Consider the following 461,373-nt stretch of genomic DNA (forward strand, 5'->3'; position numbering starts at 1 on the left):
CCGCGGCTGCTGGCACGTAGTTAGCCGTGGCTTTCTGGTTAGGTACCGTCAAGGTACCGCCCTATTCGAACGGTACTTGTTCTTCCCTAACAACAGAGCTTTACGACCCGAAGGCCTTCATCGCTCACGCGGCGTTGCTCCGTCAGACTTTCGTCCATTGCGGAAGATTCCCTACTGCTGCCTCCCGTAGGAGTCTGGGCCGTGTCTCAGTCCCAGTGTGGCCGATCACCCTCTCAGGTCGGCTACGCATCGTCGCCTTGGTGAGCCGTTACCTCACCAACTAGCTAATGCGCCGCGGGCCCATCTGTAAGTGATAGCCGTAGCCATCTTTTATTCAGTCACCAGGAGGTATCTGAAATTATCCGGTATTAGCTCCGGTTTCCCGAAGTTATCCCAGTCTTACAGGCAGGTTGCCCACGTGTTACTCACCCGTCCGCCGCTAATCTCCGAAGAGATTCGCTCGACTTGCATGTATTAGGCACGCCGCCAGCGTTCGTCCTGAGCCAGGATCAAACTCTCCAATAAAGTGTTTGATTGCTCATTTACACCGGCTAGGTTTTTTCGCGTTAGCGAAAATAACCTTCATTTAAATATTTGTCGTTGGTATTTAATAGAATACCAACGCGCTTGACGTTTTGTTTAGTTTTCAAAGAACTCATAGCTCTTCATGTTGAGCGGAGAATTAGTATATCACGTTTACTAGATTACATTCAATGTGAACTTTTTTCCAATTAACTGTAATCACTCATTTTCTTCAATCATGTTTTTTGAGCGGACAATCAATATATCATGTTTAATAGAATAGATTCAAGATGAACTTTTTTCCATTTAACTGATCACTGATTATCTTCAATCATATTTTTGGAGCGGACAACCAATATATCATGTTTCATAGAATTAATTCAAGATGAACTTTTTTCCATTTAACTGATCACTGATTATCTCAATCATATTTTTGGAGCGGACAACCAATATATCATGTTTCATAGAATTAATTCAAGTTGAACTTTTTTCCAATTGATTATCTATAAGAAGCATTTCGAGCAGAGAACCAATATATCATTTTTTATTAGGATGCTACTACGGTGAATTTTTTCCATTTTCAGCTTTCGTTCTAAAGCGGATTTAATGTAACTATATTACCACTTCCATTAGAATTCGGACGTTCCGGCACCATGTTTCTTCTACCTCTTTTTTATATCCTATCTAAAGTTAATAAACACATTTTAAAAAAAGATAGCCGCAACGGCTATCTTTCTGGTTATTTCTCACTATTTATATTCTCTACAATACGATCTAAATCTTGTTCAAACTTCTGTAGTTGGTCCCTTTGTGTCTCAGAGGTTACCTCAAGAGCATTTGAAATTTGTTCTTTTGCTTCATTTACTTCATTGATCAAACGCTTGAGTTGTTCTCCATAGTCTCCACCTGTAACTTCCATGTTTTCATATATGTCTTTTGCTTGATGAGTGCCTTGTTGCGCAGCCTGGAATGCTTGTTGCTTATTTTTATGATATGGCACGAATTTCACTCCTTTTTAAGATAATGCCCTATTAGTTTTCGACATTAACCGAAAAAAGATGTGAAGAATAAAAACAATAATTTATTTCATCCTAATGATTAAAGGAGGGATGTCATTATGGCCAAAAAGCCACATAGAAAAGATGAAAATACGAGTCAACCTGAACCTTTAAGTGGTTCTAAAAAAGTGAAGAATCATAACCATACTCGTCAGAAGAACAACCAAGGACATGATATGTAGTTAAATAAGCTGTTTAAACGCTTTAACCACTTCAGTGATTTCAGATTCATGTATTGTTCTAAAGTCTAATATAATATGATCGTTTTTGACTCTAGTTACAATAGATGTTTCATTTTGGCGGAGCTCCTTACTCAAGAGTTCCGCATTTTTAAAAGGATGTTTTAGAGTAACAGTAAATGTAGGTAATTCAACCTCTGGCATTGTTCCTCCCCCTACTTGAGAAACATTCTTTTCTATTTCTACTTTATATTGTGTTTCATGTAAAAAGGATATAAATTGTTCTGCTTTTTGTAAAATCTCTGTAGGTTTTATCAATAACTCCCTAATAACCGGAATTTCCATTATTTTGTCCATCCCTTTTAAATATGCAGAAAGGGTTGCTTCTAAGGCTGCAAATGTTAGCTTATCTACCCGTAACACTCTAGCCAACTGGTGTTTTTTAAGTTGTTGAATCAGTTCTTTTTTACCTGCAATAATTCCAGCCTGTGGACCACCTAAAAGCTTGTCCCCACTAAAAGAGACTAAATCAGCACCTTGTTGCAGAACTTCACTAACTACTGGTTCATCACCAATTCCATGTTTCCGAAAATCATAGAGAACACCACTACCTAAATCTTCGTAAAAAATGATATCTCTATGTTCCTTTGTTAGACCAACTAACTCTTGAGTAGACACACTCTTAGTAAAACCAATCGTTTTAAAATTACTAGTATGAACCTTCATGATCATTTTTGTTTCTTCATTAATTGCGTTCTCATAATCGTATAAATGTGTCTTATTAGTGGTTCCTACCTCCACTAAACGTGCACCACTTTCTTCCATAATGGAAGAGACTCGGAAAGACCCACCAATCTCAACAAGTTGTCCCCTAGACACAATAACCTCTTTATCTTGGGCAAGGGCACGGAGAATTAAATAAACAGCAGCGGCATTATTGTTAACCGCCATTGCAGCTTCTGCCCCTGTAACAGCACGGACTAATCCTTCAATAATATCGTGACGAGATCCCCGCTCTCCTTCTTCGATCTTATACTCTAAATTTGAATAATATTTAGCAACTTCGCCAATATGTTTTATAGCATCCTCACTTAAGCGCGCCCTACCTAAATTGGTATGTAATATTGTTCCTGTTGCATTAATTACCTTACGTAAATAGTACTTTCCATATTGTTTTGCACTGTTTTCAAGTCGATCAAATAAATAGCTCGTAAAGAGTTGCTTACTTGGGGTTTCATACTCCCAGTTTCCTTCTAATAGTTTTTTACGAAGAAGATTGATTTCTTCTTGAAGTAATGTTGTTAATTTCTCTGGATGTACGTTTGTACTCTCAACTAATAATTGTAGCTGTTCATTTTTCTGTAGCTCATGAACAGGTGGTAAAAATCGTAAATACTCTTTCATATTCGTCCCTCCGATTTCACAATAGTTTTATTATAAGACGGCTTTGGTTCTAGCACAAATTAAGAGGAACTCTAAAACACATCAATTATCCTATATAAAAGTCCACACTTTTTCAATTGTTAAGAATATTTTATTGGTAACAACAAGTTGGAGGGCTTGTCATGAATGAAGAATTAAATGATGAATTATTACTTGAGGTAGATGGAGTAGAGGAATGGATGGCTCAATTTGTGATCGACCCTTTTTCTGACGGAAATAATGACGGAATCCGAATGGATTTATTTGAAACAGAATCCACTTATATTATCGAAGCGATTATAAAAGAATTTAACAAAGAAGAGATTTCCCTTAGGGTCGTAAAGGATGGACTTCATCTAATTCTAAAGAAAAATAGTAAGAAGATTAGTCGTTTTGTTACGCTTCCCTTTTCCCTATGCAAAAGAAAGATCCAAGCTTCTTTGAACAATGAGTGTTTAGAGATTACGATCCAAAAAAAAGGGAAAAGAAGAAAGAAGCCACTTCGGACAATCAAAATTCAATGACCAGGAAGGAATCAAAACGCGATTCCTTCTAATTTTATTATTTTGATAGTAGTTCAATGATTTCAGAAGTTTTCGGGAAAACACCTACATCAAGCTTAGAATAGATTTTTTCATCATTTACAATAACCTCAAACGCCCCTCTACCGGTAGGAACTAATTCTAGACTTGAGATTTCATGGCGAAAATGACTGAATAATTCTTCTGCGAAACTCGCAGCTTTTGGCGCGTAGTTTCACTGCATACAAAATTCAACTTTTATTTTAAAGCTCATTTGTAATTTCCTCCTTTTGCATGGTTTGTTATTAATTTTAGTACAAGTTTCAGTTGGAAGCAAAATTTTGTATTCCGAGTCATCATCTTTGGAAAAATAATCGTAAACAAGATATACTATCTCTCAGGAGGTGCTTCACATGACAAACAAAGATAAAGTAAGATTAACTCAACTTTCCTCAAAAGCTGGCTGAGGATGCAAAATTGGTCCAAGTGACCTGGCGCAAGTGTTGCGTCAATTACCTGAAAGAGAACATGATCCAAACTTATTAGTTGGACTTGATACCTCTGATGATGCTGGTGTATATAAATTGACAGATGAAATAGCTTTAATACAAACAGTGGATTATTTTACACCTGTTGTAGATGATCCTTATATGTTTGGTCAAATAGCTGCCGCAAATGCACTTAGTGATGTATACGCAATGGGCGGTAAGCCAAAAACTGTACTTAATATTGTCGGGTTTCCTATTAAAGAGCTAGGACCAGATGTTTTAGCTGAAATCCTTAAAGGCGCTGCAGATAAAACAAAGGAATCAGGTGCATTGATTGTCGGTGGTCATTCCATTGATGATAAAGAACCTAAATTTGGTCTCTCTGTAACAGGTTTGATTCATCCAGATAAAATCCTCAAAAATGTGGGTGCAAAACCTGGTGACTCTCTTGTCCTAACAAAACCGATTGGTGTGGGCATTTTGACAACAGGAGTAAAGCGTGATGCTGTAACACCAGAACAGCTCCAAAAAGTAACTGAAACGATGGCTAGCTTAAATAAGGTGGCCGCAGAATGTCTAGAAGGTCTTAATCCTAATGCAGGTACTGATGTCACTGGTTTTGGTCTTTTGGGACATGCTAGTGAAATTGCAAGAGGCAGTGATGTGAGTTTGACAATTCATTTTGACCAAGTTCCATTACTCGATGGAACGATTGAACTTGCTAATCAAGGAATTATTCCTGGTGGAACAAAGTCAAACTACGAATGGTTAAGCGAAGCAGTAGTATATGACGATGCGTTAACAGAGCAAGAACGGTTCATCTTATGTGATGCTGTTACTTCTGGTGGATTATTAGTAAGCTTACCGAAAGAAGAAGCAGAAGTATATGTTCAAAAACTTCATGAAAACGGGATTGCTGAGGCTTCCATTGTCGGTGAGGTTACAGAAAAACGTGAATGCTGCTTATATGCTAAAAGATAATAATACAAAGAAACAGAGACATTTTTTAGGTCTCTGTTTTTTAATAGATATTTTCTAAATCTTCTTGTGTAAGTTCATCTGGTTTTCCATCAAAAACGACTTTCCCGTTGGAAATACCGATAATTCTTGTTGCAAATTCTTTAGCAAGCTTCACATCATGTAAATTGATTACCATTGTAATACGGTCTTGGTTATTTATTTCCTTCAGCAAAGACATCACTTGTACAGATGTATTAGGGTCAAGACTCGCTACAGGTTCGTCCCCTAAAATAATCTTCGGCCTTTGGACTAGTGACCGGGCAATCGCTACTCTTTGACGTTGCCCACCGCTTAACTTACTAACCCTTTGACTAGCAAAATCCTTTAATCCAACACGTTCTAATGCTTGTGAGGCTTGTCTCTTTTCCTCCTTCGTAAACCGAAAAAAAAGTCCTCGCCACAGTGGTATGGCACCAAGAAATCCAACCAACACATTGGTTAGGGTTGACATTCTCTCAATTAGATTAAATGATTGAAAAATCATCCCGATTGAACTCCTATATTTCCTGAGTTGTTCACCCTTAAAGGTAAGAATCGATTGATTGTTCCAAATTACATCACCTGAACTAGGTTCAACCAAACGATTAATACAACGAATTAACGTTGACTTTCCTGCACCACTTAATCCAAGTACCGCAACAAATTCACCTTGCTGTATGGAAAAACTCACATCATTTAATGCCGGGCTACTTGCTTTATTATATTTTTTTTGTAAGTTCTTAACCTCAAGCATTAAATCACCTTCTTACGGATAATAGCACCAATATAATCTACAATCATTACAAGTAACATGATAAACAGTACTTCGGTTGCAACCATTTGATAATTTAAAATTTTAAAATCAATAAATAGCATACTACCGATTCCTCCACCACCAATAAAGCCGAGAATTAATGATGCTCTAATCCCTACTTCCAATCTATAGAAGTAGTGAGAAATGATGTTTGGAATTATTTGTGGAAGGATCCCATAAGTAATAACAAGCAATCTCTTCCCCCCAACTGATCTTACTGCTTCTTGTTGTCCCTCTTCAGACGCTTCAATTAATTCGGAGATCAATTTACCCAAAACCCCGATATTATGAAGAGCAATTGCCAATACAGCTGGGAAAGGACCTAGACCAAAGGTTGGGACGAATAGCAAACCAAATACAATCTCTGGAACAGAACGAAAGAAATTTAATAGACCTCTCGTAGCATTATAAATCCATCTTGTTGGTGCTGTGTTCCAAGCAGCAAGAAAGCTTAGGGGTAAAGCAAAGATTAATCCTAAAAATGTCCCCATGATTGCAATCTGAAGAGTAATGACAGACGCCTCTAAAGCATATTTGGCATTGGAAAAATCAGGTGGCCACCACTGATCATGGAAGAAATCAATGGTTTTTCCGATTTGCAAGAATTCTCGAAAAGAAAATTCTACACCGTATCCACTCCATATAAGAATAGCCGCTGACAGTATTGCCAACGACCATTTATTCATGTGTTTCATTCTAACACCTTCTTTATCTGCACGAACCGTCAGTGAAGCTTCTTCACACTATGAAGCTTTGCTGCATCTGTATGCTAAAAGTTAAACTAATGGTCTCATTAGCTTGGTTATTTTTATTACTTTGCTTCTTTTTTTGCCTCACGAATTGCTTCATAATCAGCATCTGTAGCTTTTGTAAATCCTGAAGCAGCAAATGCATCTAAAATTTCTTGATCCTCAACAGCTAAAAAAGCATCTTGAATCTTAGTCACAAGATCATCACTAACTGCCTGGCTTACTGCCCATGGATATTGAAATAGCTTTTCTGATTCCCATATTACTTTAAAATTGTCACCGATTTTCCCATTTTCCTTCAACGTATTAAAAATCGCACTGTCAATAGCTCCAGCATCTACTTGGTTATTTTCAATAGCTAAAGCTGTTGCATCATGTCCGCCTGTATATAAAAGGTTTCCGAACTCGTGCTCGTTTTGGTTAGTGAATACACCTTGCTTCTTAAGCTCGATACTAGGAATTAATGATCCAGACGTTGAACTTGGATCTCCAAAAGCAAATGTTAAGTCTTTACTCTGTGCCACTAAGTCATCAATTGATGTAAGGGGTGAATCCTTATGTGTGATGATGTAAGAATAATAAAACGGCTCTCCATCAATCAATTGTGTCATGATTGCTCTTGCACCACTTTGTTCATTTGCATCAATGTATGTTGATGGACCAAAGTAAGCCATATTAACTTCATCATAAGTCATCGCCTGGACAACCGCCTGATAATCTGGATATACAGTGATTTCAACCGGCATGTCTAATTCAGTTTCAAAATGCTTGCTGAGTTTATCCATCGCAGTCTGCATATTACCTTGATTTAATGATGGTATAACTCCTACAACAAGCTTTTCAAGCTCAACAGAGCCTGTTTGTTCATCTGTGTTTTCAACCTGTTCTTCTGTTTCTTCATTTCCTCCACCACATGCAGTTAGAACTGCAAATAGTGCAATAATCATAATAAACCAAAGTTTTTTCAAATTACTTCCTCCTCAGTTATGTATCGACGCTCTTAATCATAAAAAAGTAAGTTCCGTTTGTCTATTAACTTGCTCAAGTAATTTGATTATATATTTTTGTGTATTCTTGAATCTCTTTTTCTAAAGAATGATGCTCTAGAACATAGTCTTTCCCGTTTTTGGAGAGAGTTTTCGCTAATTCCTTATTTGTAAGAAGTTCAATAGCTTGTTTAAGAAAGCTTTGAGGGGTATTGAAAACAAGTCCTGTTTTTTCATGTTGGACTAGACTTAAGTTCCCCTCATTCTCTCTTACTAAGACGGGACTATCATTAAACATGGCTTCAATGATAGAAGATGACTGTCCTTCAGTAACAGAAGTATTAATGGTAAGATCAGCTTGCTCATATAACTGCTTCATCTGATTAAACGGAACATCCTCAAAAAAATGGACCCAATCATATTCTTTACAAAGCTTAGCAATTTCATCATACAAATCTTCTTCAATAACGATTCCAGCAATAATAAATTGGAGGTCTTGAAAGGTCTCTTTTAGTTCCTTCAATTCGTTCCATACATATAAAGGATCCTTAATGGCTCTAATACCAGCAGGCAAAAATACAATTGGTCTTTTATTAGTAGGAAGTTCGATTTTCTCAACAGTATTATCCTCTTCAAACCAAACACTTTGTGGGATAATGCTAATGTTCTTTTCAGGAAAAAGTGAGTGTATCTTATTTCTTCCATCCTCTGTAAATACAGTAATGGCAGAAGCTTCTTGAATCATATGATCCATTTCTTTTACTTGAGAAGGATTGGCCAAATCATAATTTATATCGGTCCCACCGTTTGTAAGGATATAAGGTTTATCTAAAGGAAGTTCTCGGCACATATTCCACTTTGCAAAACGATAAATATGCAGAATATGATACAGTTCACATTCTTTTAGTTGTTCTTCCTTTTCATCTGACCATCTTTCTTCAAGATACGGAATAACAAAAACATCTATACCGGCCTCACGAAGACCATGAACGATTCTTTTCGTCGTCGTTGCATTTCCTCTATTGCTATGAAAATAAGGCGTAAAAAAAGCAATCTTCTTAATCAATGGTATTCCTCACCCACACTCGGATTTGTTCTTGTCTTTTTGTGATTCCTAGTGAATCAAGCAATTCAACGAATGGAATCAGATATTTTCTAGAAACATCTAAGCAATCCTTTGCTTGTTTTAAATCAAAAGACTCCCCTGTGTTCGAAAATAAGTTTTCTAGTGAACTCTCGAGGGTTGATTTAACTATTGCATGTTTTTCGTCTAAGAAATAGAGTCTACCTTTTTGACGTAAAAAATGCTTCAATTCTTCAAAAACCTCTTTAGGAAGGCCAGCACTTTGCCCATACTCTTCCCATGACTTAACATTCAATTTGTCATCTGCCAATTCTTGAAGCATTGATTCAATTCGTTTTGACCAGTTTGAAGGATAGGTAGCCTCGAAATCGACTAAAGAAATAAATTGGTCTTGTTTTTGAAGATCATTGCCTTGTACCGCTTGATCAATGACAAAGCCAACCCACTCCTTTGGTACCTGGTGACTTAATAGACCAACCAACTCTGCCTTATTCATACCGAATCGCATTGGATGTTTATCATGAAAACTTGTTAGAATATCGTTTGTTTTACTTAGAAGTGCTTTTATTTCAGAGAGCAAAGTAAATCCTTGGAGAACATTCACTATATCAGGTTCAGTTGCAGTTAGTTCCATTAATTGTTCTTCTTTTAGAGAGGTTTGCTGTAGTAGTTCCTTTTTATGTATATACTTCTTATCCTTTAGTAAATCTTTAATCCGCTCTGCAGGAGTTCCTTCTTTCTTCTTTTGAAGCATTTCAGTAGTTTCCTGTCCAAACTTATATTTGTGACCATTTGGATCAATAACCCAACCACCACCTATTGTCTCAACTGGCGTAGCTCTTCTAAGAATGAAACGGTCTCCTCGTTTTGTTACTACCTCTTCGTTTAGACGGAGTTGACATAGAACTTCTTCAACATGATCAGTAACTTCATTACGATCAAAAAAAACAATCTTCCCCATTACTTCTGATGTTCCAAGGTGTAACTTAATTGGAGTTCGCTGTTTAACAGAGAGCTTTAAATCTTTTACAAAGGATAAAGAAATATCAATGGTATCAGTTACAACAAAATGCTCCTTATCTACTAAGACATCGCCTCGCTCAATATCTTCTTTTGTTATATTTGAAAGATTAATCGCTACTCGTTGCCCTGCCACTGCTCTTTCTGCTGGTTTATGATGTACTTGAAGTTGTCTAGCCTTTGTGTCATTCCGTGAAGGTAAAATTAGCAGAGATTGTCCTTCAATAACTGTCCCTTCATAGACAGTACCACGAACAACGGTTCCTTGGCCTTTTACCGTAAACACCTGATCAACTGGTAAACGAAACGCCCCATTAGCATTTCTCTCTTCTGTTACCATAAGTTCTTCTTTAATTTGCTGCTTTAATTCATTAATACCTAGACCCTTAGGGCTATCTATCAAAACCATTGGTGAATCTGCAAAGACAGTTCCTTTTAGCTGTTCTTTCATTTCTTCTTGAACAAGCTCAACAAAGTCTGCGTCCACCTTATCTATTTTTGTAACCGCGACAATACCACGTTTAATGCCTAAAAAAGACAGGATATCAAGATGCTCTTTCGTTTGAGGCATCACTCCCTCATCTGCAGCAACCACTAATATGACTAAGTCAATTCCGGCAACTCCTGCAATCATTTGGCGAATAAATCGTTCATGTCCTGGAACGTCGATGACAGATGCCATAAAATCATCACCTAAATCTAAAGGAGCGAAACCTAGTTCAATCGAAATTTGACGCTCTTTTTCCTCTTTTAAACGGTCTGTATCCACATTAGTTAATGCTTTTGTTAACGTAGTTTTCCCGTGATCTATATGTCCAGCCATACCGACTGTATAGAAATGCTTGTCCATTTGTTCACTTCCTTTTATTACTGCTTCATTTACTTTACATGTATTATGTCTTTGTTTCAAGGGAATAGAATTATATTGTAAATAGTTATAGTAATTAAACTTTGAAAGTTTTCTCTTGATTTGTATGAGATCTGAAGGGTATAATATTAGAGCACATTAAATGGGTCTGAATGGGGTACTGGTGTCCCCCACGGTCTTCAAAACCGCTTGTGAGGCACGTGTTGTCTTAGGTGGGTTCGATTCCCACACAGTCCCGCCAATCCCTAAATAACAACTTTATCGATAACTAATAGTCCAGCCCATTAGTAGGCTGGACTATTTTTTTTAGTTAGTAAACACTACTCCCTAATTATTGAGCATCGTCACTAATTCCGCTCCTTCTGATCATGAATTTCTATATTTATCTCCTTGAGATCTGTAAGCTGACAAGTTTCACAGATGACTCCCTCAATAAACTGTAGGCAATTACTACAATAATGCTTCTTCATATGCTCATCCCTTTTTAATTATTATATGCAAAGCTTTATTCCTTGGTACAGCCAACCATTTATTTTGGAATAATTCTCCTTTAATATACTCAAACTACTACAAACGTATGATAAAGGAGAGTTACATAATGGGATTAATTAATGCCTTATCACAATGGAACCATACTAGACAAGTTAAACATCACTCTAAAATGAAAGAAAAAGGATATTGCCCTCAATGTAATGGAAGAGGCTTTCATTCCTACGCTGGACATGAATATGCATTTATGAGTTCTACCTTAGATTGCCCCGGATGTGAAGGGAGTGGAACATACGCAGATTGGAACAACCTTCAGTAGATTTTTTGATAAGACAACATAAATTTGGATACAATAATAACGATCTCTTCCGAATCACATTCGCTCGTTGCGGGACACTTAACCATTGTTCGGATCGGAAGAGATCCTCTGGCGCTAGTTTAACTAGCGCTATTTTCACACACAAAAAACAGCGAAAATAAATCCCGCTGTTTCATGTTTTTTCTATCTAATCTGTCCATTACCTGACATCAAGTATTTAATGGTAGTTAAAGCCGGTAGTCCCATTGGACCTCTGGCATGAAGCTTTTGAGTCGAGATACCGATCTCTGCACCAAATCCTAATGCACCACCATCTGTAAAACGAGTAGATGCATTATGGTAAATGGCAGCAGCATCGACTTGAGACATAAAGGTTTTCGCAGTTGTCGCATTCTCCGTAATAATTGCTTCTGAATGCTTTGTTCCATACTCATCAATATGATCAACCGCTTCTTCAACACTATCCACTACTTTAATCGCAATACTAAGGTTTAAATATTCCTCTGCCCAATCTTTTTCAGTAGCAGGCGTTGCACCAGAAAAATTTTTGACTACAGTTTCATCACCAAATACTTTAATGTTGTGGTCATGAAGTGTAGTTGCTAACTCCTCGTTATATCTCTCAAACCATGCTGAATGAATTAATAGCGTTTCAGCCGCATTACACACCGCTGGTCTATCCGTTTTAGCATTGACTAAAATAGATAACGCCTTTTGAACATCCGCTTCTACATCAACATATAAATGGCAATTACCTACTCCAGTTTCTAATACTGGAACCGTAGCATTATTAACAACTGCATTGATTAACGATGCTCCACCTCGAGGAATTAAAACATCAATATGTTCCTTCATAGTAAACAGCTGTTTTGTTGCTTCTCTATCTGTAGATGCAATAAATTGAACGGCTTCTTTTGGAATCTTGGTTTTTTCTAAAGCCTTATGCATGACTTCCACTATTTTTTGATTAGATGAAATTGCATTAGAACCACCCTTTAAGACTATAGCATTCCCTGATTTCAATGCGAGTCCTGTTGCATCAACCGTTACATTAGGTCTTGCTTCATAGATCATCCCAATAACACCTAATGGGACAGTTACTTGCTCCACTTTTAGTCCGTTCTCTAAAACCCAGCTAGTTTTGACAAGCCCAGTCGGATCCTCTAGTTCAGCAACTTCTCGTAATCCATTAGCAAATTCAAAAACTCGTTCCTTCGTCAGAGCTAATCGATCCATTAAAGCTGAATCAAAACCTTGCGTCTCTCCATTTTCCAAATCTACTTTATTAGCTTCTAAAATTACTGCATAGTTCTTTTCTAACTCGCTAGCCAGAACTGCCAATGCCTCATTTTTTTCTGCATTCGATAATGCACTAAGTTTGCGAGCAGCTTTTTTAGCCAGAATTGCTTGTTCTTCAACATTTGTTTTCATTACTATGCTCATCCAATTCCCCCTTATTCTTTTATACACCGACTGGTAACAGAACTTCTAATTGGCAAACAAAATCCTCGTAATCTATAACCGGAGTTTGTTGTGTGGTCATCTTAACTGGGTCTAGCTGGTTAAGGTCTTCAGATGAATAGCCTACAACCCCTAAGCCTATAGCCACATTCTTTTCGTCTTTTATCTTTATAACCGCACCACTGTTAAAGGTACCCTCTACCTTTACAACATCTGTAGGAAAAAGGCTATTTTTATCATTAACAATTACCTTTTTTGCATCTTCATTAATCGTGATTTCACCCTCAGGACCGGAGTGAAAAGCGATCCATTGTTTCTTTTGATTTAGATTGACAGCATGTTCTTTAGATTGCTCGAAATAAGTGCCAACAGCTGTTTTATTAACAGCATCTTTAATGATATTAGGTACGCCAGCTTTTCCTAAAAAGGTAGTGATACCAGATGCCATCGCAATCTTGACAGCATCTATTTTTGACTTCATACCACCTGTTCCGACTGAACTACCAGAACCACCAGCTGATTCCTCGATTTCAGGTGTAATTTTGTACACCTTATCAAGAAGTTTAGCATGTTCATTTTTTCTAGGATCTGCATCATATAACCCATCTATATCTGAAAGAATAATGAGATGATCAGATTCAATCAACCCCGCTACCTTTGCTGAAAGTGTATCATTATCACCGAATTTTAATCGGTCGACTGTTACGGTATCATTTTCGTTCACAATCGGAATAATTCCTCTGTCTAGCAAAACATTTAGTGTATTTCGGACATTTTGATATCGATTTTCATCAGAAAAATCACTTCTTGTTATCAATATTTGTGACGCTACGTACCCATGAGATAAAAATAATTCAGAATATGCTTCCATTAACAGTCCTTGGCCTATTGAGGCTGCTGCTTGCTTCTCAGGTAATAGAGTCGGTCGTTCAAGAAAACCTAACTTACGATAACCGGCAGCCACAGCACCGGAAGAAACTAACAGAACCTCATGTCCAGCATCCTTCAACTGGACAATTTCGTCTACTAATCTCTCAAGCTTTTTCCGACTGATTTCTCCATGCAGACTTGTTAAAGAACTGCTTCCTATTTTGATTACAACCCGATGCTTTATACCGTCTGGGCTCATTGTATCACTCCTGTTTTCATAACTAGTTGTCAGTATTTTACTGTGCTTTTGCTAAAAGCTTTCTTTGTAGTTCTGCACTTATTTCATTTGAACGACTTGATGCATGTTTAATCGCTTGAGTAATTGCCTTTCCGCCTCCAAATTCAGCAAGTGCTGCTAATCCTGCTGCTGTTGTTCCATTTGGTGAAGTAACATTTTCTCTTAGCTTAGTAGGAGTTTCATCCTGTTCTAAAATCATCTTGGCTGCACCTAAGATGGTTTGAGCCATTACTTCTCGAGTTGTTTCCATATCAAGCCCGCCTTCTTTACCCGCGCGTTCCATATGCTCCATTAAATAATAGAAATAGGCAGGACCACTACCAGCAATACCTGTAAAAATATCCATTTGGGCTTCATCAATTTCAAATACCTTGCCAATACATTCTAATAATGTAATTGCATCTTCGACTTGTTCTCGTTCGGTAAAAGTTCCTATGGAGATGGCAGTAGCAGATTCACCGATCATACTTGATGTATTCGGCATTACACGGATCACTTGCTGACCATGTTGTAAGTGGTGTTCCATAAAAGAGGTTGTAATACCTGCCAATACCGATACTACAAGTTGATGTGGTTTTAATTGATCTTTTATTGAAAGCAGAACAGCTTCTGCGTCCTTTGGTTTCATCGCCAGAAATATGATATCCATTTCCGATAATACTAGTTCCTCTCTTGTTACACCCTGTATTCCATACCCCGTAACAAGTTCTTTTAAACGGATTTTATTACTTTTATTTGATACAAAGATTTGTTTTTTAGGAATCTTATTTCCATTAACGATGCCAGAAATCATTGCCTCAGCCATAGATCCAGCACCTAAAAACGCTATCTTTTTATTTTTTAACATCAAATCTCTCCCAAATTGTTCGTATTTTTGTTCTCTTTTTTAGTAACGTCTTTAATCTTACCATCATCTGAGGAAGAATCAACCACTTATAAACATGTCATAAGGATATGGCTCATTTAGTTAGTGAAAGCGTTAACATTTTTATTTAATGTCTTATAATCCCTTCTGAAGGGAAATTTTCGGGGTTAATCAAGCAATATCAAAATTTAATATTTTATCTGAAAATTTAGAATTAGTCAGATGTCCTCTGTTTATGTCGAGACCTGTTTATTTATAGATTTTATAATAATTAATCAAGACTTGAACAATCAGTCATTTTTTATGATAATAAGAAGCATGTACGATTAGTTTAGAGGTGAATGATGTGCAGTTTCAGTTAGAAGGTTGGGCTTTATTGTTTACCGTATTTTGGATTATCTTCTTGCCTACCATTATGGGTATTGGTGGATTTTTCATGTTTCGAAAATTCTTGAAGAGATTACCTAAAGAGGATGGAATGAGTGAGCTCGATTGGCAAGAGCAATTTATCGAAAAAACAAAGCACCTTTGGCCAGCCGATCAGAAGCATTTTCTTGAGGACTTAGTAAAACCTGTTCCGGAGTTATTTCGTGATATCGCTCGCCAGAAAATTGCGGGGAAAATCGGTGAACTTGCTTTAGAGGAAAAGGCTAGTGCAATTACACAAGATCTCGTCATTAGAGGATATATTATGGCAACACCAAAACGTGATTATAAATTCCTAATTAAAACATTACGTGAGAAGAAGATTGATTTATCACCATATGAAAGCTTATTTTTATAAGTAAAGAAAACGCCTGAATTCAGGCGTTTTCTTTATTTCTCTAATATAAAAGGAATCGTGGTCAAGGTATTGATTCCGTTTGCCTCTCTTATTTTGACTCGCAGCTTTTCTTTAGCCCCTAACACTCTAATTGGATTAAACATGGTGACTTTAAGTTCTCCGTCTGAATTTGTGACAAAGCTTACATCATCAACAATCCGTCCTGTCCAAACCTTAACATTTTCTTCTGGACCAAAAAGGATGCCCCCTTGCTCCTCACTCGTTATCGCTATTTCATAGGTTCTTTCCGGATCTAATTTAAATAGGTGAACGGTTGTATCTGTTCCTTCACCGTAATAATCAATGAGTACTTCCCCGCTTCCAAATTCTACAGGTATCTCTCTGCTACTATTTTTATAAACATTAGCAACCGGAGATTCATTCATGATTTCATTATTCATATTATCCAGCTTATATAAAAGTTTTTCTTCTTGATCAAAGAAATCCACCGCAACATTTCCCATTTTGAACTGGTTTTCTTGATCTGTTACTTTGACAAAATGAAAATATCCATCTTCGTCTATCTGTATTCCTTTTTCATCTTCTAACCAATTACTTTTAATAAACTTTACCTTTGGATCATTTGTATAGCCATACACTTTGTAAAAACTCTTATCACCAATTGTTGTCATACCCCAATAGAACTTAGAAAGTATTTCATCTCTTCTTTCATTTCCATATGAACCACCATTAGGATTCCAAAATAATCTTAATGGTCTCTTATAATTAACCTGGTGGAAGGTACCAAACTTACGATCTTCAAAGAGGACCGAATATAAACCGTTTTCCTCTACGACCGAAATAACTTCAACTTCAGATGGCATTTCCATTGATTTAAGTGGTTCCTGAACAGATTTTTCTAAATCAAAAGGATGGGATGAAGTCCCATATAGCGTAAGGGCAGCGAAGATAATAATAAAAGACCATCGTATAAGTCGAAAAACTAACTTTTTACTCATCTTGATCACCAACTTTATATGTAAAGGAAAAAGACTCACCGTAGCGGTTTGAAGATAATGTCAAACTTATAATATCTTCTGGTAGTTTCTCAAAATCATAATGGCCTCTAGTAAAAAGGATACCTGAAGAAGAACCTCCACCGGTGGTTATGACCTCCGTTTCTCCTTTACTAGTTACAATCGTTAGCTTAGGCCAATTTGGTATTGAGTGATAAAATAAGTTTCGAGAGGTTAGTATAATACTAGCTTCATCTGTTTCTGAATTATAAATTAGGCCTTTCGATTCCAGTTTCCGATCGAAATATAGTTGCTCTTCTTCCTCTGCTTCAAAAAAAGATCCTTCATTTTTTGCTTCCCTTATTTCTTTCGGATAATCAAACAGTTGATCAAGTGGTAACAACGACGGTAAAAAAAGAAACGCAAAGTATGCCAGAAGTAAATATTCAAGGATTGTGAGTAATCTTGAAAGACCTTGTTTCATGTTTGTCATTCCTTTTCGATTGTATATATGATAAGTGTACCAATTCATCCTTTATTCATAAAGGGAAAGTTTTCCATAAACCTAATTAAAAATGTCCGTTCTTATTTCCGATCATTTAATAAAAAAAACACTAAACCCTTTTTTGGGGGTTTAGTGTTTTTAAATAGTTGGCTGATGGATCAGCTTGTCATTTAACTTTTTAAAAGAAAGAAACATTGCGATTCTCCATGGTATAATCATCCCTAATGCCAACAAATAGAACATACCACTCAATTCCCCTACATCAATAGAAGAACTTAATATCACTTTTAATAAAATGCGTAATATTAGCAAACCAAACAAAATAAATATAAAGGCCTTTGATCTTTTCAGATAAATTTCATTTTCTCGAACCTCAAATTGAGAGGTCTTGATTAATAAGATAGAAAATATTGCTCCTACACTTACCGCTTCTATAACTTGTAGTGGTGTCACTTGAAACATTGGAAATAGAAACATAAGCGAGCCAGTACTCATAAAGATTGGAGGCAATATAATTTTTCTTAATGAAGCAGGCTTTTTCGCTGCTTTAATCCTAATAAAAATAACGAGAGTTGCCATAATCACGGCAGCTATTGATGATATTACTAACAAAAGAGATCAATCCTTTTCATTCCTTTAAGTCTTCTAAAGACTCTTTCATTTATTATAACAATATTACTAGACAAAAAGCCATGCAAGTTTAAACCTTACATGGCTTTTATTTAGCTTAACACTCGATTAATAGCCTCAAGTACTCTATTTTCTTCAAACGGCTTAACAATAAAATCTTTCGCTCCCGCCTCAATAGCTTCAACTACCATTTTTTGTTGCCCCATTGCAGAACACATAATTATTTTAACAGTGGGATCGTTTTTCTTAATCTCTTTTAACGCTTCTAACCCACTCATTTCTGGCATGGTAATATCCATAGTAATTAAATCTGGCTGAAGTTGTTCATAAAGCTCAATGGCCTGCTTCCCATTTTCAGCTTCTCCAACTACTTGATGATTTCCCTTTTTTATAATATTTGCTAGTGTTAATCTCATGAATTTTGCATCATCGACTATCAGAATTTTTGACACGTAACTGGTCCCCCTTGAGAGCACTTTCCTAGGATCATTTCAGGCTTATGTAATTTTGTAGGTTAGAGAACCTTTATTGGTCTTCAGCAATAGATAAAATTATAGTCATAGTTACACCAATTACCGTTAAATATACGCCAATATCAAAAAGAACGGCTGTTGCCAGATGAGTTTTACCTAGAATTGGCAAATAAAAATATTCATCTGTATGACTCAAAAATGGTTGATCAAATATAAAAGAACCCACTCCTGTTGCAACAGCGATGGTTAAACCAATGGAAATTAAAACAGTAAAAGGTACCCGGATGACTTTTTTAATCGGACTAAATCCGTATGTTAAGTACATTAAAATAATCGCACCTGATGTCATTAGCCCACCAATAAATCCACCACCTGGCATATTATGACCAGCGAGAAATAACTTAAAAGAAAAAGCTAATATAATAAACACAATAATATTAGTAGTAGTTTTTAAAATTAAATCATTCGTTTTCATTCATCTCTCCCCCAGTTAGTTATAAGCTTTCCTTAAATTATAATACAAATTCAGGATTTGTGCAGAGAGACTTACTTAAAATCCGGTAAAGCCTCCAAACATATTAGTAAAATAAATAGTGATTTTCGTCATCCAGTCAAAAAATAAGAAAATCCCCATTACAATCATCGAATATCCACCAATTTTCATAATCGTTACATTATGCTTTTTAATCCAAGATAATTTCCCTACAAAGAAGGACATGATAAAAAATGGAATAGCAAAGCCTAATATATAAGCAATCATATAAAGCATCCCTGAGCCTGGATTCGAAGCTGCTAGTGCAATCACCGATACAAGAATCGGTCCGGTGCACGGTGTCCAACCTGCAGCAAAAGCTAATCCAATTAAAAATGAACCTATATATCCAGTAGGTCTGTTTTTAACAGATACACGGTGATCCTTCATCAGGAATTCTGGCTTCAGAAGACCTACTACAACAAACCCTAAAAATACAATTAATATCGCACCAAGCTGACGAATTAGATCCTGGTAATTGGCAAAAAACATTCCTATATAAGAGGTTCCAAAACCAATCGCAATAAAAATCACTGAAAAACCAAGTAAAAAAAACAAGGTGTGTAAAAAGCTTTTGAATTGTAGCTTAGTATTCTCGTTTTTCAACTCACTTACACTAACACCTGTAATATATGATATAAATGCAGGATAAAGCGGTAAACAGCAAGGAGAAATAAACGATAAAAAGCCTGCACCGAAAGCTAAAAATAGATTTACATCTGCCAAAACCCCAACAACTCCCATCGTTTCTATTTTCTTTATTTTAGCAAATTTTAACCACCTATACCTTAACAAAGCATGACAGGTTTGTGTCAATATACATGTACATCTTATGTGGTTCTCCCAAACAATCACAGAAAAAGCTGGCTATGATTGGTGATTGAATTAACTTTTATTTGTTAGTATAATTATACTATATTAAACAGAGAGGATAATGGCTCGTGGGAAAGCAAGAACTACTACAGTTAATTGAACAGAAACGTCAAGAATTATTTGAGGTTGTTGCTCAGAACGGACTAACCTCCACGACGACCATTGAATATAGCAAACAATTGGATGACCTTCTAAATACCTATAATCGGTTGCATCTTAAGGTAGTATCTAAAGTTTAAATATCTCAACCCACTTTGCTAGTGGGTTCTTTTATTTGTTTTGTAATAAAAAGGTTTAGTCTCTTGCCTTAGGAGTACTCTTGTACAATACCACTAATTATAAGAACGCACCAAATTTAATATTGGTGCGTTCTTTTTCTACAGAACAATATCCTCAATTTTATCTGTTACTTGGTTTTGAAGTACATACATCTTATAGTATAGGCCTTGTCTTTGGAGTAGTTCATGGTGAGTACCACGCTCTGTGACTTCTCCCTGATGCAGAACTAGAATTTGATCTGCATCCTGAATAGTCGATAGTCTGTGGGCAATGGCAATGGTAGTTCTACCTTTTCGCATCTTAGCAAGTGCTTCTTGAATATAGCCCTCTGTTTCAGTATCTATATTTGCAGTTGCTTCATCTAGCACTAATATTTTAGGATTCGTAGCAATTGTTCTAGCGAAAGCCACAAGCTGTCTCTGTCCACTTGAAAAAGTTGTTCCTCTTTCTGATAGCACATGATCATATTGATCAGGTAAGGTGTTAATGAATTTATCAGCTTGGACAAATTGAGCAGCAGCTTTTATTTCTTCATCAGAGATCTTGTCATTATATAATTGAATATTTTTTTTGATGGAGCCTGCAAATAAAAATGGATCTTGAAGAACCAACCCAATTTTCTTCCGCAGTTCTTCATCCTGATATTCCTTTAATGATTGACCATCAATTAATATTTCACCACGGTTAATCTCATAAAATCTCATAAATACATTGATAATGGAACTTTTCCCACTTCCAGTATGACCAACAAGCGCAACTGTTTCTCCTGGTTTTGCAACAAACGAAATATTTTTTAATACATCTCGCTTCCCATCGTAAGAGAAACTGACATTCTTAAATTCAATTTCTCCTTTTGAAATATCTGGTTGTTGATTACCAGTTGATTTAGGAGCTGTTTCCTCATTGTCTAATAGTTCAAATACACGAGTTGCTGAAACGATTGCTTGCTGATACATCGATAATCTCATCATCATTTGATTAACAGGTTCAAAAAAACGTTCTAAATAATTTATGAACGCATATAAAACCCCAATCTCAATTGGACTAGTTAAAGAAGTGACCCCAAAAAATCCGAGCACTAAGATTAATGAACAGACATAAATAAAATCAATCGCGGGACGAAGGAGCAATCCATTTAACTTTATGTTCTTAACTCCTGCTGTATAATGACCTTCATTAATGGTTGAAAACTCTTTTCTTAATCTCTTTTCTTGTCTAAATACCTGTATGATCGCCATCCCTTGAAGAGATTCGTTAAGTTTGGCATTTAACTGGCTTAGCTTTTCTCTTAAATCATGAAAGTAGATGGAGCTGTATTTACGATAAGCCTGCATAATTAAAAATATGATTGGTATAATTCCTAAACAGAAAAAGGCTAGTTTTACATTTAATAAAAACATGGCAATAAAAATTCCAACTAAGAAAAATAAATTTTGTACAAAAACAGATAAAACATCTGTAAAGAATTCCTTGATCGATTCGGTATCATTCGTTACCCGGGATACGATACTCCCTCCTGGTGTTTTATCAAAGAATTTCAATCCAAGTGTTTGAACCTTTCCAAAAACGTCAATTCTTAGTTGTTGAATAATCGATAACGCTATTTTATTAAAAGTAAATAACTGAAAATATTGTATGATGGTTTTGGCTACTAATACAACCACGTAAGTAATCGCTAATAGTAAAACCGGTTGGAATGGAAAGCTTCCCTTTACTAGATAATCATCAATAAATACTTTCACTAGGTAAGGTCCTAAAATTTCACCAAGGGTTCCAAAAATTAATAGAGTAAAAGCTATTAGTAAGGATTTTTTATGAGGAGTACTATAAGCAAGCAATCGTCTTAATACCTTTTGCTGTTTAGTTGTACGATTCTGATTGATTTGTTCATTTACTTCCACGTTGTTATCCTCCATGCTCTACTAGTGATTCAAGCTGCTGACGGTTATACATGTCTTTATACCAACCATCCTCATTCATTAATTTTTGATGTTTTCCAACCTGTTTGATTTGTCCTTGCTCTAGGACAATAATTAAATCAGAATGCTCAATAGCACTTAATCGATGAGAAGTAATCATCGTTGTTTTCCCTGAACGATTGTTTTTTAATGAAGATAAAATACTTTCCTCCGTTTTGGCATCTACGGCTGACAAGGAATCGTCCAAAATTAGTAACTCTGGATCTACTATTAAAGCTCTAGCAATCGAGATTCTTTGCTTCTGGCCACCGGATAAAGAAACCCCTCTTTCCCCTACAATCGTCTCATAACCATCTGTAAACTGTATAATGTCCTCGTGTATATTAGCAAGTTTTGCAGCCTCAATTATTTCTTGGATACTTGAATCCGGTCGTGCAAATGCAATATTATCCGCTACTGTAGCAGAAAAGAGAAAATGATCCTGTGGAACATAGCCAATCGATGATCGTAATGCATCTCGGTGGTAAGATTGAATCTGATGTTCACCAAATCGGATTTGTCCTACATAATCTTCAAACTCCCTAAGCAATAATTTCAATAACGTTGTTTTGCCTGAGCCGGTCTTTCCTACAATACCTAAGGTCTGTCCTTGCTCTAACGTAAATCGAATATTTTTTAATACTTGCTTATCACTCATTGGATATTGAAAATTTTCAATATGAAAAGAAATGGAACCAGTGGGTCTCAAGGTAACAGCACCTTCATGATCTTTAATATCTTCCTTTTCAGCTAACAATTGTTGAACCCGGTCATAGGACGCTCTTCCTCTTTCAACAATATTAAATAACCACCCAAAAGCTAGCATTGGCCATATTAGGAGTCCTAAATAGGTAGTAAACGAGATTAATTGACCAATCGACAGCTCTCCTGACATGACAAATCGTGAACCAAATACTATGGCAAGAATAAATGAAATCCCCACAATAAATGAAATAGTTGGATCAAACAGGGCATCAATTCTAGCAACCTTTACATTTTTATTTACAACATCCTTAGATTGTTGAACAAAAGATTCGGTATCTTCTTTTTCCTGTCCAAATGTCTTAATCACCTTAATTCCACTAATACTTTCCTGAACCTTATCGTTTAAGGAAGAGAATGCCTCCTGAGCTTTATGAAAACGATTATGCAACAGTGAACCATAATAGCTGGTTAGAATTGCCATGAATGGCATCGGTATTAAACAAATTAGAGTTAACTTCCAACTGATTGTAGTAGCCATCGCGATAATAACAAAGCTACCAGTAATTACAGAATCTACTAGAGTTAAAATTCCATCACCTGCTGTCTGTTGAACAGCCTGAAGATCATTAGTAGAGTGTGCCATTAAGTCTCCAGTTCGTCTTCGTTGATAAAAATGCTGAGACATTTTTGTAAAATGCTCATATAGTTGATTCCTTAATAACCGACCTAACCTTACAGAAGCACCATAAATCATAATTCTCCATAAATACCTTAGAATATAAACAGAAAGCCCCATACCAAGAAGAACTCCTGTCCATTGAAATAATAGCTCTTTTGTCAATGATTCATTATTAATATGATCTACGATAATCCCTATGACCATTGGTGGTATTAACTCTAAAATAGCTACAAAAGTAAGCAGTATTACCCCTACTCCATAGGATTTCTTTTCAGCTTTAAAAAACCACCATAAATCTTTAAAAATACTCATACCGACACCTTCCTAGTTACATTTCGAACATTAGTTTAGCATATATCTTCCAAAAAAAGTTGAAGAATATTACAAAAAGTCAAAAAAAAGAAGCTTTCGGCTCCTTTAAACAAAAACATACTTTTTGGATAATTCATCAATCTTCTTACTTACTTTTTGCACTCCATCTTCTAGCGAATTAATTTTCATTTTATGAACGGGTGTAGTATATTTTTTTGAAGTATACTTGTATTTAGGGTCATAATAATCCCGTAAAAGAATCTCTACTACAGCCTGAATATCTTGGTTGGCTAATAACTCTTTCATTTCAAGGAATACATCTTTTGAAAAATGTCTTTCTAAACGAAAGATTGCATCGTTAAATTCTTGTTTATTTTCTTCATATTGATAGGTTTCACATATTGTTTTAGCTCGATTTACTAAGTCCAGCTCTATATGAATTCGATCTCCTTTTTCCTTTCCTTCCAAAAGGAAATCTGGAATTATAACACTCCCTAACCGTTTACTCTCCGCTTCTATTATATAATAGGGCGCACTTTCTAATTCTATTAACCGATGGTACAGCAGGCTTTCAAATTCTTTTTGACTTCTAGAAGACATACCAATTTGTCCGAAAATAGAACCACGGTGACTTGCTAACATTTCAATATTTATAACCGGATAACCTTGCTTCTCTAACTCTATAAGGATGTCTGTTTTTTTAGTTCCAGTTAGACCTTCTAAGACGATATACTGCTTTACTTTAGATTGCGCAGAAGCTAGTTCTTCCATAATTAGTTGTCGATAGGACCGAATCCCACCATCTAATTGAAGAATTGGAATGTCAAGTGCCCCCATCATGGTCGCAATTGATTTACTTCTCATTCCACCACGCCAGCAGTATACAACTAAAGGTTTTGAATGATTTGATTTATTCAACTCTTTTATTTCTCGATATAGCTTGGGGAGTTTTTTAGAAAGGATATCCACTCCAATATCCTTTGCATGTTCATTTCCATTTTGTTTATAAATGGTCCCAACTTCTGCACGCTCTTCATCTGAGAAAATAGGTATACTGATCGCACTGGGTATATGGAACTCCTTGTATTCACTAGGAGAACGAACATCTATAAGCTGATAGGAATCTTCCAAAACTTGATTTATAGAAATTTTAGGTACGATAAGATTAGAATTCATCGATTTCATTCCTTTGTTTACTGAATACCGTATATTATATAAAACCCCGCACAAAAAGAAAAGCACTCACAATTGTGCGTGCTTGTCCACTACTATTTCATTTGATTATTCATTGCTTTTAACATTTGATTTATTTTCTTTTGTGAAGGTTTTTGTCCCATTTGCATCATCATTGCACGAAGCATTTGCTCGTTAATTGGCGGGTTCTTCTTTAAGTAACTCATCATGTATTGACGTGCTATGAAAAAACCTAGTGCAACCCCAGCTATAAGTGCTAGAACGCCAACTAGAATACCTACCCATAATTCCATTGCTCTTCCTCCTTCAAGTTGTCTATACTACAGTGTACTAAAACCGTATCCATTATACAATATGAAAGTTAGAATTACACAAATTTTCGTTGTTTCACAGGCGAAATCCAACCAAAACTAGCTTGCTGAATATTAACTGCTAAAAATCTTGAATCCCATTTCTTTAATAGATCAAAAAACACCATTTCAGATTCATATTTTCCCTTGGCAAGTAAATGTAGACTTCTCTCTGACACTGAAAGGCTAGCATAACTAAGTCCATTATGACCTTCTATATAGTGCCCATCAGTTGTTAATCGGTAGCTTGACCTATTTTTTAGTTCAGATTCAACATATTGGTTAAACGAGATGGCAGGAATAGGCTTTGTGATATAGTTAATTTGCTTACCTAAGATGGATTTTAATTCTCCTCTAGCATCGTTATATTCTGCAAATAGTTTGTAAAACATGCCTTCTCTTCCATAATAATGATGAGCAAATTCTTCCTCAATCAAATAGATTGTATATCCTCTCACTCTCGTCCCCTCCTAATTGCCTTATCGTATCGATCATTATAGCAATATTTTATTGAAATATATGTCTATTCCTGGAGGAGATTATAACTTTTATTGTCGAAAAAAAGGGCTGGGACAAAACCTAATACACCGGTCTCAAAGCCGAATAATCTCTAAATTTGTCTACCTATCAAATATAATACTGCTTTCGCTGAACTGTTACTAATTAACTAGTTAAGCTAGAAGAACAAGGTCGTTCCATTGCGCTGCAGACACTTGCTTTCCGCGGGGAGGAATTCGAGCCTCCTCGGCTGCGCCTGTGGGGTCTCGACCTTTCCTCTATCTCCCGCAGGAGTCAAGCGTCTTCCGCTCCATTCCACTAGGTTTTTAAGGATAAGATGCAATTCAACAAATCGATTAAAAGAACAAAATAAAAACCCGAACTAGTAGGTGAAAGATTCATCATAATATCACCTATTTGTTCGGGTTTATCACAGGCTGAAATACTTATTTCCCAGCCTCTTTTCGATTAACCTTGAAGTAATTCTTTTGTGCGTTTCACTACATTTTCCACAGAAAAACCATATTCCTTCATGACAAGTTCTCCTGGAGCAGATGCACCGAATGTATGGATCCCAATAACTTCTCCTTCATCACCAACATATCGTTCCCAGCCTAGAGGAGTAGCCATTTCAATACCCAAACGCTTTTTAACATTCTTAGGTATAACAGATTCTTTATATTCTTTTGACTGCTGCTCAAATCTATGCCATGATGGCATACTCACTACAGATACAGAAATTCCTTCTTCATTAAGCGCCTTTTGCGCCTCTACCGCAAGTCCAACCTCAGATCCAGTAGCTAGTAACAAGGCATCAGGTAGATCCTTAGTGGATTTAGATACCACATAAGCTCCTTTTTTTACACCCTCATACGCTAACTCCTTCGTTGAGTCCATTGTTGTTAAATCCTGTCTCGTTAAAACTAGGGCCGTCGGTGTATGCGTAGACTCAATGGCAAGCTTCCAAGCAGCTGCTGTCTCATTTCCATCAGCTGGTCGAATTACATCTAATCCAGGCATTGCACGTAATGAAGGGAGTTGCTCAATTGGTTCATGAGTTGGACCATCTTCTCCAACTGCAATACTATCATGAGTAAATACATACGTAACAGGTAGTTGCATCAGTGCAGCTAAACGAATTGCAGGGCGTAAATAATCTGAAAATACAAAGAAAGTACCCCCGTAAACTTTTACACCCCCGTGTAGAGCTAAACCATTTAATGCAGCACCCATTGCAAATTCCCGTACACCGAACCAAATATTTCTTCCACTGTAGTCTTCGTGCGTAAAATCTGCTGCACCTTTAATCTGTGTCTTGTTTGATCCAGCTAAGTCTGCAGAACCACCAAAAAAGTATGGAAGATTTTTAGCAATTGCATTCAATGCCTCTCCAGAAGAAGCACGGCTTGCTAAAGCCTTTCCAGGTTCATAAACTGGTAAATCTTGATCCCAGCCTCTAGGAAGCTCACCCTTTATAGCAGCTTTTAAATCAGATGCTAATTCTGGGAAAGCAGACTCATATTCTGCAAAAATTTGATTATATTCTACTTCAGCCTTTTGGCCTTTATCAACAACGGTTTGCTTGAAGTGTTCGTATACTTCCTCAGGTACATGGAAATCTTCCTCAAACGTCCATTTATAAGCTTCCTTCGTCAACTTAGTTTCCTCTTGACCTAGTGGAGAGCCATGAACACCTGAAGTTCCAGAACGGTTTGGTGAACCGTAACCAATAGTTGTTTTAATCTCAATTAATGTCGGACGATTTAAATCAGATTTTGCTTCGGTTAATGCATTACCGATTTCCTTAATATCATTACCATCTTCAACACGAATAACCTGCCAGCCATAAGACTTAAAGCGTCCTTCCACACTTTCAGAAAAAGCTTTGTCTAATTCTCCGTCTAGTGAAATATCATTAGAATCATAAAGAACGACAAGCTTTCCTAATCTTAAATGTGCTGCTAGTGAAGCTGATTCAGCAGAAACACCTTCCATCAAATCACCATCGCCACAAATCGTATATGTATAATGATCAACTAAATCGAAGCCTGGTTGATTGTATTTACCAGCTAGATGTCTTTCAGCCATCGCCATTCCAACTGCCATGGCAATACCTTGACCAAGTGGTCCGGTAGTCGCCTCAACACCTGGAGTGTGCCTGAATTCTGGGTGACCCGGAGTTTTACTTCCCCATTGACGGAAATTTTTTATGTCATCCATTGATAAATCATAACCTGAAATATGTAATAAGCTATAAAGTAACATTGACCCATGTCCAGCTGACAATACAAATCGATCACGATTGAACCACTCTGGGTTCTTCGGGTTGTGATTCATGAATTGTGTCCATAGCGTATAAGCCATTGGTGCAGCCCCCATCGGCATCCCTGGGTGACCGGAATTCGCTTTTTCAATCGCATCAATGGATAAAGTACGGATTGCATTAATAGACAACTTATCGATTGTCTCCATGATGATCATCCTTTCGAATTAAAAAATTTTTATTTCCATCATATCCTTTAAGAGAACGAAGGACAACCTATTAAATAAGATTTAATGGAGATTTTTTCTATTTTTCTTACTTTGTTTTAGCTTCTTTGGGGTAACATCATTCCCCGTCTCATCAACAACCTTGATTGAATGTAAATGGTCGACCATCTGGCCCCTGAAAGCTTTTATATACTCTTCACGTAATTGTTTTTGCTCTTCTGCTTCAGTACCAGTAAGTCCCACCTCTTTTGCCTTCTTAGATAGATGGTTAATTCTTGCCAGTTTTTCTTGTGATAACATCGTTATTATACTCCTTTACAGACGTCTTAAACATAAACGTATCATAGAACAAAAGCGCAAGCGCTTCGTATACTTACTGATAATACTAAAAGAACCTGCTTGTATCAAGCAGGTTACCTTTTTGCGTTTATATATTCCTTATATCTTCGGTGGACAGTTGCCTTTGAGATCTCATAGCCTAACCCATTTAAAGTTAATGCAATTTCTAAAAAAGTTAATTCATTGTGACGAAGTCTAATAATTTCTTCAATTGGTGCTTCAATTTTACTTCTCCCTGGACTATTGCCGATATTTTTGAAATTTCTTTCCGGAGAAAAACCATTATTGATGGCTCTCTGCATACCTCGTTTGATTTTTACGTTTTGAATTTTTCGTTGGAATTCTTCTACTATACCTACTATGTTTAATACCATTGAATCACCATCAGATAATTCCATTTCACCTTGGTTGATAGATGTGAAAATCTTTATTCCTTCTTTATGTAAAAGATGAATTAAGGCAAGTTTTGCATTGCCACGACCTATTCTTGTTTCGTCCTGTATAAGTAGAGCATCAACTTTTTTGAACTTTGTATAATCTAAAATCTCAATAAAACCATCTCGGTCTATTTCATATCCACTGGCTTTTTCCGTAATGGTTTTTAAAACCTCAAAGCCATAATCACAAGCTAATTGCGTGAGCTCTTCCACCTGTCTATTTAAAGAGGACTGCTGGGCTTCCTTATCTGTACTCACTCTAGCATAGATAATCGCATTCATTATCGGCTTTGGCTTCCATCAGCAACTAAAATAATGGAGTCTTTCTGGTTTTCTATTTCAATTGGAATGTAAATAGATGAGCCTGCATGAATAAAATTCGAGTTAATCTGGTTATTTTTTTCGACCCAACTTACAAATTCTGATGGCGTTAGTGAATGTCTCTCGGCATACCGCTCAGCTAATTCCCAGATCGTTTCATTTTCCAAAACTTCTATTTGTACAAATTGTTCCTCTACTCTCTGATCGCTTGTAAGATAGGCGCAGATAAAAAATAAAGTAATAGACATAATAAATGCTATGTAAAATGAAAGATTCATAGTTTTAATTTTCATGATAAATCGTAATCCCCCTAAAAACAGAATGTTTGTTCCCTTATATTCAAATATTAATACGAACAAATGTTTTAGTCAATACCTTTTCTCGAACTTATGTTTGTATTTTTTATGGGTACATGCTATAATTATTGTAATAATATGGAGACATAGAGGTGTACCGATGAAAAAACTATCAAAACGTCAACAGGATATTCTAGAGTTTATAAAGAAGGAAGTACACTTAAAAGGTTACCCACCTTCTGTTCGTGAAATTGGTGAAGCTGTAGGGTTAGCATCAAGCTCAACTGTTCATGGACATTTAGCTAGATTAGAAAGCAAAGGGCTCATCCGCCGAGATCCAACGAAACCAAGAGCAATTGAAATACTTGACCAAGATGTTGTTCAACCTGTCTATGCTGGTTCTGTCATAAATGTACCTATTTTAGGGAAAGTAACTGCTGGACAGCCAATTACAGCCATTGAAAACGTAGATGATTATTTTCCTATTCCAGACCGATTTGTAACTCCTGATGAAAATGTATTTATGCTAGAGATTATGGGAGATAGTATGATTGAAGCTGGTATATTTGATGGTGACCTTGTACTTGTGAGGCAGCAAACAACTGCTAATAATGGAGATATAGTAGTCGCTATGACAGAGGAAGATGAAGCTACTGTGAAAAGGTTCTTCAAGGAAAAGGACTATTTCCGATTACAGCCTGAAAATTCAATGCTCGAGCCTATTATTCTCAAAAACGTAACAATTCTTGGTAAGGTTATTGGTGTTTATCGAACTCTTCATTAATAAAGTAGTAAAAGCATTGATGACTGCATCAATGCTTTTTATCTTTAACGACTAATTTCATTACATTCCCGGATGGGTCTTCTGTAAAATAATGAGTGCTTTCTTTTTTTAAAGGTGCACTTAATTCCTGTAAACGCCCAACCGTAGCCTGAAGAAAAATTTCATCAGAGAATACGATGGAGAACCAATTTAGTCCAACCGACTTCTTATCTGGACACGGAGCTCCAACACCATTCCATGTATTCAACCCTATATGATGATGATATCCTCCAGACGAGATAAACAGAGCTTGATTACCATAAAGACTAACCACATCAAAACCTAGTCCCTTACAATAAAATTCGTTTGTATCTGTTAGTTCTGATACATGCAGATGGATATGTCCCATTAAAGTGTTTGCCGGCATTCCTTTCCAGGGACTTTCTGTCACCTCACTTAACAAGTCTCTTATGTTGAGAGCTTTCGTCGCCATAACAACCTCACCATTATTCCACTCCCACTCACTTGAAGATCGATCTGCATATATCTCAATGCCATTTCCATCGGGATCTGCTAAATAAAGTGCTTCACTTACTAAATGATCAGAAGCTCCCTGTAGCTTAAGGTTTTTATTTATAAAATGTTGTAAAACATTAGCTAAATCTGAGCGAGTAGGCACTAATAAGGCAAAATGATATAACCCTGTTGTCCGTGATTGTTTTGGTATTACATCAACAGGCTCCTCAAGGTATAATAATGGTTGTTTACCATCAGCCGTCAATACCGCTTGACCTTTATCTTGATGCAATATTTTCAACCCAATGAACTCCTTGTAAAATTCTACTGATCTTTCGATTGATTGAACCTTTAGGGCTACTTGTTCTATGTATGTATTAGGTATTTGATGAAATCCCATTTTTTTATCTCCTTTTATTATTTTTTAAAAAATCTATTCTTTAGAAAATTACCATACCTTGTTAAAATGTTGCTTAACGAAAAAAAAGATGGCCAAAGGCCACCTATTTTTAAAATATGGTCATATATTGTTCACGTTCCCAAGGGTGAACTTGAGTACGGAACATATCCCATTCTATTTCCTTCGCTTCTACAAAATGCTCAAGGATATGTCTACCTAATGCATTGATAATTACTTCATCTGTTTTTAGGTTTTCTAATGCATGATATAAAGTAGCAGGTAGATCTGCAATTCCGTTTTCTAAACGCTCTTCTTTATTCATTACATAGATGTTACGGTCAACTGCCTTTGGTGGCTGAAGTTTATTCTTAATTCCATCTAGACCAGCTGCTAATAAAACTGACATCGCTAAATATGGGTTAGCTGCAGGGTCTACACTTCTTACCTCAACACGAGTACTTAATCCACGTGAAGAAGGAATACGGATTAATGGACTTCTATTTCTTGCAGACCAAGCTACATAGCAAGGTGCTTCATAGCCAGGAACAAGTCGTTTATAAGAGTTTACAGTTGGGTTCGTTACAGCTGTGAAGTTTGTTGCATGCTTAAGTATTCCTGCAATAAACTGACGTGCAGTATCACTTAATTGTAAATCCCCATTAGTGTCAAAAAATGCATTTTCATTACCTTTGAACAAAGAAACGTTACAATGCATACCCGAACCATTTACTCCGAACAATGGCTTAGGCATGAATGTTGCATGAAGACCATGCTTACGTGCAATTGTCTTAACAACTAGTTTAAATGTTTGGATGTCATCACACGCTTTAAGTGCGCTTGCATACTTAAAGTCAATCTCGTGCTGACCAGGTGCTACTTCATGGTGAGAAGCTTCGATTTCAAAGCCCATTTCTTCAAGTTCTAGTACGATGTCACGACGACAGTTTTCACCTAAATCTGTTGGTGCTAAGTCGAAGTATCCACCTGCATCATTTAACTCAAGGGTTGGTTCACCCTTTTCATCAAGCTTAAATAAGAAGAATTCTGGCTCTGGTCCTAAGTTAAAATCAGTGAAACCTAATTCTTCCATTTCTTTCAGAACACGCTTTAGATTATTACGAGGATCACCTTCAAAAGGCGTTCCATCTGGATTATAAATATCACAAATCAAACGGGCAACTTTCCCTTTTTCAGCAGTCCAAGGGAATACAACCCATGTATCTAAGTCTGGGAATAAGTACATATCTGACTCTTCAATACGAACAAACCCTTCAATTGAAGAACCATCAAACATCATTTTATTGTCTAAAGCCTTTTCTAATTGACTAGATGGAATTTCTACGTTCTTAATAATTCCAAGTAAGTCAGTAAACTGTAAACGGATGTACTTCACGTTTTCTTCTTGCGCAATTCGGAAAATATCCTCTTTCGTAAATTTCGCCATACTACTATTCCTCCCCAGTTTTTATCATTCTTAATGAAAGAATCTTGACATATCTCCTTGTCGTAGAGATGTTCGGTTAAAACGACCTGCTTGAATAAGTTCGGATTTTAATAGTTTTCGAAGCTCTTCATCACTTAATTCCTTAGGAACGACAAGGTTAGTGCTATCTTCTTGCTGAGCTTCCTGCTGATTTGCTACTTGAAGGACTTTCTTTATTCCTGCCATGTTAACACCTTGGTCAATCATTTCCTTAATCTCTAATAAACGATCGACATCATTAAATGAGTAAAGGCGTCGATTCCCATCAGATCTAGCAGGTTGAACTAAGTCATGCTCTTCATAATAGCGGATTTGGCGCGCGGATAACTCAGTCAAATTCATAACAATTCCCATTGGGAATAAGGGCATATTTCGACGTATGTTATCGCTCATAACCAATCCTCCTTTTTTCTTTCTCTAGTTTATTTTATTCCATGTGAGGAAATGTGTCAATGATATGATAGGTTTTATTACATAAGATTTTAACAAAAAGGGTATATTAAAAGATCTTTTTCTAAAATCCCCTTTTCTTCTATAAATTAAACAGATTTTTATCTATTAATGAATCAATCGCTGAGCAAATTGCCATCTTTACATGACTATATGTCAATCCCCCCTGGACGTATGCAACGTACGGAGCTCTTAGTGGTCCGTCTGCAGAAAGTTCTATGCTTGCCCCTTGGATAAAGGTCCCTGCCGCCATGATCACATCATCCTCATAGCCTGGCATATAGCTAGGATAAGGTGTGACATGGCTATTAATGGGAGACGCATATTGAATAGCTTGACAAAAAGCCACCATTTTTTCACGATCGTCAAATTGAACAGATTGTATTAAATCCGTACGTTTACTATTCCATTTAGGGCTTGTATTGAATCCAAGTTTTTCTAAAAGAGCTGCAGTAAATATTGCCCCCTTCAATGCTTGACTTACAGTATGTGGTGCCATGAAAAATCCTTGATACATCTCCTGAAGACTGTATAAAGAAGCTCCTGCCTCTGCTCCTATTCCCGGAGAGGTCATTCGGTAACTACATGCTTCAACTAAGTCCTTTCTCCCTACTATGTATCCACCGGTTTTAGCCAATCCTCCACCTGGATTCTTTATTAATGACCCCGCCATTAAATCAACACCAATATGACAAGGCTCTTGCTCTTCTACAAACTCTCCGTAACAATTGTCTACAAAAACGACTAAATCTTGTTTAATTGTTTTTACGAAATCAACCATTTTACTTATTTCTTCTATAGTAAATGAAGGTCTTGTTGCATATCCTTTTGAGCGTTGGATCCCAATCATCTTAGTATTTGGTTTAATCGCTCTTTTTACTGCTTCATAGTCAATCTGACCTTCATCTGTTAAATTCACTGTTTGATAATCTATATTGAACTCTTTTAGTGAACCGACACCATTTCCTCGAAGGCCAACAATTTCTTCAAGCGTATCATATGGCTTCCCTGTTATGTATAATAATTCATCTCCTGGTCTTAAAACCCCAAATAACGCAATTGAAATTGCATGTGTCCCTGATATTATCTGTGGTCTAACTAAACCCGCTTCTGCACCTAGAACATCTGCATAAATCTTTTCAAGGGTATCTCTTCCCATATCATCGTAACCATATCCTGTTGAAGGAATAAAGTGAGAATCACTTACCCGATTAGTCCGGTATGATTGTAGTATTCGATATTGGTTATTCTCTGCAATCAAATCAATTTCATCATGAATTTTTTTAATTTGTGTTTCTGTTTCACTTACAATATCTAGTAGTTGATTTCCATGCTTTAAAAACTGTAACATTTCTATTTCCTCTCTTACTGCATATAATTCTTAAGCTGCTGTGTAATTGATAAAGTCGGTTGTATAAATCCTTTGCAAAGATAGCTGTCTCTTTCTTCCTCAAAAGACAACTCTGTTAAAACCGAGGTTGATTTTAACTGTGACAGAAGCTTCCCTTCTGAATTGGGGATATACACCTTATATTCTTCCATGCTTTCCATCATAAGTGATTGAATCATCTGTCTTAATGAATCTAAATCACCTTCGTTAAAGGCACTAATTAAAATGGATTCATGACCTTTAGAAGGAACAAAATCAGTGTGTTGTTCATCCCGTTTATTATATACCGTTAAAATTGGAATTTGGTCAGCCTCAAGTTCATCTAATAGTTTATATACTGTTTGTTCATGGTTATAGTAGTCAGGGTTTGAAGAATCTACTACATGTAAAATTAAGTCGGCTTCCTTTGCTTCTTCTAAAGTTGACCTAAAAGCAGCAATTAAGGATGTTGGAAGATCTTGAATGAATCCAACGGTATCTGTTAATAAAGCCGTAAAACCTGATGGTAGAATACATTTTCTTGTCATTGGATCAAGTGTGGCAAACAACTGATTTTCTTCAAGCGAGTCAGCTTCTGTTAATCGATTAAATAATGTAGATTTTCCAGCATTCGTATAACCTACTAAGGCTAATTGGAAAGATTGATTATGCTTTCTTCTTTCTCGGTACCTTTCTCTATGCTGAACGATACTAACTAACTGTCCTTTTATGTCATCAATTCTGCGATGAATATGTCGTCGATCTGTTTCTAACTTAGTCTCACCTGGTCCTCTTGTCCCAATTCCTCCACCGAGTCGAGATAAAGATAACCCTTTACCAATTAAGCGTGGTAACAAGTACTGAAGCTGGGCAAGTTCTACTTGTAGTTTTCCTTCCCTAGATCTTGCTCTTTGTGCAAATATATCTAGAATGAGCTGAGTCCGGTCAATCACTCTTGCCTCTAATACATTGGAGAGGTTTCGAATTTGACTTGGGGATAATTCATCATTGAAAATAATCACATCTGGCTCAGTTTCTTCCGAGAGAGCTATTAACTCCTCGACCTTCCCTTTTCCTATATACGTAGCCGGATGTCTAGTATTTCTTTTTTGAGATATAGTTGCGATGGCTTTCCCCTTAGCTGTTTTAGTTAAGGAAGCTAATTCGTCTAATGAATATTGAAAACGTTCGTCATCTTCATTAGGTAGTTGACAACCAACAAGAATCACCTTTTCAAACATGTGTTCGGTAGGTCCCATCTGTTCGGCCCCTCTTTCTAATAAGTAAGTATTATTAAGTAAGACCATCATACCAAAACAATCTATAATTAGAAACTCCTTCAGATTCTCCTAAGTTAGGGAGCATCTCACACAAAATGATTGATTTCACAAAAATTCCTGTTAAAATAAATCGAGTCATCAATGAGTTTACACAGAGAGGGATATAAAACAAATGATTACTTGGGATGTTATGACGATCATTGGAACGATTGCATTTGCCGTAAGTGGTGGGATTGTAGCAATGGAGGAAGAGTATGATATATTAGGTGTTTATATTTTAGGATTAGTCACCGCTTTTGGGGGAGGAGCAATTCGTAACCTATTAATCGGAGTTCCGGTGTCAGCCTTATGGGAACAAGGATATATGTTTCAACTTGCGTTATTATCTATCACAGTTATATTCCTTTTTCCAAATGGTTTGTTAAGACATTGGAAAAGATGGGGGAATTTCTTTGATGCTATTGGTCTCGCTGCTTTTGCTATCCAAGGTGCCTTATATGCAACAGGAATGGAACATCCGATTAGCGCAGTGGTCGTGGCGGCTGTCTTAACTGGTAGTGGTGGCGGCATTGTCCGCGACGTACTTGCGGGAAGAAAACCAGTTGTCTTTAGGTCAGAAATTTACGCAGTTTGGGCGGCATTAGCTGGGCTCGTGATTGGTTTTAATTTGGTAGAAGGTACATTAGGACTTTATATTCTATTCTTCTCCATCGTCGGCTTAAGGATGGCCTCCCTGATTTATAAATGGCGTCTACCTATTAAATCGATTGGACAACAAGGACAACACCATACCAATGTATAGCTTGGCAAAATTGCCAAGCTTTTATTATTGCCTATCAGAAAACCATAAATTTTATGTAGATAACTAACTTATCTCATAGTGATCGGAATCCAGCGATTTAATCCTTGCTGTTTTATGATTAGACATATAACTACTAGACAAATTAACCATTCTCGTATATTCCACTTAAAAACTAGTCCACCTTGTTTATTATCTGCATATAAAAGTAAAGAGACATTCATGCAAGCTATAGATAGGAGGATTATGATGAGTAAAGATGAACAAAAGAAAAAACCGACTATTTTCTCAAAAAGTATTGTGGATTTAATGGTTTCAGATATCTTCACTAGACATGGAATTACTAAAACGAATAAAAAAGAGATTTCTGAAGAACAAAAGGAAATGATTAAAAACCTAGTAACAGATTTATCAGAACAGGTGAATGAGTTTGTTAAGACTAATGAACAAAAAACAAATAAAGAATAACAAAGGAAAAAATTAGATGTCTACTAAACAAGTAGGCATCTTTTATTTTTTAGTAGGGATAAAGTTCCTGCAACGAAAAACAATTTATAAAAATGTATGGTTGTCCTAGTAGATTCGCACAGACCTTAATAGATTTTAACCATAGTATATTCTATCAAAGGAAAAAGGAGTGATTATAGAATGGGAAAGAAAAGAAGAAAAAGAAAGCATAACAACAATGAAGTTGACGCTTTTGTTAATCAAGATGCAGATCAATTATCTGTAAATGAACAGGATTCACACGAAGGGATTATTATTAAAGATTCGGTGGATGTGTATGTCCAATCAACAGACACTCAAGTTGCTGTATCATTACAAGTCGCAATCCAAGCAGCTATCGCTCTAGTAATTAGTGTAACTATTGGTGATTCTGATCGAAGTCAAGCCGTTTCTCAAGAAATTATGCAAAAGTTTGCGTCAGAACAAAAAAATCAGCAACTTACAGTTATTGAGAATTCTAAAGCAGTCAAAGTTACTACTACAGATACAGATGTAACAGTCAATATTCAAGCACTTCTTCAAGTATTGCTAACTCTAGTTGTTAGATTAGATGTCTTTTAATAGACATCTAACAAACAGCTAAAACTTTTGTAAAGGAGATGCACCTCAGTGAGTGAACAAAATGAAAGTTGGTCTGCTTTGAGTTCTGAAGAGTGGTCTAAGTCTGATAAAACAGAATCAACTGTTTTAGAAGATGCTGACCAGTTATCCTTTACAGAACAAGATTCAGACGAAACAATTATTGTAAGAGATTCTTATGAAGTCACCATACAAACCACAGATTCGCAGGCTGCTATTGGACTTCAGGTTGCTTTACAATTAGCAATCGCTCTCGTTTTAACCATCACGATTGGTGATAGTGATCGGTCTAGAGCTGTGGTACAGGATATGGTCCAGCACTTACAAGTCTATCAGTCTAACAAACAAAAAATTATTGTAGAAAATAGTAGAAAAGTATCCATTATGACAACCGATACTGATATAGCCGTTAATATACAAGCACTTCTGCAAGTCATGCTAGCTCTTGTAGCAAAGCTTGATATTTTATAAAAAAAATGAAAGGGTGGTGCCAAAATGGCAGATAAAAAGTGGAAAGCTTTAGATCATCACTGTTCAAAAAATGCTGCAGTCGATCAAATGGCAGAACAAAAGGTAGTAAGTAAGCAAAGATCAAAGGAATTGATTTTTATTAAGGATTCTGAAGAAGTTGATGTTCAAACTACTGACACTCAGGCAGCAGTTTCACTTCAGTTAGCACTTCAAGCAGCAATCGTAGCTGTAATTAGTGTAACAATCGGAGATACAGAGCGCTCAAGTCTTGTAGCACAAGAGTTCGAACAGTTGGTTAAAACCAAGCAATCAAATTTCCAGAAAACTGTTATTGAAAACTCAAAATGCGTGACAGTTGTGACTACCGATACAGATATAACTGTTAACATCCAAGCTTTACTCCAAATCCTAATTGCAATTGTTGTTAAGCTAGATGTTTTGTAAGAACTAATTAGAATAAGTAAGGAGGGAGAACTTTGGATAAAGAACAATTTTCGGCCCAATTAAAGTCCCTAAACGATAAAGCAATGGATGAGTTAATTGATATGGTCAATAAGCGTAATGCCAAAAGACGACTAGAGAAAAAAACAGAGGCTATAGAAGAGCCTATAACTAACCATGAATTAGAAGAGCCAGAAGTCTCTAGCCTAAATATATTAGATAGCCTTGAAAAGGAATTAGATCAGAAGCCAGAACCGAAGTCAAATGAGGTAATTAGACGTATTAAAGAGTTTTTCGGTTTTGGAAAATAGCCCTAAAACAATTAAGGAGCTACCCTTATTGGGTAGCTCCTTACACTTCCACTCCAAATTCTAAATCATACCTTTGAATGGTTAATAAATCTTGCCTCTCGTAAGCTTCATTCCTCAATAACCTCATTGCTTGGGAACGAATAGTCTTCTCAATTACATTTCGTACATATCTCCCATTACTAAATGAGCGGTGGTTCTGCAGTAAAATTTCCTTTAAGTGGTTTCTAAGTTCTAATTCCGCATCTTTTGTTAACTGATACTCTTTATCTGAGAGCATTCTCTTAGCAATTTCCATTAACTGTTCTACTGAATAATCCGGAAAGTCCAAAACCACAGGAAACCTAGATTTCAAACCAGGATTTAAAGAAAGAAAATTTTCCATTTCACGAGAATAACCTGCTAAAATTAAAATAAAATCATGCTGCTTATCCTCCATATGCTTCACCAATGTATCTATTGCTTCCTTCCCAAAATCCTTTTCTCCACCTCTAGCTAAGGAATACGCTTCATCTACGAATAAAATACCGCCCATTGCTTTTTTTATGAGATCACGGGTTTTCTGGGCAGTGTGACCAATATATTCCCCTACTAAATCTGCCCGTTCTGCCTCAATTAAATGACCTTTTGAAAGGACGTTCATTTGTAGAAACAGCTTTCCCAATAATCTTGCTACTGTTGTTTTACCAGTACCAGGATTGCCTTTAAAAAGCATATGGAGCACTTGCTTGCCTACTTTAAGCCCTTGTTCTTCTCTTTTTTTATTAATGTATAGCCATGCATAAATTTCTTTTACCATCTTTTTCATTTCAGTCAATCCAACCAGATCGGCCAATTCTTCTTCTATGTGCTTAAGTTCAGGGTGTTTAACTGGAGCCTCTACCATCGGATAAGGCTCACGCTCCAATTTAGTGGAATGAGAATGTTGTTTTTTTTGATCATGAAGAATAATATTTATTTGTCCATTGTTTTTTAACTTAATTGGTTGATCCAAGGACTTTCACCTCTCATTTCATTACATTATACGTTGGTACTTTGAAAAATGTGACAAAAGCCTAATTTTCTATAAAAAAGTTAAAAAATGACTAGAATTGTAACAAAAAGTTTTACAATTCTAGTCATTTTTCGGAGATGCATTCAATATTTTGTCTGTTTATGCGGTTTCCCAAGAAATACTGAGTAATTATACGTTGTACTTAACCAGTGTAACCATATTAATGCTATTCAATCATTCTATTCATAATATTAGATAGTTATGTTGACCATAAGGAATCTAGAAGGCCTAATAGCTTGGTTAAAGCTAGGTTATTAAGGTGCACTTACTACATATAAGGCTAGGTATTTTCTTTTACAACAAAAAAACCTCGAGTAAACGAGGTTATGATAATTGCTGATCAAGTTCTAGTTGTACGTTCTTTTGTGGGACAAAAGTTGAAATGGCATGTTTATAAATTAATTGCTGTTTTCCTTCAGATTCTAAAAGAACAGTAAAATTATCAAAGCCTTTTACGATTCCTCTTAATTGAAATCCATTTAATAAATACACCGTTACAAATGCGTTGTCTTTACGAAGCTGATTTAAAAACTGATCCTGGATATTAATTGACTGCTTCATGATAAGCCCTCCTCATTTCTCTATACTGTTCTATTTCGATTAAATCTCTAGCTTTCCTGCTATATAATGAATTATTTCAGTGAACTTTTTTTCATACTCTTCATTTGTCATATCAAACCAATGGACATCCATTTTATTACGGAACCAGGTTAACTGGCGTTTTGCATACCTTCTCGAGTTTCTTTTTAGAAGTTCCACTGCCTCAGCAAAGGTAATCAATCCATCAAGGTATTGATATAACTCTTTATAGCCAATTGCTTGGATCGATTGAACGTCCTTTATTCCTTGTTGGTATAAACGTTTAACCTCTTGCTCCAATCCTTGTTCAATCATCACATCTACTCGTTTGTTGATTCGGTCATATAAGAGTTCTCTATCAAGAGTTAAACCAATTAAAGCTACATCATAAAGAGTCTCTTCATCTTGATCATCGATATAATCACTCATTGTTTTACCAGTTGTTATGTAGATTTCAAGTGCCCTGATTATCCGTCGATGGTTGTTTGGGTGAATTTTCTCTGATGCTACCGGATCCACCATTTTAAGTCGGTCTACTAACACATCAATGCCATATTCCTGTGCTTCTTTCTCTAGCTGGTCTCTAACGGTTAAGTCTTTACCTTGGTCTGAAAAATGGTAATCTTGAATAACAGATTGAATATATAAACCTGTTCCTCCGACGATGATGGGAAGTTTATTACGCTCATTAATATCCTTAATTAATTTCCTAACATCCGTTTGAAACTCTGCAGCAGAATATGGTTCAGTAGGCTCTTTTATGTTAATTAAATGATGAGGAATTCCGTCCATCTCTTCGGCCGTTATTTTGGCTGTTCCTATATCCATGGAACGATAAATTTGCATGGAGTCCCCGCTTATAATTTCCCCATTGAACCTTTTAGCCAGTTCGATACTTAGCTTTGTCTTTCCAACAGCTGTTGGTCCTATAATAACTACTAGCTTCTCCTTATTCATGCCCTTATCTTCTACCTCGTTCCTACCGTTCTACTTTATGCTTTATTTTACCATAAGTATGATGCCTATATTTATAAGACATTGTAGCAACATCAAATTATTATGCCCAAATAAAAGCAAATCATTCGTAAAGAAATAAATTTTAATAGCTAAATGAAAGAAAAGCTGTTTCACACAGCTTTTCTACATTACACGCTTAAATAACTTTTCCATTTCATAGGTAGAGAAATGGATGATAATTGGTCTTCCATGAGGACAAGTAAATGGATCCTCTGAAAGTCGTAAAGACTCTAAAAGTGAAAAGATATCGGACTCACGTAGGTAATGATTCGCTTTAATCGATCCTTTACAGCTCATCATAATCGCAGCTTCTTCCCTCAGCTTCTTAATATCTACTTTTTTAGTAGTTAGTACCTGTTGGATAATCTCCTCGATTACCTCTGTCTCATATCCATCTGGAAACCACTGTGGGTGTGCCCTTATGATATAGCTTTGAGGCCCAAAGTCCTCAAGAAATATACCTACCTCATTTAATAATTCCTTATGTTCCTCGATGATAACATATTCATTATGTGAATATTCAAGTGTAAGTGGAACTAATAGGTCCTGTAGTTCTCTTCTTACCTCTCCTACCTTCTCCCTGAAAAATTCATATTTTACTCGTTCTTGAGCAGCATGCTGATCGATAATATATAACCCATTTTCGTTTTGAGCAAGGATATACGTTCCATGCATTTGTCCAATAGGATAAAGAGGAGGAATTCGTTCACCCTTCTCTTCAGCTAAGGGTAAAGTGCTAGTTTCTAGTTCCTCGTTCTGATTTTCATCGTCAATAGTGATTTCAATAATTGGTTCTACTTCATCCTCAACAGAAGACTTGTCCACACCTAGTTTTGACTGACTCTCATTAAAAAATGGAGTAAAATCATACTTTTGCTCTTCTTTTATTAATGTTTGTGGAGCATGAGTAAATTTAAATGCCTCTTGGACGGACTCCTTTGGCTTTACAGAGGTCTTTGGAGCTTGTACAGCTGGTATTAGCTGTTGTTTCTTAAAAAGTGATTTGATTCCCTCTTTAAGAAGATCATGTAACTCGGCCTCTTTACTCACTCGAACTTCAAGCTTAGCAGGATGGACGTTTACATCTACGAGCAGTGGGTCCATTTCGATTTCAACAAGAACAATAGGGAAACGACCAATCGGTAATAATGTATGGTATCCATCTTGAATAGCTTTACTTATTGGAAAGTTTTTTATATATCGTCCATTGATAATAACAGATAGATAATTCCTAGAAGCTCTTGTCACTTCTGGAAGGGAGATATACCCGCTTATTTTAAAATCTAGTGATTCTAGATTAATTGGAATAAGCTTTTTAGCAATGGACATTCCATAAATAGAAGCTAATACTTGTAGGACGTTACCACTACCATTGGTATACAAAATCCGATTTCCATTATGAGTCAGCTTAAACGATACACCTGGATAGGCCATCGCAATACGATTCACTGTGTCCGTAATGTTCCCTAACTCGGTATGAATCGTCTTCATGTATTTTAGTCTTGCTGGTGTGTTAAAAAATAGATTTTGAACGGTTATTTCAGTCCCTTTTCGACTACTCGTTTTTTCATGTTTTTCTATTCTTCCACCTTTTAAATAGACTAGCGTTCCTGGACCAGTACCGGTAGATGTTTTAATTTCTAACTCTGATACAGATGCGATACTTGGTAGGGCTTCTCCACGAAAACCTAGAGTACGTATCCGAAACAGATCTATTTCATCTTTAATTTTACTAGTCGCATGTCGTTCAAAGGCTACTAAACAATCATCCTCTTCGATTCCGTGTCCGTTATCAATAATCCTGATTTTAGAAAGACCAGCCTCTTCTAGTTCAATCTCGATGATTGTACTACCAGCATCTATTGAGTTTTCAACTAATTCCTTCACGACAGAGGCAGGACGCTCAACTACTTCACCAGCTGCTATTTTATTGGAGAGTGCATCATCTAGTTTCCTAATAATCCCCACTAGCTCTCCCCCTTTTTATTTCTTTAGTTTCTTCTGTATTTCATATAACTTATTCATCGCATCCATTGGTGTCATTTCCATTAACGGAATCGATTTAATTAACTTAAGAACTTCCTTTTCTTGATCTGTTAAGCTTACTTCTCTTACAGTAGCTGCTTGTTCAGCAAAGAAGGATAGTTGTCTTTCTCCTTCTACCTTAGGTTCAACAACCTTCTCTTGAGCTACTTGCTTTTCTCCTTCAAAGGTCAGCAGTAAGTCGCGAGCTCTTGAAATTAACTTCTTTGGTAACTCTGCCAATTCAGCTACATGGATTCCATAGCTTTTATCAGCAGCTCCTTCCTGGACCTTGTGTAAAAATACTACTCTACCATTTTGCTCAATTGCTCTAACATGAACATTTTTCAAATGCTCCAATTCCTTTTCTAGGGAAGTAAGCTCATGATAGTGAGTAGAGAATAGAGTCTTTGCTTTTATGTGTTCATGTATATATTCTATAATCGCCTGAGCTAAAGCCATCCCATCATAGGTAGATGTACCTCTTCCGATTTCATCAAAAAGAATTAGGCTATCCTGTGTAGCATTAGAAATAGCATTTTTTGCTTCTAGCATCTCTACCATGAAAGTACTCTGACCAGAGATTAAATCATCGGCTGCTCCAATTCGAGTAAATACTTGATCAAAAATAGGTAATATAGCCACCTCAGCAGAAACAAAGCAACCAATTTGAGCCATAATTGAGGTCAAAGCAATCTGTCTCATATATGTGCTCTTCCCGGACATATTTGGACCAGTAATAAGCAGAACCTGACGTTCATCATCCATGATACAATCGTTGGCAACATACTCCTGTGTATCCATCATTTTTTCAACGACCGGGTGACGCCCATTTAGGACTCTCAGCTGGTGGTCTTTTGACATTTCTGGCTTTACAAAATGCCGCTCCTCACTAACGACTGCAAACGATTGTAAGACATCCACTTCACTAACAAGTTTAGCCAATCGCTGCAATCTTGGGATGAATTCCTTTACTTGTTCACGTAGTGATAAAAACAAATCATATTCCAGTTGAACAATTTTTTCCTCTGCTTCTAGTATTAAAGATTCCTTTTCCTTTAATTCAGGGGTAATGTAACGCTCTGCATTAGCTAATGTTTGTTTTCTCTCATAGCGCCCTTCCTGCAGAAGATTAATATTCGATTTTGTCACTTCAATATAATATCCAAACACACGGTTATAGCCAATTTTAAGGGATTTAATTCCGGTTAGCTCTTTTTCTTTTTGCTCAAGCTCTGCAATCCAGGTTTTTCCGTTCCGGCTTGCATCTCGGTACTTGTCGAGTTGGTCATGATATCCATCTTTAATCATATCACCCTCTTTTACACTTAGAGGGGGCTGTTCCTTTAACGATTGTTCCAATAAGTCTAATAACTCTTCACAGCCGTCCATATTACTCGCTAATGTTTTGGCATAAGGGAGCTCTAATTCTTCAACAGTAGCCTGAATAGATGGAATCTGTTGAAGGGACCTTCTTAGCTGAACTAAATCTCGAGCATTTACATTACCAAATGCAACTCTTCCAGCTAGTCTCTCAATATCATAGACTTCCTTTAACTTCTCGCGCAGTTCACTCCGAGCGAAGAACTGAGTTAGAAGTACTTCCACCATATCATGTCTACCCTTTATTTTTTCCGTATCAATAAGTGGTCGATCAATCCATGCTTTTAAAAGCCTTCCTCCCATAGCTGTCATCGTTTCATCTAACAGCCACAACAAGGAACCTTTTTTCCCTTTAGACCTGATTGTTTCAGTCAATTCCAGATTTCGCTTTGAATACATATCAATTTTCATAAATTGATGAGCCGTATAATATATTGGTGCTTGAATATGATCTAATTTTCTTTTCTGTGTGCGAATTAAATAGTGAAGTAAACGGGATACAGTTAATTTTAGCTTGTCCCCTTGAAGTTCCGCTAGTATAGGTTCAATTTCCTCAAATTTAATCTCTAAATTCTCAAAGGAAACTGTTACAAAGCAACGATCCTGTAATTGTTTTTGTTTTTCTTCTCCAAGAGAAGAAGCGACAACAATTTCTCTAGCTCCTGTCGATAAGACTTCACCCAAAACCTCGTTCCAATCCTTTAGAAGGGTAAGCTGAAGTTCTCCAGTAGTTAGGTCATTATAGCAAAAACCAAAGTTCCCACCATCAAATTCGGAAAGTGAAGCGATATAATTGTTCTGCTTATCTTCTAAGCTCTTCCCTTCCATTACTGTTCCTGGTGTAATTAACTGAACAACCTCTCTCTTAACAACTCCTTTAGCCTGCTTCGGATCTTCCACCTGTTCACAGATTGCAACCTTATAGCCCTTCGAGACTAGTTGTTCAATATAGTTGGGAGCCGCATGATAAGGCACCCCACACATCGGGATGCGCTCGTCGCTCCCACCTTCTCTGCTTGTTAAGGTAATTTCGAGAACGTGAGCCGCTCGAACAGCATCCTCGAAAAACATTTCATAAAAATCCCCTAAGCGAAAAAATAAAAAGGCATCTTGGTATTCTGCCTTAATTTTTAAATATTGCTGTATCATAGGCGTATATGTGGCCATTAATTATCCCCCGTAACTTCCTTTAAAACTTTGTCTCTATTATAGCATAATTCTACAAATTTCTACTTTGGTAAAAATAGAAAAGCAGGCGTGAATGGATGTGTTATTAAGGGGAATGAAGCAATGTTTACATACATGTAAAAATAATTAGTTAATATTACGGTATACTGGAATGGAGATCACAAGATAAATACAAAAAAAACTAGGAAGTTTACCTCCCTAGTTCGTTGTTACTCTTCTTCATCGCCTAATAAGAAGTTTGGATCTAAATCTTCAAAATCCTCATCATCTACATCGAAATCAAAGTTATCGTCACAGCCATCTTCAGTGACAGCAACACAAACTTTAGTTTCTCCAATGACTTCAACTAAAAATTCTCTTTCTACCTGAACAACCACCTTGTTACCATTTGGTGAAATGGTAGCTTCTAAACAATTGGGTTGTTGGATGGCACGGGCAATAACCTCATGGTCATCACCAAAGAAATTCTCATCACGATATTTAAGCTTCACAGCGTCCTTGTATGATACAGTTTCTGTTACAACTTCTGTTTTTGTATTGTCGTTGTAAGAGTACCATACGTTAATATCATAGCGGCCATCAACTTCCACAACATCCCCACATTTTTTTGCATTATATACGTGGTTAATTACCCAGCATCCTAAGATACTTGTTGGTCTGTGTGAAGGTGAAATGGTATGTGTTGACTGCGTGAATTTCTTTCCTTTTCCAACAACAGCCTTTGTAATAATCTCTCTGTATTGGGACATAAGAACAAACCCTCCTCATTTCAATCTACATTTCATCCTATGCGTGACAAATGACTAGTGTGCTACTAATTTTTTTAAGAAAGAAAAAAATTTCATAATCAGCAAAATTAGGCGGTTTAGTTCATTGTATGCACGAATGCCCAGATATGTACTAAAAATTATTTAGTTAGAGGATTTATTTTGTTAAAAATCAAGAAAACACCATATAAAAAGGTGTAGAAGAGATCCTTCTACACCTTACATTATTAATGACAACCGCAGCCATCTCCACAACTACTAGCAGAGCCCTTACCATTTGCCTTTGATCCAGTTTCACCACGTAAAACGTCTCCACCAGTTGCTTCGATTATCTCATTAGTAACCGTATTAGAGATTGTATTTGCAACAAGCTGAAGAAGATCGTTTACATCAACTTGTGATGTTTTAAAATCTTGAACAACCGGAATCGCTTCTAGCTCTTCCTGTAATTGGTCAATTTGTGCTTCAACTTTCTTTAATGCCTCATGCTTACCGTAATGTTGATAATTAACAGCATTTTTTTGTAGATTTTTAATTTTACTTATCATTTCTTGCACTTTTGTATTGTAGTTAATTTGCGCTTCTGCACGCTTGAAGAAGTCTACTTCTTCTGTTTGTGAGATCATTTTTGCAAGATCTCTTGCTCTATTGATGATTTCGTCTCTTGTATAAGTTGCCATATTAATTCACCTCAGCCATTTCCTCAACGATTTCTCCATCTAATGTCCATGTCTTAGCTTTTAGGACTTTTACCTTCACTACTTTACCAATAACTGATTTAGGAGCTTTAAAGTTTACAAGCTTACTTTTTGAAGTATACCCCGCTAAAACTTCAGGGTTGTTTTTACTTTCACCTTCTACTAAAACCTCTACAACTTGCCCTTCGTACTCTTTAAGCTTTTTAGCAGATGTTTCATTTACAAGCGCATTTAAGCGCTGCAGGCGTTCCTTTTTAACTTCCATAGGAATATTATCTTCCATTTTAGCAGCAGGCGTTCCCTCACGCGGAGAATAAATAAACGTATATGCTGAATCGAATTCCACTTCACGATAAAGAGACAATGTCTCCTCAAATTGTTCGTCTGTTTCATTTGGGAACCCAACAATAATATCTGTTGTTAGTGAAGCGTTTGGAATCGCTTGTTTAATTTTTCTAACAAGCTCTAAATAATGCTCACGGGAATATTTACGAGCCATAAGCTTTAAGATTTCTGAGCTACCAGATTGAACAGGAAGATGAATATGATCTAGTAAGTTTCCACCTTTAGCCAGTACTTCAATTAACCGATCATCAAAATCTCTTGGATGACTTGTCGTAAATCGAATACGCGGGATATCTATTTTTCGTAGTTCATCCATCAAGTCGCCAAGACCATATTGTAGGTCCTCAAAGTCTTTACCATACGCATTTACGTTTTGACCTAAGAGAGTAATTTCCTTATACCCTTGGGCAGCAAGCTTGCGAACTTCTTGAATAATTTCTTCCGGTAGACGACTTCTTTCTTTACCACGGGTATACGGAACAATACAGTACGTACAGAACTTATCACAGCCGTACATAATGTTTACCCAACCCTTGATACTACCTTTACGTACCTTTGGAAGATTTTCAATGACATCGCCTTCTTTGGACCAAACCTCAATCACCATTTCCTTTGATAGGTAGGCTTCGTTCAGTATTTGCGGAAGTCGGTGAATATTATGAGTTCCAAAAATCATATCAATAAACGGATGCTTCTGAAGAATTTTATTAACGACTGACTCTTCCTGAGACATACATCCACATACACCGATTAATAAGTCAGGTCGATCCTTCTTTAGTGGCTTAAGATGTCCAATTTCACCAAATACTTTGTTTTCTGCATTTTCACGAATTGCACAGGTATTTAATAAGATAACATCTGCATCGTCAACTGTTTCAGTTGGTTCATAGCCAAGTTGAATAAAGATACCTGACATTACTTCAGTATCATGTTCGTTCATTTGACAGCCATACGTATTGATCAAGAATTTCTTGCCTTGTCCGATTCCTTGTAACTCTGGTGTTATTTCAAACTGATCAATATAATTAATAGATTCTTTCCCACGTCTCTTGCCTTCTGCAAGATTCGGTGCGTCATTAATCGTAATATTACGGCCACTTAGTCTATAGGTTGTCTTGCCATCCTCTTGTTTTACTACTTTAGCACCGCTGAAGTCAAAGTATTTGCTATAGTCCTTGTCGGATTTTTTGTCCGAAGAATCTACAGTCTTAATTTGTGCGGTTTGTTCTAAACGCTGCTTTTCATTCATTGAAAGGCTCCTTTCTAAATGGTGATAATTTCAAGAACAAAAAAATACATAAAATCTATACACATTACCATAGTATATAGGTTAACCACTTTTAAAACAATGGAAAAGTCTCATGTCACTAATTATACATTTTTACAAATAGTAAAGCCATTTCCCAAGGGGAAATGGCTATTATACGTTTACATAAACTCAGCAACCAGCTCGTCAAACTGCTTTTCTGAGATATTAAGATCTGACTCAGAAAGTGGAGATTCACTGTAACCAGCAACAAGTTCTTGATACGATTTTTGTTCCGTGTTTTGATAAATTAATCCAGTAACAAGACCTCTATTTTCCATTAATGTCTTCATAGCTGTCATTTTGTTATTTGGATCATAAGCTTCAATATCACTTAACTTTACAAGATTTTCTTTAAACCAGTCATAAGTGTTTACTTTATTATAAGTTACACAAGGACTAAATACGTTGATTAAAGAGAAACCTTTGTGGTTGATACCAGCTTCAATTAATGCAGTTAGCTCTTTTAGGTCTGTTGAGAAGCTTTGCGCAACGAAAGTAGCTCCGGCTGTTAGGGCCATTTCCATTACATTAAGAGCAGACTCAATAGATCCTTGTGGAGTACTCTTTGTTTTAAATCCAACATCACTACGTGGTGATGTTTGACCTTTTGTTAATCCATAAATTTGGTTATCCATTACGATATAAGTTACGTCAATATTACGACGAATTGCATGAATCGTATGTCCAAGGCCGATTGCAAATCCGTCTCCGTCACCACCTGAAGCGATAACTGTTAGATCCTTATTTGCCATCTTTACACCTTGAGCAATTGGTAATGAACGACCATGAATACCGTGGAAGCCATATGCATTGATATAACCTGAAATACGACCAGAACATCCAATACCAGAAACTACTGCTAATTGGTCAGGCTCTAATCCTACATTTGCAGCTGCACGCTGAATCGCTGCTTGTACGGAGAAATCTCCACATCCTGGGCACCAGTTAGGTTTTACAGAGTTACGAAAATCTTTAAATGTTGCCATTGATTATAACAACTCCTTGCTTCTGTTGTGAATTTCCTTAGGCAGGAATGGGTTTCCGTCATATTTTAATAATGAAGTGACCTTCTCACCGTAACCAGCATTCATTTTTAAAATATTCGCTAATTGGCCAGTAGCATTGTTTTCAACCACGACAACCTTTTTAGCTGACTTTACATAAGGAAGAATTTCCTCTGTTGGGAATGGGTGAATTAAGCGAACATGCGCATGATTTACTTTTGTTCCCTCTAGGTCAAAACGTTCCATTGCCTCTTCAATTGCACCACGAGTTGAGTTGAATCCAACAAATAGGATATCAGCTTCTTCGTGCTTTGCATTTACATGAACAGGAGTGTTGAATTTCAAGTTATTTAACTTACGTAAACGCTTATCCATTTGTGCATTACGGTTAGTTGGAGATTCTGACGGCTTACCAGTTTCATCATGTTCTACACCTGTAACATGGTGAATACCATTTTTCATACCTGGTATAACACGAGGAGATACGCCGTCTTCTGTTACTTCGAAACGCTTGAAGTATTCTTTATTTTCTTGTTCTGCTAGTTCACCAGCTTGTAACTTTCCACGGCGAACTTCAATTTTATCAAACTCTAATGGTTCAACCGTTTGCTTACCTAATGATAGTTGAAGGTCAGTTAAAAGGATAACAGGAACTTGATATTCTTCTGCAATATTTAAAGCATCAATAATATCATAGAAAGCTTCCTGTACAGTACTTGGAGCCATTACAACCTTAGGAATTTCTCCATGAGTACCATAAATCATAGCCATTAGATCTGATTGTTCTTGCTTAGTAGGTAATCCAGTCGATGGACCACCACGCTGTGTATCAATAATAACTAAAGGCTGTTCAGTAATACCTGAAAGACCAATTGCTTCCATCATTAGGGAAAGTCCAGGACCAGCAGATGCAGTTAATGCACGAACACCCGCATAGTTCGCACCAATTGCCATTGTACATGCAGCAATTTCGTCCTCAGTTTGAATAACAGTTCCACCAAACTTTGGTAGCTTTTTAATAAGGTATTCCATGATTTCTGAAGCTGGTGTAATTGGATATGCTGGCATAAAACGAGTTCCACCTGCAAGGGCACCCATAGCAATTGCATCGTTACCAATTAGGAACATACGCTTTTTCCCATCAGCCTTTTCAAGCTGCATCGTTTGAATGTTCTCACCCGCTTGGCTTGTAACAAATTCGAAGCCTTGTTTAATCGCTTCCATATTTTTATCAACAATTTGTTGACCTTTACGTCCAAATATTTCTTGTACAACTTCTTTAAACACTTCAATATCTAAGTCCATTACTGCACTGCTTGCACCAATTGCTACCATGTTTTTCATTAAAGAAGTACCTAGTTCTGTTGCTAATTCAGTAAATGGAACAGAATATAAAGTAACATTTGAGCTATCTGGAATAGTAGGCTCAAACTTAGCGTCAGCAATAACAATACCGCCATCACGTAACTCATGGAAGTTTACATCAATTGTCTCCTGGTCAAACGCTACTAAAATATCAAGATCATCTGAAATGGAACGAACTTGTGTTGTACTAACACGAATTTTGTTATTAGTATGTCCACCTTTAATACGAGAAGAGAAATGGCGATAACCATATAAATAATATCCTAAACGATTTAACGCAATAGAAAAAATCTCTCCTGTACTTTCAATACCTTCCCCTTGCTGTCCTCCAACTTTCCATGAAAGTTGATTGATCATGTGTTTACACCCCTTTGAATTACGTTCATTCTATTAAATTATAGTTTAATAATATATAGATGCCCAAAAAGTTAGCCAATTGTTATGTAATAGGAAGCATAATACACCTGTCACATCATAAGCAATTTAGAAATCGGAAACTTCCTGAACAAACTCGCGGTTAGTATTTTTTTCATCTAAATTAATAGAATAGATATATACTAAACGCTTACAATTCTAGACCTATCACAAGGAAATTGCAACCCTTTAGAACCAATTAATCGGGAAAATATGAATAATTTTTATGAATTTAAATAATATAATCTTTTAACCCTTTACTCCGGTAGATGATTAAAGAAATTCTTATAACAAAAGTTGGAAACTTGTTCCGATGTGTAGTGTTTATAAAGCTCTTCTACTAACTGCTTATATTGACCAAAATGCTCTAATCCGGAAACAGTTTGAGAGATTCCATCAAAATCTGATCCGAAGCCAATATTCTTCTCGCCACCTAGCGAGCAAAAATAATCAATGTGATACAATACGTCCTTAATAGTCGCAACTGGCTTGTCCGTCAGAAAATAAGGAACAAAGTTTATACCAATCATTCCATCTTTCTTAATGAGAGCTGTAATCTGGTCATCATATAAATTCCTTGGGTGGTTACATAATTTGATTGAGTTTGAATGAGAGGCAATTGGATATTCTGCTAGTTCCATTACATCCCAGAACCCTTTTAATGAAATATGTGATACGTCCGTCCAAACCTTAAAACGGTTATTCTCTTCTACTACTTTTTTTCCAAACAGAGATAGACCTGCTCCGCGTGGCTCTAATATTCCATCTGCTACAGCATTGCTATAATTCCATGTTAGCCCCACTGATTTTACCCCTAGATGAAATAAGGTTTTTAATCTACTTACACTTGTTCCAATCGCATCACAGCCCTCAAGCGTTAGAATAATCCCTATTTCATCGTCCCTTAAAGCTTGGATATCATGCTTTGTTCTAACAAGCTTAATACTTGGATAGATTGGTAGAATCTTCTCATACAGAATATTTATCATTTCTAGTGCTGCTTCAAACCTTTCTTGATAAGGAACCTCTTCAGGAATATAGATGGCCATACATTGAACTCCAGCACTCCCTGTTTCTAATCTGTCAAAATTAATATGCAAATCCTCACTATTTTGAAACTGTAGAGTTGGATTTAACCATAATTTATAAAGTACATCACAGTGTGCATCAAAAATTTTCATATATGTCTCTCCTTTTATTAGCATATCTCATTATTCTATATCCAAAAAGAAAAACCTGCTCACAATGGAAACAGGTTCTATCTATATGGTCAGGTATCTACTACAGATTTATCTTGGCTCAATAATTAGCTTAATAGCCGTACGTTCTTCACCGTCTATCATAATATCTGTAAAAGCAGGGATACAGATTAAATCTACCCCACTTGGAGCGACAAAACCTCTGGCGATTGCTACTGCCTTTACAGCTTGGTTTAATGCACCTGCTCCAATTGCTTGAATCTCTGCTGCACCTCTTTCTCTTAGCACTCCAGCTAGAGCTCCAGCTACAGAATTTGGATTAGATTTTGCCGAAACTTTTAAAATTTCCATTTTTTTAGTTCCTCCTTGTACATTTCAGTAAATGATGTGTGTTCGATAGAATAATTATAAAAAAATATCATTTCACTGATACTATATTCACGAGGAACTGCGTATATTCCTGCTTGTTTTATGTAATTTTTCTAAAAATTCTAAATCAACCAAATAAACAGGAAGATTATGAGAAATATGGATGGTCATCATTTATCAATATTCGTTTAATTGACGTAGCCATTCCATTCTTAGGGTCAAGGTCAATGATGACACCATTTAATTGATTTCGGCCATCCTTCACTACCTCAAACCTGGAAGGAAGCTCCGTTAAAAACTTCTTCAACACCGCATCTCGTTCTACACCTAGAATTCCGTCGTATGGTCCTGTCATCCCCACATCTGTTATATAAGCTGTCCCCTTTGCTAATAGACGTTCATCTGAGGTTTGAACATGGGTATGTGTCCCAACTACCGCGGATACACGCCCATCTAAATACCAGCCCATTGCTTGCTTTTCACTAGTTGCTTCTGCATGAAAGTCTACAAAGATATACGGAGTCCTCTTTCTTGCTTCGTTGACTAACTCATCAGCTTTTCTGAACGGACAATCAATAGATGGGAGAAATGTTCTTCCCTGCAAATTAATAACAGCAACCTCTGTCGCATTCACCTTAAGGTAAACAATCCCAACACCAGGATTACCTTCCGGGAAGTTACCAGGACGAACTAAATATTTTGCTTCATCGATAAACTCAAAAACATCCTTATGATGCCACGTATGATTTCCAAGAGTAATGGCCTGAGCCCCCCACTCTAAAAATTGCCGATATATTTTTTCAGTTATACCTTTACCACCTGCAGCATTCTCTCCATTGATAATAGTTACATTTGGTTTATATTTTTGCTTTAACTGTGGAAGATACTGCTGTACCATATCTCTACCAGGCGAACTTACAACATCACCAATAAATAAGATCCTCATAAACGGTTACTCCTTTGTTATTGCCATATGTATAACTTAGTTTGTCACATACGATTTAATTTTGCAAAAACTGTTGTAAAAATTTTATAAACGTCTTCTCTTAATCAAGTAGTCCTTCATTCCAATTCATACACATTTAATTAAAAGTTAAGTCCACCTTGTCCCTCTACCTTTGCATCAATCTTAGTCAACCGAGACTAAGACAACTACAAAAAATAAAGCGACGTTTTAAACGTCGCTTTACTTCGCATACTCAACAGCTCTAGTTTCACGTATTACCGTTACCTTTATATGCCCAGGATAGTCTAATTCTTCTTCAATTCGTTTACGGATATCTCTTGCTAAACGATGAGCTTGCAAATCATCTACTGTATCTGGTTTAACTAAGATTCTCACTTCACGACCAGCCTGAATAGCGAAAGATTTCTCAACGCCTTCATAGGATTCAGATATCTCTTCAAGCTTCTCTAAGCGGCGAATATAGTTTTCAAGCGTTTCACTTCTTGCACCAGGACGAGCCGCTGATAATGCATCAGCTGCTGCAACTAATACAGCAATGACTGATTTTGGTTCAGTGTCACCGTGGTGAGAAGCAATACTGTTGATCACGACTGGATGTTCCTTGTACTTCGTCGCAAGTTCTACACCAATTTCTACGTGACTACCTTCTACTTCATGGTCAATTGCTTTACCAATGTCATGGAGTAATCCTGCTCGACGTGCGAGGATTTCGTCCTCGCCAAGTTCAGCAGCCATTAATCCCGCTAAGTATGCCACTTCCATTGAATGTTTAAGTACATTTTGACCATAACTTGTACGATACTTTAATCTTCCAAGTATTTTGATTAGATCAGGATGTAGTCCATGAACCCCTACTTCAAAGGTTGTTTGTTCTCCAACTTCTCTAATGTACTCATCCACTTCACGTCTAGATTTTTCAACCATTTCCTCGATACGGGCTGGGTGAATCCGCCCATCTTGAACAAGCTTGTCTAAAGCCATACGAGCTGTTTCTCGTCGAATTGGATCAAAACCTGATAATATAACGGCCTCAGGTGTATCATCAATGATGAGATCAATCCCTGTTAGGGTTTCTAGAGTTCTGATATTACGTCCTTCTCGACCAATAATTCGACCCTTCATCTCATCATTTGGAAGGTTTACAACTGATACAGTTGTTTCTGCAACATGATCCGCCGCACAACGTTGGATAGCTAATGAAAGAATTTCCTTTGCTTTCTTATCAGCCTCTTCTTTTGCACGATGCTCGCTTTCTTTAATCATGACTGCAGTTTCATGGGATAGCTCATTCTCCATTTTCTCGAGAATGATATTCCTTGCTTCATCACGAGTTAAACTAGAGATGCGCTCAAGCTCTGTTTGCTGCTTTTTCACAATCTCATCCACTTTGCTTTCCATCTCTTCAATATGCTGTTGTTTTTGTGCTAGAGATCCTTCTTTCTTTTCTAACATCGCTTCACGATTATCTAGCTGGTCATCCTTGCGATCAAGGTTCTCTTCTTTTTGTAATAAACGATTTTCCTGTTTTAAAAGTTCGTTTCTACGATCACGAATTTCTTGTTCTGCCTCTGTACGGAGAGTATGAATTTCATCCTTGGCTTCAAGCAATGCTTCCTTTTTAATGGCATCTGCTTCCCGTTTTGCATCTTCTACTATTTGCTCGGCTGAAGATTTTGCGCCGGCAATTTTAGCTTCTGCAATAGATTTACGAACGAAATATCCAACAACTGCACTGATGATTGCGGTAAGCAAAATGGAGATGACTGTAATAATTGTACTACTACTCATCATTTCACCTCCCCTTGCTTAAGAGGATGTTCAAATAGTCTAAGAAAGCCATTACCTCTTGCTGGCTGCCTTACCGATCCTCATGTATCAGTAATGTTCGATTTACCTTCTACTTTAACTTGTAAACAATTCGTTCACATCGAAGTATTGCTACATTCTGAACAGTGTGGTAACTCATGCTGGAGCCGACTTGACATGACTACTGACTCACTTTGAACACACTCTAAGATTCTAATTGAATGAACAAATGTCAGCTGGTACTCTACTACTTCTGTTCAATATACAGCCAAAGGCCATATAGGTTCGTTCAAATAGCAGTTATTCACTCTATGTTGAACATTTGGTTTCAAATTACGTATTTTTCGCATCTTACAGTATAAATAAGATAGTAAATATACATATTAATTGTATAGGTGGAAAATTTTATTGTCAAGGGTTGTCCCAATTGTTAGATAACTTGTTTGAATAGTTTATAATTCTAAGCCATTTGTTCTGATTTAACTGCCAATATTTTAAGTAGTGAATAAAAAGAAAGAGGCTGGGACAAGAGACTGCTGAAAAAGTCTCATTAATACCCTTGTGTTGAAAGGAAGAGGAAACTCTTCCTTTTTTGTATACATTTGATTCAGTTGGTGAGGGGAAATGGTATCATAGTGAAAGAATACATTAGAAAATTGGTGAAACTATGCTACCTAAAAAAGAATTAGTGCTCAGTTCATATAGTGCACTTTATGATATATTAATCCCGAAAGATCATTTCTTGAGGAAATTTAATAACCTAGTTGATTTTGAATTTATCTATGACGAGTTAAAAGATATGTATAATGAGGCATTTGGTGCTACAGCTAAATGTCCTATTATGATGTTTAAATTATTACTCCTTAAAGTAATGTACCCCATGTCTGATCGAGATTTAATTGAGAGAGCGACATTTGATATGTCATTTAAATACTTTTTAGATGTAGCACCCGAAGATAAAATTGTGCATCCTACAAGCCTAACGAAATTTAGAAAACTGCGTCTACAAGACGATTCATTATTAGATTTACTAATTAAAAAGACGGTTGAGATTGCCTTACAGGAAGGTCTGATTAAATCTAACCAGATTATTGTGGATTCAACCCATACGGACAGTATGTTTAACTCTAAATCACCCATTGAAATATTGATTGAACAGTCCAAACAACTTAGAAAGAGCGTTTATAAACAAGACGAAACCTATAAAGATAAGATGCCAACTAAGCCTGGTACGAATGAACTACTAGATCATATCAATTATTGTAATCAATTAATTGAGATCATTAAAAAAGATGAGAGATTATATATCAAAGAAGACGTGAAATTAAAAGCGAACTTATTAGAAGAGATCGTAAATGATGATATCGAACACCTGAATTCAACGGTGGAAAAAGATGCAAAAGTAGGACATAAGAGTTCGGATTCTTCATTTTTTGGATACAAAACTCACATCGCAATGGTTCCAGAGCGTATTGTAACATCGGCAATTGTTACAACTGGGGAACAGCACGACGGAAAGCAAGCAAAAGAGCTAATTGAGAAAGCTGTTGAAAACGGAATTGAGGTAAAAGTATTTATTGGCGATGGGGCTTACTCTGAGAAGGATATGATTGAATATGCGAAAGAGAAAGAAATTAAGTTAGTATCGAAATTAAGCAAGACTGTTTCAGAGGGAAACAAAAGGGCATCAGGAGAATTTCAATACAATAAGGATGCCGGGCGATATGTATGTACAGCTGGGCATATGGCGATTAAGAAAGCCTTACATGGAAAGAAGAAACATGCGACTGAAGGAACAGTATTACGAGAAACACACTACTTTGATATTGAAAAGTGTAAGGTTTGTCCACTTAGAGAAGGCTGTTATACAGAAGGAGCTGCAAGTAAAACGTATACCGTAACTTTGAAGAAGGATAAAATTCATGAAGAACACCAACTTTTTCAGGAAACAGATGAGTTCAAGGAGCTAGCAAAAAGCAGGTATATGATTGAGGCTAAAAATGCAGAGTTAAAGAATCGCCATGGTTTTAAAAAAAGCCAATCCCATGGTCTTTTAGGTATGCACATACAAAGTGCAACCACTCTCTTCGTAGTGAATATGAAACGAATTATTACGTTAAAGGGTTAGAAATAACCCTTTATTTTGCCTTTCAAAACACAAAATACGAAAAAAGATTAGGGAATGTTTAAAATCATCCCCTAATCTTTTTAATTTCATTGCGGTAACTTTAGATTGCCGATAATTTCAGCAGTCTCCTGGGACAAACTTTTTTTCGTTTACTCTATTACTTATAAACCAGATAAACTGTAAGAACAAGGTTGTTCCATTCCGCTACAGTCACTCGCGGGGAGGAATCTGAGCCTCCTCGGCTACGCCTGCGGGGTCTCAGCCTTTCCTCTACCTCCCGCAGGAGTCGAGTGTCTTCGGCTCCATTTCACTAGTTTTTAAAATAGTATGCAAAGTAAAAAAAACCCGATCTAGTAGGTGAAAGATACTTTAAAATATCACCTAATAGTTCGGGTTATTATAACTGGCTGAAATACTTATGTCCCAGCGTCTTTTCCTCTTCTTATTCTTCTATTAGATCAAAGATTTCATCTTCGTTTTCAGGAAGTACTTTGACTCCATCAAGTCCGTAATGCTCACGAACTGCCTTTTGAATTTCAAGACGCATTGATACATTTTCCTTTAAAAACTGCTTGGCATTTTCACGACCTTGGCCAAGACGTTCTTCTTTGTATGAATACCAAGCACCGCTCTTTAGAACAATATCTAAGTCAGAAGCCATATCAAGCACTTCGCCTTCCTTAGAAATTCCTTCTCCATACATAATATCTACTTCTGCTGTACGGAAAGGAGGCGCAACTTTATTTTTTACAACCTTGATTTTTGTTTTATTACCAACCATGTCATTTCCTTGCTTTAACGTTTCAGCACGACGTACCTCTAAACGAACAGAGGAGTAGAATTTAAGTGCACGTCCACCAGGAGTTGTTTCAGGATTACCAAACATAACCCCAACCTTTTCACGGATCTGGTTAATAAAGATCGCAAGTGTTTTCGATTTATTAATAGCCCCAGACAGTTTTCTCAATGCTTGGGACATTAATCGAGCCTGAAGACCAACGTGGGTATCTCCCATCTCACCTTCAATTTCAGCCTTTGGCACAAGTGCTGCTACTGAGTCAATAACGATAATATCAACAGCACCACTTCGAACTAATGCCTCAGCGATTTCTAATGCTTGTTCTCCAGTATCAGGCTGTGAGAGTAAGAGTTCATCGATGTTTACCCCAAGCTTTTGTGCATATACAGGATCTAACGCATGCTCAGCATCAATAAATGCTGCTTGTCCACCATTTTGCTGAATTTCTGCAATAGCATGAAGGGCAACTGTTGTTTTACCTGAAGATTCAGGACCATATATTTCAACAATACGACCTCTTGGATATCCACCTACACCTAGTGCAACATCTAATGCTAGAGAACCACTTGGGGATGTAGATACCTTTCGATCTGTTTGCTCTCCTAACTTCATAATAGAACCTTTACCGAACTGCTTTTCTATTTGTTTTAAAGCCATATCTAAGGCGGCTTGACGATCGCTCACTTAATTTCCTCCTTTATTCTATGAAACTATTTATACTATAACCTGTTTTTCATCTTTTGCCAAGCAAAAAGTCGAACGTTTATTCGTAAAAATTAATTGGTAATCCATCAAGAAAACACCATTTTCTCTATAAGAAAATAGCATTTTAGGAAAGAAATATATTGAAAAATTTAATTTTAATAAAAAATAGATGTAATTTCCTAATTGACTTAGAGAGGCTAGCACTAGAGAACCATTAAAATTCAGTATATTTGTCATTACCTATAAAAATTAAAAAACCAACAGTAAAACCATTGGTTTTTTAAGCTATAAAAGTTCTTTCATTATAAAATAGAGACCATATCTAATTGAACGCTCTCGAATTGCTTCCCGTCCTCCTGCAAGCTTGATTGCAAATACTTCTGACTTATTGTTTGGCATCGCAAGGCCAATAAATACTGTACCAACTTGTTTACCTTCTGACAAATCAGGACCAGCAACACCAGTGAAGCTAATACCTATATCTGCGTTCATCAAGTCTTTAATATTTTCTGCAAGCTGTTTTGCACATTGTTCACTAATAGCCCCTTCTTTTTCAAGGATTGCAGGACTAACTTTAAGTACATCTCTCTTACTTTCATTTGTATAGCAAACAATACCGCCCTTCACCACATTAGAAGCACCAGAAATAGAGGTTAGTCGTTGTGTAAACAGTCCACCCGTTAAACTTTCAGCGGCTGAGATCGTTAACTTCTTCTGTTGAAGGAGCCTTAACACTTCGATATTAAGTGATGTCTCTCCATAGCCATAAAGGAACTCTCCCACACGGTCAGTAATTTGCTTTTCTACTTTGTCTAATAATTGAGTTGCTCCCTCTAAGGTTTGATGCTTGGCTGTTAGTCTCAATGTAACCTCGTAATCTCCAGCCAGCGGAGCAATCGTTGGATTAGTTTGTTCATCTATTAAGTCAGTAATCTCTGTTTCTAACTGCGACTCTCCAATACCAAAAAAGCGTAGGACTCTAGACTCTATTCTTTCTTGTATTTTCAATTCCTTCATAATGGCTGGTCGTCCAAAATTCAAAAACATCGGTTGCATTTCCTTTGGTGGACCGGGTAATAGCATATAAAATACTTTATCTACCGTAACAAACATACCAGGTGCCATTCCGTTGCGGTTAGGTAAAACGTCACAACCCTCTAGTATTAGTGCTTGTTTTTTATTATTTTCAGACATCACTCGATCTACTTTCTGAAAGTAACGTTCTATTGAATCAAGAGCTTCCTCATCCATTACAAGCTTTTTGCCTAAAACAGAAGCAATTGTTTCTTTTGTTAGATCATCCTTCGTCGGACCAAGTCCACCGGTAAAAATCAGGAGGTCTGCCCTTTGTTCTGCTAGCTTAATAGACTCTTTAAGCCTATTTAAATTATCACCAACTACTGTATGATAATAAACATTCACGCCAAGCTCTGCTAATTGCTTTGATAAAAACTGAGCATTCGTATTAGCTATTTGACCAAGGAGTAATTCAGAACCTACTGCAATAACTTCTGCATTCATATGTCTCACTCACTCCTAAACTATTTTGATTGAAGAAATAATTTTTTATTTTTATCAAAATAATCCCATCCTGAATAAATGGTAAAGAAAACAGCCACCCATAAAGAGATCATATCAAATGGTATGTTTAACCATACAAATGGGAAATTGTGTAGCAGTAATGCTGACACAGCAATGATTTGAGCCCATGTCTTTATCTTCCCCAGCATATTGGCAGCTACAACCTCTCCTTCACCCGCTAAAACAAGTCGGAGACCTGTCACAGCGAATTCACGACTAATAATCACAATTACCATCCAGGCAGGAGCTAATTGGAGTTCTACTAGTGTAATTAAAGCTGCTGACACCAATAGCTTGTCTGCTAATGGGTCTAGAAATTTCCCTAAGTTTGTTACCATATTAAGCTTTCTAGCATAGTAGCCATCAATCCAATCCGTACAGGATGCGATGATGAAAATAATTGCCCCTACTAAATGAGTAACAGGAATAGAGTATTCACCTACTACAATTTCACCCCATGAAAATGGCGCTAATGTGACAATTAGAAATAATGGTATAAGAAAAATCCTAGAAACAGTAATTTTATTTGGTAAATTCAATGGTTAAACCCCCTTATTCACTTTCAGCCATATAGATGAAAAGAAGCCCACATGTTGAGTGGGCAGCAGTTAGTATACACTATAAACAATGTCCGTGTATACTTTATTACAATTTTATGTGATTTTATTCGTTACTTTTTTCAAAGAGAACAGTTATTTCCTGTACACCTGTCGGTTCTGCAGGCAATTCAATGGTTTGACCATTAATGACAAGTACAGAATCGACCGCCTTCCCCAACTTTATATATGCCTCTGTCTCATTTGAATAATCATAAGTAGTTCGGTCAGGACTTTGATCGCCTTCAATCGTGTTCAGCATTCCACTAAAGAAATTTTTATTCTTTCCATTTTCCAAGATAAGCCATGTTTCACCCGTTGTTGAAACATCAACAATAAATTGATCTGTATTAGTTAGTTTGTAAGTGAAATTTCGTCCAGAGGATTCTATTAGCTCAAATTGCTGAACAGGTTCAACAACTTCTTCCTCTTCCTCAACAGCTTCTTCCTCGGTTTCTTCTAAGTCTTCTTCGGATTCTTCCGATTCTGAACTTGCAGTTTGAAGTGGATTTTCTGCATTTTCCTCTACCTCTGCACCTGTTTCTGTTTCAGGACTTTCCTCCACTTGGTCAGTAGGTAGTCTATTCTGAAACACAGTCCATACTGTAAAGGCAATCCCTATCAAAATAACTGTTACAAGAATCCTTGGAAAAAACTGAAGGAATTTCGAATCCTTTGTATTAACATCTGCTCTTGCCTTTTTAACACGAGAAAGTTGCTCAGGTATTGCTTCGTTCTTAGCACTTGGTAATTCATCCTTAAATTCCTCAAAAACTCTCTCCGAATCTAAGCCCACTGCCTCAGCATACTGTTTAACAAAGGCACGCGCATAAAAAAGGCCAGGCAATCCATCATAATTTCCCTCTTCGATATGTTGTAAATAACGCCTTTGAATTTTAGTTATACCCTGTAATTCCTCAAGTGATATGTTTTTTTCTTCCCTTGCTTGCTTTAAATGCTGTCCTAGCTCAGTCAATAAAAACACCTACCATTTTAAAAATCAAATGTTGAAAACGATGAATCACCTGACATAAATTGTTGTTGCTCTACGACATCGTACGTAATTTCCTCATCAGGTTCATTTCTTAATTCGATAATATAATCAAAATCATCTAACGTATATTCTGTGTGTTGTACAAAGATATCTGGGTGTTCTACTACTTTAGTTGCTGGAAGTCTCATAATTTCACGAACGAGCTGCCAATGTCTTTCATTGGCTCTTCTTGTAGAGACGATCCCATCTATAATGAAAAGATTTTCTTCATTGTATTCATCCTCAATTAATTGACTTCGAATCGTTTGTTTTAAAAGGGTTGATGAAACAAACAACCATTTCTTGTTAGCACATACACTTGAGGCAACTATTGATTCAGTTTTACCAACCCTTGGCATTCCCCTGATTCCTACAAGCTTATGACCTTCTTTTTTAAATAACTCTGCCATAAAGTCCACAAGGAGACCAAGCTCATCTCTTACAAATCGAAAAGTTTTTTTATCATCAGCATCTCTTTGAATATATCTTCCGTGCCTAACAGCTAATCGATCGCGAAGTTTTGGTTCGCGAAGCTTTGTCACGGTTATATTATCCATAGTTTGTAAAATTGATTCAAGCCTCAAAATCTGCTCGTGGTGATCTGATAATAAAAGCATCCCTCTTCTCATATCCTCAACACCATTTATTGTAATAATGTTAATTGATAGCATCCCTAATAAAGAAGAGATGTCACCCAGTAAGCCAGGGCGGTTTTTATGTATTTCATACTCAAGATACCATTCCTTTTTTGCCATTAAAGACACCCCTCCTTAACACCATTTACAAAGTAATGAAACAATATACCTTACTTCTATAATATAGTATTTATATTTATTATGAAAGGTAAAGGGTAGCAAATTATGACAAATAACGAAAGAAATAGCTTTTTCTACTTATCACAGTAGGTACCAGTAATAAAATTTATATTTTGAAGTTTTAGGAGATGTAGAGATGAGGATTTTTTCCAAGGTTATTGAAAAAACGCAGAGTTTTACTCTGCGTTTTAATTTGAAACTAAATCTTGATTTTAGCTAGTAGTAGTTCCAGTTCCGCCTTCGTTTTGAACCAATTTCACCATCATATTGGCAATTGCATGCTGCTCCTCAGCTGAAGCAACGCTCCATAAATCTGCAAGTACCTTCTCTTGATCATTTTGTGGATCAACCTGCTTCGCAAGGTACCCACCGATTTGATACGCAAGATCAGAGATTGTATTTTGTTCCATCCCTTCGTTCTGTGCGTGATGAAGACGATTTGCTAAGAAATCTTTCCATTGTTCCCAGTTATCTAAAACAGACATTGAAATTCCTCCTTAAAATTGATACATGGTTATTTTGTCTTCTTCCATATAAAAATATTCAATGAGAAAATTACAAACTTTTTTTACGTATGCCAAGCTCCGTTTACTGAAATGATTTGTCCATTAATATAACTTGCTTGGTCTGATAAAAGAAAATGAACCGTATCAGAGACCTCTTCAGGTTTACCTAACCTTCCCATTGGGATTTCGTCAATAAGTTCTTGGCGGTCACTCTCGTTTAAGAACTTTAGCATACTTGTATCAATAGCTCCAGGTGATACAGCATTTACCCTGATATTTGACGGCCCAACTTCCTTTGCTAAAGCTTTTACTAAAGTGTTTTGGCCTCCTTTTACCATTGAATATAAAACCTCACAAGAAGCCCCAATTTCTCCCCATATAGATGTAATAAAAACGATATTTCCTTTTTTCTTTGAAATCATAGACGGCAACATGGCTTGAGTTAACAAAAAAGGACTAGTCATATGTAGTTGAACCATTTCATTGACCTCTTTTTCGCTCATGTCCGTTACTAACCCTACATAGCTATTCCCGCTATTTAAGATTAAAGTATCAATCGGATGATGAATCTGCTTAAGAAGGTCATTGATTCCAGTTGACGTAGAGAGATCAGCGTTTACAATATAAATTTCACTGTCTTTATTTTCAGATCTAAGGCTTTCTACACCTTCAACATTCGTAAAACAATGAAGGTATACCGCATAGTTATCTTTTATTAGTCGTTTGGCAATGGCGCTTCCTATCCCACCACTAGCTCCAGTTAATAAGGCATATTTTTTGTCCATTGTATTCTTCCTTTTATGTAAACTCCCCTTCAGAATAAGGGTGGTATTCATTTTATAAAATTTACTTTACTTCAATAAACTTTGCTTCAAAATGGCTACTGACTTGGCAGGCCTTTAGAAGAGACAAATTGTATATGCTTCCTTCCATTCAGCCACTTAAAGGAACAAGCTTTACAAGTTCGAATAAAAAAAGAGACGACAACTATATTGTCCATCTCTCTTTTGTTCATTGTCAAGTTACTTTGGCACTACCTGACAAACAGTCATTCTGTTTTCATCAATTAGGGCTGCAGCACTTGCTTCTATATCTTCAATGGTTAAGGATTCTAATACCTTTACGACCTCAAACATATTCATTTCATTAAATGAATATCGTGTGAACTGATTCGCAATAAACTCTGGAGAATTTAATGCCCTTAGGAACGATCCAATTTTTTTCTTCTTTACTCTCTCTAGGTAATCGTCAGCTAATATTCCTTTATAAGCTTTCAACATATCCTTAAGAGTATCTGCTAACTCATCGGGTTTTGGAGTATCTCCACCGATTATTCCGAATCCAAACCCTAGTTCCTCGGTATAATCATAAGAGAAAGTTTCATCTATAAGCCCATCATTATACAACGAATCATAATTTTTAGAGCTTTTACCAAACAGCATATCCAGTAATACATTAGTTGATAGCTCTGACCTTAGTAATGCTTCACCTGATTTATCTGGATTTGCTACCTTTAATCCAACTAAACACTTAGATGATTGCACCGTCATTTTTAAAACTTGTAGCTTTTCGGCAACTTCGTTTGGTTCCTCATCAAAAAATCGTTGAATCGGTGCTTGTGCCTGGTAATCCTTTTTAGCTTGGTTATCTCTGATTTGATTCATAATACTTTCAGGGTCAATAGGACCAACAACAAATAAAAGCATATTGCTTGGATGATAAAAAGTCTCATAACAAGTATAAAGAAGCTTCTCAGTAACCTTTGAAATTGATTCAATAGTCCCTGCTATATCAATTTTAACGGGATGATTTTTATACATGTTTTGAATAACACCAAAGTATAAGCGCCAATCGGCATTATCATCGTACATTGTAATTTCTTGACCGATAATTCCTTTTTCCTTTTCAACTGTTTTCTCTGTAAAATATGGAGCTTGAACAAAATCAATTAATGTCTCTAAGTTTAACTCCACATTAGAAGTACTAGAAAACAGATAAGCCGTCCTGGTGAAGGACGTAAATGCATTTGCCGATGCTCCTTGTTTACTGAACTGTTGAAATACATCCTCATCCTCTTTTTCAAACAGCTTATGTTCTAGAAAATGAGCAATTCCATCTGGAACTTCAATAGGTTCCTTCTCATCTAAAGGCACGAAGCGATTATCAATCGAACCATACTTCGTAGTGAATGTTGCATAAGTTTTATTGAAGCCTTGCTTAGGTAAGATATACACCTGTAATCCGTTAGATAATGTTTCATGATAGAGTTCTTCCTTTAATTGATCAAAAATAACCCTCTCCATTAAACCTCCTCCTTTCCTTTTAAGAAGTAAATGGTATCAAGCTCTATTTTTCCTGCTGCCTCAACGATTTGTTGCTTCGTTACCTCTTCCACCTTGCGAAGCCACTCTTCTACAGGCTGTTTAACTTTTGCCAATACATCATTATATAAAACTTCAATAAGCCCTCTTGAAGTATCAATAGTTTCAAGGAGTTGGTTGGTTAACACAGCCTTTGTTTGCTCTAATTCTTTATCAGTAAAATCACCATTTTTCATTGCAGTCATTTGTTCTTTAATAATGGTCACTGCCTGGTCGTAGTTTTTAGCATCCACACCAGACATCACCATTAATAATCCTTTATGACTTTCAACTCGTGAAGCTGCATAATACGCAAGACTAGCCTTTTCTCTAACATTAATGAACAGTTTCGAATGAGAAAAGCCCCCAAATATCCCGTTAAACACTTGTAGAGCATAATATTCAGGATCTTGGTACGTAATATTCGTTCGATAACCGACATTGAGTTTACCTTGCTTAACATCTTGTTCTTCAATTACTTCATTTTCCTTTTCTAAGGAAATATTAGAGTTGCTTGTTTTTTTAGGAGTCCGCTCCTGTAGGTTAAATAATTGTTGTACAGATTTTTTTAATTCCTCAGCGTTTACATCCCCCACTATATATAAGTCGATTTCATCCTCTTTTAAAGAGGTTTGATAATATTCAAAGAGTGATTGTGGGGTAATTTCATCAATATCCTCCATTTGACCATTTGCATGAAGGGAATATGGTTCATTCTTACACATCTCCTCCACAAGACGAAGATTAGCATATCTCATTTTATCATCGAACACAGATTGGATTCTCTGCTTCAGTGCACGTTTTTCCTTTTCTACTATAGATGAAAGGAAAGCCCCATTTTCTTCAGCTGGATTTAACAGAACCTCCGATAAAAGAGTCAGTCCTTTTTCTAATAAGGGAGTTTGATCTGTTAGATAGACTTCATTAGCGATTTCAATTCGTATCGTTATGATATGATACTCTCCCTTTTTAGTTAAATCGACATTCAAAGAGGCTCCATATAATTCATCCAAGTAGCTTCTAAGCTCAGTAGTCTTACTATATTGCTTAGTTGCACTTTGAAGAACATAAGGTAATAAAGCGCGCTTAGTCAGAGCCTCTTTTGTTAATGGTGCTTTTAACTTTAGAACAAGTGTGTTTGTTTTATACTTTTTTGTCTCCACAACATGTAATGTTAATCCATTCATACTTTCTTCAATCTCTTGATCAAGCTTCACCATGTTTGCCTCCTTTTATGGGTATCTTTAAGCCTACAGATTAGTGTTTCTATTATTTAATAAAAATAAACTTATATCCAATATAAAGGGTAACAGGAAGATATTACAAATGAAAGTCTTTCCCCTTACAATCATCCTTGTGATTACATATGCTACTGGACAAAAAGTTGAATACAAAAAAAAAGAATGATTCGTTTTTAACGAATCATTCTTTTCATATCAGTCTGATTTTAGCGTTTACCAGGGTCATATGGTTCTCCAGCTGCTTTTGGAGCTTGTGATGACTTGGAAAAGATAACAAGAGCAATCAGTGTCACTACATAAGGGAAAAGCTTTAGTACTAATGGCGGTATCACCGTAAGTGCCGGAACTACCTGTGACACATTAGCAATTGTCATTGCAATTCCAAAGAAGAACGTTGCTCCTAAAATTCCGAGTGGTCTCCACTGACCAAAAATTAACGCAGCTAATGCTAAGAATCCTAATCCTGAAACAGTACCAGTAAATTCTCCAGCATAAGTTAAGATAATTAATGCTCCCCCTATTCCAGAGAAAGCTCCAGAAATCATCACGCCGCTATATCGAACACTTCTTACATTGATTCCTGCAGCTTCAGCGGCCTGAGGATATTCTCCACATGATCTAAGACGTAGTCCAAATGGAGTCTTATACAGAATAAAAGCACTTATAGCAAGAACAGCTAAGATAAACCAAGTAGTAGGATAGGTTTTTGTAAATAGTAATGGACCGATAACAGGGATATCAGATAGAAAAGGAATGTCAGTTGGTGAAAAACCACTAACAATTCTAATATTTCCCGACCCAGTGATATTTCTTGCTAAGAATACTGTTAGGGCACCTGCAATCATATTAATAGCAGTACCACTAATAATTTGGTTTGCACTTAGGTTAATGCTTGCAAATGCATGAAGAAGAGAGAAAACTAATCCACTAAATGCAGCAATCAATAGACCTAACCACAATACTAGATCCTTATTTGGTAGAATTGGATAAAGTAAGTTAATTGATAAGGCGCATGTAAAAGCTCCCATAATCATTAGACCTTCTAATCCAATATTAACAATCCCGCTTCTCTCACTAAATAATCCGCCTAATGCAGTAATGAGAAGGGGCATAACAAAGATAATTGCGTACGGGAAAATTTGTTGTATTAATGTCCACATCTTATGAGTCCCCCTTCTTAACGGCGGTATTCACATTTTCTTTTTCAGTACGCTTGTTGAAGTATTTACGTAGTAAGCGCTCAATTAATACACTTGTTGCAGCAAAGTAAATGATAATGGCAATAATTGTATTAGCAATTTCAGGCGGAATTTCGGTCATGGCATTCATAAAGCCTGTCCCTGAATAAAGAATTCCAAAGAAAAGAGCTGCAAACAATACTCCAACCGGTGTGTTGTTTCCAAGCAGTGCAACGGCAATTCCATCAAATCCTTGAGTCGGCATAATTCCGATTTGTAAGCTGTTTGCATTACCTGTGTATTGAATCACCCCGGCAAGACCTGCTAGACCACCAGAAATAGCCATTGATAGGATAATACTCCTATTAACAGACATCCCAGCATATTCAGCAGAGTGACGATTAAAACCAACAGCTTTTAACTCAAATCCTAAAGTAGTCCGATCAATAATAAAAGCAATTATAATAACTGCAACGATACCAAAGAAAATTCCCATATTTATATAAGAACCAGCAAATAACTCAGAGAGAAACGGTACTTTCAACGTGGCTGCATCAGGTAATTTAGCAGATTCAGTTTCTAAGAATTCTCCTTTAAAATAAGCAGGAATTGTATAATAAACTGTCCAATAGGCAATCCAGTTCATCATAATAGTTGATACAACTTCATGAACATTAAATTTTGCTTTAAGAAGTCCAGGAACATACGCCCAAAGAGCACCTCCCACAAATCCTCCTAAAACCATGAAACTTAGAAGTAAAGGTCTAGGTAAATCAAAACTAAGACCAATTGCTGTAGCGAAAAAACCACCTATTAACATTTGACCAGCTGCTCCAATGTTAAATAGACCTGTACGGAATGCAAACGCTACAGATAATCCAGTAAATACTAATGGTGCTGCAGTAGCTAAAGTATTACCGATTCTTTCCATATTCTTCAATCCACCCTGAAATAAGTACGTGTACCCTTCCACGGGATTACTTCCAATTAGAAACATTAAAATCGCTCCAGCTAGTAGTCCTAACACTACAGCTAGTAGAGAAATAATGGTATTTTTCATTCCTTACTTTCCTCCTTGCTGACACCTGCCATCATTAAGCCAACTTCATTCTCATTGGTTTCCAATGCATTTACAACTCCAACAAGTTCTCCATTATTAACAATGGCGATTCGGTCAGATAGCTGTAGAACTTCGTCTAACTCCAATGAAACTAAAAGTACCGCTTTTCCTTTATCACGATGCTCAATTAATCTTTTGTGAATATATTCAATTGATCCTACATCTAGGCCACGAGTAGGCTGTACCGCGATTAATAGTTCAGGGTTTAATTCTAGTTCTCTTCCGATAATAGCTTTCTGTTGATTTCCCCCTGATAAACCTCTTGCAAGTGAAGCCGCCCCTTCCCCAGCGCGAACATCAAAATTCTCAATAATATTTTTGGCGTATTCTCTAATTGCTGAAACATTTAATAAACCATTCTTTGAAAACGGAGGCTTATTATACACTTCAATCACCATGTTATCCTCAAGCTTATAATCTAGAACAAGGCCACGTTTTTGTCGGTCCTCGGGGATATGTGCAATCCCTTTCTCAATACGTTGGCGAATTGGTATATGGGTCACCTCTTCATCATTTAAATAGATGGAACCAGATTCAATCTTACGAAGACCGGTTATCCCTTCCACTAGTTCGCTCTGACCATTTCCCTCAACCCCAGCAATTCCTAAAATTTCTCCAGCCTTGACGTCTATTGAAAAGTTTTTAAGTCCCATTACTTTTCTGTTATTTTTAACTGAAATATTATCAATTTTTAAAACCACTTTACCTGGAGTACTCTCTTCCTTCTCAACTTTAAAGGATACATGTCGTCCGACCATCATTTCTGCGAGACTAGCCTCTGTAGCTTCCCGAACATTTACAGTTCCGATTGACTTCCCACGTCTAATAACGGTACAACGATCGGCTACAGCTTTTATTTCTTTAAGCTTATGCGTAATAATAATAATCGATTTTCCTTCATTGATTAGGTTTTTCATAATTTTCATTAATTCATCAATTTCTGCTGGGGTAAGTACAGCTGTTGGTTCATCTAAAATGAGTACCTCTGCATCTCTGTAAAGTGTCTTTAGAATCTCAACTCTTTGCTGCATTCCAACTGAAATATCCTCGATTTTTGCATGAGGATCAACATTTAGACCATAATGCTTTGATAACTCTTCAATTCGTTTTGCAGCCTTATCAATATCCATTACCATGCCTTTTAAAGGTTCACTTCCAAGGATAATGTTTTCAGTAACAGTGAAATTATCAACAAGCTTAAAATGTTGGTGCACCATTCCGATTCCAAGTTTATTAGCCACGTTAGGGTTAGAAATTTTCACATCTTCCCCATTAACTCTAACTTTCCCTCTATCTGGTTGATACATCCCAAATAGAACACCCATTAAGGTGGACTTTCCAGCACCATTCTCACCTAACAATGCATGAATTTCACCTTTCCTTAATGTAAGCGTTATATTGTCATTGGCAACAACACCAGGAAATTCTTTTCTGATATCTAGCATCTCTACAACATAATCCATGAACTTCCACCTGCTTTTTATTTTTTTAACTTCATATAAATAAGTAAAAATGGGAAGGTAGTATTTACCCTTTTAAAAGGCCCTGTTATATCTTGTTATTGTCTACAGGAAACTCACTTTCCATTAGCCAGTCATACCGAACTACCGATAACATGATCTTCTTCAACAAAGCCTTTTAAAAGAATGAACCTATAATATAGAAAAGAGACGGAAGCGACCCGTCTCTGTTGATTCCTTGATTCCTTGATTACTTCAGTAGATCTCCTTGTTCTGCGGAGACAGTAATTTCTTTAGATTTAATTTTTTCAACTACTTCATTAGTCTGAGTTACTGTTTCCTCACTTAGGTTTGGATTTTCGGTTGGAATTCCAACACCATTATTAGTAACATCAAAAGTTAAAGTTTCTCCACCTTTGAAGTTACCGTCAATCTCATCTTGAATCATGTCAAAAGCAACTTGTCCTAAATTTTTCATAGCTGATGTAAGAACTACAGATGTTTCTCCATCTTCAAGTAATCCGTCAGCATATTGGTCAACGTCTACCCCTACGATCCATACCTCTTCTCCAGCATCTACGCGAGTCTTAGCTTCATTAATAGCTCCAACCCCTACTCCACCTGCAGCTGTGAAGATAACATTAACTCCACTTTCATACATTTGAGCAGCAATTTGTTGCCCAGCTGCAACATTGTCAAAGCTTCCTTGATAAATAACATTTTCTGCTTTCATGCTAATATTTGTACCAAGGTTTTCATTTGCATATTTAATACCTTGTTGAAAGCCCCAGTTGAACTTTTGGACAGCTGGAATTTCCATTCCGCCGATGAATCCTGCTTCAGCCTCTTTTAATTCTAAAGCAGTTGCAACACCAGCAATAAAGCCTGATTCATGTTCTGCAAAGAAAATAGATACTGTATTGTCTTTAACCGTTATATTATAGTCACCAGCATGAGGTGCACCATCAATAATAACAAACTTTGCATCTGGATATTTCTCTTGAGCTTGGAAAATTGCTGTTTCAAACTTGAAACCTGGTGTAACGATAAACTTATAGTCAGCATCATACAGGTTTCCAATTTCTTTTAAATAGTCTGCTTCCGTAGTTCCAGCAGGCTTTAAATACTTCTCAGAAATCCCAAGTTCTTCTGAAGCTTGTAAAATTCCTTCCCAAGTACCTTGGTTAAATGATTTATCATCAATTGTTCCGGCATCAGTAACCATACCAACTTTCATGCCTTCACCAGCACCTGATCCTTCTCCTTCACCGCCCTCAGCGTTGTCTCCAGCAGTTCCACAAGCTGCCAAGAAGCTAATTAAAGAGAAAACTAGTAAATACAATAGACCTTTTTTCATCTTTGTTACCCCCATTTTTAATTTCTAATTTTTACACAAAAATTATTATAGCCTTTTGGTACTATATTGACAAAACAATTTTTTCCTATAAGCATAATCAACTACTAATAACTTGTACAGTAAACCAACATTTTATTAAATTCGTTTTCTAATAACATGAAAGCTAAATTGATCTGCTCGAAAAAAATTGAGTGAAAATAACACTGGTTGTTCATGTTGATCAAAATGCATTTGCTTAAGAAGCAGTAAAGCTGTCTCTGGCTCACAATTTAATATTGGAGAAATTTTCTCATGATAACCAAGTGGCTCGATATAAACGACTGCATGAGAAATATATTGTCCAGATCTCTCTAGAAGATTAAATAGTGATTCTTCAGAGTGTGAGTAGCCGTTAGGTAGAAATTCTGTTGGTATTTTATCAATACAATATACTACAGGTTCACCATCTGCTGTCCTGACTCTTTCAACTAAGAGTATTTCATCTTCAATTGAGCAATTAAATCGCCTGACGTCCTCTTCTGTAGGACCTTGTTCTTGTGAAGACATAAAAATTGTCCCAGGAACTTTTCCGGCTTGCTTAATCATATTAGTCACACTATTTAGTTGTTCAATCCCAGATGAAAATAGAGGTCGTGGGTTCACAAAGGTTCCTACACCATGCCTTCTGACTACGACATTTTCTTCTTCAAGGATACGCAAAGCCTCTCTTAGGGTTGCTCTACTTACTCCTAATTGCTTAGCTAAGTCGAACTCAGATGGGAGTTTTTCTCTTTCCTTATAAACACCCTTCTCAATATCACTTTTTAACCGATCAATAACCTGTAAATATAAATGTCGGTTATCGGATTTTATTGTCATAACCCGTCCCCCAGTAATCCTAGTTATCCAAAAAACCATGTATATGTAAGATTCTAGCAGCTATATTAATTTTCTTTCTAACCGTGATTACTATACCATTTTATTGAAAAGAAATAAATAGAAATTTAGGAAATTTGTCGAAAATTGGAGAAAGATTCTAAGTGGTCATAGAAAGATTAATTGCCAAAGTATGCTATAAATAAATACTGTCTCCAAGTTTATATGGTTTTAACCTTGTGGGGTGATGGTTAAATGCCACTACCCCACAATACAAATTAAGAAAACTTTTACAACAAAAGAACGGGTTATTTCTCGTTCCTACTCAGATTTAGGATGTGGCTTCTTCATTATTTTGTGTAATAAGTACTTCTCTTGGTTTACTTCCTTCATAAGGACCTACGATTCCGCGAGCTTCCATTGCATCAATTAACCTAGCTGCCCGGGTATAACCAACTCTAAATCTCCTTTGAAGCATGGAGACAGAAGCTGTTTGCATCTCTATTACTAGTTGAACGGCTTCATCATAGATGTCATCGTCTACCTCATTTGTAACAGTTGTTGTTTCTGTTGGGATCATATCCTCCTGATATTGTGCTTTTTGTTGAGTAATCACATAATCTACAATATCCTCCACCTCCTGATCAGAAAGGAATGCTCCTTGGACACGAACAGGCTTAGACATCCCAGCAGGGAGAAATAACATGTCACCTTTACCTAATAACTTTTCAGCACCACCCATATCTAATATCGTACGAGAGTCTGTTTGTGAAGAAACACTAAATGCAATTCTTGATGGAATATTCGCTTTAATGACACCCGTAATGACATCCACAGAAGGTCTTTGGGTTGCAATAATAAGGTGAATTCCAGCTGCTCTTGCCATTTGAGCTAATCTAGTTATTGCATCCTCGACATCTGAGGACGCTACCATCATTAGATCAGCAAGTTCATCTACGATCACAACAATAAAGGGAAGTAACGGTTGTTTTTCTGCTTCTTCTAGGTTCTGTCTTTTAATAAACTCATTATAACCTTCTATATTCCTAGTTCCTGTATGAGAAAACAATTCGTATCTTCTTTCCATTTCAGATACTACCTTCTTTAATGCTTGCGAAGCCTTCCTAGCATCTGTAACAACAGGTGCCAACAAATGAGGGATTCCATTATATACGTTTAACTCTACCATCTTAGGATCAATCATCATCATTTTTACTTCATGAGGTTTTGTTCTCATTAGAATACTAGTGATAATTCCATTAATACATACGCTTTTTCCACTTCCGGTTGCCCCTGCAACCAATAAATGCGGCATCTTGTTTAGTTCAGCGACAACAGCTTCTCCGGATATATCTCTCCCTAAACCAATTAGTAGCTTAGCATCTTTTTTCCCGTTATGTGGAGAGTCTAGTACCTCCCTTAACGTTACCATTGATACTTCTTCATTAGGAACTTCAATACCAATTGCCGACTTCCCTGGAATAGGTGCTTCAATTCTTATATCCTTTGCGGCAAGTGCGAGAGCTAAATCATCGCTCAGGTTTACAATTTTACTTACCTTAACACCCACGTCAGGATATACCTCATATTTAGTAACGGCAGGACCTAAGTGTACCTTTTTCACCCGTGCCTTTACTCCAAAGCTTTCAAAGGTCCGTTCAAGCTTTCGGATATTCCCACGAATCAATTCATTATCATGCCCACTCGTCTGGTTATTTGGCATTAATAAAAGGTCAAAAGGCGGAAGCTGATAATCAGGATTCTCCTCTTCAATGAAAGTAAGCTTTGGTGCTTCCACTTCTTCTTCTCTTTTAACGTTAGTCTTTTTAGCCATTGTTACAGTAGCATCATCATTTTCCGAGTTTTTTGTTTGATCCTGGAAGTTTGAAATAATTGGCTGTATGATTGGGTCCTCATCGTCCTCTTCATCCATAGTATCTACAGGTTGTGGCTTCATTTGAGGCTGATTATTCACGGATTCTTTACGTTTTTTCGTTTTTGCTTTACTAGAACCCTTTCTTATCTTTTGATAAGAAGATCTGATATCTTCCAAAAATTCTGTAAACTGTTTCTTGGCAAAAGAAGCAACTGGTAGAAAAACTTTACTAGAAACCTCTTTTAATGATAATCCAGTTAACAATATGACCCCTATTATGATAAATAATATTGCAATCAGTTCCGTACCTTTTGCTGCAAATAAAACATGGAACAAAGCAAATAATATAGCCCCCACCATTCCTCCACCGAGATCATGGGTTGCTGTTTGTTCACCAAACTCATTCATAAAAATTTCGAATGTGTTTCTAATGACAGATGGCTCACTAAACACTCCTTCTTTTATCATGTCTTCAAACAAGGTAACATGACTAAACAATAGAAGAGCCAACACGATAAAATAAAACCCTATTAAACGTCGATGGAATAAAAAGGGGTTGTCCCGTTTCCATATATAATAAATTGATAAACTTAGAAGTCCTACTAAAAGGATGATGTACCATTCACCTAAGAAGAATCGAGTGAATGATGTTAGAACTTGTCCAACCATTCCTAAACCTGAAATCCCTATACAGGTTAAAGCAAACAAAGTCAGTCCTATGAGTTCAAATTTAAGTGTGTCTTTCCATTCTTGCTTTTTTTTCTTCTGTCTTTGCTTTTGCTTTGCCATGATTACACCTCAGATTTATTCTATATATCTCTATTATAAAAACAATAATTCAATAAGTTCAATGTTTGTTTAGAATTTATGTAAGTACGATAGAAAATCTAAATGTGCGAGCATTCATTTTAACAAGTACGAAAGACTTAATTTTCATTTTTATTACATTAAAAAGAGCTTAAGGGAGTGTCCCCTAAGCTCTAACAGTTCCCTGGATTAATGGAGATCATCTTTCCTGGACAATTGCTTTCACTTAAATAGTGCTGTGGATCTGTACTTAACAAACGGACTATTCTATACTGGTCTTCATTTTTCTCAACCATCATAGAAACTCCATTCATTTCAATAACTTGTTGCTTACCATATTCATTTTCATCTGTTGGAAATATTAATTCCTCTGGCATTATGGTGTATAAACTCATTGAATCAGCTTCCCATCTTGATTTAAATTACTTCTTTCTTCAATTAGTGTATTTAACCTAGCAATGGCCTTTCCAATTCCGCCCACTTCGTTTATCAGTCCATATTTAACCGCATCTTCGCCTACAACATTAGTACCAATATCTCTAGTTAAATTCCCTTTTGAGAGCATCAGCTCTTTAAATCGATCCTCTGTTATATTTGAATTTTTAGTGACGAATCTGATCACCCGGTCCTGCATTTTATCTAAGTATTCGAAGGTTTGAGGAACTCCTATGACAAGCCCTGTTAAACGAACTGGATGAATAGTCATGGTAGCCGTTTCAGCAATGAAGGAATAATCAGTTGATACAGCAATCGGCACCCCAATTGAATGCCCACCTCCTAATACAACAGAAACAGTTGGTTTGGATAGTGAGGAAATCATCTCGGATATAGCAAGTCCAGCCTCTACATCTCCACCTACCGTATTTAAAATAATTAAAAGACCCTCTATTTTAGGGTTTTGTTCGATTGCCACAAGTTGTGGAATGAGATGCTCATATTTTGTTGTTTTATTTTGTGGTGGTAGCTGAACATGACCCTCTATTTGACCAATAATAGTTAAGCAATGTATTTTAGATTCATTACTCATTTGTGGAATATTCGTTTGACCAAGTTGTTGAATTTTATCTATAAGTCCTTCTTTCGGATCTTCCTTTTTATCTGTATCCTGTTCGGTTTGTTGACCTGAAAAACTTTCTTTCTCCATAACCATGGAAATCCCCTTTCAGTAAATAAGATATCCTTAGTATGAACTGTCAGTATGTTTTCATTCCAATAGTCAAGAGAAGATTTTATAAAGGGTTCTTGAAAGCTTTCATTGTTAAAAAGAGAGAAAATTTTTTTGAGCAAATCGCTTTATCATTAGAGTTCTTGACACTAGTTATCAACAAATGATTTGCTTTAAAATTTCCTATAAATAAAAAAGCTGTCCCACCGTTATATAAGTGGACAGCTTCCTATTTATGCCTCCATGATAATTGGTAAAATCATCGGACGACGCTTTGTTTTTTCATACAAGAATTGATTTAAAGAGTCTCTAATACTCACTTTTATAGATGACCAATCCATATTTTTTTCTTCAATACATTTGTTTACAATCTGTCTAACGATATCAGTTGCATCAACTAACAATTTTTCAGATTCTCGAACGTAAACAAATCCCCTCGAAATGATTTCCGGCCCCGCCTTAAGATGGTTACGGTCCTTGCTGAGTGTAACAACTACAACAAGAATACCGTCCTGTGATAATAATCTTCGATCTCTTAAAACGATATTCCCTACATCACCAATCCCTAATCCATCAATAAGTATATTACCTGTATTTATTTTCGTTCCATAAGAAGCGACCTCGTGAACAAATTCAATCACTTCACCTTTATCTACAATATAAATATGGTCATCTGTCATACCAAGGGATTTCGCTACATTAGCGTGTGCTTTTTGCATACGGAACTCCCCATGGATTGGTATTAAATACTTAGGGGTCATTAAATTGAGCATTAGCTTAATGTCCTCTTGACTTCCATGACCTGAAACATCAATTTTCTTATCATAAACAACATTGACTCCAGCACGATATAAAAGATCAATCGATCTAGCAATTGATACTTCAGTAGCAGGTGTTGGTGCTGCTGCTACCACAACTGTATCACCTTGTTTGATTTGTAGTTGTTTATGAGCACCCCTTGCTAACTTTGTTAAGGCATTTATTGGCTCTCCCTGATGGCCAGACATAACGATAACTGCTTCTTCATCAGAAAGCTTATGTCGTTCGTTCCATGGCACAACCATTTCCTCTGGGATCTTCAAATAATTTAGTTCTTTCGCAAGTTCAACGGCTTCGGTTAATTTTTTACCAATAAATAGTAACTTCTTTTTTGATTCAACAGCTGCTTGTACAATGTATTGTAGTCGCTGAATATTTGTTGCATAAGTAACGATAATAACTCGACCTTTTTGTTGATAAAATGTCTCACTAAGGAATAATCCCACCTGATTTTCAGAACCAGAATATCCCGGCTTCTCAGCATTAACACTATCAGATAAGAGACACAAAACACCTTCTCGACCTACTTTAGCCATTTTTTCTAAATCTGCACCATATAGCCCATTTGAAGTTTGGTCAAACTTATAGTCGCCTGAATAAACAACTGCACCCTGTGTTGTTTGGAAAATAACTCCAACAGAATCAGGGATATTATGAGTGGTTCTAAAGAAAGAAACCGTCACATCTTCAAACTTTAATAAAGTATTCTGATTCACTTCATTGAAGATAGTAGCTTGATCACCTTTTAGTTCATGCTTTACGAGTCCTAACGTAAATTTTGTACCATAAACAGGCACTGTCAGTTTCTTAAGAATATATGGTAATCCACCAATTTGCTCAGCATGACCATGTGTTAAAAAGATACCTTTAATTTTATCCTTATTTTCAATAAGATAAGATATATCAGGAATAACCGCATCAATACCTAACATTTCATCTGCAGGTATCATTAGTCCAGCCTCTATGATGAAGATTTGATGATTCGTCTCCAACACGTACATATTCTTGCCGATCTCGCCGACTCCCCCAAGTGCAAAAACTTTAATTTTGTCTATTTCTTTCGTAGCCAATGTATAATCCTCCTGTGTCGATAAAAAAATAAAGCCCGTTCAACGCCATATCCACATTATAACTGATGCAAGAAATGGAATACAAGATAATTATAGGAAGAATGATAAAGTACCTGAGCTACTTTTACTAAAAAAAAATCAGCCTATTAAGGCTGATTTATAAGTTACTCAATGTGTTTATTAAATTTGTTCTTTCTTGGTCAGTAAGAGGAACTAGTGGTAGTCTAACAGATCCAACATCTAAGCCTCTAATCTGTAATGCCGTTTTAACAGGTGTTGGACTTGGCGCTTGGAATAAAGACTTCATAACAGGAAGCAAACGCTGATGTTGCTTTGCAGCGGATTGATAATCACCTGATTGGAAGTCCTGAACCATCTTCTGCATTTCATTCCCCATAATATGGGAAGCAACCGAAACAATTCCTTTACCACCAATTGAAAGAACCGGTATAGTTAATCCATCATCACCACTATATAAATCGAAATCTTCTGGTGTGGATGCAATAATTGCTGTCATTGCATCTAAATCACCACTAGCTTCTTTTACAGCGACAATATTATCAATTTCTGATAGTCGAACAATTGTCTCAACTGTCATATTCACAACAGAACGACCTGGGATATTATAAAGCATTACTGGAAGTTTAGTTGCTTCAGCTATTGTTTTAAAATGCATGTATAGCCCTTCTTGGTTGGGTTTATTGTAGTAAGGAGCAACTAGCATGATTGCGTCAACACCCGCATCCTCAGCCTTTTTCGTTAGCTCAATTGATTGACGAGTATTATTGCTTCCTGTCCCAGCTATTACTGGTACTCTTCCTTTAACAACTCCTACTACATGCTTAAATAGTGCAACCTTTTCTTCAGTAGTTAAAGTTGGCGACTCTCCAGTTGTCCCTGAAATTACAAGTGAATCTGTTCCATTATTAATCAAGAAGTTCACTAATTGAGTAGTCTTTGCAAAGTCAATATTCCCTTTACTGTCAAATGGTGTTACCATTGCCGTTGATACTTTTCCAAAATTCATTGCAATCTTCCTCCCTAAACCTAACTTTCAACTTCACTTTCTGCAAGTTGAAAAGCACTGTGTAATGAATTAACGGCTAGTACTAGATCATCTTCCTTTACTAGCACCCAAATTGTTGTGTTACTATCTGCTGATTGCAGAATTTGTATCCCATTTTCTGAAAGTGCACTTACAATTTTAGAGGTAACCCCAGGGACTCCATTCATTCCAGCACCTACGGCTGAGACCTTTGCACATTTTCTAGTGACAATTGGTTCATAGCCGAGCCCTTCAAGTATTTGAATAGCTCTGTCGGTGTTTTCACCAGAGACCGTGTAAACCACTCCAGTTGGTGTAATATTAAAGAAATCCACACTTATTTCTGCACTTGCCATAGCTTTAAATACTTCTTTTTGGGTATTATAATGTCCTTCTTTAGAAAGGACTTTAAATTGAGAGACATTTGATACATGTGCAATACCTGTAATTAATCTCTCTTTAAAGTCAGTACCCTTTTTTGCGTTATTTAATGTTGTGACTAGCGTACCCGTTGTATCAGAATAAGTTGAACGTACTCTTAGAGGTATTTTGCCATGCATCGCTATTTCTACCGCTCTTGGATGGATTACTTTAGCACCTTGATAGGCCATATTACAAATCTCATTGTAAGTCACAATATCAAGAGGTCGTGCATTTTCTACAATTCTTGGGTCAGCCGTCATAACACCTTCTACATCAGTAAAGATATCGATCCATTCAGCATCTAGTGCGACACCAAGAGCAGATGCAGACGTATCACTTCCTCCTCTACCTAAGGTAGTGACAAATCCATCCTTAGACAAGCCCTGGAAACCAGCAACAACAATAACTTGATTGTCTTCTAGCATCTGAACTAGCTCATCACATTGCATATCGATAATCTTGGCATTTAAGTGTTCATTATTGGTACGAAACCCTGCTTTAGCACCAGTAATGGCAGTCGCTTTAATACCTCTGTCATTTAACATATTTGAAAACACGATCGAAGAAATCGTTTCACCACAAGATAAAAGTAAATCATATTCTTGCTTACTTATTTTTCCCTTTGTCCCACCAACTAGACTTAGTAAAGTATCCGTTGCGTAAGGATCACCACTTCTGCCCATAGCAGACACTACTGCTACTACTTTATAACCAGCCGTCAAAGCCTCTTCGACATGTCTGATTGCATGTTGTCTACTTTCTTCGTTTTTAACGGATGTTCCACCAAATTTTTGAACAATTATTTTCATCTTGCCACCCCATTTATCATGTTTGAGGCAAAAAGGGAGTAACCTTTAACACTCCTTTTTTTGACTAAAGGATTATTTAACAATCCCTAATTTAATCAAGCTCTCAGCAATTTGAACAGAGTTCCAGGCAGCTCCTTTTAATAAGTTGTCAGATACAACCCACATATGGAAGCCTTTATCATCTGCTAAGTCCTTTCGGATTCTTCCAACAAATACATCATTTTTACCAACACTATGAGCTGGCATTGGATATACCTGTTCGCTAGGATTATCTTGAAGTGTAACCCCAGGAGCATCCGCAAGTAATGCTTGAAGATCGGCAGCTGTTACTCCAGCCTTTTCCACTTCAATAAATACACTTTCAGAATGGCCTGTAGCTACTGGTAATCTTACACAAGTCGCTGCAACAGGAAGGTCGCTCATGCCCATAATCTTTTTTGTCTCATTAATCATTTTCATTTCTTCAAATGTAAATCCATTATCTTGAAACTTATCAATTTGTGGGATTGCGTTAAATGCTATTTGATATTTCTTTTCATCAGAACCAACCGGTAGGATTTCTGGAGTGAAATCTTCTCCATTTAAGATTGATTTTGTCTGGTTCATTAGTTCTTCAACAGCTGCAGCACCTGCACCTGATACTGCTTGATAGGTTGAGACAATCACTTTCTTAAGTCCATAGGCTTGACGGATTGGTTCTAACGCAACAACCATTTGAATGGTTGAGCAGTTTGGATTGGCAATTATTCCATTATGATCAAAAAGGGCCTTTTCATTGACCTCAGGCACAACTAGAGGTGTATTTTCATCCATACGGAATGCGCTTGTATTATCTACAACAATTGCACCTCGTTTAACCGCTTCTGGAGCAAGGGACTTCGATACTGAGCCACCTGCACTAAAAAGGGCAATTTGAACACCTTCAAAACTATCGGGAGTTGCTTCCTGTACAGTTACTTCCTCCCCTTTATAAACAACCTTAGTTCCTGCAGAACGTTTAGAGGATAATAAAGTAAGCTTTGAGATTGGGAAATCTCTATTTTCTAAAGTTTTAATCATTTGAACTCCAACTGCACCAGTTGCACCTACGACTGCAACATGAAATCCTTTAACCATTTTTATATATACCCCTTCCACTTTTAACCAAGATATTATGACAAGCAAAGGAAGGAGAAAATGTGTATTCTCTCCTTCAATTAATACCTTTTATTGTATCATATCTATATACAATAGAAGAGTATTTTTTCTACTCTTCATCAAGAAATCTCTCAATAATAACAGGCTGAATCTGCTTGCCTTCTATTGCTGCAACTACAGTATCTACCAATGATCCCATTCTAGCAACCATGGAATTTGGTTTTTTATCAGGAGCATCCTGGCCAAATGGGATAAAGTAGATATTCTTCGTGGACATTAGCTTCATTAAGTTCATACCATTTAAACCTAATGCATCATTGGTCGAAATTCCTAGCACTACAGGTTTTTGATTTCTTAAAGTTGCTTTAGCAGCCATTAATACAGGTGTATCAGTCATCGCATTGGCGAATTTACTCATTGAATTACCTGTTAGTGGAGAGACAACCATACAATCTAAAGGAATTTTTGGTCCAAGTGGCTCTGCTTTAACAATGGAATCGATTAATTCATTGCCTGTGATTTCCTCAAGCTTCTTAACCCATTCATCGCCATCGCCAAATCTTGTGTTAGTTAATCGTACTGTATTGGTTGCGACAGGGATCACCTCTGCCCCTGCTTCCATTAATTTTTCAATTTGTGGAACAACCGCATCATACGTACAATGAGATCCAGTTAAACCAAATCCAATTCTTTTTCCTTTTAAAGATGTCATTATGCATTCCCCTTTCTGTCTAAAACATCTTCCTTTAACAATTGTGTCAATACATTAGCGACAATTTGCCCTGCTGTCTTAGGTGCAACAATCCCTGGTAGACCTGGTGCAAGTAACGCCTTAATTCCTCGCTTTTCTGCATAGCGGAAATCTGTACCACCTGGCTTTGATGCCAAATCAATGATTAGCGTATGTGGTGGCATTTTAGAAATGACGCTTGCTGTTACAATTTGATGAGGAATCGTATTAATACAAACATCAATATCTTGAACTTCTTCTCCTAAATCAGATAATTGGAAAGGCTTCATACCCATTTCAAAGATCCTTGCAAGATGTTCACTTTTTCTTGCACCTACCCTGACATTTGCACCCAATGCCGAAAAGGATCTTGCTACACTAAGGCCCACTCTCCCCATTCCTAAGACCACGACATTAGAGTTATGAATTGTCATTTCTGTATGCTGAATCACCATCATAATCGTTCCTTCAACAGTTGGAATGGAGTTATAAATGGCTACATCATCTCTCTCAAACAGTCTTACTAATTTACGATTTGTGGAATCTGCTAAACCGTCAAGATAGCTATTACTAATACCAGAATAAATCGTGCAATGCTCTGGTGTCTTTGATAGCAAATCTCCTGTTAATACTACTTTTTCATTTGAAAAGATTGTATCTACTTCGCCCTCACTATTCGTTCCGGCAACTGGTAGGATGATCGCATCAATATCTGTGAAGTCAACTTCATCTATTTGTTCCTTTGAAGCACCAGTGAAGCCATGATCAAGCTGGTCAAAGCCAATTAATGAAAGCTTCGCATCCAAATCAGTCAGCTTACGAATGACTTCTAGCTGTCTTGCATCTCCACCAATAACTGCTATATGCAATCCAGTTAACATGGTTTTCATTCACCTTCTTTTTATAATCTGGCAAAATGGGTAAAACAAATGCCAAAACGTTTCTGTGTACTTTACTCCAACATCTTATGTAGGAAAGTATTATTAGGTGAATAATTAAAAGGGGATTGATACCGGAGCATTAAATTTACTAAATGAACTATCCTTTTTCCTTGCAGGAGTCTCGGTCCTTCCACTACAATCAACTCTGCTAAAAATCAACACTCTACTTTAACAGGCCAAAATACAAAAAAATGCCTTGAGCTACTAATGGCTCAAGGCATTTTTTACTTTCGATTCATATAAGGAGGTTCATCGTGGATGTCAATAATGATCATATCAGCACCAATTTTTTTAATATGATGCCAAGGGACTCGGATTTCTGCACCCTGCCTTTTAAATCCAAACCATTTTAAGGTTGGGATAATAAAAGCTTTAATATGTCCAGTAGTTTCATCAATTTCTAAATCCGTTTGTCCGAGGATCCCCAAACGTTCTGCCCTCTTCATATCAACGATTTCTTTTCCACTTAGTTCACTAAGTCTCATACTGACACATCCTTTTGTGGGACTATCCTTTTTACATGTTTATAGTGGAACCATAAAAAAAATGCCTGTAAGTTGACACTCACAGACATTTGATTTCAATTTATTCGATTCCACTAGGAAGCTTACCTTCTGGACTTACTAGTGATACGGATGGATTTGTACTAAATATATTGTTTGCTAGTTGATTGACAGATTCTTCTGATACCTCATTTACAAATTCTAAAATTTCATCTAAAGTACGGTGTCTCTTCAGTAAAAGTTCGTTTTTACCATTTCGACTCATACGACTATTGGTACTTTCTAGACTGAGCATCAGATTTCCTTTTATCTGCTCTTTACTATTGGAAAGCTCTTTAGCTGTAATCCCTTTATCAATTAAGGTTGCTAAAGTTTGTTGAATCGTATCATATAACAAATCTAATTGTTGGCTTCCTGTCCCTCCATAAATCGTAAGCATACCATTATCCTTAAATGAAGAATGATAGGAATAAACGGAATACGCTAAACCTCTTTGCTCCCTAACCTCTTGGAATAAACGACTACTCATACTTCCGCCTAACACATTATTTAACACAATTAAGCTATAAATCTTTTCATGGCCAACTTGTAAACCATTATAACCTAGACATAAATGAGCTTGTTCCGTATCTTTTTTTCTTGCTAGCTTCTCATGATGGAAAGTAGGCTCACTTGTATCAGATAGACTCTTTCCTGTTTGATAGCTTCCAAAGAAATTCTCCACTACTTTTATAAACTCTTCATCAATATTCCCTGCAATGGATACCACAACATTTTCAGGTGTATACGTCTCGTTCATATAATTTCGTAATGTGTCACCCGTAAATGTTGAGAGCGTTACTTCAGTTCCTAGAATGGGATACCCCAGTGGATGATCCTTATAAGCCGCTCTACTTAATAAATCATGTACGATATCGTCTGGAGTATCTTCGTACATTTTAATCTCTTCAAACACTACATTCTTTTCTTTCTTTAATTCTTCTTCATCGAAGGTTGAATTAAAGAACATGTCAGCTAATACCTCTAGAGCATAGTTAGCGTGCTCATCCATTACTTTTGCATAGTAACAGGTGTACTCTTTTGAGGTAAACGCATTAACTTGACCGCCAATACTATCAAATGACTCTGCAATTTCACGTGCAGAACGTGTTTTTGTTCCTTTGAAAAACATGTGTTCTAAGAAATGGGAGACACCATTATTTGTAGGTGTTTCGTTTCTAGAACCAGTTCCAATCCATACACCGATTGCTACTGATCTTACGTGTGGAATATTTTCAAGTACGATTCGAACTCCATTATTACAAGTAAATTTTTTAATCAAAATCTTTCCTCCTAATGAAAGGATCTCTCCTAAATGATGAGTCTTTTAATTTTTGTCTTGAGATATAGGTGAAAGATCTACTCTTTTTTCACTCAGCGTATTAGTAACATGACCGATTCTCAAATTCTTTTCTTTTATTCTTACTATGAGTGAATCTAAAGATTTTGCTGTAGAATCTGTAGGATGCATTAAGATTAATGCTCCAGGATGCACCTTATTCAGTACTCTTTCAACGAGTGTGGCAGGTGTTGGTTTTTGCCAGTCAATTGTGTCAACACTCCATAAAACTGTACCCATTTCTAATTCTGAAGCAATCTCGACGACCTCTTGACGGTAGCTCCCGCTTGGAGGTGCAAACCAGGTCGGTTTTTTACCAGTGGTTGCTTCAATTACATTATTCGTTGATACGAGCTGTTCTCTTACTAATGAAGCCGTCATGGTTTTTAAGTTGGGATGATTATAAGAATGATTACCCACTTCATGCCCAGCGTCCACAATCATCTTTGCTAACTCGGGATTTTCTTTTACCCAACGACCTTCAAGAAAAAAGGTCGCATACACCTTGTGCTTTTTTAAGGTTTCTAGCATGGAAGGAATATATTCATTTCCCCATGCAACATTTATTAAAAAAGAAACCATTTGTTTATCAGGGTGTCCCCGGTAAATAGGCTCGGGTGGTAAGTCTGATAAATGTACGGACGGTGGAACCTCTTTAAATACTAATTTCTTCGGATCAAAGTTACCCTCTTTTTTCATGTTTTCATACGATGCATCCACATCTATTTTCAAGCCATTATAGCCTGGTGTGGCCTTCCAGACCTTATCGACTTCAGCGTTTTGAGGGTTTTGTTCATATTTTTCGAGATTTGATTGTATCTCCTGATATAGAGAATCAATCTGTTTAGAAACAACGTTACTTGGCTGCTTTAGCTCTGATAAATAACCATTAGTATAAGGATTTTGTACAGAACCTAAGGTTATTAGTAATATCGTAGAAAATGTAAATAACTGCAATGTCATTCTTTTCATTTTTTAACATCCCCCTTGTAAATAAAAATATGTAAAAGGGGGACAAGGTAGAACAAAAAGGTAAGTGGTCAAGTTCAGGACCTTAATTCTTGAACAAAAAGAAGCCGGATCCCCAGCTTCTCTTTTGTCTTATGTTAAGATGTTGGGTTTGCATCCTTTTGCTCTTTTAACACAACTTTACGAGAAAGGTTAACTCGACCTTGCTTGTCTACTTCAGTTACCTTTACTAAGATCTCATCACCAATTGCCACAACATCTTCAACTTTAGCTATACGCTCTTCTGCTAATTCAGAGATATGAACAAGTCCGTCCTTACCACTGAATATCTCCACAAATGCACCAAACTTTTCAATTCTCTTAACTTTACCTAGATACATTTGTCCTACTTCAACTTCTCGTACGATATCTTCTATAATTTTCTTTGCTTTTTGGTTCATTTCTTCATTAACAGATGAGATGAAGACTGTTCCATCTTGCTCGATATCAATCTTTACACCTGTTTCTTCGATAATCTTATTAATCTGCTTACCACTTGGTCCAATAACGTCTCTGATTTTATCTGGATTTATAGACATCATCAGAATTTTTGGAGCATATTGTGAAAGCTGTGTCCGCGGCTCATTGATGGTGCTTAGCATATGTTCTAAGATATGCAATCTCCCTGTTCGAGCTTGTATTAATGCTTCCTCAAGAATTTCACGTGATAAACCTTCAATCTTTATGTCCATTTGAAGAGCTGTTACACCCTTAGAAGTACCGGCTACCTTGAAATCCATGTCACCTAAGTGATCTTCCATACCTTGGATATCAGAGAGAATCGTATAGTGCTCGCCTTTCTTAACTAATCCCATCGCAATACCTGCTACAGGTGCCTTAATTGGAACTCCAGCATCCATCATAGCTAATGTACTAGCGCAAATACTTGCCTGAGATGTAGACCCGTTTGATTCTAGTACCTCTGAAACTAATCGAATGGTATAAGGGAAATCCTTTTCAGAAGGGATAATTGGTTCAAGAGCACGCTCTCCTAATGCCCCGTGACCAATCTCACGACGCCCCGGTCCTCTCATTGGTCCTGTTTCCCCTACACTAAATTGAGGGAAATTATAATGGTGCATAAATCGTTTTTCCTCTTCAACACCAAGTCCATCTAAAATCTGAACATCACCTAATGCACCTAGTGTACATACACTTAATGCTTGAGTTTGTCCTCTTGTAAATAATCCTGAACCATGAGTTCTAGGTAATAATCCTATTTCAGAAGCTAGTGGCCTGATTTCGTCTTGTTTTCTACCATCTGGACGAATCTTTTCTTGCGTAATTAAACGACGTACCTCTTCTTTAACAAGCATATAAAGGACTTCAGAAACTTGTTTAAGAACGCGTCCTTCAACTTCCTTAGCTTCATAATGAGCGATTACTTCTTTTCTTACCTCATTGATTGCATCCTCACGAGCATGCTTTTCAAATACTTGAACGGCCTTGTTAATTTTCTCTTCAGCAAGACCTCGAACCTCTTGTTCAATCTCTGTATCCACTTTGTAAAGAACAACCTCACGCTTTTCTTTTCCAATAGCCGCAACTATGGTTTCTTGGAATTCGATTAAACGTTTAATTTCATCATGACCAAACATAATAGCTTCAAGCATAACTTCTTCTGCTACTTCATCAGCGCCAGCTTCCACCATGTTGATGGCATCCTTTGTTCCAGCTACAACTAAGTGAATATCAGATTTCTCCATCAATTCAACAGAAGGGTTAATAATAAATTCATCATTTACTCTACCCACAGTAACTCCAGCAATTGGACCTTCAAAAGGAATATCCGATACACTTAAAGCTAATGATGAACCAAACATTGCTGCCATTTCAGAAGAACAATCCTGATCCACGCTCATTACAATACTGATAACTTGTACTTCATTACGAAAGCCATCTGCAAACAGCGGACGGATTGGACGGTCAATTAATCTACTTGCTAAAATTGCTTTTTCACTTGGACGGCCTTCACGCTTAATAAAGCCACCTGGAATTTTTCCAACTGCGTATAAACGCTCTTCATAATTAACCGTTAAAGGAAAGAAACTTAAATCCTTTGGTTCCTTTGAAGCAGTTGCTGTTGATAGAACTGCTGTGTCTCCGTAACGAATCATCACTGCTCCACTTGCTTGTTTAGCTAGTTGTCCCACTTCAACCGTTAAAGGACGACCTGCCCAATTTGTGGAGAAGACTTGTTTTTCTTGTCCCATATACGTACCCCTCTCTTGCATTTCAAATTCCTATGTATTTTCAAATAAATAATAAGCCATTATCTAGTATTTCCTATATTATTTAAAACATATCAATTGTCTAAACATATGTAAATATTTTTCGCATAAATCTGATAAAATACACTATAAATGTAATATGTTGGAAAAAATATTTAAGATAATAAAAAAGCGGGATTTCTATCCCGCTTTTTTAGAAGGGAAACAAAGTCTCCCAAAAAACGTTGAATTATCGACGTAAGCCAAGCTTGTTGATTAGCTCGCGATAACGTGTAACGTCTTTGTTTCTTAAATAGTTAAGTAAGTTACGACGCTTACCTACCATCTTTAAAAGACCACGACGTGAATGGTGATCCTTCTTATGAGTACGTAAGTGATCATTTAATGTGTTGATTTGCTCTGTTAGGACAGCAATCTGAACTTCTGGTGATCCAGTGTCAGAATCGTGAGTTTTGTACTCACTAATGATTTCATTTTTACGTTCTTGTGTTAAAGCCATCCTTTTCACCTCCTAATTTTCATCCCCGATTACCGAGCAAGCGTCGGTGACTCGACTTGCCAAGCAATGGTTCATAACATACGCTTACTATCATACCTAATCTAGCTCAATAATGCAAGTATATTATAATTTAACGTTCCAATATTCCTTTGCTACCTTAACATCTTCATGAATCCTGCTGACAAGCTCGTCAATTCCATTAAACTTCTGCTCGTCCCTAATCCTTGTGTGGAAAAACAATTCTACTGACTCACCATATATGTATTGTTCAAAATCAAATAGATGGACTTCAATGGATTTTTCAGTTAGTCCTTCGTGAAAGGTTGGCTTATATCCAATATTACAAACTCCTTTATAGCCTTTCCCCTTAACGAATAACTCGACTGCATATACACCTGTTTTTGGAAGGTGATACGAGTCTGATAACTCTATATTGGCTGTCGGAAAGCCAATCGTCGAGCCTCTCTTCTCACCGTGAATAACAGTACCTTTAATCTTATAAAACCTACCAAGATATGAAGGTAGATTATTTACATTTCCTGTATTAAGGAGCTCTCTAATTGAAGACGAACTAATTTTTTCACTCTCCAACATAATCTTATCAATTACTGTGTGTGAGAATTCTCCTCTTGAATGAAAGGGGATCGTTTCCATCGTGCCTTTACCCATTTTTCCATATGTAAAATCAAACCCTGCAACCACATGCAAAACACGTAAACCTATGATGTATTCATCTACGAATTGTTGAGGCAGTAATTGAGAAAAATCCTCTGTAAACTTTACAATATACAGTTCATCAATTCCAAGCTGTTTGATTGCCTCGATTTTTTCATGAAGAGGGGTTAACATGTGATGGATCGCTTTTTCCTTACGTAAAACAACTGACGGGTGTGGGTGAAATGTCATTACTGCACTTTTTACATTTTGTTGTGTGGCTATTTCTTTCGCGGCCAAAATAACCTTTTGATGGCCTATATGAACCCCATCAAAATATCCAAAAGCCATAACCTTTTTAGATTGTTGCTCACTTGTTATTCGGGGTGGATGGCTTAAATAAATTGTTTCCACATCAATCACCTTATTTCTAGTAATACCTCTCCTTATATGGAGAGAACCTTCGTTGGTTTCATTAATCCTGGCTTAGAAGAGTGCTTTTCATAAATGGCCAGCGCTTGTCCTGTCATATCAGATAATAATACAAGGGGATGGTCCTCTAAGATAGGATCCGCTTCAAGTACAGCACCATTCTTGACTTTCATTGCTACTTTATCATCAATTTGCAAGTTAGGCAAATGGTTCAATGCACGCTCAATTGGTATTAAAAGAGACTCGATGGTCCCTTCTTCCATTGCTTGTTCAATAACCGGAAAACTGGAGCACTCTTCGAGGTGAAAGGAACCCGATGCGGTTCTAACTAAATGTGACATATGAGAAGGAAAGCCAAGTGCTTCGCCTATTGAAACTGCGAGGGTCCTTACGTATGTCCCTTTGCTACAGGTAACCTTAAACGAAAACTTAATTTCACTACCCTCAAATAATTCTCGGTCATCTAATAAAGTAAATTCATAAATCTTAATATCTCTTGAAGGTCTTTCTATCTCAATTCCTTTTCTTGCATACTCATAGAGTTTCTTACCATTGATCTTCACGGCTGAATACATGGGTGGAGTTTGTTTTATATCCCCCGTTAAACCTTGTAGAACTTCAAGAATCTCCGTCCGGGTTATAACACGATCAACTGGCGCTTCACTTACTTTCTCACCTGATGCATCCTCTGTAGTTGTAGAATATCCTAAGGTGACTTCACCAACATATGTTTTATCATCAGCTGTTATATATTCCACTACTTTGGTAGCTCTGCCAATACATATCGGAAGAACTCCTGTAACATCGGGGTCTAATGTACCAGTGTGACCGACCTTTTTGGTTTTCAATATCTTTCTAATTTTAAACACACAATCATGAGAGGTTAACCCTTTTGGTTTATGTAATAAAAGTATTCCTTCCATTTTTACCTCCATCTATCCATTGTTAAACAAAGATGTTTTCGCTTTTATCTTAGTATCAAGATTTTACTACTTAAAGAAAACTGGATAGACATTTGTCTATCCAGTACCTTTAAGCATCATCATGCTGTGAAGACCTATTCAATTCAGCTAACAGGTTTTCAATACGATTACCATAATCAACGGATTCGTCAAACTCAAAAGTGATTTCTGGTGTTTTACGTAAACGAATTCGTTGACCTATTTCACTTCGTATAAAACCTTTTGCTTTTGCAAGCCCTTTTAATGTGTTCTGCCTTTGTTCCTCATCTCCTAGTACGGAGATAAATACTTTTGCTTGTTGGAGGTCTCCTGTAACTTCCACATCCGTTACAGTCACAAACCCTACACGAGGGTCTTTAATTTTTCGACCGATAATCTCACCGAGCTCTTTTTTCATTTGCTCTCCAACTCGAGTTGCACGTAAACTCATACGATCACCTCGTTAATACCATTCATAGTTTGTAACGGCTCTTTCTATTTCCGGAAAGGAATCAATCATTTTTATACAATTTTGCAACTCTCTTTCAGTTGACTGTTTGGAGGAGGTAATGGCAACGATTCCTATGGTAGTCCGTTGCCAAACATCCTGATGATCAATTTCTGAAACCGATACATTATATTTTTGTTTGAGTCTTGACATAATTCTTTGAAGAACTGCCCGCTTCTCCTTTAACGACTGAGCATTATAAATGAAGCAATCACATTCCACAAAACCAATCATTATCTTTTAATTTCCTGCATCACATAAGCCTCGATAATATCGCCTTCTTTGATATCATTAAACTTTTCAATGGTAATTCCACACTCATAGTTTTGAGCAACTTCTTTTACATCATCTTTGAAACGTTTTAATGTATCTAAATGACCTTCGAAGATGACAATCCCATCACGGATAACACGAACCCCACTGTCACGAGTAATCTTTCCATCAGTAACATAACTACCTGCAATCGTACCTACTTTAGATACCTTAAAGGTAGTACGAACTTCTGCTTGCCCGATTACTTTTTCTTCAAACTCAGGATCAAGCATTCCCTTCATAGCTGATTCAATTTCATCAATTACATTATAGATAATTCTGTGAAGTCGTACATCAACATCTTCTTGTTCAGCCGTTTTCTTCGCATTTACGTCTGGACGAACATTAAAACCTATCACGATCGCATTAGAGGCAGAAGCTAAAATGACATCTGATTCTGTAATTGCACCAACACCAGTGTGAATGATCTTAACGCGCACACCTTCTACTTCAATTTTTTGAAGAGAAGCAGCTAGAGCTTCAGCAGAACCTTGAACATCAGCTTTTACGATAATATTGATATCTTTTATGTCACCTTGTTTGATTTGCTCAAATAAGTCATCAAGACTTAGCTTTGCCTTATCACCACGTTGCTCAATAAGTTGCTTTTGAGCACGTGCCTCACCAACAGATCTTGCCATTTTCTCATCAGCAAATACCATGAATTGGTCACCAGCTAATGGCACTTCATTTAATCCGGTAATTTCTACAGGAGTGGAAGGACCAGCCTCTTTTACGCGACGTCCAACATCATTAACCATTGCACGTACACGACCAAAGCTATTACCAACTACAATTGGATCACCGATACGTAATGTACCATTCTGAACAAGAAGGGTTGCTACAGAGCCGCGTCCCTTATCTAATTGAGCTTCTACAACAGTACCTGTTGCAAAACGCTTAGGATTAGCTTTCCATTCTTCAACTTCACTTACTAATAAAATCATTTCCAACAGGTCATCAATACCTTCACCATTTAGTGCAGATACGGGTACGAATATCGTATCTCCACCCCATGCTTCAGGCACTAAGCCATGCTCTGTAAGCTCTTGCATTACGCGATCTGGATTAGCGGATGGCTTATCAACTTTGTTGACAGCTACAATAATGGGAACCTCGGCAGCTTTTGCATGGTTAATTGCTTCAACCGTTTGAGGCATAACCCCATCATCAGCTGCTACCACTAAAATAGTTATGTCCGTGATTTTAGCTCCACGAGCACGCATTGTTGTAAAAGCTGCGTGGCCAGGTGTGTCTAAGAATGTAATTTTCTTATCATTTACCTCAACTTGGTATGCACCAATATGCTGTGTAATACCACCAGCTTCTCCTTCTGTTACCTTTGTGTGACGAATAGAGTCAAGAAGTGTAGTTTTTCCGTGGTCAACGTGACCCATGATTGTTACTACTGCTGGACGGATTTGAAGGTCTTCTTCTTTGTCTTCCATGTCATAGCCTTCAAACTCTGTTTCTTCATAGACGATTTCTTCTTCCACTTCAACCCCGTACTCACCAGCAATTAACTCAATTGTATCCTTGTCAAGAGTCTGGTTAATTGTAGCCATAATGCCTAGTAAGAAGAGCTTTTTAATAATTTCCGAAGGCTCTTTTCCTAGTCGAGCTGCTAATTCAGCAACTGTTAACGAACCTGAGAAAGTAATCTTTTCAGGAAGCTCTGTCACTTTACCGCCACCTGTCTGATTTAAATTTTTCTTATGACGATTTTTTTGGAAAGCAACTTGCTCTTGCTGACCTGTTTTTTTGTTGTCTTTTTCCTTACGTTTGTTTGCACCCTTCTTTTTACGAGGGCTATTATCTGTTTCGTCATCTTCTTCGTATGCTGCCGCTTTATTTTTTACAGTTGTGGTTGTAGATTCAGGCTTCTTAGTTTCTGTAGCCTTTGGCTTAGTTTCATCAACTTTTGTTTCTTCTTTACCGCTTGGTTGAAAGTGCTGATCCAACTTTTCCACAACATCATCCTCGATGGTTGTCATGTGATTTGATACTTCAACATTTAATTCTTTTAATATATTAATCACTTCTTTACTTGATATGTTTTGTTTCTTTGCATATTCATAAACACGTATTTTACTCATACGTTCACCCCCGAATTTATTCCTCGAGCAATGTCCTCAGCTTTTTGGCAAATCCCGCGTCCTGTATACCAATGACGACTCTAGCGTCTTTTCCAATTGCTTGACCTAGTTCATACCTATCATCAACACGACTTAGCGGTATACGATAGTATGAACATTTGTCAGTAATCTTCTTTTCAGTGTTTTTTGAGGCGTCCCTTGATAACAACACGAGGTTGACCTTATTTCGCTGTATCTCTTTCACAACCAATTCCTCTCCAGAGATGATCTTCCGTGCTCGAGCAGCTAGTCCTACAAGAGATTTCCATGGTTGTTGATTCACGACTAATGATTCTCCTTTTCCACTAGAGCTAATAATTCCTCATAGATGGATTGATCGACCTTAGTTTTTAATTGGCTCGCTAGGATATTCTTCTTTTGTGCCTGTAAGATGATGTCTTTGTTTTTACTTAAGTAAGCTCCTCTGCCTGCCATTTTCCCAGTTAGGTCGATGGATATGTCCCCTTCTTTTGAGCGGACAATTCGAATGAGCTCTTTTTTATCTTTCATTTCCTGACTCGCTACACATTTCCTTAAGGGAACCTTGCGATTTCTCACCTTACTTCACCTCTTACTCTAATTCCTCTACCGCTGACTTGTACTCCTCTAGAGTTGACCCTAACCCTAGTAAATCCAGCTTTTCAGCATCAGAATGGCTTTTTATATCGATTTTCCACCCTGTTAATTTAGCAGCAAGACGAGCATTTTGACCACGTTTACCAATTGCAAGAGACAGTTGGTTATCTGGAACAATAACAGTAGTAGCCTTCTCCTCTTCGTTTACAATCACTTCTTCAACTTGTGAAGGGCTAAGTGCATTAGCAACAAACTCAATTGGATCCTTTGACCATTTAACAATGTCAATTTTTTCACCTTTTAATTCATTAACAATTGCCTGTACACGGCCACCTTTTGGTCCTACACAAGAACCAACAGGATCTAGGTCAGAGTTATCAGTGTGTACAGAAATCTTAGAACGGTCACCAGCTTCACGTGCAACTGATTTAATTTCAACTGTACCATCAAAAATTTCTGGTACTTCAAGCTCGAATAATCGCTTTAATAAACCAGGATGAGTTCTTGAAACGAAAATCTGTGGGCCCTTTGTTGTTCTTTCAACCTTTGTAAGAAACACTTTAATTCGGTCATGTGGTTTATAGGTTTCATTCGGCATTTGCTCCGCAGCCGGAAGTAGCGCTTCAATCTTACCTAAATTCACATATATGAAGCGAGCATCTTGACGTTGTACAATTCCCGTCATGATATCTTCTTCGCGGTCAATAAATTCGGAATATATTACGCCTCTTTCAGCTTCACGAACACGTTGGGTTACTACTTGTTTGGCAGTTTGCGCAGCAATTCGGCCAAAATCCTTTGGAGTTACTTCAATCTCAATCACATCTCCGACCTGATAATTCGGATTGATTAATCGTGCTTGTTCTGCAGATATTTCAAGTCTAGTGTCAAATACATCATCTACTACATCTTTACGGGCAAATACTCGCATCGACCCACGTTCTGGATTGACATCCACTCTAACATTTTGGGCTTGATTAAAATTTCGTTTATAAGCAGAGATAAGTGCTGCTTCAATTGCATCAAGTAAGATATCTTTACTAATTCCCTTTTCTTTTTCTAGCATGATAAGGGCATCTAATAGCTCACTACTCATTTTTTGGATCCCCCTTTAAAGATCATCTATTATTTTAGTCATGAAAATGCACATAAGAGAAAGTATATGTAATTTATAGAAACAGTGTTACATTCTACTCATCACAAGAAGGGGAAGACATTGTTTGCTTCTCCACCCTCACTCAAATTTGTATGAGTGCCACTACATCAAGCGGTCCCCTGTTTCAAAAAAGAAGCCCTTATATCGGATGTTATCTCACAACATTAGATTCACAAGTCACTACTCTCTATGATGCTTACGTAGTTTCCTGGCATCAAGAAGTTTTATAAGAGTGCTTTTCTTTTCTGAAACAGGAGTAGGGGGAAGAAAGATCAGCAAGCTTTTCCCTTCACCTACTGTATTGACGATTGTTCTAGTCAAACCGAGTTTAACTAAACGTAACGGCAAGACGAGCACTTGCAACCTTCTCAAATGGAATGGTGGTAACCTTTTTTCTTGTTTTAATCATGTGGGCGACAGTTACTGAATCACCGTCATAATTAACGAGTTCACCTTCAAAATGCTTTTCACCCTCTATGGGCTCATACGTTTTAATAAATACCTGCTTACCAACAGCCTTTTCAAAATCTTTTGCTTTTTTAAGTGGTCGTTCAGCACCAGGTGATGAGACCTCTAAAAAATATAAATGAGGAATCGGATCTGTTTCATCAAGTCTTTCACTCAACTGTTCACTAACAGTTCCGCACTGCTCAATATCAATGCCACTTGGTGAGTCTATATATACTCGTAGAAACCAATCTTTTCCTTCTTTAACATATTCAATGTCCACTAGTTCTAATTGAAGTTCTTCTAGGATTGGTGTAACTAACCCTTCGACTACATCCGTTACTTTGTTACTCATTCATACCCTCCTTTACTTCGTACTTACTTATTAGGATTTGATTAAAATTCCCTGCTTATTAGCAGGGAATTTGTGTAATATGTAAAAAAATCGGTAGTAATACGAAAGAGTGGGTTTCCCCACTCTTCATCACGTTCCTATTCATAGCATTTCCTCTGTTACTATAACATAATCAATAGGTTTATGCAAATAATAACAAATCCGGAAAATCCTTTACATTTAGAATAAAGAAAGCTGATTTTGATCCGGAAGGCCTTCTAAGCACCCTTGACTATCTAAATATTCTAATATCGTTTTAGAAATTTTACTACGTTGCTGGAGATCCTCTTTTGATAAAAACTCTCCATCTTGTCTTGCTTTTACAATATTAATGGCTGCGTTTGTACCTAATCCAGGAATTGAATTAAACGGCGGAATTAAAGTATTTCCTTCCACAATAAATTCTGATGCACTGGAACGGTATAAATCTACTTTTTGGAAGGAATATCCTCGTTCACACATTTCTAAAGAAATCTCAAGTACCGTTAACAGGTTCTTTTCTTTTGTCGATGCTTCTAAACCTTTAGCATTAATTTCTTCCATCTTTGCCTTAATAGCATTTGAACCCCTAACCATTGCTTCTATGTCAAAGTCGTCTGCTCTAACCGTAAAGTATGCTGCATAATAAAGAATTGGATGGTGTACTTTAAAATAGGCAATTCGAACAGCCATTAATACATAAGCAGCAGCATGGGCCTTAGGGAACATGTATTTGATCTTCAAGCAAGAATCAATGTACCAATTTGGGACATTATTATTTTTCATGTCTTGAATCCATTCGTCAGGAAGACCTTTCCCCTTACGAACATTTTCCATGATTTTGAAAGCTAATGAAGGATCTAACCCCTTGTAAATAAGATAGACCATAATGTCATCACGACAACCAATTACTTCACTTAATGTACAGGTTCCATTCGCGATTAACTCTGAAGCATTCCCAAGCCATACATCAGTACCATGTGACAGACCTGAAATTTGAACTAGTTCAGAGAATGTGGTCGGTTTTGTTTCTTCAAGCATCTGTCTAACAAATCGAGTTCCAAATTCAGGAATACCATATGTTCCTGTTTTACACATGATTTGTTCCTCAGTAACACCGAGAGAAGAAGTACCACCAAAAATCTTCATTACTTCAGGATCATCAGTCGGAATAGTTTTAGGATCAATCCCACTTAGATCTTGCAACATTCTAATTACAGTGGGATCATCGTGTCCTAGTATATCTAACTTGAGTAAATTATCGTGAATCGAATGGAAGTCAAAATGTGTGGTTTTCCATTCAGATGTTTTATCATCAGCTGGGAATTGGATTGGTGTGAAATCAAACACTTCCATATAATCCGGAACTACAATGATTCCGCCGGGATGCTGTCCTGTCGTTCGCTTAACACCTGTACAACCAGACACTAGTCTATCTACTTCTGCACTTCGAATTGTTAAATTATGATCATTTGCGTATCCTTTTACATAACCATAGGCAGTTTTTTCCGCAACCGTCCCAATTGTTCCGGCACGGAAGACATTATCTTCACCAAATAACACTTTCGTATAGTTATGTGCCTTTGGTTGATATTCTCCCGAGAAGTTAAGATCGATATCAGGAACTTTATCCCCTTTAAATCCAAGGAATGTTTCGAATGGAATATCATGTCCATCTTTTTTATAGTGCGCACCACATTCCGGACAATCCTTATCTGGCAAATCAAAACCAGATCCCACTGAACCATCATCAAAAAATTGCGAATGCTTGCACTTTGGACATACATAATGAGGAGGTAAAGGATTTACCTCGGTTATCTCTGTCATTGTTGCAACAAAGGACGATCCAACTGAACCACGAGAACCAACTAGATATCCGTCATCTAAGGATTTTTTTACAAGCTTATGAGAGATCAAATAAATAACAGCAAACCCATGTCCAATAATAGATTTTAATTCTTTCTCTAAGCGAGCCTCAACAAGTTCTGGTAGCTCATCACCATATATGGATCGAGCCATTGAGTAACTCATTTCACGAATTTCATCTTCTGCGCCTTCAATCTTTGGTGTGTAAAGATCATCTTTGATTGGTTTAACGTTTTGGATAAGATCTGCCACATAATTTGTATTGGTTACGACAATTTCCTTTGCCTTTTCTTCACCAAGAAACGCAAATGCTTCAAGCATTTCATCTGTTGTTCTAAAATGAACTTTAGGCAAACGATGGCGATTTAAAGGATTTGCCCCACCCTGTGAACCAATTAGAATTTTACGATATATATGATCTTCATGTTCTAAATAATGGACATTTCCAGTAGCTACAACAGGCTTGTCTAATTTCGTCCCAAGTTTCACTAAGTTATTCATAATATCTAGTAAAGCTCTCTGGTCACGAACTAACTCTAATTCTATTAAATGAGAGTAGACCTCTGGAGGATGAATCTCTATATAGTCATAAAACTGCGCAATCTCCTCTACTTCTTCTGGTGATTTTTGCATCATCGCTTCAAACACCTCACCACGATCACAAGCTGAGCCAATGAGTAAGCCTTCTCTATGCTTTATTAGCTTAGAACGAGGAATTCGGGGTACACGATAAAAATATTCAAGATGAGATATAGAAATCAATTTAAAAAGATTTTTTAACCCTATTTCATCCTTAGCTAGAAGTGTTACATGAGAAGGGCGTGCTCGTTGGTATGCATTCCCTTGACCCATATTATCATTGAGCTGATCATGATACTCAATTCCAGCTTCAAGAGCATCTTTTAGCATTTTCATTAATAGATAGCCAGTTGCCTCTGCATCATAAATGGCACGATGGTGTTGAGTTAACTCAATATCAAACTTCTTACATAATGTATTCAAACGATGATTCTTCATATCAGGCAATAAGAATCTTGCTAATTCTAATGTATCAATAACCGGATTCTGCGCTTTCTCATATCCTAGTTTTTTATATCCAACATTTAGGAAACCCATATCAAAGCTAGCGTTGTGGGCAACTAATATATCATCATCAATCCATTTTCTAAACCTCTCTAACACCTCTCCAACTTCTGGTGCATCACGTACCATGTCGTCGGTAATTCCAGTTAAATCAATCGTTGTTGCGGATAATGGATGGTGCGGATTAGCAAAGGATTCAAACCGGTCAATAATTTGACCTTCTTTTATTTTCACAGCGGCAAGCTCAATAATAGTATCATAGACGGCTGAAAGACCAGTTGTCTCGACGTCAAAAACCACATACGTATCTGTTGCTAATAAACGGTGCTGCTCATTATATGCAATTGGAACCCCATCATTTACAAGATTAGCTTCTAAGCCGTAAATGACTTTAATCCCATGCTTTTTCCCAGCTGAATAAGCATCAGGGAAGGATTGAGCGACTGCATGGTCGGTTAAAGCAAAAGCTTTATGCCCCCATTTTTTTGCTTGTTCAATAAGCTTCCCTACCGGTGTAACAGCATCCATTTGGCTCATCGGAGAATGGGCATGCAATTCAACACGTTTTTCATCTTCTGGTGCCAGATCCATTCTCTTTACCGGATTGATTTCCTGGATATCATTTGCCATCATGACAAGGTCTCGAATAAAGGTATCGTTTTGTACCCCACCACGAACTTTAACCCACATGCCTTTTTTTACAGATTGTAGTAACGGAATATCCTCTTTATCTCTCGAAAACATCTTAACCAATATTGAACTAGTATAATCTGTCACTTTAAACGTTAATAAGTGTCTACCACTTCTCAACTCTTTTGTTTCTGCATCAAAGATATACCCTTGAATAATAACTCTTCTTTCTTCTTCTTGAATTGCGTGGATGGAAACTGGCTCTTCCTTAATACTGTATCCAATGGTTAAAGGCCCACTATGTTCTTGAGCAGGTTCTTTCTTTTGCATTTCTGTAATTGCTTCGATCACTTTGTTACGATCTTCTTGCTCTTTTTGCTCTACAAATCTTTCAAACTCTTCAGCGGAATATTCTACGATAGTATCAAGCTGAAGTGCAGGAAAACCAAATTTCTCTAGCTGAGATGTAATAGCCATTCCATACTTTTTCTTAACCGTAACTGCTTCTGCATCATTCCTTGTTTTTATTGTTATTTTTGCCCCTTGTAATGTAGGGCTTTGCTCTTTAAGTAATGGTAAAAACATCGGCGAAATAGTATCTAGCCTATCAATACAGATGGGCCAGTAAGAAATGACATCTTGTTCTATTATATTTTTTTCCACGGCTTTTACTGAAAAACTTACAGTAGCTATATGAGAAAATGTTTGAACTAGTTGATTGGCAAACAGTTCAAACATGGGTGCTGGAAGGATCCTTTGCCAAACAAAAGAAAAATGCCATGATTTAGCTCCTGTATGAACGGAGACCTTCTCAATACCCGCTCCGTTAAAGTACTCTTTCATTTCAGCCGGAACATTCATTTGCTGTAATAGGATTTCAAAACGATCTATTTGTTCTGTTGAAAGTTCTATCACGAATAGATCTCCTCTCTCCATGTCATACATGTTTTGTAAATATTGAAGGTACCTCAAATTAATAGAGGTACCTCTTTTTATCTCTTCTTCTATTTTACAATAAATTTCTCAATTGTCTCGATAAGATTTTCAGTATTTATTTCCAAAACCTCACCAGTGCTTCGAACTTTTAGCTCAACAATCCCTTCACTAGCTCGCTTTCCAACTGTCAGACGTATTGGTAAGCCAATTAAATCAGAATCAGCAAACTTAACACCAGGGCGCTCCTGACGGTCATCATATAACACTTCAAAACTAGACTTTAAACTAGAATATAAAGTATCCGCTAGTTCCTTTTGATCATCTTGCTTAGGGTTGACCACAATCAAGTGGAGATCAAATGGCGATACAGCCTGTGGCCAGACTAATCCGTTCTCATCATTAAACTGCTCAGCAACAGCAGCAACTGTTCTTGAAACACCAATGCCATAACAGCCCATGATCATTGGTTGTGTTTTACCGTTTTCGTCTAAAAAGGTCGAGTTCATCGCTTCACTGTATCGTGTTCCTAGTTTAAACACATGGCCTACTTCAATTCCTTTTGCAAACACAATCTTTCCATTACCATCAGGAGAAGGATCTCCCTCTTGAATAAAACGGACATCTTCATACTGAATATTCTCAAGATCTCGTTCAGGATTTACTCCTGTATAATGAACACCCTCATTATTAGCTCCACAAACACCGTTTACAACAAATTCAACGGCATGATCTGCAATAACTTTAAGAGAAGCCGGGACGTTTATAGGTCCTAATGATCCAATTGGTCCGAGAACTTTGCTTGTCTCCTCAGATGTCGCTAATTCGACTACTGAAGCATTAAAGATGTTTTTGATTTTCACATCATTAATTTCATGATCTCCTCGTACAACAACAAGAACTAACTGCTCGTCCACTTTAAATACAATGGATTTCAGGCATTGCTTTGCAGAAACATTTAAGTAGGTAGCCACTTCGTCAATTGTCTTTTGGTTTGGCGTATCGACCTTTGTTAGTTCCTCAGGGCTTGCTTCTAGTTTTTCATAAGAAGCTATAACTGGGGCCATCTCGATATTAGCTGCATAAGTTGAAGAGTCTGAATAAGCAATCGTATCCTCACCAATATCAGACAGTACCATAAATTCATGAGTATCTTTTCCACCCATAGCTCCTGAGTCAGCAATAACTGCTCTAAAATCTAAGCCACAGCGTGAAAATACATTTGAATAGGCTTGGAAAAGCTTTTGATAAACATCATCTAAGCTTTCATACGAAGAGTGAAATGAATAGGCGTCTTTCATAATAAATTCTTTTCCTCTTAATAATCCGAAGCGAGGTCTTTTCTCATCTCTAAACTTAGTTTGAATTTGATAAAGAGTTAATGGTAGCTTCTTGTATGAATTCACTTCATCTCGAACTAAACTAGTTATCATTTCTTCATGTGTCGGTCCAAGCGCAAAATCACGGTTATGTCGATCCTTCATCCTCATCATTTCAGGTCCATAAGAATACCATCTACCGGATTCCTGCCATAGCTCAGCTAACTGGAGAGCAGGCATGAACAGTTCAACTGCTCCTGCTTGCTCCATTTCCTCACGAACGATCTGTTCTACTTTTTGAAGAACTCTTTTCCCAAGGGGTAAAAATGTGTAAACACCTGCTGAGTTTTGGCGAATAAAACCAGCTCTTAGAAGAAGTTGGTGACTTTTCACATCTGCATCTGCTGGCACTTCTCTAAGAGTAGGAATAAACATCATGCTCTGTTTCATTATTATTGCACCTCATTAACTATGATCTAGACTCATATTTTAAATATCGAAAATTCGTTGTATATCATTCCATGTAACAACTAACATTAGTAGCATTAGAAAAGCGAAACCAATAAAATGGACAAGACCTTCCTTTTGACGGTCAATTGGTTTTCCTCTTACAGCTTCAACTAAAAAGAACATCAATCTACCACCATCTAATGCTGGTAACGGAAGTAAGTTAATAATGCCCAAATTAATACTTAAAATGGCTCCCCACCTCATTAAATTATATACACCGGTTTGAGCCACTTGATCAGTGGCATCGTATATACCAACAGGACCTGAAAGCATATCGATTGAAAATTGACCAGTGACTAACTTGCTTAAACCAACTAATATTTCCTTTGCCCAATGATAGGTTTGAGTAAAACCATATTGTATGGAGCTCACAATACCCTTTTCAACTGGGTTGTAGACTCCAATGACACCGTAAACCTCTTCACCAGCAGTTGCTTTTTCTGGGGTAATCATTAAGTCAATTGGAGCACCCTCACGATCAATTGTAAAGGCAAGCTCTTCCTCGGGATGATCACGAATGATTGTAACTACATCCTCCCAGGTAGCAACCTCGACCCCATCAATCGTACGGATGATATCCCCCTCTTTTAAACCAGCCAGAGAAGCTGGGCTATCTTCTACAATTTCACCTAAACGAGCTTCATTAACAGGGCTTCCCTGAAGAATTCCTAAAATCATAAAGGTAACGATTGCTAAGACAAAGTTCATCCCAGGACCAGCAATAATCGCTAATGTTCTTTGACCTAAAGTCTTCGAGCCGAATTGGCGATTATAAGGTGCAATTTGAGTTTCTTGACCATCAATTACAAATACAGCCTTTTCATTAACTGTAAATCTTTCAAGTCTTTCTTCATCTTGCTCATACCCAGCAATATATAATTCCTTGTCAAGATCTGCTTTTTCTACCTCAATAACTCTAGCGTTAGGGAATTTATCTTTATTGTTTAAGATGATTTTAATGACTTCATTTGCGTTATTAAGGATCAAACCAACATGGTAGCCCGGTTTTACATCAATCGTCTCGGGGTCTTCGCCGGCCATTCTCACAAAACCGCCTATCGGTAATAGACGGATTGTATAAATCGTTTCATCTCTTTTAAAAGAAAAAACCTTTGGTCCAAAGCCTATTGCAAATTCTCGACATAATATTCCAGCTCTTTTAGCAAAAACTAGATGTCCTAGTTCATGAAAAAAAACAAGAGCACCAAATATAATCACAAATGCTATGACAGTATTCAATGATACCCCACCTTTACTTTAGTAGTGATGCTACATACCTTCTAGTTTCCTTGTCCACATGTTGAATGGTTTGTAAATCTGGTTCTTGAATGATTTGATGCACTTCTAGAGCCTTTTCAATTAAGTCCTCTATCTGCAGGAATTTTACTCTTCCGGTCAAAAATGCATCCACCGCCACTTCATTAGCTGCGTTCAAAACAGTTGGTAGACTTCCCCCTACTTTCCCTGCTTCATATGCAAAAGCAAGACATCTATAACGATTAAAGTCAATTTTAGAAAAATGGAGAGTCCCCATCTCCCAAAGATTAAGTCTTTTAGCTAACGGTAGTTCTAAACGTTGCGGATATGTAAGTGCATATTGAATAGGGACTCTCATATCTGGTGTGCCAAGCTGTGCGATGACGCTTGTGTCATCATATTCGACCATAGAGTGAATAATACTTTCTTTATGTAAAATAACTTCTATTTTTTCATAAGGAATATCAAATAGCCATTTTGCTTCAATGACTTCGAGACCTTTGTTCATCATAGTAGCAGAGTCAATTGTGATCTTTGCACCCATTGACCAATTTGGGTGAGCAAGTGCTTCCTTAACAGTAACTTCTTCGAGCTCATTACGAGTACGATCCCTAAAGCTCCCACCAGAGGCAGTTAAAATCAATCTACTTATTTTCGTAGTGTCCTGCCCTACTAAAGATTGAAAAATTGCTGAATGCTCACTATCTACTGGCAAAATATCTACTTGATATTCCTTTGCAAGCTTCATTACAATTTCTCCGGCAGTTACCAATGTTTCCTTATTAGCAATGGCAATGGTCTTTTTCTCCTTAATGGCTTCTAAGGTTGGAAGTAGACCCACACTTCCTAGAACAGCGTTTACAAGAACCAAGGCATCTGGATGTGTCGCAACCTCAAGCAATCCTTCATGACCATAGGTGACCTTTACCGAGTATGTAATCTGTTTCTCCACTAATGCCTTGTCCTCTTTTGTTAGTACAGAGATCAATCTTGGTTTAAATTCGTTCGTAAGTTTTATTCCTAGTTCTATATTTTTCCCGAAGGAGAGAGCAACGACTTGAAATTCTTCCGGATGGAGTCTGACTAGGTCAAGTGTCTGAGTCCCTATTGAACCAGTTGCCCCTAATAAACTTATTGTTTTCATAATTCAACTCCTATGTTAATACAAGCTAGTCCGACAAACGATTAAATAAATTGCAAGAAATGAAAAATTGGTAAAACAAATAAAAGACTATCAAAACGATCTAGGATTCCACCATGACCTGGTAATAGAGAACCTGAATCCTTCACTGAATAATGTCTTTTTAAAGCAGACTCTACTAGATCACCCATTTGTCCAAATATCGACAGTAGAATGGTAACAATAATAACCATTAAATAAGAGCTGCTTATCGGTAAGATGGCTTGGAAGACAACCGCAACAATTAAAGCACAAACAATACCACCAATTGAACCTTCTATCGTTTTGTTCGGGCTTATTTCAGGCCATAGCTTTCGCTTCCCCATAGCTCTACCTACAAAATAGGCACCAGAATCAGTCGCCCATATGATAAACATTGCGAAAAATAGGTATTGCAAGCCCTGCTCATTAATTTGAATGAAATAGTAAAAACCAGTTCCTATATAAATCGTTGCCAATATAATAAAACCAGCATCATCAAAAGTGAATAGATTTTTAGTTATGACCGTATAAGACAATAAAAATACAACTGCTAATAGTGCAATCTCAACCTTTGAAACATTTACTTCCGTTAGAAAATCAATTGTTGTCTTAGGATATAAAAGTACCCATATTAATAATAGACTTAAAATTCCAGGGAAAGAAAGCAGCGAAATCTTCTTCATTTTTAATAATTCATAAATGGCAATTGACGCTAAAAGATATATAAAAATAGTAAACGGTAACCCTCCAATAATCACAATTGGCAAAAATACCGCACCAGCAAAAATCGCTGTTAAAATACGTTGCATCATAATAAATTCATCACCTTTTTATACGCCTCCATACCTTCGGCTTCGCCTTTGAAACTCTTGTATGGCATTAATAAGTTCTTGTTCAGTAAAGTCCGGCCATAATACATCAGTAAACCAAAATTCTGTATAAGCTAGCTGCCACAACATAAAATTACTAAGTCTGTGCTCACCGCTTGTACGAATTAACAAATCAGGATCACCGATTTGACTTGTCATCAGATACTGTGAAATTAGTGTGTCATTTATTTCCGTTTCAGAAATTGTTCCAGCCATAACATCCGCTGAGATTTGTTTAACAGCTTTTGTAATTTCATCACGAGATCCATAATTTAAGGCAAAGTTTAAAATTAACCCGGTGTTATGTTTTGTTTCTTCCATAGCTCTTTCAATCGCATTTCTAGTGTGTAATGGAATTTCTTCATGATTCCCCATCATTTGAACTCTTACATTTTTCTCAACGAGTTCAGGTAAAAAAGTTCCTAAAAATTCTTCTGGTAGCTTCATTAAGTATTCAACTTCTTGTTTAGGGCGCTTCCAATTTTCAGTTGAAAAGGCGTATAGGGTTAACACATTTACACCTAATGCATTGGCTGTTTTGGTAATCTTCCTAACAACCTTCATGCCTTCATGATGACCTGCTATTCGAGGTAACGCTCGCTTATTTGCCCAACGTCCATTTCCATCCATAATAATGGCAATATGTTTAGGAATGGGCTTTGACAAAATATCTTCTTTTGTAGGTGTGGACATACTTTCTTTTTTATGGTTCCAACGTTTTAGTTTATCAAGCATCTTCTTATCCCCCATCATTACCATTATAAACAAAGCTTATCCTTAGTTCAAAGAAACTCTAAGCTTCATTACATTTATAAGGAAGATTTTCATTTTATATGCAGACTATTCTTTTTGAACAACAGATCCTCGAAGCTTTGTGCCCGATGGTTTCCACTTTAATCAAAAGCAGAATCCCTGCTTAGCGCTATGTATAACGAAAGTTCCTATACTAAGAAAAGAGGACTCTTTCTTTTCTTGATATAGGGTTAATTGTCTAATAGGGCAATACCCTAAAAACAATTAAAAACCCCCTAAATATAGAGGGTCTATAATTATACTCATTATTTTACCGTCTAATGGCTTAAACTGCCATAATTTCTTTTTCTTTTTCCTTCGTTACGTTATCAACCTGTGTAATGTGTGCATCTGTTTCCTTTTGAATATCATCTGTTAGTCCACGTAATTCATCTTCAGTGATATCCCCACTCTTTTCTAACTTCTTTAACTCATCATTTCCATCACGACGAATATTACGAATGGCAACCTTTGCTTCTTCTCCATACTTCTTGACTAGCTTAGTTAATTCAACACGGCGTTCCTCTGTTAAAGCAGGGATGACAATGCGAATTACAGAACCATCATTTGTTGGAGTAATCCCTAAGTCCGACTTTAAAATTGCTTTTTCAATATCACCTAATGCAGTCTTATCATAAGGGGTGATAATCAGCATTCTTGCTTCCGGAACATTAATTGAAGCTAATTGGTTTACTGGTGTTGGTGCCCCATAATAATCAACAGTTATTTTATCTAATAACGATGCACTTGCACGTCCAGCACGGATTGTAGATAGCTCTCGTTGATACGCTTGAATTGCTTTATCCATTTTTTCCTTAGCATTTTTTACTACTTGCCCAGTCATATTATTTCCCCCTCACTATCGTTCCAATATTTTCACCTAATACCGCTCGCTTAATATTCCCTTCCTCCATAATGGAGAAAACGATTAAAGAGATATCATTATCCATACATAAAGAAGAAGCTGTTGAGTCCATTACTCCTAAGCCTTCTTTTAGTACATCTAAATATGACAAAGTTTCATATTTAGTAGCTGTCGGATCTATAGATGGGTCTGCTGTATAAACACCATCTACATTATTTTTAGCCATTAAAATAACATCAGCTTCAATTTCAGCTGCACGTAATGCAGCTGTAGTATCTGTAGAAAAATACGGATTCCCAGTACCTGCTGCAAAAATGACAACACGACCCTTTTCTAGATGTCTAATCGCTTTTCTTCGTATATAAGGCTCTGCTACCTGTCTCATTTCAATAGAAGACTGGACTCTCGTTTGAATTCCAAGATTTTCAAGACTATCTTGAAGAGCAAGTGAGTTCATTACAGTTGCAAGCATCCCCATATAATCAGCATTAGCACGGTCCATGCCCATTTCACTACCTGCTTTTCCACGCCAGATATTTCCTGCCCCAACAACAACCGCTACCTCAACATTCATATCAGCTATTTCTTTTACCTGTTTAGCAATTGATTGTATGACAGCTGGATTAATTCCAAATCCTTGATCTCCAGCAAGTGCTTCACCACTAAGTTTTAGAACAACTCGTTTATATTTTGCAGATGTCATTTTTACCTCCTGCGAACCAAGTATTATGTATGTTTTTTCAATTCCCTTTAAAAATAGGGAACACACTGTGCTCCCTATCTCTTTGTATTGACCAGCAATATATTTTACTTATTAACCTGGTTCATTACTTCTTCAGCAAAGTTATCTTGACGCTTTTCAATTCCTTCTCCAACCTCATAACGAACAAAGCTCTTTACAGAAGCTCCTTTGCTCTCTACGAATTTACGTACCTTTTGGTCTGGATCTTTTACAAAGCTTTGGTCAAGTAAGCAGATGTCTTCAAAGAATTTACCAAGGCGACCTTCAACCATTTTAGCAACGATATTTTCTGGCTTACCTTCATTAAGTGCTTGCTGAGTTAATACTTCACGCTCACGTGCAATTTCCTCTTCTGTAACAGCACTTCTATCAACGTACTTAGGGTTTACAGCTGCAATATGCATTGCGATATCCTTTGCTACAGACTCATCAGTTGTACCTTCAAGAACTGTTAATACACCAATACGTCCACCCATGTGTAAGTAAGCACCAAATGCATCATTGTCTGTTTTAGTAGCAACAGAGAAACGACGTAAAGTTAACTTTTCTCCGATTTTTGCAATCGCTGAGTTGATATGTTCCTGAACGGATGATCCATTGTCCATTTTTTGTTCTAAAGCTTCTTCAATTGTAGCAGGTTTGTTCTTAAGTAGGTGACTACCTAATTCTTTTGTTAAATTTAAGAAACCTTCGTTTTTAGCAACGAAATCAGTCTCTGAGTTAACTTCAAAGATTACAGCTTCGTTTCCATTCACTTCGATTGCAGAGATTCCTTCAGCTGCAATACGGTCAGACTTGTTAGCTGCCTTCGCAATACCTTTTTCGCGTAGGAAATCAATTGCTTTTTCCATATCACCATCAGTTTCAGTTAATGCTTTCTTGCAATCCATCATTCCAGCGCCAGTTTTCTCACGCAATTCTTTTACCATTTGAGCTGTTACAGCCATTGTAAATCCTCCTTATTTCTTCATCTATTATGTAATTTGATGTTCTACTATAATATAGCCGATAATGCGGCTATTCAGTCTACTGTATTTGTTTAAAAAAGGTGATAAAAGGCTTTAGTCCCTCTTATCACCTTCAGTTAAAATTATGCAGTAGTTGGTGCTGTTTCTTCACCTTGTTTAGCTTCAAGAATTGCATCAGCAATCTTAGCAGTTAAAAGCTTTACAGCACGAATTGCATCGTCATTTGCAGGGATAACATAATCAATTTCATCTGGATCACAGTTCGTATCAACGATACCAACGATTGGGATGTTTAATTTATGTGCTTCAGCAACTGCAATACGTTCTTTACGAGGGTCGATGATGAATAAAGCATCTGGAAGTTGCTTCATATCTTTAATACCGCCTAAGAACTTCTCAAGACGATCTAATTCTTTCTTTAAGTTAATAACTTCTTTCTTAGGAAGAACTTCAAAAGTTCCATCTTCTTGCATCTTTTCGATGTCACGAAGGCGCTTAATACGCTTTTGGATTGTTTCAAAGTTTGTTAATGTACCACCTAACCAACGTTGGTTAACAAAGTACATACCTGAACGCTCAGCCTCTTCCTTAACAGAATCTTGAGCTTGCTTTTTCGTACCAACAAATAGCATAGTTCCACCATTTGCTCCAAGTTCCTTAACGAAGTTATAAGCTTCTTCAACTTTTTTCACAGTTTTTTGTAGGTCGATGATATAAATCCCGTTACGCTCTGTGAAAATGTACTTCTTCATTTTTGGGTTCCAACGGCGTGTTTGATGACCGAAGTGAACACCAGCTTCTAGTAATTGCTTCATAGAAATTACTGACATGTTTGTTTCCTCCTAAATGGTTTTTGTTTTCCTCCGCTCATTTCATTTTTAGACAAAACTGATTAACAGCACCATTGTCCAAATCAATAAGCGTGTGTATTTAACACCAAGAGTTACTATATCATAGGCAGAGACCATAATCAAGCTTGTTTTGTTTGAATATCAATTGAATTTTAAAAAAAGCTCGATTTCTGTAACCCCTTTGTCTAATTGTTTTGCAATCTCTTCAACTGTCAAACCTTTTTTATGTAATAATTTCGCTTGTTGTCCGATTGGCAAAGATTGAATGTTTTCATCTTTTTGTTGTGTCTTTTTAATTGAAACAGGCTGTTCAATCTCTTCTCCATAGTTAGGTAACAGTACGGATAAGTCCTCATTACTGATCTGGGATTCAATTGTATTAATTGTACTTTGTATCACAGGATCTTTCTTTACATTTTTCTTGGCTTTAGACTCACTTGACTTCAAGGTAGGATTGTCATTTTTAACTTTTTGTAAGAAGATTTCATTTTCCTCTTTCATTTCTAGAATATAGGATGATAGCACATCCTCCATATCCTTTAACAAATTACCTTGCTTTCGCTCAATCTCTCTCGTTTGTTCTAATCTATAGTACATCAATATGATGATAAAGAAAGAGATTGCATGAAGAATGAAGCTAATAATCAATAAAAAAGTATTCATAAGCTCTCCTACCCACTGATATCAATGATTTTTCCTATATAAGGATGTTGTTCTTTTTCGTCATGACTAGTCTTCGCTTGTTTTTGGGATTTAGGATGACTATTTGGTGTTGTCGATTGATCTAGGTGTAGAGAAGATTTATCTTTTTTATCGTTTTTTCCAACTTGCTTTCTCTTTCTTTCATCCTGTTGTTTTATCCCTGCGGTAATTTGGTCCTGCATATGCTGGCCTCTTTGCTGTAATTGCTCCTGAATTTTACCAACATCCTGTGTTCTTGGAAGTGCGACTTGTAGTTCTATAAGCTTTAGACTCACTGTTATTTCACTCCCTCAAAATCTTTAAAATCTATTCGTAGATGGTATCCAATAATTTCTTCATCTTAAATAAAGCCTTTGAATGAATTTGAGATATTCTTGATGTCGACAATCCCATAACTTGTCCAATTTCAGTTAGCGTTAACTCTTCTTTATAAAACAAACTGACCACCAATTGTTCGTTATCATTTAGTTGTTCGATTACGATTGATAATTGTTCAACTAGCTCGTCTTTTAACAGCTGATCTTCTGGAGTTAAGCTTTTTTCGTCCTTCAAAGTGAACCTTGCTGACTCCTGTGAATCCTCTTGCTCTTTTGGTCCATCATCTATTGATAAGACATTTGCAAAAAATCCTTCTGTAACTGATTGTTGAACTTCTTCTTCACTAAGTCCTAGTTCATCAGCAATATCTTTCGGTGTAACCGTTCTCATATATTTTTGCTCAAGCTTTTCTATAACGCTATCTATTTTCTTTGCCCTTTCCCGGGAACTCCTTGGAAGCCAATCTTCCTTGCGAAGCCCATCAATAATAGCTCCCCTAATTCGAAAGGAAGCATATGTATCAAACTTGAGATCTCTAGTCGGGTCAAATTTTTCAAGTGCATCATATAAGCCTAACATCCCTAAGCTCATTAAATCATCTTTACTTACGCTTTTTGGTAGTCCTACTGAAATCCGCTGAACATGATAATTGACTAAAGGTAGATAAATTCGAATTAAAGAATCACCTGCTTGGGTATCTCGTGATTCAATCCACCTCTGCCAATATACTTGATCTTCGCTTGAGGAAACGTGAGTCATCATGATCCTCCCCTTTTTATGCTAAAGCTCCTTAGATAACAAAAGATAGGCAAAGTCTCTAGTGGTCCTGCCTATCCTGTTCCTTTATTTAACACAAGACCCAAAACAAAAATTACTCTTTTTCATTTAGCATTTCCTTAATGTACCTAGCGGCAATAATAGCCTCTTCCTCACTAAGAGAATCAACTGAACGCTTTACTTTGTCAAGGTCAATTCCCTCATTTTGAAGTAACTGAGAAAGGTCTACCTCTTCATTATGAAGTGTCTCTTCCTTCCTTCTAACAGTATTCCCTTTAGAATCACTCATTATAAAATGAAACATCCAACGAAACAAATAAGCAATTAGAAAGAAAGATACGAAGGCCAATAAGCCACGTATCATCGATGTTAGCATGCTATTATTAGTATAAGCAGAAATAAACACCAAAATAAATCCTAAGAAACCAAAGAACATATTAATAAGTACAGAGCCCGCCATTATAGAACTGTCACCCCTTGGTTTACAGTGCGTATTACTAATTCCTTACTTTTAGGGTTAAATTCTATTGTACGCCCACTATTTCCACCAACATCTTCAGCTAATAGCTTTATATTTAACCGTTTGAGTTGTTCTTTTACTGCCTCTACATTCCGAGGACCGATCCTCATCATTTCATTACCAGATGTGAATTGAAACATTTGAGCTCCACCTGCTATTTTAGCCTTTAATAAATGCTGATGACCACCAGCTTTTATTATTTCTGCAACTAGGGCTTCAACCGCAGTGTCTGCATATTTAGCAATATTCATCGTTCCTGTTTTAGCTAAGCTAGAATCAGGTAGCATGACGTGCGCCATCCCAGCAATATCTTTCATAGTATCGTATACAACGACTCCAACGCATGACCCTAGTCCTGAGGTTCGGATCGTATGAGGAGATTCGACTATATTCATATCGGCAATTCCTACTTTAACAACTGAAGAAGCCTGATTATTGTCCAACATCTGTAACACCTAATGCTTTGAAGATAATGGAAAACGAGTCAGGATCAGGTAGAAAGAAGAAGTGTCCTTTCACACTATCTATATCAGATTGGTCTTCTTCTTGTAGAGCCGTATTAATTAAAATAGCATAATCTCCTACAGTAGAAAGTTCCATTAGTCCAAAGCTGATAATTGCTCCAACCATATCAATACTAATCGCTGGAACAGACGGATACATATTAAGATTTGTAAAATCAGAGAAAGAAGATAAATAAGACCCTGAAAGAATATTACCCAGCTCTTGTAGTGCAGAAAGTGCAATTTCTGGATATGGTGGTCTTTCTAAAGAAAAAGAAGGATCCTTGGTTAATTGTTGAATAAATCGAGAGGCTTGCTCAATCGATAATATATAAAACATACTACCAGGCGCTTCTCCTTCAACCCTTAAAAATACACTTGCCACGACACTATCTGTTCCGCCTACTAAGTCCATCATTTCATTAAAAGATACAATTTTAACATCTGGTACCTTCATATCAATCTTCTTATTTAATAATTTTGAAAGGGCCGTCGCTGCGTGCCCAGCCCCAATATTACCTACTTCTTTTAGAATATCAATATGAGTCTCATTAAAGTTTTTCAAAAATGACATAAGGTTAACCTTGTAACGATCTTAACTCTTCTGGATTTAGAACTGCATCTAAATTTAAAAGAATTAATAATCGCTTCTCAATTTTAGCAACACCTTTGATATAATTTGCCTCTACAGATCCTACTACTTCTGGAGGTGGCTCAATGGCTTCTACTTGAATGTCGATTACATCGTTTGCAGCATCAACGATTAATCCAACCTCCATATCTTCTAGAGAAACAATAATCACTCTACTACTATCAGAATAATCTTGTTCCTCTAAATTAAAGCGAGTTCTTAAATCAATGACAGGTGTGACTAAACCACGCAAATTTATAACGCCTTTCACAAATTTCACGGTTTTAGGTACACGAGTAATATGCTGAACTTTTTCAATCGAACGAACCTGCTGTACAGGTACTCCATACTCTTCATCTGCTAGCTGAAAAACAATCACTTTCATATCGTTAGTAAATAGCTCTTCTGACATTCCTATTCTCCTCCCTTCTTTGTTATTTAATTAGTGCATTGCAATCAACGATTAGTGCTACTTGGCCATCTCCTAGAATCGTAGCTCCAGAAATTGCAAAAACAGACGCTAAATAATTCCCTAGTGACTTTAATACGACTTCTTGTTGGCCAATAAACGAGTCTACGACTAAACCAGCCATCTTGTCACCTTTTCTAACAATTACAATGGATAAAAATTCGTCTGTTTTTTCGCTTTCAACTACTTCAAAAACATTCTTAAGGAAGACTAACGGTACTACTTTACCTCTAAAATCTATTACTTTTTGATTGTGAGCATTTAGAATATCTTCCTTTTTTACGATAGCTGTCTCTATAATGGATGAAATTGGAATAGCAAACTTTTCTTTTTCTAGCTCCACAAGCATAACTGAAATAATCGAAAGTGTTAGTGGAAGCTGAATAGAGAAGGTAGTTCCTTTTCCTTCAACTGAATCAATAGAAATTGATCCTCCGAGTGATTCAATTGTATTTTTAACCACATCAAGTCCAACACCTCGTCCTGAGATATCTGAAATGGTTTCGGCAGTTGAGAAGCCAGAAGACATAATTAATTCGAATACCTGCTTATCTGACATCGTCTGTGCACTTTGTTCTGACACGACACCCTTGCTTATTGCCTTCTTCAGAACTTTATCACGACTGATTCCGGCACCATCATCTTCTATTTCGATAAAGACGTGGTTACCACTATGATAAGCTTTTAAGACAACCGTTCCTTCTTCATTTTTACCTTTTTGCCTTCTTACTTCTGGCATTTCTACACCATGGTCCATTGCGTTTCTTAATAGGTGGACTAACGGATCTCCAATTTCATCAATTACCGTACGGTCCAATTCCGTTTCAGCACCAACCACTACTAATTCTATTTTCTTCCCTAAATCTCTTGCTAATTGTCGTACCATTCTAGGGAATCTATTGAACACCGTTTCAACTGGTACCATTCTCATGTTAAGGATAATGTTTTGCAAATCACCGGAGATTCTTGACATTCTTTCAACGGTTTCATGTAACTCTGAATTGTTTAGTTCATTTGATATTTGTTCTAAACGACCACGATCAATGACCAGTTCCTCGAATAAATTCATTAATATATCAAGACGTTCAATATTTACACGAATCGTTTTATTACTTACATTTGCGTTTTTAGTTTGTGCTTGCTTCTTTTCTTCAGGAGCATTTGAAAGAACAGGAGAATCTTCCTCTTGGATATCCTCTGTATTAACAGGAGTTGTGTCATTATCAACAATTCCTGTTAATTCAATTTGATTGACTTGAACAAGGTCTATTTCCGATACCTTTGATACCTTCGCTTGAATGTCATTTGATGACTCCTTAGAAACAATCGTGACCGTAAATGATTCTTCAAACTTTTCGTCCTCAAGCAAATCCACACTTGGATTGGATTTGATTACTTCTCCAACTTGTTCTAGTATTTCAAACACCATAAATACACGAGCAGCTTTAAGTAAGCAATCCTTTCTTAACGAAACAGTAACTTCATACCCCTCAAATCCTTGATCCTTAGATTGCTGAAGTACTGTCATTTCAAATTGATCATATTGTTGATCTGAAGTTTTCGTTTCTAATATCTGTTCTACCTTTTCTGCTGTTTGTGACACCACTGTTGCTGTCTCGATCTTTTCCCCATTTTCAATGGCAACTAGCTTTGCGACTACTTCTCTAACATCACGTTTCCCATCTCCACCAGCTGCAATTGAAAAGACCATAGCTTCAAGGTCATCTACTGACTGGAACACTACATCAAGAAGCTCTGGACTCACGTTAATCTTATTATTACGAATTCCATCTAGTACGTTTTCCATTTGATGAGTTAAGCTAGCTAGATCTTCATATCCCATTGTCGCTGACATACCTTTTAATGTATGAGCAGATCTAAAAATCTCATTTACAATTGAGATATCATTTGGGTTCTTTTCTAAAACTAATAGATGATCGTTGACTGCTTGAAGGTGTTCTTTACTCTCTTCAATAAACACTTCAAGATATTGATTCATTTCCATGTTTGGCATCCCCTTACTTACTTATCATCTTCATTATTTCTTCCGCTATATTTTCTAATCTAGCAATAACGTCTATTTTATTTGAAGCAATGGCTGTCTTTGGCATTCCAAAAACAATAGAAGTTTCTTCTGATTCAGCAATACTTTTTACCTCACCAGATTCCTTTAATCGTTTTAAACCTTCTGTTCCATCTGATCCCATTCCTGTCATAATTACAGCAACTTTTGCGTAATCCGCTATGTCACTTACTGATTCAAACAGTACATCCACAGCAGGCCTATGTCCATTTCTCGGAGCAGTAGTATTATCTAACTTAGTTGCTAACGAAGTTCCTACCTTGACCACCTTTAAGTGATAGCCACCCGGGGCAATATAAGCTACTCCTTTTCTTAAAACTTCTCCGTCCTCTGCTTCTTTTACATTAATTTCACAGATTGTATTCAATCGTTCTGCCAATGATTTTGTAAAACCAGGTGGCATATGTTGAACAACTAGGATCGGACAATCCACTTCTTTTGGTATTCTTGTTAAAACTTGTTGAAGTGCCCTTGGACCACCTGTTGATGTTCCGATGCAAATTAATTTTTTAGGTGATTTTAAACTGCCAATGACTTTGACACTTTTTTCTATTTTACTACAATTCTCGACAATCGGGATAGGAGTTTTTGTGATTTGACCTTCATATCGAAGATTTAATCGCTTAACCTTTGCTGCATGGTATACTTTTTGGATAATTTCATCCTTTACTTTATCTATATCAAGTGAGATGGCTCCAGATGGCTTTGTAATGAAATCAACCGCTCCATATTGCATGGCTATTATCGTATTTTCTGCACCCTGTTTAGTCGTACTAGAAAGCATAACTACTGGTACTGGTTCGGTTTGCATAATTTCTTGGAGTGCCTCTAATCCATTTAGAATTGGCATTTCCACATCTAACGTAACAACATCTGGCTTTAGTTCTTTAACCTTTTGAACTGCATCCCTACCATTTCTAGCAAAACTGGCAATTTCAAATCTGTCGTCTTCTTCTAAGAAGCTTGAAATCATCTTTCTCATAAATGCAGAGTCATCTACAACTAAAACTCGTATTTTTTCCATATGAAGATTCCCTACCTTTCTGAGAAGTAATGGCGAAGTCTAGAAATAAATGAAGGTGGTTTTTCTTTTTCTTGGTTGGTTGTGACACCGTCTAAATATCGTTCCGTTATTGTTGTTAAAGCTGTACTTACCTTGGACCTTGGATCAAATACTGAAAATGGTATTTGTCTACTCACTGCCTTATTAACGGCACGGTCATCAGGAAGATAACCAAGTGAAGAAATGTCCTTTTGCAGGAATTGTTTGATTACCTGACTTAACCTTTTAAGAGTGCTTGTACCATCCTCATTACTGTGGGCACGATTCACTACCAAATAAAAATCGGCATGATGATCTCTACTACAAATAAATTTCATTATGGAGTATGCATCAGTCATGGAAGTAGGCTCAGGAGTCGTAATTAGAATAATTTCGTGTACGGATAAGAGAAACTGTAATGTATCCTCTGTGATTCCAGCACCCATGTCAAACAAAATATAGTCATATTGAAGAGATAAACGCTCTAATAAAGTTAATAGATACTCTAGTTTTTCTGCATCTAATGTGAAGAGATTAGTGAGACCAGTTCCTCCGGAAATATAGGAAACTCCTTCTGGTCCATGTTTAATAATATCTTGGATTGACATATCCGGTTGGAAAATATCAATAAAACTCACCTTTGAAGATTGACCAATTAAAATATCAATATTCCCCATCCCAATATCCATATCGAGAAGTAAGACACGATGACCTTTTCTCGAAAGATTGATAGCAAAATTTAGTGAGAAGTTAGACTTACCTACTCCACCTTTACCACTTACAATGGCGATTACCTTTGCTTCTTGTCGACCCTGCATCTTGAGCAGTCTTAAACGTAAGCTTTCTGCTTGATCTCTCATTGTATATTTTCTCCGAGGATTGTATTTACAATTATATCTGGTGTTGCTTCAACAATATCGTCAGGCACATTTTGACCAACTGTTATGTAAGCAATTCCCTTTTCATAGGTTGATACTAAATTTAGCATTGAACCAAACTGTGAGGTTTCATCTCTTTTTGTAAAGATGAATTTTTCAATGTTTATGGTTGAAAATTGCTTATATATATCATGCATATCATTAATTTTTGATGTTAATGAAAGCACAAGAAAAGTTTCCATTTCTTCTGAAAAATCAATTACTTCCTTTAACTCGTTTACATATTGCTGATTTCTAAAATTACGACCTGCTGTATCAATAAAGACTAGGTCATAAGAAGAGAATTTCTCCTTAGCTACAATAAAGTCTTCAATATTGTAGCAAACTTCAATAGGAACATTGAGAATTTTAGCATACGTTTTTAATTGCTCAATAGCTGCAATTCTATATGTATCTGTTGTGATAAATGCCACCCTTTTCTCATGTTTAATGACACAATTAGCAGCTATTTTAGCCAAAGAGGTAGTTTTTCCAACACCAGTTGGTCCGATTACATTAATAAATTGTTTGTTAAATGAAATACCTCCATGGTCATATGGGTTTATTAATGAAAACAAGGCCTCTCTATACCATTTTTGAATTTCTTCGTCTTTGGAATTTGCCCCTTGCTTATACCAATATTCTACTAATTTAGACATGATGTCAGTGATAATTGTCACATCAACCTCTTGTTCCTTTAACTGCCTTTCATACTTTTGAAGAGGTACCGGATACATTACCGAACTTGTTGTATGTTGTTGATTTGATAAATTCTTAATTAAGTCCTTAAGTTCTTCAACTTCTTTTTTAAGTACAGAATCTGACTCTGTATTTAGATTAGTTTTTGTTGTAAATTCGAGTTCTTTAACCGGATTTATCTTTTCTAATTGTTCAGTAGAGCGAATCTTTTCTTTTTGCTGCGGTTCATTTGCAAAGGGTGACGGATCAATTGCAGCAATTACTTCAATATTCTTTTTGGTAAAAAAACCAAATATACCACCTGTATATACCACTTTGGAATTTAAGATTACCGCATCCTTGCCAAGCTCTGTTCTAATTTTTTTCATAGCCTCTGGCATGGATGGGGCAATATATTTTTTTACCTTCATTCTATATTCACCACCCCAACACTTTGGACTTCAACATTTGCTTCAAGTTCATTATAAGAAAGAACAGGTACATTTGGTAAATAGCGTTCAATTAGTTGCTTTACGTACATACGAACAGCCGGTGAGCAAAGAATGATCGACTGAAGTTCTTGTAAGGAAAGCTGTTCCACTTGACTTGCTACAGCCTGAATAATATCTTGAGAAACAGTTGGATCTAATGATAAATAGTTTCCATGCTCAGTCTGTTGTACACCCTCTGCCACTGCTTTTTCAACTCTTCCAGATAAGGTGACAACCTTAAGTACATCCCCTTCACTTACAAATTGAGAGGTGATTTGACGAGCAAGTGCTTGTCTAACGTATTCGGTTAGTATGTCCGTATCTGTTGTCATTTTTCCAAAGTCAGCCAATGTTTCAAAAATAATTGGTAAATTTCTAATTGATACTTTTTCTCTCAGTAGCTTCCCTAATACCTTTTGAACATCCCCAATTGAAAGTGGATTTGGTGTTACTTCTTCTACTAGGATAGGGTACGACTCTTTAATGTGGTCTACTAATTGCTTGGTTTCTTGTCTACCAAGTAGCTCATGAGCATTTGTTTTTAATAGCTCAGTAATATGAGTTGAAACAACTGAAGGTGGATCGACGACTGTATATCCGAACATTTCAGCCTTTTCTTTGGCATCCTCTGTGATCCATTTAGCAGGTAGTCCAAATGAAGGCTCAATCGTATCAATACCTTCGACTGCATCATCATCAATTCCAGGACTCATTGCTAAATAATGGTCAAGTAATAGTTCACCTCTTGCTACCTCATTCCCCTTAATCTTAAGGCGATATTCGTTTGGCTGGAGCTGAATATTATCCCTAATTCTAACAACAGGTATAACAATACCAAGCTCAATGGCTAATTGCCTCCTAATCATGACAACACGGTCTAGTAAATCTCCACCTTGATTGGTATCGGCTAATGGGATTAAACCGTAACCAAATTCAAATTCAATGGGATCCACATTTAATAGGTTAACAACACTTTCAGGACTTTTCATTTCATCGGTTTCAATCATCTCTTCTAACGCTTCTAGTTCCTGATCATCCGGTTTCTTCACCCTTCCAAGCATATACCCACCAACACCTAATAACCCAGCAATTGGTATAGTAAGTAGATCATTCAAAGGTGTAGCGATTCCAAGAAAGAAGATTGTTCCAGCAGCCACATAAAGCATCTTAGGGAAAGCAAATAGCTGTGTGGTAATATCAGTACCAAGATTCCCATCAGAAGCCGCTCGAGTAACGATAATACCAGTAGCGGTTGAAATCATAAGAGCTGGTATTTGAGATACTAGACCATCACCTACTGTTAGAATCATAAAAGTATTTACAGATTCATTTAGAGTTAGGTCCATTTGAACCATCCCGATTACAATTCCAAATAGAATATTTATGATGGTAATAATGATTCCTGCTATCGCATCTCCCTTTACAAATTTACTCGCACCATCCATTGCCCCATAAAAGTCTGCTTCACGCTGAATCTTGTCACGGCGCTCAGTTGCATTCCTCTCAGTAATTAATCCAGCATTTAGGTCAGCATCTATTGCCATTTGTTTTCCTGGCATTGCATCTAAAGTAAAACGAGCTGCAACTTCAGATACACGTTCAGATCCTTTGGTTATAACGAGGAATTGAATAATAATTAGAATGAGGAAAACAACGAATCCAACTAAAGCATTTCCCCCAATAACGAAATTACCAAATGTATCGACTACATTTCCGGCTTCCCCATTGCTTAAAATAGATCTGGTTGTAGAAACATTCAATCCTAATCGATATAGGGTCATAATTAATAATAAAGAAGGGAATACAGATAATTGCAAAGGCTCATTCATGTTCATTGCCGTTAACAATAGCACTAGTGCAAGAGTGATGTTTACCATTATTAAGATATCTAACAAAATAGGTGGTAACGGAATAACTAGCATGACAATGATTAAAACAACACCAAGTATAACCGGCAGATCTCTTGCTCGCATTTACAACTCTCCTTATGTACGTACTACACCTTTTGCTTGAGACGATAGATATAAGCTAGAATTTCGGCAACTGCTTTAAAAAACTCTTCAGGAACAGCATCCCCGATTTCTGTTTGCTCATAAAGAGCTCTGGCAAGTGGGCGATTTTCAATCATTGGAACCTCGTTGTTTTCGGCAATCGTCCGAATTTTTAAGGCAATATAATCAACACCACTTGCTACTACATACGGCGCATCCATTTTTGATTCATCATATTTTAAAGCAATTGCATAATGAGTAGGATTGGTAATGACGACATCGGCTTTTGGTACCTCCTGCATCATTCTTTGCATCGCCATCTCACGTTGCTTCTGCTTAATTTTCGATTTAATTAGAGGGTCACCCTCAACATTTTTATATTCATCTTTAATATCTTGCTTAGACATTCGAATATTCTTTTCAAAGTCATATTTTTGATAGGTATAGTCAAAAACTGATAGAAATAATAATACAACTGTTGCTGCTAAGCCCATTTTCAACACAAGCATTGACAAGAAGACTAACGCCTCTTCTAAACTCACCTGTGACAATCTCATGATTCCTTCCCAATTAAGCCATAAAATAAAAAATGTTACTAACCCTACAAAGGTAATTTTTAAGGAGGATTTCAATAATTCTACAATAGCTCGCAAGGAGTATATGTTTTTAGCTCCTTTGATGGGGTCTAGCTTCTCTAGCTTGAAATGAATCGCTTCTGTTGAAAATAAAAAACCGATTTGCATATAGCTTGCAATAACTCCACCAATCATGGCAGCTACCATGACGGGAAGAATGATAATAGCAATTTCAGGTAACAAGGTAAATAGAAGACTAAATACAGTTTGTTCTGTTAATTCCAGAAGCATAAAATCTTCAAGCGTTCTTGTAAAAAGATTCAACATCCGGTCAAGCATCATTCCACCACTAAACCAAAAAAAAAGGAAAACAAATAGGAGAAGGATGGCTGCATTAACATCCTGACTTTTCGCTACCTGCCCCTTTTTTCTTGATTCCTGACGCTTCTTAGGAGTTGCCTGTTCAGTTTTCTCGCCAGAAAAATATTGGAGATCTAGCTTAAATCGATTCAACGTTATGCTCCCCCTCCAATCAGATACATCAACTCTCTCATTGCAAATTGTGCCTGTTCAAATAAATTACCTACGAGCATGACAAAGATTGACATCATGACTATTAACATGATAAAACTCACAAGAATTTTTAAAGGCATACCAACCACAAAAATATTAAGCTGTGGAACAGTTCTAGCCACTATACCAAGTGCTACGTCGACTAAGAACATGGAACCAACTAAAGGTAGTGACATCTGAAAGGCTATGATAAACATAGAGTTAAAGGTTTTAACTAAATGATTAAGCATTCCTTCCTCACCAAACGGAATCCAGAGTTGGTCAATTGGCACTGCTTGATAGCTATAAAAAATACCATCTATTAATAAATGATGCCCATTAACACTTAACAAAAATAAGAGAGAAATAATATATAAAAACTGGCCCATTAAAGGTGATTGAGCACCAGTTTGTGGATCTACAACGTTTGCCATCGCAAATCCCATTTGAAAATCAATAAACCCACCGGCAATTTGAATAGCTGATAATATAATAAAAGCGGTTAACCCAATCATAATTCCTACTAATAATTCCTTGATAATGAGCATGATATAAAACTCATCGAATTGAAGTGTTTGCGGAATCTCAATCGTATAATACATAATGAAAGATAAAAATGCGGCTAAACCAATTTTATGAGTAGCGGGAATTGTCCGGTAAGAAAAGATCGGAACTGTCAAAAAGAAACCACTTATTCTTACTAAAATTAGTAAGAATGCTGACATTCTAATAATAAAATCATCCATACATTAACCAATATAATTATGAAGATTATTTAAAATATCGTATGTAAAGCTAATCATTCTAGACAGCATCCATGGACCGAAAAAGATAATCCCAATAAAAACAGCTACTATTTTTGGTATAAAAGCCAGCGTCTGCTCTTGAATCTGAGTAGTCGCTTGAAAAATACTCACTAGCAATCCAATTCCGAGTGCTAAAAGAAGTAAAGGTCCACTTATCATTAAAACGGTATAAATCGCTTGTTCAGCTAGGGATATTACAAATTCCGAACTCAATATAATCACTTCCTAAACTAAAAACTGATAAGCAATGACTTAACTACTAAATACCACCCATCAACTAATACAAACAATAAAATTTTAAACGGTAATGAAATCATGACCGGTGGAAGCATCATCATCCCCATTGACATTAAGATACTAGCCACAATCATGTCTATTACTAGGAATGGAATAAAAACCATAAAGCCTATTTGAAAGGCTGTTTTCATTTCACTAATAGCAAAAGCAGGAACTAATGCAGTTAGTGGTATATCTTCTACTGTTTCCGGCCTTTCTATTCCAGCATATCCGAGGAAAAGTGCTAAATCCTTCTGCCTAGTATGTTTACTCATAAACTCCTTTAAAGGCAAGGACGCTCTTTCGTAAGCCTCATCAAGGGTAATTTCCTCATTAAATAATGGCGTTAATGCTGCATCATTGATTTCAGTGAATACGGGCGTCATGATAAAGAAGGTTAGGAAGAGTGCAAGTCCAAGTATTACCTGATTAGGAGGCATTTGCTGTGTACCCAATGATGTACGGACAAAGGATAAAACGATTAAGATTCTTGTAAAACTAGTCATCAAAACTAAAATACTAGGTGCAATGGACAGGACAGTGAGTAAAAGTAAGAGCTTAACCGAAGTAGAGACATTTTCCGGATCATTTGTATTAAAAAACTCCATGAACTCAGTCATCGCTCTTCTTTCCTTTCTCATCTAGCTCGTCTAATAGCTTTTTTCTTCCCTTTGAGAGCTCAGATAATTGAGAAGCTAGCACAGATTTAAAGCTTTGATTTTGGTTTTCTTGTTTTTCTTTTTGTTTGGAACTTTTAAATTGATCCATGATTTTAGTCAATATATCGCCCGGCTGTAACAGCTGTTGAACATCTTGTTGTTGTTGGGAAAGAATTCTGTTAATTTCTTCTTCAGAATCAATTTCTTTTAACAATTGGATGTTCTCACCTACACCAACTATTAATATTCGGTCCCCTACTTTTACAAGCTGTACAGAACGATTATTTCCAAGGCTTGTCCCACCAAGATTCGCCATAGTCTTTGTGGAGTCATAGGTTTGATTCTTCTTTTTAATAAATCTTAAGGTCACATACAATAACATCAGCACTAAAAATAGAGCAAAAATGAGATTTAAGAAATCAAAGAAAGTGAACTGGTTGTTAGCAAGTTGTTCTTCAACGGGTTGTTCAACAGGTTCATTAATTGGGCTCTCTTCCTCATTTTCGTTTACCTCTGGACTTTCTTCGAATTCTTCATATACTGTTTTATTCTCATCATCCCCTTCCGCTGCAAGTACCAGTTGTCCTTCAAGCGGAAGTAGGATTGAAAACAAAATGGTTATGATAACAAGCTTGATTCGTAGCAATCTCTGCCACCTCAATTTTTTATTTATGATAGTGTTTTACCAATTGCTTCTAGTACACGGTCTGCTTGGAATGGCTTAACGATAAAATCTTTAGCACCAGCTTGAATAGCATCAATAACCATTGATTGTTGCCCCATCGCTGAACACATAATTACTTTAGCATTTGGATTAATTTTTTTAATTTCTTTTAATGCTGTTATGCCATCCATTTCAGGCATTGTAATATCCATTGTTACTAGGTCTGGAGTATGCTCTTTATAAAGTTCAACAGCCTGTTGTCCATCTGCCGCCTCACCTACAACCTCGTAACCATTTTTAGATAGAATATCTTTAATCATCATTCTCATAAAAGCTGCGTCATCTACAATTAAAATTCTGTTTGCCATTTTAATCCGTTCCCCCTATTAAATTAACGTAAGTTTTTGATTCGGTCACTCTGACTAATAATATCTGTAACACGGACACCGAAATTCTCATCAATAACAACCACTTCACCTTGAGCGACCAGTTTATTATTAACAAGAATATCAACTGGTTCCCCAGCGAGTTTATCAAGCTCAATAATGGAACCCGAAGATAGCTCTAAAATATCACGAACAGACCTTTTGGTTCTACCAAGCTCAACAGTAACTTGAAGTGGAATATCAAGTAACATATCTAAATTCTTTGATTCTCCGCCCATAGATGATGCAGGTTCAAAGCTTGAAAATGCGGCTGGTTGAACATTAGGTTGGTACCCCATCGGCATTTGATTCCCACCAATATGCTGTTGCTGCTGAGGAGCAGATGCCTGATATGGAGGCTGCTGATAGGTCGGTTGTGAATAAGCTTGTTGCTCAGGAATAGGCTGTGAAGCCGGTTGAGTTTGAATATTAGTTTGAGCTGGTGGTTCTTGCTTGACTTCAATTTTTGGAGCTGGTGCAGGACTTGGATTTAAAAGTTCCTCTACCAAACTTTTGGCAAATTCCAATGGAAGTAATTGCATAATGTTAGAATCTACAAGTTCACCTATTTTTAACCGAAAAGCTACCTGAACAAAAATGTCCTCAGTTGGTATTGCTCCTTCTCCGTTCCCACTTTTCAAATCCATTACTTCAATACTCGGAGGTGAAATATCCACCTTCTTATTAAAGATTGTTGACATGGAAGTCGCAGCAGATCCCATCATTTGGTTCATAGCTTCTTGTACAGCACTTAACTGAATTTCACCCAGTAGGTCCTGAGGATTTCTTCCATCTCCTCCAAGCATAAGATCTGCAATAATTGCAGCATCAGACTGTTGAATTACGAGAACATTAGCACCTAGAAACCCTATTGTATAGCTAACTTGAATAGCTACATGTGGATGTGGAAACTCATTCACCAAATCTTTTTTATGAATAGTAGTTACTGTGGGTGTCGTAATCTCTACCTTCTGGTTTAATAATGTTGATAAAGCTGTAGCCGAGCTTCCGAAAGAGATATTTCCAATTTCACCTAACGCATCTTGTTCCATTGGAGACAAATAGTCTTCAGATAGGGGCTGTTCGGTGGATTGACTATCTTGACTCTGATCGTCACTTCCTCTTAATAAAGCATCGATTTCATCTTGTGATAGCATATCATTATTCATCATCGTTCCCCCCCTTAATTTGATCAATAATCTGGACTGCCATTTTCTTGTTTACTTTACCCGGTTGTCCGATAAATTTAGGTTCATCCCCAACCGCTATAATGATCGGTGAATTAATACTATGATCTAACTGAATCACATCACCAATTCCAAGTTGTAAAAACTCGTTAATGGAAATCTCTGAAGTCCCTAACTGTGCACTAATTGGAAGGTCAGCTAACCTTATGCTTTTCTCTAGTGATTCAAGCTCTTTTGGCTCTCTATCTTTTTTGGTCGTTTGCATCCAATAATGAACAGATAACTTTGGCATGATAGGCTCAAGTACCACATGAGGGATACATATATTAATCATCCCACTCGAGTCCCCAATTTGGGTATTCAAGGATATTACAACTACTGTCTCATTCGGCGAAACCATTTGCAGGAATTGAGGATTGACTTCTAGTTCAGTTAGAATAGGTTCAATGTCTGCGATTGTAGACCAAGCTTCTTTCAAATTCTCAACAGCATTTTCAAATAACTGAGACATAAGCTTTGTTTCAATTTCTGTTAAGTTTTCAACCTTATTTAAACTTACTCCACGACCACCAAGAACACGGTCAAGCATGGAATAAGCAATATTCGGATTAATTTCAATAATAAGTCTGCCGTCTAATGGCGGTACCTCAAAAACATTTAAAATCGTCATTTTAGGAATCGACCGAATAAATTCCTCATAAGGGATTTGATCCGCAGATGCAACTGATATTTGAACATACGTTCTAAGCTTTGCAGAAAAATAAGTGGTTAAAAGTCTTGCAAAATTCTCATGTATTCTCGTTAGACTTCGAATTTGATCCTTCGAGAAACGTAGTGCTCTTCTAAAATCGTACGACCTGACCTTTTTTGTCGATTGTTCCTTTTTAAGTTCTTCGGCATTCATTTCTCCTGTTGAGAGAGCAGAGAGCAGGGCATCTATTTCGTTTTGTGATAAAACTTCTCCTGACAAAAAGTTCACCTCCTCTTAAACTTTCCTTATCATTTCAAATTATTGCAAGACAAAGGAAGTGGTATAAACTCTAACAATTTTTCCTTCCTGCATAAGTACATTAGTTTGCTCTTTAATGAGATTCTCTAACGTTACTAACCCATTTTTTCCATTAAATTGGTCAGATGTCATTTCTGATAATTCCTGAATAATGATATTACGAACTTGAAATTCTCGCTTTGCTAACTCCTCTTTTGCTTCAACACTGTCAGTTTGAACTTTAAATTGGATTCTTATAAAGTCACCATCAAGGAGGTTGGTTGTAATTTCTGGAATATCAACTGAATACTCGATAATCTCATCAATCGTTGGTTCCTTTACCTCATTAACATGTTCTTCGCCAGTAAACTTCATGATAACAATGAGTGCAACTGCTCCAATTAGAAGAATGGTTAAAATTATGATAATCATCGTAACTAATGCTTTTTTGTTCTTCATGATTTACTAGTCCTCCTTATCAGGTAACGGTTGCCCTAATATCGAAATTTGGCGAAAAAAGTCGGTTACTAAAAGAATAACATCATCCTCGGCCTCACGCACAACAATTTTTTTTCCATTCGTTAATGTAATGGTTGTATCTGGGAAGGATTGGATTTGCTCTATGTATATAGCGTTTAAGCTAAAAGAGCTTCCGTTTAAGCGAGTCAACTTAATCATAAAAGTGGGGGCTTAGGTGTTGTTAAGCCCCCCACCTCCTTACTTATTATCGTTTTAGATTTACAAGTTCTTGTAAAATTTCATCAGAAGTTGTAATAATACGGGTATTTGCCTGGAATCCACGTTGTGTCGTAATCATTTCCGTGAATTCTTCTGAAAGGTCTACGTTAGACATTTCTAACGTTCCTGCTACTATAGTTCCAGCACCTTTCTCTCCAGGTGCAATTGTTTCATTAAAGGTAATATTGTTATCACCAGCCACAGCTGTTCCCGCAGCATCGGTCACATCTAATGAGCCAGAGTTTGATGTTTCCTTAAATAAATTACCACCAACCTTTTCAAGACCACCATTGTTAGGGAACTTAGCAACACGAATCTGTCCAGCTACCTGTAATGCTCCTGCAGCATCAACATAGTTAACTGTTCCATCAGTTCCAATACTAAAACTTTTTGCTGTTGTTGGAATTTTTATTAAGCCAGGAACGTCACTTGCCTTTGTAGCATCTGCTCCTGCACCTGATGCCCCAATTACAAATAGCCCATCACCCGTAACTAAATAACCATCTTTATCCATATAAAAATTTCCCGCTCTAGTATAGTTCAAATCAACTGCTTCTCTAATATCAGTTAATCCAGTACCCTCAAACTTTAGCTTATCCGTACCAATTGTGCCAGCTTTCCCAGTTAAAGCACCCACCATAAAAAAACCATCCCCAGAAAGCGCTAGATCTAATGAGCGTCCTGTTGTTTGAAGACTTCCTTGTGTATGCACTGTATCAATAGAACCAAGCTGTGAACCTAAACCAACTTGTTGTGGGTTAACCCCTCCCCGTGTAGCAGTCGAAGCACTTGCGCCAGCAATTTGCTGACTCACAAGATCCTTAAACATTACTCTTCCCTTTTTATAGCCATAAGTATTTACGTTAGCGATATTATTTCCAATTACATCAAGTTTCGTTTGAAAATTTTTCATTCCGGAAATTCCAGAGTACATTGAACGTAACATTAATTATTTCCCCTCTCTAATATGGCTGCTTCATTCAGTCCACAGCCGTGGCCTCCTCTACAGGTCCAGCCTATAATAAAATCGTTCCATTTATATTTGTAAATATTTGCGAGCTTGCTTCCTCACGGTCCATTGCTGTTATAACCGTTTGGTTTTTTGTATTCACAATCAAGGCTGCTTCATTCATGACAACTAGAGAATCAGTGATGCCTTTACTATTTGCCTCAACCATCTTTTCTTGTAGCTTCGTCCAGCTTTCTTCAGCAATTTCTATTTTCCGCTCGGCCAAGCGCTTTTGAGCATGTTTACTAATTTTAATTCCAACAACCTCTTGTAATACATCTTTAAAGCTTGTAGTAGACTCAGCTTTTGATTGCACCTTCTGATGCTTCAATGATAGAGGATGATTTGATAATTGATGTATTCGGTAATCCATACACCTTTCTCCTCTCTTTAGTTAGAAGAAGGACTTGTAATTTTAGTCAGAGCATTAGGTAAAATGGTTGTTCCATCTTCCATCTCCAACTGAACCTCTAAATTCTTCTGATAAATGGATTTTACAATTGCTTGTTTTGTTTCTGTAACCTCATTACCATTCTCATCTACAGACGTTGAAATCCATTCAACCTGTTTGCCGATCATTTCGCTATACTTTAAGATATTGTCTGATTTTTGAGTGGTAATAAACTGTTCTAGCATCTTGTTCATATTAGTCATTTGCTCTAAAGACGTGAATGTTGCCATCTGAGCAATAAAGTCTTTATCCTGCATAGGGTTCATTGGATCTTGATTTTGTAATTGTGTCATTAGGATTCTTAGGAAATCATCTTTTCCCATTACATCACTCTTACTTTTTTGAACAGGTTGATTTTTTAAATATAAGGCTGGATCAAGACTGATTGTCATTTACATCACCTACACTTCTATATTCATTAATTCTTCATTGAGGGCAGCTTCAAACGTTACATCCTTATGCTGTTCATCTTTCTTGTCATCTTTATCATTTGACGATTGTCTTCCCTCTTGATTTCCATCCTTATTTAAAGAGCGATCAAACTCTTGTTGTAAAGACTGAGAATTTACAATCTCCAACTTTTCAACTTGAACATTTTGAGCTGCAAAAGCATTCTTTAAGCCTTGAAGTTGTGATTCTAGCATTTCTTTAGCTGCTGCAGTAGTTGCAACCATTCTTGCAGTTAGTACTCCATTTTGCTGTAATAACTCTACTCTTAATTGTCCAAGATGTTCAGGATATAATTTAATCAGAAGTTTCATTCCACCAGTTGCATTTTGAAGATTGCTTTTGGCTAATATACTTTGAAACTCTTTAATAAATTGCTCTTGGTTGGCAGCTTTATTACCAGTTTGGTCCACAAATAAGGCAAATTGTCCCGCACGATTTAAATTTGTTTGAGATTCAACCCCCACAAACGCTACTTTATTGTTCGAATCTTGTTGGGAATTATTTTTTACTAACTCATCACTCTTTATAGTCCGTTGATACAAAAGGCGTAAATAATCCATTTTATGGTTTTCATCTGTTGCCAAAGGATTTTTACCAGTGAGTTTCGTGTGAATACTAGATAGAAACTGTTGTAATTCTTCTTTTAGATTTCCTTGATTGTTAAAAATCTGCTTTGATACTTGCTCATCCTGGGTAACCTTATGAAGCAAAGAGTTAATTTGTTGTAGGATTGTTGCAAATACATCCTTTGTAGGAAGATCAAGTTGTTCGCTTACAGACTTCTGAACGAAGATTAACCCAGCAAAAAGTTGTTCTACCTGTAATGAGGCACTTTCTTCACCATTAAACAATTGCTCGAGGCTTGTCCCAGACTCAAATAACTCTTGAATCTTCTGTACCAGGTCTGGCGGCAACATTTGTAACCAAGAAAGATCTTCACTAGTTAACATTTCTTCGGTAAGCTCTGTAGGTATTTCAGTAGATTCCATCAGTAATCCTATTGATTTTTCTAAATCTTCGATAGATACTTCTGCTGAATCTAATTCACCAGTAAAAGGTGCGAATGTTTGTTGATCTTCAAGCTTACTTACCTCGACTTGTTTCTTTGAAGAATCATGAGGCTGGTGTTGGACCTCTTTATTCAACATCGACGCAAAAGGAGATGAGGGTTTATCTTGTTTCTTTTGACTTACTTTAGTAGCGGCCAACTCAGGTCCTCTGCTCATTACATTTAATCCAGACATGTTCATTATTGTTTCACCTCCCTTCAGATTGAAATGATAAGTTAGGCTTCGTCAGCTAATAACTTTGTGTATTTAGCAGCATCTGCTGGTTCCATCTTTTCTAATATTGCACCTAGTGCCTCTGTAGATAAAGCCTGGAGAATCGTTAGCGCATCTTGGTCCTCTAACTCTGAGAGTATGGAAGCGGCATTTTTAGCTGACATTGATTCATATATTTTTGAAAGTTCTTTTATCGTTTGTTTCGTTTCTTGTTGCTCAGCTTCTTGAGCATTCAATTGTTCCATTAAACGTTCAATCTCAGCATTGAGAGAAGTGATTTCCCCTTCTCGAATCTCAGCTTCCTTTTCAAGTTGTTCCACCATAGCCAATTGTTCATTATTAAGTGCTTCTAGCTCTTCAACATCATGTCTTAGCTTAGCTTCCAGATCTATCTCTTCTTCTTCTTCTACAGGAAGTAAACTAGAAACTCCAGGAATGTGTTGACCGATCTTCAATGCTGTTCCTGTAACGTCGAAACCGGCAAAGGAGAGAACAACTACTGAAACAATAACAGCAAAGAGAAGTGGGATTACGCCGACAAAAAGAAACCACTGGAATTTACTTATTAGTTTGGATTCATTTTCTTGAAGCTCCACATGATCACCTAACTTCCTTTGTTCATAAATTGTTGGATGGATATTTCATCCATCAATCTATTATCATCCGCAGTTATAGCTTCTAAAAATTGCGAATACTGCTTTTCTTTTATTTTTTCATACTTTTTCACTTCAATATTCTTCTCTAACAAAACCTGTTCTTGTTCTGTCATTTTTTGTCTGGCATTTAAAACAAGGTTTTGATAGTGGTTAATCGTCTTCTCTAGGTTAGATATAAACTGCTGGTGATGCCTTAATTCCTGCACATTTAAACCAATTGAAATTTGTTCAAGCTGATTTGTTTCTAATTCTTCTTTTTGCTTTAGTGAGTGGTAAAGCTTCTCAGCTACCTCTTCAAACTTTTTAACTGAAAGCTGATATAATTCCTGAGCTCGTTGCTTTTCAGTTTCTTTTATTGAAAGGATCTTTTGAAATTTATAAGAAAAAGACATTTATTATCCACCCGCTCCAATCAATGACTTCAGCATCTCAATGCTTTCATCTCTAGTGATTGGCTCATGAGTTCCTTGCTTTAAAAACGAAATAATTTGAGGATAGTAACGAATTGCCTCATCAATTTCCCTCGAAGAGCCACGCTTATAGGCACCAATGTTAATTAGATCCTCTGAATTGATGTACGTTGATAAAAGTTCTCTTAATTTCTCTGCAGAAACCTTATGCTCAGGTGTAACAATATGATTCATTACACGACTAATACTTTTCAATACATTTATAGCTGGAAATTGCCCTTTATTAGCAAGCTGTCGGTCCAGCACAAAATGTCCATCTAAAATACCTCGAACAGCATCAGCAATTGGTTCGTTCATATCATCGCCATCAACTAGAACTGTATAAAATGCAGTAATCGTACCTAAATGATTAGTGCCTGTGCGCTCAAGTAACTTCGGTAGGATTGCAAATACAGAAGGTGTATACCCTTTCGTCGTAGGTGGTTCACCTACAGCTAATCCAATCTCACGTTGTGCCATAGCTACACGTGTAACAGAATCCATCATGAGCATCACATTTAAGCCTTTATCTCTAAAATACTCAGCAATGGCAGTCGCGGTATAAGCACCTTTTATTCTCATTAAGGCTGGTTGATCAGAAGTTGCAACAACAACGATGGAACGTTTTAACCCTTCTGGTCCGAGGTCTCTCTCGATAAACTCTCGTACCTCACGACCACGCTCTCCAATCAAAGCAATGACATTTAAATCGGCTGTTGTATTTCTAGCAATCATCCCAAGTAATGTACTTTTACCTACACCACTACCTGCAAATATACCAACACGTTGTCCCATCCCTACAGTCAATAGAGAGTCAATGACACGTACACCAACATCAATACTTTCTTCAATCGTAGGTCGTTCCATTGGGTTTGGTGGGGATTGATCAGTTCCAACATTTGATAGTCCTTTAGGTAGTAAACTTCCATCTAAGGGTAATCCTAATGAGTCTACTACTTTTCCAATCAATCCACTTCCGACCTTGACTTGTAAAGCTTTTGACGTTGCTTCTACAATGCTTCCTGGTGAAATATCATTAATATTCGTGAAAGGCATGAGAATAACAAACTCATCTCTGAAACCAACGACTTCAGCAATAACCTTTCTTTTTTTCTTAGTGCCGATGTAAATGTGACATACATCTCCAATAGAAGCTTCCGGTCCCTGAGATTCAATCATTAATCCTACAACTCTAGCAACCTTACCAAATCGCTTATAGGAATCTATATTTTCAATTTCATTCAAAAGCTCTATCGCCTTCATGGAGTTTATTCCTCCTCTATTAACTCAAGAAGCTTGACCTTTATTTCATTAAGCTGACTGTCAACACTTGCATCGATTCGACCAAAGGATGATTCTATTAAACAAGCTGTTTCTGATAGCTCTTCATTGGGATAAATATACAAACTCTTATCCCCATTAAAAAGAGCTTTTAACTCATCCTTTTGAGCAAGGACAAGCTCGAACATGTTTGGATGAACTAAAATATTGATATCTCCATAGTCCTTCACTTCTTTAATTGCATGCTTAACAATTTGTATAAAATCAGTTTTTGTTTCATTTAAATGAACTTTCAAGATTTTTTCAGCAACTTTAATTCCTAGCTTTAAGATTGTATCTTCTGCTTGCTCAACATGCTGTGTGTAATCCATTTTTGCTTGGTTTACGATATGGCTAGCTTGTGAAATAACACTAGAATACTGATCAAGTGCAGCCTGTTCACCTTGCTGAAGTCCCACATGGTAGGCTTCCTCTTGTACAGTTCGAGCTAAGTGTTCTTTTTCAGTTTCCCACCCAGATCTGAGATGGTTAATTTGCTCCTCTGTTTGTTGAAGCATAGCATTAGCCTCGTTAATCATCGCATCAGACTGGGCCTTAGCATTAGCTAAAAGAGCCTCTGCCTCTTGATTTGCTCTGAGAAGAGTAAGCTCAGGTGATATTTCCTCACTGCTAGGGGAAACCATAACCGGCTGTAACCTAATGATTCTTTTGTCCTCTTCTTGCGGTTTCACATAATGGGATTTGATTAGCCTAGACAATAATATCATCTCCTCCACCACGTGCAATAACGATTTCACCAGCTTCCTCTAGACGTCTAATAATCGCAACAATTCTAGATTGAGCTTCTTCTACATCACGCAAACGAACCGGCCCCATGAATTCCATTTCTTCCTTAAAGGTATCAACCATTCGTTTAGACATGTTACTAAACACAATTTCCTTAACCTCTTCACTAGCAACTTTAAGTGAAAGCATAAGATCAGCATTCTCAACATCACGAATAACACGCTGAATGGCACGGTTATCAAGAGTAACGATGTCTTCAAATACGAACATACGCTTCTTAATTTCTTCAGCAAGCTCTGGGTCCTGAATTTCAAGTGCATCTAAAATCGTACGTTCTGTAGTTCTATCTACTCCATTTAATACTTCAACAACAGCCTCAACTCCACCGGTTTGGGTATAGTCCTGTGTAACTGTTGCAGAAAGCTTTCTCTCTAAAATTTGTTCAACTTCATTAATGACTTCCGGAGAAGTACTATCCATTAAAGCAATCCTTTTTGCAATATCTGCTTGCATTTCCTGAGGTAGCTCAGATAATATCTGTCCAGCCTGTGCTGGATCGAGATATGACAATACTAGAGAAATTGTTTGTGGATGTTCATTTTGGATAAAATTCAATATTTGGGCAGGATCAGCTTTTCTAGCAAAATCAAAAGGCTTAACCTGCAATGAAGAGGTCAAACGGTTAATGATGTTTGCTGCACTTTCTGGACCTAATGCTTTTTCCAATACCGTTTTAGCATAGGAGATCCCACCCTGTGATATATAATCCTGGGCTAGTGCGATTTGATGAAACTCTTCAAGTACTTCTTCCTTCGAACCACTGTCAACCTTTCTCACTCCTGATATTTCTAGAGTAAGCTTTTCTATCTCTTCTTCTGATAGATGACGATAGACGGATGCGGATACATCCGGCCCTAACGAAATGAGAAGGATAGCAGCTTTTTGTCGGCCAGATAGCTCACCTTTATTATCTTTTCTCGCCATTGTCTATCCTCCTACTCTTCAGCAATCCAAGATCTCAATAGCTTTGCAAAATCTCCAGGATTGTCCTTCGCTAGTTTTTCTAATTGTGTTTTAATCACGTCCGAAGCATTTTCCTTTTCATCATTAATATCTTGAACCGAAGCAGCTTGGAACGGCTCTTCATAAACCATTTCTTTTTTATCTTTCTTTTTCTTTCTAAATAACAGGAACATTAATAAGAAGATGATAGCTAGTAATCCTCCACCAGCAAAATAAGCCCATAATGGAATCATTTCTGCAGCAGGCGTTTCAAAGTCAACCTTACCATTGAATGTCTGAACCGAAACCGCTACTTTTCCTTGTAACTCTTCATCAGTTAACTCAGGAGTACCTTCCTCCTTAGCAATAGAAGTACGAATAATAGTATTTAGCACTTGTTCAATATCATCTACTGATTGTTGTGGTAATGACGTCGGATCATCAGCTGTAGGCGGTTCAACCATCACTTGAATACCAAGGTCCCTAACCTTATATGGACTTTCTACAATTTCTTTTCTAATCCTATTTACTTCATTATTAATACGTTCCTCAACCTTTTCATAATCACCTGTACCGCCTACAAGCTCACCTGTTGCATAGTTTGGAATATCTGTTTCTCCTGCACCGTCGACACCTGCCTCAACTGCTCCATCACCTGTAAAGGTTTCTGTAATTCGTTCTACACTTACAGCGATTCCTTCCAGATTTTCTGGGTTTACAGGTGTTACAAGGTTTTCCTCACGATTTTCTTGAGCAAAATCAATATCTGCTGTTACAGACACTACTACTTTATCTTGTCCCATCATCATCCCAAGCATTTGCTGAACTTGACGTTGAATATCTCTTTCTACATCCTGCTTGATTTGATATTGAGTTTGCAGGGAATTAGAAGATCCTCCTGCTAAACTCGTATCACCATTATTATTTAGATCAAAATACTCAAACAATTGGTTAGTGATGACGATATTATCTGTAGGAAGATTAGGAACACTCTTGGAAACCAGATTATATAACGCTTGAATTTGCTGCTCTTCGAAACGATAGCCTGGTTTTGTATTTAAAACAATACTTGCCGAAGCAGTTTGTCCTGATTCCGACATCCATACTGATTCTTGTGGAAGGTTAATCATTACCTTCGCATCGTTAACCCCTTCAATGCCCTTCATCAAATTAGCTAATTCGGTTTGCATTGCCTCTAGTTTTAATACATTGAATTCATTGTCAGTCATACCAAATCCAGCATTTTGACTAAAGAAAGAGTAATCGATACTACCACTATTAGGGTATCCTTCAGCAGCTAGCTCGACTTTAAGGGTATCAACAACTTCATTAGGAACAAGAATAGTTGTCCCATTATCAGCTATTTGAGATTGAATTCCTCTCCCATCAAGCTGTAATTTAATTTCACCAACTTCAGCAGCACTCAAATTACTATATAGTGGTGCAAAATCCACTCTTGAGGAAACCGTTGAGACCACTATTATAATTGTAATAAATAATAATAGTGCTCCAATCATCATTCCTTTTTGGCTTGATGAACGATTTTGCCAAAAGCCCTTTGCTTGATTCATTTGTAATTGCATTTTTTCGTTCATTATATTCCCCCGGTTATTATGACGTAACGTGTGCACATAGGTGTAATAACCGCTCCCAGTTATTTTTCTCTTTATCTATATCTTATATTTTCTCTTTATCTATATCTTATATTTTCTCTTTATCTATATCTCATCTATATCTCATCTATATATTCTAATTGGAGTCCAATTAAACTTGCATTCTCATAACTTCTTGATAAGCTTCCACTACTTTATTACGAATTTCCATTGTTGCTTGAAAGGTGATACTACCTTTTTGTGAAGCAATCATAACCTCATGGAGATCAATCTTTTCACCATTTGCTAGTTTGTTTGTAGCTATGTCTGATTGATTCTGCGCCTTATTTACTTGATCGATAGAGTTTTTGAGAAAGTCAGCAAATCTTTGTTGTGACTCAGCAGGTGTTGGTTTAGTCTGAGTTGTTAAATTTGTTGAAAATATTCCTGGTTGGCTTGCAATTTTATTAATCATAATTTAGTCAAAACTCCCTATTTCCCGATTTCTAAAGCTTTCATAAGCATACCTTTATTCGCATTAAAAACTGTTACATTCGCTTCATATGATCGAGTCGCACTCATTAAATCGACCATTTCCTTTAATGGATCAACATTTGGCATCTGAACATAACCCTCAACGTTTGCATCAGGATGTTCAGGGTTATATACAAGCTTGTATGGAGTCTCATCTTCTATGATTCTAGAAACCTTAACACCATTACCGACCGAACTATTAGATGAGCTCTTCATGGCATGATTTAAAACAGAAGAAAAACGAGATGATTCATTCGCTTGAGTAACGACCATTTTTCTTGTATAAGGCTGCCATTCGCCATTTACGAACTTACCTCTTGTCGTATCTACGTTAGCCATATTGGAAGAGATTACATCCATTCGCAATCTCTGTGTAGTTAATGCTGAAGCACTTATATTAAGACCTTGAAAGATTGTCAATTTTACTTACCTCCTGAAATGACCGTTCTAAGCGAGTTAAACTTCCCATTAATTCGCTCAATTAAAGCATTGTAGTATATCTGGTTCTCTGCAAGCTCTGACATTTCCTTATCAATATCAACACTATTACCATTATGGTTATATTGTGAATTTGGTCTTGTCACAACAATTCCTGAGGATTGATTTGTATTGGAGAAATGAAAATGTCTTACGTCCGTTCGTTTTGCCTGCATAGCTGTCTTTAATTCTGTTTGGAAAGAAGGTTTTAACACTTCTTTTGCTTTGTAGTTAGGGGTGTCAACATTTGCAATATTTTGCGCTATCGCACTTTGCTTAAGAGTGGAGTATTTTAGCGAACTTTCAAGGTTATTGATCGTACCTGAAAATAGGTTCATACTGAATCACCTCACTTATTTTTATTATTTTATCTATATAGTCCAACAAAGATGGCTTTTTTGTCTAATTTTGTTTAATATTGTCATGTTAATCCTTTAACATTGTAGAGAATAACAAGACCATTGTCTATGACCTACATCACACTTACCTAAAAATCGTTATTTAGTACTAGATTTTTTATAACTTTTATTCATTAACACAAACCGCTCTACATTCATTATATACAATGTCGAAATTTGTAACATCATTAATTTTAACTAATTCGGTATATTTTTACCAATTCAAGCAGATAATTTGCTTTTTCGACAAATAATGACTCGTATCTATCATCGACGATAAGCTAAAAAAAATCAATATCCTTTAAAATCCATAATGTGAAACACCTTTGATTGAAAACGTTAGATTAAGTATTTAGGTAAAATAAAAAACACCTTATCCAAAAAAGATAAGGTGTTTTCATGTAGTTATATAAATTAACTTGTTTTTAATTTAGAAAGTTCCTGGAGAAATTTATCATTAAGTACTTTTATATATGTACCCTTCATCCCTAGGGAGCGTGATTCAATTACACCCGCACTTTCTAGCTTTCTTAATGCGTTTACGATTACTGATCTTGTGATACCAACTCGATCAGCAATTTTACTTGCAACAAGTAGGCCTTCATTTCCATTTAACTCTTCAAAAATATGCTCAATAGCTTCTAATTCACTATATGATAAAGAGCTAATTGCCATCTGCACAACAGCCTTACTTCTAGCTTCCTCTTCAATTTCCTCGGATTTCTCACGTAAAATTTCCATTCCGACAACAGTTGCACCATATTCACCTAAAATTAAATCATCGTTCAAGAACGGACCAGTAACTCGAGCTAGTATAAGTGTTCCTAAACGTTCACCACCACCAATAATAGGAACAATTGTTGTTAAACCTTTACTAAATAGGTCCTTATTTTCTACCGGAAATGCCGTGTACGGACTATTAATGTCAAGGTTAGAGGATGTTTCTACAATATTAAATAAACCATTCGTATATTCCTCTGGGAATTGGCGATCCTCAAGCATTTTAATCATACGTTCATTTTCAATTTTTTGGTTAATAGCAAAACCTAATAGCTTACCTCTTCTGCTAACAACAAAAATATTTGCTTCAATTACATCACGTAAAGTTTCAGCCATCTCTTTAAAGTTAACAGGTTTACCTGCTGCTCTTTGTAGCATTGCATTAATTTTTCTCGTTTTTTCTAATAATTCCATTTTCCTTGTTCCTCCTATAATGACCCGTGTCCATCTTCTATTCTATAGTATAAATTGACTTAAATCACGATTCTTCGCAATGGTACCTAGTTTTTCTTCGACATATTGAGGAGTAATTACAATCTTTTCTAAAGTTATTTCTGGTGCTTCAAAAGATAAATCCTCCAGTAATCTTTCCATGATTGTATGTAATCTTCTAGCTCCAATATTATCTGTATCTTGATTTACACCATGTGCCACTTCAGCTAGCTTACGAATAGCATCGTCAGAAAATTCAATTTGTATACCTTCTGTTTCTATTAAAGCTATATATTGTTTAATAATCGCGTTGTCAGGCTCAACTAATATTCTTACAAAATCTTCAACAGTCAGTTTTGTTAATTCAACCCGAATAGGAAAGCGTCCTTGTAGCTCTGGTATCAAGTCGGATGGCTTAGCAATATGGAATGCACCTGCAGCTATAAATAAAACGTGATCCGTTTTAACAGGTCCATATTTCGTTACAACTGTTGAACCTTCTACAATCGGAAGAATATCACGTTGCACCCCTTCTCTTGAAACATCTGCTGATCCACCTTGATTTTTACCAGCAATTTTATCAATTTCATCTATAAAGATAATTCCGGTTTGCTCAGCCCTATACACAGCATCTTGAGTGACCTCATCCATATCAATGAGCTTCTGAGCCTCATCATTTGTAAGGACTTTTCTAGCCTCTCTTACAGTCAACTTTCGCTTTTTCTGCTTCTTAGGCATAAAATTACCCAGCACATCCTGCATATTCATGCCCATCTGCTCCATACCAGAACCTTGGAGCATATCGAACATGGATTGTTGTTGTTCTTCAACCTCTACCGTTACAAGTGTATCTTCTAGTTCACCTAAGGCTAATTGATGAGCTACCTGCTTTCTTCTTTGAGAAAGACTTTGCTCATCTTGTTTATCCTCATCATCTTGGTCTGTTTGACCTTGATTTCCACCACCCAACAACATCTCAAACGGGTTTTTAAAAGAGGATTGTTTTTGCTTTGCCGGAACAAGCAACTCTACAAGACGTTTATTTGCATTTGAAAGTGCTTTCTCTTTTACATCCTGCATCTTCTCTTCCTTGACTAGTCGAACCGAAGTTTCTACTAAATCACGTACCATTGATTCTACATCTCTTCCGACATAGCCCACTTCTGTGAATTTCGTTGCTTCAATCTTAATAAAAGGAGCACCAACAAGCTTTGCCATTCTCCTCGCGATTTCTGTTTTACCTACCCCTGTTGGACCAATCATCAAAATGTTTTTAGGTACTATTTCTTCGCGAAGTTTTTCATTTAAAAGCCCTCTACGGTATCGATTCCTTAATGCAACTGCCACTGCCTTTTTCGCTTTTGTTTGGCCAACAATATATTGATCCAGACGCTCTACAATTTGCCGTGGTGTTAAATTCATCATCAGGCCTCCCTTATAGTTCTTCGATTATGATTTGGTCATTCGTATACACACAGATTTCTCCTGCAACCTCTAAAGAGGCTTGTGCAATATCTCTTGCACTCATTGTTGAACCTGCGTGTTTTTTAAGTGCTCTTCCAGCTGAAAGCGCATAATTTCCACCCGATCCAATTGCTAGAATTCCATCATCCGGCTCGATAACCTCACCAGTACCAGATACTAATAGAAGATGCTCATGATTCATAACGATTAACATGGCTTCTAGTCTTCTTAAGACTTTATCACTTCTCCATTCCTTAGCAAGTTCTACAGCTGCTCTTTGAAGATTACCATTATATTCTTCTAAACGTCCCTCAAACTTCTCAAAAAGGGTAAAGGCATCTGCTACAGAACCAGCGAAACCGGCTAGGACTTTTCCTTGAAAAAGCCTTCTAACCTTTTTAGCAGTATGCTTCATCACGACAGCATTACCAAATGTTACTTGGCCGTCTCCAGACATTGCACACTGACCATTATGCTGGATTGCAAAAATTGTAGTTGCATGAAACGTTGACATCTACTTCTCTCCTTTCAAAGATAACTATGCTCTAGGATGGTGATTCATATAGATCGTCTTTAACCTGTCTTTTGTAACATGAGTATAAATTTGTGTTGATGAAAGGTGTGAGTGGCCTAGCAGCTCTTGAACTGTTCGTAAATCCGCGCCTTCATTTAGCATATGCGTAGCAAATGTATGCCTTAGAACATGTGGACTGATTTTCACTGTTAAACTTGCTTCACTAATTAAATCATTTAGAACTAAGCGTACGCCTCTCGGTGTGAGTGAACCACCTCGATAGTTTAAAAATACAGAAGTGTTGCTGGAGTCTCCCTTTAACTGAAGCTCCTTTCTTCCATTTACTATGTACGCCTCTAGTGCATCATTTGCAAAGCTTCCAAACGGGACATACCTTTGCTTTCTACCTTTCCCATGTACAAGGATTGTTCCTAGACTAAAATCAAGATCTGCTAATTCAAGCTTACAGCATTCACTTACACGGATACCAGTAGCATAGAGCAATTCAAGAATGGCCTGATTTCTTTGTCCTAATGGCGTTGATAAATCACTAACTTGAAATAGTTTAGCAAGCTCATCTTGATATAAGAATTGTGGAACCCTTTGCTCTTTCTTTGGTAACGAAACAAGGGCAAATGGATTATCTTTCACAAAATGCTCTCTCATTAAAAACTTGTAAAAGCTCCTAAGACTAGAAATTTTTCTTGCCACCGATTTTCTTGCAAGCTTATGTTTGTATAGCTCTGTTAAATAAATACGAACATCTGTGTATGTAACTTGAGTGACACTATGTAAGGACTGAGAATTCATGAAATGAACAAACTCATCAATGTCCTGTGTATAGTATACGATTGTATAAGGGGAATAGTTTCGCTCAATTTGTAAATATTCTGTAAAACTTTTCATTAATTCTTTCGTTGTAGTCATGCCATCACCTCACAAGGGCGAATAAATCGTAACACAATTTATTCGCCCTTGCAATGAAAATCCGTTATTTTTTTATAAAATTCTGAATTGTTTCCAGTGCCCTTGATGCATACTCTTCATTTCTTGCTTGTTTATTTTTAATTTTTTTATTTAAATCTTTAAACAACCCAAAGTTAGCATTCATTGGTTGGAAATTCTTTGGGTTAGCGGTAGTAATATATCTAGCCATACTCCCTATTGCCGTTTCATGAGGAAATACAACCAATTCTTCTTCAAGTATATAGCTAGCCGCATTCATTCCAGCAACAAGTCCAGAAGCTGCAGACTCGACATAGCCCTCTACACCTGTCATTTGACCTGCAAAGAACAAATCATCTCGTTCAAGAAACTGATAGGTCGGTTTTAACAGCTTAGGTGAGCTAATAAAGGTGTTTCTGTGCATTACACCATATCTCACAATTTCTGCATTTTCTAAACCAGGTATTAAACGGATGATTTCCTTCTGAGCACCCCACTTAAGATGTGTTTGGAAACCAACAATATTATATAATGTCCCAGCTGCGTCATCCTGTCTAAGCTGAACAACTGCATATGGTATTTTTCCCGTTTTCGGATCCTCTAATCCTACAGGCTTCATGGGACCAAATAATAAGGTCTTCTTTCCACGGCCAGCCATTACCTCAAAAGGCATACAGCCCTCAAAAAAGATTTCCTTTTCAAACTCTTTTAGCGGTACAGCCTCTGCTTCCATCACCGCATTATAAAAACGATCAAATTCCTCTTCAGTCATCGGACAATTTAAATAGGCTGCCTCTCCTTTATCATAACGAGATTTCAAATATACCTTGTCCATGTCGATGCTTTCTTTCTCAATAATGGGTGCTGCAGCATCATAGAAATATAGATGCTCTTCTCCGGTTAAGCTTCTAAGCTTTTCCGATAATGGTTGTGAAGTAAGTGGACCAGTCGCAATAATCGTTACACCAGCTGGAATGTCTGTAATTTCTTCATTAAAGACAGTCACATTTGGATGCTCCCTAACAGAGCTAGTTACTAATGCCGCAAACTCATGTCGATCTACAGCTAAAGCTCCTCCAGCTGGAACAGAGCATGCATCAGCTGACTTAATAATAACTGAATTAAGGATGCGCATCTCTTCCTTCAATACTCCTACAGCATTTGTTAAATTATTGGCACGTAAGGAATTACTACAAACAAGCTCAGCAAATTTATCTGTATGATGGGCTGGTGTTTGTTTAACAGGCCTCATCTCAAAAAGATTTACTTTAACCCCTCTATTAGCAATTTGCCAAGCTGCCTCACTTCCAGCAAGTCCAGCTCCAATTACATTTACAACCTTTTCACTCATTACATAAATCCTCCTGGCTATACATGGTAGCAAATAAAACGGAACGATGTGAGTAGACTCACATCGTTATTTTTGTTGATCCTCTTTATAGTCACAATTAATACATTGTACTTGGACGCCTTTTTTGAGCTTCTTTTCAACTAGTAAGGATTCACACTTTGGACACTTTCTAGCAATAGGCTTATCCCAAGAAATAAACTCACATTCTGGATACTGATCACAACCATAAAAGATACGACGTTTTTTACTTTTTCTTTCAATGATTCTTCCTTTTTCACAGTTCGGACAATCTACCCCAGTATCCTTCACGATTGCTTTTGTATGTCGACACTCAGGGAAATTGGAACAAGCCATAAACTTTCCATATCTCCCCATCTTAAAGACCATTTCCTGCCCACATTTTTCACAATCTTCTCCAGCCGGTTCATCTTTTATTTCAATTTCCTGCATCTCTTTTTCTGCTACTTCCAATCTCTTTTCGAATCCTTGATAAAACTCATCAATGATACGAACCCAATCAACGTTTCCATCTTCCACTTCATCTAAACTATTCTCCATTTTAGCTGTGAAATCAAGGTCAATGATTTCCGGAAAAAATTCTGTTACCAAGTTGACAACGATTTCACCTAGCTCAGTTGGTATGAAACGTTTATTGTCTAGAGAAACATATCCACGTTTTTGAATGGTATCCAAGGTTGGCGCATAAGTAGAGGGTCTACCAATACCAGATTCTTCAAGGGTTTTTACTAGTCTCGCCTCTGAATACCTTGGTGGTGGTTGTGTAAAGTGTTGATTTTCTTCAATATCCTTTAGAACCACCTTCTCCCCTTCTTCTAAAGGTGGAAGAATTCGATCCTTTTCCTCATCCTGGTCATCATTACCTTCAACATAAACCTTCATAAAGCCGGGGAACTTAATCTTTGAACCTGTTGCTCTGAAAATAACCCCGCTATTTTCCATATCAACCGTCATGGTATCCATGATAGCTGGTGCCATTTGACTAGCAATAAATCGTTCCCAAATCAATTTGTACAATCTTAGCTGATCACGAGATAAAAACTGTTTCATTTCAGCTGGAGTTCGCTGTGCGGAAGTAGGACGAACCCCTTCATGGGCATCTTGTGTATTCTGGTTCTTCTTTCCAGCCTTTGTCTCTGTTGATAAGTATTCCTTACCATAAGTTGAACTAATGTATTCCGTTGCTTCCTGTTTTGCAGTATCAGAGATTCTTGTTGAGTCTGTTCTCATATATGTAATCAATCCAACAGTACCCTCTTTACCAAGGTCAATTCCTTCATAAAGCTGTTGAGCAAGCATCATCGTCTTCTTAGCTCTAAAGTTAAGCTTCCTTGCCGCCTCTTGTTGAAGAGAAGACGTAATAAACGGAACTGCAGGGTTACGCTTTCGTTCCCTTTTATTAACCGATACAATAGTAAATGTATTTCCGTTTAGCTTTGCACGAATAGCATTAACTTCTTCTTTTGTTTTAAGGTCTGCCTTCTTACCATCTATACCGTAAAAATCAGCTTCAAGCACTTCTTTATTTTTAACAAAGTCTGCTTTAATACTCCAATATTCTTCTGGTACAAAAGCCTTTATTTCTTTTTCACGTTCAATAATTAAGCGTACAGCAACGGACTGAACTCTACCCGCACTTAGCCCCTTTTTCACTTTTTTCCATAATAATGGGCTAATGTTATACCCCACTAAACGATCTAAAATACGTCTTGCTTGTTGTGCATCAACTAAGTCCATATTAATCGCACGTGGATGCTTAAAAGACTCTTTAATCGCATCCTTTGTTATTTCATTAAATACAACACGACAATCAGATGTTATATCTACATCGAGTGTATGTGCTAAGTGCCAAGCAATTGCTTCCCCCTCACGATCCGGGTCAGCTGCGAGATAAATTTTCTTTGCCTTTTTAGCAGCAGTCTTTAACTCTTTTAATACAGGGCCTTTTCCCCTAATTGTTATGTACTTAGGTGAGTAGTGATCTCCTACTTCAACACCCATTTGACTTTTTGGTAAGTCCCGTACATGTCCCATTGATGCCTTTACTTTATATTTTTTTCCTAAGTATCGTTCAATCGTTTTAGCCTTTGCAGGCGATTCTACAATTACTAAAAAATCTGCCATATTTATTTGCTCCTCCTTAAGAGGTAATAGTATAAGAAATTATTGTATGAAATCTTCACTTATATTAAATACTGATCTACTATTTGTCAAACGAAATTAGATAATTTTGCTAAAATCAAATGTAGATCTTCTCGTTTTATACGCTAATCTTCTATTATATTACTCTGCTTGTGAATATCATTTTAAGTCTGGTATTGAATTTTCACTTTATTAACCTTGTCGGTCATTTCAAGAAGAAAATTACAGTCTTTACATACTTGTGGTTAATAATTGGTACCTAAGTTCCGTTATTACATCATCAGGGGAGAGAACCATTTTAGCTCCTTCTTGGATTAGAAGATTTGTCCCATTGGAATATTCAGAATCAATGGGCCCTGGTACCGCAAAAACTTCACGGTTTTGTTCAAGAGCAAGGTTCGCTGTAATTAATGAGCCACTTCTCTCTTTTGCTTCGATGACCATAGTACCTAATGATAAACCACTAATAATTCTATTTCTCGCAGGGAATTGCCATTTATTTGGCTTTCGGTCTGGCGGATACTCAGACATTAATAAACCTTTCTGAATGATTGCATGAGCTAATTGTTCATTTTCTTTCGGATAAATACAATTAAAACCAGAACCTAAAACAGCAATTGTTTTCCCATTATTTAAAATGGTAGCCTCATGGACCCTCGAATCTATTCCCTTTGCAAGTCCACTAACAGTGATCCAATCCTGTTTAGTGAATGTACTTACAAAATAGTCAGTCATTCTTTTACCATATGATGTTGGGTTTCTAGTACCTACGATTGCGAGCATTTGATTACTAAGTAATATATCACGATTCCCCTTTACATATAACACCCATGGTGGATTAAATATTTGTTTTAGGGATTCCGGGTACCTAGAGTCTATCCAAGTTATGCACTGAATATTTTGATTTTTATATTTTTCTAGCATACTTGCTATTGTAACAGAATGCAAATTTTTGTAAATTGCTTGGATTTTTTCTAAAGGAAGATGGTATTGAAGTTTTTGGTGAAGTTGAGATGGAGAAAGTTGATAAAGGATTGATAAAGTGGGGTCTGCTTTAATAAGCATCTGAATAATGGACCAGGTTGCTTCTTCACATCTATGGAGATGAAGTAATCGTTCAGAAGATGTGTTCATTGTTTACCTCCTATTAAATTTTTATTTTTTGGCTTGATTTCAGTTTGGATTCTTGTGTCCTTCCACTTCAATCCACTCTGCTAATAAAACACTGTACTTAACACAAACATTTTTATAGAATAAGTAGCCCCTAAATAGGAGCTACTTTTTAATAATTAATGAGTTTTACATTGCTCGTAGATTCCGCGTTCTTTTAGAACGGAAATAAGCGTTTCACCCATAACTGATGGTGTGTCAGCTACTTGAATTCCACATTCATTCATAACACGAATTTTTTCGTCTGCTGTACCTTTACCACCAGAAATAATCGCACCAGCATGGCCCATACGCTTTCCTGGAGGTGCTGTACGTCCACCGATGAATCCTACAACAGGCTTCGTCATATTTGCCTTCACCCATTCAGCTGCTTCTTCTTCAGCTGTTCCACCGATTTCACCGATCATAATAACAGCATACGTATCTTCATCTTCATTAAATGCTTTTAATACATCGATAAAGTTTGTTCCGTTAACTGGGTCTCCACCGATACCAACCGCAGTAGATTGACCAATACCAGCTTGTGTTAATTGGTGAACAGCTTCATAAGTTAGTGTTCCAGAACGAGAAACTACACCTACGTGCCCTTTTGTATGAATATAGCCTGGCATAATTCCAATTTTACACTCATCAGGAGTAATAACACCTGGGCAGTTCGGTCCTACTAGGCGAGTCTTTTTACCTTCCATATAACGCTTAACCTTAGTCATATCAAGAACTGGAATATGCTCAGTGATACAAATAACAAGATCTAACTCAGCGTCTACACCTTCCATGATTGCATCTGCAGCAAATGCAGCTGGAACATAAATAACAGAAACGCTAGCACCTGTTTTTGCAACAGCTTCTGAAACTGTGTTGAATACAGGTACTCCTTCCACTTCAGTTCCACCTTTACCAGGAGTAACCCCACCAACAATCTTTGTACCGTATTCAAGCATTTGCTTTGTATGGAAAGCTGCAGTTGAACCTGTAATACCTTGTACGATTACCTTCGTGTCTTTATTAACAAATACGCTCATGTTTGTCCCCTGCCTTTCTTATCCTACTAGTGATACAATCTTTTGTGCGCCGTCAGCCATAGAATCAGCTGCAACAATATTTAAACCAGATTCAGCAAGAATTTTCTTACCTAAATCAACGTTAGTTCCTTCTAAACGTACTACTAAAGGTACACTTAATTGAACTTGCTTAGCGGCTTCCACAACACCAGTTGCAATAATGTCACATTTCATGATCCCACCAAAGATATTAACAAAAATACCTTTAACGTTTTGATCTGAAAGTATGATTTTAAATGCTTCTGTAACCTTTTCCGCCGTTGCACTACCACCAACATCAAGGAAGTTAGATGGGCTTCCACCGTAATGCTTGATAATGTCCATAGTAGCCATTGCCAGACCGGCACCGTTTACCATACAACCAATATTCCCATCTAATGAGATGTAAGCAAGGTCATACTTAGAAGCTTCAACTTCTTTTGGATCTTCTTCTTCTAGATCGCGGAATTCTAAAATATCCTTATGACGATATAGGGCATTAGAATCAAAGTTTAGCTTTGCATCAAGAGCCATTACATCACCATCACCAGTTACAACTAGTGGGTTAATTTCAGCAATTGAGCAATCTTTTTCAACAAATGCTGTATAAAGGCCCATCATGAACTTAACAGCTTTACCAACTAGTTCTTTAGGGATGTTAATGTTGAAAGCAATTCTTCTTGCTTGGAAGCCTTGTAGACCTACAGCAGGATCAATTACTTCTTTGAAGATCTTTTCAGGAGTAGCTTCAGCCACTTCCTCAATCTCCGTTCCACCTTCTTCAGATGCCATTAAAACAACACGTGAAGTAGCACGATCAAGTACTAGCCCAACATAATATTCTTTTTTAATGTCGCAGCCTTCTTCAATCAGTAAACGCTTTACTTCCTTACCTTCTGGGCCTGTTTGGTGAGTAACTAATGTTTTACCTAGAATTTCGCTAGCATATGTACGAACTTCATCTAAGTTTTTAGCTACCTTAACGCCACCAGCTTTTCCACGTCCACCTGCATGAATTTGTGCTTTTACTACACACACCTGTGTACCTAATTCTTTTGCAGCTTCTACAGCTTCTTCAACAGTAAAAGCAACTCTTCCATTTGGGACTGAAACCCCATATTTTCTGAGGACCTCTTTACCTTGATACTCATGGATATTCATTTTTCATCCTCCTATCATTATGTAACAAAAATAATAGACTGCGTTTTCATTGTATTAAATGAGAAGAACCTTGTCTAGCATAACCGACTAATTATTATACAAGTAGTCGATTTCTAAAAATTCAATCAAATAATCCAAAGCAAGAATTGCAGCTTTATCCAACTAGAAATTCCCTATATTCAAAAAACCTATTCAGAGCGAATAGGTTTTTGATGCTGCTGGTCAACACGGTATACAAACGCAAACACTTCAGCTACAGCTTGATAAAGTTCTTCAGGAATGGATTCATTTATTTCAAGTTGACTTAATAACTCAACTAAAGAGGTGTCTTCTTGAATAGGGACATTATTTTCTTTAGCCTTTTGGATAATATTTTCTGCGGTAAGTCCTTTTCCCTTTGCTACCAACTTAGGCGCGCCATTTTTAATAGGATCATAGGAAAGAGCTAAAGCCTCTTTACGTTTTTCTGAATTTTTGTCATCTTTCATCATATTTTAATATCCACTCCCTGATATTTCTCTTGTTGGAGCTTATACTTAGCTGCAGTTAGTTGTGTTAGCTCCTTTTTTACTGAGGAGTTTGAAACAATTACAGAAGACAATACATAGTCTAAGGCTGCTAATTGCTCTTTTAACGGCATATGCTGGTCACCTACGCTAGTTTCCAACTGATCTGTATCATTGATAATAGATATACTAATGACCCTATTTTGAACCTGCATATCAATGACAGTCTCGTTAATATTCTCTAAATCCAGATAGAATAAAATTCGGCAGAAGCTTGGGTCAATTTGACCATCCTTATTCTTCCTTCCACTCCATTGAAGGGTAACATCCGATAGTTTATTCCCTAAAGAAACAGGGAACTGCATATAAAGCTGCTGTAATGGGCCATTTGATTCTTGAGAAAGAAGCTGAATCCCTGTTAATCGATGAAGAAGTGGCTCAAGCTCTTTACTATTCGACCCTAATTCATAACTAGCACTAATGAGTAGTGATTTAAGTGATTCAACCTTTTCGGGAGCATCACTTCCGATCTTAGTAAAAGCAGTAACATCTTTTTCGTGCTCAACACCCATTAACTGAATCATGTGTTTAAACAGCTGCTTTACTTCATTACCAGCTTCTAGCGGACTAGTCTTCATTGCACCCATTTGATCTATTAGGTTTTTAAGAAGTTGAATATCTTCAGTACGAGTCTGTGTTTGTGTAAGGCCTGATAAACTCTTAGACAATGCAACTATTTCATCAGGAAGTTTAATTATTTGGGACGCGGTAAGCATCTTAGTGATCTCAGTTTGGATCTTAGCCTTATTTGATAAATTAAGCTCAGGCTCAATTATTCCAGCTTGATCTCCACTTGTTCTTTGAGCCGTTAACATCGTTTGTTCAGCAGAAGAATTTTTTGGTAGGACATTGAGATCTGTTAGTAAGCGGAAAGCAGCTTCTTTTGTATTGGGAGTACTTTTCGGTGAAACCCATTGCTCTACTAAAGCATCTAATGCTCTTTGACCACTTTTAAGTGAACTCCCCTCAAAAAGCTTGACCATAAATTCCCTTAGTTGAACCACTGACTCTGAATTTGAATGCCGGGGGTGATCAAGCACTTTCATCACATTCTCAATCTGCGTTGAGAGACTTGACGGATTTTGAAAGGCGACCATCGCCTTATAAGACTCCTTAGTAAACGGTAGATTCTTGTTTATTAACATTTCAAGGGCTACCATTCCAACTGATGGCTGCTTTGTCTCTTTTATCCACTGTGATGCACTCACTAGCTGTTCCTTTGTGAAAGGTAGATTGGATGATAGTAAAAATTGAAGAAGCTGAGTATTTAGTTTTGTATCTGGAAGTTGAAACTGCCCAAGTAATGAACTTATTGAATCCTTTGCTCCAAGCTGATTCATGATCTTCGGATCAAGCACCTTTAGCACTAATTCATTGTTCTTAAGTTGTGCCTCGAACCAATATCTTTGATTGGCCTCAATCGGAGCTTCAATTTGAGCGTGTAATCTAAGGGAACCCACTTGAACTAAAGCAGTGTTAGTAGGAAAAAGCTTTTCAACTTTTCCATGAATGACTTGTCCAGGTCTAATTGATAGGTTAGTTGGTTTCTGGACTCGATCACCACTAAGTAAAGATTGGATCATATGAGTAGGATTCATATTGTCATCTCCTTCCCTTTAACGGCTTGCAACCTCTTGTATAGGGGCAAATGAGCGGCGGTGCTCTGAAATGATACCGTAAGTTGAAATTGCTTCTAAATGTTGTTTGGTTCCATAACCCATATGCTGTTCAAAACCGTATTCTGGATGAGCTTCTGCTAACTTTTTCATATAACGATCCCTAGTTACTTTAGCTACAATTGAACTTGCTGCTATAGAAACGCTGTTTTGATCACCTTTAATAATAGATTTCTGTGGTAGGTTTACTTCCAGTTTCATAGCGTCAATTAATAGATAATCAGGTGAAGGATTAAGTTTAGTTATTGCCTCTTTCATTGCTAATTTTGTTGCCTCATATATATTAACTCGGTCAATTTCATGAGCATTGATGAAGCCAATTCCGATGCTAATCGCTGTATCCTGAATAAGCTGAAAATAATATTCTTTTTTCGTATCGTTTAATTGTTTAGAATCATTAATTCCCAGGAGCTCTATTTGTCTTGGCAAAATCACAGCTGCAGCAACTACCGGCCCTGCTAGAGGTCCTCTCCCCACCTCATCAACTCCTGCAATGAGAATATAACCTTCTTCATGAAGCTGCTTTTCATATGTAGTCATTTTTGCCCATTGTTTTTGTTGATTGACTAACTCTTCCTGTCGCTTTTCATATTGCGCGACTAGCTTTATGACGCCTTTTCTGGAATCCTGTTTGAGTTTTTTTATTAATTTTTTATCTAATGAATGATCGTTTAATAGCTTCGCAATCTCATTAATCGAGTAATCTCTCATTGTTATACACTCCCTATCTTTATATCGGAGTTTTTCACAAAAAATAAAGACCTGTTTAAATTAAACAGGTCTTTCCTCCCCTATCCAGTCACTAGGTGCTTCAAAGGTTAAATTTCCAAGTCTACCGGCCCTAATCTCTCTTAGAACAAGCTCAGATGTCTTATCATAGTCGATTTGGCCTCCGCCCATTAAACAGCCTCTACGCTTTCCAATCTCATCGAACAGATCAACAATATCTTCAGGTATTTCCTTCAGGTCGTATCTTTCTTTTAATTCATTTGGATAATGAGCTGTTAGAAAGCGTAGTGCATATACGGCTACTTCCTGTAAATTAATAATGGTATCCTTTATTGCTCCTGTCGTAGCTAACCTAAGTCCAACTAGTTGATCCTCAAATTTAGGCCATAGTATCCCAGGTGTATCAAGAAGTTCTAGTTCTTTTCCTACCTTAATCCATTGCTGAGCCGTTGTCACACCAGGGCGGTCACCCGTTTTCGCGATATTTCGTTTTGCCAGTTTATTAATGAGTGTTGATTTCCCAACGTTTGGTATTCCAATGATTAACACACGAATCGCTCTGGGGTTTACACCTTTCGCTCTCATTCTTTCCCATTTTTCATGAACAAGTTCCTGACAGCCAGTAATAATTTGCTTCAGGTTCTTTCCTGATTGCGCATCAATGGCTAATGTCTTAATTCCCTTACTTTGAAAATGCTGAATCCATTCCTTTGTTTTTCTGTCATCAGCTAAATCTGCCTTATTAAGTAGCATTAACCTTGGTTTAGCCGAAACAATTTCGTCAATCATTGGATTTCTTGAAGAATTTGGAATTCTAGCATCTGCTAATTCTACCACTACATCTATAAGCTTAAGCTTCTCCTGCACTTGACGTCGTGCTTTTGCCATATGTCCTGGAAACCATTGTATTGTCATGACCTCACCACCTTGAAATATAGTTTTTAAATTTATTGTTAATCGTATTCATACATGAACTTTTTAAGTTTATCTCACCAATAAAGAAAGGGAATGAGCCACAACTCTTCCCTACACTTTAATGCTATTCAACAAATCGAATCTCAGAAAAAGGCCAATACACAACACTTGTCTTACCAATTACATTTTCCATAGGAACAAATCCGATATCTCTACTATCTTTACTATAGCGTCGATTATCCCCCATCACAAAAAGATGTCCTTCAGGTACAGTCTTTTCACCTAATAATTGCTCCAATTCAAAATCGTAGGTTAAAGGGGCATCTATTATTTCTGTCTTTGAACCTTCTAGGTAGAACTCCTCAATTGGCTCACCATTTATGTGTAAAACATCATTTTTATATTCTACATGATCACCTGGAAGTCCAATCACTCTTTTTATGTAATCCTTTTGCTCTGGTGCATGGAAAACAACGATATCAAACCGTTCTGGTTCTCCAATATTGTAGCTTAATTTATTTACCACCATTCGGTTTTGATCATGGAGGGTTGGTATCATTGACAGTCCGTCTACAACAATTGGAGCAAAAAGAAAGTAGCGAATACCTGCTGCTAAGACAACAGCGATTGCCAGTGCTTTTATCCATTCCCAAACTTCGCTTTTTTGACGGGTCATCGCTCATCCTCCAGCTTTTTTTATCGTTTGAAAAAAGGAGCTTGATGTTCAAGCTCCCACTCATTTCTATCTTATAATTCAAGTATAGTATTTATGTATGATTTGTCTAAAATAGAGCAAACTTCACATCATTGCGGAAAAATCCACAATGATGGAAGTTTTTTTGATTATCGTATTTCTTTAATACGCGCGGCTTTACCACGTAGACTGCGTAAGTAGTATAATTTCGCACGGCGTACTTTACCACGACGAATTACTTCAACTAGCGCAATTTTAGGTGAATGTAATGGGAATGTACGTTCCACACCAACACCGTAAGAAATCTTACGTACTGTGAATGTTTCGCTAATTCCTCCACCACGACGCTTGATCACAACACCTTCAAAAATCTGGATACGCTCACGAGTTCCTTCAACAACCTTTACGTGTACACGTACAGTGTCACCAGAACGGAAAGCAGGTAGGTCAGATTTAAGTTGGTCTTTAGTGATATCTTCGATTAACTTTTGCATCGTATTCAACTCCTTCCGAACAGATGCTCATTACAACGCTTTTGATCATTGCAGCGGAACACCGTTATCACAGACATTTGGCAAAATAGCCTAAGTCACAAGAAACATCATACCATACAGGCATGTATGTTGCAATAGCTAGTCAATTTCTTTTTGGAGTTCTTGTAGCCATTTTTTTTGTTCAGATGATAAATTCTCTTCGTGAATTAAGTCAGGTCTTCTGCTAAGTGTTCTTCTGAGCGACTCCTTTGAACGCCACTCTTCTATTTTTTTATGGTTTCCTGATAACAGAACATCAGGAACTTTATATCCTCTGAATTCAGCTGGTCTTGTATATTGAGGATGCTCTAAAAAACCAGTACTAAATGAATCCTTTTTATGAGAAGTTTCATTTCCGAGTACATCTGGTAGTAAGCGCACAACACTATCCACAACCACCATTGCCGCAAGTTCTCCACCTGTTAAAACATAATCTCCAATTGAAATTTCGTCGGTTACCACATAGTCCCTTATTCTTTCATCATAGCCTTCATAATGCCCACATATGAAAATGAGATGGTCTTCCTGAGCTAGTTCTTCCGCCTTCTTCTGATTTAACCGTTCTCCTTGTGGACACATTAGGATTACACGGGGAGTTGATTTCGCCTGTTCCTTCAATTGTTCAACCGCATCAAAAATAGGCTGAGGTGTAAGGACCATACCTGCTCCTCCACCATAAGGGTAATCATCTACATTTTTATGCTTATTTGAAGAGTAGTCACGAAAATTCGTCACATTAATCTGTACAGCTTCCTTTTCTTGAGCAATCTTCATCATGGAATGCTGCAAGACCCCGGTAAACATCTCCGGAAATAGGGTTAATATGTTAATTTTCATTTATGAAAGCAATCCTTCCATAGGTTGTATGATAATGAGTTTATTTTCTATATCAATCTCATGAACTACATCTTTTATGTATGGAATTAAAACATCCTTTTGTCCATTTCTTTGAACCACCCATACATCATTTGCTCCTGTTGAAATAATTTCTTTTATTTTACCCAACTTCTCACCTTCAACTGTTTCAACTGAGCAGCCGATAATCTCGTGATAATAAAATTCCCCTTCATTCAGCTCACCTTGTTGGTCCTCTGGAATTTTTATCATAGATCCTTTAAAGCGTTCGACATGATTAACATTTGTATAACCTTCAAATGTTAGTAAATCAAAATTCTTGTGAACTCTATGCCCAGACACTTTAACTTCAATAGGATCTTTTTCATTTTGCAGAAAAATAAATAATGAATTTCCTTTTGCATAACGTTCCTCAGGAAAATCGGTGGTGGAAATAACCCTTATCTCCCCCCTTATTCCATGGGTATTTACAATCTTGCCGACATTAAACCATTTACTCAAGTTTGTCACCTCTATTTTATGTCTACTACTTTTCCATCTTTAATTATGATTGTTTTTCCGAGCTCACTCCATTGATCCCCTATATTCAAATCAATGACCGCTTGAACCTCCTGCAGTTTAAGTTCACTCCCTAATGGTAGCATATGTAATTGCTCAATTCTAAAATCTATATTCCTTATTTTGTCCATCCGACTACCTATCTCATGCTCATATGTTTGTAATTGGAGAGGCTGAAGGTTTTTACTTTTCTCCATTTTTTTCTGCTCAAACCGCAGTTGATCACATTCTTTTTGAAGTTGAAACCTTTTGGAAGTCCACTGGTCAGATAATTCCTGCTTACTTTTCTCAGTAAGAATCTGTTTGACAATTACAGTTTGAAGGATTTTCATATCTACTTACCTCCTTTTTTTCAAAGCTTTTAAAAGTTGTTAGACTTTATCTTGATTATATTTAGGAGTTGATTTAATCCTTTCAACGTGTAACAAGAGAAATACCAAATTCAACTATTTAATGTAAGCTCAAAAAAAGGGAGAGGAAAATCCTCACCCTTTACAGTATTTCTAGTTGAATTAAGTTTCGGCGGAAAACGCCTCCACACATGAAACGAAGCTACTTACTGAATATCTAGATGTATACGCTTATTACTTCTAGATGACACAGAAGAATAAATGACTGTTCGAATTGCTTTAGCAACTCGTCCATTTTTACCAATTATTTTTCCGACATCATCCTGATGAACGGTTAGCTTATAAGTTATATGGTGATCGTCTTCGAGTTCTTCGATGACAATCTCCTCTGGATAATCAACTAAAGGCTTTACAATCGTTTCAATTAATTCTTTCATGTGAGCCACGCTCATTACTTGCTAGTTCTTGCAATATGGAACTTTTCCATGATTCCTTGCTTTGAGAAAAGGTTACGAACTGTATCAGATGGCTTTGCACCATTCTGTAACCACTTAAGAGCAAGCTCTTCATTGATGTCAACTACAGCTGGAGCTGCAACTGGATTGTACGTTCCGATTTCTTCAATTAGACGACCGTCACGAGGTGAACGAGAGTCTGCAACAACCACACGATAGAAAGGATTTTTCTTTGAACCCATACGCTTTAAACGAATTTTTACTGCCATTTTATATAGCACCTCCGAAATTATTTTATATAATTATTGAATAGTGGATAATCTACATATCCTCATTTATTACAACAGAATATATCATACCAAGAACAAAAAAGTTTGTAAAGTATTTTTTCTTAACAGTAACAAGAAAAGCTGATGTGCCCCGCTTTGCCCCGACAAGTAAATGTTCTGAATAGAAAAAAATGGCGGTTTTCCATTTTATTCTATTCAGGTTATTTAACCTCGAGGGGCAGGGCACTGAAGCTAGACAACAAGAAAAGCGAAAGCGCCCCGCTTGGCAGGACAGGTGATTTCAAACTTTACATAAATGGTAACTTAAAGCCACCCTTTTTCTTACCTTTTTGCATATTAGACATTTGTTTCATCATTTTTTTCATATCTTCAAATTGCTTTAATAAGCGATTAACTTCTTGGACAGAGGTTCCGCTTCCTTTTGCAATTCTTTTCTTACGACTAGCATTTATGATTTCAGGCTGAACTTTTTCTTTTTTGGTCATTGATTTAATAATCGCTTCAACATGACCAATTTGTTTTTCATCAACCTGTACATTTTTTAAGCCCTTCATTTTGTTGGCACCAGGGAGCATTCCAAGGATTTCGTCTAAAGGACCCATACTTCTCACCTGCGCAAGTTGATCTAAGAAATCATCAAATGTAAACGACATCGTTCGCATTTTTTGCTCAAGCTCTTTCGCTTTTTCCTCATCAACATTGGCCTGTGCCTTCTCAATAAGTGTGAGTACATCTCCCATACCCAATATTCGAGAGGCCATTCTTTCTGGATGGAACGCTTCGATCGCATCCATTTTTTCGCCTAACCCAACAAACTTAATCGGCGTATTCGTAACGGCTTTAACAGAGAGAGCAGCTCCACCACGTGTGTCACCATCAAGCTTTGTTAAAACTACTCCAGTAATATCTAGCTGTTCATTAAAACTTTGTGCAACGTTAACAGCATCTTGACCTGTCATAGCATCAACAACTAGAAAAATCTCATCTGGCTTAGCAAGTTCTTTTACATCTTTTAGCTCATTCATAAGATTCTCGTCGACATGTAGTCGACCAGCTGTATCAATTAAGACATAATCATAATGCTCTTTTTTGGCTTCTTCTATTGCTTGTCTAGCAATTTCAACAGGACTTACTTGATCACCTAAAGAAAACACAGGCATACTTAATTGCTTCCCTAATGTTTCAAGCTGTTTAATTGCTGCAGGGCGATAAATATCTGCAGCGACAAGCATTGGATTTTTGTTATATTTTTTTCGAAGAAGGTTTGCAAGCTTTCCAGTTGTTGTCGTTTTACCTGCCCCTTGAAGACCAACCATCATAATAACAGTCGGCGGTCGAGTAGAAACAGCAATTTTGCTCTGTTCTCCACCCATCAAAGCAGTGAGTTCTTCTTGAACCACCTTTATAACCTGCTGACCAGGTGTTAAGCTTTTCATAACCTCTTGTCCAACTGATCGTTCGGAAACTTTTTTTACAAATTCCTTAACGACCTTAAAGTTAACATCGGCTTCTAGCAATGCAAGTCGAACCTCACGCATCATTTCCTTTACGTCCGCTTCAGTTACCTTTCCCTTACCTTTAATTTTCTGAATGGTACTTTGTAAACGGTCGGCTAATCCTTCAAATGCCATCTCTTGCCTCCCCCTAATCTAATTGATCAAGTTCATCTATTAGCTTTTTTACTTGTTCCACATCATGTATTTCACTTTTAAGTTCTTTAATAATCGCTTGTCTTTTTTGGAACTTTTCAAGCAAGTGAAGCTTTTTTTCATACTCTTCAACCATCGCTTCTGTCCGCTTTATATTGTCATAGACTGCTTGGCGACTAATCTGATATTCTTCAGCAATCTCACCTAAGGAGTAGTCATCTAGGTAGTATAGCACCATATAGCTCCTTTGCTTTGGAGTTAATAATGACTGATAAAAATCAAATAGTAGATTCATCCTTGTTGTTTTTTCCAGCACGAGAATCCCCCCTTGTTAAGGTGAAACAGCTTTACAAACTAACATCATACAGGAAATACGTTTATCCGTCAAGATATTATACTTGACGGATGGTGCCAACCTATTCTCCCTTACTCTCTTCAGCTTCTTCAAGAAGGTCACTAAACAGTCCAAAGACAAATTGTTCAGGATCAAACTCTTGAAGGTCATCCATTTTTTCACCTAACCCCACATATTTAACCGGTGTATTTAATTCATTACGGATTGCTAAGACAATTCCACCTTTTGCAGTACCGTCTAGCTTCGTTAATACAATACCCGTTACATCTGTAGCTTGTGTAAAGGTTTTGGCCTGGCTCATAGCGTTTTGTCCAGTAGTTGCATCTAACACTAAAAGTACCTCATGTGGTGCACCAGGAACCTCTCGTTCAATCACGCGCTTTACCTTTTCAAGTTCCTTCATAAGGTTCACCTTATTTTGTAGTCGTCCTGCGGTATCACACAGAAGTACATCTACCTGGCGAGATTTAGCAGCTTGTAGAGCATCATAAACAACAGCAGCTGGATCAGATCCTTCTGATTGCTTGATTACAGACACTCCCGCTCTCTCTCCCCATACCTCTAATTGATCGATGGCTCCTGCTCTAAATGTATCTCCTGCGGCTAACAAGACTGACTTTCCTTCTTGCTTTAATTTATGGGCTAACTTTCCTATAGAGGTTGTTTTTCCAACACCATTTACCCCAACAACTAATATAACGGTTAAACCTGTTTCCTGAAGGTTTAAAGAGTTTTCTTGTTCAAAATCTCCTTGGTAAATATCTACGAGCTTTTCTGAGATGACAGAATGCATGTCACGCGGATCCTGAATATTACGCTTCTTAACTTCATCCTTAAGCTCATCAATAAGCTCCATTACCGTAGAAACTCCCACATCAGCTGAAATTAAGATTTCTTCAAGTTCTTCAAAAAAATCTTCGTCAACCTTGCGATAACGATAAACTAAATCATTGACCTTACCTGAAAATGATTCACGAGTTTTTGTAAGCCCGTCTTTGAATTTCTCAGTCACCGTATTTGTTTGTTTTGATATGTTTTCTTTCAACTTTTTAAAAAAACTCATCTATTACCCTCTTTTCATTCTTTACTATATACCAACGAGTTCCTTAGAATCTTCTAGCCTTACTGATACAAGCTTTGAAACTCCAGATTCCTGCATCGTCACTCCGTATAATACATCACTTTCTTCCATCGTTCCCTTACGATGGGTAATCACAATAAACTGTGTTTCTTGACTGAACTTTTTTAAATACAAACCAAATCGATGAACATTTGCATCATCTAAGGCAGCCTCTACTTCATCTAATACGCAAAATGGGACTGGCCTTACCTTTAAAATCGAGAATAATAAAGCAATTGCTGTAAGAGCACGCTCTCCACCAGATAATAGCCCTAAGTTTTGAAGCTTTTTCCCTGGTGGTTGGGCGACAATATCGACACCTGTATTTAACAAATCCTCTGGATTCGTAAGCCTAAGATCAGCTCTCCCTCCACCAAATAGAGAGCGGAAAACTCCTTCAAAATGGGAACGAATCGCTGAGAATGTTGTTTCAAACCTCTTTTTCATCTCTTCATCCATTTCACCTATTACTCTAAATAAAGTATCTTTTGCTTCCACTAAATCATTCTTTTGCTCTAGGAGGAAATGGTGGCGCTCAGATACTCGTTCGTACTCCTCAATCGCTCCTAGATTGACAGAACCAAGCTCTTCAATTGCAAGTTTGATAAGTTTGACTCTTCTTCTTGCATCATCACTCTCAACAGTAAGAGGATATTTTTCCTTAGCGGCTTCAAAGGTAAGCATATATTCTTCACGAAGATGAGTTAAACGGTTCTCAAGCTCCACATCAAGTCGGTTACTTTTCACTTCCTCATCCTTCACGACTTCGACCATTTGCTTGTATTGACGTCTTATTTCTTTCAGTTCATTCTCTATATCCTCCATTTTCGTTTGAAGTTGAAGGCGTTCTTCACGTCTAGAGGAAATAAGCTCTAAGGTATCAGTCTTATCTAACATCTTTTGCTTAGCTAACTGATCTAATTTTTCTTCACCTGAATCGGTTGAAGTCATTTCACTGGATAATAGCGCTAGATCCTCTTTCGTAATCTTTACAAGCTGTTCAGTTTCAAGTAGCTCGTTTTGAAGGCGATCTGTTTTTTCCTGTTGGTTCATTAACGCTTGCTTTCTTTCCGCGAGCTCTACTCGTATATTTGTAATGTCGGCTTGAAGCGTTTCCTTCGAAGCTTGTTGCTTCACTTTTTGCTCTGTTAATTGTTTGATTTCTAAATCCAACTGAGCAATCTTAGCTTGAAGTTTGTTAAGCTCGTCTACTAGCACTTGTTTTCTAGCTGACATCTGTTCTTGGTCTGCTATGAACATTTCCTTTTCGTGGTCGTACATGGATAGACGCTCGTTTAAACTCTTTTCTTCAAGCTCCACCTCACGAACACTTGACTTTAATGCCTGTTCTTTAAAACGCAATTCTTCTCCAGCTGCTCGTTGCTCGTTTAAAAGTGTTTCATCATCTAGTATAGTCTTTTTCTGGTTCTTTACATACTCTTCAAGCTTAACCGTTTTCTCTTGAATTTCTGTTAATCTAGTCGTAAGTTGTTCTAACTCTCGCTGTCTACCTAATAATGAATTTGACTTTTGTTTTACCGCCCCACCTGTCATAGCTCCACCTGGACTGACAACATCTCCTTCCAGTGTAACGAGACGATAACGATAATTAATGAGTTTCGCGATATCATTGGCACCCTTTAGGTCCTTTGTTATAATCACATTCCCTATTAAGCTACCAATCACATTTTCATATTTTGCTTGATACGTGATGAGGTCAGCTGCAATTCCAATAAAAGAATCATGTGATTTCAACCTTCTTAGTTGATCTTCTGGGACCTTTTTTCCAGTTATAATTGATAAAGGTAAGAACGTAGCACGACCAAAATGATTTTGCTTTAAAAACTGGATAGCTTTTCTAGCATTTGTTTCATGATCGACAACGATATGCTGCATGGATGCACCTAAAGCAATCTCCAATGCAGTCTCATATTCCTTTGGAACAGAAATGAGTTCAGCAACAGCTCCATCAATTCCATCTAATTTATGATCACGTGCTTTTAATACTTCTCTTACCCCTTGAAAAAAACCAGAGTAGTCTTCTTGCATTTCTTCTAGTGTTTCTTTTCTTGACTTTGTTTGCTGAAGGATTTGATAGCTTTGGTACAGCATCGTTTCTTTCTTCTGATAATCTTCCTTCGTTTTCTCGAGTTTGACTTGCAGCCTTCTATACTCATCAATTTGTTGATTAAGGGTTACCTGTAATTCCTCCAACTTTTTGAGTAACTCGTTCTTCTTTTCGGTTAGTTCATTTCGTAGTTGAACGAATTTCCCATTCGATTGTTCAAGACGCTCATTTTTAACCTGCTGTTGCTTATATTGCTCAGAAATATGAGATAATTCATTTCGTTTAGAAGCTTGTTCATTCAAGTGTTCGATATAATCACTTTTTATATTTTCAAGTATCTCCTCCATGTTCTCATTGAATGAACCAAATTGTTGTTCATTGGAGGTAAGCTCCTTCGTTAAAGCTTTAACATTCTCTTTTAACTCATTGAGTGTACTTAATTCAGTGACTAGTTGCTCTTGGTACCTAACCGCTTTATGTTCATTCTCGATGACAGTTTTTTCTAGCTGTCCTTGATTTTGTGAAGCATTTTTCTTTCTTTCCTTTAACACTTCTTTTTGTCCTTCAAGCTTTTCAAGTTCTCCGGTTGTTAGTAAAAGAACTTCTTGAAGCTCAGAAATTGACTCATCAAAATCACGAATATCATTTCGAATGGTTTCAACTTGAGCTTCCTCACGTTGAATAACTGATGCCAGCTTAAGCTCCTGGTCCTTGTGTTGTTCTAATTGTTCTAAAAGAGTCTTCCATTTTGAATGGAGGTCCTCAATTTCATAAACAGTTAATGCTACCTCGAACTTTTCGAGTTCATCTTTCTTTTCTAAATAATCCTTGGCGACCGATGACTGTATTTTTAAAGGCTCTAGCTGGGTTTCTAATTCATGTAGAATATCCTCTACGCGATTAAGATTATCTTGTGCATCAGCAAGTTTACTTTCTGCTTTCTTTTTACGAGTCTTATATTTTAAAACCCCGGCTGCCTCTTCAAAAATAGTTCTTCTTTCTTCTGACTTACTACTTAAAATTTCTTCTACCTTGCCTTGGGAGATAATCGAAAAGGCTTCTCTTCCAAGACCTGAGTCCATAAATAGATCAACAATATCCTTTAGTCTACAGGTTTGTTTATTAATTAAAAACTCAGAATCACCTGATCGAAAAACTCTTCTTGTTACACTTACCTCATGATAATCGATAGGTAGAAATTGATCCTCATTATCTAGTGTTAAAGTAACCTCTGCCACGTTTAATGATTTTCTAGAGTCGCTTCCTGCAAAGATAATATCTTCCATCTTTGCACCACGAAGTGATTTGGCAGATTGCTCCCCTAGCACCCACCTGATCGCATCGGTTATGTTACTTTTCCCACTACCATTTGGTCCTACCACAGCGGTAACTCCAGGTACAAAATCCACGGAAACTCGCTCTGCAAAGGATTTAAAGCCTACTATATCTAAACGTTTGAGGAACATCGATTCCCCTCCTACAAAATAATCTTATTAATTAAAAATGCCATGTTCCTGTATACGATTAACGATCTGTTATTTTAAGATAGCTATATTAAAAACAATTTTCTTTATAAGGTCCTATCAAAAAACTATATACTGCTTGATTTTATCATAAAATGAAGAAGGAATCCCCTATTTTCAAAGGGATTCCTTTTTTTGCATCATATTGTTGCCACCGATAAATCATGAATTGACATTCATACCAAAACACTCTTTTTAATGGGCGTCTACGAGAGACTCTATCTTAGTAAATGAGAGTTAAAATGAAAAGATGTTCAAAACAGACTATCTGTTTTTCAGACCTTCTAAAGCCATTTGTGCAGCTTGTTGTTCTGCCTCTTTTTTCGATTTTCCAACACCCGTCCCAAGGGTCTCACCATTTAGATAAACACGGGATTCGAATATTCGATTATGAGCCGGCCCTTTTTCATGAAGAACCTTATACTCAATCACACCACTACCATCTCGTTGAATTAACTCTTGTAGCTGGCTTTTGAAATCCATCACATGAGAAAAAGCACCCTTTTTAATTTTAGGGAAAATGACCAACTCTAAAAAGTTCCATACCTGCTCGATTCCTTGATCTAAATATAAGGCTCCAATAAAGGCTTCAAATACATCCGCTAGTAAAGCTGGACGTGCACGCCCTCCAGTTAGTTCTTCTCCTTTACCTAATAGGATTAATTCGCCAAAGTTTAGATCATTTGCAAATCTAACAAGAGAGGGCTCACAAACAATCGATGCACGGAGCTTTGTTAATTCTCCCTCACTCATTGTTGGGTATGTTTCAAATAGATATTTAGAAATGGTTAATTCTAATACAGCATCCCCTAAAAATTCAAGCCGTTCATTATCTTCAAACGGTCTTCTACGATGCTCATTCACATAAGATGAATGAGTAAAAGCTTGATACAAGAGCTTTTCATTCTGAAAATTTAATCCGACTTTCTCTTGAAATGCTCGAAATGCTATCTTTTGTGTGTTAAATGACTTTCTATTCGTTGATTTCATAAAACTTTCCTCCAGGCTATTTGCCGATCTGCATTTCAAACTATACCTCTTGTTAAAAAAAGGCAAGAAAGTCCCGTATCGAATACGGGACTTAACATGTCAAATCTTTGATTGAGAATAAAAGAGTCTATTATAGACTTGCTTGTATGTAATTAACAGCATCTCCTACTGTTACAATCTTTTCAGCATCCTCATCAGAGATTTCCATATCAAACTCGTCCTCTAATTCCATTACAAGTTCAACTACGTCTAGGGAATCTGCTCCTAAATCATCCTTGAATTTAGCTTCTGGCTTAACTTCAGCCTCGTCTACTCCAAGACGATCTACAACAATCTTTGTTACACGTTCTAAAACGTCTGCCATTGATATTCACCTCCCCTCAAGATATTATAGTCAATCCTAGTAAAAATTACTAGTCTCTATCGAGATTACATGACCATTCCGCCATCTACATGCAAGGTTTGACCTGTCATATACTTACTATCTTCTGATGCTAGAAAAGAAACGACCTTCGCAATATCCTGTGGCTCACCAAAACGTGCTAGGGGGATTTGCTTTAGCATTTCCGCTTTTACGTCCTCAGCTAATTCGTCCGTCATGTCTGTCGTGATAAATCCTGGTGCAATTGCATTCACATTAATGTTACGGCTTGAAAGTTCCTTTGCCACAGTTTTAGTTAAACCAATGACACCCGCTTTAGCAGCAACATAATTTGCTTGGCCCGGATTTCCGCTAACCCCTACAATGGAAGCTATGTTAATAATTTTACCACTTCTTTGCTTCATCATCTGGCGAGTTACCCCTTTTGTACATTGATAAACACCTTTTAAATTGGTGTTGATCACCGCATCCCATTCCTCTTCCTTCATTCTCATTAATAAGTTATCTCTAGTGATACCTGCATTATTAACGAGAATATCAAGGCTACCAAATGTTTCAATCACTTTTTTAATCATGTCAGTTACAGCTTCACTACTTGAAACATCCGCTTGAATAGCAATTGCTTCCCTACCAAGTGCTTTTATTTCATCCACAACCTCATTAGCCTTTGCCTCACTACCCGCATAATTTACAGCAACCGATGCTCCTTTAGCAGCTAATTCTAATGCAATTGCCTTTCCTATGCCTCTTGAAGCACCAGTAACTAATGCAACTTTTCCATCAAACATTATTTTTCCCCCTTTAGCTTCTCAATTGTAGCTATTAAAGTTTCTTCGTCATATGCTGCAAAGGTTTTTAGGGAACGATCTACCTTTTTAACGAGTCCAGATAACACCTTACCTGGGCCGATTTCTATAAAAGTATCTACACCAAGCTCAACCATCTTCTCGACAGATTGCTGCCATCTCACCGGTGAATACAGTTGTTCTACTAGCTTTTCTTTAATAGTTTCCGCACCTGTCATCGGTAAGGCCGTAACATTGGCAATCACCGGAACTTTGGCTTCACTAATCGTGATTGCATTTAGGGTTTCCTTAAGTTTCTCTGCAGCTGGCATCATAAGGGAAGAATGGAAAGGCCCGCTTACCTCTAATGGTATCACTCTTTTTGCTCCCTTTTCTCTAGCAAGGGCTGAGGCTAATTCTACCCCTTTGGCTGAGCCAGATATAACGATTTGTCCTGGGCAATTAAGGTTAGCTAACTGAACAGGATTTCCCTCATTTGTAATAGAGCGGGTCACTTCTTCAAGCTGGCCGGCTTCCATCCCAAGCACTGCAGCCATAGCACCAAGTCCTGCCGGAACGGCTTCCTCCATGAATTCTCCACGTTTTCTTACAGCAAATACGCCGTCCTCAAATGACATACTTTCTGCTGCAACTAGTGCCGTATACTCACCAAGGCTATGACCTGCCACATAATCAGGAATAATACCGGATTGCTTGAACTTCTCATAAATGGCTATACTTGTCGTTAAAAGCGCAGGCTGAGTATTAACAGTTAGTGTAAGCTGCTCTTGAGGTCCTTCAAAAATAATAGATGATAAGGAAGTACCTAATTTTTCATCAGCTTTATCAAAAATTGCCTGAACCTCAGGATAAAGACCTGCCAATTGACTCCCCATGCCAACAGCTTGAGAACCTTGTCCAGGAAAAATAAAAGCAATTTTACTCATTTTAATTCTCCTCCCCCACGTTCAATACTATTCTTTCTTTTCAAATGCCGAAACAAAGATTTCAGTCACTTTATTATCTAGTATTTCTCTAGTCTGTCTAATTGCATGGAACATTGCATTCGCATTGGATGAACCATGGGCTTTAATTACTGGAGCCTTTAGACCAAATAAACCAGCTCCACCATAATCCGAATAATCCATTGTTTGCTTTAACACTTTTAGCTTAGGCTTAAGAACTGCGGCAGCAAGTTTAGCTGTCACGCTACTAGTTAGTGCTCCTTTAAGCATAGTAAACACAGATAATGCCGTTCCTTCGATTGTCTTTAACGCAACATTCCCCGTAAATCCATCTGTCACAACAACGTCAGCAACACCATCCATTAAATCACGTGCTTCCACATTCCCTATAAAATTAAGATCGGAATTAGCAATTAACTGGTAAGCCTCTCTAGTTAATTCATTTCCTTTCTTTTCCTCCGTTCCAACATTCAATAAACCTATTCTTGGGTTTTGTTTCCCTCTAACCTTTTCAGCATAGATAGAACCCATAATTGCATATTGCAGTAAATGCTCAGGCTTTGCATCAGCATTGGCACCCACATCTAAAAATAGAAAGCCATCACCATTGATCGTCGGAAGGGTAGGTGATAATGCTGGTCGATCAATCCCCTCAATTCGTCCAACTACAAATAATCCTGCTGTCATTAAGGCCCCTGTGTTTCCTGCAGAAATACACGCATCTGCTCTACCTTCACTTACTTCCTTTGCCATCAAGACCATTGAGGAATTCTTTTTCCTTCTGACGGCTCGAACCGGCTCATCTGTTGCTTCTATTACTTCATCTGTATGTATTACAGTAATTCTTTCTTTAGAAGTTAAAAGTGGATCAATTTTTGTTTGGTCCCCCACTAACGTAATGGATATATCAGAAAATGCTTGAATTGCTTGTAGAGCACCTTTTACTACCTCATCTGGAGCATGGTCGCCCCCCATAGCATCTATTGCTATTTTCACTTCTTCCCCTCCTATTCAAGGATAAGCCTACTCATGTTCTGCGATACTTGATCTGAACATATGAAACTCACCAGAAAAAACAAGCTCATTTCCTACGAAGCTATTTACTTCAACCTGCGTTCGCTCTTTTTCCTTATCAACTGACGAAACCTTCGCCTTTGCCACCACACGCTCACCGGCTTTTACCTGTCTGGTGAAGCGTATATTCGCTTTCGCAGTTAAGGCTAATTCATCATTGATAACTGCTACTGCTAATGAATTGGCTTGGGCAAAAAGATGATGACCTCTTGCAATTCTATTTCTTTTGAACACATGCTCTTCCTTCACATCAAAGATTGAAATAGCTGATTGATCTAGTTCAAAATCAATAATTTCTCCAATAACTTCTTCAATAGGTAATGAGCGCACTTCCTTAACAAGCTGTTTCTCAGCCACATTCTTTATTCGTTCACGGAGCTCTGGAATCGAGAGCTCTAGGCGGTCCAATCGTATTGTTTGAATACTTACCGAAAATTTCTCAGCTAATTCTTCATCTGTCGTAAAAGGATTTTCTCCTATTGTTTCTAGAAGAAGTTGCTGTCTCTCTTGTTTATTTTTTCTCATAAAGACACCTTTCAAACTATTAAGACTAGGTACTAACAGTAGTATATAATTTAGGGGAGCAGAATGCAACCATTTCTCTGCACCTACTCCCCTTATCAATTATTTCGTATAGGTTCAAAAAACACAAATTACTTGAAGTTGCATTTGGTATTAATCGAGTTTTTCACCAGCCAATGCTCCGGATGCTTCTACTAATTCCCTCAGATATTTATAATCTTCACTTTCCCAAAAAGCGGGAGATTGAATCAGCTGAATAGCGTCCTGTCTTGCTACTTCTAGTGCCCGATAATCATGGACCATATCAGCAACTTTAAATTCAGGAACTCCACTTTGCTTGCGTCCAAAAAAGTCCCCCGGTCCCCTTAATTCTAAATCCTTTTCAGAAAGAACAAACCCATCATTAGTTTCCGTCATGATCCTCATTCTTTCTTTCCCGTTTTCTGACTTCGGATCTGCTAAGAGAATACAATAAGACTGCTCAGCTCCTCGACCAACCCTTCCTCTTAGTTGGTGTAGCTGCGAAAGTCCAAACCGTTCAGCATCGTAGATTACCATAATTGATGCATTTGGGACATTAACGCCTACTTCTACAACTGTTGTCGAAACAAGTATTTGTACTTCATTTGCACTAAATGCTCTCATTACCTGTTCTTTTTCATCAGTTGGTAATCTACCGTGCATGAGTCCTACTCCATAATTCTTAGAGAAGGTATGAGTTAGCATACTATGAACGTCAATCGCATTTTGAACATCTAAATGCTCTGATTCTTCAATTAATGGACAAATCACATAGGCTTGTCTACCTTTAGCTAACTCCTTCTCTATAAACCCGATTACCCGGTCGAGCATATCATGTTTAACCCAGTAGGTTTCAATTTTCTTTCTACCAGCAGGTAGCTCATTGATAATAGAAACATCCATTTCTCCAAATGCAGTAATCGCCAAAGTCCTTGGTATGGGAGTCGCTGTCATAAATAGTACATCTGGAGATTCACCCTTTTCTCGTAATACTCTCCGCTGCTCTACACCAAAGCGGTGCTGTTCATCTGTGATCACTAGACCAAGTTTATGAAAATTAACTTCCTCTTGAATCAGGGCATGTGTTCCAATCAGCAAATCGATTTTCCCTAAAGATAACTCCTCTAAAATAAGTTTGCGTTGTTTACCCTTAATAGATGAAGTAAGAAGTTCTAACCTAATTCCAAAAGGTTCTAATAAGCTCCTTAATCCCTCTGTATGCTGCTCAGCTAAAATCTCAGTGGGCACCATAAGAGCTCCCTGATAGCCAGATAAATAGGACGCATATAAAGAAATAGCTGCTACCACCGTTTTACCCGAACCCACATCCCCTTGTAATAAACGATTCATTCGATAGGGTGACTTCAAATCTCTCGTAATCTCTTCTACCACATTTGTTTGTGCATTGGTTAACGTAAAAGGCAGAGCTTGAATAAAGGCCTCTAGCTGTTCTTCTTTATATTGATGTGGATGTCCAGCAGAATTTTCTCGTTCATATTTACGAAGGGCTTGCATCTTTAGCTGGAATAATAAAAATTCCTCATAAACCATTCTTCTTCTAGCTTGTTTTACATCGTCAAAGTTTTGTGGAAAATGTAGTAATTGAAGAGTTTCTCGTTTAGATAAAAGCTTATAGCGATTCTTAATGGATGCGGGGAGATTATCAATAATGTCTTTTTTGTATTGTGCAAAAGCATTGGCAATATATCTTTGTAACGCTTTTGTCGTTACATCTCCCTTAGTATGATAGAGGGGCTTTAATTCCTGATTTCTCTCTACCCCTCCCATTTTCACTTCATTAACAGTCACCGTTTGCCTATGCTGATCCCATTTACCAGTTATGGTAACCTCTGAACCTAGGGTTAACTTACTTTTTATATAAGGCTGATTAAAGAAAACTGCAGAAATTAAGTAACGATCTACTAAGATTCTGGTCGTTAATCTTGAGCGCTTTTTACCAAAATACATTAAGGAGGGCTCTGAATGAACCTTCCCTTGGATTGTCACCCGTTCCTCGTGTTTAACCTCTGATAAGTCCTTTAATCTGTAATCCTCATATCGATACGGTAAATGTTCAAGTAAATCAAGAACAGATTGTAATCCCATATCGAGTAAAGCTGCACTAGTTTCTTCCCCAACTCCCTTTACATTTATGACAGATTGTTGAAGGATATTAGTCACGTTTTGTAAGCGGAATACCAAAGATTTTGGCTTCTAGCGCTCGGCCAGTTGGTGTTGCCGCTAACCCTCCTTGAGCGGTTTCTCTTAAAGCGACAGGCATGGTTTGACCAATTTTATACATAGCATCAATTACTTCATCACAAGGTATTCGACTTGTAATACCAGCTAAAGCCATATCAGCAGCAATCATTGCATTAGCAGCACCCATTGCATTACGTTTAACACACGGAACCTCAACTAAGCCAGCTACAGGATCACAAACAAGGCCAAGCATATTTTTCAAAGTAATAGCCATCGCTTCAGCAGCTTGACTAGGAGAACCACCTGCTAACTCTACAATGGCTGCTGCAGCCATACCTGAAGCAGACCCTACTTCTGCTTGACAGCCTCCAGCTGCACCTGAAATAGATGCGTTATTCGCTACGACAAATCCAAAAGCACCTGCAGTAAATAAAAACTCAATCATTTGTTCACGGGTTGGCTTCAATTTCTCTCTAACCGCAAACAAAGTTCCTGGTACAACCCCAGCTGATCCGGCAGTCGGAGTGGCACAAATTGTCCCCATCGCTGCATTTACTTCATTGGTAGCAACCGCTTTACTGACTGCATCTAATATAGTGGCTCCGGATAAAAAGTTCCCTTTTTCAATATAAGCTTGTAATAGAACAGCATCTCCACCAGTTAGTCCAGAATGAGATTTAACTCCTGCAAGTCCACGCTCAACTGCCTGTTCCATTACGGTCAGGTTTTGGTCCATCAGATCAATAATCTTTTCTCTTGAGCGATTTGTTACTGACATTTCCTGTTCAATCATGATTTCAGAGATTTTAACGTTCCTTGACTCAGCAAGTTCTACTAATTCAGCAACATTTCTAAACAAAGTAATCACTCCTTCTAATTTCAATCGGTCCGTTATTTTATAAATTACTAATCTACAATTTTCGTTACGTTTGTAATGTTTGGTAGATTCATAAGCTCAGAGATTATCTCATCATCAATTTGTTGGTCTACTTCTATCGTCATTAAAGCTAGTCGACCTTTTTCTTTTCTAGATACATCCATATGTCCAATATTTATTTCATGCTTAGCTAATACATTAGACACTGCAGCTATCGCGCCATATCTATCATTATGAACGACTAAAATAGCTGGATTTGATCCTGATAGCTTTAAGGCAAATCCATTTAATTCAATAATTTCTATTTTCCCTCCACCGATGGAGATTCCCACAACCTCAAATTCTCCATCTTCATCCCCAATATGGACTCTAGCCGTGTTAGGATGATCGGTTACCGCTTCTTCCACACGAAAATCAATCGAAATACCTGCCTTTTCGGCAATCTCGATTGAAGATATTATTCTTTCATCAAATGTATCAAAGTCTAATATACCACCTATGATCGCAACGTCTGTACCATGCCCTTTATAGGTTTTTGCAAAAGATCCATAAAGAGAGATATTTACCCACTTAGGCTCTCTACCAAACAATGTTCTTGCAACTCTTCCGATTCGAGCGGCTCCTGCAGTATGCGAGCTGGATGGACCAATCATAATAGGTCCAATTATATCAAATACACTTTTATATTTCATAACTCCACTCCCTTTTACGATCTTGGTTTCTAAAAAATCTTTTCCACAAACTAATAGAAGGGAGTTCTCCCTTCTATTAGTTTACAGCATTATTCAATTGAGAAGATATAGGAATATAAAGGTTGATTCCCTTTATGTACTTCTACTTCCAAATCTTCGTATTCGCTTTCAAGATATTTAGTCAATTCTTCAACTTCAGAGTCCAATGTGTCTTCGCCCTGTAAAATCGTTATGATTCCATCCTCATCACTAATCATTTGCTTCAATAATTCCTTTGCGACTTGAAGCTGTTCTCTTTCAGTAACAACAATTTTACCATTGGCAATTCCCATGAAATCATCTTTTTCAATCGTTAATCCGTCAATCGTGGTATCTCTAACTGCATAGGTTACTTGGCCCGTTTTCACATTCCCCATAGCTTCCTTCATGAGCTCACTATTTTCTTCTAGGCTCAAAGTTGGATTAAATGCAAGTAATGCAGACATTCCCTGTGGCACGGTTTTAGATGGAACAACTGCCACATTAGAACCCATCACAGAAGCAGCCTGCTCCGCCGCCATTACGATATTACTATTGTTCGGTAAGATAAACACTTGCTTTGCATTTACTTCTTCGATTGCTTTTACAATATCCTCAGTACTTGGATTCATGGTTTGTCCGCCTTCAATGACAGCCCCGGCTCCTAAGCTCTTAAATAGTTCCGCAATACCAGATCCCATTGCAACTGTTACAATCCCAAACTCCGCTTGTTCCTTCGGTTGGATAACCGGTGTTGGCATTGAATGAGAAGAAGAATCCTCACCTAAGAAATCTGTATGTTGTTGTCTCATATTTTCAATCTTAAGATTAATGAGGCTTCCATACTTTTGTCCATAAGTTAAAACTTCACCTGGATACTCAGCATGAATATGTACTTTAACAAGATCTTCATCGGCAATAACTAATAAAGAATCACCGTGAACGCTCAGGTCTAAGCGGAACTGTTCTTCAGAGAAAGGATGATCTTTCGTTTTGTCTTTCTCGAATTTGACCATAAATTCCGTGCAATAACCGAATTCAATATCTTCTGTATTAATGTGACTTGCTACACTTTTGTGGTGCTCCGCATTAACCATGTCAGACATGGATGGTCCTGAAGTGGAAGCACTTGGAAGCTTCTCTCCCTTAAGCTCAGCAAGGAACCCCTCATATACGATGACTAATCCTTGTCCACCACTATCAACCACACCAACCTCTTTTAACACAGGAAGTAGGTCAGGAGTCCGATTAAGCGATGCTTTTGCTTCTTTTAAAACTTCCTCCATTAGAGCGATAATATCCTTTTCTTTCTTAGCAACAGCTTTTGCGCGCTTCGCCGCATCCTTTGCAACTGTTAAAATGGTTCCTTCCACAGGCTTCATAACCGCCTTATAGGCCGTCTCTACTCCTGCTTCAAGTGCCTGTGCAAACTCTTCACTATTGATTTTATCCTTTTGTTCAATCGACTTTGCAAATCCTCTAAACAATTGGGAAAGAATAACTCCAGAGTTTCCTCTTGCACCCATCAGCAATCCTTTGGCTAAACTTGAACCCACTTTACCAATATGGGGATTAACATTATTCTTAACTTCCTTAGCACCTGAACTAATTGAAAGATTCATATTAGTTCCTGTATCTCCATCTGGTACCGGGAAAACGTTTAAGGCATCCACCATTTTCACATTGTTGCCTAAGTTTTCTGCTCCCTGGATCACCATTTGAGCAAATCGCTTTCCATCCAAAGTTGTAATTGTCACTAAACTTTCCTCCTCACTAAACGTTCGTTACCCGAACACCCTGCACATAGATATTTACTGTCTCTACGGCAAGTCCAAGCGTTTGATTCAATGTATACTTTACCTGTGTTTGTACATTATGAGCAATCTCAGAAATCTTTGTTCCATAGCTTACAATAATGAACATATCAATATGTATCTCATCATTTTCTTGACGGACCACAACACCCTTTGTAAAGTTTTCCTTTTTTAGAATCTCTGCGATCCCATCTTTTAATTGTTTTTTTGATGCCATTCCCACAATTCCATAGCATTCTACTGCCGCTCCACCAGCAATGGTTGTAATGACGTCATTAGAAATATCGATATTACCGTATTGTGTTTTTAATTCAATGGACATTATTTTTTCCCCCTTTAAATTTCGAACTTGCTTTAGTTAAAGTTCCACATATAGGAGACCAAGTATTAATTTGGGATTCTATTCACAGCTATCGTCATTTTACTATACAATTATTCAATTTAAAAGAAAAAATGCGCTCTTTACTTGTTTCCTTAGTATTTAGTATACATCAAAGCAAAAAATACTATGTCAAGGTTTTTTTCTTGATTCAATTATTGCATTATGATGATCATTATGATAAAGTAAAAAAGTATTTTTACCTTGGGATGAAATAGAAGTATTTATGCGGTATCTCTTAAATACTGGATTTATATAGGTAGCAAGGAGGGAAAAATAATGGCTCGTAAATGTGTTATAACTGGTAAAAAAGCTTCTTTCGGAAACTCTCGTTCTCACGCAATGAACTCTAACAGACGTTCTTGGGGCGCTAACCTACAAAAGGTTCGCATTCTAGTAAACGGAAAGCCTAAGCGTGTATACGTATCTGCAAGAGCACTTAAGTCAGGTAAAGTAGAACGCGTATAATAACGTGTGGAAGACGATGAATTGTCATCGTCTTTTTAATTTTTCTCTAAAATTAGATAAAGAACCTCACCTCAAAACCATTCTTACTTAGTCCTAATAAAAGAAGTACCTTCTTGAAAAAGGTACTCCTTTAGTAGATATTCATTTGATGGTTGTTTCACTCTAGTTGTCTATTCTTTCTTAAATGTACCTAGCATAGCGCGTACAATTCCACCTAAAAACCTCGGTAACTTAATCGTATAAAATTTCATAATGTCCCTCCTATAAGCAAATTACGGGTAATAATCATGTACGATTTCATAGGTAGTATATTCGTAAAAATAAAAATAGTACCAGTACCTAATAAAAATTTAATCTTTACTCTTTACCATTATGACTATGCCATAAGTAAACGAAAAAGTACCTGTTTCTTTAATTAATTCATTACTAACACACAAAGATGTCCCCCAGCTTATATCACAATCTGTAAGTGGATACTTAAAATCCCTGGATAAATGGATACCTTGGACATTACTTGAAAATGGCAGAAAAGATATGTATGAATAACAAGGATCTTGATGAATTTCATAGGTACCTGGATTTAGAAGGGTTAAAATATTCTGTTGATCAATAATTTCAAATAAAACCTGATTGGCCAACCCTTTCGTCAATAACTGTATGGTAGCTAATGAGTGATCAAGTCTCCCTCCTGTTGCACCCAATAGACGGATTCGTTTCGGATTTTTCGCTAGAGCCCAATCTATTGCTAGCTCAATATCAGTTTGATTCTTTTCAGCCGGGGAAATAGAGAATTTTACACATCTTTCCCTCATCCACAGAAGTTCATCCTCGGTTACAGAATCAAAATCCCCTATTCCCATTTCTGGAACTATTCCTTGCTTTAACAGGTAATATAAGCCCCGATCCACACCTACCCAAACAACAGAGTCTCTGTCATATAGACTCAAATCTGGTATTAAATCTGTAGGACCACCTGCAACAATATAAATGTCCATTCTACACTCCCTCCTTACATCAAAAAAGTAGACTCAAGAGTCTACTTTTAAAAGTTGTATTAAAAAATTTTGTTTATTTCCACTACTTAAACATCACTTTTTTAAACCGTTAATTTTTTAATGCTTGGATTGCTTGAACTCGGTCTAATTGATTAAAAATAGCTGATCCTGCAACGAGCACAGTAGCACCAGCTTCCACACATAATTTTGCAGTTTCATGGTTCACGCCACCATCTACCTCTAATTCAACGCTCAATCCTTTTTCTTTTATCCAGTTGGCAATTTTATTAATTTTAGGTAGAGCAGAAGTAATAAATTGTTGTCCTCCAAACCCTGGATTAACGGTCATCACAAGTACGAGATCAATATCAGCTAATATAGGTTCAACCATTTCTGCAGGAGTAGCAGGATTGATGACAACACCTGCTTTAACTCCTTGTGCCTTTATATGTTGAATCGTCCGATGAAGATGCTTACAAGCCTCGACATGGACAGAAATGATATCTGCACCTGCCTTTGCGAAGCTCTCTATATAATTGTCTGGTTCTTCAATCATTAAATGAACATCTAAAGGCAAAGCAGTAATCGGTCTAATTGCTTCAACTATTAACGGACCAATTGTAATGTTTGGAACAAAATGTCCATCCATGACATCCACATGAATATAATCAGCACCTGCTTGTTCAACACTTTTTATTTCTTCTCCAAGCTTGGCAAAATCAGCAGACAATATAGAAGGTGCAATTTTATACATACATTAATACCTCGGCTTTCGATCTTTGATTTCCTGAAGGAACTCTAGATAATTCTCATAGCGATATTCCTTAATTGAGCCTTCCTGTACCGCCTCTTTTACCGCACACTTAGGCTCTGAAAGATGGGTACAGCCTCTAAACTTACAGTTTTGCTGTATACGACGCATTTCAGGAAAACAGCTAGATAGGTCCTCTACCTCAATTTCAAGAAACTCCAATGAACTAAACCCCGGGGTATCAGCTACAAACCCATCACCTATTTCAATTAATTCGACATGACGTGTCGTATGTTTACCACGACCAAGATGGGTTGAGATTTCATCAGTCTTTATCACTAAATCAGGTCGCAATACTTGTAAGATTGATGACTTCCCCACACCAGACTGGCCTGCAAAAACCGAAATTTTATCTTTAAAATAAGGGAGTAGCAATTCAACCGTTTCAGCTTCATTGGTTGATGTAAGCAATACATCATACCCGGCTTGACGATAGTCATCTGCAAATTGATCAATTTTTTGTCTTCCCTTTTCGTCAACTACATCCATTTTACTAATGCAGATGATTGGTAATATATGCTTAGACTCAATTAAAACGAGAAAGCGGTCTAATAATAAAGGATTAAAGTCAGGCTGTACAGCTGAGAAAACTAGTATGGCTTGATCTACATTGGCAATAGGGGGACGAACTAAATCATTTTTCCGCTCCAAAACCTCCATGATATATCCTTCACTTTCATTTTCAGCTTGGAATTCAACCTCATCTCCAACTAGGGGGGTAATTTTATTTTTTCTAAATACCCCTCTTCCTCGGCACTGGGTTATTCCTTCCTCATTCAATACATAATAAAAACCGCTTAATGCTTTAATAATTTTGCCCTGCATAGCCTCACTCCTTGAATTACTCTTCTTTATAGGGAACAGTCACTTCATTAATTACATTACCATTTACTTGGACCTTGTAGGAGGCACTTTTCTTATACGGAATATTTAATATAAGTTTATACTCCAAATCAGCTGTAATTGTATCTGAGAAAACTACTTCACCATCATGATCTAAATCATTCACATATATTTGGACCTCATGTGGTTGGTTTTCTTCGCCTTCAACTGGTTCATATTTAACAAATACAATTTCCTCTACCGTTTTGTTCTTTTGCTCAGGCCCTCTTGAGACAACAATTGATATATTGTCCCCGCGTTTAACATCTTGTCCTGCAGCTGGCTTTTGAGAAATAACAGTACCTTCCTCATATTCCTCTGAATAGGCCATTTGTGTTGCATCAAGATTTAAGCCCTTCTCAGCTACATAGATATCTACTTGCCCAAGAGTATATCCAACAAGATTCTGAAGTGAAAATGAAGGTGGACCTTTACTTACATATATGATTAACTCCGTCTCCTCCAAGACATATTCACCTGAGTCTGGAAACTGGTTGTAGATTTCTCCTACAGGAATCTCATCAGACGTCTCTTCTCTTATCACAACATGTTTAAATTTAGATTCAATACTAGCCCTAATATCATCAATATTCTTTCCTATATAATTCTCTATTTCTACTTTTTCTTTCCCTTTACTAATGTAAAGAGTGATTTCATTTCCTTCTTTCACTATTTGACCAGCATTAGGAACAGTTCGAATGATTGATCCTTCTGGAATCTCTTCATTAAATTCCTCAATTGATTCATCCGCTATTAGTAAACCTAAAGCGTCGAGTTCCTTATAGGCTGTTTGGTAATTTTGATTAGATACATCCGGAACGGTAACATCCTTTGGTAATAATAAAGACGGAATAATAGTAATGGAAGCAACCGCTGCGGTAGCCAACAAAAAGAATATGGTAATTACCCAAATAGCTATTTTTTTCCCGCGATTTTTCTTAGGTTCTTTTTTGGCTTTCACGTCCTTATGAACGATTGTATCTTCCGTACTTGTATTCTCTGATAATTTATCACTAGTTATGATTGGGATGGCTTTCGTTACGTCTCCATCAAGTACTGGTACTCTAAAGGGCGCTTCATTTAACCGATGAGGCTCTAAAGAAGTTCGTAAGTCCTCTTCCATAGCCTCTACTGTATCGTAACGATGAAATGTATCTTTTGCTGTCGCCTTCAATATAATATTCTCAATACTTTGTGGTATAGCAGGATTCCAACGCTTCGGTGAAGGGGTATCGTTTTGCAAATGCTTTAAAGCGATTGAAACAGCAGACTCTCCAAAGAAAGGCATTCTCCCTGTCAATAATTCGAACATGACAATACCTAAAGAATAGATATCTGATTTTTTAGTAGCCATTCCACCTCTTGCCTGTTCAGGTGAAAGATAATGAACAGAACCTAGAAAGGAATTCGTTTGGGTAATTGTCGTTGAGCTTAGCGCAACTGCAATCCCAAAGTCCGTTACCTTCACGACACCATCTTCATCAATTAGTATATTTTGAGGTTTAATGTCCCTATGTACAATATGATTCTCATGTGCATTGGCTAGTGCCGACGTTAACTGAACCATAATATTTACACTTTCTTCATTAGAAAGCGGACCATACTTTTGAATATACTGTTTTAAAGTAGTTCCATCCACATGCTCCATGACAATATAAAATATATTATCTTCTTCTCCAACATCATAAATACTCACGATGTTTGGATGATTAAGACTTGTAGCAGCCTGTGCTTCCCTATGAAAACGACGAATAAACTCCTCATCATTTGAGAAATCAGGTCGTAATACCTTTACAGCGACATCCCGTTCTAAAATCATATCCCGTGCGAGGTATACATTTGCCATTCCCCCGCCACCAATGGTGTCGATAATTTTATATCGTCCACTTAGTCTTCTTCCGATCATTAACGTCCACCACTTTCTGTCTGAACGCTGTTAAGATCTAGTAAAACAAGTGTAATATTATCTTCTCCACCATGTTCATTAGCTAAAGAAACAAGCTCTGTAGCTTTTTCTTCTATAGAATACTCTTTTAGAAGCTCGTCCATTATTTCATCGTTAGTGACCTTATTGGAAAGCCCATCAGAACATAGCATAATATAAGAAATTGAATCATTCGACAAGGTTTTAATATCCATCTGGACGTGTAAATCTGTTCCTAATGCGCGTAGGAGAACATTTTTCCGTGGATGATACTCCGCATCCTCTTTCGAAATCTGCCCAGAACGAACAAGCTCATTTACTAGTGAATGATCCTCCGTTGCTAACTGAAGTTTATCATTTTCAACAATATAACAGCGGCTATCACCAATATGAGCAATTGTGATAAATTCCTCTAAACATATCGTGATAACAAGGGTTGTCCCCATCCCTTCGCATTCTTCATTTTCCTTTGAATGCTTATAAAGCTTTTCATTAACCTGTAAAACATGACGTTTTAACCATTGTTCAGCTTCTTCTGGAGTTTGAATAGTTTGAGTTTCGACCCATTCCTTCTCAAGCAACTCAATCGCCATTTTACTTGCTACATCACCTGCTCGGTGTCCACCCATTCCATCTGCAACGACACCTAACACTTGTTTTGTATGATTATAGAATATACCACCATGATCTTCATTGTGCTGTCTAACTTTTCCCCTATCTGTCAGAAAAAACGTCTTCATATTTCACCTCGTCTCCTCTTGACGCTCCTTTGCACGTAATTGTCCACAAGCTGCGTCAATATCATGGCCATGTTCTCTTCTGATTGTCACATTGATACCATGCTTTTTTAATGTACGTTCAAATTCAAATATTTTCTCTTTTGGTGTACGAACATAATCACGTTCGGGCACATAGTTAACTGGAATCAAGTTAACGTGACACTTTATCCCCTTGATTAAACTTGCTAACTCTTCCGCATGAGCTACTGAATCATTTTCCCCACCAAATAACCCGTACTCAAAGCTTATACGTCTTCCTGTTTTATCGACATAATAACGAACTGCCTTCATCAGATCATCTAGTTTATAGGCACGATTAATCGGCATTAGCTTACTTCTTAACTCGGTGTTTGGAGCATGTAATGAAAGAGCAAAATTGATTTGCAATTGTTCATCTGCAAACGCGTAAATCTTAGGGATAATCCCACTTGTAGAAACAGTAATATGGCGCGCCCCAATATTTAATGCTTTTTCATGATTAATAATCTTTAAAAATGAAAGCATGGCATCATAATTATCAAATGGCTCGCCTATACCCATAATTACGACATGACTAACCCGTTCTCCTGTTTCATCTAATGCTTTTTGTACATTTACTACCTGAGCTACAATCTCACCAGCCTCGAGATTTCGCTTTAGACCACCAAGAGTTGAAGCACAGAACGTACATCCGATTCGACAGCCGACCTGAGTGGTTACACATACAGAATTTCCATACTCATGTCTCATTAATACCGTTTCGATGGAATAACCATCGTGTAATTCGAATAAAAATTTAATGGTCCCATCCTTAGACTCCTGCTTGATCAGAGTCTTTAAAGTAGTTAAAGTAAATGCTTGCTTTAGCTTATCTTGTAGAGATTTAGAAATATTGGTCATATCTTCAAAAGATGTGATTCGTTTGCTATATAACCATTCAAAGATTTGAGTACTTCTAAATTTAGGTTCTCCGTTATCTTTTAACCACTGCTCTAATTCTTCAAGCCTTAAAGTATATATGGATGGTATTTGTTGTTCCTCTTCTTTTTTTTGTCTAGTCTTTGTTGGAATTTCCTTTTCCACTATTACACCCGCTTTCTTAAAGATGAGATAAAGAATCCGTCCGTACCGAAATGATGGGGAAGAATTTGAATTTGTGCCCCGTTATATTCAGCATTACCTCTTATCTTCTCTGGTAACCGTTCAGCTAATGATGAGTCTCTCTCAAAAGTAGATTGCGTCTTAAGGAAGCTTTCTACCACTTCATCATTTTCTTCTTTATCCATCGTACATGTACTATATATAAGGGTACCACCTTTTTTTAGCAAAGGAGCAACCGCCTCTAAAATCTTCAATTGGATAGAAGCTAAGCTTTGAATATCGTTCTCAACTTTTTGATATTTGATATCTGGCTTTCTTCTAATAACCCCTAGTCCTGAACAAGGTGCATCAACTAATATTCTATCAAAGGACTCTGGTTCGTACTTTTCATCAAGCCTTCTACTATCCATTACGATAGTTTCCACATTCGTTAATTGGAGACGCCTTACTTGGTCGTTGATTAATTTGACCTTATGATCATGTAAATCAACTGAGATAACTTTACCGGTATTTTCTAATAACTCAGCAATATGAGTGGTTTTACCTCCTGGAGCGGCACAACTGTCTAAGACAACATCATTTTCTTTTGGACCTAGCGCTCTTCCTACTAACATCGAGCTTTCATCCTGAATAGTAAGGAATCCTTTTTCATAGGCACTTGTATAGGCAAAATTACCTTTATCAATAATGATTGCATCCTTAGAAAGGTGCCCAGTTCGAGCTTGAATTCCAGCCTCTTCCAGCTCATCTATAACTTGTTGAGTTGTTGTTAACGAGCTGTTAATACGAGCTGAAGGAACTGGCGGTAACAACGTTTCTTCGCATAATTTTTTCGTTTCTTCCAAACCATATTGTTTAACCCATCTAGCAACCATCCATATTGGAAAACTCATCTCAATTGCTAATTTTTCAACTGGATTCTGAATCTCATCAAAAGACCTAAAGTCATTTCTTTGAATAGATCGTAAAACACCATTTACCATTGAAGCAATTCCTTTATGACCTCTTTTTTTAGCAATTTCTACGGCTTCATAAATCGCTGCACGATCAGGCACTCTATCTAAATAATGCATTTGATAGACCGTTATTCTAAGTAAAATCTTAACCCAATCATCAAGTTTTTTTTGTTTTTTTATATAAGGTTCTAAAAAGAAATCAAGTGTTAACTTTCTTTGTAATGTACCATACACGATTTCAGTTAACAGTCCTGTATCCTTTGGATTAACTTGATGTTGCTTGATTGCTTGGTTGAGTAAAAGATTACTATATGCCTGACTTTTTTCTATTTGTACTAATAAATCAATAACTACCTCTCGGACACTTTTAGTTCGTGCTGTTGTTTTCATCTTCAGCTCCTAACATGATGCCTACAGTTAGACCAGCTCCTGCTCCACGTAGAAATTGTTCGCCACTCATTCTTGTTTTACCAGCTGGCTGTAGTTCTGTAATTTTGATCGCTGTTTGATTTCCTGTAGCTACAACAACTCCGTCTTCATCAATCCGAATGACTTCACCTGGTTTTCCACTTGATGGAGAGTCAAGCTTTTCACCCCACCACACCTTTATTACCTGACCTTCAAGATATGTATAGGCTACTGGCCAAGGGTGCAAGCCTCTAATATGATTATAAATAACTTCACCTTGATACTCCCAATTAATGCGTTCTTGCTCTCTTTTTATATTATAAGCAAAAGTTGCAGCATCATCATTTTGTTTAATTGGATTTATACTTCCATCTATTAAAGAAGGAATCGTTTTGGCCAATAGGTCTGCTCCAGCTATACTTAATTTATCATGTAAAGTTCCAACATGGTCTTCTTCTAAAATCGGCACTTCCACCTTAGACAGAATATCACCAGCATCAAGCTTTTCAACCATATACATAATGGTCACACCTGTTTTTTCTTTACCCTGAATAATTGAATAATGAATCGGCGCTCCACCTCTTAACTCTGGTAGTAAAGAGGCATGAACATTAATACAGCCTAATCTTGGTGCTTCTAGTAATGCTTTTGGTAAAATCTGTCCAAAAGCTGCCGTCACAATTAAATCTGCACCGAGGTTTATAATTTTTTCATATTCAGACTGTTCTTTTATTCTTTCAGGCTGATAAACAGGGATTTGGTGCTTTAACGCCTCAACCTTTACTGGCGGTGGAGTTAGTTGACGTTTTCTTCCTTTTGGTCGATCTGGTTGGGTAACCACACCAATGACTTCATACCCTTCTTCTAAAATTCTCTGCAAAACAGGGACTGAAAAGTCAGGTGTTCCCATAAAGACAATCTTTAACATCAAAGTCCTCCTTTATGACAGCTCTTCATTATATAAGGTAATCGATTTTGAGGGAAACAGAATACCCTCTAAATGATCCATCTCATGCAAAATAACACGAGCAAAAAAATCCTTGGCTTCTAATGTAAAATACTTACCAAATTTATCTTGTGCCCGTATCTTTATTTTACTAGGACGATCAACTTCGCCAAAAAGCCCAGGAAAACTTAAACAACCTTCTGTACCTACTTGGCTTCCTGATTGTTCTAGTAAGACAGGATTAATAAGTGATATGACATTTCCATCGTCATTCTCAACAATTGCTATACGCTTTTCAATACCAACTTGAGGAGCTGCTAAACCAACCCCATCAGCTTCTATCATAGCCGAACGCATATCAATTAATAACTTTCTAAGTGTTTTATCAAAGTTTTTAACCTGATCACAGCGTGTCTGAAGATTCTCGTGTGGATAGGTCAGGATGTTTAGTTTTGTCATGTTGCCTTTTCCTCACTTACATAATCATATAGGGATTCATATCAATGGTGATTTGTAGTTCTTGCTGAATTTCTTTCTGATAATGATCCATTAATTCCTTCAAGTATGACTTTAGCTTTGGTTCATCCTTGTATTTTATCATGCATTGATATCGATATCTATTTTTAATCCGTGGAATCGGAGAAGCTGAAGGTCCAAGGACAATTGTCTGATTTGAAAGATTTGAACGTAGATAGGTAGAAATCTTTTCTGTAACAGACACAACCTTTGTAAGCTCTGGATGACTAACTGTTATTAGCGTAACATAAAAGAACGGAGGATACTGATGTAGCTTTCTCATTCCCATTTCCTTCAGATAAAAATCCTTGTAGTTATGCTGGCTTGCCAGTTCTACACTATAATGCTCAGGAGTATAGGTTTGGATTACTACCTCACCTGGGAGTTCATGTCGACCAGCTCTCCCACTCACTTGAGTTAAGAGCTGAAAGGTTTTTTCACTTGACCTGAAATCTGGTAGATGAAGCATGGTATCAGCTGTTAACACCCCAACTAAAGTCACCCTCGGGAAATCCAAGCCTTTTGCGATCATCTGTGTACCTAATAGTATATCAGCCTTGCCCTCACCAAAGGCAGTAAGCAGCTTTTCATGAGCTCCTTTTCGACTTGTCGTGTCAACATCCATTCTAATAATACGTGCCTCAGGTAAAAGCTTTCCAATTTCCTCTTCTACTTTTTGTGTCCCTGTTCCAAAAAAACGAATATGTTCACTCTGGCATGTCGGACAATTCTTTGGAACCGGTTCTTCGTATCCACAATAATGACATTTTACAAGCTGCTGAGTTCGATGGTAGGTAAGTGAAATATCACATTCCGGACAAGTCACCACAAACCCACAATCTCTGCACATAATAAATGTTGAGTATCCACGACGGTTTAAAAATAAAACAGTCTGTTCTCCTTTTTGAATACGGTCCTGTAACTTGTCAAAAAGTAGCGAAGAAAACATGGAACGATTGCCTTCTCTTAACTCTTCCCTCATATCAATAATTTCAACTTCTGGCATGCCCTTATCATGCATTCGCTTTGTCAAGGGAAGTAGACTATACAGCCCTTTATTTGCCCTAGCGAATGTCTCGAGGGTCGGTGTTGCACTTCCTAAAACGACTGGGCAATTATGGTATCCCCCACGATATATCGCAACATCTCTTGCATGATATCTCGGATTTTCTTCCTGCTTATAGCTTGATTCATGCTCTTCATCTATTATAATGATTCCTAGATTTTCGAAAGGAGCAAAAATGGCAGATCTAGCTCCCACTACTACATTCACTTCTCTACGATAAATCTTTCTCCATTCATCATATTTTTCACCTATAGATAACCCACTATGTAAAACAGCAACACTCGAGCCAAATCTTCCTTTAAATCGTTCCACCATTTGTGGTGTTAACGAAATCTCTGGAACTAAAACAATCGCTTGTTTTCCCTTCTTCAATACTTCATCGATTGATTGAAGGTATACCTCTGTTTTACCACTACCTGTCACCCCATATAATAAATACGTTTGATGCAGATTATTTTCAATAGATTCTAAGATAGGTATGATGGCTTTTGATTGTTCGTTTGTTAGAGGTAAGGGTTTAGTTCTCTTAAATTCTTTATCTCGATGGGGATCACGGTAAACTTCCATATCCTTCTCGAGTAGGATTCCCTTTTCAATAAGGGCTTTTATCGGGGAATCGGTCGTTGACAAAGCATGTTTAACTAATGTTCGTGGTATTTCTTGTATGTTTTGTGATAAAAAATATTCGAGCACTTCTTTTTGACGTGCAGCCTGAGCAGGCATTGTATCACGTATCTCTTTTGCTTTTTCTATACTTACTTGTAAAAAGAGAACCTTTTGTGTTTTTTTCTTCCCTCTAGATTTCACTACATAATTAATCTCTAGATTTCCATCCTTTACTTCTTTCTGAATGGTTTTCAAAAGTCCGTGTTGATTCTCAATATCAGACCATTGGATAGTTGTTCGATTTTTAAATAAAATCTGAAGAGTCTCTGGCATGGAAATAAGTTGATCCGCTCTTTTTAATTCTATCTCCTTTTCATACTTTGCCTTTAACGCTGCAGGTAGCATCGCTTGAAAGGATGATATTTGATAACTTAGGGTTTGTTCTGTCACCCATTTCCCTAATTGTAGTAACTCCTGATTCAAAATTGGTTCGAGATCTAATAACTGAGTAATCGCCTTAAGCTTTTCAACATTGGAGGAGGATTCTACCCCTACTACGAAACCTTGAAGGGTTCTTGGACCAAAAGGAACGACCACCCGTACTCCTGGTTGAACAAGTCCTTGATATTCATCAGGTATTAAATAATCAAAAGCCCGGTCTGTTTGTCTTGCTGGAACATCTACAATTACTTTTGCAATGTTCATTGCTTCGCTCTCCAAAGCTTTTCAATCTCTTTAAGCAAAGTTAGTGCAACTTCTTGTTTGCTGAGCATAGGAAGCTGTTTTACAAATTCATCTCTTCCAAACAAAGTTACGATATTAGTATCCCCTTGAAAGCCTGCCCCTTCTTCGTTGACATTGTTAGCCACTACAAGATCAAGATTTTTCGAGTAAAGCTTTTTCTTTGCATACTCCTCTAGGTGATCAGTTTCTGCAGCAAATCCAACTAATAGCTTGTCTTCTTTAAGTGAACCTAGAGTTTTTAGAATGTCCGTCGTTCTTTCAAATTCAACAGATAATGGTCCGTCTTGTTTCTTCATTTTATGATTGGCTACATCAGTTGGGCGGTAATCTGCGACAGCTGCCGACTTGATAACAATATCACTCTGAGGGAAATAGTCCATTACCTTTTCATACATTTGCTCTGCTGATTCTACCCTTACTACATTAATATTTAATGATGTAGATAAATGGGTGGGTCCCGTTACTAAGGTAACAGCAGCTCCTAGTTTGGCAGCCTGCTCGGCAATCGCAAAGCCCATTTTCCCTGATGAAGAATTCGAGAAAAATCTAACAGGATCAAGCTTTTCTCTAGTAGGTCCTGCCGTAACAAGAATCGATAAGTCTTTTAAGAATGGGTTAGGTAGGGTGAAGAAATCAACAATTAGACTAGTAATCGTTTCTGGTTCTTCTAATCTACCTTTTCCTACATAACCACATGCTAAATAACCTTCAGAAGGCTCAACAAACCGATAACCATCTTGATATAAAACCTCAATATTTCGTTTGACCGCCGCATTTTCATACATATGAACATTCATAGCAGGGGCAATCCAAACTGGAGCTTTTGTAGCACTGATTGTCGTTGTCAGCATATCATCAATAATCCCGTTCGCAAGTTTCCCTATTATATTAGCAGTCGCAGGAGCAACTATTATTAAATCAGCCCAATCAGCCAAATCGATATGAGCAATAACACTCGGTTCCTTTTCATCAAATGTATCAGTAAACACAGGGTTTCTAGATAAAGCTTGGAACGTTAAAGGTGTCACAAATTCAGTTGCTGATTCAGTCATAATCACCTTCACTTGAAAACCAGCTTGAACAAGCTTACTAGTCAGAGCCGCTGCCTTATAAACAGCTATTCCTCCACTCACACACAATAAAATATTCTTTTTCATAATCGATCCCCCTTAATAGAAAAGCGCAAGCGCCCTGGTTAGCCCCGACATGCAAATGTTCCTGAAAGAAGAAAAGGATGCACTCCCCTTTTATTCTTTCAGGGTTATTTGACCTCGAGGGGCTGGGCGCTGGAGCTAGACAAACACTAAAAGCGTAAGCGCCCAGGTTAGCCTCAGGCATAGCAAATGTTCCTTGGGCAAAGAAAAGGTGGTTTTTCCTTTTATTTGTCCAAGGGTTATTTGACCTCGAGGGGCTGGGTGCTGGAGCTAGACAAACACTAAAAGCGCAAGCGCCCTGGTTAGCCTCAGGCATAGTAAATGTTCCTTGGACCTGCGATTGAGCTAGACCAAAAACGAAGAGCGCAAAGCCGTGCTTTGAAATGTGACCACTTCTCAGCTTTTCTGCAAAAAAACTTTTCTCTATTTTAAAAAAATAACAACCTATCTTCTAGGTTGTTATCGTAAGAATTCTTGTGTCTCTTCTTCAATCGTTTTCGCTTGGTGTGCTTTTGCCATTAATAATCCTGCTGAAATCTCTTCTAATGCTTTACCTACATATTTATGAGAAACAGTTTTATCTAGCATTAACGAGTGCTTATTCTGAAGATTTCTAGCTCTCTTAGCAGCAACCGTAACCAACTTGTATTTAGAATCTACTTTATTCATTAACGTATCAATTGATGGATATAACATATTATTCTACCTCCAGCATTCTTTTATATCGATTGGCAACACGTTCACGACGACAATGCTCAGCGACAACAATCGATTTAATTCGTTCGCAAGCAAGTTCTACCCTGTCATTTTCAACTACATAGTCATAGGCATCCATCATTTCAATTTCTTCCTTGGCTACCGTCATTCGGTTATTAATTAAATCCTCTGATTCGGTACCTCTTGTTTGAATTCGACTCTTCAGTTCATTTAAGCTTGGTGGAGCTAAGAAAATAAAAAGTCCTTCTGGAAACGCCTTACGAACTTGCAAAGCCCCCTGAACTTCTATTTCTAACATAACATCTTGACCTTTTTGCAAAGTTTCCTCTACATAGTCAACTGGGGTCCCATAGTAGTTTCCTACATATTCAGCATATTCCAGCAGCTTATCTTTTTGAATGAGGTTCTCAAACTCTTCCCGCGATTTAAAAAAGTAATCAACCCCATCTACTTCACCTTCGCGTGGACTTCGGGTAGTCATTGAAATAGAGTATTGAAGCCTTGTATCCTCTTGATTAAAGATTGCTTTTCGTACAGTTCCTTTACCAACACCAGACGGTCCGGAAAGAACAATTAGTAACCCTCTTTCATTCATCAGTTAAATGTACCTACCCTTCATCAGATAAATCTTCTTTATTTACAAATCTTTGTGCAACAGTTTCCGGCTGCACAGCAGATAAAATAATATGCTCACTGTCTGTGATAATAACAGCTCTTGTTCTTCTACCGTATGTAGCATCAATCAGCATACTTCTGTCTCTAGCTTCCTGAATCGTTCTTTTAATGGGAGCAGATTCAGGACTAACAATCGCAATGATACGATTAGCTGATACGATGTTCCCAAAACCTATATTAATTAGCTTTATACTCATTTGTTCCTCCTAAAGTCACTAATCTATTCTAACCTTGTTTGACAAGGATTATAAGCCCCTATTCAATGTTTTGCACTTGTTCTTTAATCTTTTCGAGCTTTGTCTTCATGTTTACAACTTGTTCAGCTATATGAACATCGTTTGCTTTTGAACCAATCGTATTAATTTCACGATTCAATTCTTGGACTAAAAAGTCCAGTTTACGACCTACTACCTGTTCCTCACCATCAATTGTCTTGTAAAATTGAGAGAGGTGACTATTAATCCTTGTCAGTTCTTCATTAATATCAATTTTGTCGGCTAAAATAGCTACTTCATTTAGAAGTCTTGTCTCGTCAACAAGTCCTTCTGAATACTCTGCAATTTTTTTATACAATCGTTCTCTATACTGAGTGACTACCTTTGGGGCTAGACCTTCCACCTGTTGACAACTTTCCTGAATGGACTCAAGGTTTCTTGTAATATCCACTAATAATCCTTTACCCTCTTCAAGTCTCATTTCTTTCAGCTGAACTACCGTCTGTTCGACCAGTTCTAACAAATCCTGTTCCAACTCCGGATGACTCATTTCCTTTTCCACAATTGTTGTGAATTCGGGATGTTTGAATAAATCAGCAAGTTTTATGCCTTCACCTGGTAATTCGTATCTTTGCCGCGCCTTATCTAGTGCTTGGAAGTATTGATCAAGTAAGTCCCATTCAACCTGTATTTCCTTAGAAGAAAGAACATTCCCTTCAATACTAACAAATACCTCGACTCGGCCTCGTTGGATATATGTATGAATGATCTTTTTGATCTTCTCTTCAACAAGCATCATTTGCCTAGGGATTCGTATAGTTACTTCACAAAACCGATGATTGACAGATTTCATCTCAACCGTAATGGAATAATTAGAAAACTGTTTATGTACACGCCCAAAACCAGTCATGCTAGTTAGCAAAAAAATCCACTCCTAACTCCTAGTCTATTCATTTTATCACCTAATAAAAAAATCCGATAGTAAAAAGGAGAGGTTAGATGATAATTCGAAAAAGAAAAAATATTTAGACATATAAAAAACCTATTATATTGTGCTGTTTAGATCGATTATTCCATCTTTATTAAGCTGTCTAAATTATATCTTCTTGCTTTATTTTTTCCAGTGTGTGGGAGATTGAGTGATTGTAGAAGTCGTTTTGTTATGTTCTCAGAAGAGATATTTAAAAGAATTCTTGCCTCTTGGTTATTTATATGGGGTTTAATCAGAAGTGCATAATCCTCGAGCGCAGTAACGTGGGCTTGTTTATTAACAGAATTACAGGTTAGACATTTCCATTTTCCATATTGCCTGTCCATTGGTAGCAGGCAAGTATGACAGAGAGCACCCCTTTGTAGGTCAGTAATTTTAATTTCATACACTTCCAAAAAATCCGATAACAATAATTCATGTTTTTTTAACAAAAGCTTTGTTATTTTTTTTATTTCCTTATCTGCGATTTTTTTTACAGGGTGGATTCGGTTATACTCTTCGATTTTGGTTAAAAGCTTTGCACTGTGAATCACCTTTTGGGCTATTTGGGTTTTCCTTGAAATTACTTTTAGAATTGTGGATGGATTGCTTAACACGACAAGAGATTCAACGGGGATGTTTTGGAGTGTAGTATTTGAAGTTAACCACTTCTCTAATAATTTACTTTGTCTTTCTACTTGGAGTATCGGGTCAGCAAAACCTTCCTCTTTATCTTGGTGAATCCGTATAAGTTGGTTAAATTCTGGGTCAAAAAGAAGAGTACCTGCGATATTTTTTACTTCAATGATTAAAACATAGTTGCTTGATAAAATTAGAATATCAATTTGAAAGTAATGGACCCCGTCATATAATCGGAGATCATGTAAAATAAAGTATTCATCATGAGGAAGGTATTGCAGGTAGAAATCTAATGCTTTTTGACCTTGATAGCCAGCTTTTTGTTTAGCTAATTTGTCAACAAGTTTCGGATAGGCTGGATGAGTTTGTCTTAATCTACGTAACAATGACTCTAGTTGCCTAATTTGAATAGGTTTTTCAGGTTTTTTTATAAACAAATAATCACTCCTTTTTTTATCTCCTAAATTATTCAACATAAAGTAATGATATCCTTGTATGAACATACAAATATTCATGGAAAAAGATAGCAGCAACTAAATTGTGGCTCAACTATTCCTTATTAAAATTACAAATATTCATTCCACCACACTCTCGTCCACTAAAACTCTATCGAAACTACACTGAACGCGGCTCACACTCCACTTAAAATACCTGATATCAGCGACTTTTCCAGAATATCGGTCACTTTGCTCATTTTATCGGCGACTTTGGGATCTATATCGGTGACTCTACAAGAATATCGGCCACTCTCCCCATGATATCGGCAACTCCCCCCTGGCTCAGCTATTGCTATTACTCATTAAAATTACAAATTTTCATTCCACTACACTCTCGTCCACTAAAACTCTATCGAAACTACACTGAACGCGGCTCAATCTTTACTTAAAATACCTGATATCAGCGGCTTTTTCAGTATATCGGTCACTTTGCTCATTTTATCGGCGACTTTGGGATCTATATCGGTGACTCTACAAGAATATCGGCCAAACTCCTCTTGATATCGGCAACTACCCCAACTACCCTACAAAACAAAAAACCTGCCCAAAACCTGGGCAGGTCCCTTCACACTTTAAACTCGCTTCTTAAACAGCATTGATCCCGCTAGCAAGAAGGTCGGAATTGCGGATAATCCTAAGATTAACAACCAATCTCTTAGTGCAATATCTGTTGTATGGAATACTGGCTGTAGTGGTGGGTAATAAATTACGACTAGCATTAACAGGATTGATGAGATGACTGCAAAGACTAGATAGATATTTTCAAATGGATTGCGGTGGAAAATGGAGCGATCACTTCTACAATCAAAGACATGAATTAATTGTGCCATTACTAATGTTGCGAATGCCACGGTTTGGGCATACATTAGGTTGTCTGGTTGACTAGCATAGACAATCATAAAGGCTGCTAAGGTGACCCCACCAATTAGAAAACCACGACTGACGATTTTCCAGGCAAGTCCTCTTGCGAATACCCCTTCACGTGGATTACGTGGGGCTCGCTTCATTACATCGCCTTCAGCTTGGTCTAGCCCTAGAGCCATTGCTGGTAATCCATCTGTGACTAAGTTCACCCACAGTATTTGAATCGGTACTAACGGCAAAGGAAGGGCCAGTAACATCGCAAAAAGCATGACCAGAATTTCCCCTACATTGGAGGCTAGCAAATAGCGAATAAACTTTCTAATATTCTCATATATGTTTCGCCCCTCTTTGATGGCTGCCTTAATGGTTGCAAAGTTGTCATCAAGTAGAACGAGGGATGAGGCTTCTTTGGCAACATCAGTACCGGTGATTCCCATGGCAATACCAATATCAGAGGCTTTAATAGCTGGAGCATCGTTCACCCCGTCACCTGTCATCGCAACGATATGACCATTGTTTTGAAGAGCCTTTACAATTTTCAATTTATGCTCAGGTGAGACTCTGGCAAATACGTAAACATCTTCAACGATATCCTCTAACTCCTCAACCGACATATTCGCAAGCTCGCTGCCTTGAACCACTTTACCTCCTGGAGGCAAGATACCAAGCTGGGTAGCAATCGCCTGTGCAGTAATGATATGGTCACCCGTAATCATGACTGTTCGAATACCAGCTTCTTTACATTCCCTAACCGCAAGCTTTACTTCAGGTCTTGGAGGATCAATCATCCCTTGAAGACCAATGAATATTAAGTTCTTTTCTGCATCGATTTCATTATAAACCGTCTCTGATGGTCCTAATGCCTTAAATGCAACAGCAATCGTTCGAAGTGCCTGTGCACCTAACTCTTCAATTGCCCCCTCAACCTCTTCTTTAAGTCGAGTGGATAAAAATTGCTGCTTTTGCTCCCATAAGATTGATTCACTGTTTTGAATCAGAACATCTGGTGCTCCCTTTGTAACAACAAATCGCTTCCCATTCGGGTCACGTACAATGACTGACATCATTTTACGGGTAGAATCGAAAGGGAACTCTTTTTCAATAATAAATTGTTCCTCTAGGAGCTTCCTTGTCAAACCTGCTTTCATTGCTGAAACAACAAGGGCTCCTTCTGTTGGATCACCATCTAAAATATAATCCTTTTTCTTCTGCCTGATTTCGGCATTATTACAAAGTAAGCCAAACGTTAATAATTGATGGAGAGATTTTACATCTTTCGGTTGAATCGTTTCCTCTCCTTCATAAAAACGACCATCTGGCTCATAACCCGTTCCGGAAACAGTCCACGTTTGTCCTCCTGACCAAAGATGTGTCACGGTCATTTTGTTTTGAGTCATCGTGCCTGTTTTATCTGAACAAATGACAGAGGCACAGCCAAGCGTTTCGACAGCCGGAAGCTTTCTAACAATTGCATTATTTTTAATCATCCGCTGAACTCCAAGTGATAATGCAACCGTAACAATAGCAGGAAGACCTTCAGGAATTGCAGCAACGGCAAGTGATACACCCGCTAGGAACATACTGTACACATCATGACCTTGTAGAACACCCAATAATACAACGATAGCTGTTAGGAATAATGCGACCGTAATCAAAATCTTTCCAAGCTGTTCAAGTTTTCGCTGAAGTGGGGTAATCATTGTTTCAGCAGATTGCAGAAGATCAGCTATTTGTCCCATCGCTGTATTCATTCCTGTTGCGACAACCACACCAACCCCTGATCCTCTTGTTACCATCGTTCCCATAAAGGCCATATTTTCTTGATCACCGAGACCAATGTCTTGACCGGAAATTGGTTCTGTCCGCTTTTGGACAGGTAGGGATTCTCCAGTTAATGCAGATTCTTCAATTTCTAGACTACTTGAATTGAGAAGTCGAATGTCTGCACTAATTCTGTCACCTGAACCAAATTTAACAATATCCCCAACAACTAATTCAACTGAAGGGATTTTCAACCAATGACCGTCTCGCATCACCATGACCTGGGGGGCTGATAATTCCTTTAGTGCATCTAGGGATTTTTCGGCTTTTCTTTCCTGAAAAAAACCAAGAAATCCATTAATAATAATAATCGCAATAATGGCTATAGCATCAATGTATTCTCCGAGCAACCCGGAAATTAGGGTAGCAGCTAATAAGACCAGTACCATGAAATCCTTGAACTGGGCTAAAAATAACAAAAACATACTCGGTTTTTCTGCTTCCTGCAGCTCATTATAGCCAAATTGCTGTAGACGACTTTTTACCTCCTTCGCTGTAAGTCCTTTCTGATAATTTGTATTTACTTGTTTTTCCACATCCTCTGTTCGCAGCTCATACCATTTCATCAGGTAATCTCACACCTTTTCTCTGTTTAATCAAGACGTATGTTTGTCCTTCCTCATGGAAATCTTATTCAGACAAGTTATAAAAAATGCTATACTTATAACAATTGTTCAATTTCTCAATTGAACAACAACTTCTATAAAGAAAGTTGTATTTGCGTGAGAGGGTGTTTTTATGTCATTCGATGGAATTGTTACAAAGGCCATTGCGGAGGAATTAAAGCAAAATATAGTAGGTGGACGGATTGCAAAAATCTATCAACCATTTAAACAAGAGCTTTTAATTCACATACGTGCCGGTGGTCAAACCTATAAACTATTAATATCTGCTAATCCTTCCTATTCACGCCTTCATTCTACAAATGAAGCCTATGATCATCCATCAGAACCACCAATGTTCTGTATGCTTTTACGAAAGCACTTAGAGGGGAATGTGATTACCTCTGTTGAACAGCTAGATATGGAGAGAATCATTTATATAGAGACAAGAGGAAGAAATGAACTAGGTGATGAGACTGTTAAACGACTAATCGTCGAGATTATGGGTAAGCATAGTAATATTGTTTTGGTTGAAAAGGATCGGAATATTATCTTAGATAGTATTAAGCATATTTCACCAGCGGTTAATCGTCATCGAACGATTTTACCAGGCTATGAATATATGAGCCCTCCTGCTCAGGAGAAGCTTAATCCTCTTTCCATTGATGAAGATCTGTTTTTAAGAAAATTAGATTTTAATTCCGGGAAGCTGGCCAACCAAATTGTTGGAGCGTTTAGTGGAATCTCTCCTCTATTTGCAAATGAGGTAGTTTTTCAAGCTGGTGTAAATGGTAGACAAGCACTAGCGAGATCCTTTACTAGTCTTATTGACCAAGTAAACGAAAAGCAGTTTCAGCCAAGTATTATGATTGGCAAACAAAAGGAATACTTTTATGCACTACCTTTACAGCATATAGATGGTGAAATAAAAAGCTTTAGCAGTGTAAGCGAAATGCTAGATCGTTTTTATTATGGGAAGGCTGAGCGTGACCGAGTAAAGCAACAAGGCCATGACCTTGAACGATTAATTCGTAATGAAAAAGAAAAAAATGATAAAAAATTAGTAAAGCTTGAAAAAACTCTACAAGATGCTGAAAAAGCAGATGAATATCAGCTACTTGGTGAGCTAGTAACAGCAAATATGTATCGACTTGAAAAGGGTATGAAAAGTATTGAAGTGGAAAATTATTATGATGAGAACAATAGTCTTATAAAAATTACACTTAATCCTTTAAAGACTCCGTCTGAAAATGCTCAGAGCTATTATTTGAAATACCAAAAGGCAAAAAAGTCTGTTGGCTTTGTTCTTGAGCAAATCGAAAAAGCAAAAGAGGAAACTACCTATTTTGAATCCCTTCTCCAACAGATGGAAACAGCATCTCCGAGGGATATTCAAGAAATAAGAGAAGAACTTGAAGAAGAAGGCTATGTAAAAGCAAAGCAAAAAAAGGGTAATAAGAAAAATAAGCCTCAAAAACCAAGTTTAGAAGAGTATACTTCTAGCACTGGTTCGACGATTTTGGTTGGAAAAAACAATAAACAAAATGATTATCTAACTAATAAAGTCGCCCACCGTGAGGAATGGTGGTTTCATACAAAAGACATTCCTGGGTCACATGTCGTCATTAAAGATACCGATCCGGATGAGGTGACGATTACAGAAGCTGCCAATCTCGCTGCCTATTTTAGTAAAGCAAGAAATTCTAGCTCAGTACCTGTTGATTACACAAAAATTAAATATGTAAAAAAGCCTAGTGGATCCAAACCAGGCTTTGTCATCTATGATCATCAGCAAACGGTGTATGTAACGCCTGATGAAGATTTAGTATTACAGTTAAAAAAATAAGGATCGTCTATGTGACGACCCTTATTTTTTATGCTAATACCCAAGATTCATCTTGAGGATTTCTTCTCCATTGGTCTAGCTTTTCAATATCTGAATTTGCAATTTTACCTTCTGAAGCGGCTACTTCTGCTAATGCAGAGAAAGTGGTAATAGACTGAGCGTTAACCTCTACCTCTGTAAAGTTTTTCTTTGCCGCTTCTAGTTCATAAGAGAATATAGCCGCAATTCCTAATACTTCACAACCTTCTGCTCTAAGTGCTTCAACCGTAGCTAACGAGCTTCCTCCAGTTGAGATTAGGTCTTCAATGACAACGACCTTTTGACCAGGTTTTACTGCTCCTTCTACCTGTTTGCCTTTTCCGTGACTCTTAGCTTTCCCTCTTACATAGACCATTGGTAAATTTAACACATCGCTAACCCATGCAGCTGGCGCGATACCACCTGTTGCTGTACCAGCAATCACTTCTACACCAGGGAAATGCTCTTCTATGATTTGTTGTAGACCTTTTGCTACATCTTTACGAACTTCAGGATAAGACATGATTAAACGGTTATCACAGTAAATAGGTGACTTAATTCCAGATGACCAAGTAAAAGGATCATTTGGCTGTAAAGAAACTGCTCCGATTTCTAATAAATGCTTTGCAATTTGTGTTTTCATACTGTTACACCGTCCCATTCGTTTTTCATCAACTCGTACTTTTCTAAAGGATTAACAGCCTTGGTGATGCTTCTTCCGACCACGATCATACTTGATCCTGCTTTTTTTGCATCAGCTGGAGTCGCAATTCTAGCTTGATCGTCTTTTGCATCACTTGCAAGGCGAATACCTGGTGTGACAGTCAAAAAGCTTTCTCCACATTTCTCACGAAGCATAGGTACTTCTAAGACGGAGCAAACTACCCCATCTAATCCTGACTCTTGAGCAAGACTTGCATAAGACTTAACCGTTTCAGATAAGGAATGTTGGATTAATAATTCATTTTTTAGCATAGCATCATTTGTACTTGTCAACTGGGTAACAGCAATCAGCTTCGGTCTTTCACCGGAAGCCCCTGTTTCTAATCCTTCAAGTGCTGCTTCCATCATTGCACGACCGCCCGCAGCATGAACGTTTACAAGATCTACCCCAAGTGATGCTAGGCTCTTCATTCCCATTTTCACCGTATTCGGAATATCATGCAGCTTTAAATCTAGGAAAATTTGATAGCCTTCATTCTTAAGATAGTGAATGATAGCAGGTCCTTCTTTATAAAATAGCTCCATTCCTACTTTTACAAAGAGATCCTTGCCTTTAAATGGAGTTAAGAAACGTTGAACCTCTTGTAAACTATGAAAGTCTAACGCAATGATAAGGGGGTGCTTTGGCATGCTTTATTCCAGCTCCTTCCGATACATTCTGAAATATGGTCAAATCCTAATTCATCTAGTAAACTAGGTAATTCGTCAATGATCGTTGGGCAAACAAATGGATCAACGAAGTTTGCAGTTCCAACTGCAACTGCACTCGCCCCAGCATATAAGAACTCTATAACATCTGTTGCACTTTGTACTCCACCCATACCAATGATTGGAATAGACACTTGCTGACTTACTTCATAGATCATTCGTAATGCAACTGGTTTAATAGCTGGCCCTGACAATCCACCTGAGCGGTTAGCCAAAATTGGTTTACCTGTTTTAAGATCAAGACGCATACCTAGTAATGTATTAATCATCGTTAGTCCATCTGCTCCAGCACTTTCAACTGCTTTAGCCATTTCAACGATATTCGATACATTTGGTGAAAGCTTTACATAGACAGGAACGTCTGAAACCTCTTTTACCCGTCTTGTTACCTCGGCTGCAACCTCTGGTACCGTACCAAAGGCAATACCACCCGTTTTCACGTTAGGACAAGATATGTTTAGCTCTAATGCATGTACATTTTTGGCTTTAGAAATTTCTTTCGCGACCACTACATAGTCTTCCACAACAGATCCTGCTACATTGGCAATGATTGGTGTATCATATTGCTCTAACCATGGAAGTTCTTCAGATAACACCTTTTCTAAACCAGGATTTTGAAGTCCGATTGCGTTTAACATACCTGAAGATGTCTCTGCAACACGTGGCGTCGGGTTTCCAAATCTAGGTTCAACCGTTGTTGCTTTAATCATAATGGCACCTAGTACATTTAAATCATAAAGATTGCCATATTCTTTCCCAAATCCAAAACATCCTGAAGCCGGCATGATTGGATTTTTTAAGTGTAAGCCTGGCAGTTCCATTGCTAATCGACTCATAGTACCACCTCACCTACTTTGAATACTGGACCGTCACTACAAACTTTTTTATAAGCATATCCTGTTGGATCATTTTGAACACGACATACACAGGCAAAGCATGCACCAATTCCGCAGCCCATTCTTTCCTCTAATGATAAAAATGCCTTTTTCTCACGATAGCGCTCCTCTAGTACTCGAAGCATAGGAGTAGGTCCACAGGAATAAAGAGTGTCAAAGTTTAGTCCATACTGATCAATGGCATCCGTTACAAACCCAGGCGTACCGTAAGTTCCGTCAACGGTAGCGATATACGTATCACCAAGCTCATTAAATTTTGACTCATAAAATGTATTTTCAAGCGATTGAAAGCCAAGAACATGGATGACTTTTACACCTTGGCTCACCAACTGTTTTGACAATTCATAAAGAGGGGGGACGCCAATTCCGCCCCCAACTAGCAATGCTGTTTCCCCTTCTTTCGTTGCTTCTACTGGAAAGCCATTACCTAGAGGTCCAAGTACATTAATTTTTTCCCCTGCTTTCTTGTCAGATAGCATGGTAGTTCCTAGACCTTCACGGCGATAAAGCATCGTAAATTGCTGCTTCTCATTGTCAACTGAACAAATACTAATTGGTCTTCTTAATAAAGGCTCTACTCCAGGAGTTACTTTAATATGGACAAATTGACCTGGCTCCTTCATTGAATCAACAAGGTTGCCTTGAACCGTTAATTCAAAGATATCCATAGCAATTGATTTTTGCTCAATAATTGTCATCCATTCTTGTTGAATCACGCTAATACCACCTCTTGTTTACGAGTGATTGGCTCCATTGCTTGTGCTTGGAAAGTCATCGATTCTAATACTCCTAAAATTGCATACGCAGTATCCAATGAGGTTAAGCAAGCCACACCGTTTTCTACGGATTCGCGTCGGATTCTAAAGCCGTCACGAGCTGGTTGCTTCCCTCTTGTTAAAGTATTAATGACGAATTGTGCTTCACCTTTTCTAATCACATCGATTAGGTTTGGTTTTTCAGCACCAATCTTATTTACAACGGTTACTGGGATATTTTCTTGCTGCATGAATGCAGCAGTTCCTTCAGTTGCAAGGATGTTGTAACCAATTTGATGGAAACGTTTAGCGATGCTTAACGCTTCATCCTTATCCTTATCTGCTACTGTGAAAAGTACAGATCCGTATAGTGGAACGTTAATTCCTGATGCTACTAATCCTTTATATAGAGCTTTTTCAAGCGTTATATCCTTACCCATTACCTCACCAGTAGATTTCATTTCTGGACCTAGTGTAATATCAACTCTTCTAAGCTTCGCGAATGAGAACACTGGTGCTTTTACGTATACTCCACGAGATTCAGGATGGTAGCCAGTTTCATACCCTAGTTGCTTTAATGGTGTTCCTAAGATCGTTTTTGTTGCTAGGTTCGCCATCGGTACTCCTGTAATCTTACTTAAAAATGGTACAGTACGGCTTGATCTTGGATTCACTTCAAGTACATATACTTGATTGTCAGCAATAACAAATTGGATATTTAATAGTCCGATAATATTTAAGCCTTTTGCAAGCTTGATTGTATATTCAATAATTTGTTCCTTAATTGAATCCGTTAAATTTTGTGGAGGGTATACAGCGATTGAGTCTCCTGAGTGAACACCTGCGCGCTCAATATGTTCCATAATTCCAGGAATGTATACAGTTTCTCCATCGGAAATGGCATCCACTTCAATTTCCTTACCTGTTAAATAACGGTCAATTAATACTGGATGCTCCGGATTGATTTTTACTGCGTTCTCCATATAGTGAAGTAATTCATCTTGGTGATACACAATCTCCATTGCTCTTCCACCTAGGACATATGAAGGACGAACTAATACTGGATAACCGATTTTCTCTGCTACTAAAACCGCTTGGTCCACTGATGTTGCCGTTTTTCCTTCTGGTTGAGGAACTCCTAGTGTTGATAGCGCATGTTCAAACTTATCACGGTTTTCTGCACGATCTAAGTCTTCTAAAGACGTACCAAGAATTTTTACACCCTTTTCAGCAAGACCCGCTGCTAGATTGATAGCAGTTTGACCACCGAATTGAACAATGACGCCTTCTGGTTGTTCTACCTCAATAACATGCATCACATCTTCAACAGTTAACGGCTCGAAGTAAAGCTTATCAGAAGTGTTAAAGTCAGTCGAAACCGTTTCAGGGTTGTTGTTAATGATAATTGCTTCATAACCAGCCTCTTTAATCGCCCATACGGAGTGAACAGTCGCATAATCGAACTCAATCCCTTGACCAATACGGATTGGACCTGAACCAAGAACCAACACACTTTTCTTATCTGTCATTAGTGACTCATTTTCATCTTCATATGTGCCGTAGTAATAAGGAGTTGAAGATTCAAATTCTGCTGCACATGTATCAACCATTTTATAAACTGGTAACAAATTGTGCTGCTTCCTTACATCATAGATTTCAGATTCTGACATATTCCAAAGCTTTGCAACCGCTTTGTCTGAAAAGCCCATACGCTTAGCTTTTGTTAAAATTTCTAGGTTTCCAACGTTCTCACTAAGCTCTTGATCCATCTTGACGATATTTGAGAATTTATGAAGGAAGAAAATATCAATTTTACTCCATTCAAAAATTTGTTCAATGGTGATTCCTCTTCTTAACGCTTCTGCGACAATAAATAAGCGCTCATCATCTGCTTTTGTAATTCTTCTCTCGATCTCTTCATCTGTTAAGCTGCGGAATACTTCTTCCGTAAAGTGATATAAACCAGCTTCTAAAGAACGGATTGCTTTTAATAGGGACTCTTCAAGAGTACGGCCAATTGCCATTACTTCCCCAGTAGCCTTCATTTGAGTGCCTAACTTACGGTTTGCTGATTCAAACTTATCAAATGGCCATCTAGGAATCTTTGAAACCACATAGTCTAGTGCTGGCTCAAAACATGCATATGTTTTACCTGTTACAGGGTTCATCATTTCATCTAGTGTTAAACCAACTGCAATTTTTGCGGCTAACTTAGCAATTGGATAACCAGTTGCTTTAGATGCTAATGCTGATGAACGACTTACACGTGGATTCACTTCTATTACATAGTACTGGAAGCTATCTGGGTCAAGTGCTAGCTGGACGTTACATCCACCCTCGATTTTAAGAGCTCGAATGATTTTAAGTGAAGCGTTACGCAGTAACTGATACTCACGGTCACTTAAGGTTTGGCTTGGTGCTACTACGATAGAGTCACCCGTATGAATCCCAACAGGATCAATATTCTCCATATTACATACAACGATTGCATGATCACTGCTATCTCTCATTACTTCATATTCAATCTCTTTAAAGCCAGCAATACTCTTTTCCAACAAACACTGTGTTACTGGGCTATTTTTTAATCCACTTGTAACGATTTCAATTAATTCTTCTTCATTCTCACAAATCCCTCCGCCGGTACCACCTAATGTGTAAGCCGGACGAACGATGACAGGGTAACCGACCTCTCCTACAAACTTATATGCTTCTTCAAGGGTATGGATGATGTCACTTTCAGGAACTGGTTGATTTAGTTCATTCATTAATTGACGGAACAGATCACGGTCTTCCGCTTGCTCGATCGCTGAAAGCTTTGTACCTAGAATTTCAACTCCACATTCTTCAAGTACTCCAGCTTTTGATAATTCCACTGCTAGGTTTAAACCTGTTTGACCACCTAGAGTAGGAAGCAGGGCATCTGGACGTTCCTTACGAATAATTTTGCTCACGAACTCTACTGTCAGAGGCTCGATATACACTTTATCTGCCATTTCTGAGTCTGTCATAATCGTTGCTGGGTTTGAGTTAACAAGTATGACCTTATATCCTTCTTCTTTTAAAGCTTGACATGCTTGTGTTCCCGCATAATCAAATTCAGCTGCTTGACCAATGACGATTGGGCCTGATCCAATTACTAGTATCGTTTCAATATCATGTCTTTTAGGCATATTGTTTAACCTCTCCCTTTTTACTGCGTTCAATTAAAGCTTGAAACTCATCAAATAATTCATTTGCATCCTCTGGTCCTGGTGAAGCTTCTGGATGGTATTGGACTGTAAAGGCTGGGAAATCAAGATGGCGTAAGCCTTCAACTGTTCCATCATTTAATGCAACATGTGTTACTTCTAAACGAGTATTTTCTAATGACTCTTCTTCCACTGTGTAACCGTGGTTTTGAGAGGTGATTGCTACCTTACCAGTTGGTAAATGCTTAACCGGATGGTTAGATCCACGGTGACCAAACTTCATTTTTTCTGTATTCGCTCCACAAGCTAAAGCAAAAAGTTGGTGTCCTAAGCAAATCCCGAATAATGGAACTTTTCCTAAGATTTCACGAATCATTTCAATTGCTTCTGGTACATCCTTTGGATCTCCAGGTCCGTTGCTTAACATGATTCCATCAGGATTTAATTGAAGAATTTCCTTTGCCGTTGTGTTATAAGGTACAACTACTACATCACAATTACGATTATTTAATTCACGTAGAATCCCGTGTTTCATTCCAAAATCTACTAATACTACTCGATCTCCTCTTCCTGGACTTGGGTAAGGGTTAGTTGTAGAAACCTGTTGTACTTGATTGGTTGGAAGTTGCTCCGTTTTTAATTTTTGTACAACCTCTTCCACATTGACTTCCATTCCACATAAAGCACCCTTTAATGTCCCATATTGACGGATAATTCTTGTTAGTTTTCTTGTATCGATCCCAGCTAAACCTGGGATGTTTTTCGCTTTAAAGTATTCATCTAGTGTGTATTCACTTCTCCAGTTGGAAGGAACATCACAAACCTCTTTCACAATAAAACCAGAGATTGCCGGATTAATAGATTCGAAATCATCACGATTAATTCCATAGTTCCCGATTAACGGATAAGTAAGGGTAACAATTTGACCGCAATAAGAAGGATCAGACAAAATTTCTTGATAGCCAGTCATTCCAGTGTTAAATACTACTTCACCGATTGAAAGCTCTGTACTTCCAAAGCCTTCGCCTACAAATACTGTTCCATCTTCTAAAATGAGCTGTCTTTTCATACTGTTACCGTCTCCTTTTTCCAAGCAATTTTTCCACTTACCATGGTTAGTTGTGGCCATCCTTTACAATTCCATCCTGTAAATGGAGTGTTTTTTCCTTTTGATAAGAATGTAGCTGGGTCAATTGCTTCTTCTGTTTCTAAATCGATTACTGTAAGATCTGCTTGTGCACCTACTTCAAGTTTTCCATAAGAAAGGTTGAAAGCTTCTGCAGGCTTTATTGTTAGGAAATCTACTAATTGTTTTAGCGTAATTTTTCCTTTTTCTACGAAATGACTATATAAAAGTGGGAAAGCTGTTTCTAATCCGACAATTCCAAAAGGTGCTAATTGCATTCCCTCTGCTTTTTCAGACGCTGCATGTGGTGCATGATCTGTTGCGATGAAATCAATTGTTCCATCGAGTAATCCTTCAATTAACGCCAGTTGATCTTCTCTGCCTCTTAAAGGAGGATTCATTTTATAGTTAGGATCTAATCCAGGAATATCTTCATCACATAATAATAGATGATGCGGTGTAACCTCAGCCGTTACTTTAATTCCTGCTCTCTTCGCATCTCTCACAACACGGACCGATTCTTTTGTACTAATGTGACATACATGGTAGTGACAGCCTGCAGCTTCAGCTAACAGTACATCACGAGCAATATGAACGGATTCACATACAGATGGAATTCCGTTAATTCCTTGTGCTTTAGAGAATGTTCCTTCATGGACAGAACCTTTATTTATTAGCGTATTATCTTCACAGTGGGCAACAATCGCCATATCAAGAGCGGCTGCTCTTTTCATCGCCTCAAGCATAACTCCAGCACTTTGCACCCCTACTCCGTCATCAGTGAAAGCGAATGCGCCAGCTTGTTTAAGAGCTGCAAAATCAGTTAATGTTTCTCCAAGCTGTCTAACGGAAATTGAAGCATATGGTAGAACGTTAACAGACGAAGTTTCCTTGATTCGATTTTGAAGCCATTCCATTTGTTCCTTTGTATCTGGAACCGGTCTAGTATTTGGCATTGGAGCTATCGCTGTAAACCCACCTCTTGCAGCTGCATTTGATCCAGTTTCAATCGTTTCCTTATGCTCTCCACCTGGTTCACGAAGATGGACATGAAGGTCAACTAGACCTGGTACAACTAGTTGGTTTTGGACATCAATCACTTCGTCCTGTTCTGTTACGGGAAGGTTTGCTTGGATTTCACTTACCTTTCCATCCTCGATTTTTACGTCAGCATAGATCAATTGACCTTCTTGATTTAGTAACTTACCATTTTTAAGGATTGTTGCCATTTTTGATTTTCCCCCTCATTATTAGTTACGACCGCTTTTAGTACTGCCATTCTTACAAAAACACCATTTCTCATCTGATCAAAGATTCTCGATCTCTCACATTCTACTAAGCTATCAGCAATCTCAACGTCTCGGTTAACAGGTGCTGGATGCATAATAATACTGCTAGGCTTCATTCGTTTCTCTCTATCCACAGTTAATCCATATTGATTATGATATTCTTCTACGGTGAGCCCCATTTTATCTCCGTGTCTTTCATGCTGAATACGAAGGAGCATGACAACATCTGCCATTTCAATTCCTTCATCTAAATTGATATAAGTACCATGTGGATGATTTTCTTCCATCCACTCTCTAGGTCCTGAGAAGAATACATTTGCTCCTAATCGTGAAAGTGTCTCTGCATTGGACCTTGCAACGCGGCTGTGACGAATATCCCCGACAATCATGATGTTTAGATTTTCAAACCTACCATATTCTTTTCTAATCGTATATAAATCGAGTAAAGACTGTGTTGGGTGGTGCCCACATCCATCTCCTGCATTAATAATTGGAATGTTTATTGATGGGATTAGTTGATCAAAATAGTGATCTTCAGTGTGACGAATTACAAACGCATTGATGCCAATCGCCTCTAATGTTTTTACCGTGTCGTAAAGAGTCTCTCCTTTTTGAACGCTCGAGTTATCAGCTTCAAAGTTTACCACTTGGAGTCCAAGTCGTTTTTCTGCCACTTCAAAGCTGAATTTAGTACGTGTACTTGGTTCAAAAAATAGATTGGCTACAAATACTTCGCTTTCGGCTTTCCAGCTTTCACCTCGTTCAAACCACTCTGCTTCATCTAAGATTTGTTGGATTTCCACTACTGATAAATCACTCATCTTCACTACATGCTTCATTATAATTCCTCCCATCAATGTCTGAAGTACATATTCTTTCCAAAAAAACACCCTTCTCTGTATGAAAAGGGTGTAAGAAAGCAGAAGGAGTCGCAAAATTATTCCTTCTTTACACCCTTGAAAGCCTCTCTGGACTCATTTAAAAGGTGACCTATTTAATATTGTCATTAATATCGGACATATCACCTGACTCCACTTCACGATCTGGCAAGATGACATTTAGTAAGATTCCAAGAATAGCTGCAAGCGCCATTCCATGTACTTCAAAGTGTTCAGATACTTTTATAATAGCTCCACCAATCCCAATTACTAGGATAACAGAAGAAATAATTAAGTTGCGATTTTTACCTAAATCAATTTTTGAATCAATCATCATTCGTAAACCAGATGAAGCGATAATTCCGAATAACAGGATTGATACACCACCCATAACAGGTGTTGGGATTGAGCTGATTACCGCACCAACTTTACCGACAAATCCAAAAACAATAGCTAGTACAGCTGCCCCACCGATAACGAATACACTAAACACCTTTGTAATGGCTAATACTCCGATATTTTCACCGTAAGTGGTATTAGGTGGTCCACCGATTAATGACGCGATGATCGTTGCAACCCCATCTCCCATGATTGAACGGTGTAAACCTGGTTTTGCAATCAAATCTCTGTGTACAACTCGACCTAATACCATTTGATGTCCAATATGTTCAGATAAAGTAACGACCGCGACAGGAACCATTAACCATACTATACTCCAAGAGAAATCTACTCCTGTATAGAAGGTAACAAAGTCAGGCATTTGAAACCATTTTGCATTTTGAACCCCTGAAAAATCTACTAAGCCAACAAAGTATGAGTAGATATAACCTCCGACAATTCCAAGTAAAACCGGAATCAAGCTTAGGAATCCTTTTTTCAAATACACTGAGAAAATAACCGTTAGAATTAATGTCACTAATGCTGCCGATAGATGAAGCAGACTGTAGGTAGTTGGATCATTCGGATTAACTAGCATTGCCATATTAACAGCAGTCCCGGCAAGACCCAAACCAATCACGATGATGATCGGTCCAACAACAACTGGTGGAAGGAGTCTCATTAACCATTTGTATCCAACTGCCTTAATGATTAGCGCTACTATTCCGTACACCAGTCCCGCTAAGAAACTTCCTAGCATTGCTGCTTCTGGTCCACCTAAAGCTTGGGCTGATATAATTGGTGCAATAAAAGCAAAGGACGAACCTAAGTAAGCAGGCACTTGACCTTTCGTAATAAGTATAAATGCTAGTGTCCCAAGTCCGCTTGAGATTAACGCAACCGCTGGACTTAATCCTGTTAAGAATGGCACAAGAACGGTCGCTCCAAACATTGCAAATAAATGCTGGAAGCTTAGAGAAAACCAATTAACGGCTGATGGCTTATCATGAATGTCTAAAACTATTTCTTTATTGGATTTCATATGTAATCCCCCTTATGGTCTTATCGTTATTTCTTCTCTCTTTTTTGAAAATTATTCATTTAATAACAAAACCTCTTTGCAACCGGGCAAAGAGGCAGGCAGAATACACTTATCTACATAAGTATATTTCTACCCTTTTGTAGCCTCTCTGGACTCCCTTAAAAGGGTGTTATTTATTTTTCATGTATCGTTACTTGTTCTATTTCATCAATTTCAGTCAAATCAACCACAATCTTTTCTGAGCTTGAAGTCGGGATGCTTTTACCGACAAAATCCGCTCGAATTGGAAGCTCTCGGTGACCACGATCTACTAAAACAGCTAGCTGAATTTGAGCGGGACGTCCTAAATCCATTAAAGCATCCATTGCTGCTCGAACAGTTCTACCTGTAAATAATACGTCATCTACAAGGATTACCTTAAGGTTCGTTACATCTACTGGCACATCTGAGCCCTTAAATAATGGCTCTTGATCTTCCGTCTTCGTGGTTAAATCATCCCGGTAAAGCGTGATATCTACTTCACCTACTGGAATTTTCTTACCTTCAATTTGTTCTATTTTTTCTGCGAGCCGTTTAGCAATATGAATCCCTCTTGTTTTGATTCCAATTAATACAGAATCCTCAATTCCTTTATTTCTTTCAATAATCTCATGAGCAATTCTGGTTAAGGCTCTGCGAATGGCTTGCTCGTCTAAAACGATGGCTTTAAATGACATGGTGCTCACCTCTTTTATTTTTCCCTTGAAAAGAAGTATAAAAAAATCCTCCCACTGTCAGTGAGAGGATAGAATTTTGGTATAAAAAGGGCATAAAGGTCCCTCCTTATACTTACTCCGTTTCCTTCTCAGCCTCACAGGACTGTGTTAAAGGGTCATATGTTATTAAGGTAATTATGTCAGGATGCTCGAAATTTGTCAACTTCTTTTTTTAAGCCAATCTAATACCTCTTCAAATTCTGACGGTAAGGGAGCTTCAAATTCAAGGTATTCTCCCGTTCTTGGATGATCAAATCCTAAAACACCTGCATGTAGTGCTTGTCCTTCAAGCTCGATTGTTTTTCTAGGACCATATTTGGGATCACCTGCTAACGGATAACCAATATATTTCATGTGAACGCGGATTTGATGTGTTCTTCCTGTCTCCAATTGGCATTCTACAAAGGTAAAATCCTTAAACCGTTCCAACACCTGAAAATGTGTCACTGCTTCTTTGCTATTTTTTTCTGTCACCGTCATGCTTTGACGATCCTTCTCATCTCTACCTATTGGTGCGTCAATAGTACCTTTATCATGAGGAATAACACCGTGCACAATAGCTTTGTATCTCCTTGTCACGGTCTTATGAACAAGCTGATTAACTAGAGATTCATGGGCCATGTCATTTTTAGCAACCATTAATAATCCGGAAGTGTCCTTATCAATTCTATGGACAATCCCTGGCCGCATTACCCCATTTATACCTGACAAATCCTTGCAATGTGCCATCAATCCATTTACTAATGTACCTGATACATGACCAGGAGCAGGGTGAACAACCATTCCTCTAGGCTTATTCACAACAAGAACATCTGCATCTTCATAGTAGAATTCAAGGTTCATTTCCTCTGGTGTTACATCTAAAGGCTCTGGGTCTGGAATTGTAAGAGTAATCTTATCATCTGTTTTACACTTATAGTTCCCCTTCACTGCCTTACCATTAACCTCAACGAGATCCGTTTTAATCCACTGTTGTACTTGAGAACGAGACCACTCATCATTCATCGACGTTAGTACTTTGTCGATTCTCTCTAAATGTTCCTCTTCATTAACTTTGTATGTTACCTGTTCCATGCTGCGTCTCCTTTTCTTGCTTTCCTTCTAATAAAGTATGAATAAAGAAAAGCCCCACGCCGATTACTAATGCAGAATCAGCTATATTAAATATTGGAAAATCATAAGTGAAAATATATGTATTAATAAAGTCTACGACTTCCTTCCTAAATAAACGGTCAATAAAGTTTCCAATTGCACCACCAAGCATTAACGCTAAAGACCAGCCCATAAGCTTTTCCTTCGATGAGAGACGTTGAAGGAATATAACAATACCTATGATCACGATTGTTGTAATGATATAGAAAAACCACATTTGTCCTTGGAGTATTCCCCAGGCTGCTCCCTTATTACGGTGTGAAGTTAAATATAGAAAGTTAGAAATAAGTGGGATGGATTCCCCTAGTTCCATATATTTTACAACTAACCATTTAGTAAACTGATCTAGTAAGACCACGATTAATGCCGTTATATAGTATAACACTATTTTTCCCCCGCTTCAGATAAGATACTACCTGATTTTATCATAGACTATTCATATCAGACAATGAGCTTATATTTTAGAGGGCTAAACTCATCTTAACTTGTCATAAACGGATTGATTAGAATGCCTGATGCAATAATAAGGATCACCTACTAAAACAGCCCCAGCAATGGCTAACCCAAAGCAGAGGCTTAATTCTAGGGCTGTGTTAAACTTTGTTGTTGATTTTCGTTACAGGACACTCGCTTTCCGTGGGGCGTGCGGTGAGCCTCCTCGGTTGCGCCTGCGGGGTCTCCACCTGTCACGCTACTCCCACAGGAGTCTCGCGTCCTTCCACTTCAATCAACTGTGCAAAAAAACAACGTAGTACTTTAACAGAGCCAATTCTAAAAATAGACGCTATTTTAGCGCCCTATATTCTTACTAAATCACTATAAGTAAAGTCTTCCAAGGTTCTTGCAGTTGGTAATGTTTTTAATTTCTCAAATGGAATTGGTTTGCCACTCTCTTCACAATAACCATAAATACCAAACTCGAGCTTCGCTAAAGCTCGTTTAACATCTGCTAAGTCATCTTGAATATGCTTTTGAATGAGAACTTTTTTTTCATCTTGCTTTTTTTGAAAAAGGGGTTCAGTAGCAAACTCTTCCTTCACATTTACACTACCAAACTTTAGCCGATTCTCTAGCTCTTGTTTCATCACGAGAAGTTCAGAATGAATTTCATTAAAATCCATGTTCATGATCACGCTCCTCTTTGATGTTGAGTATTGTGTATGATGTAGTCTAACCTTCTATCAAGAAAATACAAGCAACAAGTTTTTCCTCTCATTCATATCATTCGTAATATTATTTGAGGTTTGTCGGATGGACATCTTCTTTTGAAAAGTATTATGGTGAATTTCTACTATAGGCCACTTCACCATCTTATGTAAGAAGCATCCAACTGTGAATTCGAAAAAACAGAGGCTAGTGATTAATCTAATCACTAGCCTCCTATTTCTATTCGGAATAATGTTCATTTATGACATCAGCACATCTAGAGCATAAGCTTGGGTGAGAGTCATTTTGACCAACAGTTGGTGTTACAATCCAACAACGATCACATGTTTCTCCTTCAGCTACCTCAATTAAGATTGAGACATTTTCAAATGTTTGGGCCTGCTCAGGAGCTTCCTCAACTGATCCACCTAATTTTACATCAGAAACAATAAATAACTGCTTTAAGTCTTCTTTTATAGACCCTAATAGTGCGGATGACTGTTCATTTGTAAATAATGTAAGCTTTGCAGTTAGAGATTTACCAATAAGCTTTTCATTTCGAGCCACTTCTAATGCTTTTAAGACGTCATCTCGAAGTGACATGAACTGATCCCATTTCTTCTCTAATTCTTTTGCATTGGTAATTTCTGTTGCATTAGGCATATCGACAAGCTGAACACTTTCCTCTTCAACTCCTTGAATATAGCCCCAAACCTCATCAGCTGTATGTGGAAGGATTGGAGTAACTAGCTTCGTTAAAGTTAGCAATGATTCATATAGAACTGTTTGAATTGCTCTTCGATCCTTTTGATCAGCAGATTCGATATATAGAATATCCTTTGCAAAATCGAGATAAAACGAACTTAGTTCAATCGTACAGAAATTATGGACTGAATGATAAACAGCTGCAAAATCAAATGTATCATAAGATTTTTTAACTTTATCAATTAGTTTATTTAATTTAACAAGAATGTATTGGTCTACTTCTCTTAGGCTCTCAAAAGGTACGGCGTTTGTTTGATGATTATAATCTGCAAGGTTACCTAAAAGGAATCTAAAGGTATTTCTAATTTTACGGTACACCTCAGATACTTGCTTGAAGCCATTATCAGAAACGCGCACATCTGATTGGAAATCAACAGATGCTACCCAAAGGCGTAAGATATCTGCACCAAATTGGTTGATAACTTTACTTGGTAAGATTACATTTCCAATTGATTTACTCATTTTTCTACCCTGTTCATCCAAAGTAAAACCATGACTAAGGACTGCTTTGTAAGGAGCCTTACCAGTAACAGCAACACTTGTTGACAGGGAAGAGTTAAACCAACCACGATATTGATCAGAACCTTCTAAATATAAATCAGCTGGTCGTTGTAAATCATCTCTTTCTAATAGGACCGATTGATGAGACGAACCAGAATCAAACCAAACATCCATAATGTCAGTTTCTTTAGTAAACGTACCATTTGGACTTGATTCATGTGTAAATCCTTCAGGAAGAAGATCCTTTGCTTCGCGTTCGAACCAGATATTTGATCCATGCTGTCTGAATAAACCTGATACATGCTCGATTGTTTCATCGGTGATAATTGGCTCACCATTCTCACCATAAAACACTGGAATTGGTACGCCCCAAACACGTTGACGGGAAATACACCAATCTCCTCTGTCACGAACCATGTTAAACAGTCTTGTTTCACCCCAAGCCGGAACCCACTGCGTCTCTTGAATAGCAGCTAATAAATCCTGACGAATATCGGCAATCGAGGCAAACCATTGAGCTGTCGCACGGAAAATAGTTGGTTTCTTTGTACGCCAGTCATGTGGATAAGAGTGAGTAATAAAGCTTAGCTTTAATAACGCTCCTACCTCTTGAAGCTTTTCAGTGATCTGCTTGTTTGCTTCATCATAGAACAAACCTTCAAATCCTGGTGCCTCAGCTGTCATATATCCTTTTTCATCAACAGGGCACAAAACATCTAAACCATATTGCTTTCCTACGATAAAGTCTTCTTCCCCATGTCCTGGTGCAGTGTGAACACAACCTGTACCTGAATCTGTTGTAACATGCTCGCCTACCATTACTAATGAATCACGATCATAAATTGGGTGCTTGGCAACAACCTTGTCTAACTCTTTACCTTTTACAGTTTTAACAACCTCAGGTTGCTCCCATTCAAGAACTTTTGTTACCTCTTCTAAAAGAGCAGAAGCAATCACAAACTTTTCATCGTTTACTTTTACGACACTGTATTCTAAGTCCGGATGTAAGGAAATCCCAAGGTTAGCCGGAATTGTCCAAGGTGTTGTTGTCCAGATGATGATTTTCTCATCTCCATCTAGAATGCCTTTACCATCTCTAACATCAAATGCTACATAAATAGATGCAGAGCGCTTATCTTGATACTCAATTTCAGCCTCTGCTAACGCTGACTCACTTGAAGGAGACCAATAAACAGGCTTTAGACCTTTATAGATATAACCCTTTTTGGCCATCTCTCCGAATACTTTGATTTGCTGAGCTTCATATTCTGGCTTTAAAGTAATATAAGGATTAAACCAATCTCCGCGTACTCCTAGTCGCATAAATTGCTGCCTTTGACTATCAATTTGTTCATAAGCATACTCTTCACAAAGCTTTCTAAACTCAGAGACACTCATTTCCTTACGGTTCACTTTTTTATTTTTAGTTAATGCCGTTTCAATAGGAAGACCATGTGTGTCCCAACCTGGCACATAAGGTGCGCTGAAGCCAGTCATCGACTTGTAACGTATAATAAAGTCCTTTAATACTTTGTTTAAAGCATGCCCCATATGAAGGTCACCGTTCGCATAAGGAGGGCCATCATGAAGAACATATAATGGACGACCTGAAGCTTTTTCTTGTACTTTTTCATAAATATTCATTTCTGTCCATTTAGCTTGGACCTCTGGTTCACGATTAGGAAGATTTCCTCTCATCGGAAACTCTGTTTTAGGCATGAGTAATGTATCTTTGTATTCCATTCTATTTCCTCCAGTTTTTATTAGTTTCATCATTTCCATAATTAAGGGATGTTAAAAGAGAAAGGTTAAAAATGCCTAGAAATAATAGGAACTTCGTTTCAGGCGTCTACATCCAATGAGATTTAAACATAACCCATATTTTGTAAATAAACGCAAAAAAGACCTTCTATCCCAAAAGGGACGAGAAGATCTCGCGGTACCACCCTTATAGACTAAGTTAGCTCATAATTTCAAAGCTAAGCATTAATAAAAAGTCCACTCTAGCATCCGTAACGAGAATGATTCGCCATGGCCTACTTATGCTTGTTCGGCATGGAACTCCAGGGTGATCTTCATTCCTTCTTCCTGTATCGAGCTTCCACCACCCTCGACTCGCTAAAACAGCTCCATGAAGAAATTACTGTCCCTATCATAGTTAGATTGTCTATTTAATCAGACATTGTTTGTTAATGAATTATATGTAATAATCTTGAATTCGTCAAGACTTATTCGTCTGAATCCATATCAACACTTGGTGCTTTAATTTCTTTATTTAATTCCATTAGATGATCCCAATCATCATTTTCAATCAATTCTAACTGGGCTTGGATCAGCATTCTGAATCTTGTACGGAATACCTTTGATTGTTTCTTCAATTCATCAATTTCAATCGTAACTTTTCTAGCCTTTACAAGTGACTCGTTAATGATACGGTCAGCATTTTTCTCTGCTTCTTTTACAATTAGCTTTGCTTCCTTAGACGCATTTCTTTTCACTTCTTCAGCCGTTTCTTGGGCAATTAGAATAGACTTGTTTAGGGTTTCTTCTATGTTTGAAAAATGACCTACTCTTTCTTTAAGCTCAATTACCTTTTCTTCTAACTCTTTCTTTTCGCGAATCACAAGCTCATAATCCTTAATCACTTGATCCAAAAATTCGTTAACCTCATCTTCGTCATATCCACGAAACCCTCTAGAAAATTCTTTGTTATGAATATCCAATGGTGTTAAAGGCACGTTGGCCACCTCCACGTTCTCATTTATACAATTTCTTTCTTATTTCGACAATTTTGCCACTATTTCCTTCTATTCTAACAAACTTTTTGTTATTTGGCTTTACCAATTTTAATTCGAACCTTATCTCTTTTTGTTTTTCCTTCAATAGCAGTAATTTTACATCTTCCGTGCCCTCTTACAGAAAGGATATCTCCTTCCCTACATTCAAACGATGTTTCTTCAACCTGCTTGAAGTTTACCTTTACAACACCACCCTTTATCAAAGGGGTAGCTTTAGATCTTGATAAATTGTAAGCCTCGGCAACTAATACATCTAAGCGCATGGATGAAACGGTACAGAATTCTTCTTTCCATTCTTCCTTAATTTGAAGGATTTTGTCTAGTTCAATCTCTCTAAGACTTACCTTCGCACGACCAATAGACTGTAAATTCATTCTAAGAAAATCAGAAATCTCGTTAGCCACAATGATTTGAACCCGTTCACCTTCAGACAAAATATCTCCGTACTTAGCACGCTTTAATCCCATTGACATAAGTGAACCTAAAACCTGTGGATGCTCAATAGAGACAAACTTATGTGGATAATCTACTTCAAAAAGCTTAAGCTGAAAGTCAGTTTCGGTAGGCTCATAGTAATCAGGGTATAGCAGTGCACGCTGACGTTCTGAATGAAGAGAACCTCCAAAAAATTGAACAAGTACATCTTGATTATGACCTATCACATTTTTTACAATGAGCTGTTCTCTAGGATCTAAAAAATCTAATAATTTCGGGCTATAAGTTGAAGTTACCGTTTCTTTCCATTCAAATACTTGATCTATAAAAGCATGCTCTTCAGCGCGAAAATGCTGGTATATCGTCATACACTTTGCTCCTATTCTTGTTATTAATCAGTTATTAAAATTGGTTCGAACAAACCAGTAACTATAAACACAAAGAAAGGGAATCTATTTAAAGATTCCCATCCTTCAAACTATTTTTATTATTTCAGGTAACATTAAATAAGACCTAAAAATTCAAATAACGAAACAAGTCCTCGACTAGCAAAGTTCAATAAAAAGATTGCTACAATCGGGGAAATATCGATCATTCCTAGTGGAGGAATAATACGTCTAAACGGTTCTAAATAAGGTTCACAAATTCTAGCAAGGAATTGTCCGAATCCGCTTTGTTTGGCATTTGGAAACCATGAAAGTAGGATATATATAATTAAGGCATAGGAATATATATTAAGAGCATACAACAAAATTTCTAATAATGTTTGCAAATTACCACCTCTTCTCTGACATGTCTTCTTCTTGAATGTAATCTGATATGCTACCAGTGACATCTACATTATCCGGTGTACACAAGAAGATGTTTGAGCCGATTTTTTGGATATCTCCACCTATAGCATATACTGTACCACTTAAAAAATCTACAATTCTAATAGCTTGATCATGGGAGATCCGTTGAAGGTTAATGACCACCGATCTCCTATTTTTTAAATGATCTGCAATCTCTTGCGCTTCTGAATAGGTTCTTGGTTCAAATAATATCATTTTGGAAGAATTTTTCTGAACACTTTGCAAGCTTACAACATTTTGTTTTGCTGGCGGTTGGTGTTTTGCTGACCTGGACACTACCATATCTTCTTCTGGGTCTGCCTGATCATGGTCATTGTAATCATATTCTTCATCTAAGGCGAAGAAGTTTTTAAATTTAGATTTCACACTCACGTTATGATCCTCCTAAATAGTATTCCATGATAAAACAATTCATCATAAATACTTGATATATTGATTATTCGAATAAGGAAGTACCAACTCTTATAAAAGTTGCACCTTCTTCTATCGCAATCTCAAAATCATTAGACATTCCCATCGACAACTCTCCACATTGAGCATAGTCTAGTTGTAATGCTTGTACATTATGTCTAAGCTCTCTTAACCTAACAAAACAATCTCTTATTATTAATTCATCATCAGTATTTGGCGCCATTGTCATAAGCCCTACAATCTGTATATTCTTATATTCGGCTAGTTGATTAATAAAGGGAATGACCTCTTCCGCTGATAACCCATGCTTAGACTCTTCACCTGAAGTATTTACTTGAACAAAACATTTGACAATATTCTCACACCGTTTATCCATTTCTTTTGCTAAAGAAATTCGGTCTAGTGAATGAATGTAGTCTACTTCATTTATTATATTTTTCACTTTTCGTGTTTGTAAGGACCCTATAAAGTGATAGGTTGGTTCAGTGCCTAATTCTTTTTTCTTCTCAAGTAAGCCTTCGTCTCTATTTTCACCAATATGTAATATACCTGCTTGCATTGCTTCATTAGCTTGTTCTAGTGTCACATATTTCGTAACAGCAATTAACTGGATCTCATCGGGGTTGCGATTTACTTTTAAACAAGCTTTATGTATCCGTTGTTGAATGGTAGCTAGATTCTCTTTAACAGTCAAAAGTTCTTCAGACCTCCTTATATCCGATAAAACTCATCATTCTTCCTGTCTTTCCAGAATCCCTTCGGTGAGAGAAAAACAATTGCTCCTCACAGGATGTACATCTCAAGGAAAGTTGGATTTTGTCTTCCAATACCCCTGCTTTTAATAGTAATAGCTTATTTAGATTGGATAAATCTAGTGAATATTGACCTTTTGAAATCTCTTTATATGGTAAGGGATCACCACTTGTAAGAGTTTTTTTCACCTCATGAATGACACGATCATCCACTATATAGCAGCATTGATGGATAGAAGGTCCAATCGCAACTTGGATTTCTTCAACTGCCACTCCCTCATCTTCAACCCAGCACTTTATCATTCTATTGGCTATTTCTTTCACTGTTCCCTTCCAACCGGCATGTGCCAGTCCAATCAACCCTTTTTCAGGTGCATGAAAATAGAGAGGCACACAATCAGCATAAACAGAGGTTATCAAAAGATTAGGTTCATTTGTATATACACCATCCGTATTCGGAATTCCTTCTTCATATGCGTATATACCTTTTCCTATGTCTGCTTTTGTTACCTTCTTAATATGATGGTCATGAACCTGCTCAGAACATACCCAGGCTGTTAAAGGAAATTGTAATATCTCTGAAAGCCTTTGTCTATTTTGTAAAACACTTTCCTTTAAATCATTGACATGTAAACCTAAATTAAACGTAGAAAATGGTTTATTACTGTAACCCCCATTTTTTGTTGTAAAGCCAACCGTTAAGTGAGGAAACTCTTTATGCCAATTTGGTATAGTTAAGAATTCATTTTGTACTAGTTGGAAAGGCTCCATTTTTAAGCCTCCTTTAGTAGGAATACTCAATTGTATAAAAGGAAATTATCCCTTCGACACTATTCTATCACAAATGACGAAAAAGAGGGTATTTCAATTTATAACTTAAGTTCTAACTTAACACTGTTATAGGATAGATTGTTGCTTTTCGTAAAAATGCTAGGCTGTAGTTTTAGAAAAGAACCTACCTTAATTTACTGAGTCGTTATTATACTCTTCCCCTCCTGCTTGATAAAAACGAACTAAAATTACATCTGCACCAATTTTAACAATATTCCGCCATGGAATAATGACTTCTTCACCTCTTCCAAAAAAACCTAACATTCTAGTGCCTGAAGAAATAACAATGGCATCAATTTTACCTGTCGTTGTATTAATTTCTAAATCATCAATATTTCCTAATTTTTTTCCGTCAGCAACATTTACAACATCTTTGACTTGGAATTCAGATATTTTAACCATTCTGTTCATCCTCTCTATAGGAAGCGAATATATATATCTATAAAGAATTATTACATCAAAAGGCTACTTAAAAAAAGAAACAAAAGTAACTACACTCTATAGTCATATATATGTAATGAGGAAACATAATCATTCTTAAAACAAATAAAAAAGCGGAATAGCTTAAAAAACACATGAAAAAGAACCGTCAAAATGACAGTTCTATGATTGTATATTTTTATTCATTTGTCTAATTGCTGCTTTTTCTAATCTTGAAACTTGAGCTTGAGAGATTCCAATTTCTTCGGCAACCTCCATTTGGGTTTTACCTTGGAAAAATCGTTTTCTAAGTATTAGTTTTTCACGTTCATTTAAACGTCTCATACCCTCTTTTAGTGCAATTTCCTCGATCCATTGAATATCTTTGTTCTTGTCATCGCTTAACTGATCCATTACGTAAATTGGGTCTCCACCATCGTTATAAATCGGTTCAAAAAGTGATACAGGATCTTGAATTGCATCAAGGGCAAATACAATCTCCTCATGAGGAACATCCAATTCCTTAGCAATTTCTGCTGCAGTTGGCTCTCTTGATGTCTCACTCATCAATCGTTCTCTAACTTGTAAAGCTTTGTAAGCAATATCACGTAAAGACCTGGACACTCGAATGGGGTTATTGTCTCGTAAGTAACGTCTAATCTCTCCGATTATCATCGGTACAGCATATGTCGAAAATTTTACATTTTGACTTAAATCAAAGTTGTCGATTGATTTCATTAATCCAATGCAACCAACCTGAAATAAATCATCAACATATTCTCCTCTATTATTAAACCGCTGGATGACGCTTAGTACAAGACGTAAATTCCCATTTACAAGTTTTTCTCTTGCCCAGATTTCGCCACTTTGCATTTTCTTAAATAGCTCTCTCATCTCATCATTTTTAAGTACGGGAAGTTTAGAAGTGTCCACACCGCATATTTCTACTTTATTTCGAGTCAATTCTTTCCCTCCTAACGGGAGCTGCTGTACAAAGTAAAGTATCTCCTTTGAAGGGAAATTTATGCACTTCCTACAAAGACTGATTGACTCAAAAAGGTGTAAAAACTTATTTAAACCTTGATATTACTTACTCTTTGTCCACGAAAATTTTTTTCTTTTTAGACCATTTTATTAAACTCTTTCCTTAATCGTTTAATAATTCTTTTTTCTAGTCTAGAAATGTAGGATTGTGATATTCCTAACATGTCAGCAACATCTTTTTGGGTTTTCTCTTCCCCACCTATTAGACCAAAACGAAGTTCCATTATTTGCTTCTCCCGATCATTTAATTGATGGAGTGCCTTAATTAGTAATTTTTTTTCAACATTTGCCTCAAGATCTTTTGTAATAATATCCTCTTCTGTTCCCAGTACATCTGATAATAAAAGCTCATTTCCATCCCAATCAATATTTAATGGTTCATCAAAAGACACTTCAGAACGAATCTTATTATTTCTTCTTAAATACATAAGAATTTCATTTTCGATACAGCGTGATGCATATGTAGCTAATTTAATTTTCTTCTCTGGGTTAAATGTATTAACCGCCTTTATTAATCCTATTGTTCCAATACTAATTAAGTCTTCTATATTAATTCCCGTATTTTCGAATTTGCGCGCAATATACACAACTAGTCTTAAATTACGTTCAATTAGAATCGCTCTTGTTGCTTTGTCACCCTGGGGAAGTTTTTGTAAAAGAACTTCCTCTTCTTCCTTTGATAAAGGGGGAGGCAATGCTTCACTTCCACCAATATAGTAGATCTCGTCTGTTTTGAGGCCTAGTTTTATAAGAACTTTATACCACCAAATTGTTAATTTCATTTTCAAATGTCGCATGAAACTCCTCCTTTATGCAGATTGTATTGAAGATTGCAATAACATCTTAGGATGTATAATACAATCAAATTCGTCATCAGATGATAATGTGGAGTGACTAATCCCAATCAACACCTTTTTCACATTAACAACTTCTTCATTTTGAACAATTGTCACAAGATCTGGCTTTATTGCTACTAAGAATTCATTTTGTTGTCCAACACCACGATATGGAACAATCCTTAATCGGGAGTCCCATCTATGAGTGGATTCCACCGTTGAAAAGGAATCTAAACCTTCGGATTTTTCAATTATTTCTGCAGGTAAAAAACCCCCTACCTTTAATACATCGACAATCATGACTGGAGACTTCGTAATAGGATCGGACAATTGATTTCCACTATCGACAAGTCCCCTTAGCGAAATTGTTTGTTCTTCTATAGTAATGGAGACATTCACCAATTGTTCATATTGGATTTTCTTTACCTCCATGTCTTCTAATCTAGTTTTTGAGAAGTACCACAGAATAGGAAAGCCTAACAGGACAAAGGACCAACTTATTGGACTACCAAAGCCTGTTGATTTTGTTGCAACCATACCATCAAAAATCACCATTTCAGTACTTAGAAAATAATGAACTCCTAGCATACCTCCTCCCATTATGAATGTTGAAAAATAAAAAGTTAATAACGCCTGGAAAAAATAACGAAAACGCTTAAAGCCAAAAGTAGTTAACACCATAACAATCGAAAAGAGTAACTTGACTATCGGATGGCTCATGATTGCAAAATAAGGTGTTATAAGAAAGAGCACAATAGACGAGCCGATTAGTGCACCACATAATAAACGTATTTTATTAATTCTACGCTTAAGAATGATAGCCGTTAACAGCAACAATGATGCGTCAATACAGAAGTTTAATAACCATATCGCATCTAAATAAACTGTCAAGCTAGCACAACCTTTGCAATAATCTATGAAACAGAATCTTTCATTCTATTCCCTTTGTAAAAACTAGTATATATTCATTCTAGTTGGAAGTCTGTCAGTTTATGCCGATAAGAGTGCATAAATTTTAGGATATTTCTTCATATTTTGTCAAAATAAAATCAATGGCGTTTGGATTATAACTTTATAGGGGAATGGAATATTGAACAACAAAAAAACCAGACATTTTACATATGCCTGGTTTTTAGTAAGACTATTATCTACGACGATTTCGATTTCTTAAAAACGTCGGGATGTCCAAGGTATCTTCACCATTATTATTATTATTATTATTATTATTATTGGCTGATACTTCTTCACGCTTTACTTCACGTTTTACTCCTGGTGTTGGAGCTGCCTGCTGCTGCTTTATAGGCTGTATTGAAGGACGTGTAGATCTTGGTTCACTTGCGTGATCATTGAACCCAGTTGCAATTACTGTAACAATGATTTCATCCTTTAAGTTATCATTGATCACTGATCCAAAAATCATATTTACTTCTTGATCAGAAGCAGAAGCCACTATATCAGCTGCCTCTTGTACCTCATAAAGGCTTAAGTTTGATCCACCGGTAATATTCATTAATACACCTTGAGCTCCATCTATAGAAGTTTCTAGTAATGGACTGGAGATGGCACGCTTAGCAGCTTCTGCTGCACGGTTTTCACCTGTAGAAACACCGATACCCATTAGAGCAGAACCTTTATTAGACATAATTGTTTTTACATCTGCAAAATCCAGGTTGATTAGTCCTGGAACCGCGATTAGGTCAGATATACCTTGTACACCTTGACGAAGAACATTATCCGCTTCGCGGAATGCTTCAAGCATCGGTGTATTCTTATCAACAATCTCAAGCAATCTGTCATTTGGAATAACAATTAATGTATCTACAGCTTCCTTCATCGAGTCGATTCCACCAGTTGCTTGATTAGAACGTTTTCTACCCTCAAAAGTGAATGGTCTTGTTACGACACCAACAGTTAGAGCACCAATTTCACGAGCGATTTGAGCAATTACTGGTGCAGCACCCGTACCAGTTCCTCCACCCATACCAGCTGTAACAAACACCATATCTGCACCCTTTAACACTTCTTCAAGCTGTTCTCTACTTTCCTCTGCAGCTTTTTTTCCTACCTCAGGATTTGCACCAGCACCTAATCCTCTAGTAAGCTTACCGCCAATCTGCATCTTAACTTCAGCCTTTGATAAGTTCAACGCTTGTGCATCTGTATTAACTGCAATAAAATCTACACCTTGAACACCATGTTCAATCATTCGATTTACGGCATTATTTCCGCCACCACCGACACCAATAACCTTTATCGTAGCTAATTGATCTAAATTTGTATCGAACTCCAACATAATAGGTCCTCCTAATTTACCGAATTCCTTTCCCATAATAATGGCATTAATCACCCACTTTGTGGGAAGTTGCCATAACCATCAGGGTTATTTTTCTGGTCTTTTATTCAAAGAAATATCCAAAGAATTTTTTTACTTTATTTTGAATATTTTCATCTTGCGGTTTTTGTTTTTTAACTGGCTGACTTTTTGATGCTTTCTTTTCCCCTTGTTCAATCGAAACCGTTGAACCTATTTTCTTGCCTTGTAGCTTGGCATTTTTATAGGCAAATTGGATCAAGCCTACACCAGTAGTATATTGTGGTTCCCTAACACCAATATAGTCTGGAATCGCAATACGAACATTACTTCTCATTACTAGTTGCGCAAGCTCTAATACACCAGGCATCGTAACGACACCTCCAGTTAGGACAAACCCACCTGGTAATTCTCTAATCCCCATTTTCCTTAGCTCTTGTTGGACTAGTTCAAAAATCTCTTCAAGCCTTGCTTCAATAATATCAGAAATTTCTAGTTGGCTAAATTGTTGATGTTGATCACTACCAATAATCGGTACACTAAATACTTCATCTTCAGATGCATGATCATAAAAGCCGTGTCCGTGCTTCACTTTTATTTTCTCGGCATCCTCCGTTGAAGTACGTAAACCAATTGATAAATCCTTGGTAATATGTTCTCCTCCAACTGGAATTACAGTCGTTGAACGTAATATTCCTTGTTCAAATATGGAGACATTTGTAGAGCCACCACCAATATCAATAAGTGCTACTCCTAAGTTCTTCTCATCCTTTGATAAGGCAATAGAACCTGCAGCTAAGGACTGTAAACATATATCCGTAATTTCTAGGCCGGCACGTTCAACACAGCGCAATAAATTATGTAATACCGTTTTTGAGCCAGTAATAATTGTACCTTCCATCTCTAGTCGGACACCAATCATCCCACGGGGATCATTAATTTCATCTAAACCATCTACGATAAATTGGCGTGGAATTACATCAATGATTTCCCTTTCAGGTGGAATTGATACAACTTGAGCTGCATCAATCACTCGAAGAATATCTTCATTTGTAATTTCACGATTATCGCTAGATACTGCAACTACGCCATGACAAGATTGAAGCTGAATGTGATTACCAGCAACTCCTACCACCACTCGATTAATTGAAACTCCAACCATCCGTTCAGCTTGTTCAATGGCCTTTTTTATAGAATGAACGGTTGCATCTATATCAACAATTGTACCTTTTCGTAATCCTTCTGATTTTACATTACCCACACCTATTATGTTAAGGTTATCATTTAACATTTCTCCAATGATTACCTTTACATTGGATGTACCGATGTCAAGACTCACAAAGATTTCATTGTTGTTCATTCTTTGGCACCTCCTTTATGATCTCACACTCTATTTTTTTACTATTACGGAACAACATTTTTTTAAACTACACACATAATTTTTTTATCATAAGGAGAATATTCAACAAATTCTATCTATTCCCTTTTTGAAATTATAATTTTTCTCACTTTTCTCTAGAAACTGACCATTTTGAAATGATAATTCTACGAATCACAGCAATATTTTGGAATAACCTTACTCCAAAGGCAAATACTGCAGCCAAATACAAGTCTACACCAAGATGAACACCAAGAAAAGCTAAACTTGCTGCTAAAATTATATTAAAAAAGAAACCTGATACAAACACTTTCTCATCATACAAATTTTGAAGATGAGCTCTAATCCCACCAAACAGGGTATCTAGTGATGCAAGTACAGCTATTGATAGATAATTTGAGTATTCATCTGGGACTCTTATCTCTGAAGACAACCCAAGGACGATACCGATAATTAAGCCTAAAACTGGAAGCCACATATCAAGATCCCCCCTTCTCGTTACTGACAGGCTGAGTATGTTTAAGACGAATTGGCTGATCGTAGGCAGGGATGGTCAAGTGATTAATGGGTGATGAGATGACTAGCTGTAGACCTTCAATTTCAAATTCGAATTGAATAGAGTCTGAAGCAATCATTCTGTTATACAGCCTTTGCGGATCATCAGCTAACACCTTAACTTCAATTGGAACACGAGGTAAACGGAAATTGTTAATAGTTGTAAATCCATTCACATCCCTTATGGCAGATGTATTGATGTAACGCTGATTAGCAATTGATATATGAGTAGCCCCATTAATGTTTAATTCATTGATTAGTCGTCTGAGAACTTCTGCTGAGACCTGAGGCATGGCTTGTCCAACTATTGGCTCATTGAACATATTTTCTATAGTAATCGTAATTCCTTTTCCACTAATATCGGTAAGACCTGCTTCTTCTCTTAGTTCTTCAAGAGTATTTTGAAGAGCAAGTTCTTTACTTTGTTGAAACTCGGATTCATACTTTTCAATAGTCTCTTCATATTTCCTAATTTCCTGTATTAACTTAGATTGTTCTTCTAGTTCTTTATCAATCGCTTCCCTTAATTCCCATGCATCTCGTGTATCTCGTACAACTGGTTCATTTGTGGTTTGAAATTGAATGGCGAGCATTAAGCCAACTAGTAACGCGATTAGGGAAAATACATAAATACTTCTATTTCGCACGGGAACCACCTTTCATTTTACTTAGTAGATCTAATCTTGACCAAGCTTAGGCTCTAGCATAATTTCTTGTTGCTTTGCAATTTTCACATTAATGTTATCATTAACTAGTTGATCCTTTACTCCTCCGGTTATATTCAATGCAGCTTCTAAAACACTAGAATCTCCGATTGCTGTAATAACAAATGGAGCAGGATGTTGAGTACCGTCAACACTTACAACAGGACCTATACAGGATATATATGAGTCATGAAAAATCCGTTGTCCATTAATTGCAATAGCATTCGCACCAGAAATAAGTAGTTCGTTGATTACATTATGAATATGTCCTTCATGAACAATATAATTATTTACATTTGCTTCTGAAGGTACGTACGAAGCATCCTCTAAAGTGACCTGGATTCCAGGACCCTGAACTTTAACTTCGCCAACATACATCCTAAGTTTTTCAACATCTTCTACCAGATTAAATAATACTTGCTCTTGATCAGCTAAGTTTTCCTCAATCTCTCTAATTTTCGATTGTCTCTCAAATAATTCTTGTTGTAAATTTCGATTTAACTCTTCCTGCTTCACAAGTGTGTTTCGATATTCATATTCTCTTTCCCATTGACGGTTTGTTATCCCGTTGGCTTCACTATTTTCACTTTTAGTAAATTGATAGGAAAAGGAAATCATAAATCCTAAAACTATACACACAAAAGAGAGTATTAAATGATTACCCTTCACTTTCATCTTCGTTCACTTCTTCCTCTTTTTCCTGCACTTCCTCTACTTTTTCATAGGATTCAAAGTAATAAGCGACCTCCATGTGAATGATTCCCTTTAAATTCGGATCAAGTTGGTTCACAATCGCTGGATAGGCACTCATTTTTTTAGCAAAGTCAGTAATTGTCGATCTAACCTCATGACCATCATTCATAAACAATGTTATTTGGAATGGATCTGATTCCTGAGGGGTATGATGTACCTCAGAAATTGAATTAGTTATGGCTGGTGATAGCTTTGCTAGCTCTGATGCCATTTCCTGCAGTGCACTTCCAGTCTCCCAATTCATTAATAACGGAGCATCTGAATGCAAATAGGTTTCATCACTTGGTTCCAATACAAGTCCATTTTCTAAAATAGGAACAATATTACCTTCATTCATCGCGTACGCCACTCGTTTCATTTCTTCTACCGAAATTAATACAGTATTTGGAAGTGATCTCTTAATTACTACTTTTTTAATTTCTTTATTTTTCTTAATCTTTTCAATAATTAAGTCACTCTTAACACTCCAAATGCTTGTCTCATTTGACAATCCCGATAAGTTTATAATTTCCCCTTCTGAAACATGGACATTCCCATTAACCTCGATAGTTGCAATATGACTAAAAGGAGACTGGAGATAAAGTATGCCAATAATAAGAAGGAAAAATATAGAAACAGAGAAAATAAGTCTACGATTGGCTTTCTGTCTTCTTTGTTGTTTGAGCTTTGGAATCCGATCTTCTAGTGTAAGGACCTTCCCCTTCTCCATACCTTCATTCACCCATCATATTAATTTTTTCATAGACTGTTTTCGCATATTTCTTGTCTTTTTTAAACTTAATTTTACTAAATATTTAGTTCCGTTGGTTTTCGCTACAACCAACTCCGGGTTTATAAAGCTAAATCAACAATCTTTACGAAAACGCGTTTTCAAATTAGATTTTAATTTTATATGATTTTCCTCATTCAATATGTAGTTAAACTTTCAAATGATAATCTGTTAGTTGTTTTATACCGGTTCAATCAAACGTAAATAAGCTTTATAGAAAGGAATAAACGGCACGATTACCATGCCGTTTATATTATCATTAATATACGAACTCATCGTGATTAAATTATAGCATAAAAGGAGACAAATAGTGGATTATTTTCGACCAATTATTTCAACTTCTGTATGCAAATCAACATCAAATTTTTCTTTAATTACACACTGAATATGTTTAATTAGATTTAAGACATCGAACGCAGTCGCATTTTCTTTATTCACTATGAAGTTTGCATGCATATCAGATACTTGTGCACCACCAATTTGATATCCTTTTAAGCCTGCTTCTTCAATTAATTGACCTGCATAATGGGGCAAAGGATTTCTAAAGATACTACCCGCGCAAGGGAAATTCCATGGCTGAGTATCACGGCGATAATCCTTATTTTTTTGTAATTGAGCTTTAATCTCATCCTTATTTCCCTCTGTTAATTGAAGGACAGCTTTAACACATATACCAGGACGCTCCTTTTGAAGAACCGAGGTACGGTACGAAAACTTTAACTCTTCATTGGTTAGCCATTCAAATGTACCGTCTTCAAACAGGACATAGGCTTTTTCTACGATTTTAGACATATCAGAACGATGGGCTCCAGCGTTCATATAAACAGCCCCACCTAATGAACCAGGTATTCCCCCAGCAAACTCTAAACCAGCTAATCCTTTTCTTGAAAGAACGGTAGCTAGTTTAACTAGAGGATATCCTCCACCTACAGTGATTTCTGTACCATTTATCTCTAATGAATCTAATCCTTGGCTAAGTTTAATGACTACACCCTCAATCCCTTGATCAGAGACTAAAAGATTTGATCCTCTACCAATCGCTCTCCATTTAAGGCCTCGTTCATTAATAAGCTTGATCGTATATTCCAACCCCTCTATTGAAGAAGGTTCTACAAATAAATCTGCAGGACCTCCGATCTTCATCGTGGTGTGATTAGCCAATGCTTCCCCTAAAGCTACCTTTCCGACATTTCCTTCTAAAAGTAGGTTCGCTAATTTTTCCATGTTGACCTCCTAACAAGAACTAAATTATTCCTCATTGTATTTTCTATATCGTATGCAATTGAATAGGCAAGAGTCATAGTCAATTTATAATTGAACTTAAAACAACTTATATCCCAGATTTTTAAAATTCTACAAGCAATAAAAAATAGGTTGAATTTTATTTAGGAAAATTTATTTTACCATTACACTTATTAAATTGTCTGTTTTTCAAAGCTCTTTTCTAAAATATTATTGATTTTGGGACATTTTAGTTGAGTACACACCCAGTTTTATAGGCAAGGTGAGTATTATTTTTTTATTACCTCTTTTACTTTATCACAGTCTATTTCACCAGTTATATAAATACCTATAAAAATTCCTTTTACAAAATCTTTTAATATCCTCATACTATAGTGTTTTGTTCGACTAGATATTTCATCTTTTAAATAGGTAAAACCCTGTTCAATAAAAACAGGGCTTTACCACTTTTAATATCTCGCATATCTACTAATATTTAACAAAACTCCTACGGCCATAAGCATAAGGGTTAACGACGAGCCTCCATAGCTTAAGAAAGGTAAGGTAATTCCTGTAACAGGCATTAAACCAATTACTACTCCGATATTGATAATAACTTGGATGGCAATCATTGAGATAATCCCAATTGCTAGAAAGCTACCAAATAAATCAGGAGCACCTAATGCAATTCTTACCCCTCGCCATAATAATAAAGCAAATAACAAAATCACGAGCGAACCACCGATGAAACCTAATTCTTCTGCTAAAATCGCAAAAATAAAGTCTGTCTGTGGTTCTGGTAGATAGAAGAATTTTTGACGACTCTTACCTAACCCTAGTCCAAGTAATCCACCTGGCCCAATGGCATACAGTGACTGGATGATCTGAAACCCACTACCCAACGGGTCCTCCCATGGATCTAAAAACGAAGTGATTCGTTTTATTCTGTACGGTGCAGAAAGAATCAAGGCGACAAACCCAACCACACCTATTAAGCCGAGACCTATAAAGTGACTAATTCTTCCTCCCGCTACAAAAATCATAACCATACAAGTACCGACCATCACAGTTCCTGTTCCAAGGTCTGGCTGAAGCATAATCATACCGAAAGCAAAGAATACTAATCCCAGAGATGGGATGAGCCCTTTTCTTAAGGAGGTAATCTTCTTTTGGTTCTCAGATAAGTATTTTGCAAGAAAAGCAATCATGGCAAGCTTCATGAATTCCGATGGCTGAATAGAAAAAGCTCCTACCCCAATCCAACTTCTCGCTCCACCACGGACTAATCCGACTCCTGGTATTAATACTAATACTAATAAAATAAAACAGATAATAAGAACAACTTTAGACCATGTGCGCCATGTCCAATAGTCTATGTTCATAATAAAAAACATGGCAATAACTCCTAGTCCTGCAAATAGCAATTGACGCTTCGCAAAGAAAAAGGAATCCCCATCAAATTTATAGGTTGCCCACGCAGCACTTGCACTGTAAACCATAATCATCCCTATTGATAAAAGTAAAAGTGTAAGCACTACTAGTAAAAAATCTGGCGTTGACTTCTTTGTCGGCAAGTGGATCACCTCAGGTCCTAAAATTAAGGACATAGCCGTTTAGAATAACATAGTAGTCATCGTCATCTTTTTGAAATGATCACTACTACTATATAAGCTAAACAGAGGCCCTTCAAATTAAAACCTGAAAAGGCCAAGCCCTTACTTCAGTCTATGCACTGCCTCCACAAAAATGTCACCTCTTACTTCAAATGTTTTATATTGATCCCAGCTTGCACAAGCGGGTGATAATAAAATGACATCATTAGGGGCTGAAAGTTTGTAGGCGGCAGGCACTGCATGTTCCACATTATCGACATGTTCAATCGATTTAATCCCTACTTCTTTTGCAATTTTTATTAATTTTTCAGCAGTTTGACCAAAAGTAACGAGTGCTTTTACATGTTTTAAGTAAGGTTTAAGGTCATCAAATTCATTTCCACGATCTAATCCTCCAGCTAGAAGAATTGTCGGTTTTTCAAAGGAAGATAAAGCCTTACTTGTAGCTAGGATATTAGTTGCTTTAGAGTCGTTATAGAATAGCCGATCCTGAATCGAAGCCACATATTGTAATCGATGCTTAACACCTGTAAACGTTCTTAACACATGACAAATCGCATCATGGTCAATATTGATAAGTTTAGCAACAGAAACTGCGGCTAAGATATTTTCTAAGTTATGCTCCCCAGGTAAAGCAATCTCTTCTACCTTTAACACCTTCTCACCACAAAACTGAATAAACCCGTCTATAACAGATACTCCATTCGGCAATGCTTGCTTTGTAGAAAAGAATACCTTCTTTGCAAGAGCATTCTTCGCAAGTTGAGTCACTTCTTGGTCATCAGCATTTAGCACTAAAAAATCTTCTTCTGTCTGGTTCTTAAATATATTTGCCTTTGCCTTTCCATACTCCCGCTTCGTTCCATGATAATCTAAATGAGCTTCAAATAAATTAAGGAACACTGATATTTTCGGTCTAAATGTCTGAACTCCAAGCAATTGAAACGATGAAAGCTCAGTAACAATATATTGATCCGGTGTAGCTGATTGAACAACCTCACATGCAACTGTCCCAATATTTCCAGCTATAATTGGGTTTGTATTTCCTGCTAAAAGCATTTCATAAATAAGCGTAGTTGTTGTAGTTTTACCATTGGAACCCGTAATGCCAACAAAAGGTGCTTCTGAAATTTGATAGGCCAACTCTATTTCAGTAAGAATAGGAATATTTAATTCAGAGGCTCTCTGTACAATTGGGTTTGTATAAGGAATACCCGGGTTTTTTACAACCGCAAATATTGATGAGTCCACTATTTCTAACGGATGTTCACCGCAAATAACCCGAATCCCGAGCGTTTGCAAGGACTGGGCTGACTCATTTTCCTCTATAGGTTTGATATCGTTCACAATAACCTTAGAACCTAATTGATGCAAGAGCTTAGCTGCAGCTAAGCCACTCTTGGCTAGGCCAAGTACTAACACATGTTGATCTTTATACAATTGTAAGTTTTTCAATTACATCCACACCTCAATATATATTCCAATAACTGCAAATAGTAGTCCAACCGTCCAGAATGTGACAACAACTCTCCACTCTGACCATCCCACCAACTCATAATGATGATGAAGTGGACTCATCTTAAACACTCTCCTACCCGTTGTCTTAAATGAAATAACTTGAATAATGACAGAAAGGGTTTCAAGAACAAATACTCCACCAATTATGACTAATAGAATTTCTAGCTTTGTTAATATGGCAATAGTGGCAATAGCACCACCTAGTGCAAGTGAACCCGTGTCTCCCATAAATACCTTTGCTGGATGTGCATTAAATACAAGAAATCCTAACACCGCTCCTACTACTGCGACAGAAAAGATCGCTATATTAAACTGATCCTGACTCCATGCAAGGACAGCAAATGCACCAAACGAGATCGCGGCTGTTCCAGCCAATAATCCATCCAAGCCATCAGTTAAATTAACAGCATTAGAACCTCCGACTAGCATAAATATAAGGAAAACAATATAAAACCATCCTAAGTCAAAGGATAAATCAGTTCCAGGAATCCCAACCACAGTTGAAAAGTCATACTGAATAAAAACGATAAAGAATATAATAGCAATGATAATTTGACCCAATAATTTTTGCCTTGAAGTTAACCCTAAGTTTCTCTTCATAGCTACTTTAATAAAGTCATCCAAAAAGCCAAGAATTCCGAATCCAATCGTTACTAATAATAATAAAAACACTTCGATTGAGGGGGTCGAAAACTGGTACGTCATAATTAATGTCGTGATGATAATAGAGACTAAAATCATCAATCCACCCATTGTAGGTGTACCTGATTTCTTTTGATGAGATTTAGGACCTTCCTCCCTAATGCTTTGACCAAATTTCAGCCTTCTTAAAAAAGGGATGAAAATTGGAGAAAGAAGAACAGATATAAGAAAAGCGACAATAATCGTAATTAAAATTACTTGTTCTACCATTGCTCCTCTCCTCCTTCCTTTTGAATAATTAACGCTGAGTTTATTGATTCTATTCTTTTTGTGAGCTCTTCTAATTTGTCTCTTACAGAATTAGCATATGACATATTATCATCTATATGTTTAATCGTCACCGAAAATGAGAATTTGGTATCCACGCTACTGCTTCCTTTCAACTTATATGACTGAATATAGTTATTTACCACTACTTCTATGGTTTCTAGAGGATTATCAACAAGAAAAACCGGAAAGTGAGTGGGAAGAAAGGCAGGCATTTCATCTTCTTTTCTCCAAAAAGTTGCGATTGCCCCTTGATATAAAGCTTGTTTTAAATTCTCGGTATTTTCCTCGCTATTTAATGATAATGGGAGATAAAGTCCCTTAGATACAGGTAATTCAGGATTAGAATAGACTACATTAAAGACGACATCATCAAGCTGTAGTCCTCTTTGGAGTGGACAGTCCTTTAACACATCAGCCAAAGTTAACATTCTTCTAATCTCTCCTTTATCAACCGCTTCGCCACTTCTCTATCATCAAAATCAAACACTTCAGTCCCTATTTGCTGATAAGTTTCATGGCCTTTCCCTGCTATTAAAATAACATCACCTTTTATAGCTTTATTTATAGCAAAGCCAATTGCTTTTGCTCGGTCGACAATCGTTTGGTAGCTTCCTTCTTCTACTCCAGCTTCCATATCTGATAAGATTTGTACAGGGTCTTCAGATCTAGGATTATCCGAGGTGAAAATAGCAACATCTGAATGCCTAGTAGCAATCTCAGCCATAATTGGTCGTTTTGTTTTGTCACGATCGCCTCCGCAACCAACTATTGTATAGACAGATCCTTTAGCAAATTCTTTAACTGTTTTAATAGCATTTTCTAGGCTATCTGGAGTATGTGCATAATCTACAACGACAGTAAACTCCTGACCAGCCTGTACAAGTTCAAACCTTCCCTGAACTCCTTCTAGCTTTTCTAGAGTTTTCAAAATAGTGTCCATCGGGATATTCGCCGCGATACCAGTAGCAACGGCTGCTAACACATTATAAACATTAAACATACCAACCAATTGAATGTTTACTGGGTAGCTGTTTTCCCCTACTGTTAAGCTGAAATGAGTACCTGTGTGTGTCATGCGAATTTGTTTTGCCATGATATTACTTGGTGTGGTTATCCCATAAGTAATGACTTGTGCGGCTGTACTTCTTTTGTATTCATCCGCTGCCTCATCATCAGCATTTAGAATGGCATACTTTCTTTTAGAAGGAGAAAAAGAATTACCTAATTGAGCAAACAACAATCCCTTAACACGACGATATTCAGTCATTGAACCATGATAATCTAAATGATCCTGAGTCAAGTTTGTAAAAACTGCTATGTCAAAATCACATCCATGAACTCTTCCTAGATCAAGAGCATGAGAGGATACCTCCATGATGGCCGTATCTACATGAGCCTGATTCATTTTTAAGAAGGTTTTTTGCAAGGTAAGTGACTCCGGTGTTGTATTCTTAGCTTCAAAGACTTGATCACCTATTTTTGTATGAATCGTTCCAATTAATCCTGTCTTTTTATTAGCAGCCTGTATCATAGTATCAATCATGTGTGTGGTAGAGGTTTTACCGTTTGTTCCGGTCACTCCAATTAGCTGTAACTTCTGAGTAGGATGATCATAAAAAAAATCAGCTATTATGGCCATTGTCCGCTTTGTATCAGGAACAATTGCAACCGGTACACCACTTCCTTGTATTGGTTTTTCTGCAATAATAGCAACTGCTCCTTTTTTTATTGCCTGTTCAACAAAGTCATGGCCGTCAACTGTGTAACCTTTTACACATATAAATAAACTCCCTGGCTTTACTTCTCTTGAATCCATTTCGATGGAAGAAATAGCGGGATTTTCTTCTGAATGATATGTATAGAAATGTAACTGAGATAATAATGTTTGTAAGTTCATGAAAAATCCCTCTCTTTAAATAGACATCCTTTACTATTTTACATGATGTTATATAGAAAAAGAAACCATGGATTTACTCCACAGTTTCTTCTTTCTTTTTGTCGGAGTTACCCAGTAAGGCTCGTATAGTTGCACCTTCTTCTACCTTTGTTCCACTAGGAGGTGATTGTTGTATAATAACATCTCCTTCACCCTCTAGGTCAAGCTTAAAATTATAATATTGCTGAGCGATTTCCTGTTTCGTTAACCCAAGTAAATTAGGTACCTCTACCATCACTGGATCCAAATAAGGTCTCGCCTCTTTTTCTATTTGCTCTTCTCTAGGCTCAACTCCCATTGCACGGAGACTATCTCCGATAATGCTTCCAACGATAGGAGCTGCAACGACCCCACCAAACTGCACCGTCCCTTTTGGATTATCTACAGCTACATAGATGACAATTTGTGGATCATCTGCTGGTGCAAAGCCTATAAATGAGACGATATGATTATTTTCCATATATCTGCCGTCCTTCACCTTCTGAGCAGTTCCGGTCTTTCCACCTACACGATACCCTTCAACAAATGCATTTTTACCTGTACCCTGAGCAACAACACTTTCAAGAGCATGCCGTACTTGCTTAGAGGTTTCTTCTGAAATAACACGTCTCTTCAGCTCTGGAGTGTTCCTACTCACAACCTCACCTGTGGCAGGGTCTGTAAACTCCTTTGCAATATAAGGTGTATAAAGATTACCACCATTAACAGCTGCTGCAACTGCTGCAACCTGTTGGATAGGTGTTACTGATACCCCTTGACCGAACGCCGTTGTAGCCTGTTCAACAGGACCTACACGATCAATATTAAATAAAATCCCTTTTCCTTCACCTTGTAAATCTATCCCTGTTTTTTGTCCAAATCCAAAGTCCTTAATATATTTAAATAAACGTTCTTTACCTAAACGTTCCCCAAGTTCAACAAATCCTGGGTTACAAGAGTTTTGAACCACTTCTAAAAAGGATTGGTGACCATGTCCCCCTCTTTTCCAACAATGAAGAGTAGCCCCTCCAACCTTTACAGCCCCAGAGTCATTAAACTCTTCTTTTTCTAAATCAACTTCCTTTTCCTCTAGAGCAGCCGCTAGAGTTATAATCTTAAAAGTTGATCCCGGCTCATACGTACTCCAAACTGGTAAATTCCGATTGTAAATCTCTTGTGGTACTTCTCTAAAATTCGCCGGATCAAAATTAGGTCTGCTGTCCATTCCTAATATTTCACCTGTTTTAGGATCCATTGCTATTGCAATTAAACCGTCTGGATTATATTTAGCTTCAGCAATATCAAGTTCACGATTGATAATCGTTTGAACTTTAGAATCGATCGTCAACTTAAGATTTAACCCATCTTCTGGTGGATCATAGTCAGCAGATAGGTTCTGCATTGGTTGGCCCTTTGCAGTAATATAAGGCTTAAGACTACCTTTTTCTCCTTTTAGCTCTTCATCGTAATATAACTCTAGTCCCATTAAGCCTTGATTATCAATTCCCGCAAACCCAAGCACATGAGATAAATAACTACCGTTTGGATAATGTCGTTTTGAATCCTCGGCAATATATACTCCTTTTAGACCTAGAGCTTGAATTTCTCGCGCTTTTTCATGAGAAATTTTTCTAGCTTCATTTACTTTAACAATCGATGCATTTTTCTTTATATATTCCAACATTTTTTTCTCTCCGATACCGAGAGTGGCTGCTAACGAACCGGCAGCCTCAGTTGGATTCTCAATTTGCCTTGGCATTACATATACAGTGGGGGCACTAATATTTGTCGCTAGTGGTACACCATTCCTATCTAGAATCTCACCCCGTTCTGGCTCAAAAGGAATGTTTCGGCTCCATGAGTTTTTGGCACGATCAGTTAACCAATCTCCGATCCAAAACTGAACAAATCCTAACCTCAGATCAATTATTGAAAATAGAAGAACACCTACTGTGAGGACGATAATGAGTCTCCTTCTTACCGTTACATTCGATACACGCATCCTTAAAAATCCTCCCCCTATTAGAAAACCAAAAGCGCCCTAGCTTGGCCTCATGAAAGCAATCTAAAAGAACGGAAAAAAATACATTTCACCATCCTTTGAAGCTTAGGACTCTAATAGCTAAAAGATAAAATAGTGTTTCAAAGCCATTCACAACTACTATCTACCTGAGTCTTTAAACAAGAAAGAAAGAATGACAACTCAATACAATAGATTCATAGTAGCGTTTCTAAATTTATGTAAGGCTCGTTTCATCTTATGCTTGTACCTTTTAGAATAGAACGAAGGAAGCTAACAAAGGTTTTAAGTCTTATAAGCTTGGATTCGGTGTCAACATAAGTGGAAGATGTTTTTTCCTAACAAAAAAGAGAAGCTCCCTTGTTAAGGTGCTTCTCTTTTTTTATTTATTTAGTCAATTGGCTGATCTTCACTATCTTCTTCACTAATCGTTTCAACCTCTGCTTCTGTGTTTGGTGCCTCTAACTCTATCACTAATTGTGTTTCCTCTTTAAGTTCAGAACCTGCTGGGATGTTTTGATTGATCACATACCCATGGCCTACTAAATTTACTTTCAGTTTAAATAAATGACTTAACTTCATTACATCACGTAATGACCATCCAGTTAAATCTGGCATTAAATAGGATCCATCCGTTTTTAAGAGAATCCTCTCACCAGCAATCACTTGACTTCCGCCATAAGGAGCCTGCGCTAAGATAGATGCTCCATCCCCTATAACTAGTGGCCTAAGCTGCCTATTGGTTAGCTCGTCCACAACACCTTGATGATTTTGATTTACATATGAAGATAGCTCAAAGCCAACTTCCTTAACCGAAGAATCCTTTTTCTCTGTCTTTTCTTCTGAGACCGGCTTGATATTTAAATATTGAAGACTATTCTTTACCACACTATTGAAAATAGCTGAAACTGGCTGTGAGCCGGTTTCGTGTAGAGTTAACTTTGGTTTTGAGACTGCGATATAGACTAGTAGTTTAGGATCTTCCTTTGGCGCCATTCCTAAAAAAGAGAAAACGTTATTTCCGTGTCCAGTTAAGTATGGACGATCTGAATGGGGATCAGGTATTTGAGCAGTACCTGTTTTACCAGCAATTTGATAGCCCTCAATTCGGTATGGCTTACCTGTCCCAGTTTCAGAAGATACCACCGTTTCCAATATATCCATAACCTGCTGAGCAGTTGCCTCCGAAATCGGGGTACCTGCTACCACAGGTTCTCTATCCTCAACGATTTCATTGGTCAGCGGTTCTACTACTTTATCAATAATATAGGGCTGCATCATCTTACCACCATTTGCAATGGCAGTTGCTGCCTGGATCTGTTGAATTGGTGTGACTGTTGTTCCTTGTCCGAACGACGTGGTCACTTTTTCAATTGGATAGTTGTATAATAGTTTACCTGATACTTCCCCAGGTAAATCGATTCCCGTAGGTTCACTAAAACCAAAGCTTGTTAAATAGTTCAATAGGCGATCATCACCATCCATTTTGTTCATAACAAGATTAGCCATTGCTACATTGGATGACCTCTGGAAGCCTTCTAGGTAGGTAATGGTACCCCATCCACCTCTAAAGTGATCTCTAATTGTACTAGGTCCAACTGTATAGGAACCGGATTTATACGTATCATTCGGATTAAAGACACCTTCTTCAATCGCTGCAGCTAGGGTGAACATTTTCATCGTTGACCCTGGCTCATACCTTAAAGCAATTGCATCATTAAGCATATAAGCATTAGCTGGTATATTATTAGGGTCATAGCTAGGTCTTGAGCTCATTGCCAGGATTGCTCCTGTTTTAGGGTCGGCAACAATTCCAATAATATTTTCCGGCTCATACTCCTTTTCCACTTTATTCATGGAGTCTTCAAGGAAAGCTTGAATCTTCTGATCAATGGTTAAATAAACATTATAGCCATTTTTAGGAGGAACGATATCATCTTTAGAAGGAAGTTTAATACCATTACGGTCCCTCTGAAAAACTCTACTTCCATCCTCTTCTTTTAAATAGTCTTCAAGAGTATTTTCAAGTCCCTGTTTCCCCTCAACAATACCATCCTCATTCTTCTTGGCAAAACCAATCACATGCGTTGCAAAATTACCGTTCGGGTAATACCGCTTCTTATCTTTCGTAAAAATAATACCTGGTAATTCAAGTGCTTGAACTTCTAACATAAGCTGATAGCTAATACCTCTACCACCAGGACCTAATTCAACCTGATAACTATCCCGTTCTAATAAACGTAACAGACTATCCTCGCTCATATCCAATAAGGGGGAGAGCTTCCGTGCCGTTTCCTTTACATCAACAACATGACGTATCTCTTTTGAATCCTTAGAATGTTCTTCATCTAAGATCGCAACAACCGTATAGGCCGGTGTATCCTGAGCAATTGCAATCCCATTTCGATCAAGAATACTACCACGGTCTGCTTCTAGAATAGTAGATTGTGAGTATTTCTCTTCCGCCATTACTGGGAGCTCATGTCCATCTACCGTTCCTGTTACTTGAATATATAAAAAACGCAAGGCTAAAAGAAAAAAGAGCGAGCCGAATATTACAGAAAAAACAGCCGCTCCTTTATTTATGTTAGTACTTTTAGTTTTCATTTCAACCACACTCACAAATTCATTTAGTCTTGGACTACTTTCACATTGTTCTCATTCAACATTAACCCAAGTTCATGAGCTTTTGCCCAGATTCGTTCGTATGTACTTAATTCCATTACTTGAAGTTCTAGGTCTGCATTAACCTTGTTCTGAGTTTCAATGGATGTTTGCAGGCTACTAATTTCTCGATTTACTGAGTATATTTTAGCACTATTAGATACCATCACGATACTTCCAATTAAAACCAAAACCGTAAACATCAGGAAAAGCACCTTTTCACCGAATGTAACCTTTAGCTTTTTCTTTGTTATTTGCGGAGCCTGCTGTTGTTGTTGTTCCTCAATTTTTCTTCGTTGTTGGATTTGATATGCTAAATTGCTCATTCTTTTGCCTCCCCATATGTTTATTTCAGTTTTTCAGCAATCCTAAGCTTCGCTGAGCGTGCACGTTTATTTTCACCAAGTTCTTCCTCAGAAGGTACAATTGGTTTTCTATTAACCAACTTAATAATAGGTTGGTACTCTTCAGGAATCATTGGTAATCCATGTGGTAATTGCGGTCCGCTTGATTCCTCTTTAAAAATGGTTTTACAAATTCGATCCTCTAAAGAATGGAAGGTTATGACACTTATTCTTCCACCTTTTTTAATAATGGATATCGATTCTTTTAATGTTTCTTCAAATACCTGTAATTCATCATTAACAGCAATCCTAATCGCTTGAAAGACGCGCTTGGCAGGATGTCCACCCGTACGTCTAGCAGGTGCCGGAATGCCATCCTTAATAATGTCCACTAACTCTAACGTTGTCTCGATTTGCTTCTTTTCACGGTAAGCTTCAATTTTTCTAGCAATCTGCTTAGAAAACTTTTCTTCTCCGTAGTGGAAAAAGATTCGGACAAGCTTTTCGTAAGGCCAATGATTGACAACATCAAATGCTGAGAGTTCAGACTCCTGATCCATTCTCATATCAAGTGGTGCATCGTGGTGATAGCTAAACCCACGTTCAGGAAGATCCAATTGCGGAGATGACACCCCTAAATCAAATACAATCCCATCCACTTCATGAATATCTAGTTCCGCCAAGCGTTCTTTTAAATAACGAAAATTACTTTTAATCAAAACCACTTGATCCTGATAGCTTTTTAGTTTTTCCTTTGCATGCTCAATGGCTAAGCTATCTTGATCAAATGCGAAAAGCTTTCCACCTTTCGTAAGCTTAGAGACAATCGCCAAGCTATGACCTGCTCCACCCAACGTACAATCTACATACAGTCCATCCGGTTTAATATTTAAACCCTCTACTGCCTCATCTAATAAAACCGTCTTATGCTCAAACATTAGAAGCACCTCATATTCTGTCTTTTTAGATTCTTATTTTGATTAGATATCAAATCCAATTAAATTTTCCGCTAGATCTGCAAAAGACTCTTCAGAATCAGAGAAGACCTCTTCCCAACCAGATTTACTCCAAATTTCAACTCGGTTTGAAACTCCGATTACAGCACATTCTTTCTCGAGTCCTGCATACTGCAAAAGTGGTGCGGATATGTTTATTCTCCCCTGCTTGTCTACTTCACATTCAATAGCTCCTGAAAAGAAAAAACGTGTAAAAGCACGGGCATCCTTCTTAGTTAGTGGAAGTGTTTTAAGCTTATCCTCTAAGATTTTCCATTCTTCTAATGGGTAGCCAAATAAGCACTTGTCCAACCCTCTTGTAAGAATGAACGTAGTGCCAAGACCATCTCTAAATTTGGACGGAACAATAATACGACCTTTCGTATCTATGTTGTGATGATATTCGCCCATAAACATGCCCTTGCACCCACTTTCTACCCCTTACTAACCACTTTCCACCACAATTCACCACTAATAAGTACTATTTTCGCTCATAATTGCATTTACTGCAATAGGCGAAAGGAGATTTATGTGAATTTTTTATCGACTTTTTCATTTGTAAATCCCTATTTCTTGCTCTAACTAGACAAAAAAAGACCCTTCTCACCATGAGAAGGGTTTACATCTCCTTAAATAAGTAGGAGTTTATGAGTATATTCCGAAGAAGTAGTTTCCTCTAACATATTTTTAACTAGATTGAAACCATACATATTAATAAAGTAAAACACATTAAGCATACGTTCCTGTGGATGATTCTCTGGTCTTACTAAATGTTGAATACGATCATACTTTTGGATCATTACATCATTTTTCCGTTGAGCCTGTTTGAAAAATTCCATTTCCAAATAATCAAACTGTCTATGAATAATTGTTTCATTTTTAGAGACAATTTGCACTAAACTATCATGGATTTCACTTGCTGAATCACTTAATGTTTTGTAATGGTCTGCAAGAAGTTTTTTCATCTTAGTAATTTCTTGTTTTATACCTTCATTTTCAAGACTCCTCAAAAACTGTTCCTTCTCTTCTACTACACCGATAGAAAGTACGCGTTGAAAAGATAACTGCAATTCATTAATTTCTCTCCATACAGAACCATTCATCAACGTTAGCATTAACCTTGGAAAGACTGGAGGCATCTTCCGTCCCATTACCTCAAATACTCCCTTTAGTTCTGCCCAATAGGCAACCTCCCCTGGTCCAGCCACAAACATAATGGTTGGAAATAAATGCTCCTGCATTAATGGACGAGTTACCACATTATTACTAAAGTTTTCTGGTTGCTCATCTAATAAACGTATTAGTTCATTTTTAGAAAAGTAACATTCATTATGCTTTCCTTGGAAGTACTCGATTCCATCCTTTTCAATTCGCTCAAGAAGAATCCTTTCACCGTTTAAGTGATAAAAGATATGAGCAGAATTTTCCTCACCTTCAATCATAATGTGATGGTCATTCTCTCTTATTCTGTTCTGCTGGCATTGTAAAGTTTTGTTAATTTCTTGGCTTCCTTCAATAAATTGTTTAAAAAAGGGAATCTCAAGCTTTCGAAGTTGCTTATTACCTGAATCAACCAAAACCAATCCTGTATCTCTAAACAATAAAAAGATTAATTGTGCAAAGAAATCAGTATAGGTTTCAGATTGTTTTAAGCATTCATCAATTTTATGTAAGATCTCGTTTGTATAGGTAGTCTCACCATAAAAGCTAAATAGCTCATCTATCCATTCCTTACAGGCTTTTTGATCAAGTTGAACATCACTAACTGAATGTTTATTTGGCCACTTATGATCGAGAGAATGCTTTTTCATTTTTCCATTTACTTCTGAATATGTATGGTTTATCTCTGGAAAGTCATGATCTTCTCCCGCAATCCAGAATACTGGGATAACAGGAATTTGATAGTCGTCTTCTAGTCGTTTTGCCTGTTGGATTATGGTAATAATCTTATTTATTGTGTATAGTGGTCCTGTTAAAATCCCCGCTTGCTGACCACCAATTACCACCAAGCTATCAGGTTGTTCTAGCCTACGGATATTTTCGATTGATTTTATATCAGCATTGTATTTTTCGTTAAAAGATAGTAAATGTGCAACCATTTCATTTCTTGGAAAATGATACTGCTTCAGTTCCTCAATTCGATCTATATATGACTGCTCATTATACGGAGAATAATGAAAATAGGAAGATCTATGTAAACCGTTACCTATGTAGTCTTCTAATAGTTTATTTGTTACTGGCAGTACATGTTCATGAATTTCCATGACAGTCCTTCCTTTCTAGAGCCTCTAGAATTTTCTTTCTAGAGTATAGCATTCGATTCTTCAAAAAGGAAAAAAGTTGCTTATATGAGTTTATAATTCCAAAATTCTCTCTATAATACCATAAACCACAAGCACAACATTTAGTACTAGAAAACACAGAAATAGGCTTCTCCAAACACCTTTTATTACTTTAGGCATTTGAATCTCATCATTCAATTTCCAATTTAAAAATATAAAAATAATCGTCATAATTAAAATAAAAATTAAAATATGTGCCAGTAATGAAATACCGAATACAACTTGTCCTAAATAATAAACGGAGATCATCAACAAAAAAGTAGTGATATCAATTGAATAATGAATTGCACGCCGCTTGTGAATAACAAATTTTTTTAATACTGTAAAGGCTAATAAGAATCCTAATAACGGCAACGTAATAATCGTTGCAAAAATCCATGCTAAAAGGGAAGTCATTTCATCCTCTCCTTTATTTTTCTAACCCTTTCAATGCATCATATAAAAAATCGAGCATAGGTGTATTTGTATGTTGGTATATAGGAAGTGTTCGGTAATAGCCTAATATCCCTTCTACCTCAGTAACATTTCCTTGCTCAATATCACGTAACATCGAGGACCTATTTTTAGCCGTTTTGTTACAAATAGATATAACCGAATCCCACCAAATCCTGGGCTCCTCTGGACTTAATAAAGCAATTACTTCTAGGTAAAGGTTTGAGAACAACTGATGAAAGTGAGGATTACTTAAAAGTTGACCATTCTCAACCCTCAAAATGGCAGTTAATGGGTTAATCATTGTATTAACGACAAGCTTGTTAATGAGCATATTATACCAATCATTAGCTTTCTCAATTGGAAAAAGTGAAGATGAGCATGAATCAACGAGAATTTTTATAAATAGCTCATCGCCTACTAATGTACTAACCCTTGTTACCCCCATCCCAGTATGCTTAACGGAATGTTGATTTAGCTTTAGTGCACCATGTTCGATAACGCCTACTAAAATATTGGTTTGAGGCAGTCTACTAATAAATTCAATATGACTCATCCCGTTTTGCAGAAATAAAAGGCGCGTTGAAACAGAGATTTTTGAAAGAATAGGTATTAGCGAAGATAAGTGGTACTGCTTTACCGTAACAATTATTAAATCGTGCTCGGCAATTCCATCTTTAACACAGACAGCATTCAAGGTTACCTTTGATTCCAGTCCTTCTCTATGTATGAGTATTCCATGATCTTTTATAAGTTTGGCTTGCTCTAAGGTCCGTGTATATAAAGTTACGTGATGCTTAGCTGCTAAATAACCCCCAAAAAGTAGTCCAATTGCCCCTCCGCCAATAATCCCAATGTTCATATAAAAGCTCCCTTTGATTATTCCTCATTTTATATTATCAGATTTTTTCAGTGTCTGGTTAATTTCTTTACTTTTTAAGGACCCTTAGTTTTTATTAGTCTAAATAAAAGAAATCTTTTTGTTACAAATGGCTCTGTAAAACCTGGATGTTGATTTTAGTTATAGGACACCGCAAAAAAGTAACCCCCTTTATGAAAGGCTGTTTTCATAAAGATTGGTACTATTTGTAACGCTTTTTAAGGCACTGAGATGATTGGAGCGGAAGGCACTCGACTCCTGTAAGGAAAAAGAAAAGAGCTTTTTCTAAGGGAGTAGCGGGACATACGACAAAGGAATTCGCTTTGTTGCGGGTGAGACCCCGGAGGCGAAGCTTGTCTAGTTGCAGTGCCCAGCTCCTCGAGGTCAAATAACCCTACATCAAGAAATGGGAAAGATCACCCTTTTCTTGATGTAGGAACATTTGCTTGTCGGAGCTAACCGGGGCACTTCCACTTTTCGATGAGGAGGCTCACCGCCCGCCCCGCGGAAAGCGAGTGCCTGCAGCGGAAATCATCGGACCTAGTATAATTAATTTTTCTGTTTAAATAGCAACAAAGTATACGAAAACACCCTTTAAGAAAAGAACCAAGAAAAAGCCCTCGTGCTAGAAAGCAACACAGGGCTTTATTTACTTACTGTCTATACCGGATAAACAGGATGTTTCCTTTCTGGTGAAACGAGTTCCTTTGAGGAATAAAGCTCAAATCGATTAATTAAAACATCCCTAAGCTCAGAAGCGGCTACAATATCATCGACAATCATTTCTGATGCAAGCTTGTATATGTCAATATGTTCTTTGTATTCTTGATGTTTTTCTTGAATGAATTGGATTCTTTCTTTTGGATCCTCGATTTCATTTATTTTATTAGAATATACTGCATTCACAGCAGCTTCAGGACCCATTACTGCAATCTGGGCAGTAGGTAATGCAATGCAGCAATCGGGCTCAAATGCAGGACCAGCCATGGCATATAACCCAGCTCCGTATGCTTTTCGAACGATGACCGAAATCTTTGGAACGGTAGCTGAGCTCATAGCCGCTATTAATTTAGCACCATGTCTAATGATTCCAGCACGTTCTACCTTTGTCCCAATCATAAACCCAGGGACATCAGCTAGGAAGAGCAATGGGATATGGTATGCATCGCAAAGAGTGATAAATTTGGCAGTCTTATCTGCAGAATCAACAAATAATACACCACCTTTTACCTTTGGCTGATTTGCAATTACCCCTACAGTCCGACCATCTATTCTAGCAAATCCAGTAATAATTTCAGGGGCAAATAACTTCTTCATTTCAAAAAAGCTGTCCTCATCAATTAGTGAGTGGATGGCTTCATACATATCAAACGGAGCATTTTGGTTTTCCGGGATAATTTCTGTTAAGCTTCTACTTTTAGTTGGTGCTTTCCCATCAATAACAGGAACCCTTTCCTTATAATTTAATGGAAAGTAGTCTAAATAACTTCTAGCATACGAAATCGCCTCATGTTCATCTTTTGCTAATACATCACCACATCCACTTACAGAGCAGTGCATGCGTGCTCCGCCCATTTCTTCTAGAGAAACCTTTTCTCCAATAACTTTTTCTGCCATTCGGGGTGAGCCTAAGTACATGGAAGCATTATTTTCTACCATAATGACAATGTCACAAAAAGCTGGTATATATGCCCCACCAGCAGCAGAAGGTCCAAAGAGAATACATACCTGAGGGATCATTCCTGATAACTTTACCTGGTTATGAAAAATCTTCCCTGCCCCGCGACGATTCGGAAACATCTCCAGTTGATCTGTTATTCTAGCTCCAGCTGAATCTACGAGGTATAGTAATGGAACTTTCAATTTCTCAGCCGTTTCTTGAATTCTTATAATCTTTTCAACCGTTCTTGCTCCCCAAGAACCCGCCTTAATGGTAGAATCATTGGCCATAACACAAACGGTTTTTCCATTTATCTTACCTGTTCCCGTTACGACTCCATCGGCAGGCAAGTCTTTCGCTGTATGATTAGCAAATAAAGCATCCTCTACAAACTCTCCTCCGTCAAATAGAAGCTGTAGTCGTTCCCTTACAAATAATTTATTTTGTTCTGTTAATTTTTGATGATATTTAGGCGCTCCACCCTTATGAATGTCAGCACGTTTTTCATGAAGAAGATCTTCATGCTGCTTTAATTTACTCATTATTTATCCTCCTCTTTAGACTTACTTTAAAACAATCAGAACATCACCTTCGTTAACAAAGTCACCTATGTTTACTTTAATTTCAGAAACTTCCCCTGTATAAGTACTTTCAAGAGGTATTTCCATTTTCATAGATTCAAGGGTTAACAACTCTTCACCTTCCGTTACTTGCTGTCCTACCTCAGTTAAAACATTTAATACCGTACCTGCCATTGATGCTGTAATTTCTACCATTTTACTTTCCTCCATCCCTATATTTTCGTTATTATTTTTTTGCTAAATAATTAGTGGTGTAATTCCCCAAGTTAAACTGTTCTTCATCTAATATCCTGTTAAATAAAGGACCATTATGGTTTATACCCTCAATTGAAAGTGTGGAAAAAAACTTTTTTGCTTTTACAATCGTTTCTTGTCGGTCTTTTCCATGAACAATGACCTTCGCAAGCATTGGATCATAAAAACTAGTAACAACCGAATTAGATGTATATCCGAAATCAACCCTTACATCTAATTCTTTACTATAAGAGAAGTCACTAATTAGACCTGGGGACGGTAAAAAGGTTTCCGGATGCTCAGCGTATAACCGAAACTCAATCGCATGACCTTGTCTTTTTAAAGACTCTTGTAATAATGGTAATGGTTTCCCCATTGCAATTAAAAGCTGCCATTCAACCAGATCTAGATTTGTAATCATCTCTGTAACTGGATGCTCTACTTGTAATCTAGTGTTCATCTCTAAAAAATAGAACTGGCCCTTTTCATCCATAACAAATTCTACTGTTCCTGCGTTTTCATAATTAACTGCCTTTGCTGCATTGATCGCTTTTACATAAATTTCTTCTCTTAATTCATTATGCAAAAAGGGGCTAGGTGACTCTTCAATTACCTTTTGATTTCTTCTTTGAATCGAGCAATCTCGCTCATACAGATGAACGATATTTCCAAAACTGTCTCCAAAAATTTGCACCTCTATATGCCGAGCGTTTTCAACAAACTTCTCTAAGAATACTTCATCATTACCAAAATACGCTTTTGCTCTACCTTTAGTAGAGTGGTATGCTTTTTTCAAACTCTCTTCACTAACACATTTTTGCATGCCAACTCCACCACCACCTGCACTAGCCTTTAACATAACAGGGTAGCCAATGGATTCTGCAACTGCACATACCTCTTCAAGACTAGTTAACCCACCATCACTACCGGGTACAACTGGAACACCTGCATTCTTCATTGTTTGTCTAGCCAAAATCTTATCACCCATTTTTTCTATAACCGACGAACCCGGACCAATAAACGCAATCCCATACTTTTCTAACAATCTTACAAAGGAAGCGTTTTCAGACAAGAACCCATAACCGGGATGAACTGCATCAACCTGTTCCTTAAGAGCAACTTCAATGATTTTATTAGAATCTAAATAAGACTTTTGTACGGGTGGTTCACCGATACAATGGGAAATGGTGGCCTCTTTTACATAAGGCATGGTAGCATCTGCCTCTGAATATACAGCCACAGTTTCAATTCCAAGCTTCTGACATGTTTTTATAATTCGTAGAGCAATTTCCCCTCGGTTAGCAATTAGTATTTTTTTCAAGCTATCAGCCCCCTTTTTCTGTTATAAGGTCCTCCTTACTAAAAAAATCAATACATATAATAGAACGAGTAAATCTGCTCTAATGAATTTAAAACCTCTTACCACTATTATTTCTGTACATAATGAATAATTCCTCTTTACTTTTGAAAACGCTTACGTAATTTCATAAGAATTTTTTTAATAATTGTATTATAATGATAATGGAGTAATTTTCTTAATGATAGTGATTATAAGGGGGAGCTTTGATGATGACAACCTTTAAAGTAGAAAAATTACAGGTCAACTACAAAACGATAGAAGAATTTAAAAGATTTAAGGAATATGGAATTCAAGAACTTTCTATGCTTGAAGACCTCCAAGAAAACATTATCGAAAATGATAGTGAATCTCCTTTTTATGGAATATACTTCGGAGAAAAGCTTGTCGCACGAATGAGCTTATATCGTGTTGATCAAAAGTTTGATAAATATTTCGATCCTCCTCAAGATTATTTGGAACTCTGGAAGCTTGAAGTCCTTTCTGATTATCAGCAAAAAGGTTTTGGAAGAGCTCTAGTAGAATATGCAAAAAGCTTTCAGTTACCTATTAAGACAAACCCTAGAGTTAAATCCAATGAGTTTTGGAATGCAATGGGCTTTTCAAATGTTACGTATGACATGGAAAGAGACTTAGGCGAAAATCCTCTTGTTTGGTATCCTACTGGAGTAAAGGAACAGACTCGTCCTTAACTCTCTATTTTCATGTGAATAGTTTACGGGAGACTTCGTTTTATCAATTAACAGCAAACCCTGAAACGGAAAGCTCACTAACAAAATAATAAAAAACAAAAAACAGCTGACTTTTGCCAGCTGTTTTTTAACGATTTGTTATTCTACTCGTTCGAGATTCCCGTTTTGTTCCATTTGAAATTTAACCTTCGAATCATCTTCATCTTGTAGCATCATCATTTTTCGAGCGCGATCCATAATACCAATTAGTGCCTTATAATCCTCTTTCACTAGCTCCAATTGCTGTTCCACTTCCCGCTTTTCTTTTAACAAACTATTCTTTTCTTCTACTAGCTTTTCCACTTTATTTCGAAGAGATTGATTTTGTTGTTTAAGATCATGCTGTTCACCTTCTGATTGCTCATAGGTTTTTAAATACTCAATTACGTTTGATAGTGAAAAAGATTGAGTAGGATGGTTCTTTTCTTGTAGTACAGTAACATCCTTTGTGGTCGCTTTTGTGGACGGTCCTTCTTTTTTCAACTCTTTTCGTTGCTTCTTAGCTATTTCAATTGCTTGTTTATATTGCTTTCTAACATATGAATTCCACCGGAAACCGCATGCTGCTGAGGTACGCGATAGCTTTCTTCCAACTTCCTCAAACGCAGTTAATTGTGTCCCTCCTTCACGAATATAGCGCAATACTACTTCTGCTAAAAATAAATCCTCATCCTGTGTCCATGCATCTTGACGTACAGTATTCAAGATCAATTCCCCCCTAGTCACTTTTTAATTCATACATATGCAACTAGTAGAAAAGATAGACATAGAATAGTATAGACTATTATAAATTTCTGATATTTAATGTGAATATTTTTCCTTTTTCAAGAATCGATTAACTGCTTCATGATGCTCTTCTAAAGCCCAGAGCTTTGCGCACTGTTTAATTTCCTGAAAAACTCTGTCCTCTAGTTGGCTTGCTTGCCATTTTCTTATTGCAATTTCTTTATAAGCTGAGAGGACAGAAGCACCGCTGGATAATAACATATCTTCAATCCACTGAACACCTTCTTTTTCCCAGTCTGGTCCTTCCAAGACGTGCTGAATAAAACCTTTGGACTTCCCCCAAGTTGCTGTATAAATAGTAGCAGAGAACAGTAGTTCAGCCGCTATATCATAAGGAATCTTCTCAAACAGAAAAGCTCCTCCACCCCATCCAGTTGTAATCGCTAACTTTCCTTGCACAAAGCCAAATTTACTAGTACTTCTAGCTATTCTAAAATCACATGCAGTAGCAAGTTCAAGTCCTCCCCCTATCGCAATACCATTGAGCAGTGCATAAGTAGGTTTATTTAATGTCATTAGCTTATATAAAATAGTACCCATTTTTGAGAGCATAGCATATGCCTGTTCTTCTGTATGTAGTTCCTTGAAAACCGATAAATCCCCTCCAGAACAAAAGGATTGGTCTCCCTCTCCAGTAATTACTAACGCTTTGCAACTAGAGTCTTCACTAACATGATCTATAATTTGGTGAAGATCATCCATAACCTGAAAATTAATAGCATTTCTAACCTCTGGTCTATGAATCTTAAAAATAACAATCCCACTACTTGTAGTTACAACACTTGTCTGATTCACGAAGTACTCTCCTTTCTGAATAAACGGCCTAATAATGTTATTACAAAAGACGCCACTCCTGTTTCCGGAAGTTTTTTTAATTTTCTTCTCCACAAATAAAAAACCGTACTTATTTAAAGTACGGTCTCGGAGTTTATTATTTGTTTACAACATCTTTCCCTTTGTATGTTCCACACTCTTTACATACACGGTGAGCTAATTTCATCTCACCACAGTTAGGGCAAGCCACCATTCCAGGAATTTCTAACTTGAAATGTGTACGGCGCTTTCTCTTTGCAGTTTTAGATGTTCTTCTAAAAGGTACAGCCATTCTTCCCACCTCCTTAAAAAATGAACTATTACTTATCTTCTTTAAAAAATTTCGCTAATCCAGCTAAGCGTGGATCAACTTTTTCTTCCTTTTCTAGTTCGGTTATAACTTGCCAATCCTTACCAGACTGTGGAGCACTTTCTTCTTTGTTCGGGTTCTCTGCAAACACTTGCATTGGAATTTCAAGAAGGATATTTTCCATAATCACAGGAAGTAAATCAACCACATCACCTTCTGGCTTATGAAATTCCTCATCAACCTCGTAGTCTACCGGTTGAAGGAGGAAGTGTTCCGTTGTAGTAATGTCAAAAGGTAATTCAACATCTACTAACGTTCTCGAACAAGGTAACACGAGTGTTCCTTTTAGTTCCAAATGAAAGGTTGCTTTATCACTACTAACATCTACTTTACCAGTAACAATTACTGGAGAGACGTTTCTAATTTCGTGATTAATTCTTTTCAGTTCGCTTGCATCAACCGTTTCATCTATCAAAAGTGGTTTATGCTGAAATTTTTTTAACTGATGTACATGCCATTTCACAAATGATCACCTCAAGGCAACAAAGGTAATTATAGCTTTGTATAATAGAATTGTCAATATTTTTTCTTTACACTATACTTAAAATAGAAATCTACCATCAAGTGTTCACTCAATACCAATAAAAGTCTTGATTTTATAGGCTATTTTACATAAATGAAAGAAACAATATTCAAATCTTTTTAGCTACTCTTCACACTTTATCATGTTTTTCTTTAATATGCCAATCGCTCGTTTTTCTTACTCTTTTTTTTTATGCTCTGTTAAAGTTTGTTGTTGATTTCCGTTCCAGGACACTCGCTTTCCGTGGGCGGGTTCGGGAGCCTCCTCGGCGTTACCGCCTGCGGGGTCTCCTTCACCACGCTTCTCCCACAGGAGTCTCGTGTCCTTCCACTTCAATCAACTCTGCTAAAAATCAACACTGTACTTTAACACAGCTTATTTTTAAGTATTTCTTAAAAGAGTATTTAGAATCAGAAAATAATTACTAATGACTATTATAGCAATTTTTTTTGTCTTCGTAATGAGATTGATGATCCACTTGTCCAGTTTTTATTACGAGCTTCCATAGTTAAACAATTTATTGATTAAACATAAGGTAAAACTGATTATTTTGAAAGGAGCTTTAAATAATGAAATCAGCCGGGGTAATTGTTGAATACAATCCATTTCACAATGGTCATTTATTTCATCTTCAGCAAACTAAAAAAGTCACAAATGCAGAATGTATAGTAGCTGTCATGAGTGGTAATTTCCTGCAACGCGGGGAACCTGCTCTCGTATCTAAGTGGATGCGGACAAATTTGGCATTGCAAGCAGGCGTTGATCTTGTCATTGAACTTCCATATGCGTTTGCCACTCAGAAGGCAGAAATATTTGCGAGTGGGGCTATCTCTATCCTTGAAGGCCTCGGAGTAGACGAGGTTTGCTTTGGTAGTGAATCAGGGAACATTGATTCATTTGTTCAAACCGTGCAAGCTATGAATGATAAAAAATCTGAATTCGAGGAATATCTCCACTTGTTCATGAAGGAAGGAAATAGTTATCCGACCTCAGCAGCTAAAGCTTTTCAAAAGCTAGAACTTAGAGACAATATAGTGGATTTAAGTCTCCCGAATAATATATTAGGCTTTCACTATGTAAAGGCTATTTTTGATCAACAAGCTAAGCTCATTCCTAAAACAATCACAAGAACTGGAGCTAACTATCATGATGAACATTTTCAATCTCCTACTATCGCAAGTGCAACTAGTATTCGGAAAGCTTTATTTTCACACACAAGTGATCTTGATGATGTGAAAGGATATTTTCCAGAAACTACGTATTCAGGCTTGCTCAGATATAAAAAGGAATTCAAACAATTTCATCAATGGGAAGATTATTTTCAACTACTAAAATATAAAGTGCTTTCCTCATCAGTTGACGAATTAGAAAACATTTATGAGATGGAAGAAGGTTTGCATAATCGTATCGTCTCGAAGATTAAATATACAACAAGTTTTATTGAATTCATGGAAGCCCTCAAAACAAAAAGATATACTTGGACAAGGCTTCAACGCGCGTGTACACATCTTTTAACCAATACAACTAAAGAGGTTATGAAAACTGCTTCACAGAATCAAAGCGCCTCTTATATTCGTCTATTAGGAATGAGTCAAACTGGTCGAGCATTTTTACGGCAGAATAAAAAAGAGATCAAATTACCAATTATCTCAAAGCTTTCAAGTTTTTCAGATGAACAGCTCCAACTAGATATTAAAGCTGCTCAAACCTATAGCATGGTTTTACCTGAACCGTTACGGTCAGATTATATACAAGCTGAGTATGCAACTCCACCGATTCAATATAACAGCCAATAGCAGCAGTATAGTTAGTAATCTCTAAGATACCAACAAGACAAAAAAACGTGGATTCCTAATGGATCCACGTTAATCATTTATTTTTCTTCTAGAGATTCTAAAAATTCAAGAGCATCCGATAAGGTGTCCACTGGTATAATTTCCATATCAGTATCGAGTTCAATTGCGGTCTTGACTGCTTCGTTATAATTTGAATCTACTTCGCCATTTTCGTTTGGAGCAAAAAAGAACTCGGCACCCGCTTTATCAGCAGCCACTACCTTATGGGTAATTCCACCAATTGGCCCAACAACTCCTTCATAGTTAATCGTCCCTGTTCCAGCAATCTGGTAGCCTTTTGTCAAATCGTTCTCTACAAGTTGATCATAAATTTCCAATGTAAACATCAGACCAGCTGATGGACCCCCGACCGTCTCTGTATCAATAAACACTTCAGGATCCACGTCAATATCTCGGTCCGTGACTAGGGATATGCCAACCCCTACTTTACTGGGTTCTGTAGGAAAAGGACTCAGTGTAATGGACTCATTCAAAATTGAGCCATCACGTTCAAAAGAGAGTTTAATTTGATCACCCTCCTTCAAATTGCCAACGTACTCAATAAATTGTTCAGAATTTAAAAGAGGTTCCCCTTCAACCTCAAAAATCCGGTCACCTACCTCTAGCTTGTTCCTTGCATCCATGCCTTCAATAAGACTCATAACAAAGACACCATTATATTGATAGTTAATTTGTTTTTGAGCCTTTTCATAGGCAACAGCAATGGCAACATTTTGAGACATATCCATCATATGTAGCTGTCTGTAAAAATACTCATCATCCGTTTCGCCCTCTACTCGCATGTTTTCAGCAGGGATTAGATCGTAATATGGGGCAACTTTTGCCCATACATATGTAAGAATATTAATTTTCCCTCGACTTACTCCAACTGTCGTCATCATGAATTTACCTTCGGACTCGTCTCCACCTTCGACCTTAATAATTGGAGAAAGCTCATAGGCATCTCCTGGCATATTTAAATAGTAGGGAAGCTTTATTGTATTTAAAAGTATGACAAGAACTGTTGCTAAAATAAAAAGTACAATTTTTTTTTGCTTACTCACCATTTGACTCCTTCCACTTTTGAATCATTTCTTTTATCGCTGGTAGCATATTTTTTGTTTCATCTTCTCCCATTTTAATAATTTCTTCAATATTGGTAAATGCCCTTGCACTAAAAACTCCAACCTTTGGCTTAATAGTGATGTCTGAATCATTAACGACATATTTTACAAGCTCATCCTGCATTAAGTCTATACTTTGCATAATTACATCAAATATAGTCGAAATTTCCTCAATCATTTTCCCTTCGTTTACATCAACCGCAATGATTAAGTCGGCCCCCATGTCCCTTGCAACAGAAACAGGTAGACGATCAATAACTCCGCCATCTACTAGTATTTTATCGTCCTTCTTTTCTGGAACAAAGATTCCAGGAATTGAGATACTAGCCCTAACGGCATCAGTAACTGACCCCTCTCGAAACACTACTCTCTCTCCTTTTAAAAGGTCAGTTGCGACAATTGCTAATGGAATATTTAACTCTTCTATGTTTTTCCCATGCGTAAAGATCCTTATCAGTTCCTTTACCCGGTTTCCCGCTATAAATCCCATCTTGGGTACTGTAAAATCCAGATAATACTTTCTTTGAAATGCTATTGCAAGATTATATAGGCGTTCAATACCATGTCCTGCCCCATAGAAGCTTCCAATTAGGGCTCCCATACTACTTCCTGCAATATAATCTATAGGGATATTATGGTCTAATAACACTTTAATCACACCAAGATGTGCAAACCCTCGTGCACCCCCAGAGCCAAGTGCTAAACCAATCTTTGGTTGCCTCAAGCATATCATCTCCAGTATATTTTTTCATGTTCTGTTTATGAATTTCTTCGCCACTGATTCAATCCAACCAGGTGCCTGTACCTTAATTTGATATTCTTCAAACATTTAATCACATTCTTATGGTCTAAATAGGTCACCTGATAACGTATATTGATACTATTGGTGGACAACTTTTTTGTGTAATCTTTACTTCCTACATTCATACTCATCCTAACAATTATTTAGAAGTCTTATATAGGAGGCATTACATTGAATTTTCCAAGAATGAAAACAGTTTTACTATCATCATTTATTACTTTAATGGCCATCGCCTTAATAACATTTCCGAAGGCCTCATTTGCTGCCTCTAAAGATGGTTTAGAAATGTGGTGGACAATCGTATTTCCTTCCCTGCTTCCTTTTTTTATTGTTTCAGAGCTTCTAATTGGTTTTGGAGTTGTTAGCTTTATTGGAGTCATATTAGAGCCCATCATGAGGCCTCTATTCCGTGTCCCAGGGGTTGGCGGATTTGTTTGGGCAATGGGAATGGCCTCTGGATTCCCTGCTGGAGCAAAATTCACAGCTAGGTTACGACAGGAGAAGCAATTAACTGCAATTGAAGCAGAACGGCTTGTTTCCTTCACCAACTCTTCTAATCCACTGTTTATATTCGGGGCAGTAGCAGTTGGTTTCTTTGGCAATCCCAAAATCGGAATTCTTTTAGCACTCTCACATTATCTAGGAAATATTTGTGTAGGCTTCTTGATGAGGTTTCATGGTCACTCTGAAAAAACTAGTAGATCTGATGAAGAACGGAAGGGATTTTCTTTATTAGAAGCATTTCGGGTATTACACCGAACAAGATTAGAAGAGAAACGACCACTCGGAAAAATGCTTGGCGATGCTGTTAGTTCATCGATACAAACCTTATTAATGATTGGTGGCTTTATCATTCTTTTTTCTGTTTTAAACCGTCTATTATCGTTAGTACATATAACAGACCTTTTTGGTATGCTTCTTGCTTTAATTTTACAAACATTCCATCTTTCCACCGAGCTAAGTGTCCCGCTAATTTCGGGATTGTTTGAAATCACACTTGGAAGTGATTTGACAAGTGATGCAAATGCTGGGCTTTTAGAGAAAGCGATCATTGTTAGCTTCATTCTAGCCTTTTGTGGTTTTTCTGTTCAAGCTCAGGTAGCTAGTATCTTATCTGAAACAGATATCCGCTTTAAACCATTTTTTATTGCTAGAATCTTTCACGGCTTCTTTGCCAGTGTATTTGCCTTTTTATTATGGAAGCCACTATATGTTAACCTTCAGGCCTTTGATAGCGGAGCGACCATTCCTGTTATGAGATGGCTTGAAGATTCGGCATCATACAGTCATACCATATGGAGTTACATGGCTTATTACGGACCATTGTTCACTTTGTTATCTTTATGTGTTTATACGATAATCATCGGTAAAAGATTATTGCAAAGGTAAAAAACCCGCTTTCTGCTTTGTAGTCTAAGTGCTAAACAAAACCAAAAAATGAAATAGTGCTGTTATTTAAATCACATGGAAAAGGGTTTAGAGGAGCATCTCCCCTAAACCCTTTTTTATCTTCTTTATAAAGTTAAACCTTCAATTAAATGAACACTTAGACGTCCTGATTTTCGCTTTTCACTCTGATTATACGGGTCACTAATGAAACCAACTAAAAACCCAACACCTCTACTATAAGAAGTCTGTTCTTAATTATTACAAGCGAAAGTAAAATAAGCGGAAGTTTGTCCGTCTATTCCAATCCTGAGATAAAACATAATCCAACTTTAGATTTTATTAAATTTCTTCTTTAATTCGCGATCTACTGCTTCTGGAACGAGGTCAGATATATTCCCTTGATACTTGGCTGCTTCTTTTACAATAGATGAGCTTAAAAAAGAATATTGACTATTGGTCATCATAAATAATGTCTCGATATCCTCATTTAATTTTCTGTTCATAGCCGTAATCTGCATTTCATATTCAAAATCTGATACGGCACGTAGCCCTCTTAGGACAACCTTTGCATTTTTACTCGCAGCGTAATCAATTAGTAGTCCTTTGAAAGAGTCAACCTCGACATTCGGGATGTCCTTAGTAACCTCCTTTAAAAGCTCTATTCTTTCTTCCACCGTAAACAATGGTTGTTTAGAGGAGTTGTTAAGTACGCAAACATACACCTTTTCAAACACACTTGCTCCTCTTTTGATTATATCTAGATGTCCAAGTGTAACAGGATCGAAACTCCCTGGACAAACTGCAGTTTTAGACAAGTAATGGCCCCCCTTCTGACTCCATATCATCTTCAGATAATTCATAGATTGAAATTGCCGTAATCCCGTACTTTTCAAATCGAATGAGGTTCAATTTTCCGATTTTTTCTGGCATTTCTACCTCTGTAGTATGCTCAACGACAATTTTCCCTCCCGGATTAATTAAGCTGTTGCTATCAATAATCGAAATAAGCGCTTCCAGCTTTTGTTTATGATATGGTGGATCTAAAAAGATAATATCAAAACTTAATTCTCTCTTAATTAGTGCCTTTAGAGCTTTTTCTGCCTCATTACGATAGATTTCTACCTTTTCCTTTAAACGGCATGCTTCTACATTCTGCTTAATCGTTTGAATAGCCTTCTGATCAATATCTACAAATATAACTTTTTCTACACCTCTACTAAGTGCCTCAATTCCTAAGCCTCCACTACCACCAAATAAATCAAGTCCTAAACCCCCATCAAAGTAGGGCCCAATAATATTAAAAATTGATTCTTTGACTTTATCAGTGGTCGGCCTGGTTGATTGACCTGACACTGCCTTTAATGGGTGACCTTTACACGTTCCAGATACCACTCTCATGTTCATTCACAACCCTTAATTTCTACTCATTTAAGTTAAACACCATTATCCTAACATATTTGTAATAAAAGAAAAACAATTCTAATTAACTCAACTTTCGCATCGATAAAAGTTTAATAAGTTTAATCAGCAGTAGTTGCTGAAACCATTGGAATACTTTCCTTGACATGAAAAGTTTACATGAAAAAACACCCATCTGTTTGGTATAGTTGATTTGACTAGAATCACAAAACCATACAGAAGAGGTGTCCTCTATATGATAGCGAATCATGACCAATCTAAGCAACTACCAAATGAAATTAAATCTACTTTTAAAGAATTACAAGTAATGAAACATCTTAGAAAAGCTGGAATTACCAAATCGTTTGGCTTTACCTGTGCTTATTTATTTCAACTTATTTTCTGCTTGATCTTTGAAAACAAAAACTGGTTTCGTACACTCGAAAGCAGGAAGTCTGCCGAAATTCCAGCCAAAGATGCGGTCTACCGCTTCTTAAACCGCTCTACTTATTCTTGGAGAAGGTTTCTACTTCTATTAAGCATTGACTCGATTGAGAAGGTAAGCAAACTAACGGATCATGAGCGTGTCAAAGTATTGATTCTAGACGATTCTTCCTTTGACAAAAATCGTAGTAAATCGGTTGAACTACTAGCACGGTGCTTTGACCATGCTTCTCAAAAAATGCGTTTTTACAAAGGGTTTCGTATGCTTACTCTTGGGTGGTCTGATGGTACAACGTTTATGCCTGTAGACTTCTCTTTATTGAGCTCCAAAAACAGTGTCATTAATGGAATTTCAGATAAAATTGATAAACGCAGTTCTGGATATAAGCGTCGTTTAGAAGCTTTACAATCTGCACCTGAACAAATTCCATCGATGATTAAACGTGCCATGAAAACAGGTATAGAAGCCTCTTATGTGTTAATGGATACTTGGTTTACACATCAACCGCTTATTAAAGAAATCAAGGATCAAGGTCTTGATGTCATTGGCATGGTAAAAAACTTGAAGCAACGTTATCTAATACGTGATAAAAAGGTTAGTTTGAAAGAGCTTTATCAGTTAGCTTCTCCTATTCAAGGAAAGAAAGGAATACTTCGCTCCATTCATACCACGCAAGCGAATGGGGTTCCAGTCAAAATTGTCTTTGTACGTAACCGTAATAAAAAGAGTGAATGGTTAGCCATTATAAGCACAGATTGCACATTAAGTGAACAAGAAATTATTCGAATTTACGGTATGCGCTGGGACATCGAAGTCTTTTTCAAAACAACAAAATCATTATTAAAGCTACAAAAGGAGTTTCAAGGTCGTTCATATGACTCCTTAATTTGTCATACCACGATTGTATTTACTAGATACATCGTACTCTCTTGGCAGAACCGCTGTAGCACAGATCAAAGAACGTTAGGCGGGCTATTTTATGATCTTTGTGATGAAATCAGTGATCTTGATTGGTCTGTTGCACTTGGACAGCTACTCGAGCTTCTTCAAGACGTCCTGAAAGAAAGTAATAGCAAAATACAGAAGTTAATACAAAGTCAACTACAACAATGGATTGCAGGCTTGCCTAACTATATCAAGGTCTACCTGCCTATTTCAGTGTGCGAAAGTTGAGTAATTAATTATTGACAAAATGTATAGCGATAACTCATTTGGTCATACTTAATAGTAACAACATCCTTATGCGTGATGTTGTTGCCAACCGCGGAGAAGACTTACGTTTCCCCATAAGTTCTTCCTCCGGTTTCTCCTCTCCCTTTGCCTTCTTACTCTTAAAGCTTGCTTTTTGGGAATAGAAGGACCCTGCAGAACGAAAGAACTGCAGGGATTTTTTTTTGTGGATTAAGATAAGTAATCATCTCTATAAAGACTACACTATTCCGTCACTCTTTTGTTCCCCAATCAAATACAAGCGAGGCTGCATAATAAGACTATATCATGTATGATAGAATAGGAAACTGAATAGATATTTGAAAGGAAGTTAGTAAACATGATTCAACGATTTATAGAATTAGGTGAAGGATATTCGGATCTCTACGAGTTACTAGAGATTGCCACATCCAATAAACATCGCCTTAAGCATCTTCTCTCTTTACATACAATTAAGGATGATAAACCAGTCACTTCGGTAGCTATTGTTTTACATCCAGCCGAAGTAGGAAAATTTCAACCTATCTACATATGCAGGGAAGGAATCCCGGTTAATCCAAATAAACCAAGCCAAAGATTTTCCATTTTTGAAACTCTAAGTAAGGATCTAGAAAATCCCATTATTACATTTAAAATAAAACCATCTACAGCTTTTTCTGAAAAAGAGCTCTATTATCAATACCTCACTGGTATTTTAAGACTTCATCATATTTTACCTCCGCTATCATAAAGTTAATTATGAGCAAAAGGTGCGTCTTACCATAAGGTTAAAAGGAATCTTCATAATAAAGAATAAGGCTCGCTATAAAATAGCGAGCCTTATTGACTAATTAACTATATTTTATTTTCATTCTGATTCCTTGTTCACTTCTGTAAGCCTAGTAAGAGCCAACACTTATCTCTTACCATCAGCTAATTAAATGCCTACCTTGTAATCATATTCCTTTGCTTTGTCTGGCTTTGAGTTTTCATATTCCATTTTCAGAAATGGTTTATAGGAAGGTTCCACTGTTTTAACAAAGGGTAATGCTTGTAGCTTTTTTATAATTTGCTCGGTATCTTCCATATTACAATAAAGTACACAATATTTTAATCGTTTGGAAACATAGTGAATGTTTCCAAAACGACGTAAGTTTTTAATTTGTTTTAAGTGATGTAACCAAATTACAATTCCTTGCCGTTGTTCAAACATCCTATTCTTCCCCTTTAATGTATCTAGTTAAAATCTAGTCTAGCATGAAATATGTTTGACAAGCAATGTCTTCTCTACCTAAATATTATGATTTTTAAGAAAAGCTCTAACCCATCTATCTTTATCGCCATAACGGATTACAAAAATCTTAATCAAAGAAAGGAAAAGCATATGGATCTTGACCTAATTTGGCGTGAGTTCCTCGATCGTGTAACGCTACACCCACGTATAATTCTTGTGAGAAAGAAAAATTTTTCAGGCATCCCTTTTATTTATATAGAAAGTGCAGCTGATTTAACTAAGGATGAAGTTGAGTTGTGTATAAGAAAAACCTCTGCAGAAGTCATGAAGGGAAAACGACTTCACACTGAAACCGTATTTGTTAGACAAGAACCAACTCAGTTTGTATATAGGCATCGCTTTTTTGTTCCACAAGAGAAAATGTTTTGCTGTGGCAACCTATGTAATGACTGTATAAGGCTTAAAACCTGATGGATGATCAAACAATGGAAAATAAAAAAAGCTATAAGGCTTTCCTTATAGCTACTTACTACAACCACAGCTCCCTCCAGAGCCACAGCCGCCACTACATGACATAGAATCAAAAAATGGGTTACCGGTCGGTACTTTTATATATTCTGAGACTGCTTGCCCAACCAAAACACTGATTTCATCTAACAGTTCTTGAAGTTGGTTCTCAGCCTTCTTAAATGCATAGACAGAAGGATGTAAATCAATCTCTCTCTTTAAGTGCCTTGTTTCCATCATAACCTCTTGGTAATCTGGATGATATTTCCCAAACCTTTGAACTTCCTCATAGCGTTCCTTTATTTTCACAAATCTATTGATTAAGTCCTGTGCTTCTTGATCGTTATTTAATATATATAAGCAATGACGATAATGCTCTGCTACTTCTGATTGTATGATCAAACGTGCTAGAGATTCTGCCTCTTCAATTAGCTCAACTCTTTCTAAAGTTGAAAGCATAGCGACACCTCCTACCGTTTACTATCATACCATGAAACAGTGCAAGGAGAAAACGAATTAAGTTTTGGAAAAGGAAAATGAACCTAAAAATTGGAATAGGTTCATTTTTAATTAGGTATGGTTATCGTCTATTGAACGGAAACCTTAAATTCTTCTTCAATTCCATAACTTGTTGAATCATTATGAACAAGTTCTATTTTTATCTGGTGTTCTCCTGCTGGTAGACCTTTGACTATAAAGGCAGCTTGATGAATTTCATCTACTTTTTTTCCATTTAAATAGAGGTGTATAAAGCCTTCTCCATCTACCTTTTTCTTATCATCAGCTGAACTAAAATTAAATCCAGGAATAACAACCTCTACATATACATTTTTGTCTTTAACCTTATGTCTGATTGTCACATTTTGCTCATCTATTGTAGCCGTTGCCGCTGCTTCCACTGCCAGACCAGAGGTGCTTACACTAACCTCCTGTACATCCTGTAAAGAAGCTTCTGGTGGCTTAGGATCATCAGTTCCACAAGCTGTTATGAGTAATAAAGAGAACAACATTAGCATTGTTTTCACAAGTCTCACTCCTTTTCTTACATATTGTTTGCAAGAAAGGAGAAATATACGCATGAATTTTTTGAATGGTTATAACTTTAGCGGATGATTACTTTTCAAATCATCCGCTATTAGTCATTTTCTCTCATAACCTGAAACATATTAATCATCATGGAAGCCATTTGCAATTGTTGTGAAAAGTTTGCCACTTTATGAGGTATCGTTTGCTTGTAATATTCCTTTGATGATAAGTGAAATTCATTTAAACTCTCAGGATTACGACTTAACTTTCGATACCAAAAAGGTTGTTCTCTTATATATCTTCTATACTCTTCATTTGATCGAATCATATTAATAATTTCTTGTCTCATTGTGGAAATCACCTAATCCTTATTGAAGAAGAAAGGTTGATTTTGTTGTGGCTGATTGTTTGATGGTTGGTTAGTAGAACCTTTAAATTGACCGATCAATTGCTGAATATTATTTATAGCTTCACCAAAGCTTGACATATGTTGCTGTACTTGATTGTAATCCATTCCTTTGACTGCGTTTAAGATTGTATTCATAAAGTCTGACTTAGGTTTTGACTGTTCCTCATCGCTCGTTGAATTTTCGCCGTCTCCCTTATACTGCTTCCACACAGTATCTTCTTCACCCAATAAATACCATTCTTCATATAGCTCTTGCCATGTTTTATTTTCTTTTTTTACTTCCATAACAAGCTTAGGATGATTTTTCACGAATTGTTTAAACTTTTGAATAGAAGGGTGTAATGTTTTTTTACTCATTTATGATCACCTCAATTTCAAGCTATCGATACATATGCCTACAATATATTGTAGGAAAATTAGCTAATATGGTTCGCCCATTTTTATGCCCCATAAAAATTGTTATGGTAAAATAATAGAGTAAAAACATCGTAAGAGAGGTTGTGAATGAATGGATCAAAAAGCTCAAATTCAAAACGATTTACATAACTTTTTGGAAAAAGCCACTGAAGAGGAGGAACGAGTATTAAAGCTTATCCTTGATGGCTTAAAGCGGAAGCAAGAGGGTAGCAACGGGTCTTACTTAGGTGGACTTCTAAGGGCAAAAAGCACTTATCATGAGACCGAACAAAAGCTTGAAATGGTAATCCCAGCAAATCCAATTATCCAAAATTCATTAGATATTGTTCATGGTGGTATTACTGCAACACTTATTGATTCAGCAATGGGAACATTAGTACATAGAATACTACCGAGTGATGTTTTTGCTGTTACTTCAGAAATTAAAATTAATTATGTTGCACCTGGGATTGGGAAAGAATTCAAATGTGTCGCCTCTATCATTCATAAAGGGACTAAAACGATCGTATGTGAAGGTAGAGTGTTAAGGGATGATGGGGTCCTAATCGCACACTCTACAGCTAGCTTCTTTATAATTCCTAGAAAGAATCAATAATATGGTTGCCGCAATTGTCATTCCATTGATCTTTCTTTATTTCCTGATCGTGACAATCAAAGAACGTAGAAGGAAATATGAAGAGTATTTAACACTTGATAAGATTAAGGAAGAAGCTTTACTAACTGGGGTCATACATGAAGTTACAGTTAAAACCAGAACCTTTGTACGAGATCATTCAGTATCGGTGACGACGCTTCTGCTCGTTGACGAGAATTATAAACGATATAAAGCGGTTAGAACCTCCCCTTTGGCCAGCACCACACCATCATTCTTAGCTGGAACATCCGTCACTTGTTACGGCTATTGGGAAAAGGATCAATTTATTTTTTATCGATATAAAGAAAATCCAAAATAACAAGAGCAAAAGATCTTGTTATTTTGGATCCCAAGTACTGATGAAATTTTGTGTATAGTACTTTTCATAAACACCTACACCTAGATGAGTAAACTTCTCATTAAGTAAGGTTTCACGATGTCCTTCACTATTCAACCAACCTTCTACAGCCGCAATTCCATCTACATATTTTGCCGCTATATTTTCACCTGCAAGATGATATTTGATTTGTCCTTTTTCCAACCGATCAGCTAAGCCACCTTTAGTTGGCGAATCATGAGAAAAATAGCTATTTTCCATCATATCTCTACTATGCAAAAGAGCTACTTGGGATGTTTCTTCATGCCATTTAACAGATTTCAATTCATGTCTACCTCTAATCATATTCGTAATGTCAATAATTTGCTGTGCACTTCCTTTTTCAACTGCAAGCCATTCTTCTTTACTAAGCTCTCTAGAATCTATTAATTCACCTCTGTAAATCAACTCATAAGGTCTTTGCTTCACTAACGTCATGGCATCCATATAACGAATACTAGACAGTTTGTTAGTAAATTGGTCGACGTATAATTGTGCCCATACATCACCTAGTTGTATCAATGGTCTAACATGCTGCTCACTCTCTGATAATTCAAAACGATAAGTGTTATTATCTACTTGAAAGGAGTATGTATCAGAAACAGGAAATTCCTTAACAATCTCCTGATAAGGCTGTCCGATATAAAAAGGATCGATATTTAGGTCAGCACCTATCCCATATAATGTAACTACTTTATTTTCTAACATTCCGACCTGAATATAAGATTGTTCGTTCAGCTTATAAATCCACCATACATAATCATAGGCTGAAGGATCAATTCTTTCAGGTTCTCCCCATTTATTTATTATTTCTTCACCCGATAATCCAATAAAAGTATGAATCCCACTATACTTGATTTCTTCCTGAATTGGATTAGCATTTGAGCTTATTGGAATAGTGGAAGCATCATCTGTACTCGTTTCCACAACTTGAACCCTCTGCTCAATTCCCTCTTTACTAGAGTTCCATTGAGAAAATAATGTGAAAAAAGATATAAGTAATATGACCGAAAGAATAAGGCTGATTCTTCTCAATTTGTCCCTCTCCTTTGATTACCTTTTTCACATTATATTAAGTAAAAATGTAAATATTCATAAAACTACTAGATTTTTTAATAGAATTTACCTCTATTGAAATTTTGCTAGAATTAATGATGAAAATTTTAAACACATGTAAAAAGCACACTAGCATTGAACTAATGTGCTTCTTACATGTTTTAAGAACGTAAACCGAAATTAATGAGCAGGATGAGCCGGCTCCGAAATTTCAGATAATGCATGACCTGCACTCTCATCAGACATTTGATTTACAGCTAGGTCTCCTAATGCCACAATACCAACAAGATGACCATTTTCAACGACAGGGAGTCTTCTTATTTGTTTTTCAGACATAATTCTTGACGCTTCTTCAAGAGTGGTATCAGGTTTAATGGTAGTTAAATCTGAACTCATAACTCCTGAAACTTCGAAAGATCCAGAACGTTTCTCAGCATAACCTCTTATAACTAAATCGCGGTCAGTAATCATCCCAATTAATTTTTCATCTTCTAAAATTGGGATAGCCCCAACATTTAAATCCTTCATTTTTACAGCTACTTCATAAACATTGTCTAATGGAGTACAATATTCAACATTTGTCGTCATTACATCACGTACAGTTTGCATAATAATACCCCCTAATCGATTAATGGCTCTAGCATAACTGAATCATTTTTGAGTTATGCTATGCATTAGTATAAACGAATTTTCAGGGAGACATGCATGATGTTATTCCCAGCTTCAAAAAAGTACTTAGATACTCAAGAAGCATTTAAGACAGTTTTTGTAGCTCATAAATATTTAATTTTATTATCAGAAATCCAACCAAATCTTTAAAAGCGTCATAAATTCGTCAACTAAAAAGTGTACAATACATTGCATGTTATCGTTTTTAATTATATTATAGTTTTGGATAGTTTTTGAGGAGGGATACATAATGAAGTTTGAAAATACAGGAATTGAAAATGTAGTTGCAGAATTACACTTACTTGATGATGTTATGGATGAAGTTGGTTTTGTCCGTGCAGGTCAATGGGATTATGAACGTGTTACTTATGATTATAAAATCGAAGTATTAGAAGCAAAAGAAGTTTACTACCTTCGTATTCAAGGGTATGCTGTAGAAGGTGATATTGGGAAACACGAAGCTTCCATTAAGCTACTAACACCATTATTAGGAAAGCACTATTATCCACACGGTGTTGAATATGGTGAAGGGGAAAATTTCCCTAAGAATGTCTTATCTAAAAGTCAAGACCTATTAAAACGTGTGAGTCAAGAGTTACAAAAGATTTCTTAAAAAGAATTTCAAAAAAGAAAACGCATGATCACTCATGCGTTTTTACTTTGATTTGTTCTACCTTAACATGAACCGCATTTACAGTGATTCCTGTCATTGACTCAATTTCATGTTTTACAGCGGCTTGAACCTGCTTACATGTCTCCACAATGTCTACCCCATAATAAAGGGCAACCTTCATTTCAATTGATATCTCTTCGAATTCACCCTTTTCTATAAGTATCCCTTTCTGTCTTGTCTTTTTATTTACAACTCGAATCATTTCATCCTTAAAATCAGCAACCGTACCAGCAACCCCTTCTACTTCTACAATAGCCAGTGACGCAATTAATGCAACAATCTGGTCAGCAATATGGACAGTACCATACGGTAAAACCTTCGTAAACATATAAGTTCCCCCTCATTAACATCTTCTCTACAGTATATGAAAGAAAGGAAAATTGGGCACTAATTTCTTCCCTTTATAATATTTTTCGACTGTGGAGATAGTCGCAACAAAGATCAACCTTATTTTTCACTGATAAACATAGTTAAAAAATCAATATTTTTAAGGAAAGAATAACAAGTTTTAAACTTATCTCTGTCAATATTAAAATAATCATACTATAATTTAAGTATCATACATTTTTAATATCATTAGTAATAGAAAGGGGCACCAAATTGTCTTCTATATTCACAAAGCGTTTTGCCATTATATCCATCATTATCATTATTTCATTATTACTTATATTCTTTGTATTGCCGATTTCTGTTCCGTTAATTGCTGCATTTGTAACTGCCCTATTTTTAGAACCACTTGTAAAATCAATTTTTAAAAGGTCAAAACTTTCTAGAAATTCAGCTGTAATTATTGTTTTTTTACTATTTATTTTGTTTATAGGAATTTCTAGCTATTTCCTAATCACTAAGGTAGTTGGTGAAGGAATTCAATTTGCCCAAAATGTCCCATTCTATGTGAATGATATAAATAGAGTATGGTATGACTTAGAAAATCGACTACAGAATGTAACGGAAGATATGCCTCAAGAGGTTGTTATTGAAATCACACAACAAATTAGTGACTTTCTAGAAGGAGTAAAGAACAGTATTACGGATTCAGTTAATATTGATAATATAAGGCAAATCGTTACAGAAATTCCAAACTATTTAGTCAGCTTACTAGTATATTTAATTGCCTTATTTCTGTTTATGATGGATCTTCCAAGGCTAAAAAAGGGTGCCTTTTCACATATGACTGATCGTACGGCTGAAAAAATGCAGTTTATGGCTTCAAGACTATCATATGTAGTGTTTGGTTTCTTAAAAGCACAATTTCTAGTAAGTATTTTGATTTTCTTTACTTGTTTAATTGGATTGTTACTGATCGTTGACCCAAAAGTAGCGATTATTATGTCCATTATCATTTGGATTATTGATTTCATACCTATTATTCGGGTCCATCATCATACTTGGTCCATGGGCATTATTTCTTCTATTAAGCGCACAAACGGTATTAGGAACAAAGATAGCGATCTTAGCAGCCATTCTGTTAATCATAAGACGTACAGTTGAACCAAAAGTAATGGGTAATCACATTGGATTATCACCTTTATCTACCTTAATCGCCATGTATTTAGGATTGGAAATATTCGGAATCATTGGCTTTATCTTAGGACCACTACTTCTCATAGCGTTCAATTCTGCAAGAGAAGCTGGCATAATTAAAATTAACTTTAAACTATAAATATACACATACATCAGATGACTAAGGATTGCCAATCCTTGGTCTTTTTTTAGGCTTATTTTCATTTGAGGAATACTAACTTACTAATAAGGTTCATGTATCATCTAATCATTAACGGCGTGATGTAATTCCCAATAAAGAAAATCCCCATCCTTACTCGTACATTTCATCCCAATCCGCTCAAGTACTTTAATCGCCTTTTCATCATGTGCTTTACATTCAGTTAAAAATGATTTCACTTCATGAAATTGCATTAACCAATCCAACATTGCTTCAACAGCTTCAAAGGCCAGTCCGTCATCCCCGATTTCTCTTATAACGTGATAGCTAAATTCTACAATTCCATTTTGTGGCTTGCCCTTCATCATCACATCGCCTATAATTCTTTTTTCTTCATATAGAATAATCATCCAAATACCCCAGCCAAACTCCTCCTGATCAGATTCTAATTGTTCAATATAAAAAGGAAGCATCCCTATTAATTGAGATGAAGGCCAATCAGTAGGTATCTTAATGGGAGATCTTTTTTCTAGTTCTTTTCGATATAAAGCAAGTGATTTTGTTAGGTCCAATGAACATGGAACGATTAATAAACGTTCAGTTACAATTTCCAAAAACACTCTCCTCCTCACATTTTCTTTCTGAAGAAGTTCGTATTCATAAATAAGATTTCTTGAATTTTAAACGACATTGTCTTTTAGTATTAAATTAAGGTTGTTTTCGTATTGATTGTTGCTATTTGGATAGCTATGTTAAAACATTGAGTTGATTGGAGCGGAAGGCCTCGACTCCTGCGGGAGATAGAGGGAAGTGTGAGACCCCACAGGCAAAGCCGAGGAGGCTCACATCCCTCCCCGCGGAAAGCGAGTGCCTGCAGCGGAAATCTACGGCCCCATTATAATTCAATTTCTTGTTAAAATAGCAACAAAGTATGCGAAAACCAACCTAAAATAAAAAAGGTCATAGAATATCTTATTCTATGACCAACTTTGCATATGCCTAATTATAAGGATTCTGATTAATACCCAAGAATTGCCTTAATTACTGAGGTTGTTTCTCCACCATGGTAAAAAACGTAAAGCAATAAATAAACTGCGACCCCTGTAATAGCTGTAAAAAACCATATAATACTTGTAATTGGACCTATTTTTCTATGCTTTTCAAGTTTATTCTTATACCCATAATACAGTGTAAGTAGACCCATCACTGCCCCAGTTGTTGCAAGGGTTATATGGAAAATAAGGAATATTGTATAGTAAATTTTTATATCATCTGGTCCACCAAACGCTGTATTCCCAATGAATATTGTTCTTGATGCATATATAATGAAGAAGATTATTGCAAATATTGCAGCCAATGTCATTACTTTTTGATGAGCTTGAATCTTTCTTTGTGAAACAAGAACCCAGCCAATTGCTACTGAAATTGCACTTAAAACTATAAAGGTTGTACTTATAGTAGGTAATAATGGTAAATTCATACGAGCATCCTTTCTTCTACACAATCTATATCCTCAAATTTAACTAGTTAATTTGAGGCTTTGTCCCAATTTCCAAATCATCCTTCTCACGTTCTTGTCTGGCCCATTGGAAAAAGATATATCCTAAAATAGATCCATAGACAATCTCTTGAACTACCTTCATAATCACTCCTCCAAGCTGTTGATCTTCGACTAGAGGAAACCAATTAAATAATTCTGGTGTACTTATAGAAAGTGATGCAAGCATATCAGCTGGAACACATAACTCAAGTGCTGTTAACCATAGAGTTGGATCTGTATAGGTACTATACAAGGGTTCTGTTGCAAATATAATAAGAGCACAAGCCGGAGTTAGTAACACCCCGTCTGCAAAGATATATCCTATTTTTTTAATAGGTGTTAACGATGCCTCTTCTGGTAGTGGATTTACAACAGGCCACCACATTAGAAACGCCCCTATGAATAGAACCGTAGAAGTAATGCTGTGAAGAATCATATCTGTTTTAACAACATCAAAGACTAGAGGGATATGATACAGTGAAAACAGTCCATTAAATAATATTAACGCAATTAGAGGCTTGGTAAAGAATGCATAAGCAGGTCTAATACCCTTTAGATTTATAAACTTCCTTAACAAAGCTTCAGGCAAACCTAGTAGTATTAACGGTGGTACTGCCAAATAAACGATTGCCATTCCTGTCATATGAGCACTAAACATAAGATGCCCTAGTAAATCAAAAGGTCCGCCCTTCATCATATATAGCAGGAACATACCAGAAAAAAAGAAAAATTGTTGCTTTCTTGAAACTCTATATTCTTCTTTTCGAATGATATAGAAATAGAGACCAATCAAAATGACAATTACTGTTAAGAAGACAGGACTCCAAAGTGCTCTAAAACCAAACATACTAATATCCATAAATGTCACCTCCACATGTCCAAACACAAATCATATTGAACCATACTCATTATACAATAGTTCATTTTTTAGTAGCAATGAACGTTATGTGAATTATTCAAGGTAATATATAGCAAAGGGATGAGCATGCGCTCATCCCTTTCTAGTTTTACCACCAAATGATTGTAACAAAAGCAAGAATCGTAATAAGTCCAACAAGAAGGCCTGAATATAGGAATAAAGCAGGTCCCTCATGTCCCTTATGACTCATATGCATGAAATAGTATAGCTGGAAAATTACTTGAACAACTGCAAGTAAAATAATAAATGGAACCGAGAACCATGGTGAAAACTCTTCATAGCCGACTGCTAAAAACGCTACTAAGGTTAGAGCAATCATTAATGCAAAAGTAATAACCTGATGCTTCATGTCTTGCTTGTTTTTCTTACGGCGATAGGCTAAATCTACATTAGGGTTACCAGTTTGTTTTGTAGCCATATGTTTATGCCACCATCCCCATTAAGTAAACTACAGTAAAGATAAACACCCAAACAACGTCAATAAAGTGCCAGTATAGGCTAGCAATATAGAATTTAGGTGCATTATATAAATCTAAACCGCGTCTTGCATTTCGAACCATTAATGTTACGATCCAAAGTAATCCAAATGCTACGTGAGCTCCATGAAATCCTACCAGAGTATAGAAGGCAGACCCTAAAGCACTACTTGTAAATGTAAATTCATAGGCATGAACATAATGATAAAACTCATAAATTTCAAGTAGTAAGAAGGCAAAGCCTAATAAAACTGTAATGAAAAGCCAAAGTTGCATTTTCTTGAAATTAAAGTTTTTCATATGGTACATTGCATAAACACTTGTTAACGAGCTAGTTAAAAGTAGCATAGTTGCCAAGAATACAATAGGCATCTCAAAGAGTTCCTGTGTACTTGGACCTCCTGCAGTCGAATCCTTTAATGCTAGATATGTTGCAAATAGAGAAGCGAATAAGACCGTTTCTCCACCAAGGAAGAACCAAAAAGCTAAGAATTTATTTTTCCCTTCAAGGGTCGCTTTTTCGGGCTCAGCAGGGAATGTTTCAGCTGTTAACTTTTCTTCAATATGAGCTCCCATTATGCCTTGACCCCCTTGTCTTCGTTTTCTAAATCTTCTTTGTGGATATGGAATCCATGATCATCAATGACAGAACGTAAGAACATAGAACCTAATGTAATTAGCATTCCAACGATTCCAACAATGAGTGCTGGTACATTTGTTTCGTCACCTTGAATATTTGCATACATAAAACCAAATGCAGCAACTGTTAATCCAACCGACATAACAAATGGAAGGATTGAAGGATTCGGCATATGAATATCTCCAAGTGGTTCAGCAGGAGTCATTTCATTGCGACCTTCCATCTTCTCAACCCAAAGTGCGTCTAAACCACGAACAAGTGGTGTTTGCTTAAAGTTATATTCAGGTGCTGGTGATGAAATTGCCCATTCTAATGTTCTTCCAGTTCCCCATGGATCATTTCCAACTTTCTTACCTTTAACAACTGTAACAACAACGTTAATTAGTAATACGATTGTACCAATTGCCATTCCAATAGCACCAATAGAACTAATTAAGTTACCAAGATCTAATCCTTGATTTGGAAGGTATGTGAATACACGACGAGGCATACCCATTAATCCTAAGAAATGCTGAATGAAGAAAGTTAAATGGAATCCAATTAAGAATGTCCAGAATGTGATTTTCCCCAAGGTTTCATTAAGCATTGTGCCAAACATTTTTGGCCACCAATAATGAAGACCAGAGAATAGACCAAATACTACCCCACCAACAATTACATAATGGAAGTGAGCAACAACAAAGTAGCTATCATGATATTGATAGTCAGCAGCTGCTGCTGCAAGCATTACCCCAGTTACTCCACCCATTAAGAATGTAGGAATAAACGCTACGGCATACAGCATTGCAACTGTAAAGCGAATTTGTCCGCCCCACATGGTTAATAACCAGTTAAAGATCTTAACACCAGTTGGTACAGCAATTGCCATTGTAGCAACAGCAAAAATTGCGTTTGCAATTGGACCTAATCCTGTTGTAAACATATGATGCGCCCATACCATGAAGCCCAAGAATCCAATTAATACAGTTGCAAATACCATTGCAGAGTAACCGAATAGGCGCTTCTTAGAGAAAGTCGCAAATACTTCAGAGAAAATACCAAACGCTGGTAAAATTAAGATATAAACCTCTGGGTGACCAAAAATCCAGAATAAGTGCTCCCAAATAATTGTATTTCCACCAAGAGCTTCGTTGAAGAAGTTTGATCCGAATAAGCGATCAAACATCATTAAGAACAATCCAACCGTTAAAGCTGGGAATGCAAATAAAATTAAAGCTGATGTTACAAATGAAGACCATGTAAATAATGGCATACGCATGTAAGTCATACCTGGTGCACGCATGTTAATAATCGTTACTAGGAAGTTAATCCCACCTATTAAAGTACCTGCCCCTGAAATCTGTAAACCTAGTACATAGAAATCTACACCATGTCCTTCACTTTCCATTGCTAATGATGCATAGGATGTCCAACCTGCATCTGGTGCCCCACCTAGGAACCAACTCATGTTCATGAAAACTCCTCCGAAGAAGAATAACCAAAAACCTAGAGAGTTTAAGAATGGGAATGCAACGTCACGTGCTCCAATTTGCAAAGGGACAACTGCGTTCATGAACCCAAATATTAAAGGCATGGCGGCAAAGAAAATCATCGTTGTACCGTGCATGGTTAATATTTCATTATAAAGTCCTGCACTAACAAAATCATTATCAGGAATTGCTAGCTGAATTCGAATAAATAGTGCTTCTAATCCACCGACTAAGAAGAAGAATCCTCCAGCGATGAAGTAAAGAATGGCGATTTTCTTATGGTCAACCGTTGTTAGGTAGTCCCATATTGTAGCGCCGACTGTATCTTTTCTTAACGTACTCACGATTTTACCTCCTTTTCAAGATGCTATATTACTCCTCTACGGAAAGACCAAATAAATATTCAGTTAATGCATCAATTTCTTCATTAGATAATTCACCATACGTACCCGTCATTAAATTTCCTGGCTTGTATGTTTCTGGATCTGCTAACCATTTCTTTAGGTTCTCTTTGCTGTGGTCCATTACTCCAGCAATACGAGTACGGTCAGCAAAGTTTGATAAGTTTGGTGCTAAACGACTTCCTTCATTTCCAACGGCATGACAACCAATACAGCTACTTTGGAACAGTTCTTCACCTGCTTGAGCTAAATCAGTTTCAACTGTTGGTTCATTATTAGCCATTTTATCAATCCATTGATCAAACTCATCTGGAGAGACAGCTCTTACTTTAAAGTCCATAAGTGCGTGTGATGGTCCACATAGCTCTGCACACTTTCCATAGTAGATTCCTTCTTCGTATGCATGTAACCACATTTGATTCGTGTTATCAGTGTTTGTGTCCATCTTACCACCAATTGTTGGCACCCAGAATGAGTGTTTAACATCTGCTCCTTTAAGGTTAAAGTACACTCTCTCCCCTGTAGGAATCACAAGGTCTTGAGATGTAATAACTTTATGGTCTGGATATTCAAACTCCCACCAGTATAAATAAGCTGTAACGTTTACAATTAAAGCATCCTCATCACGAGTTTCAGCCTTCATTGGCGAAACATCTGCTAGCTTAAATGTATAAGCTACTGTCGGTACTGCTAAAATGATTAGTAATAAAATCGGAATAACAGTCCACATAATTTCAAGCTTATGGTTTCCTTCTACTTGCTCAGGGATCTTGTTTTCGTCCCCTTTCTTAGCGCGGAAACGGAAGAGAACATAAATAAAAATAATTGATACAATTAATACAACAACCACCATAATGATCGTACTAATCATCATAAGTGAGAATTGCATTTCGGCTCCTTCACCTTTAGGCTCTAGCGTCGTTAGAAACGGCTCACCACAACCCGCTAAAAAAAGCGCCATCATCGTTACTAATGAAAATAAGCGCCACTTTAAGTGCCTTTGCTTCATAACGTAGTTAACCCCACTTTCCTTATAATAATCAAATTCTTAGTTGGTACGGGAACAACCCATCCCTGGATTTTCTATAAAATAAAAAAGGAATCCCAATAGTTAAGCGCTTAAATCCTTATGTACAACTTTAATAAATTGTAGGGTTTAAGCAGTGTTTCACTAGGAATAGCATCGTGTCATACTCTACTCCTGTTTCAACAAAGAAGGAACAATCTTTCTTGCCTACTTCGCTGAAACAGGAGTCCACATAATGTGGCACCTTATTATAAGGTGAGAGTATTAACACTATATCCATCTATTAATTTTACATGATTAAAAGAATGTTGCAACAATCATTGCTACAAACAGAATGGTCAAGTAGTTAATTGAATATACAAACATAGTTGTAGACCATTTAATATCGTCCTTAGCCTTATAACCTTTGAAACCAAGGAAAAGCCAGCCAATGTTTAATAGAGTAGCAAGGATTAGAAAGACTGTTCCTAATGAATAAAGGTAAAAAGGTAGTGGAAATAAACATGCTATCCAAAGTACGATTTGTCTTTTAGTCATTTCGAATCCATGTACAACTGGTAACATCGGAATCCCAGCAGCTCTATATTCCTCACATCGTCTCATAGCTAATGCCAGGAAATGTGGTGGCTGCCATATAAACATAATCAAAAATAAAACCCAAGCCACCATATGGAGGTTCGGATCTACAGCTGCCCAACCTATTAATGGAGGAACAGCACCGGATATACTGCCGATTACCGTATTAATTGTATAGTTACGTTTAGACCACATTGTATACAAAACAACATACGTAAATGCACCAACCAAACCAATAACTGCTGCCATTAAGGATGCACATGCTAATAAAGCTGTACCCGCTGCAGTCATTAATAAACCCATCAACAATACTTGTTTAGGTGAGAATCTACCTGTTACAGTTGGTCTTGATTTTGTGCGTTCCATTAAGTGATCAATATCACGATCAATATAATTATTTAAGCTACAGGAACCAGCAATGACTAAAGAAGTTCCAAGCAATGTAAACAGAGTAATGTCCCAATTCTGAAAGAAGCTTGTTCCAGTAAAATGAAACGCTAGCCATAACCCAGTAAAGGCAGTAATTAAGTTAGAGTTGATAATTCCTACTTTAATTAATGCTTGAAAGTCTTTCCAGATGGATGTCTCAAAAGCATCACTCTGAGGACTTTCATGCTCAATAACATGCGAAGATGCTTCATCTATTGTCCTCGAATTTGCCATTATAAATCCTCCTTTTATATAGAAGCACAAACATTCCTACCCACTTCAGGTAAAAAAGTGCCTACTGTATATTAAACCATAAATACGAAGGCAATTGTGTAGGAGATGTGTAAGTTTTTTGTCTTTTTTGTGACTGGCTTTGAATAGCCGTTAGTTACAAGTATAAAAGAAAAACGCACTTTCATCACTATGAAAGATTTGGTTGTTTTAAATTTTATAGATTATAGTATACTTATAAAGGTTTAAGCGATATTGATATAATTTTTATCCCCATTATATTTCTAGCAAAATCAATGACAATATTCAACCTTTTTCCTAATAATTAATCTATTAAATTCCATTTTTATGTTCATAACTATATTGTTGACAAATAGTTTGAACAAATATCACATTATTGTCACTTATTTTCCTTTGATATTTCGACACCTTTTTTATATGATTATTATTGTGTGTTTATTAGTACGTAAGATTCATTCATATTTATTAGATTGAAGGTGGGGCTTTTGAATCGAGGACTTAAATGGTTCGCAATTATAACGACGATCGGTATGTTACTTGTTTTATTAGGGGGAGCACTTGTAACAAAAACCGAATCTGGAGCTGGCTGTGGAGATAGCTGGCCATTATGTCACGGAGAATTAATTCCTACTAATATTACGTTTGAATTAGTCGTAGAATTAAGCCATCGATTGGTTTCAGGTTCCGTGGGCTTTTTAGTATTAATTCTATCAATCTGGACCTGGCGTAAAATTGGACATATAAGAGAAACAAAGTTCTTATCGGTTCTCTCTTTTACTTTCTTAGTGCTACAAGCACTAATTGGTGCTGCTGCTGTTGTTTGGGGACAATCATCAACGGTACTAGCTTTACATTTCGGTATTTCTCTCATATCTTTTGCTTCCGTTCTTTTATTAACTCTATTGGTGTTTGAGGCTGACCAGGACGCAAGTAAAACAAGTCCTACAATTGATAAAAGAATTAAATTTCATATCATTGGAATCATACTTTATTGTTATGCGGTTGTGTATACCGGTGCGTTAGTGCGTCATAAAAATGCTAGCCTTGCTTGTCCTGACTGGCCGATTTGTAATTTCAATCAAATTGGGTTTCCTACTCAACTACATGAGTGGATTCAAATGGGACATCGTACCTTAGCTGGTTTGCTCTTTATCTGGATTATTTATGCTACGTATCTCGTCATCAAGCACTATAGCCATCAAACTCAAATAAAGTGGTGTTTTATTATTGCATCAATTCTTGTTTCTTTACAAGTAGTTAGTGGTGCATTCATTGTCTTTACAAGGCTAGAACTTTTATTCATAGCGTTATTGCATGCCTTCTTCATTTCTTGTCTATTTGGAGTATTAAGTTACCTTGTTCTTCTGTTGACAAGAAGTCAATACAACCAGAAACATAACCGAGATACTTCTGTACTAACCAAAGGCACAAGTGCTCCGATTAGTACGAACAAATAAAAACAGCGAGGCTATGCCTCGCTGTTTTTATTTGCTTAATTCTATTAAAAGGTCACCAGTTTGGACAGCTGCCCCATCTTGCACATATATTTCTTTCACTGTACCAGAAAATGTTGCTTGAACCGTCGTTTCCATTTTCATTGCTTCAGAGATCAATAAATGATCACCTTTTTCTACCTTTTCGCCTTTTGTAACGACAACCTTAACAACCGTTCCTGGCATCGTAGCTGCGATATGATTTGGATTACTGCGATCAGCTTTTATGTTCGTGGCAACAGTAGATTTGACATTTTCATCTTTGATGACAATCTCACGAGGCTGTCCATTGAGTTCAAAATAAACAACGCGTGTTCCGTCTGCCTGTGGTTCACCGATTGATACTAATTTTACGATCAGCGTCTTACCATGTTCAATAACAACCTCAACTTCCTCACCTAATCTCATTCCATAGAAAAAGGTTGGGGTATCAAGAACGGATACATCTCCGTATTCTTCTACGACCTTTTGATAATCCATAAACACCTTTGGATAAAGTGCATAAGATATCATTTCATGACTGGTTGTTTGCCTTTTCAAGGTATGGAAAATAGATTCCTTTAACTCATGGAAATGCACAGGCTCTAAGAGCTCACCTGGACGGACTGTAATCGGTTCTTTTCCTTTAAGGATAATTCGTTGAAGCTCCTTTGGAAAACCTCCGTGTGGCTGTCCTAGATAGCCCTCAAATAGTTCTACAACGGAATCAGGGAAGTCTAATGTCTCACCCTTCTCATAAATATCATCTTCATTAAGATTATTTTGAACCATATATAAAGCCATATCTCCAACTACTTTTGAGGAAGGAGTTACCTTTACAATGTCTCCAAATAATTCATTAACACGACGATACATAACCTTTACTTCATCCCATCTTTCACCTAAGCCAACTGCCTTTGCCTGTTGCTGTAAATTACTGTATTGTCCTCCTGGCATTTCATGCATATAGACTTCAGGATGAGGTGCTTTCATTCCACTCTCAAAATCAGAATAATATTTTCTAATATCTTCCCAGTAATTTGATAGCTGCTCGAGGGCTTTGTTGTTTATATTGATATTACGCTTCGTTCCTTCTAGAGCATAATACAGTGAGTTTCCACTTGGTTGTGAGGTTAACCCTGCCATTGAGCTTACAGCAATATCCACAATGTCAACCCCAGCTTCTATCGCTTTAGAGTACGTCATAATTCCATTACCACTGGTGTCATGGGTATGGAGATGAATAGGAATCGATACCGCATCCTTTAAGGCTGCCACTAATGAGTAGGCTGATTGCGGCTTAAGAAGGCCTGCCATATCCTTTATTCCTAAAATGTGTGCACCAGCTGACTCTAATTCCTTAGCCATTGATACATAGTAATCTAGATCATACTTCACTTTAGTTGAATCCCCAATATCACCCGTATAACAAATCGCCGCTTCAGCTAACTTCCCTGATTCGCGAACGGAATCAATAGCTAATGTCATTCCTTTTACCCAGTTTAAGCTATCAAATATACGGAATACATCTATTCCAGCCTGCGCTGATTTCTCTACAAATTCTTTAATTAAGTTGTCAGGGTAGTTTTTGTACCCAACTGCGTTTGAAGAACGCAATAGCATTTGGAACAGTATATTAGGCACTTTTTCTCGTAATGAAATTAATCGATCCCATGGGTCTTCTTTTAAGAAGCGGTAGGAAACATCAAAAGTGGCTCCCCCCCACATCTCTAAGGAAAATAAGTCTGGCAAAAGCCTTGCGGTTGGTTCTGCAATCGTAATAAGATCCTTTGTTCTGATTCTAGTTGCAAGCAGAGATTGATGCGCATCACGGAATGTTGTATCCGTTAACAAAACATTCTCTTGTTCATTAATCCACTTTACTAAGCCGTCCGCTCCTCTTTCATCCAAAATTTGCTTTGTTCCGGATGGCATCGGCTCTGTAAGTTTCACTTTCGGTACTCTTGGTTTTTCAAATACAGGTTTTTTCTTCTTTTCAATCCCAGGAAACCCATTTATCGTTACCGTTCCTATATACGAGAGCATTTTAGTCCCCCGGTCTTTTCGGTTTGGAAACACAAATAGTTCTGGAGTTGTATCAATAAATGATGTGTCATACTGACCTGTAATAAACTTTTGATGCTTCATAACATTTTCAAGGAACGAAATATTTGTCTTAATTCCTCTAATTCTAAATTCTTTTAAATTTCTAGTCATCTTAGCTGTTGCTTGCTCAAATGTTAAAGCCCATGTTGAAAGCTTCACTAAAAGTGAGTCATAGTGAGGTGTAATAACTGCTCCTTGGAATCCATTACCAGCATCTAGACGGACTCCAAACCCACCACCAGTTCGGTACGCCATTATTTTCCCGGTATCAGGCATAAAATTATTTAACGGATCCTCTGTTGTTACACGAGATTGAATCGCATATCCATGAGTCTTTATTTCACTTTGAGCAGGTATACCTACTTTTTTGCTGTGAAGTAAATGCCCTTCAGCAATCAAGATTTGTGTTTGAACAATATCAATACCAGTAATCATCTCAGTAATCGTATGTTCAACTTGGACGCGAGGATTAACCTCTATAAAATAAAACTCCTCATCCTTCACCAAAAACTCTACAGTTCCTGCATTTATGTAATCTACATTTTTCATTAACTCAACAGCTGCTTCACAAATCTTTAATCTAAGTTCATCAGTTAAAGAAACACTTGGAGCTAATTCTACAACCTTCTGATGTCTTCTTTGAACAGAACAATCTCTTTCAAATAGATGTACGATATTCCCTTGTGTGTCCCCAAGAATTTGCACTTCAATATGTTTAGGATTCTCTACGAACTTTTCTACATATACCTCACTGCTACCAAAGGCAGCTTTGGCTTCAGATGTCGCACGATCAAAGGCTTCTTTAACTCCTGACTCGTTTCGAACAATTCTCATACCTCTTCCACCGCCACCAAGTGCAGCTTTTATCATAATCGGGTAGCCATGTGTTTGACCAAAGTCAACAATTTCAGAAAGTTCTTCTACTGGTCCATCACTACCAGGAATAACAGGTATATTTGCTAATACTGCTTGTTTTCTAGCTTTTACTTTATCACCAAACATATCAAGGTGAAGCGATTTAGGACCTATAAAAATAATACCTTCCTCTTCACACCTTCTAGCAAAATGAATATTTTCCGATAGGAAACCATAGCCTGGATGAATGGCTTGAACACCGTTTGCTTTAGCAATTTCGATAATTCCCTCTATATCTAAATAGGCATCGATTGGTTTTTTACCTTCCCCTACTAGATATGCCTCATCTGCTTTATAACGATGATAAGATCCAGCATCCTCCTTTGAATAGATGGCAACAGTTCGGATATCAAGTTCGGTACAAGCCCGAAAGATTCTAATCGCAATTTCTCCACGATTTGCTACTAATACTTTTTCAATTTTAGTTGTCATTATGTATTCCCTCCCATTTACAATCTACCAATTTTAGAACAAAAAGCGCAAGCGCCCCGTTTAGCCCCGACAAGCAAATGTTCCTTGGACAAAGAAAAGGCGGTTTTTCCTTTTATTTGTCCAAGGGTTATTTGACCTCGAGGGGCTGGGTGCTGGAGCTGGATTACTACGAACAATCATTTAAGAACAACATTAAGAAATTATACTTTTTTTTAAAAAAGGCTCTGCAAAGAACAGAGCCTGTGTTAATTTTTTTTATGCTGCTTCATCCTGTGGTAGGCTTTTTTGTTTTCGATAATTTACGAACATAGATATATTCACTAAAATCCCCATCGAAATCATTAAAGCGAGTAGGGATGAACCTCCATAACTAACGAAAGGCAGCGGAACACCTGTAATAGGAAGCAAACCTGTAAGTGCACCTAAATTTACAAAAGCTTGTATACTAATCATACTTGATACACCTATTGCTAATAAACTACCAAAGGAATCATCACATCTTCTAGCTAACATAAACCCTTTTATAACGATAAAACTTAATAGAAGTATAACAAAGCCTACTCCGAATATCCCTAGCTCTTCTGAAATCACGGCCATGATAAAGTCTGTATGTGCTTCTGGAAGATATCCTGATTTTTGTATGCTATTTCCTAAACCTAAGCCAGTGATACCACCTGAACCAATAGCGATATATGAATTAATTAACTGAAGCCCATCTCCTAAAGGATCGGCAAATGGGTTATAAGCCGCTCCAAAGCGAGATAATTGTTCATCAGAAAGAACTTCGAACTTCACCGCAAAAGGAATTAATATACCTAAAATCAAGCCACCTAGACCCAATAATTTCATTACATTTTTCAGATTCATTCCAGAGCAAAGTGTCATAACCACTGCAATCATTGCAATTAATCCAGCTGTTCCTAAGTCTGGTTGAAAAAATACTAATCCAAATATAATCACAGTAAAAATTAATGGCGGTAAAACAGCTGTTCCAAAATCATCTATATAATTTTGCTTTTTAGAAAAAATAGCCGCTAAATAGATGATTACACCCAGCTTTACAAATTCACCAGGTTGTATTTGAACTGGCCCTAGCGAGATCCAACTCTGCGCATTTTGTGCAGTTTCACCAACAGCAAAAACCAAAATGAGAAGTCCAATGCTACCAAAGGCAATGATCTTAAATAGCTTAAAATAGATACGATATGGTAATATCATTGTCATAAAAAAAGCAATAGATGCAACTATTAATGAAAATCTTTGTCTCACAAAAAAATGATCAAACTGGTATTCATACCGCGAAACAGCAATGATGCTACTAGAGCTGTATACCATAATGAGACCAAAGGCACATAACAAAAAAACAGCTAATACAATTGAGTAGTCATACAACTGAAACATTTTCTTCAGCATAGGAATCTTCCTTAAAATAGATAGTTTACTTTTATTTTACTATAAAACTGGGGCGTTTTGGACAAAATTCCTTATAAAAAGAAAAAACCCTACTATTAAGATAACAGTTAGAGTTTATCATCCTTATTTTTTATTTATTTGTAAATGCATCATGCAACAGAGAAAGTTCTTTTTCTAAGGTGTCAATTAGATCCTTGCCCATAGATTCTTCTACGAGTCCTAATCTCACCGCAAAATCAATTTCTCTAGATAACCCAAACATTTGTGTATCTAATACTTCTTCATATAGAGGACACTGTGGCATTGTCAGATTATCCATTTGCACTTTTATAAGCTTTAAAATCTTTTCTGCATCAGCTTTTAACAGTTCATATGCTTTTTCGCGATGGTCAATCGCAATCTCTGGCGTCAATAGAATCCCTCCGTTCTACGAGCGATTGCAAACTTGTTCTTAAATCTTATCGTGATATTAAAAAAAATGCAAGAAAAAATAGCTAAAAACACCTGCTTTAACTAGTCATTTTTAACATTTTCTCTATTAACATGAAATCGTTTTATTCTTTCTTAGATAGAAATGGGATAAATAAGGTACCCTCTCGTTAGCCAAAACCTCTATATATAGTTATACTTAAACTTAGCTAAAAGTACTAACGTTGGTGTTTAAGTGAAACCAGCAGATTTAATTCTTTAAAAAAGGGTGACATTATGGAATCAATCATACTATTAAAAGGAAAAGTAAAATTCCCGCTAACCATTGATCCAGGAGTATGGATTTTTGATGAGCGAAAGGTTGATCTGACCACTTATTTCGATCAAGAAAAAATTGTAGTAGATGAGCTAGAAACATATACAAAGGCTGTCTCTGAACACTGGGATCGAGAAATTAAAGAAGGTGCAACTCTTCCTCCTTCAAATAAGACGACTACTAAAAAGTACGAAAAAGAGAAACTTATAACTGGTACATTTGCCATTCCAGTTAAATATTTTTTTGATAATGCAGTTGTTGATTCTGATACCTCTAAGGTGACTATAAAAACGAAATCAGAAGAATATACATTACCTTACCAAGAAGCATACAATGGATTATTTGGTTTCTCTAATAATGGAAAGCCACTTATTGAAGATGGTCCTGCTCATTTCTATTTTGGTGATGGGCATAATAAGGACAATCCAATTAAAAACATAACTGAAATAATTGTTGAATAATAACTAATCGAGGTTTCCACACATAGTGTGGAAACCTCTCTTCATATTAAAGTTATAATAAATCCGCAGCTAGCTGTGCTAGACCTGACCGTTCGCCTTTAACAAATCGAACATGTCCACTAATCTTTTGATCCTTAAAGCTCTCCACTACATAAGTCAAACCGTTATTATATTCATCCAAATAAGGATGATCAATTTGGGCTGGGTCCCCCATTAACACGATTTTACTTCTCTCTCCCACTCTCGTTAAAATTGTTTTCACTTCATGCTTTGTTAGGTTTTGAGCTTCATCAATGATGATAAATTGCTCGGGTATACTTCGTCCACGAATATAGGTCAACGCTTCAACCTCAATGGATCCCATTCCTGCTAAAATGGCATCTAGCTCCCCTGGCTTCTTTGTATTAAAGAGATATTCGAGATTATCAAATATAGGTTGCATCCAAGGCCTTAATTTCTCTTCCTTTTCACCTGGTAAAAACCCAATATCCTTCCCTACTGGAACAATAGGTCTTGCCACAAGCAACTTCTTGTACATGCCAAGATCCTCTGTTTGAAGAAGCCCTGCTGCCAAAGCGAGCAGCGTTTTGCCTGTCCCAGCTTTTCCCATTAACGTAACAAGTGGAATATCTTCTCGAAGCAATAATTCTAACCCCATTATTTGCTGAACATTTCTTGGCTTAATTCCCCATATGGGATCATTATTAAACACTAATTTCTTTACCTTTTTACAAGATGGATCCACCATGCCTACCGCAGATCCAGAATTAACAAGTGCGTCCTTCATAATCACAAACTGATATGGGTAAAACGGATGATTCGCTAAATCTGATGTATGAATTTCCCCTTTTTCATAAAAGCGATTAAGTAAGTCTGAATTCACATAAACTTCTAAATATCCTGTATAGATATGATCAAACTCGACCACTCTATCACTTAAGAAATCTTCAGATTGCATTCCAAGTGCATCCGCTTTTACGCGAACCAAGACATCCTTACTTACTAAAATAACGGGCCGTCCATATTCTTTTGTCTCTTCTTCAAGAGAAAGGTTTTTCGCTACTGCTAATATTCGATTGTCATTTGTTTTTTCAATAAATATTTCTTGAAGTTGGTGAAAAGAGCGGTGATTTAGTTCAATGCGAAATGAACCACCATTTTCTAATTGGACCTTCTCATGCAACCGGCCATTTTCCCTTAACTTATCAATCATTTTTGAAACCTGTCTTGCATTCCTACCTATTTCATCCATATTTCTTTTTTTTGAATCAACCTCTTCTAGGACCACTGCTGGGATCACTACTTCGTTATCTTCAAATGAGAAGATAGACATTGGATCTTGCAATAACACATTCGTATCGAGTACATAGATTTTACTCAAATTTCCGCCTCCTGACTCCGCTTTTTCTTTGTATATAACGTTCGATTGTAATAGTTCTTTCGATCTATCCAATCCCGTTATAATCTGCAGTAAGACGATAGAAAAACTAACTATCGTGGTTGTAAAAAGGAGTGAAAACTGTGTAATAGCAATATGAGTGCTGGTACACCATTGGTTTAATATATGAGTGGATGAATAAAGATAGAAGGATTATTAAACAATAATAGTAACTGCAAGAAAGTCAAACTGAGGATAAAGGAGTGAAAACACTTGAAGAACATCATATATATCACTGGCATCCTGCTTTTTATGACCATCACAGGTTGTGCTAATAACAACAACGAAGCAGGTAATCAAAGTAAAGACCAGCAATCCGCAATACAGGTAAAAAATCAGGTGAATGTTCAAGACGAGGACCGGAGCGGAGGGGAAATTGCTGAAAATTTAGTGAAACTTGCATCAAGTGTACCTAATGTGAATGACGCAACAGCGCTTGTGTTAGGCAATGTAGCAATCGTAGGAATTGATGTCAATTCAAAGATCGACCGTTCTAGAGTCGGTACAATTAAATACTCTGTAGCAGAAAGTCTTAAACATGATCCTCATGGCGCTAATGCCATTGTCATTGCTGATCCTGATACAAATGTCCGATTAAGAGAAATGGGTAATGAAATACAACAGGGGCGACCTATTAGCGGGATTATGGACGAGCTTTCAGCTATAATAGGAAGATTAATGCCAGAACTTCCTGCAGATATATTTGAGCATAAAAATACAGCTCCAACTGAATCCAATCAAAATCAACTTCCTGAACAGCAAGAACAAGAGCTAGACAAAGAACAGCAGGATCAATCAAAAAATCACATTCAAGATCGTGATAACCCAAATGTTCCACAACATGATTAAAGCTTAGTAACTTTGTTACTAAGCTTTTTTGATGGATTCCATTACTTGTCGATCTAGCTTAGAAGCAGCATCTAAATCATAGGTTTTTTCATAACTAGGACCCATGGTGATTTTCGACCCATAAAACATAACATCGCGGACTTCATTTACCTTTAATTCAAACAATGCTAATTTTAACGGTACATCTTGAAGGTCCTCTTCTCTTAAGTACGCTTCACCACTAATAGAGAAGGTCGTATCTGAAATAAACAAGGTTAGAACTGTCAATGGATTAGATCGAATATTTTTGACAATCTTTGACCGGTTATCAATCACAAAACGAATGGACTCACGGTCCGGAGCAAAGGCCCAAGAAATAGCATGGACATTAGGCCCACCTGTCTCATAATCTATTGTTGAAATGGTCAACAATCTTTCTTGCTGAAGGTAATCAAACATATCTGTAGATAAATTCGAATCAACTCGATTCGCCATTTACAACCCCCCATTCAATGACGGAAATGTTTTTTCTTTTAAATGCTTTTCTAACTTTATGCTATACTGTTTACAAGAAGATTTCAACAGTTGAGGTGGAGAAATGAGAGTAAAGTGTGTCCTATGTGACAAAATAGAATCAATTGATGACGAAACGTTAATGGCAAAACGATTACGAAACCGTCCCATTCATACATATATGTGTAATCCCTGTAACGAACGAATAGAAGAAAAAACAAAAGAACGCCTAGCAACCGGAAACTTCAGACTATACCGGGAAAAAAAATTAAAAGAAGACTGGTGAAGAACAAAAGGCGCAAGCGCCCCGTTTAGCCCCGACAAGTAAATGTTCTGAAGAGAAAAAAATGGCGCTCTTTCCATTTTATTCTCTTCAGGTTATTTAACCTCGAGGGGCTGGGCGCTGGAGCTAGATTGAATTGCATAGACTCGAGTTTTCCACAAATGATTAATTTTATACTTTCGCTAAACAGAAAGGCGCAAGCGCCCCGCTAGTAAGGAAGGCAGGCTTAGAGCGCAACGTTTTGTTGCAATATAAAAAAATGACGGTCCGAATGCGGTCCGTCATTTTTTATTTAGGATAATTTATAAATTTTTCAGGCTCAGCTACCATTTGATCTAACATAACATCAATTAATTCAGTTGGGAATTTAGTTGTTTTTCTTGTTTCACCTATAGTATATGACACCTCATACATAACTTCATCCTTTTCAATGAGGATGTCCTTTAATTGATGATCCACCGTTAACAATTCATAAAAAAAGGCTGCTGTTTCCTGGGCTGCAAGATCATCTTTTCTAACATCAGCTACTACTTTAATGGTTAACCAATTATATAGTGCATCTTGTAATGAATTCATGCGCTACTTCCTTCTTTTTTGGATTGATAAAGGCGTACTTTATAAACGATTAACACTAGTGCAGCAACCATTAATCCCTCAACGACAGGTAAGGAAACCGCTAGAATTGTTAAAAGGCTACAACCTAATCCAAGAAAAAAATAAATAACAATGGATTTTAAAATGGGTAATTTTTTAGCAAATCCTAACTTATAAACAAGGGCCGATAAAAGGAAAATGGTGATATACAATAGCCACATTCCAACTTCAGGGTTTTGATCAATCTGATATAATGACGCAAAAAACGAAAAATTATCTTCCATTTTATGTTACCTCCTTTGCTTATGTAGAAAAGGGGTCAACTATACGTTAACCCCACATTCCACCTATATGGTTATTGCTTATACTTCAGCATATTTCTTTTTCTTAGCCGCTCTTTCACGCTCACTCTTATCAAGTAATTTCTTACGTAGACGAATCGATTGTGGAGTAACTTCACAAAGTTCATCATCATTTAAATACTCTAATGATTCTTCTAAAGTCATAAGTTTAGGCTTTTTCATCGTTGTCGTTTGGTCTTTGTTAGCAGAACGCATATTTGTCATTTGTTTTGCTTTAATAACATTTACCGTTAAATCGTTATCACGATTATTTTCACCAACAATCATACCTTCATAAACATCAGTACCAGGCTCAATAAAGATCGTTCCACGGTCTTCTAAAGCTAAAATACTGTATTGTGTTGATTTTCCAGTTTCTAGTGAAACTAGAACACCGTTACGACGTCCACCAACTTGACCTGCAAAAAGTGGTTGGTAGCTATCAAAGGTATGGTTAAGAATCCCATAACCTCTTGTTAATGTCATGAATTCAGTTCTATAACCAATTAAACCACGAGCAGGTACATTAAATACCATACGTGTTTGGCCACCACCATTACTAGACATGTCAACTAACTCACCCTTACGCATACCAAGAGACTCCATGATAGACCCTGTGTGTTCTTCAGGAACATCAATTTGAACTCGCTCAATCGGCTCACATCTAACACCGTCGATTTCCTTAACGATTACTTCAGGTTTAGATACTTGTAGTTCAAAGCCTTCACGTCTCATATTTTCAATTAGGATTGACAAATGTAACTCACCGCGACCAGACACGATCCAAACATCTGGAGAATCTGTATTTTCAACACGTAAGCTAACATCCGTTTCTAACTGAGCCATTAGACGTTCTTCGATTTTTCTAGCTGTTACCCATTTACCTTCACGACCTGCAAATGGACTATTGTTAACTAGGAAAGTCATTTGAAGCGTTGGCTCATCAATACGAAGAATCGGTAATGCTTCTTGGTGGTCAGTAGGACAAACCGTCTCCCCTACATTGATATCTTCCATTCCAGATACCGCTACAAGATCACCAGCTTTTGCTTCTTGAATTTCAACTCTTTTTAATCCAATGAATCCAAACATCTTTGTAACACGGAACTTCTTCACAGCTCCATCAAGTTTCATAAGTGAAACTTCTTGACCTACCTTCATCGTTCCACGGAAAATACGTCCGATTCCGATACGTCCAACATAATCATTATAATCAAGTAGTGTCACCTGGAATTGTAATGGGTCATTACTGTTATCAACCGGAGCTGGAATATGCTCAATAATTGATTCAAATAATGAATTCATATTTTCGTCTTGGTTTGCTGGATCTGGGTCAAGACTTGCTGTACCATTAATAGCAGAAGCATAGACTACTGGAAATTCTAGTTGATCTTCTTCTGCACCAAGCTCGATAAATAAGTCGATTACTTCATCAATTACCTCTAAAGGTCTTGCTGAAGGCTTATCAATTTTATTTACAACTACAATTGGAGTTAATTTTTGTTCTAATGCTTTTTTCAATACGAAACGTGTTTGAGGCATCGTTCCTTCATAAGCATCTACTACAAGTAGAACACCATCAACCATTTTCATGATTCGTTCTACTTCTCCTCCAAAGTCAGCGTGACCAGGAGTATCCATGATGTTAATTCGCTTCTCTTTATATTCAATCGCAGTATTTTTCGCTAAAATAGTGATACCGCGTTCTTTTTCAAGGGCATTGGAATCCATCGCTCTCTCTTCTACAAACTCATTTGAGCGGAATGTTCCTGATTGGTGTAGTAATTTGTCAACCAAAGTTGTTTTACCATGGTCAACGTGTGCAATAATAGCAATATTACGAATATCGTCACGTAATTTCACGTACTCATCTCCTACTTAATTTAAAATATTTATATCCATATAACACTAAAACACAATTTGGCTTTTTACACAACTTTGTTATTATACCATACCGTTCCATAAGTGGTGAAGTTTATCTATTCATTTACGTAAAACTTTTGTAAACTGTACTTGGAGGGCTTAAAAATGAAACAAATAAATATTCTTTTTTTAGTATTCGCATTACTTACAACTTTTTTCATGATATTAATTGGAATTGCAGTTGGGGAAAGAAGTCTCTTAGGGATTTTTGGTGCCATTGTCGGTGTTATTATCACTTCAGGGGTTGCTTTTTCCTATAAGAGTAAATTAAGAAAATCACAAAAATAAAAGTGCCCACTAAGGCACTTTTTTAATTTTGAGCTATTCTATTGGTTTTATAAATAATAAGTACATTCGATCATGATCTTTTTCAATCTTATATTGTTCAAACCCACAAGAGGATAAAAACTTAATCCAGAAGTCTTGGACTATAGGTATTGCCGCATACACAACCTTATGACCCTCCCGCTGTAAATCCTTCATCAACATTGAAACAATTTCTTTTCCAATGCCTCTTGAGCGATAGGCTGAAGCAACTAACACGGTTCCAATCCAGGGACGATTGTTGGAGGCCGCATTTTCCACATAATATGATATTCCAACACGATTTTCACCTTCGAACCAAACAGACCATGTTCCCTCTTGATAAAGTTCTAAATACGTCTTAATTTCTGCTGATGATACTTCCTCTTGTTCCCACTCTGGGCTAGCCTTAATCAACCCTTGAAAAAAAGGAATATCTTCTTCCTGTAAATCTTTGCTAATTAGGTTCACTTGATTTCATCAGGCTTTATATAGGTTTGGATTACGTGCTCATGTAAGCTTGAATTACAAGCGAATATAGAATTTTGTCCAACTAAATTTAATGCTTGGCCGTCCAAGGTAGTCATCTTTCCACCAACCTCTTCGATAATAACTAATCCTGCAGCAAAATCCCACGGTGATAACCTCATTGTAATATAAGCATCAAGACGTCCAGTTGCTACATAAGCCAGTTCAATGGCAGCAGATCCGTATGATCTTGTGCCACGTACCTTCTTAACTAAAGGAGTAAGAACAGATGGATCAATTCTTCTATTTTCTGTTACCCAGGTTGCATTGATCCCTATAATTGCTTTTTCAATCTCAACCTTTTCAAGTAAAGGCAGCTTTTCATCATTAAAATATGCACCTTGTCCTTTTACTGCATGATATAGCTCATTACTCACGACATCATAAATCAAACCAATCTTGCCAATCCCATCTTCGTAAATTCCAATTGAAATCGCAAAATTCCGTTGTTGATGAACAAAATTCATCGTTCCGTCTATCGGGTCAATAATCCAAACGACACCCTCTAGTGAAGTAACTTCATCCCCGAAACCTTCTTCTCCCAATATTCGATGGTTTGGAAATGTTTGGTTAATTTTTTCTATGAAATATTTTTCTGTTTCGTGATCCATATTGGTAACTAGGTCATCGGGATTTGACTTTGATTTCACCATTAATTCGGTAGAAAATGATTCCCTTATGTATGTTCCGGCCTCTTTGACCCAGCTCTTTGCATATGAATTAATGCTAGTCCAGTCATTCGCAGATTCCATTTCTTAGTCCCCTTTATTATTCAGGTTTCAATCTTATAACAATAAGATTATCGAAAGTAATTAGTTAAATGCAAGTTATGTACCTTTTCATAAAGCTACTTTTGTAAATACTGCGTCAATTTACCAGTGCAGAACTTACGAAAAAAGCTTCACAGAAAAAACGAACCCTTATCAAAGGTTCGTAAATATCATTATACTTCTAAACGGTTCATCTCTTGTCGAAGTTTTTCTAATTTACGTTTACATTCTGCTTTAAGTTTCGTATCCTTATTCGTCATTGCGTCATAAAGGGTGGCTAATTCATAATCAATTTCTAATCGCAATACAGAAATCCTTCTTGCTGCTTCCGCTTTCTTTAAAGTATTTAATACTTGTTTCAAGAAACTGCACCCCTTTCTTATTTTTATTACTGATCTAGCCGATTCACTTATATCTCATAGAAACTAAATATTCTGATAGTTATTTTATATATATTATGTATACATCTTGTGCTATGCAACAAAAATGTGTATTAACCCATGTCTACCCACTTTTGATGCTCAAGGTTTTATTTTTTTACTTATAATTTGGATATGATATGATGGGGAAAAGCAGTTTTATGCAGGAGGATTATCATGACATTTTCAGGATTTCAACAAGAAGATTTTCAAACTTTTTCAATTGAAGGTTTAGATGAGCGAATGGAGGCAATTAAGGAGAATATACAACCAAAGTTCAGAGAAATTGGTGCTATTCTTACTAATGATTTATCTGCATTTATTGGGAATGAAATGTATTTACATATAGCTAAGCATGCCAGACGAACGGTAAACCCACCAAAGGATACTTGGTTAGCAATTGCTCACGATAAGCGAGGGTATAAAAAACACCCTCACTTTCAGGTAGGATTATTTGATGATCATGTATTTGTTTGGTTAGCTTATATATATGAGTTACCTAACAAAGCAGAGATGGCTAGTAAATTTTTAGGACAAGCAGATGAAGTGTTTAACCGCATTCCGAAAGATTACGTGATCTCACAAGATCATATGAAAAAAGACTCCATATCTATAGATGGATTATCAGAAACAGAATTTGAGGCTATTCTCAACCGATTTAAGGATGTAAAAAAAGCAGAATTCCTAGTAGGAAAAAAAATCAATTCAAATGATCCAATCTTAAAGGACGGAGAAGAATTCATTAATATGGTAAGAGACACTTATCAAACTCTGTTACCAATTTATAAACTTTCCTTGAGGTAAAGTATGTTTAACACTAAAAAGAATGCTGTCTAAAACAGCATTCTTTTTAATGTTTAATCATCTTCACAATATTACGCTGTTCTTCTTTCGCTTTTTGAATGGTACGATAACATGAATAACCACTCTGAGCTTCAAATTCAGCACACAGCTTCTTTTCGTCAGCCTTACCAGGTACAATACCTTTAAATTTTCTATATGCATTTAACAAAAGGTCTCTTTCGACTCCCTTTTCATATGCTTTTTCAATGCAGCTGAAGAATTCAACGACAACAACGATTTCATCCGTTTTCCAATCTAAAGATATCGGATATTGATAGCTCATATTTTACCTCCGTTAATTCCATGACTTCCTAATATGTTCTGCCTCTCCAATGATTCGCTTAAACAATTCATCAACAGTCGGAATATCCTTGATTCTTCCCATAACCTGACCTGCCCATGCAAAGCCTTCATTTTCAGCACCATCATATATGTATCGCAGATTTGCTTGACCACTTATATATTCTTTTACAGCTTCATAGCTTCCATACTTTGACTCCAGGTCAATAATCGTATCTGTCCAACTATTTGAAATAGCCCTTGCAGGAGAACCGATACTACGTTTAATAACTACAGTATCATTTTCTGTCCCGTTTACAAGTCTATTCTTATAAAGATTACTAGCATGAATACATTCTTCCGTAGCTATAAACCTAGTTCCCATTTCAATACCCTCAGCACCTAAGCTCAACGCAGCCATTAAACCACGCCCATCAGCAATCCCTCCTGAGGCAATGACAGGGATCTTAACAGCATCAACAACTTGAGGAACTAGAACGATGGTACCGGTATCATGTTTGCCCAGATGGCCTCCTCCCTCTTGTCCAACAACCATGACAGCATCAGCACCTAGTTCCTCTGCTTTTTCAGCCTGGCGTCTTGCTGCAACCAATACTAATTTTTTGATGTCCGTTCCTCTCAGTTGCTCAAAAATAGGGGTAGGATTTCCACCTGTCATCGTTACAACGGGTACGTTCTCTTGAATGGCTACCTCTAGCATATGCTCAAAAGGCCGCCCGTGCTGACCAATCGCATAATTAACACCAAATGGATGCTTAGTCTTTTCTCGTACCTTCTTAATTTCTTCTCGTAACGACTCAGGACTATCTAAAGACATAGCGGTGATTTGACCTAATCCCCCAGCATTGGACACTGCAGCCGCAAGGTCCGAATAAGCCAAATAAGCAAGGCCTCCTTGAATAATTGGATATTTTATATTTAATAAATTGGTTATTCTATTTTCCCACTTCATGGTTAATCCCCTCCATCTTTTACACTTCTAGTTTTTATAAGAATATCCTTTAATTGATTTTGGGTTTATTCAGTTATTATTAGGAAAAGGTATACTTATAGAAGAACGATAAGTGATATATGATTTTTCTTTCCATAGTATGTTATTAGTGCTATAATCACATTTGTTTTATTGATAAAATTAGACAAAGAATCAAATAAAGAGGTGTATGTATTGAACCAAAATGAAACTCCGTTATTTACGGGTTTACTAGAACATGCAAAAAAGAATCCTATTCAATTCCATATTCCAGGCCATAAAAAAGGAAGCGGAATAGATCCAGAATTTCGTGATTTTATCGGTATGAATGCACTATCGATAGATTTAATAAATATTGGTCCATTAGATGACTTGCATCATCCAAAAGGAATGATAAAAGAAGCACAGGATCTTGCAGCAAAGGCGTTTGGAGCCGATCACACTTTTTTCTCCGTACAAGGAACAAGTGGTGCCATAATGACTATGGTTATGTCAGTATGTGGCCCTGGAGAAAAAATTATCGTCCCACGTAATGTACATAAGTCAGTCATGTCTGCAATTATCTTTTCAGGAGCAACGCCGGTGTTTATACACCCTGTGATTGATAAAGAACTAGGGATTTCCCATGGAATTACACCTGATTCTGTAGAAAAAGCTCTTGAGCAAAATCCTGAAGCAAAAGGAGTTCTCGTCATTAATCCTACTTACTTTGGAGTATCTGCAGACTTAAAGAAAATTGTAGAGATAGCCCATTCTTATGATGTTCCGGTATTAGTTGACGAAGCCCATGGAGTTCATATTCATTTTCATGATGAACTTCCACTTTCTGCGATGCAGGCCGGTGCAGATATGGCAGCAACAAGTGTTCATAAGCTTGGAGGCTCGATGACTCAAAGTTCCATTTTAAATATAAAAGGGGGACTCGTTTCCCCCAAGCGTGTCCAATCCATTATAAGTATGCTCACGACCACTTCAACTTCCTACTTACTTTTAGCTTCATTAGATACCGCTAGAAGAAGACTTGCTACTGAAGGCAGAGAGCTAGTAACGAAAGCCATTGAACTCGCAGAACAAACTAGATCTCGAATTAATGAGATTGACCGACTCTATTGTGTTGGAAAGGAGATCATAGGCTCACAGGCGACATATGATTACGATCCTACTAAACTGACGATATCTGTTAAGGATTTGGGTATAACTGGGTATGATGTAGAGAAATGGCTCCGAGAACAATGGAATATTGAGGTAGAGCTATCAGACTTGTATAACATCCTATGCATCATTACTCCTGGAGATACGGAAAAAGAAACCTCTGTCTTAATTAATGCATTGAAAAAATTATCAGAGACCTTTAAAAACCAAGAAAAGAAGGAAACTGTTAATGTCTTTGTACCAGATATTCCAGTCCTTGCCCTAACACCTAGGGATGCTTTCTATTCAGAGACCGAGGTTGTTCCCTTTGAACAATCTGCAGGAAGAATTATTGCAGAATTTATTATGGTCTATCCGCCAGGGATTCCAATCTTCATTCCAGGTGAAATTATAACAGAAGAAAATCTAAGTTATATTAAAAAGAATCAAGACGTAGGGTTACCCGTTCAAGGACCAGAAGACTTTAGCTTAAATCATTTACGTGTAATTAAAGAACATCGTGCTATTAGATAACAAGTTCAATGTTATATGGTTGATTATTTTCTAAAACACTCAGTTCTAGTCCAAGTATTTCGTATAATCACAAAGAAGAAGCATGCTGAAATGAATCGGCATGCTTTTATTATTTGATATCTTTTTTATTTTTCTTTTTGGTCAGAATTGCAAGTGCAACTATTACAAGTTGCATACAAAGTTGAAACCTTTTCTTCCTCAACATGATCAATTGTTCTTTCACAAGATTGACATATGATTATACCCATGTTTTCTCATCCCCTTATCCATTGTTGAAAGCGGTAACAAAACACTCTTTAAACATATATTAATATGTCATAATAATCATGTCAATCATTAATTTGTATAACACATTAAAAAGTATGTATTATACAATTAACTGTGTAGAAAAATAATTACTCACTAGTAGTTTATTCGTATTGTGTTTCAAAATTTGTTGTTGGAATGGTTTCTTTAAAAAATTCAGAAAGATCCTCCGCCTCTTTATAGGTGCGAATTCTAAATGTTTGTTGAAGAGTATCAATATTTTCAATATCCTGGGGATCAAGAAGTGCGGATCTACCTGTTTGCATACAGATAACTAGAGGCTTACCAAAGAACATATTGGTATACACGAGGCCAAAGTCATAGCGAACTTCATCAGTAGTGAAGCCGACAAATCTTACTTTTGCCATCTCATTTTCATCATAAAGCCTTTCAAAGTAATTCATCCTATTCCTCCTTTATTAAATATTCATAATATTATTATAATACAATCCATAATCTACTTCAACTAGTCAAATGACCTACACCCTTCTTTTTCTTTAATGATCGCTATTAATTGACTTATTATTATTGTCAATCTTTAAACTCGAATGCTAGAATAGTGATTGTATGAATGAGGAGATTTTTTTGATAGAAATTTATGTTAGCTTCACCTTTTTTCTAAAGGCTAGGTAACGTTTTATTTATACATCCTTAAACCTATATTCAATCCAAGATAAGAAAATGCCGATAGGAGTGAATGAAAATTGAGTCAAAGTGCATACATAAAGTTGGTACCTGCGTCATCTAAGCAGGAGATTACGTTAGAAGAAGTAAAGGAGCTTTTTACTTATTATAAGGAAATCACAACTAAGACAGGCTCACAAGTGGACTGGTCATACGGAAATGCTGCTTTCCCTTATGAGTTAAAAGAAAAGCCAGAAGGAAAGGGAGTTTGGTTTTATCTAAAGTCAGAGGAAAGAGGCTATCATTCCCTTGTTGTCGGAGTTGGTTCTGAAGAGTTGAAAGACGAGAATGGTAATGAGAGCAGCCAGAATTATATTCAAGTAGTTCTTCCTGAAGGAGCTACATATGGAGATAAAGGTAAAGGGAATGAGTTTTGTAAATTTTTAGCGAAGAAGCTTGAAGGTGAGCTTCATCTATTTAACGGAAGAGTCATGTATTACTATAAAAGAAAATAAGAAATAAAAGAGGCTGGGACATAAGTACTCCAGCCAGTGGTAAACCCGAACAATTTGGTGATATTTTGATGTATCTTCCACCTAATAGTTCGGGTTTTTATTTGTTACATTCAATCGTTTGTTAATTTGCATACTATTTTTAAACCTAGTGGAATGGAGCGGAAGACACTTGACTCCTGCGGGAGATGGAGGAAAGGTCGAGACCCCGCAGGCGCAGCCGAGGAGGCTCGACTTCCTCCCCGCGGAAAGCAAGTGTCTGCAGCGCAATGGAACGACTTTGTTTTCTAGCTTACCTAGTTAATAGAAACAAGTAAACGAAAGCAGTACTATATTTGATAGGTAGACTAATTTAGAGATTATTCGGATTTGGGACTGGTGTATTAGGTTTTGTCCCAGTCTCTATTTATTTCTCAAAAACACTCGTTAAGATGGTGATTACCTCTTGATCATCTAACCCTACCCAAAAAAGTTCGTTGTGTATAAGGAGATCAAGATGCAAATGATATTCCGTATTGTTCTTTAAGACTTCTCCACTAGTCCCACTGTTTCCAACATATCCTATAATTCGATCCTTAGTTACGATGTCTCCAACGGACAAATCATCCGCTACCCGGTCCAAATGTGCAAATCTTGCAAGGATACCATTTGGATAAGTAACCCATACCTGCTTTCCTCTTAGTTTATCTAAAATGTAAGCTGGCGTTATTTCGGAATTAGCTGCTATAGACAAGTCATCATTTCTTTCTTCAACTGAAGAGTAACCAGGGTAGTCATGATCAACTCTAACTACCTTTCCCTCGCCCATTGCATATACAGGGGTATTCGGGTTGATTTCAACATTTGTACCATATTGGTAAAAATCTAGGCCCTCATGTGTTCCGTTTCGATAATTTCGGGGAGCTCCGGGTAGATGGGACACAATTGTACTTACTTTAGCTCCACTTATTGGATTCTCTAGAATTGACAAGATAGACAGAATCTCATCAACATTTGTTGGTTTTGTTGGTGTAGCACTTACAGGGATGTCTCCCTTATTTTCCGAAATAGAAATGGAAGCTACTTGGCCATTTTCTTTTACATTCCATCCTAATTCATCCAGTACAAAATTTATCGAAAGAAATGGTTCATTATTAATAACCATCAGATGTCCTCTTTCAGTAGGAACATACTCTGAATTTCTTTCATAGACAGGTACACCATATATGAGTTTGTATTCAAGGTTATTTATATAGAACTTCACCAATCTGTTTAGGTTGTCGTATTGATAGGTCAAGTCCATCTTTTGGGACAATTCATCAAGAGAAAGAAACATCTGATTATTTTCTTCTGTAAGTTGTACAGTGTAAACAGGCGTGTTCGGTTTCTCTGCTTCTTCTTTACTTTCTTTATCCTTATCTACTTCCTTTACTTCCTGTTGTTTCCCACAACCCGTAACAACGATTGACAAAATCAAGAATAGTATAATCCATTTCTGCATAGGGTTTGTCCTTTCATATTGCATTACTATTTATAGCTTTCTTTCATTTTAACCTTCCCAGAAATCAAAAACAATGAAAGGAGAATCCCCGATCATTGTTTTAGGCATAGTTTTAAATTAAGGTGTTTGAATGAGTTCTGGATTTACAAACTCGTACCCTTTCTCTCTTAGGCCATTTATAATATCCGGAAGTGCTTGATAGGTCCATTCACGATCATGCATGAGCAAATTAGCTCCATTTGTTAATAAATTTGTATGAATCATAATATCAGTAAGTGCCTCTTTATTCATATATTCCTTCATAAAGTCATATCCATACGTCCAGTTCATTAAAACCATACTGTCAACATTCACTAGTTTCCTCGCATGATCAGTATTAGAACCAAATGGAGCTCTAAAAAATTTAGGTCTTTCCCCTGTAATGACTTCAATTTCATCACTTAAACTCATAATTTCTTTATATTGCTCTTCCTCAGATAGTTCCTTTAAATTTTTATGACTCCATGTGTGATTGCCAATTGGAAATCCAAGCTCATATATTTGTTTTAACCTTTCTTTTTCTTCAGGAGAATCGATAAAATGTCCATTAACGAAAAAGATGGCAGGAACTTTTAGTTCCTTTAACAAAGTTGCCATTTCTAGCGCGTATTGATCAGGTGCATCATCAATTGTTAACAAAATTACCTTATCATTCGCATCACCAATAGGATCAACACTCCAATTCGCTTCATTTATTTTATATAAAGGTTCTAATGGTTGATTAGGTTCTTCCGCTATATTTTCTTCTAATTCTTTCGTTAGCCTATCTTGATTTTCATTATTAGACTGAGGAGTCTCGCTCTCTTTCATTTCATCCTTTTCATTTTCCCCTTCGACTTCACTCGGAGTTTCATTCACTGGGTCCTTATCATTGTTAGATTGATTAGTGTCTTCTGTACAAGCTGACAACAAACATAAGAAAATTAACATTGAAACGGATATTCTTTTCATACTCTCCTCCAATGAACATAATATATATTGACATCATTCACCTACGCTTACTTATAGTAATCGTAGAAATAGCCTAAATAAAAGGATAGATCCAATGGAAAGCCTGTTGAAATAAAAAAAACATGACCAATGAACCCAAGGTAATCTTTATGGAATTCTTCGGGCTAAAGCCATTTGCAGTTGCTATATGAAAAGCTAAATACACAAACACAAGGAATAAAAGCACCTTCGCATAGAGTCGATCTTGCTGTGACAGCATTTCAACCATTAAAAAGCTGCTATAAATGATGTTCTGCAAACTAATCACAACGATTCCCTTCATACTCCATTCCCCTAACTAAAAGACATTTTATTAGAAGTTTATGCAAAAGAATCCGTAGTATTTTTCATTTCTGTAACATTTAAATGACAAGCATTATTTTTAGTAGGTAACATGATACAATAGGCCTAACTTTGCTTATAAAGGGTGAGTGATCATGAATATGTATAGACGAGTCTTCCTGCTGGCAAGTTCTTTATTATTATTATCTTCCTGTCAATTAAAAAACAGTGAGAATGACCCAACATTAAAAACACTATTAGAAGCAGACGCCTTATACATATCAAATGAAAAGGATCTTATGCTTGAAAATGAATACTATAATGCTTTAATTGAAGTCAAGCGACTGTACCCAGATGATTTACAAGAGGTTATTGTTTTATCAAATGAAGATATAGAGAATATTGAGGAAGAACTCTTAGTAAGTACGTATCCTACCCTATTGTTAATCGACAGCAAAGAAATTATTGCTAAAATTGAAGGAAAAAATGAAAAAACAACAATTATTAACAGTATTTCTGATTATATAGAAACAAAATAAAATCGTCCTCCAATCATAGAGGACGATTTTGTTTTATTTTACAATATGAATCGGGCTACCAATTGCAACTTCAGCAGCTTCCATTGAAATTTCACCTAAAGTAGGATGAGCATGGATTGTCATCGCTATATCTTCAGCAGTCATTCCAGCTTCAATCGCAAGACCTAATTCAGCAATCATATCTGAGGCATTTGTGCCTACAATTTGAGCTCCAATAACAAGACCATCATCTTTACGAGTTACGAGCTTTAAGAATCCATCTGCACTATCTAATGCCAATGCACGGCCATTTGCTCCAAACGGGAATTTAGAAGCATTCACTTCGATACCTTCCGCTTTAGCTTCATGTTCTTGATATCCAACTGTAGCCATTTCTGGATCTGTGAAAACAACAGCTGGGATGGCAAGGTAATCGATTTCCGCAGGGTGACCACTAATGGCTTCTGCAGCAATTTTACCCTCATATGAAGCCTTGTGAGCTAAAGGAGGTCCATCAACAATATCACCAATAGCATAGATATTATTAACAGATGTACGGCATTGCTTATCAATTTTAATGATCCCACGATCTGTTTTTTCGATGCCTACTTGCTCTAGCCCTAATTCATCAGTATTAGGTTTACGGCCAACCGTTACTAAGCAGTAATCAGCTTCAACTGTTTGTGCTTCACCATTGACTTCAAAGGTTACCTTCACACCGTTTTCAGTCTCTTCTACACCTTTAGCCATTGCTTTAGTGAAGATTTCTACACCTTTTTTCTTTAGGCGACGCTTCACAACTGCAGACATTTGCTTTTCAAAACCATTTAAAAGCTCATCTGCACCTTCAACAATGACAACTTCTGTTCCAAAGTTTGCGTAAGCAGTTCCTAGCTCTGTTCCAATATAGCCGCCACCAATGACAACCATTTTCTTCGGAATTTCATTCAGGCTAAGAGCACCTGTTGAATCAATGACACGCTTCGAGAATTTAAAGGTTGGGATTTCAATAGGTCTAGATCCTGTTGCAATAATACAGTTATTGAATTTATATGTTTGAGCTGAGTTATCATCCATAATGCGAACAGTATTTTGATCAACAAAATATGCTTCACCAGATAAAATCTGAATTTTATTTCCTTTTAGTAAACCTTCAACTCCACCAGTAAGCTTCTTCACAATACCAGCTTTCCATTCTTGTACCTTTGAGAAATCAACTGATACATTTTCAGCCTTTATTCCCATCTCTTCAGAATGCAAGGCTGTTTCATAGCGGTGGGCCGCAGCAATTAAAGCTTTAGATGGTATACAACCAACGTTAAGACAAACTCCTCCGAGTACACCGCGGTCAACGATTGATACCTTTTGACCTAACTGTGCAGCTCGAATTGCAGCTACGTAACCACCTGGTCCTGCTCCAATGACTAGAGTATCAAGTTCAATCGGAAAATCTCCAACTACCATTCGATTACGCCTCCATTAAAATTAATTGTGGATCATTTAATAAACGTTTAATATGATTTAGTGCATTTTGTGCAGTTGCTCCATCAATCATACGGTGATCAAAGCTCAATGATAATGCTAAAACAGGAGCAACAACGATTTCACCATTTAGAACAACAGGTTTTTCAGCTATTCTTCCTATACCTAAGATTGCTACTTCTGGGTGATTAATAACAGGTGTAAACCACTGTCCACCAGCAGATCCGATATTTGTAATCGTACAAGATGCACCCTTCATTTCTGCCGGAGCAAGCTTGCCTTCACGAGCTTTCGAAGCAAGTTCATTAATCTCATTTGAAATCTCGTAGATTGACTTACGATCAGCATTTTTTACAACTGGCACTAATAATCCTTTTTCAGTATCAGCTGCAATTCCAATGTTATAGTAATGCTTATGAACAATTTCCTCTGTTGCATCATCTAAAGAAGTATTTAAAACAGGATACTTTTTCAAAGCAGATGTAAGCGCCTTAACAACATATGGTAGGTACGTTAACTTTATGCCCTGATCAGAAGCATGCTGTTTAAACTTCTTACGGTGGGCAACCAGTTCAGTTACATCAACTTCATCCATTAACGTTACATGCGGTGCAGTGTGCTTAGAATTAACCATTGCCTTAGCAATTGCCTTACGCATACCACTCATCTTTTCACGCGTTTCAGGGAACTCTCCTTCTGGGATCGGAGTAACCTTTTTATCTGTACCCTTAGCTTCTGTTTCTTGTGAAGTCGTTACTTGGCTATCAGCAGATGCAGGTGCTTCAACCTTTGCTCCTCCATTCAAGAATGTATCGATATCAGCTTTTACTACTCTTCCATTTTTACCTGAACCAGCCACTTGGCGGATATCAACATTCTTTTCACGCGCATACTTTCGAACAGATGGCATTGCAATGACACGACGATTTGTGTCAACCTCTGCTGCTGGAGTATTTTCAGCTTGAGAAGGAGTTGGTGCTTCTGGAGCAGCAGCTTCTGCTGGAGGAGCTTCCGGCTTCTTCTCTTCCTTTGGTTTCTCGTCGTCATGGTCGTCGCCTTTAAACTTTAGGTTTTCATATCCAGGAGCATCAAAGGTAACAATTGTTTGACCTACTGTTGCAATATCTCCTTCATTCACTTTCAGTTCTAATACTTTTCCTTTAACAGGTGAAGGAATTTCTACAACAGCCTTGTCATTTTGAACTTCGGCAAGAACATCGTCCTCATTTATTTCATCGCCTGGTTTAACAAACCATTTAACGATTTCACCTTCATGGATACCCTCACCGATATCAGGTAATTTAAATTGAAATGACACGGTATATTTACCTCCTTTTTCAAATGAAGAAACATTTTATTGAAAGAGAAATCACCCATACGTTCGATTTCTCCCTATCTTATTTTAGAAATTGCCTCTGTTTAAAATTTGTTGTTGATTTTCGTTACAGGACACTCGCTTTCCGCGGGGCGTGCGGTGAGCCTCCTCGGCGGCATGCGCCTGCGGGGTCTCACCTGTCACGCTTGCTCCCGCAGGAGTCTCGCGTCCTTCCACTACAATCAACTGTGCTAGAAAATCAACATTGTACATTAACAGAGACTAGAAATTTAATACTTTCTTAGCTGTTTCAATAACATCTTTATAGTTTGGTAACCAAACGCTCTCAGCTGCTGAGAAGGCAAATACTGTATCAGGCGCTGCTACACGTAAAACAGGAGCTTCTAAGCTTAGGATTGCACGGTCATTAATTTCTGCCACAACATTTGCAGCCACACCAGCTTGTTTTTGTGCCTCTTGTACTACAATTGCTCTTCCTGTCTTCTCTACTGAAGCGATAATTGCATCAATATCTAGAGGCTGAACAGTACGCAAATCAATAACTTCTACAGAATGCCCTTCTTTCTCAAGCTCCTCTGCAGCTTTTAAAGATTCGTGAACCATAGCACCATAAGTAATAATTGATAAGTCTGTTCCCTCACGTTTAACATCAGCTTTTCCTAGTTCGATCGTATATTCACCTTCAGGTACTTCTCCACGGAATGAACGGTAAAGCTTCATGTGCTCTAAGAAAATAACTGGGTCATTATCTCTGATCGCTGAGATTAATAAACCTTTTGCGTCATAAGGAGTAGAAGGAATAACTACTTTTAAACCAGGCTGTTGAGCCATCAGTCCTTCTAAGCTGTCTGCATGTAATTCAGGTGTATGTACACCGCCTCCAAAAGGAGAACGAATCGTAACTGGGGAAGAATAACGTCCCCCTGAACGGTAACGCATACGCGCCATTTGCCCTGAAATAGAATCCATTACCTCATATACAAATCCAAAGAATTGAATTTCTGGTACTGGTCGATAGCCTTGAAGTGCTAACCCAATCGCTAGACCCCCGATTCCAGACTCAGCTAGTGGTGTATCAAATACACGGTCTTCACCAAATTCAGCCTGAAGGCCTTCAGTCGCACGGAATACGCCTCCGTTTACTCCAACGTCCTCACCGAATACTAATACGTTTGGATCGTTCTTTAATTCCGTACGTAACGCATCGGTGATTGCTTGAATCATTGTCATTTGCGCCATGGATTATCTCGACTCCTTCTCTTTATAAATTTCCATTTGTTCTTGTAAATTGTTTGGAAGTTCTTCATACATATTTGCGATTAAGTCAGTTACTTTTTGTTTTGGATATTCATCCGCTTTTTTGATCGCTTCCTTAATATCTTCCTTTGCTTGCTCAATTACTTTATTCTCTTCTTCTTCATTCCAAATTCCCTTATCTTCAAGGAATTTACGGAAACGTACAAGTGGATCCTTCTTTTCCCACTCATTGTCTAATTCCTCTGTACGGTAACGAGTAGGGTCATCCCCTGCCATTGTATGTGGTCCATAACGATAAGTAAGTGTCTCGATTAAAGTTGGGCCTTCCCCATTAACAGCACGTTCACGAGCATCTTTTACTGCTGCATAGACTGCTAAAGGATCCATACCGTCTACCTGGATTCCTGGAATACCTGCAGCAACTGCTTTTTGAGCGATTGTTTTTGCAGCTGATTGTTTTTCAACAGGAGTTGAGATTGCAAATCGGTTGTTTTGTACAATGAAAATTGCAGGAGCCTTATAGGCACCGGCAAAGTTAATTCCTTCGTAGAAATCACCTTGTGAAGCCCCACCGTCACCTGTATATGTAATCGCTACTGACTTAGCACCACGCTTTTTCATACCAAGCGCTACACCAGCACATTGAATGTATTGTGCCCCAATAATGATTTGTGGAGAAATAACATTTACACCCTCTGGCATTTGATTCCCATGAAAATGTCCTCTTGAGAATAAAAATGCTTGGTATAAAGGTAAACCATGCCAAATAATTTGTGGAACATCACGATAGCCTGGTAGAATAAAGTCTTCTTTTTCTAATGCAAACTGAGAAGCAATTTGAGAAGCTTCTTGTCCAGCTGTTGGAGCATAGAAACCTAAACGTCCTTGACGGTTTAAGGAAATGGAACGTTGGTCAAGAATTCTTGTGTACACCATTCTAGACATTAAATCTTTTAACTCTTCATCTGATAACTTAGGCATTGCTTCTTCATTTACAACTTTGCCCTCTTCATTCAGAATTTGAAACGTTTGGAACTGGCCTGCAATTGCCTCGAACTGCTTTTGTTGATCAAAAGTAGCATTCTTTGTTTTAGCAGCCATTTAAGTCACCCTTCCTCATTTATATTCCATTTAAAAATAATGGTAAAAGATAGTTTGTTTACATACAGTCATAGGATATCCCAAACTTTAAATAGAAAGTCATGAAAGTCTCAATTATATCCTTTCCACAAAACATTGGTTTCATAAACCTATCAAACAACCGGTAAACAGTATTTTAACACCTGTACTAGTCAAAAATATATTCCGACTAATACAATTTTAACTTCTATTGTCAGTTTACATCAAAGTTCTTTTTTTAGTCAATGATTGTGTTGTCAGTATAAAACGATTATCTTCAATTAAAAATAAATTACCCAAAACCAACTGTACTAATACAACATCCGCGTCTGTATTACATATATTACAACACAAAATTATAACAATAGTGCTTTTATATAGAATCATTTAAGCATTTAAGAAATACTAGTTAGTTTTCCAGTATATTAAAAAAACTGTACCTCAATGATTAGAGGTACAGTTCTTCTGCTAGGTTTCTATTCTAAAATAAGGTTTAAACAGGAATCCCTTTATTAATTTTTTGTTGTTTTCGTTACAGTGAGTTTAGCTTTACAACCCAGTGTTATAAGTAAATTGGGTAGAGATTAGAAAACAGCAACTTTCTTTATTTATAACAAGATCTTGATACTAAGTTAAAGGTCCGGCTTTTGATATTTTTACACAAAGCAACAATATATACGAAAACAGGCTTTATTTTTCATAAGTTACTTCTAATCCAGAAGTTTCATAAAAGGCTTTCTTCTGTTCATTATAGTCAGTTGTAACAGTATTGAAGGACTCGTTTAATTGAATAACTTGCTCATAACTATTATTAATTTCAGTGATTTTTGCTTCAAGTGCTTCTAATGTCATATCTTCTTGCTGGAACATCGCATAAAGTTCTTTATCTAAAGTAATTGATGCTGTGTATGCAGCATATAGCTCTTCGTATGTTTGATACCTTTTCTCCATTGTTTGAATAAGTGATTCCGCTGCACTCTTCAGATCCTCAGATTCAATACCAGTTACAAGATCTGTAATTTTATCAAATTCGGTTTTGGATTGCTTAATACTATCATATTCTAAATCCAACTTCGTCTTTCTCTCGTCAACCTTCTCAATTGCTTGAACCGATAATTGTTTAATTTTTTCAAATTCCTTTAATCCCAGCTCTATAATTTGGTTATATAATTCTTTTTCTTCTTGTTCTAGATTTGTAATAGGTGCTTGCTGATTCTCAAAATCAGTTTCAAGCTCTACCGCTTGCTCTAAGTGTACATATATTTGCTCTTCTGGTAGTGGACCAGACTGACATCCTGCTACAAAGAATATTGTAGTAAGACAGATTATTACCATTCTTAATCGCAAAGTAATTCCCCCTTTACATTTCCAAGTTTTACTATAGTGTTTAATATTAAATTTGACAACTTTATCTTCACTACTATTCATATGCGCTTGTCCAACTAAATAGTCCTTCACACATACTATATCAAACACAACTTACTATATGAACTGGTTGATTACACATTAAAATGTTTAACTATGCATTCTTTTATATGCGTTTTATATATGGTATGCTTTTATCAATTATAATCATTTTTAATGGCTAGGAGTTGGTTTTTATGATTACCATGAAGGATATTATTAGGGAAGGTCATCCTACTTTGCGTCAAGTCGCAGAGGAAGTCGCACTCCCGGCTTCAGAAGAAGATAAAAAAATCTTAAAAGAAATGATTGAGTTTGTAATAAATAGTCAGAACCCTGAGATTGCATCGATACATGACTTGCGGCCTGGTATCGGAATAGCAGCTCCACAAATTAATATTCCTAAGAGAATGATTGCCATTCATGTTACAGACGAAAAAGATAATTTATGTAGCTACGCCCTTTTTAATCCAAAAATCGTAAGTCATTCTATCGAAAAAAGTTTTTTAGATAGTGGAGAAGGATGTCTTTCAGTTGATCGTGCAGTCGAAGGTTATGTACCTAGGTACGCACGAATTACAGTAAAAGGGACAACGCTAGAAGGGAAAGATGTAAAGCTTAGACTTAAGGGACTTCTTTCTATCGTGTTCCAGCATGAAATTGATCATTTGAATGGAATTATGTTTTTTGATCATATTGATAAAGATAATCCATATAGAGAGCCAGAAAACGCTGTGGCTATAGAACGATAAATTCACATTTGGCATCATGACATGAAGACTAACCTAGAAACTATTTAGGTTAGTTTTTTTAAGGCTCTTTTCTAAAACTTTGTTGCTTTCTTGACATTAAGTTTGGCTGTACAACCAGTATTATAAGTAAATTGAGTTGAGATTAGAAAAGAGCGACTCTCCTTATGTATAGCAGGATCTTAATACTAAGGTGAAAATCCGGTATTTGGGATTTTTACGCAAAGCAAAAATCTATACGAAAAACAGCCTTTTATTATTACTAAACCTCTTAACACCTTATTAAAATTACCCTCCACAATAAATTCCATTTATACCCACGATAGAGATCACCTTTTTTACATATACTACTAGTACAACCAGCCGTGAGAATTGATGCATCAAGGATGCTGAAAGGAGCAATCACATGTTAAAAAAACTTAAACAAAAATTATTAGAACAATGGAACGATATGCTTAGAAAAAAAACAATTGCATAGTTTAAAGTGGTTTGAAAATTTTAGTGTAAATAGAAAAAACATGAAATAAATATTAATTTCCGATATAATAGAAAGCAACAACTAAGTTCGGTATTTGCATCAAGGCATAATACAGCATATAATAGCTTTTATTGTCATCTTACAAATCTTGCTTAGAATAGTTCAAATTGGAATTTATACCAAAATAAACCATTTACGGTTACCTATTTGGACATTATATATATTAGTAGCTCAAGGAGAGATAGAAATGGTATTTAAAGTATATTTTCAAGAAAGTCGTTTTGAAGTTCCCGTACGTGAACGTACACGAACTTTATATGTGGAAGCAAAAACAGAACGTGAGGTTCGAGAAAAATTGTCCGACCGCAATTATAATATCGAATTAGTTCAAAAAGTATCAGGAGCTTTTCTAGAATACGAACAGCAATCTGAAAATTTCAAGATGGAGACGGTATAAAACTATGAAGTTCGTTAAAAATGATCAAACTGCTGTATTTGCCCTCGGCGGACTGGGTGAAATCGGCAAAAATACGTATGGCGTTCAATTTCAAGACGAAATTATTTTAATTGATGCAGGTATTAAGTTTCCAGAAGATGAACTACTTGGAATTGATTATGTCATACCAGATTATAGTTATTTAGTGAAGAACGTTGATAAAATTAAAGGTCTATTTATTACTCACGGACATGAGGATCATATTGGGGGAATCCCATACTTACTAAGAGAAATAAATATTCCAGTCTATGGTGGGAAACTGGCTCTTGGATTAATTAAGAATAAACTTGAAGAGCATGGATTATTAAGACAAACCACATTACATGAAATAAAAGAAGATGATGTAATTAAGTTTAGAAAGACATCCGTTACCTTCTTTAGAACAACGCACAGTATACCAGATTCATACGGAATTGTTGTAAAAACACCACCAGGTCAGGTTGTTCATACGGGAGATTTCAAGTTTGATTTCACTCCTGTCGGTGAACCTGCGAACCTGACTAAGATGGCTGAAATCGGAAAAGAAGGCGTACTATGTTTATTGTCAGATAGTACAAATAGTGAGGTCCCTCACTTTACGATGTCGGAAAGAAAAGTCGGCGAAAGTATTCATGATATCTGCCGTAAGGTGAATGGAAGACTTATATTCGCAACTTTTGCTTCTAATATCCATCGTCTTCAGCAAATGGTTGAAGCAGCTGTTGCAAATGGAAGAAAAGTCGCTGTCTTTGGAAGAAGTATGGAAGCAGCAATCAACATTGGACAAGAATTAGGTTATATTCGTTGTCCTAAAGATACCTTTATTGAACCATCTCAGATTAACAGGATGTCAGCTGATAAAGTAGCAATCCTTTGTACAGGAAGCCAAGGAGAGCCAATGGCAGCCCTATCACGTATAGCAAATGGTACTCATCGTCAAATTCAAATCATTCCTGGTGATACTGTTGTCTTTTCTTCGTCACCTATTCCAGGAAATACGATTAGTGTAAGCAGAACGATCAATATGCTCTTTAAAGCTGGCGCTGAGGTAATTCATGGTTCATTAAATGATATCCATACTTCAGGACACGGTGGCCAAGAAGAACAAAAGCTAATGCTTCGCCTTATGAAACCAAAGTTTTTTATGCCTATTCATGGTGAATATCGTATGCAAAAAATGCATTCGAAACACGCTATAGATTGTGGTGTACTAGAAGAAAACTGCTTTATCATGGATAATGGAGAAGTGTTAGCACTTGGATCTGAAGAAGCAAGTGTAGCAGGTAAAATCCCATCTGGTAATGTTTATATCGATGGTAGTGGTATTGGAGATATTGGCAATATTGTACTAAGAGACCGTCGTATCCTTTCAGAAGAAGGTCTTGTGATTGTAGTAGTTAGTATCAATATGAAGGAATTTAAGATTGCAGCTGGTCCTGACTTAATTTCTCGTGGTTTTGTTTATATGAGAGAGTCTGGCGATCTTATTAATGATGCTCAGAGTTTAATTACAAAACATTTAAACCGTGTGATGGAAAGAAAGACGACTCAATGGTCAGAAATTAAAAATGAGATTACAGATACTTTATCTCCATTCTTATATGAAAAAACAAAGCGTAAACCTATGATTCTTCCTATTATTATGGAAGTTTAAAACAAAAACGAAGGCAGCTGCCTTCGTTTTTTTATTTAGTCTTCGATTAAATTTTTCTCAAAGCGATTTATGTCTGTGTCTGCTCCGATAACGATCAATATATCGCCTTGCATGATGGTTTCGGAAGCTTGTGGTGAAACAAGGATATCCTTACCTCGTTTAATGGCTACAATATTAATTCCGTATTTTGCCCGAATATCTAAATCAATTAAAGAATAACCATCTACATGCTTACTCGCAATAATTTCGACAATACTGTGTTCATCAGAAAGCTCTAAGTAATCCAATACATTGTTGGAAACAATATTATGCGCAATCCTTTGCCCCATGTCTCTTTCAGGGTGCACAATCTGATCTGCACCAATTTTTGATAATACCTTTTCATGATAATCATTTTGAGCTTTGACCGTAATATGCTTTACCCCTAATTCCTTTAAAATTAAGGTTGTTAGTATACTTGCTTGAATATTATCCCCTATCGCAATAATGACGTGATCAAAATTACGGATACCAAGACTTTTCAAAACAACTTCATCTGTTGTATCTCCTACAACCGCATGCGAAGCAATCGAAGAATATTCATTAACCTTGTCTTCATCAATATCAATCGCTAATACATCCATTCCCTGCTGACTTAGAGAACGGCATATACTCCCGCCAAATCTTCCTAATCCGATTACGGCAAATTCCTTTTTCACGATGATTCCTCCAAGTTACATAGTCCAATTCAATTCTTTAATATAATCTCATTCAATCTTATCATAGATGATCCTTTGTCTTCACCCAATTATTATAATCCTCACAGATAGAAGGAACAATGATTTTATTTTCCAAGTAGTTAATATGAGGAATTGTCAATGGCTAATGGGATGTAATACAATCTTATCATTATATATTCATAATAAAGAGGCTTACACGTAAATGTGCAAGCCTTAATTAAACAATCTATTCCATGTATTTGGACCAACAATTCCATCAATATTAAGTCTTTCTCTTCTTTGAAAATTTCTTACTGCTTGATCTGTTATTGGACCAAAAATACCGTCTTCCGCAATATTTAAAGCTCTCTGAACCCTTTTCACATCTCTGCCTTGTATATAGGGAGTTGTTAAAAATAATAATCGTCTGTAAGGTACTCCACCTGATTCAAACTGATCCAAAGCTTGCCAAGTTCTTGGTCCTACAATACCGTCTGCTACCAAGCCTCTTCCCCTTTGAAAGCTCCTCACCGCTTCTGAAGTAGAAGGCCCATAAATACCATCCACGACAGCCCCTACCTTTTCTTGAACATCTCTTACATCCTCTCCCCTCACAAACGGAGTAAGAAGTCTTAAAATCCTTCTAGATTCCGACTCATATAGCTCACCATCTCCATCTTCTACATCAGTAGGTGATGCAAGTTCGATTAATGGAACTTCGGTATCATAGCGTTTTAATGCACCTCTAGTCTCTGGGCCAACGATCCCATCAACAGAAAGATTAGCAGCCTTTTGAAATCTTTTGACCGAATCCTCGGTAACTTTTCCAAAAATACCATCAATTACTCCTGGCTTAAAACCTAAGTTTTCTAATCGTTCCTGTAATGCTTTTATATCATCCCCTTGGTCACCATAACTTAAATACGTACGTGTTCTGGGACCGGTTGAATACGAAACAGAACGGTATATGGGTAGTTCACCTGTTTGATTTCTTGCCAGTAGTTCACTTCTGAAATTCCCCATATTGATGGATGGACAAGGTTTCCATTCATATCCTGGAAATTCTTGATGGCCCCAAACATCTGCCACCTCAATCGTTAAAACATCTAATAAAGTTAGTACTAGGTTTTGGGTTGCTGTTTTCTGAGCTTCTGTCAGTTGTTGGGTTCTAAAATCCCCGACCATACATATCCCAACTGCTCTATAATTACTATTACCAACATGATAACTAACGACCTCAAGGTCATGACAATGACTAATTGTACCATCTTTGTCTACGACATAATGATAGGCAATTCCTGGCCATTCCAACGTGTTTACATGGTATCTGGCAAAGCTCTCAGCACTCCCAGTTGTTGTGGCACTATGGTGAATGGCTATGTTTTTAATTGCCGTTAAAGATCGCCTACGATAACGTTTTGATGGATGTGTTGGTAGCGAGTTACGTTTATCTATAATTTCCATATTAATCACCCCTCTTATATATATGGTAATGTTACGACTTAGGTGATGTGACCATATAAAGTCCTAAAACTTCATGATTTGTAGTTTAACCCTTAAAGAACAAAAGGCGCTGGAGCTGGATTAAAATGCACTATGCCTAGTTATCCAAAGTAATGATGTTCTATAATTTCTAAAAAAAGAAAAAGGGACCTCATTATATAATGAAGTCCCTTTCTATTAACCTGCACTCAGCATATTAAATTGCGCCTTAACAAGCTTATAATATTCACCTTTTACATCCATTAACTCTGCATGATTACCTTGTTCAATAATCTCACCATGGTCAAGAACGAATATATTGTCCGCTTCACGGATCGTAGAAAGTCTGTGTGCAATAATAATTGCCGTTCTGTTTTGCAGTAATGTTTTCAAAGCATATTGTATTTTCACTTCAGTTTCAGTATCAATACTTGCAGTTGCTTCATCTAAGATTAAAATTCTAGGGTCTGCTAGTAATGCACGGGCAAACGAGATTAGTTGTCGTTCACCAACAGACAAGATGTTACCTCTTTCTTCGACCTCAGTTAAATATCCGTTTGAAAGCTTTTCAATGAATAAATGAGCTCCAACTGCTTGAGCAGCCTTTACCACTTCTTCATCTGTTGCCTCTGGGTTACCAAAGCGTATGTTTTCCATAATTGTACCCGAGAAGATAAACGTATCTTGTAACACTACACTTATTTGTGAACGAACACTCTCTAGTGTAACGTCCTGCAGATCGAGTCCATCAATTTTAACAGAACCACTAGTTGGATCGTAGAAACGGCTCACGAGGTTTGCAATCGTTGTTTTACCTGAACCTGTATGACCAACTAGTGCTACAGTTTGACCCGCTTTCATTTCTAGAGAGATACCTTTTAAAGCCTTACGTTTTTCATCATAGGCGAACTCTACATTGTCAAATTCAATTAGACCTTTGATGTTTTCTAAACGTTTCGCATGTTCTTTTTCAGCGACATTAGGCTTTTCATCTAGAAATTCAAAAATACGCTCTGATGAAGCCATTGCCATAAGAAGTTGATTATAAATTTGACCAATACGAGAGATAGGCTCCCAGAACATTCCTAAATAAAAGGCAAATGATACAAATACCCCAATAGTTATTGTTCCATTAGAGATCAACGTCGCACCGTACCAAATTAAAATCGCGGTTCCAATTGCATTCGACATTTCAACGAAAGGACGAAACATCGCATTTTTTCTAGTTGCATCCTGCCAAGAGTCATGGGTTTCTGTATTTACACCATCAAAGAATTCCATATTTTCACGTTCCTGTGTAAAGGACTGCGTAACACGAACTCCTTGAATACTTTCGTTTAGATGTGAGTTTAACTTAGATTGTTTAATACGAACTACCTGCCAAGAGCGTCTAATTTTTCTACGTAAACTTGTAGAGATAAAAAACATAATAGGTAGGATGATCATTACCGCGATCGCTAATTCTGGACTTAATGTAAATAAAATCACGAAGATTCCAATTAGCATGATTAAATCCATTAATAAGTTAATAACTCCACTTGTAAAGAGTTCTTGTAACGAGTTGATGTCATTTAGAATTCTTACAAGAATTGAGCCCGCTGAACGGGAGTCAAAAAAGCGATGTGATAGCTGCTGTACATGGGTAAACAAATGCTTTCTTATGTCATAAATTACATTTTGACCTAATAAGTTGGTCCAGCGAATTCTAAACACATTTCCAACATAGGAGACTGTGTACAACAAGGCAATAATGACAACTAATGTTACTAATAGACTCGTATTTTTATTAGCAATCGCAAAGTCAAGTGTATACTTACCAATAATAATAGGTACGATTAACCGGACTGCCGTCGATAAAATCATTGCAAAAATGGACAGAGGTAGTAGATTCTTAGAATATGGTTTCATATAAGAAATTAATCTAGATAACTGCTGCCAATTAAATGGTTTTTCAATTACTTGTTCGGTTGAATAGTGGAAACGATTTAAATGCTTTTTAGTTTGTTCTCTACCCTTCATAAAACCCCCACCTCCTTATTGACCTTGAGTAACAATTTCACGGTCTTTATATTGAATTTCATATATTCTTTGATACGTACCCTTGTTCTGGAGCAGTTCCTCATGAACTCCTCTTTCTACAACTGCCCCGTTCTCTAGCACGATAATTTCATCAGCATGTTTAAGAGAAGAGATACGGTGTGCAATGATAAAGGTTGTACGTCCATTCATCACTTCCTTAAATGCTTTTTGAATTTTGAATTCAGTCTCCATATCTACCGCACTAGTCGCATCATCTAATACTAGAATACTAGGATCAATTAATATGGCACGAGCAATCGCAATTCGCTGCTTTTGTCCACCAGATAATCCCATTCCACGCTCACCAAGCATCGTATCATACCCATCTGGTAACTCCATAATAAAGTCATGTGCTTGAGCACGCTTGGCCGCATCAATAACTTGTTCAATCGATGCATCAGGATTACCATAAGAGATATTCGCTCTAATTGTAGATGAAAATAAGAAAGATTCCTGAAGTACAAAGCCTATATTATTCCTTAGAGTAGCTAACGAATAATCCTTAATATCAGTTCCATCTACTAAAATTTGGCCTTTAGTAGGCTCATAGAATCTAGTAATAAGTTGAGTGATACTAGTTTTACCACTGCCGGTAGCACCTATTAACCCAATTACCTTACCTGGAGTAGCATCAAAGTCTACATCTGTCAGTGCCTCTTCATCCTCTTCTTTATATTGAAGTGTCACTGATTTGAATTGAACATGACCTTCTAAACGGTCCTTAACAACTGGATTCTCTTTTTCATGTATCTCATTATCAGCTTCAAGAATCTCTAGTAATCTCTCACCAGATGCCTTTGACTGAGAAAATAAGTTAATGACGAAACCAAGGTTCATAATCGGCCACATGATGTACCATACTAAACTAAAAAATGCGACCAATTCCCCCGGCTGTACAGAGCCCTCAATTACTAGGTAACCTCCGTAAGACAGTAAGGCCACAACACAGACATTTCCGATAAACTCCATTAATGGAAAGTATTTTGCCCAAACACCTGAAGTCGTTAAATACTTTTCACGATAATCACCGTTTGAATCGTTGAATTTTTCAATTTCAAAAGACTCTCTCGATAAAGATTTAACCGTATTAATTCCACTAATGTTTTCTTGTACCTTCGTATTTAGGTTACCAAATGACTTTCTAATTCCTCTAAAAGCCGGGTGAACTCTTTTATCAAATTGGTAAACTACAATAGCTAAAAAAGGTAAGGCAGCCATCGTAACTAAAGTTAGAGGGACTGAATAGTAAAACATAACCGCTAAACTTAGCGTAATTAATAAAACGAAACGAAGAAGTTCAGCAAACCCAAATGATAAGAAAAAGCGGAACCCTTCCACATCTGCCGTTAATCTTGACATTAAATCCCCTGTTTTCGCATTATCATAGTAACGGAATGGAAGGAACTGCAGCTTTTCATACAACGCATTTCTTAATCGGTAAACTGAGCGGATCCCAAACATATCCCCTAAATATTGATGGAAATAAGTGGTGATTCCCTTTACCGCCATAATTGCAATAAAGCCAATTGCAATGTACGGTACATATTCATACTCCCCAGCTAAAATGACGTTATCAATTGTATATTGTAAAACCATCGGATATACAACTGTAATTGCAGTAACAAATAAAAGGAAAAACATAGACCAATAAAAATAATTTACATAAGGCCTGTAAAACTGCTTCAGCTTTTTAAAAATCTCCATTTTGTAAACCCTCCCCAGTCAAACTGAAACAAAAATAGATTAACTCCTAGCAACTAATGAAAATAAGTTAAACTCACTGGATGCATCGACACCTACAACCAGAGCGTTTAACTTAAGCGACTTTCTTGCTAGTGCTAAACACAAATTATTTCGTATCTCAAAAAACAGAACATATTTAAAAATATATCGGATTTCGAAGTAAATTTCCAGTATTTTGTGATTTTTTTAAAAACATTTTTAAATCAACCTCTTCGTTTAATTCATCCAAAGAATTATGTTACACTTTTTATAGGTTTATTATATAAGTTTAACAACACACTAATGTGGGTATATAAAGAATGGACTTATTTTATAAACTGTCGATTTAATTTAGAAAGGATTGTTATTTATCATGGATTTTAACCTGAACAACATTGATTGGGCTGGTCTTTTAGTTGGGGCTGGAACGATTATCTTGAAGCTAGTAGGAATTATTATTATTTTTCTAATTGTAAAGGGAATTGGTTCTGCTCTAATTAAACGCTCTTTCAAAAGAATTACTGAACGAGATAATATATCAATTGGGCGATCAAAAACGCTTCAAAGTCTTACCTTAAACCTATTTTCTTACATACTTATCTTTATCTTTGTAGTTATGGTATTTGAGATTTTTGAGTATGATGCAAAAGCTTTAATTGCTGGAGCAGGGGTAGTTGGATTAGCGATTGGGTTTGGTGCCCAAGGTCTTGTAAGTGATATCGTAACAGGATTCTTCCTCCTTTTAGAAAAGCAAATTGATGTGGATGACTATGTAACAACAGCAGGATTCTCTGGAATTGTAGAATCAGTTGGACTTCGAACGACCCAGATTAGAGGATTTGACGGTACATTGCATTATCTTCCAAATAGACAAATTTCAAGTTTAAGTAATCACTCAAGAGGAAATATGAGAGCCCTAGTGGATATAGGTATTTCTTATGATGATGATATTGACCATGCTATTTCAGTACTGCAAGAAGCTTGTGATCGGATTGCTGCAGAGGATGAAAGTATTAAAGAAGGTCCAAATGTTCTAGGTGTACAGACACTAGGAGCTTCAGATGTTGTAATCCGTATTTTAGCGAAAACTGACAATATGGGACAGTGGGCTGTTGAAAGAAAGCTTCGAAAGGCATTAAAAGAAGCACTAGATGCAAATGGTATTGAAATCCCATTCCCTCATCAAGTGTTTATAGAAAAGGGTAATTCTCCAGAAACACAAAACTAGATCAAGATGGTGATCTAGTTCTATTAAAATAAAGCCTAACAACTAGGGTGAAAATACAGCCTTTATAAAAAAAGGAACAGCTAAATCGGCTGTTCCTTTTTACTTATCGATTTAACTTTTCTTCAACTTTTTGAGCAATTTCGTCCGCAGTTAATCCGGATGCTTCAATAACCGCGCCAGCAGTAACGGTATTACTAATACCCATTACGTTAGAATCTTGACCCGTTACAACACAGCAATCGCAGCCCTTTGCATCGTTCTCGTTGCGTAAATCTACAATCTCATACCCTTTTCCTTCTAGAGCTTGTCTTACATCACTTAATGATTGTTCAATACCTACCTTAGCCATTTCCATCCACCTCCTCAAGAGTAATTTGCAACAATTCCTAGAAATTTATTCTAATCCGTAAAAGTTTTTGTTCAGTTCTTTTTATGATAAAAACAAAGTATCTATTTAATGCAAAAATTCTCACCTACACTACCCAACAGGAAAATACTATTTATACAAAAGGCTATGTTAAAGATTGTTGTTGATTTCCGTTCCAGGATACTCGCTTTCCGCACTTGCACAGGATGTGCTGGCTTCTGCGTTGCTCACAGGACGTGAGCGACCTTTGCAGAAGTTCCATCGATTCTCGCCTGTGGGGTCTCCTTCACCACGCTTCTCCCGAGAAAAAGCTCTTTCCTTTTTCCTTGCAGGAGTCTCGCATCCTTCCACTTCAATCAACTCTGCTAAAAATCAACATTGTACTTTAACAGAGTCATACAAAAAAACAAGACCCGACATCGGCCTTGTTAACTTAATTTAATTCAGTTTAACTATTCTTACTCTTCCATCTTAGGTAGTTTGACACAACCTCAATAGCAGTTCCTATAGCCTTTTCATTCGGTGTTAGTTTTGAATGATGTAAGCCATATTCTGAATCCACTCCCAACCAAAACATAAAACCAGGTATATCCTTAATCATATAACCAAAGTCCTCACCAGTCATGGCTTCTCTACATTCAACAAGATTAGCATCAGTCTGTTGATCAACATAATTCATGAATTCCCTAGTTATTTCATGATGATTGTAAACCTGATGGTACATGGAACCATAATCAATGGTTGCCTTGCAGGCATAGCCTACTTCAATTCCGCCTACCATTGCCTGAATTCGTTCCTTTACTTTGCTCATCGATTGCACGGATAGCGTTCTAATCGTTCCTTCAAGACGAGCCCTTTCAGCAATAATGTTTTGAACTGTTCCACCCGTAATCTTTCCAACTGTAATGACCGCACTATCAAGGGGATCAACATTTCTAGCAATAATTGATTGAAGCTGGGTCACAAGTGAACAAGCTGCGACGATCATGTCATTTGTTTGATGTGGAAATGCTGCATGTCCTCCTTTACCGACTAAATCAATAAATAACTCGGAGGTGTTAGCAAAAAGGAGACCTTCCTTAGTCGCAATTGTACCAACTGGATGCTCGGGTGCAATATGCAGGCCGATAATAAAGTTTGGCTGCCACTCCTTAAAAATTTCCGATTGAATCATAGGTTCAGCACCACCTGGACCTTCTTCAGCAGGCTGAAACATAAATAACACATCATCTTTGATTGGCTCATTTACTAATGCAGTGATAATCCCGAGTGCAATACTCATATGTACATCATGGCCGCAGGCATGCATGTTCCCAGCATGTAAGGATTGATAGGGAAGGTTCGTTTCTTCGGTGATAGGAAGTCCGTCAATATCTGTTCGATATCCAATAATCTGACTTGGATTGGTCCCTTTAATCTTAGCAAAAACTCCTGTTTTCCAAGTCTTTATTTCTAAGCGATTTGCTGGTAATCGTTGCAAATAGTCTAATAGATAGGCTTGAGTCTTGAATTCTTGATAACCCAATTCAGGAATTTTATGAAGCTCCCTACGGATCTCTACAAAAGGCTGGTAATTCATTCCGGTCTCTTCCCCTTTAACATTTATATATAGTTAAAGCGCGGAGCATCATCCGCGCTTTTAACTTACTTTCTTATAACTGTCTTAGCTCTTGTTTAATCTCAGTCTTAGATTTAGTTTTCTCATCGATTTCTTTAATTACTTTTGCTGGTGTTCCGGCAACTACTGTATATGGAGGAACATCCTCAATAACGATTGCTCCAGCAGCTACAACAGCACCTTTACCAACTGTAATTCCTTCAAGAATTACTGCGTTCGCACCCACTACAACATCATCTTCTACAACAACCGGCTTGGCTGATGGTGGTTCAATTACTCCTGCAAGAACAGACCCTGCACCAATATGACAGTTCTTTCCTACTGTAGCACGTCCACCTAGGACAACACCCATATCAATCATTGTACCTTCTCCAACTACTGCACCAATGTTAATTAGAGCACCCATCATAATAACGGCATTGTCACCGATTTCTACTTGATCACGAATGATTGCACCTGGCTCAATTCGTGCTTTGATTCCTTTTAAGTCCAGTAATGGAATCGCTGAGTTACGACGATCATTTTCTACTACATAATCCTCTAACTGGCCACCATAGTTTTCGATAACTGTCTGAATTTCACTCCACTCACCGAATAACACACCAGTATTTCCATTGATAAATGATTTAGTATTTGCTCCCCAATTAATTCCTTCTAAGTTTCCTTTAACATAAACTTTAACAGGAGTTTTCTTTTCGCTTTTTTGAATAAACGAAATTATCTCATTAGCGTCCATCATTTTCATTATGTATTGCCTCCTAAATTGTAAAAATCTCTTTATTTCTTTACTGTATCAAACCATTCTCAAGATGACAAGCGATACACAACATGTACACAAAAGCGTCAATTATTTTCCTTAATAATTTCCATAAACGCATCAACCTGTTTCAACTGAAATGCCGACTCATACCCTAATAACCATGTGTCACGTTTTGCTGGTAAACCAGTTTCGTCGAACAATGGTATTTTATAAACAGCAGGGTCATTCTCATGAAATGTGATGGAAGGAAGAATCGCATAACCTATGCCATGAAAAGCCATCTGTTTACAAGTTTCAATCTGATCTACTACAATCGTACGTTTCGGAGGATGATCGAATTGACGGTGCCACCAATCCTGTATCTCCTGGTAATAAGTAGAATCACTTTTAAATTGAATAAAGGGACGTTCTGTCGACCGAAGCTCATCCAAGCTTTTGATCTCAGTATCTACTAAATATAAAGTGTCTGCTAAAATATGATGCTTTATACCTTTCCAATCGGGGGTGCCTCTAATAATTCCGATATGAACCTGTCCTTCATAAAGGTGCTTAAGGATTTCACTACTCCATCCTGTAATAAGAGATATTTTAGCATGAGGATATCTTTGGACAAATTGTTTTAAAACATTAGGGAGCCAATGTTGACCGATAATGGAAGCGACCGCGAGCTTTAATGTCCCATGGACCTTTGTATTTAAAGAATAAATTTCCTCTTTAACCCTTTCCTCCTTTAAAACCACTTCTTTTGCATACTCGATGATTTTTTCGCCAGCAGGTGTGAGAGTTAAACCCTTTTGTGACCTAATAAAGATTTTTGTATCCCATCCTTTTTCAATCGATTGAAGTCTTTGACTTAAAGCAGGTTGTGACACAAATAGTTTTTCTGCTGCCTTTCTCATATTCATTTCCTCTGCCAATGTGACAAGTAACCTACACTCTGAAGTTTGCATCCTTCATCCCCATTTCAAGCGATAAGTTTTTATTATATTATATGTTAAAAAAAATGAAATTTCATTATCGCTTTGTATTCATTACTATAAAAAGGAGGAATAATTTTCCTTTATTACCCGTTTTAATTTTAAGGTGGCGAAAAACTTGGAAACTTTAATTTTAATTATCATTGGTTTTTTTGGTACGTTTATTGGGACTTTAGCTGGTGGTGGTGGTCTAATCAGTTTGCCTTGTATGCTTTTACTTGGTGTACCAATCCATTCCGCAATTGCAGCTAATAAGTTTTCTAATACTTGTAGCTCATTATCAAGTTTTTTAGTTTTGCTGAAGAAACGAAATATTAAATTAAAAACAGCTTTATTGATCGCTCCCTTTGGGCTTGCAGGAGGAATAACAGGTGGATTCATTGCCACTTCATTGAAAGAGGAAACAATGATGATTTTGGCTATTTTTTTACTTACTTTCGCCCTGGTCTTAACCTTTATTAAAAAGCCAAAGCAAACCAAAACAGAACATCAATACGTTCCTACAAAAGTTTTTCCACTTCTTTATGGAATCGGTATGTATGATGGGATGTTTGGCCCTGGCCAAGCCACCTTACAAATGTATACGTATCTTTACAATGGGTTCTCTTATCTCGCCTCGATGGCACTTACAAGAATGCTAACCTTTTTAAGTTGTCTAGGAGCATTCAGTACTTATTTGCTAACAGGTCACCTTGATTGGAGCGTTGCACTTAGTTTAATGGTTGGTTCATTAATAGGTGCCCAGGTTTCAGTAAGAGTGGCAGATAAACTCAACTCCACACACCTTCAACTTATTTTACGAGTCATTACCGTTTTATTAATGATTCAACTGACTATTAATTTATCATTTTAAAAAATCACTCTGTTAAAAGTGGAGTGTTGATTTTTAGCAGAGTTGATTGTAGTGGAAGGACGCGAGACTCCTGCAAGGAAAAAGGAAAGAGCTTTTTCTCGGGAGCAGCGTGTCAGGTGAGACCCCGCAGGCGTATGCTGAGGCTAGTTGCAGTGCCCAGCCCCTCTGGGTCAAATAACCCTACATCAAGTAAAGGGAAAAAGCACCCTTTTCTTGATGTAGGAACATTTGCCGGTCGGGGCTAATCGGGGCACTTCCGCTTTTCAATGAGGAGGCGCACCGCACGCCCCGCGGAAAGCGAGTGTCCTGTAACGAAAATCAACAACACAGTTTAACACAAGATAAAAATAAGGAGACTAAAAAATGAAAATTTCTTTTAAAAGATTAGATCACGTACAAATATGTATTCCTTTCGGTCAAGAAGATCAAGCGAGAGCCTTCTATACAAACATCTTAGGTTTAATAGAAATAGAAAAGCCTGAATCACTTAAGGCTAACGGTGGACTATGGTATAAAATCGGGGATATTGAACTCCATATCGGGGCTGAAGAAATGGGAGAATTCAAGAGTAAAAGGCATCCTGCTTTTCAAATTGAAGAATTAATTAAGGTAAGAAATTATTTAGAAGAGTCAGGGATTAAAACATACGATGAAAAACCAATTCCTTTTATTGAACGTTTTTCATTTTTTGATCCCTTTGGAAACAGAATTGAATTTTTACAAAGGGATATCAATTTATAAAAGGAAAAGAAAAGGGCCCGAGAAGTATCTCGAGTCCTTTTTCACTCCTAATATTAATGGCTATTCTCATGTTTTGGCAAAAACAAGACGAGGATGAAGCTAATGATAGCAAATAAAAGCACTACCCAATAAACACTATGAAGAGAAATCGTTAATCCATCTTGAAGAACAGAACGCACGGACTCAGAAAGCTGGTTTCTTTGCTTTTCATTAAGGAGAATGTTCGTCGTGTCAACATTAACATTTTCGTCAATTCCCTGATCCTTAATGTATGTTAGTAAGCGACTATTTAAAATTCCACCTAATAACGCTGCCCCTATCGTACTCCCTAGTGTCCTCATGAACATATTAGCGGCAGTTGCAATTCCTCGTTGCTTCCACTCCACGGTACTTTGAATAGAGACGATAAAAGAAGTGGTTGTAAAGCCCATACCAACCCCTATTAAGAATGAAGCAAACGCTGCCCATAGAGGTCCAGAGGCAGGCGTCATCATTATAAATATAATCGATCCAAGTATTAAGCTAACCCCACCAATGATGGAAGTTGTTCTAAAGCCAATCTTAAGGAGCAATCGCCCCGCAATAGTTGCTGCGATCGGCCAACCAATGGACATTGTCGTCAAGGTGAATCCGGCAACAATCGGTGACCGCTCCATTACTCCTTGTACGAACGCAGGTAAAAAGCTTGATATGCCAATTAGCATGACACCTGTTGTTAAGGATGCCAAATTGGCTATTAAAATTGAACGTTCTCTCCAAATCGAAAAAGGCATCATTGGATCTTTTGCTCGCTTTTCCTGAAGATAGAAGAGGAGAATCATGAGAATAGACAAGCCCGATAAAAATAAAATGGGCATAGAAAACCAATCCCAACGAACTCCCCCTTCAACTAAGACAATCATTAGTACACTTACACCGATAAATAATAAACCTGCGCCTAGAAAATCAATATTATGCTTTTTCTTTTCAATTCCTTCATGAAGATAAAGACCTAAAACAACCATAGCTAATATTCCTAATGGTACGTTCAGCCAAAAAACATATTTCCAATTAGCAAATTGAACAAGTAACCCACCAATCGCAGGACCTAATATAGCAGAAATCCCCCATACGCTTGATAAGTAACCCTGAATTTTGGCGCGTTCTTCCTTTGTATATAAGTCACCTACGATTGTTGAAGCGATTGGCATAACAGCACCTGCTCCAAATCCCTGAATAAACCTAAAGACAATCAACATTTCCATTGACGTCGCAAACCCGCATAATATGGATCCAATTAAAAAGATGATAATTCCTATATTTAAAACCGGCTTTCGACCAAACAGATCAGATAGCTTTCCATAAATCAAAACCGTAACAGCATTCATTAATAAATAGGAGGAGAAAACCCAGCTATAGAGAGAAAAATTACCTAAATCAGCTGCAATTGCTGGCATTGCTGTAGATACTATGGTCGCCTCAATTGCTGCCATGAACATGGCCAGCATTACAGCAGCCAACACGAAGGGTCGATTAGTTTTTTTTCCCTTTGCAGTATGTACATAGCTTTTTACAGCTTCCGTCATCACATTACCTCCTTTTTTAAGCCATAAATATAGATTCACTAAATGGAAAAAGTGTTGACCATGTATGGCCAACACCGAGTTATTGCTTATGAATAAGTTTTTGAATATGCTGATTCAATCTTTTTAAAATGACTCTTCTAGTTAGGATTCCCTCAAATACACCTTCATCATTCTCCACACAAACAAACGGGTGATCAATCACTAGTTGTAGACCTTTATTAACAGAGTCATTAATATTGAGTCTTGGTATATTTGTATTCATTACCTCTTCAACCTTCATTGTTTCTAAACGCTCAAATTCTATTCTTTCTAATCCAAGGGTGGTATCTAAAATCAGGGCAGTACTGATTAACCCATGCAGATGATACGTTGGGTCTAGTACAGGAATTGCTGAATAACCTGATTTCACTAATACTAATAATGCATGTTCCAAACCATTTCCTAACTGTACATGAGCTACCTTATCTGAAGAAATAATAAGTTCCTTAATTGTTGCTTCTACAAACTCTTCACGCTGAAGACTAATCATATCTATTTCCCCTTAATTAAGTTTTTCACTACTTATATATATGTAATCGCTAACTATATTGTCTAGTGAAACCCAATCTTCATTCTACCATACTTTTATACCTATAAAACATGAAAAAAGAAACCAATATGGTTTCCTTTAGTGAAAAATTATTTAGTATATCGATTAGCGTAGCTAGAGGCTGCATATGAATCAGGTTTGATGATTGGTTCAATACCCATGGATATAATTCTACTTGTCATTTCCTGAATTAAGTCTTTGGTAACTCCCTTTCTGCCAATATCTAAATGGATCTCAAACCGAAAGTCTGCCCCTTCATCAGCAAAAGGTAGTAATATTTCTGTCATTTCGTTAAAATGCTCAGTCGAAAACATACTAGCTAATTCCTGAGAATAAGCAGTTTCTAGTGAGATCTTCTCTCGAACGCTTCTTATTTCACGAGGTATGATAATATGCCGCAAACATCCCCATGCTCCTCTTCCCACTCGATGAATATGAATGGCTGAAATAAATTTCGTTTCATTTAGATGAACTTGTGAGTCGGTACCAATCGAAAGGTGATACATCGATGAAGGCTCTAACTTCATGAACCTTAGGATTTTAGAAAAGACTCGCTCAAATGTCATGTTGTTTTCGGTAATGTTTTGAAACAACATTTGATCACTCATGCGTTCACTCCTTAATATTCTCTCAAATCTTTGGCTCTGAGCAGCATGTATTAAGAATGATTGATCTTTTCTTTAAACGAACGCTTCTGCAATTAGCTCCTCACTATAGTGTATACAAGAGGGCTTGTCAGCTTGTTAACTATTTAACCTTTACTCGTAATAATATTTTTCTTCGTATAGGCACAATTAGGACAAGTAAAAATTACATTTTGGTTAGATTGTGAAGTTAGTACTTCATCGATTGATTTTCTTGATAGACATTTTGGACAAATGACGTAGGGTGTATCCATGAGAGACCTCCTTTAATGGATTAAGTCGAAGATTTCAATGGCTGCCATATCAATATTATCGAATTGGTATTTCTTCGGTTTTTCTCCTTGCTGATAAACCTCAATTTCGAACGTCTCTGTTTTTGGAAAGAATGTTACACTACATCTTCTTTCTCCATCAACCTCGAAAAAACGTTGTGCAGGATCACCATGATCCTGAGTTTCTGTAAGACTTGTTAACCTTTGAATGATACCTTGTAATTTTGACAACTTTATTCCCCCTTTTAGATGACGTGCTTATAATGTGAATTGGCACACATGAACACTTATAGATATATTTTACCTCTACTTTTAGGATAAACAATGATAACTTTTCTATCCACAATTAGGCTCAAATTGTAATTCTATAGCAATTTTTCACAAAAGGAAAGGAAAGATTCACGAATCTTTCCTTTAATAACTTAATGTTGAGGATGTGAGGTGGGTGTAGATCCCTCTCTCATTGGTTAAATTCTGATATAGTAGATGATACGGAACCAACTGAAATAATGGAGCAATAGGTTGTGATAACTTAGAGATTTGTTTAGATTTTATAATCGGTTTGATTGAACCAAGTGCCATTCCATTGACTCTTTCTACATTTAATTTTTGTTGGACAAATGAATCATTTTTTGAAGAACTGGATGTTTGATTATATTCCTCTATATCTTTTGCATCTTTTACCTCATCAGGTACGGTTTCTTCAAATGAAATAGCTGATATTCTCCAGTGATCTTTTATAAGACGAATGGTAACAATGTCATATTGTGATTCATAAAAGACAGGACCTGTTCCAGAAGATTTTTCATATACATATATGGTATCTAGTTTTTTATTTACAACTATATTGGTGTCATCCGAATAAGAATAATCCGGAATAATATAAGTTGAAAAGTCAGTTCCGTAAAACATATAGCCATCTTCTTCTTCAAACATGTGCTCATTCATCAATTCTTCTGCAAAATCTTCTGTCATATATTTCGTCAATTTCAACCGTGCTTCTTCCCATGAATGATAGCGTTCAGTTAAAGAATATTCTGTTTCGTAGGTTTCTTGTAAAAGTTTTTGGACTCCTTGCTTGTCCAATAATTTAGTTGTTGAAGCATCTACTGGATGATGACATACAGATACAAGTAATAAAGTAAAGACAACCATAAATAGACGATTATAACGACGAATCATTTTTACATCACCCCAATACATGTTTGTAATTGTCATTGTATCAATGTTTTTTGTGTTTATGAGTACTATTCGTTCGTAAAATATTGTCATAGTTAGACAGTCTTTTTACTCTTATTACATCAATTCCCTATCAATCCCTAAAAAAAACAATAATCAACAGAAAAGTTATATGTAAACGAAAGTTTTGTTTAAAAAAAGGGGTTCTTGTCATTAAAAAAAAGGCTCTGTTAAAGTTTGTTGTTGATTTCCGTTCCAGGACACTCGCTTTCCGTGGGCGGGTTCGGGAGCCTCCTCGGCGTTCCCGCCTGCGGGGTCTCCTTCACCACGCTTCTCCCACAGGAGTCTCGCGTCCTTCCACTTCAATCAACTCTGCTAAAAATCAACACTGTACTTTAACACAGCTAAAAAAAAATAAGATCACAACGATTGTTGTAATCTTACCAGCTTGAAGATACTGCATAGTAAATAATAAAACCAATTACGAGTACGGCACCTATTAAGTAAGTTAAAAAAATTGGGTTTCTTGTGTAAGGATGAGCTTGAACCTTTGGATTAATTTCAGTGTCATACCCATTAGATTGGTACTTTGTATTCTTTGATATATTCCAGGTATAAAAGAACCCGATAACTAAAACCAATAAAGCTAACGCTGAAAGCACAATATCTAACATTGTCATAAACATACCCCCAGATTTCAGTGTTATCGTTATCGTTTCACAAATCAATGGGGGTTATTCAGGCTATAAAATTGCATTCTGTTCATACAAATATTCATAAGTTAAATCAATAAATAAAAATTGGGACTGGTCAATTGGATATGAAAAGGTTCTAATCATATCTCCTGTCTCAATATCACTATATAAGTCAGATAAAATGCCTCTACCTTCTAATTTCATTTTCATAATATTTTCCAAAAAGTAGGGTCTCCAGCTCCAATTTTTATCATAGTAAGATGGAAGTAATTCCCACCCATTTCTTGTTTTTATGTGGTTGGCAGATTGTTGAAAACCATCTTCGTCACAAATATAGATACGAAAACTGTAGTCAGACAATTCATTTGAAATGAGCTTTATGAGTTCATCACCTTTAGTTTCTTTCTTATCCTTTACTAAAGCTTGCTTGACCGCTTGTTGAATCGTAGCGGAAAGCTGGTAAATATTTTGTATTTTTCTTTTTTCATGTTCGATAAATTGTTGTATTTCCTGTTTAAGTTTAGATTTACGTAGGAACTCATCAATAAAGGTTTCATTAGGCTCTTGTAGGTAGAACCCTTGATAATACCTTCCACCATTCCTCCAGGCATATTGAAGTTGATATAAGGTTTCAATTTCCTCATAAAGTAACGCCGCTCCAATCTTTCTGGCTAATAAAGAAAGAGAGTATAAAACATCCTGGTAGCTTGCCAATCCATTTGTTTTTCTTAACATATGAAGATCCACTTTAAGTATATCAGGTGCAATTAAACCAATCCGATCTAGGTTACCAGCACCATTTCCAACATTATCCACAGCTACTTTAATCCCGTATGTTCGATAATAAGTGAGCAGATGATTTAATCGCTCAATATCGCCGGTAAAATCATGCTCGGTAATTTCTAAGACCAGATGATCTAGTAGAAATCCTTTTTCCTGATAAGACAATAACAATTCTAATAAGGCTGTACCATGATCGCTCATTAATAAATTCGGGTTTCGATTTATAAATATGTAAGGAGTTGTATCTGACTCAAGCCAGTAATCCAGGGCCTTACTTACAATTAAGTCATCAACCTCAAGTCGATATTCGTCAGGAATCGTATGGTCACGAAAAAAAGGTCCAAGACTCTTCCACCCCTCATCCGTCTCAATACGCCCCAACACTTCGTAACCTATCACTTTTCTTTCATCAGCGTTAAAAATCGCTTGAAAATGTGGGGTTACCATAGACAAATTCGTTAAAATATCTAACGGATCCATTCCCCCATCTCCTATCTAACTTTTTGTATGATTATACCACGAAGAACCATTAATCTCTAAAATATTGTCACATAATACAACAATAATTTCCACTAATCCCCTTTAACCAATTAACGCATTGGGGGACAGGCCCCCAATGCGTTAATTGGTTAAAGTATTTTGTTTATTGGTTGGTTAGAAAGGACGTTTGTTAAGCCATTGTCCACCGTCCATGGTGATGCATTCTCCGTTTATATAACCTGCTTCGTCTGATAATAGGTAGTTGGCTAAACCGGCGATTTCCTCTGGGGTTCCAAGTCTTGCAAGTGGTACACTTTGAAGTGTACGCTTTGCTGCCTCGTCTGATTCCCATAAACGGTCTGCACCACCCGTACGTTCAATAGGGCCTGGAGCAATTGCATTTACACGAATACCATATTTACTTCCCCATTCTACAGCAAGCGTTCTAGTCATCGCCAATACTCCAGCTTTGGCACTAGCTGAATGGATTACTCCAGCACCTGCTCCCCAAGCATAGGTGGCTACCATATTAATGATGCTTCCTTTGATTCCTTTTTCAATCCAATACTTCCCAACATATGAGCTACAATAGAAGGTTCCATTTAAGACAATATCAATGACGGCTTTCCATCCATTTACCGAAAGTTCTTCTGCAGGGCAAATGAAATTACCCGCAGCATTATTCACTAAGTAATCAATCGTGCCAAAAGTTTCAGAGGTCTTTTCAACCATATGTACTACATGTTCAGGATTTCGAACATCCATTTGTACCGTCAATACCTGTCCTTCAAATGTTTCGATTTCTTTCTTTGTCTCTTCTAGCGTTTCAAGCGTACGGCCTGTAATAGCCACGTATGCCCCTTCTTGGGCAAAGCGCTTTGCCATAAACTTACCCATTCCATTTGAACCGCCTGTGACGATCACTACTTTCCCTTTCATTCTATCAATCTCCTTTTATGAAAACGTTTTATTTATTCATTGTATCACTAACTTATATGACAGAAAAATAAGATTAATAGAAAAAAACCAAAAAAATCTCCAATTTACTAAATTATTTGATAAAATAAATTTGATTGCCATGTTTTGGAGGTACGTACCTTGTCCCATCGAGTATTAATTAACAGAGAACCTGATATTCTAACAGCTATTTCTTTAGCATATCAAGAGATGTCTGACACTCCCTATTCTATCTTAGAAAAACAACAAATTATTGTGACGATTTCAGAACTCTGTAAAAACATAATCTATCACTCCCATAGCCCTGGATATGTATTAATTGAAAAGCTAAGTATAGGGATGCGCATTACAGCCGTCGATTTTGGCATTGGGATTTCTTCCATTGAAAATGTTTTTAATGGTATTAAAAATCCTGAATCAAAAGGATTAGGCCTTGGTATAATGGGAGTTAAAAAAATGATGGATTCATTTGAAATCGATTCACAGGTACAAGGAGGGACAAAAGTAATTGTTGAAAAATGGTATAGTCGAATCCCTTCCAAATAGTTTACATAGCTTGAATGATGAAAAAGCAAGGAATGATCGACTTATTTCAATCGGACAGGTCTCTGCCGGAATCGCTCATGAAGTTAGGAACCCTCTAACCTCTGTAAAGGGATTTCTTCAGTTGCTCCAAGAGGAGAAGGACTCTCCCTATCTAGATATTGCAATGGATGAGCTAGAAAGAGCACTGAGCACTCTTAACAACCTCTTACAGGTTTCAAAGCCTGATTTAGAAGCAGAACCTTATAAGTATATATCGATAGGGACTGAACTTGAGTCAATTTTATCTTTATTTCAAGAGCAAATGTACCGAATCACACTTGTAAAAAGCATTAATGACTATCAAGTAAAAATATATGGTCAAAAGAATGCTTTAAAGAAAGCTTTTTTTAATCTTTTGAAGAATGCCTTTGAAGCCATGCTAGACCAAGGCGAGCTTCGAATCACTCAATTTGTGAAAGATGAATTCATACATATTATTATTCAAGATAACGGAACAGGCATTCCAAAGGACAAGCTTGATTTATTAGGTACACCCTTTTTCACAACAAAAGAAAACGGTACTGGGATGGGTCTTACGCAGGTGTTTACAACTTTTCATAAACATGGTGCAAAGGTAAATATAACAAGCGAAGAAGGGGTTGGGACTACATTTAATATCCTTTTCCCCATACAGAATGTGAAGGAAGTGAAAATTGAAAAGATGAACCAATTACAAATTAGAGAAGATCAAAGCTTTAAGGAATTTTTATACCTAAACCAAGAAGCATTTGATCGAATTCTTCATGACCGAACGAAAAATGTCTTTTTACATTTAAAGAATTCTTCTATTAGAGAACAATCTATGTTTGAAATAGCAAAAAAAATCATAAGTCTGATTGATCAGGATGCTGAACATGAGCTTATTGAACTTGCAAAAAACCAGGGAATTACATGGGCAAAAAACGAGGTTGCTTCCATCATTAAGCTCGAGTGGTTCCAGGAATTAAGGAGTATCTATTGGGACTTTATGTACCATTACTTTCAAAATATCTCCATCAGTATTGAAGAGTTTTTTACTTTTGAAAAGAAAACCAATCATTATGTAGATACATATCTAAATAACTTTATTGTCAATTATACTGACTATCATAATAAGATCCTTCAATCTCAACGCGAGGTTATTGAAGAACTATCTGTTCCAATCATTCCACTTACTGATAAAATTGCTATCTTACCTATTGTTGGAACAATGGATACTTATCGTGCAAAACGATTACAAGAAAAATCTCTATCACATATTGAAAAAGAACGACTTAAAAAGATGATCATTGATTTGTCTGGAGTGGCCTACATGGACACAGCAGTTGTCAGTCATTTATTCAAGATCGTTGAAGGTTTTGCTCTCCTAGGTTGTGACGCGGTGGTGACAGGAATACGATCAGAGGTTGCCAATACGATGATTGAACTTGGTGTCACCTTTAGTAACCGAATTGAAACAAAGGCAGATTTAAAACAAACACTAGAAGAGCTTAAAATTATATAGTTTAGAAAGAGGCTGGGACATAAGTATTTCAGCCTACGATAAACCCGAACTATTAGGTGGTATTGATGTTTCTTCACCTACTAGTTCGGGTTTTTATTTGTTACTTTCAATTTTTAAATACTATTTTTTAACCTAGTGGAATGGAGCGAAAGACACTCGACTCCTGCAAGGAAAAAGGAAAGAGCTTTTTCTACGGAAGTAGAGGAAAGGCTGAGACCCCGCAGGCGTAGACGAGGAGGTAGGTTTTTTCACGCTAGTGAAAATAACCTTCTTACACTCCCCGCGGAAAGCGAGTGTCTGAAGCGCAATGGAACAACCTTGTTCTTCCAGCTTAACTGGTTATTAAGTAACAAAGTAACAAAACAGTAATATTTTTGATAGGTAGACGAATTTAGAGATTATTCGGCTTTGAGACTGGTGTACTAGGTTTTGTCCCAGCCTCTTTTCTTTTTGCTCATCATATAGATGTATCCATGTTATAATTTCATTACTAGTGATAAAGAATCGTATTAACAGACATTAAATAGATAGGTTGGTTTTAAGATGAGTGAGCAGTATACACGGAGAGGATTTTTAAAGAGAGCATTTGGATATTCGATTGGGACAATCATGACCCTTACATTTGGGTATACTTATGCGAGATATATAGAACCGAATCAGTTGGAAACAACTCGTTTTACTCTAAAATCTCCATTGATCCCTAAGGAGTTTAATGGTATTCGAATTTTACAATTTAGCGACACCCATATTGGTCATTATTACGAAATGGAAAAATTCTCAAAGCTCATTGATCAAATAAATAAAGAAGAAGCTGATTTGGTTTTCTTTACAGGAGATTTAATTGACGCACCTGATACATACCCATCTCCAGCGGAGTTAATCCCTTTACTATCAAGTATTAAGGCACCATTAGGTAAATTCTCGATCTATGGAAATCACGATCATGGTGGTTATGGTACAGAGTCTTATAAACAAATCATGGAACAGTCTGGATTCAATCTACTCATGAACTCTTCAACCTCTATTACTATATTAGGTGAGTCAATTACCGTTGCTGGTTTAGATGATTATATGTTAGGTCGGCCAGATTTTGAACAGACACTTCGAACGGTCCCACAAGATACATATACGATTCTGCTAGCTCATGAACCAGATGTCGCCAAAATAAGTCACTCTTATCCGGTTCAACTGCAACTATCTGGTCATAGTCATGGGGGACAGGTTAAGGTTCCATTCTTAGGAGCAATTGTTACGCCTCCGTTCGCTTCTGAATATGTGGAAGGCTTATATGAGGTCGGTGATGTGCCATTAACTCTTTATGTAAATCGCGGACTCGGGACGACGAGAGTTCCATTTCGCTTCTTATCCAAACCGGAGCTTACTATATTTACATTAAACAGTATTAAGTAATAAATACTCCTTTTTGTACAAAAAGAACTCGTCCTTTTGACGAGTTCTTTCTTTTGAGGAAATCAATAAGATCCTCACTTTAAAAATTCTTGTTCAATTTGTGAAGCAGGGATTGGTTTACTAAATAAATAGCCTTGCCCTTTCTCACATTCCATTATTCTTAACAACTCAGCTTGTTCCTCTAATTCGACTCCCTCAGCTACTACATTGAATCCAAGACTGTGGGCCATATGGATAATTGTCTTAGTAATTGCAGCATCCTTTTCGTCTGTTAAGACGTCTCGTACAAAGGATTGATCAATTTTAAGTGTATTAAGAGGAAACCTTTTTAGATAGCTAAGAGATGAATAGCCGGTACCAAAATCATCAACAGATATTTGCACACCAATCTCTTTTAATCTATTTAATATTTTTATCGTTTCTTTTGTATCCTGCATGGCACCTTCAGTAATCTCTATCTCTAACTGAGATGGATTAATGTCATTGATCTGAATGGCATTTTTTATATACTCTACAATATTCGGTTGCTGAAATTGTCTTGCTGATAAGTTAATAGCAACTGAAATATTAGTATAGCCCTTGCTACGCCATTTTCGCAGTTGATCACACACTTCAGTAATTACCCATTCACCAATCGGAATGATTAGCCCTGTTTCTTCAGCAAGTGGAATAAAGTCAGCTGGGGATACGAATCCGAGTAAGCCACAATCCCACCTTAGAAGTGCCTCGTAACTATAAACCTCACCCGTAAACAAATCAACTTGTGGTTGATAATATAAAAGCAATTCATCCTTCTCAATGGCTCTTCGCAAGCATGTCTCAAGAAGCATGGTTTGGGAATCATCCTTTTGCATGTCATTTGAGTAAAACTGGAAGTGTCCTCTACCTCTTTCCTTCACACGATACAATGCAGTATCAGCACTCTTTATTAATGTTTCCTCATCCTGACCATCATGCGGGTACATACTAATCCCTACACTTGGGGTGACATAGAATTCTTGTGAAGTAAGCAAGAAAGGTACCTGAAACAGTGAAAGAACCTGTTCAGCAATTTTATGGGTTTGACATCGATTGGTGTCTTCTATAATAAGTATAAATTCATCGCCACCTTGACGATAAACGGTGATCGTCGTACTTTGTAGCGAAGAAAGACGTTGAGCCACTTCCTTAAGTAGTAGATCTCCAACATAATGTCCCATACTGTCGTTTAAAAACTTAAATCGATCTAGATCTAAATACATCAATCCGAACACTTGCTTATGCTTTTTAGAGTTCAATACTACGTTGTGGATATCCTCTTTTAACGAACTCCTATTTGGTAAGCCAGTTAGATGATCGTGATAGGTTATAAACTTCATGACTTCATTACTACGAATTTGTTCAGTAATATCACGCATGATAATATAGACACCTTTTATCTCTACATTGACAACAATAGGTATCATTTTCAAATGTACATCAATAATATTTCCTGACTTGTGAATCATTTGGCACGTAATATTATCTTTTGTTTTGCCTTCAAGTGTATCATAGAATAATTGGTCAATTTTTTTTACATACTCATGCACTACTAAAGAAGTTAGTAATAAATGCTGTAATTCTTTCTCCGTATATCCAGTAATCGAATAGGTTGAAGGATTGGCGTTAAGTATAACTCTACTTTCATTAACTGAAAAAACCGCATCCATATTATGATCCATTAAAGACTTATATCGTTGCTGACTTTCTAAAAGTCTAAACTGTTCTTTCATTTTATCGGTAATATCTCTTGTAACACTGACTACATAACGACATTGTCCTTCATCGTCATAGATTGGTGTTAAGATTGATTCACTGTAGACCTCTTCCCCATCAATCTTCACTGTATCTTGAAAAACAAGCGGTTGACCATACTTTACTGCTTTTTCATAGTACTTTTGAAGATGATTAGCGAAATCTGTTGGGATAACCTCATGTATAGATAGTCCCATGCTGTCCTCAGTGATGTTTGCTCGTTTGAAAGCTGCTTTATTTGCATACACATACCGGAAGATACTTCCATTTTCTACTTTCATCAAATAAACGAGATCACTTACAACATTAAGGATAATCTCATTTATTATTTGAGCCATTCTATTTGAATAATCTCTATCTTTAATATCCCCAAGCTCAAGTTGAAGGTGGTTATTAATCCGGTTCATTTTGGTATCGCATCCTCAAGGTAAAATAAGCGCAACTAGTTGGTTTTAATAGAATTAGAGATTATGAACGTTATGTTCATCTGCTAACTATAATAAAAAAAATCTTTTTACGACAAGAACTGACATACTGCCATTATAACAGCTAATTTGCTAAAAAAGAAGTCTACTATTAATATGTAATCGTCTTCCTCTGAATTTATTTCAGCAATAAATAGCTAAATAAGAAAGAGCATGTGGTTAGAAGGATCATGCTTGTTGAATATAGAAAAAATAGTTTCCATTTGTTCTCTCTGATTAGACGCACACAGTCTAATGAAAACGTAGAATAGGTGGTGAATGCCCCTATAATTCCAATCGTAATGCCTGTTGTTAGTGTGTTAGATGCTGGCTCATTCAATAAACCTAATATAACCCCAAGTAAAAAGGAACCCATCACGTTAATGACAAGAGTAGCGGTATATGATCCGAAATTGGATAACTTTTTTGTAATGAGCACTGTCATTAAGTACCGAACTAGAGCACCTATTGATCCACCAATACATACATAGAAAAGAGTCATGCCCGGTCCAACCTTTCTTTTCTATCCAATAATAATGTAGCTAATTTGATTCCCACTATGGTTAAGAAAATGCCCATAAGCCAGGTACCTAATAAATAAAAAACAAGTAACAATATTTGACCGCTCTCACCTAATTGTACTAATTCACCTGAAAAGGCAGACATCGTCGTGAAGCCTCCACAAAAACCTGTCCCTAATAATAACCAAAGTTCTCTTTGTTTCGATCTATTATTCAAAAATTCATAAAAGAGGCCGATTAATAAACACCCCAACATATTACAGAGGAATGTTCCTAATAATGAAAGGGGTATCGGTAGTGATAAGTATATTCCATACCTGGCTCCCGCTCCTATAAACCCTCCAATTGCTACATAAATACTACTAGAATTTTTCATAAAAACACCCTCTACTCTTCTGGAGTACTTGCTCCTTCCTTCAAATATATCCATATTATATTACGAATACTATCTAAGGAGGCAAATAAACATGTATCCAGCACATAGAGCATCTTATGCTCATGATCAACGTTTTCCGTTTTTACCCTTTGTTACAGGTTTAGCGATTAGCCCATTATTGTTTGGACCGAGACCTTTCAGACCTTATTATTATGGACCAAGACCCTTTTACCCCGGCTATCCATTTTACGGCCCACCATATGGATTCCCTTATGGAGGACTATATGGATATAAATAAAAGGTTGTAAAGCTCTACCTAAATCATTGTTGTTTTTCAATACCATTTTCGATATTCCCTTTTGTATTTGTAGCAACTGTATCTCACATAGAAAAGAGAGAGCTGTTTAATGTACGGAAGCTCAGACTGCTAAGGACAAATCCTACTTCTGGGTTTTTTTCGAAAACAACAATATATACTATCACCCTGTGAAAAGAAGCCGATGTTTGGCTTCTTTTTATGTTAAAACGTTTGGATTTTTTTTAAAGATAGGATATCATTAGACTATAGAAAGGAGACCAATCAATGGATGATAAAAACAAAGTAAACCAACTTTCCATACAAAACCTTACTCAAGCTATATTTTCGGTCAATAGACATGCTAAAACTGCAACAGACCCAAAATACTTGTACTTACTAAAGAGAAAAGCATTAGAAAAACTAGTTCACGAGGGAAAGGCTAAAAAAGTAGGGCTTCATTTTTCTCGAAATCCCAAAAATAGCCACCAACAGTCAGATGTTCTTGTATCTGCAGGAGATTATTTTTTTCATATGCCTCCTTCAAAAGAAGACTTCGAACACCTTCCACACTTAGGCTCATTAAATCAGACCTACCGAAACCCTAAATCTAATATGGCATTGTCCCAAGCAAAAGAGGTATTACAAGATTATGTTGGTGTGTTGCCTACCACACAAAAACCTCAGAAAAAACTGACCAATCCAAAATATCAAAAACCAGTATTTAAGCGTCTTGGTGAAAGTTACAGGTAAGATAAAATCCATAGAATTATCATAATAAAAGTAATATAAGAACAAAGAAAAGACCAAATCATTAAATGATTTGGTCTTTTCTACGACTAAACGATACTTAATCTTTTTCAGGAACCATTATTTGCCCCTGTGGTCCTTGATTAAGTAATGTTTGCATAATAATTTTTGATAACATACTAGGTGGATAAGGTTTTACAAGATATTCTTTAGCTCCTAGTTCTAATCCACGGCTCTTCTCTTCTAATGCAGAAGAAATAAAGATAGGAATCTTGTTAAGAGCTTCATCGTTTTTCATATGCTTAAGAATATCCCATCCATCAAGATTCTCATCTTCTAGCATAATGTCTAGTACAACAACATCAGGCTTAAACTGATCCAAGGAATCAATGGCATCTTTTGCATTAGTTACAGCATACACCTTAAAACCACTTTCTTCCAACTCCGCCTCTAGAAGTTTCGCTAGACTAGAATCATCTTCAACGATTAATACATTCCTTCTGTTTGAAACAGGTTGGACTTCATTACTAAATGCTTGATTTTGGTTGGATGATGAGGCACTTTGTTGGTTTACGACTGGAAATTGTAAAATGAAAGTACTTCCCTCTTTTAGTTCCGATTCAACAGAGACTTTCCCACCATGTGCCTCCATGATTTCTTTCACAATCGATAAACCTAGTCCTGTTCCACCAATTCTTCTTCTGTCTGAATTATCTACTCGATAAAATTTTGTAAACAGGTTAGGAATCGCCTCAGATGGAATACCTAGCCCTTGATCCTTAATCGCTACCTTTACCCATCCTGACTCCTCATACACATCAATTGTTATTTCTCCACCTTCAGGAGAATACTTTATCGCATTATTAATTAAATTAGTAAACACTTGAGAAATTTTATCTTGATCTCCTAAAACAGTAGTTAACTCAGTCTTTTTAGAAACATGAATCGAATGTTGAGTTAAACTGATTCTTTGCGTATCCACTACTTGATGAATAATAGTCATTAGATCTTCGTACTTTTTCTCATATACTTGCTTTCCTGATTCCATTCGCTGGACATCTAAGAAATCATTAATCAGAGAGGTTAATCGTTTTGCTTCTTGATATATGGTTGATAAATATTTTTTCTGTCTCTCTGGCTTTAACTCCTTGTTAATCATTAATTCGGTAAAACCAAGAACACTAGCTAGTGGTGTTCTCAATTCGTGACTTACAGTACTTACAAACTCTGATTTCATTTTATCGACTTCGAATTCCTTGGTTATATCTCGGTGAACAAATACGGTACCAAACTTAATCTTTCCTCGTGTTAATGGTTCAAAATATACTTGAATGACTCTTTGCTTAGGTGACTGAATATGATATCTGTAAGTTGTGATATCATGGTTCCCATTAATTACGTCATAGAAAAAGTTGACGAGTCCTTCATCTTCTTCTGTGCTCGCAGAAAATTTCTTGATCCAATTTTCGAATTCAATCCCTTCCAAGTCACGAGAATTACTGCACCCAATTAAGTCACATAGGTTATTATTTACTTGAAGGATCTTTCCTGTTACATCGACTAATTGAATACCTTCGTGGATGGTATTCATCATATCCTGGGTAAGAATTCGATCCTGTTCGGATTCCTCATAAACCTTAATTCTTTCAAGAGATATGGTGATTTGCTTAGCTAGTGCCTCTGACTCATACAATTTCTCCTCTTCAAAAACAGACCCAAACTTCGTAAATATTAAAACTCCGATTACATTTGAAGACCCATTTAATACAGGAACATATAAATCAGAGCAATAAAGTGTGCTTGAATGGTAATCCTTTTCGAGATCAGTTGCCTCTCTTTTAACTACATAAGGCTTTTTGGTATCAATTGCTCTCCTAGCTGCGCCTTCTGAAAGAGTAGATACTAGTTTATTAGCACGCTCTGGGGATATACCAAAGAATGCAAAGTCGCGCATATTAAGTAAACCGATAAAACCAGTATCAGCCTTTAAAACGTAACACATATTCTCTACTATACTATTTAAAACCTCATCTTTATTAAGAGAATACGATAGACCGTTAACAAACTTGTTTCTTATAATTAGATTTTGTTCATTCTTCCTTAAAGAGTCTAATGCATTTTCAAGCTCTGATTGTTGGGCTTGCAACTCCTCTTGTTGAGCATACATTTCCTCGTTTTGAGCAACTAATTCCTGCTCATTATTTTGTATACTCAATATCATTTTTCCAAATGCTTTCGTTAAGGTACCAAGCTCGTCTTTTCGGTTACTATAGAAATCAAAGGTTGTTTCCTCACCTTGAGCGATTAAATTAGCAGTATGTGCAAATTCACTAAGTGGACCACCAATTCTTGAAAGCATTGTTTTTAACATCCAACCAAGTGAAGCTAACATAAGAAGTATTGAAAGCAAGTAAATATATTGACTTTGCTTTAATTTACTAGATAATTCCTGAAAGTTCTGCTGAACGTTTTGATCCATAAGCAGGCGATAATCTTTTAGAGTATGTTTCATTTGCCAAACTTCATCAGATAAGCCATTGATAGCGTCGTCAACAACTTCATCTGCGTTACCCTCTTCGATATCACTTACGATTCTTGGAAAAACTTCCCCCACAAAATACTGATGAAATCGGGAAACCTCTTGATAGAATTCTTCATCCGTTTCATTATTTTTTAATTGTTCTAGTAAATAAAGATTTGTTTCAAGAACCGGCAATTGATCATTAGCTCTATCTAAATAACTTTTAGAAATATTTCCATAAGCAATATGTCCTCTCGTTTCAAAAAATAAATCATTAAAACCATAATCTAAATCTTGGGCAACCTTTTCTTTGGCTTCATTTTCCTTGTTTAAGAACTCATAATGATTGGTAATATTTTGTTCATACATGGATACTAATAATGAAATTAAAACAAATAAAATGGCGAAAATCCCTACGATTAATACAAACTGTCTTGACAAGCTACTAGAAAAATACTCCCTAATCTTCACGAAGTATCTCCTCGACTCTAGAAACTAAATCAAGAGGACTAAATGGTTTTGACATAAAATAGTTTGCTCCTGCTGCCAAAACAATTTCCTGGTCTTTTTGCTGGCTTTTTGCCGACAACATCATAATTTTCAATTCTTGTTTCTCAGGGTTTTGACGAACTTTTTCAATTACTTCTAGCCCAGTATATACAGGCATCATATAATCTAAAATGACAAGATCATACTCACTACTCTCAATCTTTTCTACAGCTTCCTCTCCGTCACAAGCTTCATCCACCTCGAATCCTTCATCCTCAAGGGTATCAACGACTAGCATTCTTAGCACTTCTTCATCTTCAGCAAGCAATATTTTTTTAGACATATAAGCCCTCCATTTTAAGAGTCATTAGAAACACCTTTTCTCACCATTTCTCCCCAATCACGTTTACGTTTGATCACATGCCAAATCCCTTCACATCTCCATAGAACTGTTAATGGACGGTACCACAATGATTCAGTAAATGAAAAGAAAAATAGTTTAAATATATCCGACACTTTAGGGAACTTTCGCAAGCTCCATTCTTCTAATAAAACTGCCATCATAGAGAATAAAGATCCATATAGAAAGGCAATTAAAAAAAGTAAAAGAGCAAATTCAAGATAGATCCCACCCAAAAATAATGAAACGATCATGATAATAAATCCAACTAATTCTATAACTGGTCCTAAAAATTCTATAAAAAGAAAATAGGGCATTGATATGAACCCAATGCTACCGTACTTAGGGTTAAAAAATAGTCGTTTATGTGTCCACAGACTCTCAAACAACCCACGATGCCAGCGTGAACGCTGTCTTCTTAAAAACTTTGCTGATTCAGGCGCTTCTGTCCAGCAGACAGGATCCGCCACATAGACAATACTCTTATTTTCTTTACGTTCTTTTATGAGTCTATGAAGTCTGACTACTAACTCCATGTCCTCACCAACTGTGCTGTGGTTATATCCACCCGCATCGACTACCCACTTCTTTGAAAAAACCCCGAATGCTCCAGACACGATTAACAATAAATTATGTCGGCTCATGCCTACTCGTCCCATCAAGAAGGCACGCAAATATTCAATTACTTGCATAATCACAATGGGCTTTGTTGATAATCCGATTTTTACCATCTCTCCATTTTCGATCACGCAGCCATTTGCAATTCTAATACTCCCACCTGACCCTATGACGTCTCCATCAGAGTCAATAATGGGCTTCATCACCTTTAAAAAAGCATCTCTTTCTAATACAGAATCACCATCTAACGAACAGAAATAAGGATAGTTTGAAGCATTTATACCCGCATTTAGGGCATCTGCCTTTCCACCATTCTGTTTATCAATCAAAAATAAATTACCGTATATTTTGGATTGGTATACTGCCTTAATCTCCTTCGTTTCGAGTTTTTTTTGAACTACTTTATTCACTTCGACCATTTGAAACCTTGTTATCATTTTATCTAACGTATCATCCTTTGAGCCATCATTGATTACGATGACCTCATATTCAGGATACTCAATACTTAATAAGGAACGAATACTTCCATAAATCCCTGCTGATTCATTGTAGGCTGGTACTAAAATAGAAACAGGCTTTGTATAACTTTCCTGTAGTATATCCTGATACGGCTCTTTTTGGTCTAGTTGATATTGTCTTCGCAACTGTATAAACGATATAGCGAGCATTCCACTATAGAATACAATAACAAACACCATATAGAGGAGTACAACCCAACCTCCAAACGAAACTAAATTTAACCAAATATTATCTAATTGCTGCATCATTCGTTCCTTTCTCAAGCCACTCTATCGCCATGTCTCGAGCAAATTGATCGGTTGATTGCGCCAAAACACCCTTTAGTAATTCGATACCGTTTGGGTATCTTGCAATAGCAGCACCTGCTTGTTGTCTAACGACAAACATAGTATCACTCATTCTTTCAATGATGAATGGGATGTAGTCCTTTTTCCGGACCGACCCACAAATTTTAAGTGCCATAATTCGTTCTTCATAGTTTTGTGATTGTAAGTGTTGTTTCATTTCTTCTTCTGATAAAGGGCTTGAAAGATTTGCCAATGCTTTTAAGGCACGAATTCGGATTTCAGCATGACTACTTCCTAATTGCTGTTTTAAAAAACCACTAAATTCATGGCGGTTTTCTATCCCTAGTATGTCTATAATGGTTAATTTCATCTCATTGGAAAGTTGATCATATTTCGAGACAAAATAATGGAATGTCGATTCTGTCATATTACTTACTAAAAGTCGATAAACAAACTCCGAAATGGGATATTTCAAATTTGTAATTGTCGAAAAAAGCTCAGGATGATCGAATTTCACCATCAACTTAAGCACTTGCACAATTTCTGGTTCCGTTAAGCTTTTACGAGAATGGTAAAAGGAAACAACGTCATTTAACATGGTCTTCATCCTGAAGGATTCAATATTATATAAGACATTCATCCTTTTACTCCATCTACGGTGAGACAGATCTTTTCTGAACCTTTCCAAAAAATACTTTTCTGAAAATGCTTCCATTCTCACCTCTAGCTCTTCCCCCTCAACAACATTGGCAAATTCATTGAGAAGCTCTTCTAGGGCTGCATATTTAAAATCACTATCAGGTAAAAGATGTCTAGAACGCTCCCCTTTATATAAAAACCTAAACATATTATCCCGATACTCTTCCTTATAAGAATCGATCATTCTTCTATTACGATTTTCTACTGCTTTTCTAATCGTTAAATATAGTAACAAGATGATTAGTGAAAGAAGTAAGAAGACGATTACATACACCAAAAGGTAAATAGGATTGTCCACTTTTACTTCACCCTCTGTACCAAACGTTTTAGTCTAGCTTCTAGTTCTAGAAGATTAAATGGTTTAGTCATATAATCATCAGCACCGAGTTTTAATCCTCTTGTTATATCCTGTTCACTTTTTCTAGAGGTTAACATAACAATCGTATATCGATCTGATTCCTTTTCTGAACGTAGTCTCTGTAGGACTTCGAGTCCATCCATTCTAGGCATCATTCCATCTAATAACAGAATGTATTGGTCACTACTTTTATACCAGTCAGACTCAATAAACTTTGCTCCATCACGGAATGCTTCAACCTCTAACTGAACCGATTCTTCCTTTTGCATCTTTTCAATCATTTCAATAATCATGGTCCTAATAATTGGGTCATCATCCACAATTCCAACCTTAACTACCTTCTTATGTGAAACACTGTCATTTGTATTGGCTGATTTAATACAACTTCTACCTGTATTTTTCGCCTCATATAAAGCTGAATCTGCTAGATCAATCCAATCCTCAACCCGTTGATTCCCATTTGTCACCTCAACGACTCCACCTGAAAATGTAACAGTAAAGGATTGACCATTAATGATAAATTCCTCTTTTTTAAACTGATCTAATATCTCTTCAAGCGTTGTTTTCGCAAGGGCCATATTCGTTCTAGGCAGCAATAATACGAATTCCTCTCCACCGTATCGGATAATAATATCCGCGCTGTTCAACTGCTGTTTTAAGAAATTTGCAAACCTCCGGAGAACTTCATCCCCAGCTATATGACCATATGTATCATTGATTGTTTTAAAATGGTCTAGGTCTAGAATTGCCAGTGAAAGATTCTCAGAATTCCGCAAAATCTCCTGTTGGAAAATCTCAAATACTTTATTCAAGTATTTACGGTTATAAACTAGTGTTAACTCATCAATTAAAACTAAGTGATCAATAAGCTCTTTTCGCTCTAGTTGGCGACGAATTCTTACGATAAACTCGTCCATATCAAATGGCTTTGCTATAAAATCATCAGCACCCATTTGATAGCTTTTCATCCTTACTTCTTTTTGATGATCCATACTAATCATGATAGTAGGAATAAATTGCTGTTTCATCTTATCTTTAAGATAATGTAATACATCAAATCCAGAAGTGGATTTCATATAAACATCAATAATAATACAGTCTGGCTTTAAATCATAAAGCATGGAGACTGCTCGACTAGGATCTGTTAAAGCCATAACAAGGATATCCTCTTTTTCAAGCTCTTCTTTAACGAACATTAAAAAAGTTGGATCATCATCAATTAACAGAATAAGTGGTTTATTCCCCTTACTCTGAAACTGATTTGTTAGGGCATGAGCTTCATCCGATTCGTTATAATAACAAATAGATAAAAGGGGCATTAGAAAAACCCTGAGTTCTCTTTGTTCCCAATCCTTTTGGTCAGATTCTTTTAGTTGGTCAAGTAGCTCCCTTGCACTATCACCTATTTCATGTAATCCAATTGTAGAAGCAGTACCAGTTACAGAGTGGAGAAATCGATAGACCTCCTCATGAGGAGTACCCTGTATATATTCTTTATCAAACCAAATATTGATTTGCTTCCTAACATTATTTAGTAATAAATCTCTATATTTTTGCACCTATATTCACTACCCTTTTAACTACTTTATGCTTATATGATAACAATAATAAATCTGTAATTAAATTGAAAACAACTACAGAAAAATAAGAGGCTGGGACAAAACCTAACACCCCAGTCTCAAAGACGAATAATCTCAAAATTACTCTACCTATCAAATATAATACTGTTTTCGTTTTTTTTATACTTTTTAACTAGTTAAACTGGAAAAACAGGGTTGTTCCATTGCGCTGCAGACACTTGCTTTCCGCGGGGAGGAAGTCGAGCCTCCTCACTGGAAAAGTGGAAGTGCCCCGGTTAGCTCCGACAAGCAAATGTTCCTACATCAAGAAAAGGGTGATCTTTCCCATTTCTTGATGTAGGGTTATTTGACCTCGAGGAGCTGGGCACTGCAACTAGACAAGCTGCGCCTGTGGGGTCTCGACCTTTCCTCTATCTCCAGAGAAAAAGCTCTTTCCTTTTTCCTTGCAGGAGTCAAGTGTCTTCCGCTCCATTACACTAGGTTTTAAAAATAGTATGCAAATTAACAAATTGATTGAAAGTAACAAATACAAACCCGAACTAGTAGGTAAAAGATATATCAAAATATCACCAAATTGTTCGGGTTTATCACTGGCTGGAATACTTATGTCCCAGCCTTTTTGTTAGATTTTTATAATATCAATTGGTCAATTTTTTGGACTAACTCTGCAATTTCTGGTTTACTTATTTGTGCATCTGCTCCCACTTGCTTACCCTTATGCAGTTGATCTTCTGTAATTAACGAAGAGAAAATCACAACAGGTAGCATGGACAGAGTAGCGTCTTCTTTTACGACCTTTGTTAAATGATGGCCGTCCATTTGAGGCATTTCAATGTCTGTAATAATGATTTGAAGTTCCTCTTTAACCACATTTTGGGCTTTCAATTGGTCTAAATACAATAATGCTTCTTTACCGTTTTCGAAAAAGGTAAGATTTGTATAACCAGCTTCAGTTAAAGTATCTTGAATTAATTTTCTTAACAAAGAAGAGTCCTCTACCACCATTAGTTTCTTTGTAGAGCGTTCTCTCTTTCCAAGAGCAGCAATACGATCCATGGTAATCCCAGAAGAAGGATTAATATCTACTACAATTTTCTCAAAATCTAATAGAAGGATCATTCCTTGTTCCTGCTTCACCACTCCGATGATTTGACTTTCTAAGCCTTGATACATCTCAGAAGGTTTTTCAATGTCTTCCCAAGAAATTCGATGAATTTGTGAGACAGAATGAACATGAAAGACCATTTTCGTTTTATTAAATTCAGCCACGATAAATTTATCATGAACCGGTTGAGAAGAAACTGGATAACCTAATGCTTTGGCAACGTCCACCACAGGCAAAACCTCTCCACGTATATCAATGATCCCTTCAATATTTGGATGGGATCTAGGTATTTTAGTAACCGGAGCTGGTTGGATGATTTCCTTTACTTTAATCACATTTATTCCAAATTTATTTTCTCCTATTGTAAACTCAACAATTTCAAGTTCATTTGTACCACTTTCAAGTAAGATTCCTTTTTGCTTTTCTAACATTCTTGATCCATCCCTTCACAAACCCTCTTTTACTAGTATATCGACATTTTTCTACTTAATTTGCATATTGATTAAAAATAAATATCTCATACCTAAAAGGAAATAGAAATACCCATCTTACGGTTAATTTTTTAAAGAAGTAAAATTTACTTGGACAACAAAAAAGGACTTGTCAATTGGACAAATCCATGCTTATTAATACAAATATTTTAACACTCTTTCATCTGCTAAATTTGTATCAATTGGGCATATATCTGAATCTCTCCCATATTGCCATAGCCACACATTCGCTTTACATTTTGGAGTGATTGGATTGAATCGGGGTGCATTTCTTTCTTTTGTTACACCTGGTTCTGGTTCTGCACTCCATAATACAGCTTGAACGGCGATCTGATTATTTTCTTTGACAGCCTGACAATAGGCTTCTTGAAACCCGCCCTTAACCGGATCATGGTAAATCCCTGCACGGTAGCCAGTTGGATAAAGATTCTCAACCCATCCTCTAATCCATTCACTATCAACGGAAAAGAAGTTTTCAATGTTTGCAAATAGGAGTATATCCTGGGGAATTCCAAGTCGTTTCGCGTTAAACACAGCATTTCTTGCCGCGATTCTTCCTCTATCATATCCAACAGCCTCTGTGAACACATTATAAATTGGCAAAACTCTAGTGCCCTTAGAGCGAATAAAGGAAATCTCTTCCTTTGTTAAACCATCAGATACATTCGGAACATCAGTTAAATAACGCCCCCAATACTTTGGATTACCAAAATTTGATCCTATACATGAAAAAAGCGACTCCGTTACTCGTGCAGCAGAATCAACACCCCAGACCTTTCGTGCCATTTCCTCCACATCCTTTTTATAAACTAGTTCATTTATATGTAAGGCTAAGGTTGGTTCATGATTAAACTTTAAGTGCATGGTTTTGTTACATAGTAAATGTCTAAACCGGAAAGATGATCCTCATAAAGTAACTCAATTTAATAAAACACCGCTTTGAATTGGACTAATCTGCATAAACAAAATCAATGGATTCATACTAAGACAAGATATCATTAATGATTGGGAAAGGAATAATTGATTATGAAAAAGATTTCGTTAGTTTTAGTAGGTGTTTTATCACTCTTATCTGGCTGTACAAATGCAAATACATCCCCACCAGCAGAAGAATTTACAACCAATACAAATGCATCAAATGATTCACGTGGTAATGAACAACAAACCACAGATGAACAATTAGTTGACTTCAGAGAAGATATGAAAGAACATGACGAAAACCTATCTGTTGTTGAAGCAGAATCTCTAGTTCATGATCATCTAAACTTAGAGCCGGGAAGTGATACCATTGTCATGTTTGATTCTAGACTAGATAATGGAGATTATTTAATCTATGTATACGATCTTCTAGAAGAAAACAAAGGAACCAAACAACACCATAATGAAGGATTGTATAGAGTAGACCCCAAAACTGGAGAAATTCAAAAGTATAAAAAGGCTGTTAATCACTAAACGAATTTGAACATCAAAAAACCTCTATTCAATTACGAAAGAGGTTTTTTGATGTTCTCATTTTTATATTTAGTAATTAGCAATTATATGATATCTTGCTCAAAGCATTAATTGAGATCAATGGTTGAACTAGATAAAATGGGTAAGTTGATTACTACCTTTGTACCGCTATCAAGAATACTTTCATAATGAATCGTGCCTTTCATCTCTCGAATCAATCGATTGGAAATCATACTACCAAGACCTGTTCCTTTAGATTTAGTTGTATAGTAAGGTAACCCTATTTTTTCAAGTTCCTCCTTACTCATCCCTTTCCCACTGTCCTCAATGATAATCTCGGCACTCTGTTTATTTCTGTTTAGCTTAACCGAAATTTTCACGTATCCCTTTTCATGTATTGACTCAATCCCATTCTTAACGAGATTCATTATAGATTGCTTCAAGTGATTTTTATCCGCATATACCCTATAACCATCATGTAGCTCAGTGTACAATTCAACATTCTGATAAGCAGCAAGCGGCCTTAGAAGTTCTACCACATCATTTAAAATCTCATGTAAGTCAATTACTTCTAGCTCAACTCTAGTAGGTTTAGCTAGTCTCAAATAATCTGTAATTATTTTATTAGTCCGATCCAGCTCTTCTAAAATTAAGGGATAATACTTTTCAAACTTCTCATCCTTCGTATCTTGTCCTAAAAATTGGATAAATCCGCGCACCGTTGTAATAGGATTCCTAATTTCATGAGCAAAGGAAGCGGCCATCTGACTTACGGTCGAAAGCTTATCAACGTACACAGTCTCCTCAAAATGGAGATTAGAGACAATCATTCTTTCAATTACAAAAATTAAACTAAAATAGGTAACCATAAACGAGGTAAAATAAATAAGGTAAAAAGGATAACTCAAAAAAGAAATGGTATAGTAAAGAATGACAATATATGGTCCCATATAGGCTAGTAAGATTACAATCGAATAAACTAATTTTCGTTCTGAACGAAGAAAAGCTTTTCTGAACAAAAGAGCTACTCCAAAAGCCAGTAATGTAACAACTAACCCCACTGTTGCAAAGCTGCCTCCAATTACAAACCATCTGAAAATCAAAGAAATACTTGTACAAAGGAACCCTGGGATAAAGCCACCGTAAAGCGTTGTAATTATAATCACAAGCATTCGGAGATCAAAATTAGTCTCACCTAGTGTCTCAATTGGATAAATCATACATAGGAAACTAGCTAAAGAACCAATACAACCATAGATTACTTTTTCTTTTAACCGAAAAGGTTTACCTTTCTTAAACGGGAAAAATAAATTTGCGTTAAAGGTAAGAGAAAACAAAATCGTTATATTAACCACTAAGGGTTTAATTATAGATAACATAAAGTGCCTACCTTATTGTTTTTAATTACCTTTCTATATTATCTATCAAACTTCAAATTATCTAGTCCATAATTAATAATTTATAGGAAAAATAAACTTGCTATTTTAAACAGGTTAACTACTTTGCATAAAGCCCTTACAATATCTTATTTTTAGGCTCTGTTAAAGTTTGTTGTTGATTTCCGTTCCAGGACACTCGCTTTCCGTGGGCGGGTTCGGGAGCCTCCTCGGCGTTACCGCCTGCGGGGTCTCCTTCACCACGCTTCTCCCACAGGAGTCTCGCGTCCTCCCACTTCAATCAACTCTGCTAAAAATCAACACTGTACTTTAACACAGCTTATTTTTAAAAAGGACTTGGTGGGAGTCGAACCCACTAGATGCATAGTAATTAGCAAGTAACTACTAGCCGCTCTGCCGTTGAGCTACAAGTCCACTATAAGTATTTCCTCTCTTATTTAATTCTATACAAAATTTGACGCTGTTTTTTAATCTGGTCAAGCCAAAAAAAACCATGGGTGTTTTTACATCCCATGGTTAAAGATTACTATTAAATTTTCACAGACCCTGAGTACAGTCCTTAGCTATCACTCAAAATTTATGATTACTATTTCCAGAGAACCAATTAACGAAACAAGGAAGTCTTCTCAACTTAAGACTTATACTTATACATTAATCCTTGATTTTCATCTCTGGCATAAACTTCAATGCCTCTTTTCCCCTTTACAATTGCTGATGGTTCGGAGGTAAGTGAGCCGCCTAAATCAGTCCAATCGCTCCATGTGTCACCGTCCCACGATTTTTGGATTAACGTATTCTTCTCTCCGCGGGCAAATACATCAATTTTATTAGGTGCAAGTGATACTGCCGTAGGACTTGAGGTTAGTACTCCACCAAGACTCTCCCACTGGCTCCAATTATCTCCATCCCAGAATTTATGATAAAGGGTTCGATCTTGACCTCTCGCAAAAACATCTATACGATTGGGTCCCCATGATACTGCAGCTGGTGCAGATGTCAAAGTCCCACCCAGTTCATTCCAACTGCTCCAGCGCTGACCGTCCCAGTATTTATGGAATAAACGTTTGTTAGACCCGCGGGCAAATACGTCTAATCTATTTTCTCCCCAGGAAGCAACAGCTGGAGAAGAGGTTAGCTGACCACCTAGGCTCTCCCATTCACTCCAGTCATCCCCAGTCCAATACTTATGATAAAGTGTCTGATCGTCTCCCCGGCCCAATACATCTAACCGATTACTCCCCCATGAGGAAACTGCTGGTGAAGAAGTTAATGTTCCACCCAAGTTTTCCCATTCACTCCATTGACCTTGATCCCTAAATGTTCGATAAAGTTTTTGGCCTCGCCCTCTAGCAAAAACCTCTACTCTATTCTTTGCGAGGTTGACAGCCGCAGGTCCAGACGTTAATACTCCACCAACATTCTCCCATTCGCTCCATTCCTTTTCTGGTTCAAAATCTATGTTTTCCAATGTTAAAACAATAACTCTCTTAAACACTTTTTCAATTACCTGGTCAGTAGCTCCATATGCACCTAAGAAAGGAACCACCCATCCAAATTGATTGGTAAATTGTTTATATAATATATTTGCCCTTTGGTTAATTGAACCTTTCGCAGTATTTGCATTTGGCAAAACAAAGTCAATGACTAGCCGGAATAAATACCTAGAAATACCTCGATTAATATTAAATTCCTGAAGTTCATCGGCTAATTTCTTAAGGTCTTCCTTCATGACATTCCAGATTGTTTTCAAGTCATTGTTCGGTTGTCTCGATGAAATAAAATAATAGTAGTTCAAGAAATCTTGTTGCCCAGGAAAGTTGGTTCCATTTTGTACTGTTGTATTAGAATGAGGTGAATAACTCATGTATTTATTACCCCCGTTTCAATGATGGCATAAAATTTTTACCTACTATCATCCTTATGTAGCAACTTGGATATTTATTGCTGTTTTCGTTGTCTTTTAGGAATTTTATAATATACGGTCTAACTTTTATTCATAATGTCACTCTTCACACGCTAAACCTTCCAAATTCTATAATTCTCTTAATAACCCAAAGGTAATTTCCGCCATTACGATTATCTCCTCTTGTATTTCTTCATTTTAATTATTATGTCTCGAATTGTTTAGAAATTTAAAGGAAAATGAGCATAAATGTTAGTTTCTTCTACAAACTAAAGAAGAGGAGGTGCTTGTATGGATAAATGGAATAACCAAGCTGCACCAAATAATAATTTATCAGCTTCAGATATCGAAGTGTCAGAGTTAGCTAATGAACATGAGTTTTCAGAAGAATTGTCAGATGGAATGGAACGGAATGAAAACATTGAAAAACTACAAAATAGGAAAGAAAAATAACACCTCTAAATGGGGTGTTATTTACTGTTTCCAGAACTATTAGAGAAGGAACCTATTCATTAAAGGGGTCTCATGGAAACCGGAATTCTCATGATCAAAGATACCTTAATTAACAATTTCCCAATGCTGAACCATTTTCACATCTGCTGCTTTAAATAAATTAAAAACAGGGCATCGTTCTTCTACTTTATGCTTTAAGGCGTTTATTTGCTCAATTGACTCGTTAGTTTTTAATTGAACATGAATCTCTACCTTTTCAAAATATGTTTTTACATCCTTTTTCCCCTTCATACCACGGGGGTCTAATTCAGCGTTTAGTTCAAAGGTGATTTCCTCAACTTCAATCCCCATTGATTTAGCTGCAGCAAACGCAGTAATGCTTTTGCAACCGGCTAGTGCTCCTAATAATGCATGCAATGGAGTTGGACCTTTATCCTCTCCTCCAGCCTTTACGGGTTCATCTAAAAGATACTGATGCTCTATTGCATGAATTTCAGTTAAAATCCCTTTAGCAGTACTCGTTATATTAAAATTCAACGTTTTTGTCATGCGATCACCTCCTATTTACTATTGACAAATAGGTTTAACCACCATACAAAAAGGGTAATAAATTTAATATATAAATATTTCTAAATTTTCTAAAAAAGGACTTTACTTTAGAAGCATTTCGACCGATAATAGTAAAAAGGCAGAGGAGGAATTACCTTGAAACATTATGAAGAAAAACCGAAAAATGAACTGATGGTAGTATCAACGAACCTGGAAGAAGTAACTGAATATTCCCTTGCCGCACAAATTATTTTAGAAAAATCACTTACTAAGTTTAATGTGCAAAGACTCATGCAGAAAATTGATGAAGCATTGGTCCAAGGTGATAAACAGGCTTTTTACGAATTATCCAAACAGTACAATCGACTATTAAACTAATACACTAACATATAAGGAGTGAGTCTGTTGAAACGTTTACGCAGAGAATTTAAAATCATAACTAATGAACACCATAAATTTTTCTCATATAAGCTAACCCAAGAAGAAGAATATACTTTACAGCTGCAGGCCGCTCTATTTTTAGATGAACAATGCTTTCTATTTAATAAAAATAAAGTAGATGAACTTGTGAATATAGCATTAATTGAGGGAAATAAAGAAAAATTCCAGGAATTACGTCAGACGTATGCGGAGTACTTTCGTGCTTAATGAAAAAGAACACCACCACGGTGTTCTTTTTTTCATATGATTGGCCTTATAACAGCTCTAACTGGACTTGCATCTGCATCTACAAACGGTAAGGGCAATGCAACAAACTCATAAACCCCTGCCTTCACTTCATCTAAGACAAGACCCTCAAGTATATGTATATCCTGATTGGTTAGCTCATGGTGAGCCAAGAGCTCTTTACTGTCTGGCGGATCAACCGATGGCACATCAAGACCAATGAGTTTGACTCCTAATTCAGCTAGTCTTTTCGGAACACACTCATCAATGTAGGTAATCTTAGTAGGAAATTCAGTACGATTGGTCCATGACAATGTCTTAAATAACACAATCTGTTTTCCATCTAATTGTAGGTCAACAAGATCTTCAACTTGTATCGATTCTTTATCCAATACTTCTATAACTACCGCTTGTCCGATATATCGATTAATATCAAGGTCTAGTACCTTTTTTCCTTCCTCATCAAAATGGAAAGGAGCGTCAATATGTGTTCCTGTATGGGTACTCATTTCAATTTTACCAACATTCACAGAGCCTGTTTCTGCTTTTGTCCAATTTAAAGTAAATTGGAAGTTTGTATCTCCAGGCCATACCGCTGTTTTAGAGAATAATGGTTGAGATATATCAATCCAGTTCATGGTCCTCCTCCATTTAAGCAATGACGTTACGTGCATTTTCAAATTGTTTTTGCTCATCATTGTTCATGATTTCTTTTACAATCTGAACAGACTTCCACACCTCTTCAAAGGAGGTATAAAAAGAAATAGGCGCTAATCGAATTAAATTAGGTTCTCGGTAATCTGGAATAACTCCTTTAGACTTTAAAGCTTTACAAATACTTGCTGCTTCTGGGTGGTAAAGACTCACATGTCCACCACGTTCATTTTCTCCCCGTGGATTGATTATCACAAAGCCATAAGAAGATAGCTCTTGTTCAATTAGTTTCATTAAGAAATCTGTAAGAGCCAAGGATTTTTTTCGCACCTTTTCCATCCCTACTTCTTCAAATATTTCAAGAGATCCAATGATTGGTGCAATACTTAAAATATGTGGCGTACCAACCTGATAAGCTCCCGCACTGTGTTCATGATTTAATTCATGTTCCATATCGAACTGCTTATCCTTCTTTGAACTAAACCAGCCTGCAATACCTGGCTCCTTTCCAAAATGTCTTTCATTTACGTATAAACCTCCAACTGAACCAGGACCACTGTTTAAGTATTTATAATTGCACCAAAAAGCAAAGTCGGGTTGTAGATCTTCAAAATTATGTGGAATTGCGCCAATCGAGTGGGCTAAATCAAAGCCAATGATAATGCCTCTCTCGTGTGCAGCATCTACTAATTTTTTCATATTAATGAACTGGCCACTTCGATATAAAACCGAAGAAAGTACCACGATACTGGTCTTATCGTCCATTTCCTTAATAATTTCGTCTTCATCTAAAAGGTAACCATCTTGGCTCTTGACTCGGACAAGATGATCCTCTGGAGATAACCCTTTTAATTTTATTTGGCTTTTTATCGCGTATATATCGGAAGGAAAGGTAAGTTCATCAGCTATAATTTTAGTTCTTCCTGAAGCTGGTGAGTAAAAGGTTGCGAGTAATTGATGAAGATTAATAGTTGTTGAACCTGTTACTAGAACTTCCTTCTCACTAGCACCAATTAACTTTGACATTCTAGCACCAAGGTCTTCTGATAAATAAAACCAAGGATATTCCCCATCCATCCAACCTTCTATTCCGTAATCCTTCCAGCTATCTAATAATGTCTGAACACTTTTCTCCGACCGTTTCGATAAAAGACCTAAAGAGTTACCATCTAGATAAATCTTCCCTTCTTTTATATAAAACTCATCTCTGAGCTTCGCTAAACTGTCTTTTTGATCAAGTTCCTTTGCAGACTCTATCGTAAATTGCATAATTACCCTCCAAATAGACAATTGAATGTCCGGTTAGTTTCCTTTTCTTTACTTTACTAAAATCTGTACCTATTAGGAAAGTATTTGACCCGTATTTTATAGTTATTTTATATATCTATTCACTTTGTAAAGAATCCTTTGACACTGAAGCATTTTTTAAAATGTTATTTTAACTTAATTGTGAATTTTCGTTCTGATATTTACTTCAATTCACATTCAAAATCAACAAGTTTTCTAGAATCAAAAGTTTTAAATTTTTTTTTTCAAATGTACCAGAAATTATGTAACTTTTCTTGTAAAACTTCCGTTTAATCAAATAGGGCTCTATTTTGAATTGGGGGTAAATCCTGTGAAGTGGGTAATTATTTTAACCTTTACCATTTTTTATTTGCTACTTGCCTTTTTCGGCCTTGGACCAGTGTTGTTTGCGGATGGTTCTATGGAAGAAAGAGTGATCACTTTGGCAATTATTCTATTACTAACTGTATGCATAACAATAATCTTCAGAGTTATTCTTAAAAAAATAAAATAATCCTTTACAGTCTTTTAAGTCATTGGGAAAATACTATATAGATGATAATTGATTAAAAGAAGGGATTATGAATGAATTCATCAAAGGAACCAACAAAATTTGACTATGTTCTTGCCTTTTTACTATTTCTATTATTCTGTGCAAGCTGCATTGCCCTTTACAGTGCTCAGACCACATCTACACAATATGGAGAAAACTTTCTATTAAAGCAGATCGTTTGGTATGTAGTTGGAATTTGCATTATTGGTGGGATTATGGTTTTTGAACCTGACCAGATCAGAAAGCTTTCATGGTATTTATATGGCTTCAGTGTTTTAATTTTAGTGATATTGTATTTTTCACCTTCATCCATTGCACCCAAGATTAACGGAGCAAAGAGTTGGTTTAGTTTTCCTGGGTTTGGATCGCTACAGCCATCTGAAATAACAAAGGTCTGTTTAATCATAATTTTAAGTCATGTCATATCCAAGCATAATGAAAAAAGGCTTTATCGCTCCATCCAGTCTGATTTTATTTTATTAGGTAAAATCATCCTAGTTGCCATTGTTCCAATGGGACTGGTTATGCTCCAGCCAGACTTAGGTACAACACTAGTACTTATGGCAATCACTGTTGGACTTATTTTCATGTCAGGGATTTCATGGAAAATACTTTTCCCGATATTCACTACAATTGTTGTAGCTATTTCAACAATTTTTTATCTAGTTCTAAGGGCACCACAATTGTTAGAAAAATATTTAGGGGTCAGGCAATATCAATTTGGAAGAATCTACTCATGGCTTGATCCATACACCTATAGTAGTGGAGACGGATATCACCTACTGAACTCACTTAAAGCCATTGGTTCTGGGATGCTCACTGGTAAAGGGATAGGTGGAAATGAAGTATATATCCCAGAAAACCATACCGATTTTATTTTTGCGGTTGTTGCTGAGCAATATGGATTTATTGGAGCAACGGTAGTAATATGCTTATTATTTTTACTTCTTTACCATATAACAAAGGTAGGACTATTATCTAATTCTGATTTTGCCTCCTATATTTGTGTGGGTGTGATTTGTATGATTGGCTTCCACGTTGTCCAAAATATTGGAATGACTATTGGTTTATTACCCATAACAGGAATTCCTTTACCTTTTATCAGCTATGGAGGTAGTTCTCTAATTGGTAATATGTTTGCGATTGGCTTAATTTTTAGTATCAGATTTTATTATAGAACCTATATGTTCTCTGAAGAATGAAAAACTCCCTTACATGGCTTTATAATGAGTCATGTAAGGGAGTTTTTGCTTGCATGCGCTAAACGGGGTGATAGAGCTTTTCGGTTTGGCTAGCTCTATCACCCCAGCTCCTCGAGGTTAAATAACCTGAATAGAAGTAAAGGGAAAACCACCCTTTTCTTCTCTTCAGAACATTTACTTGTCGGAGCTAAACGGGGTGATAGAGCTTTTCGTTATTCCATTTGTTTTTTGGCCATTTTTATTAGTTCGGATACCATTTTTCCTCCTATTGGACCTCCTACCTTCCCTGCTTGCCTAGAGGTTAGTTCTCCATTATAGCTCTTATTTAAGGGGATTCCCTGTTCTTTTGCGACTTCCATTTTTGCCTGTTCCGGATGATTTTTTGCTACTTGATATCCGTTCTTGTTCATGACATTAACCTTTAGCTGATCAAGCCCCTGCTGTGATCCTTGTATAAGTGGTCTTTTTCTTTTGCTCATGTAATCAATACCTTTCTATAAATATTTTTAAATAGCTGTGTTAAAATACAGTGTTAATTTTTAGCAGAGTTGATTGAAGTGGAAGGACGCGAGACTCCTGCGGGAGAAGCGTGGTGAAGGAGACCCCACAGGCGTTAACGCCGAGGAGGCTCCCGAACCCGCCCGCGGAAAGCGAGTGTCCTGGAATGGAAATCAACAACACACTTTAACAGAGTCTTTTAAATTAAACACAAATGATTTCTCTCTGCTAAACTGCGTCTGAATAGTGGTCCAGCCTATTGTTTATGCATGATTAACAGGAGTCCCACTCATTCCACACCAAACAAAGAGAAAAAATCAAATACAAAGTTTTAAAAATAAAGCATCTCTCTATTGACTATTATTTTTTTAGTTTGGTAATATTATGTATTATAGTAACGATGACGGATTTATAGTAGCTATTCCACTCTTGAAAAGCGATTCAGGGACAGTGTAAGCCTGAACATGATGAATAGTGAAACGGCAGTCCTGAGTGAATGATGAAAAGAGGGTTTGTTTAAGACAAACCAACTAGGGTGGAACCGCGGGAGATATGCTCTCGTCCCTAGGCTGTTTAATAGCCTAGAGACGAGAGCTTTTTTATTGCAAATACAAAGGAGAGATATCATGAGTAAAACAATGGAGCAAGTAGTATCACATGCTAAACATAGAGGATTTGTGTTTCCAGGCTCTGAAATTTATGGTGGGCTAGCCAATACGTGGGATTACGGTCCTTTAGGAATTGAGTTAAAAAACAATATTAAAAAGGCTTGGTGGCGTAAATTCATACAAGAATCCCCTTATAATGTGGGGCTAGATGCTGCTATTTTAATGAATCCCAAAACATGGGAAGCCTCTGGACATATTGGTAACTTCAATGATCCGATGATTGATTGTAAAAAGTGTAAGTCAAGACATCGTGCTGATAAATTGATTGAAAATGCCCTTGATGAAAAAGGTCAAGAAATGGTGGTTGATGGATTACCTTTTGAGAAAATGGAAGAACTCATTAAGGAACACAAAATTGTTTGTCCTGATTGCGGAAGTGATGAATTTACAGGAATTCGTCAATTCAACCTTATGTTTAAAACATTCCAAGGGGTAACAGAATCAAGTACAAATGAAATCTTCTTACGACCTGAGACTGCTCAAGGAATCTTTGTAAACTTTAAAAATGTACAACGTTCGATGCGAAAAAAACTTCCATTTGGTATTGGCCAAATCGGTAAAAGCTTTAGAAATGAAATTACACCTGGTAATTTCACATTCCGAACTAGAGAATTTGAACAAATGGAGCTTGAATTTTTCTGTAAACCTGGTGAAGAGTTAGAATGGTTCACCCATTGGAAGAATACGTGTGAAAAATGGTTGTTATCATTAGGTGTAACTGAAGCAAATATTCGTTTAAGAGATCATTCTGATGATGAATTATCCCACTACAGTAATGCAACAACTGATATAGAATATAAGTTTCCGTTTGGTTGGGGTGAGCTGTGGGGTATTGCCTCTCGTACAGATTATGATTTAAAGCAACATGCAGAGTACTCTGGAGAGGACTTCAACTATATTGATCAAGAAACAAATGAGCGTTATGTTCCGTTTTGTATCGAACCATCTTTAGGAGCTGACCGTGTAACACTTGCATTTATGATTGATGCCTATGAAGAGGAGACACTTGAGGATGAGACGTCAAGAACTGTAATGAGACTCCATCCTGCTCTAGCACCATACAAAGCTGCCATCCTTCCACTTTCGAAAAAACTATCTGAGGGAGCACGTGCTGTATTTGCTGATTTAGCAAAACACTATATGGTTGATTATGACGAATCAGGCTCTATCGGTAAACGCTACCGTCGTCAAGATGAAGTGGGGACACCATTCTGTATTACCTATGACTTTGATTCCGAGGAAGATCAAACCGTTACCGTAAGAGATCGAGACACAATGGAACAGCAGCGCATTTCCATTCATGACCTTAAAGCTTATATTGAAGAAAAGCTTCAATTTTAAAAGATAGGGTTTATCCCTATCTTTTTTTAAAAGGAGAATAACAAATGGAACACTTAATCAATCCAAAGGTAAAAAATATCCAACTTTCAGGTATTAGAAGATTTTTTAATATGGTCTCTGAATATGAGAATGTGATTTCGTTGTCGATTGGGCAACCAGACTTTCCTACTCCTGAGCATGTGAAACAAGCAGGAATTGAAGCGATTCAAGCTAATTTCACGAGCTACACACATAATGCTGGATTCCCTGAATTAAGAGAAGCAGTCTCTAACTTTGTAAAAGTGAAGTATGACTTAGATTATCATCCAAGTAATGAGATCATTGTAACGATTGGTGCCAGTCAGGCCATTGACTGTGCCTTTAGGACGATTTTAGACCAAGATAGTGAAGTACTTTTACCTGGACCGGTGTATCCAGGCTATGAACCGATCATTCAGCTCTGCGGGGCTAAGTCAATCCATATTGATACTCGTGCTAATGACTTTAAATTAACGGCTGACTTAATTAAGCCTCACCTTACAGAGCGAACAAGATGTATTGTATTACCTTATCCTTCAAATCCAACAGGTGTGACGTTATCAAAAGAGGAGCTTGGAGAGATTGCAGAATTGGTTAAAGAAAGAGATTTATTCATTCTTTCGGATGAGATCTATAGTGAACTAGTGTTTGATCATACCCACCAATCTATTGCAACTTTTCCAGGTATGAGAGAGAAGACAATTGTCATTAATGGACTATCAAAATCTCACTCAATGACCGGCTGGCGTATTGGTTTTCTTTTAGCACCTAGTAACATTACTCAGCACCTCTTAAAGGTTCATCAGTACAATGTCTCTTGTGCAACAACCATCTCCCAAAAGGCTGCTTATGAAGCCTTAACAAACGGAATCGACGATGCTATAGAGATGAAAAATCTTTACCAGGAAAGAAGAGACTATGTCTACGACCGGTTACTGAAGATGGGAATTGAGACCATCAAGCCGACAGGAGCCTTTTATTTTTTCCCTTCCATTCAAAAGTTCGGATTAAACTCCTTCGATTTTGCGCTCCAGCTGGTGAAGGAAGCCAAGGTCGCTGTTGTTCCAGGAGATGCCTTCTCAGAATATGGAGAGGGATATGTTAGAATTTCTTATGCCTATTCAATGGAAGTATTGAAAGAAGCTTTAGACCGAATGGAGACATTTATTAACTCTTTAAACAAGTAAAGAGGATGGGATATAAGTATTTCAGTCAGTGGTAAACCCGGACTAGTAGGTGATAATTTGATGTATCTTTCACCTACTAGTTCGGGTCTTTATTTTTTATCTTCATTTAAGTTATTGATCTTACATACTATTTTTATAATCTTGTGGAATGGAGCGGAAGGCACTCGACTCCTGCGGGAGTAGCGGGACAGATGAGACCCCGCAGGCGAAGCCGAGGAGGCTCACCGCCCGCCCCGCGGAAAGCGAGTGCCTGAAGCGCAATGGAACAACCCTGTTTTTTCAGCTTAACTGGTTAATAAGTATGAAAGAAACCGAGAAACAGTATTATATTTAATCGGCAGACTAATTTAGAGATTATTCGGCTTTGAGACTGGTGTAAAAAGTTTTGTCCCAGCCTCTCTATTTTTTAAACCGATTCCCTGTATTAACATAGAATAGGCCCCATATAAGAATCCCAATAAATACAATTAGACCACAAGCAAACATCCATTTAACCTGATAGGCTTCGTATACTAATAAAAATACCAAACTAAACGACAAAGCAAACATCATCTTCCCCATAAACTTACATAGAGCTTCTACATTATATTTTTCTTGTTTTTCCTTTTCCAACGTATTGAATCCAGCAATTAGAGAAGATCCTTTACCATTAGAGAAGATAATGCCAAACACAACCAATATTCCCATGCTGATTATAATTCCTATCATATTTCTCCTCCCAAAAGGTTGACTTAGTATTATTACGAATAAAGGAAAGTTTGGTTTCATGGTTTCTTCCACCACACAAAAATCACCAAGTCCAAACAAGTGGACTTAGTGATTCTAAGTTAACTATTTAGCTTTGCTAATTCATCCTCTTGCAGCTTTCTCCAAAGAATCTTTCCACTACTCGTTTTCGGAAAATCCTCTCTGAATTCTATAAATCTAGGATATTTATAAGCGGCCATCCTTTCCTTAGCCCAATCGATAATGTCCTCCTTCGAAACTTTACCTTCTTGGCCTGGCTGCAGAATGACAAATGCTTTAACGGTCTCTCCTCGTTTCTCATCAGGTACTCCGACCACGCAAGCTTGCTGAATGGCTGGATGCGCATATAATAGAGACTCTACTTCTGTTGGCCACACCTTATACCCTGAAGCATTAATCATCCTTTTTAATCGATCTACCATAAAGAAATAACCTTCATCATCAATTCTACCAATGTCTCCTGTTCTGAAGAAGCTCTTTCCATCTATCGTAATAAAGGCTGCCTCTGTCTCCTCTGGTCGATTATAATAACCTTTAAACACCATTGGACCATTTACTACGATTTCACCAATTTCACCTACCTCTACTTCTTGTAAGGTATTGGTATCTATAATTCTCGCATCGACATCGAAGGCAGGAACACCCAGACATTGTAATTTAGGACGATCAGGTGGATTAAAATGTGTCTGTGCAATTGTTTCTGATAATCCATATCCTTCAACGAATTGTAAGCCTGTGAGATGAAGGAGTTTCTCCCCTACTGCAGCTGGTAGAGGTGCTCCCCCACCTGAAATAGCTGCCAATGTAGAGATATCATAGTTTGATAAGTTGGGATTGGATAGGAAGTCAATAAGCATGGTACTAATATTAACCCAGTGTGTACATTTGAATTTTTCGATATATTGACCAGCTAAATCACGATTCCATCTAGTCATACAAACCATGGACCCACCTGCTAAGATCGGGGCATGGAAGCTATGAACCATTCCAGTCACATGAAAAAGAGGCAAGGTCATCAAATGAACACTATCACTCGTTGCTTTTGACCAGTAATAAGCCCCATAAACATTAGCTTGAACAGTTTTATTTGTATGAATACACCCTTTAGGAACCCCGGTTGTCCCAGATGTATAAGGTAAAACTGCCACATCATTACAATCACCTGTATAAGCGGAAGGTTCGATGTTCTTATTTAAACATGTTTGCCAAGGGTAATATCCTCCCCCTTCAACCGAAAAGGCCGGAGCTGAAACCTCTAACGGTATATTATGACTTGCATCGTCAGATAAATGGGCAAAATCTTGATAGGAAGCAACTACTACTGATTGTAAGGCAGTCTTATTAAGAAGTGGTTGAACATTTGGCAATAGCTCCTGTCCGACTAAACCAATAGATATATTACCATCCTGAATATAAAAGGTTAATTCTTCTGCTGTGTTCATCGGGTTAATTGGTACTACAATTGCATTTATTCGTAAGATCGCATAGAAGGAAATAACAAATTGAGGGGAATTTTGCATAAGAAGTAAAACACGGTCTCCACGCTTTACAGCGAGTTCCTGCTCTAAGTATCCGGCTAACCAATTGACTTGTTGAAATAATTCTTTATAAGTAATTTCACCGCCATAATAGTAAATCGCTGTTTTAGAAGGATACCGCTTTGCTGTATACTCTAGATTTTCATAAATAGTGGTTTCCGGTACCGTTAATGAAGTCGTTAAACCTTTTGGCCAAAATTCATAATGAGTTGTTCGCATAAAGTTTTTGAACCCCCTACCATCATCTAATTTTTAATTTGAAAACGCTTCCATAATTAAGGTAAAAAATACTAACTTACCGTTATATATTCAGGTTAATTCTAAAATATACGAGTCTTTTATCCATCCTCTTAAATATAACAAAGGGAAGCAAAAGAACACCTCTTCTACTTCCCCTTTTTTGGATATTTCGTTAAGGTACCAGAACAAGCTTACCCTGTGTTTTCCTTGACTGCAAAAGTTTATGAACGTTTACAACATCATCAAGGGGATAAACACCACCAATAATAAGCTTGAGCTGACCTTTTTGCAAATAAGTTAGTAATTCGATGAGACTCTGCTGCATGAGAGCAGGTTTTCTCATAATTTGAGGGAGGAAAAATCCGATTACAGATTGATTTTTACCCATTAGTAGGGATGGGGTTAGCTTGCTTTGTTCCCCGCTTGCCGCACCAAACACCACTAATCTACCAAAAGTAGCTAAGCAATCTAACGTTTGATTGAACACTCTGCCACCAACCATTTCCAAAGCCACATCGACGCCTTTTCCATTCGTTGCTGCCTTAACTTGTTCAACCCAATCTTCCTCTGTATAATTAATCAATACATCTGCCCCTAGCTCCTTTGCTAGGTCCAGCTTTTCCTGTGTACTAGCAGTTGCAATCACCTTTCCTGCTCCAAAAAGCTTAGCTAATTGAACAGCGATTGTCCCAACTCCACCTGCAGCTGCATGAACTAACACGGTTTCTCCTTCTTCAAGACGTCCCATCGTCTTTAAGACGTGATAGGCACTCAAACCTTGAAGTGGAAGAGCAACTGCCTCCTTAAAATCAACACCGTCAGGAAGAGGGATTAGTCCTCTTTCATCTGCAATGGTATATTCAGCATAGCCTGTTGCTTTCTTTGTCCCCAGTAAAGTAACGACTTTTGCCCCAACTTGAACGGAAGTAACCGCATCTCCTACCTCAACCACTACACCAGCTACTTCGGCACCAGGAACAAACGGCAGAGGAGTTGGCACTACATATTGTCCTTCTCTCCTAGCTGTATCAGCATAATTAACTCCTATTGCTTTTATTTCTATTACAACTTCATTACCTTCAGGTTTGGGGTTCTCTAGCTCTGCAAACTCTAAAACTTCAGGTCCCCCATATTTTGTGAATTGGACTGCTTTCATTTTGTCTTACCTCCCTAAAAATGCTGGTTTACGCTTTTCAACAAAGGCTTGAACACCTTCACGATGATCATCAGTTGTAATCATCATTGCTTGAGTAATACGTTCTTGCTCGAGCATTTCTTCTAATGTCATATTAGGCACTTGATCAACGAGCCTCTTCATCATTCCATAGGCAACACTTGGACCATTAGCAAGCTTCTGTGCTAATTTAACGGTTTCATCCTTTAACGCTTCTAATGGAAATACATGGTTTATGATTCCATATTCTAGTGCTTGTTTCGCCTGTAATGGCTCTGCTGTAAAAAATAGTTCCTTGGCACGGTTTGGTCCAATTAATCGAGGTAAGAAATATAAACCTCCACCATCTGAGATTAGCCCTACTTGAGCAAAGCTTAAAATAAATTTACTATCTTCGGCAGCAACAATTAGATCAGCCGCTAGTGCAAGATTAAAGCCTGCTCCAGCTGCAAACCCGTGGACAGATGCAATAATCGGTTTTGGTAAGCTCTTCATTGCCATAACTAGCTCGTTTAACTTTCCAATGTGATCATATACGTCTTTAGGGGCAGTTTTCCCCATTGTTTTCACATCTCCACCTGCACTAAAGGAACGACCTGCTCCTGATAGAACAACAACTCTAATCTCTTCATCCTGTGCAGCCTTTTTAAAAGCATTAGTTAGACCTAAAATCATATCAGGGCTAAATGCATTTAAACTATCTGGTCGGTTCAAAGTAAGGGAAAGCACAGGTCCATTTTGGTGAATCAATAAATGTTCTGTTGACATAACAATCACTCCTTTTTAATATTGGAGAATCTTGACTCCTCCCATTCAAATAACCATGTTGACCTACTAAACTATTAACCAACCGCCATCTGCTAAAAGATCTGACCCTGTCATATAAGAAGCTTCTTTTGAAGCAGCAAAGCAGATCACACTACTAATTTCCTCTGGTCTTCCGACACGCTTTAAGGCAGTACTTCTCTTAATCGCTTCTACAAATTTATCGTTTTGGAGGCCTTGCTCAGTAAGTGGTGTTTCAACAAAACCTGGTGAAACAGAATTAGCACGGATTCCATAAGCTGAGAACTCATAGGCAAGTGCTCTCGTAAAATTGATAACTGCCGCTTTTGCTGCACTATAATGTGGAATTTGTGCCCCTGCCTTATGTCCTGATAAGGAGGCAACGTTTACGATTGAGCGATTTTGAAGCCCCACATTTTTACTGGCGTCCACCATTACTTCTCCCAAAAGCTTCGATACTAAAAAGACACTTCTAAGATTCACATTTTGAACTGCATCCCAATCTTCAACCGATAGCTTTGAAATATTGTTATGTGATGAGCCTCCTGCATTATTAACAAGAACATGAAGATCACCGTAAGTTTCCTTTACGTAATTAGCTAGATTACGAACATCCTCTTCTTCTGTCACGTCCGCAGCAAATATTTCGGCACGTGGAGCTTCCAATAACTCATTAATTTCTTGTGCAACACGCTCTAGTTTTGACTTTGTGCGACCAACTAAGATGACTTTTGCCCCTTCGTTGGCCAACTGTTTCGCCGTTGCTTCGCCGATCCCGCTTCCAGCACCTGTTACAACAGCGATTGTGTCATTAAATCTCATCGTTCAACCCCCTTGAATTTAAGTCTCTGTTAAAATTGGTTGTTGATTTCCGTTCCAGGACACTCGCTTTCCGCGGGCGGGTTCGGGAGCCTCCTCGGCGCTTCACGCCTGCGGGGTCTCCTTCACCACGCTTCTCCCGCAGGAGTCTCGCGTCCTTCCACTTCAATCAACACTGCTAAAAATCACACTGTACTTTAATAGAGCGAAATTTTAAAAAATAAGCAAAGTTAAGCTTATAACGCTTTGTTAGCACCAGTATTGATTCTTTTCATAAATCGCATCAGCAATTTCTCGATTTCTTTGGATAAATCCAGATGGTTGGAATCTTCCAAGAACATGGTTAAGGAGAGTAAGTAGTTCAAGCTGCTGCTTCCCGTTAGTTAGACCAGCGATTACTTTTTTTGCAATACCTTCAACCTCTATGATCGAATCCTCCACAAAAGAGGTGGCTAAATTAATTTTAAGTTGCTCCTTCGTCTCCCCATTTTTGTTGACTGCTTTTACGGAACGATAGACAGCTGATTCCGCAGCAAATAGAATTATCGCAATATCGGATAAGCGCATCACGATTTCTTGTTCTTCTACTAATCTTTCAGCAAGCTGCTCGTAAGCAAGACCTGTTAAAAGCAAGAACAGATTTCGTATGGTCGTAACAGCTGCTTTTTCTTTATCTAAAACTCCTTCAAATGGTGCTGGAGAACCTTGTAACTCTGCTTGTGCTTTTGCAATCAGCTCCTGTAAAGGAATTTCTCCCTTTAAGCCTTTTCTAAGTACATGAGTTGGGATTAATAATCGATTAATTTCATTAGTACCTTCAAAAATTCGATTAATTCTTGAATCACGGTACATTTGTTCCACTTTATATTCTTGAATAAAGCCTGCTCCTCCGTGAAGCTGAACTGCCTCATCCACTACATAGTCTAATGTTTCTGATCCATACACTTTACATAGGGCACATTCAATCGAAAACTCCATGAGCGCTTTGCCAATTTCTCCGAGATTAGTAGAGTCATATAAGTCGCCTAATACATTCTCGAGTAATTGAGCAGAACGATATTGCAGTGATTCAGATGCATAGATTCGAGCTGTTAATTTAGCTACTTTCTCTTTTGAAGCACCAAAATCAGCAATTCTCTTTCCAAATTGTTGCCTTTCTTGAATGTAGTTTATCGTTGTATTTAAAGCATGCTTGGCTCCACCCATCGTGGCAGCTCCAAGATTAAATCTTCCTAAATTTAAAACATTTAAGGCAATTACATGGCCTTTTCCGATTTCCCCTAATAAATTTTCAACAGGAACAAGGCAATCCTCTAGCACTACTGAACGTGTAGAAGAACCTTTAATCCCCATTTTCTTCTCTTCAGGTCCTAGCGATAACCCAGGGAAATCCTTTTCTACAATAAACGCAGTAAATTTAGTTCCATCAACTTTGGCATACACAATAAAAGTGTCAGAAAATACAGCATTAGTGATATATAATTTCGTTCCATTCAGGATATAATGGGTACCTTCCTCATTTAAAACTGCGGTTGTTTTTGCAGCTAATGCATCAGAACCTGAACCAGGCTCAGTTAAGCAATAGGCACCTAAGTATTCACCTGAAGCCAACTTTGGTAAGTATCGCTTCTTTTGTTCTTCATTTCCAAAATAAGTAATCGGTAGAGTTGCAATACAAGTATGGTTCGAATGAGCAACACCATAGCCACTTGAACGCCCTACCGCTTCTCCAACAAGTGCCTTACTAACCTTGTCTAGCCCTAAACCCTCATACGCTTCTGGGACACTGTGGGCAAGGAGACCCAATTCTCCTGCTTTTTTTAGAAGCTCTACTACTCGATCAAAATCTTGATGTTCAATATCCTCTCGATATGGTTCCACCTCTTTTTCAATAAATTGCTTAGCAGTTGAGGCGATCATCCGGTGTTCTTCTGTAAAGTCTTCCGGAGTAAATAGTTCTTCTGCGGAAATTCCTTGGAATAAGAAGCTTCCTCCATATTGAGTAGATTTAGTTGCTACCATGTTTCGGTCATCTCCTTTTTCATGCTATTTCCTTGTAAAACCGGTACAACTGGAAAGATACCATACTGAGATACAAATTCCAGTTCTTCGTCATAGCCATACTTTTCAAGCATTTTCCCTACTCTTGTGTTGGTTAAGGTCGAAACAGATTGATCCTCATATCCTTTATAAAACATCAAGGCTGCTCGTGCGGAATCGGTTAAATCAAGAGTCGTTCGCTTTGCAAGACAATCCAGAAAATAACCTGCACCAAAGAAATCCTCTAAGCAAAATTGTCCTGATGATCCAGAGCAAACGATTATAATGGTCTCATCCTTTTTTACCGAGAGGACACTTTTAGCAACAGCTTCTCCGTTTAGTAGTGAACAAGCAAACACTTTTGCTGCATTCTTTGACTTTTGAATAGCAACAGTTCCATTTGTTGTAGATAAAACAACGGTTTTATCTTTAATTTTATTTTTTAAGCCTAATGGATTGGGATCTAGGAAGCCTTCAATGGTTTTTCCTTCATACTCCCCCACTAGCACATACTCTGATTCTGGTAATGAAGAAGCTACAAATCTAGCTGCTTCTTCATTAAGAACCGGAATTACTTCCTTTGCACCAAACTGGATGGCAGCCGTGATGGTAGAGGTGGCTAATAACACATCAAAAACCACTGCAATCTTTTGATCAGACATTTCCTGCTCATTAATATCTTCTTTTTTTAAGATTAGATGAACCTTTGTCATGGAGAAACCCCATTTCTATTAACTAATCCCAGCCTTTTCTTGTTGCAAGGGCATAGGTAATTAGACTTTTCACGAAAACGTGTAAATCGCGAAAGCGCGGATCCTGAGTTTGTCCTTGCTTATAACGATAATAAATTTGCTGACAAATGACAGCTAGCTTGAAGTAGGCAAACGTCGTATAAAAATGAATATCGGAAAGGTCACGTCCACTCTTCTTTGCATATTCTTCAACAAATTGTTGGCGTGTATAAAAACCTTCATTTACCGTAACAGGTTGCTTACCTGGCCCCTTGCTTAATAATTCCGGATCATCTTTTTGAATCCAGTAGCTCATCGCCGCACCAACATCTGCTAACGGGTCCCCTACCGTTGTCATTTCCCAATCAAATAACCCCACCATTTTAGAAGGATCTTCGTAAGAGAACATGGCGTTATTTAATTTATAATCGTAATGAATAATGGTTGGTGCTTGTGAGGTAGGTATATTGGTAGCTAACCATGTGGTGAGCTCTTCCACCCCTAGAATATCTTCAGTTCTAGCCCGAACATAACGACCGATCCAACCATGTACCTGTCTTTCCATAAATCCATCTGGTTGTGTGATTTCTACAAGCTTTGTATTCTTATAATCAATTGAATGAAGCTGTACCAATGTATCGACCATCGAGGAAGAAAGCTTTTGACATAGTTCTTTTGTTACCGTTACTTCCTTTGGGAATGACGTATCATACACAAACCCGCGTCTGCGCTCCATAATATAAAACGGACTCCCAACTATCGTTGGATTATCTGAATACGTGTAGGGCTCAGGTGCTAAATGAAAAACTGGGTGTAGATCTTTAAGAATACTAAATTCACGCCCCATATCATGTGCCTTAGGAGCTACAGGACCATGAGGTGGTCGACGTAATACAGCCTCCCAGTCTCCTACCTTCAACTCATAAGTTAAATTCGAATGACCAGCACCAAACTGGTTGATTTCTAATGGTGCGTTTTCCAACTCAAAATGCTGTCGGAGAAATGACATTAGCTCTTTAGTATCAAGCTGCTCTCCCTTTCGAACAGGGATGGTATCCTGAGTGCGATTCGTTTTATTCATATTCTCACCTTCCTTTCAACGGAATGAATTATACACCCACCGTAAAACTCTCTAATTGACTTCTAAGTTGTTCAGGAATTGGAGCACTCTTTTGCTCATTAAAATCAAAATAAACAATTGTAGCCGTCCCTCTCGCAATTTGATTCTCTGTTTGAGCATCTAAAATATCATGTTGGAGTGTAAAGCTCTTCGTCCCAATATGTGAAACCGTCGTTGTAATTTTAAGATTCTGTGAAAAGTAAGCCTGGTTTAGAAAATCACATTTTGTTGAAGCAAGGATAAAGTTCCATTCCTTCATATCCATTGGAAAACCAAGCTTTTGAAAGAAACGAACCCGTGCTTCCTCAAGATAAATAAAGTAACTTGAGTTATTTACATGACCTAATGCATCTGTCTCACAAAACCGAACGAGTACATCAATTTCAAACTTCATTGAATTCACCTCTATTTATGTGTAAAAACAGGCTTTCTTTTCTCGATAAATGCCTGTACACCTTCTCGTATATCCTCAGTTCTAAACACTTCTGTAAACAGGTCTGCTTCCCGTTCAAGTGCCTCTTCAAGAGTAAGTTCAACTCCTTCATCAACGGCTTTCTTAATTCGGGATAATGCCTGTAAGGAATGTCTACTAATCTGAGAAGCTATTTTTAATCCGTAGTTTATTCCTTCACCTGTTTTAACTACCTCGTTAATTAAACCAATTCGTTCTGCTTTTTCAGCTGTAATGGGTTCGCCCGTGTACATTAATTGCTTGGCCCTTGCTTCACCAATTAATCTTGGAAGACGTTGAGTACCCCCTCCACCTGGAAAAAGGCCAAGCTTTACCTCTGGTAATCCAATTAGAGCATGCTCCTCGGCAATACGAATATCACACGTAAGGGCTAGCTCACACCCACCACCAAAAGTCATTCCATTTAGAACGGCAATTGTCGGTTTCTCAAATTGATCGATTTGATTTAGAATGGCATGCGATTCCATTACAGATCCTTTCATTTCAGGATTTGTCATCAGCTGTGGAAATTCTTTAATATCAGCCCCTGCCATAAAGGCCTTCTCACCAGCTCCTGTTAGTAAAACTACAACGACTTCTTCATCGACTGCTAACTCTTTAAAGATATTACCAAGCTCAACAGCAACTTTTTTACTCATTACATTTAAAGGCGGATTATCAATTGTTACCACTGCAATACCTGTTTGTTTTTCTACTCTTACAAATTCAGCCATTAGCTCTTCACCTCAACTGGTTGATAGTCATAAAAACCTTTTCCTGTTTTTCTTCCAAGATGACCTTGCTTAACCTTTTCTTCTATACAAGCTGGTGGTTGATCAGCTGGATCACCAGTTTCTGCATAACGTTGCTGCATGACATAATAACCAACATCTATTCCGGATAAATCCATTAATTCAAATGGTCCAATTGGATGATTTAAAGCTTTGCGACAAATGATATCGATGTCTTTATAATCCGCAATTCCCGATTCATATAAAGCTACTGCTTCTCTCTGAAGCGCTCCTAAAATTCGGTTTGCGATAAAGCCAGAGATTTCTTTCTTGAGTAAGACACCCGTTCGATTCATGCGCTTACACACTTCTAATGTTACTTGTGCTGTTTCCTCTGAAGTTTCTTCACTCATTACAACCTCCACACAATCCATCACTAATGGTGGAAAGAAGAAATGCATATTACATACTTTATCAGGACGACTTGTCACATCAGCAATTGCAGAATTCACAATCGTCGAGCTATTGGATGCTAGGATCGCGTGAGCTGGTGCTAATTCATCAAGCTTTTTAAATACTTCTCTTTTCACATCTAGCTTTTCAACGATAGCTTCAATAACAAAATCAGCTTTTCTTGCTTCTTCTTCAAGATCAACAGAAAAATGAAGCCTTTCAAACGCAGCTTCCTTTTGATCTTCAGAAAGTTTTCCTTTTGCCACCCATTTTGTCATAATTCCTTCTAAGGTCACCTGAGCTTTCTGTAAAGCAGCTTCGTTTACATCCTGAATTGTTGTTGTATAACCACCTAATGCAGCTAGCATTCCGATTTGATGGCCCATTTGACCTGCTCCAACCACTAAAATTCTTTCAATTTGATTCATTAACTTCTCCTCCTAACTAACCAGTTGGTATCTTAAAGGGTAAAAGTCTCCTAGCTCAAAAAATCAATTTGAGCAGAAGCTTAGTTTTATTAATTCATTGGTTATACTTCAATTCCTTGTAGGATCATATCAACAAATATCTTCGTGACTTCCTGGTCACTTGTTTTTCCTTCTGGATTAAACCATTGATAGCTCCAGTTCGTCATTCCTAAAATGCCAAACGCTACAATTTCCGACTGAAGATTTTGTTTAAACTCGCCCTTCTCTTTTCCTTCATCTAATAAGCCCTGCAAATTCAATCTAAAACGGTCTCGCTTGGGGATAATTTCAGAAAGATGCTCCTCACTCAAATTCCTCATTTCCCGAAAGAAAACTCGGGCACTTGGCCCATTTACTGAAATATTAGATATAAGCATCAGAGCTATTTCATAAAGCTTTTCTTTACAGTTTTTTGTTTGATCAGTCAGGATTATTTCTTGACGATAGTTCAGGTCATCAATATAACTTATATGAATATCCATCAATAATTCTTCTTTACTTGAAAAATAATAATAAAAGGTACCTTTTGTCACTCCCAGGCTATCTACTATGTCCTGGATGGAGGTTTCAGTAAATCCCTTTTTTTCAAATAAACGTATGCTGTGTTCTGTAATTCTTTCTTTCACCGTATTGTCCCCTTAATCTCAAAGTAGTTTTTTCGCGATTATATCACAATAGTACTTTTTCTGCTTATCGCTTTACCTACTTCCACCAATAACAATTTAAATCTATAGCAGGATAGATATTTTACAAAGGCTCTGTTTAAGCTTGTTGTTGATTTCCTTTCCAGGACACTCGCTTTCCGCGGGCGGGTTCGGGAGCCTCCTCGGCGCTTCTCGCCTGCGGGGTCTCCTTCACCACGCTTCTCCCGCAGGAGTCTCGCGTCCTTCCACTTCAATCAACCCTGCAAAATCCAACACTGTACTTTTACCCGCCTATAAAAAGTTTCTAGTTCGTTTGTGTAGTTGATGTTTCCTCTTTAATGACACGTCGGAGTATTTTCCCGACACTTGTTTTCGGAAGCTCCGTTCTGAACTCTACGATTCTAGGAACCTTATATGCAGACATATTATCACGGCAGTATTGTTTGATTTCCTCATCAGTTGCTTCTTTCCCAGCCTTTAGGACAAGAACAGCCTTTACCGTTTCACCACGATATTCATCAGGAACACCAACTACTACCGCCTCTTGAACAGCTGGATGCTCATATAATACTTCTTCAATATCTCTTGGATATATATTAAAGCCGCCTGCTATGATCATATCCTTCTTACGGTCTACAATCGAAACATAGCCCTCATCATCCATTCTGGCAATGTCGCCCGTGTATAACCAGCCATCCCTTAATGTATTAGCGGTTTCCTCTGGCATATTCCAATACCCTTTCATTACTTGAGGGCCTCGAATAATTAGTTCGCCAAGTTCACCTGGTTCAACCTCTTTAAGTCCTTCTCCTAGATCTACGACTTTATATTCAGTTGAAGGATAACCGATTCCAATAGTTCCAGGCTTTCTTTCTGCAAAAATCGGATTACAATGTGTTACAGGAGATGCCTCTGATAACCCATAGCCCTCTAAAATTCTAGCCCCTGTTTTTCTTTCAAACTCTCTCAGAAGCTCTACAGGCATTGGTGCACTACCACTATTACAAATTCGAATACTATCAATCCCGTATTTTTCTGCCTCTGGGTGATTTGTAATCGCAACATACATAGTAGGAACACCTGGGAATACAGTTGGCTTCTCTGTTTTAATCGTATTTAACACTTCCTCTAAATCAAAGCGTGGTAATAAAATACTACTAGATCCTGTAAAAATAGCGAAATTCATACAAGCGGTCATACCAAACACATGAAATAAAGGTATAACCGTTAAGTATCTTTCTTGACCAGGATTTAAATCATCCTGATAAAACTCTACGCACTGTACAACGTTTGCTACTAAATTTTCATGCGTAAGCATGGCACCTTTAGAGCGACCAGTCGTCCCACCCGTATATTGAAGAATTGCTACATCTTCAGCAGGATTAATATCAACATAGCTAACTTTTCCATTTCCTGACTTCATAAATTCATCAAATACAGTGTCAGGTGCAAAGGAATGATCAGTTGGCTGAAGACTTACTACGATGACATTTTTCACTTTAGTTTCTGATTGAATTGCTTTCAACCTTGGATAAAGTGCATCAAATATAACAATCGTTTCCGCACCAGAGTCATTTAAAATATATTGAAGCTCTCTTTCCACTAACATCGGATTTAACTGGGTAACAATTCCACCGACCGTAAGAGTTCCATAATAAGAAATAACATATTGTGGACAGTTAGGGAGCATGATCGCTACACGATCTCCCTTTTCCACTCCACTTTGCTGCAACGCTGATGCAAATCCACCAACTAGCATCGATAATTCACGATACGATATTTTTTTATGATAAAACGTTAACGCATTATTGTCAGGATATTGTTGTGTGGTTTCTTGGAGAACTTGAGGTAAGGTCTTGTTTGGGATTTCAATCTCTGTCGCAATATGCTCCGGATAACTTTTTAACCAAGGTTTGTTAGTCATTTAAATTCCTCCCAATATTTGAGTATTCACAGTAAATCTAAAAGATCTAGTAGGTCAGTGCGCCACCGTCAACTAAAATACTTGTGCCTGTAATATAAGAAGCTTCGTCTGAGGCGAGAAATAAAACAGTGTTGGCTACTTCCTCAGCAGTTCCTACTCTGCCAAGGGCATTAGATTTTGAGACTGCATGCCAAATGCGCTCATCCTCTCGCCAGTTATCCACTATAGCTGTATCAATAACTCCTGGTGCAATTGCATTCACTCTAATACCTTTAGTCCCATATTCAACTGCTGCATTCTGAGTTAATAAAATGACACCACCCTTGGATGCATTGTAAGGTGCCAGATATTTTTTCCCCTTAAAGCCTAGTAAACTAGATGTGTTAATTATGGAGCCACCACCACGTTTTATCATCTCAGGTATGGTATACTTCATCCCCATAAACACACCCTTAAGGTTGATATCTACGACACGGTCCCATTCCTCCACAGAAAGTTCTGCTAATCTTACGTTGCTATTACCGACTCCTGCATTATTGAAAAGAATATCGATGCCCCCATACTCTTCAACTGCAGCTCCTACCATCGCTTTGATATCTTCTTCTTTCGAGACATCAGTTTTAATAAAGATCGCTTCGTTCCCATGTGCCCTTAATTCTTCTAAGGTTTCAAGTCCTTTTCTCTCATCAACATCAGATAGAATGACTTTTGCCCCTTCCCTTGCAAAAGCAAAGGCAGTTGCCCGTCCAATTCCTGATGATCCACCCGTTACAATTGATACTTTGTCTTTTAGCCTCACATTAAACACCTCCTTACCTAAGTAAACATGGCTTAAAGGAAACTACATCGCATGAGATCCACCATCTACGATGATTACGTCTCCTGTTACAAAATTTGATGCATCTGAAGCTAAGAATAAAGCGACTCCTTTTAGTTCCTGGTCATTTCCAACTCTACCAAGAGGTGTTGTTTCAAGAATTCTATCCTTCCCTTTTTCAATCAAAACCTGTGACATTTTAGTTGGGAAAAACCCAGGTGCAATCGCATTTACATTAATGTTATATTGACCCCATTTAACTGCTAGGTCTTTTGTAAAGGTAATGACAGCCCCTTTACTAGTGTTATAACCAATTGTATCCATGTATTTTGGGTTAGTACCACCTAGACCAGCTACAGATGCTATATTAATAATTTTCCCAGACTTTTGTTCAATCATCGTTCTACCAACTGCTTGAGACACTAAAAAGGTACCTGTAACATTCACATTGATGACCTTTTCCCAAGCTTCTTGTGGCATAGTCTCAGCAGGTGCGCCCCAGGTCGCTCCACTGTTATTAACTAAGATGTCAATTCTTCCAAATTCCTTTAATGTCTCTTCAACTAGATGGTTTACATCTTCTGAATTAGTAATATCGCATTTTAATGCTAACGATTTTACACCTAGCTCTTTAAGTTTTTCACTCACCTCAAGACAAGCCTCAAGCTTCCTGGAACAAACCACCACATTGGCACCCGCTTCCGCAAATCCAATCGCAATTTGTTCACCCAGCCCTCTTCCACCACCTGTAACAATGGCTGTTTTACCTGTTAGATCAAATAACTCTTTTACATGCATGGTCTTATATATCCCCTCTCTGTTAATTATCTATATTTTTTTAGCTCTAATCTTGCAAGCTGAGCTCGATGTACTTCATCTGGTCCATCTGCTAATCGTAAGGTTCTAGAATTTGCCCACATGGCTGCTAAAGGAAAATCTTCACTTACTCCTGCTGCCCCAAATGCTTGGATTGCTCGGTCAATTACTCCGAGTGCCATAGATGGTGCTACTACCTTAATCATGGCGATTTCTGTTTTTGCTTCTTTATTTCCAACAGTGTCCATCATATAAGCTGCTTTTAGTGTCAGTAGCCTTGCCTGTTCAATTTCGATTCTAGAGTTTGCGATCCATTCCTGAACCACACCTTGATCCGCTACACGCTTTCCGAAAGCCACTCTTTCTTGAACACGCTTACATAATAGTTCAAGGGCTCTCTCTGCAGCACCAATTAATCTCATACAATGATGAATTCTACCAGGTCCAAGTCTTCCTTGGGCAATGGCAAACCCCTTACCTTCACCCCAAATCATATTAGAAGCAGGCACTCTTACATTGTCAAAGTTGATTTCTGCGTGTCCATGTGGGGCATGATCATATCCGAAAACAGGTAAAATTCGTTCAATGGTCACTCCAGGTGTATCTAGTGGAACTAGAATCATAGATTGTTGCTCATATTTTGGAGCATTTTCATCATTTTTCCCCATGACAATTGCAATTTTACAACGTGGGTCACCAGCTCCAGAGGACCACCATTTACGTCCATTTATAATGTACTCGTCTCCATCTCTTAAAATACTAGTGCGAATATTAGTCGCATCAGAAGAAGCTACATCAGGTTCTGTCATAGAGAAGCAAGAACGAATCTTCCCCTCTAATAAAGGTTTAAGCCACTCTTCTTTTTGAGCTTCGGTTCCGTAACGTGTTAGTACCTCCATATTCCCTGTGTCTGGGGCATTACAGTTAAATACCTCAGGACCTATTGGAGACCTTCCCATAATCTCACAAAGTGGAGCATACTCAATATTGGTAAGACCCGCTCCATATTCACTTTCAGGAAGGAACAAATTCCATAAGCCTTCCTTTCTTGCCTTTTCCTTTAATTCTTCCATAATAGCAGGTACTGCTGACCATCTTGATTCATGCTCATTCACTTGATCCTCATAGATGCTTTCAGCTGGATAAACATGTTCATCCATAAAGTTTATAAGCTTTTGTTGAAGTTCCTTCACCTTATCAGAATACTCAAAGTTCATTTTTTACCCTCCTCCTTATACTTACTAACCGGTTGGTATGTAACCTATATTTCCACTATACTACTTTTTTCAGAAAATTCAAGTTACAACTTATGTTTAAAAAAAGTTAACTAGATTTACTTACCAATAATTAGTATACGATTAGGTTTGGAAACTATGTGTAAGTTTAATAGATTTTTAAACTTGTCCATAACTTTCCAAGCTCACTCTATAGATTTAGAGTGAAGCAAAACGTGATCATAGCTATCTGGATTTAGCAATGATTCCATTATGAACCTTGATAAATCCATGGCGAACAATATCAAATCCTGACTCATAAACGTAGAGTCCCATTTGTTGAATATTCATTAATTCTCTGTACGTGTGGTTCATGACATCAGCCATAATTTTATAGTAGAGTCTGGATTTGAGTTGATCACGAGGGGTTGTCATGATTATATAGCCACTAGGTTTTACAAAGCGTCTGTGCATGTCTAATATTTCAGGCTTGTGCTCGTCTGGGACATGCTCAAGTAATCCAACACTAAGAACAATATCAAATTCCCTTCCGTACGTTAAGTTGCGAATATCTTCCACTACATACTCAATATTTAATTGATTCTTATACCAAATTTTAGAGCTTCCGGTTGCTGAGTTTGCACCTAAAAAAGGATAAGATTCAGGAAATTCTTCAAATCTATGAGTTTTACAATACTCATCATAGTCAACTAAAACAATTTCCGCACCCGGGTACATGGCTCCTAACTGCATCGCCTCATACCCTTCAGCCGCTCCAAGAAACAGGATTCTCGGCTTCTGGACATCTAGCCCTTCAAATAATGCACGCTTTCCCCTTGGATCCCAAATACCATCCTCAATACGATGGACATAGTTCCATAAACGAAGTTTTACTAAGTCTCCAATCGCCTCTTTTACTTCACCCATCCGAAAATGCTTAATATGACTAGAAAGCGCTTTCATTTTATCATCTAGTTCAGTAGGTACATCCTTAACAAACCATTCGTGAAAGGAGCGATTAAAATATTCCCATGATGTCTTAATAGGCATCTCCTCTTGATGCTCTAATTCCCATAAGGTTCGATCCTTAGCAACTGTCTTTACCTCATACGGCCTTCCGATATCTTTCCAAGTTAGCTGAGACCAGTCGTTAACTAAATTGGCATTTAGAAACTCATCCTTAACTTGTAATGCGTTTCGTAATTCTACCCTGTAACTTGGCATTAGCATGGTGGTTTCTAAATCCTCTTCACTAAATGGATACGACATTGTGTCCTCTTGAAGTTTGTTTAACATTTTTACACCCCCTAATGATTTCCATATAATCACTATCTCACAAGAGGTTTAAACAGTCAATTATTTTAGAATTTTCTGATATAATCACTGAGGTTAATTTTCTTTAGATTTTTTCTGATAATTTTTTGAAAAAATAAAAAAGCTAACAGTTATATCGTCAGCTTTTCTTGTAATTTTAAAACAAATATTATCCTTTATACTCTCCATTATTCTTAGCTGCTTTTTCTTTTTTTGCTTGCTCTTTATGCTTTCTATTTGCATCAGCACTTCCAAATTCATGTGAGAACTCTGAATCGATGACACTTGAATCAAAGCCCTTTTTATTCTTTTGTTGCGGATCATTTTTCTTCGTACGCTTCGCCATTATATTCACTCCCTTTTCGTATTACTTTTAGTTTTTCTTGAAAGAAAAAATTTATACTGGGAGTAAACTTAACGAAATTTTTTAATTTACATTTCCATTCCAAAGCTTAAATAATGCTTGTGTCCCACTATCAGCTTCTCCCCATTCAGAAACGGTTTCATATAATTGTTTAGCAAGAGATAGACCTGGAACACTAAGTTTCATTTTTTCCGCTTCGTCTATAGCAATTTGCATGTCCTTAATAAAATGCTTAATATAAAAGCCTGGTTCGAAATTATCATTAATGATTCTAGGAGCTAGATTAGACAATGACCAACTGCCTGCCGCACCAGTAGAAATCGATGCTAAGACATTATCAGGATTTAAACCTGCTTTCTTAGCATAGGCAAGTGCCTCACAAACTCCAATCATATTACTTGCGATTGCAATTTGATTACACATTTTGGTATGTTGGCCTGCTCCTGCAGTTCCTTGAAGAACAATATTTTGTCCCAACAATGATAATAAGGGATTCATTTCTTGAAACGGTTGTTCTTCTCCTCCTACCATAATCGTAAGGGTCCCGTTTCTTGCGCCTACATCTCCTCCAGAAACAGGTGCGTCTAATGAGAACATACCTCTTTCCTTTGCTTCATTAAATATACGAATAGCAAGACTAGGGGATGAAGTAGTCATGTCAATAAAATATGTACCAGATTTCGCGTTTTGTAATATGCCTTCTTGGCCTAAATAAATCTCCTCAACATCTGACGGAAAGCCAACCATCGTGATTACGATGTCTGTTTGAACAGCAAGTTCTACAGGAGTATTACACCAAATTGCACCTAAATGTAGTAATTCCTCTGCTTTAGTTTTTGTTCTAGTATAAATGTATACTTCATAGCCACCCTCTAACAGATGCTTTACCATACTTTTTCCCATTACTCCTGTCCCAATAAAACCAACCTTTTGTAAACCCATTTTAGCTCACCTCAATTTTTGTACTTATTTACTACAATAAAACAAGCATTGATTAACATCAATGCTTGTTTTTCCAGCCTATTCTATTTTATCGATCAGCCACTCATCACCTTTTGTTTTAAAGGTTAATGTTTGCGTGATTTCACCTTCAGTAAGTTCATTTTTACCTTCAGCTTTTTCCTCGACGAGAGTTTTAGAAATAACTAGTTCAACTACAGCACTAGTATCTGACTCCTCTACTACATTCATACTAACCTGCTCTACATCATAATCATACTGAGCAAAGTCATTATCGTAGTATCCTCTTAAAGTTACATGTTGTGAGGAAAACGGATGCAAGGCCTTTAAGACTGTATCTGTGTCCTCATTATTTAATCCTGAAACATAAATAGCAACTGTCCCTTCAACGGAGTCTGTTGTTGCAGCTCCTCCTTCAGCGCTAGTTTCTTCATCACCACCGCCACCGCATGCTGCTAACGTAAATACAAATAAGGATACTAAGATTGCTAAAAACCAGTTCTTTTTCATTTTCTCCCCCCGGATCAATATTATTTTCTGAAAACTTTAATAATAAGAACAGTATATCAATTAGCTTGCTTCATTTCAATATTCAGAATATAAATAATTTAAAAAAATTAGCTTTTTTGATTAATAAACTTTTTAAATTCAATAATAATTTCAAGTAATTTACCAGTTCTCTCAATCATTCCCAAATGTCCCGTTTTCTCCATAAGTGTTTTCATCGTATTTTTAGCCTCTATAGAATAGACCTTTCCAACAGGTATAATTTGATCTTCCTCACCAGCTACTAATAATACTGGTAATGTGGTGTTCTTGATTACATCTTGTCGATTAGGTCTTTCTCGCATTGCTCTTAATGCACCTTTAGCACCCGTTACACTCGTATTCAGTCCAATTTCGGTAACAAACTCAACAGCATCAGTCATCTCTCTTCCATTAGCTGGGGAAAATAACTTTGGAATCAATTTTTTAATTAGTGGTTCTATACCATTCTCACAAATTAATTTAATTTGATCTGTTCTTCCTTGCCTTGCCTCTTCAGAGTCAGGGAGTGCTGTTGAATGGACTAATCCAAACCCAGAAAGTATATCAGGATATCTTTCTGCAAAGGAAAGAGTTACATAGCCACCAAGTGAATGCCCGATCATTGTAACCTTAGGAATGCTTAACTCTTCTAATAATAATTTAATATCTAATGCCATATCATCTATTGAGAATGGCTCATTCACTGCACTTGACTTTCCATGGCCCCTCAAAGCAGGGACAATAACCCGATTTGTTTCACTAAGCTTTGGTATAATGTCTTCCCAGTAGGCAGGACTTCCACAAAACCCATGGATTAACACAATTGTGTCACCTTTGCCCTCATCTATGTATGATAAAGTTAAATTGTTTACTCTGGTACTATGTCTTTGAAGCACGGTATCACCCTTTCAAGTTCATTATATATACAAGCTTCCCTTTTGGTCCTTAATATAAACAAGGGCTTTTACGAACATAATTTTCCGTTTGAGGGTCAGCAGGTTGGAATTAGAATAGAATGATCTATGATTACTAGTAGTTTACTACCCCCAAAAAAAGCCTCTCCCATTGGAGAGGCTTTAGATTAAACTGCTTTTACACGTTGCCTTTTGAAGAAAAATTGCGAGATCACTAATAACGAGAATAAAATGATTCCTACTGTATCACTGATTCCTTCAGGATAAATAAGTAATAACCCAGTAGCGAATCCAATTATTCTTTCTAAAGGATTTAGTTTTCTTTCCCAATAACCAACCATAGAAGTACCTATTGCGATCATACCAGTAATGGAAGTTATTAATACCCAAATGATACCCATCAAAGTTGTATCAATCATTAATAACTCGGGTGATAAGACAAATATATACGGAATGATAAAAGCTGCGATGGCTAGCTTTGCTGACTGCACCCCGGTCCTGATTGGTTCCCCGCCTGCTACTCCAGCTGCAGCAAATGCCGCTAATGCAACTGGTGGTGTGATATCTGCAACAATACCAAAATAGAAAACAAAAAGGTGAGCCGATAAGTCTGGAACTCCTAATAAAATGATTGCTGGTGCAGCGATTGTTGAAGTGATTACATAGTTTGCAGTTGTTGGTGAACCCATTCCTAATATAATTGCAGCAATCATTGTAAAGAATAAGGTTGGTAATAATAAACCTCCTGCTAAGTCAACTAGACCATTGGCAAGCTTAAGTCCCAAGCCTGTTTTTGTTACAACACCAACTATAATTCCTGCAGCGGCAGTCGCTGCCGCAACAGCTAAAGCCGTTCTTGCTCCATCCACAAGAGCATGGATGGCATCTTTAATACCAATTCTTGTTTCCTTACGAATAGCACTTGCTAATACGGTAACAACAATCGACCAAAGAGCAGCCTTAGTTACACTCATCCCAGACATAAGTAGAACGATAACTGTTACAATGGGAAGTAATAAATAAATCTTTTTTAACACTTCTTTACGGTCTGGCATCTCTTCGTCTGTTAACCCGCGTAATCCAACACGCTTTGCTTCATAGTGAGTCATAATCCAGATTCCAGTAAAATAAAGTACGGCTGGAATGGCTGCTGCTTTAGCAATATCCCAGTATGAAATTCCACCGATGAATTCAACCATTAAGAATGCGGCAGCTCCCATGATTGGTGGCATTAACTGACCACCTGTTGAGGCAGCTGCTTCTACCCCACCCGCAAACTCTTTCCGATAACCAAGCTTCTTCATCATTGGAATTGTAAACGACCCAGAGGTTACAACATTGGCAACAGAGCTTCCGCTAATCGTTCCCTGTAATGCACTTGAAAATATCGCAACCTTTGCTGGTCCACCAGTAAGCTTTCCAGCAATTGAAACAGCCAGGTCATTAAAATACTGACCTACACCTGTTTTAACAAGAAACGCTCCAAATAATAAGAATAGGAAAATAAAGGTGGACGAAACACCTAGAGGAGTTCCAAGAATCCCTTCCGTCGTAAAGAACATGGATTGAATAATTTGTTCTAAACTTAATCCTCTGTGTGCCATAAATCCAGGCATATAAGGTCCTAAGTAAGCGTATAGGAGGAACACTAACGCAATAATTGTGATAGGAAGTCCGACTGCCCTTCTGGTTGCTTCTAATACAAGAACGATAGCAAGAATCCCTACAATTAAGTCAATAGTAGTTAATCTACCGACTCTTAACACCAAATCTTGTATCATGATTGGCCAGTAGGACCCTACGATAACCCCAAGGATTGCTAGCAGTCCATCATACCAGGCAACCTGAAACCTCCTCTTCTTTTCACTTAAATGACTCTTAACTGCTGGAAATAGTAAAAAGATCAATCCTAATGCAAATCCTAAGTGAACAGAGCGCTGTATTTGGGCTGTAAAGATACCAAATATCGCTGTGTACAGCTGGAATAATGAGAATGCTAATAGACCAAGAAATACAAGCCAGCCGATTGCACCGGTTAGTGCTCTTGTTCTTGCCTCAGGATCATATTTCTTTAATACATCATTCATATCATCCGTTGTTGCCTGATGACCTTTGTGATCCATGCAGATTCACTCCCCTCAAAAGTTCAAAATTATTTAATTTTCTATATTTCACTCTTACCCACGAACCTGGAGTTAAGTAATCTCCTATTGTATAGATTGCTCCATCAATTACTAGCTGATGATTAGCCACAACCTGACCTATGCGCATATCAAGGTAAGGAAAACGCCTCTCCATATTAGTAATATGTATTTTTCCATCTTCTATTTGAAAATTTTCACCCTCAGCTGGACCAGATGGCATCCCAATCGCATAATCTTCATAGATTAGCCCTGTTTGCATCATTGTACGATCATGAGAAATTTCATATATTTCAACTACTTCACTAAGGTGGATGGAATGTGTATAGAGGATTTTAAAATTATGTAGGTGATCTTTCGAATAATACGCCAAAGCCTTATCTGAGTTGCCTTGCTCAAAGACTAGGCTTTCTTTATATGGGACTAATAGAGCTATAAGTAGAATACTAACTATTATTCCCAATAGAAGGTAAACTTTTTTCATCATTACACCACAAATCTTAAACGATTGAACTCAAACCTAGAAAAAAGATAGACTGAAAAATCTTATTTCAGTCTATCTACACAACTAACTATGTTGATCTTACTTTAAGCCTTTTTCTTCGAAATACTTTTCAGCTCCAGGATGCAGTTCAATTCCTAAACCATCCAATGCGCTTTCAGCTGTGATAAGTTCCCCTTTTGCATGGGTAATCTTATCTGTATTTTCAAAAATTGCTTTTGTAATTTCGTATACTGTATCTTCATCAAGTTCAGATGTTACAGCAAGCATTGCTAAAACAGCAACCGTTGTTACTTCACTTTCAAGGCCATAAGTTCCAGTTGGAACTACATCTTTTGCATAGTAAGGATATTTTGCAATAAGTTCTTCAATTTTATCTTCTTCAATTGGAATTAACTTTACACCTTTAATCGCTGAAAGTGCTTCAACTGAACCAGTAGGTGTTCCAGAAGTGATAAATGCTGCATCGATATTTCCATCCTGAATACCTTCTGTTGACTCATCAAATGCAAGATTTTGAGCATTTAAGTCATCTACAGTCATCCCATGAATTTCAAGGATTTGTTCTGCATTTGCATAGGTTCCACTTCCAGGTGCCCCAACAGATACAGTCTTACCAGCTAAATCTTCAATAGAGTTAATCCCACTATCTGCTAGTGTAACGATTTGGATCGTTTCTGGATAAAGTGTTCCAATCGCCTGTACATTTGTGATAGCGTTACCTTCAAACATTAATGTACCTTCACTCGCATAGCTTGCAATATCTGTTTGAACGAATGCGATATCAGCCTCGTTATCTGCTAACGTTTGCATGTTTTCCGCAGATGCACCAGATGATTGAGCAGTTGCTTCAACATCAGTGTTGTCCGTAATAATATCAGCCATAGCTCCACCTAAAGGATAATATGTACCACCAGTACCACCAGTAACCACACTAACAAGCTGTTTGCCTCCACAGGCAGAAAGAATCATTGATAGGCCTACCATTAAGATGAAACCAATAAATAAACTTTTTTTCTTCATTTCTTTGTCCCCCTCTTTCATTTAATGTGACTAACAATCAATGAAAAACAACACTAGCTTCTACAGTGTCACCCTACCTTGCATAGAGTCACTTAGAAGCGTAGTCCTTGTTTCTATTTTTTTATTATAACAAGCACCCCTAATTATTTCCACCTTTTTGCCCATAATTACCCTTTTTATACTTAATATGCTCTTCCTTTACCTGAATCGCTAATCTCAATTAAAGCTTCAGGATAGGGTTTAAAATAGGTTTGGTTTAATAAATAGTCGGTTTCAAAACGGACCGCCCATGACTTTAGAATGCTAGTCACACTGCTTAAAGGGAGCTTCTTAAACCGGTACTTTTCTAGTATTTCTTCGAAGTATTCTTTTTCCTTTGGAGTCAACTCTTTCTTAAAATACCCCATAATGTGCTGACACACGTTTATGTTTGTTTGATCTCTTGGCCTTCGTGCAAATAAGCGATGAAGCTGCCTCTCATAATTTGATAGTAATTTCATTAAATCTTCAGTTTTATGACTTGCAAGGATTCTACCTAATTCCTTTTGTACGGTTTGATTATAAGCCATAAATAAATACTTGTTACGAGAATGAAAAGAAAGCAATTGTTTAAAAGGCTGCTTTTGCTCCTTTATTTTTCTAAATTCAGCAGTTGTAAATAACTTTATAAAGAAGTGTTCTCGTATTAAGAAATTATTTAAACGTCCCTCTTCTTCAATTGTAATCAAAGGATAGTGCTCCATAATGGCCTGAGCAAAAAAACCACTTGTTTTACCAATAACAGGTGATTTTTCTGCACCACTATAGACCTTAACATCCTTCATGCCACAGGTAGGGGATTTACTCTTCATGATTGCTCCGTCTATTCCCCCTAAATGATTGACAAAGGTAGTGCTATACTTATTCATTTTTTCTGTTAAATCCTCTTTAGTTGATGGCTGTACCAGTTTGTTACTACCATCCTCTTCTATAATCCGTATTGTATCTCGCGGAACTCCAAGACCAATCCCTACTTCAGGACAAACTGGAACAAATTCAACATAGGGCTGGAGCCTTGTAATTACTGGATCATGAATCACATCTCCATTGTATCGACATTTTTCAAACTCTAGACATTTACTAACTACAATAACTGGTTTTACAAACTCAGGCATATCATCCCTCTTTATCTCATAACCCCTTGTTCAAAAAAGTTCAGGGAGGATTAGGAATCACCCTTAAAGGTATCTTGGAACTTTTTTAATTCAGGATCTTCTTTTGGGGTAAAGTTAAAACTATTTTTAAATTGATAAGGATTTTTAGGATCCATATCAATCGCGATTCCCATTCCTTCTCCTGCCGAAGCCGTGGAGTCGTTAATAATACTTTCTTGCTCTCCATCTGGATGAAACATATGTGCATGCTTATTTTCTCTTGATTCTTGTGATCTCGTCAACTCTAACACCTCTTTCAAATTTATGTTTTGCCTTCAATTTATTGTTTCCAATTGAATTTTTTACTATGTAAAATGTAAACAAAACCAGAAAAGAACAAAAAGACAACCAGAAAAACTGGTTGCCAACATTTAAGAATTGAAGGAGAAAGCATGTTTGGGAATATGGGAAAACATGCTCTCGGCCTTACATATGTTATATCGGCAAAATATCTAAAAAGTTTAGACAGGTAATATAAGGAACTTATAGAATTTATCTTCTCGCAGGAACCTATATTAAAAATATGAAATACAGAAGAAAGAAGGAAGAGACTTGGGAGCAATTGAAAGAGCTGGTTATCTATTTGAAACTGAATATAGTGTCATGCTTCAAAAAGGGGCATTACATGTTTATAAAGACGGTAATTTTGTAAAAGAACTGGATTTTAATTTTTCTGGCCAACAACCAGAAGCAAGGGCGATTGAAGATTTGATAGAAGATTTTTTTCATAATAAAGATTAATGATTTACGGAAGAGCCTCCATTTTTTGGTGGCTCTTTATTTATTCGGTATGATATTAGCCCGAGTCAATTCTTGTCATTCTTTACCAATCACATTAGCCGAAAAAAGTTATTAGACTGATATCAATCATTTGAATTTTATACTATTTTTTTGTTTACTAAAATTAATATAGAGAAAGTGGTGAATTTCTTGAGCTATCATAAGGAATTATATGTATTTGACACACACATCCCTACGAAAGCGTTGGTTCGGAATTATCAAAAGGGAGATTTTGAGGCATTAATTGATATTCAAAAGGCCAGCTTTCCGCCACCATTCCCCAGTGAATTATGGTGGAATGAAAAGCAATTAACGAATCATGTTGAGTTATTTCCAGAAGGCGCCCTATGTGTGGAGATTGATGGATCTGTTTGCGGTTCAATGACAGGTTTAGTTCTTCAGATGGACAATGGAGATCCCCATCATAGCTGGGATGAGGCAACTAGCTCTGGATCAATAGCCAACCATAACCCAAATGGAAACTCCCTTTATGTGGTAGACATTTGTGTTAAGCCAGAATATCGAAAATATGGATTAGGAAAGTTGCTTATGCAATCCATGTATGAAACGGTTGTGGACTTAAAACTCGAGCGCCTAATCGGTGGTGGGAGACTCCCCGGCTATCACAAGCATGCATCCTCAATGAATATTACTGATTATGTTGACCATGTTATGAGTGGAAAGTTATATGATCCCGTTATCAGCTTTTTATTAAAATGCGGAAGAACTCCAGTCGAAATCATACCAAACTACCTAGAAGACGAAGAATCACATGATTATGGACTACTAATGGAATGGAAAAACCCTTTTATAAATAAATAGAACTGCCTTTAAGGCAGTTCTACTAACTTAGATATAGGGTGTGGACCTGGTTTTCCAATATAATATCCTTGAGCGAAATCATAGCCGAGATCTTTACAAAGTTCTAACTCTTCTTTACGTTCAATTCCTTCAGCTAAGGTTTTTATATCATAGGCTTTTGCAACTTCAATAATTCTCTTCAATTCCGTTTGCTTTTCCACGGACTGATCACAAAAAGAAATTAACTGTCGATCGATTTTCGCATAATTTGGAAGAAGCTCCTTTAAAACCTCAATGGTTGAAAAACCCGCTCCTACATCATCTAAAGCAACACTTATTCCTTCACTTTTATAAGCCTTAAAAATACTTTGAAGATGTGAAACATCATCTATCTTCTCTGTTTCTACAACCTCGAACACAAGATCTCGCGGATCTACTTTGTATTTGGCAATATTTTCGAATGTACTTTGTAGGCAATGCTTCGGATTGTAAATGGATGATGGCAAGAAATTAATAAACCGTAGCATCCCTGCTTCTAGTGTATCTGCTCCATATTTAATCGCTTGTTTTCTGGCATTACCATCAAGCATAGCTTGTAAACCTGCTGATTGAGCAAACTTAAAAAGCTCAAATGGTGAAAATGGATAATCTGACTTGGATGAACGTAACAAAAACTCATACCCTACTATGTTTTCATCACTTAAAGATAGAATCGGCTGAATATGATTTGTAAAGTATGACTCTTTCACCACATGGAAAAGCTTTGGATGCTTGATTCTCTCTAACACCTCCGTAAATGGAAGCATTTGAGGAAAATCCATGCGACCTTCATCCGCTTCGATTGAAACAAATAAATCTATCTTGGACTGAAATTGTTCTAAGACGACTCTCTCTAGTACCATAAACGTTTCTGTTAGTTGTTCATAAGAGGAATACCTCAATGAGAAAGTGGTAGATTCACTGGAAACAACTTCCTCTTGATTGACACTAGATAGGACCGTTCTAATAATCTCTGGATACCGAGAATAAAAAACTATATACCCAATATCTTTATACAAGGTTAATTCTGTGCATTTTGAACAAGACATGATCATAATTCCTTCCTAAACCTTTTTTATGAATTACTACAATAATATCTTGAATTAAGGTATTTTGAAATAGAAAAACTTGGCTTTAGGCCAAGTTTTTGTATGTGACATGTTAATCCTATTCATTTGTGACATTCAGTTGTTGCTCAACATGTTCATGGAGTTCTTCATTTTGAAGATGAATAATGACTGAAAACACACCGCTGCTAGTAAATTGAAATTCTGATCGATACAGACCGCTCTGAACTTCTTCTGCTTCAATGAATTCATGCTTGGTCTCGCCTTCTTTCCAAATCTCAAATCTCACTCTAGAATTCTCGATTGGCGCACCATCATGTATTGCAAGTGCTTCTATTTTGGCAGGAACATTGGCCACTAGTTTATCTGGGACCTTTAATTCAATTGTTAAGTGACCATCCGCATGTTGATGGTCAGTGTGATGATGATCACTAGAAGTCTGATTATTGTTTAATTCAACAGGGTTTCCTACAGTTATCTCTACTCTTGGCATTGTGTGCTGATCACGTGCTGTTACATGAGCTACAATGGTGTATATCCCCTCTTCATCAAAGACTTTACTAACCGAATATACCCCTGATTTTTGATGTTCTCCTACAATCATTTCATGATCACTATCTTGTTTCCATACTTCAAAGCTAACATCACTCGCATCTTCAACCACTTCTTCACCTTGTGTTACCTTTGCGCTAATCGTAACTGCTTCTCCAATAGATGGCATTTCATTATCTATTTCAATTTCTACCTCTAAAATAGGAGGCATTGCTGTTTCTTCAGTAACCCCAGGATTTTCTGTACTATTACATCCAGTTAGAATGAAAAATATAAACGTACTTATAAAAAGCAAACGAGTTTTCAATCTTTACACACCTCATCCGTATCAATTAATCACATTTATTATAGTCTATTAACTTGCAATCAAAACGGTACAGCCTTGACAGTTTCGTGACAAAATGAGTAATAAACCCACTACGGAATTAATGAATTATGCTCTTTTTATAAAATTTAAAACCGTCTTTTACAATGCTGTTTTCGAAAACTTTGTAAAAAAAAGAACCTTCACCATTTGGTGAAAGCCTTATAAGTCAACAAAAAATTGATAGTTGGGATGCTTATATAGCATGTCAAAATCTTTTGATTGACTTAATATCGTATAGAGATCCTCAGGAGAAAACCAAAGGTGGTCAAGTGGCATAGAGTAATTAGCACCATAATGATAGCTTAACCAAATCAATTTTGAACAGTATATATAGGTCCACTCATCTGTAAGTGGCGTGTTAACAGAGAAATAAAACATCGGTTGGTTAACTCCGTTGCTTTTGTTTTGTTTAAATTTCTTTAAGTAAGCTTCAGCATATGAACTTGCCTGCACACCAAGCTCCTTGTTTTTTGGTCTAAAATGAGCATACATTGGGTGATGGTCAGTAAATTGAGATATGGGAACCTTTTGAATGATAGGGTCTGCTACTACTGATTCAATTATGTTTTCAGTATCCACAACCAATGCCGCATGACCCATATATCCATAAGGCATACCATCCACGTTATCACAAGCTACTAAAATGTCACCAGCTTGAAAATCATTAGGCGGATTTCTATAATTAACTGCTACCTGCCCCTCTTCCAGCTTAAAGCTTTTATTTATTCGGCTTAAGGCTCCGGCTTGAAGAGCATAGCCTGATACATTTATATTTGAGATATTCTCAGACTGTGGAAGCTTGACGGATAGTTCATTTCTTAATGCAAAAGCTCCAGCATATTTCCCATTTAGAAACATCTCTAAAAATGGGTATGTTGCCTCACCGTTATTAACAAAGGTTATGATATCATTCGACTTTTTCACAAAAAAATCTTTCAATATAAATCCCTCCCTTTAAAAAGGTATTCACATTGAAAGATATAGATGTCTTTTCTTACTTATGCTTATAAAAATGAAATTTATTTAGGCATGTGATTTTTGTGTTTTATTAGTTCGGACCAAGTATAAATGAGTAAAATGTTCTGTAACTCCTAGAAATAAGCCTACTAGTATTGCTCCTAGTATTGTTACCAATGCACCGTCCATCCACAAAGCTAGAAAATATACAATTACAGTTGCGGCTACAAAATCAAGAAATGTACTCAACCATACACTACCTTTTCGTAAAAACATGTATTCCATAAGAGTTCCAGCCACCGCTAAAGTGAGTCCTATAATTATCGGTTGAAGCATATTGGTAAAGTTTACATTTGGCAGAATAAAAGCCGATAATGCCACAACAAGTGGACACATAATCACTTTCATAAAGAAGCTCGTCATTTTATTACCTCCTTTTTTGGTAGGTTTTCCATAAAAGCAAGAAATATCACCAACTAACCAATTATTAGTTCAGCATATTTAACCTAAGAACTGTCTATTTATTGACCGTATTGAACAACTATGATTATGGAATTACTAAATAAAAAGACTTTTCGCAGAGATTGGTACTATTTGAATTTTAATTCTTTTGTTAAAACATTGAGTTGATTGGAGGGGAAGGGAAGTGGATCACGCTAGTCAAGATTATCAATTAGCCTTAGATGTTAGTAAGGCATTAAAGGAAGGAAATACGGATGAGTTATCCATTTTATTTGCTGAACTACAGCCATATGACTTAGCTATCCTATACGAAACCCTACCTGATTATCATCGTAACCAATACCTTCTTCATTTAGATATTAATCAATTGGCAGACCTCATTGAAGAACTCGAGGAAAGAGAGCTACAATTAGAAGTCCTTAACACATTAGGAATTGAAAAGACTGGGCAGATTTTAGACGAAATGGATAATGATGATTTAGCGGTGCTTCTAGATTCTTTATCGCCAGATTTAAGCAAGAACCTCTTATCTGGCATGAAGAAGGAAGAAATAGACGCAGTTCAGCATTTAATGAGCTATCCTCCTGAAACAGCTGGAAGACTCATGACAAACCGATTCGTTTGGATACGTGACCATTCTACAGTCAGAGAAACAGTAGAAAAGATAAAAATTTTTGCGGAGTATTCGGAAACCATCAATTATATTTATGTCATTGATTCTTCAAAAAAATTAGTCGGTGTTGTTTCATATCGCGATATTATTTTAGCTGACATCGACTCATTGATTACGGATATTATGTATGAAAGAGTCATATCGGTTCCTGTAGATATGGACCAGGAACAGGTCGCAACCATTTTTGAAAAATATGACTTTCTTGCCGTTCCGGTTGTCGATCATGAATTTGTGCTCAGGGGAATTATTACCTTCGATGATATTATTGATGTGGTAATTCTTGAAGCAAATGAAGATATAGAAAAATTATCTGCATCTGGTAAAGCTATTGACTTTGATACGAAAGCAATTGTTGCGGCCTACAGAAGACTACCTTGGTTAATTCTACTTCTTTTTATAGGTATTATTTCAGGCAGTATCATTAGTGGATTTGAAGATACATTGGAAAAAGTAGTAGCTCTTGCTTTTTTTATGCCGATGATTGCGGGAATGACTGGTAACACCGGGACTCAATCACTAGCAGTGGTTGTTCGAGGTCTTGCCTCTCGGGAAATCAATAAAAATATAGTAAGAAAAGTTATATTGCGTGAGTTGGGAGTAGGTTTATTGATTGGCGTTATATGTAGCGTATTAATATCGGTTATTGCTTATGTTTGGCAGGATGGAGATATGGTTCTTAGCCTAGTTGTAGGTAGCTCTCTATTTTTAACGCTCGTAATTGGTACACTTTCTGGAACGATCATCCCCCTTATCCTTTACCGGTTGAACATTGATCCAGCAGTTGCATCTGGTCCACTCATAACAACGATCAATGATATCTTCTCGCTTGTTACTTATTTTGGACTAGCCACCCTATTTATTAGATATCTGTTATAGGAAATAGGAATGGGATTCCCCATTCCTATCATTTACTATCTTGCGAAGACATGATTACCAATTTGTATCGTAATCGGTCTGGTTTTAATCCATGCACTTTGGGCAGTCTTAGGGTTATAAAAATAGATTGAACCACTACCTTGACCACGGTACATTAATGCTTCTTGGACAGCGCGCTTAGACTCGGCATCCGCAGCCTGCTTAATCGTGCCGTTAGCAACAGGTGAGAATGCATAATGCCCCCCTGCTGAGACTTCTGTAATGACACCATGTACAGTGTTCGGAAACAACGAGTGATCCACTCGATTCAGTACAACAGTAGCTACTGCCACCTTCCCTGCATAAGATTCACCCTTAGCCTCTGCATATACTAATCTAGCAAGTAAATCTCTCTCATAGCTTGTTGGCACACTCGGAATGGTGATTCTTTCTCCAGCAAACAAAGAGAAATTCTTTTTATTATTAATTTTTTGAATGGCTGTGATTGGTACACCATATTGATGACTTATTTTCCAATATGAGTCACCGTTCTTTACTGTATATGATGAAGTTGCAGCATCAGCTGACTGGACATTAAATGTGAAAATTGACGCACTTAGTATTGAAGCAATTGCTAGTTTTTTCATCCATTTCATATTAAAACCTCCTAGTATTTTGCTCACCTACTAAACTATCAGCTTACTAAGAGGTTTTCACGGCCCAAAAAATCCCATATGAAAGAATGATAGCAATCACCCTTATTCCCCAACACTTTTTTATGGTCCTGGTAAAGTTATCCTTTAAATAAATATAACGTATAAAACAGCAAAGTTTGGTTTGAATATCCTAAAAAAATTCATCATTATATGGTATTTCTCCTGTTATTCTAGAACCAGTTAAGCATCCATTTCCTATCTAAAATAAAAAACCCTTCTATATAGAAAGGTTTAACTTAACTTCTAGGATTCTCAGTATAGGTGTAAACAACTGCCCCTCCGTGTTTAGCAATCCCACGAAAATGCTTAAAGTCCGATTGATTAACAAGTACTTCCCGAAATGGTAAGAAATCTTCCTTTGACACCAAATATTCCTCTAATTCACCATTTCTAATCTTGTCTAATATATGTTCAATCTCAGTTTGATTCATAATTACTCTCTTCTCCCCTTTTCTTCAAAAATGTCTTTATTTATCTAAGTAAAATAAAAAAAAGAAAAATATTGCATAAAAAAAACATGATGTACAAAACATATACATGAAGCAAAGATGAAGGGAGGGAAAATTCAATGGCAAACAATAATTCAAATCAATTACTTGTCCCAGGTGTGGAACAAGCACTTGACCAAATGAAGTATGAAATTGCTCAAGAATTTGGTGTAGATCTAGGACCTGAAACTACATCTCGCGCTAACGGTTCTGTAGGTGGAGAAATTACTAAGCGTTTAGTTCAAATGGCTGAACAACAACTTGGACAGTAATTCCTATACCTTTATACATGTTTAGAGAGCCTACTAGCAAAGTTTAACAACATGAGACAATCTCTAAGCAAGTAAGTAACACATGTATACACACACAGCTATGACAACATGAATTTTACACCAAGCTTAAACAATGTAAACACCATGACACACACCATGATAACACATCATTGTACATGTCCATTCAGTAAGTACACACACCAAGATACAAACACCATACTGTTGACATGTAACTACACACAAAAAGTATTTTACTCACTATTATTAAAATCATGCATCAAGTAACGAAAAATCCATCCAACATTTGAAACACATGAAATTGCCCATTACACACATATATACGAAGCAGCTTATGCTGCTTCCTTTTTTATGATTCCATCCATTTAAGTAAAGCCGGATATAATCGTTTTCCCTCTTCATATCCTTCATTAAATAGTTCTGTTAAACGAATTTGGTTACGTTCTATACGACTCACTTTTAATGGATTAGCTGGCTGGATGACAAAGGATTGAGCATTTTTTTCTTGGTTGGAAATATAATCGAGTGTTTCATTATAATTAATAGCTCGTTGTTCCATCCGATTAAGTAAGCCAGGGTATTCCTTATACATCCGTGAAGATATCCAAGATTTCTTGGATGGTTTCTTTTGATACCCTCTATTTCTAGTTAGGATCACCACATTTTTTTCAAAACCAGCTTGTTCAGCACGTTTAATCGGGATTGGATCCGAGATACCACCATCTAGTAGTCTACGATTATCGTATGAAACAATCGGTGCAACAAAAGGTAATGAACTAGAAGCTCGTAATATCGTCAACATATCCTGTCCATGTTCTTTATTATTATAGTATATAGTTTCTCCTGTAACACAGTCTGTTGTACCTACTTCAAAGAATTCCTGGGCTTTGTAAAAAGCATCATAATCAAAAGGTACTAACTTGTTTGGAATTTCATCAAAAATGAAATCCATTCCAAACAATTCTCTTTTTTTAATATAGTTTCTCATTGAAAGGTAATTAGGATTACTAATGTAATCAATGTTTACCTTTTTATTTCTACCTTCTTGCCTTGCTAAGTAAGAAACTGCGTTACATGCACCTGCGGACACCCCAATCGTATAAGGGAAAAACAAGTCTTGTTCTAAAAAATATTCTAAAACACCCGCTGTATATACCCCTCTCATACCCCCACCTTCAAGAACCAAACCAATTTTAGTCATAGCAACCGTCCCCTCCTGCGCTTTCTATTAACATTATTTTACCATATATTAAAATAATGATTAAAATGTAAAACTAATAATCTATTGTAAATTTTTTTCTAAAAATTATAAATATTGCTTTACCTTTGGACAAATTTAATGCAAACTATAGGTTAAGGTATGTTGAAGGGAGAGATGTCACATGAAGACTGCTTCATTAGGGGACATTATTGAATTCAAAGATGGATTACAAGGGATTGTTGAGAAAGTTAACGAAAACTCAGTCATTGTTGACCTCACATATATGGAAAACTTCTTAGACCTTGAGTTAGAGCGACGCACTGTCGTCAATCATAAAAATTATAAAATCATTGGTGCAGTAAAAGCATAAAATAAAAAGCGCATTCCTGAAATAAAGGAAATGCGCTTTTTTGATATAATTCTTAACGATTATTGACTGTTTCTGGATATAGATCATGATTCATCAAACGATAATCTGCCATTTGTTCGTATTTGGTTCCAGGGCGTCCATAGTTTGTATAAGGATCAATGGAAATTCCCCCACGTGGTGTGAATTTTCCCCATACTTCAATATAGCGTGGGTTCATCAGTTTAATTAAATCATTCATGATAATATTCATACAATCTTCGTGGAAATCTCCATGATTCCTAAAGCTAAATAAGTAAAGTTTCAATGATTTACTTTCTACCATTAGCCGGTCTGGAATATAGCTGATATAAATCGTTGCAAAATCTGGTTGGTTGGTCTTTGGACATAAACTAGTAAACTCTGGACAATTAAACTTTACGAAATAGTCTCTATTTTCATGTTTATTTTCAAAGGTTTCTAGCACCTCTGGAGTATATTCAAACAAATATTTCGTTCCTTGATTACCAAGTAACGTTACACCATCTAGTTCTGAATCTTTTCTTCCGCTCATTTTATATACCTACCTATCTTAATTTATTAAACGCCTCTTTTATTACCCCAAACAAGTGTATGAAGCTGCGGTAATACTTTAACTTCATTCATTTCATTGGATTCCACGACTTGATCGATTAACCATTCGTATTTTGTTAATAATGAAGAAACAATTTCGGACTGGTTATCCCCATAAACATTATCATTGCCTACCTGCACATAAAATGGAATACCCGGATAACGTTGATGGATGTCTTTTGCGTAAAGGAAGTCCTCCTCATCAAAGACCACAACTTTTAAGGATAGATTATTCTCTTGTACAATTTTGAGGTTGTCTATTATAGTAGTAAGCTTCTCAAAATCTGTCTTCATGCCAGAGCTAGGAGGCTTAGGCGAAATCGTCATATCGTTAATATCCTTCAACCAGTCTTGCCATCTCGACCCTTGAGTTTCTAATCCAATTCTAATATTATTTTCCCTTAATAAGGAAACCAGGTCTGATAAATTAGTTAAGAGGGCAGGGTTACCACCTGATATAGTCACATGCGAAAATTGCTCCTTACCTAATTTTTTCAATTGAGACCATATATCCTCTGCCGTCATTTGTTTAATTTCATCTTTAGCTGACCCATCCCATGTAAAAGCAGAATCACACCATTTACATTGATAGTCACATCCAGCAGTACGAACAAACATCGTTTTTGTCCCAATTACTGCTCCTTCACCTTGGATTGTTGGTCCAAAGATTTCTAATACAGGAATCGTCTTGCTCATTACTTCTCACTCACTTTCGGACGGTACACGACATAGCTAGTCGGTGTTTCTCTAACTAAAACCTGAAGGCACTTCGGCTTATTGGGCAAAGTTTTTAAATGGTTTTCAACATTTTCCCAAATTTTTCTTGCAATTACTTCCGTAGTCGGAAAGTGATCGGAACTGCTATCATTAAAGTCTTCAAGATGATCGTTCATGATGGAATGATCATAGCGAGAATGAACAACCTTCTTCAAATCTTGAAAATTTACAAGAAAGCCAGAATCATTCAGTTCGTCTCCGGCTACTGTAATATTGACAAAATAAGTGTGCCCATGGACATGTTGACATTTCCCTGCGTCTTCGTGGGGAATAAAATGGGCAGCAGCAAAGTGTAAATCTTTATTTAATTCGTATGAGTAAGGATGGAGTACCTGTGGGTAGAACTGCTGTAGCATAAAATCACTCCTTTTCCTTCGTAATCAAATAATCATCCAGACCTTTTTTTCGCAATAAACAGGCCGGACATTCTCCGCAGCCATCTGCAATGATTCCGTTATAACAGGTTAATGTTTTTTCTCTAACAAACTCTAATGCACCCAGTTCATCAGCTAAAGCCCAAGTTTCTGCTTTATTAATCCACATTAAAGGAGTGTGAATCACAAAATCATAGTCCATTGAAAGGTTAAGTGTGACATTTAATGATTTTATAAACACATCCCGACAATCTGGATACCCACTAAAGTCGGTTTCACAAACACCTGTAACAATATGTCTGGCACCTGCTTGCTTCGCTAAAACTGCTGCAAATGAAAGAAATAATAAATTACGTCCATCAACAAATGTCGTTGGTAATTCCCCTTCTTTTTGCTCAATATCAATGTCATCTCTGGTTAAAGCATTAGGTGCTAGCTGATTGAGCAATGACATGTCTAGGATTGTATGTTTTACATTAAGTTCCTTAGCTATTGCTTCTGCACACTCTATTTCCAATTTATGTTTTTGGTTGTAATTGAATGTAACGGTTTCTACTTCATCAAAATGTTTCAAAGCCCAAAATAAACAAGTTGTGCTATCTTGACCTCCACTAAATACAACAACTGCTTTCTTTTTCATGAAAAAAAGCCCCTTTCTTTTATAAAAAGAAACGAGCGGAAATCCATCCTTTAACTATTAGGCCATCACAGAATAAAACGATACCATTAGATATCGTTTGACCTATAGTTTTTTATAGAGGGAGTTTTCGAACCTCTCGTTTCGTGCCATGCACTTAACAATCATATATTTTTAATCCTTATTAACTATAACATAAATTCTGTGTTCGACAAGCGAAAAAAACATACCCTAAGGGTTAATTCTTAATCAATCCTTTACTTTGCTTATACCATTATTTAATGTTAGTCGATTAAAATAAGACAATAAAGGTAATAAGTGAGTTCCTTCATTTACAGACGATACGACGAAATCCAACAAGCTCCGGCGTGAATTGTCGTCAAGATTCATTACAATTTTCCGAAAATTTTTGATATATTTTGTAAATACATAGGGATTTTTTAGTTATTAGGTATTTTTATTTGATACCCCCCATAAAGATTGTAAATAGGAGGAGATTAATATGAGCAACCGTACACAATTTGATGAACAACTAATATCACTTAAAGAAAAGCTTCTTGAGATGGTTTATCAATCCAAGCACGCCATCGATCAATCTATTATCGCCTTACAATCTCAAGACCTTGAATTAGCAAGGCGGATCATTAGGCAGGATAAAGAAATAAATGAACTTGAAAAAGAAATAAATGATATGGTCATAAAAAATATTGTTAAGCAGCAGCCAGTTGCATCTGATTTAAGGAGATTAATGGTAGCTGTAAAAATTTCTTCTGATATTGAACGAGTTGGAGATCTCGCCGTTAACATTGCAAAATCTACACTTTTTATCGGTAAAGAACCCTTTCAAACCTCTACTGAAGCAATCCCCGAAATGGCGAAGGTCGTTCAAACCATGCTTTCGGATTCCTTATCTGCCTATCACGAAGAGAATATCCAAAGTGCTTATGCAATAGCTAGTATGGATGATATTGTTGATAAAATGTACGGAGAGACCACTCAAAGGCTATTATCTTTAATGTCTCAAAGACCTGGAGCCATCCCACAATTAACTCAGCTTGCTTTTATTTGTAGATACTTAGAACGTGTTGGGGATCATGTTACTAACATCGCTGAGAATATCATATATTTAGTAAAAGGCGAAAGAATTGATTTAAACTTTCAAGAGGAATTAGATATTATATAAAAAAGCGCAACCTTTTTTGGTTGCGCTTTTTATTATGCGGTATATAATGCTTCCACTTGCTTTTGTATTTCATCATTTTCAAGATACTCATCATAGCTAGATTGTTTATCAACCATTCCATTTGGAGTAATTTCGATAATCCTGTTTGCGATTGTTTGCACGAATTGATGGTCATGCGATGTAAATAGCATCGTTCCTTTAAAGGAGATCAAGCCATTGTTTAGTGCTGTAATTGACTCTAAGTCTAAATGGTTTGTCGGCTCATCTAGTAATAAGACGTTTGCACTTGTTAGCATCATTTTTGAAAGCATACAGCGTACTTTTTCTCCTCCAGATAATACCTTTGCTTTTTTCATAACCTCTTCACCAGAGAAAAGCATTCTTCCTAAGAAACCACGTAAGAAGCTTTCTGTTTGATCATTAGGAGAATATTGACGTAACCAGTCCACAAGATTTAGATCATTATTTTCAAAGTATTTGGAGTTATCCTTAGGGAAATATGCTTGACTAGTCGTGACACCCCACTTATAGGTCCCACTATCAGCTTCCATCTCACCTGTTAAAATCTTGAATAGGGTTGTTTTCGCAATTTCATCTCTTCCAACAAAGGCAATTTTATCTCCCTTGTTTACTGTAAAATTAACATTATCAAGAACCTTAACCCCATCAATCGTCTTAGATATTCCTTCTACTCTAAGAAGGTCATTTCCTACCTCACGCTCTTGTGAGAAATTGATATATGGATATTTACGAGAAGACGGTCTAATATCATCAAGCTCAATCTTATCAAGTAGTTTTTTTCTAGAGGTTGCTTGCTTCGATTTAGAAGCATTTGCACTAAATCGAGCAATAAACGCTTGAAGCTCTTTAATTTTTTCTTCCTTCTTCTTATTAGCATCTTGAGACATTCTAGCTGCTAATTGGCTTGATTCATACCAGAAGTCATAGTTCCCAACATACACTTGAATCTTACTGAAGTCTAAGTCCGCAATATGTGTACAGACTTTATTTAAGAAATGTCGGTCATGGGAAACCACAATGACTGTGTTTTCAAAGTTAATTAGAAACTCTTCTAACCAGCGAATCGCTTGAATATCTAAATGGTTTGTCGGCTCATCTAGTAATAAGATGTCTGGCTTACCAAATAGGGCTTGAGCTAAAAGTACCTTAACCTTATCCCCACCTGTTAAATCAGCCATTTTCTTGTGATGAATATCTTCACCAATCCCTAAGCCTTTTAAAAGGATGGCAGCTTCCGATTCAGCTTCCCAACCGTTTAACTCAGCAAATTCACCTTCAAGTTCAGCGGCTCTCATTCCATCTTCATCTGTGAAATCAGCCTTCATATAGATGGCATCTTTTTCTTTCATAACTTCATATAAACGAGCATGCCCTTTAATTACCGTTTGAATAACTTCAAATTCTTCATACTCAAAATGGTTTTGCTTTAATACAGCTAGACGTTCACCAGGAGTAATGATAACATTTCCCTCTTGTGCTTCAATTTCACCCGATAATATTTTTAAGAAAGTTGATTTCCCCGCTCCATTTGCACCGATCAAACCATAGCAATTTCCAGGGGTAAACTTAATATTCACATCATCAAAAAGCTTACGATCACCATATCGTAGCCCTATATTTTGTACTGATAGCATACGTGTTGAATCCTCCATTCTATTTTACACTGCGGTTATTATAGCATAATCCTACTATAATAAGATACATTTCATGGTAAGAATAGTAATGAAAGATTGAATAAAGCATTGGTTTACATCTAATCAATAAGCAATACTCAAAATAAGCTGGTATTTGTCCTAAGAAATCAGTATACCGCAGTTAGTTATGTACATAAAAAAGAGCATGAAATACTCATGCCCTTCCTATTTAGCGATTTTCATTGTTTTTTTTATCTTCGGTTCCCTCAGCAAGTTCATCATATGATGGAACTTTTCCATGTGGATTTTGGGCCTCTTTTCTAGTTCTCCACTGTCGTTCCTTTTGGCGCTTTGATTGTGTCATCAGGTTACTCTCCTTTTTCTAATTCTCCTTATTATCATTTCGATAATACAACTTACTTATGTACACAGGTATAGTTGAATATGCTACCAAACCCTTTATCTTATAAGCATTGAAAAAAATTACCACTATATCCAAAACAAATTATTTAAAAGTCAGTAAAGGTGAAATTAATACAAGGTCAACTCAAAGAGCATCGAAAAACCCTTCAACACAGTAAAGCAGTGGGGGCCTGTCCCCCACCACTTTACTGCGATAAAGAAAACAGAATGGAGTCATTGACTCCATTCTGTTTTAATTTAGTGTAAATTTTGTTTCTTCATCCATCACTTTTGATAGCTGTTTTTCAATCTCGATTAATTGCTCTGCTCTTCTTTTAAGTTTAGGAAAGCAGTCAATAAAATACGGAGCAATTTGATCATCAAACTGTGTTCCAATATGATCTATTATAATATCTCTTGCCTCATATACAGAATACGCTCTCCGATAGGAGCGATTTGTTGTCAGTGCATCAAATGTGTCAGCAATCGCGATTATCCTTGCCAATAGCGGTATTTCCTCTCCTGCTAATCCTTTAGGGTAGCCTTGTCCATCACTTCTTTCATGATGATAAAGAATAGGACTTATGATTTCGTCTGGAAACTCTAGACTTTTTGCGATTTCAGCACCAAACACAGGATGTCTTTTGATTTCATCATATTCATTGACTGTTAGCTTTCCTTTTTTTTGTAATATTTCATTAGAAATGTTAACCTTTCCAATATCATGCAGCAATGAGCTTATTCGAAGTATTTCAAGATCCAAATCGAAGCCACTATCCTTTAAGGTCTTACCTAAAATCATGCTATATTCGGAGACTCTCGTTGAATGGCCTCTTGTGTACTCATCTTTTGCTTCTATGGCTAACACTAATGCTTCCATTGTTTTCGTATACATCGAGTTTAGCTTTTCCTGTCTTACCATCATTTTAGAAACAAAATATAGGATAAACATAAAGCTAAGATAAACAAAGAATTGCAGGAGTTCCATAACCGGATAAAAATCTATAAATGGATGAATAAAAATAATGGCTGAATAAATAGCTACAGAGATAAAAAATGAAAACACATAATAGATTTTTTCTTTAAACAAAGCAGCGTAGATCAGACCAAAGTAGAAAATCACATGGCCTATATAAGGTGCTAAGTATAAGGTTAATCCAATTATCAAATATGTATGTATTAAAAATAAGAAACGTTGCTGGACCAAAGACAAGTATTGATATACCAGGAAGAACGGCGAATATCCAAATAAAAGCATGACCACTAATACATATGTTTCCTTTGACACACTTTCAAAAAATAAGACGGTAAAGGCCATTAAAGAAATGGCCCCTACTACCGTACCTAACCAAGCTGTTAGTAAAACCCTCTTCATTGAATACATGAGAATATTCCTCGCAAATCTACTGAATTAAAGATTAATAGTGCACTAAAATGCGATTTTCTTCATTAAACACTTTGTCACCATTTGAGAAGAAAGCTCTATTCTTCCCAGCGTTTTTAGCTTCATAAAGAAGCTCATCTGCTACTTTCACAATATCAACTTCATTATTCGTTCGAAGATCTTTATTTGCCACTCCTAGACTAAGTGTAATAGTAAACGTTTTATTTTCTGCTATAAACTTCACTTCATTTAGTTTTTTATAGATATCTAGAATGTAAGGCTTTACATCTTCCAATTTACTAGTAAAAAATATTAATGAAAATTCCTCTCCACCATAGCGAAAGGCAAGTCCTTTATTGGAGGGAACTGAATCCTCCAGCAATTGCCCAATATCCCTTAGAACTTGGTCTCCTACTACATGTCCATAAGTATCGTTGACATTCTTAAAATAATCAATATCAATCATAGCAACTGTAATCTGGTTTTTTTTGGAACGAAGCTGTTCTTGAAAATGGCGGTGGTTATATAATCCTGTTAAATAATCTCTATTCAACATACTTCTATATTCATTTGTTTGGGTAAGCTGCTTTCGTTCTCGATTGACAATCAATGCACCCAACATACCTATTATTAGTAAAAATCCAATGTTTAAAAGGTAGTTAATAACCTGAATGGGTGTGATTTCAGGGGATGAGAAAAAGAATATGGCTGTATAACTTAGAAGCATTGAAATAAAAGAACATATAGCTCCTGGTATTCTCCAATATATGGTCGCATGCATAATAATTAAAAAGAATATAGGAAATAGGTAACTTTCTGCGCCACCAGAAAGGATTAAAAGCCAGTTTGCTGCAATATAGTCAAAAACAATCCCTGCTTTCATAACTATGCTGAAAATACGTTTGTTATTGGCATGAAAGAAAAGGACCAACTGTGTGCTACTCATATAAAAAACGCCAATGATAAAAAGAATAGTAAATGAATACTGATTATAATCTAAAACCGATGCTATAGGAGGATAGTAGAAAAAGATCGCAGCAACAATTAAAAAAATCCACCTAAGGGCGTTAAATATTTGCTCCATTTTATAATCATCAAGTTGAACGATTTTATAATTCACTAAAAATCATTCCTTTACTTATAGGTAGCTCTATTATACTAACAAAACAAAAAATGGTATATACTTACATAGAAAAACTTGTTTGATCTAAGTTCAGTATTCTAATCAAAGAAGAGGCTGGGACATAACCTAATGCCCCAGTCTCAAAGACGAATAATCTTAAAATTAGTCTACCTATTAAATATAATACTGTTTTTTTCTTATTAACTAGTTAAGCTGGAAAAACAGGGTTGTTCCATTGCGCTGCAGCCGCTCGCTTTCCGCGGGGAGGAATCTGAGCCTCCTCGGCTACGCCTGCGGGGTCTCAGCCTTTCCTCTATCTCCCGCTGGAGTCGAGCGACTTCCGCTCCATTCCACTATTTTTTAAAAAAAGAATGCAATTATAAACAAATCAATAAAAGTAACAAAAAAAGACCCGAACTAGTAGGTGAAAGATACATCAAAATATTGTTCGAGTTTTTCACTAACTAAAATACATACTATGTCCCAGCCTCTTCTACTTTTATTCACTATCCTGGGTTATATTGAAAAAGTCCATTGGTTCTGATTTATCATTCGACTCTGTTTTCCTCTGTTCTTTTCCCATTTTTCCATCTGATTCATAACTTAAGTTTGTCAGTTCCTTCTCATTTTTTTCCATGATGATCCCTCCTCCTCCATAGGATTACCTTTTCTTCAAAAAAGTATCAGACTTGTTACCACATACTGGATGTAACTAGTACTAACATAGTTTTTCTTTTTATAGGGAATGATTATTTCATATTAATAAGAATAAGGGTGGGACGTATGCAACGGAAACTTTATTGGATGCCTATTCTACTAATTGTACTTATTTTCCCTGTAAGAGTTTTAGCTCAAGATCAACAATGCCCAACCTCTCAAATAAGCTTTGAGCTTAATCCTTTAAATTGGAAGGAAATAGATCTTTTAATTCCGAAATTCTCAACATTTACTGTCATTGATCTTGTGACTGGGCAAAGCTTCAAGGTTCAAAGAAGAGCTGGAAGCGACCATACCGATGTTCAACCATTAACTAAAAAAGATACAAAGATTATGAAGGAGATTTATGGTGGGAAATGGAGCTGGAAAAGAAGAGCTATATTAGTCCAGTTTGAAGATTATTTAATTCCTGCCTCTATGCATGGAATGCCACATGGAGCAGGTGCCATACAAAATAATTTTCCTGGCCATTTTTGCGTTCACTTTTACGGAAGCTCTACCCATAAAAAAGATACGATGGATTTTTCTCATACACTAATGATTCTTAAATCTGCTGGACAGCTTGAAGAGTACACAGCAAGAGCAAATCCAACTAGTATGGTTCAGATTTTCATTGAGGCATTGAATCAACAGGATCCTTATATTCTAAATCTCCTACTGACTAATAATTGGAAGCAAAATAATGAGCTGACTACCTTCAGTAATGATATAAATACGATAAAAATAAAAGAACTAGAAACAACTTTAGAAAATGCCTTTACGGCTGAAGCTCATGTGAAAGTTATCATGTATTCTAAAAAGCAAGGTAGGATAAAGGGGACGGTTTTTATACCTATGGTAAGGGACTTTCCTAGCTCTCCTTGGAAGATTCAGCATGAGAGAATTAAACCTGCTTTGGAGTAGAAAAGCCGGAACATTAGTTGTTCCGGCGCTTGTTTTATAGTTCTTTATCATTAATTTGATCTAAATATTTTTCGATTTCTGCAACAACTGACTCAATTGAACCTAGCTTAAATGGTGATTCAAGATTAGCTACCTTTACAAGTTCTGTAAACGGCTTACTTCCGCCCTCTTTACAAAGAGTATAGTAATCCTTCCAAGCTTCTTCCTGATTCTCTCTTGCACGAACCCAGAATTGAAATGCGCATATTTGAGCAAGTGTATAATCAATGTAATAGAAAGGACTTGAAAAAATATGTCCTTGTCGTTGCCAAAAACCTCCGTTTATTAAAAACTCATTTTCACCATGATTTTGATGTGGTAAATACTTTTCCTCAAGCTTTGCCCAGTATTCTTTTCGTTCACTAGGAGTTGCTTCTGGATGATCATAAACAAAGTGTTGGAATTCGTCTACTGCCACACCATAAGGTAGGAATAATAGAGCACTGCTTAAATGAGAATACTTATATTTTGCTGTGTCTTCTTTAAAGAAATTTTCCATCCATGGCCAGGTAAAAAACTCCATACTCATAGAGTGGATTTCGCATGCCTCAAAGGTAGGCCAATTATACTCAGGCACCTCATAATCACGACTTGAATATACTTGGAAGGCATGTCCAGCTTCATGAGTTAATACATCAATGTCACCTGAGGTTCCATTAAAGTTAGAAAAAATAAAAGGTGCTTTATAATTATTAATATATGTACAGTAACCACCACTAGCTTTTCCTTTTTTCGCAACTAAATCCATTAGATTATTATCAATCATAAAGTCAAAAAATTCACTTGTTTCAGTCGAAAGCTGACTATACATCGTTTTTCCATTTTCAACAATCCACTCGGGACTACCTTTTGGTTCCGGATTCCCGCTCTTAAAATTAAATCCTTCATCATAGTAAAATAATTCATCCACACCAATACGCTGGCGCTGACGATCCTTTAATTTAGTCGCTAATGGAACAATGAACTCCTTCACCTGGTCTCTAAACCTTTTCACATCTTCTGCCTGATAATCTGTTCGAAGCATACGATCATACCCTAAAGCTACAAAATTTTCATAGCCAAGTTTTTCTGCGATCTTCGTGCGAACCTTTACAAGCTTGTCATAGATTTCGTCAAACTGCTCTGTATGCTCTGCAAAAAAACCATAATAGAGGTCACTTGCCTCTTTTCGAACATCACGGTCCTGTTTAATGGTATAGGGATAAATTTGTGCTAGTGTTTTTTCCTCACCATCATACATAAGTTTCGCTGAGGCAACAAGCTTCGTATACTCACTTGTAAGCTTATTTTCTAATTGCAAATCTTCAATAATATCAGGTGAGAAAGTTTTTAATTCTAACACAGCTAGATTAAACAAATGCTTACCCCAAATTTCCTCAAGTTCCTTCCTAAAAGTAGAAGCAACTAGCTTCTTATAAAAACTCGTTGTAACTTTTTGCATGATTGGATTACTTTCGTCATAAAAATCATTTTCAGCTTGGTAGAACTCATCATTTGTGTCAATTGTATGGCGTACGTAAGAAATATTATACATTGTACTATAGTCATTTCTGATTGCGTTAATCTTTTTCATTATTTCATTCTGTTCTTCTGCATTTTTGGCCTGCTCAAATTGGGTAAGTAAATCTGAAATATTATTCTCAATTTCATCTAGATTAGGGCGTTTATATTCAAATTCCTCAAATTTCAAAAGATTCACTCCTCGTTTATATTCACCGTTATATTCGTTAATTATTACCTTATTCCTGCAAACTCCTCAAGGTTTTTCATTCATAATTTAAGGATTCTATTATTTTGATGAAATAATACCGGAAACCCTTAAACAATTTGATACTTCATGCCGATAAGATAGATAGGATAAAAGATCACTATTTGTAGATATGACTCACAATATGTCGATGCACAGAAAAAATCAAAGTTAGGTGATAATGATGGATAAAGCAACTATAATTGGTATTTTTCTTGGTTTTCTAGGGTTACTTGGAGGGATGGTTTTAAAGCACGCACCTTTAACCTCTCTATTAAATGCACCTGCATTTCTTATCATTGTAGTAGGAACAGCTGGAGCCGTTTCAATAGCCTTCCCTGGACAAGAATTAAAAAAGGTACCAAAACTTCTTAAAATTATTTTTACTAGTAAAAGTAGTACACATGTAATTGATCTTGTTCCTTTATTTGTTAATTGGGCAAATATAGCTCGTAAGGAAGGCCTACTTGCTCTTGAAACACAATTAAGTGAAGTACAAGACCCATTTTTGAAAAATGGACTTAGCTTAGCTATTGATGGCCAATCCCCAGAATTTATCCGTGATATCATGGATGAGGAAGTTGAAGCAATGGAAGAGCGTCATCTTGGAGGAGCAGCAATATTTACACAAGGTGGTACGTATGCACCTACACTGGGTGTATTAGGAGCGGTAGTTGGACTAATTGCAGCCTTAGGAAATATGGCGGATATTGATGCTCTTGGATCGGCTATTGCCGCAGCCTTTGTTGCGACCCTATTTGGTATTTTCTTTGGATATGTAATCTGCCACCCATTTGCAAATAAACTAAAAAGAAAATCAAAAGAAGAGGCACATGTTAAACGTGTCATGATTGAAGGCGTATTGTCTGTTCTAGATGGACAATCCCCTACTATGTTAGAACAAAAACTAGTAAGCTATTTACCAAACCATGAGCGCGAAAAGTATTTTGCATCTCAATCTCAAGGTGGGAATGCGGATGAGTAAAAAAAAGAAAAAACACCATCATGAAGAGCATGTAGATGAATCCTGGCTCATTCCCTATGCCGATCTTCTTACGCTATTATTAGCACTTTTCATCGTGTTATTTGCTAGTAGCTCAGTTGACGCACAAAAATTTCAACAAATGGCTGAGTCCTTTAGTAGTGCTTTTAATGGTGGTACTGGTTTGATGGAATATCCAAGTCCGCTTCCAGAAGAACAGCCTCAATCTGCAAATAAAGAAGACGCTCAAAATGAAGAAAACGAAAACCCTGACTTTGATCAGCAGGAGCAATCAGAACTAAAGCAGCTTCAAGAAAAGATTAATCAATATATTAACGAGAAACAACTTGACACTCGCTTAGAAACTACTTTAACTGATGAGGGATTACTCATTACTATCCTAAATGATGTATTTTTCGATTCGGGTGTAGCCGCAGTAAAACTTAATGAAGAATCCTTAGTTAAGGATCTTTCCACATTACTAGTAAGCGACCCACCTCGTAATGTCATCATAAGTGGTCATACGGATAATGTTCCGATTAATAATTCACAATTTGATTCCAATTGGCATTTAAGTGTAATGCGTGCCGTTAATTTCATGAAGCTTTTATTAGAAAATGAAGGACTTGACGAGAGAAGATTTAGTGCGAAGGGATTTGGCGAATATTCGCCAGTTGACACTAACGATACTTCAGAAGGTAGAGCTAAAAACCGTCGTGTTGAAGTACTAATCTTACCGAACGAATTCAATGAGCAATAAAGGCTCTTTTCATGTAGAGTAGAAGCCTATAACTAGGGTGAAAATCCGGTTTTAGGGATTTTTATAAAACAACATCTATACGAAAACAGTCTAAACAAAAGAGTCAATCGCTAATGATTGACTCTTTTTCTATTCAATTAAATATTGAATTTAATAGTAAGTTATTGTCTTGTTTTAAGATGGATTAGTACTATCTATGAGCACTACAATAAAAAACACTCTGAAACCTTTTCTCAAAATGGTCTCAGAGTGTAACTAATCAATTCACACCATGCCCTAATTTTTTTAGTAGGACGATTAATGCTTCCTTTTCTTCTAAGGATAAAGTGGATTCAATTTCATTTATATATTGCTCATGCTTGGGGAAAATCTCTTCCATGAACTTAATTCCAGCGTCGGTTAATGAAGCATAGGTAACACGTCGGTCTTTCGTACATTGCTTTCGAGCTAAAAGACCTTTCTGTTCTAGCTTATCCACTACATAAGTAATACTCCCACTTGCAATTAGAATCTTCCCACCAATTTGTTGTAGCGGTGTCTCACCTTTATGAAACAATAATTCTAATACAGCAAATTCTGTCGGGTTTAAACCAAAACTTCCAATTGATTTATTTGCTTGATCGCTAACGCTTCGAAACGCACGGGATAGAACGATAAAGAGTTTTAGAGATGTATCTATTTCTTTTCTATTTTCCATATAATCAGATCCTTATCAATTTCAATTATCTTGAATTAAAGATATAATACTAAAAATAGATAGATATTGTCAAATAGAAAAGCGTTTTCGTATAGATTGTTGCTTTATGTAAAAAACCCAAAACTATTTCTAATCCATACATAATTTGCTTAAAAAGATGGTTAAACACCCAAACTAAATGTCTCAAAAGCAACAAAGTATTGGAAAAGACCCAATAAAAAAAGCCCACCATTCAAGTGAGCCTAAAATTTTGTGAAATCTACAATTGAATCCTGTGAGATGATTCTTCCTCGAAGTTCATTTAATAATGCTAGCAATCGATCACTAGCATTATTCATATCCATTTTTTTATGAAATACATTAAATAACACAAGGTCTCTTATATTAAGAAATAAAGGTAACCTTTCTAACCACTCGTCCTCGATATGAAACTCTTTTTCATATCCTTGTAAAAACTGCTCTAGTAAACGTTTTGCAAACTCTGTTCTTACCTGTTGAGTCCCATTTTGAAACTTGTACCATGAACTATAGTAAATAGGAATAGCCACATCATGAACGAACCAAAAGTATTGGGAGTCATCGAAATCAAATAATTGGATTTTGCCATTATGTAAGAAAAAGTTGCCAGAGTGTATATCACTATGGATCAATCCAAATGATTGATGATTGATCGGTAATTTCTTTATAGTTTGAATTAAATGTTCTGCTGCAGTGTTAAGTTTTTGATCAGTAAACGAAAGTACTTTTTTCGGGTATAAAAGTTCCTCTTCATCCCAATAAGGCCTCTTTCTCTCCTTCGTTTCATATCCTCTTGTTAAACGGTGAAGCTGACCTGTTGTTCTTCCCCATTCTTGAAAGAGTCTATCATCAAAACCCTCTGATTGAACCTCGATTTTCTTGCCAGGAGCTTTTTCAAACAAGCTTGCATAGAAGCAACTGTGATCTACAGGTAGTTTTACAACAAAGGTCCCTTCTAATGATCGATAGGGTTTGGATACATGAACACCGTGCTGAAATAGATAGTCTACCCATTCAAGTTCTCCCTCTATTTGACTTAAGGAGCGATGGGAGCTGTGAGTAATTCTTAGAATAGCAGGTATATTTTGATAGGACACCTCAAAAATATAGCTTTCAAAATCACCCAACTTCTTATACTGAGAAGTAGCTGCACCAAATCGTTTACCAGCTAGATGAATCAATTCATCGGAAAATAGTTGTTCTACTGATTGTTCCATATTTTCACTCTCTCCGTCCCGTTTCATTAGTTCTGATTATCTAATGTATAAACAATGTTCCTTCCCCTATTATAAGCGCACTGCCGCCAACAAGAACTTTTGATACCATACCTTGCTGAAATTTGACTGTGATTTCTATTCTACTTGGTCGTCCCATTTCCATTCCTTGTTCGCTTATAATGGTTACCTGATTGTCTGCAGGCTCAAATACTTGATTTGCAACTAGATAATACCCTAACGGCCCGCTAGCACTGCCAGTTGCAGGATCCTCACTGATTCCCATTGCAGGTGCAAACATGCGGCTATGCACATGAGCTTCTGGAGACTCCGTTTCTAATGAAAAAGCAAAGATATGTTGTTTATTTTCATCATTGGAAAATAGTTCTTGCCATACATCCATCCTTAGTTGGATTTTTTTCATTGCCTCAAGGTTTTTAATAGGAATGAATAGGAACGGAATTCCTGCAGAAACCGTTTGAATAGGAAGACTTTGATGCAGGTCTTCTTCATTTAAAGAAAGCAATCTAGAAACAGCCTGTTTATCTGTCATTTCAGCTAAAACCTTTGGAGTGGGCTGGATCATTTCAGCCTTTACCATTTTTCCATTTTTGGTATATAGATGTAATGGCACTTCTCCGATATTTTCCTCCACAACTATTGTTGTTAAGCCTTCTTCATTACGAGATACCATCTTTTTCTCTCCTAACAAAAAGGCAGTACCGATTGTAGGATGACCAGCAAAAGGCAGCTCCATAGATGGTGTAAAAATACGTAATTTATAATGAGGGCGTTCAGATGTTGGTGGGAATAAGAAAACCGATTCCGAAAGGTTTAATTCCTTTGCGATCGTTTGCATATCAGCCGATGACAATCCTTCCCCATTTAAAAATATTGCAAGCTGATTTCCGCCGAATGGAGTAGTTGTAAAAACATCTAACAATATATATGATAATTTTTTCATCTTTTTTCTCCTTTTACAAAAAATGTTTCGTCATTTAAACGAAAATTAAGAAAAGCCTATTATGTAGTATATTCTTGCTTTCACTCATAATAAGCTTTTTAGGTTATTTCATTCTATTTAAAGATACACTAGGTTTCATCATTAACAACGATATCGTTTGTAAAAAAGTTCGACACACACCTACTCTATTTTCAACCATTTTATATGTTTGATATTGTATGATTAATTGGTCAAGCTCTTGACTACATGTAATAGTCTCTTTGCTTGTAAAACCGGTTTCCATTGCGATTGTAATCATTTCTTCTCTTTTCATATTAATCTTTTGCAATAATATTGCTAATTCTATTTGATCTTGCAATTATTTTTCCTCCTTAAGCCTTCAATCCATTCAAGTGATTAGCTATTTTGAATTATTACAAATTCTTCTATTTATGTAAATACTATCGCAAAAATAGACAAAATTCTCGTTTTTATTCAGTCAAAAATATGTCACATTTAAAGGAATCCTATATTATTTTATGATTTTCTATGTCTCATGGTAAACTAGCAAGTAAGAGACTATTGATCTTATTAATAGGAGTGAAAAAATGGACCATTCAAACAGTGAGCTAACCTCAAAAGGCATAAAAAAGTATAAGGTAAAAGCTTCACAATACATAAAAGATCGCCAAAAAGCGAAGGAACTAATTAAAGAAGCTACAAAAAAAACAAAATCGGATGTTGGTAGGGTGGAGAGCTTTCGCAACCAACTTTTATTATTAGTAGATGCCTTCGATGACTGGGTATCAGGAAGATACCGGGAAGTACCCTACAAAACGTTAACCTTGATTGTGATTGGGATTCTCTATTTTGTCATCCCTACCGACTTCATTCCAGACATATTTATTGGTGCTGGCTATATAGATGATGCCGCAATGATCGCTTTTATTTTCAGACAAATTGAACAGGACTTACATAAATATAAGATTTGGAAAGATGATCAAGCCCCAACAGATCAAGAAATAAACAGCCAAACCATAGAGAATTATGAGTAAATTTAATCTCTCAAGCTCATGCTAGTAGCAAACAAATATTACTTACTTTTCATCTTAAGGAAGTAAAACAATTTGCCTACTAGTATGTGAAGGAGAGATTTTTTATGTTTCTATTTAGACTACTAATTATTTTTATCATGTTACTCCCTATCATTCCTTTGACAGCAAATGCAGAGCAAGAGCAAGAGAAAAAAGTTGCAATTATCATTGATGATTTTGGTAATAAAATGAAAGGGTCAAAGGAAATCCTTGCTCTCCCCATTCCTCTTACAATCGCAGTTATGCCCTTTTTAGAGACGTCAAAATCTGACGCTGAGTGGGCACATCGCCTCGGACATGATGTCATTATCCATTTACCGATGGAACCACTGAAGGGAAAGAGCAGCTGGTTAGGACCCGGTGCCATTACGGATGAATTATCTAATAAGGAAGTTCGTAATAGTGTAGAAGCTGCGATTAAGGACGTTCCATATGCAATTGGGATTAATAATCATATGGGATCAAAAATTACGGCCGATAAAAGAATTATGAGGGTAATATTGGAAGTTTGCCGGGAGCAAGGACTTATTTTCATAGATAGTAAGACCAGTCCCAAAAGTGTCGTACCTGTTCTTGCAAAGGAAATTGGTGTTCCTTACTTAGAGAATGAGATCTTTTTTGATGATGTTTATACAACTCAGCACATTATTAATCAGACAAAACGTCTTATTAAAAGACTACAGTCAACAGATGGTGAGGTGGTGGCTATCGGTCACGTGGGGCCACCTGGTGAAAAAACAGCTGGGGTAATTAAAGAATTCATTCCTGTTATTCAAACCAACGCAGTATTTGTAAAGGCTGCTTCCCTCATTGAAGAACGAGAATTTATTCAGTAACAACACAAAAAAAGAACCTTTCGCTAATTTGAAAAGGTTCTTTTTTTTAGTAATTAAGCGTTCACTTCGTCCTGCTCATAAATGGGTACCCATCCCTCTGGAGTAACAAATATACGAACAGCTACAACCTTGCGATCTTCTTGTAATGTGAAGAAGTGGCGAACATTTTCTGGAACCGAGATTAGATCACCTGGCTCTAATCTTACATCAAAAAACACTTCATCCTTACCTTGAATAATAAAAATTCCATGGCCACTTACAATGAAACGCACTTCATCATCAGTATGATGATGTTCTTGTTGGAAGTTCGTTAAAAGCTGATCAAGATTTGGAGTTGCATCCGATAAAGCAATAACATCCGCAGTCTTATAGCCTCTTCTTTCAGAAATATCTTTAATCTCTGTATCAAACGCTGCTAAAACAGCATTTTTCTGCTCATCTGATAATTGATAGTTCTCACGAAGCTCAGTTGGTAATTTTGAAATATCCCACTGCTCATAAATAACTTCATTACTATTTAAAAACTCTGCTACCTTTACTTGATCCTCAATAACCTCATTACTTCCATGAATACGAATGGTTGCCATTCTAAATTCCTCCCTCAATTAAGTTCATTATATATATGATTACTTTAACACATCACCGCATTGGGGGACAGGCCCCCAATGCGGTAGTGCATTAAAGTGTGCCTGCTATATTTTTTAGCATTAGTTTTTTTAGCTCGTAGCTGAATAAGAATTCGCAAGCTTCTAGGTATCTTTTTGCTTCTAGTGGTGTTTTGCCCCAAACGGTTATTCCATGGTTTTGGATTAGGACTGCACCAGCGTCAGCTGTTATAAAAGGGACAAACGCTTCAGCAAGCGTTGGGATGTCCGCATGATTATAGATAATAGGGACGGTGTATGTTGCATCTTCCTCCCAGAGTCCAAACGCTTTAATTAGTTCCTGTTTTTGAAATACAATCTCACCTTTTGGGTAAAACAGGTCTGATATGACATTGTTATCTACTGTGTGAACATGGAGACAGCATCCTGCATTTGTCCGGTTGTATACCTCTGTATGAAGTAAGGTTTCAGCTGAGGGCTTAAGATGAGTCTCACCTACTGCCTGGCCTTTTTCATCTACTAAAAGAAAATCCTCATTAGTTCGCTTTCGTTTATCTTTACCGCTAGCTGTTACTAGAAAGGTTAGTGGTTGATTAGAAACCTTGATTGATAAATTACCACTCGTTCCAGGAAACCAATCACGCCAAGCCAGTTCATCCTTGATATCAGCTAATTCATTCCATCTTGTTGCTAATTCACTCATGCCTTTATCACCTCTTGCTGCTTTAAGTATTGAATGACATCAAAAAATGTCTCAAAAGGCTGGAAAGGAATATTTAACTCTGTAAGTTTTTCAACTAAAAAATCCCTAGCGAAAACAGTGTCTGCTTTTTTCGCAGCCTGTAAGTCTGTTATGGAATCTCCAATAACAATGATATGATCCTCAGTACTCGCTAATTTTTTGATTATAGATGGCTTACAGCAACCACATCCATTTTCACAGGAATCATCACAACTGTTGGGCCATAATATTTTAATCGTATCATTTGAAAAATCAGAGCTGTTGCAGTAAATAAATACCTTACTTATGTATCCTTCAAGTAATGGATACACAAAGAAATCGATTCCTCCACTAACAATATAAAGGTCAATATCCTCATCCTGTGTAAATTTTACAAATTCAGCAAACCCTTCTCGAATGATTGCAGTATCCTTCAAATAAGTAATAATTTCTTCCTTTAAAGTTGAAGGAAGTAGTTCGAACAATCTCCCAACACCCTCTTGAATGGTAATCTCCTGTCCAAGAATCTGATCTTTAATTCCATTCCATTCCGGTGGTGCAAACTGCTTCATTAAAGAAATAATATTATCTGTTTCCGTAATAGTTCCATCAAAGTCACAAAAAATAGTTCGTTTCATTATCCTCTCCCCCTTATGAACCCCATAGAGAGATTGCCTTGTGTAAGTATTCATCCTGAAGGGCAGCATCCTTTAAGGATTGACCTTGTAACGTCGCCTCAATCGCAGCTCTGAAAGCTTTTCCTCCACCAATTGCTCCATCTGGATGTCCGTGAACACCACCACCAGCATTAATGACGGAGTCTAACCCGAAATCCTCATACAAGGAAGGAACAAGTCCAGGATGAATGCCTGCTGAAGGAACAGGAAAAGGCTTCTTAAATTGATCTTCCCTAGTTAGCTCTGTCGCGATCCCAAGTGCTTCTTCTCTTCTTAATGCAACACTTCCGTATGGTGACGGAAATAGAGAGAAATCTGCTCCTGCATATCGTAACAGTTTACCAAGTAATAACGGATTTTGAATCCCATAAAATTCAGATGGAGTGAACGCGCCACTTACGGCTGGATGAGCCATGATCGGTATACCAATTTGTTTATCCTCTGCCAAGGCTTGTAAAACATCAAGACCGTAAGCAAACACATTAAATAATAAACAATCTGCTCCAAGTTCTTTAGCTCGTCTTGCTTTTTCTACTAATTCAAACGTCCGTCCCGAAAGGTTTACAGCATAAAGAGCTTTATGACCTGTTTTTTCATATACCTCGTTAATGACATCTCTTCCAGTTGTAATCCGCTTCTCAAACGGTGTTAATGGATTTTCAAATAATATTTCATCATCCTTAACTAAATCAACACCACCTAAGAGCTGTTCTCTCAGTTGATCTTTTAAATAGGTGAGATCCCTTCCGATTACTCCTTTAAAAATACTCATTAATAATGGACGATCATATACATCTAATTTAGCTCGGATTCCATCAATCCCAAACACGGGACCTGGGAGAGAACCCTTCACTTCACTTGGAAATTCTAGGTCTACTAGCTTCACTTCACCATCAAGTGATAACTTACCAAACACAGTCGTTAAAATAGCCGGAAGGTCATGAGAAAAATTTTCAATGGGATAGGCCACTTTTACATGACCTCGTTTTACCTGTTTACCAAGGTATTCGTTAACACGAGTATCAGCTTCTAACTCCTCAACTGATAAAACCTCACCCTTATGCTTTTTTAATTGCTCCTGCTCTAACTGCGGCAGGTCCGTCCATGAGCCAATCGTCAAGCCTAACGCAATTCCTTCACCTTTTTTGTGTAAATCCCCTTTTGCATCATGTATCAAATATGTAGCTACAACACTTGCCAAACTAAACACCTCTTTACTCGATTAATTCTTAAGCTTTAGCGTATTTACTTAGCTTCTCATAACCTTTATAAATTAAACTAGTTGTTTGAAACACAAAAAAACCTCTTCCTAAGAAGAGGTTACATACTAAATAACTTCTCCTTATCTCTCAGCAAAATGCTGCAAGAATTAGCACCGTGCTTTAGATTAATTCTAAAGTCGGTTGCCGGGCTTCATCGGGCTGGTCCCTCCGCCTACTCTTGATAAGTTTTATAAACGACAACTACCATTATTTTAACGCTTTAAGTATCAATTTCAAATTACTATGGATTATGACAGTATCTATTTCAATTGTCAAGATATGATTCCGTTGTTAAATCAGCCATATTAAAATATATTTAGTTTTTTGATGCGTGATACCGCCTCTAGTAAACGGTCTTCATCGGTAAGTAAACCGACTCTTACATAACCCTCACCGTATTCTCCAAAACCAACACCAGGAGCAACTACTACATGGGCTTTCTCTAATAAATAATCAGAAAAGCTTACAGATGTAAAGCCTTCTGGTACTGGCAGCCATGCAAAAAATGAGCCTGGTGGTGCTTCTACCTTCCAACCTATGTGATTGAGAGCATCAATAAATGTGTTTCGTCTCGATTCATATTTTTGTACAAGTTCTTCTACACATTCCTGTGAAGATAAAAGAGCGGTTGCGGCAGCCTCTTGAATCGCTCCAAACAGGCTAACATACATATGGTCCTGAAGAAGGTTGATCGCTTCAATCACACTTTCATTTCCAACCGCAAATCCGACTCTCCAGCCCGCCATATTATATGTTTTAGAAAGAGTATATATTTCAATTCCCGTCTCTATTGCTCCTTCAACCTGTAAAAAGCTAATCGGCTTCTTCTCATCAAACCCAATTGCCCCATATGCAAAATCATGAACGACACAAATATTGTGCTGGTTTGCTAATTGAACCGTTTCCTCAAAAAATTCCTTTGTTGCAACAGCACCAGTTGGGTTATTAGGATAATTCAAGAACATTAACTTTGCCTGTTCTAAAATCGCTGGGTTAAGCTCACTATAGTTTGGTAGAAACTGATTTTCTACTTTAAGAGGCATTAATTCCATTCGTGCCTTTGCCAACTCCACTCCAGACCAATAATCTGGATATCCTGGGTCTGGTACTAAGGCAACGTCACCCTCATTCAACAAACACTGAGGAACTTCAACAAGACCAGCCTTTCCACCAAATAAAATAGCTACCTGTTTTTCCGGGTCTAAAGTAACGCCGTACTCGCGCTCATAATAAGTTACAATTGCTTCCTTTAGAAATTTTTGCCCTCTAAACTGTGAATATTTATGGTGAGCAGGATTCGTAACTGCTTCTTGCATGGATTTCACTATATGTGCTGAGGTCGGTTGATCTGGATTACCTTGCCCCAAGTTAATTACATCATGGCCTTGCTCCACTACTTTATTAACCTTACCAACAAGCGTAGCAAAGAATTGAGTAGGTAATTTTTTTAGAATGTCAGATTGTTCGAACGTTCTCATGGTAATCTCCTTTATGTAACGTAATATGTTAATCTTAACTTATCATTATTCAAAAATGAAATTCATTTAAATTTAGGCTCTGTATAGATTGTTGTTGGTTTTCGTTGCAGGAATCTCGCGTCCTTCTACTTTAATCAACAGTACAAAAAATCAACAATGTTCTTTAACAGCCAAATCTAAAAATATATATTGAAATTACAGTGAAAAATATTATATTGTTAGTGACAATATGTAAAGTAATTTTTTTAAGGAGTAGATGTCTTTTGAATCTAAAAATAAGCTGCATCCAATTTGATATTGCATTTGGAAATCCTGAATTGAATTTTAAACATATGAGGGAGAAAATTGAAGAAGCGGTTCTGGATTCACCAGACATCATTGTCCTACCAGAGCTTTGGACTACAGGATATGACCTTACTAGATTAGACGAGATTGCCGATCATGACGGACAAACCACTCTTTCATTTTTAAGTGAACTCGCCAAAGACAAGAATGTTCACATCGTGGGTGGCTCAATTGCTAAAAGGACGCATCAAGGCGTTTATAATACGATGTTCATTGTTAATAATCAAGGTGACCTCGTCAATGAATATAGTAAATTACACCTGTTTAAATTGATGGATGAACATCATTATTTACAAGCAGGAAACGACGAAGGGTTGTTTAAGCTTCAAGACATTACCTGCGCGGGCTTTATTTGCTACGATATTCGTTTTCCTGAATGGATTCGTAAACATACATCAAAAGGAGCAGAAGTCGTCTTTGTTGTTGCAGAATGGCCTTTCCCTCGTCTCGCTCATTGGCGCTCTTTATTAATCAGTCGTGCTATTGAGAATCAGTGCTACGTAGTTGCTTGCAACCGCGCTGGGAAGGATCCTAAAAATGAGTTTGTTGGTCATTCTATGATTATTGACCCTTGGGGAGAAATCATTGTTGAAGCTACAGAAGACGAAACCATCCTTACAGGTGAAATCAATACAGAAAAAGTTCATGCTGTTAGAAAACAGATTCCTATTTTCTCTGATCGACGTCCAGAGCATTACTAAGATGATATTTTTATTGACAAGCAAATAAAAGGCTTGTTATTATGAACACCGAGTATGAAAATAAAGACAATTAAATTTAAATGATATATTCTCTTATCAAGAGTTGGCTGAGGGAAATGGCCCTATGAAGCTGCAGCAACCGACCGTAATACCATTGTAAAATGGGGCGCAAGAAAGTATAGAAGAGCGCCAAAAGAATAACAATAACGTAAGCTATAGTTATTCTCTTGTAAGGCACGGTGCTACATCCAACAGAAGATTATTCTGGTAGATAAGAGGTGCGAAGCTATGACTTCAAGCCTCTTTCTTTATTGAAAGAGGCTTTTTATATGTTTGATCTTAGAAGGGAGTAATGATTCATGACTATATCAAATACGACTACATATGAACCGTTAACGGAGAGTTCCGCTATTACACTCGCGTTGAAATTGAATTTATTCAATGGGGATGCAGCATTAACCTGCCAAGAAATTGGAGACGGTAATCTAAATCTAGTTTTTCATATCAAGGATCAAATAAATCATAAAAGTATCATTATCAAACAAGCGCTACCTTACGCTAAGGTTGTTGGGGAGAGCTGGCCTTTAACTTTACAACGAAATAAAATTGAGGCAAATGCTTTACAGGTTGCAGCAAAATTTGTTCCTGAACTTGTTCCGGTTGTTTTTTATACAGATGAAGAATTAGCCATTACAGTTATGGAAGACTTATCTCATCTCGAAATTTCCAGAAAAGGGTTGATTGAAGGAAATCAATACCCTCTCATGTCCAAACATATTGGAATCTATATGGCAAAAACATTATTCTATACATCTGACTTCGCGTTAGATCAAAAGGTAAAAAAAGAGCAAGTAAGGGAATTTATTAATCCTGAACTATGTAAAATCACTGAAGACCTAGTCTTCACTGATCCATTTTTCAATCATGATACGAATAACTTTGAAGAAGAGCTAACCTCAGTAGTCGAAGATTTATGGAATCAATCAGAGGTTAAACTAGAAGTGGCAAAGCTAAAAAAGAAATTTTTAACTAATGCGGAAGCCCTTTTACATGGGGATTTACACACTGGGAGTATCTTTGCAAATCAAGAAGAAACGAAGGTGATTGACCCCGAGTTTGCATTTTACGGTCCAATTGGATTCGACATTGGACAGTTCATAGCTAATCTATTATTAAACGGAATCTCCGTTACACCAGAAAAACGCGAAGCATTATTTGACCATGTATCCATCACCTGGAATGTCTTCAAGGAACATTTCTCAGCCTTATGGAATACTGAAAGCAAGGAAATTTTCACCCAAACACCTGGGTACCTTGACTATACATTAAAGGAAATTTTTGAAGATTCAATTGGATTTGCAGGTTGTGAACTAATTAGACGGACAATCGGCTTAGCACATGTGGCAGATCTAGATAATATTGAAAATAAACAACAAAGAATTACAGCAAAGAAACATGCGATTGCCTTAGGTCAACATCTAATTAGTAACCGTTCAAAAATTGCTACGATTGAAGATCTACTACAAACAGTAAGGGGTGTACTACAGCATGACTAATTCTTTTACAATCCCACAATCTGTTCAATGGAAAGATGATCATATTTTCTTACTTGATCAACAAAAGCTTCCACTAGAAACAGAGTATATTGAATTAACAACGATTAAAGATGTTTTTGATGCTATTTTTACCCTTAAAGTAAGAGGTGCACCAGCGATTGGGATAACAGCTGCTTTTGGATTAGCATTAGCTGCAAATAGCTATGAAGAGGACAACCTAGTTAATTTTCATGAAAGATTAAATAAAGATCGTGAATATCTAGCGAGTTCACGACCTACAGCTGTGAATTTAGCTTGGGCATTAGAGCGATTAGTTCGTAAAGCAGAACGAGCAATTTCTGTAATGGAAGCAAAAACAATTCTTACTCATGAAGCGATTCAGATTCAGGCTGAGGATGAGGAGGTTTGTCGTCAAATTGGCCTTCATGCCCTTGAGTTGTTTAAAGATGGCGACAAAATATTAACCATCTGTAATGCAGGCTCTATTGCTACAGCACGCTATGGAACGGCATTAGCTCCTTTCTATCTTGCAAAAGACGTCGGGAAAAACCTACAGGTGTTTGCATCAGAAACCCGCCCAGTCTTACAAGGAGCACGACTAACCACTTGGGAGCTCATGCAGGCAGATGTAGATGTTACCTTAATTACAGATAATATGGCGGCGCATACCATTGCAACTAAGGGAATCAATGCAATTATAGTAGGGGCAGATCGGATCACGGCTAATGGTGATACGGCTAATAAGATTGGAACATTCAATCTCGCTCTCTTAGCGCAGGCATTTAACATACCGTTTTATGTAGCCGCTCCTTTATCAACCTTTGATCCATCCTTATCCTCTGGGCAACTGATTCCAATTGAGGAAAGAGATGCTAGAGAAATAACCCATATCTTTGGACAACAAGTAGCACCTGAAGGAGTAAAGGTTTTTAATCCGGCATTTGATGTGACACCAAATGAACTAATTACAGCAATTATTACAGAAAAGGGTGTTTTACAAGGTAACTATACAAAAGAAATCGAGCATGTTTTTACTAGCTTGGTTTAAACTTTCAATACTTTGTAGAAAATATGTTTAAATACAAACAGTCTATCGATATGGTAGGCTGTTTATTATTTATTTCGACATTTATCGATAAATTTCATCAAATTTAAACACAAAATTAGAGAAAATATGATATGATATTTATCAATCAACTGAATAAAAGAAAACTAAAAATTATAGTATCTTTCTCTATTCAAAGAAGAGGTGGCACCGTGTCGCAGAACGAAAATATTACTAAAATACTAAACGGTACAATTCATTCCGTAAAAAGTATACTCCCTATGGCTATTACTATTGGTAGTCCGTCTATGTTCCAAGAGAAGGTAATAAAATCTAAAATGTCAGTGTTAATCGGAATAACTGGAGATGTAAAAGGCAGAATTGTCATTGATGGGGATCCCACAACATTTAGTACAATTGGCGAAGTCATGTATGGCATGCAGCTTGAAGGTGAGATGCTGGAATCTTTTACAGGTGAACTTGGTAACATGATTGCTGGCAATTTGGCGACAAATGCCTCCCAAAACAACCTTATAATGGATATAACACCACCCACTATACTAGTAGGTGAAGCAAAATTATCTGGATTTAAACAAGCTATTCAGGTTCCAGTTACCATTAATGAGTCTGCAAATATGTCCATTATTTTGATGATGGAAGGTTAAAAAGTGTAGAGAAAGTTTCTCTACACTTTTTATATTGTTTCATTATGATTGTAAAAACTTATGAGATGTTTTCAATTCTATATTTCTTTCGTTTACGAAGAAACAGGGATAGGATAACAAGAGCACAGATGGCAACAAAAATTGCCCCATACATAAAAATATTCTTAATTATATAATCAATATTCTCTCCAAAATAATAGCCTAATGTAAAGAATATACTCGTCCATATAGCTGCAGTCGTATAAGCATATAAAGCAAAGATATAAAACTTCATCCGGTGGCTTCCAATAATAAACGGTACGAAATGCCTTACTCCTGGGAAGCAATAACCAATCATTAATGCAAATCCACCATACTTCTCAATCAATTGGCCAGCATGATCGATATGTTTCTGTATCTTTGGTTTATACAAAAATCTTTTTTGAAGTGGATAGAAACAAAACCTACCTAATACATAAAGTGTAGTTAAACTCATTATAACCCCTAAGAAGGTAATAGTAAGGCCCAGTGAAAAGTCTAATATACCCTGAGAAATAAAAAAACCACTTGACATTACAATGACTTCGTTCGGAACTGGAATACAAAAAAAGCCAATCCATAAAACAAGAAATAAGGCGATATAGCCATATTGTTGTACAAAATAAAATGCCGTTTCTAACTCCATAAAGTCCCCCTATGGCAATTGCTAAGGTTTACTAAAATATGTCCTAACAAGAAATCAATTAATCTATTTCCTCAATGGAAAGCAGCATTTCTTTAATATGGACTTTGTTCCCTGCATAACCTGTTAAGTTCTTATTTTTCCCAATTACTCGATGACAAGGAACAATAATCGGGAATGGGTTTGCTCTATTTGCTTGACCAATAGCTCTAACCGCTTTAGGATTATTTACACGAGTGGCTACTTCCTGATAGCTACAGGTCTTTCCATAAGGAATCTCCTGTAATGCTTCCCAAACCTGTTGTTGAAATGGAGTTCCTTTTTTATCTAAGGGTAATGTAAAAATAGTTCGCTCTCCTAGAAAATATTCATTCAATTGTTTGAAAGCTGTCTTTAAAAGAGGTGTTTCTTTTTCAATAAGGATATTTTTAGAACTGCGATTAAAGGTAGACCATTGCTCTTCATCAAGCAATAATCTAACAATACTCTCGTCATTACATACGATATAAATAGAACCAATCTTACATGTATATTGCTTATAATATAGCATCTTCTAATCTCCTAGGTTGATTGTCTAAAAGGTAAATAGAGATGAAAGGTAGTCCCTTCCCCTTCAATACTCTCAACCTCTATTCGTCCATTATGTTCAGCTATTATTTTATAGGAGACCATTAAACCAAGTCCAGTACCACGTTCTTTTGTCGTATAAAATGGCTCACCTAAGCGTTTTAACTTATCCGCTGGTATACCGGTTCCTTGGTCTGTAAATGATAACCGTACCATTTCACCTTGCACACGTGTAAGGGTTACATGGATTAATCCTCCTTCACTCATAACCTCAAGCCCATTCTTTAAAATATTAATGAATACTTGCTTTAGCTGATTAGGCTCACAATAGATATCGGGTATTTGTTCAATTACATCTAATTGAAATTGAATGTTCTCTAGTACAGCCTGTGGTGTTAACAAATCTAATGTTTCACTCACAATTTTCAACAGATTGTGTTGCTGATAGTTAATTGCCTGAGGCTTTGACAAGATTAAGAATTCGGTAATAATCGTTTCGATTCTTTTTAATTCTGAGGTAATTACGTCAAAATACATTGAAAAATCTTCTTTGACACTTCCCTGTAACAAATGAATAAAGCCTTTTAAGGCAGTCATTGGGTTTCTAATTTCATGTGCAATCCCCGCAGCCAGTTCTCCAACAACATTTAGTGTATCTGACTTACGAAGCTTTTCCTCCATTGCTTTTCTCTCTGTTACATCATGAAGTATTGCTAAGTGATGGTCTTTATATATGTTCTTACTTAATGTATATTCAATGATTCGTTCTTCTAAAACAAAATGCCCGTGTAGTTGAGATTGACTCAGTAAATCCCTCCACTTTCCTTTATCAAGCCCGCCCTTAATCGTCAATTCTTGAAATTTATTAAAAGAAGAAGGGAGCTCTTCAGAAATCATAAAAATTCGCTTTGCTTCCGGATTCATGTCGACAATGTTACCGTCATCTCTAAGAATGATAAATCCATTTAGAGAATTATCATACAGTTGTCTAAATTTATGCTCGCTTTCTATTAAATTTCTTTCTATATTCTTCCGTTCTGTTACATCTCGAAAAATAACCATGCTTAGGCCTGGTATTACTTCTCTTTTAATAGCTAACTCAATGATTCGTTCTTCACCATTATCCAAAGTAAGTGGAAGTTCCGAATAACCCTCTCCTCCATTCTGATCATTGAATAGTTTTGGGGAAGTAAATGGAATGACCTGATTAATTGTTTTTGATAGTAATTGCTCTCGATCCATTTTTAGGATTTTACTCGCGCTTGAATTTACATCAATAATACTTAAATTCTCATCTGCTAGAACAATACCTTCGATAGAGCCTTCAAAAATTTTACGGAATTTCTGTTCCTTTTCCCTTAATCCTTTTTCCATTAAACGAGTTTCACTGACATTTCGAAAAATCGTCATATTATAACCATCTAACACTCGATACCTTGAGGTGAACTCTAGTCTCTTTACCTGTCCATTAATCATGAAAAAATCAAGTTCTGCCCTAACTTTCCCTGTCTCTAAAAGCTCTTTATTCATCTTAATAAACTCAACGCTTTGTTTATTTACAAAATCATAAATATGATGCTTTGATAATAACTCTAATGGCATCTCGAACGTTTTACTTGCAGAGTTATTAGCTCGGATTACCCTCCCTGCTTGATCCCAAATAACGATGGCATCTAACGCAGTATCAAAAATTTCCCTAAATCTTAGCTCGCTTTTCTGAAGCCGGCGCTCCATTAGCTTCTTTTCGGTTACATCCCGCATAATCGACATATAAAAATTATCAAATATATTGGCTGTTGTGGTAAATTCGAAAATCTTCCTGGTCCCATTTTTTAATATAACAGGTAGCTCACCCTGTGCTCTGTCTTTTTCATCCAATATACTCCATAGCTTTTCTAACTTATATAGGTATTCATTTTCCACAAACTCATATAAATTTGAATCCTGGAGAGCTTCCTTTGATAATTCAAAGCTATTCATAAAAGATTGATTACTATTTATAAATTTCCCTTGTCGATCGAAAATCACAATTCCATCTACAGCACGGTTGTATACATCCATAAATAACTGTTTACTTAGATTACGTTGTTTTTCTAAATTCTTTTTAGCTGATACATCTCTCATGATCCAGATGTCAACATCCTGTATTGCATTTTTCCTTGCTGAAAACTCAATATATTTTACTTTTCCATTAGCCAGCCGAATCGTAAAGTCACCTTTGAGTTCCCCTTCTCTTTTCAGCAAACTCATTTGAGAATTATGTGATTCCTCAGATTCTAAAAGAAGAAATCTCGTTAATTCTCTTGTTGTCAATTCATCTTTAGAACACTCAAATAACTGACAGGCAGCTTTATTGACTTCATAAAAAAACTTTTCATTCTTGAATAGAACAATTGCGTCTAAAGATTGTTCAAACATAATTTCATATTGATTTAATTTTTCATAAAGGAGTGATTGATCATTATTTTCTAAATATAAGGAGGTCTGCTTCTCTTTTGCCGTTTGTTGATCAGACAAGCTGGTCACTTCCTCTCCGTCCTCTTTTCTATATCCTTATATATTTCTACAGAATTCAAGTAATTCCTTCTCCAATTGTTTCCTTACGACAAGCTTCATCATTTTATTACAAAATGTGATAAAATAACTCTTAGTAACAGTGATAGTTAAGTCTTTATATTGGTAATAATTGTTGCTATATAGATTTTTTTCACAAAAAGGAGATAATAATTCAATGAACACCGTTTTAACAACCTTGAACGCAAAGTATATTCATACAAACCTTGCGATTCGATGTTTACGAGCATATGTTGAGCCCGAACATCAAGTCCAAATGGTGGAGTATACCATAAAAGACCCATCGATCAATATTGTCACCGATCTATTTAAGCACAACCCTGATGTCATAGGGTTTAGTTGTTATATATGGAATATCGAAGAAACCATCAAAGTAATCGGGATGCTAAAAAAAATCAAACCTGAGCTAACCATTATTCTAGGTGGACCAGAAGTGTCTTATGATGTGATGTATTGGATGGAAAGACTAGATGACGTGGATTATATTGTGATAGGAGAAGGAGAAGAGACATTTAAGCAGCTGTTAACAGAGCTTAAGAAAGGGGTTAGTAGTTTAACTGAACTACCCGGTCTTGCCTACAGAAATAATGACAATAAACCAGTAATCAATCCACAACGGAATAAATTAAACCTTCAAGAAGCACCTTCTCCATTTCGGTTTGAAGAGGACTTACCGCAATTGGCAAAGCGAGTTACTTATATTGAGACAAGCAGAGGGTGTCCATTCAGCTGTCAATTTTGCCTCTCATCCATCGAGGTAGGGGTTCGGTACTTTAACAAGGAAAAAGTAAAGGAAGATATTCGCTTCCTTATGACCCATGGAGCAAAAACGATAAAGTTTGTAGACCGAACGTTTAACATTAGTAGAAGTTACGCAATGGAGATGTTCCAATTTTTAATTGATGAGCATCTGCCAGGTACTGTCTTTCAGTTTGAAATAACAGCAGATATTATGAGACCAGAAGTTATTGAATTTTTAAATGAACATGCTCCAGCCGGACTTTTCCGCTTTGAAATTGGCGTGCAATCAACAAATGACGCGACAAATGAGCTTGTTATGAGAAAACAGAATTTCCAGAAGCTAACTAGGACCGTAACATTGGTGAAGAACGGTGGAAAGATTGATCAGCATCTCGATCTAATAGCAGGTTTACCTGATGAAGATTATCAATCGTTTAAGAAGACCTTTAATGACGTGTTTGAGCTACGACCAGAAGAGTTGCAATTAGGATTTTTAAAGATGCTTCGTGGTACTGGCTTACGAATTCGAGCTGAACAACATAATTACGTATATATGGACCATTCACCATATGAAATATTAAAGAACAATGTATTAACCTTCCAAGATATTTCGAATATAAAGCAGGTTGAAGATGTTTTGGAGAAATACTGGAATGATCATCGAATGGACTATACAGTTGAATATCTAGTCACGAGTATTTTTCCAACTCCCTTTGACTTCTTCCAAGAATTTGGACTGTATTGGGATCATATGGGCTGGGGTAGAATCGGCCATCAGCTTGAAGACCTTTTCCAACGCCTCTGGAGCTTTTTAGTTCACCACTCAAAAGCAAATCTTTCGGTTGCTCACAGTTTGATGAAACTAGACTATTTACGTGGACAAAAATATAAACCAAGAAAGCCTTGGTGGAATGAGACCATAGAAAAAGATGACCGAGCTAACTATTATCGCCAGCTGTTGGTTGACCCTCTTCTTCTTGGAAAGGCATTTGAAGAATTACAGCTCTCTGAAAAAGATTTGTATAAGCATACTGTTCTAGAAATGATTAGTTTTGATTTAGAAAAGTATCTAAACTTTGGAGAGTTAAAAGAAGAAGCTTCTTTACTTCTCGCTTATTTCGATCCAAAAGATCAACAGACGAAAGTATATAGTGTTCCTGTAAATAAATTGACAGAAGTAAACGTGTAGGAGACCCTACACGTTTTTCTTTTTAGGTTCTTCTTTTTGATCCTTGTTCTGGTTCTCAGTAGTTGATTTTGATTCAGCTAAAAGTTCATATGGTTTGTTTGCATTATAATCACCAAGCTCTGATCCATATTCCTCTTTTAGTGTTTTATTTGTATTTTTCACAAAATCCATAGCGTTACTCCTGTTTCCCGTTTTGGAGACCTCTTTTTGAGTTGCGATTAGCACCCTTCATCGCTTGCTCTTCCACTGCTTCTTGAGCAAACTCTGTGTCAGGAAGGCTTTCTGTTGGTGTGTTATTGTTTTTTAATGCTGCATCGAATTTAACTTTGCGCTTCGCCATAAACTCTCATCTCCTATATAAAGTTAAAAATTCGAGGAGTTTCCCTCAACTTTATTATTTCCTTGTTTAGCTACAACATAATAGGAAGTATTTGCACCCTATATTAAACGATCTTTTTCATATCATCTTTTCCACTGGGGATAATAATCAAGAAAGTCTAATTTAGGTGGTGACTTACTGCATGAAAAAGAAGAAATTAAGTGAAGAAAAAATGAAGATGCCCATTTCGAATGAGACAATGCCTCACCAATCAAATTCACCGGTCTTTAAAGGAAGTGGCGTAAAAATGGAGAAGCCCTTTATCAACGAACATGGTGTGGTGATTGGTGATAGCTTTTACGATTCTCCAAACTCACCTTTAAATAATTGGTCAGAAGAGACAGACCCCTCTGTCATGTCTGGAGATGAGTGGGTACATCCAACCAATGATATTGGCTGGAATACATCTGAAAATAGGGAGCTTGTCGAGAAAAAAATTCCTCCACAAGGTGTCCCTTTTACACATCCGGATAAAGATGTAAGCTATAATCAGGATTAATAAATGTAAGCATTAGCTAACAGCTAATGCTTTTTTGTTGAATTTAAAATCATCCCAGTTAAATGCAGTAAACACAAAAAGGCCTGCAAATCGCAGGCCTTAACTATCTTCTTTAGGTTTTATTTCTTTTAATGCGATTAAGCCAGCGATGACACACAGTGCTGTTATACTATAATACATGACCTGATGAGAAGCTTTCATTAATAAGACAAATACCGGCGGCCCCGCTGCCACTCCAATAAAACGCATTGAGCTATAAATAGAGGTAATGGTACCTCGTTCTTCTTTCTCAATCCCTTCTGTAATGAGAGAGTCTAAACAAGGCAGTGTGACCCCAATGCCTACTCCGCAAATAAAGAAGATCCCAAGTAAGAAATAGATATTTTCAGTAAAACTGATTGCAAATACTGAAACTGCTAATAAAGCAATACCAATAACCGTTATCCATTTCATTAACACCTTATTTTCCTTTATCTTCTTACCAGTAAAGTAAGAAGCAAGACATAAGGATGCAAGAGGAATTGCCAATATCAGCCCTTTCTTAAGTCCATCAATTCCATGCTTGTCTTCAAGCATCGAGGATAAATAAAATAATACCCCGAATAAGACAAACATTAGAATACAACCAATCGCAAAGATAGCATACAACCACCTACCACTATCCTTGAAAATTTCTTTTACTGAATGGAGAAACTCCTTAAATGGTAAAGGTTCATCTTGTTTCTCTGGGCTTTTCACTAAAAATATCATTAGTACGATAGAAACTAAGGTGAATACGGGAATCGCAAAGAAAGGCAAATACCAGACAATTCCAGCCAGAAGTGAACCAAGAATTGGACTTAACACCTTTCCAAATGTATTCGACGTTTCAATAACACCAAGCTCTTTACTTACTTCTTCTTCATCTTTAAACATATCCCCGACAAGAGGCATCACAACAGGGGCCGCTCCAGCTGCACCAACCCCTTGAAAGATACGTCCAACTAATATAATCCAATACGGATCTTTCATTTTCCATGAAGCCCAGCCAGAAATTAATCCTCCAATACCTGCAATAATTAAACTAGGGATAATTACTTTTTTACGTCCAATTCGATCAGATAAATAACCAGCAATTGGAATAAGAATGATCGCTACAATGGAATATAAAGTTATGACCATGCTTACTTGAAATGAGCTAATCTTCAACTTTTTTTCAATTGTTGGGAGAACGGGTATAAGCATCGAGTTCCCTAAAGTCATAACTAATGGTATGGAAGCTAGTGAAACTATTGACCATCTTTTACCATGTTCCATTTAACCTACCTACCTTATCAATAAATTCGACTTTCTTATCATTAGTACTTACACCCTATATTATATTTGTTACTTATTGGAAGTTATAAAAACTTTAGCACAGTAAAGTGGTGGGGGACAGGCCCCCACCGCTTTACTGTGCTAAAAGAAAAGGAATCTTTCATCATCTGAAAGATTCCTAAAGGTTATCCAATTATCACACGTTCTTTTGGGTAATGATATCGTACTTTCTTTTCTCTTCGGCCACCTAGTAAGAATAGGATTAGGATGATTCCGATTCGGCCTACAAACATTAAAAAGATAATAATACATTTACCGATTGTACTTAGATCCGGAGTAATGCCCATTGATAATCCAGATGTACCAAAAGCTGAGCATACTTCAAAAATAATACTGATCAATGGAAAGGGCTCTGTGACGAGTAGAACAAGGGTAGCTGTAAAACATAAAATAATCGCAATAAACGAAATTGCAAGAGATTTTAAAATATCCTCTTCATGCAGCTCTCGGTTAAAAATTTTAATATGTCGATTTCCCTTGGCGAAGTGGTAAATAAATAACAGATTTAACGCAAATGTTGTGGTCCGAATTCCTCCTCCAACGGAGCTTGGTGAAGCACCAATAAACATAAGGATCGATAAAAAGAATAAGGTCGGTTCACTAAATTGATTAACATCCATTGTTGCAAGTCCACCACTTCTAGTACTAACGGATTGGAATAAAGAATAAAAGAAAGCTTCATGCCAGACCATTCCTTTGAAGAAATGTTTTAATTCTAAAAGGATAATAACGATGGTACCGAAAATAATTAACAGGAAAAATGTGATTGAAGTCAATTTTGTAAACAGTGAAAATCTAAATCGAAAGCCATCTGTCTTTTTTGTAAGAAAATCCTTCACTTCAATTAATACAGGAAATCCAATTGCACCTAAAATAATCAAAAGCATATTAATGAATTGAACAAAATAATCCTTTGAAAAAGGAATGAGTGAGCTTCCTGTAATATCAAATCCTCCGTTAGTAGTAGCCGATACGGAGGCAAAGAAACCTTGTAAATAAGCTTGCTGCCAGGTAGGAAAGTACTTTAAAAAATAGGTCCCTAAAATAAGGGCGCCAACAATCTCTATGATGATAATAATAGCTAGAATTTGCCTCATAAGATTGACGAGTCCAGCTAGATTTGATTGGTTTTGATCAAGCATTATTAGCTGTCGTTCCTTTAAACCAATCTTCTTACCCATTATTAGCCACACAAACGTCCCTAGGGTCATAACCCCAATACCACCAAATTGTAATACAAAGGCTAGAATGAAAACACCGGGAACACTAAAAGTATCGGCTGTTGAAACGACCGTTAACCCAGTTACACTTACTGCACTAACAGCAGTAAATAAAGCGTCTATAAAAGTCCATTGAACTCCTTCTTTAAGGGCTACAGGTAAACTTAGTAATGTAACGGCTATCGTGACTGCTATAAAATAGAAGCTTACGATAAGCTGAGCTGGACTTAGCCTTTGAAGCTTTATCCTTATTGGTTGAAACATGATATCCATACCTTTCAAAAACGGTTTTTTACTTTTACCATTTTGAACTAAATAACCAAAAAGGGCAACCTGTTCTTGGCCATAAAATTTTTTACATAAATAACGGATCCTACCACAAAATGAAAACTTTGGTCAGTATTAGTTACTATATAATCTTTCATACTAAAAAAGCAATAACATATTGCAAAAGAGATGGAAGGAGGCGGGTCCAAATGGCTAACAGTAGTAATAAACTATTAGTGCCTGGAATCGAGCAGGCATTGGACGCAATTAAATACGAAATTGCACAGGAATTTGGAGTTAACTTAGGTTCAGATACAGTTTCAAGAGCAAATGGATCTGTTGGTGGAGAAATAACCAAGCGTCTTGTTAAGACTGCCCAACAACAAATTAACGGTCAATTCAATCCACAACAATAATTTCATATAAATGGCTAACCCGGGATTATTACATCCCGGGTTTTAATGTTTTATTCAGCTTCTGGAGTAAAGGTACGTTTTGAAAATTCCGTATCTAACATAAAAATTGCATTACTATCATCTTGAATTCTTTTTAGCTTTTGAATGATACTATCAAATAGATCTTCTTCTTCTACCTGTTCCTCAATAAACCATTTTAAAAATGTAATCGTTGCATGCTCCCGCTCATCTAGAGCGATATCTGATAAATGATAGATTCGGCTTGTTACTTCCTTCTCTTGCTTTAATGCTTTTTCAAAAACATCTAATAAAGATGTAAATGAGTTGTTTGGTGAATCAAACCCTTTTATTTCTGCTCTCTTACCTAATGCATTGATAAAGTTGTAGAACTTCATTGCATGAAAACGTTCTTCATCAGCTTGTACAAGGAAGAAATTCGCAAAGCCATCTAACCCTTCATCTGAACAATAAGCAGCCATAGCTAAGTATGCATGAGCTGAATAAAATTCATAATTCATTTGTTCATTTAGCGTTTTATGTAGTTTTTCTGATAACATAAAAAATCCCATCCTTCACCGTTATTTGCTTAAATTATATCATAAGTTTCTACATAAATTGACAATCAAACATTAAATTAACAATTTTCTAAATTGGGATTACACACTTAACTATTCTCCGAACCAACACTGTATACTAAACGTGCCGAGCCAAAAAAAGAGAATAGGCTATTACCTACTCTCCATTGAAATATCAATCATCATCATGCTCTGAATTTCTACCGCGATTTTCACGATCATCATCATCATCGTCTTCGTCTTCATCTTCATCTTCACTTTCATCATCTTCGTCTTCATCGTCATCATCACGATTACGTTGCTTGTTCTTTATTTTTTCCTTAACCTCTTTTAACTTTTCTTTCACTTCTGGTGGTGGTCCCTTTTGTCCTTTTCCTTCTTGATTTCCATTAGATGCGCCATCTTTATTAACAGTTGGATTCTCGTTAGTTTTTTCTTCTACTTTTACCTTTTGCAGTTCTTCTTTTTTCTCCTCGATCGGCGGTTTATTCGATACCTCTGGTTGTTTCTCTATCTTTTCCTCAACAGGTTTTTCTATCTTTGACTCTGGTTTTTCCTCTTTCGCCATAAGGAATTCCTTTACATACTTACCAGTAGAGATTCCCTTATCGATCGCCAGCTGTCTTTCTTCTGTGTTTCGATCCATAACCGTAATCAGAACATTTTCAGCCTGATAGTGTTTTGCCAAGCTATTTACATCATCTGTTAGCTTTTTCTTTAACTTTTTGCCTTCATCATCTACAATCACCGTTGCAAGGATAACCTCCTTGCCTTCTTCATAGTAACCTGATTCCTTGCTTTTTTGTATAATGCTATTTGTGACCACTGAGATTGAGTTGTTTTTCCACTCCTCGAGACTCTCAACGAGCAATCGCCCCTCTTCGTTATAGGCTTTTAGCGTGATTACCCGTAACTTTTTGTCCACTCCTGCTTCAATACTTGGATTAATATCAATCGACATATACGCATAGACTTGATGACTATCATAATAGGAAAATGCAGAAAAGAATAATATGACTGCGGCTACTGAACTCGCTAAAGCAATTCGAAGCTTTCCAAGATTAAACACTCTTGCTTTTTTGGTGCTAGCTCGTTCATTTAATGGAAAAAAATCAATTTCTTCTCCAATTTGATAGTTGTCTTTTACCTTCCTACCTTTTAGGAATTCACCATCAGGGGTTAGTACGGTTACATATTGCTTACTGACTTCAAGTATTACTCCTCTCTTCAATTGTCCATCACCCCTTTTACATACTCTTTTAAATAGGTATAATCACTTGCCATAATAATACTGACGGCAATAATATACTTTCTATTTCGCTCAATGGTTTTACGACTAACCTCAACTTCCTTTTCTAAATCCTTCATCGGAAGCCTTTTTTTCTCAAATAATATCCTTTTAAATTCTGGATTCTGAATAACCGCTTTTGCCACCCTCATTGCATTTTCTCTGGCATCAGCATGCTTAGGTGAATGTTCAACCAAGTCCTGAAAGGTGAGATCAAATTGTTTTAAAACGTTTTGATAATGAAAAATTTCATCCCTACGATGTTCGGTCTCGAGCTTAAGTTGATAGTCTTCAACTGCTGCATCTACTTCATATCTATTTTGTACAGTTTCCTCATCCTGCAGGGTTGAATCCAAGTTTACCGTTTGCTGTCTGCTTTCCTTTCGGATGAAATCAATCACTCGTCTTTTTATAATTAACTCAGCAAAAGCTAATAACGAGCTCCCTTTTTCGGGAGAATATTTCTCGATCGCTTCGTTAAAGGCAATTAGACCAATACTAAATTCATCATCTGCTTCTGTGATGTATCGCTTACAAACCTTTGAAACAGTTTTTGCAATAAAGGGTTTATAATCATTGATCAGTTCTTCTTTAAGTTGAGAACTTCCATTTTGAATATTTAACACTTTATCTTCCAAGCTTGGCTTCCTTCTTAAGTTAAAGAGTAAATTTAGCATAGGCTTCACCTCGTCTCTTCTGTAGATAAATTCGCTTTTGGATGCTGCTTTATGTCCGTGTAATAAATTAAATATCACAAAAAAATAGCCACTTCAATTTTTAGAAAGTGACTTTTTATAATTGCTTAATTATATCATGAATTATTTTAATTTCATGTCCAATTTTTGGTGAGATTCCCATGTAAGTCAGCCTTTCTAAACAAAAACACCCCTCTCAAAAAGAGAGGAGCACGGATTTATTTCTTTGCAGAGCTCTTGAAAATCGTTGCTCTTTTTTTCCACATTACATATAACACAATGATGATGACTAATCCAATGGTAATTGGAATTAAATATTGATCGGCAATCCCACCAACATCCTTCCAACGAGGTCCAAGCTGTACACCTAAGTAGACATATAAAGCTGTAATTGGGAACATTGCTATGAATGTGTAGATACTAAATACCCAGACATTCATTTTAGCCATCCCACATGGTATGGATATTAGCGTACGTACTCCTGGAACAAAACGACCAGTAAAGGCGACGATTCCGCCGTACTTTATAAAAAATTCATCTGCTTTATTTATTTGCTCTTCTTTTATAAATATATACTTCCCATACTTAATAAGAAATGGTCTTCCACCATATCTTCCTAGCGCATAAAGAGTCAGTGGACCAAATGTCCCGCCAATCGTTCCCGCTAGAACAACAAGCCAAAATGACATATCCCCTTCATAAACCCAGTACCCTGCTAGTGGTAATACAACTTCTGCCGGAACGAATTCAAAGGTTAACGCTAGCATAATTCCTGCATATGAGAACTGCTTAAGAAACTCTACAAATGATATGATCCATTCTTCCATTGGTTGCTTCCTCTCATTTTCTAAAGCTTTTATTTAGTAGGACATACAATCGTTATTTTATAGGTATGTGATAAGAAGGTCAATGCTGATTGGAAAACTTTCTATTGAGTGAAAGCTGCTACATAGGAAATGATATAAAAAACACCTCTTGAAGGAAGTGATACTATGCATACAATGTGGAAAGGCTCTATCAGCTTCGGGCTTGTAAACATACCTATTAAGCTCTTCTCTGCTACAGAAGATAAAGATATCAAGCTAAGAACTCTCCATAAGGAGTGTCATACCCCGATTAAGTATGAAAAGGTTTGTCCAAATTGTGAAAAAGAAGTCGGGACTGATGATCTGGTAAAAGGTTATGAATATGTGAAGGGTAAATTTGTCATGATTACCGATGAAGAACTTGCTAGCCTAAAAGAAGAACACGAGGAAAAGAGTGTTGAAATCATTGATTTCGTCAACTTAGAAGAAATTGATCCGATTTACTTTAGCCGTTCCTATTACATGGGACCAGGAGAAAACGGCAATAAAGCATATGCCTTGTTAAGGGAAGCACTTCAAAAGTCTGGAAAAATTGGGATCGCTGAAATTACGATTCGTTCCAAGCAACAAATGGCAGTTGTGAGAGTCTATAAAAACACATTAGTCATGGAGACCATTCATTACCCTGATGAGGTTCGTAATGTAGAGGAAGTGCCAAGTGTCCCTGAGAATGTTGACATTAATTCAAAAGAGCTTGATACAGCGATTATGCTCATCGATCAGCTAACCACTGAATTTCAACCTGAAAAATATAAAGATGATTATCGTGAAGCTGTTCATGGTCTCATCCAAGAAAAAATTAATAAGAATGAAGGAACAACTTCTAAAGAAGCACCTCGTACAAATGTCGTTGACTTAATGAGTGCCTTACAAGCGAGTATTGAACGGACAAAGGATAAAGCACCTGCTTCTCCTAAACCCAAAAAAGCCACTCCTAACACACCTGTTGCTGAGGAGAGAACCGGTACAGATGCAACGCAAGCTGCACCTAATGAAAAGAAAAAAACTAGAACGACTAGGAAAAAGGCTTAATAAAACAGGAGTGGGTAGGCTCACTCCTGTTTTATGATCCAATTAGAAGCTTCAAATAGACTTTCAAATCGTTGATCTGCTAAGTCTGTTGGGTCATCCCCAACTAAGATGGTGGTTGTACCAGCCGCTTTTCCAGCAAGAATATCGACTTCTCGGTCACCAACCATATAACTTGTTTTTAAATCAATGTCGTACTTTTGGGCTAAATCTGTAAGCATTTTGGAACCAGGCTTCCTACATTCACAGCCCGCGTTTGGTTTATGAGCACAATAGGCAACCTCGATAACTGAAGCACCAAACTTACTCAGTTCATCCTCTAGCCTTTTATGTACAGCTTGTAACGCCTTTTCAGTCATAAACCCTAACCCTACCCCACCTTGATTCGTTACAACAAAAACTGGAAAACCTGCATCATTTAAATTTTTGATAGCTTCTCCTACTTTTGGCAATAAATATAAATCACTCGGTTTATTGACAAACTTTACCCTTTTGGAAAGAACTTCGTTAATAACTCCATCTCTATCTAGAAAGACTCCGCGTTTCAAGATCATTCCTCCTATCCAAGTAATCTTCCATTTAAATTATTGCATAAAAAGGGTGAAAACAAAAAAAGGTAAGAAAAACATATTGTGAGAGGAAATAATTATGATCAAGATTCCAAAACCAATGCTACCTACTTTAACCACCGAATTTCCCAAAGGAAAGGATTGGACGTACGAAATTAAATATGATGGATTTAGAGCACTTTTATTTATAGACCAACATACCTTCCATTTCATAAGTCGAAATGGTCTTTCATTAACAGATCAGTTTCCAGAAGTTGAAGAAGCCGTATTATTGGCGAGAGAAATATGGAATGATTATTTACCCCTCCTTTTTGATGGTGAATTATGTATTCTTGAATCCTCCCATAAAGCGAATTTTGAAGCTATTCAGCTTCGCGGTCGACTTAAAGCAAAAGACAAAATAAATATTCAAATGGAGCAAAAGCAAGCTCATTACTGTATCTTTGATTTACTAAAAATAAACAATGAAAACGTTAGTCAACAAGCTTTTAAGGATCGGAAAGGAAAACTTCAGAAGTTATTTGAACAAGGAGATTTACCGTTAGAGGTTCAACCACACTCTTCCGTATTTTTTCAATACATTAGGAATTATGAAAAAAGTGAAGAAATATGGAGACTAGCAGAGCGATACGATGCAGAGGGCGTCATTGCAAAGCTTTGGACCAGTAAGTGGGAGGAAGGAAAACGAACTACTCAGTGGTATAAGATTAAAAATTGGAAAGAAGGCTCTTTCTTTGTTTTGGCGTATGAAAAAAAGAATGGCTTTTTCCATTTAGGGATTGTTCGAAATGGTGAAATTCAAAACGCTGGATTAGTGTCACACGGGTTTTCTTCAGAGGAACGAGATGCCCTAATTCAAGTTATAAAAGTCAATAAAAAAACTGAGAACCAAGATTTTATTTATGTAGAACCAAGTATTTGTATGGATATTCTTTTTCTAGAGCTTTATAAGGATCAACTGAGACAACCATCATTCAAACAATTTAGGTTTGATTTAAAATGGGAAGAATGTACATGGGAAAAACTCCTCCAAAGTATCAATCCCATTCCTGAAGAAGTGACAATCACTCACCCAGATAAGCCGTTATGGCCTAAAAAAAATATTGATAAACAAACGTATTTATTTTACTTAAGAAGTATCGCGCCTTATCTTATGCCATTTCTAGAGAATCGCTTATTAACTGTAATCAGGTATCCCCATGGCATGCTGGGTGAACCGTTTTATCAAAAAAACTGTCCTGATTATGCCCCTGACTTTATCCAAACGGTTATGTCAGAAGGAATTAATTATATTGTTTGTAACAAGATTGAAACGTTAATGTGGCTCGGTAATCAATTAGCTTTTGAGTTTCATATTCCTTTTCAAACGATTCATTCAACTGGGCCATCGGAAATTGTATTTGATTTAGATCCACCTTCTAGAGATTATTTTCATCTAGCGGTAAAAGCTGCTTTAATTATGAAGGAAGTGTTTGATGGATTAAAACTAGAAGCATTTATCAAAACATCTGGGAATAAAGGATTGCAAATTTACCTTCCTCTACCTGAGAATACCTTCTCGTATGATGATACAAGAAAGTTTACCGAATTTATCGCTCACTTTTTAATTACTAAAGATACTGAAAGCTTTACAATTGAAAGACTGAAGAAGAACCGTGGAAAGAAGCTGTATGTTGACTATATTCAGCATGCAGAAGGAAAAACAATTATTTCTCCTTATTCAGCAAGAGGAAACGAAGATGGATTAGTGGCTACTCCTCTTTACTGGGAAGAAGTGACCGAACAATTATCACCTGAGCTATTTCCCGTGAACAAGATGGTAGACCGAATTAAAAAGGTTGGAGATCCGTTTCAAGGCTATTTCAAAGCAAAGGAAACACAACCTTTTCATGACATTTTAGAATTCTTGGCTCAGGCACATTGATTGATGTACCTGAGCTTTTCTTATGAAGTATATTCGATTAGCCAGCAATCTCGATATTCTCCCTCATGCCATTCATGCTTAGGTAGGAGTTTCTTTTTTATAAATCCGCATTTTTCATAACACCGAATGGCACGTTCATTCCAGGTTTGTGGGTCCATTACAATTTTGTCAGCTCGCATTTCGTTCGTTAAATATTGAACCATCATGGTGACTAGATTTGTACCGATTCCTTTATTCCAGTAATCGACTTCACCAATAAACTGATCCATCCCAAAAACCGTAGCTTCTCCATGATAGTCAAAATCCATTTTTTCTTGAACAGGAAGCGGATAGTATTGGATGTATCCAATGGGAGTGTCTTCGAAAAGGATTATATTCCGGTAGATCATTTCATTTTCCTTATGAAAAAACTTTTCTTTTACTAGTTGGAGATTAAAGACTCGGTCTCTGCCCTCATAGTATTGTAAAACCCTCTCATCACTTAGCCAGCCAGCTAGTAACTTAGCATCTTCATTTTTTAAAGGTCTAATTGTTAAAGTATCTTGCTTGATTATCATATTAAATTCATCCTTTTATCGGAAAATGGTAAACGTCATAATATGTATGTTTCGTGAAGCCCAGTTTTTCGGCAATTCTAATTGAATCTTTACGGAATGATTCTGTCGTCCAATGTGGGGTATACCCTTTATTTAAACATTCCTCAATAAATCTCTCCGCCATTTCAGTGACAATACCTTTCCCACGATGTGCCGTACTATAGGTGTTTATACCGATTTCATAGTGCTTTTCGTAGGTGAAAGCTGAAATACAGGTACCAACGACTTCTTTACCTTTTTTAACTGATACACCTAACCCTTTATGACAGAAATCATCCCAACTTGGCCAAAATTTTTCAATCTCAGCATTGATTACACCTGTTGAATCATCTAGGATCTGTTCTTTAGTAATAGTTGAAAATTGATATTCAGTTACTGATTGAATATCCGAATACTCTAGATATTGATAGAATTTCTCTTCGCCAAAAGTGAAAGGCACTCTTTGTGCTTTGTGAATTGGATTTTTCTTAAAAATAGTTGAAATATAAGGATCCCATTGGTTGAATGGATACATCTCTAAATTAAAATGATCATCTCCGATCATGAGGGCCTCAGGAAAAACTTGCTCTTGTAAAAATCCTTCAATCGTCTCCACAAACTGTAGAGTTGGAACTCCAACAAAATAGAACATTTCATTCTTTGCCCAAATAAGGGCCGCTTTCGGTGAGTTCACTCTCGAATCAACATAAACCCTACCGCGATTATTACCCTCAATCACCCCTTGGATCACAGGCTTATCACCAATATAAGGAAAAGCTTGATTTACTAACCTATACTCACTAGGTTCCAGTTCATACATACTAATTACTCCTCAACTATAAATCTTCCATTTTATGCCACAGTTAAAATTTATTATAAATTACAAACGGTCATCTGGGAATATGTTTTAACACAGTAAAGCGGTGGGGGACAGGCCCCCACCGCTTTACTGTGTTAAAGTTCCTTTTTTGACTGATAAAATAGGGAGTAAATTCTAATAAAAAAAGCCTCTTGCACTAGTCTAAGGAATCCAGTTTAAACCGGATTCCTAGCTATGTTAAGAGGCTCGTTTCTGATTGTTCTAATTTCATCTTTGTTATGACCAATTTGATTTTAAAATAGTCAATCTCAGCTGGAAGTGCCTCTTTAAGAGGCTTTAAACGCTCAGCACCGATGATATTTACTTGCTCACTAATTAAGGATTCTTCTTCTTCACTAAGTAAATCTGACCATTTGAAAGGGTTACCTTCCTCAATAGCCTGAATGATGTGATTTTGAATCGTAATCAAGGATCGTTCCCGCTGATTTGCTATATCCTCCATGCTCATTCCTTCTTTATATAAAACATAGGAAACTAAATGACTCGGTTCACCATCTTCTTTTCTATTAGATTTAGAGGTAACCTGCACCTGTTCATCTTTAGGATTATAATCTTGGATAATAGTCAAAAAGCGTTCGCCATATTTTTCCCGTTTCTGTTCACCAATCCCTTTAACCTCAATTAATTCATCCATGCTTAAAGGCATTCGATCACTAAGCTCCCTTAAGGTTTTATCAGAAAAGATGACAAAAGGTGGTACTTTTTCTTCAGTTGATATTTGTTTTCTTAACTTCCTCAACTGGTTGAACAGACCTTCGTTTGTTTCTATATGGGTATTTTGGTTTTGAATCCTTGTTGCCCTCTTGAAAACCTGTACTTCTCCCACTAGGACGGGAATAGATTCTTTATTTAGAGATACAACAGGATATTGACCTTCCGACAGTGAGAGAAATCCTTCTGCTATAAGATACTGAATCATTGCACTGATTTCTTTCTCTGGGTACTTTGAAAGAAGTCCATACGTAGAAAGCTTTTGAAAGCCAAGTTCTAGCACTCTCTTATTCTTTGATCCTTTTAATACTTGAGAAACAAGAGTGATGCCAAACCTCTCATTCATTCTTTTTATACATGAAAAAATAATTTGGGCATCCTTCGTTATATCTATTTTCTCGCGATGATCCTTACAGTTCGAACAGCTATCGCATGATTCATAGTCTTGATCATTACTAAAATATTGTAGTAGATGAACCTGAAGACATTGTTCGGTATGACAAAAATCAATCATCGTTTGCAGCTTTTTATACTCTTGTTGTTTTAAATCAGGACTAAGAAGTGTTTGTTCAATTAGGAACTTTTGAAGATGAGAGTCCTGTGGAGCATAGAGAACCACGCATTCACTTAACTCTCCATCCCTTCCTGCTCTTCCTGCTTCTTGGTAGTAGGATTCAATATTTCTAGGTACCTGATAATGGATAACAAATCTAACATTTGATTTATTGATTCCCATCCCAAATGCGTTGGTAGCTACCATTATGTCAGTTTGATCAAATAAAAACGCCTCTTGCGCCATTTTTCTTGCTTCTTCATTAAGACCAGCATGATATTTAGATACTAAATACCCTTGCTTAGCTAAAAATCCATGTACCTTATCAACGTCTTTACGTGTAGAAGCATATATAATTCCTGGCTTGCCATTATTTTTTGAAACATAGTTCTTAATAAACGCTAATTTATCGACGCCCTTTTCGACCGAAAGAATAAGATTATCCCGTTTAAATCCTGTTGCTGTCACATTCTCTTGATTGATAAAAAGAAGCTTACAAATGTCATCAACGACTTCATTTGTTGCAGTTGCCGTCAATGCTAGAATGATAGGATTCGAAGGAAGACTTTGGATTACTTGGGAAAGCGTACGATAGCTTGGACGGAAATCATGACCCCATTGGGATACACAGTGAGCTTCGTCAACCGCAATCATGTCAACATGGAGCTTTTCAAGCAAGGAGCAAAATTGAGGGGACTCAAAACGTTCGGGTGCCACATAAATTAATTGATATTCTCCATTTTGAGCAGCAGCTAATCGCTCATTCACCTCTTTTTGAGTCAAGGAGCTATTAATATAGGTCGCTGGAATATCAATCAGGTTTAAACTATCAACCTGATCCTTCATTAGAGAAATTAACGGTGAAATAACAATCGTAATACCTTTCATTAATAAAGCAGGAATTTGATAGCAAACAGACTTACCACCACCTGTGGGCATCAACACAAGTGAATTTCTGCCAGACAAAACCTTGTCTATGACCTCAGCCTGTCCACGCCGAAACGAGTCATATCCATAATACTTTTTCAATAAAACCTCTGCTTCCTTTAAAATACAGCATCCCTCCTAAACAAATGTACCCAACTATTATATCAAACACACACTACCTTTTAACATAAAACTTCACTAGGAATATAGAGGAATTTTATGAACGATTTGACCCTTTACTACATTAACGCAGTGGGGGCCTGACCCCCACTGCGTTAATGTGCTAAAGCCTATCTCATTTTAAACCAAGTTTCGCTCTCTCTGTTTGAATCACTTCAGGATCTATCTTTTCAAATAGAATGGACGTTTTATTAATTGATAAAGCTTCCACCTCTATATACTTCCAACTGATTCTCTTTATTTGAAGAAAGTCTCTTATCTGTTTTGTTGAAAATGGTAAAAACGGGGAAAGTAGGATTGATAGGTTGGCAATCAGTTGAACACATGTATATAAGGTGTTGTTACACTGTTCCAAGTCTTCATTGTAGTCAATCCAGGGTCTTTGAGTATCAAAGTATTTATTTCCTTCACGAATCAATTCAAATACACCTTCTAGCGCTGATCTTATTTCACCTTTTTCTATTTTACTGCCTGTAATATGATACAGCTCGGTTAGCCTACCCTTAATCGTTTGATCTATTTTCCCAGTTGGAATCTTTCTATCAAATGATTTTTCTATAAACTTTAATGTTCTATTTACTAAATTTCCGTAAGCCCCTAATAATTCCCCGTTATGAGAATGAACAAATTCTTGCCAAGAAAAATCAGCATCTCTCTTTTCTGGTGCATTGATTGTTACATAGTACCTGATTGAATCTGGATGGAAATCTTCTAATAGTTCTGGCACCCAAATTGCATAGTTTTTACTTGTAGAAAATTTCTTCCGTTCAATCGTAAGATATTCATTCGAAATAATATGACTGGGCAGCTTTAAGTCTCCTATACCTAGAAGAAGAGCTGGCCATATAATAGTATGAAATGGAATATTGTCCTTGCCATGTACATAATATGCTTTAGTGTTTTCTAACCAATATTTCTTCCAGTCCTTCCCCTCAAGCTCCGCCCACTGAATTGACGCGGATAAGTAACCTGAAACAGCTTCAATCCATACGTAAATCTTCTTATCTTCAAACCCTGCCACTGGGACAGGAACACCAATTGGTAAGTCTCGTGACACTGCACGGTCCTGTAATCCTTCCTCCAGATATCTCCTTGTTAAAGTAATTGCATTTCTTCTCCACCGCTCATCTTCTTCTCCCTCTTTCACATAGTCTTTTATTTTCTTTTGAAAGCTAGATAAAGAAAAGTAGAAATGCTCCGTTGCTTTTACAGTAGGTGGGGAACCACATAATTTACATGACCGTTCTTTCAATTCTAGAGGATCTAAAATAGAGGAACAGCTATCACACTGATCACCTCTTGCTTCGGCATTGCAGTGTGGACATAAACCTTCCACATAACGATCAGGCAGAAACTGCTCACAACCTTTACAGTATGATTGATCTACCGTTTGTTTATAGATGAACCCCTTCTCCAATAACTTACTAAAAATATTTTGTACCACCTTATGATGACTAACAGAGTCTGTCCTTGTAAATAAATCATAAGTGAATCCAAGCTTATGAAAACAATCTACAAACTCTTGATGATAGACATCTGTAATATACCGAGGATCTCTCCCCTCCTGTCTAGCTCTAATAGCAATGGGCGTACCATTACAATCACTTCCTGAAACATAAAGAACCTCTTCCCCCTTTAAACGAAAGTACCTAGCCAAAATATCTCCAGGTAGTAAACTCGAAATATGCCCCAAGTGAAGTGAACCATTTGCATAGGGCCAGGCCCCTCCTATAAACACCGCCATCTTAACCCCTCCATTTAACATTTTAATAAAATGCTTTATCCTATTAACGCAGTGGGGGCCTGTCCCCCACTACGTTAATGAGATAAAGTATTCAAAGGAATAAAAAAAACCTCGTCCTTTTACAAGTTCACTTGTAAAAGGACGAGGTTATCCCCGTGTTACCACCTTTTTTCACCAATGGTTTACACCTTTGGTCTCAACAGGTACGGAGCATCTCCAATGCAATGTGCTCGATACCGTGACATTTGTAACGGATGCCAATTCCCGTTGCAGCCTACCTCCTAAGGACTCGGTGCACAGCTCAGAGGCCATTTTCCAATAGTAGTTCCTGCTTCTTTTCACCAACCGAAGCTCTCTGGGGAGGAACATGGTATTGTACTTTTCTCTTCACAGCTTTTAACATATTCTGTCAGAATACAAAGTGAAAATCAAGTCTTTTTTGAATCAAATAAAAATTTCTGTTTTTTCCTAATAGATTCTCATCATTTTAGAAAAACTAATACTTAATTCACTTAAAGGAGGTATTTTACACTTGTATAGAATTATTTCTTTGGTATTTATTATACTCTTAATGGTCCCTGCTTCTTCTATTGCGGCCAAAACATGCACTCTTCCTTGTCATCACTATAATGATCATATAAATATCCAAATTAAGGAAATTAAAACTCCTCATTCCCCTAATAATAACTCACTTTGGATTCAAGTATTAAATAATGAACACGTCAAACAACAGGTATCGATTGATGGTTATTTTGAAAGCTCGATTCTTGACTTGAAACTTCCTTTGTTCACTTCTGTCATCATAAACGAATTACCTCAAGACAAAGATTTTATTTTCCAACAATATTATGAACCAGCAAGTACAAAGAAAATAGGGCTACTGTTAAACTGGAAAGAAAAAGGTCAACTTTATAGTGATATGATTTTAGTCGATTTTGAATAGCATTCAAATATTAAGAAAAGGGGGATAATCCCCCTTATTCTTATTTCCCAAGAAATTTGTCGAACTTAATGAACACCTAGGTAGATTCCTAGAATTCCAACTTCCTAATATTTTTTTCCTTATAAAGGTATTTCTCTTATTACTTCTGGCCATTCTTACATGTAAGGAGGTGGAAGACATGGGAGATTCACCATACAAAATAATTGATAAAACGGAAAACGAGAATGCCACCACTATCGTCTACCTGTGTGAAAATGATCCAGTTGAACACTCTCTGTTTCAGTGTTCTTTCATTAACAAAGAAGACTATTATGAAGTGAAAGAACATTTACACTTCTGTCTGAAAACAGAAGATTTTTTAGATATAAAGGGACTTTACTCCAACGACCTTGAACAATCAATTATTGCTAAACTAAACGAAAATGCCATTACCCTCAACTAGACTATTATACTTCAGCAGTCACAACAGTTTGTTCCTTTGAACTTACAGTTAAGACTCCCGCTTCATCATCAATGGCGTCTGGTATCTCTACTTCTAAATTCCTAATCCTTGGATGTAAATAACATCCTATACTTAGTGCTGCCCATAAAATACCCAATGTTAGAAAGAGTAATCCAATTCCTCGTCCTTCTCCTACACCAATAAAACCACCTATACTAGTTGCCAACAATCCACCCTCAACCATCAAAGGATTAAAGACTTTTTCAGTAACTGGACCTGCCGTAATATAAGCAATCGGTGATAAGGATAGAGCAATCATTCGTCTTAGTGCAAACACCCTTCCTTGTACATTTGGATGAACCTTCCTTTGCCATATCGTCTGACTAGCAGTATTTCCAAAAGGTAATAAGATCATCGTGATAAACATTCCCACCGTGATAACAGCAATAGATGGTACCAGTCCGGTTATACTCACACCTATTGCACTAAAAAAGCCAAACAATAAAAATTGCTTTATTTGATTTTTCATTCCTCCCCAAACACTTATTAGCACACTTCCTACTAACATTCCACAACCCGTAATAGAGATTACTACCCCTAATGCCTTTTCACTTCCTAGGGTTAATATTAGCGGTTGAAGTAGAACATTTAGGTACCCTAATAAAAAATTAGCGAAAGCGAAATAAAATAACATACCAATAAGCGCTGGTCTTTCTCTTATATAAGACCATCCCATTAGAGCTTCCTTAATAAATGGGGCTTTCTCTACTTTCACGTCTTTAGTAAGTTCAGGTAACTTAACAAAAATCAAAGTAGATACAGCTATTAAAAATGAAATAAAGTCAATTAATATAACACCATTTAACCCTATAAAGCCAAGTAAAAAACCCGCTGCCAATGGGGCAATGATCATAGAAATTGAATCTGCCATTTGAACCATGCCGTTTGCTCTTCCGAGGTTCTTTTTAGGGACGAGTAAAGCAATCGTTGACTGATAGGCAGGTAATTGAAAGGCACTACTGAAGGATGAAATCGCTGCTGCAATAAAAATATGCCATGCTTCCAGATTACCACTTGATAATAGGATAAAAATTACTAACGTACTTAGGCCCGCTAAACAATCGGCCGCAATCATCACATATTTTCGCTTCCATTTATCCACTATATAGCCAGCGAAAGGTGCTGCAATAATCCCTGGCAACACAGCTGACATGATGATGAGTGAAAACAATGTAACCGATCCAGTTGTTTGAAATACCCATACCCCTAATGAAAATGAGGTTAATCCTGAACCGACTACCGAAGCAAGCTGCCCAATCCAGATCACTAAAAAAGTATTAAAACTTTTCTTCATCATCGTCATCCTCCTACTCGGTCATCTTATAAAAAGATAAGAGTAAATTGTATTCTTCACCTTTGCAATCATCTAACTTTTTATTATCAATCCGTTGATTCCACTTCTCTGACAATGCTCTTAATTCCTTATATAATTCATCTCGATCTTCATCTAGCATTGCGTGACTCATCTGAAAGAATAAAGGTTTAAAAAATTCCTCATCTTTTTGTGCTTTTTCTATTGAATTTAAAAGGCTGACTCGAAAATCGCGTAAGGAACTGTTAATGATCTGACTTTGTTCACTAAATTCGTGTATCCCCTCTCCCTCTGTTCTTGAGAGCTTTATGCGAATAACCTTAGCAACAGGAAGATAATACTTTTCTACAATCCCACCATTTATTTTTGTTTCAGTTAAAATCAGTAACTCTAACTTAACAAGTTCTTTAACATGATAGTGAACCTTTGATGCAGGCAATTCTAGTTGGTCTGCTATTTGTTTAGCTGTTCTTGGTTGATCATCCTTGAACATATTAATAATTTTCATTCGTAGGTCATGAGATAAGACTTTGGCTTGCTGAAGATTCTTCACTTCAAAATAGTCTAACTGCTTCATTTTAAAACTCCATTCAGTTTTTATTTATCATTCAAGAAAATTTGAATGAGTTATTTTTCTTGATTATATATTCATTTGGAATAAATTACAATAATTTAACAGTAAAAACCATTCGACAAAATTACCTTTTATTTTTTTTGAAATTCTTAAGCTTGTAAAACTATGACCAATAACCAGTTTTATGCATATGCTTTTAAGAGATATAAAGCAAAGGAGCTTTGAAATGACTTATTCATATACAGATTTACTTGCCCTTCTGGGAGTAGGCGGGGCACATCCAGGAGGTTTAACTTTGTCGAGGGCTGTATTAGAGGAACTTAATCTCAGCCAACATACTCATTTCTTAGAGGTTGGATGTGGAACTGGACAAACGACTGCTTATATATCTAATCATTTTCCATGTCAGCTATATGCGATTGACCACCATCCAGTCATGATAGAAAAAACTAAGTCTCGTCTATCAATAGATGATCAATCCGTGCACATAAAGGAAGGTTCAGCTGAACATCTACCATTTGAAGATAACAAGTTTGATTATGTATTATCAGAATCAGTTACCGCCTTTACTGACATAAGCTTATCCTTAACAGAGTATGCAAGGGTTCTAAAGGAGAAAGGTGAGCTACTTCTAATTGAAATGACAGAATTAGCGGCTATGGATCAACTTGAATCAACAGAAATTATTGACTTTTATCATTTTAACGAAATTTTAACTGAAGAAGAGTGGATTAGTAGATTAAATATCGCGGGTTTCACTGATGTTAAAGCTGTTTCCATAGATCTTGAAGAATTACTACTAGAAGTTGATGATTTTACTGAATTTGATATTAGTCCTGGTATTGATCCAACTTTATTTGATTTATTAGATCGACATGAGCAGCTTACACAGCAATATAAAAACAAGCTGGGTTTTCGTGTATTTTTCTGTAAAAAAGCTTAACTAGTCAAATGTACAATCTCTCCTTACCTTCTACACATAAGATATTAGCGTATAGGATAGCTGACTGATTATCTTTTTTGAAGCAAAGATAACTAGTCGACTAGTTCACTTATGCAAACAAAGGAGGTAAGATAGAATGTCACATGATATGTATGGATTATGTTGTCGATACCAAGGTAAGTTAGTTCGAATTAATGAACACGGAGGACGTGTACATGTAGGTCGTATCCAGAGAGTAACACGCACTCACGTTTTCATCGAACCAGTTGGAACTAGAGGTGGATTGGGTTACGGATACTGGGGTGGCTACGGTGGCTACGGCTATGGTGGATATGGCTATAGTTTAGCACTAGGTGCAATTGCAGGTCTTGCACTAGCAGGCGCATTTTTCTGGTAAACTCACCAGTTATTCTAAATCAATCAAGTTAATTATTTTCATTTTACTCCTACCCTTTATCGCATTAACGTAGTGGGGGTCAGGCCCCCACCACTTTAGTGTGTTGAAGTGTTTTTTTCAATCTATAAACTGGTTCCATCTCTAAACCGGTTGGTTCCTTCATATAATGGGATAAGCCTATTTAAGGAGGATATGTTGATGGATCGACAGCGAACGTTATTTTATGGATTTATTGTGGGTGTTATTTTTATGATGTTTCCCGTTCCTAGTGTTTCGGTATTAGGTGACCTTATTGTTTCTTTAAGAGGACCTATTCAGATTATTGGATTAATCTTATTTGTAGCTTGCAGTATTCCGCTTATCTTTCATACGATTAAAACCTTTATTAAATAGTGTTGATTCCTCCTTACTCCACTCATTTAATTTCATATCGTCATACATATTTTGCGATGAATCGTACACTCTAAAAATCGTAATGATGGATAGGAGGATGATTATGGAAAAGAATGCAAGAGGCTATGTTCAAGAAACATATTCGGCTTTAACTACTGCAAGGGAAAACCTTCAGAATGCTCTTCAAACGGTTGAGAGAGATTCGAATCGAAATGAGATCCAAGATTCGCTTCAAGCTGTTGAAGAAGCAATTCAGCAGTGTAGTAAGACGGTATCAAGGCTAGAAGAGGTTTAAAAAAACACACAGCAAAAAGGTAGATCCTAAATGGACCTACCTTTTCTTGTCACTATTAGTGAACACTCGATTGAACTTCTAGCTTTTCTGCATAGTCTTCTAATAAACCGACTGAATTGATATCTGTTTCAAATAAAGGTATATATCTAATCTCCTGTTTTGAGAACTCCCTTTCAATCCACTCTAAATATTCACCCTCAGTCTCTCTGCGTTTTCTCCAAAAGTCCCCGGTAATTTCTTCAGATAACACTTTGTTCACAACAAGCCCTTCCACCTCGAGTTGATGCTTATGGAGCTGCTTAATCGCTTTAGAGGTCTCTAATATGGGAAGTCTTTCCGGATTTAATACAAAGATAAAGCCTGTAATCGCTTGATCCAGTAAAATCTTTCTAACTGCTGCGAATCGTTCCTTACGCTTTTGCAACACTTGATAAATCGGGTCCTCAATCGGCTCACCATCATTCAAAAGCTGAACATAATTGTCATTCCGTTTCTTTCTCCGTTCAAGCATACCATCAATCCATACACTCATTAATTCAGGTAAGGTTAACAGTCTAATAGTATGACCGGTTGGTGCAGTATCAAATATTATGGTTTCGTAATTCTCCCCTTCATCCAAAATAATTGAAACAATCCGGTCAAATAATGCCGCTTCCTCCGCTCCTGGAGTAGAGCTTGCGGCATCAATCTGTCTATTCACCTCGTCAAGCATCGTTGACTTCACCACACCCTGAATATTTTCCTTCACTGTTTTAATGTAACGATTCGACTCCAAGGTTGGGTCAATTTCAAGTGCATCTAAATTTGATGCCACCCTAGTTGCATGATTCTTCAGCTCAATGTGAAAAATATCCCCAACGTTATGGGCTGGATCAGTTGAAATCAGTAAGGTTTTCTTATTCTGCTTTGCATGTAAAAGAGCAAGTGCCGCAGCGCTCGTTGACTTCCCTACTCCACCTTTTCCACCGACAAAGATTATTTTCTTATTCATTAACATAGTCACATCATCCTTTAGCAGCAGCGTATTCCATCTAGTGGTGATTTCTCCATCCCCATCCGTAAATGCCAATCATGGAATTTCTCAAGGATATAAGGATAAAGCTCCAATGTATAATAAAAAGCTGGGTTTGGTAGTCCTAATGTTTCTGACATACAAAGTAATAAAAATAAATCATCCTCATCTCTTAACTCTCTAGCAATCTCTGTCCGATGTTGAACAGATAAAATCTCATCATAAAGTTGAAATAACTTCTTCAAGGCAGTTATACCCTTTTCCATTTCCTTCACCTACTTACGAAAAGTGAAAAGGGAACCCTTATAAAACGGGCTCCTCTCTTCCCTACATATTTGTATGAATATTCGTTGGATCATCCTTTTTTGAAAGTTCCTTAAAGGCAGTTAACACAATCCAGATCGCAAATACTAAGATGATACTACCCAATATGAATAAAAGTAGATTCGCATCGGTTGCTCCCAGACCCGACCACTCAAAGAACACTTGCTGTACCATCGCCCAAACGGTCATAAGGAGAATAAATACCATTGGTATAAAGGTTACCAAATAATTTCTTCCTAGTCGTTTCAACCAGATGGAGATAAGCAGCAAACTAATTCCTGCTAATAACTGGTTTGACGTACCAAATAGTGGCCATAATAAGTATCCACCAGATCCAAATCCATTAGGACCTTTTGGTAAAAGAACGAGTGCAGCACTAGCAAATACAGCAGCAGATGTTGCAACATGCGTCTTTGTTAATGCATTCACTTTATACTCTTGACCTAACTCGGCAATGATATATCTCATTAAACGGACCGAAGAATCTAATGTTGTGGCTGCAAAACTTACGACGATTACTGAGATAATTGTTCCAGCAATACCAGCAGGAATACCAATTCCAGTTGCAAGCTGGGCTCCACCATTGATAAAGTTACCTAATCCACCTGCATTAGCAGCACCAAAGCTACTATAAGCCTCTTTAAATTCACCAACATTGGCAAATACGGTCACACACGCAATAATCGAAATTAACGCAAGAAAGCCCTCTCCCACTGCACCAAGATATCCAACAAAGCGAGCATCTGTCTCTTTATCAAGCTGCTTAGAAGTAGTTCCAGAAGAAACAAGTCCGTGGAAACCTGATATTGCTCCACATGCAATCGTGATGAATAATAATGGTAACCACGATTTGTCCGCAACATCTAGATTTGTAATAGGAGCCGTAATGTCTGGACGTAAAACAAATAATCCTAAGTACATCACCACTAAGCCAACCACTAACTGATGGGAGTTAATATAATCTCTTGGCTGTAGTAGCTTCCAAACCGGTAATACTGAAGCAATATAACAATAAACCATTAAGATAATAATCCAAACAAAGAAGGCAAGTGATACACCATTTAATCCAAATAGTGTGGTATTCTCTGCTCCTCCAAAATAGCTAACTAAGTCAATTTGAAGTGCAGGTACGAGTGATGTTACAACAGCCATTCCATACATAGCAGCCAAAGCTACTAAAGACGGAAGTAGCATGCCACCTTTTTTCTTATGAACGGTATAACCAATCCAAATAGCTAATGGAATCTCAATAAATACAGGGATGACACTCGCTGGGAATTTGATAAATAAGTTCGCAATTACCCATGCAAACACCGCATTTACCATTAATACTAAAATTAAAATAATAAATAAGAATAATAGCTTTGCTCGTTTACCAATTAGCTTATCTGCTAATGTTCCAACTGATTGTCCTTTATTTCTTACAGATAGTACAAGTGTTCCAAAATCATGCACACCTGCCGCAAACACAGTTCCTAAAATTACCCATAATAAAGCAGGTAACCAGCCCCAATATACGGCAATCGCAGGACCAACAATCGGCGCTGCCCCGGCTACGGATGTAAAATGATGACCCCATAAAATGGATTTCTTCGTTGGAACGAAGTCTACTCCATCATTAAACTGATGTGCTGGTGTGACATAGTTTGGATCTAACCTAAAAATCTTTTCTGCTACAAACTTGGAGTAATAACGATAGCCTAACACAAAGACAACGGTACCAATAATCGCAAGCCAAATACTGTTCATCTCATTCCCTCCAATACTCATATTTTCAAGGTTTAGTACTAGGTAATAATTGCTGGGTCTAATTGAATAGTAATAATATATGAAAGCGTTGTCAACATTATTATCTGAATTTTTTAAATAAACTATTATTTACTCTAGTAATTCTTCTCAACAAAAATAGACTTGGATCTACTCCAAGCCTTGTAATTACTACTTTAACTAAACCCTATAACCCTACTTTGTTAACTTCTTTTAATTAAGCTCTACCTTAGCACTCCCCTTTTCCTCTTGGTTCCACAGTAATTGCAGAGTATCACCATTCTGAATAGGTCCCACTCCCTCTGGTGTACCCGTGTAAATAATATCGCCTTTTTGCAGACCGAAATAATAGTTACATTGTTTAATAATTTGTGTGAAGTCAAACATCATATCTTTTATATTTCCAGTTTGAACTGCCTCACCGTTTTTAAGTAAAGAGAACTCCACTTTCTCACAAGCGGTTACCCCAGGAAACTTCCAAAACTCTGTAATAATAGCAGAATTTCTAAACCCTTTTGCCTTTAACCAAGGATGCCCCTTGTCCTTAAGCTTTGATTGTTCATCTCTTAATGTAAAATCAATCCCAAGAGCTAGTTGATCCACTACATCTTCAACCTCAAATTCCTCAGGTACTTCTTTGCCAATATGTATAACAATTTCAAGTTCATGGTGAATTTCTCCACGATTAGCTGGAAACTGAATTGTACTCCCATCAGCCTTCACTAATGCATGAGTGGGTTTAGAAAATAAAATCGGAGAAGAAGGTATCTCATTTCCTAGTTCTAACGCATGATTTGCATAGTTTCTTCCAATACAAAAAATGTTCTTTACTTCGACCATTTTAATCTCCCTTTTCTTTTTTTATTTACTTATTCATTGATCAACTAGCTTCAGCTTGCGTTGATTTAATCAGTCCTCTACCGCTAGAACACTTAGAGCCTCACATATAGTTGCACGATTAATCTAAGAATTTTTAAATGTAAGGAATATAAGTACAAAAATTATTTGTATTACAAATATACAACATTACAAATCCATTGAATATATTTCAGAAGATAGAGTTTCAAACAATTTAACACATACTTCTACATGATTTAATTCACTTAATGGACCTCCTTATTTATTACAAATTTTGGTATAATTATGAAATTCACTCGTAATTTTTATTAAGGAAAGGTTTAGAGTTTGCGACATGAGATAAGCTTCACTCGTTAGGAGGTTTACATAATAAACAGACTACAAATTAAAGTTGTTAGTGTATCGATGATCGTGATGGCTGGCATGTTTGGTTATATGTTTTGGAACAATACTGCTACAACCAACTTTGAGAAAAAGCAAATTGCAGAGAATTTTACGAATCAAACAAGGTTATCCGAAAATATTGTCAAAGACGACAAACCAGTAGAAGAATTATTTCCGTTTGGGATGAAAGAAAATCAAATCCAAACTGCCATTCACTTCATGTCCCACCAAAAGGTAAAAGCTGAAGAGAAGTGGGGGGCTATTCGTATAACACCGGAAAGAATTAACAGATTAAAAGAAATTATAGAAACTAATCAGAAAGATTATAAGCATGCTAGCCTTTACCTATCCATACTAAATCGTTGGGATAACGGTGATTTTTCGCGAGCAGATGATGATCACAATGCTATATGGAAGCTACAAAATGGTAATATTGGCGAAGCTACTCGTGTTTTATCCCCTAAGGAAGAGCAAAAATTTGTTGAAGAGCATTTTGAGTAAGTTAATTTAAAACCTATTAATAAAATCCCTCTTCTCAAAAAGAGGGATCTTGATATTTTTATATAGTCTTTTCTTATGTAAAAAAGTAGAAAGAATTGAATCCTTCTACTTAATTACTAGCTACTGATGAATTCTTTTATTTTTTATAGAAACTCCATCAGGTTTATAATGTATTTTTAGATTCGTCAATACTTCTGTTGCTCCTCTATTAATACCAACCTGCTGTGTCGTTTTAACTAAGAGCATAATTTCATCAAAATCTCCTTCTACCACTGTTTCCATAGGACCAATATCATATTTCAATCCCGATTCCTTAACGATCTCAATCATTTCTGGAATCACTCCATCAGTATCCATATCCTTTCCATTTGGAAGTACTTGAAAACCTGCTGTAACGGTTGCCATATAATTTTCTCATCTCCAATCTCTTTATATTACATATACCATTTTAAATACGTCTTTAAACATAAAAAAACCTAGTAAATGTGAACACTAGGTTTTTTTGAAGATATTATTAAATTAGCTATTTTTTGTAAGAAGTTGGGATATCATATCAAGGTAGACAACTTCAGAGGTTTATTGAAAGCAAAAAAACCCTTGCTTCACAAGGGTTTTTAGTTGATGACCTGTGAGGGATTCGAACCCACGACCCCTTCCCTGTCAAGGAAGTGCTCTCCCACTGAGCTAACAAGTCAGATTAACAATGTAGAAATAATATACCCAAAATCTTTCAGATTGTCAATGTCCACTATTTTCTAAAATAAATGATCATAAACAACTTGATTAGGAACATATGTTCTAATATAATAATAAAGAGGTGATTACATGGGTTCTTTCCAACCACTTTTTGAACGTTTATTAGCAGAAAATCAAGCTGCTGAAATCATTTACCTTTCTTCATCTGGCCAGCTATCCCATCGAGTTTTTACTATAAGAAGAGTAACTCCGTATTATGTCAACGGATATTGTCAACTTAGAAAAGCAAATAGATCCTTTTCGTTTCAAAATATTTTATCTGCCTCCCCGGTCAAAACTCGACTTTCACTAGCTGGCAGCAGAAAGATTCAGTAGCTTACTGCTACTCACTTACCTTCTTAGACTCCTTCAGAAAACACACCGTTTTTTTCCTATTTTTTCTACATAACAGATCATTGATTCCGTAAACTAAATATAAACCAATGAAGGGAGTATTATATATGAAGAAATATAGAATACCTACAACTTACTTCACTAATAGTCAGTATGCTATGGAGCTAAGTAATGAGCTTGAAAATGATGCTTCAGGACTTATATTCGATCGTTTTATCCATGATCTGGGTGCTCAGTTACTGATTGATATTAAATATGAGAAAAGTATAAAAGACCCAAACCGATGGATATTAGGTAGTAATCAAGATGTAGAGCTCTACCTTGATGTCCTTAATCAAAGTTATTATGAACTCACCATCACTCCTATATCTGAGAAAGGAGAAATGAAGATACAACAATTGCAAGATAATACAAATTTTTTACAATAGGAGCACTGGATGAAAATAATTGTTTTATCAGATACCCATCTTCCGAAGAAAGCGAAGGAACTTCCAGCAAAGCTTATTGATGAAATTAAAACAGCTAATCACCTCCTTCACCTTGGTGACTGGCAGTCCGTAGATGTTTATCTTACATTAAAAGGCATGATTAAGATCGATGGTGTTGCGGGTAATGTTGATGATGTGGATATTGTTACTCTACTTGGATATCAAAAAATTGTGTCATTTAACGGCATAAATATTGGACTAGTTCACGGTCATCTAGGCAAAGGAAAAAACACTGAAGAACGGGCCTATAATACCTTTTCAAGTAATAAAGTAGATCTTATTTTATTTGGACATTCTCACATACCGATTTATAAAATTGTAAATGGGGTAACGTTATTTAACCCTGGTTCTCCCACTGATAAACGCCGACATCCGCTTTATTCGTTTGGAGTTATTCATATTGCTGATGGTGATTTTTCAATCAATCATTTATTTTGTTCAAGAAGTTAATTCAATATATTAGGCTTTTTTCTAGAAAACTGTTGTTAAAAAATTCACTAAAGTTAAAACTAATTAATTGGAGCGGAAGGTGCGAGGCTCACCGCATGCCCCTCCAGAAATCGAACCATCAGGAATTGGAACTCAATTACCCTTGTAACAGTAAAAACGTATGAAAAACTGCCCGATACTATTACTGAGAAAATCTAATTCAATATACAAGGACTCTTTCTTCTTTTATGCTACAATATAAGAAATCATCATTTAAGCGCTTGCTTAAATTTATTAAAACTTGAAAAAGCAACATTGAATGGAGGCTTACATATGGACAAAAACATCGGAAAGACTGAAGAAATAAAATTTTATAGTCAATCCCTTCAGGAAGAAATGACACTAGTCGTTTATACGCCTTCCAATTACTCTACTTTATATAAATACCATCTCGTCATTGCACAAGATGGTCAGGATTATTTCAATCTAGGAAGAATATCCCGTGTTACTGAAGAGCTTATTCAAGACAAAAGGGTACCAAATAGTATTATAGTTGGTATACCTTATCGAAATGTACAAGATCGACGTGATAAATATCACCCGGAAGGTAGTCAAAAGGATGCATACATACGCTTTTTAGCTCATGAATTAGTGCCCTTTTTAGATGATCATTACCCTACATATCAAATGGGACGTGGAAGGGTACTAATTGGGGATTCATTAGCCGGTACGATTTCATTGTTAGCAGGGCTACAGTACCCTCATACCTTTGGAAAAATCATGATGCAGTCTCCCTATGTCGATGAATCTATTCTTAAGAAAATTGAAAGCTTTTCATCTCCACATTTGTTGCAACTTTATCATACTTTTGGAACAAAAGAAGATTCAGTTAAGACAACAGACGGTACTATACAAGATTTTGTTACTCCAAATCGAAAGCTTTCAGAGCTAATTAAAACCAAAAGCTTTGAAGCACTTTGTGATGAATTTGACGGAGATCATACCTGGACCTATTGGCAGCCTGATTTAAAGAAAGCATTACACTATATCCTAAATGACTAACTATAGGTTATAGCTAAATTATTTGATATAATGTTAGCAAAAAATACTTGATAAAATTTAGGGAGGGTTACTTGTGAAATATGGTATTGCAATATTTCCATCAAAAAAACTACAAGATTATGCTAATTCGTATCGAAAACGATATGATCCGAACTATGCCCTTATCTCTCCACACATCACTTTAAAAAGTGGTTTTGAAACAACTGAGGATGAGGTTACAACGATTGTTCGAGAATTACATAAAATTGCTTCAGAAATTCAACCTTTTAAAGTAAATGTATATAAGGTTAGCTCCTTCCATCCAGTTAATAATGTTATTTATTTTGGAGTTGAAGCAAAGTCAGAATTAGAAGAACTACACAATAAAATGCATACTGGTGTTTTATCATCTGACCGTGAATTCGCTTATGTTCCGCATATTACCATTGCCCAAAACCTATCAGATGATGAGCATTCAGATGTGCTAAGCTCCCTGAAAATGTTAAAAATTAACTATGAAGAGACGATTGATCGATTCCAACTATTGTATCAATTAGAAAACGGGTCGTGGACTGTTCACGAAACATTCCACTTAGGAAAGGAATGCTAAAAAATTTGAAAGTAAAAGTAGTAACAAATGAACAAGAATTTGCTGATGCACTAAAGGTACGACGTATTGTATTTGTTGATGAACAACAAGTACCAGAAGAAGAAGAGATTGATCAGTATGAAAACGAATGTACTCATGTTGTGATGTATGATGATGAAAAAGAGCCTGTTGCAGCAGGACGATTACGTGAAGTAGACGGAATTGGAAAGATGGAAAGAATCTGTGTCCTTTCATCCCATCGTAACCTAGGATTAGGAAAACACATTATGGATGCCTTGGAAAAAGTTGCGAGAGATAAAGGTTTTCATAAATTAAAGCTTAATGCCCAGACTCACGCAGAAGGTTTTTATGAGAAGCTTGGTTATAAAACGATCTCCGATGATGTATTCATGGATGCTGGAATTCCTCATGTAACCATGATTAAAGAAGTTTAATTCGGTTGCTTCATTAAATAAAAACAACCCAAATCAACATTGATTTGGGTTGTTTTCGTTTTCATATTCTTAACTAACAATAACGTTTGAAAACCAATAATAAAAAGGAATGCCAAAGATTAAATTAAAGGGAAGTGTTAAACCCAGTGAAGACCCGACATATACACCTGGATTTGCCTCTGGAATCGCGTGTTGTATGGCTGCTGGTGCGGCAATGTAGGAAGCACTTGCAGTTAATACTCCTAAGATAAATGTTCCTCCAATTGATAATCCAATAATACTTCCTGTTAGAATTCCACTGATACCTCCTATAAGAGGCAGAATAAATACATATGCAAAGGAAAACCATTTTACTCCCTTTATATCACGCACTTGTTGGGTAGCAATCATGCCCATATGTAATAAAAAGATACTTAAAATTCCATAAAACAAATCTCCGAAAAATGGTTCGATTTTTAATAATTCAGCTTCATATGCAATGAATCCGATAGCAATGCCACCTAATAGTAAAAAGATACTTTTTCCAAAAAAAGCTTCCTTCACCACTGATCCTAACCCTGAGGTAGAACCTGCTTTTTTTTGGACCATCATCTTATATATAACAATGGACACCACAATCGCCGGACCTTCCATTACTACTAAAATTGCTGGCATATAATCCTCATAAC

At 36.9% G+C, this 461,373-nt stretch carries 470 protein-coding genes, 3 tRNA genes, 1 rRNA gene, 1 pseudogene, 3 riboswitches and 2 other annotated features (2 of these 480 cut by a window edge); of the genes and pseudogenes, 89 read left to right on the top strand and 386 right to left on the bottom strand.

Annotated elements, in window-relative coordinates:
- Window positions 1-525, bottom strand: a 16S ribosomal RNA gene (locus M1D60_RS13535); it reaches 1,014 nt to the left of the window's first position.
- A 736-nt stretch (window positions 526-1,261) separates the two neighbouring features.
- Window positions 1,262-1,522 (bottom strand): hypothetical protein, encoded by a 261-nt coding sequence (locus tag M1D60_RS13540; RefSeq protein WP_456275373.1) that lies wholly within the window; start codon window positions 1,520-1,522, stop codon window positions 1,262-1,264.
- Window positions 1,523-1,639: 117 nt separating this feature from the next.
- Between M1D60_RS13540 and M1D60_RS13545 the strand changes: the two genes are divergently transcribed.
- Window positions 1,640-1,762, top strand: a complete 123-nt coding sequence (locus M1D60_RS13545) for a small acid-soluble spore protein P (RefSeq protein ID WP_456275374.1) — start codon at window positions 1,640-1,642, stop codon at window positions 1,760-1,762.
- Here the strand turns inward: M1D60_RS13545 and selA are convergent, their stop codons facing one another.
- On the bottom strand, window positions 1,763-3,163 hold the full coding sequence (gene selA, locus M1D60_RS13550) for an L-seryl-tRNA(Sec) selenium transferase (RefSeq protein ID WP_456275375.1): 1,401 nt from the start codon (window positions 3,161-3,163) through the stop codon (window positions 1,763-1,765). It abuts the gene before it with no gap.
- Window positions 3,164-3,324: 161 nt separating this feature from the next.
- Here selA and M1D60_RS13555 point away from each other — a divergent pair, with 161 nt between their 5' ends.
- Complete coding sequence (locus M1D60_RS13555; RefSeq protein ID WP_456275376.1) at window positions 3,325-3,705, top strand: Hsp20 family protein; 381 nt, start codon at window positions 3,325-3,327, stop codon at window positions 3,703-3,705.
- Between the two features lie 37 nt (window positions 3,706-3,742).
- Here the strand turns inward: M1D60_RS13555 and M1D60_RS13560 are convergent, their stop codons facing one another.
- Window positions 3,743-3,877 (bottom strand): Rdx family protein, encoded by a 135-nt coding sequence (locus M1D60_RS13560; RefSeq protein ID WP_456279446.1) that lies wholly within the window; start codon window positions 3,875-3,877, stop codon window positions 3,743-3,745.
- A 238-nt stretch (window positions 3,878-4,115) separates the two neighbouring features.
- Here M1D60_RS13560 and selD point away from each other — a divergent pair, with 238 nt between their 5' ends.
- The gene (gene selD / locus M1D60_RS13565) at window positions 4,116-5,171 is read left to right on the top strand and encodes a selenide, water dikinase SelD (protein WP_456275377.1); all 1,056 of its coding nucleotides are present in this window, start codon (window positions 4,116-4,118) and stop codon (window positions 5,169-5,171) included.
- A gap of 40 nt (window positions 5,172-5,211) precedes the next feature.
- Here selD and phnC read toward each other — a convergent pair whose 3' ends face one another.
- The 5 genes from phnC to selB all read right to left on the bottom strand — a co-directional run bounded on the left by phnC (window position 5,212) and on the right by selB (window position 10,692).
- Entirely contained in the window at window positions 5,212-5,943 is a 732-nt protein-coding gene (gene phnC, locus M1D60_RS13570) for a phosphonate ABC transporter ATP-binding protein (protein ID WP_456275378.1), read from the bottom strand.
- Window positions 5,943-6,698: a phosphonate ABC transporter, permease protein PhnE gene (phnE, locus tag M1D60_RS13575; protein ID WP_456275379.1), complete on the bottom strand. Its 756-nt coding sequence runs from the start codon at window positions 6,696-6,698 to the stop codon at window positions 5,943-5,945. The genes phnC and phnE overlap by 1 nt, the downstream gene beginning before the upstream one ends.
- A gap of 116 nt (window positions 6,699-6,814) precedes the next feature.
- Window positions 6,815-7,720 carry a phosphate/phosphite/phosphonate ABC transporter substrate-binding protein gene (phnD, locus tag M1D60_RS13580; RefSeq protein WP_456275380.1) on the bottom strand — a complete coding sequence of 302 codons (906 nt, stop codon included), beginning with the start codon at window positions 7,718-7,720 and terminating at the stop codon, window positions 6,815-6,817.
- Window positions 7,721-7,793: 73 nt separating this feature from the next.
- Complete coding sequence (locus M1D60_RS13585; protein WP_456275381.1) at window positions 7,794-8,804, bottom strand: glycosyltransferase family 4 protein; 1,011 nt, start codon at window positions 8,802-8,804, stop codon at window positions 7,794-7,796.
- Window positions 8,797-10,692 carry a selenocysteine-specific translation elongation factor gene (selB, locus tag M1D60_RS13590; RefSeq protein ID WP_456275382.1) on the bottom strand — a complete coding sequence of 632 codons (1,896 nt, stop codon included), beginning with the start codon at window positions 10,690-10,692 and terminating at the stop codon, window positions 8,797-8,799. Before selB ends, M1D60_RS13585 begins: the two co-directional genes overlap by 8 nt.
- A 162-nt stretch (window positions 10,693-10,854) precedes the next feature.
- Here selB and M1D60_RS13595 point away from each other — a divergent pair.
- Both M1D60_RS13595 and M1D60_RS13600 read left to right on the top strand, forming a co-directional pair.
- Window positions 10,855-10,951: transfer RNA gene (locus M1D60_RS13595), tRNA-Sec, on the top strand.
- Between the two features lie 357 nt (window positions 10,952-11,308).
- Complete coding sequence (locus M1D60_RS13600; protein WP_456275383.1) at window positions 11,309-11,518, top strand: methionine aminopeptidase; 210 nt, start codon at window positions 11,309-11,311, stop codon at window positions 11,516-11,518.
- Between the two features lie 183 nt (window positions 11,519-11,701).
- Here M1D60_RS13600 and M1D60_RS13605 read toward each other — a convergent pair whose 3' ends face one another.
- The 3 genes from M1D60_RS13605 to proC are packed head-to-tail and all read right to left on the bottom strand — an operon-like array spanning window position 11,702 to window position 14,994.
- Window positions 11,702-12,961: a glutamate-5-semialdehyde dehydrogenase gene (locus M1D60_RS13605; RefSeq protein WP_456275384.1), complete on the bottom strand. Its 1,260-nt coding sequence runs from the start codon at window positions 12,959-12,961 to the stop codon at window positions 11,702-11,704.
- Window positions 12,962-12,980: 19 nt separating this feature from the next.
- On the bottom strand, window positions 12,981-14,108 hold the full coding sequence (gene proB / locus M1D60_RS13610; RefSeq protein ID WP_456275385.1) for a glutamate 5-kinase: 1,128 nt from the start codon (window positions 14,106-14,108) through the stop codon (window positions 12,981-12,983).
- Between the two features lie 37 nt (window positions 14,109-14,145).
- Complete coding sequence (proC, locus tag M1D60_RS13615; protein ID WP_456275386.1) at window positions 14,146-14,994, bottom strand: pyrroline-5-carboxylate reductase; 849 nt, start codon at window positions 14,992-14,994, stop codon at window positions 14,146-14,148.
- A gap of 433 nt (window positions 14,995-15,427) precedes the next feature.
- On the opposite strand from proC, the gene M1D60_RS13620 reads away from it, so the two are divergent.
- Complete coding sequence (locus M1D60_RS13620; RefSeq protein WP_456279447.1) at window positions 15,428-15,796, top strand: DUF2621 family protein; 369 nt, start codon at window positions 15,428-15,430, stop codon at window positions 15,794-15,796.
- 32 nt (window positions 15,797-15,828) lie between these two features.
- On the opposite strand, the gene M1D60_RS13625 is transcribed toward M1D60_RS13620, so the two are convergent.
- The 6 genes from M1D60_RS13625 to M1D60_RS13650 all read right to left on the bottom strand — a co-directional run bounded on the left by M1D60_RS13625 (window position 15,829) and on the right by M1D60_RS13650 (window position 19,675).
- On the bottom strand, window positions 15,829-16,794 hold the full coding sequence (locus M1D60_RS13625; protein WP_456275387.1) for a hypothetical protein: 966 nt from the start codon (window positions 16,792-16,794) through the stop codon (window positions 15,829-15,831).
- Window positions 16,787-17,275 carry a hypothetical protein gene (locus M1D60_RS13630; RefSeq protein WP_456275388.1) on the bottom strand — a complete coding sequence of 163 codons (489 nt, stop codon included), beginning with the start codon at window positions 17,273-17,275 and terminating at the stop codon, window positions 16,787-16,789. The genes M1D60_RS13625 and M1D60_RS13630 overlap by 8 nt, the downstream gene beginning before the upstream one ends.
- Before the next feature lie 159 nt (window positions 17,276-17,434).
- Window positions 17,435-17,875 (bottom strand): CcdC family protein, encoded by a 441-nt coding sequence (locus M1D60_RS13635; RefSeq protein ID WP_456279448.1) that lies wholly within the window; start codon window positions 17,873-17,875, stop codon window positions 17,435-17,437.
- Between the two features lie 143 nt (window positions 17,876-18,018).
- Entirely contained in the window at window positions 18,019-18,378 is a 360-nt protein-coding gene (locus M1D60_RS13640; RefSeq protein WP_456275389.1) for a response regulator, read from the bottom strand.
- Between the two features lie 73 nt (window positions 18,379-18,451).
- Entirely contained in the window at window positions 18,452-18,874 is a 423-nt protein-coding gene (locus M1D60_RS13645) for a Na(+)/H(+) antiporter subunit B (protein WP_456275390.1), read from the bottom strand.
- 75 nt (window positions 18,875-18,949) lie between these two features.
- Entirely contained in the window at window positions 18,950-19,675 is a 726-nt protein-coding gene (locus M1D60_RS13650) for a cytochrome c biogenesis CcdA family protein (protein ID WP_456275391.1), read from the bottom strand.
- 197 nt (window positions 19,676-19,872) lie between these two features.
- On the opposite strand from M1D60_RS13650, the gene M1D60_RS13655 reads away from it, so the two are divergent.
- The gene (locus M1D60_RS13655; protein ID WP_456275392.1) at window positions 19,873-20,043 is read left to right on the top strand and encodes a Spo0E family sporulation regulatory protein-aspartic acid phosphatase; all 171 of its coding nucleotides are present in this window, start codon (window positions 19,873-19,875) and stop codon (window positions 20,041-20,043) included.
- A gap of 138 nt (window positions 20,044-20,181) precedes the next feature.
- Here M1D60_RS13655 and M1D60_RS13660 read toward each other — a convergent pair whose 3' ends face one another.
- The 9 genes from M1D60_RS13660 to yneA form a co-directional block, all read right to left on the bottom strand.
- Window positions 20,182-21,999: an ABC transporter ATP-binding protein gene (locus tag M1D60_RS13660; protein WP_456275393.1), complete on the bottom strand. Its 1,818-nt coding sequence runs from the start codon at window positions 21,997-21,999 to the stop codon at window positions 20,182-20,184.
- Entirely contained in the window at window positions 21,989-23,737 is a 1,749-nt protein-coding gene (locus M1D60_RS13665; RefSeq protein ID WP_456275394.1) for an ABC transporter transmembrane domain-containing protein, read from the bottom strand. The genes M1D60_RS13660 and M1D60_RS13665 overlap by 11 nt, the downstream gene beginning before the upstream one ends.
- A 105-nt stretch (window positions 23,738-23,842) precedes the next feature.
- Complete coding sequence (gene mnmH, locus M1D60_RS13670) at window positions 23,843-24,913, bottom strand: tRNA 2-selenouridine(34) synthase MnmH (protein WP_456275395.1); 1,071 nt, start codon at window positions 24,911-24,913, stop codon at window positions 23,843-23,845.
- A gap of 92 nt (window positions 24,914-25,005) precedes the next feature.
- Window positions 25,006-25,224: a YneF family protein gene (locus tag M1D60_RS13675; RefSeq protein WP_456275396.1), complete on the bottom strand. Its 219-nt coding sequence runs from the start codon at window positions 25,222-25,224 to the stop codon at window positions 25,006-25,008.
- A gap of 74 nt (window positions 25,225-25,298) precedes the next feature.
- Entirely contained in the window at window positions 25,299-25,739 is a 441-nt protein-coding gene (gene sirA, locus M1D60_RS13680; protein ID WP_456275397.1) for a sporulation inhibitor of replication protein SirA, read from the bottom strand.
- Window positions 25,740-26,247: 508 nt separating this feature from the next.
- The gene (gene tkt / locus M1D60_RS13685; protein WP_456275398.1) at window positions 26,248-28,251 is read right to left on the bottom strand and encodes a transketolase; all 2,004 of its coding nucleotides are present in this window, start codon (window positions 28,249-28,251) and stop codon (window positions 26,248-26,250) included.
- Between the two features lie 81 nt (window positions 28,252-28,332).
- Window positions 28,333-28,569, bottom strand: coding sequence for a DUF896 domain-containing protein (locus M1D60_RS13690; protein WP_456275399.1), 237 nt, complete (start codon window positions 28,567-28,569; stop codon window positions 28,333-28,335).
- A 113-nt stretch (window positions 28,570-28,682) separates the two neighbouring features.
- Entirely contained in the window at window positions 28,683-29,327 is a 645-nt protein-coding gene (locus M1D60_RS13695; RefSeq protein WP_456275400.1) for a YneB family resolvase-like protein, read from the bottom strand.
- Window positions 29,327-29,659 carry a cell division suppressor protein YneA gene (yneA, locus tag M1D60_RS13700; protein ID WP_456275401.1) on the bottom strand — a complete coding sequence of 111 codons (333 nt, stop codon included), beginning with the start codon at window positions 29,657-29,659 and terminating at the stop codon, window positions 29,327-29,329. Before yneA ends, M1D60_RS13695 begins: the two co-directional genes overlap by 1 nt.
- Window positions 29,660-29,822: 163 nt before the next feature.
- Between yneA and lexA the strand changes: the two genes are divergently transcribed.
- Entirely contained in the window at window positions 29,823-30,446 is a 624-nt protein-coding gene (gene lexA / locus M1D60_RS13705; protein WP_456275402.1) for a transcriptional repressor LexA, read from the top strand.
- 28 nt (window positions 30,447-30,474) lie between these two features.
- On the opposite strand, the gene M1D60_RS13710 is transcribed toward lexA, so the two are convergent.
- From M1D60_RS13710 to hflX, 5 genes are all read right to left on the bottom strand, one after another.
- Window positions 30,475-31,341, bottom strand: a complete 867-nt coding sequence (locus M1D60_RS13710) for a VOC family protein (protein WP_456275403.1) — start codon at window positions 31,339-31,341, stop codon at window positions 30,475-30,477.
- Between the two features lie 109 nt (window positions 31,342-31,450).
- Complete coding sequence (glnA, locus tag M1D60_RS13715; protein ID WP_456275404.1) at window positions 31,451-32,785, bottom strand: type I glutamate--ammonia ligase; 1,335 nt, start codon at window positions 32,783-32,785, stop codon at window positions 31,451-31,453.
- Between the two features lie 30 nt (window positions 32,786-32,815).
- The gene (locus tag M1D60_RS13720) at window positions 32,816-33,217 is read right to left on the bottom strand and encodes a MerR family transcriptional regulator (protein WP_456275405.1); all 402 of its coding nucleotides are present in this window, start codon (window positions 33,215-33,217) and stop codon (window positions 32,816-32,818) included.
- 139 nt (window positions 33,218-33,356) lie between these two features.
- Window positions 33,357-34,625 (bottom strand): methionine gamma-lyase family protein, encoded by a 1,269-nt coding sequence (locus M1D60_RS13725; RefSeq protein WP_456275406.1) that lies wholly within the window; start codon window positions 34,623-34,625, stop codon window positions 33,357-33,359.
- 14 nt (window positions 34,626-34,639) lie between these two features.
- Entirely contained in the window at window positions 34,640-35,902 is a 1,263-nt protein-coding gene (hflX, locus tag M1D60_RS13730; protein WP_456275407.1) for a GTPase HflX, read from the bottom strand.
- Between the two features lie 196 nt (window positions 35,903-36,098).
- On the opposite strand from hflX, the gene M1D60_RS13735 reads away from it, so the two are divergent.
- The 6 genes from M1D60_RS13735 (at window position 36,099) to M1D60_RS13760 (ending at window position 39,031) form a co-directional block, all read left to right on the top strand.
- Window positions 36,099-36,725 carry a trimeric intracellular cation channel family protein gene (locus M1D60_RS13735; RefSeq protein ID WP_456279449.1) on the top strand — a complete coding sequence of 209 codons (627 nt, stop codon included), beginning with the start codon at window positions 36,099-36,101 and terminating at the stop codon, window positions 36,723-36,725.
- A 243-nt stretch (window positions 36,726-36,968) separates the two neighbouring features.
- On the top strand, window positions 36,969-37,190 hold the full coding sequence (locus tag M1D60_RS13740) for a spore coat protein (RefSeq protein WP_456275408.1): 222 nt from the start codon (window positions 36,969-36,971) through the stop codon (window positions 37,188-37,190).
- Between the two features lie 180 nt (window positions 37,191-37,370).
- Window positions 37,371-37,790, top strand: coding sequence for a spore coat protein (locus tag M1D60_RS13745; protein ID WP_456275409.1), 420 nt, complete (start codon window positions 37,371-37,373; stop codon window positions 37,788-37,790).
- Between the two features lie 48 nt (window positions 37,791-37,838).
- Window positions 37,839-38,279: a spore coat protein gene (locus M1D60_RS13750; RefSeq protein WP_456275410.1), complete on the top strand. Its 441-nt coding sequence runs from the start codon at window positions 37,839-37,841 to the stop codon at window positions 38,277-38,279.
- Between the two features lie 24 nt (window positions 38,280-38,303).
- Window positions 38,304-38,723, top strand: coding sequence for a spore coat protein (locus M1D60_RS13755; protein ID WP_456275411.1), 420 nt, complete (start codon window positions 38,304-38,306; stop codon window positions 38,721-38,723).
- A gap of 32 nt (window positions 38,724-38,755) precedes the next feature.
- Window positions 38,756-39,031 carry a hypothetical protein gene (locus tag M1D60_RS13760; RefSeq protein ID WP_456275412.1) on the top strand — a complete coding sequence of 92 codons (276 nt, stop codon included), beginning with the start codon at window positions 38,756-38,758 and terminating at the stop codon, window positions 39,029-39,031.
- Window positions 39,032-39,071: 40 nt separating this feature from the next.
- On the opposite strand, the gene spoVK is transcribed toward M1D60_RS13760, so the two are convergent.
- The 14 genes and pseudogenes from spoVK to rny all read right to left on the bottom strand — a co-directional run bounded on the left by spoVK (window position 39,072) and on the right by rny (window position 56,496).
- A complete protein-coding gene (spoVK, locus tag M1D60_RS13765; RefSeq protein WP_456275413.1) occupies window positions 39,072-40,022 on the bottom strand; it encodes a stage V sporulation protein K in 951 nt (316 codons plus the stop codon).
- A gap of 384 nt (window positions 40,023-40,406) precedes the next feature.
- The gene (gene hfq, locus M1D60_RS13770; protein WP_456275414.1) at window positions 40,407-40,643 is read right to left on the bottom strand and encodes an RNA chaperone Hfq; all 237 of its coding nucleotides are present in this window, start codon (window positions 40,641-40,643) and stop codon (window positions 40,407-40,409) included.
- A gap of 39 nt (window positions 40,644-40,682) precedes the next feature.
- The gene (gene miaA / locus M1D60_RS13775; RefSeq protein WP_456275415.1) at window positions 40,683-41,618 is read right to left on the bottom strand and encodes a tRNA (adenosine(37)-N6)-dimethylallyltransferase MiaA; all 936 of its coding nucleotides are present in this window, start codon (window positions 41,616-41,618) and stop codon (window positions 40,683-40,685) included.
- 183 nt (window positions 41,619-41,801) lie between these two features.
- The gene (gene mutL / locus M1D60_RS13780) at window positions 41,802-43,646 is read right to left on the bottom strand and encodes a DNA mismatch repair endonuclease MutL (protein WP_456275416.1); all 1,845 of its coding nucleotides are present in this window, start codon (window positions 43,644-43,646) and stop codon (window positions 41,802-41,804) included.
- 15 nt (window positions 43,647-43,661) lie between these two features.
- On the bottom strand, window positions 43,662-46,250 hold the full coding sequence (mutS, locus tag M1D60_RS13785; RefSeq protein ID WP_456275417.1) for a DNA mismatch repair protein MutS: 2,589 nt from the start codon (window positions 46,248-46,250) through the stop codon (window positions 43,662-43,664).
- A 230-nt stretch (window positions 46,251-46,480) separates the two neighbouring features.
- The gene (locus M1D60_RS13790; RefSeq protein ID WP_456275418.1) at window positions 46,481-47,020 is read right to left on the bottom strand and encodes an outer spore coat protein CotE; all 540 of its coding nucleotides are present in this window, start codon (window positions 47,018-47,020) and stop codon (window positions 46,481-46,483) included.
- A 245-nt stretch (window positions 47,021-47,265) separates the two neighbouring features.
- Complete coding sequence (locus M1D60_RS13795; protein ID WP_456275419.1) at window positions 47,266-47,718, bottom strand: RicAFT regulatory complex protein RicA family protein; 453 nt, start codon at window positions 47,716-47,718, stop codon at window positions 47,266-47,268.
- A gap of 1 nt (window position 47,719) precedes the next feature.
- The gene (gene miaB, locus M1D60_RS13800; RefSeq protein ID WP_456275420.1) at window positions 47,720-49,330 is read right to left on the bottom strand and encodes a tRNA (N6-isopentenyl adenosine(37)-C2)-methylthiotransferase MiaB; all 1,611 of its coding nucleotides are present in this window, start codon (window positions 49,328-49,330) and stop codon (window positions 47,720-47,722) included.
- A 179-nt stretch (window positions 49,331-49,509) separates the two neighbouring features.
- The gene (locus M1D60_RS13805) at window positions 49,510-50,376 is read right to left on the bottom strand and encodes a 2-oxoacid:ferredoxin oxidoreductase subunit beta (RefSeq protein WP_456275421.1); all 867 of its coding nucleotides are present in this window, start codon (window positions 50,374-50,376) and stop codon (window positions 49,510-49,512) included.
- Window positions 50,363-52,116 (bottom strand): annotated as a pseudogene (locus M1D60_RS13810) (2-oxoacid:acceptor oxidoreductase subunit alpha). Before M1D60_RS13810 ends, M1D60_RS13805 begins: the two are co-directional and overlap by 14 nt.
- 314 nt (window positions 52,117-52,430) lie before the next feature.
- Window positions 52,431-53,354 (bottom strand): dipeptidase, encoded by a 924-nt coding sequence (locus M1D60_RS13815; RefSeq protein WP_456275422.1) that lies wholly within the window; start codon window positions 53,352-53,354, stop codon window positions 52,431-52,433.
- A 108-nt stretch (window positions 53,355-53,462) separates the two neighbouring features.
- On the bottom strand, window positions 53,463-53,723 hold the full coding sequence (gene spoVS / locus M1D60_RS13820) for a stage V sporulation protein SpoVS (RefSeq protein WP_101593997.1): 261 nt from the start codon (window positions 53,721-53,723) through the stop codon (window positions 53,463-53,465).
- A gap of 166 nt (window positions 53,724-53,889) precedes the next feature.
- Window positions 53,890-54,687, bottom strand: a complete 798-nt coding sequence (locus M1D60_RS13825; RefSeq protein ID WP_456275423.1) for a TIGR00282 family metallophosphoesterase — start codon at window positions 54,685-54,687, stop codon at window positions 53,890-53,892.
- Window positions 54,688-54,927: 240 nt separating this feature from the next.
- Window positions 54,928-56,496 (bottom strand): ribonuclease Y, encoded by a 1,569-nt coding sequence (gene rny, locus M1D60_RS13830; protein WP_456279450.1) that lies wholly within the window; start codon window positions 56,494-56,496, stop codon window positions 54,928-54,930.
- A 685-nt stretch (window positions 56,497-57,181) separates the two neighbouring features.
- On the opposite strand from rny, the gene M1D60_RS13835 reads away from it, so the two are divergent.
- Window positions 57,182-58,642: an IS1182 family transposase gene (locus M1D60_RS13835; protein ID WP_456275424.1), complete on the top strand. Its 1,461-nt coding sequence runs from the start codon at window positions 57,182-57,184 to the stop codon at window positions 58,640-58,642.
- A 442-nt stretch (window positions 58,643-59,084) separates the two neighbouring features.
- Here the strand turns inward: M1D60_RS13835 and recA are convergent, their stop codons facing one another.
- From recA to M1D60_RS14420, 117 genes are all read right to left on the bottom strand, one after another.
- Window positions 59,085-60,125 (bottom strand): recombinase RecA, encoded by a 1,041-nt coding sequence (gene recA / locus M1D60_RS13840; RefSeq protein ID WP_456275425.1) that lies wholly within the window; start codon window positions 60,123-60,125, stop codon window positions 59,085-59,087.
- A 306-nt stretch (window positions 60,126-60,431) separates the two neighbouring features.
- The gene (locus M1D60_RS13845) at window positions 60,432-61,667 is read right to left on the bottom strand and encodes a competence/damage-inducible protein A (protein ID WP_456275426.1); all 1,236 of its coding nucleotides are present in this window, start codon (window positions 61,665-61,667) and stop codon (window positions 60,432-60,434) included.
- A gap of 20 nt (window positions 61,668-61,687) precedes the next feature.
- Window positions 61,688-62,266: a CDP-diacylglycerol--glycerol-3-phosphate 3-phosphatidyltransferase gene (gene pgsA / locus M1D60_RS13850; protein WP_456275427.1), complete on the bottom strand. Its 579-nt coding sequence runs from the start codon at window positions 62,264-62,266 to the stop codon at window positions 61,688-61,690.
- A 124-nt stretch (window positions 62,267-62,390) separates the two neighbouring features.
- Window positions 62,391-63,299 (bottom strand): helix-turn-helix domain-containing protein, encoded by a 909-nt coding sequence (locus tag M1D60_RS13855; protein WP_456275428.1) that lies wholly within the window; start codon window positions 63,297-63,299, stop codon window positions 62,391-62,393.
- A gap of 17 nt (window positions 63,300-63,316) precedes the next feature.
- Window positions 63,317-64,111, bottom strand: a complete 795-nt coding sequence (locus M1D60_RS13860; RefSeq protein ID WP_456275429.1) for a YmfK family protein — start codon at window positions 64,109-64,111, stop codon at window positions 63,317-63,319.
- A gap of 272 nt (window positions 64,112-64,383) precedes the next feature.
- Window positions 64,384-64,656 carry a DUF3243 family protein gene (locus M1D60_RS13865; RefSeq protein ID WP_456275430.1) on the bottom strand — a complete coding sequence of 91 codons (273 nt, stop codon included), beginning with the start codon at window positions 64,654-64,656 and terminating at the stop codon, window positions 64,384-64,386.
- Window positions 64,657-64,739: 83 nt separating this feature from the next.
- A complete protein-coding gene (ymfI, locus tag M1D60_RS13870; RefSeq protein WP_456275431.1) occupies window positions 64,740-65,462 on the bottom strand; it encodes an elongation factor P 5-aminopentanone reductase in 723 nt (240 codons plus the stop codon).
- 237 nt (window positions 65,463-65,699) lie between these two features.
- The gene (yfmH, locus tag M1D60_RS13875; RefSeq protein WP_456275432.1) at window positions 65,700-66,980 is read right to left on the bottom strand and encodes an EF-P 5-aminopentanol modification-associated protein YfmH; all 1,281 of its coding nucleotides are present in this window, start codon (window positions 66,978-66,980) and stop codon (window positions 65,700-65,702) included.
- The gene (yfmF, locus tag M1D60_RS13880) at window positions 66,980-68,257 is read right to left on the bottom strand and encodes an EF-P 5-aminopentanol modification-associated protein YfmF (RefSeq protein WP_456275433.1); all 1,278 of its coding nucleotides are present in this window, start codon (window positions 68,255-68,257) and stop codon (window positions 66,980-66,982) included. The genes yfmH and yfmF overlap by 1 nt, the downstream gene beginning before the upstream one ends.
- Window positions 68,258-68,484: 227 nt before the next feature.
- Window positions 68,485-69,438, bottom strand: coding sequence for an ABC transporter permease (locus M1D60_RS13885; protein ID WP_456275434.1), 954 nt, complete (start codon window positions 69,436-69,438; stop codon window positions 68,485-68,487).
- 1 nt (window position 69,439) lies between these two features.
- Window positions 69,440-70,516, bottom strand: a complete 1,077-nt coding sequence (locus M1D60_RS13890) for an ABC transporter permease (protein ID WP_456275435.1) — start codon at window positions 70,514-70,516, stop codon at window positions 69,440-69,442.
- A complete protein-coding gene (locus M1D60_RS13895; RefSeq protein WP_456275436.1) occupies window positions 70,513-72,039 on the bottom strand; it encodes an ABC transporter ATP-binding protein in 1,527 nt (508 codons plus the stop codon). The genes M1D60_RS13890 and M1D60_RS13895 overlap by 4 nt, the downstream gene beginning before the upstream one ends.
- 247 nt (window positions 72,040-72,286) lie before the next feature.
- On the bottom strand, window positions 72,287-73,393 hold the full coding sequence (locus M1D60_RS13900) for a BMP family lipoprotein (protein ID WP_456275437.1): 1,107 nt from the start codon (window positions 73,391-73,393) through the stop codon (window positions 72,287-72,289).
- 135 nt (window positions 73,394-73,528) lie between these two features.
- A complete protein-coding gene (locus M1D60_RS13905; protein ID WP_456275438.1) occupies window positions 73,529-74,251 on the bottom strand; it encodes a GntR family transcriptional regulator in 723 nt (240 codons plus the stop codon).
- Window positions 74,252-74,579: 328 nt separating this feature from the next.
- On the bottom strand, window positions 74,580-76,913 hold the full coding sequence (locus tag M1D60_RS13910; RefSeq protein WP_456275439.1) for a DNA translocase FtsK: 2,334 nt from the start codon (window positions 76,911-76,913) through the stop codon (window positions 74,580-74,582).
- Window positions 76,914-77,104: 191 nt separating this feature from the next.
- Window positions 77,105-77,326 carry a YlzJ-like family protein gene (locus M1D60_RS13915; RefSeq protein ID WP_456275440.1) on the bottom strand — a complete coding sequence of 74 codons (222 nt, stop codon included), beginning with the start codon at window positions 77,324-77,326 and terminating at the stop codon, window positions 77,105-77,107.
- Window positions 77,323-78,075 carry a ClpP family protease gene (locus M1D60_RS13920; RefSeq protein ID WP_456275441.1) on the bottom strand — a complete coding sequence of 251 codons (753 nt, stop codon included), beginning with the start codon at window positions 78,073-78,075 and terminating at the stop codon, window positions 77,323-77,325. Before M1D60_RS13920 ends, M1D60_RS13915 begins: the two co-directional genes overlap by 4 nt.
- A gap of 254 nt (window positions 78,076-78,329) precedes the next feature.
- Window positions 78,330-79,985 (bottom strand): ribonuclease J, encoded by a 1,656-nt coding sequence (locus M1D60_RS13925; RefSeq protein ID WP_456275442.1) that lies wholly within the window; start codon window positions 79,983-79,985, stop codon window positions 78,330-78,332.
- Window positions 79,986-80,142: 157 nt separating this feature from the next.
- Window positions 80,143-81,012, bottom strand: coding sequence for a 4-hydroxy-tetrahydrodipicolinate synthase (dapA, locus tag M1D60_RS13930; RefSeq protein WP_456275443.1), 870 nt, complete (start codon window positions 81,010-81,012; stop codon window positions 80,143-80,145).
- Between the two features lie 20 nt (window positions 81,013-81,032).
- Window positions 81,033-82,262 carry an aspartate kinase gene (dapG, locus tag M1D60_RS13935; RefSeq protein WP_456275444.1) on the bottom strand — a complete coding sequence of 410 codons (1,230 nt, stop codon included), beginning with the start codon at window positions 82,260-82,262 and terminating at the stop codon, window positions 81,033-81,035.
- A gap of 72 nt (window positions 82,263-82,334) precedes the next feature.
- Complete coding sequence (asd, locus tag M1D60_RS13940) at window positions 82,335-83,378, bottom strand: aspartate-semialdehyde dehydrogenase (protein WP_456275445.1); 1,044 nt, start codon at window positions 83,376-83,378, stop codon at window positions 82,335-82,337.
- Between the two features lie 130 nt (window positions 83,379-83,508).
- Entirely contained in the window at window positions 83,509-84,111 is a 603-nt protein-coding gene (locus M1D60_RS13945) for a dipicolinate synthase subunit B (protein WP_456275446.1), read from the bottom strand.
- Window positions 84,111-85,010, bottom strand: coding sequence for a dipicolinic acid synthetase subunit A (gene dpaA / locus M1D60_RS13950; RefSeq protein WP_456275447.1), 900 nt, complete (start codon window positions 85,008-85,010; stop codon window positions 84,111-84,113). The genes M1D60_RS13945 and dpaA overlap by 1 nt, the downstream gene beginning before the upstream one ends.
- A gap of 284 nt (window positions 85,011-85,294) precedes the next feature.
- On the bottom strand, window positions 85,295-85,555 hold the full coding sequence (locus M1D60_RS13955; protein ID WP_456275448.1) for a YlmC/YmxH family sporulation protein: 261 nt from the start codon (window positions 85,553-85,555) through the stop codon (window positions 85,295-85,297).
- Between the two features lie 100 nt (window positions 85,556-85,655).
- Entirely contained in the window at window positions 85,656-86,894 is a 1,239-nt protein-coding gene (locus M1D60_RS13960) for a M16 family metallopeptidase (protein WP_456275449.1), read from the bottom strand.
- Between the two features lie 45 nt (window positions 86,895-86,939).
- Window positions 86,940-87,923: a polysaccharide deacetylase family protein gene (locus M1D60_RS13965; RefSeq protein WP_456275450.1), complete on the bottom strand. Its 984-nt coding sequence runs from the start codon at window positions 87,921-87,923 to the stop codon at window positions 86,940-86,942.
- A 134-nt stretch (window positions 87,924-88,057) separates the two neighbouring features.
- Window positions 88,058-90,172, bottom strand: coding sequence for a polyribonucleotide nucleotidyltransferase (gene pnp / locus M1D60_RS13970; protein WP_456275451.1), 2,115 nt, complete (start codon window positions 90,170-90,172; stop codon window positions 88,058-88,060).
- Between the two features lie 247 nt (window positions 90,173-90,419).
- A complete protein-coding gene (gene rpsO / locus M1D60_RS13975; RefSeq protein WP_456275452.1) occupies window positions 90,420-90,689 on the bottom strand; it encodes a 30S ribosomal protein S15 in 270 nt (89 codons plus the stop codon).
- A gap of 123 nt (window positions 90,690-90,812) precedes the next feature.
- A complete protein-coding gene (gene ribF, locus M1D60_RS13980) occupies window positions 90,813-91,757 on the bottom strand; it encodes a bifunctional riboflavin kinase/FAD synthetase (protein WP_456275453.1) in 945 nt (314 codons plus the stop codon).
- A 32-nt stretch (window positions 91,758-91,789) separates the two neighbouring features.
- Window positions 91,790-92,698, bottom strand: coding sequence for a tRNA pseudouridine(55) synthase TruB (gene truB / locus M1D60_RS13985; protein ID WP_456275454.1), 909 nt, complete (start codon window positions 92,696-92,698; stop codon window positions 91,790-91,792).
- A 109-nt stretch (window positions 92,699-92,807) separates the two neighbouring features.
- Window positions 92,808-93,167 carry a 30S ribosome-binding factor RbfA gene (rbfA, locus tag M1D60_RS13990; RefSeq protein ID WP_456275455.1) on the bottom strand — a complete coding sequence of 120 codons (360 nt, stop codon included), beginning with the start codon at window positions 93,165-93,167 and terminating at the stop codon, window positions 92,808-92,810.
- Between the two features lie 12 nt (window positions 93,168-93,179).
- Window positions 93,180-93,458: a DUF503 domain-containing protein gene (locus tag M1D60_RS13995; protein ID WP_456275456.1), complete on the bottom strand. Its 279-nt coding sequence runs from the start codon at window positions 93,456-93,458 to the stop codon at window positions 93,180-93,182.
- On the bottom strand, window positions 93,458-95,632 hold the full coding sequence (gene infB, locus M1D60_RS14000) for a translation initiation factor IF-2 (RefSeq protein ID WP_456275457.1): 2,175 nt from the start codon (window positions 95,630-95,632) through the stop codon (window positions 93,458-93,460). The genes M1D60_RS13995 and infB overlap by 1 nt, the downstream gene beginning before the upstream one ends.
- A 16-nt stretch (window positions 95,633-95,648) precedes the next feature.
- Window positions 95,649-95,954, bottom strand: a complete 306-nt coding sequence (locus M1D60_RS14005) for a YlxQ family RNA-binding protein (RefSeq protein WP_456275458.1) — start codon at window positions 95,952-95,954, stop codon at window positions 95,649-95,651.
- A gap of 2 nt (window positions 95,955-95,956) precedes the next feature.
- Window positions 95,957-96,229 carry an RNase P modulator RnpM gene (gene rnpM / locus M1D60_RS14010; protein ID WP_456275459.1) on the bottom strand — a complete coding sequence of 91 codons (273 nt, stop codon included), beginning with the start codon at window positions 96,227-96,229 and terminating at the stop codon, window positions 95,957-95,959.
- A 13-nt stretch (window positions 96,230-96,242) separates the two neighbouring features.
- Window positions 96,243-97,343, bottom strand: coding sequence for a transcription termination factor NusA (gene nusA, locus M1D60_RS14015; protein WP_456275460.1), 1,101 nt, complete (start codon window positions 97,341-97,343; stop codon window positions 96,243-96,245).
- A 388-nt stretch (window positions 97,344-97,731) separates the two neighbouring features.
- Window positions 97,732-98,205 carry a ribosome maturation factor RimP gene (gene rimP / locus M1D60_RS14020; protein ID WP_456275461.1) on the bottom strand — a complete coding sequence of 158 codons (474 nt, stop codon included), beginning with the start codon at window positions 98,203-98,205 and terminating at the stop codon, window positions 97,732-97,734.
- Window positions 98,206-98,424: 219 nt separating this feature from the next.
- Window positions 98,425-102,717: a PolC-type DNA polymerase III gene (locus M1D60_RS14025; protein WP_456275462.1), complete on the bottom strand. Its 4,293-nt coding sequence runs from the start codon at window positions 102,715-102,717 to the stop codon at window positions 98,425-98,427.
- Between the two features lie 89 nt (window positions 102,718-102,806).
- A complete protein-coding gene (locus M1D60_RS14030) occupies window positions 102,807-104,504 on the bottom strand; it encodes a proline--tRNA ligase (protein WP_456275463.1) in 1,698 nt (565 codons plus the stop codon).
- A 39-nt stretch (window positions 104,505-104,543) separates the two neighbouring features.
- On the bottom strand, window positions 104,544-105,803 hold the full coding sequence (rseP, locus tag M1D60_RS14035) for an RIP metalloprotease RseP (protein ID WP_456275464.1): 1,260 nt from the start codon (window positions 105,801-105,803) through the stop codon (window positions 104,544-104,546).
- 13 nt (window positions 105,804-105,816) lie between these two features.
- Window positions 105,817-106,965, bottom strand: coding sequence for a 1-deoxy-D-xylulose-5-phosphate reductoisomerase (dxr, locus tag M1D60_RS14040; RefSeq protein WP_456275465.1), 1,149 nt, complete (start codon window positions 106,963-106,965; stop codon window positions 105,817-105,819).
- Between the two features lie 41 nt (window positions 106,966-107,006).
- Window positions 107,007-107,795: a phosphatidate cytidylyltransferase gene (locus M1D60_RS14045; protein WP_456275466.1), complete on the bottom strand. Its 789-nt coding sequence runs from the start codon at window positions 107,793-107,795 to the stop codon at window positions 107,007-107,009.
- 18 nt (window positions 107,796-107,813) lie between these two features.
- Window positions 107,814-108,587: an isoprenyl transferase gene (locus M1D60_RS14050; protein ID WP_456275467.1), complete on the bottom strand. Its 774-nt coding sequence runs from the start codon at window positions 108,585-108,587 to the stop codon at window positions 107,814-107,816.
- Between the two features lie 343 nt (window positions 108,588-108,930).
- A complete protein-coding gene (frr, locus tag M1D60_RS14055) occupies window positions 108,931-109,488 on the bottom strand; it encodes a ribosome recycling factor (RefSeq protein ID WP_456275468.1) in 558 nt (185 codons plus the stop codon).
- A 1-nt stretch (window position 109,489) separates the two neighbouring features.
- Complete coding sequence (gene pyrH, locus M1D60_RS14060) at window positions 109,490-110,212, bottom strand: UMP kinase (protein ID WP_456275469.1); 723 nt, start codon at window positions 110,210-110,212, stop codon at window positions 109,490-109,492.
- Window positions 110,213-110,316: 104 nt separating this feature from the next.
- Entirely contained in the window at window positions 110,317-111,198 is an 882-nt protein-coding gene (gene tsf, locus M1D60_RS14065) for a translation elongation factor Ts (RefSeq protein ID WP_456275470.1), read from the bottom strand.
- 143 nt (window positions 111,199-111,341) lie between these two features.
- Window positions 111,342-112,049, bottom strand: a complete 708-nt coding sequence (gene rpsB / locus M1D60_RS14070; protein WP_163176620.1) for a 30S ribosomal protein S2 — start codon at window positions 112,047-112,049, stop codon at window positions 111,342-111,344.
- Between the two features lie 162 nt (window positions 112,050-112,211).
- Window positions 112,212-112,733: a hypothetical protein gene (locus M1D60_RS14075; protein WP_456275471.1), complete on the bottom strand. Its 522-nt coding sequence runs from the start codon at window positions 112,731-112,733 to the stop codon at window positions 112,212-112,214.
- 8 nt (window positions 112,734-112,741) lie between these two features.
- Window positions 112,742-113,047, bottom strand: coding sequence for a hypothetical protein (locus tag M1D60_RS14080; protein ID WP_456275472.1), 306 nt, complete (start codon window positions 113,045-113,047; stop codon window positions 112,742-112,744).
- A 31-nt stretch (window positions 113,048-113,078) separates the two neighbouring features.
- Entirely contained in the window at window positions 113,079-113,849 is a 771-nt protein-coding gene (locus M1D60_RS14085; protein WP_456279451.1) for a FliA/WhiG family RNA polymerase sigma factor, read from the bottom strand.
- Between the two features lie 112 nt (window positions 113,850-113,961).
- Window positions 113,962-114,327: a hypothetical protein gene (locus M1D60_RS14090; protein ID WP_456275473.1), complete on the bottom strand. Its 366-nt coding sequence runs from the start codon at window positions 114,325-114,327 to the stop codon at window positions 113,962-113,964.
- Complete coding sequence (locus M1D60_RS14095) at window positions 114,327-114,833, bottom strand: chemotaxis protein CheD (protein WP_456275474.1); 507 nt, start codon at window positions 114,831-114,833, stop codon at window positions 114,327-114,329. Before M1D60_RS14095 ends, M1D60_RS14090 begins: the two co-directional genes overlap by 1 nt.
- Window positions 114,820-115,464 (bottom strand): chemotaxis protein CheC, encoded by a 645-nt coding sequence (locus M1D60_RS14100; protein ID WP_456275475.1) that lies wholly within the window; start codon window positions 115,462-115,464, stop codon window positions 114,820-114,822. The genes M1D60_RS14095 and M1D60_RS14100 overlap by 14 nt, the downstream gene beginning before the upstream one ends.
- A gap of 4 nt (window positions 115,465-115,468) precedes the next feature.
- A complete protein-coding gene (locus M1D60_RS14105) occupies window positions 115,469-115,933 on the bottom strand; it encodes a chemotaxis protein CheW (RefSeq protein WP_456275476.1) in 465 nt (154 codons plus the stop codon).
- Between the two features lie 22 nt (window positions 115,934-115,955).
- The gene (locus tag M1D60_RS14110) at window positions 115,956-117,995 is read right to left on the bottom strand and encodes a chemotaxis protein CheW (RefSeq protein WP_456275477.1); all 2,040 of its coding nucleotides are present in this window, start codon (window positions 117,993-117,995) and stop codon (window positions 115,956-115,958) included.
- A 13-nt stretch (window positions 117,996-118,008) separates the two neighbouring features.
- The gene (locus M1D60_RS14115; RefSeq protein WP_456275478.1) at window positions 118,009-119,097 is read right to left on the bottom strand and encodes a protein-glutamate methylesterase/protein-glutamine glutaminase; all 1,089 of its coding nucleotides are present in this window, start codon (window positions 119,095-119,097) and stop codon (window positions 118,009-118,011) included.
- Between the two features lie 11 nt (window positions 119,098-119,108).
- Window positions 119,109-119,975, bottom strand: coding sequence for a MinD/ParA family protein (locus M1D60_RS14120; RefSeq protein ID WP_456275479.1), 867 nt, complete (start codon window positions 119,973-119,975; stop codon window positions 119,109-119,111).
- Window positions 119,972-121,141, bottom strand: coding sequence for a flagellar biosynthesis protein FlhF (flhF, locus tag M1D60_RS14125; RefSeq protein ID WP_456275480.1), 1,170 nt, complete (start codon window positions 121,139-121,141; stop codon window positions 119,972-119,974). The genes M1D60_RS14120 and flhF overlap by 4 nt, the downstream gene beginning before the upstream one ends.
- Window positions 121,138-123,174 (bottom strand): flagellar biosynthesis protein FlhA, encoded by a 2,037-nt coding sequence (gene flhA / locus M1D60_RS14130; protein ID WP_456275481.1) that lies wholly within the window; start codon window positions 123,172-123,174, stop codon window positions 121,138-121,140. Before flhA ends, flhF begins: the two co-directional genes overlap by 4 nt.
- 23 nt (window positions 123,175-123,197) lie before the next feature.
- A complete protein-coding gene (flhB, locus tag M1D60_RS14135; protein WP_456275482.1) occupies window positions 123,198-124,280 on the bottom strand; it encodes a flagellar biosynthesis protein FlhB in 1,083 nt (360 codons plus the stop codon).
- 2 nt (window positions 124,281-124,282) lie between these two features.
- Window positions 124,283-125,065 carry a flagellar biosynthetic protein FliR gene (gene fliR, locus M1D60_RS14140; RefSeq protein ID WP_456275483.1) on the bottom strand — a complete coding sequence of 261 codons (783 nt, stop codon included), beginning with the start codon at window positions 125,063-125,065 and terminating at the stop codon, window positions 124,283-124,285.
- 3 nt (window positions 125,066-125,068) lie between these two features.
- On the bottom strand, window positions 125,069-125,338 hold the full coding sequence (gene fliQ / locus M1D60_RS14145; RefSeq protein ID WP_456275484.1) for a flagellar biosynthesis protein FliQ: 270 nt from the start codon (window positions 125,336-125,338) through the stop codon (window positions 125,069-125,071).
- A gap of 17 nt (window positions 125,339-125,355) precedes the next feature.
- The gene (fliP, locus tag M1D60_RS14150; protein ID WP_456275485.1) at window positions 125,356-126,021 is read right to left on the bottom strand and encodes a flagellar type III secretion system pore protein FliP; all 666 of its coding nucleotides are present in this window, start codon (window positions 126,019-126,021) and stop codon (window positions 125,356-125,358) included.
- Window positions 126,014-126,706, bottom strand: a complete 693-nt coding sequence (locus M1D60_RS14155) for a flagellar biosynthetic protein FliO (protein ID WP_456275486.1) — start codon at window positions 126,704-126,706, stop codon at window positions 126,014-126,016. The genes fliP and M1D60_RS14155 overlap by 8 nt, the downstream gene beginning before the upstream one ends.
- A 23-nt stretch (window positions 126,707-126,729) precedes the next feature.
- A complete protein-coding gene (locus M1D60_RS14160; RefSeq protein WP_456275487.1) occupies window positions 126,730-127,092 on the bottom strand; it encodes a response regulator in 363 nt (120 codons plus the stop codon).
- Between the two features lie 23 nt (window positions 127,093-127,115).
- Complete coding sequence (gene fliY, locus M1D60_RS14165; protein ID WP_456275488.1) at window positions 127,116-128,321, bottom strand: flagellar motor switch phosphatase FliY; 1,206 nt, start codon at window positions 128,319-128,321, stop codon at window positions 127,116-127,118.
- Window positions 128,311-129,306, bottom strand: a complete 996-nt coding sequence (gene fliM, locus M1D60_RS14170) for a flagellar motor switch protein FliM (RefSeq protein ID WP_456275489.1) — start codon at window positions 129,304-129,306, stop codon at window positions 128,311-128,313. Before fliM ends, fliY begins: the two co-directional genes overlap by 11 nt.
- A gap of 39 nt (window positions 129,307-129,345) precedes the next feature.
- Window positions 129,346-129,783: a flagellar basal body-associated protein FliL gene (gene fliL / locus M1D60_RS14175; RefSeq protein WP_456275490.1), complete on the bottom strand. Its 438-nt coding sequence runs from the start codon at window positions 129,781-129,783 to the stop codon at window positions 129,346-129,348.
- Window positions 129,784-129,789: 6 nt separating this feature from the next.
- A complete protein-coding gene (locus M1D60_RS14180; protein ID WP_456275491.1) occupies window positions 129,790-130,002 on the bottom strand; it encodes a flagellar FlbD family protein in 213 nt (70 codons plus the stop codon).
- A 46-nt stretch (window positions 130,003-130,048) separates the two neighbouring features.
- A complete protein-coding gene (flgG, locus tag M1D60_RS14185) occupies window positions 130,049-131,008 on the bottom strand; it encodes a flagellar basal body rod protein FlgG (RefSeq protein ID WP_456275492.1) in 960 nt (319 codons plus the stop codon).
- Between the two features lie 70 nt (window positions 131,009-131,078).
- On the bottom strand, window positions 131,079-131,444 hold the full coding sequence (locus M1D60_RS14190) for a TIGR02530 family flagellar biosynthesis protein (RefSeq protein WP_456275493.1): 366 nt from the start codon (window positions 131,442-131,444) through the stop codon (window positions 131,079-131,081).
- A 17-nt stretch (window positions 131,445-131,461) separates the two neighbouring features.
- The gene (gene flgD, locus M1D60_RS14195; RefSeq protein ID WP_456275494.1) at window positions 131,462-131,914 is read right to left on the bottom strand and encodes a flagellar hook assembly protein FlgD; all 453 of its coding nucleotides are present in this window, start codon (window positions 131,912-131,914) and stop codon (window positions 131,462-131,464) included.
- A gap of 9 nt (window positions 131,915-131,923) precedes the next feature.
- Complete coding sequence (locus M1D60_RS14200; protein WP_456275495.1) at window positions 131,924-133,222, bottom strand: flagellar hook-length control protein FliK; 1,299 nt, start codon at window positions 133,220-133,222, stop codon at window positions 131,924-131,926.
- 35 nt (window positions 133,223-133,257) lie between these two features.
- Window positions 133,258-133,851, bottom strand: coding sequence for a MotE family protein (locus tag M1D60_RS14205; RefSeq protein WP_456275496.1), 594 nt, complete (start codon window positions 133,849-133,851; stop codon window positions 133,258-133,260).
- A gap of 8 nt (window positions 133,852-133,859) precedes the next feature.
- Entirely contained in the window at window positions 133,860-134,303 is a 444-nt protein-coding gene (fliJ, locus tag M1D60_RS14210) for a flagellar export protein FliJ (protein WP_456275497.1), read from the bottom strand.
- A 3-nt stretch (window positions 134,304-134,306) separates the two neighbouring features.
- Window positions 134,307-135,623, bottom strand: a complete 1,317-nt coding sequence (gene fliI / locus M1D60_RS14215; RefSeq protein WP_456275498.1) for a flagellar protein export ATPase FliI — start codon at window positions 135,621-135,623, stop codon at window positions 134,307-134,309.
- 5 nt (window positions 135,624-135,628) lie between these two features.
- Window positions 135,629-136,399 carry a flagellar assembly protein FliH gene (gene fliH, locus M1D60_RS14220; protein ID WP_456275499.1) on the bottom strand — a complete coding sequence of 257 codons (771 nt, stop codon included), beginning with the start codon at window positions 136,397-136,399 and terminating at the stop codon, window positions 135,629-135,631.
- On the bottom strand, window positions 136,392-137,411 hold the full coding sequence (gene fliG / locus M1D60_RS14225) for a flagellar motor switch protein FliG (RefSeq protein WP_456275500.1): 1,020 nt from the start codon (window positions 137,409-137,411) through the stop codon (window positions 136,392-136,394). The genes fliH and fliG overlap by 8 nt, the downstream gene beginning before the upstream one ends.
- Window positions 137,412-137,422: 11 nt before the next feature.
- The gene (gene fliF / locus M1D60_RS14230; RefSeq protein ID WP_456275501.1) at window positions 137,423-139,024 is read right to left on the bottom strand and encodes a flagellar basal-body MS-ring/collar protein FliF; all 1,602 of its coding nucleotides are present in this window, start codon (window positions 139,022-139,024) and stop codon (window positions 137,423-137,425) included.
- 169 nt (window positions 139,025-139,193) lie between these two features.
- Window positions 139,194-139,496: a flagellar hook-basal body complex protein FliE gene (gene fliE, locus M1D60_RS14235; RefSeq protein WP_456275502.1), complete on the bottom strand. Its 303-nt coding sequence runs from the start codon at window positions 139,494-139,496 to the stop codon at window positions 139,194-139,196.
- Between the two features lie 17 nt (window positions 139,497-139,513).
- A complete protein-coding gene (flgC, locus tag M1D60_RS14240) occupies window positions 139,514-139,975 on the bottom strand; it encodes a flagellar basal body rod protein FlgC (RefSeq protein ID WP_456275503.1) in 462 nt (153 codons plus the stop codon).
- Between the two features lie 2 nt (window positions 139,976-139,977).
- A complete protein-coding gene (gene flgB, locus M1D60_RS14245) occupies window positions 139,978-140,370 on the bottom strand; it encodes a flagellar basal body rod protein FlgB (RefSeq protein WP_456275504.1) in 393 nt (130 codons plus the stop codon).
- Window positions 140,371-140,844: 474 nt separating this feature from the next.
- Entirely contained in the window at window positions 140,845-141,624 is a 780-nt protein-coding gene (gene codY, locus M1D60_RS14250; protein ID WP_456275505.1) for a GTP-sensing pleiotropic transcriptional regulator CodY, read from the bottom strand.
- Window positions 141,625-141,666: 42 nt separating this feature from the next.
- Window positions 141,667-143,067, bottom strand: coding sequence for an HslU--HslV peptidase ATPase subunit (gene hslU / locus M1D60_RS14255; RefSeq protein WP_456275506.1), 1,401 nt, complete (start codon window positions 143,065-143,067; stop codon window positions 141,667-141,669).
- Window positions 143,068-143,077: 10 nt separating this feature from the next.
- On the bottom strand, window positions 143,078-143,620 hold the full coding sequence (gene hslV, locus M1D60_RS14260; protein WP_456275507.1) for an ATP-dependent protease subunit HslV: 543 nt from the start codon (window positions 143,618-143,620) through the stop codon (window positions 143,078-143,080).
- 24 nt (window positions 143,621-143,644) lie between these two features.
- A complete protein-coding gene (gene xerC, locus M1D60_RS14265; protein ID WP_456275508.1) occupies window positions 143,645-144,547 on the bottom strand; it encodes a tyrosine recombinase XerC in 903 nt (300 codons plus the stop codon).
- Window positions 144,548-144,611: 64 nt separating this feature from the next.
- Window positions 144,612-145,916, bottom strand: a complete 1,305-nt coding sequence (trmFO, locus tag M1D60_RS14270; protein WP_456275509.1) for an FADH(2)-oxidizing methylenetetrahydrofolate--tRNA-(uracil(54)-C(5))-methyltransferase TrmFO — start codon at window positions 145,914-145,916, stop codon at window positions 144,612-144,614.
- 66 nt (window positions 145,917-145,982) lie between these two features.
- Window positions 145,983-148,058: a type I DNA topoisomerase gene (gene topA / locus M1D60_RS14275; protein ID WP_456275510.1), complete on the bottom strand. Its 2,076-nt coding sequence runs from the start codon at window positions 148,056-148,058 to the stop codon at window positions 145,983-145,985.
- Between the two features lie 249 nt (window positions 148,059-148,307).
- Complete coding sequence (gene dprA / locus M1D60_RS14280; RefSeq protein ID WP_456275511.1) at window positions 148,308-149,210, bottom strand: DNA-processing protein DprA; 903 nt, start codon at window positions 149,208-149,210, stop codon at window positions 148,308-148,310.
- Between the two features lie 155 nt (window positions 149,211-149,365).
- Window positions 149,366-150,268, bottom strand: coding sequence for a succinate--CoA ligase subunit alpha (gene sucD / locus M1D60_RS14285; RefSeq protein WP_456275512.1), 903 nt, complete (start codon window positions 150,266-150,268; stop codon window positions 149,366-149,368).
- Between the two features lie 18 nt (window positions 150,269-150,286).
- Complete coding sequence (gene sucC / locus M1D60_RS14290; RefSeq protein ID WP_456275513.1) at window positions 150,287-151,447, bottom strand: ADP-forming succinate--CoA ligase subunit beta; 1,161 nt, start codon at window positions 151,445-151,447, stop codon at window positions 150,287-150,289.
- A gap of 188 nt (window positions 151,448-151,635) precedes the next feature.
- The gene (locus M1D60_RS14295) at window positions 151,636-151,938 is read right to left on the bottom strand and encodes an EscU/YscU/HrcU family type III secretion system export apparatus switch protein (RefSeq protein ID WP_456275514.1); all 303 of its coding nucleotides are present in this window, start codon (window positions 151,936-151,938) and stop codon (window positions 151,636-151,638) included.
- The gene (locus M1D60_RS14300) at window positions 151,935-153,611 is read right to left on the bottom strand and encodes a hypothetical protein (protein ID WP_456275515.1); all 1,677 of its coding nucleotides are present in this window, start codon (window positions 153,609-153,611) and stop codon (window positions 151,935-151,937) included. The genes M1D60_RS14295 and M1D60_RS14300 overlap by 4 nt, the downstream gene beginning before the upstream one ends.
- Window positions 153,612-153,629: 18 nt before the next feature.
- The gene (locus M1D60_RS14305; RefSeq protein ID WP_456275516.1) at window positions 153,630-154,400 is read right to left on the bottom strand and encodes a ribonuclease HII; all 771 of its coding nucleotides are present in this window, start codon (window positions 154,398-154,400) and stop codon (window positions 153,630-153,632) included.
- A 60-nt stretch (window positions 154,401-154,460) separates the two neighbouring features.
- Window positions 154,461-155,333 (bottom strand): ribosome biogenesis GTPase YlqF, encoded by an 873-nt coding sequence (gene ylqF / locus M1D60_RS14310; RefSeq protein WP_456275517.1) that lies wholly within the window; start codon window positions 155,331-155,333, stop codon window positions 154,461-154,463.
- 124 nt (window positions 155,334-155,457) lie between these two features.
- Window positions 155,458-156,009, bottom strand: a complete 552-nt coding sequence (gene lepB / locus M1D60_RS14315; protein ID WP_456275518.1) for a signal peptidase I — start codon at window positions 156,007-156,009, stop codon at window positions 155,458-155,460.
- Between the two features lie 167 nt (window positions 156,010-156,176).
- Window positions 156,177-156,521 (bottom strand): 50S ribosomal protein L19, encoded by a 345-nt coding sequence (rplS, locus tag M1D60_RS14320; RefSeq protein WP_456275519.1) that lies wholly within the window; start codon window positions 156,519-156,521, stop codon window positions 156,177-156,179.
- Window positions 156,522-156,659: 138 nt separating this feature from the next.
- Window positions 156,660-157,397, bottom strand: a complete 738-nt coding sequence (gene trmD, locus M1D60_RS14325) for a tRNA (guanosine(37)-N1)-methyltransferase TrmD (RefSeq protein ID WP_456275520.1) — start codon at window positions 157,395-157,397, stop codon at window positions 156,660-156,662.
- Window positions 157,398-157,916, bottom strand: coding sequence for a ribosome maturation factor RimM (gene rimM, locus M1D60_RS14330; protein WP_456275521.1), 519 nt, complete (start codon window positions 157,914-157,916; stop codon window positions 157,398-157,400).
- A gap of 11 nt (window positions 157,917-157,927) precedes the next feature.
- Window positions 157,928-158,305: a YlqD family protein gene (locus M1D60_RS14335; RefSeq protein WP_456275522.1), complete on the bottom strand. Its 378-nt coding sequence runs from the start codon at window positions 158,303-158,305 to the stop codon at window positions 157,928-157,930.
- A gap of 224 nt (window positions 158,306-158,529) precedes the next feature.
- Entirely contained in the window at window positions 158,530-158,760 is a 231-nt protein-coding gene (locus M1D60_RS14340) for a KH domain-containing protein (RefSeq protein ID WP_456275523.1), read from the bottom strand.
- 14 nt (window positions 158,761-158,774) lie between these two features.
- The gene (gene rpsP, locus M1D60_RS14345; protein WP_456275524.1) at window positions 158,775-159,047 is read right to left on the bottom strand and encodes a 30S ribosomal protein S16; all 273 of its coding nucleotides are present in this window, start codon (window positions 159,045-159,047) and stop codon (window positions 158,775-158,777) included.
- Window positions 159,048-159,355: 308 nt separating this feature from the next.
- Window positions 159,356-160,699 (bottom strand): signal recognition particle protein, encoded by a 1,344-nt coding sequence (gene ffh / locus M1D60_RS14350; protein WP_456275525.1) that lies wholly within the window; start codon window positions 160,697-160,699, stop codon window positions 159,356-159,358.
- Between the two features lie 13 nt (window positions 160,700-160,712).
- On the bottom strand, window positions 160,713-161,012 hold the full coding sequence (locus tag M1D60_RS14355) for a putative DNA-binding protein (protein ID WP_456279452.1): 300 nt from the start codon (window positions 161,010-161,012) through the stop codon (window positions 160,713-160,715).
- A gap of 121 nt (window positions 161,013-161,133) precedes the next feature.
- Window positions 161,134-162,135: a signal recognition particle-docking protein FtsY gene (ftsY, locus tag M1D60_RS14360; protein ID WP_456275526.1), complete on the bottom strand. Its 1,002-nt coding sequence runs from the start codon at window positions 162,133-162,135 to the stop codon at window positions 161,134-161,136.
- A 24-nt stretch (window positions 162,136-162,159) separates the two neighbouring features.
- Window positions 162,160-165,726, bottom strand: coding sequence for a chromosome segregation protein SMC (gene smc, locus M1D60_RS14365; RefSeq protein WP_456275527.1), 3,567 nt, complete (start codon window positions 165,724-165,726; stop codon window positions 162,160-162,162).
- 321 nt (window positions 165,727-166,047) lie between these two features.
- Window positions 166,048-166,773 (bottom strand): ribonuclease III, encoded by a 726-nt coding sequence (gene rnc / locus M1D60_RS14370; protein ID WP_456275528.1) that lies wholly within the window; start codon window positions 166,771-166,773, stop codon window positions 166,048-166,050.
- A gap of 130 nt (window positions 166,774-166,903) precedes the next feature.
- Window positions 166,904-167,137 carry an acyl carrier protein gene (gene acpP, locus M1D60_RS14375; protein WP_456275529.1) on the bottom strand — a complete coding sequence of 78 codons (234 nt, stop codon included), beginning with the start codon at window positions 167,135-167,137 and terminating at the stop codon, window positions 166,904-166,906.
- A 65-nt stretch (window positions 167,138-167,202) separates the two neighbouring features.
- The gene (gene fabG, locus M1D60_RS14380) at window positions 167,203-167,943 is read right to left on the bottom strand and encodes a 3-oxoacyl-[acyl-carrier-protein] reductase (RefSeq protein ID WP_456275530.1); all 741 of its coding nucleotides are present in this window, start codon (window positions 167,941-167,943) and stop codon (window positions 167,203-167,205) included.
- Window positions 167,943-168,887, bottom strand: a complete 945-nt coding sequence (gene fabD, locus M1D60_RS14385; protein ID WP_456275531.1) for an ACP S-malonyltransferase — start codon at window positions 168,885-168,887, stop codon at window positions 167,943-167,945. Before fabD ends, fabG begins: the two co-directional genes overlap by 1 nt.
- Window positions 168,888-168,914: 27 nt before the next feature.
- Entirely contained in the window at window positions 168,915-169,901 is a 987-nt protein-coding gene (gene plsX / locus M1D60_RS14390; RefSeq protein ID WP_456275532.1) for a phosphate acyltransferase PlsX, read from the bottom strand.
- Window positions 169,902-169,928: 27 nt separating this feature from the next.
- Window positions 169,929-170,504, bottom strand: coding sequence for a transcription factor FapR (gene fapR / locus M1D60_RS14395; RefSeq protein ID WP_456275533.1), 576 nt, complete (start codon window positions 170,502-170,504; stop codon window positions 169,929-169,931).
- A gap of 150 nt (window positions 170,505-170,654) precedes the next feature.
- Window positions 170,655-172,703: an ATP-dependent DNA helicase RecG gene (gene recG, locus M1D60_RS14400; RefSeq protein WP_456279453.1), complete on the bottom strand. Its 2,049-nt coding sequence runs from the start codon at window positions 172,701-172,703 to the stop codon at window positions 170,655-170,657.
- On the bottom strand, window positions 172,696-173,583 hold the full coding sequence (sdaAA, locus tag M1D60_RS14405) for an L-serine ammonia-lyase, iron-sulfur-dependent, subunit alpha (protein WP_456275534.1): 888 nt from the start codon (window positions 173,581-173,583) through the stop codon (window positions 172,696-172,698). The genes recG and sdaAA overlap by 8 nt, the downstream gene beginning before the upstream one ends.
- Before the next feature lie 47 nt (window positions 173,584-173,630).
- Window positions 173,631-174,293, bottom strand: coding sequence for an L-serine ammonia-lyase, iron-sulfur-dependent subunit beta (gene sdaAB, locus M1D60_RS14410; protein WP_456275535.1), 663 nt, complete (start codon window positions 174,291-174,293; stop codon window positions 173,631-173,633).
- 89 nt (window positions 174,294-174,382) lie between these two features.
- Window positions 174,383-176,068: a DAK2 domain-containing protein gene (locus M1D60_RS14415; RefSeq protein WP_456275536.1), complete on the bottom strand. Its 1,686-nt coding sequence runs from the start codon at window positions 176,066-176,068 to the stop codon at window positions 174,383-174,385.
- A gap of 16 nt (window positions 176,069-176,084) precedes the next feature.
- Window positions 176,085-176,447 carry an Asp23/Gls24 family envelope stress response protein gene (locus M1D60_RS14420; RefSeq protein WP_456275537.1) on the bottom strand — a complete coding sequence of 121 codons (363 nt, stop codon included), beginning with the start codon at window positions 176,445-176,447 and terminating at the stop codon, window positions 176,085-176,087.
- 336 nt (window positions 176,448-176,783) lie between these two features.
- Between M1D60_RS14420 and rpmB the strand changes: the two genes are divergently transcribed.
- Window positions 176,784-176,972, top strand: coding sequence for a 50S ribosomal protein L28 (rpmB, locus tag M1D60_RS14425; protein WP_149219258.1), 189 nt, complete (start codon window positions 176,784-176,786; stop codon window positions 176,970-176,972).
- A gap of 170 nt (window positions 176,973-177,142) precedes the next feature.
- On the opposite strand, the gene spoVM is transcribed toward rpmB, so the two are convergent.
- The 18 genes from spoVM to M1D60_RS14515 all read right to left on the bottom strand — a co-directional run bounded on the left by spoVM (window position 177,143) and on the right by M1D60_RS14515 (window position 196,803).
- A complete protein-coding gene (gene spoVM, locus M1D60_RS14430; protein ID WP_456279454.1) occupies window positions 177,143-177,223 on the bottom strand; it encodes a stage V sporulation protein SpoVM in 81 nt (26 codons plus the stop codon).
- 99 nt (window positions 177,224-177,322) lie between these two features.
- Window positions 177,323-177,967, bottom strand: coding sequence for a thiamine diphosphokinase (locus tag M1D60_RS14435; RefSeq protein WP_456275538.1), 645 nt, complete (start codon window positions 177,965-177,967; stop codon window positions 177,323-177,325).
- Between the two features lie 109 nt (window positions 177,968-178,076).
- Complete coding sequence (gene rpe / locus M1D60_RS14440; RefSeq protein WP_456275539.1) at window positions 178,077-178,721, bottom strand: ribulose-phosphate 3-epimerase; 645 nt, start codon at window positions 178,719-178,721, stop codon at window positions 178,077-178,079.
- 3 nt (window positions 178,722-178,724) lie between these two features.
- Window positions 178,725-179,603, bottom strand: a complete 879-nt coding sequence (rsgA, locus tag M1D60_RS14445) for a ribosome small subunit-dependent GTPase A (protein ID WP_456275540.1) — start codon at window positions 179,601-179,603, stop codon at window positions 178,725-178,727.
- A gap of 16 nt (window positions 179,604-179,619) precedes the next feature.
- On the bottom strand, window positions 179,620-181,566 hold the full coding sequence (gene pknB / locus M1D60_RS14450; protein ID WP_456275541.1) for a Stk1 family PASTA domain-containing Ser/Thr kinase: 1,947 nt from the start codon (window positions 181,564-181,566) through the stop codon (window positions 179,620-179,622).
- Window positions 181,566-182,324, bottom strand: a complete 759-nt coding sequence (locus tag M1D60_RS14455) for a Stp1/IreP family PP2C-type Ser/Thr phosphatase (protein WP_456275542.1) — start codon at window positions 182,322-182,324, stop codon at window positions 181,566-181,568. Before M1D60_RS14455 ends, pknB begins: the two co-directional genes overlap by 1 nt.
- A gap of 3 nt (window positions 182,325-182,327) precedes the next feature.
- Window positions 182,328-183,413, bottom strand: coding sequence for a 23S rRNA (adenine(2503)-C(2))-methyltransferase RlmN (gene rlmN / locus M1D60_RS14460; protein WP_456279455.1), 1,086 nt, complete (start codon window positions 183,411-183,413; stop codon window positions 182,328-182,330).
- Between the two features lie 14 nt (window positions 183,414-183,427).
- Window positions 183,428-184,789: a 16S rRNA (cytosine(967)-C(5))-methyltransferase RsmB gene (gene rsmB, locus M1D60_RS14465; RefSeq protein ID WP_456275543.1), complete on the bottom strand. Its 1,362-nt coding sequence runs from the start codon at window positions 184,787-184,789 to the stop codon at window positions 183,428-183,430.
- The gene (gene fmt, locus M1D60_RS14470) at window positions 184,767-185,735 is read right to left on the bottom strand and encodes a methionyl-tRNA formyltransferase (RefSeq protein ID WP_456275544.1); all 969 of its coding nucleotides are present in this window, start codon (window positions 185,733-185,735) and stop codon (window positions 184,767-184,769) included. The genes rsmB and fmt overlap by 23 nt, the downstream gene beginning before the upstream one ends.
- A gap of 12 nt (window positions 185,736-185,747) precedes the next feature.
- Window positions 185,748-186,212 carry a peptide deformylase gene (gene def / locus M1D60_RS14475; RefSeq protein WP_456275545.1) on the bottom strand — a complete coding sequence of 155 codons (465 nt, stop codon included), beginning with the start codon at window positions 186,210-186,212 and terminating at the stop codon, window positions 185,748-185,750.
- 16 nt (window positions 186,213-186,228) lie between these two features.
- On the bottom strand, window positions 186,229-188,646 hold the full coding sequence (gene priA, locus M1D60_RS14480; RefSeq protein ID WP_456275546.1) for a primosomal protein N': 2,418 nt from the start codon (window positions 188,644-188,646) through the stop codon (window positions 186,229-186,231).
- A complete protein-coding gene (gene coaBC, locus M1D60_RS14485) occupies window positions 188,643-189,842 on the bottom strand; it encodes a bifunctional phosphopantothenoylcysteine decarboxylase/phosphopantothenate--cysteine ligase CoaBC (protein WP_456275547.1) in 1,200 nt (399 codons plus the stop codon). Before coaBC ends, priA begins: the two co-directional genes overlap by 4 nt.
- 456 nt (window positions 189,843-190,298) lie before the next feature.
- Window positions 190,299-190,535, bottom strand: coding sequence for a DNA-directed RNA polymerase subunit omega (gene rpoZ / locus M1D60_RS14490; protein WP_456275548.1), 237 nt, complete (start codon window positions 190,533-190,535; stop codon window positions 190,299-190,301).
- 1 nt (window position 190,536) lies between these two features.
- On the bottom strand, window positions 190,537-191,151 hold the full coding sequence (gene gmk, locus M1D60_RS14495) for a guanylate kinase (RefSeq protein WP_456275549.1): 615 nt from the start codon (window positions 191,149-191,151) through the stop codon (window positions 190,537-190,539).
- 13 nt (window positions 191,152-191,164) lie between these two features.
- Window positions 191,165-191,428: an extracellular matrix/biofilm regulator RemA gene (gene remA, locus M1D60_RS14500; RefSeq protein WP_163176774.1), complete on the bottom strand. Its 264-nt coding sequence runs from the start codon at window positions 191,426-191,428 to the stop codon at window positions 191,165-191,167.
- A gap of 58 nt (window positions 191,429-191,486) precedes the next feature.
- The gene (locus tag M1D60_RS14505; protein WP_456275550.1) at window positions 191,487-192,368 is read right to left on the bottom strand and encodes a YicC/YloC family endoribonuclease; all 882 of its coding nucleotides are present in this window, start codon (window positions 192,366-192,368) and stop codon (window positions 191,487-191,489) included.
- A 146-nt stretch (window positions 192,369-192,514) separates the two neighbouring features.
- A complete protein-coding gene (locus M1D60_RS14510; RefSeq protein WP_456275551.1) occupies window positions 192,515-193,492 on the bottom strand; it encodes a nuclease-related domain-containing protein in 978 nt (325 codons plus the stop codon).
- A 632-nt stretch (window positions 193,493-194,124) separates the two neighbouring features.
- The gene (locus M1D60_RS14515) at window positions 194,125-196,803 is read right to left on the bottom strand and encodes a calcium-translocating P-type ATPase, SERCA-type (protein ID WP_456275552.1); all 2,679 of its coding nucleotides are present in this window, start codon (window positions 196,801-196,803) and stop codon (window positions 194,125-194,127) included.
- A gap of 172 nt (window positions 196,804-196,975) precedes the next feature.
- On the opposite strand from M1D60_RS14515, the gene M1D60_RS14520 reads away from it, so the two are divergent.
- Window positions 196,976-198,685: an Rqc2 family fibronectin-binding protein gene (locus M1D60_RS14520; RefSeq protein WP_456275553.1), complete on the top strand. Its 1,710-nt coding sequence runs from the start codon at window positions 196,976-196,978 to the stop codon at window positions 198,683-198,685.
- Window positions 198,686-198,713: 28 nt separating this feature from the next.
- Here the strand turns inward: M1D60_RS14520 and pyrE are convergent, their stop codons facing one another.
- From pyrE to M1D60_RS14755, 47 genes are all read right to left on the bottom strand, one after another.
- Complete coding sequence (gene pyrE / locus M1D60_RS14525) at window positions 198,714-199,346, bottom strand: orotate phosphoribosyltransferase (protein ID WP_456275554.1); 633 nt, start codon at window positions 199,344-199,346, stop codon at window positions 198,714-198,716.
- Entirely contained in the window at window positions 199,343-200,056 is a 714-nt protein-coding gene (gene pyrF, locus M1D60_RS14530) for an orotidine-5'-phosphate decarboxylase (RefSeq protein ID WP_456275555.1), read from the bottom strand. The genes pyrE and pyrF overlap by 4 nt, the downstream gene beginning before the upstream one ends.
- A complete protein-coding gene (locus tag M1D60_RS14535; RefSeq protein WP_456275556.1) occupies window positions 200,026-200,970 on the bottom strand; it encodes a dihydroorotate dehydrogenase in 945 nt (314 codons plus the stop codon). Before M1D60_RS14535 ends, pyrF begins: the two co-directional genes overlap by 31 nt.
- Complete coding sequence (locus tag M1D60_RS14540; RefSeq protein WP_456279456.1) at window positions 200,967-201,728, bottom strand: dihydroorotate dehydrogenase electron transfer subunit; 762 nt, start codon at window positions 201,726-201,728, stop codon at window positions 200,967-200,969. The genes M1D60_RS14535 and M1D60_RS14540 overlap by 4 nt, the downstream gene beginning before the upstream one ends.
- Before the next feature lie 14 nt (window positions 201,729-201,742).
- Window positions 201,743-204,955: a carbamoyl-phosphate synthase large subunit gene (gene carB, locus M1D60_RS14545; protein ID WP_456275557.1), complete on the bottom strand. Its 3,213-nt coding sequence runs from the start codon at window positions 204,953-204,955 to the stop codon at window positions 201,743-201,745.
- Window positions 204,948-206,042, bottom strand: coding sequence for a carbamoyl phosphate synthase small subunit (locus M1D60_RS14550; RefSeq protein WP_456275558.1), 1,095 nt, complete (start codon window positions 206,040-206,042; stop codon window positions 204,948-204,950). The genes carB and M1D60_RS14550 overlap by 8 nt, the downstream gene beginning before the upstream one ends.
- Window positions 206,039-207,328 carry a dihydroorotase gene (locus tag M1D60_RS14555; RefSeq protein WP_456275559.1) on the bottom strand — a complete coding sequence of 430 codons (1,290 nt, stop codon included), beginning with the start codon at window positions 207,326-207,328 and terminating at the stop codon, window positions 206,039-206,041. The genes M1D60_RS14550 and M1D60_RS14555 overlap by 4 nt, the downstream gene beginning before the upstream one ends.
- Window positions 207,295-208,227 (bottom strand): aspartate carbamoyltransferase catalytic subunit, encoded by a 933-nt coding sequence (locus tag M1D60_RS14560; protein ID WP_456275560.1) that lies wholly within the window; start codon window positions 208,225-208,227, stop codon window positions 207,295-207,297. The genes M1D60_RS14555 and M1D60_RS14560 overlap by 34 nt, the downstream gene beginning before the upstream one ends.
- 151 nt (window positions 208,228-208,378) lie before the next feature.
- On the bottom strand, window positions 208,379-209,686 hold the full coding sequence (locus tag M1D60_RS14565; RefSeq protein WP_456275561.1) for a solute carrier family 23 protein: 1,308 nt from the start codon (window positions 209,684-209,686) through the stop codon (window positions 208,379-208,381).
- A gap of 173 nt (window positions 209,687-209,859) precedes the next feature.
- A complete protein-coding gene (pyrR, locus tag M1D60_RS14570; RefSeq protein ID WP_456275562.1) occupies window positions 209,860-210,402 on the bottom strand; it encodes a bifunctional pyr operon transcriptional regulator/uracil phosphoribosyltransferase PyrR in 543 nt (180 codons plus the stop codon).
- A 198-nt stretch (window positions 210,403-210,600) separates the two neighbouring features.
- Window positions 210,601-211,515, bottom strand: coding sequence for an RluA family pseudouridine synthase (locus M1D60_RS14575; protein WP_456275563.1), 915 nt, complete (start codon window positions 211,513-211,515; stop codon window positions 210,601-210,603).
- Window positions 211,490-211,978, bottom strand: a complete 489-nt coding sequence (gene lspA, locus M1D60_RS14580) for a signal peptidase II (protein WP_456275564.1) — start codon at window positions 211,976-211,978, stop codon at window positions 211,490-211,492. Before lspA ends, M1D60_RS14575 begins: the two co-directional genes overlap by 26 nt.
- Window positions 211,979-212,390: 412 nt before the next feature.
- The gene (locus M1D60_RS14585; protein ID WP_456275565.1) at window positions 212,391-212,720 is read right to left on the bottom strand and encodes a TraR/DksA C4-type zinc finger protein; all 330 of its coding nucleotides are present in this window, start codon (window positions 212,718-212,720) and stop codon (window positions 212,391-212,393) included.
- A 259-nt stretch (window positions 212,721-212,979) separates the two neighbouring features.
- Window positions 212,980-215,748, bottom strand: coding sequence for an isoleucine--tRNA ligase (gene ileS / locus M1D60_RS14590; protein WP_456275566.1), 2,769 nt, complete (start codon window positions 215,746-215,748; stop codon window positions 212,980-212,982).
- A 173-nt stretch (window positions 215,749-215,921) separates the two neighbouring features.
- Window positions 215,922-216,170: a binding site (T-box leader), on the bottom strand.
- Window positions 216,171-216,233: 63 nt separating this feature from the next.
- Complete coding sequence (locus M1D60_RS14595; protein ID WP_456275567.1) at window positions 216,234-216,743, bottom strand: DivIVA domain-containing protein; 510 nt, start codon at window positions 216,741-216,743, stop codon at window positions 216,234-216,236.
- 89 nt (window positions 216,744-216,832) lie between these two features.
- Window positions 216,833-217,606, bottom strand: a complete 774-nt coding sequence (locus M1D60_RS14600) for a YlmH family RNA-binding protein (protein ID WP_456275568.1) — start codon at window positions 217,604-217,606, stop codon at window positions 216,833-216,835.
- Between the two features lie 134 nt (window positions 217,607-217,740).
- Window positions 217,741-218,010 (bottom strand): YggT family protein, encoded by a 270-nt coding sequence (locus M1D60_RS14605; protein ID WP_456275569.1) that lies wholly within the window; start codon window positions 218,008-218,010, stop codon window positions 217,741-217,743.
- 1 nt (window position 218,011) lies between these two features.
- The gene (locus M1D60_RS14610; protein WP_456275570.1) at window positions 218,012-218,461 is read right to left on the bottom strand and encodes a cell division protein SepF; all 450 of its coding nucleotides are present in this window, start codon (window positions 218,459-218,461) and stop codon (window positions 218,012-218,014) included.
- A gap of 64 nt (window positions 218,462-218,525) precedes the next feature.
- On the bottom strand, window positions 218,526-219,194 hold the full coding sequence (locus tag M1D60_RS14615) for a YggS family pyridoxal phosphate-dependent enzyme (protein WP_456275571.1): 669 nt from the start codon (window positions 219,192-219,194) through the stop codon (window positions 218,526-218,528).
- A gap of 7 nt (window positions 219,195-219,201) precedes the next feature.
- Entirely contained in the window at window positions 219,202-220,023 is an 822-nt protein-coding gene (gene pgeF / locus M1D60_RS14620) for a peptidoglycan editing factor PgeF (RefSeq protein ID WP_456275572.1), read from the bottom strand.
- A gap of 189 nt (window positions 220,024-220,212) precedes the next feature.
- Window positions 220,213-220,485 (bottom strand): YlmC/YmxH family sporulation protein, encoded by a 273-nt coding sequence (locus tag M1D60_RS14625; RefSeq protein WP_456275573.1) that lies wholly within the window; start codon window positions 220,483-220,485, stop codon window positions 220,213-220,215.
- Between the two features lie 201 nt (window positions 220,486-220,686).
- Complete coding sequence (gene sigG / locus M1D60_RS14630; protein WP_456275574.1) at window positions 220,687-221,466, bottom strand: RNA polymerase sporulation sigma factor SigG; 780 nt, start codon at window positions 221,464-221,466, stop codon at window positions 220,687-220,689.
- 158 nt (window positions 221,467-221,624) lie between these two features.
- Window positions 221,625-222,344: an RNA polymerase sporulation sigma factor SigE gene (sigE, locus tag M1D60_RS14635; protein ID WP_456275575.1), complete on the bottom strand. Its 720-nt coding sequence runs from the start codon at window positions 222,342-222,344 to the stop codon at window positions 221,625-221,627.
- 12 nt (window positions 222,345-222,356) lie between these two features.
- The gene (gene spoIIGA / locus M1D60_RS14640; RefSeq protein ID WP_456275576.1) at window positions 222,357-223,274 is read right to left on the bottom strand and encodes a sigma-E processing peptidase SpoIIGA; all 918 of its coding nucleotides are present in this window, start codon (window positions 223,272-223,274) and stop codon (window positions 222,357-222,359) included.
- 253 nt (window positions 223,275-223,527) lie between these two features.
- Entirely contained in the window at window positions 223,528-224,676 is a 1,149-nt protein-coding gene (ftsZ, locus tag M1D60_RS14645; protein ID WP_456275577.1) for a cell division protein FtsZ, read from the bottom strand.
- A 103-nt stretch (window positions 224,677-224,779) separates the two neighbouring features.
- Window positions 224,780-226,054: a cell division protein FtsA gene (ftsA, locus tag M1D60_RS14650; protein ID WP_456275578.1), complete on the bottom strand. Its 1,275-nt coding sequence runs from the start codon at window positions 226,052-226,054 to the stop codon at window positions 224,780-224,782.
- Window positions 226,055-226,199: 145 nt separating this feature from the next.
- Window positions 226,200-226,550 carry a small basic family protein gene (locus tag M1D60_RS14655; protein WP_163176833.1) on the bottom strand — a complete coding sequence of 117 codons (351 nt, stop codon included), beginning with the start codon at window positions 226,548-226,550 and terminating at the stop codon, window positions 226,200-226,202.
- Window position 226,551: 1 nt separating this feature from the next.
- On the bottom strand, window positions 226,552-227,274 hold the full coding sequence (locus M1D60_RS14660; RefSeq protein ID WP_456275579.1) for a DUF881 domain-containing protein: 723 nt from the start codon (window positions 227,272-227,274) through the stop codon (window positions 226,552-226,554).
- A 30-nt stretch (window positions 227,275-227,304) separates the two neighbouring features.
- Complete coding sequence (locus M1D60_RS14665; RefSeq protein ID WP_456275580.1) at window positions 227,305-228,006, bottom strand: DUF881 domain-containing protein; 702 nt, start codon at window positions 228,004-228,006, stop codon at window positions 227,305-227,307.
- Window positions 227,990-228,793 (bottom strand): cell division protein FtsQ/DivIB, encoded by an 804-nt coding sequence (locus M1D60_RS14670; RefSeq protein ID WP_456275581.1) that lies wholly within the window; start codon window positions 228,791-228,793, stop codon window positions 227,990-227,992. The genes M1D60_RS14665 and M1D60_RS14670 overlap by 17 nt, the downstream gene beginning before the upstream one ends.
- Before the next feature lie 375 nt (window positions 228,794-229,168).
- Complete coding sequence (gene murB / locus M1D60_RS14675; RefSeq protein WP_456275582.1) at window positions 229,169-230,077, bottom strand: UDP-N-acetylmuramate dehydrogenase; 909 nt, start codon at window positions 230,075-230,077, stop codon at window positions 229,169-229,171.
- 467 nt (window positions 230,078-230,544) lie between these two features.
- On the bottom strand, window positions 230,545-231,648 hold the full coding sequence (gene spoVE, locus M1D60_RS14680; RefSeq protein ID WP_456275583.1) for a stage V sporulation protein E: 1,104 nt from the start codon (window positions 231,646-231,648) through the stop codon (window positions 230,545-230,547).
- A 141-nt stretch (window positions 231,649-231,789) separates the two neighbouring features.
- The gene (gene murD / locus M1D60_RS14685; RefSeq protein ID WP_456275584.1) at window positions 231,790-233,142 is read right to left on the bottom strand and encodes a UDP-N-acetylmuramoyl-L-alanine--D-glutamate ligase; all 1,353 of its coding nucleotides are present in this window, start codon (window positions 233,140-233,142) and stop codon (window positions 231,790-231,792) included.
- Window positions 233,143-234,117 carry a phospho-N-acetylmuramoyl-pentapeptide-transferase gene (gene mraY, locus M1D60_RS14690; RefSeq protein WP_456275585.1) on the bottom strand — a complete coding sequence of 325 codons (975 nt, stop codon included), beginning with the start codon at window positions 234,115-234,117 and terminating at the stop codon, window positions 233,143-233,145.
- Entirely contained in the window at window positions 234,111-234,605 is a 495-nt protein-coding gene (locus M1D60_RS14695) for a hypothetical protein (protein WP_456275586.1), read from the bottom strand. Before M1D60_RS14695 ends, mraY begins: the two co-directional genes overlap by 7 nt.
- Window positions 234,599-236,074, bottom strand: coding sequence for a UDP-N-acetylmuramoyl-L-alanyl-D-glutamate--2,6-diaminopimelate ligase (locus tag M1D60_RS14700; protein ID WP_456275587.1), 1,476 nt, complete (start codon window positions 236,072-236,074; stop codon window positions 234,599-234,601). The genes M1D60_RS14695 and M1D60_RS14700 overlap by 7 nt, the downstream gene beginning before the upstream one ends.
- A 73-nt stretch (window positions 236,075-236,147) precedes the next feature.
- Complete coding sequence (locus M1D60_RS14705) at window positions 236,148-238,094, bottom strand: stage V sporulation protein D (RefSeq protein WP_456275588.1); 1,947 nt, start codon at window positions 238,092-238,094, stop codon at window positions 236,148-236,150.
- A 408-nt stretch (window positions 238,095-238,502) separates the two neighbouring features.
- A complete protein-coding gene (locus tag M1D60_RS14710; RefSeq protein ID WP_456275589.1) occupies window positions 238,503-240,719 on the bottom strand; it encodes a penicillin-binding protein in 2,217 nt (738 codons plus the stop codon).
- 23 nt (window positions 240,720-240,742) lie between these two features.
- Window positions 240,743-241,102 carry a cell division protein FtsL gene (gene ftsL, locus M1D60_RS14715; protein ID WP_456275590.1) on the bottom strand — a complete coding sequence of 120 codons (360 nt, stop codon included), beginning with the start codon at window positions 241,100-241,102 and terminating at the stop codon, window positions 240,743-240,745.
- A 20-nt stretch (window positions 241,103-241,122) separates the two neighbouring features.
- The gene (gene rsmH, locus M1D60_RS14720; RefSeq protein ID WP_456275591.1) at window positions 241,123-242,058 is read right to left on the bottom strand and encodes a 16S rRNA (cytosine(1402)-N(4))-methyltransferase RsmH; all 936 of its coding nucleotides are present in this window, start codon (window positions 242,056-242,058) and stop codon (window positions 241,123-241,125) included.
- Window positions 242,059-242,100: 42 nt separating this feature from the next.
- Window positions 242,101-242,532, bottom strand: coding sequence for a division/cell wall cluster transcriptional repressor MraZ (mraZ, locus tag M1D60_RS14725; protein ID WP_456275592.1), 432 nt, complete (start codon window positions 242,530-242,532; stop codon window positions 242,101-242,103).
- A 212-nt stretch (window positions 242,533-242,744) separates the two neighbouring features.
- Window positions 242,745-244,379 (bottom strand): bacillithiol biosynthesis cysteine-adding enzyme BshC, encoded by a 1,635-nt coding sequence (gene bshC / locus M1D60_RS14730; RefSeq protein ID WP_456275593.1) that lies wholly within the window; start codon window positions 244,377-244,379, stop codon window positions 242,745-242,747.
- A 90-nt stretch (window positions 244,380-244,469) separates the two neighbouring features.
- A complete protein-coding gene (locus M1D60_RS14735; protein WP_456275594.1) occupies window positions 244,470-244,853 on the bottom strand; it encodes a DUF3397 domain-containing protein in 384 nt (127 codons plus the stop codon).
- 13 nt (window positions 244,854-244,866) lie between these two features.
- Window positions 244,867-245,751 (bottom strand): 2-dehydropantoate 2-reductase, encoded by an 885-nt coding sequence (locus M1D60_RS14740; protein ID WP_456275595.1) that lies wholly within the window; start codon window positions 245,749-245,751, stop codon window positions 244,867-244,869.
- Between the two features lie 678 nt (window positions 245,752-246,429).
- On the bottom strand, window positions 246,430-247,971 hold the full coding sequence (locus M1D60_RS14745) for an acyl-CoA carboxylase subunit beta (RefSeq protein WP_456275596.1): 1,542 nt from the start codon (window positions 247,969-247,971) through the stop codon (window positions 246,430-246,432).
- A 21-nt stretch (window positions 247,972-247,992) separates the two neighbouring features.
- Window positions 247,993-248,205, bottom strand: a complete 213-nt coding sequence (locus M1D60_RS14750) for an acetyl-CoA carboxylase biotin carboxyl carrier protein subunit (RefSeq protein WP_456275597.1) — start codon at window positions 248,203-248,205, stop codon at window positions 247,993-247,995.
- 31 nt (window positions 248,206-248,236) lie between these two features.
- The gene (locus M1D60_RS14755) at window positions 248,237-249,565 is read right to left on the bottom strand and encodes an acetyl-CoA carboxylase biotin carboxylase subunit (protein WP_456275598.1); all 1,329 of its coding nucleotides are present in this window, start codon (window positions 249,563-249,565) and stop codon (window positions 248,237-248,239) included.
- Between the two features lie 248 nt (window positions 249,566-249,813).
- Between M1D60_RS14755 and M1D60_RS14760 the strand changes: the two genes are divergently transcribed.
- Window positions 249,814-250,293 (top strand): N-acetyltransferase, encoded by a 480-nt coding sequence (locus M1D60_RS14760; protein ID WP_456279457.1) that lies wholly within the window; start codon window positions 249,814-249,816, stop codon window positions 250,291-250,293.
- 138 nt (window positions 250,294-250,431) lie between these two features.
- Here the strand turns inward: M1D60_RS14760 and M1D60_RS14765 are convergent, their stop codons facing one another.
- The 4 genes from M1D60_RS14765 to M1D60_RS14780 all read right to left on the bottom strand — a co-directional run bounded on the left by M1D60_RS14765 (window position 250,432) and on the right by M1D60_RS14780 (window position 252,764).
- Window positions 250,432-251,037 carry an RsfA family transcriptional regulator gene (locus M1D60_RS14765; RefSeq protein WP_456275599.1) on the bottom strand — a complete coding sequence of 202 codons (606 nt, stop codon included), beginning with the start codon at window positions 251,035-251,037 and terminating at the stop codon, window positions 250,432-250,434.
- 96 nt (window positions 251,038-251,133) lie between these two features.
- On the bottom strand, window positions 251,134-251,913 hold the full coding sequence (locus M1D60_RS14770; protein WP_456275600.1) for an enoyl-CoA hydratase/isomerase family protein: 780 nt from the start codon (window positions 251,911-251,913) through the stop codon (window positions 251,134-251,136).
- 136 nt (window positions 251,914-252,049) lie between these two features.
- Window positions 252,050-252,223 (bottom strand): 50S ribosomal protein L32, encoded by a 174-nt coding sequence (gene rpmF / locus M1D60_RS14775; RefSeq protein ID WP_163176875.1) that lies wholly within the window; start codon window positions 252,221-252,223, stop codon window positions 252,050-252,052.
- 28 nt (window positions 252,224-252,251) lie between these two features.
- On the bottom strand, window positions 252,252-252,764 hold the full coding sequence (locus M1D60_RS14780; RefSeq protein WP_456275601.1) for a YceD family protein: 513 nt from the start codon (window positions 252,762-252,764) through the stop codon (window positions 252,252-252,254).
- A gap of 629 nt (window positions 252,765-253,393) precedes the next feature.
- Between M1D60_RS14780 and M1D60_RS14785 the strand changes: the two genes are divergently transcribed.
- Window positions 253,394-254,620 carry a nucleotidyltransferase gene (locus tag M1D60_RS14785; protein WP_456275602.1) on the top strand — a complete coding sequence of 409 codons (1,227 nt, stop codon included), beginning with the start codon at window positions 253,394-253,396 and terminating at the stop codon, window positions 254,618-254,620.
- A 77-nt stretch (window positions 254,621-254,697) separates the two neighbouring features.
- On the opposite strand, the gene M1D60_RS14790 is transcribed toward M1D60_RS14785, so the two are convergent.
- Entirely contained in the window at window positions 254,698-255,726 is a 1,029-nt protein-coding gene (locus M1D60_RS14790) for a SepM family pheromone-processing serine protease (RefSeq protein ID WP_456275603.1), read from the bottom strand.
- Window positions 255,716-256,507 (bottom strand): patatin-like phospholipase family protein, encoded by a 792-nt coding sequence (locus M1D60_RS14795; protein ID WP_456275604.1) that lies wholly within the window; start codon window positions 256,505-256,507, stop codon window positions 255,716-255,718. The genes M1D60_RS14790 and M1D60_RS14795 overlap by 11 nt, the downstream gene beginning before the upstream one ends.
- 264 nt (window positions 256,508-256,771) lie before the next feature.
- On the opposite strand from M1D60_RS14795, the gene ylbJ reads away from it, so the two are divergent.
- The gene (gene ylbJ / locus M1D60_RS14800; protein ID WP_456279459.1) at window positions 256,772-257,974 is read left to right on the top strand and encodes a sporulation integral membrane protein YlbJ; all 1,203 of its coding nucleotides are present in this window, start codon (window positions 256,772-256,774) and stop codon (window positions 257,972-257,974) included.
- Window positions 257,975-258,303: 329 nt separating this feature from the next.
- On the opposite strand, the gene coaD is transcribed toward ylbJ, so the two are convergent.
- Window positions 258,304-258,789 carry a pantetheine-phosphate adenylyltransferase gene (coaD, locus tag M1D60_RS14805; RefSeq protein ID WP_456275605.1) on the bottom strand — a complete coding sequence of 162 codons (486 nt, stop codon included), beginning with the start codon at window positions 258,787-258,789 and terminating at the stop codon, window positions 258,304-258,306.
- Window positions 258,782-259,372 carry a 16S rRNA (guanine(966)-N(2))-methyltransferase RsmD gene (gene rsmD / locus M1D60_RS14810; protein WP_456279460.1) on the bottom strand — a complete coding sequence of 197 codons (591 nt, stop codon included), beginning with the start codon at window positions 259,370-259,372 and terminating at the stop codon, window positions 258,782-258,784. Before rsmD ends, coaD begins: the two co-directional genes overlap by 8 nt.
- Window positions 259,373-259,628: 256 nt before the next feature.
- On the opposite strand from rsmD, the gene M1D60_RS14815 reads away from it, so the two are divergent.
- Both M1D60_RS14815 and M1D60_RS14820 read left to right on the top strand, forming a co-directional pair.
- Complete coding sequence (locus M1D60_RS14815; RefSeq protein WP_456275606.1) at window positions 259,629-260,990, top strand: IS4 family transposase; 1,362 nt, start codon at window positions 259,629-259,631, stop codon at window positions 260,988-260,990.
- Between the two features lie 376 nt (window positions 260,991-261,366).
- Complete coding sequence (locus M1D60_RS14820; RefSeq protein WP_456275607.1) at window positions 261,367-261,756, top strand: DUF7147 family protein; 390 nt, start codon at window positions 261,367-261,369, stop codon at window positions 261,754-261,756.
- 186 nt (window positions 261,757-261,942) lie between these two features.
- On the opposite strand, the gene M1D60_RS14825 is transcribed toward M1D60_RS14820, so the two are convergent.
- Window positions 261,943-262,218 carry a YlbG family protein gene (locus M1D60_RS14825; RefSeq protein WP_456275608.1) on the bottom strand — a complete coding sequence of 92 codons (276 nt, stop codon included), beginning with the start codon at window positions 262,216-262,218 and terminating at the stop codon, window positions 261,943-261,945.
- A 171-nt stretch (window positions 262,219-262,389) separates the two neighbouring features.
- Between M1D60_RS14825 and M1D60_RS14830 the strand changes: the two genes are divergently transcribed.
- The gene (locus tag M1D60_RS14830; protein WP_456275609.1) at window positions 262,390-262,710 is read left to right on the top strand and encodes a hypothetical protein; all 321 of its coding nucleotides are present in this window, start codon (window positions 262,390-262,392) and stop codon (window positions 262,708-262,710) included.
- A gap of 51 nt (window positions 262,711-262,761) precedes the next feature.
- Here M1D60_RS14830 and M1D60_RS14835 read toward each other — a convergent pair whose 3' ends face one another.
- The 4 genes from M1D60_RS14835 to ylbD all read right to left on the bottom strand — a co-directional run bounded on the left by M1D60_RS14835 (window position 262,762) and on the right by ylbD (window position 264,538).
- A complete protein-coding gene (locus tag M1D60_RS14835) occupies window positions 262,762-263,205 on the bottom strand; it encodes a YlbF family regulator (RefSeq protein ID WP_456275610.1) in 444 nt (147 codons plus the stop codon).
- Between the two features lie 128 nt (window positions 263,206-263,333).
- Window positions 263,334-263,771 (bottom strand): hypothetical protein, encoded by a 438-nt coding sequence (locus tag M1D60_RS14840; RefSeq protein WP_456275611.1) that lies wholly within the window; start codon window positions 263,769-263,771, stop codon window positions 263,334-263,336.
- A 110-nt stretch (window positions 263,772-263,881) separates the two neighbouring features.
- Window positions 263,882-264,121 carry a YlbE-like family protein gene (locus tag M1D60_RS14845; RefSeq protein WP_456275612.1) on the bottom strand — a complete coding sequence of 80 codons (240 nt, stop codon included), beginning with the start codon at window positions 264,119-264,121 and terminating at the stop codon, window positions 263,882-263,884.
- Window positions 264,122-264,133: 12 nt separating this feature from the next.
- The gene (gene ylbD, locus M1D60_RS14850) at window positions 264,134-264,538 is read right to left on the bottom strand and encodes a spore coat protein YlbD (RefSeq protein ID WP_456275613.1); all 405 of its coding nucleotides are present in this window, start codon (window positions 264,536-264,538) and stop codon (window positions 264,134-264,136) included.
- Between the two features lie 151 nt (window positions 264,539-264,689).
- Here ylbD and M1D60_RS14855 point away from each other — a divergent pair, with 151 nt between their 5' ends.
- Together M1D60_RS14855 and M1D60_RS14860 are read left to right on the top strand one after the other, a co-directional pair.
- Complete coding sequence (locus M1D60_RS14855; protein ID WP_456275614.1) at window positions 264,690-265,193, top strand: PaaI family thioesterase; 504 nt, start codon at window positions 264,690-264,692, stop codon at window positions 265,191-265,193.
- Between the two features lies 1 nt (window position 265,194).
- On the top strand, window positions 265,195-265,551 hold the full coding sequence (locus M1D60_RS14860; RefSeq protein ID WP_456275615.1) for a hypothetical protein: 357 nt from the start codon (window positions 265,195-265,197) through the stop codon (window positions 265,549-265,551).
- A gap of 18 nt (window positions 265,552-265,569) precedes the next feature.
- Here M1D60_RS14860 and M1D60_RS14865 read toward each other — a convergent pair whose 3' ends face one another.
- A complete protein-coding gene (locus M1D60_RS14865; RefSeq protein WP_456275616.1) occupies window positions 265,570-266,643 on the bottom strand; it encodes a CAP domain-containing protein in 1,074 nt (357 codons plus the stop codon).
- A 201-nt stretch (window positions 266,644-266,844) separates the two neighbouring features.
- On the bottom strand, window positions 266,845-267,273 hold the full coding sequence (locus M1D60_RS14870; protein ID WP_456275617.1) for a CBS domain-containing protein: 429 nt from the start codon (window positions 267,271-267,273) through the stop codon (window positions 266,845-266,847).
- Between the two features lie 310 nt (window positions 267,274-267,583).
- Between M1D60_RS14870 and M1D60_RS14875 the strand changes: the two genes are divergently transcribed.
- Entirely contained in the window at window positions 267,584-267,946 is a 363-nt protein-coding gene (locus tag M1D60_RS14875) for a YugN family protein (RefSeq protein ID WP_456275618.1), read from the top strand.
- A gap of 28 nt (window positions 267,947-267,974) precedes the next feature.
- On the opposite strand, the gene M1D60_RS14880 is transcribed toward M1D60_RS14875, so the two are convergent.
- Entirely contained in the window at window positions 267,975-268,334 is a 360-nt protein-coding gene (locus M1D60_RS14880) for an Asp23/Gls24 family envelope stress response protein (protein ID WP_456275619.1), read from the bottom strand.
- A 272-nt stretch (window positions 268,335-268,606) separates the two neighbouring features.
- Between M1D60_RS14880 and ytvI the strand changes: the two genes are divergently transcribed.
- Both ytvI and M1D60_RS14890 read left to right on the top strand, forming a co-directional pair.
- On the top strand, window positions 268,607-269,497 hold the full coding sequence (gene ytvI / locus M1D60_RS14885) for a sporulation integral membrane protein YtvI (RefSeq protein WP_456275620.1): 891 nt from the start codon (window positions 268,607-268,609) through the stop codon (window positions 269,495-269,497).
- On the top strand, window positions 269,391-269,669 hold the full coding sequence (locus M1D60_RS14890; protein WP_456279461.1) for an AI-2E family transporter: 279 nt from the start codon (window positions 269,391-269,393) through the stop codon (window positions 269,667-269,669). The genes ytvI and M1D60_RS14890 overlap by 107 nt, the downstream gene beginning before the upstream one ends.
- Window positions 269,670-269,773: 104 nt before the next feature.
- Here the strand turns inward: M1D60_RS14890 and M1D60_RS14895 are convergent, their stop codons facing one another.
- From M1D60_RS14895 to cyoE, 8 genes are all read right to left on the bottom strand, one after another.
- Entirely contained in the window at window positions 269,774-270,283 is a 510-nt protein-coding gene (locus tag M1D60_RS14895; RefSeq protein WP_456275621.1) for a GNAT family N-acetyltransferase, read from the bottom strand.
- A 404-nt stretch (window positions 270,284-270,687) separates the two neighbouring features.
- Window positions 270,688-271,149: a DUF420 domain-containing protein gene (locus M1D60_RS14900; RefSeq protein WP_456279462.1), complete on the bottom strand. Its 462-nt coding sequence runs from the start codon at window positions 271,147-271,149 to the stop codon at window positions 270,688-270,690.
- A gap of 43 nt (window positions 271,150-271,192) precedes the next feature.
- Window positions 271,193-272,068 (bottom strand): cytochrome c oxidase assembly factor CtaG, encoded by an 876-nt coding sequence (gene ctaG / locus M1D60_RS14905; RefSeq protein WP_456275622.1) that lies wholly within the window; start codon window positions 272,066-272,068, stop codon window positions 271,193-271,195.
- A 148-nt stretch (window positions 272,069-272,216) separates the two neighbouring features.
- The gene (ctaF, locus tag M1D60_RS14910; protein WP_456275623.1) at window positions 272,217-272,546 is read right to left on the bottom strand and encodes a cytochrome c oxidase subunit IVB; all 330 of its coding nucleotides are present in this window, start codon (window positions 272,544-272,546) and stop codon (window positions 272,217-272,219) included.
- Window positions 272,547-272,550: 4 nt separating this feature from the next.
- Entirely contained in the window at window positions 272,551-273,180 is a 630-nt protein-coding gene (locus tag M1D60_RS14915; RefSeq protein WP_456275624.1) for a cytochrome (ubi)quinol oxidase subunit III, read from the bottom strand.
- Window positions 273,180-275,057, bottom strand: a complete 1,878-nt coding sequence (gene ctaD, locus M1D60_RS14920; protein WP_456275625.1) for a cytochrome c oxidase subunit I — start codon at window positions 275,055-275,057, stop codon at window positions 273,180-273,182. The genes M1D60_RS14915 and ctaD overlap by 1 nt, the downstream gene beginning before the upstream one ends.
- Before the next feature lie 28 nt (window positions 275,058-275,085).
- On the bottom strand, window positions 275,086-276,123 hold the full coding sequence (coxB, locus tag M1D60_RS14925; RefSeq protein ID WP_456275626.1) for a cytochrome c oxidase subunit II: 1,038 nt from the start codon (window positions 276,121-276,123) through the stop codon (window positions 275,086-275,088).
- Between the two features lie 315 nt (window positions 276,124-276,438).
- Window positions 276,439-277,380 carry a heme o synthase gene (cyoE, locus tag M1D60_RS14930; protein ID WP_456275627.1) on the bottom strand — a complete coding sequence of 314 codons (942 nt, stop codon included), beginning with the start codon at window positions 277,378-277,380 and terminating at the stop codon, window positions 276,439-276,441.
- 503 nt (window positions 277,381-277,883) lie between these two features.
- Between cyoE and M1D60_RS14935 the strand changes: the two genes are divergently transcribed.
- Window positions 277,884-278,855, top strand: a complete 972-nt coding sequence (locus M1D60_RS14935; protein ID WP_456275628.1) for a COX15/CtaA family protein — start codon at window positions 277,884-277,886, stop codon at window positions 278,853-278,855.
- A 27-nt stretch (window positions 278,856-278,882) separates the two neighbouring features.
- Here the strand turns inward: M1D60_RS14935 and pyc are convergent, their stop codons facing one another.
- From pyc to M1D60_RS14950, 3 genes are all read right to left on the bottom strand, one after another.
- Entirely contained in the window at window positions 278,883-282,323 is a 3,441-nt protein-coding gene (gene pyc, locus M1D60_RS14940) for a pyruvate carboxylase (protein ID WP_456275629.1), read from the bottom strand.
- Window positions 282,324-282,578: 255 nt separating this feature from the next.
- Window positions 282,579-283,736 (bottom strand): putative lipid II flippase FtsW, encoded by a 1,158-nt coding sequence (gene ftsW, locus M1D60_RS14945; protein ID WP_456275630.1) that lies wholly within the window; start codon window positions 283,734-283,736, stop codon window positions 282,579-282,581.
- 130 nt (window positions 283,737-283,866) lie between these two features.
- Window positions 283,867-284,148, bottom strand: coding sequence for a YlaN family protein (locus M1D60_RS14950; protein ID WP_456275631.1), 282 nt, complete (start codon window positions 284,146-284,148; stop codon window positions 283,867-283,869).
- A gap of 293 nt (window positions 284,149-284,441) precedes the next feature.
- Between M1D60_RS14950 and M1D60_RS14955 the strand changes: the two genes are divergently transcribed.
- Window positions 284,442-284,942, top strand: a complete 501-nt coding sequence (locus M1D60_RS14955; RefSeq protein WP_456275632.1) for a peptidyl-prolyl cis-trans isomerase — start codon at window positions 284,442-284,444, stop codon at window positions 284,940-284,942.
- 52 nt (window positions 284,943-284,994) lie between these two features.
- On the opposite strand, the gene M1D60_RS14960 is transcribed toward M1D60_RS14955, so the two are convergent.
- Entirely contained in the window at window positions 284,995-286,323 is a 1,329-nt protein-coding gene (locus M1D60_RS14960) for a PhoH family protein (protein ID WP_456275633.1), read from the bottom strand.
- A gap of 270 nt (window positions 286,324-286,593) precedes the next feature.
- On the opposite strand from M1D60_RS14960, the gene M1D60_RS14965 reads away from it, so the two are divergent.
- Window positions 286,594-287,229: a YhcN/YlaJ family sporulation lipoprotein gene (locus M1D60_RS14965; protein WP_456275634.1), complete on the top strand. Its 636-nt coding sequence runs from the start codon at window positions 286,594-286,596 to the stop codon at window positions 287,227-287,229.
- A gap of 18 nt (window positions 287,230-287,247) precedes the next feature.
- Here M1D60_RS14965 and M1D60_RS14970 read toward each other — a convergent pair whose 3' ends face one another.
- Entirely contained in the window at window positions 287,248-287,703 is a 456-nt protein-coding gene (locus tag M1D60_RS14970; protein ID WP_456275635.1) for a pyridoxamine 5'-phosphate oxidase family protein, read from the bottom strand.
- A 103-nt stretch (window positions 287,704-287,806) separates the two neighbouring features.
- Between M1D60_RS14970 and M1D60_RS14975 the strand changes: the two genes are divergently transcribed.
- A complete protein-coding gene (locus tag M1D60_RS14975; protein WP_456275636.1) occupies window positions 287,807-288,007 on the top strand; it encodes a YlaI family protein in 201 nt (66 codons plus the stop codon).
- 285 nt (window positions 288,008-288,292) lie between these two features.
- On the opposite strand, the gene M1D60_RS14980 is transcribed toward M1D60_RS14975, so the two are convergent.
- The 3 genes from M1D60_RS14980 to typA form a co-directional block, all read right to left on the bottom strand.
- Complete coding sequence (locus M1D60_RS14980) at window positions 288,293-288,580, bottom strand: hypothetical protein (RefSeq protein WP_456275637.1); 288 nt, start codon at window positions 288,578-288,580, stop codon at window positions 288,293-288,295.
- Window positions 288,577-288,882, bottom strand: a complete 306-nt coding sequence (locus tag M1D60_RS14985; RefSeq protein ID WP_456275638.1) for a YlaH-like family protein — start codon at window positions 288,880-288,882, stop codon at window positions 288,577-288,579. Before M1D60_RS14985 ends, M1D60_RS14980 begins: the two co-directional genes overlap by 4 nt.
- A gap of 78 nt (window positions 288,883-288,960) precedes the next feature.
- On the bottom strand, window positions 288,961-290,802 hold the full coding sequence (gene typA / locus M1D60_RS14990) for a translational GTPase TypA (RefSeq protein WP_456275639.1): 1,842 nt from the start codon (window positions 290,800-290,802) through the stop codon (window positions 288,961-288,963).
- 165 nt (window positions 290,803-290,967) lie between these two features.
- Here typA and M1D60_RS14995 point away from each other — a divergent pair, with 165 nt between their 5' ends.
- Window positions 290,968-291,150 (top strand): DUF5325 family protein, encoded by a 183-nt coding sequence (locus M1D60_RS14995; RefSeq protein ID WP_456275640.1) that lies wholly within the window; start codon window positions 290,968-290,970, stop codon window positions 291,148-291,150.
- Between the two features lie 33 nt (window positions 291,151-291,183).
- Here the strand turns inward: M1D60_RS14995 and M1D60_RS15000 are convergent, their stop codons facing one another.
- The 3 genes from M1D60_RS15000 to M1D60_RS15010 form a co-directional block, all read right to left on the bottom strand.
- Window positions 291,184-291,636 carry a GNAT family N-acetyltransferase gene (locus M1D60_RS15000; RefSeq protein ID WP_456275641.1) on the bottom strand — a complete coding sequence of 151 codons (453 nt, stop codon included), beginning with the start codon at window positions 291,634-291,636 and terminating at the stop codon, window positions 291,184-291,186.
- Window positions 291,633-292,445, bottom strand: a complete 813-nt coding sequence (locus M1D60_RS15005; protein WP_456275642.1) for an inositol monophosphatase family protein — start codon at window positions 292,443-292,445, stop codon at window positions 291,633-291,635. Before M1D60_RS15005 ends, M1D60_RS15000 begins: the two co-directional genes overlap by 4 nt.
- Before the next feature lie 191 nt (window positions 292,446-292,636).
- The gene (locus M1D60_RS15010) at window positions 292,637-292,825 is read right to left on the bottom strand and encodes a hypothetical protein (protein ID WP_456275643.1); all 189 of its coding nucleotides are present in this window, start codon (window positions 292,823-292,825) and stop codon (window positions 292,637-292,639) included.
- Window positions 292,826-293,059: 234 nt separating this feature from the next.
- Here M1D60_RS15010 and M1D60_RS15015 point away from each other — a divergent pair, with 234 nt between their 5' ends.
- Window positions 293,060-293,686 carry a YktB family protein gene (locus M1D60_RS15015; protein ID WP_456275644.1) on the top strand — a complete coding sequence of 209 codons (627 nt, stop codon included), beginning with the start codon at window positions 293,060-293,062 and terminating at the stop codon, window positions 293,684-293,686.
- A 46-nt stretch (window positions 293,687-293,732) separates the two neighbouring features.
- On the opposite strand, the gene M1D60_RS15020 is transcribed toward M1D60_RS15015, so the two are convergent.
- A complete protein-coding gene (locus M1D60_RS15020) occupies window positions 293,733-294,008 on the bottom strand; it encodes a UPF0223 family protein (protein WP_456275645.1) in 276 nt (91 codons plus the stop codon).
- A gap of 12 nt (window positions 294,009-294,020) precedes the next feature.
- Window positions 294,021-294,977: an NAD(P)H-dependent flavin oxidoreductase gene (locus M1D60_RS15025; RefSeq protein ID WP_456275646.1), complete on the bottom strand. Its 957-nt coding sequence runs from the start codon at window positions 294,975-294,977 to the stop codon at window positions 294,021-294,023.
- Between the two features lie 213 nt (window positions 294,978-295,190).
- On the opposite strand from M1D60_RS15025, the gene M1D60_RS15030 reads away from it, so the two are divergent.
- On the top strand, window positions 295,191-296,660 hold the full coding sequence (locus M1D60_RS15030; RefSeq protein WP_456275647.1) for an aminotransferase class I/II-fold pyridoxal phosphate-dependent enzyme: 1,470 nt from the start codon (window positions 295,191-295,193) through the stop codon (window positions 296,658-296,660).
- Between the two features lie 125 nt (window positions 296,661-296,785).
- Here the strand turns inward: M1D60_RS15030 and M1D60_RS15035 are convergent, their stop codons facing one another.
- Both M1D60_RS15035 and M1D60_RS15040 read right to left on the bottom strand, forming a co-directional pair.
- Window positions 296,786-296,908: a GapA-binding peptide SR1P gene (locus M1D60_RS15035; RefSeq protein WP_456275648.1), complete on the bottom strand. Its 123-nt coding sequence runs from the start codon at window positions 296,906-296,908 to the stop codon at window positions 296,786-296,788.
- A gap of 162 nt (window positions 296,909-297,070) precedes the next feature.
- A complete protein-coding gene (locus tag M1D60_RS15040) occupies window positions 297,071-297,370 on the bottom strand; it encodes a DUF3055 domain-containing protein (RefSeq protein WP_456275649.1) in 300 nt (99 codons plus the stop codon).
- A gap of 300 nt (window positions 297,371-297,670) precedes the next feature.
- Between M1D60_RS15040 and M1D60_RS15045 the strand changes: the two genes are divergently transcribed.
- Window positions 297,671-298,105 (top strand): DUF1885 family protein, encoded by a 435-nt coding sequence (locus tag M1D60_RS15045; RefSeq protein WP_456275650.1) that lies wholly within the window; start codon window positions 297,671-297,673, stop codon window positions 298,103-298,105.
- A 403-nt stretch (window positions 298,106-298,508) separates the two neighbouring features.
- On the opposite strand, the gene M1D60_RS15050 is transcribed toward M1D60_RS15045, so the two are convergent.
- From M1D60_RS15050 to M1D60_RS15060, 3 genes are all read right to left on the bottom strand, one after another.
- Complete coding sequence (locus M1D60_RS15050; protein ID WP_456275651.1) at window positions 298,509-299,582, bottom strand: M23 family metallopeptidase; 1,074 nt, start codon at window positions 299,580-299,582, stop codon at window positions 298,509-298,511.
- A 117-nt stretch (window positions 299,583-299,699) separates the two neighbouring features.
- Complete coding sequence (locus M1D60_RS15055; RefSeq protein ID WP_456275652.1) at window positions 299,700-300,572, bottom strand: polysaccharide deacetylase family protein; 873 nt, start codon at window positions 300,570-300,572, stop codon at window positions 299,700-299,702.
- Window positions 300,573-300,645: 73 nt separating this feature from the next.
- Window positions 300,646-300,894, bottom strand: a complete 249-nt coding sequence (locus M1D60_RS15060) for a hypothetical protein (RefSeq protein ID WP_456275653.1) — start codon at window positions 300,892-300,894, stop codon at window positions 300,646-300,648.
- A gap of 154 nt (window positions 300,895-301,048) precedes the next feature.
- Here M1D60_RS15060 and M1D60_RS15065 point away from each other — a divergent pair, with 154 nt between their 5' ends.
- Window positions 301,049-301,432, top strand: coding sequence for a hypothetical protein (locus M1D60_RS15065; RefSeq protein ID WP_456275654.1), 384 nt, complete (start codon window positions 301,049-301,051; stop codon window positions 301,430-301,432).
- A gap of 33 nt (window positions 301,433-301,465) precedes the next feature.
- Here the strand turns inward: M1D60_RS15065 and lpdA are convergent, their stop codons facing one another.
- The 5 genes from lpdA to M1D60_RS15090 all read right to left on the bottom strand — a co-directional run bounded on the left by lpdA (window position 301,466) and on the right by M1D60_RS15090 (window position 307,952).
- Window positions 301,466-302,875 carry a dihydrolipoyl dehydrogenase gene (lpdA, locus tag M1D60_RS15070; RefSeq protein WP_456275655.1) on the bottom strand — a complete coding sequence of 470 codons (1,410 nt, stop codon included), beginning with the start codon at window positions 302,873-302,875 and terminating at the stop codon, window positions 301,466-301,468.
- A gap of 4 nt (window positions 302,876-302,879) precedes the next feature.
- Complete coding sequence (locus M1D60_RS15075; RefSeq protein ID WP_456275656.1) at window positions 302,880-304,211, bottom strand: dihydrolipoamide acetyltransferase family protein; 1,332 nt, start codon at window positions 304,209-304,211, stop codon at window positions 302,880-302,882.
- A gap of 279 nt (window positions 304,212-304,490) precedes the next feature.
- Entirely contained in the window at window positions 304,491-305,468 is a 978-nt protein-coding gene (locus M1D60_RS15080) for an alpha-ketoacid dehydrogenase subunit beta (RefSeq protein ID WP_456275657.1), read from the bottom strand.
- A 3-nt stretch (window positions 305,469-305,471) separates the two neighbouring features.
- Window positions 305,472-306,587: a pyruvate dehydrogenase (acetyl-transferring) E1 component subunit alpha gene (pdhA, locus tag M1D60_RS15085; RefSeq protein ID WP_456275658.1), complete on the bottom strand. Its 1,116-nt coding sequence runs from the start codon at window positions 306,585-306,587 to the stop codon at window positions 305,472-305,474.
- Between the two features lie 708 nt (window positions 306,588-307,295).
- The gene (locus M1D60_RS15090) at window positions 307,296-307,952 is read right to left on the bottom strand and encodes a YkyA family protein (RefSeq protein ID WP_456275659.1); all 657 of its coding nucleotides are present in this window, start codon (window positions 307,950-307,952) and stop codon (window positions 307,296-307,298) included.
- 254 nt (window positions 307,953-308,206) lie between these two features.
- Here M1D60_RS15090 and def (M1D60_RS15095) point away from each other — a divergent pair, with 254 nt between their 5' ends.
- The 3 genes from def (M1D60_RS15095) to rnjA all read left to right on the top strand — a co-directional run bounded on the left by def (M1D60_RS15095) (window position 308,207) and on the right by rnjA (window position 311,365).
- The gene (gene def / locus M1D60_RS15095; protein WP_456275660.1) at window positions 308,207-308,761 is read left to right on the top strand and encodes a peptide deformylase; all 555 of its coding nucleotides are present in this window, start codon (window positions 308,207-308,209) and stop codon (window positions 308,759-308,761) included.
- Between the two features lie 722 nt (window positions 308,762-309,483).
- Window positions 309,484-309,693, top strand: coding sequence for a DNA-dependent RNA polymerase subunit epsilon (locus M1D60_RS15100; RefSeq protein ID WP_456275661.1), 210 nt, complete (start codon window positions 309,484-309,486; stop codon window positions 309,691-309,693).
- A 4-nt stretch (window positions 309,694-309,697) separates the two neighbouring features.
- The gene (gene rnjA, locus M1D60_RS15105; RefSeq protein ID WP_456275662.1) at window positions 309,698-311,365 is read left to right on the top strand and encodes a ribonuclease J1; all 1,668 of its coding nucleotides are present in this window, start codon (window positions 309,698-309,700) and stop codon (window positions 311,363-311,365) included.
- Window positions 311,366-311,400: 35 nt separating this feature from the next.
- On the opposite strand, the gene M1D60_RS15110 is transcribed toward rnjA, so the two are convergent.
- The 4 genes from M1D60_RS15110 to M1D60_RS15125 form a co-directional block, all read right to left on the bottom strand.
- Window positions 311,401-312,063: a potassium channel family protein gene (locus M1D60_RS15110; protein ID WP_456275663.1), complete on the bottom strand. Its 663-nt coding sequence runs from the start codon at window positions 312,061-312,063 to the stop codon at window positions 311,401-311,403.
- Window positions 312,064-312,297: 234 nt separating this feature from the next.
- Window positions 312,298-313,527: a peptidoglycan recognition protein family protein gene (locus M1D60_RS15115; protein ID WP_456275664.1), complete on the bottom strand. Its 1,230-nt coding sequence runs from the start codon at window positions 313,525-313,527 to the stop codon at window positions 312,298-312,300.
- Between the two features lie 216 nt (window positions 313,528-313,743).
- On the bottom strand, window positions 313,744-315,564 hold the full coding sequence (locus M1D60_RS15120) for an ABC transporter ATP-binding protein (RefSeq protein ID WP_456275665.1): 1,821 nt from the start codon (window positions 315,562-315,564) through the stop codon (window positions 313,744-313,746).
- Window positions 315,565-315,579: 15 nt separating this feature from the next.
- Window positions 315,580-317,328, bottom strand: a complete 1,749-nt coding sequence (locus M1D60_RS15125) for an ABC transporter ATP-binding protein (protein ID WP_456275666.1) — start codon at window positions 317,326-317,328, stop codon at window positions 315,580-315,582.
- A 391-nt stretch (window positions 317,329-317,719) separates the two neighbouring features.
- Between M1D60_RS15125 and M1D60_RS15130 the strand changes: the two genes are divergently transcribed.
- Complete coding sequence (locus M1D60_RS15130; RefSeq protein ID WP_456275667.1) at window positions 317,720-318,574, top strand: mechanosensitive ion channel family protein; 855 nt, start codon at window positions 317,720-317,722, stop codon at window positions 318,572-318,574.
- Between the two features lie 103 nt (window positions 318,575-318,677).
- Here the strand turns inward: M1D60_RS15130 and M1D60_RS15135 are convergent, their stop codons facing one another.
- The 4 genes from M1D60_RS15135 to M1D60_RS15150 form a co-directional block, all read right to left on the bottom strand.
- The gene (locus M1D60_RS15135) at window positions 318,678-318,923 is read right to left on the bottom strand and encodes a YkuS family protein (protein ID WP_456275668.1); all 246 of its coding nucleotides are present in this window, start codon (window positions 318,921-318,923) and stop codon (window positions 318,678-318,680) included.
- 466 nt (window positions 318,924-319,389) lie between these two features.
- Window positions 319,390-320,520, bottom strand: a complete 1,131-nt coding sequence (locus M1D60_RS15140) for an N-acetyldiaminopimelate deacetylase (RefSeq protein WP_456275669.1) — start codon at window positions 320,518-320,520, stop codon at window positions 319,390-319,392.
- A gap of 73 nt (window positions 320,521-320,593) precedes the next feature.
- Complete coding sequence (dapD, locus tag M1D60_RS15145) at window positions 320,594-321,304, bottom strand: 2,3,4,5-tetrahydropyridine-2,6-dicarboxylate N-acetyltransferase (RefSeq protein WP_456275670.1); 711 nt, start codon at window positions 321,302-321,304, stop codon at window positions 320,594-320,596.
- A gap of 98 nt (window positions 321,305-321,402) precedes the next feature.
- Window positions 321,403-322,269, bottom strand: coding sequence for a LysR family transcriptional regulator (locus tag M1D60_RS15150; RefSeq protein ID WP_456275671.1), 867 nt, complete (start codon window positions 322,267-322,269; stop codon window positions 321,403-321,405).
- A gap of 145 nt (window positions 322,270-322,414) precedes the next feature.
- Here M1D60_RS15150 and M1D60_RS15155 point away from each other — a divergent pair, with 145 nt between their 5' ends.
- Together M1D60_RS15155 and M1D60_RS15160 are read left to right on the top strand one after the other, a co-directional pair.
- Entirely contained in the window at window positions 322,415-323,149 is a 735-nt protein-coding gene (locus M1D60_RS15155) for a sulfite exporter TauE/SafE family protein (protein ID WP_456275672.1), read from the top strand.
- A 363-nt stretch (window positions 323,150-323,512) separates the two neighbouring features.
- Window positions 323,513-323,890 (top strand): VOC family protein, encoded by a 378-nt coding sequence (locus M1D60_RS15160; RefSeq protein ID WP_456275673.1) that lies wholly within the window; start codon window positions 323,513-323,515, stop codon window positions 323,888-323,890.
- Window positions 323,891-323,943: 53 nt separating this feature from the next.
- Here M1D60_RS15160 and M1D60_RS15165 read toward each other — a convergent pair whose 3' ends face one another.
- The 9 genes from M1D60_RS15165 to fadH all read right to left on the bottom strand — a co-directional run bounded on the left by M1D60_RS15165 (window position 323,944) and on the right by fadH (window position 331,036).
- On the bottom strand, window positions 323,944-325,455 hold the full coding sequence (locus tag M1D60_RS15165; RefSeq protein ID WP_456275674.1) for an MDR family MFS transporter: 1,512 nt from the start codon (window positions 325,453-325,455) through the stop codon (window positions 323,944-323,946).
- A gap of 79 nt (window positions 325,456-325,534) precedes the next feature.
- Window positions 325,535-325,984: a cyclic-di-AMP-binding protein CbpB gene (gene cbpB, locus M1D60_RS15170; protein ID WP_456275675.1), complete on the bottom strand. Its 450-nt coding sequence runs from the start codon at window positions 325,982-325,984 to the stop codon at window positions 325,535-325,537.
- Window positions 325,985-326,133: 149 nt separating this feature from the next.
- Window positions 326,134-326,652, bottom strand: a complete 519-nt coding sequence (locus tag M1D60_RS15175; RefSeq protein ID WP_456275676.1) for a ribonuclease H-like YkuK family protein — start codon at window positions 326,650-326,652, stop codon at window positions 326,134-326,136.
- A 143-nt stretch (window positions 326,653-326,795) separates the two neighbouring features.
- Complete coding sequence (locus M1D60_RS15180) at window positions 326,796-326,942, bottom strand: hypothetical protein (RefSeq protein WP_456275677.1); 147 nt, start codon at window positions 326,940-326,942, stop codon at window positions 326,796-326,798.
- 12 nt (window positions 326,943-326,954) lie between these two features.
- Window positions 326,955-327,191: a YkuJ family protein gene (locus M1D60_RS15185; RefSeq protein WP_456275678.1), complete on the bottom strand. Its 237-nt coding sequence runs from the start codon at window positions 327,189-327,191 to the stop codon at window positions 326,955-326,957.
- Between the two features lie 183 nt (window positions 327,192-327,374).
- Window positions 327,375-328,142 (bottom strand): DUF3993 domain-containing protein, encoded by a 768-nt coding sequence (locus M1D60_RS15190; protein WP_456275679.1) that lies wholly within the window; start codon window positions 328,140-328,142, stop codon window positions 327,375-327,377.
- Window positions 328,143-328,579: 437 nt separating this feature from the next.
- Entirely contained in the window at window positions 328,580-328,819 is a 240-nt protein-coding gene (locus M1D60_RS15195; RefSeq protein WP_456275680.1) for a hypothetical protein, read from the bottom strand.
- Window positions 328,820-328,882: 63 nt separating this feature from the next.
- Window positions 328,883-330,097: an EAL-associated domain-containing protein gene (locus M1D60_RS15200; protein ID WP_456275681.1), complete on the bottom strand. Its 1,215-nt coding sequence runs from the start codon at window positions 330,095-330,097 to the stop codon at window positions 328,883-328,885.
- A 174-nt stretch (window positions 330,098-330,271) separates the two neighbouring features.
- Window positions 330,272-331,036: a 2,4-dienoyl-CoA reductase gene (gene fadH / locus M1D60_RS15205; RefSeq protein ID WP_456275682.1), complete on the bottom strand. Its 765-nt coding sequence runs from the start codon at window positions 331,034-331,036 to the stop codon at window positions 330,272-330,274.
- Window positions 331,037-331,195: 159 nt separating this feature from the next.
- Between fadH and M1D60_RS15210 the strand changes: the two genes are divergently transcribed.
- The 3 genes from M1D60_RS15210 (at window position 331,196) to M1D60_RS15220 (ending at window position 334,532) form a co-directional block, all read left to right on the top strand.
- Window positions 331,196-331,600 (top strand): ATP-binding protein, encoded by a 405-nt coding sequence (locus M1D60_RS15210; protein WP_456275683.1) that lies wholly within the window; start codon window positions 331,196-331,198, stop codon window positions 331,598-331,600.
- Window positions 331,563-333,122 (top strand): ATP-binding protein, encoded by a 1,560-nt coding sequence (locus tag M1D60_RS15215; protein ID WP_456275684.1) that lies wholly within the window; start codon window positions 331,563-331,565, stop codon window positions 333,120-333,122. The genes M1D60_RS15210 and M1D60_RS15215 overlap by 38 nt, the downstream gene beginning before the upstream one ends.
- Window positions 333,123-333,665: 543 nt before the next feature.
- Entirely contained in the window at window positions 333,666-334,532 is an 867-nt protein-coding gene (locus M1D60_RS15220; RefSeq protein ID WP_456275685.1) for a metallophosphoesterase, read from the top strand.
- A 74-nt stretch (window positions 334,533-334,606) separates the two neighbouring features.
- Here the strand turns inward: M1D60_RS15220 and M1D60_RS15225 are convergent, their stop codons facing one another.
- From M1D60_RS15225 to M1D60_RS15235, 3 genes are all read right to left on the bottom strand, one after another.
- Window positions 334,607-336,712: a sensor domain-containing protein gene (locus tag M1D60_RS15225; protein ID WP_456275686.1), complete on the bottom strand. Its 2,106-nt coding sequence runs from the start codon at window positions 336,710-336,712 to the stop codon at window positions 334,607-334,609.
- Between the two features lie 196 nt (window positions 336,713-336,908).
- A complete protein-coding gene (locus tag M1D60_RS15230) occupies window positions 336,909-337,271 on the bottom strand; it encodes a fluoride efflux transporter FluC (RefSeq protein WP_456275687.1) in 363 nt (120 codons plus the stop codon).
- Entirely contained in the window at window positions 337,268-337,666 is a 399-nt protein-coding gene (locus M1D60_RS15235) for a fluoride efflux transporter FluC (protein WP_456275688.1), read from the bottom strand. The genes M1D60_RS15230 and M1D60_RS15235 overlap by 4 nt, the downstream gene beginning before the upstream one ends.
- A gap of 91 nt (window positions 337,667-337,757) precedes the next feature.
- On the opposite strand from M1D60_RS15235, the gene M1D60_RS15240 reads away from it, so the two are divergent.
- The gene (locus M1D60_RS15240; RefSeq protein ID WP_456275689.1) at window positions 337,758-337,964 is read left to right on the top strand and encodes a penicillin-binding protein; all 207 of its coding nucleotides are present in this window, start codon (window positions 337,758-337,760) and stop codon (window positions 337,962-337,964) included.
- A gap of 285 nt (window positions 337,965-338,249) precedes the next feature.
- The gene (locus M1D60_RS15245; RefSeq protein ID WP_456275690.1) at window positions 338,250-338,714 is read left to right on the top strand and encodes a YkyB family protein; all 465 of its coding nucleotides are present in this window, start codon (window positions 338,250-338,252) and stop codon (window positions 338,712-338,714) included.
- Window positions 338,715-338,811: 97 nt separating this feature from the next.
- On the opposite strand, the gene M1D60_RS15250 is transcribed toward M1D60_RS15245, so the two are convergent.
- The 7 genes from M1D60_RS15250 to M1D60_RS15280 form a co-directional block, all read right to left on the bottom strand.
- The gene (locus M1D60_RS15250) at window positions 338,812-341,703 is read right to left on the bottom strand and encodes an ATP-binding protein (RefSeq protein ID WP_456275691.1); all 2,892 of its coding nucleotides are present in this window, start codon (window positions 341,701-341,703) and stop codon (window positions 338,812-338,814) included.
- Complete coding sequence (locus M1D60_RS15255) at window positions 341,693-342,064, bottom strand: response regulator (RefSeq protein ID WP_456275692.1); 372 nt, start codon at window positions 342,062-342,064, stop codon at window positions 341,693-341,695. Before M1D60_RS15255 ends, M1D60_RS15250 begins: the two co-directional genes overlap by 11 nt.
- 14 nt (window positions 342,065-342,078) lie before the next feature.
- A complete protein-coding gene (locus M1D60_RS15260; protein ID WP_456275693.1) occupies window positions 342,079-343,506 on the bottom strand; it encodes a glycosyltransferase family 2 protein in 1,428 nt (475 codons plus the stop codon).
- On the bottom strand, window positions 343,487-344,542 hold the full coding sequence (locus M1D60_RS15265; RefSeq protein ID WP_456275694.1) for a HEAT repeat domain-containing protein: 1,056 nt from the start codon (window positions 344,540-344,542) through the stop codon (window positions 343,487-343,489). The genes M1D60_RS15260 and M1D60_RS15265 overlap by 20 nt, the downstream gene beginning before the upstream one ends.
- Before the next feature lie 2 nt (window positions 344,543-344,544).
- Window positions 344,545-346,161, bottom strand: a complete 1,617-nt coding sequence (locus M1D60_RS15270; RefSeq protein WP_456275695.1) for a diguanylate cyclase — start codon at window positions 346,159-346,161, stop codon at window positions 344,545-344,547.
- Window positions 346,162-346,812: 651 nt separating this feature from the next.
- A complete protein-coding gene (locus tag M1D60_RS15275) occupies window positions 346,813-347,718 on the bottom strand; it encodes a chemotaxis protein (RefSeq protein ID WP_456275696.1) in 906 nt (301 codons plus the stop codon).
- A 195-nt stretch (window positions 347,719-347,913) separates the two neighbouring features.
- Window positions 347,914-348,564: a glycoside hydrolase domain-containing protein gene (locus M1D60_RS15280; RefSeq protein WP_456275697.1), complete on the bottom strand. Its 651-nt coding sequence runs from the start codon at window positions 348,562-348,564 to the stop codon at window positions 347,914-347,916.
- A 240-nt stretch (window positions 348,565-348,804) separates the two neighbouring features.
- On the opposite strand from M1D60_RS15280, the gene M1D60_RS15285 reads away from it, so the two are divergent.
- Window positions 348,805-349,230, top strand: a complete 426-nt coding sequence (locus M1D60_RS15285) for a hypothetical protein (protein WP_456275698.1) — start codon at window positions 348,805-348,807, stop codon at window positions 349,228-349,230.
- A 107-nt stretch (window positions 349,231-349,337) separates the two neighbouring features.
- Here the strand turns inward: M1D60_RS15285 and M1D60_RS15290 are convergent, their stop codons facing one another.
- The 3 genes from M1D60_RS15290 to M1D60_RS15300 all read right to left on the bottom strand — a co-directional run bounded on the left by M1D60_RS15290 (window position 349,338) and on the right by M1D60_RS15300 (window position 352,491).
- Window positions 349,338-350,609 carry an ATP-binding protein gene (locus M1D60_RS15290; protein WP_456275699.1) on the bottom strand — a complete coding sequence of 424 codons (1,272 nt, stop codon included), beginning with the start codon at window positions 350,607-350,609 and terminating at the stop codon, window positions 349,338-349,340.
- Between the two features lie 349 nt (window positions 350,610-350,958).
- Window positions 350,959-351,041: transfer RNA gene (locus tag M1D60_RS15295), tRNA-OTHER, on the bottom strand.
- Window positions 351,042-351,258: 217 nt separating this feature from the next.
- Entirely contained in the window at window positions 351,259-352,491 is a 1,233-nt protein-coding gene (locus M1D60_RS15300) for a sialidase (protein WP_456275700.1), read from the bottom strand.
- A 330-nt stretch (window positions 352,492-352,821) separates the two neighbouring features.
- Here M1D60_RS15300 and M1D60_RS15305 point away from each other — a divergent pair, with 330 nt between their 5' ends.
- Complete coding sequence (locus tag M1D60_RS15305; RefSeq protein WP_456275701.1) at window positions 352,822-352,983, top strand: hypothetical protein; 162 nt, start codon at window positions 352,822-352,824, stop codon at window positions 352,981-352,983.
- A 105-nt stretch (window positions 352,984-353,088) separates the two neighbouring features.
- On the opposite strand, the gene M1D60_RS15310 is transcribed toward M1D60_RS15305, so the two are convergent.
- On the bottom strand, window positions 353,089-353,532 hold the full coding sequence (locus tag M1D60_RS15310; RefSeq protein WP_456275702.1) for an OsmC family protein: 444 nt from the start codon (window positions 353,530-353,532) through the stop codon (window positions 353,089-353,091).
- Window positions 353,533-353,688: 156 nt separating this feature from the next.
- On the opposite strand from M1D60_RS15310, the gene M1D60_RS15315 reads away from it, so the two are divergent.
- Together M1D60_RS15315 and M1D60_RS15320 are read left to right on the top strand one after the other, a co-directional pair.
- Window positions 353,689-353,910, top strand: coding sequence for an IDEAL domain-containing protein (locus M1D60_RS15315; protein ID WP_456275703.1), 222 nt, complete (start codon window positions 353,689-353,691; stop codon window positions 353,908-353,910).
- A gap of 27 nt (window positions 353,911-353,937) precedes the next feature.
- Window positions 353,938-354,180 carry an IDEAL domain-containing protein gene (locus M1D60_RS15320; protein ID WP_456275704.1) on the top strand — a complete coding sequence of 81 codons (243 nt, stop codon included), beginning with the start codon at window positions 353,938-353,940 and terminating at the stop codon, window positions 354,178-354,180.
- Window positions 354,181-354,212: 32 nt separating this feature from the next.
- On the opposite strand, the gene kynB is transcribed toward M1D60_RS15320, so the two are convergent.
- Together kynB and kynU are read right to left on the bottom strand one after the other, a co-directional pair.
- Window positions 354,213-354,836 carry an arylformamidase gene (gene kynB / locus M1D60_RS15325; RefSeq protein WP_456275705.1) on the bottom strand — a complete coding sequence of 208 codons (624 nt, stop codon included), beginning with the start codon at window positions 354,834-354,836 and terminating at the stop codon, window positions 354,213-354,215.
- A gap of 13 nt (window positions 354,837-354,849) precedes the next feature.
- A complete protein-coding gene (gene kynU / locus M1D60_RS15330) occupies window positions 354,850-356,136 on the bottom strand; it encodes a kynureninase (RefSeq protein ID WP_456279463.1) in 1,287 nt (428 codons plus the stop codon).
- Between the two features lie 334 nt (window positions 356,137-356,470).
- Here kynU and M1D60_RS15335 point away from each other — a divergent pair, with 334 nt between their 5' ends.
- Window positions 356,471-356,653, top strand: coding sequence for a DUF6954 family protein (locus M1D60_RS15335; RefSeq protein ID WP_456275706.1), 183 nt, complete (start codon window positions 356,471-356,473; stop codon window positions 356,651-356,653).
- Window positions 356,654-356,724: 71 nt separating this feature from the next.
- Window positions 356,725-357,894, top strand: a complete 1,170-nt coding sequence (locus tag M1D60_RS15340) for an FtsW/RodA/SpoVE family cell cycle protein (RefSeq protein WP_456275707.1) — start codon at window positions 356,725-356,727, stop codon at window positions 357,892-357,894.
- A gap of 212 nt (window positions 357,895-358,106) precedes the next feature.
- Here the strand turns inward: M1D60_RS15340 and M1D60_RS15345 are convergent, their stop codons facing one another.
- Complete coding sequence (locus M1D60_RS15345) at window positions 358,107-358,373, bottom strand: alpha/beta-type small acid-soluble spore protein (RefSeq protein WP_456275708.1); 267 nt, start codon at window positions 358,371-358,373, stop codon at window positions 358,107-358,109.
- 645 nt (window positions 358,374-359,018) lie between these two features.
- On the opposite strand from M1D60_RS15345, the gene M1D60_RS15350 reads away from it, so the two are divergent.
- On the top strand, window positions 359,019-360,401 hold the full coding sequence (locus M1D60_RS15350; RefSeq protein WP_456275709.1) for a glycine--tRNA ligase: 1,383 nt from the start codon (window positions 359,019-359,021) through the stop codon (window positions 360,399-360,401).
- A 44-nt stretch (window positions 360,402-360,445) separates the two neighbouring features.
- Window positions 360,446-361,606, top strand: a complete 1,161-nt coding sequence (locus M1D60_RS15355) for an aminotransferase A (RefSeq protein WP_456275710.1) — start codon at window positions 360,446-360,448, stop codon at window positions 361,604-361,606.
- A 399-nt stretch (window positions 361,607-362,005) separates the two neighbouring features.
- Here M1D60_RS15355 and M1D60_RS15360 read toward each other — a convergent pair whose 3' ends face one another.
- From M1D60_RS15360 to M1D60_RS15485, 26 genes are all read right to left on the bottom strand, one after another.
- Complete coding sequence (locus M1D60_RS15360) at window positions 362,006-362,314, bottom strand: DUF3784 domain-containing protein (RefSeq protein WP_456275711.1); 309 nt, start codon at window positions 362,312-362,314, stop codon at window positions 362,006-362,008.
- A gap of 119 nt (window positions 362,315-362,433) precedes the next feature.
- Window positions 362,434-364,110 (bottom strand): long-chain fatty acid--CoA ligase, encoded by a 1,677-nt coding sequence (locus M1D60_RS15365; protein WP_456275712.1) that lies wholly within the window; start codon window positions 364,108-364,110, stop codon window positions 362,434-362,436.
- A 193-nt stretch (window positions 364,111-364,303) separates the two neighbouring features.
- On the bottom strand, window positions 364,304-365,287 hold the full coding sequence (locus M1D60_RS15370) for a quinone oxidoreductase family protein (RefSeq protein WP_456275713.1): 984 nt from the start codon (window positions 365,285-365,287) through the stop codon (window positions 364,304-364,306).
- Between the two features lie 6 nt (window positions 365,288-365,293).
- A complete protein-coding gene (locus tag M1D60_RS15375; RefSeq protein ID WP_456275714.1) occupies window positions 365,294-366,073 on the bottom strand; it encodes an enoyl-CoA hydratase/isomerase family protein in 780 nt (259 codons plus the stop codon).
- A 66-nt stretch (window positions 366,074-366,139) separates the two neighbouring features.
- Window positions 366,140-366,913 carry an SDR family NAD(P)-dependent oxidoreductase gene (locus M1D60_RS15380; RefSeq protein ID WP_456275715.1) on the bottom strand — a complete coding sequence of 258 codons (774 nt, stop codon included), beginning with the start codon at window positions 366,911-366,913 and terminating at the stop codon, window positions 366,140-366,142.
- Between the two features lie 246 nt (window positions 366,914-367,159).
- Window positions 367,160-368,932: an acyl-CoA dehydrogenase family protein gene (locus M1D60_RS15385; RefSeq protein ID WP_456275716.1), complete on the bottom strand. Its 1,773-nt coding sequence runs from the start codon at window positions 368,930-368,932 to the stop codon at window positions 367,160-367,162.
- The gene (locus tag M1D60_RS15390) at window positions 368,926-369,663 is read right to left on the bottom strand and encodes a 2-phosphosulfolactate phosphatase (RefSeq protein WP_456275717.1); all 738 of its coding nucleotides are present in this window, start codon (window positions 369,661-369,663) and stop codon (window positions 368,926-368,928) included. Before M1D60_RS15390 ends, M1D60_RS15385 begins: the two co-directional genes overlap by 7 nt.
- A 22-nt stretch (window positions 369,664-369,685) precedes the next feature.
- Window positions 369,686-370,762 (bottom strand): phosphotransferase family protein, encoded by a 1,077-nt coding sequence (locus tag M1D60_RS15395; RefSeq protein ID WP_456275718.1) that lies wholly within the window; start codon window positions 370,760-370,762, stop codon window positions 369,686-369,688.
- Between the two features lie 28 nt (window positions 370,763-370,790).
- Window positions 370,791-371,195 carry an acyl-CoA thioesterase gene (locus M1D60_RS15400; protein ID WP_456275719.1) on the bottom strand — a complete coding sequence of 135 codons (405 nt, stop codon included), beginning with the start codon at window positions 371,193-371,195 and terminating at the stop codon, window positions 370,791-370,793.
- An 11-nt stretch (window positions 371,196-371,206) separates the two neighbouring features.
- Window positions 371,207-371,986, bottom strand: a complete 780-nt coding sequence (locus M1D60_RS15405; RefSeq protein WP_456275720.1) for an enoyl-CoA hydratase — start codon at window positions 371,984-371,986, stop codon at window positions 371,207-371,209.
- A complete protein-coding gene (locus tag M1D60_RS15410; protein WP_456275721.1) occupies window positions 371,986-372,864 on the bottom strand; it encodes a 3-hydroxyacyl-CoA dehydrogenase family protein in 879 nt (292 codons plus the stop codon). Before M1D60_RS15410 ends, M1D60_RS15405 begins: the two co-directional genes overlap by 1 nt.
- Window positions 372,865-372,965: 101 nt before the next feature.
- Window positions 372,966-373,529 (bottom strand): TetR/AcrR family transcriptional regulator, encoded by a 564-nt coding sequence (locus M1D60_RS15415; RefSeq protein WP_456275722.1) that lies wholly within the window; start codon window positions 373,527-373,529, stop codon window positions 372,966-372,968.
- Between the two features lie 322 nt (window positions 373,530-373,851).
- Window positions 373,852-375,471, bottom strand: coding sequence for a long-chain-fatty-acid--CoA ligase (locus M1D60_RS15420; protein WP_456275723.1), 1,620 nt, complete (start codon window positions 375,469-375,471; stop codon window positions 373,852-373,854).
- A 46-nt stretch (window positions 375,472-375,517) separates the two neighbouring features.
- On the bottom strand, window positions 375,518-376,270 hold the full coding sequence (locus M1D60_RS15425; protein WP_456275724.1) for an SDR family NAD(P)-dependent oxidoreductase: 753 nt from the start codon (window positions 376,268-376,270) through the stop codon (window positions 375,518-375,520).
- A 42-nt stretch (window positions 376,271-376,312) separates the two neighbouring features.
- Complete coding sequence (locus M1D60_RS15430) at window positions 376,313-377,086, bottom strand: SDR family oxidoreductase (RefSeq protein WP_456275725.1); 774 nt, start codon at window positions 377,084-377,086, stop codon at window positions 376,313-376,315.
- Between the two features lie 26 nt (window positions 377,087-377,112).
- Window positions 377,113-378,321: an acyl-CoA dehydrogenase gene (locus tag M1D60_RS15435; protein WP_456275726.1), complete on the bottom strand. Its 1,209-nt coding sequence runs from the start codon at window positions 378,319-378,321 to the stop codon at window positions 377,113-377,115.
- Window positions 378,322-378,564: 243 nt separating this feature from the next.
- Complete coding sequence (locus tag M1D60_RS15440) at window positions 378,565-379,614, bottom strand: class I SAM-dependent methyltransferase (protein ID WP_456275727.1); 1,050 nt, start codon at window positions 379,612-379,614, stop codon at window positions 378,565-378,567.
- Window positions 379,615-379,801: 187 nt separating this feature from the next.
- On the bottom strand, window positions 379,802-379,978 hold the full coding sequence (locus M1D60_RS15445; protein WP_163177113.1) for a hypothetical protein: 177 nt from the start codon (window positions 379,976-379,978) through the stop codon (window positions 379,802-379,804).
- An 81-nt stretch (window positions 379,979-380,059) separates the two neighbouring features.
- Window positions 380,060-380,938, bottom strand: a complete 879-nt coding sequence (locus tag M1D60_RS15450; RefSeq protein WP_456275728.1) for an NAD(P)-dependent oxidoreductase — start codon at window positions 380,936-380,938, stop codon at window positions 380,060-380,062.
- 78 nt (window positions 380,939-381,016) lie between these two features.
- Window positions 381,017-381,466, bottom strand: coding sequence for a hypothetical protein (locus tag M1D60_RS15455; RefSeq protein WP_456275729.1), 450 nt, complete (start codon window positions 381,464-381,466; stop codon window positions 381,017-381,019).
- 107 nt (window positions 381,467-381,573) lie between these two features.
- Window positions 381,574-382,380, bottom strand: coding sequence for an alpha/beta fold hydrolase (locus M1D60_RS15460; RefSeq protein WP_456275730.1), 807 nt, complete (start codon window positions 382,378-382,380; stop codon window positions 381,574-381,576).
- A 185-nt stretch (window positions 382,381-382,565) separates the two neighbouring features.
- A complete protein-coding gene (locus tag M1D60_RS15465) occupies window positions 382,566-384,521 on the bottom strand; it encodes a TRAP transporter permease (RefSeq protein WP_456275731.1) in 1,956 nt (651 codons plus the stop codon).
- Window positions 384,487-385,026, bottom strand: coding sequence for a DUF1850 domain-containing protein (locus M1D60_RS15470; RefSeq protein ID WP_456275732.1), 540 nt, complete (start codon window positions 385,024-385,026; stop codon window positions 384,487-384,489). Before M1D60_RS15470 ends, M1D60_RS15465 begins: the two co-directional genes overlap by 35 nt.
- Before the next feature lie 96 nt (window positions 385,027-385,122).
- Window positions 385,123-386,064, bottom strand: a complete 942-nt coding sequence (locus tag M1D60_RS15475; RefSeq protein WP_456275733.1) for a TAXI family TRAP transporter solute-binding subunit — start codon at window positions 386,062-386,064, stop codon at window positions 385,123-385,125.
- A gap of 182 nt (window positions 386,065-386,246) precedes the next feature.
- Window positions 386,247-387,218 carry a YbgA family protein gene (locus tag M1D60_RS15480; RefSeq protein WP_456275734.1) on the bottom strand — a complete coding sequence of 324 codons (972 nt, stop codon included), beginning with the start codon at window positions 387,216-387,218 and terminating at the stop codon, window positions 386,247-386,249.
- 50 nt (window positions 387,219-387,268) lie between these two features.
- A complete protein-coding gene (locus M1D60_RS15485) occupies window positions 387,269-387,499 on the bottom strand; it encodes a hypothetical protein (RefSeq protein WP_456275735.1) in 231 nt (76 codons plus the stop codon).
- Window positions 387,500-387,809: 310 nt separating this feature from the next.
- On the opposite strand from M1D60_RS15485, the gene M1D60_RS15490 reads away from it, so the two are divergent.
- Together M1D60_RS15490 and M1D60_RS15495 are read left to right on the top strand one after the other, a co-directional pair.
- A complete protein-coding gene (locus M1D60_RS15490) occupies window positions 387,810-387,998 on the top strand; it encodes a DUF5370 family protein (protein ID WP_456275736.1) in 189 nt (62 codons plus the stop codon).
- 189 nt (window positions 387,999-388,187) lie between these two features.
- Window positions 388,188-388,859, top strand: a complete 672-nt coding sequence (locus M1D60_RS15495) for a GNAT family N-acetyltransferase (RefSeq protein ID WP_456275737.1) — start codon at window positions 388,188-388,190, stop codon at window positions 388,857-388,859.
- A gap of 8 nt (window positions 388,860-388,867) precedes the next feature.
- On the opposite strand, the gene M1D60_RS15500 is transcribed toward M1D60_RS15495, so the two are convergent.
- The 4 genes from M1D60_RS15500 to M1D60_RS15515 form a co-directional block, all read right to left on the bottom strand.
- Window positions 388,868-389,926 (bottom strand): EAL domain-containing protein, encoded by a 1,059-nt coding sequence (locus tag M1D60_RS15500; protein WP_456275738.1) that lies wholly within the window; start codon window positions 389,924-389,926, stop codon window positions 388,868-388,870.
- Between the two features lie 118 nt (window positions 389,927-390,044).
- Window positions 390,045-390,803 (bottom strand): FixH family protein, encoded by a 759-nt coding sequence (locus tag M1D60_RS15505; protein WP_456275739.1) that lies wholly within the window; start codon window positions 390,801-390,803, stop codon window positions 390,045-390,047.
- Window positions 390,804-391,022: 219 nt separating this feature from the next.
- On the bottom strand, window positions 391,023-391,802 hold the full coding sequence (locus M1D60_RS15510; protein ID WP_456275740.1) for a hypothetical protein: 780 nt from the start codon (window positions 391,800-391,802) through the stop codon (window positions 391,023-391,025).
- A gap of 84 nt (window positions 391,803-391,886) precedes the next feature.
- A complete protein-coding gene (locus tag M1D60_RS15515; RefSeq protein ID WP_456275741.1) occupies window positions 391,887-392,243 on the bottom strand; it encodes a DUF2512 family protein in 357 nt (118 codons plus the stop codon).
- A 223-nt stretch (window positions 392,244-392,466) separates the two neighbouring features.
- Between M1D60_RS15515 and mgtE the strand changes: the two genes are divergently transcribed.
- Complete coding sequence (gene mgtE, locus M1D60_RS15520) at window positions 392,467-393,831, top strand: magnesium transporter (RefSeq protein ID WP_456275742.1); 1,365 nt, start codon at window positions 392,467-392,469, stop codon at window positions 393,829-393,831.
- Between the two features lie 35 nt (window positions 393,832-393,866).
- Here the strand turns inward: mgtE and M1D60_RS15525 are convergent, their stop codons facing one another.
- Window positions 393,867-394,466, bottom strand: coding sequence for a cell wall hydrolase (locus tag M1D60_RS15525; RefSeq protein ID WP_456275743.1), 600 nt, complete (start codon window positions 394,464-394,466; stop codon window positions 393,867-393,869).
- 296 nt (window positions 394,467-394,762) lie between these two features.
- Window positions 394,763-394,957, bottom strand: coding sequence for a hypothetical protein (locus M1D60_RS15530; protein ID WP_456275744.1), 195 nt, complete (start codon window positions 394,955-394,957; stop codon window positions 394,763-394,765).
- A 137-nt stretch (window positions 394,958-395,094) separates the two neighbouring features.
- Between M1D60_RS15530 and M1D60_RS15535 the strand changes: the two genes are divergently transcribed.
- Window positions 395,095-395,286, top strand: coding sequence for a small, acid-soluble spore protein, alpha/beta type (locus tag M1D60_RS15535; protein ID WP_456275745.1), 192 nt, complete (start codon window positions 395,095-395,097; stop codon window positions 395,284-395,286).
- A 367-nt stretch (window positions 395,287-395,653) separates the two neighbouring features.
- Here M1D60_RS15535 and M1D60_RS15540 read toward each other — a convergent pair whose 3' ends face one another.
- Window positions 395,654-396,505: a patatin-like phospholipase family protein gene (locus tag M1D60_RS15540; protein WP_456275746.1), complete on the bottom strand. Its 852-nt coding sequence runs from the start codon at window positions 396,503-396,505 to the stop codon at window positions 395,654-395,656.
- A gap of 181 nt (window positions 396,506-396,686) precedes the next feature.
- On the opposite strand from M1D60_RS15540, the gene M1D60_RS15545 reads away from it, so the two are divergent.
- Complete coding sequence (locus tag M1D60_RS15545; protein ID WP_246943955.1) at window positions 396,687-396,875, top strand: YkvS family protein; 189 nt, start codon at window positions 396,687-396,689, stop codon at window positions 396,873-396,875.
- Between the two features lie 52 nt (window positions 396,876-396,927).
- Here the strand turns inward: M1D60_RS15545 and queF are convergent, their stop codons facing one another.
- Genes queF through queC form a run of 4 tightly spaced genes read right to left on the bottom strand, consistent with a single transcriptional unit; the run spans window position 396,928 to window position 399,275 of the window.
- Entirely contained in the window at window positions 396,928-397,425 is a 498-nt protein-coding gene (gene queF / locus M1D60_RS15550; protein WP_456275747.1) for a preQ(1) synthase, read from the bottom strand.
- Between the two features lie 26 nt (window positions 397,426-397,451).
- On the bottom strand, window positions 397,452-398,180 hold the full coding sequence (gene queE, locus M1D60_RS15555) for a 7-carboxy-7-deazaguanine synthase QueE (RefSeq protein ID WP_456275748.1): 729 nt from the start codon (window positions 398,178-398,180) through the stop codon (window positions 397,452-397,454).
- On the bottom strand, window positions 398,180-398,617 hold the full coding sequence (gene queD / locus M1D60_RS15560; RefSeq protein ID WP_456275749.1) for a 6-carboxytetrahydropterin synthase QueD: 438 nt from the start codon (window positions 398,615-398,617) through the stop codon (window positions 398,180-398,182). Before queD ends, queE begins: the two co-directional genes overlap by 1 nt.
- Window positions 398,618-398,621: 4 nt before the next feature.
- Complete coding sequence (gene queC, locus M1D60_RS15565) at window positions 398,622-399,275, bottom strand: 7-cyano-7-deazaguanine synthase QueC (protein ID WP_456275750.1); 654 nt, start codon at window positions 399,273-399,275, stop codon at window positions 398,622-398,624.
- A 98-nt stretch (window positions 399,276-399,373) separates the two neighbouring features.
- A riboswitch (PreQ1 riboswitch) is annotated at window positions 399,374-399,417 on the bottom strand.
- 357 nt (window positions 399,418-399,774) lie between these two features.
- Between queC and phoU the strand changes: the two genes are divergently transcribed.
- Complete coding sequence (phoU, locus tag M1D60_RS15570; protein WP_456275751.1) at window positions 399,775-400,455, top strand: phosphate signaling complex protein PhoU; 681 nt, start codon at window positions 399,775-399,777, stop codon at window positions 400,453-400,455.
- Between the two features lie 32 nt (window positions 400,456-400,487).
- On the opposite strand, the gene M1D60_RS15575 is transcribed toward phoU, so the two are convergent.
- The 5 genes from M1D60_RS15575 to M1D60_RS15595 all read right to left on the bottom strand — a co-directional run bounded on the left by M1D60_RS15575 (window position 400,488) and on the right by M1D60_RS15595 (window position 405,656).
- Window positions 400,488-402,110, bottom strand: coding sequence for an ABC-F family ATP-binding cassette domain-containing protein (locus M1D60_RS15575; protein ID WP_456275752.1), 1,623 nt, complete (start codon window positions 402,108-402,110; stop codon window positions 400,488-400,490).
- A 229-nt stretch (window positions 402,111-402,339) separates the two neighbouring features.
- Window positions 402,340-402,474 carry a DUF6254 family protein gene (locus M1D60_RS15580; protein WP_456275753.1) on the bottom strand — a complete coding sequence of 45 codons (135 nt, stop codon included), beginning with the start codon at window positions 402,472-402,474 and terminating at the stop codon, window positions 402,340-402,342.
- 291 nt (window positions 402,475-402,765) lie between these two features.
- Complete coding sequence (locus M1D60_RS15585; protein ID WP_456275754.1) at window positions 402,766-403,896, bottom strand: HD-GYP domain-containing protein; 1,131 nt, start codon at window positions 403,894-403,896, stop codon at window positions 402,766-402,768.
- Window positions 403,897-403,930: 34 nt separating this feature from the next.
- Complete coding sequence (locus M1D60_RS15590; RefSeq protein WP_456275755.1) at window positions 403,931-405,016, bottom strand: GGDEF domain-containing protein; 1,086 nt, start codon at window positions 405,014-405,016, stop codon at window positions 403,931-403,933.
- Window positions 405,017-405,518: 502 nt separating this feature from the next.
- On the bottom strand, window positions 405,519-405,656 hold the full coding sequence (locus M1D60_RS15595) for a hypothetical protein (protein ID WP_456275756.1): 138 nt from the start codon (window positions 405,654-405,656) through the stop codon (window positions 405,519-405,521).
- A 146-nt stretch (window positions 405,657-405,802) separates the two neighbouring features.
- Here M1D60_RS15595 and M1D60_RS15600 point away from each other — a divergent pair, with 146 nt between their 5' ends.
- A complete protein-coding gene (locus M1D60_RS15600; RefSeq protein WP_456275757.1) occupies window positions 405,803-406,639 on the top strand; it encodes a hypothetical protein in 837 nt (278 codons plus the stop codon).
- 34 nt (window positions 406,640-406,673) lie between these two features.
- Here M1D60_RS15600 and M1D60_RS15605 read toward each other — a convergent pair whose 3' ends face one another.
- Window positions 406,674-408,368 (bottom strand): M3 family oligoendopeptidase, encoded by a 1,695-nt coding sequence (locus M1D60_RS15605; RefSeq protein WP_456275758.1) that lies wholly within the window; start codon window positions 408,366-408,368, stop codon window positions 406,674-406,676.
- Between the two features lie 241 nt (window positions 408,369-408,609).
- Here M1D60_RS15605 and motA point away from each other — a divergent pair, with 241 nt between their 5' ends.
- Both motA and motB read left to right on the top strand, forming a co-directional pair.
- Window positions 408,610-409,410 carry a flagellar motor stator protein MotA gene (gene motA, locus M1D60_RS15610; protein ID WP_456279464.1) on the top strand — a complete coding sequence of 267 codons (801 nt, stop codon included), beginning with the start codon at window positions 408,610-408,612 and terminating at the stop codon, window positions 409,408-409,410.
- Window positions 409,403-410,167: a flagellar motor protein MotB gene (gene motB, locus M1D60_RS15615; protein WP_456275759.1), complete on the top strand. Its 765-nt coding sequence runs from the start codon at window positions 409,403-409,405 to the stop codon at window positions 410,165-410,167. The genes motA and motB overlap by 8 nt, the downstream gene beginning before the upstream one ends.
- Window positions 410,168-410,426: 259 nt before the next feature.
- Here the strand turns inward: motB and M1D60_RS15620 are convergent, their stop codons facing one another.
- The 4 genes from M1D60_RS15620 to M1D60_RS15635 form a co-directional block, all read right to left on the bottom strand.
- Window positions 410,427-410,864, bottom strand: a complete 438-nt coding sequence (locus M1D60_RS15620) for a MarR family winged helix-turn-helix transcriptional regulator (protein WP_456275760.1) — start codon at window positions 410,862-410,864, stop codon at window positions 410,427-410,429.
- Between the two features lie 242 nt (window positions 410,865-411,106).
- Window positions 411,107-412,099 (bottom strand): phosphotransferase enzyme family protein, encoded by a 993-nt coding sequence (locus M1D60_RS15625; RefSeq protein WP_456275761.1) that lies wholly within the window; start codon window positions 412,097-412,099, stop codon window positions 411,107-411,109.
- A 40-nt stretch (window positions 412,100-412,139) separates the two neighbouring features.
- Entirely contained in the window at window positions 412,140-413,060 is a 921-nt protein-coding gene (locus tag M1D60_RS15630; protein WP_456275762.1) for a PhzF family phenazine biosynthesis protein, read from the bottom strand.
- A 103-nt stretch (window positions 413,061-413,163) separates the two neighbouring features.
- Window positions 413,164-413,418 carry an aspartyl-phosphate phosphatase Spo0E family protein gene (locus tag M1D60_RS15635; RefSeq protein WP_456275763.1) on the bottom strand — a complete coding sequence of 85 codons (255 nt, stop codon included), beginning with the start codon at window positions 413,416-413,418 and terminating at the stop codon, window positions 413,164-413,166.
- A gap of 229 nt (window positions 413,419-413,647) precedes the next feature.
- On the opposite strand from M1D60_RS15635, the gene M1D60_RS15640 reads away from it, so the two are divergent.
- A complete protein-coding gene (locus tag M1D60_RS15640; RefSeq protein WP_456275764.1) occupies window positions 413,648-414,094 on the top strand; it encodes a YkvA family protein in 447 nt (148 codons plus the stop codon).
- A 104-nt stretch (window positions 414,095-414,198) separates the two neighbouring features.
- The gene (locus M1D60_RS15645; protein ID WP_456275765.1) at window positions 414,199-414,969 is read left to right on the top strand and encodes a divergent polysaccharide deacetylase family protein; all 771 of its coding nucleotides are present in this window, start codon (window positions 414,199-414,201) and stop codon (window positions 414,967-414,969) included.
- A 53-nt stretch (window positions 414,970-415,022) separates the two neighbouring features.
- Here M1D60_RS15645 and M1D60_RS15650 read toward each other — a convergent pair whose 3' ends face one another.
- The 5 genes from M1D60_RS15650 to M1D60_RS15670 form a co-directional block, all read right to left on the bottom strand.
- Window positions 415,023-415,556, bottom strand: coding sequence for a 1,2-dihydroxy-3-keto-5-methylthiopentene dioxygenase (locus tag M1D60_RS15650; protein ID WP_456275766.1), 534 nt, complete (start codon window positions 415,554-415,556; stop codon window positions 415,023-415,025).
- A gap of 91 nt (window positions 415,557-415,647) precedes the next feature.
- Window positions 415,648-416,277 (bottom strand): methylthioribulose 1-phosphate dehydratase, encoded by a 630-nt coding sequence (locus M1D60_RS15655; protein ID WP_456275767.1) that lies wholly within the window; start codon window positions 416,275-416,277, stop codon window positions 415,648-415,650.
- Window positions 416,274-416,933: a 2-hydroxy-3-keto-5-methylthiopentenyl-1-phosphate phosphatase gene (locus M1D60_RS15660; RefSeq protein ID WP_456275768.1), complete on the bottom strand. Its 660-nt coding sequence runs from the start codon at window positions 416,931-416,933 to the stop codon at window positions 416,274-416,276. Before M1D60_RS15660 ends, M1D60_RS15655 begins: the two co-directional genes overlap by 4 nt.
- A 13-nt stretch (window positions 416,934-416,946) precedes the next feature.
- Window positions 416,947-418,173, bottom strand: a complete 1,227-nt coding sequence (mtnW, locus tag M1D60_RS15665; RefSeq protein WP_456275769.1) for a 2,3-diketo-5-methylthiopentyl-1-phosphate enolase — start codon at window positions 418,171-418,173, stop codon at window positions 416,947-416,949.
- A gap of 138 nt (window positions 418,174-418,311) precedes the next feature.
- Window positions 418,312-418,422: riboswitch (SAM riboswitch) on the bottom strand.
- A gap of 117 nt (window positions 418,423-418,539) precedes the next feature.
- Entirely contained in the window at window positions 418,540-419,712 is a 1,173-nt protein-coding gene (locus M1D60_RS15670) for an aminotransferase class I/II-fold pyridoxal phosphate-dependent enzyme (RefSeq protein WP_456275770.1), read from the bottom strand.
- 200 nt (window positions 419,713-419,912) lie between these two features.
- On the opposite strand from M1D60_RS15670, the gene M1D60_RS15675 reads away from it, so the two are divergent.
- The 4 genes from M1D60_RS15675 (at window position 419,913) to M1D60_RS15690 (ending at window position 424,024) form a co-directional block, all read left to right on the top strand.
- Window positions 419,913-420,758 carry a carbon-nitrogen family hydrolase gene (locus tag M1D60_RS15675; protein WP_456275771.1) on the top strand — a complete coding sequence of 282 codons (846 nt, stop codon included), beginning with the start codon at window positions 419,913-419,915 and terminating at the stop codon, window positions 420,756-420,758.
- Between the two features lie 90 nt (window positions 420,759-420,848).
- A riboswitch (SAM riboswitch) is annotated at window positions 420,849-421,036 on the top strand.
- Window positions 421,037-421,117: 81 nt separating this feature from the next.
- A complete protein-coding gene (gene mtnK / locus M1D60_RS15680) occupies window positions 421,118-422,314 on the top strand; it encodes an S-methyl-5-thioribose kinase (protein ID WP_456275772.1) in 1,197 nt (398 codons plus the stop codon).
- On the top strand, window positions 422,307-423,362 hold the full coding sequence (gene mtnA, locus M1D60_RS15685; protein WP_456275773.1) for an S-methyl-5-thioribose-1-phosphate isomerase: 1,056 nt from the start codon (window positions 422,307-422,309) through the stop codon (window positions 423,360-423,362). The genes mtnK and mtnA overlap by 8 nt, the downstream gene beginning before the upstream one ends.
- A gap of 209 nt (window positions 423,363-423,571) precedes the next feature.
- Window positions 423,572-424,024 carry a chemotaxis protein CheX gene (locus M1D60_RS15690; RefSeq protein WP_456275774.1) on the top strand — a complete coding sequence of 151 codons (453 nt, stop codon included), beginning with the start codon at window positions 423,572-423,574 and terminating at the stop codon, window positions 424,022-424,024.
- A gap of 58 nt (window positions 424,025-424,082) precedes the next feature.
- Here the strand turns inward: M1D60_RS15690 and M1D60_RS15695 are convergent, their stop codons facing one another.
- The 3 genes from M1D60_RS15695 to M1D60_RS15705 are packed head-to-tail and all read right to left on the bottom strand — an operon-like array spanning window position 424,083 to window position 427,769.
- Window positions 424,083-424,688 carry a DedA family protein gene (locus M1D60_RS15695; protein ID WP_456275775.1) on the bottom strand — a complete coding sequence of 202 codons (606 nt, stop codon included), beginning with the start codon at window positions 424,686-424,688 and terminating at the stop codon, window positions 424,083-424,085.
- Between the two features lie 58 nt (window positions 424,689-424,746).
- Window positions 424,747-425,235, bottom strand: coding sequence for a methylated-DNA--[protein]-cysteine S-methyltransferase (locus tag M1D60_RS15700; protein ID WP_456275776.1), 489 nt, complete (start codon window positions 425,233-425,235; stop codon window positions 424,747-424,749).
- A gap of 11 nt (window positions 425,236-425,246) precedes the next feature.
- A complete protein-coding gene (locus M1D60_RS15705; RefSeq protein ID WP_456275777.1) occupies window positions 425,247-427,769 on the bottom strand; it encodes a PAS domain S-box protein in 2,523 nt (840 codons plus the stop codon).
- 214 nt (window positions 427,770-427,983) lie between these two features.
- On the opposite strand from M1D60_RS15705, the gene M1D60_RS15710 reads away from it, so the two are divergent.
- Window positions 427,984-429,756 (top strand): B12-binding domain-containing radical SAM protein, encoded by a 1,773-nt coding sequence (locus tag M1D60_RS15710; protein ID WP_456275778.1) that lies wholly within the window; start codon window positions 427,984-427,986, stop codon window positions 429,754-429,756.
- Window positions 429,757-429,762: 6 nt separating this feature from the next.
- Here M1D60_RS15710 and M1D60_RS15715 read toward each other — a convergent pair whose 3' ends face one another.
- Window positions 429,763-429,927, bottom strand: coding sequence for a hypothetical protein (locus M1D60_RS15715; protein ID WP_456275779.1), 165 nt, complete (start codon window positions 429,925-429,927; stop codon window positions 429,763-429,765).
- Window positions 429,928-429,931: 4 nt separating this feature from the next.
- Complete coding sequence (locus M1D60_RS15720) at window positions 429,932-430,096, bottom strand: hypothetical protein (RefSeq protein WP_456275780.1); 165 nt, start codon at window positions 430,094-430,096, stop codon at window positions 429,932-429,934.
- A 181-nt stretch (window positions 430,097-430,277) separates the two neighbouring features.
- Between M1D60_RS15720 and M1D60_RS15725 the strand changes: the two genes are divergently transcribed.
- Window positions 430,278-430,634 (top strand): DUF3905 domain-containing protein, encoded by a 357-nt coding sequence (locus M1D60_RS15725; RefSeq protein WP_456275781.1) that lies wholly within the window; start codon window positions 430,278-430,280, stop codon window positions 430,632-430,634.
- Window positions 430,635-430,733: 99 nt separating this feature from the next.
- Here the strand turns inward: M1D60_RS15725 and M1D60_RS15730 are convergent, their stop codons facing one another.
- Window positions 430,734-431,930 (bottom strand): MFS transporter, encoded by a 1,197-nt coding sequence (locus tag M1D60_RS15730; protein WP_456275782.1) that lies wholly within the window; start codon window positions 431,928-431,930, stop codon window positions 430,734-430,736.
- A 185-nt stretch (window positions 431,931-432,115) separates the two neighbouring features.
- Entirely contained in the window at window positions 432,116-433,474 is a 1,359-nt protein-coding gene (locus M1D60_RS15735) for a TrkH family potassium uptake protein (protein WP_456275783.1), read from the bottom strand.
- A 212-nt stretch (window positions 433,475-433,686) separates the two neighbouring features.
- Here M1D60_RS15735 and M1D60_RS15740 point away from each other — a divergent pair, with 212 nt between their 5' ends.
- Window positions 433,687-433,893 (top strand): small, acid-soluble spore protein, alpha/beta type, encoded by a 207-nt coding sequence (locus tag M1D60_RS15740; protein ID WP_456275784.1) that lies wholly within the window; start codon window positions 433,687-433,689, stop codon window positions 433,891-433,893.
- 50 nt (window positions 433,894-433,943) lie between these two features.
- Here the strand turns inward: M1D60_RS15740 and M1D60_RS15745 are convergent, their stop codons facing one another.
- From M1D60_RS15745 to M1D60_RS15760, 4 genes are all read right to left on the bottom strand, one after another.
- Entirely contained in the window at window positions 433,944-434,450 is a 507-nt protein-coding gene (locus tag M1D60_RS15745; RefSeq protein ID WP_456275785.1) for a ferritin, read from the bottom strand.
- Window positions 434,451-434,643: 193 nt separating this feature from the next.
- Window positions 434,644-435,699: an anti-sigma factor domain-containing protein gene (locus M1D60_RS15750; protein ID WP_456275786.1), complete on the bottom strand. Its 1,056-nt coding sequence runs from the start codon at window positions 435,697-435,699 to the stop codon at window positions 434,644-434,646.
- Window positions 435,696-436,442, bottom strand: coding sequence for an RNA polymerase sigma factor SigI (gene sigI / locus M1D60_RS15755; RefSeq protein ID WP_456279465.1), 747 nt, complete (start codon window positions 436,440-436,442; stop codon window positions 435,696-435,698). Before sigI ends, M1D60_RS15750 begins: the two co-directional genes overlap by 4 nt.
- Window positions 436,443-436,669: 227 nt before the next feature.
- On the bottom strand, window positions 436,670-437,278 hold the full coding sequence (locus tag M1D60_RS15760; RefSeq protein ID WP_456275787.1) for a DedA family protein: 609 nt from the start codon (window positions 437,276-437,278) through the stop codon (window positions 436,670-436,672).
- A gap of 165 nt (window positions 437,279-437,443) precedes the next feature.
- Between M1D60_RS15760 and ku the strand changes: the two genes are divergently transcribed.
- Window positions 437,444-438,349 carry a non-homologous end joining protein Ku gene (gene ku, locus M1D60_RS15765; protein ID WP_456275788.1) on the top strand — a complete coding sequence of 302 codons (906 nt, stop codon included), beginning with the start codon at window positions 437,444-437,446 and terminating at the stop codon, window positions 438,347-438,349.
- 20 nt (window positions 438,350-438,369) lie between these two features.
- Here ku and M1D60_RS15770 read toward each other — a convergent pair whose 3' ends face one another.
- Complete coding sequence (locus tag M1D60_RS15770; RefSeq protein WP_456275789.1) at window positions 438,370-438,894, bottom strand: D-glycero-alpha-D-manno-heptose-1,7-bisphosphate 7-phosphatase; 525 nt, start codon at window positions 438,892-438,894, stop codon at window positions 438,370-438,372.
- 100 nt (window positions 438,895-438,994) lie between these two features.
- Between M1D60_RS15770 and M1D60_RS15775 the strand changes: the two genes are divergently transcribed.
- On the top strand, window positions 438,995-440,839 hold the full coding sequence (locus M1D60_RS15775; protein ID WP_456275790.1) for a DNA ligase D: 1,845 nt from the start codon (window positions 438,995-438,997) through the stop codon (window positions 440,837-440,839).
- A gap of 20 nt (window positions 440,840-440,859) precedes the next feature.
- Here M1D60_RS15775 and M1D60_RS15780 read toward each other — a convergent pair whose 3' ends face one another.
- The 4 genes from M1D60_RS15780 to metG form a co-directional block, all read right to left on the bottom strand.
- Complete coding sequence (locus M1D60_RS15780) at window positions 440,860-441,396, bottom strand: GNAT family N-acetyltransferase (protein ID WP_456275791.1); 537 nt, start codon at window positions 441,394-441,396, stop codon at window positions 440,860-440,862.
- Window positions 441,397-441,403: 7 nt separating this feature from the next.
- Entirely contained in the window at window positions 441,404-442,234 is an 831-nt protein-coding gene (locus tag M1D60_RS15785) for a GNAT family N-acetyltransferase (protein WP_456275792.1), read from the bottom strand.
- Window positions 442,235-442,466: 232 nt separating this feature from the next.
- The gene (gene recQ / locus M1D60_RS15790) at window positions 442,467-444,587 is read right to left on the bottom strand and encodes a DNA helicase RecQ (RefSeq protein ID WP_456275793.1); all 2,121 of its coding nucleotides are present in this window, start codon (window positions 444,585-444,587) and stop codon (window positions 442,467-442,469) included.
- A gap of 193 nt (window positions 444,588-444,780) precedes the next feature.
- A complete protein-coding gene (gene metG / locus M1D60_RS15795) occupies window positions 444,781-446,409 on the bottom strand; it encodes a methionine--tRNA ligase (RefSeq protein ID WP_456275794.1) in 1,629 nt (542 codons plus the stop codon).
- A 134-nt stretch (window positions 446,410-446,543) separates the two neighbouring features.
- Window positions 446,544-446,809 (bottom strand) — a binding site (T-box leader).
- Window positions 446,810-446,941: 132 nt separating this feature from the next.
- Between metG and M1D60_RS15800 the strand changes: the two genes are divergently transcribed.
- On the top strand, window positions 446,942-447,352 hold the full coding sequence (locus tag M1D60_RS15800; RefSeq protein WP_456275795.1) for a hypothetical protein: 411 nt from the start codon (window positions 446,942-446,944) through the stop codon (window positions 447,350-447,352).
- Window positions 447,353-447,530: 178 nt separating this feature from the next.
- On the top strand, window positions 447,531-447,794 hold the full coding sequence (locus M1D60_RS15805) for a hypothetical protein (RefSeq protein ID WP_456275796.1): 264 nt from the start codon (window positions 447,531-447,533) through the stop codon (window positions 447,792-447,794).
- 4 nt (window positions 447,795-447,798) lie between these two features.
- Here the strand turns inward: M1D60_RS15805 and M1D60_RS15810 are convergent, their stop codons facing one another.
- Both M1D60_RS15810 and M1D60_RS15815 read right to left on the bottom strand, forming a co-directional pair.
- Entirely contained in the window at window positions 447,799-449,151 is a 1,353-nt protein-coding gene (locus M1D60_RS15810; protein ID WP_456275797.1) for an MFS transporter, read from the bottom strand.
- Window positions 449,152-449,161: 10 nt separating this feature from the next.
- A complete protein-coding gene (locus M1D60_RS15815) occupies window positions 449,162-449,743 on the bottom strand; it encodes an ArsR/SmtB family transcription factor (RefSeq protein ID WP_456275798.1) in 582 nt (193 codons plus the stop codon).
- Between the two features lie 223 nt (window positions 449,744-449,966).
- On the opposite strand from M1D60_RS15815, the gene M1D60_RS15820 reads away from it, so the two are divergent.
- From M1D60_RS15820 to M1D60_RS15835, 4 genes are all read left to right on the top strand, one after another.
- The gene (locus tag M1D60_RS15820; RefSeq protein WP_456275799.1) at window positions 449,967-450,683 is read left to right on the top strand and encodes a class I SAM-dependent methyltransferase; all 717 of its coding nucleotides are present in this window, start codon (window positions 449,967-449,969) and stop codon (window positions 450,681-450,683) included.
- Window positions 450,684-450,819: 136 nt separating this feature from the next.
- Window positions 450,820-451,080: a hypothetical protein gene (locus tag M1D60_RS15825; protein ID WP_456275800.1), complete on the top strand. Its 261-nt coding sequence runs from the start codon at window positions 450,820-450,822 to the stop codon at window positions 451,078-451,080.
- 198 nt (window positions 451,081-451,278) lie between these two features.
- Window positions 451,279-451,473 carry a hypothetical protein gene (locus M1D60_RS15830; RefSeq protein ID WP_456275801.1) on the top strand — a complete coding sequence of 65 codons (195 nt, stop codon included), beginning with the start codon at window positions 451,279-451,281 and terminating at the stop codon, window positions 451,471-451,473.
- A 103-nt stretch (window positions 451,474-451,576) separates the two neighbouring features.
- Window positions 451,577-451,768: a hypothetical protein gene (locus tag M1D60_RS15835; RefSeq protein ID WP_456275802.1), complete on the top strand. Its 192-nt coding sequence runs from the start codon at window positions 451,577-451,579 to the stop codon at window positions 451,766-451,768.
- 55 nt (window positions 451,769-451,823) lie between these two features.
- Here the strand turns inward: M1D60_RS15835 and M1D60_RS15840 are convergent, their stop codons facing one another.
- The 4 genes from M1D60_RS15840 to M1D60_RS15855 all read right to left on the bottom strand — a co-directional run bounded on the left by M1D60_RS15840 (window position 451,824) and on the right by M1D60_RS15855 (window position 455,711).
- Window positions 451,824-452,765 carry an ArsA family ATPase gene (locus M1D60_RS15840; protein WP_456275803.1) on the bottom strand — a complete coding sequence of 314 codons (942 nt, stop codon included), beginning with the start codon at window positions 452,763-452,765 and terminating at the stop codon, window positions 451,824-451,826.
- A 14-nt stretch (window positions 452,766-452,779) separates the two neighbouring features.
- On the bottom strand, window positions 452,780-453,046 hold the full coding sequence (locus tag M1D60_RS15845) for a cory-CC-star protein (protein WP_456275804.1): 267 nt from the start codon (window positions 453,044-453,046) through the stop codon (window positions 452,780-452,782).
- Window positions 453,047-453,107: 61 nt separating this feature from the next.
- Window positions 453,108-454,853, bottom strand: coding sequence for a carbon starvation CstA family protein (locus tag M1D60_RS15850; protein WP_456275805.1), 1,746 nt, complete (start codon window positions 454,851-454,853; stop codon window positions 453,108-453,110).
- 231 nt (window positions 454,854-455,084) lie between these two features.
- Complete coding sequence (locus tag M1D60_RS15855) at window positions 455,085-455,711, bottom strand: fumarylacetoacetate hydrolase family protein (RefSeq protein WP_456275806.1); 627 nt, start codon at window positions 455,709-455,711, stop codon at window positions 455,085-455,087.
- A gap of 441 nt (window positions 455,712-456,152) precedes the next feature.
- Between M1D60_RS15855 and M1D60_RS15860 the strand changes: the two genes are divergently transcribed.
- On the top strand, window positions 456,153-456,614 hold the full coding sequence (locus M1D60_RS15860) for a DUF6241 domain-containing protein (RefSeq protein WP_456275807.1): 462 nt from the start codon (window positions 456,153-456,155) through the stop codon (window positions 456,612-456,614).
- Window positions 456,615-456,734: 120 nt separating this feature from the next.
- Here M1D60_RS15860 and M1D60_RS15865 read toward each other — a convergent pair whose 3' ends face one another.
- The gene (locus tag M1D60_RS15865) at window positions 456,735-457,019 is read right to left on the bottom strand and encodes a thiamine-binding protein (RefSeq protein WP_456275808.1); all 285 of its coding nucleotides are present in this window, start codon (window positions 457,017-457,019) and stop codon (window positions 456,735-456,737) included.
- Window positions 457,020-457,236: 217 nt separating this feature from the next.
- Window positions 457,237-457,308: transfer RNA gene (locus tag M1D60_RS15870), tRNA-Val, on the bottom strand.
- A gap of 131 nt (window positions 457,309-457,439) precedes the next feature.
- Here M1D60_RS15870 and M1D60_RS15875 point away from each other — a divergent pair.
- The 6 genes from M1D60_RS15875 to M1D60_RS15900 all read left to right on the top strand — a co-directional run bounded on the left by M1D60_RS15875 (window position 457,440) and on the right by M1D60_RS15900 (window position 460,705).
- Entirely contained in the window at window positions 457,440-457,685 is a 246-nt protein-coding gene (locus M1D60_RS15875) for a hypothetical protein (protein WP_456275809.1), read from the top strand.
- Between the two features lie 125 nt (window positions 457,686-457,810).
- Complete coding sequence (locus tag M1D60_RS15880; RefSeq protein WP_456275810.1) at window positions 457,811-458,131, top strand: hypothetical protein; 321 nt, start codon at window positions 457,811-457,813, stop codon at window positions 458,129-458,131.
- Between the two features lie 9 nt (window positions 458,132-458,140).
- On the top strand, window positions 458,141-458,641 hold the full coding sequence (locus M1D60_RS15885; RefSeq protein ID WP_456275811.1) for a metallophosphoesterase family protein: 501 nt from the start codon (window positions 458,141-458,143) through the stop codon (window positions 458,639-458,641).
- Window positions 458,642-458,953: 312 nt separating this feature from the next.
- Window positions 458,954-459,682 (top strand): alpha/beta hydrolase, encoded by a 729-nt coding sequence (locus tag M1D60_RS15890; RefSeq protein WP_456275812.1) that lies wholly within the window; start codon window positions 458,954-458,956, stop codon window positions 459,680-459,682.
- A 73-nt stretch (window positions 459,683-459,755) separates the two neighbouring features.
- On the top strand, window positions 459,756-460,271 hold the full coding sequence (locus M1D60_RS15895; RefSeq protein ID WP_456275813.1) for a YjcG family protein: 516 nt from the start codon (window positions 459,756-459,758) through the stop codon (window positions 460,269-460,271).
- Window positions 460,265-460,705, top strand: coding sequence for a GNAT family N-acetyltransferase (locus M1D60_RS15900; RefSeq protein WP_456275814.1), 441 nt, complete (start codon window positions 460,265-460,267; stop codon window positions 460,703-460,705). The genes M1D60_RS15895 and M1D60_RS15900 overlap by 7 nt, the downstream gene beginning before the upstream one ends.
- A gap of 69 nt (window positions 460,706-460,774) precedes the next feature.
- Here M1D60_RS15900 and M1D60_RS15905 read toward each other — a convergent pair whose 3' ends face one another.
- Window positions 460,775-461,373, bottom strand: the 3' portion of a protein-coding gene (locus M1D60_RS15905; RefSeq protein WP_456275815.1) for a sodium-dependent bicarbonate transport family permease. The gene runs 382 nt beyond the window's last position; 599 of the gene's 981 nt are visible here — the last part of the coding sequence; its start codon lies beyond the right edge, outside the window; the stop codon is at window positions 460,775-460,777.

It is taken from the genome of Bacillus sp. AK128 (assembly GCF_053903075.1).

What these genes read in the sequence shown, in the direction of transcription:
- smc (WP_456275527.1), bottom strand. Translation starts at nt 165,726, where the DNA reads ATGTTCCTCAAACGTTTAGATATAGTAGGCTTTAAATCCTTTGCAGAG.
- spoVM (WP_456279454.1), bottom strand. Translation starts at nt 177,223, where the DNA reads ATGAAATTTTATACGATTAAGTTACCGAGGTTTTTAGGTGGAATTGTA.
- M1D60_RS14830 (WP_456275609.1), top strand. Translation starts at nt 262,390, where the DNA reads ATGGATCTTGACCTAATTTGGCGTGAGTTCCTCGATCGTGTAACGCTA.
- M1D60_RS15235 (WP_456275688.1), bottom strand. Translation starts at nt 337,666, where the DNA reads ATGAAAAATTCTAGTAGTATTTATGTAGCAATTGGAGGGTTTATAGGA.
- M1D60_RS15875 (WP_456275809.1), top strand. Translation starts at nt 457,440, where the DNA reads ATGGGTTCTTTCCAACCACTTTTTGAACGTTTATTAGCAGAAAATCAA.
- M1D60_RS14305 (WP_456275516.1), bottom strand. Translation starts at nt 154,400, where the DNA reads ATGAGAGATTACTCGATTAATGAGATTGCGAAGCTATTAAACGATCAT.
- coaBC (WP_456275547.1), bottom strand. Translation starts at nt 189,842, where the DNA reads ATGAAAAAGAATATTTTATTGTGTGTGAGTGGAGGAATAGCTGTTTAT.
- lpdA (WP_456275655.1), bottom strand. Translation starts at nt 302,875, where the DNA reads ATGGTAGTTGGAGATTTTCCGATTGAACTTGATACTCTAGTCATTGGA.
- M1D60_RS15805 (WP_456275796.1), top strand. Translation starts at nt 447,531, where the DNA reads ATGGGAGATTCACCATACAAAATAATTGATAAAACGGAAAACGAGAAT.
- M1D60_RS14115 (WP_456275478.1), bottom strand. Translation starts at nt 119,097, where the DNA reads ATGGAAAAAATACGAGTTTTAGTTGTAGATGACTCTGCATTTATGAGA.
- M1D60_RS13555 (WP_456275376.1), top strand. Translation starts at nt 3,325, where the DNA reads ATGAATGAAGAATTAAATGATGAATTATTACTTGAGGTAGATGGAGTA.
- M1D60_RS13865 (WP_456275430.1), bottom strand. Translation starts at nt 64,656, where the DNA reads ATGTCTGTTTTAGATAACTGGGAACAATGGAAAGATTTCTTAGCAAAT.
- M1D60_RS14335 (WP_456275522.1), bottom strand. Translation starts at nt 158,305, where the DNA reads ATGAAAATCCTTCAAACTGTAATTGTCAAACAGATTCTTACTGAGAAA.
- M1D60_RS15290 (WP_456275699.1), bottom strand. Translation starts at nt 350,609, where the DNA reads ATGTTATCTATAATTAAACCCTTAGTGGTTAATATAACGATTTTGTTT.
- M1D60_RS15850 (WP_456275805.1), bottom strand. Translation starts at nt 454,853, where the DNA reads ATGAACAGTATTTGGCTTGCGATTATTGGTACCGTTGTCTTTGTGTTA.
- M1D60_RS15370 (WP_456275713.1), bottom strand. Translation starts at nt 365,287, where the DNA reads ATGAAAGCAGTCCAATTCACAAAATATGGGGGACCTGAAGTTTTAGAG.
- M1D60_RS14540 (WP_456279456.1), bottom strand. Translation starts at nt 201,728, where the DNA reads ATGACAATTATTGAGCAAAAATCAATTGCTATGGATATCTTTGAATTA.
- M1D60_RS14095 (WP_456275474.1), bottom strand. Translation starts at nt 114,833, where the DNA reads ATGTTGGACAATAATCAGGCTTCTTCAGTTGTTAAAGTAGGAATTGCC.
- ylbD (WP_456275613.1), bottom strand. Translation starts at nt 264,538, where the DNA reads ATGAGTAAAAAAACATTACACCCTTCTATTCAAAAGTTTAAACAATTC.
- M1D60_RS14655 (WP_163176833.1), bottom strand. Translation starts at nt 226,550, where the DNA reads ATGTGGCTTCCAGTTTTAGGCTTAATTATCGGTATCGTCCTTGGGTTG.
- M1D60_RS14110 (WP_456275477.1), bottom strand. Translation starts at nt 117,995, where the DNA reads ATGGAAATGAATCAATATCTTGAAGTGTTTATTGAAGAGAGTAAAGAA.
- M1D60_RS15385 (WP_456275716.1), bottom strand. Translation starts at nt 368,932, where the DNA reads ATGGTAGCAACTAAATCTACTCAATATGGAGGAAGCTTCTTATTCCAA.
- M1D60_RS15130 (WP_456275667.1), top strand. Translation starts at nt 317,720, where the DNA reads ATGGATTTTAACCTGAACAACATTGATTGGGCTGGTCTTTTAGTTGGG.
- sdaAB (WP_456275535.1), bottom strand. Translation starts at nt 174,293, where the DNA reads ATGAAATATAAAAGTGTATTTGATATAATTGGACCTATTATGATTGGT.
- selB (WP_456275382.1), bottom strand. Translation starts at nt 10,692, where the DNA reads ATGGACAAGCATTTCTATACAGTCGGTATGGCTGGACATATAGATCAC.
- fliF (WP_456275501.1), bottom strand. Translation starts at nt 139,024, where the DNA reads ATGAACGAAAAAATGCAATTACAAATGAATCAAGCAAAGGGCTTTTGG.
- M1D60_RS15860 (WP_456275807.1), top strand. Translation starts at nt 456,153, where the DNA reads ATGTTTGGTTATATGTTTTGGAACAATACTGCTACAACCAACTTTGAG.
- M1D60_RS13835 (WP_456275424.1), top strand. Translation starts at nt 57,182, where the DNA reads ATGCTACCTAAAAAAGAATTAGTGCTCAGTTCATATAGTGCACTTTAT.
- M1D60_RS14520 (WP_456275553.1), top strand. Translation starts at nt 196,976, where the DNA reads ATGTCATTCGATGGAATTGTTACAAAGGCCATTGCGGAGGAATTAAAG.
- M1D60_RS14880 (WP_456275619.1), bottom strand. Translation starts at nt 268,334, where the DNA reads ATGTTTACGAAGGTTTTACCGTATGGTACTGTCCATATTGCTGACCAG.
- M1D60_RS13860 (WP_456275429.1), bottom strand. Translation starts at nt 64,111, where the DNA reads ATGGCAAAAAAGGAATGGTATCTTGAGTATGAAATACATAAAAACCGC.
- dapD (WP_456275670.1), bottom strand. Translation starts at nt 321,304, where the DNA reads ATGAAAATGATGGACGCTAATGAGATAATTTCGTTTATTCAAAAAAGC.
- M1D60_RS15890 (WP_456275812.1), top strand. Translation starts at nt 458,954, where the DNA reads ATGGACAAAAACATCGGAAAGACTGAAGAAATAAAATTTTATAGTCAA.
- M1D60_RS13625 (WP_456275387.1), bottom strand. Translation starts at nt 16,794, where the DNA reads ATGAGTAAAAAGTTAGTTTTTCGACTTATACGATGGTCTTTTATTATT.
- selA (WP_456275375.1), bottom strand. Translation starts at nt 3,163, where the DNA reads ATGAAAGAGTATTTACGATTTTTACCACCTGTTCATGAGCTACAGAAA.
- rpoZ (WP_456275548.1), bottom strand. Translation starts at nt 190,535, where the DNA reads ATGTTATATCCATCAATTGATACGTTAATGAATAAAGTAGATTCTAAA.
- M1D60_RS13630 (WP_456275388.1), bottom strand. Translation starts at nt 17,275, where the DNA reads ATGAAACAAGGTCTTTCAAGATTACTCACAATCCTTGAATATTTACTT.
- rsmD (WP_456279460.1), bottom strand. Translation starts at nt 259,372, where the DNA reads ATGAGAGTGGTATCTGGAACGTGTAAAGGTCACCCATTAAAGGCAGTG.
- fliJ (WP_456275497.1), bottom strand. Translation starts at nt 134,303, where the DNA reads ATGTCTTTTTCTTATAAATTTCAAAAGATCCTTTCAATAAAAGAAACT.
- frr (WP_456275468.1), bottom strand. Translation starts at nt 109,488, where the DNA reads ATGACTGGGCAAGTAGTAAAAAATGCTAAGGAAAAAATGGATAAAGCA.
- M1D60_RS14760 (WP_456279457.1), top strand. Translation starts at nt 249,814, where the DNA reads ATGACAACCTTTAAAGTAGAAAAATTACAGGTCAACTACAAAACGATA.
- M1D60_RS13825 (WP_456275423.1), bottom strand. Translation starts at nt 54,687, where the DNA reads ATGAGGATCTTATTTATTGGTGATGTTGTAAGTTCGCCTGGTAGAGAT.
- M1D60_RS14455 (WP_456275542.1), bottom strand. Translation starts at nt 182,324, where the DNA reads ATGAAGACGTTTTTTCTGACAGATAGGGGAAAAGTTAGACAGCACAAT.
- M1D60_RS15780 (WP_456275791.1), bottom strand. Translation starts at nt 441,396, where the DNA reads ATGATAATCAAGCAAGATACTTTAACAATTAGACCTTTAAAAAATGAA.
- M1D60_RS13635 (WP_456279448.1), bottom strand. Translation starts at nt 17,875, where the DNA reads ATGGCAACTCTCGTTATTTTTATTAGGATTAAAGCAGCGAAAAAGCCT.
- M1D60_RS14985 (WP_456275638.1), bottom strand. Translation starts at nt 288,882, where the DNA reads ATGGAAGATAATTTTTCGTTTTTTGCGTCATTATATCAGATTGATCAA.
- M1D60_RS15470 (WP_456275732.1), bottom strand. Translation starts at nt 385,026, where the DNA reads ATGATGAAAAAAGTTTACCTTCTATTGGGAATAATAGTTAGTATTCTA.
- M1D60_RS14705 (WP_456275588.1), bottom strand. Translation starts at nt 238,094, where the DNA reads ATGCGTGTATCGAATGTAACGGTAAGAAGGAGACTCATTATCGTCCTC.
- M1D60_RS13650 (WP_456275391.1), bottom strand. Translation starts at nt 19,675, where the DNA reads ATGGGAGTTGTTGGGGTTTTGGCAGATGTAAATCTATTTTTAGCTTTC.
- phnE (WP_456275379.1), bottom strand. Translation starts at nt 6,698, where the DNA reads ATGAAACACATGAATAAATGGTCGTTGGCAATACTGTCAGCGGCTATT.
- M1D60_RS14560 (WP_456275560.1), bottom strand. Translation starts at nt 208,227, where the DNA reads ATGAAGCATGTAGTGAAGATGAGTGATTTATCAGTAGTGGAAATCCAA.
- M1D60_RS15125 (WP_456275666.1), bottom strand. Translation starts at nt 317,328, where the DNA reads ATGGAGATTTTTAAAAAGCTGAAGCAGTTTTACAGGCCTTATGTAAAT.
- queD (WP_456275749.1), bottom strand. Translation starts at nt 398,617, where the DNA reads ATGCTACAGCAGTTCTACCCACAGGTACTCCATCCTTACTCATACGAA.
- ftsW (WP_456275630.1), bottom strand. Translation starts at nt 283,736, where the DNA reads ATGCTGAAGAAAATGTTTCAGTTGTATGACTACTCAATTGTATTAGCT.
- ftsA (WP_456275578.1), bottom strand. Translation starts at nt 226,054, where the DNA reads ATGAACAACAATGAAATCTTTGTGAGTCTTGACATCGGTACATCCAAT.
- def (WP_456275545.1), bottom strand. Translation starts at nt 186,212, where the DNA reads ATGACAAAACTAAACATCCTGACCTATCCACACGAGAATCTTCAGACA.
- M1D60_RS14915 (WP_456275624.1), bottom strand. Translation starts at nt 273,180, where the DNA reads ATGGGAGCTCATATTGAAGAAAAGTTAACAGCTGAAACATTCCCTGCT.
- M1D60_RS14200 (WP_456275495.1), bottom strand. Translation starts at nt 133,222, where the DNA reads ATGAACATGTCTGGATTAAATGTAATGAGCAGAGGACCTGAGTTGGCC.
- M1D60_RS15285 (WP_456275698.1), top strand. Translation starts at nt 348,805, where the DNA reads ATGAAAAAGATTTCGTTAGTTTTAGTAGGTGTTTTATCACTCTTATCT.
- ctaF (WP_456275623.1), bottom strand. Translation starts at nt 272,546, where the DNA reads ATGGCTACAAAACAAACTGGTAACCCTAATGTAGATTTAGCCTATCGC.
- M1D60_RS15195 (WP_456275680.1), bottom strand. Translation starts at nt 328,819, where the DNA reads ATGACAATGTTAGATATTGTGCTTTCAGCGTTAGCTTTATTGGTTTTA.
- M1D60_RS15300 (WP_456275700.1), bottom strand. Translation starts at nt 352,491, where the DNA reads ATGAGTTATTCACCTCATTCTAATACAACAGTACAAAATGGAACCAAC.
- phnC (WP_456275378.1), bottom strand. Translation starts at nt 5,943, where the DNA reads ATGCTTGAGGTTAAGAACTTACAAAAAAAATATAATAAAGCAAGTAGC.
- hslU (WP_456275506.1), bottom strand. Translation starts at nt 143,067, where the DNA reads ATGATGAATTTAACACCACGGCAAATTGTAGAGCGTCTGGATCAATAT.
- fliE (WP_456275502.1), bottom strand. Translation starts at nt 139,496, where the DNA reads ATGATTAATAAAATTGCAAGCCAACCAGGAATATTTTCAACAAATTTA.
- M1D60_RS14600 (WP_456275568.1), bottom strand. Translation starts at nt 217,606, where the DNA reads ATGACGATATACCAGCATTTTCGCGCTGAAGAGCATGCTTTTATAGAT.
- M1D60_RS15365 (WP_456275712.1), bottom strand. Translation starts at nt 364,110, where the DNA reads ATGCGAACAACTCATTATGAATTTTGGCCAAAAGGTTTAACGACTTCA.
- fliL (WP_456275490.1), bottom strand. Translation starts at nt 129,783, where the DNA reads ATGAAGAACAAAAAAGCATTAGTTACGATGATTATCATAATTTTAACC.
- M1D60_RS15405 (WP_456275720.1), bottom strand. Translation starts at nt 371,986, where the DNA reads ATGGCTGAATTTGTAAGAGTAGAAAAACAAACAGGTATTGCAGTGGTA.
- rpsB (WP_163176620.1), bottom strand. Translation starts at nt 112,049, where the DNA reads ATGTCAGTAATTTCTATGAAGCAATTACTAGAAGCTGGTGTTCACTTC.
- M1D60_RS15050 (WP_456275651.1), bottom strand. Translation starts at nt 299,582, where the DNA reads ATGCAGAAATGGATTATACTATTCTTGATTTTGTCAATCGTTGTTACG.
- M1D60_RS14750 (WP_456275597.1), bottom strand. Translation starts at nt 248,205, where the DNA reads ATGGTAGAAATTACAGCATCAATGGCAGGTACGGTATTAAATGTTTTA.
- M1D60_RS15525 (WP_456275743.1), bottom strand. Translation starts at nt 394,466, where the DNA reads ATGAAATGGATGAAAAAACTAGCAATTGCTTCAATACTAAGTGCGTCA.
- M1D60_RS15390 (WP_456275717.1), bottom strand. Translation starts at nt 369,663, where the DNA reads ATGACAAAGGTTCATCTAATCTTAAAAAAAGAAGATATTAATGAGCAG.
- M1D60_RS15745 (WP_456275785.1), bottom strand. Translation starts at nt 434,450, where the DNA reads ATGTTATCAGAAAAACTACATAAAACGCTAAATGAACAAATGAATTAT.
- M1D60_RS14190 (WP_456275493.1), bottom strand. Translation starts at nt 131,444, where the DNA reads ATGGATTACCGAATACATCAATTATCAAATCATCCTCTATCATTGAAG.
- mtnA (WP_456275773.1), top strand. Translation starts at nt 422,307, where the DNA reads ATGACTAATTCTTTTACAATCCCACAATCTGTTCAATGGAAAGATGAT.
- mutS (WP_456275417.1), bottom strand. Translation starts at nt 46,250, where the DNA reads ATGGCCACATATACGCCTATGATACAGCAATATTTAAAAATTAAGGCA.
- M1D60_RS13665 (WP_456275394.1), bottom strand. Translation starts at nt 23,737, where the DNA reads ATGAGTATTTTTAAAGATTTATGGTGGTTTTTTAAAGCTGAAAAGAAA.
- M1D60_RS15080 (WP_456275657.1), bottom strand. Translation starts at nt 305,468, where the DNA reads ATGGCGCAAATGACAATGATTCAAGCAATCACCGATGCGTTACGTACG.
- fliR (WP_456275483.1), bottom strand. Translation starts at nt 125,065, where the DNA reads ATGGATGATTTTATTATTAGAATGTCAGCATTCTTACTAATTTTAGTA.
- M1D60_RS15500 (WP_456275738.1), bottom strand. Translation starts at nt 389,926, where the DNA reads ATGTCTTGTTCAAAATGCACAGAATTAACCTTGTATAAAGATATTGGG.
- fliI (WP_456275498.1), bottom strand. Translation starts at nt 135,623, where the DNA reads ATGAAGGCGATAGAGCTTTTGAATGAAATTGAAAATATAGATTCCTAT.
- yneA (WP_456275401.1), bottom strand. Translation starts at nt 29,659, where the DNA reads ATGAAAATTAAAACTATGAATCTTTCATTTTACATAGCATTTATTATG.
- ftsZ (WP_456275577.1), bottom strand. Translation starts at nt 224,676, where the DNA reads ATGTTGGAGTTCGATACAAATTTAGATCAATTAGCTACGATAAAGGTT.
- M1D60_RS15810 (WP_456275797.1), bottom strand. Translation starts at nt 449,151, where the DNA reads ATGATGAAGAAAAGTTTTAATACTTTTTTAGTGATCTGGATTGGGCAG.
- pnp (WP_456275451.1), bottom strand. Translation starts at nt 90,172, where the DNA reads ATGGGACAAGAAAAACAAGTCTTCTCCACAAATTGGGCAGGTCGTCCT.
- M1D60_RS13605 (WP_456275384.1), bottom strand. Translation starts at nt 12,961, where the DNA reads ATGAGCATAGTAATGAAAACAAATGTTGAAGAACAAGCAATTCTGGCT.
- rpmF (WP_163176875.1), bottom strand. Translation starts at nt 252,223, where the DNA reads ATGGCTGTACCTTTTAGAAGAACATCTAAAACTGCAAAGAGAAAGCGC.
- M1D60_RS14670 (WP_456275581.1), bottom strand. Translation starts at nt 228,793, where the DNA reads ATGGAGAAGGGGAAGGTCCTTACACTAGAAGATCGGATTCCAAAGCTC.
- rsgA (WP_456275540.1), bottom strand. Translation starts at nt 179,603, where the DNA reads ATGCAGGGCAAAATTATTAAAGCATTAAGCGGTTTTTATTATGTATTG.
- ftsY (WP_456275526.1), bottom strand. Translation starts at nt 162,135, where the DNA reads ATGAGTTTTTTTAAAAAGTTGAAAGAAAACATATCAAAACAAACAAAT.
- M1D60_RS15625 (WP_456275761.1), bottom strand. Translation starts at nt 412,099, where the DNA reads ATGGAACAATCAGTAGAACAACTATTTTCCGATGAATTGATTCATCTA.
- hflX (WP_456275407.1), bottom strand. Translation starts at nt 35,902, where the DNA reads ATGGGACCTACCGAACACATGTTTGAAAAGGTGATTCTTGTTGGTTGT.
- M1D60_RS15100 (WP_456275661.1), top strand. Translation starts at nt 309,484, where the DNA reads ATGGTATTTAAAGTATATTTTCAAGAAAGTCGTTTTGAAGTTCCCGTA.
- M1D60_RS13725 (WP_456275406.1), bottom strand. Translation starts at nt 34,625, where the DNA reads ATGTTACAGTTTTTAAAGCATGGAAATCAACTACTAGATATTGTAAGT.
- M1D60_RS14160 (WP_456275487.1), bottom strand. Translation starts at nt 127,092, where the DNA reads ATGGCAAACAGAATTTTAATTGTAGATGACGCAGCTTTTATGAGAATG.
- M1D60_RS15310 (WP_456275702.1), bottom strand. Translation starts at nt 353,532, where the DNA reads ATGACAAAAACGTTGAATTTTAATATAACGAGTACTGCTAAAGGGATT.
- mraY (WP_456275585.1), bottom strand. Translation starts at nt 234,117, where the DNA reads ATGGTAGAACAAGTAATTTTAATTACGATTATTGTCGCTTTTCTTATA.
- miaA (WP_456275415.1), bottom strand. Translation starts at nt 41,618, where the DNA reads ATGAATAAGGAGAAGCTAGTAGTTATTATAGGACCAACAGCTGTTGGA.
- M1D60_RS13895 (WP_456275436.1), bottom strand. Translation starts at nt 72,039, where the DNA reads ATGGATTATGTTGTAGAGATGCTAGATATCAGAAAAGAATTTCCTGGT.
- M1D60_RS15400 (WP_456275719.1), bottom strand. Translation starts at nt 371,195, where the DNA reads ATGAAGTTTGAAATTGATGTACTCGTTCGGTTTTGTGAGACAGATGCA.
- bshC (WP_456275593.1), bottom strand. Translation starts at nt 244,379, where the DNA reads ATGGAAATTCATGAACATGTACTGCCAGTAACAAATAAACTATTAGAA.
- M1D60_RS14585 (WP_456275565.1), bottom strand. Translation starts at nt 212,720, where the DNA reads ATGAACATGGATTTTAATGAAATTCATTCTGAACTTCTCGTGATGAAA.
- ylbJ (WP_456279459.1), top strand. Translation starts at nt 256,772, where the DNA reads ATGAAAACAGTTTTACTATCATCATTTATTACTTTAATGGCCATCGCC.
- fadH (WP_456275682.1), bottom strand. Translation starts at nt 331,036, where the DNA reads ATGAAAGGGAAAGTAGTGATCGTCACAGGCGGTTCAAATGGAATGGGT.
- M1D60_RS13790 (WP_456275418.1), bottom strand. Translation starts at nt 47,020, where the DNA reads ATGTCCCAATACAGAGAGATTATTACAAAGGCTGTTGTTGGAAAAGGA.
- M1D60_RS15380 (WP_456275715.1), bottom strand. Translation starts at nt 366,913, where the DNA reads ATGAGATTTAATGACACAATCGCTGTTGTAACAGGTGCTGGAAGCGGG.
- M1D60_RS15445 (WP_163177113.1), bottom strand. Translation starts at nt 379,978, where the DNA reads ATGGCGAAGCGTACGAAGAAAAATGATCCGCAACAAAAGAATAAAAAG.
- M1D60_RS14665 (WP_456275580.1), bottom strand. Translation starts at nt 228,006, where the DNA reads ATGAAAGTGAAGGGTAATCATTTAATACTCTCTTTTGTGTGTATAGTT.
- M1D60_RS14955 (WP_456275632.1), top strand. Translation starts at nt 284,442, where the DNA reads ATGGAATCAATCATACTATTAAAAGGAAAAGTAAAATTCCCGCTAACC.
- queC (WP_456275750.1), bottom strand. Translation starts at nt 399,275, where the DNA reads ATGAAAAAGAAAGCAGTTGTTGTATTTAGTGGAGGTCAAGATAGCACA.
- M1D60_RS15135 (WP_456275668.1), bottom strand. Translation starts at nt 318,923, where the DNA reads ATGGCTAAGGTAGGTATTGAACAATCATTAAGTGATGTAAGACAAGCT.
- M1D60_RS14740 (WP_456275595.1), bottom strand. Translation starts at nt 245,751, where the DNA reads ATGAACATTGGGATTATTGGCGGAGGGGCAATTGGACTACTTTTTGGG.
- M1D60_RS15645 (WP_456275765.1), top strand. Translation starts at nt 414,199, where the DNA reads ATGTTTCTATTTAGACTACTAATTATTTTTATCATGTTACTCCCTATC.
- M1D60_RS14980 (WP_456275637.1), bottom strand. Translation starts at nt 288,580, where the DNA reads ATGAATTCATTACAAGATGCACTATATAATTGGTTAACCATTAAAGTA.
- M1D60_RS14105 (WP_456275476.1), bottom strand. Translation starts at nt 115,933, where the DNA reads ATGTCAGAAGAGCTATTTACTAACGATATGAAAGTGATTGTTTTTCAG.
- M1D60_RS14090 (WP_456275473.1), bottom strand. Translation starts at nt 114,327, where the DNA reads ATGGCGGGCTCTGTACTTATTAATATGTTCTTTGGTTTCTTAGGATTT.
- rny (WP_456279450.1), bottom strand. Translation starts at nt 56,496, where the DNA reads ATGAGTAGTAGTACAATTATTACAGTCATCTCCATTTTGCTTACCGCA.
- pdhA (WP_456275658.1), bottom strand. Translation starts at nt 306,587, where the DNA reads ATGGCTGCTAAAACAAAGAATGCTACTTTTGATCAACAAAAGCAGTTC.
- M1D60_RS15735 (WP_456275783.1), bottom strand. Translation starts at nt 433,474, where the DNA reads ATGTTTCAACCAATAAGGATAAAGCTTCAAAGGCTAAGTCCAGCTCAG.
- remA (WP_163176774.1), bottom strand. Translation starts at nt 191,428, where the DNA reads ATGAGTATAAAGCTAATTAATATAGGTTTTGGGAACATCGTATCAGCT.
- dapA (WP_456275443.1), bottom strand. Translation starts at nt 81,012, where the DNA reads ATGAATTTTGGAAAAGTATCAACGGCAATGGTAACACCATTTGACAGT.
- M1D60_RS15360 (WP_456275711.1), bottom strand. Translation starts at nt 362,314, where the DNA reads ATGATAGGAATTATAATCAGCATGGGAATATTGGTTGTGTTTGGCATT.
- xerC (WP_456275508.1), bottom strand. Translation starts at nt 144,547, where the DNA reads ATGACTACAACGAAAGAATTAATGAAAAGTTTTACAGAATATTTACAA.
- M1D60_RS15670 (WP_456275770.1), bottom strand. Translation starts at nt 419,712, where the DNA reads ATGAGAACGTTCGAACAATCTGACATTCTAAAAAAATTACCTACTCAA.
- M1D60_RS14785 (WP_456275602.1), top strand. Translation starts at nt 253,394, where the DNA reads ATGAAATCAGCCGGGGTAATTGTTGAATACAATCCATTTCACAATGGT.
- M1D60_RS14815 (WP_456275606.1), top strand. Translation starts at nt 259,629, where the DNA reads ATGATAGCGAATCATGACCAATCTAAGCAACTACCAAATGAAATTAAA.
- pyc (WP_456275629.1), bottom strand. Translation starts at nt 282,323, where the DNA reads ATGACAACTAAAATTGAAAAAGTATTAGTAGCAAATCGTGGAGAAATT.
- flgG (WP_456275492.1), bottom strand. Translation starts at nt 131,008, where the DNA reads ATGTTACGTTCAATGTACTCTGGAATTTCCGGAATGAAAAATTTTCAA.
- M1D60_RS14340 (WP_456275523.1), bottom strand. Translation starts at nt 158,760, where the DNA reads ATGAAAGAATTAATTGAAACGATTGTAAAGCCTTTAGTTGATTATCCA.
- M1D60_RS15305 (WP_456275701.1), top strand. Translation starts at nt 352,822, where the DNA reads ATGGATAAATGGAATAACCAAGCTGCACCAAATAATAATTTATCAGCT.
- M1D60_RS13620 (WP_456279447.1), top strand. Translation starts at nt 15,428, where the DNA reads ATGGGTATTGGTGGATTTTTCATGTTTCGAAAATTCTTGAAGAGATTA.
- rpmB (WP_149219258.1), top strand. Translation starts at nt 176,784, where the DNA reads ATGGCTCGTAAATGTGTTATAACTGGTAAAAAAGCTTCTTTCGGAAAC.
- M1D60_RS15695 (WP_456275775.1), bottom strand. Translation starts at nt 424,688, where the DNA reads ATGGAGTTAGAAACGGCATTTTATTTTGTACAACAATATGGCTATATC.
- M1D60_RS15830 (WP_456275801.1), top strand. Translation starts at nt 451,279, where the DNA reads ATGGATCGACAGCGAACGTTATTTTATGGATTTATTGTGGGTGTTATT.
- M1D60_RS13710 (WP_456275403.1), bottom strand. Translation starts at nt 31,341, where the DNA reads ATGGGATTTCATCAAATACCTAATACATACATAGAACAAGTAGCCCTA.
- pyrE (WP_456275554.1), bottom strand. Translation starts at nt 199,346, where the DNA reads ATGAAAACACAAATTGCAAAGCATTTATTAGAAATCGGAGCAGTTTCT.
- M1D60_RS15540 (WP_456275746.1), bottom strand. Translation starts at nt 396,505, where the DNA reads ATGACTAAAATTGGTTTGGTTCTTGAAGGTGGGGGTATGAGAGGGGTA.
- M1D60_RS13795 (WP_456275419.1), bottom strand. Translation starts at nt 47,718, where the DNA reads ATGGCAACTTATACAAGAGACGAAATCATCAATAGAGCAAGAGATCTT.
- M1D60_RS13965 (WP_456275450.1), bottom strand. Translation starts at nt 87,923, where the DNA reads ATGAAAAGAATGACATTGCAGTTATTTACATTTTCTACGATATTACTA.
- mraZ (WP_456275592.1), bottom strand. Translation starts at nt 242,532, where the DNA reads ATGTTTATGGGCGAATATCATCACAACATAGATACGAAAGGTCGTATT.
- ku (WP_456275788.1), top strand. Translation starts at nt 437,444, where the DNA reads ATGCATACAATGTGGAAAGGCTCTATCAGCTTCGGGCTTGTAAACATA.
- M1D60_RS14515 (WP_456275552.1), bottom strand. Translation starts at nt 196,803, where the DNA reads ATGAAATGGTATGAGCTGCGAACAGAGGATGTGGAAAAACAAGTAAAT.
- flhA (WP_456275481.1), bottom strand. Translation starts at nt 123,174, where the DNA reads ATGCGAGCAAGAGATCTGCCGGTTATACTTGGTGTTGTTTTAATCATT.
- M1D60_RS15280 (WP_456275697.1), bottom strand. Translation starts at nt 348,564, where the DNA reads ATGGCACGAAAGGTCTGGGGTGTTGATTCTGCTGCACGAGTAACGGAG.
- M1D60_RS14295 (WP_456275514.1), bottom strand. Translation starts at nt 151,938, where the DNA reads ATGATGAAAGATGACAAAAATTCAGAAAAACGTAAAGAGGCTTTAGCT.
- rsmB (WP_456275543.1), bottom strand. Translation starts at nt 184,789, where the DNA reads ATGAAAACAACAGCACGAACTAAAAGTGTCCGAGAGGTAGTTATTGAT.
- motB (WP_456275759.1), top strand. Translation starts at nt 409,403, where the DNA reads ATGAGTAAAAAAAAGAAAAAACACCATCATGAAGAGCATGTAGATGAA.
- ctaG (WP_456275622.1), bottom strand. Translation starts at nt 272,068, where the DNA reads ATGGATATTAGTATGTTTGGTTTTAGAGCACTTTGGAGTCCTGTCTTC.
- yfmH (WP_456275432.1), bottom strand. Translation starts at nt 66,980, where the DNA reads ATGGAGAGGGTTATTTTTGATCAATTAAAGGAAGAACTCTATCATGAA.
- M1D60_RS14100 (WP_456275475.1), bottom strand. Translation starts at nt 115,464, where the DNA reads ATGTCATTTTTGAAAAACTTTAATGAGACTCATATTGATATTCTAAAA.
- M1D60_RS14695 (WP_456275586.1), bottom strand. Translation starts at nt 234,605, where the DNA reads ATGTTAACTTTGGCTGATGTGTTAAAGGACTGTCCACTCCAAAGAGGA.
- truB (WP_456275454.1), bottom strand. Translation starts at nt 92,698, where the DNA reads ATGGAAGGAATACTTTTATTACATAAACCAAAAGGGTTAACCTCTCAT.
- fliP (WP_456275485.1), bottom strand. Translation starts at nt 126,021, where the DNA reads ATGACTGAGTTCATGGAGTTTTTTAATACAAATGATCCGGAAAATGTC.
- M1D60_RS15885 (WP_456275811.1), top strand. Translation starts at nt 458,141, where the DNA reads ATGAAAATAATTGTTTTATCAGATACCCATCTTCCGAAGAAAGCGAAG.
- M1D60_RS15410 (WP_456275721.1), bottom strand. Translation starts at nt 372,864, where the DNA reads ATGAATCAAATTGAAAGAATTTTAGTGGTTGGAGCAGGTCAAATGGGC.
- M1D60_RS14555 (WP_456275559.1), bottom strand. Translation starts at nt 207,328, where the DNA reads ATGGCAACAATCCTTAAAAATGGTAAGTTACTAAATCAAGAAGGTCAA.
- rpsO (WP_456275452.1), bottom strand. Translation starts at nt 90,689, where the DNA reads ATGGCTTTAACACAAGAACGTAAAAATGAAATCATTAGTGAGTACAAA.
- M1D60_RS15640 (WP_456275764.1), top strand. Translation starts at nt 413,648, where the DNA reads ATGGACCATTCAAACAGTGAGCTAACCTCAAAAGGCATAAAAAAGTAT.
- rsmH (WP_456275591.1), bottom strand. Translation starts at nt 242,058, where the DNA reads ATGTTTGAGCATAAGACGGTTTTATTAGATGAGGCAGTAGAGGGTTTA.
- M1D60_RS15015 (WP_456275644.1), top strand. Translation starts at nt 293,060, where the DNA reads ATGACATTTTCAGGATTTCAACAAGAAGATTTTCAAACTTTTTCAATT.
- rplS (WP_456275519.1), bottom strand. Translation starts at nt 156,521, where the DNA reads ATGCAAAAGTTAATCGAAGATATCACTAAAGACCAACTTAAATCTGAC.
- M1D60_RS15575 (WP_456275752.1), bottom strand. Translation starts at nt 402,110, where the DNA reads ATGCTATCAGTACAAAATATAGGGCTACGATATGGTGATCGTAAGCTT.
- dapG (WP_456275444.1), bottom strand. Translation starts at nt 82,262, where the DNA reads ATGAAAATAATTGTTCAAAAATTTGGTGGAACATCCGTTAAAAACGAA.
- M1D60_RS15260 (WP_456275693.1), bottom strand. Translation starts at nt 343,506, where the DNA reads ATGATGCAGCAATTAGATAATATTTGGTTAAATTTAGTTTCGTTTGGA.
- M1D60_RS15580 (WP_456275753.1), bottom strand. Translation starts at nt 402,474, where the DNA reads ATGACACAATCAAAGCGCCAAAAGGAACGACAGTGGAGAACTAGAAAA.
- M1D60_RS15785 (WP_456275792.1), bottom strand. Translation starts at nt 442,234, where the DNA reads ATGTATGAACTGGAACCTAGTGAGTATAGGTTAGTAAATCAAGCTTTT.
- M1D60_RS15005 (WP_456275642.1), bottom strand. Translation starts at nt 292,445, where the DNA reads ATGGAATCTGCGAATGACTGGACTAGCATTAATTCATATGCAAAGAGC.
- M1D60_RS15115 (WP_456275664.1), bottom strand. Translation starts at nt 313,527, where the DNA reads ATGGAAATTATAGATAAACGTAACTCGCTACCAACACATCCATCAAAA.
- M1D60_RS15710 (WP_456275778.1), top strand. Translation starts at nt 427,984, where the DNA reads ATGAACACCGTTTTAACAACCTTGAACGCAAAGTATATTCATACAAAC.
- M1D60_RS14050 (WP_456275467.1), bottom strand. Translation starts at nt 108,587, where the DNA reads ATGCTTGATAAACTAAAACGTTGGAACCATAAAAAAGAAAGTATGTCC.
- M1D60_RS15855 (WP_456275806.1), bottom strand. Translation starts at nt 455,711, where the DNA reads ATGGTCGAAGTAAAGAACATTTTTTGTATTGGAAGAAACTATGCAAAT.
- M1D60_RS13995 (WP_456275456.1), bottom strand. Translation starts at nt 93,458, where the DNA reads ATGATTGGTTTTGTGGAATGTGATTGCTTCATTTATAATGCTCAGTCG.
- M1D60_RS15530 (WP_456275744.1), bottom strand. Translation starts at nt 394,957, where the DNA reads ATGAATCAAACTGAGATTGAACATATATTAGACAAGATTAGAAATGGT.
- M1D60_RS14030 (WP_456275463.1), bottom strand. Translation starts at nt 104,504, where the DNA reads ATGAAACAGAGCATGATGTTTATTCCTACTCTTAGAGAAGTGCCAGCA.
- M1D60_RS15720 (WP_456275780.1), bottom strand. Translation starts at nt 430,096, where the DNA reads ATGGCGAAGCGCAAAGTTAAATTCGATGCAGCATTAAAAAACAATAAC.
- M1D60_RS15375 (WP_456275714.1), bottom strand. Translation starts at nt 366,073, where the DNA reads ATGTCAACAGAACATTTATTGATTCACCAAAATGGACCTGTGCTTTCC.
- M1D60_RS15180 (WP_456275677.1), bottom strand. Translation starts at nt 326,942, where the DNA reads ATGGATACACCCTACGTCATTTGTCCAAAATGTCTATCAAGAAAATCA.
- glnA (WP_456275404.1), bottom strand. Translation starts at nt 32,785, where the DNA reads ATGGCGAAATTTACGAAAGAGGATATTTTCCGAATTGCGCAAGAAGAA.
- M1D60_RS14995 (WP_456275640.1), top strand. Translation starts at nt 290,968, where the DNA reads ATGAAACAAATAAATATTCTTTTTTTAGTATTCGCATTACTTACAACT.
- M1D60_RS14700 (WP_456275587.1), bottom strand. Translation starts at nt 236,074, where the DNA reads ATGAACTTACAAACATTATTATCTCAGTTACATTTCTATACATATCAT.
- fabD (WP_456275531.1), bottom strand. Translation starts at nt 168,887, where the DNA reads ATGAGTAAAATTGCTTTTATTTTTCCTGGACAAGGTTCTCAAGCTGTT.
- M1D60_RS15395 (WP_456275718.1), bottom strand. Translation starts at nt 370,762, where the DNA reads ATGAATAAAACGAATCGCACTCAGGATACCATCCCTGTTCGAAAGGGA.
- pgeF (WP_456275572.1), bottom strand. Translation starts at nt 220,023, where the DNA reads ATGGAGCCTTTCCAACTAGTACAAAATGAATTCTTAACTATACCAAAT.
- M1D60_RS14300 (WP_456275515.1), bottom strand. Translation starts at nt 153,611, where the DNA reads ATGAATCCTACTCATATGATCCAATCTTTACTTAGTGGTGATCGAGTC.
- M1D60_RS15480 (WP_456275734.1), bottom strand. Translation starts at nt 387,218, where the DNA reads ATGCCTGAGTTTGTAAAACCAGTTATTGTAGTTAGTAAATGTCTAGAG.
- M1D60_RS13690 (WP_456275399.1), bottom strand. Translation starts at nt 28,569, where the DNA reads ATGTTATCACAAGAAAAACTGGCAAGAATTAACCATCTATCTAAGAAG.
- topA (WP_456275510.1), bottom strand. Translation starts at nt 148,058, where the DNA reads ATGGCAGATTTTTTAGTAATTGTAGAATCGCCTGCAAAGGCTAAAACG.
- M1D60_RS14565 (WP_456275561.1), bottom strand. Translation starts at nt 209,686, where the DNA reads ATGAAATCCAATAAAGAAATAGTTTTAGACATTCATGATAAGCCATCA.
- fabG (WP_456275530.1), bottom strand. Translation starts at nt 167,943, where the DNA reads ATGTTTGATGGAAAAGTTGCATTAGTTACTGGTGCTTCAAGAGGCATA.
- queE (WP_456275748.1), bottom strand. Translation starts at nt 398,180, where the DNA reads ATGAGCAAGACGATTCCTGTATTAGAAATCTTTGGACCAACAATCCAA.
- proC (WP_456275386.1), bottom strand. Translation starts at nt 14,994, where the DNA reads ATGTTAAAAAATAAAAAGATAGCGTTTTTAGGTGCTGGATCTATGGCT.
- M1D60_RS13915 (WP_456275440.1), bottom strand. Translation starts at nt 77,326, where the DNA reads ATGAGTTTATACACCATAATGCCAGAGGAATTAATATTTCCAACAGAT.
- M1D60_RS15175 (WP_456275676.1), bottom strand. Translation starts at nt 326,652, where the DNA reads ATGAGTGATCAAATGTTGTTTCAAAACATTACCGAAAACAACATGACA.
- M1D60_RS14120 (WP_456275479.1), bottom strand. Translation starts at nt 119,975, where the DNA reads ATGAGAGATCAAGCAGAAAGCTTACGTTTAAGACTGCTCAAGATGCAG.
- M1D60_RS15055 (WP_456275652.1), bottom strand. Translation starts at nt 300,572, where the DNA reads ATGAAAAGAATATCCGTTTCAATGTTAATTTTCTTATGTTTGTTGTCA.
- M1D60_RS15760 (WP_456275787.1), bottom strand. Translation starts at nt 437,278, where the DNA reads ATGGAAGAATGGATCATATCATTTGTAGAGTTTCTTAAGCAGTTCTCA.
- M1D60_RS15535 (WP_456275745.1), top strand. Translation starts at nt 395,095, where the DNA reads ATGGCAAACAATAATTCAAATCAATTACTTGTCCCAGGTGTGGAACAA.
- M1D60_RS14575 (WP_456275563.1), bottom strand. Translation starts at nt 211,515, where the DNA reads ATGGAACAGGTAACATACAAAGTTAATGAAGAGGAACATTTAGAGAGA.
- M1D60_RS14875 (WP_456275618.1), top strand. Translation starts at nt 267,584, where the DNA reads ATGAAGTTTGAAAATACAGGAATTGAAAATGTAGTTGCAGAATTACAC.
- M1D60_RS14550 (WP_456275558.1), bottom strand. Translation starts at nt 206,042, where the DNA reads ATGAAAAGACAGCTCATTTTAGAAGATGGAACAGTATTTGTAGGCGAA.
- M1D60_RS15035 (WP_456275648.1), bottom strand. Translation starts at nt 296,908, where the DNA reads ATGGGTATAATCATATGTCAATCTTGTGAAAGAACAATTGATCATGTT.
- M1D60_RS15740 (WP_456275784.1), top strand. Translation starts at nt 433,687, where the DNA reads ATGGCTAACAGTAGTAATAAACTATTAGTGCCTGGAATCGAGCAGGCA.
- M1D60_RS15725 (WP_456275781.1), top strand. Translation starts at nt 430,278, where the DNA reads ATGAAAAAGAAGAAATTAAGTGAAGAAAAAATGAAGATGCCCATTTCG.
- M1D60_RS14970 (WP_456275635.1), bottom strand. Translation starts at nt 287,703, where the DNA reads ATGGCGAATCGAGTTGATTCGAATTTATCTACAGATATGTTTGATTAC.
- acpP (WP_456275529.1), bottom strand. Translation starts at nt 167,137, where the DNA reads ATGGCAGACGTTTTAGAACGTGTAACAAAGATTGTTGTAGATCGTCTT.
- M1D60_RS14420 (WP_456275537.1), bottom strand. Translation starts at nt 176,447, where the DNA reads ATGTCCATTGAATTAAAAACACAATACGGTAATATCGATATTTCTAAT.
- flgD (WP_456275494.1), bottom strand. Translation starts at nt 131,914, where the DNA reads ATGACAATCAGTCTTGATCCAGCCTTATATTTAAAAAATCAACCTGTT.
- M1D60_RS15655 (WP_456275767.1), bottom strand. Translation starts at nt 416,277, where the DNA reads ATGAGTGAATTAGCAACAAGATGGAATGAATTAGCTGATATCAAGGAT.
- M1D60_RS14355 (WP_456279452.1), bottom strand. Translation starts at nt 161,012, where the DNA reads ATGAATCTACTATTTGATTTTTATCAGTCATTATTAACTCCAAAGCAA.
- M1D60_RS15255 (WP_456275692.1), bottom strand. Translation starts at nt 342,064, where the DNA reads ATGTCTAAAAAAATATTGCTTGCTGAAGATGAAGAAGTGCTAAGAATG.
- M1D60_RS15340 (WP_456275707.1), top strand. Translation starts at nt 356,725, where the DNA reads ATGAATTCATCAAAGGAACCAACAAAATTTGACTATGTTCTTGCCTTT.
- M1D60_RS13845 (WP_456275426.1), bottom strand. Translation starts at nt 61,667, where the DNA reads ATGAATGCAGAAGTTATTGCAGTAGGTTCTGAATTACTCCTTGGTCAA.
- M1D60_RS14900 (WP_456279462.1), bottom strand. Translation starts at nt 271,149, where the DNA reads ATGAATTTACCATTATTACCTACTATAAGTACAACCTTTATAGTTTTA.
- M1D60_RS13740 (WP_456275408.1), top strand. Translation starts at nt 36,969, where the DNA reads ATGATGAGTAAAGATGAACAAAAGAAAAAACCGACTATTTTCTCAAAA.
- phoU (WP_456275751.1), top strand. Translation starts at nt 399,775, where the DNA reads ATGAGCAACCGTACACAATTTGATGAACAACTAATATCACTTAAAGAA.
- M1D60_RS15200 (WP_456275681.1), bottom strand. Translation starts at nt 330,097, where the DNA reads ATGGATCCGTTAGATATTTTAACGAATTTGTCTATGGTAACCCCACAT.
- M1D60_RS15730 (WP_456275782.1), bottom strand. Translation starts at nt 431,930, where the DNA reads ATGGAACATGGTAAAAGATGGTCAATAGTTTCACTAGCTTCCATACCA.
- cyoE (WP_456275627.1), bottom strand. Translation starts at nt 277,380, where the DNA reads ATGGCAAATTCGAGGACAATAGATGAAGCATCTTCGCATGTTATTGAG.
- M1D60_RS15430 (WP_456275725.1), bottom strand. Translation starts at nt 377,086, where the DNA reads ATGCATGTAAAAGAGTTATTTGATCTAACAGGTAAAACAGCCATTGTT.
- M1D60_RS15900 (WP_456275814.1), top strand. Translation starts at nt 460,265, where the DNA reads ATGCTAAAAAATTTGAAAGTAAAAGTAGTAACAAATGAACAAGAATTT.
- M1D60_RS15245 (WP_456275690.1), top strand. Translation starts at nt 338,250, where the DNA reads ATGGATGATAAAAACAAAGTAAACCAACTTTCCATACAAAACCTTACT.
- coxB (WP_456275626.1), bottom strand. Translation starts at nt 276,123, where the DNA reads ATGAAGCAAAGGCACTTAAAGTGGCGCTTATTTTCATTAGTAACGATG.
- M1D60_RS13660 (WP_456275393.1), bottom strand. Translation starts at nt 21,999, where the DNA reads ATGGAGGATAACAACGTGGAAGTAAATGAACAAATCAATCAGAATCGT.
- M1D60_RS15865 (WP_456275808.1), bottom strand. Translation starts at nt 457,019, where the DNA reads ATGGCAACCGTTACAGCAGGTTTTCAAGTACTTCCAAATGGAAAGGAT.
- M1D60_RS15600 (WP_456275757.1), top strand. Translation starts at nt 405,803, where the DNA reads ATGCAACGGAAACTTTATTGGATGCCTATTCTACTAATTGTACTTATT.
- fapR (WP_456275533.1), bottom strand. Translation starts at nt 170,504, where the DNA reads ATGAGAAAAAATAAACAAGAGAGACAGCAACTTCTTCTAGAAACAATA.
- M1D60_RS15650 (WP_456275766.1), bottom strand. Translation starts at nt 415,556, where the DNA reads ATGGCAACCATTCGTATTCATGGAAGTAATGAGGTTATTGAGGATCAA.
- M1D60_RS15835 (WP_456275802.1), top strand. Translation starts at nt 451,577, where the DNA reads ATGGAAAAGAATGCAAGAGGCTATGTTCAAGAAACATATTCGGCTTTA.
- M1D60_RS13755 (WP_456275411.1), top strand. Translation starts at nt 38,304, where the DNA reads ATGGCAGATAAAAAGTGGAAAGCTTTAGATCATCACTGTTCAAAAAAT.
- M1D60_RS15040 (WP_456275649.1), bottom strand. Translation starts at nt 297,370, where the DNA reads ATGAATTACTTTGAAAGGCTTTATGATGAAAATGAGATGGCAAAAGTA.
- metG (WP_456275794.1), bottom strand. Translation starts at nt 446,409, where the DNA reads ATGGCGGTGTTTATAGGAGGGGCCTGGCCCTATGCAAATGGTTCACTT.
- M1D60_RS15775 (WP_456275790.1), top strand. Translation starts at nt 438,995, where the DNA reads ATGATCAAGATTCCAAAACCAATGCTACCTACTTTAACCACCGAATTT.
- M1D60_RS14625 (WP_456275573.1), bottom strand. Translation starts at nt 220,485, where the DNA reads ATGGTTAAAATATCTGAATTCCAAGTCAAAGATGTTGTAAATGTTGCT.
- M1D60_RS14870 (WP_456275617.1), bottom strand. Translation starts at nt 267,273, where the DNA reads ATGCAAACTGTACGTGATGTAATGACGACAAATGTTGAATATTGTACT.
- M1D60_RS15545 (WP_246943955.1), top strand. Translation starts at nt 396,687, where the DNA reads ATGAAGACTGCTTCATTAGGGGACATTATTGAATTCAAAGATGGATTA.
- ylqF (WP_456275517.1), bottom strand. Translation starts at nt 155,333, where the DNA reads ATGACAATACAATGGTTTCCAGGACATATGGCAAAAGCACGACGTCAA.
- M1D60_RS15025 (WP_456275646.1), bottom strand. Translation starts at nt 294,977, where the DNA reads ATGAAGTGGGAAAATAGAATAACCAATTTATTAAATATAAAATATCCA.
- asd (WP_456275445.1), bottom strand. Translation starts at nt 83,378, where the DNA reads ATGGTTAAAGGATTTCATGTTGCAGTCGTAGGTGCAACTGGTGCAGTT.
- ftsL (WP_456275590.1), bottom strand. Translation starts at nt 241,102, where the DNA reads ATGAGCAATTTAGCATATCAAATCCAACAACGAAGAAAAATTGAGGAA.
- gmk (WP_456275549.1), bottom strand. Translation starts at nt 191,151, where the DNA reads ATGAATGAAAGAGGGTTACTAATTGTTCTTTCCGGACCGTCTGGTGTT.
- M1D60_RS14535 (WP_456275556.1), bottom strand. Translation starts at nt 200,970, where the DNA reads ATGAGTCGATTAGCAATGGAACTGCCAGGCTTACACTTAAAAAATCCA.
- hfq (WP_456275414.1), bottom strand. Translation starts at nt 40,643, where the DNA reads ATGAAGCAGTCAATTAATATCCAGGATCAGTTTTTAAATCAGCTTCGT.
- proB (WP_456275385.1), bottom strand. Translation starts at nt 14,108, where the DNA reads ATGAGCCCAGACGGTATAAAGCATCGGGTTGTAATCAAAATAGGAAGC.
- fliY (WP_456275488.1), bottom strand. Translation starts at nt 128,321, where the DNA reads ATGATGAATAATGATATGCTATCACAAGATGAAATCGATGCTTTATTA.
- M1D60_RS15150 (WP_456275671.1), bottom strand. Translation starts at nt 322,269, where the DNA reads ATGCAAACTTCAGAGTGTAGGTTACTTGTCACATTGGCAGAGGAAATG.
- M1D60_RS14975 (WP_456275636.1), top strand. Translation starts at nt 287,807, where the DNA reads ATGAGAGTAAAGTGTGTCCTATGTGACAAAATAGAATCAATTGATGAC.
- flhF (WP_456275480.1), bottom strand. Translation starts at nt 121,141, where the DNA reads ATGAAGGTAAAAAAATATATTGCCCCATCCATGCCAGAGGCTATGAAA.
- pknB (WP_456275541.1), bottom strand. Translation starts at nt 181,566, where the DNA reads ATGATCGGAAGAAGACTAAGTGGACGATATAAAATTATCGACACCATT.
- carB (WP_456275557.1), bottom strand. Translation starts at nt 204,955, where the DNA reads ATGCCTAAAAGACATGATATTGAAACGATACTAGTAATTGGATCAGGC.
- M1D60_RS15450 (WP_456275728.1), bottom strand. Translation starts at nt 380,938, where the DNA reads ATGGGTTTACAAAAGGTTGGTTTTATTGGGACAGGAGTAATGGGAAAA.
- miaB (WP_456275420.1), bottom strand. Translation starts at nt 49,330, where the DNA reads ATGAATGAAAAGCAGCGTTTAGAACAAACCGCACAAATTAAGACTGTA.
- M1D60_RS15240 (WP_456275689.1), top strand. Translation starts at nt 337,758, where the DNA reads ATGTATCCAGCACATAGAGCATCTTATGCTCATGATCAACGTTTTCCG.
- rnjA (WP_456275662.1), top strand. Translation starts at nt 309,698, where the DNA reads ATGAAGTTCGTTAAAAATGATCAAACTGCTGTATTTGCCCTCGGCGGA.
- M1D60_RS15355 (WP_456275710.1), top strand. Translation starts at nt 360,446, where the DNA reads ATGGAACACTTAATCAATCCAAAGGTAAAAAATATCCAACTTTCAGGT.
- trmFO (WP_456275509.1), bottom strand. Translation starts at nt 145,916, where the DNA reads ATGAGTGAAAAGGTTGTAAATGTAATTGGAGCTGGACTTGCTGGAAGT.
- M1D60_RS13955 (WP_456275448.1), bottom strand. Translation starts at nt 85,555, where the DNA reads ATGAGACTTAGTGAACTAAGTGGAAAAGAAATCGTTGATATGAAGAGG.
- M1D60_RS15440 (WP_456275727.1), bottom strand. Translation starts at nt 379,614, where the DNA reads ATGTTAAACAAACTTCAAGAGGACACAATGTCGTATCCATTTAGTGAA.
- M1D60_RS14085 (WP_456279451.1), bottom strand. Translation starts at nt 113,849, where the DNA reads ATGACTCACGTTTCCTCAAGCGAAGATCAAGTATATTGGCAGAGGTGG.
- yfmF (WP_456275433.1), bottom strand. Translation starts at nt 68,257, where the DNA reads ATGGTGAAGCTTGATCAAGAGATTGAAGAAAGTATGAATGGATTAACA.
- dxr (WP_456275465.1), bottom strand. Translation starts at nt 106,965, where the DNA reads ATGAAAACAATAAGTTTATTAGGGGCAACTGGTTCAATAGGGACTCAG.
- M1D60_RS15515 (WP_456275741.1), bottom strand. Translation starts at nt 392,243, where the DNA reads ATGACGAGCTTCTTTATGAAAGTGATTATGTGTCCACTTGTTGTGGCA.
- M1D60_RS15455 (WP_456275729.1), bottom strand. Translation starts at nt 381,466, where the DNA reads ATGAAAAAGAACTGGTTTTTAGCAATCTTAGTATCCTTATTTGTATTT.
- M1D60_RS14860 (WP_456275615.1), top strand. Translation starts at nt 265,195, where the DNA reads ATGGTTGCCGCAATTGTCATTCCATTGATCTTTCTTTATTTCCTGATC.
- M1D60_RS13905 (WP_456275438.1), bottom strand. Translation starts at nt 74,251, where the DNA reads ATGACAATAAAATCCGATAACCGACATTTATATTTACAGGTTATTGAT.
- M1D60_RS13745 (WP_456275409.1), top strand. Translation starts at nt 37,371, where the DNA reads ATGGGAAAGAAAAGAAGAAAAAGAAAGCATAACAACAATGAAGTTGAC.
- M1D60_RS13815 (WP_456275422.1), bottom strand. Translation starts at nt 53,354, where the DNA reads ATGAAAATTTTTGATGCACACTGTGATGTACTTTATAAATTATGGTTA.
- tsf (WP_456275470.1), bottom strand. Translation starts at nt 111,198, where the DNA reads ATGGCTGTAACAGCTCAAATGGTAAAAGAATTGCGTGAGAAAACTGGC.
- M1D60_RS14790 (WP_456275603.1), bottom strand. Translation starts at nt 255,726, where the DNA reads ATGGTGAGTAAGCAAAAAAAAATTGTACTTTTTATTTTAGCAACAGTT.
- pyrH (WP_456275469.1), bottom strand. Translation starts at nt 110,212, where the DNA reads ATGACATCTGCAAAATATAAACGAGTTGTTCTAAAACTTAGTGGTGAA.
- M1D60_RS15220 (WP_456275685.1), top strand. Translation starts at nt 333,666, where the DNA reads ATGAGTGAGCAGTATACACGGAGAGGATTTTTAAAGAGAGCATTTGGA.
- M1D60_RS15435 (WP_456275726.1), bottom strand. Translation starts at nt 378,321, where the DNA reads ATGAACTTTGAGTATTCTGATAAGGTGAAGGAACTTCAACAAAAGCTT.
- M1D60_RS15475 (WP_456275733.1), bottom strand. Translation starts at nt 386,064, where the DNA reads ATGAAGAAAAAAAGTTTATTTATTGGTTTCATCTTAATGGTAGGCCTA.
- lexA (WP_456275402.1), top strand. Translation starts at nt 29,823, where the DNA reads ATGAAAAAACTATCAAAACGTCAACAGGATATTCTAGAGTTTATAAAG.
- def (WP_456275660.1), top strand. Translation starts at nt 308,207, where the DNA reads ATGATTACCATGAAGGATATTATTAGGGAAGGTCATCCTACTTTGCGT.
- M1D60_RS14735 (WP_456275594.1), bottom strand. Translation starts at nt 244,853, where the DNA reads ATGACTTCCCTTTTAGCATGGATTTTTGCAACGATTATTACGTTGCCG.
- M1D60_RS13920 (WP_456275441.1), bottom strand. Translation starts at nt 78,075, where the DNA reads ATGGAGAAAGAAAGTTTTTCAGGTCAACAAACCGAACAGGATACAGAT.
- M1D60_RS15815 (WP_456275798.1), bottom strand. Translation starts at nt 449,743, where the DNA reads ATGAAGCAGTTAGACTATTTTGAAGTGAAGAATCTTCAGCAAGCCAAA.
- M1D60_RS15120 (WP_456275665.1), bottom strand. Translation starts at nt 315,564, where the DNA reads ATGAAGGGTAGAGAACAAACTAAAAAGCATTTAAATCGTTTCCACTAT.
- ymfI (WP_456275431.1), bottom strand. Translation starts at nt 65,462, where the DNA reads ATGGACAAAAAATATGCCTTATTAACTGGAGCTAGTGGTGGGATAGGA.
- M1D60_RS15230 (WP_456275687.1), bottom strand. Translation starts at nt 337,271, where the DNA reads ATGACTCTTTTCTATGTATGTATTGGTGGATCAATAGGTGCTCTAGTT.
- M1D60_RS14835 (WP_456275610.1), bottom strand. Translation starts at nt 263,205, where the DNA reads ATGCTTTCAACTTTAGAAAGAGTTGAGCTAATTGAAGAGGCAGAATCT.
- rimP (WP_456275461.1), bottom strand. Translation starts at nt 98,205, where the DNA reads ATGAGTAACAAAGTAACGGATGTAGTCGAAGGGTTAGTTACACCAATC.
- fliG (WP_456275500.1), bottom strand. Translation starts at nt 137,411, where the DNA reads ATGGCGAGAAAAGATAATAAAGGTGAGCTATCTGGCCGACAAAAAGCT.
- M1D60_RS13945 (WP_456275446.1), bottom strand. Translation starts at nt 84,111, where the DNA reads ATGACATCTTTAAAAGGAAAAAGAATTGGATTTGGTTTAACTGGATCT.
- ffh (WP_456275525.1), bottom strand. Translation starts at nt 160,699, where the DNA reads ATGGCATTTGAAGGATTAGCCGACCGTTTACAAAGTACCATTCAGAAA.
- M1D60_RS15660 (WP_456275768.1), bottom strand. Translation starts at nt 416,933, where the DNA reads ATGAAACGAACTATTTTTTGTGACTTTGATGGAACTATTACGGAAACA.
- M1D60_RS13645 (WP_456275390.1), bottom strand. Translation starts at nt 18,874, where the DNA reads ATGAAAACGAATGATTTAATTTTAAAAACTACTACTAATATTATTGTG.
- sucD (WP_456275512.1), bottom strand. Translation starts at nt 150,268, where the DNA reads ATGAGCGTATTTGTTAATAAAGACACGAAGGTAATCGTACAAGGTATT.
- pyrR (WP_456275562.1), bottom strand. Translation starts at nt 210,402, where the DNA reads ATGTCATTTAAAGCCATCGTTTTAGACGAGCAAGCCATTCGCAGAGCC.
- M1D60_RS15820 (WP_456275799.1), top strand. Translation starts at nt 449,967, where the DNA reads ATGACTTATTCATATACAGATTTACTTGCCCTTCTGGGAGTAGGCGGG.
- M1D60_RS13900 (WP_456275437.1), bottom strand. Translation starts at nt 73,393, where the DNA reads ATGAAAAAAGGTCTATTGTATTTACTAGTTTTCTCTTTAATTAGCTTC.
- rnc (WP_456275528.1), bottom strand. Translation starts at nt 166,773, where the DNA reads ATGAAATCAACGAATAGAAAGTCATTTAACACACAAAAGATAGCATTT.
- M1D60_RS15160 (WP_456275673.1), top strand. Translation starts at nt 323,513, where the DNA reads ATGAAAATTTCTTTTAAAAGATTAGATCACGTACAAATATGTATTCCT.
- dprA (WP_456275511.1), bottom strand. Translation starts at nt 149,210, where the DNA reads ATGAACACATCTTCTGAACGATTACTTCATCTCCATAGATGTGAAGAA.
- M1D60_RS15465 (WP_456275731.1), bottom strand. Translation starts at nt 384,521, where the DNA reads ATGGATCACAAAGGTCATCAGGCAACAACGGATGATATGAATGATGTA.
- M1D60_RS14180 (WP_456275491.1), bottom strand. Translation starts at nt 130,002, where the DNA reads ATGATTAAGTTGACTCGCTTAAACGGAAGCTCTTTTAGCTTAAACGCT.
- infB (WP_456275457.1), bottom strand. Translation starts at nt 95,632, where the DNA reads ATGAGTAAAATACGTGTTTATGAATATGCAAAGAAACAAAACATATCA.
- M1D60_RS15020 (WP_456275645.1), bottom strand. Translation starts at nt 294,008, where the DNA reads ATGAGCTATCAATATCCGATATCTTTAGATTGGAAAACGGATGAAATC.
- M1D60_RS15065 (WP_456275654.1), top strand. Translation starts at nt 301,049, where the DNA reads ATGAATATGTATAGACGAGTCTTCCTGCTGGCAAGTTCTTTATTATTA.
- rpsP (WP_456275524.1), bottom strand. Translation starts at nt 159,047, where the DNA reads ATGGCAGTAAAAATTCGTTTAAAGCGTATGGGTTCAAAGAAAAATCCT.
- M1D60_RS15825 (WP_456275800.1), top strand. Translation starts at nt 450,820, where the DNA reads ATGTCACATGATATGTATGGATTATGTTGTCGATACCAAGGTAAGTTA.
- M1D60_RS15715 (WP_456275779.1), bottom strand. Translation starts at nt 429,927, where the DNA reads ATGGATTTTGTGAAAAATACAAATAAAACACTAAAAGAGGAATATGGA.
- sigE (WP_456275575.1), bottom strand. Translation starts at nt 222,344, where the DNA reads ATGCGACATTTGAAAATGAAATTAACAATTTGGTGGTATAAAGTTCTT.
- spoVS (WP_101593997.1), bottom strand. Translation starts at nt 53,723, where the DNA reads ATGGAAATTTTAAAAGTTTCGGCAAAATCTAATCCAAATTCTGTAGCT.
- nusA (WP_456275460.1), bottom strand. Translation starts at nt 97,343, where the DNA reads ATGAGTAGTGAGCTATTAGATGCCCTTATCATGCTAGAAAAAGAAAAG.
- M1D60_RS14710 (WP_456275589.1), bottom strand. Translation starts at nt 240,719, where the DNA reads ATGAAAACTAAAAGTACTAACATAAATAAAGGAGCGGCTGTTTTTTCT.
- M1D60_RS14435 (WP_456275538.1), bottom strand. Translation starts at nt 177,967, where the DNA reads ATGGACATTTATATTGTTGCAGGTGGTCCTACAGATTTAATACCAGAT.
- M1D60_RS15700 (WP_456275776.1), bottom strand. Translation starts at nt 425,235, where the DNA reads ATGCTATATTATAAGCAATATACATGTAAGATTGGTTCTATTTATATC.
- M1D60_RS15275 (WP_456275696.1), bottom strand. Translation starts at nt 347,718, where the DNA reads ATGTTAGAAAAGCAAAAAGGAATCTTACTTGAAAGTGGTACAAATGAA.
- M1D60_RS13720 (WP_456275405.1), bottom strand. Translation starts at nt 33,217, where the DNA reads ATGAGCGATAACATACGTCGAAATATGCCCTTATTCCCAATGGGAATT.
- M1D60_RS14745 (WP_456275596.1), bottom strand. Translation starts at nt 247,971, where the DNA reads ATGAGTAAATTAAAGCAGCATGAAGATCTTCTTCATGAAAAACGTGCT.
- M1D60_RS13600 (WP_456275383.1), top strand. Translation starts at nt 11,309, where the DNA reads ATGGGATTAATTAATGCCTTATCACAATGGAACCATACTAGACAAGTT.
- motA (WP_456279464.1), top strand. Translation starts at nt 408,610, where the DNA reads ATGGATAAAGCAACTATAATTGGTATTTTTCTTGGTTTTCTAGGGTTA.
- M1D60_RS15845 (WP_456275804.1), bottom strand. Translation starts at nt 453,046, where the DNA reads ATGGAAAAGGGTATAACTGCCTTGAAGAAGTTATTTCAACTTTATGAT.
- M1D60_RS13910 (WP_456275439.1), bottom strand. Translation starts at nt 76,913, where the DNA reads ATGGCAAAGCAAAAGCAAAGACAGAAGAAAAAAAAGCAAGAATGGAAA.
- M1D60_RS15190 (WP_456275679.1), bottom strand. Translation starts at nt 328,142, where the DNA reads ATGATTCGTCGTTATAATCGTCTATTTATGGTTGTCTTTACTTTATTA.
- tkt (WP_456275398.1), bottom strand. Translation starts at nt 28,251, where the DNA reads ATGGAGACAATCGATAAGTTGTCTATTAATGCAATCCGTACTTTATCC.
- M1D60_RS15630 (WP_456275762.1), bottom strand. Translation starts at nt 413,060, where the DNA reads ATGAAAAAATTATCATATATATTGTTAGATGTTTTTACAACTACTCCA.
- lepB (WP_456275518.1), bottom strand. Translation starts at nt 156,009, where the DNA reads ATGACCCGTCAAAAAAGCGAAGTTTGGGAATGGATAAAAGCACTGGCA.
- M1D60_RS14825 (WP_456275608.1), bottom strand. Translation starts at nt 262,218, where the DNA reads ATGTTTGAACAACGGCAAGGAATTGTAATTTGGTTACATCACTTAAAA.
- M1D60_RS13805 (WP_456275421.1), bottom strand. Translation starts at nt 50,376, where the DNA reads ATGGCAACATTTAAAGATTTTCGTAACTCTGTAAAACCTAACTGGTGC.
- M1D60_RS15060 (WP_456275653.1), bottom strand. Translation starts at nt 300,894, where the DNA reads ATGAAGGGAATCGTTGTGATTAGTTTGCAGAACATCATTTATAGCAGC.
- M1D60_RS15350 (WP_456275709.1), top strand. Translation starts at nt 359,019, where the DNA reads ATGAGTAAAACAATGGAGCAAGTAGTATCACATGCTAAACATAGAGGA.
- M1D60_RS15840 (WP_456275803.1), bottom strand. Translation starts at nt 452,765, where the DNA reads ATGTTAATGAATAAGAAAATAATCTTTGTCGGTGGAAAAGGTGGAGTA.
- mtnK (WP_456275772.1), top strand. Translation starts at nt 421,118, where the DNA reads ATGACTATATCAAATACGACTACATATGAACCGTTAACGGAGAGTTCC.
- M1D60_RS14855 (WP_456275614.1), top strand. Translation starts at nt 264,690, where the DNA reads ATGGATCAAAAAGCTCAAATTCAAAACGATTTACATAACTTTTTGGAA.
- sucC (WP_456275513.1), bottom strand. Translation starts at nt 151,447, where the DNA reads ATGAATATCCATGAGTATCAAGGTAAAGAGGTCCTCAGAAAATATGGG.
- M1D60_RS13545 (WP_456275374.1), top strand. Translation starts at nt 1,640, where the DNA reads ATGGCCAAAAAGCCACATAGAAAAGATGAAAATACGAGTCAACCTGAA.
- M1D60_RS14075 (WP_456275471.1), bottom strand. Translation starts at nt 112,733, where the DNA reads ATGAATACTTTTTTATTGATTATTAGCTTCATTCTTCATGCAATCTCT.
- murB (WP_456275582.1), bottom strand. Translation starts at nt 230,077, where the DNA reads ATGGAAAAATTAGCGAACCTACTTTTAGAAGGAAATGTCGGAAAGGTA.
- kynB (WP_456275705.1), bottom strand. Translation starts at nt 354,836, where the DNA reads ATGAACTGGATTGATATATCTCAACCATTATTCTCTAAAACAGCGGTA.
- M1D60_RS13695 (WP_456275400.1), bottom strand. Translation starts at nt 29,327, where the DNA reads ATGAATGCGATTATCTATGCTAGAGTGAGTACAGATAAGGAAGCCCAG.
- trmD (WP_456275520.1), bottom strand. Translation starts at nt 157,397, where the DNA reads ATGAAAATTAACATATTAACCCTATTTCCGGAGATGTTTACCGGGGTC.
- rbfA (WP_456275455.1), bottom strand. Translation starts at nt 93,167, where the DNA reads ATGAGTTTACGTGCAACTCGAGTTGGAGAGCAAATGAAAAAAGAGCTC.
- codY (WP_456275505.1), bottom strand. Translation starts at nt 141,624, where the DNA reads ATGGAATTATTAGAAAAAACGAGAAAAATTAATGCAATGCTACAAAGA.
- queF (WP_456275747.1), bottom strand. Translation starts at nt 397,425, where the DNA reads ATGAGCGGAAGAAAAGATTCAGAACTAGATGGTGTAACGTTACTTGGT.
- M1D60_RS15345 (WP_456275708.1), bottom strand. Translation starts at nt 358,373, where the DNA reads ATGAGCAAAAGAAAAAGACCACTTATACAAGGATCACAGCAGGGGCTT.
- hslV (WP_456275507.1), bottom strand. Translation starts at nt 143,620, where the DNA reads ATGTCAACGTTTCATGCAACTACAATTTTTGCAATCCAGCATAATGGT.
- mnmH (WP_456275395.1), bottom strand. Translation starts at nt 24,913, where the DNA reads ATGAATTCTAATCTTATCGTACCTAAAATTTCTATAAATCAAGTTTTG.
- M1D60_RS13885 (WP_456275434.1), bottom strand. Translation starts at nt 69,438, where the DNA reads ATGTGGACATTAATACAACAAATTTTCCCGTACGCAATTATCTTTGTT.
- M1D60_RS14845 (WP_456275612.1), bottom strand. Translation starts at nt 264,121, where the DNA reads ATGAGACAAGAAATTATTAATATGATTCGATCAAATGAAGAGTATAGA.
- priA (WP_456275546.1), bottom strand. Translation starts at nt 188,646, where the DNA reads ATGAACATTGCAAAAGTAATTGTAGATGTTCCAGCAAGACAAACAGAC.
- pyrF (WP_456275555.1), bottom strand. Translation starts at nt 200,056, where the DNA reads ATGCCAAAGCACCCCCTTATCATTGCGTTAGACTTTCATAGTTTACAA.
- M1D60_RS14820 (WP_456275607.1), top strand. Translation starts at nt 261,367, where the DNA reads ATGATTCAACGATTTATAGAATTAGGTGAAGGATATTCGGATCTCTAC.
- M1D60_RS15880 (WP_456275810.1), top strand. Translation starts at nt 457,811, where the DNA reads ATGAAGAAATATAGAATACCTACAACTTACTTCACTAATAGTCAGTAT.
- M1D60_RS15140 (WP_456275669.1), bottom strand. Translation starts at nt 320,520, where the DNA reads ATGAATTACCAGCCTTTTGTAGAGATCCGTAGGGAGCTTCATAAAATT.
- flgB (WP_456275504.1), bottom strand. Translation starts at nt 140,370, where the DNA reads ATGAACCTATTTTCAGGTACGATCAATAACCTTGAAAGTTCGCTAAAA.
- M1D60_RS15595 (WP_456275756.1), bottom strand. Translation starts at nt 405,656, where the DNA reads ATGGAAAAAAATGAGAAGGAACTGACAAACTTAAGTTATGAATCAGAT.
- dpaA (WP_456275447.1), bottom strand. Translation starts at nt 85,010, where the DNA reads ATGTTAACTGGATTGCATATAGCAGTTATTGGTGGAGATGCAAGACAG.
- M1D60_RS15225 (WP_456275686.1), bottom strand. Translation starts at nt 336,712, where the DNA reads ATGAACCGGATTAATAACCACCTTCAACTTGAGCTTGGGGATATTAAA.
- cbpB (WP_456275675.1), bottom strand. Translation starts at nt 325,984, where the DNA reads ATGATTAGTCTTCAGCGTGAAGAGTTTGTAGAAGCAACAATTAAGGAA.
- M1D60_RS13675 (WP_456275396.1), bottom strand. Translation starts at nt 25,224, where the DNA reads ATGGAATTATGGGTAGGTATTCTAGTTGGCGTTCTAGCACTTATAGCT.
- M1D60_RS15585 (WP_456275754.1), bottom strand. Translation starts at nt 403,896, where the DNA reads ATGTATTCAATGAAGAGGGTTTTACTAACAGCTTGGTTAGGTACGGTA.
- fmt (WP_456275544.1), bottom strand. Translation starts at nt 185,735, where the DNA reads ATGTTAAAGATTGTCTTTATGGGAACACCTGACTTTTCAGTCCCTGTT.
- rpe (WP_456275539.1), bottom strand. Translation starts at nt 178,721, where the DNA reads ATGTATAAAATTGCACCTTCTATATTGTCTGCTGATTTTGCCAAGCTT.
- M1D60_RS15420 (WP_456275723.1), bottom strand. Translation starts at nt 375,471, where the DNA reads ATGACTAACAAACCTTGGTTAAAAAGTTATCCGGAGCATATTGCGACA.
- M1D60_RS15620 (WP_456275760.1), bottom strand. Translation starts at nt 410,864, where the DNA reads ATGGAAAATAGAAAAGAAATAGATACATCTCTAAAACTCTTTATCGTT.
- ileS (WP_456275566.1), bottom strand. Translation starts at nt 215,748, where the DNA reads ATGGAATACAAAGATACATTACTCATGCCTAAAACAGAGTTTCCGATG.
- M1D60_RS14045 (WP_456275466.1), bottom strand. Translation starts at nt 107,795, where the DNA reads ATGATGCAACGTATTTTAACAGCGATTTTTGCTGGTGCGGTATTTTTG.
- M1D60_RS15165 (WP_456275674.1), bottom strand. Translation starts at nt 325,455, where the DNA reads ATGACGGAAGCTGTAAAAAGCTATGTACATACTGCAAAGGGAAAAAAA.
- M1D60_RS13890 (WP_456275435.1), bottom strand. Translation starts at nt 70,516, where the DNA reads ATGAAAAATACCATTATTTCTCTACTAGCTGTAGTGTTAGGACTACTA.